The following is a 448811-nucleotide window of genomic DNA, read 5'->3' as shown; positions in this document are numbered from 1 at the left end:
GTGGCGCGGATGGGCGCGCATATCACCTACCTCTCCGAGCCGGCCCTGCACCGCAAGTTCGGCCGCCGCTTCCAGGGCGGGTCCGCGCCGACCTTCTCGTTCAACGCCGATTTCCAGATCGAGAGCTACCTGCGCCACCAGGGCCTGAGCTTCGTCGAGCGGTTCGACGCCAACGCCTACCTCTACCTGACCCGCGCCATGGATTACTTCGATCTCGCGGCCGATCATGGCGGGGTGCTCGCCAACGCATTCCGGAACACCAGGACGCGGTTCTGCGTGATGTCCTTCACCTCCGACTGGCTGTTTCCCACGGCGGATTCCCGCGCCATCGTGCATGCGCTGAACGCGGCCTCGGCCTCGGTCGCCTTCGTCGAGGTCGAGAGCGACAAGGGGCACGACGCCTTCCTCCTCGACGAGCCGGTGATGTTCAACGCCGCCAAGGGCTTCATCGACGCCGCCGCCCGGGCAAGGGGCTTGTGACGCCGGTGAGTCGCGTGGCCCCCGCCCCCTGGAGCACGACCGACACGCTGCCGCGGAGCGACGGCGCCCGCGTCGACCATCTCGTCGTGCTCGGCCTCGTCCCGCCCAGCGCCCGCGTCCTTGATATCGGCTGCGGCGACGGCACGCTCCTGGCGCTGCTGCGCGACCGGCGCGGCGTCGACGGGCGCGGCATCGAACTTTCCCGCGAAGGCGTCAATGCCTGCCTCGCGCGCGGCCTGCCGGTGATCCAGGGCGACGCCGATACCGATCTCGCCAATTATCCCGACGACGCCTTCGACGTGGTGGTCCTGTCCCAGACCATCCAGGCGACGCGCAACCCGCGCATCGTCTTGGAACACCTGCTGCGGATCGGCCGGCAGGTGGTGATCTCGTTCCCGAATTTCGGCCATTGGCGGGTCCGCTCGGAACTGGCCTTCCGGGGCCGGATGCCGGTGACCGAGCTGATGCCGGAGGAATGGTACGAGACCCAGAACATCCACCATTGCACCATCCGCGACTTCGTCGGCCTATGCCGGACCGTGGGGGCCGAGATCGAGAAGGCCACTGCGCTCGACGCGCGCGGCCGGCCGATGCGGATCTCCATGCCGTGGTGGGTCTGGAACCTGTTCGGCGCGCAGGGAGTGTTCCTCCTGCGGCGCGGCGACGGAGCGTCGTCCGACCCGACATAGGGCGATCCGGACGCCCTCCAGCTAAGCGAGGGTTCGGCTGCCGCTGCCCGGCATGCGGCAATCTCCACCGATGGCCTGCATGGACGACATCCGGCATGAGGGGCGGCCGATGGCGCAGGAGGAGACATCCTATTGAGATTTGGGGATCGAGACCGGACTCGAGCGGAAGAGTCGCGTTCGCCGACGATCATGCATTTGCAGCAGGCATCGAGCGGCCGGTCCTTCGCCCTGCAGCTGCTCATCGTCCTGGTCCTGCTCGTCACCGCGCAGACCTATGACGGATCGATTCACGGTCTGGGACACTGGATCGTCCTGTCCGTCTATGCCGGGGCCTCGATCCTCCTGGCGCTGCTCAGCCTGCGAACGGCACCGGGTACCGGCATCCCCGTGGGCCCGAGCCGAGGATGGCTCGGCTGGGGCTCGACCCTCCTCAATGCCAGCGTCGCGATCTACGTCCTCGTCGAGCACATGTTTCTGGGCGCCGCCGACACGGAGGAGGCAGCCGCCGCGGTCAGCCGGATCCCGGCCTTCCTGATCCTGCTGCAGACCGCGCTCACCATGCGCGTCTGGCACACCTGCCTCTTCGCCGGTCTGGTGACGGCGGGGTGGGGCGGCGCCATCCTGTTCGTCTATCTCTCGCCAGAGAGCCATCATCTCGGACCGCACGTCACCCTCGACGAGGAAGTTCCGGGGCTTCTAACCTTCATGGTCGCCAGCCTCGTGGTCCTCGACGGTGTGCGGCGGCTGACTTGGGCGGTGGCGGCGACGTTCCGGCTGGAGCGAGAGCGCCTGATCCTCACCCGGTTCGTCCCGGCCGCCGTCGCCGAGGATCTGGCGCAAGGCGGCGGCCCGGGCGAAGTCCAGGAGCGTCATGCCTGCCTGTTCGCCCTCGACATCCGCGGCTTCTCGGCCCTGACGCGGACACGGCCTCCCCAGCAGGTGGTGGAGGTCCTCATGGAGATGCGCGCCCTGACGCATCGGGCCGTGACGGAACGCGGCGGCATCATCGACAAGTATATCGGCGACGGTGTGCTGGCGCAGTTCCTCGTCGGCCCTCCCCAGGCGCAGGCGCGCGCGGCCTTCACCTGTGCCGAGGCAGTCCAGCTGCGGCTGGCGGCCCTCAACCGGCGCCTCGCGGAGAAAGGCCTTCCCTCGTTGCGCGTCACCATCGCGCTGCATGCCGGCGACGTCCTCGTCGGCGTCTTCGACGACGGTCATCGCGCGGAATTCACCGTGCTCGGCCCGGCGATGAACACCCTCGCGCGCATCGAGGCGCGGGCCAAGGCCGTGGACCTCCCGATCGCCATCTCGGAGGATTTTCGCGATCTCCTTGCCGGCTCCGGGGCGAGCGGTCTCAACTGGATCTCGGCCGGGACGGTGAGCGAGGCCTCCGGGCCCCGGCTCTACGCCGTCGCGCGCTGAATCGTATCCGGCCCGATGCCATCGGCAGACTCGTCACTTAATCCCGCATGGTTCGTGTGCCGTGACACGTCATGAAGGAAAAAGACTTCCTATATCAGTTTCATACAGAGTGAAGCGGGCCAAACATCTGGTCTGCACTGTAAAGGAACTTATTAAACGCCATGATGAACCGTATCGCCGCCGTCGCTACCGCTCTTGTGCTTGGCGCTGCTTCGATCTCTTCTGCAACGGCGTTCGAGCGCCCCTCGCGCTACACCGCTTTCTCGCCCTACGACGTCACCGAGACCGGCTCCCTCAGGGAGGTCAGCCGCCCGCCCGCCTATCTGGGCTGCCCGATGAGCTCGGCCGCCGAAGGCAATGCCAACCAGCAGAATTTTCCGGTCCAGCAATACGGTCAGACCTCTGGCGGAAACCGCTGCTGATCGTTTGAGACGAGAGGGACGAACATGGTTCTGAAGGGCTTTTCCTACGCCATGATCGGTGCCTTTGCGGGCGGCCTGATCTGGACGATCGTCGGCACCGCGAGCGTCTTACTGGCCTCGTAGGTCGGATCTTTCACCAAGACCGGAACGCTGTGCGGCGGGGCGAGAGCCCCGCCGTTTCCATGTCAGGGATCGCGCCGGATCTCCAAGGTGGCGACCTCGTAGGTGATCGCCGCCCCTCCCCTTTCGAACTGTCGGATGACCGTCCGCAATGCGCCGGGCGAGAGGGGACGGACGGTGCCCGGCGTTCCCGCCCCGATGGCGCGAAGCGAGCGGAGGAAGGCCCGGCCGTCCGCGTGCTTCTCGACGACCGGCTCCAGGAACAAGTTACTCGTGCAGCCGGCAAATTGTAGTCGGGCCAGGGCCTTCGCCGTCGGATAGGACGGCGTGGCGGGGCGATGGCCGACGGCCTCATGCGCCTCGTGCCATTCGCGGAATGTGCCGGACGCCAGGGTCGTCACCGCGAGGAACCCGCCGGGCGCCAGCAGACCGGCGAGGCGGCCGAGCGTGCCCTCCAGATCCTCGAACCATTGCGCTGCCAGGCTCGAACAGATCAGGTCGAAGCCCGGCGCCAGGCAGGGCCGCTCGCCGTCCATGACGAGAAACGCCAAATTCGGCCGAGGCTGCATGCGCTCGCGCGCCCGCCGGATCATGGCGGGTGCCAGATCGGAGGCGAGCATCATGCCGGGCTTCACCTGAGCGAGGACGGCCTGCGTGAGGAAGGCGGTGCCGCAGCCGATCTCGAGAATGCGTGGCGATGGGGCGAGGGGCAGGAGGGCGATGCGTTGCGCCAGCCGTCCAGCGACCTCCGCCTGGATGATTCCGGCGGCATCGTAATGATCTGCCCCGTCGAAGGCCCGGGCCACAGCCTGTTTCCAGGGACGCATCGGTGCCGTCAGCGGGGTCATCGGTGAGGCTGCGATAGCGTGGGTGGAGGGCGCGGTCGAGGGGCCGCCCGAGGCTGTCTGCGACGCAGCCTCCTTCGTCATCCACACTCCTCCACAGGGGTGCGATCGCTCCGCATCGTTGACGAACGCTTTACGAAAAGCTGCCCATTGTTCCGATATGTGGCGTAGCGTACTCGCGTTTTCCGTTCTCGGCCTCATTGGCGCAGGTCTCACCGGCTGTGGACGCAGCCCGTTCGAGAGCCGTGAGCCTTGGCGCGACCAGACCGAACAGGCCTGCAACGCCAAGCGGCTGGTGGAGACCACCGAATTCGTGACGCCGGTGAAGGAGATCGCCGGCCCGGGTGTCTGCGGCATGCTGCAGCCATACCGGATTACCCGTCTCGGCAAGGGCTCGGTCGTACTCAAGCAGCGGATGACTCTCGCCTGCCCGGCCCTGGCTGAGGCCGAGGCATGGCTGGCCGACACGATCCAGCCCGCCGCCAACCTGTATTTCGGTCAGCCCGTGGCGGAGATCAACGCGGGCTCCTATGCCTGCCGTGGTCGCAACAACCAGGCCGGGGCCAAGCTCTCGGAGCATTCGTTCGGCAATGCCGTCGACATCATGTCGTTCAAGCTCGCCGACGGCTACGTCATCACCGTGAAGGGCGGCTGGCGCGGCACCGAGGCCGAGCAGGGCTTCCTGCGCGAGGTCTTCATCGGCGCCTGCGCACGCTTCTCCACCGTGCTCGCCCCCGGCTCCAACGTCTTCCATTACGACCATATCCATGTGGATCTCGCCCGGCACGATCCGCGCGGCCTGAAGCGTATCTGCCAACCGCTGCTGAAATTCACGCCGCAACTCGGCGCCGATGGCGTGCCTCGGCCGGTCTCGCGGCCTCGCCCGGTCGAGCGCCAGCCCGCCGCGCCGCAGGCCCCCGTCGATATCGAGGAGGACGATCCCTACGGCGTCTCGCCGATGTCCTCGAACCGGCACCCGGCGCGGACGAGCCCGCAGGTCGCCCGCGCTCCCTCCCCTGCCCTCTCCGCTGCCGTTCCGTCCGCCCGCGCGCCCTCGGCCTATGCCTCCACGCCGGTGACCCGTCCGGCGCCGCGCCCGCAGACGTCCCGTCTCGCGGCGGCACCCACCTATGACGAACCCGCGCCGGGATTCTCGGCCGAACCGCTCTCCCTCGCCGCGCCCGGCCTCTCGGACCCGATCTACTGAGGGCCGGACTGTGTTCCGGCTGCCCCAGGCCGGAGCGAAAGCGACGACGCCACAGCCCTTCCGCTTGACACCGCTCGACGAGACGCCATCGTCCCGGAATGAACGGACTCCAGCGAAAAGACGCCGGCATGCGCCCGAATTCTCTCGTCACCGCCCTGGCCCTCGGCCTCGTCCTCGCAGGCAGTCTGCAACCTGCCTTCGCCCGCTCGGGCCGCGAGGAGATCACCCCAGCCGAGGAGCGTGAGTTCCCGTTCGATGGCGACATCCCCGGCTGCCAGGATTCTTCGGTGCTGGAGAAGGTGTCGAGCCAGTTCGCCGAGAAGGAGGCGAAGTTCTGGAACTCGAGCCTCACCATCGTGGGCTATGACCGGATCGAGCGGACCGCGTGGCGCCCCTGGGGGCTCGACACCTATCCCCGCCGGTTCTGCAGCGCCGTGGCGACCACCTCGGACGGGATCAAGCGCAAGGTCGATTACTCCGTGCGCGAAGGTCTCGGCCTGATCGGCGCAAGCTGGGGGGTCGAGTTCTGCGTCCACGGCCTCGACCGCAACCTCGCCTACGCCTACGCCACGGCCTGCCGCGAAGCCCGTCCGTGAGACGTGCCTCGGCGCTCGCCGTACTCTTCCTGACGGCGTTCGCCGGAACCGCGCAGGCCCAGGGCTACGGACGCGGCGGCACGCCCGGCGAGTTCGATTTCTACGTGCTGGCCCTGTCCTGGTCGCCGACCTATTGCGAAACGGCCGGACGGCGTGACGCCGACGGCCAGTGCCGGCCGGGTCGCGGCCTCGGCTTCGTCGTCCATGGGCTGTGGCCGCAATATACGCGGGGCTACCCGTCCGACTGCTCTTCCGTGGAACGCTCTCCCACCCGCCAAGCCATGGACGTGGCAGGTGAAGTTTTTCCCAGCGAGGGACTGGCTCGCCACGAATGGCGCAAGCACGGCACCTGCTCGGGCCTCGACCCGATGTCGTATTTCAAGGCTACCGCCCAGGCGCGGCAGGCGGTGACGATCCCGGCCGCCTTCGCCAAGCCCGATTCCGATACCCGCATCGCTCCCGTCGACATCGCCCGTCAGTTCGTCGCGGCCAATCGCGGGCTTCGTCCTGATATGATGTCGGTCACCTGCACCCGGGGAGAGTTGCAGGAGGTGCGGGTCTGCTTCACCAAGGACCTGCGCGGCTTCACGCCCTGCCCCGAAGTGGCGCGGCAGAATTGCCGTGCGGGCGAGATCGCCGTCGACGCGAGCCGGTGAGGCCAGGAACCTGCGCCCATGAATTACAGGCACGCCTTCCACGCCGGCAACTTCGCCGACGTGCTCAAGCACCTCGTGCTGACGCGCGTGCTCCATCATCTCCAGGCCAAGCCCACGGGCTTTCGCGCCATCGACACCCATGCGGGCCTCGGTTTCTATGACCTCACCGGTGACGAGGCGGGCCGTACCGGCGAGTGGCATGATGGCTGGGGCCGTCTCGAGACCCCCTTCCTCGAAGAGGTGGAGGCGCTGTTCGGCCCCTATCGCGAGGCGGTCGCCGCCACGCAGGCACGCCATGGGGCGACTATCTATCCCGGCTCTCCGGCGATCATCCGCGAATTCCTGCGGCCCAGCGACCAGGGCGTCTTCGTCGAGTTGCACCCGGCCGATGCCGAGCTCCTGCGCGAACGCTACAACCAGGATCCGCGCACCAAGGTGATGCATCTCGATGGCTGGACCGCCCTCAACGCGCTGATCCCGCCCCCCGAGCGGCGCGGGGTCGTGTTGATCGACCCGCCTTACGAAGAACTCGGCGAGGTCGACCGGCTTGGCGCGGCTCTTGCCAAGGCCGTCGCGAAATGGCCGACGGGCATCTATCTCGGCTGGTATCCGATCAAGGATGTCGGCCTCATCGACCGCATGGTGGCGGAACTGGACCGTTCGCTCTCCCGGCCCGCCCTGCGTATCGACCTGATGATCTCGGAGCCGTATCCGAACCGCCTCAATGGCAACGGCCTCATCGTCATCAATCCGCCCTGGCGTCTCGCCGACGAGGCGGCCCTGTTCCTGCCCGCTCTAGCCGAGCGGCTGGCGCGCGGAGATTACGGGGCCTTCCGCTGCGACGCGTTCGGCGTCGAAGCTTGAGTTCTTCCCTGAAGGTCGTCCCATCGATGGATTCCGCGATTCCCATCGCCAGCGCGGCGATTCCGGGCAGCGTCGAGACGATGCGTCTCGTCCGTTATGACGACGCCTACTCGATCATGGTCGGCAGCGCCGAACTGATGAACGACCGGCACCGCGATTCGGAGCGGGCCCTGGCCACGGTCACCTGCGCGCGGCTCGAGGGAAATCCGGCGCCGAAGATCTTGATCGGCGGGCTCGGCATGGGGTTCACTCTGCGTGCGGCCCTCGACGCTCTCGGCCCCAAGGCGGAAGTCGTCGTGGCCGAACTGATGCCGGCGGTCATCGCCTGGGCGAACGGACCGCTTGCCCATCTCTTCACCGGGAGCCTCGACGATCCGCGCGTGACCCTGGTCGAGGCCGATGTGAACCGCCTCATCCAGTCGGGACAGGCTCAGTTCGATGCCATTCTCCTTGACGTCGACAATGGCCCCAAGGGGCTGACGCGCCGGGAGAACGACCGGCTCTACGATGGCTGGGGTCTCAAACGGGCACATTACGCGCTGCGGGAGGGGGGAATCCTGGCCGTCTGGTCCGGTGGGCCGGACCGCCGGTTCAAGAAGCGGCTCCGGCGCTTCGGCTTCGATGTCGAGGAACACCGCTATCCCGCCCATCCCGGCGGCCGCCGTCACGTGCTCTGGATCGCCGTGAGGACGAACGCATAGGCCGAAGCGGGCCGGCGGAACGGGTAGCCCCGTCGGCGGCCCGCCTCGATCTTATCGATCTCAGTAATTGTAGGACCGGCGCGGATAGGCCTGGTTCGGTGCGTAGCCGGCTCCACGCTGCTGCACCCGCGATCCGTACTCGATCTCGCGCTGCTGCTTGGCGCGGCGATTGGCGAGATAGCGACCGCCGATGCAGCCCGCGACCGCGCCCACCACGCCGCGCTCGGCGAGGTAATGCCCGGCGAGGCCACCGATGATCGCGCCTTTAATGCAGCCTTTGGCTTCGGCCGCTCCCGTGCTTGCCACAGTGAGCAGCGCCAGGGCCGAGAGCGTTGCAACGATGCGCATGATCATCCTCCACGATTTTGCTGGGAGGAAACACCGGCCCGGAGCTTAGCGTTCCGGGCGCGGTTCAGCGGGATGACGAGAAACCGCGTTGCGCGGCGCCCTGGCCTCAAGCGGCGACGCGCCCTTCCAGCGGGAACACCTTGGCGGGGTTCATCAGCCATTTCGGGTCGAACACATTGCGGACCCGCATCTGCTGGTCGAGGTCGACCTGCGCATACTGGAAGCGCATGAGCTCGCGCTTCTCGATGCCGACGCCGTGTTCGCCGGTGAGGCAGCCGCCGACCTCGACGCAGAGCTTGAGGATCTCGTCGCCCGCGGCCTCCGCCTTCTGCAATTCGCCCGGCTTGTTGATGTCGAAGAGGATGAGGGGATGCAGGTTGCCGTCGCCTGCATGGAACACGTTGGCGACGCGAAGCCCCTTGTCGGCGCAGATCGCGCCGATGCGCTCCAGCACCAGCGGCAATTGCCCGGTGGGAATCGTGCCGTCCATGCAGATGTAATCCGAGATGCGGCCCGTGGCGCCGAAGGCGGATTTGCGTCCCTTCCAGATCGCGGCGCTCTCGGCTTCGGATTTCGAGACCCTGATGCTGGTGGGCCGGTAGTCGCGGGCGATCGCCTCGATCCGGGCCAGCATCGCCTCGCATTCCTCGTCCGATCCTTCGACCTCGATGATCAGCATCGCTTCGGCGTCACGCGGATAGCCGGCCTGGGCGAAATCCTCGGTGATGAGGATCGCCTCGCGATCCATATATTCCATGGCTACCGGGATGATGCCGGCGGCGATGATCGCGGCGGTGCAGGCGCCCGCATCCTCCACCGAGGAGAAGCCGATCAGGGCCGGGCGCGCGCCCTCGGCCGCGCGCAGGATCCTCACCGTCGCTTCGGTGACGATGCCGAGCTGCCCTTCCGAGCCGCAGATCAGGCCGAGGAGATCGTAGCCGGCGCTGTCGAGATGGGCGCCGCCGATCTCTGCCACGGTGCCGTCGCTCATCACCAGGGTGACACCCAGGAGGTTGTTGGTGGTCACGCCGTATTTCAGGCAATGCGCGCCGCCCGAATTCATCGCGATGTTGCCGGCAATGGTGCAGGCGAGCTGGCTCGACGGGTCCGGCGCGTAGAAGAACCCTTCATGGCTGACCGCCCCCGAGATGGCGAGGTTGGTGAGGCCCGATTCAACCCTGGCCACCCGGTTCTCGAAATCAACGTCCAGGACGCGGGTCATCTTGGCGACGCCGAGGATGATCGCGTCTTCCTGGGCGATCGCTCCGCCGGCGAGGGAGGTGCCGGCGCCGCGCGCCACCACCCGTACGCCGTTGGCGTGGCAATAGGCCATCACGGCAGAGACCTCGGCCGTGGTCGAGGGCAGGACCACCGCGAGTGGCATCTTGCGGTAGGCCGTCAGCCCATCGGTCTCGAAGGCACGGCGCTCATCCTCGGTCACGATCAGGGCCTCCGCCGCGACGAGGGGGCGCAGGCCGGCGATGATCGTTTCGCGGCGAGCGAGAATATCGGGATCGGGGGTGGGGAAGGCGATCGACATGGGGCGGGCGCTCCTCGATGGATCGGCCTGTCTTCAGCCACCGCTCAGCTTGGAAGGACTAAAAACGAGCCTTGAACCGTTCAGGACAATGGAATTGGAAGATATCTAAACGATAACCGGTTTCGATGCATCAGGATCGGGTGTGTCGACGTTGTCTGAAGGCGAAATGGAGAGGTGTCGGCTTCGTTTCGCCGCACGGACCGCGAGGCGAGTTTGGAACGTTCCCAGTCTCGATCTGTTCTAAAACCAAAAGCTCTGCCATAAGCTCGGCTGGCTCATGCTGCCCAATGGAGGAAAAATCATAATGCGTCACCTCATCCTCGGCGCCGCCCTCGCGCTCATGCTCCCGATCTCCGCCCAGGCTCAGGAAGCCGGCGACGCGGCAGCCGGCGAGAAGGCTTTCGCGCCTTGCAAGGCCTGCCACAATTTCGTGAAGAACGGCGTCGGCCCCGATCTGAAGGGCGTCGTGGGCCGCAAGGCCGGCACTTACGAGGGCTACAGCTACTCGGCCGCTCTCAAGGGCTCGGGCATCACTTGGGACGAGGCGAACCTCAAGGAGTGGCTGAAGGACCCGAAGGCGAAGGTGCCCGGCAACAAGATGGTCTATCCCGGCCTCAAGGACGACAAGAAGCTCGCCGACGTGATCGCCTACCTCAAGACCCAGAACTGAGAGCGTTCCCCGATCCTCAGCCGGATCGGAATCAGCGATCGAGAGGCCGCTTCCCCGCAGGGGAGGCGGCCTTTTTCATGCCCTTGCCCCTCGCCCGGAGACGACGGTTTCCGCCATGGCGTCGGCCACGTTGTCGTGAAGCGCGCCGCGCAGCATCACGAGGGATTCGAGGAGCGCGTGCCGTGCCTCCTCCGACATTCCCGTCAAGGCGCCGGCGAGGCCGGGCACGCAATCCATCCGCCCCTGCAGTTCGCGGCCCTTCGGCGTCAGGAAGATGCTCACTTGGCGCTCGTCGGCCCGGTCGCGGGCGCGGCGGACATGGCCCGATGTCTCCAGCCGCTTGAGAAGAGGCGTGAGCGTTCCGGAATCGAGGAATAGGCGCGTGCCGATCTCCTTCACCGTCAGCCCCTCCTGTTCCCAGAGGACGAGGAGGACGAGGTACTGCGGGTAGGTCAGATCATGGGCGGCCAGCAGGGCACGGTAGGCACGACCGAAAGCGTGAGCCGCAGAATAGACCGCGAAGCAAAGCTGGCCGTCGACCCCCCTTTCGGCGACCGGGACGTCCTGGGATTCAGAGGTCTGCGTGGTGGTCCGGCCCGCCATTCGTGCGGCCTCCTTCATGTCGGTCGGGTACGGTGTCGGGTCCGAGCCGAGTACCCTATCTAATTGATAATGCGGAATGGTCACCAACGTTCGCGGTAATTCCGCATCATGGTTGCGCGCAATCGGGTTTGGTGCCATATGGAATATCAGTTGCGCGCAACCGAGTTTCGCTCACCCGCGGATCAGTGGTGGCGAAGATTTCTTCGTTAAAGGAACGAAGCCTCGCCGAACCCCCGTTCCAGACGCAATCCCTATTTCATACCCAGCAGAAAGTACCCCCGATGAAGGCGCTCTACACCGCTCATGCCCACGCCACCGGCGGCCGTGAAGGTTCGGCCTCCACCGACGACAAGGCCGTCGATGTCACCCTCGTGACGCCGAAGGAACTCGGTGGTGGCGGCGGCAACGGCACCAATCCCGAGCAGCTCTTCGCCACCGGCTATGCCGCATGCTTCCTCGGCGCGATCAAGTTCGTCGCCGCCAAGGACAAGCTGAAGATCCCCGAGGACGCCAAGGTCGAATCCTCGGTGGGCATCGGCCCGCGCGACGACGGCGAAGGCTTCGGTCTCGTCGTCACCCTCAAGGCCACCCTGCCGGGCATCGAGCGGGACAAGGCCGAGGATCTGGTGAAGCGCGCCGATGTGGTGTGCCCCTATTCCCACGCCACTCGCGGCAACATCCAGGTCGATATCAGCGTCGCCTGAACCTGCCCGAGCGAAGCCGGAGGAGTCTTCCTCCGGCTGTCAGGCCGTCGTTACGATGAGGACGGTTCCCTCGATGCCGGTGACCCGGATCCGGGTGCCGGCCGGTGCGTCGGCACCGGAGACGCGCCACACGGTGTCGTTCACCCTGATCCGCCCGACCCCTTCGGTAATGGCGGTATCGAGGCGAAACTCCTGGCCGATCAGCCCGTTCGCACCCCGATTGAGACTGTTGGGCCGTCCGGCCATCCGCTTCTGCGCGAGGATGACGAGCCCCACCGAGAGGCCGGCGAAGAACAGGATCTGAGCTTGCCAGGGCATGGGCACGAGGGCTGTCTCCAGCCCCGTGATCATGGCCGCGATGCCGAGCCAGACCAGGAACACGCCCGAGATCGCGAGCTCCGCTCCCATCAGGATCAGCCCGATCAGGACCCAGGTCCAGACCGGCCCCAGAGCGCTCAGGATGTCGAGGTTCACGAGGAGCTTCCGCTGCTCGGCCCGACCTTGGGCGGGAGGCCGGAGCTCTTGCGCGTCTGCGCCGCTCCCTCGCCGAACACGCTACGGGTGATCTCGGCGATGCCACCCAGGGTGCCCGCGAGGGAGGCCGCCTCGATCGGCACCACCACCACCCGCTGGTTCGGCGCTGTCGCCAGGGCCTTGATCGCGTCCACGTATTTCTCGGCCACCAGGAAGTTCGCCGCCGCCAGATCGCCCTCGGAGATGGCCGCGCTGATGAGGCCGGTCGCGCGCGCCTCCGCCTCGGCGCTGCGCTCGCGCCCCTCCGCGTCGCGGAAGGCAGCTTCGCGCCGGCCCTCGGCTTCGAGGATGGCGGATTGCTTACGCCCTTCGGCGCGCAGGATATCGGCCTGCCGATGGCCCTCGGCTTCGAGTACGGAGGCACGCTTCTCGCGCTCGGCCTTCATCTGGCGCGCCATGGCGCCGGCGAGATCGGCGGGCGGCAGGATGTCCTTGATCTCGATGCGAGTCATCTTCACGCCCCAGGGCGAGGAGGCCGCGTCCATGACATGGAGCAGGCGCTCGTTGATCTCGTCACGGTGCGACAGCAGCTGGTCGAGGTCCATGGAGCCGACGACGGTGCGGATGTTGGTCATCGTCAGCGTCATCATCGCGGTTTCGAGGTTCGAAATTTCGTAGGACGCCTTGGCCGCGTCGAGCACCTGGTAGAACACCACCGCGTCGATCTTCACCCCCGCATTGTCGCGGGTGAAGGCCTCCTGGCTCGGCACCTCGATGACCTGCTCCATCACGTTCACGCGCCGGCCTATCCGCTCCACATACGGTGCGATCAGGCCGAGCCCGGATTCCAGGGTGCGCGAGTACCGGCCGAACCGCTCCACCGTGTAGACGTGGCCCTGCGGGATCACGTTGATGCCGATGGCTAGGGTGACGACCACCAGGATCACGAGCGCCACCGCCACCACGCTCAACCCGATCGAGAGATCCATGCCTGTCCCCACATCCCTTCAAGGAAGGGCATTGAGGCCGAGCGTCTTCCCCTATGCAAGGTGAATCATCCTCGCGTCAGCGCGCCCAAACTCCGAGGCGCTCCGTCCGCGCACGGTCTTCGGCGGCGACGAGATCGGGAGTGGCTTCCGAGGAGGCACGGCCACCGCCGTTGAAGAGCACGACTTCGGACAGGTCGCGGCCTTCCACCGCGCAGAGATAGGCCGCACTTCCGGCGACCGGCTGGCACGTTACCGGGCGGCCGGCGAGGTAGCGGGTGAGTTCCTCCGGCTGCCCGCCACGGACCCATTCCACACCGAACAAGCGAACGAGCTTGCCGCCGACGCGCAGGGTTGCGGTGTCGATCACTTCGGTCTTGCCGGTGACGGCATTGGACGGCTGTGGGGGATTGGCCCGGCTCTCCTCGGCCGAGGGCGGGCTCGGCTCTTCGGCGGGAATCCCGGGGGGCGTCGCCGGCGGAACGGTCTCACGCGGGTTGGTCATGGTGGATGGCTGGTTCTGGGCCTGCTGCGTTTGGGGCGGCTGCGTCGGCGGGGCCGAATCCTGTGCCCTCGTTTCCTGGCGCGGAGCTTCCGCATCCGGTGCGGAGGCCGGCCTGTCTTCCCCACCGCCCTGGGTGAGGAGCAAGATGAGGGCGAGGCTGCCAAACAGTCCCGCGCCTGCGAGCACGCTCGGCCGGGTCAGGATCGTGCCGTCATCCCGCCGAAGGCGACGGACCCGGTCACCGGCGCGGGCGAGCAGCCCGGGCCAGCGGGCTGGTTGCGCTCCTTGGCCTGGGGTCGCCAGAGGAGACGTCGTGCCGTTCTTTGCAGCGAGGCCCGAGAGACGCTCACGAGCGATGGCGACGGTCTCGCGGGCCCTGTCGCCGAAGGAGGCCCCGATGCGCATGCCGCGCTCGCGCAGACTCGGTTGCGGCCCGGCGCCTTGCCCGTCGCTCGGGCGATCGGCCAGGGAGTGGCGGACGTTGTTCAAAGTGCCCGCCAGGGTCGCCGAGACCGCAGCCGCGGCGGACCTTCCCCTGGCGACCGAACGGGCCATCACGGAGCGGGCCAGCTCAGACTGCGTTTCCACGAACCGGGACGTGGCTGCCTTGATCTCGTCCGATGCGGTGGGCTCGGGCGGCACGTCCGCCACGGGTTCGGGTGGCACCGGCACGAACAGTGCCCCATGACGCTCCCGCAATTCGGCGAACAGCTCCGATAAGGTCAGGGGGCCGGTCTCGCCCTGCCGAGGTGTCCCGGAACGGTCGACGATTCGGTAGAAGGGCGGAGCGGATGTCGGCTCGACCACGGCCTCAGCCAAAAGCTGAAGCGTCCGCCGGGCCACCGGGAAAGCGTTCTGGCGCCGGATCTCCGCATCGATCAGGGATCTGACTGCCTCTCGGGCAGCCCGAGCAGCGACAATGGCCGGAGCCTCGGCCTCGTCGGACGGATTCGTTTTCGAAGCCTTGCCGGTGGCGCGCGTCTTGTCGGCGGCGCGTGACGTGTCCGTTGCGCGTGTCTTTGGGGCGGTCGCGATCATTGGTTCGACTGTGGCTCAGGCACCATGCCGTGTCGATACGGCCGCACTCAGCGGTCCAGGTGCGAAGCGGCGCAGGACGCGGCTCGACTCAGACACGATCACCGGGCGTAATCCGGCGAACGAAATCTCGAGGGTCAGTTCCGCCACGCCCTGCGAGCGGGCACCGTTCCTTGGGTTCGCGGCACGGAAATCGAAGGTCGAGCGCACGATACAGCTGCTCGTGTTGACACTGCAGGCAGTGCGCGGGGAGCCGTCCTGCACCACGTAGCGGCGGTCCGGCCAGCGTCGGACGAAGCGGCGCTTCTCCGCCATCACCGCCGTCAGCGACAGGGTGCGACCGTGGAAGCGGACATGATCGGCGTAGAAGCGTGGTGCTGCAGCGACCATGCCATCGCCGGGCTCAGAGATCGCGTCGAGATAATCCTCGTTCAGCCTTTGGGCCTTGCGTGCCCATTCGGGAAAGCGATCCTCGGAGGCCATCGCCAAGCTCGGGGGCGGTGCGCCGGGGGAGACGGTGAGGGGAAGCGCATTCGGCGGAACTTGCGAGAGCCGGCGGGGGGAATGCCTGGTCTCGGCGTGGCGGGTGCCACGACGAGCCCGCCGCGGTGCCTCCGCGCCTCTCTCCGCGACGGATGCGGCGCGCGTCGTGGTCTCGGGCTTCGCCGCCTGGGCCGGACTGCTCTGGGGGGCCTCCTGCACCGCCTGAGGGGAGACAGGTTTCGCCTCACTCTTGGGTTCGGGCTTCACATCGGCCTTGGCCGGGGGGTCGACCCAGGCCGGGCGCCCCTGCGCCTCGGCGCTGACCGTAGAGACCAGGGCCACGAGAAGGGCGGCCGAGCAGGTGGAGAACAATCCGTGGTGCATGGCATCTCACCGCTGTCGCGAACGACGTGGAAGGTGGGCACGACCGCATCAGAGCGCCCGGCCGAAGGAAAACGTCGAAGGGAAACGTCAGGGTCGGGTGTTCGGTTGCCCGCGTCGAACCGGGTCGTTCGCCAAAGGACCTCGCCCCGGCAAGAGACCTAGCATACCGCCGCGCCGACCGGTCGGGTCAGCCCCCGTTCCCCGCGCTATGCCCGTTGTTCCCAACGGTTGGCCGACATTCTCCGCCGAAGTTGCAGGCACGCTCTCTCCCTGGGAGCATCCTGTCCCCGGGGCGTTGCCGCCGATCTCCTGAAGCCGTTCTCCTGGGCATGACCTCTTGCCATCCTCGCGAGAGCGCCCACCTCTTGAGAGCTTGACGGGTCCGGGCCCCTCTGGCGGCCGAGGCGTCGGCCGCGATGTCGGACTCCTTCTCTGCCTTTGCGCTGACGCGGCGCGAACGCACCGGGGGGTTCTGACACACGTGGTTGTATCGATGATCTTTTGCGGCATCTCGGGATGCTCGTTTTCGGAGGTGGCCTCATGAGTGCCGCATCCACTCGCCGGGCCCTCCTCCTCGTCAATCCGAACGCTCGGAACGGCTCGTTTTCCCTCGACGCCGTGCGCGATTCCCTGCGCGCCGCCGGCATCGAGCCCTTCGAGCCGCCGGGCGATCCCGATTGCACGGCAGTGATCAAGCGTCACGCGAAGGAGTGCGATCTCGTCATCCTTGGCGGTGGCGACGGCACCATGAATTCGGCCGCCCCCGCTCTGGTCGAGACCGGATTACCGTTGGGGATCCTGCCGCTCGGCACCGCCAACGACCTCGCCCGCTCCCTCGGCCTGCCCACCGACCCGGTGGAAGCCGCCGAGCTCATCGGCACGGCGAAGCCCCAGGCGGTGGATCTCGGCTGGGTCAACGGCCGCTACTATTTCAACGTCGCGAGTATCGGCTTCTCCGCCGATCTTGCGGGTGACCTCACTGCCGAATCGAAGAAGAAATGGGGCACGCTCGGCTACGCCATCGCGGCCATGCGCGTCCTCAGACGGGTACGTCCCTTCACGGTCTATCTCGAACATGACGGACTGACCGAGACCATCACCACGATCCAGGTCTCGGTGGGCAACGGGCGCCACTATGGCGGCGGGATGACCGTGGAAGAGACCGCCACCGTCGATGACGGCAAGCTCGATTTCTACAGCCTGGAGGTCACTCATTGGTGGCGGCTCATCGCGCTGCTGCCGGCCCTCCGTCGGGGCACCCAGGGCAAAGCCGCCGACGTTCGTGCCTTCAACACCACCGAGATCGTAGTGAAGACGAAGAAGCCTCGTCCGGTGAACACCGACGGGGAACTCTCCACCTATACGCCGGCGCATTTCAAGGTCGTGCCCAAGGCCCTCCGGATCTTCGCGCCGGAACCTTCGGAGCGTCCCGGCATCGTGCCCGCCGCATCCTGATCTTCCACCGCTTTCCGACCTGACGACGTTCGAGGTTCTCTCCCCGTGGATTCGCTTCTTCAACTCGCCGCCGACCCGACCGCCTGGGTGGCGCTCGCCACCCTCATCGTGATGGAGGTGGTGCTCGGTATCGACAACCTGATCTTCATCTCGATTCTCACCAACAAGCTGCCGGCCCATCAGCAGACCAAGGCCCGCCGCATCGGCATCGGCCTCGCTCTGATCCTTCGCCTCGGCCTGCTCGGCACCGTCGCCTACATCGTCCACCTGACGCAGCCGGTCTTTGAGATCTTCGGCAAGGCCTTCTCCTGGCGGGACATGATCCTCATCGGCGGTGGCCTGTTCCTGCTATGGAAGGCGACGAAGGAGATCCATGAGACCGTCGATCCCGACGACGGCCACGAGGACGCGTCCGCCCCGGTGGCGCTGAGCTTCGCCACCGCTGTCGGCCAGATCCTGGTCCTCGACCTCGTCTTCTCCATCGACAGCATCATCACGGCTGTCGGCATGACCGATCATGTGCCGATCATGGTGATCGCCGTCATCACGGCCGTCACCGTCATGCTGCTGGCAGCCGACCCGCTGGCGCGCTTCATCGCCGCCAACCCCACCGTGGTGATGCTGGCTCTCGGCTTCCTCATCATGATCGGCATGACGCTGATCGCGGAAGGTTTCGGCGCCCATGTGCCGAAGGGCTATATCTACACTGCTATGGCCTTCTCGGCCGGCGTCGAGGGGCTCAACCTCCTCGCCCGGCGCCGGAAGCGCGGCAAGACCAGCGCGGGGTAGGGGCAAAGCCCCTCCCCTTCCGTTTCACGGGAAAACGAAGAAAGGCCCGACCGGGATAACGGTCGGGCCTTTCTTCGTTCGATCATCGATCGGTCTTGGCGGATGGGCTGAAACTTCGCTCGCTTGCCTACGCAGCTGGCTGACGGTCAGCGGCCAACGTCGCAGGTCGCTGACGCGTCTTCGTGACCGCCTACAGGATCGGCTCGCGTAGGGCCGAGGTCTCGCGGGCACAGATCGCCGCGTCCGGTGGCAAGCCTTCTTGCGAGAGGTTTTTTCCAATCTCCACCCGTGCCTTTTCGAGATCGGCCCGGAAGCCCGCATCGCCCTGGAGCGCGCTGATGACGACGCTGGCCGTGGTGCGTCCGGCCTCCACGTCGCTGGCCCAATGCACGCCGCAGACGATGCGGTTCTCGCCGTAAGCCTTGCCGCGCAGGAAGAACTGCGTGGCCTTCTCCGGCACCAGGGCCGCGAGGATGGATGCGTAGGCCCAGCCTTGAGTCGCGTGACTCGAGGGGAAGCTGAACGCGTCTCCGAGTTCGCGGGTCCGCGCCACGCAGATCTCCGCGTCGTTGCCGACGAAGGGACGCAGGCGGCGGTAATGTTCCTTGAGTGGGCGGGTGGCCCGGCTGATATCGAGGCGCGTGCGTTCGAGCAGCGTCATCAGGGCCGGCGAGCGGGACTGATCGATCTTGCGCCCGAGTACGCAGGCGAAATCATCGAGGATGGCCGAGGGGCCGTCCGCCACATCCGCCGTGGCGAGTTCCCAGCGCGCGCTACCCTTCAGGGCGCGGGTCGCCGAGAAGATGGTCTTATCTGCCGTTTCGGCAGCCGATTGACCCCGCGGGGGCGGGGGCAGGATCGCGACTGTATCGGGTGCTGTGGCGTCGGACAGATAGGGCGCGCGTGCCGGCATCCCCGGCGTCAACGGTGTCGCTGCGACGGCTGGCGCCGAACGAGGCTTTCCGCTCGTGGCTTTGGTGTCGGCGGGGTTCGGCTTGGGCGCCTGCGCCATGACGGGAGCCGCCATGAAGGCGCAGGACGTGAAGGCAAGCGACGCGAGAGCGGGAAGCAGAGGAGACATGGCAGCGGCTCAGGGTGAAATGCGTCGGGAATGGCAAGCGATAGGAGAGCCATAGGGTTCCTGAACGACACTCGTATGGCACTCGAAACGCATGACATTTCGCCATTCCGTAACGAATGTGCCCCTCGACGGCTGAGGGATCCCCCTAACGGATGCCCGCGCGGATCGCGGCGGCGACCTCCCACGGATATTCCTCGTGCGGGCTGAGGGCCCCCGGAACCGAAGCCTTGGCTACATGGCCGGCGGCGATGAGGGCGTCCATCTCGGCGCCGGACCGGCGTGGGGCGCGTTCGGGACGCAGGACCAGGATCGGCGGAAGCCCTTCGGCTTCGAACAGGGCCAGGAAGTCCTTGCGGGCCTTGAACGGGTCGAGCCCTCCGGTGACGAAGGCCGCCGTGCCGAACCGGCCACCCGACTGGAGCGTCACGGCATGTTTGTCGGCGATGATGCCCGGCGTGACGTGGTCCGGATCGGCATAGACATGCGCGCGCATCATCCGGCCGATCACCGGGGGACTTATATTGATGCGGTAGAGCGCCTCGCCGAGAAGCGGAAGCTCGATGGCCTTGCGGATCCCCGAGAGCCAGCCACGGCGCGCGTCGCCGAGCGCGGTGGGCAGCGGTCCACGCCATGTGGGAGCGACGAGAGCGAGCTGGTCGAACTGGCCTGGATGCCGTTGGGCGGCTGCCACGAGATAAGAGGCCGCATGACCCGCCGCGATGCCGATGGCGTAGGGGCCCGGCACGGCTGCGATCAGCGAATCCATGAAGGCATGGAAAGTCTCCGGCTCCATGGCGATGCGGGAACGCGGATGGTTGCCGAAGCCGGGCCAGTCGGGAATGAGGCAGCGGTAGTCGTGGCCTAGGATCTTGGCCAGGGGCCGCATCTCCGCCCGTGCTGAGATCGACGACAGGGCGGGCAGGAGCAGAGCGGCCGGGCCGCTCCCGACGATGTCGCACGGCGTCGGGACCTTGCGCTCCAGCACGTCGAGCTGAAAGCCACGGGTGGAGTGGGCAGGCTCGATCATCGCTGGCAACGCCTCATCCGGGACGGTCTGTATCGGACCGGAAATCTAACGCGCCGGTCGCTGCCGCATAGGCCGGCTCGGTGTCGCGCCAGGGCCGATGACGAGCGTCCGCCTCCCCTCTTTCCTCGATGGGAAAGAGGAGAGTGCCGATCTGCGTCTAATGCGAGCGCGTCTCAGGTCCGGAGCAGCTCGTTGATGGCGGTCTTGGAGCGGGTGCCGGCATCGACGCGCTTGACGATGACGGCGCAGTAGAGGCCGGGGCCGGGCGTACCGTCGGGCAGGTCCTTGCCGGGCGTCGTGCCCGAGACCACCACCGAATAGGGCGGCACGCGGCCATACATGACCTCGCCCGTGGACCGGTCGATGATCTTCGTCGACGCGCCGATATAGACGCCCATGGAGAGCACGCTGCCCTCACCGACGATCACGCCCTCGGCCACCTCGGCGCGGGCGCCGATGAAGCAATTGTCTTCGATGATGACCGGGTTGGCCTGGAGCGGCTCGAGTACGCCCGCGATGCCGGCGCCGCCGGAGATGTGGCAGTTCTTCCCCACCTGCGCGCAGGAGCCGATCGTCACCCAGGTGTCGACCATCGTGCCCTCACCCACATGGGCGCCGAGATTGATGAAGGAGGGCATCAGCACCGCGCCCGGCGCGATGTAGGAGCCACGGCGCACGAAGCAGCCCGGCACGGCCCGGAAACCGGCCTCACGAAAATGCTTCTTCTTCCAGCCCTCGAACTTCGATGGCACCTTGTCCCACCAATTGGCGCCATCGGGTCCACCATGGATGATCTCCATGTCGTTGAGGCGGAAGGACAGCAGCACCGCCTTCTTGAGCCACTGGTTGACCTGCCATTCCTCGCCGACCTTCTCGGCCACGCGGGCCTTGCCGGTATCGAGAAGATCGAGAGCCTCGTCCACGGCGTCGCGCACGGCGCCCTTGGTCGAGACGTCGATGCCGGCACGCTCCTCCCAAGCGGTCTCGATGGTGGTGGAGAGATCGGCGTGGGACATGTCGGCGTTCCGGTCGGTTAGGGGGAAGGGCCGTGCTTACAAAAGGCGGCCCGGCCTGTCACCTCGGGGCGTCAGGCGAGATGCAGGCTCACTCGCGGCAGCCGTTACGGGTTTCCTCCCGCACGATCTCGCCGACCTTCGCCCGGTCGCGGGCAGAGAGCGGGACGTCGCGGATGTCGGAGAAGCGGCAATTGACGTTGCCGAAGGCCGAGATCGCCCGCTGCGTCTTGAAGCAGTAGCCGGCCTCCGCATAGACCGCGTTGCGCTCGCCCCAGAGCTCGTCGCAGGGGGATGCGGCCAGGGCGGGGGCGGCGGGCAGGAGAGCGAGGCACAGAATCACGAGGGCACGCATGGGCACTTCCTGGGCAGGTGTGAGAACCTGAAGGCTTGTGGCCCGTCCGTGCCGGTTTCGCCAGATCTCGGAGCGCGCCGATCGGCCGTTAGAACGCATCGATCCTGGCGCGGACGCCGTCGAGCCCCTTCACCAACGCATCCAGATCGTCGGCGAGGGTGGCGTGGATCGTCTCGGCCGCGTCGGGAAATTCCTCGAGCACCCGGCGCATCAGCGTGGGCGTGATTCGGACGACCTCCGCCGGTGTCACGGCATGGGCATCGGTGGGGCGCTCGCCGCGCAGGAACAGCGCCATCTGTCCGATCAGAGCGGAACGGCCGACCCGGACGGGCTCGGCCCCGGCCACGCGGGGCGCCAGTTCGATCGTTCCGGACATGACGACGAACCCGCCATCGCTGCGCTCGTCGCGGGCGAACAGGACGTCGCCCGCCGTCAGGCTGCGGCGCTCGGCGGCGAAGGAGAGGAGTCTCAGGGCATCGCGCGCCATGTGGCTGAACAGGGGCGCGGCTGCCAGGATCGCGATGTCGTCGTCGAGCCCCAATGCCGTGCGCTCCCTCAAGACGGAGGTGACCCCTCCGGCGGATCAAGCCTTAGCCGAAGGCGGGCGAGGGGGAAATCCGGCGCTGCACCGGCGCAGGGACGGAGCGTCGATCAAACAGATGTCATGAAACCGGTCGATAGACGCGTCTCTCAAGCAAGACGAAGACGGAAATTCCGGTGTCCAATCACTTCTGCCTGGATCCGAACGATCCCTATGCGCAATCCGAAGTCCTGGTTTTCTTCGAAGGCCAATATCCGGATATCCGCCTGCTGTCGGTCATCGACCGCAACGACGACGAAATCCTGTCGGATCTCGTCTACGAGCAGCAGCGCGACCTCATCCGGGAGATTGCGGCCTTCTACACGTCCGGCGGTGATGCGCCGAACGCGGCTGCCTGATCCTCAGGGCAGCAGCTTGTAGCCGCCGCCTTCCGTCACGAGGATGGCGGTAACGGCCGGGTTCGGCTCGATCTTCTGGCGCAGGCGGTAGATGTGGGTCTCCAGCGTATGCGTGGTGACCTGCGCGTTGTAGCCCCAGACCTCGGCCAGGAGCGTATCGCGTCCCACCACTTCGCGGCCGGCACGGTAAAGGAAGCGCAGGATCGCGGTCTCCTTTTCGGTGAGCTTCAACTTCGAGCCACGCTCGCAGACGAGGAGCTTCGCGCCGGGGCGGAACGTGTAGGGGCCGATCTGGAAGACGGCGTCCTCGCTCGCCTCATGGCTGCGCAGATGCGCGCGGATCCGCGCGAGGAGCACGGCGAACTTGAAGGGCTTGGCGACATAATCGTTGGCGCCCGCCTCCAGGCCCTCCACCATGTCGTCCTCCGAATCCTGCGCGCTCAGCATGATGACCGGTCCGCGGTAGCCGTTGCGGCGCATGGCCCGCACCGCCTCCCGCCCATCCATGTCCGGCAGGCCCACATCCATGATCGCGAGGTCGATCCGGTCCTCGGTCACACGGGCGAGGGCGGATTTCGCGTCTTCCGCGCTGACGATGACGAACTCCTCGTACAAATCGAGTTGCTCGATCAAGGTTTCGCGCAAAGACTCGTCGTCGTCGCAGATGAGCAGGCGATGGGTGGTCGACATCGGCCGGGATACTTTCACACGCAGCTGGGAAGACCGGACGGGCCGGTCCCGAAAACCTGAGAGATGGCCGAATCGTCGGCCGCGAGCGTAAAACAGCAGAGTGATGGATGTTTTATGTCAGAACCTTGAACGACTTCGCGGCGGGGCCAGACTTCGCACATCCTCGACGGCTCGACGCCTCGAAAAGTTTCTCGCCGGCGCGACCATCGAGCGCCGTGACGAGGAACGCGCTGGTCGGAACCGGTCCGTTCGGACGATAAGTCGGGCATGATCCCTCTGACCCTCTCTCTCATCCGCGTCCGCCGGCTGGTGGGTGACCCGACCCGCGGGCAGATTCTCATGGCGGGCTCCATCATTCCCTGTGCGCTCGGCCGCTCCGGCATCGGGCAGGTCAAGCGGGAAGGGGACGGCCTGTCCCCGCGCGGTCGTTTTCGCCTCCGGGCCGGGGCCTATCGGCCGGACCATTTCGGCGCGCGCCCCCGCACCGCCCTGGCTCTGCGCCCGACGCGGCCGAACGACGGCTGGTGCGACGACCCGCGCGACCGGCGCTACAACCGCCCGATCACCCTGCCCGCCCCCGGCGTGAGCGCGGAACGGATGTGGCGGGAGGACGGTCTCTACGACCTCGTCGTCGATCTCGACTACAACCGGCAGCCGATCCGGCCGGGACGCGGCTCGGCGATCTTTCTGCATGTGGCACGGCCGGGATACCTGCCGACGGAGGGCTGCGTGGCGGTGAAGCGAGCCGATCTCGTTCGCCTGCTGCGGCGCGTCGGGCCGCGTACGCGGCTGCAGATCCTCTGACGGCCGCATCCTGCTACCCACGCGTCGGCAGGGCGGCGGGCGAGACGTCCCGCCGGTCTCCTGGACGGGACAGGGTCATGACCAGGATGGCGGCGAGGATGCACAGGGCGCCGGCGGCGAAGAAGGCCGGCAGGTAGCTCGACAAGGCCGTGCGCGACAGGCCGGCGCCGTAGGCGATGGTGGCGGCCCCGAGCTGGTGGCCCGCGAACACCCAGCCGAAGACGAGGTTCGCCTTCTCGCGCCCGAACCGGGATGCGGTGAGCCGTACGGTGGGCGGCACCGTGGCGATCCAGTCGAGCCCATAGAAGGCGGCGAAGACCGACAAGCCGACGAAGGAAAAGTCGGAGAAGGGCAGGAACATCAGCGAGAGGCCGCGCAGGCCGTAATACCAGAACAGGAGCCAGCGGTTGTCGTATCGGTCGGAGAGCCAGCCGGACGCCACCGTGCCGATGAAATCGAACACCCCCATCGCCGCGAGCACGCTCGCCCCCTGGACCGGGCCGATGCCGTAATCGGCGCAGAGGGGGATGAAATGGGTCTGGATCAGCCCGTTGGTGCTGGCTCCGCAGATGAAGAATGTGGCGAAGAGGACCCAGAACACGCCCGTGCGCGACGCCTCCGCCAGGACCCCGAGGGCGGAGCCGTTCACGGCCGGCGGCGCGACGGCGCCGGTAACGGCGGTCTCGCCATAGGGGGCGAGGCCCATCTCCTCCGGCCGGTCGCGCATCAGCGCCGTGACAGCGAGCCCCGCCGCGAGCAGGAGTCCACAGATCACCAGGAGTGCTGCACGCCAGCCGAGATGCTCGGTGAGGGCAGCGAGGAGCGGGAGAACGATGAGTTGGCCGGTGGCCGAACTGGCGGTGAGGAGACCGACGACGAGGCCGCGCGACCGCGAGAACCAGCGGGTCGCGATGGTGGCGCCGAGCACCAGGGCGGTAAGCCCCGTGCCGATGCCGACGACGACACCCCAGAGCATGACCAGCTGCCAGACCTCGCTCATGAAGAGGGAGGTGAGCAACCCCCCGACGATGAGGAGAAGCGCCAGGAGCACGATGCGGCGCGGGCCGTAGCGGTTCATCAGCTGGGCCGCGAAAGGCCCCATCAATCCGAACAGCACGAAGCGCACGGCCAGGGCCGATGAGATCGTCGCCGTGTCCCAGCCGAACTCCTTCTGAAGCGGCAGGATCAGGACGCCGGGCGCACCCACGGCGCCGGCCGTGACCAACATGGTGAGGAAGGTGACGGCGGCGACGACCCAGCCGTAATGAACGTTCCGGCGGGCGAGGGGCCCTGCGACGGCGTTCGATAACGATCCGAAGGGAGCAGTGATGGACATACGGCCTCTTCGGGTTCCGCATGGTGGTTCGGCGTGACGACCCGGCGAACAAGCCCGGCAACACGACGCGGTCGGCCTTGCTTAGGCGCATATGCACTCGTTAGACAAGCATCCCGTCCCCAGACCCCGTGATTCCGTATATCGAGGATTTCTCACGATGGATTTGGCGTCACCGTGCCACTGCATCGCCCTACGCCAGGCATCGCGGCGGCTGACGCAGCATTACGACCAGCATCTCGCGCCCACCGGCCTGCGGACCAGCCAGTACGGAATGTTGCGCAGCCTAGGTCGTGTCGGGCCGATCTCCATCAACACCTTCGCGGAGATCATGGTGATGGACCGGACCACGATGGGACGCGCTCTTCGTCCCCTCACGCGGGACGGGCTCGTCGCCGTCGGTCCCGGACCGGATGGTCGCACGCGCTCCCTCACCCTCACCACTGCGGGGCGGAAGCGAATGGAGGACGCGCTTCCCCTTTGGGAGCAGGCGCAGCAGACGTTCGAGGAACGCTACGGAGCGGTGCCGGCAGGCGACCTGCGCCAGGCGGCGCTCAGCCTGGCGCGGACGGAGCTGTCACCAGCCGCGTGAGAGGGGCGGCGGGCGAGTGATCCGGGGGCGGGACCGCGCATGGTCCAGCCTCCGGTTGTCCCGGTCGCCTTCAGAAATGCCGCGCCAGCACCTCGCGGACGCGCTCGACCATCTCGTCTTCTTTCACCGAGAACTGGGCCGGGCGTGCCGCCTTCCATTCGGCGTTGCTGGCGATGTCGCCCGCCGCCTTGGCACCCTCGATGAGGTCCTTGACCTGGACTTCGCCGGCCTCGCGCTCGTTGGAGCCCTGGATGATGGCGCAAGGGCTGCCGCGCCGGTCGGCGTATTTCATCTGCGCCTTCATGCCGGAGCCACCGAGATAGAGTTCGGCGCGAATGCCGGCCTCGCGCAGGCGCGCTACGAGGCGCTGGTAATCGGCGATGTTGTCGCGGTCGAGAACCAGCACCACCACCGGACCGGGCTTCGCGGTGCCCTCGAGGAGAGGGCTCCCGGTCAGTTGCAGCGCCGAGAACAGGCGCGACACGCCGATGGAGAAGCCCGTCGCCGGCACCGGCTCGGCGCGGAAGCGGCCGACGAGGCCGTCATAGCGGCCGCCGCCCGCCACCGACCCGAAGCGCACGGTCTGGCCCTCCTCGTTGGTGACGGGGAAGGTCAGCTCGGCCTCGTAGACCGGGCCGGTATAGTATTCGAGGCCGCGCACCACCGAAGGGTCGGCCCGGATGCGGTCGTGGCCATAGCCCGCCGCCGCACAGAGCCGCATGATCGCATGCAGTTCAGCGATGCCCTCACGGCCGGTCTCGGACGAGCCGACGACATCGCTCCACGAGCCGAAGAATTGCTCCCAGAACGCCATCCGGTCGCCCTCTGCGTCGGGAGCGGCCTGGAAAGAGACGTAGGCGAGGATGCGCTCGATGGCGTCGGGTGCGAGGCCCGCACCTTTAGCGAAATCACCGCTCTCGTCCTTGCGGCCCTCGCCGAGGAGTTGGCGTACGCCCTCGACGCCGAGGCGGTCGAGCTTGTCGATGGCCCGCAGAACCGTGAGGCGCTGGCCGGCCTTGTCCTCGCCCGAGAGGCCGATGGCCTCCATCACCCCGTCGAGCACCTTCCGGTTGTTGACCTTGATGACGTACTGGCCGGACAGGCCGAGCTTTTCCAGCGTGTCGGCCATCAGCATGCAGATCTCGGCATCCGCCGCGACGGAGCCCGCGCCGACGATGTCGGCATCGCATTGCATGAATTGGCGGAAGCGGCCGGGACCGGGCTTCTCGTTGCGGAAGACGTAGCCGGCGCGGAAGCTGCGGTAGGGCTTGGGGATCGCGTCGAAATGTTCGGCCACGTGCCGGGCCAGAGGCGCGGTGAGGTCGTAGCGAAGGGACAGCCAGGATTCGTCGTCGTCTTGGAACGAGAACACGCCCTCGTTCGGCCGGTCGAGATCGGGCAGGAACTTGCCGAGGGACTCGGTGTATTCGACGAAGGGCGTCTCCAACGCCTCGAACCCGTAGAGCTCGAAGCTCTGGCGGATCGTCTCCAGCATCCGGTGCTGGGCGGCGATCTCATCGGCGCGACGGTCGACGAAGCCGCGCGGCAGGCGCGCCTTCAACGTGTCGGCCTTCGTGGGATCGGCCTTCTTGGATTCGGCCTTGGCCATGGTGTCTTCGCTTTGCGTTCGGGCTGTCGATGTCAAGCGGGCTCTATCGCGGGTGCTCCCGAGCGGCAAGCGTGCCGGGCAAAGGGAGGGACACCGGGTGCCGTCGTTAGAGCTTGAGGCCGAGCAGCGCGCATAAGCTGAGAATGGCGATGGGGATCTGCAGCGGGCGAAGTCGAGCGAAGAAGAGCGGCGCCTCGCCGGTACGGGCGGCGATGGGATCGAGGATCGCCACGGCGGTGAAGCCGGCGATGAGAAGGGCGAGGGCCGCCACTGTCTGGCCGAGGGATGCGGACAGGAGCGCGAGAAAACCGAGGCCGAACAGGCCGAACATGGTGGCGATCTGGATGAAGGTCGGACCACCCTCGGTGCGGAAGCTGACACCACGCCGTACGCCCGACAGAAACAGCAGGATGGCACAGCCCCATAGAATGGTGAGGTAGAGGACCGCATCGCCGAGATCGTCCCGCCGCCACCAAGCGAAAGCCGCACCGAGGGCGAACGGCACCATCGGCCCGTAGCCGAGAACGATGCTGAGCCAGGGCACGCGACGGGGCTCACTCACGTTGAGCGTGCGGTTGTCATCTTGCTTCATGCCGGGAGAGCTCCTCCATTCACCCAGCCGGGCAACCGTCGCGCCGTGGCCCAGTTCCGGAGCGCGACGTGCTTGAGATCGGCGCCGGCAGGCCAAGCGCGGCTGTTTTCACGTGCAACAGGTGGACTTGCCGCTTGCTCGTATCCCGAGACGAGAACGCCCCGGCACGCTGAAGGCGGCCGGGGCGTTCTCGGGATCGAAGGCGGAAATGCCTTGGCAGATTCGTTCGTGGATCAGGAGGCGAGGGGACCGGTCGGGGTGTTGCCCTGCTGGTTCTGGGCCTCGAAGGCCTTCTGGCGGTAGAGACCCACGAAATCGATCGGATCGATATAGAGAGGCGGGAAACCGCCGTTGCGCACGGCCTCGGCGATGATCTGGCGCGCGAACGGGAAGAGAAGGCGCGGGCACTCGATCATCACGGCCGGATGCAGCTGGTCCTGGGGGATGTTGCGCATGCGGAAGATGCCGGCATAGTTCAGCTCGAAGGCGAACAGCACCTCGTTGTTGATCTTTGCATCGCCTTCCAGGGTCAGCTCGACCTCGAAATCGGCCTCGGCCAACTGCTTGGCGTTGACGTTGACCTGGATATTGATCTGCGGGCCGCTTTCCTGCGGCTGGAGCGAGCGCGGCGCGTTGGGGTTCTCGAAGGAGAGATCCTTGGCGTATTGGGCCAACGCGTTGATGGCGGGCGACTGGTCCTCGGCGGGAGCCGCGCCGTTGCCGTTCGGTGCCGGGGTATCGGCCATGGCGATCTCGTCCTCTTTCGCGGGGTCTACTGGGCCACCTCGGCGATCCACTGCGCGGCGTATCGTCTGATCGTCGCAGGGCCGGGGCCGAGAGCACAGCGCGCTAACACGATGGGCCACCCCGGACAAGACGAGGGGCGGGAGGAGGCGATCCGCAGGCACGTCGATCCGGTCGAGGAACCGGAGCCGTCTCCGAAGTCGGCGGTCTGCTCTTGACCCTGAGGCCTCCGGCATGGCTCCTCCCTGCCTGGATACGGCACGCGGGCAGCCCCATATGCAGGATGACCTCGTGGGTCGCGCCCTCCTCTCGCGGGCGGGATCCTTTGAATTCTCCGGCTCGATCCTTGCGCAACGCTCCAATAAAGGGCGTAGCGGCGGGATTCTTGGGAGCCCCCTCGAACAAGCATGTCGTGCGACGGCCACGATCGGATCGGTGATGCAGGATTCTTTCGATTTGACGACCCTGATCTTCCTGGGACTCGCGGTGTTCGTCATTTGGCGGCTCCGGTCTGTGCTGGGACAGAAGACCGGAGCGGAGCGCTCGCCGTTCAAACCGGTGGACCGGAACCACAATCCGTCGCAGCCGACCCGGTCGGAAGGCGATAACGTGGTGCGTCTGCCAGGGGCGGACCGGGTTCAGCCGCAGCCTGATTCGGCACCGGCCGCCGCTGCCGTCGCCCGCGACTGGCGCGGCATCGCCGAGCCGGGCTCGGCTGTCGCCCATGGTCTCGAAGCGATCGTTCAGGCAGAACCGAACTTCGATCCCCGCGCCTTCGTCGAAGGTGCCAAGGGTGCGTATGAGGCCATCGTGATCGCCTTCGCCAAGGGCGACCGCAAGACCCTGCGCAGCCTTCTCTCGCGCGAAGTCTGCGAGGGGTTCGAGCGGGAGATCACAGCCCGCGAGTCGCGCCGTGAGACAGTGGAGACCACTTTCGTCTCTCTCGACAAGGCGGAGATCGTTGCCGTGGATGTCCGCAACAAGGTGGCACAGGTGACCGTACACTTCCTCTCGCATCTCATCACCGCGACCCGCAGCGCCGATGGTCAGGTGATCGACGGCAATGCCGAGGCCGTGGCCGAGGTGCCGGATGTCTGGACCTTCGCCCGCACGCTGGGCAGCCGCGATCCGAACTGGCAGCTCGTGGCCACGGAAGCCGGCGCCTGAGGATCCAGAGTTTGTCGTGACCGGGTTTATCAATCGGGCATCCTTCGCCGCCCTAGCTCTCGTTGCTGGCTGTCTTCCCGGCCCGGTCGCTCTCGCGACCGGGCCGCTTCGCGTCGGAGAGGCGATTCTCGAGCCCGTGGACCCGACCGCCTTGCCGGGCTTTCCCGGCTCCGATCCGGCCGCTTCCCTCGAGGTGTTCCGCCGGACCTGCGCCGCTCCACCGGTGGAGATCGCCGCGACTGTCGCCGGCTCGGCGGAGGATCTTGCCGCCGCCTGCACCCTTGCGGCCTCGGTCAAGCCGGAAGAGGCCAGGGCCTTCTTCACGCGGAATTTCGATGCCTACCGTATCGTAAGAGCGGGCGAGGCGCGTGGTCCTTCGCGCCGGGCGGGCTTTCTCACCGGCTATTTCGAACCGGAACTCACCGGTTCCCTCGCGGCCGGCCCCGGCTTCACCACCCCGGCCCTTGCCCGGCCGGACGATCTCGTGAGTCTCGCCCCCGGTGAGACGAAACCCGGCCTCGATCCGACATTGCGGGCGGCACGGGCGACGCCGGGCGGCTTCGAGCCTTACCCCGACCGTGCATCCATAGAGGATGGAGCAATCGGGGAGCGGGCACGGCCGCTCGTCTACCTGCGCGATCCGGTCGATCTCTTCGTGCTCCAGGTCCAGGGATCGGGTCGCGTACGCCTTCCCGATGGACGGGCGGTGAGGGTGCTCTATGACGGCCGCAACGGTCGTCCCTATACGTCGGTGGCCAAGCTCATCGTCCAGGCGGGGCATCTCCCCCTCGAGGGCCTGACGCTCGCCCGCTGGACCGGCTGGCTTCGCGACAATCCGGCCCTCGCCAAGCCACTGATGCGAGCCAACGCCTCCTACATCTTCTTCCGGCTCGCCGAAGTGGAGGATCCCCGCCTCGGCCCTCCGGGCGCGGCCGGCGTCCCCCTCACCCCGGGCCGGAGCCTGGCGGTCGACTCCACTTTGTGGCGTTACGGAACGCCGTTCTGGCTCGAGGGACGGATCGCCGGGGAGGACGCCCCGGGGCGCCTCGTCGTCGCGGCCGATACCGGTTCGGCCATCGTCGGCCCGGCGCGTGGGGACCTTTATCTCGGCACGGGGGAGGCGGCGGGGATCGCCGCCGGCAATCTGCGCGATGCGGTCGGCTTCGTCGTCCTGCTGCCGAAGCCGCGTGCGGTCCCATGAGGATGCCGCGCAGACCCCGCGGCCTGTCGGGGGAGGACGCCTTCCTCTGGGGCGAAATCGCACGGCTGATCACGCCGCTGCGCGGACGTGCTCCTTCTCCGAAGGCCAAAACACTGCCAACTGGGGATCCCCTTCCTCCGAAGCGGAAACCGGAAGTACCAGCGCTCGTCGCCAAGCCTGTTGCCAAGCCTGTTGCCAAGCCTGTTGCCAAGCCTGTTGCCAAGCCTGTTGCCGAAAGGGCCAGCTTGCCCGGTGGCGTGAAAGCGCCCCCGAAACGCATCGTGAAACCTGTCCCCGCCCCCGCTCTCGTGGCGGCCTCGGCGGCCATCGTCACCCCACCTGCCCTGCCGGGCCTGGAACGCAAGGCTCGCCTCGCCCTACGGCGTGGATCGCTCAAGGTTGAGGCACGGATCGACCTTCACGGATTGTATCAGGCCGAAGCTCATGATGCCCTGATCGGCTTTCTGATGCGCTGCCGTTCGGCGGGTCATGCCCATGTCCTCGTCGTCACCGGCAAGGGGGGCGGGGCAGGCTATGACAATGCTTTCTCGGAGCGAGGGGTCCTGCGCCGCTCGGTGCCGCACTGGCTGCGTGCGCCGGAACTGCGCAGCGTCGTCATCGGCTTCGAGGAGGCGGCGCGCCACCACGGTGGCGCCGGAGCCCTTTACGTCCGGCTGAGGCGACGCTGACGTCGTGAATCGAGGCGTCTCCCGACGAGAAGAGCACGATCCCGCATTCCGATCGCCTATGAGGGGCTTGAGCAGGATGCGGAAACGCGATATGGGAAGGTCCCTCCTTTTACGCCGTGTTGCATCCGAGAGCCATAGGCTCCCCATAGACGATGCGCGGAACCGGTCTTTACCGCTGTTCCGACCACAGGTGCCGACAAGGCATCCGGCGCTCCTCCGACTGTTCAGCCCGATCAACCCTCGTCCATCGTCGGTTCTCATTCTCCCATGACGTCACAGAACGATTCCCTCCTTCCCGTTGATCCGCCGGCAGAGGTCGGATTGGTCGCTGCCGATCTGAGCCCGCATCGCGAGGTCAAACTTCAGGATCTGAAGTCCAAGACCCCGACGGACCTGATCGCTTTCGCGGAGGAGGTCGAGGTCGAGAACGCCTCCACGATGCGCAAACAGGAGCTCATGTTCTCCATCCTGAAGCAGCTCGCTGCCAAGGAAGTCGAGATCATCGGCGCCGGCACGGTGGAAGTGCTTCAGGACGGGTTCGGTTTCCTGCGTTCGTCCGAATCGAACTATCTGCCCGGCCCCGACGACATCTACATCTCGCCCACCCAGATCCGCCGTTTCGGCCTGCGGACCGGCGATACCGTGGAGGGGCCGATCCGTGGCCCGAAGGATGGCGAGCGCTACTTCGCTCTGCTCAAGGTGAACACGATCAACTTCGAGAACCCGGAGAAGATCAAGCACAAGGTCCATTTCGACAACCTGACGCCGCTCTTCCCGACGCAGCGCTTTAAGCTCGAACTCGACGCTCCGCCGAAGAAGGACTTCTCGCCGCGTATCATCGACATCGTCGCGCCCATCGGTAAGGGCCAACGCGCTCTCATCGTGGCGCCGCCGCGTACCGGCAAGACCGTGCTGATGCAGAACATCGCGCAGTCGATCACCATCAACCACCCGGAATGCTACCTCATCGTGCTGCTCATCGACGAGCGTCCCGAGGAAGTCACCGACATGATCCGCTCGGTGAAGGGCGAGGTCATCGCCTCCACCTTCGACGAGCCGGCCACCCGCCACGTTCAGGTCGCCGAGATGGTGATCGAGAAGGCCAAGCGCCTCGTGGAGCATGGCCGTGACGTGGTCATCCTGCTCGATTCGATCACCCGACTCGGCCGCGCCTACAACACTGTGGTGCCGTCCTCCGGCAAGGTGCTCACCGGCGGTGTGGATGCTAACGCGCTCCAGCGCCCCAAGCGCTTCTTCGGTGCGGCGCGTAACATTGAGGAAGGCGGCTCGCTTTCGATCATCGCCACCGCGCTCATCGATACCGGTTCGCGCATGGACGAGGTGATCTTCGAAGAGTTCAAGGGCACCGGCAACTCCGAGATCATTCTCGACCGCAAGGTCTCCGACAAGCGCATCTTCCCCGCGATCGACATCACCCGCTCAGGCACCCGCAAGGAAGAGCTTCTGGTGCCGCCGGATTCGCTCAAGAAGACCTACGTGCTGCGCCGCATCCTCAACCCGATGGGCGTCACGGACGCCATCGAGTTCCTCATGGACAAGCTGCGCCAGACCAAGAGCAACAACGACTTCTTCGACTCGATGAATACCTGAGGGAAGCTAAGTCTCTCTTCCCTTCTGTGCCTGCGGGGTATCGAGGTTTTCCCTCTTGCGCGTTGAAGGTTCTCGTTCGGGTCCCTCCTTCGCGCAAGATCCGCTAGCGCGAGTCTCAAGCGTGCGCTCAATGAGAATGGTTTCCAAAAGAAACCATTCTTTTCGTCGGCTATAGAGCGGACCGACATAGGAACCTACGCGGCGTCGTGGTTGAGCTATGAACGACGGCACTACCATTTTCGCGCCCGCCAGCGGTTTCGGACGTGCGGCCGTCGCCGTCATTCGAATCAGCGGACCTGCCACAGCCGACCTGGTCACGAGCGTCGCGAAGCGACTGCCACCCCCTCGGCGCTTATCTCTTCGGACTCTCCGCGAACCCACGACCGGCGAACCACTCGATTCCGCCCTCGTGGCGTGGATGCCAGGACCTGAGACGTTCACCGGCGAAGATATGGCCGAACTCCACCTCCATGGTGGACTCGCGGTGCGCTCCGCCGTCATGGCCGCGCTCGCTGCTCATCCCGGATGCCAAATCGCCGAACCTGGTGCGTTCAGCCGGCGTGCCGTTGAGAACGGTCGGATGGACCTGACCGCCGCCGAGGGTGCGGCAGATCTCATTGATGCGGAGACAGAAGCGCAACGACGCCAAGCTCTGCGTCAACTCGACGGAGTCCTGGGTCGTAAGGTGGCCGATTGGCGTGATCGTCTCATCGATCTCCTGGCCGGAGCCGAGGCCGCCCTCGATTTCGCCGATGAGGGCGATGTGGATGATTCCGCGCTCGATGCGGCGCTTCATGCCAAGGCTCGCGCCATCCGTGACGACATCGATCACGCTCTCGCCGATAGCCGGCGGGGAGAGCGTCTGCGGGAGGGGTACGTCGTGGTTCTCTCAGGGCCGCCCAATGCCGGCAAGTCCAGGCTGCTCAATGCTCTGAGCCAGCGCGATGCCGCGATCGTTTCTGCCATTCCAGGCACGACCCGCGACCTTATCGAGATTCGTTGCGATCTCGGCGGGCTGCCGATCATCATCGTGGATACGGCCGGCTTGCGGGATACGACCGATCCAGTCGAGGCCGAAGGCATCCGGCGCACCCGCAACCGGATGGACCAAGCCGATCTCGTCCTTGCGCTCCAGCCAAATGACGAACCACACGACCCAGCGAACGTCCTGCCAGATCGCACGATCTGGGTTCAAACGAAGTCGGATTTGGGCGTTGCCATGAATGGGGTACTCGCCGTATCCGCGTTGACCGGTGCGGGTATCGACAACCTGCTACGCTTCATTGAAGCGAGGGCGGAGCAAGCCCTTGGCGGCGGCGATGCTCTCATTACTCGCGAGCGGCACCGCGATGGGTTGACCCGCTGCAGCCATCACCTCTCCAGGATCGTGTCGGGCCCTGCCCTTCCGGAGCTGCTCGCTGAGGATCTGAGGCTTGCCGTTCGCGCCTTGGGCGAGGTCGCCGGCCGGGTCGGCGTCGAGGATATGCTCGATCGCCTCTTCTCCGGGTTCTGTATCGGTAAGTGACGGGTGGCGCCAAGGCTGGTGGTCCCTGGCCGTTCGCTGCGGGAAGCTAGGCCCCGTTCGAGATCTCGAAACGGCGACACAGGGCGTCGAGCTCTTCCGGCGTTTCGTAGCGGATGCGAATTTCCCCGCTGCCTTGAGTCTTCGACTTTAGCGATACCGTGACGCCAAGCGCGCGCGCCATGGCTTGCTCCAGGCTACGGACCTGTCCATCGCGTTCCGGCTTGCGCGGACGTCCCGGGCGGGGGGCATCGCCTTCCGGCACTTCAGCTGAGGCCAGGGCCTCGACCTCACGGACGGACAGCCCTTCAGCCACGATCCGTCGCGCGACGGCTTCGGGCTCCCGCACCGCGAGAAGAGCGCGGGCGTGACCGGCTGTGATTTCCCCAGCGACGACTCGGTCCTGGATCGCGCTGGACAATTGCAGAAGACGCAACGTGTTGGCGAGATGGCTGCGGCTCTTTCCGATGATTTCGGCGAGCTCCGTTTGGCTATAGCGAAACTCGCTCATGAGCCGCTCATAACCAGCCGCCTCTTCGATGGCGTTGAGATCACTGCGCTGGACGTTCTCGAGAATGGCGTATTCGAGGGAGGTCCGATCGTCGATCTCGACGATAACGACGGGGGCCTCGTGCAGCCCGGCACGCTGAGCGGCGCGCCAACGACGCTCGCCGGCGACGATCTCGTAGGTATCCGGAACGCCTGCCAGAGCGCGGACCACGATAGGCTGAATGATGCCGCGGATTTTGATCGAAGCAGCTAGCTCGTCGAGTTCGGCTTCGTGGAAGCGCCGACGCGGGTTTCGCGGATTTGGGCGCAGAAATTCGACGGCGACCTTGCGCTGTGCCTGCGGCTTCCCCGCATCGCCGCTATCGTCGCCGAAATCTCCGATCAGGGCCGCAAGCCCACGCCCGAGTCGAGGCCGCGCCACATCATCCGCCATCGCCACCTGCTTCAACTCCGATACGCTACGCATTCACGAAAAAGAACGAGCGACCTACGCCGCGACTGGAAGCCGCCCCTCGCGTTGGATCACTTCCGAGGCCAGGCGTAGATAGGCCTGCGAGCCGGCGCATTTCAGGTCGTAGAGCAACACCGGCTTGCCATGCGACGGGGCCTCCGAAACGCGAACGTTGCGTGGAATCGTGGTCTCGTAGACCTTGTCGCCAAGGAAGCTACGGACATCGGCCGCAACCTGATTCGAGAGGTTGTTGCGCGGATCCACCATAGTCAGCACCACACCCTGAATGGTGAGACGCGGATTGAGCGCGCTGCGGACCTGATCGACAGTGCGCAGGAGTTGGCTCAACCCTTCCAGGGCGAAGAACTCACATTGCATGGGCACGAGTACGGCATCGGCGGCTGCCAGTGCATTGATCGTCAGCAGGTTCAAGGAAGGAGGACAATCGATCAGGACATAGGTCACGCCCTCGGTGGCACCGGCCTTACCGAGATCGATCATGGCGTTGCGCAGGCGGTGAGCCCTGTCGGACGAGCTCGCCATCTCCAATTCGAGGCCAAGAAGATCCATCGTCGAGGGGGCGAGAAGCAGCCGCGGTACGGCCGTGGGCACTACCGCTTGGGCCAGGGACGCATCGCCGGCAAGCACGTGGTAGGTCGACAGCTTGCGCGAGCGGCGGTCGATGCCGAGCCCGGTGGAAGCGTTTCCCTGCGGATCGAGGTCGATCACCAAGACGCGTTCACCGATAGCAGCGAGCGCGGTACCGAGATTGATGGCTGTCGTCGTCTTGCCGACACCGCCCTTCTGGTTGGCCAAAGCAAGGATGCGCAACGGCCGCTCGGGCGTCGCCCTGGAGGCGGAGGAGGGTTCGATGGTCATGAATCCACGCGGGAGAGGGCGGTGACGCGGACGATCCGCGCGTCCGACTCAGTACGGCTCGTCACCAGATCGTAAACGAATCTCCACCGTTGCGCTGCATTGGTCAATTCCACCTGCGCATCACGGCCCTTCGGAAAAAGCCCGATGGTGCCTGTTGTCAACAGCGGTTCCGCCCATTCGAGCAATTGGGGGAGGGGAGCCAAAGCACGGGCACAGAGGGCGTGAACTCCAACGTGTTCGGCGATAGCGTCCTCGATGCGGACGTTGCGAACCCGCGCCGGAGCTTTCGTCAATCGGGCCGCCTCCGTGAGAAAAGCGCATTTGCGCGCATTGCTCTCGATCAGGTCCACCTGAAAACCCGGCCGCTCACGTCCTGCGATAGCCAAGATGAGGCCAGGAATTCCTGCCCCCGAACCGAGATCGAGCCACTTGCTGGCGTCGGGAGCGAGATCGAGCAGTTGGAGCGCGTCGGCGATGTGACGGGTCCAAACCTCCGTGAGTGTGGCGGGACCGACGAGGTTCTTGACGCTTTGCCACCTCCTTAGCTGCTCGACATAGATGTCCAAAGCTTCGGCTGTTTCACGTGAAACATTTGCCTGGGCGAGAACGCGAGTTCGGTCGTCATGCCTAGCGGCCATGGACAGCCGCCGGATTGGAGCGGTCGGCGCGGCGAGCATGGGCTGCCAGCAACGTCAGCGCAGCAGGAGTCACGCCCTCGATCCGTGCAGCCTGACCAAGCGTTCCGGGCCTCACCGTTTCGAGTTTGGCCTGCATCTCATTGGACAAGCCGGGAATGGCGCCATAGTCGAGCTTCGTTGGAAGCGACAGGGCCTCGTCTCGTCGGAAAGCCGCGATGTCGGCATTCTGGCGATCAAGATAGACGGCATAGGTCGCATCCGTTTGGAGGCGATCCGCGATACGAGGAGACACGCTCCGAAGCTCGGGCCACACCTCGGTCAGACGGTCCCAGCCGATCTCTGGATAGGAAAGCAATTGAAAGGCACTTCGGCGAATACCGTCCTGATTAAGCGCGATCTCATGCCGAGCCGCGGCGGCCGGTGTCAGGCTGAGCCTATCGAGTTGCCCCCGTGCTGCCTCCAGTTCACCTTGTGACCGAGCGAAATGCTCGGCCCTCTCGGAGCCGACACAGCCGAGAGTGGCCCCGCGCGGGGTCAGGCGCTCATCGGCATTGTCAACGCGGAGGGACAGCCGATATTCCGAGCGCGAAGTGAACATGCGATAAGGTTCGCTGACGCCGTGGGTCACGAGATCGTCGATCATCACCCCAAGATACGATTCGGCCCGGTCGAAGCGCGACAGGGTCGATCCCCCGGCGAGCCGGGCGGCATTGATCCCAGCCACCAGCCCCTGCCCCGCGGCCTCCTCGTAGCCGGTCGTGCCGTTGATCTGCCCAGCCAGGAACAGGCCGGGCAGTCGCTTGGCCTGGAGGGTCGTGTCGAGCTCGCGGGGATCGACGTAGTCATACTCGATGGCATAGCCGGGTCGCACGATGGCCGCACGTTCGAGACCCGGGATCAGTGCGATGACATCGCGCTGAACGCTCTCCGGCAGCGCGGTGGAAATACCGTTGGGGTAGACGGTCGGGTCGTCCAGCCCCTCGGGTTCCAGGAAGATCTGGTGACCTTCGCGGTCTCCGAAGCGCACCACCTTGTCTTCGATGGACGGACAGTAACGCGGCCCCCGGCTGCTGATCCCCCCCGAATACATCGGCGAGCGGTGAAGATTCGCACGGATGAGATCGTGCACCGCCTGGGTCGTACGCGTGATGCCGCATTGGATCTGCGGTGTGGTGATCCGTTCCGTGAGGGTCGAGAACGGCACCGGATCGTCATCGGCCGACTGCATGTCGAGGCCCGACCAATCAATGGTGCGGCCATCGAGACGGGCAGGGGTGCCGGTCTTGAGACGTCCGAGCGCAAAACCCAGCCGGTCCAGCGTCTGGGCGAGGCCGATGGATGGCCCCTCCCCGACGCGCCCGGCGGGAATCTGCACTTCTCCCATATGGATGAGGCCTCGAAGAAACGTGCCGGTGGTCAGCACGACAGCGGAGCAGGCAACCGTTCTCCCATCCGACAGAATCACCCCGGCGACCTGTGCGGCTGCAATGTGAATGTCCCCGACTTCACCCTCGATGACATGAAGGTTCGCGATGCTGGCGACGGCTTCTTGGATGGCCCGCGCATAGAGTTTGCGGTCGGCCTGGGTGCGCGGTCCGCGCACTGCCGGCCCCTTGCGTCGGTTGAGCAGGCGGAACTGAATGCCGGCTGCGTCGGCGGCACGGCCCATCAGTCCGTCGAGGGCATCGACCTCGCGAACGAGATGACCCTTGCCGAGACCGCCGATGGCCGGGTTGCAGGACATCGCGCCGATCGTGGCAGCTGAATGCGTGACGAGGGCGGTACGGGCGCCGATGCGGGCTGCAGCAGCAGCGGCTTCCACGCCAGCATGGCCGCCTCCGACCACGACCACGTCGAAGGAAAGACTTGTCTGAGACATAGGGTGATTAGGCGCGACCGGAGCGAGTCGTCAACGAGGAGTGCGAGCGTATCCCATCCTCTGCCGAATCCGGCCGATTCACATTCGAAGTCGAAGCCCGTCCTGCCATGGAGGCATCGCGGGAAGGACGATCGGAGACGGACGACAGATCGCGTCAGCCACGCCGGCGCGCCGCCTCCGTGGCGATGCGCAGGAGCGTCGCGGAAGCATGGGCATGGGCGAGGTCAGGGGGGGAGCGTCGACAGGCGAGCACGGCCTCCTGAAGCAACTGCACGGCGTGGCGGAGGGCAACGGGAGACCAGCGCCCAAGCTGGGCTTCGACAAGCGCCTTACGACGGAAATGCAGCCCACGCCAATTGCCAACCATCATGCTCGGACTCTGTCCTTCACCTGCAATCCGTGTCGACAGCAGAGTAAGAGCGTGGCGCAGCGCAGAGCCGAGCATCATCGACGGATCCATACCTTCGTGGCGGAAGCGGCGGTAATCCCGTTCGACCTCTTCGCTCCGTCCGACGAAGGCGGCATCGATCAGCGTATTGAGGACGCTGCCAGCGACGTCGCTGATCACGGCCTCAACATCGTCGAGGGTGATTTCGGTCTGCCCTCGGGCATAGAGGGCGAGTTTTTCGATCTCCGACAGGCTCGCTCGACGATCACCGCCCAGGCTCATCGCCAGGATGTCGCGCTCCTCGCGGGCGATCCGCTGGCCATTCTCCTGAAGCGTGCGGTCGATAAGCTCCGCCAGGGCCCGCTCGTCATCGGCGTAGCAGGGCAGGGCGAGCGCCCGTGTGGATCTCTCGCAGAGTGTCCGCAATGGTGCGCTCTTTGCGAGGTCTCCCGCCTCTACGACGATGCGAGCGCCGGCGATCTCTGCCTTCAATGCCGCGTCCACGGCCGGGGCGTAATTGCGGCTTCCCGCCCGTACCCAGATGCTACGCTGACCGCCGAACAGGCCGACGGTGCCGGCCTCGTCCACGAGGCGACCTGCATCCGAGGCGAGGGTATCGCCGTCGATCTTGACCAGCGCAAAAGGATCGGAGGGATCGGTGACGAAGCTCTCGGCCAGACGCTTGGCGCGCTCGAAGACCAGGCCGGTATCCGGTCCGTAGACGAGAATCACCGCGATCTGCGACGCGGGTCCGCGTCGCAGCAGCGCCTCGATATCGCCAGCCTTTACGGCGGTCAGGGCTTGGTCACCAGCACGGATGCGACCCGCGTCTTGATCTGGTCGGCCAAGGTCTTTGCCAGCCGGATCTCAGCGTCGCGGGCCGCACGCAGCGAGGCGAAGCGCTGGATCGAGCGGTCATAGGTGGTGGTGGCGACGGCCACACCCTCCGTGATGATCTTCGAACCGTCCAGGGATTCGAGCGAGAAGCGGATGGTGCCAACCAGGGTGCCGGCCTCGGCGCGTCCAGTCTGTGACGACACGATGGGGGTTTTCACGGATTCGCTGCCCTGCATCTTCAGGCGGTAGCGCTTGGGAGAAGGCTGGCCCGAACCATCGAGATCGAAGATGAGTTCGCTGCGCAGATAATGGCCGAGCCGCTCCTGCCCGGCAGCGGTGGAGACGTCGTCGACTTGGATCGAGGCAAGAAGCGCGGCCATGGGCTCGCCCGACGCGGTCGGTCCATAGAGCGGGCGAAAGCAGGCCGAGAGATTGACGGCCATAAGGGAGACCAACGCGACTTTCGCCGCGCGGGACCGTACCGCCTGTCTCAGCCCATGGATCATCATCGCAGCAATGCTCTCCGTCCGGTCTCGCTCTTTACGGCGATCCCGCCTGTCGCGTCACCTGTATAAGCGGCAAGCTTTACGATTCCTCTGCGGCAGGACGATGGTGGTGCCCGAAACGACATCGCCCTGGAGGGGCGTCCTTCGTCCTGCCGTTATGCAAAGTCTCGCCCTGCCCGGGCCTTGGCGAGATCTGATTTGCGAAGCCGCGCCTCGCTCACACCACGAGATTCACGATCCGACCCGGCACGACGATCACTTTGCGGGGGACACGGCCTTCGAGCGCCTTCTGCACGGCCTCGTCGGCCAGAACGAGCGCTTCCACCGCGGCGGTGTCGGCCGTGCGCGGCACGGTGACATCCGCCCGCTTCTTCCCGTTGAGCTGAACGGGGAGGGTGATCTCGTCCTCCACAAGCAGGGCACGATCGATCACCGGCCACGCGGCTTGAGCGACCAGTCCCTGCCGTCCGAGGGCCGACCAGCATTCCTCGGCCAGATGCGGCATCATCGGCGCAACGAGCTGCGTGAGGATGCCCGCGGCTTCCGTCGCCGCATCGCGCGAGACGGTAGCCGTACGGATCGCCTCATCGAGAGCGTTCGACAGCGTGTAGATATGGGCGACGCAACGGTTGAAGCGGAGGCGCTCCACATCCTCTTCCACCGCAGCAAGAGCCTTATGGGCGGCCTTGCGAAGCGCAGCGTCCGACGCTCCGCCCGCTGCCGGCACGCCCACCGCGAGGGAGACCAAGCGCCAGACTCGCTGAACGAAGCGGGCCGCGCCCTGCACTCCATCCTCCGTCCAGATCACGTCACGCTCGGGCGGAGAATCGGACAGCATGAACCAGCGAGCGGTATCGGCCCCGTAGCTCGCGATGATGTCGTCCGGGTCCACCACGTTCTTCTTAGACTTCGACATCTTCTCGATGGAGCCGATAGCGATCGGCGCATCTGTTTTCACGTGAAACGCCTGGCGCCCGCCGCCCTCGGCGGTGATGCGGATATCCGCAGGCTGAACCCATGCGCCCGCTGCGTCCTTGTAGGTCTCGTGGACGACCATGCCCTGCGTGAACAGGCCGGCGAATGGCTCCGAGACCCCGGACCAGCCCGTCGCCTGCATCGCCCGTGTGAAGAAGCGGGCGTAGAGCAGATGTAGGATCGCGTGCTCGATGCCGCCGATATACTGATCCACCGCCAGCCAGTGATCGACCGCCGAACGGTCGGTCGGCGCATCCTTCAGCCAGGGAGCGGTGAAGCGGGCGTAGTACCAGGACGAATCCACGAAGGTGTCCATCGTGTCGGTCTCGCGCCGGGCGGCAGCGCCGCAGCGCGGGCAGGGCACGTTACGCCAGGCATGGTCGCGTTCCAGCGGATTGCCGGGTGTGTCGAACGAGACCTCGTCGGGCAACTTCACCGGCAGGTCGGAGACCGGCACCGGCACCGGACCGCAGGAATCGCAATGGATGATGGGGATTGGGCAGCCCCAATAGCGCTGGCGCGAGACGCCCCAATCCCGCAAGCGGAACTGAACCTTGCGCGCCGCCACCGGCTCGCCGTCCAGGATCTCGCCCTCCAGGCGGTTGGCTACGGCATGGAAGGCCTCGTCCGTCGTCATGTCGTCGAGGAAACGCGAATTGATCATCCGTCCATCGCCGTCATAGGCGGTGTCGGTGACGACGAAGCTCGCCGCGTCCTGCCCCTCCGGACAGACGACAGGCGTATTGCCGAGGCCGTACTTGTTGGAGAAGTCGAGGTCGCGCTGGTCGTGGGCCGGGCAGCCGAACACGGCGCCGGTGCCGTAATCCATCAGGACGAAATTCGCCACGTAGACGGGCAGCAGCCAGGACGGGTCGAGGGGGTGGCGCACCCGCAACCCCGTATCGAAGCCGAGCTTCTCCGCCGTGTCGATCGCGGCCTGAGCCGTACCGGTTCGGCGGCATTCCTCGATGAAGCTCTGGAGTTCAGGCCGCATTGCAGCAACCGATGCCGCGACGGGGTGGTCCGCCGCAATCGCCAGGAACCTCGCGCCGAACAGCGTGTCGGGCCGGGTGGTATAGACCTTGATCTCGCCGTCACGGCCATCGAACGCAAAGCGGACCTCGAGCCCTTCGGAACGTCCGATCCAGTTCTTCTGCATCACCCGGACCTTCTCCGGCCAACGCTCCAGGCCGTCGAGTGCATCGTAGAGATCCTGCGCGAAATCGGTGATCTTGAAGAACCACTGGGTCAGCTCGCGCTGCTCTACCAGCGCGCCCGAGCGCCAGCCGCGCCCGTCGATGACCTGCTCGTTGGCCAGCACGGTATGGTCCACGGGGTCCCAGTTCACCTTGGCCGTGCGGCGGGTGACGAGTCCCTTGTCGAGGAAGTCGAGGAACATACGCTGCTGGTGCTTGTAGTAGTCGGGATCGCAGGTGGCGATCTCTCGGCTCCAGTCGAGGGACAGGCCCATGCTCTGTAGCTGGCCGCGCATGGTGGCGATGTTGGCATAGGTCCAGTCGCGCGGGTTGACCTTGCGCTCCATGGCGGCGTTCTCGGCCGGCAAGCCGAACGCATCCCAACCCATCGGATGGAGCACGGCGAACCCCTTCGCGCGCTTATAGCGGGCCACCACGTCACCCATGGCGTAGTTGCGGACGTGGCCCATATGAATGCGCCCCGACGGGTAGGGGAACATCTCCAGCACGTAGTATTTAGGTCTCGGGTCGTCGTTGCGCGTGGCGTAGATGCCGTGCGCGGCCCAGGCCTCCTGCCAGCGCGGCTCGGCATCCTTGGCGTTGTAGCGCTCTGGAACGGGCATGGGGGAGGAGGTCATGAGAGGAACTCTGAGATACGGGCCAGGATGGCCTGGCAAGGCGCCTCACGCGGCGCCGGAGAGGTTGGATGCCGGACTAACACGGCCTGTTTGCCGGTCAACAGAGCCGTCACCGCCAAAGCCCGGCGCTTGCGGACCACGTTGCGGGTGTTAGGTCAGGCAGGACCTGCCCTTCCTCTCAAGGCCGACGAGACATCATGCCCGACTCTACCCCGCCGAGATACGCTCATCCGCACGCGGCCCACGTCGTCGCTGGCTTGAAGGCCGTGCGCGAGACCATCGTCCAGGCGGCCCAGGATTCCGAGCGGGATCCGGCCGAGATTTCGCTGGTGGCCGTCTCGAAGCTCATCGATGCGGATGGGATCATCCCCGCCCTAGAGGCAGGTCATCGGGTTTTCGGCGAGAATTACGTTCAGGAATCGAAGGCGAAATGGCCGGCTTTGCGTGAGCGCTTTCCCGATGTGGAGCTTCATCTCGTTGGGCCGCTCCAATCGAACAAGGCGCGCGAGGCGGTGGAATTGTTCGACGTGATCCATGCCCTCGACAAGCTGTCACTGGCGGCGGCCCTGGCCAAGGAGATCGACCGTACCGGCCGGACGCCGAAGTTGCTGGTTCAGGTCAATACCGGTGACGAACCGCAGAAGGCCGGCGTCTCGCCGTCGCAGGTGGATGTTCTTCTCAGCGAATGCCGTGAGACCCATGGCCTGGCGATCAACGGTCTTATGTGCATTCCCCCCGCCGAGGACCCGCCGTCGGCGCATTTCGCCCTCCTGGCCCGCATCGCCGAGCGTCACAACCTGCCCATCCTCTCCATGGGAATGAGCGCGGATTTCCCGGCGGCGATCCAGATGGGAGCCACGCATATCCGCGTCGGCACAGCGATCTTCGGCGAAAGGCCGCGCCCTGCCGGAGCGTGATGCGGTTCCAAGTGGGTTAGCCGGCCGGGGAGGGGGCTGGTTGGTGAGGAATGGAACGCCCTTCCCCACCGGCGCCAGCTTTCCCGGGCCTGCGGAGCGGAGCCCGGGATTTGCCGCACCCTAGCCGAATGCGCCCACCTCGTGCTGGATCATGCCCGACAACTCGCGGACACGGGCGAAGGACTGGCGGATCGGGCCGAAGATCGTCTTGTGCTCCGATTCATAGGTGCCGACATCGCGCGGGCCGGCGGGCTCACCGAAATTGAGACCGAGCGTCGGGTCCGGCGTGATCGGAAAGATTTCGTCGAGCATGGCGAGGCAGCCGTCGATGTCGAGGCGCAGGAAGCGCTCGATCAGTTGCTCGCGAGTGATGCCCGATTGCGGGCGGAAGCCCGGAATGTGCACCGCCAGGAACCAGATTCGGTGGATCAGGGCGAGGCGCAGGGCATGAAGCATGGTCAGCCGCACCGACATCTTGCCGAGGTCCGGGGCGGCGGATTGCAGACTCAACCAATCGCTGGTGAGGCGGCCGAACAGACGGCGCAGATCGGGTGCAAGCCTCAGGCGGTCGAGGGCGGTGGCGATGACGAGGAGTTCGTCGCGCCGGTCGTCGCGCTGTGTGCGCCGTGCCCGTTCGAGCCACATGGCCGGGTCGAGCGTATCGATATAGGCGCGCAGCACATCGAGGTCGCCCACCGCCGAGGCATGCTGGGCGAGGCGGAACGCGCGCGAGAACCGAACCGAATCGCGGCGCATGTCACGGAACAGATCCGGTGCGCGGCTCGCCGCCCGGCCGAGGCCGTGCAGCGAATTCGCGAGATAGCCCAGCTGGTGCAGGATCGCGTTGTTCGGAATCGCCCGCATCTGGCGGGGATGGGTGATCATGCTGGGGCCGCCGCTATCGGTCTGGCGGGCCACGGGGCGTGAGCCGGTGCGGTCGAGCAGGCTCGGGCCGAACGTGCCCAGCAGCGCCGCGTAGCCGGGATCATCCACCAGGGCTTCCATGTCCTGCCGGGCCACGGTGAAGAACTCGGCGGCGAAATCGGCCTCACCGTAGATCGGGTCGTCGGTCTCGTCGGCGCCCGGCGCGTCGGACAGAACATAATCGGCAAAGGAATCGTCGTCGGCCGTGTCGAAGGCGAAGACGTGTTCGGCGATCCGCTCCACCGTCGAGCGGGCAAGAGCCTGGGTGCCGAACATGAGGTAGCCGTCCGAGCCCTGAAAGCTCGATTCCAGCCGCACCTTGATGCCGGCCTTGCGGTTCCGGTGCCGTGAATCCTCCGGGGCCAGATAGGCGAGGCGGTCCCGCAGCGAGGTCGGATGGGCACCGCGGCCGATCGATTCGCCGTGGGTATCGAAGATCGCCAGTTCGATGCCGGACAGGCCGTTCTGCGTCATCAGGTCGGTGATGCGCAGGCGCAGGCGCTCGATCCAGAAACTCGCGGCGAGCTGGCCGACATAGCGCCCCGAATCCGAGTAGCCGAACTGCACGGTCAACCGGCCGATGCGCTTGAGATAGGCGCGCCAATGCGGGTTGCGCAGGGCGTCGTCGAGGACGCGGATGCCCTGTTCCAGTGCACTCGCCGTCTCGAAGAGCGGCGTGATCTCGACCTTGTCGCTGATCCCGTAATGCCGGGCCAACCAGAGGGCGGCGAGAAGGGTGTAGCCGGTCTCCGTCTCGGCGATGAGGAAGCGCACGGGATGGGTGCCGTCCACGTGTTTCAGGATCTGCGCGATGGTCATCATCAGGCGCGCGGCCGAGGCCCGCTCGGCGGCGAGCGCGCCGAAATCCACGGCCACCGGCTGCACATCGTTGAGAAGGGCATGGATGGTGGCGAGATGCGAGCGCCGATGCGCCGCGTCCGTCGGCTCGCCGTCGAGATCGATGACCCGGCGCACGGCATTGTGGATCTGACTGGCGTTCAACCGGAAATGCGGCAGGGCGTTCGACAGGCCGTGTGTCGCGATGCCGGAGCGCAGGAGGGCGATGGCGCGCCTGTCCTCGTCGCTCTCCACGCCGCCGATGGCTCCGGCGAGGCCGGCCAGGATCGGTCCGGAATCGGTCTGGGCCCGCTCGCGCTCGATGATGAGCGCCAGCGAGAAGCGGTGCACAGCCTCCAGGGTAGGTTTGGTCCCGAGGCGCGGGGCGACGGCGAGCTGCCGGTTCACGGCCGCCAGCGCGCCTTGCGTCAGCTCACGCACGACGTTTGTGGCGGGTACGACTGGGAGGTGGCGCATGACCCTGTCGAGCTGCATCCGCTTCGATTCCAGGCGATAGCGCAAGGTGTCCCACCAGCCGATATCGGTGCGCCCATCCGTGTCGCAGCCGACCCAGGATGCGATGGCGAAGGGTTTGGGCACCAACTCGGTCCAGCGGTCGGGCCAGCGCGCGCGGGCCGCATCGAGGAGGGCGGCGTTGAAGCTGTCCAAGGCCGTACGACCGTGATTGGCGGCGAGGCAGGCTTGTTCGAATTCATCGTCGAGGCTGATCTTTGCATCCGGCCGGGTCGAGAGGGCCGCGGCTTTCTCGAGCAGGGGCAGGCGTGCTGCCTCGCTGTCCTGCGACGCAGCCTCGGCGATGAGCGCCGCCACGGCCTTCGGCATCCCGAATGTCGGGTGGGCGGTGAACACCACGGCGAAACCGGTACGGCCGACGAGGTCGCGGAAGGTCTCGAAATCCCCCGTCCCTTTCGGAATCGCAGCCACGAGACGGGCAGGCATCGTGTTGTCCGCCGATGTCTGGGTGTCCCGGTCCAGCCCGACATAGCCGCGCAGGCGCTCGGCCCGAGCGATCAGCGATTGTGCGCGCAGGCGGGTGAACAGGCCGTCGAGGTCGTCGTCGTCGATCTCTTCGCGGTCGAAGCGGCGGGTAATCGCGAGCGTCACCGCCAGGACGGGATTGCGGAACGGATCCTCGCTCGAACGCTCGCGAGATTCCTCGATGAGGGCGATGAGATCCTGTTCCAGCTCGCCGGGATCGGGCACCGCATTGGCTGGGCTGCGGTCAAGCATGCGCATCGATCGACCTTGTCTGGACAGAAGAAAGAGGACGGCCCCGGAGTCGAGTCGCCTTAGAACAGGTTGGGCATCGCGCCGAAGACAATGCGTGCATGACGACCCGTCATCCACCGACGGATGGCTTGGCCGAACAGCATCACCACCGTGCAAAGCCAATCCGTCCGCATGGTTTCGGCTCCACGTTCCCTCGGCGCAAGGGGTCGAAACGAGACGCAAGGACCGTTCCGACCACGGTAACCCGAAGTGCTATGCCCGGCCCTTGTGCGAAAGCGCTCCTGTGGTGCGAGACAAGTGGATGCAACCCGGTTCCGGCTGGGGTAACCCTCTGGGCCATGCAGATCCGTCCGATCCCGTCCTGTCCTCCCGGCGACCCGAGCTCCGTGTTTCGGGCTAGGAGGATGCGGAGCGGGAGCCGCCTGGCGCTGGTCTCCTGCGTTGCCCTCTTATGCGGGATGCTGGGAGCCGCTCCCGGACTCGCGCAAGAAGACGCCGCCGCACCGCTGGGCGAGGCCGAGGCACCGGCCCCCAAGCCTAAGCCGAGACCAAAGCCCAAACCGAAACCCGTCGCCAAACCTGCCGAGACGCCCGATGCTCCTCCGGCCACGACCCTGCCGACGCCGGCCGCCAATCTCGCTCCCGTGAAGCTGCCCGAGCTCATCGTGGTCTGCGACAACGGTCAGGGTGCGTTCTACGAAGGGCAGGGCGCGGTCTCGCTCTGGGTGACGCGGAGCGGCACGATCACCGTCGACAACCCGCTTCGCCCCCTGACGCCGGAGGCTACCCGCGTGCTGCAGGTCGTCATCGGCAACAAGGCCGCCACCGCCTTCGGCCCCGACCTCCTGGCCCTGCGCCGGGGCGGCAGCCCCGCAGCCCTGGAGGCCACGATAGGTGGACCGGTCCGCTGGGACGAGCAACTCACGGTCCTGCCCGATTTTCTCAACATCGTTTCCGAAGCGGGCGAGGTCCTGGCGCGCCTCGATTACCGCCGCTGCGGCGATGCCCCGGAGGTCAAGGCGGTGCCGGTCGCCAAGGTGAAGCCCAAACCCGTCGCCAAATCACCGCGCCCGCCCAAGGCCTCCGCCGCCGAGGGAGTGGGGCGAGGGGAGGGCGCGGCCCCTCGCGGTCTTCAATTGCCGCAGGGCGCCATTCCGGCCGGCCAATAGTGATCGCGGGACGAGGGAGAACGACATGAAAGCCGCCGAGGTGATCGCCAAGCTGGGGCTCCAGCCCCACCCGGAGGGCGGCCATTATCGCGAAACGTTTCGCGATCCGACGGAGGTCGATGGCCGTTCGGTGGGCAGCGCGATCTACTACCTGCTCGATCTCGGCGAGACCTCGGAATGGCACCGGGTCGATGCCAGCGAGATCTGGTTCTGGCATGCCGGCGCGCCGATGGTGATCACCACGAGCCCGAACGGTCACGATGCCTCCGCTACCTATCTCGGCCCCGACCTCGCCCATGGCCAGCAGCCGCAGATCGTCGTGCCGGCGGGGCATTGGCAGACCGCCACGAGCCTCGGATCGTGGACATTGGTGAGCTGCACCGTCTCCCCGGCCTTCCGGTTCGACGGGTTCGAGATGGCGCCTCCGGGCTGGCGGCCGGTGCCGCGCAGCTGAGGGAGAAGCGTTTCTCCGTTCGCCTTGCCCGGGGCCTAGCCCTCGATCTCGTCCTTCTTCGCGATTAGCGGCACGAGCGGGGTGATCCGCAGGGCGGTGATGCGGTTCTTCGCCTTGCGCAGGACCTGAAACCGGAAGCCGTGGAAATTGAAGGCGGTACCGGTATCGGGAATCGCCCGCGCCTCGTGGATGACGAGGCCGGCGATGGTCGTCGCCTCCTCATCGGGCAGATTCCAGTCCATGGCGCGGTTGAGATCGCGAATGGCGACGGAGCCATCCGCATTCACCGAGCCGTCGCCCTGGGGGCGCACCCCGGAGACTGTGACGTCATGCTCGTCGGCGATGTCTCCGACGATTTCCTCCAGGATGTCTTCCAGCGTGACGAGACCCATCACCTCGCCGTACTCGTCGACGACGAGGGCGAAGTGGGTCTTCTTGGTGAGGAAGGCCTTGAGCTGGTCGCGCAGGCTGGTCGTGTCGGGCACGAACCAGGTCTCGAGGGCCAGGGTCTCGACCTTCAGACCGGAAGCGTCGCCCCCGGCGGCGTCGAGCGCGCGCAGCAGATCCTTGGCGTGAAGCACGCCGATGATGTTCTCCGAGGTGCCGCGCCAGAGCGGCATGCGCGTATAGGGCGAGGACAGAACCTCGCGGACGATCTCCTCCGAAGGAAGGTCCGCATTGATGGTGCGCATCTTTGTGCGGTGCACCATGACCTCGGACACGGATAATTCGTGCAGGTCGAGCAGGCCGCCGAGCATGTCGCGCTCGGCTTTGGCGACACCGCCCTCGCGGTGGAGCAGGGCGACCTGCCCGCGAATTTCCTCGGTGGGCGAGAGGATCGACTGATGCTGCCCGATACTGACGCCGAAGGGGCGCAGCATCAGCCGCACGACCTTCTCGATGGCGATGGCGGCGGGGCCGAGGAGCGCTACCGCGAAGGCGACGGGCCGCGCCATCACCAGGGCGGCCTGGTCCGGCTTGTTGATGGCGAGGGTCTTCGGCAGCACCTCGGCGAAAACGATGACGAGCACCGACATCACCCCGGTGGCGTAGAGCACCCCGCTCTTGCCGAAGATCGTGGTCAGCACGCTGGTGGTGAAGGCGGAAGCGCCGATGGCGACGATGTTGTAGCCTATCAGCATGGCGCCGATGAACCGCTCGCGCGAGGCGAGGATGCGGTTGACGAGGCGTGCCCGCAGGTCGCCATTGTTCTCCAGGGAGAGCATCCGTGCCCGCGAGGCCGCGGTGAAGGCGGTCTCAGCCCCTGCGAAGAAGGCCGAGAGCAGCAGCGACATCACCACGATGCTCGCGGCGAGCCAGAGATCGGTATGCGTGTCCATCAGGCGGTCGTCGCACCAAGCCATGCCGCACCGACACTGTGCCGGTTCCGGAAAGCCCCCTCATATACCAACCCAGGTGCGAATCGATGCCGCAGGCGTCGGGATCGGAGGGGATGCGGTTCATGGAGCGCATCATCCCCAGTTGAAGCTCCAGGCCTCCAGTACAGGGAGGCGATCCGGTCACGCCCCGCGTAGTTCGTCCGTCAGGAAGGCCTTTACCTCTGCGCGGTCGATGCCCGGTGCGATGAAGCTCTGGCCGATCCCCCGTGCGAGGATGAAGGTCAGCGCGCCGTCCCGGACCTTCTTGTCCTGGGCCATGGCGTCGAGGATGGCGTCGACGCCCCCGCATCCGCCGGGGACGGCCTGAAGCCGGGTAGGCAGGCCTGCCAGGGCCAGATGGTTGGCCACGCGACCGGCATCCTGGCCGGGGCAGAGGCCGAGGCGGGCCGAGAAGCGGAAGGCCAGCGCCAAGCCGATGGCGACGCCCTCGCCGTGGACGAGGCGGGCGGATTCGTAGCCGGTGAGCCGTTCCAAAGCATGGCCGAAGGTGTGGCCGAGGTTGAGCAGGGCGCGCTCGCCGTCCTCGCGCTCGTCGCGCACCACGACGCCGGCTTTTGCCCGGCAGCAGATCGCCACCGCCTCGTCGCGCTCCGGGCCGCCGGAGAAGATGCCGGCCCAGTGGCCCTCGCACCAATCGAAGAAACCGGAATCGGCGATGAGGCCGTATTTCGCCACCTCGGCGTAGCCGGCGCGCATCTCGCGTTCGGACAGGGTGTCGAGCGTGGCGGTATCGGCCAGGACCAGACGCGGTTGGTGGAAGGCGCCGATCAGGTTCTTGCCCAGCGGCGAGTTGATGCCGGTCTTGCCGCCGACCGAGGAATCGACCTGCGAGAGCAGGGTCGTGGGTGCCTGGACGAAGCGGACGCCGCGCCGGAGCGTCGCCGCCGCGAAGCCGGCGAGATCGCCGACCACGCCGCCGCCGAGCGCCACCACGAGGTCGTTGCGCTCGATCCGGTGGGCGAGGAGGCCGTCGCACACCTGTGCGTAGACCGCATAGCTCTTCGATGCCTCGCCCGGCGCCACGGTGACGAGACCGGAGCGCAGGCCCGCCGCCTCCAGGCTCTCGCACAGGCGTTCGCCATAGAGGCCCGCGACCGTCTCGTCGGTCACGATGGCGGCGGCCCGCGCGCCGAGGGCGGCCACGCGTGCACCCGCCTCGGCGAGGAGGCCCCGCCCGATATGGATGTCGTAGTCGCGGCCCTGGTCGAGGGGGACGTGGACCGTCTGTCCGTCACTCACTGCGCGGCGACGCCTTGGTTCGAGGGGCCGTTGAGATAGGCATCGAGGGCCTCCATCACGTCCTCCACCACGCGATCATGCGACACGTCGCGCGAGGGGATCATCACGTCGGCACTGCCATAGACGGGATGCCGGATCTCCATCAACTGCCGCATCGTCTCCTCGGGGTCGTCGGTTTGGAGCAGGGGCCGGTTGCCGCGCTTGCGGACGCGGCGCATCAGCACGTCGAGTTCCGCCTTCAGCCACACCGAGACGCCGCCCTGAGCGATACGGGCGCGTGTCGCCTCGCGCATGAAGGCGCCCCCGCCGGTGGCCAGCACCAGCGGCCCCTCGCGGATGAGCCGGGCGATCACACGCTCCTCGCCCTCGCGGAAGCTCGGCTCGCCGTAGATGGCGAAGATGTCGGGGATCGTGAGCTTGGCCGCCGCCTCGATCTCGTTGTCGGCATCCTTGAACATCAGCCCGAGTCGCGTCGCCAGACGTCGCCCTACCGTGCTCTTACCGGCACCCATGAGACCGACGAGCACGATCGAGCGCGCGCCGAGAGCGCGGCGGAGCCTGACTTCAATGGGATCGGGAGCGATGTCGCCCTCCGATGGCTCGATCTCGGTCATCGTTGAAATCTTGATATACCTGTTCTCGCGATCCTAGCGCGTTTCACCGTCCGGGCGAAGCGAGGCCGTAAACCACGACGCGATTCTTAAAGGCGTCTTCATAGGGCCTGCCTCCAAAGCCGCGAAGCCTCCCGATCCGGTGAGGCCGATCGCCGCTCGTCGACCGGGATTCTCTTGCGGTGCACCCTGTGGCTCCGAAGTGCTTGCCATTGTGGGCCCGGCATGGTGCAACCCCTTGGCTTGGCTGTGCAATGACTTGCCTGCCGATCTCGCGGACCGAAGCCGTCCATTTCCGCAGAGTTCCCTCCGACCGAGGTTCGTCCGAGTGCCGACCCTGTTTCGTTTCCTCGCCACGCTCGCCATCCTCGGCGGATTGGTCTTCGCGGGCATGTTCGCGCTCGCGACCTTCGTTCAGCCCACGCCCCGGGAAATGAGCGTCAGCATTCCCGCCGCGAAGCTACAGCCGCCGAACCGGTGACGGGCTCGCCCGGGGACGAGGCGGGGACCGACGGCCCCGCTCTCATCGTCGCGTATCTCGACATGCTCGCGGCCGAGCGGGGTGCCGCCGCCAATACGCTCGCCGCCTATCGCCGCGACCTCGACCACTACCTCGCGGCTCTGACCGCTTCGGGACGTGACCCGCTCGAGACCGATGCGGGCGAGGTCCGCGCCTATCTGGCGGATCTCGAAACCCAAGGGTTGAAGGCCTCCTCCGCCGCACGCCGGCTGTCCTGCATTCGCGGCTTCCACAAGTTCCTCTACGCGGAGGGGTTCGCCGAGGCCGATCCGAGCGCGCCCGTGGGAGGTCCACGCAGGGGGCGCACCCTGCCCAAGGTGCTGTCGGTGGCCGAGGTGGACGACCTGCTGCGCACCGCCCGCGAGCGAGCCGTGGCGTCGGAGACCGGAGACGCTCCGGGCGAGCGGCGGCGCGCGGTACGGATGCTGTGCCTGCTCGAAACCCTCTACGCCACCGGCCTGCGCGTGTCGGAACTCATCGCCCTGCCACGCTCGGCCGCCACCACGAAACAGCGCTACCTCGTGGTGAAGGGCAAGGGCGGACGTGAGCGGCTGGTCCCGCTCACCGATCTCGCGCGGGGCGCCATGCGCGAGCACCTGGCTCATCTCGGCGGAGAGGGTCCCTTCCTGTTTCCGGCCGACAGCGAGAGCGGCCACCTGACCCGGCAGGCTTTCGCCCGCGACCTCAAGGTGGCGGCGGCGGCGGCGGGGATCCGTGAGGACCGGGTGAGCCCGCACGTGTTGCGCCACGCCTTCGCCAGCCACCTCCTGCAGAACGGGGCCGACTTGCGGATCGTGCAGGAGCTTCTGGGACATGCCGACATCTCGACGACGCAGATCTACACGCATGTCCTCGACGAGCGGCTGAAGAGCATGGTCCGCGATCTCCACCCCCTCATGGACGAACCGGCTGAACCCGACAGCGCTCCCATCTGAACGGGCCACCGCGCCGTTCCGGCCGTGTTTCATCCGGCGATCTGCCTCCCCTTGCTGACCGCGATCGTCGCCCCACCCATGAGCGAGAACACGATACCTGCGTTGCGCAAGGCACCGACCACCTGATTGCGGTTGGCGACCGAGACGGAGGCGATGCAGCCTTCGAGCCGCCGGATCGTCGAGAGCGACACTCCCGAGGCTCCGCTCAGATCCGCCATCGACCAGTCGAGCAGCGCGCGTGCCGCGCGGATGTGCCCGGCTTCGAGGCTCTGTTCTAGGCCGAGCAGAAGGCGGCCGGTGGGCCTGATCCGCAATTGGATCGGACCGATGAAGTGGGTCCAGCTTTCGATCTGCCCCGCATCGTTCAGCAGGGGAGCCACTAACAGGCGGTATCGCACGGTGTCGCCGTTCGCCAGCCTGAGGTCCGGCAGCAGATATGAGGCGTGATTGGACGCGTACATCCCCCCGATACGCGCCGACCATGGCGCGCCCTCGCCCTTTAGGAACGGCCGCGCGGGGTCCTGCAGGAGCTCGCTCTCGGGAAGGCCGACGAGGTCGAGCCATTTCTCCGAGAATTTTGAGAAAGGAAACGTGTGCGTGGTCGAGGTGAAGGCCCGGACGGAATCGAAGATCGCCTGGTCTCTCTGCCGCTGCGCTGCCTCGGCGCGGGCCAGCATGGCAGGATCGCTGATATCGGCGAGGATGCCATGCGCGCTCAAGGGCCGGCTATTGGGCGTGGTCGTTACCTCCACGCGGCTCATGACAGTACAGATTCCGGAATCCGGCCGGACGATGCGGAAGATCGAGGGCGGTACCGTGTCCGATTGCCTGACGAAGTCGGGTTCCATGGTCCGCGGGCAATCGTCCGGATGAATGAGCCGGAACAGAAGCGTGTAGTCGGGCCTGATGAGGCCATCGGGAAGCCCTAGGATCGGATAGAGTCCGGGCGACCAGACATGAGTGTTGCCGACGAAATCCCAGTGCCAATGACCGACGGTGCCAAAATGTTTGATCTGGCTTGGAACGTCATACGAAAGGCTTCTCGGTACCCCACCATACATTGTGAAACCGCGATCTCACGACAATCGTCAGAGCCATGGCCAAGCCAAGGGGAACGACGACCTAAAGCAACGGATATCTATCTTTTGATAAGATCGCAATATTTCTCGCAGCAATACCCTCATCGCAACGTGAGATTGTAGGACGATCATCGGCCCTATTGGTCGGTATGTCTAAACCCCCCTTGGGGAGACTCCTCGATCTCGATCCAGGATCTCCGACGCCGCTTCACGATTACTGGAACAAGGGTGATCATTTGGATGACGGTGGCCATTTAAGATGGCAATGCGAATGCCATGGGCGGACCGTCGATCCATCCGCTCCGCGTCGTCGTCTCGGGTGTTGTCGTCAGGCTTGGCCGACAGCGCCGCGCTTAGACGCTCGCGTCCTCGTCGAGCGTGTCCTCGATATAGACCTGTTCCAGTACGACCTTGATCACCGCCATCAGCGGCAGCGCGAGGGCGATGCCCCAAAGGCCGAACAGCACGCCGAGCACGAGCTGGCCTGCGAAGATGGTGGCCGGCGGGATGTCCAGCGCCTGCTTCTGGATGAAGGGCGTCAGCCCGTAGCTCTCCAGGCATTGCACCACGAGGTAGACACCGAAGGCGCCGAGAGCCGCGTTGGTGCCGGAGGCGAGGCCCGCCAGCACGATGACGACGCCGGCGATCAGCGGGCCGATGGTGGGGATGAAGGCGAGGAGCCCCGCTTGCAGGCCGAGGATGAGGGCGCCGCCGATGCCGAGGAAACTCAAGCCCGCCCAGATGCAGACGAAGATCACCGCCATGGTGATGAGCTGGCCGAACAGCCAATGCCGGAGGGTCTCCCCCATCCCGTCGAGGAGGGCGGTGGCGCGGGGACGGTAACGGGGCGGCACGAACCGCACCGCGCCGTCGCGGTAGCTGGCGGGATCGGCCGCGCAGGCGAGGCCGAGGAACACGATCACCAGGACGTTGCCCAGCGCATTGAACAGGCCGGTGATGACGGTGGCCGCCGGTCCGAGCATGCTGCCGGCATCGGAGAGAAGGGAGCCGGGGCTTTTGATCGCACCCGATGCGAGGCCGCCGAGGCCCCCGGCCTTCTTGTCCTTGTCGGTCTCGGTGTCCTTGGCTTTGTCAGTGTCCTTGGCTTTGTCGGCGTCCTGATCGCCCGGCGTTTCGCTCGGTACCGAGAAGGCCGGCAGATCGATCCCGTATTCCTTCAGGCGGTCACGGACAGACCCCGCCTGTTTCGTGACGGTCTGGCCGAGCTCCCGTCCCTGCTGCACCACCGTCGCGCCGCCGAAGGCGAGAAAGCCGAGGGTGAGCCCGCCGAGGATCAGGCTGACGATGGTGAGCCGCAGCCCGCGACCGAGCCCGATGGCCTGGCCGAGCAGGCGCGTCAGCCCATCGAGGAAGACCCCGAGCAGGATTCCGGCGAAGATCAGGAGCAGCGTCGAGGCGGCGGTCCAGGCGAGGATCAGCAGGGCGATGAACGCCACCACGGCGATTCCCGAGGCCGTCGGCGACCAGCTGGCGGGGTGCGGACCCGGCTCGTCCTTGATCGGCGTACCCTGCTGCATCTGCCCGTCCCCTGGCGCGGTCTACCGAAGCGCGGTGCGAACGGGCGCGCGAAACCCGTTACAGACAAGGGGCGCAAGGCATGAGGCCCACTCTCCTCTGTGGACGGACCGGAGGCGAATCGCTGCCGGTCCACCCTCACGCCCAGCGTGACGCGGCCTCATCGTCGGCGCCCGTGGCCTCGACCCAGCCCCCCATGGTGCCGTCGGCCAGATGCTCACGCTTCCAGAACGGAGCCTTGGTCTTGAGATAGTCCATGAGGAAGCTCGCCGCCTCGAAAGCGGCGACGCGGTGGCTTGCCGCCGTCACCACGAGGACGATGCCGTCGCCCGGCGCGACGAGGCCGTGCCGGTGGATCACCCGCACCGCCTGGAGCGGCCAGCGGTCCTGCGCCGCCTCGACCACCCGGCCGATCTCCGCCTCGGCCATGCCGGGATAATGTTCGAGTTCGAGCCCGGTCAGGCGCCCGCCCTCGTCGCGGCACAGGCCGGTGAAGGTGACGATCGCCCCGGTCCTGCCCTGGAGAGTCCCGCTCAGCGCGGCCATCTCAGCGGCCACGTCGAAGGGCGCACTCTGGATGCTGATCGCGGGTGCGGGCCGATTTCCCGCCGTCATCTCGCCTGCCGACATCCATCGATTCCTTGACGCATCGGCGCGAAAGCCCTCGCGACCGGGTTTGATCCCCCTTAAGGGATGCGCGACATTGCAAAGTCCGCGCGGTGGTTCCACGCTGTTGCGCGTCGTTCCGGCAACACCATTCCGGCGCCCGGCCTTTACCACTCGACCGACATGGGTGCCATGCCCCGTCGGTCCCATACCCGGTCCACGCCACCGGCTTCGAAGGAATTCCCCTCGCGTGACGCCTGAGTTGATCCTGCCCCATGACGGCGTCCTGCCGGTCTTCTCGGCCCGTCCGGTCTGGTGCGGGCGCGGAAGCACGGTCATCGGCGCCGCCACGATCGGTGCCCAGGCCTGGCTCGGCGACGACAGCGTGATCCGTGCCGACGGCGAGGCGGTGACCGTCGGCGAGCGCTTCTGGCTCGGCCATCGCTCGACGCTCCATATCGCCACCGATTCGCATCCCACCCTCGTCGGTGACCGGGTGACGGTGGGCCGCAACGCCGTGGTCCATGCCTGCACGGTCGGGTCCGACGTGGTGATCGAAGACGATGTCATCGTCCTCGACGGGGCCACCGTGGAGGACGGGGTGCTGATCGAGGCCGGGGCCACCGTCTTTCCGCGCTCGCACCTCGCCGCCGGCTTCGCCTATGCCGGCAGCCCGGCGAAACCCCAGCGTCCCGTCACCGCGGCCGAGATCGCCGAGCGGGCCGAGCGCGTGCGCGAGGCCACGGGAGATACCCCGTCGCCCGTCGCCGGCGACGAGGTCGACGTCGATCCCAGCGTCTACGTCGCCAGCACGGCGCGCCTGCGCGGCCGCATCGCCCTCGGCGCGGGATCGAGCGTGCTGTTCTCCTGCGACCTGCATGCGGAGGTCGGCCCCATCCTCATCGGCGCCGACACCAACATCCAGGACAACACCGTCATCCGTGCACGGGCCGAAGGCGTTGTCATCGGCCGCGACACTACGATCGCGCATAACGTGCGGATGGCCGATTGCCGTATCGGCGCGCGCAGCCTCATCGGCATCGGCTGCGTGCTGGCCCCCGGCACCGTGGTGGCCGACAACGTGCTGCTCGCCGGCGGCTCCACCACCGATCCGGGCCAACTCCTCGAGAGCGGCTATCTCTGGGGTGGCCGGCCCGCCCGCATCCTCGGTCCCCTCGACGCGGACAAGCGCGCGATGATGACCCGCATCGTCGCCGGCTATTGCGAGCATGGGCGGGTGTATCGCCAGATGGAGGCGGGGGAGAACTGACCGGATGCTGGAAGTGCGTCTGCCGTCCGGTTCTCGAATGCGACGATCACCCGGTAGGTGCCGGTCCGCACCAGCGTCAGTGGCGGCATCTCTTAAGGCATGATGGCATGCAGGAGGGCAGCGCATGGTCGCTTCGTCCAATGATGCTCATGAGACGTGCTTCATCGCGTTGATCGGCGCGGTGCTTCTGGCCCTCGCCGCACCGGTCGCGGCTTCGGCCGAACCGGCACCCCAGCGCTTTTCCGTCACCTATCGCCTGCTCTTCCTCAACCTTCCGGTTGGTGAGGCGGATCTCTCCGTCGATCAGACCGGTGGGCGCTACGCCTACGATCTGAAGGCGGGCCTGCGCGGACTGGCCGGCGTCTTCTTCGAAGGATCGGGGACGGCATCCGCGTCGGGGGAGCGGTCGCGGAGCGGAGCGCTCACCGGCACGTTCCGGTCCGACAGCCTGTACGGTCGTAAGCCGGTTCAGGTCTCCATGACCCTGTCGAACGGCCGCGCGCACGACGAGAGCGTGGAGCCGCCTCCGACGCCGATGCCCGACAGGATTCCCGTAGCACCGCAGGACAAGGTCGGCGTCGTCGATCCCCTGACCATGCTGGCGATTCCGCTGGGCCGGGCATCCCTCGACCCCACCCTCTGCGAGCGGCGCATCCCGGTCTTCAACGGGGTGACCCGGGCGGATATCGTCCTTTCCCGCGGGGTGCTGGTGACCGTCCAGGAGGGACCCTATCGCGGACCGGCCCTCGATTGCCGGGCGCGCTGGGTGCCGATTTCTGGCCACCGCCCCAATGGCAGCAGCGTGCGACGCATGGCCGAGAACGACGACATCCGCGTACGGCTCGCGCCCGTTCCCGGCGGGGCGATGCTGTTGCCGCTGACGATCTCCCTGCCCACCGGCTGGGGCAATGCGGGGATCGAGGCGACGCAATGGGGCCCGAAACCGGAGCCCTCGGGCCGGACTTCCGTGAGGGTCCATTTGCCCAACGCACGGTAAGGCGTCCGACCTATTCCTCCGCGAACAACCCCGTGGGCAGGCCATCCATGCTGCGCGCGTTCTTCTGGCGGCGATAGGCGTCGAGTTCGGCCTCCGTCTTGGCCTGGGCCCAGCGGTCGAGGGTGGGACGTTCCTCGCGATAGTCGAACAGGGGCACGCCGAAGCCGCAGGAGGTCTGCACGAGATCGATCGTGAGGCGCACCATCTGGCGCGCTCCGGGCGGCTCCTGTCCGTCATACGCGCCTGCCAGCAGACCGGCATAGGCGTCGCTGCCGCGCGCCAAGATCTCCCCGCGCCCATAGAGCCGCAGGATCGTCGGCGCGCCTTCGAAGGCGCAGAACATCACCGTCAGCCGTCCATCCACCCGCAGATGTGCAGCGGTTTCGTTCCCGCTCCCGGTACGGTCGAGATAGATCACGGTGTTCGGGTCGATGACCCGAAACGTGTCGGTTCCGCGCGGTGACAGGTTGATCCGCGTGCCCTCCGCCGCCGATGCGGTGAAGACGATATGCTGCCGGGCGATGAAATCGAGGTGGCGCTCGTCGAGGGCCGGAAACTGCTTGGCCATGGGGCTTTCGGACGACAGGGGCGGGCTTTGAAACCTACAGCATCGTGCCGGATCTCGCATCCACGGCGATGCTGACGAACGCTTCCGAGCAGGAATGGCGGATCAGCGCAGGAACCGCCCGACCAGCAGCCGCGCCAGGTCGCGCGGCGGCTCGGGGGTCAGGACGGCGAGCTTGTTGGAGGTGGACAGGGAGGCGAGCCCGTGAAGGCCGGCCCAGAGGGTCGCCACCGCCTGCCGTCTCTCGCCCGCATCCGGAATCATGGGTTCGAGCACCCCGTCGACGAGGTCGGTCGCCTGGGCCAGCGCGGCGGCGTACCAGTCGGGAAAGGCTGAATCCGGTGCCAGGGAATGTTCGAAGACGAGGCTCCAGACTCGCGGGTCTGAAGCCACGAAGGCGAGGTAGGCATCGGCGAGGGCAAGGGCGTTGTCGCGCGGGGCGGCGTCGGGACGGATCGCGCCGGTGAGCGCCGCGTGCAGGCGCTCCAGGGTGCGGGCGTTGACCCGCATCACCACCGCATCGAGATCGCCGACACCGTTGTAAATCGAGTTCGGTGCGTAGCCGATCACCGAGGCGAGCCGGCGCATGCCGAGGCCGCGCAGGCCCTCCATGCGGACCAGGCCCTCTGCCGCCTTGGTCACCAGGGCCTCGAATTCCTCGCGGTTATGCTCGCCTCTGGGGCCGGTGCCGCGCCGTGCCGATTTGGTTGCCTTCGCCACTCTGTCCCCACGCTCGCGTGCCGCCCGGCACGCCACCAGCGCATAGATTGCACGACGTGCAAAATCAACGTTGCCGCCATCCCTGCCAGGCGTTAATTTGCACGACGTTCAAAAATCGCGGCCGTACCGGATTTGACGGTTCGTTACAGGGTGGGCAGTCATGGTCCGCCCCGAGGAGACCAAGATGTTCCGTAGCTTGATGACGACGCGCCGGTTCGCGCCCCTGTTCTGGTGCCAGTTCTTCTCGGCATTCAACGACAATTTTCTGAAGAACGCCCTGGTCTTCCTGATCCTGTTCAAGGTCGCGGGCGCTGGGGGAGAGGCCGCCCATCCGGGCATCCTGGTGACCCTGGCCGGTGCCGTCTTCATCGGCCCGTTCTTCATCCTGTCGGGTCTCGGGGGTGAGCTTGCCGACCGTTACGACAAGGCGCTCATCGCCAAGCGGCTGAAATTCGCGGAGGTCTTCGCCGCCGCCGCCGCAGCGATCGGCTTCTTCCTCCATTCCGTGCCGGTCCTGTTCGTGGCGCTCGGCCTGTTCGGCACAGTGGCGGCCCTGTTCGGCCCGATCAAATACGGCATCCTGCCCGACCACCTGAAGCGCAACGAGCTCACCGCCGGCAATGCGCTGGTCGAGGCCGCGACCTTCCTCGCCATCCTGCTCGGCACCATCGTGGCCGGCTTCGCCAGCGCGCTCGGCGGCGATGCGCTGGCCTTCAGCGCCCTGATCATGGTGTTCGCGATCCTGTGCTGGCTCTCGGCCCGGCAGATCCCCTCCACCGGCGAGGCGGCGCCGACGCTCAGGATCGATCCCAACGTCGCCCGATCCACCGTGGCCCTGCTGCGTGACCTCTATGCCGACACCCGCCTGTGGCGCGGCTCGCTCATCGTCAGCTGGTTCTGGCTGGTGGGCGCGGTGGTGCTCGCCCTGCTGCCGGTGCTGGTGCGCGAGAGCCTGAACGGCTCGGAGACGGTGGTGACCCTGCTGCTCGCGATCTTCTCGGTTGGCATCGCCATCGGCTCGGCGCTGGCCTCCTGGCTCGCCAGCGGACGCATCGTCCTGCTGCCGACGCCGATCGGCGCTCTGTTCATGGGCCTGTTCGCCCTCGACCTCGCCTGGACCATCTCGCACCTGCCGCCGGTCTCCGGCGAGGTGATGGGGGCCGGCGCCTTCCTCTCCACCGGGACGGGCCTTCGCGTGGCGGCGTCCTTCGCCGGCCTCGCCATCGCGGGCGGCCTCTACATCGTGCCCTCCTTCGCCGCCGTGCAGGCCTGGACCGACAAGGACAAGCGCGCCCGCGTCATCGGCGCGGTGAATGTTCTCACCGCCGCCTTCATGGTCACCGGGGCGCTGGGCCTCGCTGCTCTGCAGGGAGCGGGCTGGTCGATGGCCTCGCTCCTCACCCTCATCGGCGTCGCCAACCTCGCCGCCGGCGTGATCGTCCTGAAGGTGATGCCGACGAGCGCCTTCCGCGACTTCCTCTCGATCCTGTTCCGCGCCTTCTACCGGCTCGAAGTCCGGGGCCTGGAGAATGTCGAGAGGGCCGGCCCCAACGCCATCATCGCCCTCAACCACGTCTCGTTCCTGGATGCACCGCTGGCCCTTTCGCTCCTCGACAAGGAGCCGGTCTTCGCCGTCGACCACGGCATCGCGCAGCGCTGGTGGGTGAAGCCCTTCCTGCGGGTGACCAAGGCGATGCCGCTGGACCCCACCCGGCCGCTGGCCACCCGCACGCTCATCAATGCCGTCAAGAACGGCGAGACCCTGATCATCTTCCCCGAAGGCCGCCTCACCGTCACGGGCAGCCTGATGAAGGTCTATGACGGCGCCGGCCTCATCGCCGAGAAATCCGGAGCCAAGGTGGTTCCGGTGAAGATCGAGGGGCTGGAGAAGACCGCCTTCTCGCGCCTCTCCCGCAATCAGGTCCGCCGCCGCTGGTGGCCGAAGGTCATCGTCACGGTGATGTCGCCGGTGGCGCTTACCGTCGATCCCGCGCTGAAGGGCAAGAACCGGCGGCGCGCGGCAGGAGCGGCGCTGTACGACATCATGTCCGATCTCGTCTTCGACACCGCCTTCATCGACCGTAGCGTGATGAGTGCCCTCATCCAGGCCGGTGCCGACCATGGCTGGCGCCGCACCGCGCTGGAAGACCCGGTCACGGGCACGCTCAGCTATTCCCGCCTCGTGATGGGCGCCAACATCCTGGGCCGCAAGCTGATGCCGCTCGCCGCCGAGGGCAAGGCCATCGGGCTGATGCTGCCCAATGCCAACGGCGCGGCCGTGACCTTCTTCGCCCTGGCCAGCGCCGGGCGCGTACCGGCGATGATCAACTTCTCGGCCGGCCCTGCCAACGTCCTCTCGGCCTGCTCGGCGGCGGAGGTGGACACCATCCTCACCTCTCGCGCCTTCATCGAGAAGGGCCGCCTCAACGGCCTGATCGAGGCCATCCAGGGCAAGGTGAAGCTCGTCTACCTGGAGGACGTGCGCGCCAGCATTACCGCCGGCGACAAGATCCGGGGCTTCCTCAGCCCCCGCAAGCCCCTTGTGGCGCGGAGCGGCGACGATCCGGCGGCGATCCTGTTCACCTCGGGCTCGGAGGGCACGCCCAAGGGCGTGGTGCTCGCCCATCGCTGCATGCTCGCCAACACCGCCCAGGTCGCCGCTCGAATCGATTTCGGGCCGACCGACAAGGTGTTCAACGTGCTGCCGGTGTTCCATGCCTTCGGACTGACGGCGGGCCTGATCCTGCCCCTGGTCTCCGGCGTCCCGGTCTACCTCTACCCGTCGCCGCTGCATTACCGGATCGTTCCGGAACTGATCTACGGCTCGAATGCCACCGTCCTGTTCGGCACCGACACGTTCCTCTCCGGCTACGCCAAGACGGCCCATTCCTACGACCTGCGCTCGCTCCGCTACGTGGTGGCCGGGGCCGAGGCGGTGAAGCAGGCGACCCGGAAGACGTGGAGCGAGAAGTTCGGCCTGCGCATCCTCGAAGGCTACGGCGTCACTGAATGCGGGCCGGTGGTCGCCCTCAACACGCCGATGTTCAACCGCTTCGGTACCGTCGGCCGGCTCCTACCGGGGATCGAGTCTCGCCTCGAACCGGTGCCCGGCATCGAGGAGGGCGGCCGTCTCTCGGTGAAGGGTCCGAACGTGATGCTCGGCTATCTCAGGGCGGAGAAGCCCGGCGTGTTGGAGGCGCCGCCGGAGGGCTGGCACGATACCGGCGACATCGTCGCCATCGACGCGGAAGGGTTCGTCACGATCAAGGGCCGCGCCAAGCGCTTCGCCAAGATCGCCGGCGAGATGGTGTCGCTGGCCGGCATCGAGGCCATCGCCGGCGAGCTCTGGCCGGATACGCCGAGTGCGGTGGCGGCGGTGCCGGATGCGCGTAAGGGCGAGCGGCTGATCCTGTTCACGGAGCGCAAGGACGCCACACGCCCCGCCTACCAGGCCTTCGCCAAGGCCAAGGGCGCCACCGAGATCGCCATCCCGGCCGAAGTGGTGGTGCTGGATAAGCTGCCGATGCTGGGTACCGGCAAGGTGGATCAGGTCGGCGTGGTCAAGCTCGCGCACGAGCGGGCCGGCGGCGAGTCCACCGCTGCGGCGTAGGTCTAGCGAACCCTCTCCCGGAAAGGGGGGAGGGTTCGTGGCCATTGTCTCATCACCGCCTCGGCCAACCCATCCACCTGCGCCTCCGTATGCGCGGCGGAGAACGCCACACGCAGCCGCGCCGTCCCGGCCGGTACCGTGGGCGGGCGGATGGCGACGACGAGGGAGCCCCGCTCTTCCAGAGCGGCCGAAAGGCCGAGCGCGGCGTCCGCTTCGCCGATGACGATGGGGACGATGGGGCTCTGTGCCTCGGGAAGGCCGAGTTGCGTGGTGAAGCGGCGGGCGAGGGCGAGCGGACGCGCTGCGAAATCCGGCTCGGCCTCGACGATGTCGAGAGCGGCCAGGGCGGCGGCCGCCGAAGCCGGCGGCAGGCCGGTGGTGTAGACGAAGCTGCGGGCGCGGCTCGTCATCAGGTCGACCACGGCGCGGGACGCGCAGAGATAGCCGCCATAGGAGCCGAGCGTCTTCGACAGGGTGCCCATTTCGAGGGGAGCGCGGGCATCCGCTGCGATCACGCCGAGGCCGTGGGCGTCGTCCACCAATGTCCAGGCGTCGTGCGCGTCGGCGAGAGTCAGGATGTCGGCGATCGGCCCCCGGTCGCCGTCCATGCTGTAGACGCGCTCCGTGAGGATCAGCGCGTGCTGGTGGCGGGAGCGGTGCTTGGTCAGGAGCGCTTCGAGATCGCCGAGATCGTTATGGGCGAACCGCATCACTTTCGCGCCGGAGAGCCGCGCCCCCGCCCAGAGGCAGGAATGGCCGAGCGCGTCCACGAGGATCAGGTCGCGTGGGCCGGCGAGCCCCGAGACGATGCCGAGATTGGCGAGATAGCCGCTACCGAAGACGAGAGCCGCCTCCGTCCCCTTATGGGCGGCGAGGCGCTCTTCCAGGGCCGCGAGGGGCGGGTGGCTGCCGGTGACGAGACGGGAGGCGCCGGCGCCGGTCCCGTAGAGTGCGGTCGCGGCCTGAGCCGCTGCGATGACCCGCGGATCCTGCGACAGGCCGAGATAATCGTTGCAGGAAAACGAGACGAGGCTGCGCCCATGCCGCGTCGCCGCCGCCTGCGGGCCACGCGTGGTGGGATTGAGATGCCGGCGCAGGGAGGTTTCGTCGAGGCGGGCGAGATGGTCGCGGGCGAACGCTTCGAGGCTGGTGGGGCGGTCGAGGTCGGACATGGGACCGGGAAGGAAGCCCGCGCCATCGCGATGTCAAGCGAGTGGTGCGACCACTCGCGCGGCCGATTCCTTTCGATGAGGCTAGGGCGTGAAGCGTGAGGAACTGTGCCGGGGACGAACTCGGGTCTCTCGAGAGGCATAGGATGGTCCCGGAGAAAAACCGGATCCCTTTGGAAGGCCGGTCACCGACCCTGCCTCCAGCGGCTTTCAGATCGGGTTGCGGCTCGCTCCCTTGACCGTTCGGCCTCGCGCGCCCATCCCCCGTGAATGCCTGCCCCACGATTGCCTGCGCGTCCGAAAAACTCCCTCTGGCGGCCCTATACGCAGATGAGGAATGCGGCGCCTCCGCTCGAAGCCGTGCGCACCTCCGGCTCGCGGATCGTGCTCGCCGACGGACGCGAACTCATCGACGGTATCGCGTCGTGGTGGACCGCCGTCCATGGCTATAACCATCCCCACATCCGCGACGCGGTCGCGGCCCAGCTCGACACCATGCCCCATGTGATGTTCGGCGGGCTGACCCATGCGCCGGCAGAGCGCCTGGCGTCCCGCCTCGCCGCCTTGGCGCCGGGCGACCTCGACCACGTGTTCTTCACGGATTCCGGCTCGGTGGCGGTGGAGGTGGCGCTCAAGATGGCAGCTCAGATGTGGCTCAACCGGGGCATCGCCGGACGCAGCCGCTTCCTCGCCTTCCGTGGCGGCTACCATGGCGACACGATGGGGGCGATGTCGGTCTGCGACCCGGAAGAGGGCATGCACCGGCGCTTCGGCGCCTATCTGCCTGCCCAGGTCTTCTGCGATCTTCCGCGCGACGACGCCACCGCCGACGCCCTCGACCGCACCCTGGCCGAGCATGGCGATACCCTCGCGGCGATCATCGTCGAGCCCCTGGTCCAGGGGGCCGGCGGCATGGTGATGCACGCGCCCGAGACATTGGCACGGGTGGCGCGGGCGGCCGAGCGGCATGGACTGCCTCTCATCGCCGACGAGATCTTCACGGGTTTCGGCCGCACCGGCACCCTGTTCGCCTGCGAGCAGGCCGGAATCGCGCCCGACATCCTCTGCCTGTCGAAGGCGCTTACCGGCGGCACCATGCCGCTTGCCGCGACGATCGCACGGCGTCCGGTCTTCGAGGCTTTCCTGTCCGACGATCCCGCGGCGGCGCTGATGCACGGGCCGACCTTCATGGCTAACCCTCTCGCCTGCGCCGCCGCCAATGCCAGCCTCGACCTGTTCGAGACCGAGCCGCGCCTGGATCAGGCGCGGGCGATCGAACTCCGCCTGCGTAATGGGCTCTCCGGCCTTCGCGGCCTCGCCGGTATCGCCGACATCCGCGTCCTCGGAGCCATCGGAACTGTCCAGTTCGCACGCGCACCCGATCTCGCGGCGCTCAAGGCGCGCTTCGTGGAGCAGGGGGTCTGGGTCCGTCCCTTCGGCGACATCGTCTACCTGACGCCGGCCCTGACCATCGCGCCGGGCGATCTCGACCGGCTCTGCGAAGCCGTGACCCATGTGGTCCGGGCATCGGTCGACGCGGAGGCGCAGAGCTGAAAATCTGTCCGCTTCCACCCTGCAACCTGAACGGATGTTTATCGTTGGATCAGGTTGGGTCAAACGGTGAAGGGTGGGCATCGTGGTGAATGAGACGACGCGCTCGGACGACGACAGGCCGGTGATCCTCCTCGTCGAGGATGAAGCCCTGACGATCATGGACCTCGGGGATGTCCTCGAGGATGGCGGCTATGAGACGGTGCAATGCGCGTCTGCGGAGCGCGCCCTCGGCATCCTGCAGGCCCGGCCCGATATCTGCGGGCTGATCACGGATGTGGAATTGTCGGGCAAGGTCAACGGGTTCGAACTCGCCAACGCGGTGTCGGAGGCCCGGCCGACTTTGCCGATCGTCATCGTGTCTGGCCGCGCCGCGCCTGATCCGGAGCGGATTCCCGCAGGCGCCCGCTTCATCTCCAGGCCTTGCACCGGAGAGGACATCCTTCAGCAGATCAGGAGCCTGATGCCCTGCTGAGGCCTCCGAATAGGTTCGGACCTCCTCAGCATGGAGCCGGTCGGCGAAGAGTCCTTTGCCGACCGTCGATTTGGCGCGAATTTAAGCCGACTGTCATCCCAGCTTCACGAGCCGGACGCCACATGCGCCCAAATAGCCCGCTGATCCCGCCTGTGCCATCTGGCCGTGCGGGAAGAGCGTGGCTGTCTGCAAGTGTGGAGTCGGGCGGCGATGGTTTCGGCTGATCAGCGAGGGACGGTGTCGTCCGGCAAGGCCTCACCCTCGGGCAAGTCCGAAATGGACAAATCCGAAATAGGCAAGCTCGGCGAGGCCGATAGGGATAGCGAGCAGACGATGGGCAAGTCCGACAAGCGTATCCGTCCTCCCGGTTCGAAGAGTGTCGGCTGGGCCCTGGTTCAGGCCGCGCGGCTGCATCGTTCCAGAGTCGGCGACCGCTTGGCCGCCCTCGATCTATTCGCCGGACAGGAACAAGTGGTGCAGGCACTGGCCGTTGCCGGAACCATGACCATGGGAGATCTGGCCGCCACTTTGAGGGTTCGTCCGCCCACCGCCTCCAAGACGATCTCGCGCCTCGCGGCCCTCGGTTTCGTCGAGCGTCGTGCAGAAGCCGGGGATGGTCGCGTCGTGCGCGTGCGCCTTACCGATACGGGCCTCGCCAAGGCGGAGGCCATCGAGCGCATCTGGGACGATGTCGAAGCCGAAATGCTCGACGGTTTCGACGGCAAGGAGCGGCGTCGCCTGCGCAAGCTCTTGCGCAAGGCCGCCCGCAACCTCGCCGACGTGTCCGGCGTCACCGGCCACGAGGTCGACGGAGACTCGGATATCGAACTCGACGACGACGAGCCCGATGCGCTGGTCGTGCCGATCCAGGCCGACCGCCTCGACTGAACCCTTTGGGATTCTGCTCTTCGGTCAGCGAATCGGTGACGCGTCACTGGGGGGGAAACCTGCGCGTGCCGAACTGAGGAGCGCCCTCAGATTTTTCTGGCGATGCCTGAGTTCGCGTGGACACCCAGCTTAGGCTTGGGCGCGCGCCGCAGCTTGCGGCGCTCCAACCGGCGCGCGAGACGTCCGGCAAGCCGGTCTATCATCATGATGATGGCGCTGACGATGATGGCGAAGGCGCAGGCGCTCCCGATCAGGATACCGATGACGCCTGGTGTCGGGATCACCATGAGGCAGACGAGACCGAAAAGGGCCGTCAGCGGAATCCATTTTGCCATTTCGCAGACGGTCCCTCGGTATCGTCGGACCGACGTTGCCACACTTCCATAAAGACACTCTTAAACCAATGGCGAGCGTTGCAGAGAAGCCCGCCGGCCTTCCCTGTCGCGGGAAGGCCGGTTCGGATTCGCCTCAGCGGCGGTGGTGGTGGTGGCGGTAGTGGCGACGCGAATTCATGCGCGTCCGGTAGGCCCTGCGACCCGGATCGATCCCGAGGGCGCCGTTGACGGTCCCGACTGCGCCACCGACCGCGCCACCCACGATGCCACCGATCGGTCCGCCGACCCGGTCACCCTCGGCCGCGCCGCGACGGACACCACCGGGAAGGCCCTGGGCCTCGGCCGCGCCCGACAGCGCAAAGGCGGATAGGACGAGGGTGGCAGCAAGCAATGCCTTCTTCATGACGGCTTTCCTTCTCTTTCGTTCCTAAACCGGCCGCATGTTCGCGGCCGATTCGGCTTCGAGCGTTCGGATCGGCACCGTCCTCGACAAGGACGGCGCGCCGTCACGCATAGACTGATAACGGCCGAGCTTCGAAAAGGTGGCATCGATCCCGCCGGGCGCTCGCGGTTCCATGGTGGACCGGGTCCAGGAAGAGGACATGAGAGGCGCATTGGGATGGCTTCAAGCGATTGCCCGACGACTCTCGCACCGCTGCTGGTTTCTGCCGTCCGGCGCTGCTAGAAGCCGGGAATGCGCGTTCTTGACGTCCCGCGCGGCGCGAGCCGCCTTCGAATTACGAGCCCGGCCTCCGCCTGAAGGCCGCTGCGGCGGCCCGAGCGGGAGCCGGGAGGGCGGTCGCACCGCCTCCGTTCGCCGACATCGGCCCAATGCCGATCGTCTTGAAGATCAGCGCACCGTTTCGCAGAAGATTCCATGACCGCTTCGACAGCCACCGACGCCGGCCTGCCCGCCCGCGACTATTCGCAGACCCTGTTCCTGCCCAAGACCGAGTTCCCCATGCGGGCCGGATTGCCGGTGCGCGAGCCTCACCTGCTGGAGCGTTGGGCCGCCATCGACCTGTATGGCCAGATCCGCGTGAAGGCGGCCGGCCGGCCGAAATTCGTGCTCCATGATGGGCCGCCCTATGCCAACGGCAACATCCATATCGGCACGGCGCTCAACAAGATCCTGAAGGACGTCATCGTCCGCAGCCAAGGCGCCCTTGGCTACGACGCCAATTACGTTCCGGGATGGGACTGCCACGGCCTGCCGATCGAGTGGAAGATCGAAGAACAGTACCGTGCCAAGGGCCGTAACAAAGACGACGTTCCGGTCATCGAGTTCCGCCAGGAGTGCCGGACATTCGCCGCGCATTGGCTCGACGTGCAGCGCGCCGAGTTCAAGCGCCTAGGCGTCACCGGCGATTGGGAGCACCCCTACGCGACCATGGCGTTTCCGGCGGAAGCCGCCATCGCCCGTGAACTCATGACCTTTGCCATGACAGGGCAGCTCTATCGCGGCTCGAAGCCGGTGATGTGGTCGGTGGTGGAAAAGACCGCCCTGGCCGAGGCCGAGGTCGAATACGAGGACCATGTCAGCGACACGATCTTCGCGGCGTTCCGGCTCACCGCAGGGGCGCCCGATGACCTGGCCGCTTCGCGGATCGTGATCTGGACCACGACCCCCTGGACGATGCCGGGCAACCGCGCCGTCGCTTATTCGAAGCGCGTCGCCTACGGGCTCTACCGGGTGACTCAGGCCGCCGAAGAGAATTGGGCCAAGACCGGCGACAGCTATATCCTGGCCGATAGCCTGGCCGCCGGGATCTTTGCCTCGGCCCGCGTGGAGAAGTTCGAGCGTGTCAGGGACGTCACGGCCGCTGAGCTTGGCGGCCTCACCCTCTCGCATCCGCTCGCCGGGCACGTCCCCGGCTACGATTTCGCGGTACCCCTCCTCGACGGCGACCACGTCACCGACGAGGCCGGTACAGGCTTCGTCCATACGGCGCCGGGCCATGGCCGCGAGGATTTCGAGGTCTGGACGGCCAATGGCCGGGCCCTTGCCCAGCGCGGCATCGAGACCCGTATCCCCTACACCGTCGATGCCGACGGGGCGCTCACCGAAGAGGCGCCCGGTTTCACGGGAAAACTCGTTCTGACTCCGAAGGGCGACAAGGGAGACGCCAACAAGGCGGTCATCGCCGCATTGACGGAGGCCGGCTCCCTGGTCGCGCGTGGCACGCTCAAGCACAGCTATCCGCATTCCTGGCGCTCGAAGAAGCCGGTGATCTTCCGCAATACGCCGCAATGGTTCATCGCCCTCGATAGGCCGGTGGAGGCGCTGGGCGAGAAGACACTGCGCGACGTGGCGCTGAAGGCCATCGACGAGACGCAATGGGTGCCCACCCAGGGCAAGAACCGCATCAACGGCATGGTCGCCAACCGCCCGGACTGGGTGGTGTCGCGCCAGCGCGCCTGGGGCGTGCCGATCACCGTCTTCGTCAAGCGCGGCACCAGCGAGGTCCTGCGCGACGAGGCCGTGAATGCCCGCATCGCGGCAGCCTTCAAGGCGGAAGGGGCGGATGCCTGGTTCACCGATGCCGACGGCGCTCGCTTCCTAGCCCCGGATTACGATCCGGCCGAGTACGAGAAGGTGACCGACGTCCTCGACGTGTGGTTCGATTCCGGCTCGACGCATGCTTTCGTGCTCGACGACCCTGAGATGTTTCCCGGCCTGTCGGGTGTCGTGCGTAAGCGCGACGGCGGCCTCGACACGGTGATGTATCTCGAAGGCTCCGATCAGCATCGCGGCTGGTTCCAGTCCTCGCTGCTCGAATCGAGCGGGACCAGGGGACGTGCGCCCTACGACATCGTCCTCACCCACGGGTTCGTCCTCGACCCGAAAGGGCTGAAGATGTCGAAATCCAAGGGTAACGTCGTGGCGCCGCAAAGCGTCATCAAGGATTCCGGTGCCGATATCCTCCGCCTGTGGGTCGCGGCCTCGGACTATGCCGACGACCTGCGCATCGGCCCCGAGATCATCAAGACTTTCGCCGAGACCTACCGCAAGCTTCGCAACTCGCTTCGCTGGATGCTCGGCTCGCTGGCGCATTTCGAGGCCGGGCCGGCCGTGCCCCATGCCGAGCTGCCCGAACTCGAGCGGCTCATCCTGCATCGCCTCTGCGAGCTCGACGGTGAGATCCGCGAGGCCTACGCCAGCTTCGACACCAAGCGCGTGGTGGCCCTGCTCAACGGATTCATGACCGGCGATCTCTCGGCCTTCTATTTCGACGTGAGAAAGGACGCGCTCTATTGCGACCCGATCTCGTCGCAGGTCCGCCGTGCCTCCCTGCAGGTGATCGACGAAACCTTCCGCCGGGTGACGATCTGGCTCGCGCCCGTGCTCGCCTTCACGGCGGAAGAGGCCTGGCTCGATCGCTATCCGTCAGCCGTCGGTTCGGTCCATCTCGAGACCCTGCCCGAAACGCCGACGTCCTGGCGCGACGACGCATTGGCTCAGCGCTGGCAGAAGATCCGCCGCGTCCGCCGGGTCGTCACCGGCGCCCTAGAAATCGAGCGCGCAGCCAAGCGCATCGGTGCAAGCCTCGAGGCGGCGCCGACCGTGTTCATCGCCGATCCCGACCTGCTCACGGCCCTCGACGGAATCGACTTCTCGGAAGTCTGCATCACCTCCGGCATCACCATCGAGGCGGGCGAGGGGCCGGCCGACGCTTTCCGGCTCGACGATGTGCGGGGCGTGGCGTTGGTCCCGGGGCTGGCCCAGGGACGCAAATGCGCCCGGTCGTGGCGGGTCTCGGAGACTGTCGGGTCCGATCCCGCCTATCCGGACGTGACGCCGCGCGATGCCCAAGCGTTGCGCGAGTGGGACGCCGTCCATGGCGGGGCGGGGGCGGCGTGATCCGAATGCGCCGGGCGGCCATCCCTCTTTTCCGGGGGAGGCCGGTCATGAAGCGACCGGAGGAGCGGGCGCCGTCTCCGAGCGACGCGGCGCGTCCCTCACCTGACCCAAGCTCAGGCGAGGGCCGACCTCGTTCGCGACCGGGAAAGGGACGAGTGTGGCCATGACCTCCTTCCGCCTTGGCCTCGTCGTCCTCCTGACCACCCTCGTCCTCGATCAGGCTTCCAAGCTCTGGCTCTATTTCGGCACCGACCTGGTGCTGACGCAGCCCTGGCACCTGACCGCCTTCGTGGATTTCGTCGTCGTGTGGAATCGCGGGATTTCCTACGGCCTGTTCCAGCAGGATGGCGGCCTGGGTCGCTGGATCCTGGTGGCAGTCTCCGTGGCGGCCTCGATCGGGATGATCGCCTGGATGCGCCGTGCCTCGTCGGCGCTCCTGGCCGCCGCCCTCGGCCTCATCGCGGGCGGGGCGATCGGCAACGCCATCGACCGTGCGGCCTACGGCGCGGTGTTCGATTTCGTCCATCTCCATGCAGGAGCATGGTCCTGGTACGTATTCAACATCGCCGATGCGGCCATCGTCGCCGGTGTGGTCGGCCTCCTCATCGACAGCCTGATCCCGGTCCGGCGCCCTCGCGACGGGGCCTCGCCCGGCGAGACCTGAAGATTCGCGTGGCTGTGTTCCGTAAACCACAATACGGATCCTTATCTCCGTGAGGCTGGTGCGCTGCGGTCAAGGCGCCATACGATCGCCTGAAACCGCCGTCAGGCCACGAGGGCAGGATCGGCATCGACCAACGAACGCCGGTGCCTTCCGGGCAGGCACGCATTCGAGCTGGCGCAATCTGCGAGCCAGCGTAATTTGGGGGCAGCATGATCGGGCATCGTGGGTTCATCCTGGGCCTTACCGGACTCCTCGCCGCTAGCGGCGCGCAGGCGCAGCAGGGCGTGTTCATGCGCGACACCCTGAGCAGCATGGGCCTGATCGAGGCCGATAAGCCGGCCATCACTTACCGTGAGCGGGCGCCCCTGGTGATGCCGCCCAAGCTCGACGGCAAGGCGCTGCCGCCGCCGCGCGCCGCCACCGCCACGCCGCAATGGCCCAAGGATCCCGAGATCGTCCAACGCGAGCGCGAACTCGCCGACGCGAGGAAGCCGATCTCCCGCGGGGCACAGGGGCGGATGGACGACAACAACATGACGCTCTCGCTCGACGAGATGCGCGGCGGTCGCCGTGCCGACGCGAGCGTGCGTACCGAGCCGGGTCGTCCCGAAAGCGACGGTGCTTCGTCTTCGATCTGGAGCCCCTTCGACATTTTCGGCAAGCGCGAGGAGAAGGCCGAGCCGATTCTCGTCGAGCCCGATCGCGATACGCTGACCGATCCGCCGAACGGATACCGTAAGGCTCCGAAGGCGGTCGCCCGGAACAACAGCGACCCGATCAACAATCCCTCGCGCGAGCGTGAAGAAGCCGATCCGGGTGCCTACATCCGGGGACGTTAGGCGAGTTCGAATCTCGGACCTGCTTGGTCCGGCTCTTCGAGAGGGCGAGGGTAACGCCCGGCCGGTGTCGGTACGGGATTTGCCCTGACTTCGTTCCTCGGGCTCACGGCATCCGAGGAGTGCGCAACAGGCATTGCGCTCATGACGGGCGGTCACGTGTGGCCGACGTATCAAGGAAAAGACGATGCATCTGCTGCGGAAGGATACGCCCGGGTTCTCGCTCAACCGCCGCTACGGCCATGCGGGCCGGGCCGAGGCTGCGCCCTTCGGCCGGTCCGAGGCAGGTGGTCCCGAAGTCTCCGCCTTCGCCCTCGATAACGGCCTCGACGTCGTGGTGGTGCCCGATCACCGCGCCCCGGTGGTGACCCACATGGTGTGGTACCGCAACGGTTCTGCCGATGATCCGATCGGACAGTCCGGCATCGCGCATTTCCTCGAACACCTCATGTTCAAGGGCACCGAGAAGCATCCGGTCGGTGCGTTCTCGCAGGCCGTCTCCGGCCTCGGCGGGCAGGAGAACGCCTTCACCTCCTACGATTACACCGCCTATTTCCAGCGCGTCGCCCGCGACCATCTCAAGACCATGATGGAGTTCGAGGCCGACCGCATGACCGGTCTCGTCCTCGAAGATTCCGTCGTGGCGCCCGAGCGCGACGTGGTGCTGGAAGAGCGCCGCATGCGGGTCGAGACCGATCCGTCGGCGCAGCTCTCGGAGGCCATGGCTGCCTCGCTGTTCGTGCATCACCCCTACGGCACACCGATCATCGGCTGGATGCACGAGATCGAGGATCTCAACCGCACCCACGCTTTGGATTACTACAACCGCTTCTACACCCCCGAGAACGCGATCCTCGTCGTCGCCGGCGATGTGACGCCCGATGAGGTCCGCCGCCTTGCCGACGATACCTACGGCCTCGTGACGCCGCGCGGATCGCGACCGGTGCGGGTCCGCGCCAAGGAGCCGGAGCCCCGCGCCCTGCGCCGCCTCAGCGTCGCCGATCCGAAGGTGGAGCAGCCGACCCTGCAGCGCCTGTATCTCACCCCGTCCTGCATGACCGCCCGCGACGGCGAGTGCCATGCCCTGGAACTCCTGGCCGAGGTGATGGGCGGCGGCTCGACCTCGTTCCTCTACCGCAAGCTGGTGATGGAACTCGGCGTCGCCGTGAATGCCGGTGCCTGGTACATGGGCTCGGCCATCGATGACACCCGCTTCTCGGTCTACGCCATCCCGGCCGAGGGCGTCAGCCTGGAGCGGCTGGAGGAGGAGGTCGACCGCGTCCTGCGCCGCGTTCCCTCCGAAGCGCTGGGCCCGGAGGCGATCGAGCGGGCCAAGACCCGGCTCGTGGCCGAGACAGTCTATTCTTCCGACAGCCAATCCTCGCTGGCCCGAATCTACGGCTCGGCCCTCGCGATCGGCGAGAGCATCGAGGAGGTCCGTCGCTGGCCCTCGGATATCGAGGGGGTCACGCAGGCCCGGCTCGCCGCTGTCGCCGAGCGCTACCTGATCCCCGCCCGCTCCGTGACCGGATACCTGACGAAGACGCGCGATCCCGACGCCGCCGCTGCGTGAGGCGAGCCCTCGCGCGATCCCGCTGATGCCGGCCCGGGCGCCCAGAAAAAGAATGAGGTTCTCATGAACTCGGTCGAAGCCAATCTGGTCGATACCACCGCCCGCGGCGCGGACGCTCCCACGGTGGCGCTTCCGGTGGCCGCCGCCGCCGGGATCGAAGCCTGGCACGTGGAATCGCCTGTGGTGCCGATGATCGCCCTGGCATTCACTTTCGAGGGCGGTGCCGCACAGGATCCCGAGGGCAAGGGCGGCGTCGCCCAGATGCTGGCCCGCCTCCTCGACGAGGGCGCAGGCGACCTCTCCTCCGATGCCTTCCAGGAGCGGCTGGCCGCGCGGGCCATCGAATTGTCGTTCCATGCCGGCGCCGATGCGGTCGGCGGCTCCCTGAAGATGCTGGTCAAGCACGCCGACGAGGCCATCGATCTCCTGGCCCTCGCGCTGGCCAAGCCGCGCTTCGATGCTGACGCCATCGAGCGGGTCCGTGCCCAGACCCTCGCCGGCCTGCGCTACCAGCAGAACGATCCGGGCGTGATGGCCTCACGCCGTTTCTTCGCCGAGGCCTATGCGGGCCATCCTTATGCCCGGCCGTCCTCCGGCACCCCGGAGAGCATCGCGGCCATCACCCGTGACGACCTCGTGGCGATGCATCGGCAACTCATCGGCCGGGGTGGACTCAAGGTGGCCGCCGTCGGCGCCATCGATTCCAACCGTCTGGCCGATGCCCTCAACCGCGCTTTCGGCGTCCTCGACGAGGCCGGACCGTTGAATGCCGTGCCGCAGACGCAGGTCGGTCAGCTCGGTCGCCGCGTCGCCGTCGATATCGACGTGCCGCAATCGGTCCTGCGCTTCGGCATGGGCGGCGTGCCGTGGAAGGACCCGGACTTCATCCCCGCCTACGTCCTCAACCATATCCTGGGCGGCGGCTCCTTCACCTCGCGCCTTTTCCAGGAAGTGCGCGAAAAGCGGGGGCTGGCCTATTCCGTGGGCACCTCCCTCGTCAGCCACCGCGCCAGCGCCATGACCTGGGGCTACACGGCCACCAAGAACGAGCGCGTCGGTGAAGCCCTGTCGGTGATCGGCGACGAGATCGGACGGCTCATCAGCGACGGCCCGTCCGACGAGGAGTTGCAGAAGGCCAAGGATTATCTCACCGGCTCCTATGCGCTCGGCTTCGACACCTCGACCAAGATCGCGCATCAGCTCGTGCAGATCTCCTTCGAAGGGCTGGGGATGGATTACTTCGCCCGCCGCAACGAGATGGTGACGAACGTAACCCAGGCGGATATCCGCCGCGCCGGCGCCCGCACCTTCGCCGACGGTAGGATGCTCGTTGTGGCGGCGGGGCGGCCCACCGATTTCCTGTAGGATTCGCATGCCTCGCGGCGTGTCGGCCGGGCCCCGGATCGGGTGCCTTTCGCGCCCCACGCATCGGGGAACGTCACCGTCCTGCCAAGTCTACCTGATTCTGCCCGCCGTCGCGTCGGCACGACCGTTGCCAGGACCGATCACGTCCTGCATTCAGGACGGGTGATGGCCTTCGGGGCTTCGGGGAGAGTAGGGATGACGCGTTTCGTTCGAATTCTGCCGGGTCTGGCATTCGGCCTCATGGCCGGTCCCGCCCTGGCGCATACCGGGCAGGGCGATGCGTCGGGGCTCGCCCATGGCTTCCTCCATCCGCTCACCGGCCTCGACCATATGCTCGCCATGGTGGCGGTGGGCCTCGTCGCCGCGCAGGTCGGCGGCCGCGCGATCCTTCTCGTCCCGCTGTCGTTCATCGGCATGATGGTGGTGGGCGGCGCGCTCGGTGCGTCCGGCGTGGTGCTTCCGCATGTGGAGACCGCCATCGCCCTGTCCGTCGCCGTGCTCGGTGCCGCCGTCGCCCTGCGCCTGACGATGCCGGTCGCGGCCGCCATGGCGCTCGTGGGCGTCTTCGCGGTGTTCCACGGCCATGCCCACGGTGCCGAGATGCCGGAGGCGGCCTCGGGCCTTGCCTACGGCGCTGGCTTCGTCGCTGCCACCGCCCTGCTCCACGCCGTGGGTCTCGGTCTCGGCCTCGGCATGGGCCGCCTCGGTGAGCAGAATGGCCGTCCGGCGCTACGTGTCGCCGGCGCAGCCTTCGCGGCCGCCGGTCTCGGCCTCCTGGCCGGCGCTTTCTGAAAGCGTAGCCCTACAGCCTTCGCGCCAGGGCTTCGGCTTTGGCGCGGGCCTCGTCACGGGATTGCCGGTCGAGATCGGCTCCCATCAATCCCTTCTCGACCGCGATCTGGTGGACGTCGGTGATGCCGACCATGCGCAGCCAGGTGGCCATGTAGGTCGATTGATGGTCGTAGATCTCGGCCGGGAAATCCGTGCCGATGGCGACGCCGCGCGCATTGATGACGACGGCCGTGGCATCGAGCATCCCATTCTGGCCGCTCTCGTCGAAGGTGAAGAGAAGGTCTTTCTGCGAGACCAGATCGAACAAGTGCTTGAGCTTGTAGGGGATGGTGTAGTTCCACATCGGCACCGCGAACAGGATCAGGTCCGCCGCCCGAAACCTGTCCGCTAGTGCGCGGATCGCCACCCAGGCCTCCTCCTGCGCGGGGCTCAAGGTTTCGCCCGCCAGGGCCGCGTACTTGCCCGCCAGCGCTTCCCCGTCGAAGTCCGGAAGCGCCGTGTTCCAGACATCGAGCATGTCCACTTTGCCCTCCGGATGAGTCGCACGCCAGGCATCGAGGAAGGCGCGGGCGACCTCGATCGACGCCGAGCGTTCCTTGCGCGGTGACGCTTCGACGTAGAGCAGGTGGGGCATGCGGGAACTCCGAGGGTCGGTGAGCGAGGGATCTATCGCGCATTCCGCCCCGGCCTAGGGGCACGCTCCCTTCGCGGATGGTACGCAGGGGCATCGCATTCCGGCGTCGGATGACCCATGTCAGCTTTCCCTCGTCATTCGAAGGACAGGCTGATGCACCTCACCGGACTTCATCACCTCACCGCCATCACCGCGCGGGCCGCCGACAATGCGGCCTTCTACACGCGGAGCCTCGGGCTGAGGCTCGTGAAGAAGACGGTGAATCAGGACGATGTCTCGGCCTACCACCTGTTCTACGCCGACGGCGTCGCCTCGCCCGGCACCGACATGACCTTCTTCGACTGGCCGGCGCCACCCGAGCGCCGGGGCACCGACAGCATCGTCCGGACGGCGTTCCGCGTCTCGGGGGAGGGCACGATCGCCTGGTGGCGCGAGCATCTCGCGCGAGACGGCGTGATCCACGAGGAGCCCGTCCTGCGCGACGGTCGCCTCACCCTGGATTTCGAGGATCGGGAAGGCCAGCGCCTGATGCTGGTGGATGACGGTGGCGCGGGAGAGGCCCATCCCTGGCCCGCCAGCCCGGTGCCGGTAGAGCGGCAGATCCGCGGTCTGGGGCCGATCCGTCTGAGCCTTGCGCGGATCGAGGCGACCGAGGCGGTTCTGGCCGACGTACTGGGGATGAGCCAATCCCGCACCTATGAATTGCCGGAAGGCGAAGTCCGCGTCTGGCAGATGGGGGACGGTGGCGCCGGTGCCGAGCTTCACCTCATCGCCCAACCCGACCTGCCGCCCGCGCGCCAGGGAGCGGGGGCGGTCCACCACGTCGCCTTCCGCGTCCCCGATGCGGACTACGCAGGTTGGGCCGACAGGCTGAAACAGCGCCGCATGCCTTCCAGCGGCCCGGTGGACCGCTACTATTTCAAAAGCCTGTACTTCCGCGAGCCCAACGGCATCCTGTTCGAGATCGCCACCGACGGTCCGGGCTTCACCGCCGACGAGCCGCTGGAGACCCTGGGCGAGCGCCTGTCCTTGCCGCCCTTCCTCGAAGGACGCCGCGCTGAGATCGAAGCCGGGCTGAAGCCTCTCTGACCGCAAGACGACTACCCCGAGCAGGTTCGGCATGAGACGAGCCCCGGCGCGGACCGGTTTCGGCTAGCAGGTTCAGCAAAAGTGGTCACCGGTTCTGCGTCCTCGAACCGGTGACCGTTCAGAGGCCAGAGCGAGGTGAAGCTTTGGCTGGCCAATGCGAACTACTTACGTCAGACGACGAAACCGGGAACGGGCGTTGATTGCCCGCGCCGCCGTCATTTTTCGCCCGAACCAAGTCACCAGCACTCACTTTGTCAGCGTGATTCTGTTCGAGGGAAGCAACGAATGGATGCCTCTGCGCGTCCACTCCGTCAGATCGACAAGCATCCGCAACGCTCAGCAATGATCCCCACTTCGTCTAGATCAACCCTGTTGGGCTGATCGGACCAATTCTGGCGGCTTGCTGACAGATACATCATGACGGTGAGCATGATCCCCCTTCTTCCAGAACGGCTGAGTCTGGAGTGGGGGAGCCGGGATCCCGGCGGAAAGAGCATTGGCCTGTCGTTTCAGTCTGCTTTATCTGAGTAATTCTTTGGAAAACAGTACTCGCCTGAAAAGGCGATCGAATTAAGAAATATTTAGCCCGTATTGGCGATAACGCACATCGGAGGCGAAACCTCCCGTCGGCAAGAGCAGTGAAAAGGCCTCCGACATTCTCCCATCCCATCGGAACTCAGGCTGAACGATGTTCAAGTTGTCGATCGCGAAGAAATTGGGGTTTTTCTCAGGCCTTGGCATTCTAATGGCGGTCGGATTGGTCGCCAACCAGTGGATGGGAAACCAGCGGATCACGAGCTCTATCGAAGCCGTTGGCCGAGAGCAGACGATCCTCGACGGCATCAAGAACGCGCAGCTCGGCCTGTCCCAGATTCAAGTCGCCTTCCGCGACGCGCGCCTGTCCGAAACGGAAGAGGCCTACAAGGAGGCCGTCGGCCGTATCAGGACGCGCTTCGATTCAGCCCATGAAGGCCTCAAGGCACCGATCCGTATCGCCCTGAAGCCCGACGTCCTCAAGGACATCGATGCTGGGCTGGCGCAGTTCACGGAACTCGCCCTCAAGTCGGCAGCCACCATTACGTACGAACAGGGTCGCAAGAGGACCGACGAGGCGGCCCTGGCGTTGACGGGGGAACAGCGGAACGGTGTTCGCAAGAAGGCCCTCATCGCCATCGAGCAATCGCTGTCCAATGCGCAGCGCTTCACGGACGAGGCGCGGCTGTCGTCGGCCGGTGCCGTGGAAACCGCCACCCTTCTGGGCCTCGTGATCGGTGGTGTAGCGATCCTCCTCCAGGCCGGCTCGGCCCTCTTCTCGATGATCGCGGTCGCCCGGCCGATACGCGGAATGACGGACGCGATGAACCGGCTGGCAGCAGGCGATGTCGAGGTCGCGATCCCGGATCGGACGCGCACGGACGAACTCGGCGCCATGGCGTCGGCGGTTCAGGTGTTCAAGGACGGCATGATCCGCAACCGCGCCCTCGAGACGGAAACCGAGCGCCTGCGCCTCGTCGCGGAAACGGAACGCAAGTCCGGAATGCATAGCCTCGCCGACGAGTTCGAGGCGGCGGTCGGCGGGATCGTGAGCATGGTGTCCGCCGCGGCCACCGAAATGCAGGCTACCGCCTCGCAGTTGACGGCCTCCGCCGAGGAGACGTCGGCACAGTCCAGCGCGGTTCTGTCGGCCGCCGAGGAAGCTTCGGCCAACGTCACCGCCGTGGCCGGTTCGGCCGAACAACTGGGCGCCTCGGTGGCGGAGATCGGTCGTCAGGTCGCACGTTCGGCGGACATGACCGCCGCCGCCGTCCGTGAGGCGGAGCAGACCGCACTGGCGGTGTCGGAACTTCGCGAGGTCGCCGCCAGCATCGGCGATGTCGTGAACCTCATCTCCAACCTCGCCGGCCAGACCAATCTCCTCGCTCTCAACGCGACGATCGAAGCTGCGCGGGCCGGAGAAGCGGGCCGAGGCTTCGCGGTGGTGGCCTCCGAGGTGAAGGAGCTCGCGAACCAGACCGCCAAGGCCACGACGGAAATCTCCGCGAAGATCGGGGCGATCCAATCCTCCACCCGCCAGGCAGCCAGCGCCATCGACGGGATCTCCTCGACCATCCACGGGATCGACGAGACGGCCGCCGCCATCTCCGCATCGGTCGCGCAGCAGGATTCCGCGACTCGGGAGATTGCGGGCTCGGTGGCACAAGCCTCGATCGGCACCGGCGAGGTCAGCGCCAACATCACCGGCGTTGCCCGTGCGGCGCAGGAGACCGGCGCCGGCGCCAGCCAAGTGTTCACCGCCTCGTCGGAACTCGCACGGCAAGCGGAGCGGCTGAGCGCGGAAGTGCAGAAGTTCCTGCATACGGTGCGCGCCGCCTGAACTGAGGGCCGATCGCCCTTCTCCGGTCGAGGACTATCAGCGCCGCCCGCCTCTCGATGAGGCGGGCGGCATGCGTCGCGATGCAGCCCGCCGCCTTGGGCGGACACTCTCCCTCCCCCCCCGGTGAGGGCATGGGAGCCCCGCGAATGCCCCTTCCCACCCGCGTTCCCGCAAGATCCTGAGAAGGAATCGGGACGAGGTCGCATCGCCCGAGGCATCGCCGCCCTCAAGTAAGAGCAATTCCAGACAGTTGGCGGTTTCGCTGCCTGCGCGCCTGCTATGCCTTGACGGGCGTGCCGCAGGTGCGAGAAGACCCGGCTGAAGGCCGAGATTCGCAAGCGAAGTTTGAGACGGACCCGTCGATGAGCAAGTTCAACGAGGAGCGTGTACTGAGTGTCCATCACTGGACCGACACGCTGTTCTCCTTCCGCACCACCCGTGACCCCGCGTTCCGCTTCCGCAACGGCGAGTTCGTGATGATGGGAATCGAAGTCGAGGGCCGTCCGCTGCTGCGCGCCTACAGCGTGGTCTCGGCCAATTACGAGGAAGAGCTCGAGTTCTTCTCGATCAAGGTCGAGAACGGCCCGCTCACCTCCCGGCTGCAGCACCTCAAGGTCGGGGACCCGATCATCGTCGGCAAGAAGCCTACTGGCACGCTGGTTCTCGACAATTTGATGCCGGGCAAGAACCTCTATCTCCTCGGCACCGGCACCGGCCTCGCGCCGTTCATGTCGATCATCAAGGACCCGGAGACCTACGAGCGCTTCGAGAAGGTCGTTCTCGTCCATGGTTGCCGGCAGGTCTCGGAACTCGCCTATGGCGAGACGATCACGCAGGACCTGCCCAACCACGAGTTCCTCGGCGAGGTCATCTCCGCCGGCCTGATCTATTACCCCACGGTCACCCGCGAGCCCTTCCGCAACCGCGGCCGGATCACCGACCTGATGACCTCCGGCAAGCTGTTCGAGGATATCGGCCTGCCGCCGATGTCGGTGGAGAACGACCGGTTCATGCTGTGCGGCTCGCCGGACATGATCCGCGACACCCGCGAGATGCTGACCAGCGGCGGTTACGTGGAAGGCAACCATGGTGAGGCCGGCCACTACGTCATCGAGAAGGCTTTCGTCGAGAAGTGACGTGCGCGCCGTCTTCGTCGCCGGCGCCGGCACCGAGATCGGCAAGACCTACGTCACCGCGTCCCTGACGCGCGCCCTGCGCGCGCAGGGCTGCGCCGTTTCGACCCTGAAGCCTCTGGCGAGCGGTGTCCCGCCCTTCTGCGATCCGGCATTTCGTGAGAGCGACACGGCGATCCTGCTGGACGCACAGGGGATGCCGCTGACGGCCGAGACGGCGGAGGCCTGCTCGCCCTGGCGTTTTGCCGCGCCGCTCAGCCCCGATCTCGCCGCCGCCCGCGAAGGGAGGAGCCTGAGCCTTTTCGAGCTCGTGAGCTGGTGCGAGGCCCGGCTCCAGGGGGGCGCCCCGGAGACGATCATCGTCATCGAAGGCGTCGGCGGCCTGATGAGCCCGGTGACGTCGGAGGCGACGGGCCTCGACTGGCTCAAGGCCCTGGCCCTGCCGACGATCCTCGTCTCCGGCAGCTATCTCGGGGCGATCAGCCACGCGCTGACGGCGGCGGAGACCCTGCGCTGCCACGGCCAGCGGCTGCTCGCCGTCGTCGTCTGCGAAAGCCTCGGCGCTCCTACGTCGCCGGAGACGGTCGCCGACGCCATCGCCCGCCATGTGCCGGTTCCGGTCGTCTGCATCGCCCGCGACGGCGAGTGCCCGGAGGCTCTGGCGCGGCTGGTACAGGCCGGCTCGTTAAGCCTTACCGCCTGACCACAGCGCCAGCGTTCCGGAAATGGTGAGTCTGTCTCGTCCCACCGGGGATTCGCCCAGGGACCGCGCACGATGTCGTCACTTGTGCGATGCGGGGCCATACACCATGGACGGCCCGTCCGTTACCCTTAGGTTCAATACCCTTGGGTTCGATCCGGCGGATGCCAGCGTCTTCGGCTTGTCCGTGCAAGGAGTACTCCATTGGCCCACCAGGAAACGGCTCATGGAGCGCCCATGGACGCGCGCACCGCGCCCCGCGCTAGCCTGCCCCTCCTCCTCGGAGCGCTCGGCATCGTCTATGGCGATATCGGAACGAGCCCCCTCTACGCGTTCAAGGAGGCCGTGCGGGCGGCGAGCGGAGGCGGCCCACCGGCCGCCATCGCGGTCGTCGGCGCGGTATCGCTGATCTTCTGGGCGCTGATCCTCATCGTCTCGCTGAAATACGCGGTGCTGATCCTGCGGGCCGACAACCGGGGGGAGGGCGGCATCGTCGCCATGCTGGCGCTGCTCGGCGCCCGCCATGCAAAGCCGGGCACGCGGCAGGCCGCGCTCCTCGTCGTCGGCCTCATCGGCGCGGCCCTGCTTTACGGAGACGGCGCGATCACCCCGGCAATCTCGGTGCTGAGCGCCGTGGAAGGCCTCAAAGTGGCGGCCCCCGGGCTGGATCATCTCGTCCTGCCGATCACGATCGCGATCCTGGTCGGGCTGTTCCTGGTCCAGAGCAAGGGCGTCGCCTTCATCGGCCGCATCTTCGGCCCGGTGATGGTGGTGTGGTTCATCGTCCTCGCGTTGCTGGGCCTCGGCGGCATTTGGCACGCGCCTCAGATCCTCGGCGCTCTCAACCCCTGGCGCGCGGTGGATTTCCTCGTCCATGCGGGCTGGCATGTCAGCTTCGCCATGCTGGGCGCGGCCTTCCTCGCCGTCACCGGCGGCGAGGCGATGTATGCCGATCTCGGCCATTTCGGCGCCAGACCCATCCGCATCGCCTGGTTCGGTCTCGTCCTGCCGGCCCTCGTCATCCATTACTTCGGCCAGGGCGGGCTTCTGCTGGTGGAGCCCGACGCGATCGAGAACCCGTTCTACCGCCTGAGCCCGGACTGGGCCTATTACCCGCTGATCGCGCTGGCGACGCTGGCCACCGTCATCGCCTCGCAGGCCATCGTCTCGGGCGTGTTCTCGCTCACCCAGCAATCGATCCAGCTCGGATTCCTGCCGCCCATGCGGGTGATCCACACGGCACGCGAGGAGCGCGGGCAGATCTACGTCCCGGTGATCAATTGGCTGATGGCGGCCGCGACCCTCACGGCCGTCCTCACCTTCGGCTCATCCGATAAGCTGGCCGGCGCCTACGGCATCGCCGTGTCGTCGCTCATGGCGATCACCACCCTGCTCGCCGCCCTGGTGGCGTTGAAATGGGGCTACAACCCCGTCGCGGTCTTCGCGGTCAATGGCTTCTTCCTCGCCATCGACCTCGTCTTCCTCGGTGCCAATAGCGTGAAGCTGTTCGAGGGCGGCTGGTTTCCCCTGGTGCTGGCCGGCTTCGTCGCCTTCCTGATGCTGACCTGGCGCAAGGGAAACATCCTGGTGGAGGAGGCCCGCGCGACGTTGCGGCAGCCCGAGGCGGAGTTCATCGAGCAGCTGCGCCGCAAGCCGCCGATCACCCTGCCGGGCAACGCGGCCTTCCTGTCCTCGGCCACGAGCGGGATCCCGCTCCACCTGTCGCGCTTCGTCGAGCGTAGCCATGCCCTACACAAGCGCATCCTGCTCGTCACTGCGCTCTACGAGGAGGCGCCGAGCGTGCCGCGGACCGAGCGCGCCGAGGTGACCGAGATCACCCCGGATATCTTCCGCCTCGTCCTGCATTACGGCTTCATGGAGGACGCCTCGATTCCCGACGGGCTGCGATGCGCCGTCGAATGCGGGACCCTGCCGAAGGAGTTCCTCGACGACCTGACGATCTTCATCGGCCACGAGACCATCATCCCGAAGAGCGACCAGCGCGGCATGGCGACATGGCGTGAGACCATCTTCGCCTTCCTCCTGCGCAACGCCGAGGCCACCGGCGCGCAATTCTGCATCCCCACCCGCCAACTCGTGGAAGTGGGCACCGAGATCGAGATCTGACTATTCGGCGTCGGGGCTACGCGGCATCCGCGCCGCCACGCATTCGCGCATGGCATCCTCGATCTTCGCCGCCTTGGCGTTGCCGTAGGCGGCGACATCATCGATGCATTTCAGGAAGTACCCGGCGGTGAAGCTTTCGCTGATGCTGTTGAACGACTTGCCGAGACGTGAGGCGATCTGCATCCGGTCCATGGCCGTGCCTTTGGTCCATTCCGTCAGCGGGTCGTTCATCGACAAAGCCTGCGCTGGGGCGGAGACCAGGAGTGCCATCGCCACGAGGACGGCACGGGCAACTTTCTCGTCGAACATCTCGCATCCTCCCATCGGTTGTGCCGGCTGAACACCGTGCTTTCGACGCCGGTTTTTCGGGGCAGTTAGCGAAATTTTCTTGTTCAGGCAATAATCTCAAGTCATGCGCTCAAGCTCAAACAGGTTTGTTTATAAGTACTTATTATATAATTTGCTTTGCTCCTCCGATATCCTCCGCCTGCGCTGGCCGCTGCTGAAGCGTTGCCGCCAATCCGGTCCTCCCCACGCCACCCTCACGTGAGTTACCCCCGCCGCCCTTGCATCCTGCCTCACGGCACCGCACAGACCAGATGGCGTTCTTCTCATCTATCCAGCCGGTCGCAGGACCATCTTCCATGACCGATGTCTCACCCGCCCTGGCCTTGCGTCTGCGTCAGCAGGCCCTGCTCTCGGATTTCGGCGTCGAGGCCCTGCGTGCCACCGAGCTGTTGCCCTTGCTGCATCGCGCGGTCGAGCTCTGCGCGGAAGGCATGAAGGCCGAGTTCTGCAAGGCTCTGGAATATTCCAGAGAGCAGGATTGCCTGCTGATCTGCGCCGGTGTCGGCTGGAAGGACGATGTCGTCGGCAAGGCCATCATAGGGGCCGATCTGGCATCCCCGGCGGGTTACGCCTTGAAGACCGGCCAGCCGGTCATCTCCAATCACCTTCAGGTGGAGACCCGGTTTCGCACGCCGCAGATCATGGCCGATCACGGCATCAAGCGGGCCATCAACGTGCTCATCGCCAACCGCGACGGGCATTATGGGGTGCTCGAAGTGGACGACACCCGCGAGGGCAAGTTCGAGGAGGCGGACATCGCCTTCATGCAGGGCTTCGCCAATCTTCTCGGCGGCGCCATCGAGCGTCAGCGCGGCGAGGCGCGGCTGAAGGCGGCCCTGGAACGGCAGGACCTCCTGTCCCGCGAGATGAGCCACCGGGTCAAGAACAGCCTCGCGGTGGTCGCCGGGTTCCTGGCCCTGCAGGCTCGCGGCTCGGACGACGAGAAGGTGAAGGAAGCCCTGGTCGATGCGCGCACCCGCGTCGAGGCCGTGGCCGCGGTTCACGATCAGCTCTGGCGCCAGCCGACCCTCGGCGCCATCGACGTCTCGGGCTTCCTGGAAGCGCTCTGCGGCAAGCTCCAGGAGAGCGCCCGGCGCAACGTCATTCGCTGCGAGGCGGTCCGTCTCGACATTCCGGCCGATCTCGCGATTCCGCTCGGGCTCTTCGTGAACGAGCTCGTCACCAACGCGATCAAATACGCCTATCCCGACGGAGAGGGTGAAATCCGGGTCACCGCCCGTCCGCATGAGGAGGGGGGCCTCGTCATCGGCGTCGCCGACGATGGCGCCGGTCTGCCGGACGGGTTCGACCCGACCCAGGCCCGGAGCGCGAGCCTCGGCATGCGCATCATCAACAATCTCGGCCGCCAACTCGGCGGTCCGCTCACCGTGGCGCCCGATGTGAAGGGCGCGCATTTCTCCCTCAGGATGGTCCTACCATCATAGGGTACGCGAGCGACGGCGAACGACGCCTGTCCACGGAAGCCCCGTCACGATCGATCGTGACGGGCCATCGGAGGCAAGTCGTCTGAAGGCAAGTCGTCTAACGGGATGACGTCCCCGGACCGTTTTCCGAGGACGTCTTTCCCGAGTACGGGCCGCAAGGCCCCCGTCTTCACACCAGTCCGAGCTTCTGGGCGAGGCCGATGCGCTGGAGCTTACCGGTGGCGCCCTTGGGGATCTCCTCGAGGAAGATGATCTTGGCCGGCACCTTGAACGGGGCGAGGCGCTCCGAGGCGAAGCCGCGTAGCTCCTTCTCCGACAGGACGTCATGGCCCTCGCGTAGGACGATGGCGGCGACCACGTCCTCGCCGAGCTTGTCGTGCGGCATCGCGAAGGTGATGCATTGCGACACGGCCGGGTGGTCCATCAGGATCTCGTCCACCTCGCGCGGGGAGATCTTCTCGCCGCCGCGATTGATGATCTCCTTCAGGCGTCCGGTGATCGAGAGATATCCCTCCGGCGAGAGGGTGCCCTGGTCGCCGGTGCGGAACCAGCCCTGCTTGGTGAAGGCGTCGGCATTGGCCTTCTCGTTGTTCTCGTAGCCTGCCATCACGTTGTCGCCGCGAATCACGATCTCGCCGGTCTCGCCGGCGGGCAGCGGCTCGCCATCCTCGTCGACGATGGCGATCTCGGGGCCGGCGGCGATGCCCACGGAGCCGGCATAATGCGGCCGGGGCGGCAGCGGGTTCGAGGCCATCTGGTGGGCGGCCTCGGTCATGCCGTAGGCTTCCAGCAGCGGCGCGCCGAACACGTCCTCGATCTCCTTCATCACCTGCGGCGGCATCGAGGAGGAGGAGGAGCGGATGAAGCGCAGCGGGTTGGCCGCGATGATTTCCTTGTTGCGAGCCGCGCGACCGAGGATCGCCTGGTGCATCGTCGGCACCGCCGTGTACCAGGTCGGGCGGACCTCACTCATCCAGCCGAAGAACTTCAGGGCGTTGAAGCCCGGGGTGCAGCACACCTGACCTCCGGCCGAGAGCGGCGCCAGGATGCCGGCGATCAGGCCGTGGATGTGGAACAGCGGCATGATGTTGAGCCCGCGATCCTCGTCCGTGAAGGCGAGGGTGGTGCGGATGTTGCGGGCCGAGGCGCAGACGTTCGACTGTTTCAGCGGGACGATCTTCGGGCGCGACGTGGTGCCCGACGTGTGGAGCACGAGGCCGATATCGTCGGGATGGGCCAGGCCGGAATTGGCGGCCGGCGTCACGGTTCCAGCGGGGAAGGCGAGAGTGAAGCTGCCCGCGCCCTGTTCCGGCGTCGGGGTGAGACGCACCACCGGCACGCCGAGCTTCTCGGCCACCGCGACGGCCGGGCTCTGCGAGCCTTCCGCCGCCACCAGCAGCTTGGCGTTGAGATCGGTCAGGTAGAACTCGAACTCGTCGGCCTTGTAGGCGGGGTTCAGCGGCGCCGAGGTGGTGCCCGCCGCGATGGCGATGAAGGCGGCGGCCATTTCCGGGCCGTTGTCGAGCACGATGGCGACCCGATCGCCACGGCCGATTCCCTGCGCGTTGAGGGAAGCGACGGTGCTCTCCGTGAGCGCCCGCAGGGCTCCGAAGGTCAGGGGAACGCCGCCGGGGCTCGACAGGGCGGTGGCCTCGTCGGCGCCCGCCTGGATCAGCGCGTGCAGGGTGGTTGCGGTCTCGGCCATGGTAGCTGTGTCCTCATCGTCAGTTGCCTTCGGGGAGGAGAAGGCGGTCCGCCGCATGGGGAGCGGCACATGTTCACGCGGATCGGCGGTCGCGGGCGACCGCCGGGGAAACGGTGGTCAGGCCGTCGCGATGGACAGGCGCCCCTGCGCCCGTTCGAGGCTCTGGGACAGCAGCCGCATCAGGGCATAGACGGTGCCGATATGCGGGGTCGGGGTGTCGGTGAGACGACCGAGTTCGATGATCGAGCCGACAAGGGCTTCGAGTTCGATCGGCCGCCCGGCCTCCACGTCCTGCAGCATCGAGGTCTTGTGCGCGCCGACCTTCTCGGCCCCGGCGATGCGCCGCTCGATCCCGAGCTTGAAGGTGATGCCGAGCTTGTTCGCGATGGTCTCCGCCTCGCGCATCATGTCGGCGGCGAGCGCCCGCGTCTCCGGGAACTGGCAGATATCCACCAGGGTCGCGTGCGAGAGCGCCGAGATCGGGTTGAAGCTGAGATTGCCCCAGAGCTTGAGCCAGATCTCCGCGCGGATGTCGCTGGTGACGGGCGCGCGGAAGCCCGCCTTGATCAGGAGCTGAGCCAGGGCCTGGACCCGCGGGCTCATGGAGCCGTCGAGTTCGCCGAGACCGAAACGGTGGCCCTCGATCACCTGGACCACGCCGGGCTCGGTGAGGACGGCCGCCGGATAGACCACCGACCCGATAACATGCTTCGGGTCGAGATACTCGGCGATGAGCCGGCCCGGATCGGCGGTTTCCAAATGCGTCCCGGCGAGTTCGCCGCCATGGCCACCCGAAAAATACCACCACGGGATGCCGTTCTGCATGGTCACGACGATGGTATCGGGGCCGATGAGGTGGTGCAGATCGGCCGCGATCGGCCCGACCTGATGCGCCTTCACGGTGAGGAGCACCACGTCGTGGACGCCGGCCTCCTCCATGGACTTGGTGGCCTTGAGGTTCTTCACGTGGATCTCGGAGCCGTTCTCCTCGATCAGGCGCATGCCGTTGGAGCGGATGGCATCGAGATTGGCCCCGCGTGCGATGAAGGTGACGTCCTCGCCGATATTCGCGAGGCGAACCCCCAGAAATCCGCCGATGGCGCCTGCGCCGACGATCGCGATGCTCATGCTGGTATCCTCATTGTCCGGATGTCGTGTCGGTCTGGTCTGTGCGGCTCAGGAGAAGCGGTTCGACAGGATTCCGATCCCCTCGATCTCCACCTCGACCGTGGCGCCTTTCAGGATCGGGCCGGAACCGTTGGAGGTGCCGCAGGCGATGACGTCGCCGGGCTCCAGCGTCATGCCCCGCGAGATCATGGCGACGATCTCGTGTGGGCGGAAGATCATGTCCGAGAGGGGATAGGTCTGGCGCTCGCGCCCGTTCACCCGCACCTTCACCGAGAGCGCCTCGGGGTCGAGATCGGTGGCGATGGCCGGGCCGAAGGGACCGAACCCGTCCAGTCCCTTGGAGCGCGTCCATTGGGCGAAGCTCGGATCGGCCTTCAGGATCTCCAGCGCGGTCACGTCGTTCACGCAGGTATAACCGAAGATGTGGTCGGCCGCCTCGTCCGGTGTGAGGTCGCGCGCGCTCCGCCCCGCGACCTTGCCGATGACGATGCCGAGCTCGCCCTCGAACAGGATACGACCGGCGCAATCCGGCACCGCGATCTCGGCGCCGCTCGGGCGATAGGTGTTGGCCGGCTTCAGCAGGAACAGCGGAGCGACCGGAGGGGTCAGCCCCTGTTTCTCGGCCATGGCGGAGAAGTTGTTCCACAGGGCGATGACCTTGCTCGGCCGGCAGGGCAGGTCGAGGACCACCTCGGCGAGAGGCAGGACCTCTCCCGTGGCCCGGGGCGCGTCGAACAGGTCGCCCTCGTGGACAGTGACTTGCTCTCCGTCGAGGCGGCCGAAACCGGCGCGTCCGTCGTGACGATATCCGATCCAGCGGGCCATGGTTCAGATGCTCCGGGCAACGATACGGGCACGCCAGGGCTTCAGCAGCACGATGGCGAGGAGGGATGCGAGGATGTTGGCGCCTGCGGCGACGAGGAAGACGCCGTCCCAGCTGTTGGTGGCCTGCTGGAGGTAGTTGGCGACCGGGACCAGGAGGGCGGCGGTGCCCTTGGCGGTATAGAGCAGGCCGGCATTGGTGGCGGCGAACTTGGTGCCGAACGTGTCGGTGCAGGTGGAGGGGAAGAGGGAGTAGATCTCGCCCCAGGCGAAGAACACGAAGCCGGAGAGCAGGACGAACCACAGCGGGTCGTGGCCCCAGAGGTAGAGCATGTAGATGCCGAAGCCTTCCATGGCGAAGGCGATGAACATGGTGTTCTCGCGGCCGATCTTGTCGGAGACCCATCCGAAGAACGGGCGGGTCAGGCCGTTGAGCACGCGGTCGATGGTGGCCGCGAAGGTGATGGCCACCATGGTGATGCCCATGATGGTGACGGGCACCTTGTCGACGCCGATATCGGAGGCGATGGGCTTGAGGTTGGCGGTGATCATCAGGCCGCCGGCGCCGACGATGACGAACATGAAGTACATGAGCCAGAAGATCGGCTGGCGGGCGACTTCGCCGGGGGTGTAGTTGCGCCGGGTCTGGATGATGTTGGCGTTGGCCACGACCTCCGGCACCTGGCCCTTCTTGGGCGAGGTGAAGAAGAAGGCGAGCGCGCAGACGACGAGGCCCTGGCCGATGCCGAAGTTGAAGAAGGCGGCCTGGAAGCCGTGGTCGGCGATCATCCACTGGATCGGGGCGACGGTCAGCGCCGAGCCGGCGCCGAAGCCGGCGGCGATGATGCCGGCGGCCAGGCCCCGCTTGTCGGGGAACCACTTCAGGGCCGAGCCGACGCAGGTGCCGTAGACGGCGCCGGCGCCGATGCCGGCGACGACCTGGCCGAGATAGAACATGTTGAGCGAGGCGGCGTAGGAGTTGATGACCCAGCCGATGCCGCAGAGCGCGCCGCCGAACAGCACGACCACGCGCGGGCCGTACTTGTCCACGAACCAGCCCTCGATCGGGACCAGCCAGGTCTCGAACAGCACGAACAGGGTGAAGGCCCACTGGATCGCCGCCCGGTCGAAGCCGAACTTCTTCTGGATGTCCGGCACGAAGAACGTCCAGCCGTATTGCAGGTTGGCGATCATCACCATGCAGATCACGCCGATCACCAGCTGACCCCAGCGCCCGAAAGGCGGTGCGGACGCCGTGCCCAGGGTCGGATGGGTGGTCCCGCCCGAACGTGGGATGGCGGCGCGAACGGTCATGACCGTCTTCCTCGGTGTCTCGTCTGTTGTTTGCCGAGTTCTAGCCGGGAATATTTTGAATTCAAGAAACTTTGCTGGCAATGGCGTCGCAAGCCGAAACAAAAAATTTGGATCACGCGTATAAAAAATTCAAACTCTTGCTGCGGAGGCCTTTAACTTCACGTCAGTGCTCAGCTGCGGAGTTCCTCATCCGGATCAGTCGGGAATCGTACAATTCCACGGCCTCGAATCGGAACATTTCAGCAATTGTTATCGTTCGGCTTTCGACTTCGCGGTGCCCGGCGCATGCCGCGTCCCGGCCTCCCCGAGCGATCATGAGGATCATTTCGATGAGCAGCACCACCGACAAGATCAAGGGTCTCGCCAACGAAGCCGTCGGCAACATCAAGCAGGGTGTCGGCTCGGCCACGGGCAACGAGAAGCTGCAGGCCGAAGGCAAAGCACAGGAACTGAAGGGTGAGGCCCAGAAGACCGTGGGCGACGCCAAGGACGGAATCAAGGGCGCGGCTCAGAGCGCCGCCGACGCCGTCAAGAAGATCTGACGATCCGGCCCGATGGCCAGTCCGGTGAGGGGAGTATCTCTCCCCTCACCGTAGATCGACGTCCATGCGACGTCCGGCTGAGACAGAATCAAAGCCCGAACAACGATTCCGAGAGCCTGGACCGGGAGCCCGAATCAGGGCCAACGCCCGGATCGGTGCGACGGCAGGATGGATCGGGCCCACGCCCTTCCATCGGCTCGCGAATGGAGATGTGTCCATGAACAGAGATCATTTCGACGGTCGCGTCCGCAATCTGCAGGGTCGCGGCAAGACGGCCATCGGCGCTGTGACGGGCCGCGCGCGCCAGCAGGTCGAAGGCGCATACGATCAGGCCGCCGGCGCAGCGCAATACGCGTATGGCGAAGCACGCGACACCGTGAACGACCTGCGCCGCGATGGCGAACGCTTCATCGGCGAGGCGAGCTCCCGCGCCCATGCCCTGGCCGACGAAGCCGAGCAGCGTCGCCAAGCGATCGCCGACCGTGGGTATGCGCTCGCCGACGAAGCTCAGCGCCGCGGCCGTCACTACCGGGGTGAAGCTGTGCGGCACGGCCGGGCGGTGGCGGCTCGGGCGGACGAGAACAAGGCCGTCACGCTCGCTCTCGTGGCGGCGGCAGCCTTCGGGCTCGGATGGCTGTTGCGCCCCTCGCGCTGAGTCCGAGCTCCGGACACCCTTCTTGTGAGGGCCTATTCGGCCTAGAAGACCACCCTGGCGGCGCGGGGTCGCGAGGGACACGACGACCATGGCGGTGCGGAACTGGTTCGATCTCACGACTGGCGAGATCGAATCCGCCATGGGCCGCTCCATCGCCATCCTTCCCGTGGCGGCAGTGGAGCAGCATGGCCCGCATCTGCCATTATCCACCGATGTCACCATCGCCGAAGGCTATCTCGCCAAGCTGGCCGAACTCGATGCGAGCGACCTCGACATCCTGGTCCTGCCGGTCCAGAGCGTCGGCAAATCGGACGAGCACGATGCGTTTCCCGGCACGCTGACCCTCACGGCCGAGACGGCCCTGCGGGCCTGGGGCGAGATCGGCCGCAGCCTTCATCGCGCCGGATGCGGCAAGCTCGTCATCGTCACCTCCCATGGTGGCAATAGTGGCCTCATCGACCTCGTGGCGAGCGACCTGCGCGGTCTCGGCATGCTCGCCGTCACCACGGCCTGGAGCCGGTTCGGCTACCCGCCGGGCCTCTTTCCCGAAGACGAAATCAGACATGGCATCCATGCCGGCGCCGTCGAGACGGCGCTGATGCTGGCGCTGAAACCCGATGCGGTGCGTCGGCAGGCCATAGCCGATTTCGAGCCTCGCTCAGTCGCGATGGAGCGCGACTTCACTCACCTGCGCGCCGGCCGCCCAGCCGCCTTCGCCTGGAAGTCGCAGGACCTTCATCCTTCGGGTGCCATCGGCAACGCGACTCTCGGCACGCGCGAAGCCGGCCTCGCGGCCCTCGATCATGGTGCGCGAGCCTTCCTCGATCTCCTGCGCGACGTGGATCGCTTCCGTCTCGATCCGTGAGGCGCCTTCGCGGCGCCTAATCCTCGTCCTCGGTCTCCGGGGTGCGGCCGGGCCAGGTGACGATCTGGTCGAGGAGTTCGTCGGTGGTGAACTCCTCTTCGTTGCCCGAGATCCGGCCGCGCACCGAGATGCCGGCTTCGTGGACGCTGGCCTGACGGCCTGAGACGAGGGGATGCCACGGATAGAGATCCTGGCCGTCGCGCACGAGGCGATAGGCGCAGGTCGGTGGCAGCCACGGGATGGTGCGGACCGCCTCCGGCGTCAGGCGGACGCAATCGAGCACCCGTCTCTGGCGGTTGACGTAATCGCGACAGTTGCAGGCGAGCCCGTCGAGTAGGGTGCAGCCGACATCGGTATGGTAGACCTCGCCGGTATCGTCATCCTCGAGCTTCAGCAGGCAGCACCGGCCGCAGCCGTCGCACAGGCTTTCCCACTCGGACGACGACATTTCGTCGAGGGTCTTCTCCCGCCAGAACGGCTTCGATCGCTCGGGCGCCATTGGGTCCGGGGCAAGGAGGGGGGATGTGCGGTCCCTCATCGGGAGCACCTTCGGGGTTCGAAACGGAGGGCGGAGCGCGCAGGCTCCTTGACGCATGTGGGCCTGATCGGCAAGCCGCGCCACCTCCGCGCCCCATTCCCGGATCAAGGTTGACGAAGGGTTATTCTCGCCGACGTCGCGACGTTTTCGCTTTCCGACGCATTATGGTGCGGGCCGTCCGCGTTCTTCCCCTGCCGAAGGGCGGGTGGTGTGGATTGCCGGGCCTCGCGAAGACGCGCGGAGCTTGGTAGTGCTTGACCTGCGGCATCGGTGAGCGGTGCCGGCCGTGCGTTGAGGGACAGAGATCACGTCGTGCGCCTGCCCAAAGCCACCTCGCTTCTGACGCGCCTGAAACACGCCGCCCTCGGCTTCGATGCCTGGGTGAATGCGAGCCTGTACGACAGCGGCCGCTCCACCGCCGAGACCTACGAGCGTTTCCAGGAACGCATGCAGATCTTCTCGGTGCGCGGCTGGAAGCGTGTCGCCCTCGATCTCACCAGCGAAGCGGTGACGCTCGGGACCGGTGGCGCCGTTCTGATGCTGGCCCTCGCGCAACCCGCCTTCAACCTCACCAGCGAGAACTGGCTGAAGCAGCAGGATCTCGCCGTCACCTTCCTCGACCGCTACGGCGTCGAGGTGGGGCGGCGCGGGATCAAGCACGACGATTCGCTGAAGCTCGACGACTTTCCCGACAGCATGATCAAGGCGCTGGTCTCCACCGAGGACCGGCGCTTCTACGAGCATTGGGGGATCGACCCGATCGGCACGGCGCGCGCCCTCGTGTCGAACTCGCGCGGCGGCGGCAACACGCAGGGCGGCTCCTCCATCACCCAGCAGCTCGCCAAGAACCTGTTCCTCACCAATGAGCGCTCCCTGGAGCGCAAGGTGAACGAGGCGTTCCTGGCGCTCTGGCTGGAGAGCCATCTCAGCAAGAACGACATCCTCAAGCTCTATCTCGACCGCGCCTATATGGGCGGCGGCACCTTCGGCGCGGTGGCGGCGGCCGATTATTATTTCGGCAAGCCCCTGAAGGACGTGAGCCTCGCCGAGGCCGCGATGCTGGCCGGCCTGTTCAAGGCGCCGACGAAATACGCGCCGCACGTCAACCTGCCGGCGGCCCGCGCCCGCGCGGTGGACGTGCTCCACAACATGGTGGAAGCCGGCTTCGTCACCGAAGGCCAGATTCAGACGGCATTGCGCAACCCGGCGACGCCGGTGACCCGCACCCGCGACATCACCGCCGATTACTACCTCGATTGGGCCTTCGGCGAGATCAAGGGAATGGCGGATGCCGGCAAGCTGCGCGGCGACCGCGTGCTGATCGTGAAGACGCCCCTCGACATCGGTATCCAGAAACGTGCCGACCAAGCGGTGGAGAACATCCTGCGTCAGTACGGCGACCAGTACGACGTGGACGAGGCCGCCATGGTCATTCTCGATCCGGACGGGGCGCTGCGCGCCATGGTCGGCGGGGCCGATTACGGCGAGAGCCAGTTCAACCGGGCCACCGATTCCCTGCGCCAGCCGGGCTCGTCGTTCAAACCCTACGTCTATGCGGCGGGTCTCGCCGCCGGCCTCTACCGGCCGGACACCCGAGTCGTGGACCGGCCGATCTGCCTCGGCAATTGGTGCCCGCAGAATTACGGCCGCTCGTTCTCCGGCGCCACCAACCTCACCGTGGCGGTGGCGAAATCCATCAACACGATCCCGATCCAGATCTCGGTCGCACTCGGCAAGGCCATCGGCATCAAGGGCGACTTCCCCGCTGCCAAGGCCGGACGCGCCAAGATCATCGACATGGCCCATCGCATGGGCATCACCACCCCGCTCACCGATTCCGTCTCGCTTCCCATCGGCTCGGCGGAGGTGAACGTCATCGATCAGGCGGCAGCCTATGCGGTGTTCGCCAATGGCGGCCGCAAGGCCAAGCCCTATGCGGCCATGGAGGTGAAGAACTCCTCCGGCGAGGTGATCTACCGCCATGCCGACGAGAAGCCCGAGCAGATCCTTTCCCCCCAGGTGGTGGCCGACATGAACTTCATGTTGAACAAGGTGGTGGAGGAGGGGACCGGCCGTCGCGCGCAGCTCGACGGCATCAAGGTCGCGGGTAAATCCGGGACGACCAACGCCTACAAGGATGCCTGGTTCGTGGCCTATACCGGCAATTACGTGGGCGCCGTCTGGTTCGGAAACGACGATTCCACCTCCACCAACAAGATGACCGGTGGCTCGCTGCCCGCCATGGCCTGGCACGACGTGATGGAAACGGCTCACCAGGGAATCGAGTTGAAGGCGATGCCGGGCCTCAAGGAGAACACGCGGCCGGTGGCGCAGGCCGGGTCGTCCTCACCACCCAACGCCGCCGCCAGTGCGGCCGGCAAGCTCTCGCGGCGCTCGTTCGAGGTCATCGGCAGCATGAACGGACTGTTCCGCACCGTGGAGGCGGGGACGCCCGCCGGCGCCCGCGCCGCCGCTGGGGAGACCACGGGCGCCGTCGCCGATGGCGCCCGCCCGGTCGGCGGCCGCATTGGCATTCCGTAGCGACGGTGTCCAACGGCCCCAGGATGTCAGCCGCCGCATGAGCACCACAGATCACCCTGCCCGATCCGGCGCGATGCCGGGCATCGCGGGCGTCGCCGGCCGGGGAAGCCGCGCCTTTCGGGCCGTCCTGCGCCGGACGTCCCGCGTCGGGCTCGTCTTCTATACGCTCGCCCTCGGCGCGGGCTTGGGGTTGGCGACGGCGGATTATGCCACGCGGGGCGGCTATCCGTTCGGCGGCGTTTCGGTGGGGAGCTGGATCGCTTGGCCGCGCACGGGCTCGCTCGGCGCCGATCCGTATGCCCGCGCGGTGAATGCCCGGCGCGGTGAGATTCCCCTGGCGGTGGGGGAAGGCCTGCTTCTGACCGCCTCCCAGGACGACGAGGGCCGCACCCTCAATGCCACCTGCACCTACCGGATCGCCGGCGCGACGCCTCCTGCGCGGGCCTGGACCATCACTGTCGCCGGGCGCGGCAAGCGTGACCCCGACCGGCCTGTGATGCGCGAAGGCTTCACCTCCACAGAGGTGCTGCGCGACGTGGACGGGCGCTTTTCCATCGTCCTCGCCCCGGACGTCCAGCCCGGCAACTGGCTGCCCATGCCGCGCGCTGCCGGCCCGGTGCGGCTGGCGCTCCGCCTCTACGATACGCCGGTGGCGGCCAGCGCCGGCACGGTGGAGCGATCCGCGGTTCCCACGATCTCCCGCACGGAATGCGCGGAATGAACCCGACCGGCCGTTTCCTTCTCGCGACCCTCGCCGGCCTCGTCCTGGCCGGGCTGGTGCATATCGTCGTCGTGCTGGCGATCCCGAGCCTGTCGGAATCCGACGCGCTGACGAAGGCACGCACCAGCGAGACGCTCGATCACGCGATGCCGGTCTACACTCTGGCCACCGGCATCAACCCGGCTCCAGCCGAGGCGTGGCTGCCCATTCCCGATCCCTCCGTCGCCGTGGGGATCTGCGCCTACAACCTCGCCGAGGGTCCGATGCGTGTCTCGGCACGGACCGGCGCGCTGATGCTGTCCCTGGCCGTTCATGGCCGGCGGGGGGCCTTCTACGCCGTCACCGATCAGGCGGCGGTGCGCGGCGCCCTCGACCTCGTGATCCTCACCCGCGCTCAATACGACGAAGCCTTGGCCAACGAGGACGAGAACGATGTGAGCCGCGACGTGCGGATCGTCGCCACCGAGCGGGAGGGCTTCGTGGTGGTGCGCGTGGTCGCGGCCCTTCCGAGCCAGCGGCAGGCGGCGAACGAGGCGGTCCAGGCCGTTTCCTGCACCATCGACAGCCCGACCGAGGACGCTGCGAAATCCGGGGGCTGAGGGCCGGCCCCCATCCTCTCCGGACGGGCAGCCCTGATTTAGTACTTCGCGACGATGGGTCGGGCGGCCTCGGCCTCCGGGGCCGCCACCAATCCGCAGCGCGCCTCGGCCTCCGCCGGAAGCAGCGGGTCGAGCATCACCCGGCGTCCGTCGAGGCCGGCGAGGCTGCGCTCGACCGAGACGGCTTCGGCCGAGGGGACCTCCACGAGGAGGTGCTGCAGGGCGTAGCGGTAACGTTCCGCGCGAACCCCCGTCTCCAGCCGGACCCAGGCCACGAGGCAGCGGTTCTCGGCGACCCGCATGGCGGCCTGCCGAATGCTCTCGTCGTCCAGGGTCTTCACGAAGGGCAGGCTGCGCAGGCGCAGGGTATCGGCATTCGCCACCCGCGCGGCCGTAGCCACGAAGAGTGGGATCAGGCGCCCGTCCGCCGTGATGTCGTCCGACAGGCGACGATAGCGCGAAACGGGCGAGCGGAAAGGCTCCGCGACCAGAGCCGCGTGATAGCTGGCGTCGTCGTCGTTACGCCAACTCGGCGGCAGCACGCGGGTGCGGGTGAGATTGGCCAGGGCGTCGGTGAAGGCCTCGTTCTCGGCTGCCGGCATCAGGAAGCGCCAGGCCCGGTCACGCAGGGTGCGCTCGTCATCCGTGAGCGGGAAATACGAGGCCGGCTCGTTGCGGTAATGCGCGGCCACGGTGCCGGTGGATGCCACGAGGCTGTTCCACGCGCTCGGGGCCGGACGGCCGAAATCACCCTTCTGGGCGCAGCCTCCCAACAGCAGAAGCGCGGCGGCGGTTGCGGTTCGGACCGGGCGTCGGGTGGAGCTGACGGAATGGGACGCCGGCATCGCGCTTCCTCGGAGTGACGGTGCTGCTCGGCTCGTGGTGACCGGAGGCGGGGTCTCAAGAGGCGTGGGGCGTCAGGAGCGTCGGCGCTGGCGGGGGGCGGGCAATGCCGGGTCGGGCATGCGCTCGTAGCGGACGCCGGTGAACAGCAGGATCTCTCCCGCCATGCCGTCTGCGCTTTCGTCTTCCCTGCGGAAGCGGCGGACGGCGCTCTGGCGGAACGGCACGACGCTCGCGGTCGGGCGCGTCATCGAACGATCCCCCAGGTCGCCCGAAGGCTCTCCGGTATGTAGGTCGGCTTTCTGGGACTTGCGGTCAGGCGTCATCGCTGGCGATCCCATCGATCCTCGATCCGCACCACCCGAACCTGTCGGAAGCGTCCACTCGAATCCCGTCGGGGCCTGGCCCCGTCGAACTCTCAATCCATCGTGATGCAGAGCGGAGATCATCACGGGGTAGTTAACGAAAGGTTTCTGCACTCCTTCAATTCGAAGGGTGGCGCGGGACGGCTGCCCTGGGGAACGCAGTCGCGTGGCAATTTCGCCGCAGCGACGGGGCCTTCCGAATAGGTGTCGGAAACGAGCCCTGGCTTGCTCCTTGCTTCGCTCTTCGCTGCCCATGGCGGGCGTTTCCTCCCTTGTACTCGGCCCCGCTCCACCTGTGAGCGGGGCCATTTTCATGACCCGTCTCGCGGTGCATCGAGCAAAAAGTGTGACCGGCACGACACGCTCACCGTCCGCCTCCGTGTCCGATGAGCCTTGGCCGGAACAAGGACGGCATCCCGCGCGCTTGCTAACCCATGGCAGCGGCAGATATGCCGCCTCAATCCGATCCGAGCGAAGGACAACGCAGAATGCGCGTGGCGACCACACGATCCTCCAGCCTCTCGAAGGGCCTGTCCGTGGCTCTGAAAGCCGCTCCCTTCGCGCTCCTTCTCCTTGCGGCCGGCCCAGCCCAGGCCCAGCGTGAAGACCAGGGCCTGCAGCTCGGCTGCGCCAACGACTACTTCCGCCTCTGTGCCGGCGTCGATCCCAACAGCAACGAGGCCGAGAAGTGCATGGAGCGCAATCGCCCTCGTCTCTCTCCCGAATGCCGCAACGCCATCGGCGACTACGACCGTCGCACCGGCGGCAAGTCCCGCTGAGAGGATAGGTCCCACTGAGAGGATAGGTCCCGCTGAGGCGGGACCACGGAGACAAGTCTCGCCGACAGGGGAAAGTCACCCCTCGGCGACGCGTCCCGGTAAGAAGTCTGTCGACGCGAGCCGGGCCGTCGACTAGGCCTGCTGCGTCCGACGAAGACTGGGGACGGGCGGCTCCCCGAGCCTTCGCCGATGCTCGAACGTGAATGAGGCTCGTGCGCCATGGCTCTGACCGTCGCCGTTCAGATGGACCCGATCCAGGCGATCAGGATCGCCGGTGACACCACCTTCGCCCTGCTCCTCGAAGCGCAGGCGCGAGGCCACGACCTTCTGTTCTACACGCCGGACCGCCTCTCCATGCAGGGGCAGGTGGTGACCGCGCGGGTCGAGCCCCTCCGGGTCCAGGATGTGGAGGGCGCTCACGCGACCCTCGGTGCCGTGGAGCGTGTCGACTTGGCCGATGTCGACGTGGTGCTGATGCGCCAGGATCCGCCCTTCGACATGGCCTACATCACCGCGACCCATATGCTGGAACGGATCCATCCTCGGACCCTGGTGGTGAACAACCCGGCCGAGGTGCGCAACGCGCCCGAGAAGTTGTTCGTCCTCGATTTCCCTCAGCTCATGCCGCCGACCCTGATCACCCGCGACAAGGCGGAGATCGAGGCATTCCGGGCCGAGCACGGCGCCATCGTCATGAAGCCCCTGCACGGACATGGCGGCGCGGCGGTGTTCCGGGTGTTGCCGGAGGACGCCAATTTCGGTTCGATGTTCGACCTCTTCTCGGTGACGTTCCGCGAGCCCTGGGTGGTCCAGCGCTTCCTTCCCAAGATCACCGAGGGCGACAAGCGCATCATCCTGGTGGACGGCGAGCCAATGGGCGCGATCAACCGTGTCCCGGCGCTCAACGACATCCGCTCCAACATGGTGCGCGGCGGGGCGGCGGCGGCCTCCGACCTCACCGAGCGCGAGCGGGAAATCTGCGCCACGATCGGTCCGGAGCTCCGCCGGCGCGGCCTCATCCTCGTCGGCATCGACGTGATCGACGGCAACCTCACCGAGATCAACGTCACCTCTCCCACGGGCATACGCGCCATCAAGCGGCTCGGAGGACCGGATCTGGCGGTCTCGGTCTGGGATGCGATCGAAGCGCGAATCGCGGCAGCCTGAGCACATCTTTCAGCGTCGGGCACGCTCCCCTTTTCCGGCGAGAGGGCTGAAGGCGCCAACTGGGACGCCTTCGCCAATCAGCCTTTCGACGCGTGGACCGCGAGTTCGGGCTTGTGGTTCAGGGTCTGGAAGACCACGCAATAGCGCTCCGTCAGCTTGAGGAGCTGGTCGAGCTTCTCCTGCGGCGCATCGGTGTCGAGGGCGAAGTTCAGGCGGATCGCGCGAAAGCCCACCGGCGCTTCCTTGTCGACACCCAGCGTGCCACGGAAGTCGAGGTCGCCCTCGGCGCTCACCGTGCCGGCGCGCAGATCGATCTCGAGGGCGGTCGCCACCGCTTTGATCGTCACCCCGGCGCAGGCGACAAGCGCCTCGAGCAGCATGTCGCCCGAGCAGAGTTCGAGGCCGGACCCGCCGGTGGCCGGGTGAAGGCCGGCGACCGCAAGCGCCCGCCCAGTCTCGACCTTACAGGCGATGGAGGTGTCGTCGAGGGTGCCCTTGGCCTTCAGGGTGATGACGGCCGATTCCGGCGTATTGCGGTACTGGTCCTTGAGAGGGGCCTGGAGCGAGCGCAGGGTGGTGGCGTCCATCGGGTGTTTCCTCGATCGTCTTGGTGCGATTGTCGTCTTGGTCTTTGCCTCGGCGTCTAACCTGGGATGCGCCCGGACGCCAGGGAAGGGCTCACCACCATTGCGCCGCCTCGGTAGGCGCCGCCGCTTGAGCCGGCTTCAGCGAGCGGTCCAGGGCAGCGAGGATGCGGCGGGTGGCGGCCTCGCTATGCGGCGAGGCCGGATCGCGCGGCCGGGCCAGCGCCAGGGGAATCGCATCGTCGAGCCGGCCGGGCTTGGGGCGCATCACCACCGCCCGGTCGGCCAGCGCCACCGCCTCCCCGACATCGTGGGTGACGATGAGGATCGTCGGCTTCGTCTCCTGCCAGAGGGCGAGGAGATGGCCGTGCAGGTCCTTGCGGGTGAAGGCGTCCAGCGCCGAGAACGGCTCGTCGAGGAGGAGCACGCGCGGGTTCGCCACGAAGGCACGGGCGATCGAGACACGCTGCTGCTGCCCGCCCGAGAGTTCCCGCGGCCAGCGGCCCGCATGTTCGGCGAGACCCACCATGTCCAGAGCATGGGTGACGCGTGCCTTGCGCTCCGCCCGGGGCAGGTGGCCGAGGCCGAAGCCGACATTGTCGGCGACATCGAGCCAGGGCAGCAGGCGCGGTTCCTGGAAAACGAGCCCGACGCCCGGATGCGGCTCCGCGATTCGCTCGCCGTCGAGGACGATGCGGCCCTCGCTCGCCCGGTCGAGCCCCGCGACGAGCCGCAGCAAGGTGGTCTTGCCGCAGCCCGACCCGCCGATGAGCGCGACGATCTCGCCCTGGGGCACGGAGAGATCGATGCGCTCCAGCGCCCGCGTACCGTCGGAATAGGTCTTGGACAGGCTATCGAGGGTGAGCATCGCGGGCGCCAGCCTTCTTCGATCCGGTGAGGGGACCTACAACGTCTCCCGCGCCGTGTCCTGCCAGCGCGTAAGAGGCCGGGTCACGGCGACGAGGACGGCATCGGCCAGCTTGCCGAGGATGGCGAAGGCGATGATCGCGGCCAGGATCTGGTCCGCCTTGCTGAATTGTTGACCGTCGATGAGGAGGTAGCCGAGTCCTTCGGAGGCTCCCATCAGCTCGGCGGCGACCACGAACAGGAAGCCGAGGCCGAGGCCGGTGCGCAGGGCGGTCAGGGTCGCGGGCAGGACGGCGGGAAGCAGGATACGCCGGGCGAGCTGCAGCTTCGACAGCCGGAAGATGCGTCCGACCTCGATGAGCTTGCGGTCGACGGAGGCGATGGCTCCCGCCACCCCGATATAGACCGGGAAGAACACCCCCACGGCGATGAGCGCCACTTTCGGCGTCTCGAGGATGCCGAGCCAGAGGATGAAGAGCGGCACCCAGGCGAGGGACGGCACGGCACGCAGTGCCTGGAGCGTCGGGTCTAGGATATGGCGGACTGTGGGAAGCGCCCCGGTCAAGGCGCCCGCCGCGATGCCGGCCAGGGCGCCGAAGGCGAAGCCGAGGGCGACGCGCACCAGCGTCGCCTGGACGTGCATCCACAGGTCGCCCGAGGCGGCAAGGTCGTGGAGGGTCGCCGCGATCCGGCTCGGCGGAGGCATCAACCGCCCCTGGGCGAGGCCGGTGCGGACGGCGAACTCCCACCCGATAACCAGGGCCAGGGGCAGGATCAGGCCGAGCGCGAGGCGGCCGCCCTGGTGCCAGAAAGTGTCCCCCCGTGGCTTGGGCGACGCCGTCCCGTCAGCCGCGTCGTGCGCGGCCGACACCACTGGGGCGGTCGCAGCAGGCTCGATCACAGCGCGCCCGGTCGCAGCGGACTCGTTCACGGATCAGCGGGCGGCGGGTGCGAATTGCGGATCGATCAGCCCGTCCACCGCCGCCTTCACGTCGGTGCCGGCGGGGATCACTCCGGCCTGCTGCAAGGCGATGCCGGCGGCGGTGATCGACTCCGCTTGAGCCTTGCCGATGGCGGGCCGGGTGAGGTCGGTCCGCTCGATCTGGCGGGCGATCACCGTCTCCGGCAGTTTCGTCACCGTGACGAGGGCGCTCTTCAGGGCGTCCGGATTTTTGATCGCGTAGTCGCGCGCGGTCTCGTAGGCGGCGATGACGGTGCGGACGAGGTCCGGGTTCGCGGCGGCGAAATCCTCGCGCACGTCGAGCACGCCCCAGGTATTGGCGGCGGCATCGCGGTGGAACAGCACGTCGTCGTTCTCGATCTCGGAGGCCGCCATCATCGGGTCGAGGCCGGCCCAGGCATCGACGTCGCCCCGGTCGAGGGCGGTGCGCCCGTCGGCATGCTGAAGCAGGACGAGCTTGGCGTCCTTCTCGGTCAGCCCGGCGCCCTGAAGCGCGCGGATGAGGAAAATATGCGGGTCGGTGCCGCGGGTCACCGCGATGCGCTTGCCCCTGAGGTCGGCGGGCTTGGTGATGCCGCTGTCCTTGCGGGTCACCAGTGCGGTCCATTCCGGACGCGAGAAGACGTAGACCGCCTTGATCGGGTTGCCGTTGATCCGGGCGAGCAGAGCCGCGGCCCCCGCCGAGGACCCGAAATCGATGGCGCCGCCATTAAGGAATTCCAGCGCCTTGTTGGAGCCCAGCGACTGGGTCCATCGCACCTTGATGCCCTTGTCCTTCAGGGCCTCTTCCAGGAAACCCTTGTCCTTGAGGATCAGGCTCACCGGGTTGTAGGTTGCCCAATCGAGGCGGATCTCCTTGACCTCCGCCGCCTCGCCGTGACGCGGCATCAGCAGAAGCGACGCAGAGCCGCAGATGACACTCAGGATGGCGCGACGAGACAGTGTCATCGGTCAATGGTCTCCATGGTCCCGGCAGCGGCGCGGGGTTTCCGAGGTAGCCAGGACCGTTCGTTTCGTCAAACAAATTTTCCGGCACGTAGAACGACATCATGCCGAGTGCCCATCACATCTACGCCTCTGCCTAGCGTTGTCTCTGGTGTCCGACCGGGAACATGATAACGGGTTTGCGCATGTTCGACGCCGCCGACGCCCTCAAGACGGTCCTCACCACTCTCGACCGCGACGTGCGCGAGGCGACGCAGCTGCGCGCGCTTCTCGTGCCGCAGCTCCGCCGCATCATCGAGCTCGGGCATGCCGATGCCGAAGCCCGGCTGATGGAGGAGCGCAACGGCACCGCCTGCGCCCAGCGCATCAGCAACCTCACCGATGCGGTGATCCGCACGATCCACGATGCGGTGGTGTGGCGGCTCTACCCCAATGACAATCCCTCCACCGGCGAGCAGCTCGCGGTGGTGGCCACCGGCGGCTACGGCCGTGGCACGATGGCGCCGGGATCGGACATCGATCTCCTGTTCCTGCTTCCCTACAAGCAGACCGCCTGGTCCGAGAGCGTCGTCGAGGCGATGCTCTACGTGTTGTGGGACCTCAAGCTGAAGGTCGGTCACGCCACGCGCTCGGTGGAGGAGTGCCTGCGCGAGGGGCGGGCCGACATGACGATCCGGACCTCCCTCCTCGAGGCGCGCTACCTCTTCGGCGCGCGGGCGCTGTACGAGGAGCTGGTCACGCGGTTCGACACCGAGCTCGTCATGTGGACGGCACCGGAATTCGTCGAAGCCAAGCTGCGCGAGCGCGATACCCGCGTCTCGAAATCGGGAGCCTCCCGCTACCTCGTCGAGCCCAACGTCAAGGACGGGAAGGGGGGCTTGCGCGACCTCAACACCTTGTTCTGGATCGCGAAATACACCTACCGCGTCCGCGATCAGAGCGAACTCGTCCCCGCCGGCCTGTTCACGCCGGAGGAGTACCGGGTGTTCGAGCGCTGCGAGGAACTGCTCTGGCGCGTTCGCTGCCACATGCATTTCGTCACCGGACGGTCCGAGGAGCGGCTCTCGTTCGGCCTGCAGCCGCGGATCGCCGAACGCTTCGGCTACGAGCCGCGCGGCGGCCTGTCGGGCGTCGAGCGCTTCATGAAGGCCTATTTTTTGATCGCCAAGGAAGTGGGTGATCTCACCGCCATCGTCTGCGCCGCCCTCGAGGCGCGGCATGCCAAGCGCACACCGGTCCTCGACCGCTGGATCGGCCGTTTCCGTGATCGTTTCCGCGCCACCGCCATCGAGGCGGAGGATTTCATCGACGATCATGGTCGGATCAACCTGCGCACCGCCGACGCCTTCTCGCGCGATCCGGTGAACCTGATCCGCCTGTTCTGGCTCGCCGATCGCCACAACCTGCCGATCCACCCGGATGCGACCCGGGTCGCCACCCGTTCGCTTCGGCTCATCGGTCATTCGCTGCGCTCCGATACGGAGGCCAACGCCCTGTTCCTCGACGTGCTGACGTCGAAGAACTCGCCGGAGACGATCCTGCGGCTCATGAACGAGGCCGGCGTGCTCGGCCGGTTCATCCCGGATTTCGGCCGCATCGTCGCGCTGATGCAGTTCAACATGTACCACCACTACACCGTGGACGAGCACCTGCTGCGCTCGATCGGCGTGCTGGCGGCCATCGATTCCGGCACGGTCTCCGAGGACCACCCCATCGCCACGCGGCTCATCGACACGATCAGCCACCGCCGCGCCCTCTACGTCGCGGTGCTGCTGCACGACATCGCCAAGGGGCGACCGGAAGACCATTCCATCGCCGGCGCGGCCATCGCCGAAAAGATAGGCCCGCGCTTCGGCCTCACCCAGGCCGAGACCGAGATCGTGGCCTGGCTGGTCGAGCACCACCTGCTGATGTCGATGACGGCCCAGAGCCGCGATCTCTCCGACCCGAAGACGATCCAGAAATTCGCCTCCGTGGTTCAGACCATGGAGCGGCTGAAACTCCTGATGATCCTCACCGTCGCCGACATCAAGGCGGTGGGGCCGGGCGTGTGGACCGCCTGGAAGGGGACGCTGCTGCGTACCCTCTACGACGAGACCGAGGTGCTCCTGTCGGGCGGTCATTCCGAGATCGCCCGGACCGACCGGGTCCGCCTCATCCAGATGGGCTTGCGCGAACAGCTGGCGGATTGGGATCCGACCTTCTTCGATACCTATGCCGCCCGGCACAACCAGGCCTATTGGCTGAAGGTCGACGCCGTCCGGCAGTTCAAGAATGCGGGGTTCGTGCGCGGCGTCATGGAGGACGGCCGCACCGTCGCCACCGTCTACGAGACCGACCCGACGCGGGGCGTGACCGAGATCACGGTCTATTCGCCCGACCATCCGCGTCTCCTCGCCATCGTCACCGGAGCCTGCGCGGCGCTGGGCGGCAACATCGTCGACGCGCAGATCTTCACCACGACAGACGGCTTCGCCCTCGATTCGATCTTCATCTCCCGCGCCTTCGAGCGCGACGACGACGAGTTGCGCCGCGCCAAGCGCATCACCACGGCGATCGAGCGCGCGCTGAGGGGCGAGATCCGCATCGCCGATCTCGTGGCCGACCGGCATCCGCCGAGCAACCGCTCCAACACGTTCCTGATCCCCCCCGACATGGCGATCGACAACGCCCTGTCGAGCCGGGAGACCGTCGTCGAGGTCACCGGCCTCGACCGGCCGGGCCTGCTCTACGAGTTGACGACCGCCCTCGGGCGCCTCAGCCTCAACATCACCTCCGCCCATGTGGCGACCTTCGGCGAGCGGGCGGTCGACGTTTTCTACGTCACCGATCTCACCGGCACCCGGGTGATCCAGCCCGACCGGCAGGCAGCGATCCGCAACGCGGTCATGGAGGTGTTCGCCAGCGATGTCGCTGCCCTGAGGGCGGAGGGGTTGGAAGCACTGGTGGAGTCGCCGCCTCCGCGGGAAGCCTGAGCCCCCTGCGGGCATGAATCACGCAGGGGGCTGAGGCGGGAGACGGCACCAGGGCGGCGCTCGGCTTGATTTCATCCTCTGCGCGTCTGATATCACCTCCGATCCCGGAACATGATGCCGACCCCCGTCGAGCGGGTCTCGGCGTCGTGGCCCGACCCCATTCCGATCGACCGCGTGCTGTGGGTCGCCGGCGACTATGACCGGCGACCGGTGCGGGACGAGCAACCTGCGATCGACGAAGAGCGATGATGGCGAACGACATGGAGCATGATGGGCAGCGCGCCGACGCGGCGGAAGCCGAGGCGAAGACCGATGCGCGTGCGGACGACAACGCCGAGGCTTTGGCGGGCCTGATCGCCGAGCGCGACGAGTTGAAGGATCGCGTCCTGCGTACTCTGGCCGAGATGGAGAACTTGCGCCGGCGCACCGAGCGCGAGGTGGCCGATGCGCGGACCTACGCCGTGACGAATTTCGCGCGCGACATGCTGAACGCGGCCGACAACATCCGTCGTGCGTTGGAGAGCGTGCCGGCTGAGGCAGCCTCGGCCGCCGAGGGGCCGTTCAAGGCGCTGATCGACGGGATCGAATTGACCGAGCGCGATCTTGCCAAGACCCTGGAGCGCCACGGCGTGAAACTCATCGAGCCGCAGGGCCAGCGCTTCGATCCGAACCGCCACCAGGCGATGTTCGAAGTTCCCAATGCCGAGGTCCCGAACGGCACGGTGGTGCAGGTGATGCAGTCCGGCTACATCATCGGCGACCGAGTCCTGCGACCGGCCCTGGTGGGTGTCGCCAAGGGGGGTCCCAAGGCCGCCGCCAATCCGGCGGACGCGGCCTGACGCATCGGCCGAACATCAAGTGACCGCAGCCTCGTCCCGGACGATACCTCCCGGGCGAGGCTGCGGCCCGGCTATTTCACTTCGACGCTGTCGATGACCTCGCGGAACTTCGACAGCATGGCGCTGCGCTGGTCGGCCCGCACCACGCCGAGCGCGCGGAGGTAACCGTCCGGCGCGAACCGGATGGTTTGCGAGACCACCACCGGCGTGTTCGAAGGGCCATCCACTGCGCGGGCAACGATCTCGTGCCAGTCGACGCCGTTCTGGCGGTAGGTCTGCGAACGCTCGACCGCGAAATCCTTCATCGTCTGGTTCGAGTAGAGCGCGGCACGGGCGAAGGCATCGCGCTGCTCCGGCTGCGGCGGCTGCTGGACGGCCTGGGCCAGGACCAGGATGGGCTGTTCGAGATTGAGCATCTGGTCCTTCGGGCCTTGCGTCATCAGGATCGAATTGCCCGCGAGCACCCGGACGGGACGGAAGCCGGCGGATTCACGGATCCGGAACGGCAGCGCGGCGACCTGTTCGTCCAGGGTGAGTTCCGGCCGGATCTTCACGCTGGTCAGCATGTTCCGCATGGTTTCTGGCGTCTCGGCATCGGGCACGGTCTGGGCGATGATGATGCCCGTGACCGTGGTGTCACCGACGAGCAGCAGCCATTTCTTGATGGCTGGGGTGTTGGCGCCTTCCGGGGCCGGCTGCTCCCCCGTGAAGAGCACGGCATCCACGTCACCCGCGACCTTGATGGCTTCCCGCGTCGCGACGACGAACCCCTGCGTACGGAGGTTCTCGTCGGTGAAGCTCTTCTCCAGGTCGACGAAGGCCGTCGACGGCAGCTCGACGATGGAGAGCGTCGCGCCGCCTTCCATCCGCTCGAATCCGGAGAACCGCTTGGACAACGTCATGTCCGAGGCCGGCGTGAAGCCGAAGCGCGAACTCGGCGGGAAGATCGCATCGGCAGCCCAGGCCACGGAGATGGCGCCTGACGAGAGCCCGGCGATCAGGGCCAGTGCCGCGACCGGACGGACGAGATTACGCAGACGCATCGGATCGGTTCTCCGCGACGGAGCCGCCTGTTGCGGCTCCGGTTCAGGTGTTCGGACGCGAGACGACTCCGGTCAAGGCGAAGGGCTCGCGCGGCCTTCGTGAGGAAGGCTCGCCGACGATGGGTCGGCCCACACCTTGCCGCTGTCAAGCGTTCCGGTCGGCCTGCGGCGGGGCCGTGGCTCCACGCCGCTGTCGGCCCGCCTCCCTGGTCGAGCCACGTTCGGCGGAACGAGGGAGCATATGCGTGCCGGATGTTTGTTCCGGAACCGCGCACCGATGCCCGGCGCAGCTTTCACCGCGCTTTGCCGTCAAGCGTCGTGGTCGATGTCCCGCTCGAGGACGGCCTTGCTCTCCACCGTGGTGTCGGATTTGAGCTGGTAGACGAGGGGGATACCGGTGGCGATCTCGAGACTCGCGATGGTCTTCGTGGTCATCCCGTCGAGCACCATCACCAGCGCGCGCAGCGAATTGCCGTGGGCGGCCACCAGGACGCGCTCGCCGGCCATGACGCGCGGCAGGATGGTCTGAATGTAATAGGGCAGCACGCGCGCCGCGGTGTCCTTCAGGCTTTCCCCACCGGGGGGCGGAATGTCGTAGGACCGGCGCCACTGATGGACCTGGGCATCGCCCCAGCGCTCACGGGCATCGTCCTTGTTGAGGCCCGACAGGTCCCCGTAATCCCGCTCGTTGAGCGCCTCGGACCGAACCGTCTCGATGCCGCCCTGGCCCATCTCCTCCAGGATCAGTGCGCAGGTATGCTGTGCCCGCTGAAGGTTGGAGGTGAAGGCGACGTCGAAAGCGTACCCCTGCTGCTTCAGCCAGCGGCCGGCGGTCCTGGCCTCGGTGATGCCGAGCTCGGTGAGTTGCGGATCGCGCCAGCCGGTGAAAAGCTTCTTGAGGTTCCATTCGCTCTGGCCGTGGCGAGCGAGGACGAGCAGGCGCTCCATCAGACGTCCATCCTATTTCTCGGTGAATGGTGCGACGCAACAGAATCTGCGCCTGCGGGGCTGGTGTACCGGCCGACCTGAACAGTCGATGACCGGGCGCTCGTATCAGAGACCGAGGACGTCGGCCATGCCGTAGAGGCCTGGAGGTTTGGCATGGGCCCACAACGCCGCCCGCACGGCGCCACGGGCGAAGATCGCCCGATCCTCGGCATGATGGCTGATGGTGATGCGCTCGCCGGGGCCGGCGAAGGTCACGCTGTGGTCGCCCACCACCGTGCCGCCGCGCAGGGTGGCGAAGCCGATATCGCCGGGCCGGCGCGCGCCGGTATGGCCGTCCCGGGTGGAAACGCGCGTCTCGGCGAGGCTGACGCCGCGCCCCTCCGCAGCCGCCTCCCCGAGGAGGAGGGCCGTGCCGGAGGGCGCATCCACTTTCATGCGGTGATGCATCTCGACGATTTCGATGTCGAAATCCTCGCCCAAAGCCGCAGCGACCTTCCGAACGAGACCGGCGAGCAGGTTCACGCCGAGGGACATGTTGCCCGAGCGCACGATCCGGGCATGGTGCGCTGCCGCAACGAGCTTGTGGATATCCGCCTCGGCGAGGCCAGTCGTGCCGACGACATGGACGATGCGGGCCTGGGCGGCGAGTTCGGCGAAGAAGGTCGTGGCCGAGGGGGCGGTGAAATCGAGGACGCCGTCGGTGGCCGCGAAGACCGTGAGCGGATCGTCGGTGACGTTGACGCCGAGCGGCGGCAGGCCGGCGAGGGTCCCTGCATCCTGGCCGAGGGCGGGCGAGCCTTCGCGCTCGACGGCGCCGCTCAGGGTGCAGCCCTCGGTCTCCGTCACCGCCCGGATGAGCATCCGCCCCATGCGCCCCTCGGCACCGACCACTGCGAGCCGCATCCTGTCGTCCTTCCACGAGAATTCGCGCCTGCGGTACAGCCTCAACCGGGCGATGCCAAGGCGAGGTTGGCCAGGGCGAGGCTGGCGAAGGCGAGGCTGTCGGTGTGCGGGCCTGTCCGCTCAGCGCTTGCCGGCGGCGAGGATCGGTCCGAGGACGTCGGTGACGCCGTTCACGGTGATCTGGGTGCCGATGCACAGGAGCAAGAAGGCGAAGAGCCGGCCGAGAACCCTTGCGCCGACCGGGCCGATGGCGGTCACTACCCTGTCGGCCGAGCCGTAGGTGAACCTGACCAGGAGCGCGATGGCGAGGGCCGCCAGCGACATGCCGAGATAGAACCCGATCCGGTCGGGCCCCGGAACGGGCCGGTTCGAGCCAAGGGCGATCGCGACGGCGATGGTGCCGGGGCCCGTCGTGAATGGCAGGGTCAGGGGGAAGAACGCCACGTCGGCGACACTGTCGGGAGCATCATGGGTCGCCTCGGCATGTTTCCGTGCCTCACGAGCCTCGGGCGCGCTGAGCAGGGTCCAGGCGGAGGCGGCGACCACGAGACCGCCTGCGATTCGCAGGGCACCCAGCGACACGCCGAAGAAGTTGAGGATCGGCGCCCCCGCCCATAGGGCCGCGAGCATGATCAGCGCAGAGTAGAAGCCGATACGCTTGGCGATCTCCACCCGTTCCGGATGGGAGTTCTGCGCGGTGATCTGCGAAAAGATGAGGGCCGAGCCGACCGGATTGACGATCGAGAAGAGGCTCGAGAACGCGAAGATGAAGCTGTGGAGCGCCGCTTCCGGGGCGATGAGGCTGAACATGGAAACGGCTGCCTTTGGTCTGGAGCCTTGGTCGGATGCCTGAATCGAGTGGCCTCGGTTCAGCCCGGGGAGGGGGTGGGAACCAGTACTCTCGCCGGAGCGAGGCGGGTTGCCCGTTGCACCTTGCGGACCGCCACCGGACGATAGAGCTGCTTCGTGGCGTCGATGACGTGCAGGCCAGCGAAGGGGAGGGAGAGACCGGTCCCGACCTTCTCCCAGGCGCTGGCGGTCCGCAGCCAGAGCCGGCTGTTCACCGGGGGCATGTAGAGCGCCTCGGCCCATCCTTCCGGCGAGAATTGGGTGGTCCGCATCAGCCGCCCGAGCTGCGAGCGGCTATACGGCTGGCCATGGCCGAACGGCGTTGCATCGCGTCGTGCCCAGACGCCGCGCCGATTGGGCACGACGAGGATCATCCGCCCCCCCGGCGTCAGCACGCGCCACACGTCCTGGAGCAATTCGGTCGGGCTTTCCACCGATTCGAGGGCATGGACCAGAATCACCCTGTCCACCGCCGCTTCCGGCAGGGGCATCATCGTGGGGTCGGCGAGGGCCGAGCAGGAGCGTCCGCCGCCGGGCCAGTTCACGACTCCCTGCGTGGCCGGCATGAAGGCAAGCGTCCGCTCGGCGATGACGTGGATCGGCCCGAGATAGGGGGTCGCGTAGCCCAGGCCGAGAACCCTCAGGCCCGAGACCGAGCCGAGGAATCCATGGATCGCCCGCCCGACGATGCGATGGGTCACGCCGCCGAGGGGGCTGGCATAGAAGGCGCGCAGATCGGTCACGTCGAGGCGCATGGGCGGCTTGCTCCGGCGCGGCCGGACGTTTTGAAGTTACAGGGTTCTTTGACGCAGGCTAGGAATCGGATCAATGGGGACGAGGCCGCTCGCCCACAACCCGCAACGTCCGCCGCAACGTCCGGATGCCGGAACTCCTCGCCGCCGCGTCCGGTTCTTGCTTAGGTTCACCGCGCCACCAGAGAGGAACGCCTCGTGACCGTTTCCCGCCCCGAGATCCGCACCTTCCTCTGCCGGAGCGACAATATCGGCGTGCTGATCCGAGATCCCGCGACGGGCGCCTGCGCCGCCATCGACGTGCCGGAGGCGGCTCCCGTCCTGAAGGTGCTCGACGAAACCGGTTGGACGCTCACGGATATCCTGGTGACGCACCGGCATCTCGATCATATCGAGGGAATCCCGGAGGTGAAGCGCCGCACCGGCGCGCGGGTGACCGCGCCGCGCAAGGCCGGGGCCGATGTGCCGGAGGTGGATGTCGCCGTCGCCGAGGGGGATCTCGTCCGGGTCGGCGAACTCGAAGCGCAGGTCTGGGAAACGCCAGGCCATTGCAATGACCACGTCAGCTACTGGTTCTCCGGAGCGCGGATCGTGTTCGCCGGCGATACCCTGTTCACCCTCGGATGCGGGCGGGTTGTGGAAGGCCGGCCGGAATCGCTCTGGCGGTCGCTGGAGCGGTTTCTCCCCCTGCCGGACGACACCGAGGTTTTCAGTGGGCACGATTACGTCCTCTCCAATGCCCGTTTCGCTCTCGCCGCCGATCCCGACAACGTGGCGTTGAAGTCTCGTATGGCGGAGGCTCAGGACGCAAAGGCCGCTGGCAGATTCCTGGTTCCGACGACGATGAGGCATGAGCGCGCAACCAATCCTTTCCTTCGTTCCACGGAGCCTTCCCTCGCTAAAGCAGTGAATCTTTCTGCTAATTCACCGGCGGAACTAGTGTTCACTGCATTAAGGGCCTGGAAGAACAGCTTCTGACCGGCTATGGGCCTCTGGCTGTCTCGATCTCAGCGAGACATGCGGGGGCGACGCCGACTCCGGATACGGCCCGCCCTCCTTATCAGCGCCGGCTGGAGTATCGATGGAGACGGCAGGTACGTCCTTTGTGGTCGGCTATGATCCGGTCGGCAGCGATGATGCTACACCCATGACGGGTCTCCGCCCGCCCGACAGGCCCAAGGCCCGAATTAGCCGGGCCAGCCCCACGCCGCTCTCGGTGGATGCGCGCCTCCTGGCGATCGCGACGGAGCATCTGGCCAGGCTCGGGCACAAACGGGTGACGGTCGTCGCGGTGGCCGCCGAGGCCGGCATGACCCACGCCAATGTCTACCGGTATTTCCCATCCAAGGACGCCCTTCTGGATGCCGTCGCGGGGCGCTGGCTCCGAGATGTGGAGGCGGAACTCGCCCGCATCGCCGATGCGCCCGACCCTGCAGACGACAAGATTGAGCGCCTCCTGATGGCCCTGGCGAGCGCGCAGCGCGAAGTCCTGGCACGGGAGCCCCATCTGTTCGCGGTCCATCTCGATGCGACGGTGGCGGCACGGCCCATCGCCCGGCGTCACCGGGTTCGCCTGCGCAGTCTCGTAGAGCGTGTGGTGGAGGAGGGGATCGCTGCGGGAGCCTTCGTGGCTCGTGATCGCGAGCGGGCCATCGCCTACATCTTCGATGCGAGCTACCGCTTCACCCATCCGCTGGCGATGCAACACGATTCCGATCTGCCCGTCGACCTGATCCAGGCGCGCTTCGGAGCCGTCATCCAGGCGATCCAGAAAGTGCTGCGGATCGGCGCACTTTAGGCGAAGTAACAATATTTTGGACCTGTCACCGAAGCTTTGCCGTCGAACCGGAGAGGGGTTCGTTGGTCTAAAATGCTCCGGCGAAAGACTTTTTTGGAAGGCATCCTCCAGCGTCGCGGTACGTCTGTGGCCCGAACTCTGCTTAGCGCCGACCACGTCGGGTTGAAGCATGGGGACTTTTCCGCCACACCGTCGCGGCGAAATCAACGTGCGATCGCGACCTCGGCAAACAGCCCGTCCGTCGGGACGGAGCATCGCGGATCGGCACTGATACTGGAGGTTCGTTTTCCATGGCACGCAGCAAGATCGCGCTCATCGGCGCCGGGCAGATCGGCGGAACCCTCGCGCATCTGGCGGGCCTGAAGGAACTCGGCGACGTCGTCCTGTTCGACATCGTCGACGGCGTTCCCCAGGGCAAATCCCTCGACATCGCGGAATCCGCTCCGGTCGACGGGTTCGATGCCACCTATACGGGCGCCAGCGATTATTCGGCCATCGCCGGAGCCGACGTGGTGATCGTCACCGCCGGCGTGCCGCGTAAGCCCGGCATGAGCCGCGACGACCTGATCGGCATCAACCTCAAGGTGATGGAAGCCGTCGGCACCGGCATCAAGGAACACGCTCCGGACGCGTTCGTGATCTGCATCACCAACCCGCTCGATGCCATGGTCTGGGCCCTGCAGAAGTTCTCGGGCCTGCCCACCAACAAGGTCGTCGGCATGGCCGGCGTTCTGGATTCGGCGCGGTTCCGCCACTTCCTGGCCGACGAGTTCAAGGTCTCGGTTGAGGATGTCACCGCCTTCGTGCTCGGCGGCCACGGCGACGACATGGTCCCGCTGGTCCGCTACTCCACCGTCGCCGGCGTGCCGCTGCCCGATCTCGTCAAGCTCGGCTGGACCACCCAGGAGAAGCTCGACGCCATGGTCGAGCGCACCCGCAAGGGTGGCGGCGAGATCGTGAACCTGCTCAAGACCGGCTCGGCCTTCTACGCCCCGGCCGCCTCCGCCATCGCCATGGCCGAGAGCTACCTGCGCGACAAGCGCCGGGTGCTGCCCTGCGCCGCCTATCTCAGCGGCGAGTACGGCATCGACGGCATGTATGTCGGCGTCCCGATCGTGATCGGTGCCGGCGGTGTCGAGCGAGTTCTCGAGGTGGAATTCAACGCCGACGAGAAGGCCATGTTCGACAAGTCGGTGGGCGCCGTAAAGACGCTGATCGAAGCCTGCAAGACCGTGAACCCGGCTCTGGCCTGAAATCTCACAAGAAGCGTCGCGCGCCGGCGGGTGTCCCGTCGGCGTGAACGAGGCCGGTGTGTCGTGTCTTCCAATCCCGCGCGCTGCCGCGGGACGAGGCGAGGAAATGTCCTAATGAACATCCATGAATATCAGGCGAAGGCGGTGCTCAAGGAGTTCGGCCTGCCCGTCTCCCGCGGCGTTCCGATCTTCAAGCCAGAAGAGGCCGAGGCTGCCGCCAAGGAGCTGGGGGGTCCGGTCTGGGTGGTGAAGTCGCAAATCCATGCCGGCGGACGTGGCAAGGGCACGTTCAAGGGCGCGCCTGCTGGTGCCAAGGGCGGCGTGCGTGTCACCAAGTCCATCGACGAGGTCAAGCAATTCGCCGGCGAGATGCTGGGCGAGACGCTGGTGACGATCCAGACCGGCGAAGCCGGCAAGCAGGTCAACCGCCTCTACATCGAAGAAGGCGCGCAGATCGCCGCCGAGTTCTACCTCTCGATGCTGGTGGACCGCGAGACCGGGCAGGTCGCTTTCGTCGTCTCGACGGAGGGCGGCATGGATATCGAGACCGTGGCCCACGACACGCCCGAGAAGATCATCACCTTCTCGGTCGATCCGGCTACCGGGATCATGCCCCATCACGGCCGGGCCGTCGCCAAGGCTCTCGGCCTCACCGGCGCACAGGCCAAGGAGGCGGGCGACCTCACCACCAAGCTCTACCAGGCGTTCACCGCCAAGGACATGAGCATGCTGGAGATCAACCCGCTGGTCCTCACCGGCGATGGCCATCTCAAGTGCCTCGACGCCAAGATCTCGTTCGATTCGAACGCGCTCTACCGCCATCCCGACATCCTGGCGCTCCGCGACGAGACCGAGGAGGACGCCAAGGAGATCGAGGCCTCGAAATACGACCTCGCCTATATCGCGCTGGATGGCACCATCGGCTGCATGGTCAACGGTGCGGGCCTCGCCATGGCGACCCTCGACATCATCAAGCTCTACGGTGAGGAGCCGGCGAACTTCCTCGATGTCGGCGGCGGCGCGAGCGAGGAGAAGGTGACGGCGGCCTTCAAGATCATCACCGCCGATCCGCAGGTGAAGGGCATCCTCGTCAACATCTTCGGCGGGATCATGAAATGCGACGTGATCGCGAACGGCGTGATCGCGGCGGTGAAGGCTGTGGGCCTCGAAGTGCCCCTGGTGGTGCGTCTGGAAGGCACCAATGTCGAGAAAGGCAAGGAGATCATCCGGAATTCCGGCCTCAACGTGATCCCCGCCGATGACCTCGACGATGCCGCGCAGAAGATCGTCGCCGCCGTGAAGAAGGGCTGAGAGTACCCATGTCCATCCTGATCGACGCGAACACCAAGGTCATCTGCCAGGGCTTCACTGGCAAGAACGGGACCTTCCATTCCGAACAGGCGATCGCCTACGGCACCAAGATGGTCGGCGGCACCTCGCCCGGCAAAGGCGGCGCGACCCATCTCGGCCTGCCGGTCTTCGACACCGTGGCCGAAGCCCGCGAGGCCACCGGCGCGACCGCATCGGTCGTCTACGTGCCGCCGCCGGGCGCGGCCGACGCCATCTGCGAGGCCATCGCCGCCGAGATTCCGCTCATCGTCTGCATCACCGAGGGGATTCCGGTCCTCGACATGGTGCGGGTGAAGCGCTCCCTCGAAGGCTCGAAGTCGCGCCTCATCGGGCCGAACTGCCCGGGCGTGGTCACGGCCGGCGAATGCAAGATTGGCATCATGCCCGCCAACATCTTCAAGCCGGGCTCGGTGGGCATCGTCTCGCGCTCCGGCACGCTGACCTACGAGGCCGTGTTCCAGACCACGAATGCCGGTCTCGGGCAGACCACGGCAGTCGGCATCGGCGGCGATCCGGTGAAGGGCACCGAGTTCATCTCGATGCTCGAACTGTTCCTGGCCGACGACAAGACCGAATCGATCGTCATGATCGGCGAGATCGGCGGTTCCGCCGAGGAAGAGGCGGCGCAGTTCATTGCCGACGAGGCCAAGCGCGGCCGTCGCAAGCCGATGGTCGGCTTCATCGCCGGGCGCACGGCTCCTCCGGGCCGCCGCATGGGCCATGCCGGTGCCATCATCTCGGGCGGCAAGGGCGGAGCCGAGGACAAGATCGCCGCGATGGAAGCGGCCGGCATCCGGGTATCGCCTTCCCCAGCGCGCCTCGGCAGCACGCTGGTCGACGTCCTAAAGGGGTGAGGTTCTCGGGAATCTGTCACTTGTGTTGCGGTGCAAAATGGCTCCGCAGCATCTATCTAGGAAACGGCGCGGCTTGATCGCCGCGCCGACCCGAACATCCCCATCGAAGCGCCCGTCGGCGCCATGGGGAGCAGGGGGCCGCCGCAGGGGTGGCCACTCCGCCAAGCGGTAGGATGATCGAAGATGGCTCGCCAGGACGCGCTTCTCGAAACCTCGTTCCTCACCGGCGGCAACGCCGCCTATCTCGAGGAATTGCAGGCGGCCTATGCCCGCGATCCGCATTCGGTCGATCCGCAGTGGCAGGATTTCTTCAAATCCCTCGGTGACGAGAGCGGCCTTGCCGAGAAGAATGCCGCCGGCGCCTCATGGCAGAAGCCGAACTGGCCGGTTCATGCCAATGGCGAGATGGTCTCGGCCCTGGACGGCAACTGGGCCACCGTCGAGAAGGCGGTGGGCGAGAAGATCCGCGCAAAGTCTGACACCGCGAAGATCGATGGCGCCAAGGCTGCCAACGGCGCGGCCGTCGTCGCCGCCAGCGGCGTCTCGGTCGAGCAGGCGACCAAGGATTCCGTCCGCGCGATCATGTTGATCCGCGCCTACCGCATGCGCGGCCATCTCCACGCCAAGCTCGATCCCCTCGGCCTCGCCCCGCGCGGCGACCACGAGGAGCTGCACCCCCAGCATTACGGTTTCGAGGAGAAGGATTGGGACCGTCCGATCTTCCTCGATAACGTGCTCGGCCTGCAATATTCGACCATCCGCGAGATCGTCGAGATCCTGGAGCGCACCTACTGCCAGACGCTGGGCGTCGAGTTCATGCACATCTCCAACCCGGAGGAGAAGGCGTGGATTCAGGAGCGCATCGAAGGCAAGGGCAAGGAGATCTCCTTCACGCCCGAGGGCCGGCGCGCCATCCTGAACAAGCTGGTGGAAGCGGAGGGTTTCGAGAAGTTCCTCGACCTCAAATACACCGGCACCAAGCGCTTCGGTCTCGACGGGTCGGAATCGATGATTCCGGCGCTGGAGCAGATCATCAAGCGCGGCGGCGCGTTGGGCGCGAAGGAGATCGTGCTCGGCATGGCCCATCGCGGCCGGCTCAACGTGCTCTCGAACGTCATGTCGAAGCCGTTCCGGGCGATCTTCAACGAGTTCAAGGGCGGCTCGGCCTCTCCCGCCGAAGTCGAGGGCTCGGGCGACGTGAAGTACCATCTCGGTGCCTCGTCGGACCGTACCTTCGACGACAACAACGTCCACCTGTCGCTGACCGCCAACCCGTCCCATCTCGAGATCGTCGATCCAGTTGTGCTGGGTAAGGTGCGCGCCAAGCAGGACCAGCGGGCCAAGCCGAATGTCCAGCGCACCAGCGTCGTGCCGCTTCTCATCCACGGCGACGCGGCCTTCGCGGGCCAGGGCGTGGTCGCGGAATGCCTCGGCCTCTCGGGCCTGAAAGGACACCGCACCGGCGGGTCGATCCACTTCATCATCAACAACCAGATCGGCTTCACCACCGATCCGCGTTTCTCGCGCTCGTCGCCCTATCCGTCCGACGTCGCCAAGATGGTGGAAGCGCCGATTTTCCACTGCAACGGCGACGACCCGGAGGCCGTGACCTTCGCGGCCAAGATCGCCATCGAGTACCGCCAGAAGTTCGGCAAGCCCGTCGTCATCGACATGCTGTGCTACCGCCGCTTCGGCCATAACGAGGGCGACGAGCCGGCTTTCACCCAGCCGAAGATGTACCAGCGCATCCGCAAGCACCCGACGGCGCTGGAGACCTACGCCAAGAAGCTCATCGCCGAGGGTGTGCTGACGCAGGAGCAGTTCGACGCCCGTAAGGCCGAGTTCCGCGCCATGCTCGACGGGGAACTGGAAGTCGCCGGCAACTACAAGGCCAACAAGGCCGATTGGCTCGACGGGCGCTGGTCCGGCTTCAAGGCCGTGCGTGAGGACGTGGACGATCCGCGCCGTGGCAAGACCGGCGTGCCGGCCGATATCCTGCGCGAGATCGCCCAGCGCATCACCACGCCGCCGCCCGGTTTCCACCTCCACCGCACGATCCAGCGCTTCTTCGACAACCGCGCCAAGGCCGTCGAGACGGGCAAGGGGATCGACTGGGCGACGGCCGAGGCCCTGGCCTTCGGTTCGCTCCTCATCGAGGGGCATCGGGTCCGGCTGTCGGGCCAGGACGTGGAGCGCGGGACCTTCTCGCAGCGCCATGCCGTCGTGATCGATCAGGAGAACGAGCAGCGCTACACCTCGCTCAACTCCATCCGCGAGGGGCAGGCGAATCTCGAGGTCATCAACTCGATGCTCTCCGAGGAGGCCGTGCTCGGCTTCGAATACGGCTACTCGCTGGCCGACCCCAATTCCCTGGTTCTGTGGGAGGCGCAGTTCGGCGATTTCGCCAACGGCGCGCAGGTCGTCATCGATCAGTTCATCTCATCGGGCGAGCGCAAGTGGCTGCGCATGTCCGGCCTGACGCTGCTGCTGCCGCACGGCTACGAGGGGCAGGGGCCGGAGCATTCCTCGGCCCGCCTCGAACGCTTCCTGCAGATGTGCGCCGAGGACAACATGCAGGTCGCCAACTGCACGACCCCGTCGAACTACTTCCATATCCTGCGCCGTCAGCTGAACCGCGAGTTCCGCAAGCCGCTGGTGCTGATGACTCCGAAATCGCTCCTGCGGCACAAGCGGGCGGTGTCGAACCTCGACATGCTGGCGGAGGGATCGACCTTCCACCGCGTGCTCTGGGACGATGCGGAGCACGAAGACGACACGATCAAGCTCGTGAAGGACGACAAGATCCGTCGTGTCGTGCTCTGCTCGGGCAAGGTTTATTACGATCTCTACGACGAGCGCGAGAAGCGTGGCGTCAACGATGTCTACCTGATGCGCGTGGAGCAGCTCTATCCGTTCCCGCTCAAGGCGCTGGCCAACGAGATGGCGCGCTTCCGCAATGCGGAGGTGGTTTGGTGCCAGGAGGAGCCCAAGAACATGGGCGCCTGGTCCTTCGTCGATCCGTATCTCGAATGGGTCCTCGGCCAGGCTCAGTCGCAGGTGAAGCGGGCGCGCTATGTCGGCCGCCCCGCCTCGGCCTCCACGGCGGTCGGCCTTCTTTCCAAGCATCAGGCCCAGCTCCAGGCCTTCCTCAACGAGGCGCTGGCGGTCTGACGACCCCGGTATCCCCTTCTCCGACGCGACCAAACCATTCGGGCGGACAGAGCACCATGGCAACCGACATCCTCGTTCCTACGCTGGGCGAATCCGTGAGCGAGGCCACCATCGGCCGCTGGTTCAAGAAGCCGGGCGACGCGGTGGCGGCGGACGAGCCCCTTGTTGAGCTCGAGACCGACAAGGTCACCCTCGAAGTCAACGCGCCCGCCGCCGGTGAACTCGGTGAGATCCTCGTGAAGGACGGCGAGACCGTGGAGCCCGGCGCCCTGCTCGGCTCCATCGTCGAGGCCGGCGCCGGCGGAGGCGCCAAGGCTCCCGCCGCCAAGAAGACCGAGACGAAGGCCGACACCCGCACCGAAGAGGCGACGCCGAAATCCGAGGGCGCGGACAAGGCGCCCGCCGAGGAATCCTCGGCGGCCTACGGCAACCACGGCGAGGCCGCTGCGCCGAAATCCGATCGTCAGGCCGGCGATAACGGCCCCGCCGTCGCCAAGATGGCGCGGGAATCCGGTATCGACCCATCGACGGTGAACGGCACCGGCAAGGACGGTCGCGTCACCAAGGGTGACATGATCGAGGCGACCTCCAAGGCGCCCTCCGCCCCGGCCCCGGCTCAGGAGCCGGCCCGGCAGGCCAAGGCTCCCTCGCCGCCGCGCCCCGCCTCGAAGCCCGACGATGCCGCGCGCGAAGAGCGCGTGAAGATGACGAAGCTGCGCCAGACCATCGCGCGCCGGCTCAAGGACGCCCAGGACACGGCGGCGATGCTGACTACGTTCAACGACGTCGACATGTCGGCCGTGATGGCCATGCGCGCCCAGTACAAGGACATGTTCGAGAAGAAGCACGGCACCAAGCTCGGCTTCATGGGCTTCTTCACCAAGGCGGTGATCGGAGCGCTCAAGGACGTGCCGGCGGTCAATGCCGAGATCGACGGGACCGACCTCGTCTACAAGAACTACTACCATATCGGCATCGCCGTCGGCACCGATAAGGGCCTCGTCGTGCCGGTGGTGCGCAATGCCGACGACCTCTCCATCGCCGGTATCGAGAAGACGATCTCCGGTTTCGGCAAGAAGGCGCGGGACGGCAAGCTCTCTATCGAGGAGATGCAGGGCGGCACCTTCACCATCACCAATGGCGGCATCTATGGCTCGCTGATGTCGACCCCGATCCTCAACGCGCCGCAATCGGGCATCCTCGGCATGCACCGCATTGAGGAGCGTCCGGTGGTCCGCGCCGGCAAGATCGAGGCACGGCCGATGATGTATCTCGCGCTCTCCTACGATCACCGCATCGTCGACGGGAAGGAGGCCGTGACCTTCCTCGTGCGCGTCAAGGAGGCGCTGGAGGATCCGGCACGCCTCGTGCTGGACCTCTGAAACAACCCGGCAGCTGCCGTCCGCCGGCCGCCGCAGGGCGGCCGGACGCTTCCGCGTGCGTGAACTTCGATGGTGGGGCCTGACCTGCCGAACCTTCAAGCGAGTCACCAGCCTATGTCCTACGATCTCGTCGTCATCGGTACCGGCCCCGGCGGCTATGTCTGCGCCATTCGCGCCGCCCAGCTCGGACTCAAGACCGCCGTGGTGGAGAAGCGGGCGACCCATGGCGGCACCTGCCTCAATGTCGGCTGTATCCCGTCGAAAGCCCTGCTTCACGCCTCCGAGGCGTTCGAGGAGGCCTCGAAACACTTCGCCGACATCGGCGTCATCGTCAGCGCGCCCGAACTCGACCTCAAGAAGATGATGTCGTTCAAGCAGGACGGCGTCGATGGCAACACCAAGGGCGTCGAATTCCTGCTGAAGAAGAACGGGATCGACGCCTATCACGGCCTTGGCCGGGTCGCCGGTGCCGGCCGCGTCGAGGTGCTGTCCGAGGATGGCGGCAACCAGATGCTGGAGACGAAGAACATCGTCATCGCCACCGGCTCCGACGTGACGAAGCTGCCCGGCGTGACGATCGACGAGACGATCGTCGTCTCCTCCACCGGCGCCCTCGAGCTTCAGTCCGTGCCGAAGAAGCTCCTCATCATCGGTGCCGGCGTGATCGGCCTCGAACTCGGCTCCGTCTGGCGTCGCCTCGGCTCGGAGGTCACCGTGGTGGAATATCTCGACCGCGTCCTGCCCGGCATGGACGGTGAGGTCGGCAAGCAGTTCCAGCGCATCCTCGGCAAGCAGGGCATCGTCTTCAAGCTGTCGTCGAAGGTCACCGGCGTCGAGGTGAAGGACGGCGCCGCCACCGTCTCGGTGGAGCCGGCCGCCGGCGGCGAAGCCGAGAAGCTCGAGGCCGACGTGGTGCTCGTGGCCATCGGCCGCGTGCCCTACACCGAGAAGCTGGGTCTCGAAACCGTGGGCGTGCAGCTCGACAACAAGGGCCGCATCCAGACCGACAGCCACTACGCCACCAACGTCACCGGCATCTACGCCATCGGCGACGTGATCGCGGGGCCGATGCTCGCTCACAAGGCCGAGGACGAGGGTGTCGCCGTGGCGGAACTCCTCGCCGGGCAATCGGGCCACGTGAATTACGGGGTGATCCCGAACGTGGTCTACACCTATCCGGAGGTCGCCTCGGTGGGGAAGACCGAGGAAGAGCTGAAGAAGGACGGCATCGCCTACAATGCGGGCAAGTTCCCCTTCACAGCGAACGGTCGCGCCAAGGTCAACCACACCACGGACGGGTTCGTGAAGATCCTGGCCGATGCCAAGACCGACCGGGTGCTCGGCGTTCATATCGTCGGTGCGGATGCGGGCAACCTGATCGCGGAAGTGGCCGTCGCCATGGAATTCGGTGCCAGCGCCGAGGACGTGGCCCGGACCTGCCACGCTCACCCGACGCTGACCGAGGCGGTCAAGGAAGCCGCCCTCGCCGTCGGCAAGCGGGCGATCCACATCTGAGACGGGCTACCGCCCCCGTCTTGGCAATGAGCCGGAGGGCGGGTTCGACGTAGGCCGCCGTCCGGGAACGTCGCATCGCTCGGCACCCCGGACGGGGTGCCCGTGTTGGAACAGGTGTCTCACACCTTCCGCAGCGGAGCGCCGGATGCCCTACGAACTCTATTACTGGCCGACGATCCAGGGGCGCGGTGAGTTCGTCCGCCTCGCTCTGGAGGATGCCGGGGCGGAGTATGTCGATATCGCCCGCGGGCGAGAGGCGGAGGGTCAGGGCCTCGGCGCCATGACCGCTTTTCTCGGCGATCCCTCGGTGGCGCGGCCGTCCTATGCGCCGCCGTTCCTCCGAGATGGCGACGTCGTGGTCGGACAGACGGCGGCAATCCTGCTCTATCTCGGTCCCCGGCTCGGCCTCGCGCCATCGGACGAAGCCGACCGCCTCTGGACCCATCAGATCCAGCTGACCGTCGCGGATGTGGTGGCCGAGGCTCACGAGACGCACCATCCCATCGCGGTGAGCCTCACCTACGAGGACCAGAAGCCCGAAGCGCTTCGACGCGCGAAGGATTTTCAGGCGAACCGGATTCCGGAATATCTCGCCTGGTTCGACCATGTGCTCGGCCGTAACGATGGCCACCATCTCGTCGGCGGGTCCACGACCTACGCCGATCTGTCCCTGTTCCAACTCGTGGACGGGTTGCTCTACGCGTTCCCCCACGCGACGGAGCGGACCCTCGCCGAAAACCGCCACGTCGCTGCCCTTCACGACGCGGTGCGGCAACGGCCTGGGATCGCCGCCTATCTGGCGAGCCCGCGCCGCATCCCCTTCAACCAGCAGGGGATCTTCCGACGCTATCCCGAGCTCGATCTGTAGCGCGCGCACCCGCACGCGGATGGGCCTGCTCGAACGCATCCATCAGGCGGGCGGCGTCGACCTTGGTGTAGAGCTGCGTCGTCGAGAGCGAGGCGTGGCCGAGCAATTCCTGGATCGCGCGCAACTCCCCCTGGCGGCCGAGGAGGTGCGTGGCGAAGGAGTGCCGCAAGGCATGGGGCGTGGCGCTGTCCGGCAGGCCGAGGGCACCGCGCAGGGAGGCCACCGCATATTGGATGATCCGCGGGGAGAGCTTGCCGCCTTTCACGCCCACGAAGAGAGGCCCTTCCGGATCGAGCGCATGGGGGCACGCCGCGAGATAGGCCGCCACCGCCTCGGCCACCACGGGAAGGATCGGCACCATCCGCTCCTTGCCGCCTTTGCCCATCACCGTCACCGACTCTACTCCCGGTACGGGCGCATCGCGCCGGGTGAGGCCGAGGGCTTCGGAAATGCGGAGGCCGGAACCGTAGAGGAGAGCGAGAACGGCGGCGTCACGCGCCAGAACCCAGGGCTCGCGGGATTCCCCGGCGCGGATGTCGATATCGGTCAGGGCGCGGGCGGCGGCGATGGGAATCGGGCGAGGCAAGCGCCGCTCGACCTTGGGCGAGCGGATCGCCCCGAGGGCCGACACGCTGCCGTGGCCGTCCCGTTCGAGGTGCCGCGCGAAGGAGCGAAGGCCCGCGAGCGCGCGCATCAGCGATCGACCGCTCACCGTCTCGGCCCGGCGCGCTGCCATGAATCCACGGATATCGCGGGGCTTCAATGCGACGAGCCCGGCGATTCCGACCGTGCCATGCCGGCTCTGCAGGTGGTCGAGGAACTGCCGCAGGTCGCGCGCATAGGCTTCCACCGTGTTCGCGGCCATCCGGCGCTCGCGCAGCAAACTGTCCTGCCACGCCATGGCGACGGACCGGACTGCCTCGTCACCGGGAAAGGCGATGGCGCTGGCAGTGGCAGGTGAAGGCGGAACGTGGAGCATCGCGCGGTGATCCGGGAGCGAAAAGTCCACTCAACGCCACCGAGGTTGACGGAGCGTTGCCGACGGGGCGAGGAGATCGAGGCGGTGGTCGGCTGTTTCACGGAACGGCGCAGCGGCTCAGCGCTTGATCATCGCATCCTACCCCTGTCGTCCCTCCCGATCCGAGCCCGCATGCCCGAGACACGCATCGTCTGCATCCGCCACGGCGAATCCACCTTCAACGCAGCCCATCGCCTCACCGGGCGCGATCCCGGCCATATCGATGCCCGGCTGACGGAGCGGGGCCTCGCCCAGGTCGCGGCGGCCCGGGATCGGCTACGGGACATTCCGTTCGATCTGGTGGTGACGTCTCCGCTCACCCGCGCCATCCAGACCACCGCCGGCATTTTCGGCGATCATCCGGCCAAGCCCGAGATCCTGGTGGAAGTGCTCCATCGCGAATGCCAGGAGAGCAGCTGCGATGTCGGGCGCGCCGCCTCCGTGCTGAAGGCGGAATTCCCGCATCTCGATATCGATCACCTGCCGGAAATCTGGTGGCATGCCGAGGGTGAGCCGATCGCGGAGGGCGTCCATGTGGAGCCGCGCCACCTCTTCGATCGTCGCGTGGCGACGTTCCGCGACTGGCTGACCGAGCGGCGTGAGCGGACCATCGCCGTGGTCGGCCACGGCACGTTCTTCTTTCACCTCGCCGGCATCTGGCTCGACAACTGTGCCACCACCGAACTCGACCTCGCATCGGGGCCGGTGGCCGTCTGAGCCGACGCGGCGGAGATCACCCGCCTCGTCGAACCTGTCGGCCGAGGCTCAGGACGCGCTTGCCCGCGCCGCATCCAATCGTTCCTGCGCCTGAACGAGATCGATGTCCGGCGCCTGCCGTCCGATGGTCAAGGCCTCGTCGAGGATGGTCGCTGCGCTGTCCCATACGCTCTCGGCAAAAGGAGCCGAACCTTCCGCGACCTCGGCCGCTGACCGGGCATCGGTAGCCGACTTCACGGCGGCCACCGCGCTGCGAGCGATGGCGGAGGCGAGGGCGCCCCGTCGCCAGTCCCGCTGCTGCGACGCGGCCTGGGCCACGGTCCCACCGCGCCACGCAGCGGCCTGCGCAGCCAAAAGACCCGCATCGAGATCCTGGGCTTCGTCGCAGCGAGCGGCGAGATCAGCAAAACCTGCCCGGTCGAGGAGAGGCGGCAGAATCCGACGAATGCTTTCCAGGGCGAGGAAGCGGGTACGTTGCTCCTCGATCTCCGCCGTATCAGCGGAGCCGGACAGGCGCAGGACGAAGGCCATCAAGCGAGAGCGCTGGTGATCCGGCATCGCGTCGTTGAGGCCGAGCGCGTAGGCGGCGAGGGGTTTCGAGAAACACGGCGGACAATCCGAAGAGGAGCGGATCGACCGGTAGGGTAGGCCGGCCGCGACGACCGCCGCCTCGTTGATGCAGGTCCCGCCATCTGGGCCGGGGAAGGGGTGCGAGCCGGACAGCAACCGCCAGTGAAGGATGTGCTCGAAACCTGATGCCATGCGGGCCGGCTCCGTCGGTTTCACGGGAAAACCCAGCCGCGAACCGGCGGGTCACCCGAAACCTGCCACAGGACGGCAATCCGTGACGAGGAAAATCTTATCCGCCCACGCCCACGGCGAGCCCGGCCAGCATGGCGATGCCGAGCACGAAGACGAAAGCGCCGGCCAGCAGTTCGAGCCCCCCTACGGCGATTGCCCCCGTGGACCCGCGCCCTCCCGCGAGACGCAGGGCCAGGGCCTTGGCGAAGACCGCCAGGCTCGCCAGCACCCCGGTGGTCAGGGCCGTGCCCAGGGCCATGGCGAGAGTCGCCGCGATACCCGCAGCCAAAATGCCCTGCGACGCGGAGAAGACCAGAATGAGGATCGCGCCGGCGCAGGGGCGTGAGCCGGCCGCCAGCACGACGCCCGCCCGCTCGCGCCAGGAATCGAGGCGGCCGATGGCGGTGGCGTCGGTGAGGTGGACATGGCCGCAGCCGGGCGCGCAGGCGGCAGCGTTACCGCCGTGAACGAGCCCCGCCAGTCGTCCGGCCTTCCGCCACGTCACCGTGAGGCCGAGGAGGGCCACGAGGGCGAAGCTCACCGTCTCGATCACCGTGCCGGCCCGCGTCATCCCGGCGGCGGTGGCGTTGAGGAGGAGGTTGCCGATGGCGACGATGGCGATGGCGACGAGGGCTTGCAGCAAAGCAGCGGCGGCACTGAGCGAGAAGCCGCGTGCCAGCGCCCGCTCCCCGGCCATGATGTAGCCGGCGATCACCGCCTTGCCATGGCCCGGTCCGGCGGCGTGGAACACGCCGTAGCTGAAGCCGATGAGGATCATGGGCCCCCAGCTTCCGCCCTGCTTGATGGCGGCGACGGTGGCTTGCAGGCTGCGCGAGAAGCTCGACTGCATGGCGAGCAGCCAGCCGCCGATCCCGGTGGCCGAGGGCGCCGCCTCGCGAAATCCGACGCCGAATGGGGAGCGCGGCGGCGGTGGAGCCACGCTGGAGCCGAGGAGCCACGACAGCGCCGTGAGGACGAGGGCGACACAGGCGATCGCTGCGAGGGCCAGGGCGATCCGTAAGGCGATCCGGCCGCGCGGATGATCGGCCCATGCGGCGGCCACGCCTACGGACATGCGACGATGATCCGGTTCGCGAACTGGACGCCGTAACTCGATGCGTTGGTCAGCGCTTCGAAGAACGCCTCCGACAGACCCGGCTTGGCATCGGCAGTCTTGGCATCCGCGGTCTTCGCCTGCTCGGATTTGGGCCGGGTGATCGTGGCGGCGCAACCGGCCGGCGAGCCGACGAGGCGCGCGGTGTCCGCATCCTCCGAGAGGCTGAACGCAACGAAATAGGTCGGGTCGAAGACCTCCAACGCCGCGACTCCGCGCCCCTGCGCCACCGGCGATTTCAGCGGCAGAAGGAAGCTGAGCGTCAGCCTGTCGCCGTCCATTCTCATGCGCGGCTCGATCGGATCGGCGAAGGTCTGCTCCTTGCCGCCGATCTTGAGCTTCGTGAAATAGGCGAATTCCGCGAGATTGGCGGTGTTGTCCGTGGCGAGGCCCGCGAGCTCGTCGGGGGAGACCGTGCCGTCGCCGTTCGCATCGAGCCCCTGGATCGCCGAGGCCGAGTAGCTCGCATCGAAGGTCCAGGCGTGACGAATGCCCGTCACCTTGCCGCCCTCGCCGTAATCGATCTCCGCCTTCGACGTCACCCAGACATGCGGATGGGCCGATGCCGGAGCGGCAGCCCCGAGGCTGAGGGCGAGCGCCGCCAAAGAGGACGCGACGAAGGAGCGAGCGGAGAGGAGAGCGGTCGGCGAAGCCATGCTGGACGCTCGCGAGTCAGGGTAAAGAAAGTCTGAACGGGTGCTGCGACGGGGGCCGGGAGTCCGGCCGCCGCCTCGATCTCCTCCGATTTCAGTGGGGCGAAAGCGAGGCGCGACCGTCCGTCAGGCGGCCCGGACGCTGGCGAGAAATCCCGCAATGCTTTCGTCGAGGGCGAGGCTCGCTGCTGCCACGCGGCCGGCGACACTCCTCACCGATTCGGCGGCCTGTGCGCTGGACGCGGCGGCTTCCTCGACCGTGGCGATGCCGCCGGACACGGCGTCGGCGCTGGCTTCGGCATCGGCGACACTGTCGGCGACGCGCGCACCGGCGATCCGCTGAGCCTCGAGAGCGAGGGCAACGGCCGCATCTGCGCCCGCCATCTGATCCATCGTTCCACCGATCGCTTCCACCGCCCGGAGCGTATCCTGAGCCGCGCCACGCATCGCCTCGATCTGTCCCTTGATCGCCTCGGTGGCACCGGCCGTCTGGGCGGCGAGCGCCTTCACCTCGCCGGCGACAACCGCGAAGCCCCGTCCGGCCTCACCCGCCCGAGCGGCCTCGATCGTGGCATTGAGGGCCAGGAGATTCGTCTGCGCGGCGACGGTGGCGATGGTCTCGACCACGGTGCCGATCTCGCGCCCCGCTTCGGTGAGGAGGGCGGCGGCGCGGCGCGTCGCCGTGACCTCGCGGTGTGCCAGTGCGCCCAAACCGTCGCGGATCCGCGATTGCCGGTCGATCGCCTCGCCACCACCCGCGACATCCGCACTGGCTGCCGCGGCCCTGCGCACCTGTTGCCCCGCGCCGGCCGCACCTTCCGAAACGATGGTGGTCTGATCCCGCGTGAGCCGCACGGCGTCCGACACCGCCTCCGCCGCGCCCGCCATGGCAGTGGCGGCGCTCGACAGATCCTGCGCCACCCGCTGAGCTTCCTCCTCGAAGGCCTGAGCGGCTGCCTCCAGGCGCGCGGCGCGCTCGGCTTCGAGAGCGGAATGAGCGAGCGCACGCGCATCGCCTTCGACCTTGTCGACGATGACGGTCCGCAGCACCGCAATGGAGCGGGCCATGGTTCCGATCTCGTCGCGTCGTTCCAGCAACGGGATGGCCCGGGTGAGATCCATGGCCGCAAGGGCATCGATCGCCGATCCGAGGCGGGCCAGCGGCTGGCGGATCTCCTTGAGGACGAGCCAGAGTGCGAAACCGAAGGTGAAGAGGATCACCGCCCCGGAGGCCACGAGGCTGATGATGCGGGTCTGCTCGATCTCCGCCACGGTCTCCGCGCGTTCGCTGCCGAGACGCGTGAGCGTGTCCTTGCCGATGCGTGTGATCGCGGACACCATCCTGGCGCGGCTCGCCACGGTGGCCTCGTCGGTGCCCTGGATGAGCGCGGCCTTCGGTGAGATGGTGAGGCCGAGTTCCGCCGTATCGGTCTGATAGGCCAGGAACTCCTTCAGCATCAGATCGAGCTTGAGGCGATCCGCATCGGGAACCTGCCCGACGATCCGGCTCAGGAACACGTCCTTCTGCTCGCCGACTTCGGCGAGGGCGGTTTTGAGGCCACCGAACTTGGCCTTGGCGTCATCGGTATCGTCCGCCGTGTAGACCGCGCCCGCCGCCACCACCGTCCGTTCGATGGCGAGGGCGAGGCTTTGCGCCGACAGGGCCTGTTCCCAGACCGAGTCCATTTCGGCCGCCCGCGCCTGCTGATGCAGCACCACGCGGTCGTTGAACAGGGACAGGGCGCAGGCACCGAGTGCCAGAAGCCCCATCACCGCCGCGAGTTTGTTGCCGAGAGAAAGGCGCATCGATGTGTTCCATCATCTAAAGCTATCGTGAAGCTGATGACGCCCGAACCTTGCCGGGAGTTTAAATCGAGGCGGCTAACAAATTGAAAGTATTGGATTAAACGCCTGGGGCCGTCCGTGAGGGAGCGTCCCCAGGCATTGATGGATACGGATGACCGAGGAAAGAGCCGATCAGTAGGCTGTCGAATCGGCCGAGGCGACATCGACCCTGTCGCCAGTGCGCGAGAAGGCGATGGTGGTCTCACGTCCGTCGGAGCCAAGCGTGCCCGGCACCGAAAGGTGGACGGTCTGTTCGGGATTCAGGGTCGTCACGAGGCGGATGACCTGGGGCAGATCATGGCCGGAATTGACGCTGGCGAGGGTGGCGACCACGCGGTAGCGGCCATTCTCGACGGTGTAATAGGCCGAACCACGATAGGTGCCGAGGTCGACGCTCTGGGCGCTCGCGGGCGAAAGCTCGGCCGCCTGGGAGGCGGTAGCGGAGGCGAGGGTGAGCGCGGCGGCGAGGAGGGCTTTGGACGAGATGCGCATGATGAGGGAACCTGTGCGGTTACTGTCCGCCGGGAGTGCCCGTTCGGAGAGCCGGTTGCACCGGGAGACCGACATATGCCGATTTTATGCTGCGCTGCGAAGAGATGAATGTTGCAATGCGTCAATGCTTGAATTGCATGACTCGGCAAAAAATATCTCGGTGCATGTCAAAATTACATAGGTCTGAAGTGTGAGCGATTGAAACTGCTACTTCTCAGCCGGGAAATATTCGTCAGGCGGAAGGCGATCCCGTCCGCGCTTGAGGTAGAAGCATCCTATGCTGCAATGCAGCACGAGCGTTCCGTCAGTCGCGTCGGGTAAGGGCGGCGATCTCGGCTTCTTCCGCAGGGCTCAGCTTGGTCTCGTGTTCCGCACGCCGACGGGACAGACGCCAGAGGCCGAAAACCCCGAGGCCGAGGGCCATCAGGGGCGTCAGCCAAAGCAGCAACGTGTGCAGGGCAAGGACCGGGCGCAGCAGGACATACTCGCCATAGCGGCCGACGACGTAATCCTGCACCTGCCTGTCATTGTCGCCCGCCTTGAGCCGCTCGCGCACGATCAACCGCAGGTCGCGCGCCAGGGGCGCATCGGAATCGTCGATGGACTGGTTCTGGCAGACGAGGCAGCGCAGGCCCGAGGAGATATCTCGCGCCCGCGCTTCGAGCTTCGCGTCCGGCAGGACTTCGTCCGGCTGGACGGCCAGGGTGGTGCCCGTCGAGCCGGCGAGAAGCGCCAGGGCGACGAGCAGGCGGGGAAGACGAGCCGCGCTCATTCGGCGGGGGCCATGGTGCCGGGCATGGTCTTGGCCTTCTCCTTGGCCCGTGCGGGCGCTCCCACCCGCATCCTGCGGTCGGTGAGGGACACCGCCCCGCCCAGCGCCATGACGACGGAACCGAGCCAGATCAACAGCACCAGGGGCTTGTAGTAGAGCCGCAGGCCGATGGCCCCGCCGGGGACCATCTCGCCGAGGCTGGCATAGACCTGACTGACCCCGACGGTGAGCAACCCGGATTCCGTCACGTTCATCTTGCGGCTGGGATAGAAGCGCTTGCCCGTCTCAACCGTGCCGATGAAGTCACCGGCCGTGTTGCGGATGGTCAGGAAGGCCGTCGTCTCCTCGTAATTCTCGCCCGTGCGCGGGCCAACCCGGTCGAGGGTCGCCACGTAGGGGCCGGAGGTGAGAGACTCGCCCGGCTTCACCGTGCTCAGGGCCTCCGTGGCCCAACCCTGCGCCGCGATGCCCAGAACCACGATTCCGACGCCCGCATGGGCCAGCGCGGTCCCCCAGGCCGAGCGCGGCAGGCCGATGGCCCGTCGCATGACGGCGCTGACCGTCCGTGCCCGGCTGTTCCCGTAGCCGCGGGCCCGCGACACGATCTCCATGGCCGAGCCGACGACCAGATAGGCACCGAGGCCGATGCCGATGGGCGCCATCATCGGGCCGCCCCAGGTCCAGGCGAGCACGGCGAGGCCGACGGCGAGGGCGACACCCATGGCGGCGAACAGGCGCTGCGAGGCTGCGTGCACGTCGCCGCGCTTCCAGGCCAGGGTCTGGCCGAAGGGGACGATGAGGAGGAGCGGAATCGCCAGGGGGATGAAGGTGTAGTTGAAGAAGGGCGGCCCCACCGAGATCTTCTCGGAGGTCAGGGATTCGAGCAGCAGCGGGTAGAGCGTGCCGACGAAGACGGTGGCGCAGGCGGCGGCGAGGAACAGGTTGTTCATCACCAGGGCGCCCTCGCGCGAGATCGGCGCGAACAGGCCGCCCTGCCGCAGCATCGGCGCGCGCCAGGCGAAGAGGCTGAGCGAGCCGCCGATGAACAGGATCAGGATGGCGAGGATGAAGACGCCGCGCGTCGGGTCGGTGGCGAAGGAATGCACCGAGGTGAGGACGCCCGAGCGGACGATGAAGGTGCCGAGCAGCGACAGCGAGAAGGTGAGGATGGCGAGCAGCACCGTCCAGACCTTGAGCGCATCGCGCTTCTCCATCACCACGGTGGAATGGAGCAGCGCCGTGCCCGCGAGCCAGGGCATCAGCGAGGCGTTCTCCACCGGATCCCAGAACCACCAGCCGCCCCAGCCGAGTTCGTAATAGGCCCAGTACGAGCCCATCGCGATACCCAGGGTCAGGAAGCTCCAGGCGATCAGCGTCCAGGGACGCACGGCGCGGGCCCAGACCGCGTCGATGCGGCCGTCGATCAGCGCCGCGATGGCGAAGGCGAAGGTGATCGAGAAGCCGACATAGCCGACGTAGAGAAGGGGCGGATGGATCGCGAGGCCGAAATCCTGCAGCAGCGGATTGAGGTCGTTGCCCTCGATCGGCGCCGGGCTCACCCGCATGAACGGGTTCGAGGTCGTGATGATGAACAGCACGAAGACGAAGGTGACGAGACCCTGGACCGCCAGGGTGTTGGCACGGAGCACCGGCGGAACCGAGTTCCGGGACACCGCGACCAGGGCGCCGAACAGGGCCAGGATGAGGACCCAGAGCAGCATCGAGCCCTCATGGTTCCCCCACACGCCCGAGAGCTTGTAGAGGAAGGGCTTGGCCGTGTGCGAATTCTCGATCACGTTCTGGACCGAGAAGTCCGACGTGGCATGCGCGTAGGTGAGCGCCCCGAACGAGAACAGGATGCAGGCGAAGGTGCCGAGCGCAGCCGGAGTGGCGACGGCGCGCAGGGCCGCATCCCCCGAGCGGGCGGCCCAGACCGGCATCACCGCCTGGACCAGGGAAAGCGCCAGCGCCAATGCCAGCGCGAAATGTCCGACTTCGATCAGCACGTCGGATTGTCCTTCCTCAGGGTCATACCGGTCATCGTTCGCTGCGTCGTCCGAGCGTCGGCTCGCCGTCGGCGGTCTTCACGCCCTCGGCGGCTTTCCCGGCGGGGGCTCCCTTGGAGCCGCCCTCCTGCCACCGTCCCTGCGCCTTGAGCGCATCGGCGACCTCGCGGGGCATGTAGGATTCGTCGTGCTTGGCCAGCACGGTGTCGGCGCGGAAGATGCCGCCCGGCTCGAGCCGCCCTTCGGCGACGATCCCCTGGCCCTCGCGGAACAGGTCGGGAAGCAATCCGCGATACTGCACCTGGACCGTCGCGTTGGTGTCGGTCACGGCGAAATCGATGTTCTGGTCCGGGCCGCGCTGGAGCGAGCCTTCCTTGACCAGTCCGCCGAGGCGGAAGCGGGTGCCCGGCGCCACGCCCTGCGCGGTCACCTCGGTGGGTGACCGGAAGAACACGATCGACCCGCTCATGGCGGACAGGATCAGGCCGAGGGCCAGCGCGAGCACGGCACCGCAGGCGGCGATCAGGATCAGGCGGCGGCTCTTGCGAGTCACAAGTTTCGTCCCGTTTCTGTTCCGGCGCCTCGTGAACGGGCGCTCGGTCGGCGCGGAAGGGCAGATCCGGCTGTCCTGTCGTCTGGCCAGTGGTCCGGTATAATTTAGGTTTCTGGCGTAACTCGGGTTTCGGCCCCATGACAGTCCGGGTCAAGGCCCGCGGCCGGGGCGGATTGTCAGGGGGCGTCCTTCGTCGCAGCCCGGATCACGGCTTGTCGTTGCCTCCGCGCAGGCCGAGTTCCTGGGCCAGGATGTCGAGCTTTTCCATCGCGCGGGCATCTGGGCTGAGGGCCATGCGACCGCGATCGAGGGCATGGCTCGCCTGCTGGCGTTCACCCAATACGCTGTACGAACGCACGAGACGCAGCCAATCATCCACCGTGCCGCCCTTCGAGGCGAGCCGCCGGTCGAGGCCGGCGACCATGCCGCGGATGGCGGCGTCCCGCTCGGGCGCCGGCATCGCCTTTACGGCAGCCACGGCGGCATCCGTCCCGGCGCGCTCTGCCGCATCGGCGGCGGTCACTGGCGGAGCCGCCGGTGCCGAGGCGAGGCCGAACTCGCGTGCGAGTTCATCGAGCTTGGTCCCGGCCCCAGCTTCGCTGCCGACCGCGTTCCGCGCCCGGTCGAGGGCCGCCTTCATCTTTTCGCGGTCTCCCAGCACGCCGTAGGACCGGACGAGGCGGACCCACTCGTCGGCGGTGCCTCCCTTCTCGGTCAGGCGCCGGTCGAGCCCGTCGACCATGCCCCGGATCGCCGCGTCGCGATTGGCTGCGGGCATCGCCTGCAGGTCCGCCGCAGCGCTGGAATCGGGAGCCTTGGCCGATGGGCCGGGCTTGGCGGTCGCGGCCGGCGCCTCGCCGTTCAGGCGGGTGAGCGTCTCGCGCACCAGGGGCAGCCAGGGCGCATCGGCCGGGGCGCTCTCCATCAGGGTGGTCAGCTGGCGGACCGCGCCGGGGATGTCGCCCTCGAGTTCGGCGGCGCGTGCCAGGTAGAAACGCGGCTTGGCGGCGCCGGCATCGAGGCTCGCCGCGCGTTCGAAGATTTCCTTCGCCCGGGGCGTCACGGTCCCGTTGGCGCCGGCGACGAGGGCCTCGCCCCAATCGGAGAGGCGCTGCGGCGACTCGCCGAGCAGGCGGGTCGCGGCCTCATAGGCATGGGCCGCATCGTCGAACCGTCCGAGGCGGACATAGACCGGGGCGAGTACCGACCAGCCGCGGCCGTCGCTCGGATCGCTGGCGAGCCGCGCCTCGATCTGCCCGATGGCCTTGAGCATGTCCTGCCCGCCGGACTGCACCGCCTGCCGGTCGGAGGCCGTCTGGGACGGCATGTGCGGTGAGCCGTAGAGCCCGTAGGCGATGAGCGCCACGAGCGGGATCGTCGACAGTGCGAAGGCCGAGGCCGCGCGGCGCTGGCGCAGGGCGGGCTCGGCCATCCCATCGGAAACGGCTTCGGGGTTCTCCCGGCTGGCACGAAGGAGGCGGCGGGCCGCCTCGGTGCGGGCCGCGTCGGCCTCGGCGGGCGCGATCAACCCGCGCGTCAGGTCGCGCTCGATCTCGCGGAGCTGGTCCTCATAGAACGCGGTTTCGGTGGACAGCGCTCCGGCCGGAGGCGGGGGAGCGGCCTCCGCCCGCCGTGCCTTGGACCATAGCGACATCGGCCAGAGCAATGCCAGCACGGTGCCCCCCGTCATCACCGCCAAAATGAACCAGATCGCCGTCATCGCACCCCAAACTCGCAGCATCGCATGTAAGCGCCGGACGAGCCTGAACGCAGGGACCGGTTCGGCGACACGGTGTCACGTGAACCTGTGCCGTGTCGGAAGTCGCCGACCCGAGGGGCACGCCCGTCTGAAACACCATTCGGGGCGTTTCGCATAGTCCGGCGCTCATCCGGCGCTGGCATTCGGTGCGTCTCCGGGCACCTCGATCACGGCCCGGACGCCGCCGAGCTGGGCTTCTTCCAGGCGGAAACGGCCACGATAGAGGGCCGCCAGATCGGCCACGATGGAGAGGCCGAGGCCCGAGCCGGGTTTGGTCTCGTCGAGCCTCTGTCCACGGCCCAGCACCGCCGCGCGGTCTTCCGGCTGCAGGCCCGGCCCGTCATCCTCGATGGAGACGAGAAGGTGGGGATAATGGTGCTCGCTCACCGTTTCCGCCCGGATCGAGACGCGGCTGCGCGCCCATTTCGAGGCGTTGTCGACGAGATTGCCGATCATCTCCTCGAAATCCTGCCGCTCGCCGCGAAAGCGCAGACCCGGCGGGACATGGACCTCGTAGGCGATGTCCTTGTCGCGGTAGATCTTGCCGAAGGTGCGCACCAGCCCTGCGAGCGCCGGCTCCACCTCGGTGGAGGTGCCGAGGGTGCCGGCCAAAGCCGCCGCCCGCGCCCGGTCGAGATGGTAGTTCACCTGGTCGCGCATCACAGCCGCCTGCTCGCGGATCTTCGCGGCGAGGTCGTCCGACGCGTCGCTGGCGCCGACCTCGTTGACGATGATCGACAGCGGCGTCTTCAGGGCGTGGGCGAGGTTGCCCACCTGCGTGCGCGCCCGCTCCAGGATCTCGCGGTTGGTCTCGATCAGGAGGTTCACCTCGCCGGCGAGGGGGGCGATGTCACGCGGATACTCGCCGCCGATCCGGTCGGCCTCGCCCCGGCGGATCGCGCCGAGGGCCGTGCGGAGCTTGGCCAGGGGCGCCAGGCCGAAGCGGATCTGCAGCAGCGTCGTCAGCGCCAGGAACAGGCCGAGCAGGCCGAACGTCACCATCAGCGAGAAGCGGAAGCGGCCGACATCGTTCTCGATCTCGTCGGCGGGGCCGGCGACGCGCACGGTGTAGCGTCCCTCCTCGCCGAGATCGACGTCGCGCTCGATGATGCGTAGCGGCCGGTCGTCCTGGGCCTTGCCGTAGCCCTGGCGGATCTGGCCGATCCCGGCATTGTTGTCCGGCGTGCCGGCCGGCTTCAGCGGCACGCCGACGAGGGAGCGCGAGGTGCGCAGGTCGCGCGGGCGCGCATCCGGCCGCCCCACCTGCCAGTACCAGCCCGAGAGGGGCAGGTCGAAACGCGGGTCGCTCAGGTTGAAGGAGCGGCTCTCGGGATCGTTGGGGGAGACGAGATCGGTGGCGAGGTTGTTGGCATAGACGAGGAGCCGGCTGTCGAAGGAGCGCTCGGTGTTCTCGCGGTAGAGCGTGGTGAGGATCCAGGCCGCGATCAGCAGGATCGCCGAACTCGCGATCAGAGCCGAGCCCGCCAGGCGCACGGCGATGGAGCGCCGCCGGAACGGCAGCCAGGAGGGAAAGGCGATCACACTCGTCTCGTCGTCATGATGGGGCGGCGGTCTCGCTCTGGTTGAAAGACGTGTCGTACCGTCTGTACCATCATCCGAATGGAGATGCGGCGATGGCCTTCGACATCGATGATCCCGAGACCGAACTGCTTGTGAGAACCCTGGCGGAGCGCTGGGGCGTTTCGTCCGACGAGGCGATCAGGCGTGCGGTTGCCCGCGAGTTACAAGAGACGTCACCGCAAGAGACGTCACGGATCCAGGGTCGGACCGTCGCCGAACTCGCCGATAGCGGAGAGGGCGTCGTGCGGCCCGGCGGATTGGACCGGCCGCGATGAGGCCGTTGGTGCCGAAGCAGGGTTGCCCGGCCGCTCGAACAGGCGGTTGTCCCACCAGCATGGCTGATGAAGCCCCACCGTAATCCTGCCGAAATCCGGATGGTCCGGGTTGATGAGGATATTGGTGCTCACGCGCGCCACGACGCTCGGGACGAACAGAAGCAGCGACCGGCGAGAGCGGTGCCAAGTTTCGCCGAAGGTCCGCGACGCGTTGCAATCGGGATGATCCCATCCCGGCACCGCAGGTTGGGACAGCACCTCGTAGGAGAGACCGGCCGATAGGAGGATCTCGACGTAGTGCTGGTTGGGTGGAAGCCGTCCGCTGCCGTGGACGAGCTTTTCGAGCATGGATGTGGAGTAGTCGGCCGACGCATAGATCATCGGGCTTGCCGGTGTGTTCCATCGGCCGGGGAAAAGGCGTGACCCCGTCGGATCGAAGATTGCGTACTCGCCGTCGGGATCCCCGATTCGATAGGCCTTCTGTGCCTGCGCGAGCGTCTGACCGCTCACGCAGCGGAGCCATATTTGAGCCGGCCGAGGACGGCCTCCACGCGTGGTCCGCCGAACTCGGATTCCAGCGCGACTTCGAGGGGTGGCCGGTTCTCGAGGAGAGGATGAGGGCGGTGAAGGAAGTCCCGCGCGGCGTCATCCGATTTCCAGACATCACGGGCCATCGCCCAGACCTTCGCCAGGCGCACCACCTTCGCACTCTCATGCGGGGTCAGCCTCGCCTTCGCCTCGGCGCGGCGGCGGTTGAGCGTAGCGCGTGCCACGAAGTTGAAGGCGAATGTCCGATCGTCGGGAGCGACAGCGGAGGCGAGCCGATCGACGGAAGCCACCGGCAACCCCGCCGTGACCTGCGCGATGACATTCGCGTCCGTGCTTTCGCCGGACCTCGGTCCCTCGAATCCCAGAACGTCGGCGACGGCTACTCCGCTGGGCATGTCGTAGCTCGCCATGTCTTGCTCCCATCTCAATTGAGCCGATTATGGGGCTCAGATGAGACGGGGGCAAGATCCGCCGAAGTTCTACCCCCTACACCCGCGGCGCGGGCTGGTTCGGGTCGACGAGGTAGCCGAGGCCGCGCACGGTCTGGATCAGGTCCACCGCGAGCTTCTTGCGGAGGCGGCCGACGAAGACCTCGATCGTGTTGGAATCCCTGTCGAAATCCTGGTCGTAGAGGTGCTCCGTCAACTCGGCGCGGGAAACCACGCGGCCGGTATGGTGCATCAGGTAGGCGAGCAGGCGGTATTCGTGGCTCGTGAGCTTGATCGGGTTGCCGTCGACATAGACGCGGCCCGAGCGGGTATCGAGCACGACGGGCCCGCAGGAGATCTGGCTCGTGGCGTGGCCGGTGGCGCGGCGCAGGAGCGCGCGTACGCGCGCCATCAGCTCCTCCATGTGGAAGGGCTTGGTCACGTAATCGTCGGCCCCGGCATCGAACCCGTCGACCTTGTCCGACCAGCGGTCGCGGGCGGTGAGGATGATGACCGGCGTCTTGATGCCGGCGCGGCGCCATTTCTGCAGCACGGTGACGCCGTCCGCCTTTGGCAGGCCCATGTCGAGGATGATCGCGTCGTAGGGTTCGCTCTCGCCGAGATAGGCGCCCTCTTCGCCGTCGAAGGCCTTGTCGGCGACGTAGCCGGCCTCCTCGAGCGCGCTGACCACTTGCCGGTTGATGTCCCGGTCATCCTCGACGACGAGCAGACGCACTGCGATTCACTCCCAAGATGAGGCGGCGGTGAAGCCCCCGTCGCGGAGAACGATAGGCGCCCCCGCCTTTATTTGCCGATAACCCGTCCGGTGGTGGCATCCACCAACACGTGGACGAACTGTCCGTCCCGGCGCAAGGCCGTCAGGAGATAGGCGAGGCCCTCCCCGTGCCGGCAGAGCCGGGCGCGCTGGATCTCGGCCCGGGAGATCACCGTCCGGGCGGCGCGGATCGCGGCCACCGGCTCGATCACCCGCTTGTCCGCCACCGCCTCGCGCAGGTCCGCCGGGCTGAGACAGCTCTCGCTCGGCGGGACCACGTGCATCGGCGCCGAGACCTCGGCCGTACCGGGCGTCATCGTCTCTTCCGCCAGCGTGCGAATCGGCCCCGTCGCGAAAGCCGCGACGGTCAGGCCGATGAACAGCAGGGCGAGGAGGATGCGCATGGGATGAGTCAATGGTCTTCGGGCACTGAATGCGCCCTGAATGCGGGTTCGGCCGGGCCCCGATCCCGAACGATCGGATCGTGGCGCGGCGAGATGAGAGCGGGCAAGCCGATCGTGCCCCCTCCGGTTCCCGAAACGGGCGGTCACGAGGGGCCTTCACCGTGGAGAACCGGAGGTTGCAGGCTCGCCCGCAAGGCGATGCCGAGGAGGCGGTGACAATCGACGTGCTCAAGGGCGGCCCTGCGCAGGTCGGTCATCGAGAGCTCGAATCCGGTCTCCGCCGCCCGGAGGCGACCGGAGGCGGCGCGCAGGCGCGGGGAGGGCGGGAAGAAGCGGGCGAGACGGTTCATCGGGGTGAGCTCCCATCCATGGGTAAAGGGGAACGGGCAAAGAAGCACGAGGCGCGATGAGCGCCGCGCGGAAGGAAAGCCTGGGCGTCATCGGCCCTCGTGGCGGGTTTCCGAGAGGCGGCGCAGGATTTCGTCGAACTTCTCCCGCGCCCGCTCGTCGCCGCGATCGACACCGCGCGAGATCTCGCCGGCCAGCCGGGACAGGTCTTCGAGCACGCGCGTGCGGCTCTCGATGGCCAGAGCCACGGCCGAGTTCGCCTGCGAGGCCCGTTCCAGAGCCGTCGCCGTGGCGCCGGCTTCGCCGATCCGGGCTTCCTGCGCCCGGCCCACCTCCCGGTAGAGATGCAGGCAGGCGAAGCCGAGAAGGGCGGCGACGATCCAGCCCGCGCCCTCCTCCGAGAACAGCAGGCGGGCGGCTTCGAGCGCGATCCTGTCCATGGGAACCTCCCCTCCGCTGCCCCGAAAGGGCTCACCCATCTGCTCGACGGCTGTTCGCTCTTTCCAAGCAGGTCCGCGACCTAAGGCGCGCCGGGTGCCCTCTCCTTCCAGGCAGGGCGACCGCATATGCCGATTTGCCTGTCAGAAACCCGCTGGCACCACCCCGTCATCCCGGGTCCGCGCAGCGGAGCCCGGGATCCAGAAACACAAATGGTGCCGGACTTTACACTGTCGGCGGCTCTGGATTGCACGCCTCTAGCGCGGCCCTCCGGGTCCGGGCTCGCCTGTGGCGACCCGGAATGACGGCGTGGTATCATGTGCGATCGCCCTGCCTTCCAGGAGAGGGCTCGCCAGCGCAGCCCGCGAGATGTGCGGATGTCGCAGCCCTCGGTCCACGGAACGCAGCTCAGGCCGGGGACACCGCGCCCTGTCCCGCCCGCAGGGCGTCGAGGGCGGGGGGCAGGGTGTTGCCGGTCGTGGCCTCCTCATCGAGGGGCAGGCTGCGGAAGACCTTCTCCGCGAGCCCCTCCGCCCCGCCCGCCGCCGTCACCAGCCAGGCCGGCGCCTGGTCGAGGGCCCGTTGAACCGCGCGTGCGATCACGGCCGAGCCCACCGGCACCGACAAGGTCCGCCCGCGTACGGCGCCGGCCACGGCATTGATCGCGTAATCGCCGACATTGCGTACGAGACGCTCGACCAGGGTGGTCGTGATCAGGACCTGCAACGGGCCGGCGATCCGCGCCAATGCGGCGGTCGCCGCGGTGATCGCCAGGGGCACCAGGAAGGCGGTGACGATCTGGGCAAGGGCGATCGCGGCATCGCCCCAGGGCAGGAAGATGGCGGCTTCCGCCGTCGCCGCCATGCAGGGCGAGGCGGCGCAGGAGGAGAGCAGCACGGCAAGGCCGCCGAGGACGAGGAACGAGGGTTTCATGACGATCTCCGGGATGCGGCGGGGGAGCGGGCTTTTCGGGATCAGGCCCCCGGGCCGAACAGGGCCCGGAGGGACGCCGTGAACCGAGCCCAGGCACTGGCGGGCGCGACGCTCCGCTGCGGCGGCGCGGTCCGAATCGAAGGCGTGCGGGGGAGGGGGCGGCGCTCGGAGCCGACGGCCGGGCCCGTCACGAGTCCCGGCCCTGCTTCGGGTTGCTCCCGCGCCGGGCTCGCGGGCAGTGCGGTCGTCTCGGCCGGGCGCGGGATGACGGCGGGATCGGTGGAGCGGGCGCGCGGCAGGGAGGCCGCGTAGGGCGTACGGAACTGGTCGTATTCGGCCCTCCGGCGCGGGATCAGGGAGGCGGGCCGGTTCCACATCAGGATCGCCTCGGCGGCCCCCGCGCGGTCCCCGGCCTTCAGGCGGCGCACGACGGTCGAGCGCCGGAACGCGCCTTCGCCGATGTTGAAGCAGAGGGAGACAAGGGCATCGAAAGAATGGTCGGGCAGATCGCTTGGCACCACCGCCGCGACGGTCCGCACGAAGCGGCCGACATCGCGGGCGAAGACGGCGTCGCATTCCGCCGCCGTCAGACGCAGGCCCTGGGTCACCGCGGGCGGCCCCGCCGCGCTGGTATGGCCGATTTCGATGGTCCAGATGCCGACGGAATCGCGGTAGGCGTCGAGGCGCCGGCCTTCGCGGGCGACGAGCACGGCACTGCCGATGGCGCTGAGGTCCATGGTTCACTCCGGGTCTGGAACGGGGGAGAGGCGTCGTCCGGCGACGCGCGATCCGGGAGGGCACCGCCTCCCGGGCGGTTCAGGGCACGGAGAGGCCCCAGAACGTCGTGTCGGCGGCGAGGATGCCGCCCTCGGCGCCGGTGAACTGCGCGAACACCTCCACGGTGTCGCCCGCCGCCAGGGCGAGGGTCGCCGTAAGGGCGAGGGTCGAGACGCCGTCGACCAGGCCGGTCACGCCCGCCCGGTGGCGCGGGGACGCCGCGCCGTTGCGGTAGAGCCGGGCCTGGAGCGCGGTGGGCGCGGCGTTGCCGCTTTTGCGGAAGGCGAGGCCCGCGCCGAACGTGTAGGTGCCGGCCTCGGGGGCGACGAACCGGTTCGTCGCGGGCACGAACGCGCCCTGGTCGTTCACCTCGGCGGTGTTGAACGCCACCTTCGCCCAGGCGCCCGCCGGAATCGTCATGTCGGCGGCCATGGCGGCTGCGAACCGGGGCAGGTCGGTGAGGCGGGACCAGCGCGTCCCGTCATAGACCTTGAACGCGGTGGCGGTGCCGTCGAACAGGATCTGCCCGGGTGCGAGCCCTGCGCTCGGCGTGCCGGTGCGGGGGATGAGTTCGAGGGCGCCGTTGCCCCTGAACTTGACCACGGACCGGCGTGACCTCGTGCCGATGTCCGTCGTCTGGAAATCGACGAACGTGCCCTGCGCCGTGGCGGTGAAATCCTCTTCGGCGACACCGTTGAAGGTGACCATGTTGCCGGAGAACCCGCCCGCCGCATGGTAGCCACGGCCGAAGAAACCGAAGAACCGGTCTCCCGCGAGGATGCCCGTCGGGGCGGCCGGGGTGCCGCGGGCGATGCGCGTCGTGATGTTCACCACCGGCGCGCCCGGGCTGTAGCATTCGAGCTGGATCAGGGCGGCACTCGACGAGCCCGAGACGGAGACCGGAGCACCCGGCACCGGGCCGCCCGGCGACGCGGCCGAGCCGAAACCGACGAAGCCGTTATTCGCCTGGGCCCGCCAGGCATGGGCCCAGTTCGTCCCATCCGCCGAGACTTTCACGGACAGGCCATCGTCGGCGATCAGGCCGATCTCGGCGCGCGCCGAGAATCCGGTCTGGAGCAGCAGCGACAGGACGTTGGCCGTGGCCGCCTTGTTCAGGGCGAAGCGCAGGTCGCCGGTGCCGCCCTCCGCCGTGCCGCGCGCTGTCCACAGGGCCTTGTTGAGCTTGGCCGCGAACGGGTTCTCCGCATCCGCCTCGGTGCCGAGGCCGAGCAGGGCGAGGCTCTGCAGGGCCGAGATCGTGCGGGAGAGGGCGATCCAGGCGGCGCCGTCGAAACGGTAGAACGCGTCCTCGTCGGCCAGATAGGCGAGCCACCCGGCCCTCGGCGCGAGGCCGTTCCAGACGCCGTCATGGAAATGGACGATGTGGCCGGAGAGGCCGGTCCAGGCGCCGGTGGGCGCAGCGTCGGCGACGAGGTAGCGGTCGCCCTCGGCGGGCGAGGAGGGCGGGGATGTCAGGTCCTTGTCGAGGCAGGCGAGCTGCACGAGGGTATCGAGGGCTGCCAGGGCCTCGTTATGGGTCACGTGCTTTCCCGCCTGCCCCGCCGCGATCAGCGGCAGGGCGAGGTTGGCCGTCATCTGCGACATGGTGGAGCTCCGGATCGGTGGGCGCTCAGGCGGAGCGCACGGGCAGGATGGCGCGGCGGCCGGGGCCGGGGCCGGTGAGGGCGCCGATCTGGGCGACGCTCACGTCGAGGCGGGTCTGCGTCGCGCCGAAATCGGCGCTCTCGTCGGAGCCGAGGTAGAGGAGCACCGGCTCGGTCGTCCGGGCGGTCCGCAGGGTCGATCCGTCCGGCGCGTGGATCGCGACCTCGTAGGTCTCGCCCGCCTCGTCATGCGGGATCTCCACCGGCTCCCAGCCATCCGCGTCCCGCCGCGCCCGGCGGATCCAGGCGAGCCGGATCCCGTCCGCTTCGCGGCGCGCGGTCAGGTGCACCGGCGCGAGGGGGCGGAGCGGCAGCAGGCCGGCGCTCGCCTGCAGCTCCACGTAGCTCGGATCGCCGGGGTCGCGGCCGGCGGGACCGATCCGGTAGCGGAAGGGCCGGCCGGCCTCGTCGAGCCGTTCCACCAGGGGGACGACCGCCCCGTCGTCGAGGCGCACGACGAGGCAGCCGGCCGGATTCGCGCGCCGGCTGAGATCCTCGCTCCCCATCAGGCCGCGCAGCAGGCGGCTGAGGCGGTAGGTGCCGGGACCGATCAGCTCGGCGCCGGCCGCCGCGATGATCTCGACCCCGCCATCGCTGCCCACCAGGGCGAACAGGTTCCCGCCCGCCAGAACGTCGCTCTCCGCGATGGAGGAGAGGGCGCCGGCATGGCGCAGGCGCAGATCGAGCCGGGTCCCCCGGTCGAAGCGCCAGAGCGGTCCCGGCGGCAGCGGGGTCAGCGTCTCGCCGAGGCAGGCGGGGTAATCGACGATGCGGTGCAGGCCGAGCGGCCCGTCCGTGCCGGCGGAGCGCCAGACGGCCATCTCACCGGGCCAGGGATCGGCCGAGACGGCGAGATATTGGAGGATGGTCGGGCTGCCCCTGTCCACCGGCAGGTCGAGCACGCGGGCGAAGGGGCGCCCGGCCATGGATGGCGGCGGCCTGTGGGATTTCCCGTCGGGGCTGCGATAGGCGTCGCGGCGGAACCCCTGGGCCGGGACCGCACGGGTCTCGATCCGCCGCGCGCCGGCGCTGTCGGCGATCCGCACGATCCGGTGGGGGAGCCGGGCGCCGGGCAGGGCCAGGAGGTCGCCCGGCACCAGGTCGATCCGGCGCGGGCTCACCGCGAAACCCGCGCTGTCGCGCCCGGCAATGGCCGTGTCGAGGAGCGCCTCGGCCAGCGCTTCCGCGCTCTCCCGGCGCGTGACGATGGGGGCGTCGGCGTTGCTTTCGCGCCGTCTCAGGCCGGTGGGACGGATCGCCGAGGCGCTGGCTTTCCGGTAATCGGTGCTCTCCCCGTCGCAGAAGCCGAGGGTGAGCGCGCGCGGCAGCTCGGATTCTTCGGCGCGGACGAAGCTGAGCGGCGCCCGGTCCCGCTCCGTCAGCACCAGATCGGCGGCCGCGAGGGCGATCGGGCGCTCGCGGCGCGGGCCGCGAATGTCGAGCCTGCCGCCCACCGCCGAGACGTCGAGCCCGTAGATCCGGGCCAGGGGCTCCAGGGCGCCGCGCGCAGAGATCAGCCGGTCGATGACGTAGCCGTCGAGCCAGGCATCGGCGGTGATCCGGGCCGGCGCGGTGATGCCGAGATCGGCGAGAATCGCGCGGATCAGGCGGTCGAGCTCCAGCCCCTCGATCCGTCCTGTGATCCAATGACCCAGGGACCAGTTCTCCGCATCCGCCCAGACCGTGTCGAAATCCGGGAAGGCCGGGAAGGGCCGCGCATCCCAGCACCAGACGAAGACGGAGCCGGGCGACACCATCGGGCCGCCATAGACGGGCGAGACCGGGTTGTGAGCCGGCTCGAAACCCGGCAGCGCCGCATCGAAGCGGGTCAGGATGGCGGCGAGGCCACGGGCCTGGATCAGGTCGTCGCGACGATTGGCGGAGAAGGGCGGCGCGGCGTTCTCGGAGGATTTCGCGTCCGGGAAGACGTTGGGGCCGTTGGTGCCCCTGTCCACGGCGGGCACGCCGATCTCGGTGAGCCAGATCGGCTTGGATCGGGGAATCCAGGCGGTGGTGCCGGTCTCGACCCCGCCGTCCCGCTCGCGATGCGGGTTCGACCACCAGGAGACGAGGTCCTTGGCCCGGTAGATCCAGGGCTTGGCCGCCGCGCCATCGGTGATCGGCGTGCGCCGTTGCGCGCGCCGGTCGGCGTCGTCGGCATAGTACCAGTCGAACGCCTCGCCGGCCCCGAGGCGGCGCTGGAGATAGGCCGTGTCGTAGAGGCTGTCGGTCTCGGCGAGGTCGGCATGGTCCTCGCCGTCGCGCCAGTCGCTGATCGGTGGGTAATAGTCGATGCCCACCGCCGCGATGGCGGGATCGGCGAAGAGCGCGTCGAGGGGGAATCGGACCGTTGCCCCGCCATCGCGGACATGGGCGCCGTATTCGGTCCAGTCGGCCGCGTAGACCAGGGCCACGCCGGCCCCGAGGCGGGCGCGCACCTCCTGGGCCAGCGCCGTGAACGCCTCCACGGCCGGATAGCGCCCGGCCTCGCCCCGCACGCGGGTGAGGCTCGGAAACTCGCTGCCGATGATGAAGCCGGAGAGCGAAACGCCGTCGGCCGCCCAGCCGGCGGCGAGGTCGGCGTAATGGAGAAGGAAGCGGCGGTATCCGTCCGGGTTCTGGAAGAAGGCCGCGACCTGCGCGGACGCAGCGGCGGTCCCGTCCGGGCTTCCCGGCTGGCCGGGGGCCGGCGCGCAGGTGATACGGCCCCGCCAGGGATAGGGCGGCTGATGGAGCGCGCCCGCGTCGCGCGGATCGGGCAGGCCGTTGCCGGCGGGCACGTCCATCATCACGAACGGGTAGAGCACGACCTCGAGACCGCGGCGGCGCAACTCGGCGACGAGGCGGCCGAGCCCGGCATCGGAGGGCGTGCCGCCATAGGCCGCACCTCCCATGGGCGCGGTCGAGACCGTCTCCACCTCATCGCGGGCCAGCCCGGCGACGCTCCATGTGTCGCCGAGGGTCGCCTTGTCCGGCCGGTCGACCTTGGGCGTCACCGTACATCGGCCCGCGCGCAGGTCGCTGCCGAACCAGCTCGCCACCACCGAGACGCGGGCGAGGCGCGGGCACAGGGCCTGGAGCGCGTCGAGGGAGGCGGTGACGTCGCTCGCCTCCTGGAACTGGAACCGGTTGGCGGCCCGCGTGGTGCCGAAACCCGCATCCTCGGTGACGAGGCGGGGGTCGAGGCCGAACTCCGTCGAGCCGGGGATGAGGCAGACGGCGCGGACCATCCCGGCGAGCCCCTCGACGGGGCGGATCACCTCGAAGGCCAGCTGCGGCACCCGGTTGCCGAACTCGGCGAGCGCCAGACGCTCGAACACCATATAGGCGAGGCCGCGATAGGCCGGGGCTCGTTCCGCGCCGTCCTTGGCGACGATCAACGGATCGAGCGCCTGGTCGGCCCCGCCCCGGTGCAGCCGGTAATTCAGGGTGGTGAGGTCGATCTCGCGGCCATCGGCCCAGACCCGGCGGACATGGGCGATCTCGCCTTCGCACAGCCCCACCGCGAGGTCGGCGAAATACGCATAGGTGGTGGTCACGGTCTTCTGGCCGGCGCCGCCCTTGCCCCCGGACGAGGCACGCTGGACGCTGGTATTGGCCACCTCCAGCGGGCGCGTCGCCCAGATCAGGGTGCCGCCCACCTTGGCGCGGCCATAGACCCGCTTGATCGGCTCGCCCTCCGTGGAGGACAGCCCGGCCACATCGGTCAGGCGCGGGCCTTCGACGAAGCGCGGCCCGGCCCGCGCTCCGAACAGGGCGCTGTCGATCGCACCACCGGCCACGGCGCCGAGCGTGCCGAGCACGGCCCCGCCGATCGGCCCGCCGAGCGCGGTCCCGAGAGCCGCCCCGGCTGTCTGCAGGATGAGCGTGGCCATGCGGGAGGGCTCCGGGAGGGAGGGCTAAAGGATCAGGGACACTCGGTGCGCATCGCCTCGCCCCGCTCGCGGGGAGAGGGACGTGTCTCCCCCTTGCCGGGGAACACGTCGAGGCGGCAGCCGACGATGAGGGGGCTTCTTCGGACGAGCCTCACTCGGAGCCGCCCCCTCACCCTCGCTCCGCTCGTCACAGGCACGACGAGGTGCCTGCGACCCTCTCCCCGCGTGCGGGGAGAGGGGGAAGCGCGCCTGCCGTCTCGGCTTCCCGATATCAGGCCCCCGGAAACCGGAACACATGCGCCAGGTGACGGCGCCACCATCGCGTGAGGGTGACTTCCGTCACCGCCGCGCCGTCATGGGCGTGGATCATCGTCCCATCCCCGCTCGCGATCGCGCAGTGCTTTGCTGGCAAATGAGAGCGGAAGGCGAAGAGCAGGACGTCGCCTGCTTCCGGTGTGTAGCCGCTCAGAGGATCGCGCACGGCGGCGAGATGGCGGCGGGCGGCCTCCGCCATCGGGTCGCTGCCGGGGAGGGCGGATTCCGCCCATGAGGCCGAATAAGGCGGCGCGGTCTCTGGCTCCGGCCCGAGGAGCCCGCGCCAGATTCCCCGGACCAACCCGAGGCAATCGCAGCCGACGCCCTTGAGCGAGGCCTGATGCCGGTAGGGCGTGCCGATCCAGGCCCGTGCCTCGGCGACGATCCGGTCGGAACATCGCATAACCAATTCCTTTGCCGGCTCAACGGAACAGGCTGCTGCCGTCGAGGGCGGTACTGGAGCCGGGGATGGCGCTGATGACGAAATCGTTGCCGGGCATGTGCGGGAATCCCTGGAAGTTCACCGCATTGGCGAAGACCGCCGCACAGGTGGCGAGGCGCTTGTCGCAGCCGGCCGTCAGAGTGAACCGGTCCCCGGCGGCCATGGCGCGGGGCGGCTCCTGCCAAAGTTCGATCAGGACGCCGCCCTCGGCCTGCCGGTGCGCCCGGACGTCGTTGGCGAGGCCGGCATTCGCGCCCGAATCCCAGCTGAGCCGTCCGCCCGTGAAGGCGCCCTCGGCGAAAATCCCCGCCAGGGCGGCCGGCATCTCGCCTGGTGTCGCCGGCGCGAGAACGGTCCCGGTGGTGCGGTAGCGCGGATCGGCGAGGTCGACGCGGCAGCGTGCATCGCCGAGATCCGCCCCGCAGGTGGCGCGGAAGGTCCGGCCGCGCTCCTCGTCGAGGCGGTCCATCAACCCGCGCAATTCCGCCACGAAGGCGGTGCCCGCCCGGCGGATCTCGCCGATGGTCCCGACATCGAGGAGGAGCCGCGTCCCCGGATCGGTCCAATCCACGAGCCAGGTCTCGATGCCGGCCGCGTCGTAGAGCCCACCCGCCACGTCCGCGTCGGCGATGCCGAGCGAGGTCAGCGCCCCGGCGACCTCGCCGCCGCCCACCGCGAAGCCGAGCTCCGCGCTCGCCTCGGCGGCCTCTAACCCCGAGCGCGCCGCGAAGGTGATGCCGGAGAAGGCGAGGTCGCGGTCATGGTCGGTGAAGCCGAGGGTGAGGCCGTCGCGCCGGGTCAGTGACCAGCAATGGCACAGGGTGGTGGACCCGCCGGCGAGATGCGCGGCGAGGGCGGCGGGGATATCGCGCATGCTTTCAGGCTCCAGTCAGGGCACGATCTCGATGAGCGGCACGTTCGGGATCTCGCCGGCGCTGAAAGCCTGGAGGTCCACGCTGAGATCGTCGGTGTCGAAACGGACGGGCACGTCGAACCAGAACCCCGCCGTCACCGATGCGCCCGCGGCGGGGGCCGTCGCCAGGGTCACGAGGCCCGTGGTGCCGTCACAGGTGAAGGAAGAGGCCGGCCGCTCGACACCGGCCACGGCTACCCGCACGGTCTCCGCCACCGGCTTGGCGACGAGGCGGCGATAGGGCAGCGGCCCGGTGCCGTAGGTCTTGGCGCGGGCAAACACCCGCGTCGTGCCGTCCCCGAGTCCGAGAGGCTGGTCGCCCGGCCCAACCGCCTGGCTCGGAGGCCCCGAGCGATGGTCGATCCTGTCGCGATAGCGGAAGCCGTAGAGGCGCCCGCGCCGCTCTTCGAAGAAGGCCAGGACCGCGTGCAGGGCGTCGAGGGTGCGGATGCCGAGGCCCGCATCGTAGCGCCGCCGCGAATCGGCCCAACGGCTGTTGCGGTGCTCGCGCCCCGCGGCGAGGGTCACGATTTCGGTGAGCCGGCTCGGGCCCCCGCTGCCGCGCAGGGCCACGTCGAGGGGAAAGCGGACCTCGTGGAAATCACCGGCCATGGCGGGCCTCCCCGGATGGTGTTCAGGACGCGCGCCTGCCGCGCGCTACCGCGCGGGCGAGGGCGGCGGCCACCTGCGCCTCCGAGCGGCGGAAGCTCTCCGCATCCGGCGTCGCGATATGGACGGTGACGGAGACCGGCTGCCCCGAAGCGCCGCCGGCGACCCCGAGCCGCCCGTCGCTGCCGCGCGCGAGGGGCAGGATCGCCTCCGGCCCGGCCTCGCCCATCAGGCCCGTCCCGTCGCGCATCGGGAAGTAGGTGGGGGCGGCCACCACGCCGCCGCTGGCGAAGGGGCGCACCCGGCCGCCAGCGATCACGCCGCCCTTGGCGAAGGCCGCGCTCGATGCGCCGGAATTGATGAGGCTCTTCACCAGGGATTCGATGCCGCCCTTCACCGGGTCGAGGACGGCCTTGCCCGCCATGCCGGCGAGCTTGGTGACGAGGGAGTTCAAGGCTCCATCGAGCTGCTTGGCCGGGCCGACCGTGCTGATGAAGGCCTTGCTCAGGCTGTCGCCGAATTTTTGGGCCAGATTGTCCAGGGTGCTCAACTGCTTGGTCCGCGCGGCGATGGCGCGGTCGATCTCGGTCTCGGCCATGGCGGTCTCCGCTCAAGGATCGGGATAGGCATCCATCAACCGCCGCAGGTCGGCGGCGCTGGCCGCGTCGCGGCGGCTAGAGCCTCCGAGCGCGGCCATCAATTCGCGGGGCGTCGCCGCCCAGAAGTCGCGCGGGCTCCAGCGCAGGGCGTTCAGGCCCAGGGCCATGGCCTCGTCCCACGGGAAGGCGGAGGGAGCCTCCGGCCCGATCCCGCCCGTGGGGCTCAAGGGTCCGGCGTCGCGGCTCCGAAGGCGGCGGCCAGCGCCTCGCCGAGGGCCGTGGCGATGGGTTCGATCCCGCCCGAGAGCGGCAGCCGCGCCACCGCCGCGTCGTCGAGGTCGTGGCCGCCGCCGCGCAGGGTCGCGCCGAGAAGCGCGATGAGGTCGCGGCTGGCGAGGCGGCCTTCGGCGAAGCGGCCCGCCAGGCCAGTGAGATCGGTGGCGCCGAGCGCCTCCTCCAGTTCGGCCAGGGCTCCCAGGGTGAGGCACAGGGTGTAGCGCCGGTCCCCGATCGCGACGGAGACCTCTCCGCGCCTGCGGTTCGCCATCACAGGCTCGTAAAGGTGAGGGGACCGGCCGAATCGAGGGCCATGTCGAAGGTCACCTCGCCGGCATGGTCGCCGCGATATTCGAGGCTGGTGATCTGGAACAGGCCCTGGATCGTGCCGAAGGCCGGCACCACGACCTGCAGCGTGTCGATGCTGCCGTCGAAGAACATCTGGCGCAGGCGGGCGTCGGAGGCCTCGTCGCGAAAAACGCCCGAGCCCGAGACGGCCGCGCGCCGTACCCCCGCCCCGGCCAGCAGCTCGCGCCAGCGCCCGACGGATTCGGCCGAGGTCACGTCCACGGTCTCGGCGTTGAAGGCGAGCTGCCGGGCGCGCAGGCCGGCCACCGCCGTGAACCCCGTTCCCTCGCTGATCCGGATGAGGAGGTCCTTGCCTTTCTGGGCACTCATGGGGTCGCTCCTTGAAGCGGGTTAGCAAGAGAGGTCGCCGGTTCTGCGGGGCAGAACTCGCTCAGGAGGTCGGCAGCCGCTCGGTGACGGCCTGGAGGGTGAGGATGGCGCGGGTCTCGCCGCTGCGCTCGTCACGGGCGCAGGCGAGGGATTCGACCCGCAAGACCGACAGCGCATGGCCGGCGGGAGAGAGCAGCGCCTCGTGCAGCAGGGCGGCGGCCCGGCCTGCAGCCTCGATGGCGCCGCGGCTGGAGCCGGGCCTGGCGAACAGGATCAGCCCGAGCCGATGGGTATGGCGCAGCGCGCCGTCGACGGAATCGTCCCGCATCTCGGCGGGGCCGAACAGCGCGTAGACGGGCGCCGCGCCGCGCGGCGGCTCGTCATGGATGCGGACCTCGCCGCCCATGAGCCGGCCGAGCTCCGCGTCGCCGCCGAGGACGGTCAGGATGGCCGCCCGCAGGGCGAGGAGCGGGTTGGCCCGAAGGGACAGGGCGTCGCTCATGTCAGGCCCCCCGTCGCGTCGATCAGCTCCTCGACCTCGCAGACGAGATCGCGCCCGCGCCCGTCGGGATCGCCCGCCGCGCGGATGGCGAAGCGGCGCGAGCCGGAAACGAGCCGCATGGCGGGCGTCACGTCCGCCCGGTAGGCGAGGCGGATGCGGTGGGTCGCCACCGCATCCGAGCGGCCGCCGCGTGTACGCTCGGCATGGCCGGTGGAATCCAGCGTGCCCCACAGGAGCGGGCCGGCCACGAACCGGCGAAGGTGCCCGCCGAACCCGTCCGGGTCGTCGACGAAGCGTTCGAGCACGTAGCGGCGTCGCCGCGCGCCGATGGGCGGGTGCGTCATGACAAGGCTCCGGACGTTACGGTTAAAGGCGCATCCGGCGGTGCGGCGCGACGAGCGCCTCCACCATCGGGGTGAGGGTCACCGGCAGGTCGCCCCGATGCTCGAACCCATGCGCCGCCACGAGCCGGATCGCCTGGGCGAGGGCAGGAGGGATCGGCGGGCCCGATCCGCCATACCCGGCATCGACCTCGATCAGGGCGGCGGCCCGGTACAGGGCGGGAAGGGCGGGCGAGACGATCAGCCCCGGCGCTTCCACCGTATCCGGCGCGAGGCGGACGAGGCCGGGGGCAAAGTCCGTGACGGTCCCCGTCGCATCCACCGAGCCGGCGCTCGCCAGGGCGACGAGGGGGCTCAGGGGAAGGGGCACGAACCCGTCCCGGGGCCAGGCCGTGAGCATCACCCGGTAGCGTCCGGGCGCCAGGATGCGCCGCGTCGCGAGTTCCACCATGGCGCGGGCGGAAGCGATCAGGCCCTCCACCAGACCGTCCTCCGCATCGTCGTCGGGGTCGAGCCGCAGGTGGGCGCGCATGTCGGCCAACGTGACCGGCTCGACGATGGCGGCATCGACGCGTATCGGATTCATCGTCGTCTCCGGGTGGGGCGATGAAGGGGATGGGCGGAATGGATCTCGACATGCGGTCTGCGGGTATCGCGCTGCTGCTCGGCCTCGCCGCCGGGCCGGCCGCTGCCGTCGTCGGCGGTCGCGAGGCGCCGGAGGCGGCCGGCTCGGCCGTGATGGTGCTGTCCTCGAACGGCGGCGTGTGCACCGGCATCGTCGTGGCGCAGGATTCGGTGCTGACGGCGGGCCATTGCGTGGCGGCGGGCTCCCGCCAGGGCGGCGCGGAGCACCGGGTGCATTTTCGCGACGAGGCGGGCCAGCCGGTGCTGGTCGATCTCGCCGCCCGCGCGGTTCATCCCGGCTACGATGCCGGCGCCATCGCCGGGCGTCGGCGCTCCATCGATCTGGCGCTCGTCCGCACCGCCACGCCGCTTCCCGGCCGCTTCCGGCCGACCCCGTTGAGCGCCGCACTGCCGCGCGCCGGCGAGAGCCTCGTCCTCTCCGGTTACGGAGTCTCGAAACCGGGCGAGCCGCGCACCACCGGCACCTTCCGCAGCGCCGTCCTTCCCGTGGTCGAGCCCTATGGGCAGAGCCGCATCCTGGTCTGGATGAAGCCGTCCGGTGGCGCATCCGGCGCCTGCCAGGGCGATTCCGGCGGGCCGATCGCGGATGCGCCCGGAGCGCCGCCGCTGGCCGTCTCCGCCTGGGTCGGGGGCGGGGCTTGCGGTAGCATCTCACAAGGCGTCCTGCTGGGGCCGCAGCGCGACTGGATCGACCGGACCCTCGCGGGCTGGGGCCGCTCCGCAGGCTGGTCCACCCCCTGACGCCGCTCTGCCTCAGCGACGGAACCGGAGCTTGGCCGAGGGATTGCCTTACGCTAGGCTTCATTCCAGGGACGTCCGGGGCTCATGCCGGGCGCGGGAGAGACACGATGTTCACGACCGCGCTGCGAAGGGTCGCCGTCACGGCGCTGGTCGGTCTCGTCCCGGCTCCGGCGCTCGCCGTGATCAACGGCGAAGTCTCTCGTGATCCCAATGGGTTGCGCGCCTCGGTGGTGCGCATCGAGAGCACCCAGGGCGAGATCTGCTCGGGCACCCTCATCGGTCCCGATCTCGTCCTCACCGCCGCGCATTGCGTCATGCACCAGGCCGGCTACAGCGTCGTCGCCGTCGACCGGTCGTTCCGCCAGCGCCGCATCTCCGCCATCGCGGCGTCGATGCATCCCGATTTCGTGCCCGGCACCACGCCGGAGGATCAGCCGGGCATCGATCTCGCCTTGATCAAACTGTCCGAGCCCCTGGGGGCCGATTTCCAGCCCCTCGATCCGCGTGGCGGCGGGGCCATCGGCACCGGCGAATCGGTGGACATCGCCGGCTTCGGCGTCGTGGCCGAGAACCGCCGCAACACCGCCCGTACCTTGCGGCAGGCGCATCTCGTCTCCATCGGCTCACTCCAGGTCGCCAACACGGTCACGGTGGTGACGGACCGGCGCAAGCTCGCCGAGACGGCGGGAGCCGGCGCCTGCCTCGGCGATTCCGGCGGGCCGATCCTGCGCGGCGGTCCGGGCGGCTACCAGATCGTCGGCGTGGTCAGCTGGTCGAGCGGCGCCATGCGCCAGGACAAGCGCGCCCGCACCGCCTGTGGGGGCTTCACGGCGGTGACCCCCACCGGCCAGCATGCCGGCTGGATCACCTCCCGCGCCGCCGAGATGGCGCAGCTCTCCCCGAGCGAAGCCCCCGCGAGCTTCCGTCGCTCCAACCGCTCGGACTGGATGGCGCGGCCGGGTCGGCGGTGAGGGGGGCGATCATCCCGAAGAATGTCATCGTCGCATGATGTCTCACACACGCTGAGAGATCGCCGCGAGGAGAGTCGGGCGGCGAAATGCTAACATGCCGGCCCGCTTCGTAGTTGGGGTCCTACGAAGATCAGAATGCTTTCGCTGGTCCGGTGACCTGAACTTCCACGGCGAATTCTCCGAAATGATCGGGCAATTCCCTTGCTGCGGACGGAGACTGGGCGAACACTTTCATGGCCCAATCGTCGCCGGTCCGATTGAGGCCAAGCCCGACCGATCTGTCCGGACGGCCCGTGACGTAGCGCGAGGTGAATGCGTCCTTTGCCGCCAAGGCGGCTGGCTTCGACGCTACCAACTTCTCCCGCCGGTCCATCATGTCATGCTCCTGCCGCACCAGTGTAGAGTTCGATATCGAGAGCTTCAAGGACGCTGCGGATCGGGTTTGCATAAGTGATGCCGAATCCCGTTCGGCCCCCCGTTTCCGTTCCGGCGAACAGGAGTGCGACCGGGCGCCCCTCCGCCGTGCAGATCAGCGAGCCGCTATCGCCTCCCTTCGAGAAGGGTTTCGTCGTTCCGCTGATGGCAACCTGACGGTTGAAGACTGCATATCTGGGGCGTGGACCGCTGATCATCTGGACACGAACGTTGTCGACGTCGATCGCCTCGACCATTCCTTCTGTATACCGTGTGGTGCGTCCCACCTTTTTCACGGGGCTTTGATCCAGGATCAAATCCTCGATGTCGCCGAGATTCCACCTGTCTGGATCGATATCCGTCTGGCCGACCATGCGCGTTTCGCAATTCGCCGGGTCATCGAGCGATGCGAAGGCGCAATCGACAAAGTTGGAGGCGCTCGGGTCGAAGTCTATGGGGACGAATGCCCGTAATTTTGCGATCCTGTGTTCGGCATTCCCGATATCCCCATGATCCAGCCGTCCCGGCTGAACGATGATGTCGCCGACCTTCGCGCGATTGGTGTGGGCGAGAACATGGTTATTGGAGATCATCCCCACCTTGCCCTGCTGATCGATGCCGAAGCACCCGAGCGTACCGGCCGTGACGCGATGGTGGCCAATGGATTCGCCCATCAGTAGCGGTCGGCAGAGTTTTGCCTTGGCTGTCACCTGACGACGCACGCGCCCGGTGACGATGACTTTTGCTTCGCCCTGGGCAATGCGCTGCGCGGCTTCGACCACAGGATGGTGGAGCAGCTTCTTGTGCTGCACGAACAATCCCAGTCTCAGGTTCGATGTCCGGTCGTATTCGCCGGATCGCCGAAGCACCCCGACCGCGATCTTCTCCTTCGGATCGAACTCCCCATCATGCCTGGCCCGAACGATATCGTCATGGGCGGCTGTCCCTGGTAGCGGGGAGAATGTCGGCGAAGTGCCGATGTCCATGGCTGCGGTGAGGACCTCCGAGTACTTGAAGGCCCGGAGGAACACCTCTGCCTTGGCGTTCGTCACTCCATCCAGATTCATGTTTGATATCCCGAAGAATCAACCTGAGATTGGTTATTCAACCCATCAAGACCGATGGAAAGACCTCCGTTCCGCAATCTTGGGTAGGATGGGTATAAATCCGCCGGTTGTTTCGGGAAATCCACAGCGCAGAGGGGGGAGCGCTCATATCGAAAGCTGCAGCGGTGCGGCCGGAGGCCGTCTCCGGGACCAGATCCCGGAGACGGCGAGACTCACGCGAATTTCAGCAGCTTGATCGCGTCGAAATCCTGCACGCCGCCGCCGACGCGCTTGGTCGTGTAGAACAGCACGTAGGGCTTGGCCGAGTAGGGGTCGCGCAGGACGCGCAGGCCGGCGCGGTCCACCACGAGATAGCCGCGCTTGAAGTCGCCGAAGGCGATGGACAGGCTGTTGGCCGCCACATCCGGCATCGCTTCGGCCTCGGCCACGGGGAAGCCGAGGAGGGTCGCGATCCTGTCGGCGGAGACCGGCGGCTGCCACAGGTAGTTTCCGTCGGCATCCTTCATCTTGCGGATCGTGCTCTGGACCTTTCGGTTCATCACGAAGCTGGCGTTCTGGCGGTAGCCGGCCCGCAGGGCATAGACGAGGTCGAACAGCACGTCGGACGGGTTGGCGCTGGGGAAGGCCCCCGCCGCGCCCGTGGCGACGAAGCCGAGCTTGCCCGGTACCCAGGCGGAATTCTCGACATTGTCCACGCTGAGGAAGCCGCGCGGGCGGCTGACCCCGTTGCCGGTGACGAAGGCGACGCTTTCCTGTTCGGCGAAGACGGTCTCCACCTCGTCGGCGAGCCAGGCGTCGATATCGACGATGGCATCGTCGAGGAGCGTCTGGGTCGCCGCCGGCATGGCGTAGAGCTCCATGGCCGGGAAGCTCAGCTCCGTCAGGGCCGGCGCGTCCGTCTGCGGCCGCGCCGCGGTCTCGGCGACCCAGCCCGAGACCGCATCGGTGGCGGAGACGGCGCGCTTGTAGAGCCCGCCCGAAATGGTGCGCACCGTGGCGAGCGCCCGGATCGGCGAGAGGTTGGCGAGCCGCTTCAGCACGTCCCGTTCGATGGCCTGCGGCACGAGATAGCCGCCATCGGGGCCGGAGCCGGCCGAGAGCGCCTTCTCCTCCAGGCGCTTCAGCCCGCCGCTCTCGCCCGCCCGGACATAGAGGTCGAAGGCGGCCTTGTGCTCCACGGAAGCCGGGTCCGGACGGGTCGGCCCATCACCACCCAGGGGCGGACGGCGGCCGTCCAGGGTCAGGCGGTCGAGGCGGGTCCGCGTCGAGTCGAGGGCCGCGTCGATGCGGGCGAGCTTCTCCTCGGTGAGGACATCGCCCGAGCGGCGCCCCTCGAGTTCGGCGAGCCGGCCGTCATTGGTCTCCTTGAAGGCCTCGAAGGCGCGGGAAAGCTCGCCCATCGCGGCACCCACCTCGGCGTCGGAGGCGGGGCGCGCCGCTTTGTTTTCCAGAAGGGCGTGGTTTTCCAGAAAGCCGTGCGGATCGGCCTTGGTCTCCGGGGCGCTCGGCGAAACGTGAACACTCATGCGAACCTCGTCTGCTGGGTGAAGGGGGAGGGGGCGGCAGCCGTCCGGGGGGACGGCGCACCACGCGGCGCGAGCCGGTGCGCGAAGGCGCGCAACTCGCGGGCGAGGGGCGTCACCGTCCCGTCCGGCGCGGCGGCGCGGGCGCCGGGCAGGAGCGGGAAGGTGACGAGGGAAATCTCCCAGAGGTCGATGGCGAGCAGGCGGCGCAGGCCGCCGCGCTGCGGGCTCGAACGCAGGGTGCGAAAGCCGATGGACAAGCCGTCGAGGCCGCCCTCGCGCATCAGGGCGTCGACCTCGCGCCCACGCTGGACGGCGAGGTTGATCAGCCCCTCCACCCGCAGGCCGCGCGTATCCTCGCGCAGGGAGAGCCACCGCCCGATCGGCTCGGCCGGATCGTGCTGGAACAGCATCCGCACGCCGGCGGCCCCACGCTCGCCGAGGCTCGCCGCGAAGGCGCCGGCGGACACGACGTCGTTGCCGAGATCGGGCACGCCGAACAGGCTTGCATAGCCGGTGAAATGGCCGTCCATGGCGGGCTCCCGAAGGGTGGGGTGACTGGGGTGAGGCGGTGGGATATCCTCATCATGCCGAGGATATCCCGGAGGTGCGCGTGCCGCTCTACATCAAGGACGACGAGACGGCGGGCCTCGTGGTGAAGCTCGCGAAAGCGTCCGGCGTCACCAAATCCGAGGCCGTGCGCCGGGCCGTCACAGCCGAACTGAACCGCCTGACCCCTCCGGTGCCGCTGCGCGAACGCCTCGCCGCCTTGAGGGCCCGTCATCCGCTGCCGAAGCCCACCGGGCAGGCCGCCGACAAGGCCTTCTTCGACGACCTGAGCGGAGAGTGACGCTCTTCGTCGATGCCTCCGCCCTGATCGCGATCATCGCCGGCGAGGCGGAGGCCGACGCGTTCGCGGATATCCTGGAGACCGATCCCGACAGGCTGTGTTCGGCGCTCTCGCTCTGGGAAACCATCGCCGGCCTCGTGCGCAGCTACGCCTTCACGGTCGAGGCGGCCCGCGAACGGGTTCGCCTGACTTGCGAGGAGGCGGAAATCCGCCTCGTTCCGATTGCCGGGCGTGAGTTCGAACTCGCCGTCGAAGCCTATGAGCGCTTCGGCAAGGGCCGGCATCCGGCGTCCCTCAACATGGGCGATTGCCATGCCTATGCCTGCGCGAGAGCCCATCAGGCGGTCCTGCTGTTCAAGGGCGAGGATTTCACCCTCACGGATATCGTTCGGGCCGGACCTTCCGGCTAAGCCACCGGCCCGATCGACGTGACACCCGAACCGTCGCGCCCCGATCGAGACGATGGTCCGGGTTGGCAATATCCGACCGGATACACCAAGATTTCGCTTTCCTGATCGCAGATCAGTGACATTATTCGACTTCGATCGACTGCGAATCGGAAACGGGGGATCATCATGAGCTTGAGCGTTAAGCTATGCATTGCATCCGTTCTGCTGTGCCTGCTTGGTCCGATCCCGACCTCGGCCGCGGATCCCACCGCCGATGCCCAGGCCGCGGCGGCCCGCTGGGACAAGACCTACAATTCCGGCGACATGGACAGCCTCAAGGCCCTCTACGCCACCGATGCGATGGTGATCCCGAAGGGCGCTCCCGTATCCGGCGCCGACAAGATCGGCGCCTTCTTCGCCGGGCTGAAGGCGAAGGGGTTCGAGGAGCACGCGATCAAGGTCAACTCGGCGCAGATGAAGGGGGACGTTCTCCTCGTCACCGGGCGCTGGTCCATGTCCGGCCCCGGCGAGGGGGGCGCGAAGAAGACGTTCGAGGGCAACTGGGTCAACGTCCTGGAGCGCGAGGGCAAGGACTGGCGCACGGTGCTGCACACCTGGAACTGACGAACCTATAGCGCCGTCCCGTAGCCCACGGCCTCGCGTTTCTCCGCTTCGGTGAGGAAGTCCGCCGCCTGGACCCGGCGCCAGAGCGATTCCCGCTCCGGCGCCAGGGCCTCGATCGCGTCGAGATCGGGCTCCAGGCGGGCGGGGCCGAAGGCGGGCTCCAGCCATTGGGCGAGACTCTCGGCGGTGCGGCGTGCCAGGGGGATCACCGTCTGCCGGTAGAAGGCGCGGTTGGCCTCGGCGTAATTGGCGTGGGTGTTGTCGCCCGCGAGGCCCAGCAGCAGGGGCGGCACGCCGAAGGCCAGGGCGATCTCGCGGGCGGCGGCGGCCTTCGCCTCCACGAAATCCATGTCCTTCGGCGAGAGCGAGAGCGGCTTCCAGTCGAGGCCGCCTTCCAGCAGCAGCGGCCGGCCGGCATTGGCGGCGCCCTGGTAATTCGCCTCCAGCTCGCCCTTGAGGCGGGTGAACTGCGCGTCGCTCAACGTCGCGCCGGTGGAGGTGGCGTAGACCAGCGCCCCGGAGGGCCGGGCGGCATTGTCGAGGAGCGCCTTGTTCCAGGCCCCGGCGGCGTTGTGGATGTCGAGCGCCACCGCCGCTGCCTCCATCGGCGACAGGCCGTAATGGTCGTCGGCCGGGTGGAACAGGGTGAGGTGGAGGATCGGCGGCACGCCCTCGCGGGTCTGGTCGTGCCGCAGAACCCGCCCGCCGACGGTATGGTCGTAGGCGATGGGCCAGCCGTCGGGGCCGGGCACCACCCGCATCCGGTCGGGACGCAGAGCGTGGAGTTCGCGCGGGGTGCCGTCGAGGCTCAAAGCTTCGAGATAGGCGTTCCCCCGGCCTTATGGAGCAAATGCACCAAGGTAGCGCCATGATCGCGTTCCGAAGAATGTTTAAGACTCGCCACGTTGGGCGGGACGGTGCATTTTCCCGTCATGTCTCGATTTCGTCTTGGCTTTGCCAGAGCCCTCACTCTTGTTGGGGCGATCATCTTCTGGACCTGGACGTCTGCAAAGGCGGCGGTGACGCTCATCGGAGCAAGCACCGTGGGAGATGACTTTGAGCAGCTTTTAGAGCGCCTTCCACAATGGGCTAACTGGTTATTTTCAACGCCTTGGTGGGTCCCGACTCTGTTTGCCGGCATTTTAACCGGCTTCTTAATATGGCTTAGCTGGCCAAATAATTCGGCTCAAACCATCGCTGCAAAGCGGCCCGTTCGTGAGCCCGAGTCTCTAAATGCACCGGAAACAAAATCTAAATCTATTATAGGACGTGCTTTTGTAGGGGGGCCAGACGGCGCTGGTGATATAAGATTGCAGTTTGCTAATACATTTAGTAATGTAGATCTTTATCTGGAGTTCAGTATATACAACGCCTATACCATTGGCTCCAATGGTTGGCTGCCTCCAGAGAGAATATTCTTGGCAAGTATTGGAAAGGTATCGAAGAATCAGATCCGTGGAACCTCATTCTTACACATAGGAAAGTTCGCAAACGATGCAGTCTTTTTCCTTGGGCAACGGAACGCACTTGAAAATATGCATCAGGCGCACGTTATGCGCGATCGTGGTTTATGGCGATGCAGAATTGTGGCATCCGCAAACGATTCCGCCGAAGAATACGTGTATTTTATAATCATCAAAAACCAGAAGTCAGAGAACCCCACCATTATAGGTCAAAATATTTTCGAACATATTGTCGGATGGGAGGGCGGATCAAAGACTTATGGTGACGTATTTGATTTGTACAAAAGTGATTTTGAAATCGAAGTTCAGATTCAATAGTCATTATAACTCAAACTCAACCAGATGAAATATTTAGGCTCTTTGCGCCAATCGCCTCAAGGCATTGCAGTAGAAATACTGCCGTAAAGCCGCCACGGCTGATCTTATTCGCGATATTCCGCTCCGTCTCCTCAACGCCAAGCGGTGCCAGCTTCTCGACTAGGTCGCGGTAGCTGACGCCTTTTCGCTTCAACTCCGCCTTGAGGAGGTTCTTCGCGCGGGCCTGCCATTCGGTCTCGTTGGCCTTCGTCATCATCGCTCCTAGGGTGAATGTCGCCATATCCGATATATACCCCCTTGATCTGATGACCAAACATCACCATATTCGATGTATAGACATCGGATTTGGCGACAGTGACCCAACACTTCCTCCTCTCGGCAGCCGCCCGCACCCTTTCGCTCAAGGCGATCTACAAGGGCGGCGAGGACAAGGCCTACCAGACCTTCAAGCGCCTTCGCTGGCCTGAGACGGACGGTGAACCCGTGTGCCCCGGCTGCGGCTGCCTCGACCACTACGACATCTCAACTCGTCGTCGCTTCAAGTGCGCGGGCTGCGGCAAGCAGTTCAGTGTCACCAGCGGGACCATCTTCGCTTCGCGCAAGCTGGCCTTCACGGACCTGTGCGCCGCCGTTGCCATCTTCGTGAACGCGGTTAAGGGCCTGTCAGCCCTTCAGCTCGGTCGTGACCTGTCGGTGTCCTACAAGACGGCCTTCGTCCTCGCTCACAAGCTGCGCGAGGCCCTTTCGGCTGAGACGCGCGGCTTCGGCCTCGACGGCGAGGTCGAGATCGACGGCGCGTACTTCGGCGGCTCGGTTCGTCCTGAGAACCGGAAGGAGGATCGGAAGGATCGCCGCCTCAAGGTCAACCTGAGCCCAGAGCGCCGCGTCGTGATCGTCATGCGCCAGCGCAAGGGCCGCACCCTGACGTTCGTCGCCAAGCGCGAAGCTGAAGGCGTCGCCCTGGCTCAGCAGCACGTCGCCAAGGGCTCCAAGGTCTACGCCGACGAAGCTGGTCACTGGGACGACCTGAACGTCGCCTTCCCTGACATGGGCCGCATCAACCACTCCGAGGCCTATTCGGCTGACGGTGCCAACACGAACCAAGCCGAGAGCTTCTTCGCTCGCCTGCGCCGCATGGTGTCGGGCCAGCATCACTTCGTGACCGCCCGCTATCTTCACCAGTACGCCACCGAGGCTGCTTGGAAGGAAGACCACCGTCGCGATCCGAACGGCATCGCCTTCGCTCGCACCATCCGTCTCGCGCTTGTCTCGCCGAAGTCCTGGGCCTTCTGCGGCTACTGGCAGCGCCGCCGTACCGTGAAGGCAGTCTAATGACCGAGTCAGTCACCATCATCCAACTCCGCGCTAAACAGGAGGAGTTGCAGGACGCCATTCTGTATCTGGAGTCGAAGCTGACGGAGGCGCGGGCCGACCTCCTCCACGTGAGCGCAGTCCTGCGGCTGTTCGAGACGAACGGCGAGGTTCAGCAATTCCCCGCCCATGTGAACCTGTCGCGCATGTTCAGCGCGGGCGAACTGTTCGCGCTGGCTATCAAGGCGCTGACGGAGAAGGGCGGCACGATGACGACGCGCGAGCTAGGCGCCTACGTCGTCCAATCGAAGGGCTGGGATACGATTGACCCGATCCTGGGCCGGGGCGTCACCCACAAGCTCGTTTACGTGCTGTCCAAGGCCCACAAGCGGGGCCGGATACAGTCGATGGGCTATGAGCGGGGCGTGCGGGTTTGGGCGCTGCTAACGACCGAATGAGCCACTGTCATAAAAGCGATTGACAGCGGCGGTCGCTTAAAACGCTCTGTGACGGGCAAGAATATAAGCTGAGTATCAGATACCCGATATCATAAGAATGCCGCTGGCGGTGCCTCTGAGGCCAGATTCAGCCCCATCCCACTTGACGCGAGAAGGAAGGTACGTCAGCTTCAGTATTGACGAAGGAAATGTCGCCTAGAAACGACGAAAACCGGGATTGCAGTCCCGGTTCCCGAGTCGAAACCGCAATGGGCTCTGGTAAGCTTGCGGCTGTTAGGACGACACGTGCACCGTAAGTGCGCGCCCGACGGCATGTCAAGTTTTCCAGGGCCTTTTCTGAAAAGGGCTCTTTGAATGAATACCCATGTCCGTCGGCCCTCGCGCCGGCTCTCCCCCGAAGATGCAATCGTCGTTTGGCTCCGTTATTGGAGCGGCGAATTCCAGAACCGGATCGCTGCCGCCTTCGACGTAAATCCTGGCCGCGTCAACGACGTGCTGAAGGGGCGCAAGTACCCTGAAAGCCGCTTGGCGGCGCTCGCTCGTCGCTCGACGATCTAAAGGGGCGCCAAATGGCAAAATCACCCCCGCCCCGCCAGACCTCCCCGAAGGTCTCGACCTTGGCTTCCAAGGTACTCTCGGGAAGCGTCAAGCCGACCCTTGCGCAGTCCAAGACGCTCGCCGCTAGCGCGCTGGGCCAGGATCAGACCAAAGGTCAGAAGTAGAGGTAGGCGGTCGTCTACCAGATTCCTACGCGGCGGCATCTCAGGTGCCGCCGTTTCTGTTTGGGGCGCGAATAAAACCGGCAACCCCAACTCAGGTGAGTGCGGCCTCGCAAACGCGATTGCAAAAGGATGGGCCTCTAAGATTGCACCCTGCAATCTAGCGAGTGCCGTGACGCGCCCTCGCTGCTCCTCCGCCATGGTGAGCCTTTGTCGAACACCGTCAGGCCCATAGTGGGCAACGCTATCCCATTAGTGCGGGAGCAAGTTGGGCAGACGATCAAATTAGCTCATGAGCTGCGGGCAGAGGCAGAACGGAGCCGTGCCTTGCTGAAAGAAACGAAGGAACTCCTTCGCAAAATCCCGCCCTATCGCACGAACTTCGACTAGCCAGCGATCCAAGCCTCTTAATCGACGGGCGGAAAAAGCTCGATGAACCTCAGTCCGTCCCATAGTTCGACCGCGTGACCGTCTACCATCGCCTTTGCGCGTTCGATGGCTTCGTCATCATCCTGAACTGAGATGCGAACCATGCCAATCACGGCTCCGGTCTTTGCAAGCAGAAGCACGCGATAGGCGGAGGGGCGTCGCTCGCTAAGGGCATCCATGCGGGATCCAGGTGTGTCGGGCATCGCATCGCTCTCCTAGTGGAGGCGGGAGCGCACGACTCTCTCAGTCATCGGAGCCAAGGGTAGAGGCCGGTGATGCGTGATCTTACGCTCTAGCTTACGCAAGCGATAGGGCCAGTTGCCCCGAGGAGGCCGCCCGACAGAGCGCACCTCAAGCGATGGCTTACGCCATCATATTTGGTGCATTTGCTCCATAAGGCCGCGTTCCCCGAGACCATGAGGTGGCCATAGAGAGTCTCCAGCAGGCGGGCGCCGCCCTCCCGGGCATTCGGCCGGGCGAGGAGGGCGAGGAGCGGATGCGGCCCCGCCCGGTCCGTCAGTACCAGGGGCAGCGCCGCGGCGGCCTCCGCCACCAGCCGCACCGCCCGGTGGACGATGGCGTTGCGCTGGAACCCCTCCCGCGCCAGCGCCCCGTAATCCCGCGCGGTCCACACCGCCCGGCCTTCGCCATAGAAGGCGATGCCGAGGCCGGAAACCGGCGCCGCCTTGGTCTCGGCCACAGGAAAGGCGGCCCGCGCCAGGCGGGTGAGAAGGTTCGGCATGGGACTGTCCTCGACGGGGAACAACCCTCCCCCCTCTACGGGGGAGGGTGGTCGCGGAGCGACCGGGAGAGGGGCGGCGCAGGTCTATCCTGAGAAGGCGGTGGCCGTTGTGCTGCCCCCCCTCTCCCCGCATGCGGGGAGGCGGCAGCCGAGGGTGAGGGGGCGCGTCCGAAGGAGCCATACCCGGAGAGACCCCCTCACCCTCGCCCTAGCGGGCTCACGTCGCCTCCCGGCAAGGGGAGGACGACGTCCTCTCCCCGCCCGGCGGGGAGAGGGGGGGGCGCTCACATCCGCCGGATCCTCGGCTCGGCCCTCTGCCCCAGCATCAGGTGGGTCAACGCCCAGACGAGGGCGTCGAGGCGGTCGGGCGAGGCGCCGCTGGAGAGGCCGCCCGGCCCGAAATCGCAGAGCTCGTCCTCGAGCGCCGGCAGGCTGCCGACATGGTGGACGCGGCCCTGCGCGTAGAGCACCGAGACCGGCTCGGCCCGCAGATACTTGCCCCGCGTCGCCCGCACCGGGATCACCGGCACCGAGGCGTCGACCTCGGCGATGACCGCGATGGCCATCTCGCCGCCCTGGTTGACCTCGACCACGAGGCTGTCCGCCTCCAGGCGGTGATAGAGCGCCAGGGCCGCGCCGGCCCAGGCCTGCGGGCTCGCCCGGCCCAACGTGGCGTCGGCGACCACATAGGCATGCCCGTCCGGCCCGAGCCCGGCGGCGACGATCCCGCAGGCATCGGCCCCGGCCTTCGAGGAGGCGGGCGGGTCCACCGCCACGACGATCCGCCGAAGCTCCGGCATCCCGTCCCGGCGCGCGGCCTCGATCCCCTCCCGCGTCCAGAGCGCGTCGGGCCGGTCCTCGATCAGCTCGCCATCGAGCTCCTGCCGCCCGAGCCGCGTGCCGGCATAGCGGCCCACCACGGCGTCGAGGAAGGACGGCGCGAGGTTGGCCGCGTTGTCGGCGGTGCGCGAGCGGCTCACCACGGTGAGCGGGTCGGCGAGGATGCGGCGGATCAGCGGGATCGGCCGGGGCGTGGTGGTGACGAGGTTGCGCGGCCGCTCACCGAGGCGCAGGCCGAACTGGATCATGTCGTATGTGGCGTCCGGCCGGCGCCATTTGGCGATCTCGTCGGACCAGGCGGCGCCGAATTGCGGCCCGCGCAGGGAATCCGGCTCCTCGGCGGAGAAGGCCATCGCCACCGCGCCGTTGGCCCATTCGAGCCGCCGCCGCGAGGGCGCCCAATGCGGCCGCGCCCCGGAGAGCGCCAGCAGGCCGGACGGCCCCTCGATCATCACGTCGCGCACGTCGGCATAGGTCTCGCCGATGAGGGCGATGCGGCCCACCGCCCGGGCGCAGAAGGCGGGGTCGCCCGTGGCCAGGGCCCGCACCCATTCGGCCCCCGTGCGGGTCTTGCCCGAGCCGCGCCCGCCGATCACCGCCCAGGTCGTCCAGTCCCCCCGCGACGGGCAGGGTGGCAGCTGGTCGGTCCGGGCGTTATGGAGCCAGTCCGAGGCCAGCGCCCGGATCAGGTGCGGCGGCAGGCTCGCCAGGAAACCCGGCATCCGGCCGCTCGCCGAGGCATGCCGCATAGCGCGCCGCGATTGCCGCGCGCAGGGCGGGCAGGTCGCTGTCATCGGCCGGGGGGCGGGACGTCTCGCGGGTCCCTTCTGCGAAAGGCCCGTCCGCAAGGTTGCGCTGCGCATCGCTCCGCTCCCGGTCTTCGCTAGAGAGGTCGTCGAGCAGCCGTTTCAGGCCGCCGAGGTCGCGCAGCACTTTCGCGGAATCGAGCGCGGGCGGCGTGTCGCCGCTCAGGGCCGCGTCGAACCGCGCGATCTGGCGGCCGATATGGGCGCGCAGGGCCTCGCCCAGATTGTCCATCACCCGCGCCGCCGGAGGGGCCGCCCCGGCCTTCGGCGGGCGCGGCGCCGGGCGGGCCCGCGGCCTGCGCTCGAAGCCGCAAGCCCGGAACAGGGCCGGCGCGCCGGCGACGGTGCCGCCCAGCGCCAGAGCCAGCGTCGCGGGCTCGATCTCCATCATCCCGTAGAGCGTCTCCACGGCGCGCCGCCGCGCGGGCGCCCAGGCTCCGGGGTCGAGCCGACGCGCTACGTCGCTCACCCCCTCGCGCCAGCCATGCTGGCGGTTCCACGTGCTGATCGTCTGAGCGCGGACCCCCGTCCGCTCCGCGATCTCGCGGCTCGTCATGCTCGTCGTCCGCATCAGTTGCTCGACGAGTTTTCGTGTCTCCAAGGGAAGCTCCATCTCGCTGCCCCTCTCGTCACACTTCTTGAGCGTTCCTCATTGATACCCGAGGAGCGTCACGCTGTCAATCATAAATTCCTATTATAGGATTTTTAGGAGACGCCAAGCTTCGCAAACCCCGAGGGGTAACACCGTCTTCCCCACCTACAATCGGACGGTAGTAGGATGAGTAACCGAATCAGTTGAAGTTCAATGCATCTGCATTTTATGAGACGGCAGCATGGCTTCATCGTATCGAAGGCATTACTACTGGAGTTGGTAAAGATAGCGAGGCAGTAAAAGAAGTTGTCTCAGATGAAAATCGAAAGACATTTTCTGAGAATTTCAGAGAGCTTCGGAGGCACCTCGAAAGCGTCGGCGCCAGCCTCGCAATTATGTCTGTTGACAGGGTTATTCTCGGTTTAAAAAAGAAAGAGCTAACTTATGGTGACGTCACTAGACGAATTGAAATCATAAATGGCATGTTATTTGACGAGCTTTCTCTTGTAAAACTATACGTCTTTGAGAAAAACAGAGCAGAGTATTTCGATTCGCCGTCTGAGTTATTTGGTTAGGCTGTTAGTAACAGTTTTCCATCTGCAATACCCGATATCGAAGATGCGGGAAGATGTATAGCTTGTGCTCAAGGAACTGCCGCAGTGTTCCATTTAATGCGTGTAATGGAGGTTGGCCTTAAAGCACTGTCTTATAGACTTGGCATAGCTCATGCTCCTTCGTGGGAAGCGCACTTGAATCTAATGATGAAAAAGATAAGCGCTCCGCATAAGGAAAAAGATGTCGACTGGAAAGGGCTAGAGCCATTTTGCAAGGAAATAATTGGAGACTTGCAGATAGTGAAAGTTGCTTGGCGCAATCCTACAATGCACGTCGTTCGGCGTTACTCGCCCGAAGAGGCAGAGAGTATCTTCGGAGCCGTGAAAGGGTTTATGAACCGGCTTTCTTCAGAGGTGAAGGAGCAGGCTGACGAGCCCGAGACGGAACAGGCGTGCTAAAGGCTTTCTCAAACGCCTCGCCTATTTTATCGCAGCCTAGCTCGCGTGGTCTCATTGAAGCGGCCGAGCTAGGTTACCTAAACTAAAGTCTATACTAGACAGTTTGATTAAATTATACAAATTTTACCTACCAAAATATGGTTTACCAGTTTTATTTACAACTGTATTGATTTTCTTATCCGCAAATACTTGCACAATGGCCATGGCGGCCGGATCTGTGCCTGTCTCGTCGCCAGAACTATCTTCCGCCTCGGCCTCTGCGAGACCCTGCTGCTGAAGACTGGCGTCAGTCAGTCCTGACTCGAAAGCTGTACGAAAATCCCTGAAACATTGAGGATAGACATTGTCCGGAGGCTGACCCAAATCGGCGTGTAAAGCTAATATCGGAACCTCTAGTCCATGCATCTCCATAAATGCATGAAGATAATTTCTGAGGGTAATTGTATCCGCAAAATCAGATTTACCAACGCTCCGCTCAAGTGAAGAAAGTTCCTTTTTCTTTACAGACTTTTCTGTTTCAATTGTTACAATGGGGTATGGCGTGCCACTTATTGCACCCTTCAGTGGTTCCCTGCCTTTAAATATAAAGTCGAAACCTACTAATCTATGCTGTTTTAATAAAGTCAAAAGGTAAGCTAGATCAAGAGATAGGGCTAGCTCATCCGATTGAGCAAACCGGGATATTCGGAAGCCAATATCAATGCTTTTACCAAGAAAATCGTATAATCCCGGCCTCAAATCGGCATTGATTTCATCCGCTTCGCCAAGAGTGTCTCCGACAACATTCTCGACCTCACCCAAGCTAGCCCGGACGGCAGATACGATGGTTGAGTTTGGGGCCGGGAACGAAGCAATCCATGTTGACCCTTTAACGTCGAGTTCTGGCTCAGATGCGTTTACATCACGACCATACTTCTCAAGTGCTGCTGTAAATGAATTCATGCAGAGAGCGAGATGCTCCATGCATACCAGTCTACAACAAAAAATGATTTCATCACCAATGGTTTTCCATACTTGCGGGCGCTTGCCCTCCAGTAAATCAATACACTTTGCGTGCTGCGGAAGCAGCCCATCATAAGCTTTCTCAACCTCGTCGGGGAAATCTCTGTAGAACTTACGTGTAATATGAAGCCAGTCGGCATAAGGAGCACCTTCGTGCCGTCTGTTTGCATGTTTCGCTTTGAATGCGGTCGATCCGACGAGGTCGACTGACAAAAATAATCTAATTCTATATTGTGGGCAATCCTTGGGCAAAACTAGAGGCATAGTGATTTAGCTCGGACCTCGGCTGCTTTTGGGCTTACCAGAAACTGCAGCGCTATCTGCCGCAAATCGCCGTTAAATTGTCGGTAGTGCTCCTTAAAAGGCTCCGCAGGCATAAGGAAGCCCGCCGCGAACCAATTTGCTTCCCACTCGCACCTGCGGAGGTTGGTATCGTTATCATCTACCCAACGTGTAGCAAACATTGTTGAGCCAGGATGTTTTTGAAGCACCATTGGATAGTGTAGAAAAAGATGTCCTAATTCATGGGCTATAGTAAATCTGTCGCGAACTAGCGATGTTACATAGGGCAAATATATTGTAAAGTTATTCGAAGACTCAATGACGATCGACTCTGGGTAGCCCCCTAAAGCAGGCTGAGGGTTGCTAAAGGCTACTGATCCGCCTAGCCGGCTGACTAGGGGTTCTATAGGATCGCTATAATCAAACCCCAGACGTGAGGCGACGCTTTCCGCAAAAGAGTGCACTTGCCCTTTTGGGAACATCGTAGGCTGGGGTGGTAGGCGCTCCATCGTCATTCCCCTCAGGCGGGGGCTCCTTTTTCAAATCTACAAGAACATATAAGGAACCGGAACCGTCCTGGCCATACTGCGGCTTGCTGTCACAGCGCTTGAGTGGATGGGGGTTGGCAAGTGCGTTGCAGCACATTGCACAGGGATTTTAACAGAGGGGGGGCTCATGAGTTGGGCGCCCGCCATTTTGGGCTCGAGAGCTTATGCTTGGCCACCAACTGTTTGATTAAGTAGAGCGCTTGCCGACGCTGCTACGAATTAGGTTGCCGGCACAATCCGCCTCGGTCACGCCAAGTTTGGCCCGAATATTATGCAGGAATGAGCCAACTTATCACACTAGTACACAATCTCGGAGATTGCCTTCTTTGGTCCGTAGGGAAGTGATGAAAGGGGGCCTCTCAAACGCGAGCCAGACCGCCTCGCGACCGCCGCCCCTCGGCGGCGGCGTGCGTCAACCTTCCCCGCTCAAGCCGGGATCGCATCCGCGCTGGGCGGCGTCCGGGGGCGGGGCATGATCGTCGCCGGGCAGGGCGGCGGGTCGTCGTCGTCGTTGTTTCGACGGCGCGGGCGGAGATAGCGGTGCAGGTTCGCGAGGCGCGGCCGGCGGCGCGGCGCGGGCCGGGGCGCGTCGGCGGCGGCATTCTCCGGGGCGGCTGGCCCGTCGAGTTCGGCGAGCGCCGTGAGCAGGGCATCGACGGTGACCGGCTCGGCCCTGGCCCCGGTGAGACAGCGCAGGCCCGGCGCGCTCTCGAGGGCGCAGGCATCCGAGATCCAGGAGGCCAGGATCGTCCGCTTCTCCTCGCGGGAGAGGAGCGGGTGCGCCAGCACCTCGCGCGGATGACGAAACACGTCCCCGGGGGCGACCACGGCCTGCCAGGCCTCGAACGAGGCTGGCTGCGTGGCGGCGGGGTTCATGAGGCCGGAACACCCGGCGCCGGAACGGGACAAGTGCGTTTCCCTCATCGACATGATCGATCCTCCCTATGGCTGTGAGGCAGGACTGAGAACGGGATGCGGCCCTCGCGGGCCTGAAGGCCCCCGAGGGTCTCTCTCATGCTTGGCGTCGGCGATCAGGCGGCCTCGGCGTGGTCCTCGACCTGGGCGGGCGCGTTGTCCTGGCCCACCGCCTGCGCCGCGCCGGCGATGGCGATGCGGCGGGGCTTGTAGGCCTCCGGCACCTCGCGCACGAGGTCCACGGTCAGCAGCCCGTTGTCGAGGCTGGCGCCGGTGACCTTCACGTGGTCGGCGAGGTTGAAGGTCTGCCGGAAGGGCCGAGTCGCGATCCCGCGATGGAGATAGGCGCGCTCTCCGTCCTGGCCCCCCTTCTGGCCCGTCACCTGAAGCACGGTGTCGTGCTGCGTCAGGTCGATCTCATCCGGGGTGAAGCCCGCCACCGCCATGGTGATGCGATAGGCATCGTCGGCCACCTTCTCGATATTGTAGGGCGGCCAGGTGGTCGACGGCTCGATGCGGGTCGCCTGGTCGAGCAGCGAGATCATGCGGTCGAAACCGACGGTCGAGCGATAGAGCGGTGCGAAATCCAAAGTCCTCATGACCACATCCTCCTGAAGAGCAACGTGATGACAAAGCGCGCCGGACACCGTGTCCGGCGCCAGAATGCGAGCCCATCCGGGCCTCGCACGCGCAAAACGCCGATGGTGGGATGGGGTTCCGGGGCGATGTCGATTTTTTTCGCGATGTGAAGGGCCGGGCTTCGGACCTCTCGCGGGCAGCGCGGGGCTGCTGGGTTCTCACATCTGCTCGTGCAGGCAGAGCGCGTCCCTCTCCCCCTTGTGGGGAGAGGCTAGGAGTGGGGGTGGCTCCGCTAGCCTCCGAAGCAGCAGGAGGGTCGCCCGACCACCCCCACCTCCAACTCCTCCCCACAAGGGCAGGGCGATCGCATATGACACCACGCCGTCATTCCGGGTCGCCACAGGCGAGCCCGGACCCGGAGGACCGCGCCAGAGGCGTGCAATCCAGAGCCGCCGACAGTGTAAAGTCCTGCATCACTTGTGTTTCTGGATCCCGGGCTCCGCTGCGCGGACCCGGGATGACGGGGTGGTGCCAGCGGGTTTCTGACAGGCAAATCGGCATATGCGATAGCCCTGCCACAAGGGGGAGGAGGGTCCCGCGCATCTCGCGCGATCTGCGAACGGTGGGGCCGGGCTCTCAGCGGGCGCCGGCAAATTGTTTGATCACCGCGAGCGGGGCGGCGGGGGCCGGCCACAGGACGAGGCGGTAATGGTCCTCGCCGTCCAGGCGGTCGTCGGTGAGGGTGGTAAGGCCGCCGAAACAGGCACGGACGCGGTAGGTGCCGGGTGCCACGGACAGGATGTCGGTCGACCCGCCCGTGCATTCGTGGATTTCGAGCCGGCCCGAGGGCAGGTCGAGGCTCGCCTCCACCACGTGGTCCCAGAGGTCGAAGGCCTCGTCGGGCGGCCCGTCGAGGATGTCGAGCTCCACCGGCACGGACATGTTGCGCTCGGGCTGGATGACCACGAGGAACGGCGCCGTCTTGACCCTCAGCTGGAGGTCCTCTTCGGTGTAATCCAGCGCCGCGTCGGGCATCTCGCCGTGATCCCAGAGATAGAACTGGTGGTAGTCGGCGAAAATCTCGTAGCGCTTCTGCATGGCATCGCTCCCGCTGGCGCGACCGGAATAGGACGTTCGCTCAGGTTTCGCGATGACCCCGTCCGATGGCGGTGCGAAGGCCCGTCGCGTGGCGGTCGGCCCCGCCTCATTCCGCCGGGGCGAGGGGGCGGGAGCGGTCTTTCCCCGTGAGGCCGAAGAAGCCGACCGCCGAGGCGACGATGACGGCGCCGCACGCCGCCGCGATCCCGAGCACGAGCCCGAACCCGCCCCTCTCGTGCAGCAGGGCGATCAGCGGCACCACGAACCCGCTCACGGTGAAACCGAGGAAATAGCGCACGCTGTAGGCCCGCGCGCGGTAGAGCGGCGGCACGTAGCGAGCCACCATCGCGTCGTTGATCACCACCTGCCCGTAGAGCGCCGCCATGGTCAGGACGAGCCCGGCGAGGAGCGGGACGCCGCTGCTCAGGGCGGCGATTCCGAGGCCCAGCGGCTGCAGCACCGACAGGCCGAGGAACAGCGCCGGCAGGCTGTAACGGTCGATCAGTCGCCCCATGAGGAGTTGGGTCAGGGCTCCCACCATGAAGACCAGGGTGGCCACGGAGCCGATCAGCGCGAGGGGCAGCCCCTCGCCGACGCGCTCGTCCACCACCTTCGGCAGGGCGATGGTGGTGATGTTGAAGGTCATCCCGCCGGCCACGATGGCGCAGGCGAAAACCACGAGCAGGGGGATGGGGCGGGACACCGCGAGCACCGCCTTGCCCCCGTCCTTGCCCTGCGCACCCTCGCCGTCGCCGGGGACCATCGCCAGAAAGGCCGCTCCGCAGGCCAGGCAGACCAGGCCCGGCACCACGAAGGCCGCCTGCCAGCCGAAACCCGTCGCCAGCAGCGCCGTGACACCCGAGGCCGTCGCGGCGCCGACATTGCCCCACACGCCGTTCACGCCGAGGTCCCGCCCGAGGCGGCGCGAGTGGGAGACCAGCATGGTCGAGCCGACCGGGTGATAGATCGCCGAGGCCAGCCCGAGCACGCAGAGCCACAGGGCGAAGGCCGTCGGGCTGGCGGCGCTCGCGACCCCGAGGCACGACAGGCCGTAGCCGAAGAAGAACACCGCCAGGAGGTTTCGCCGTCCGAACCGGTCGGCGAGCCAGCCCATCGGCAGCGCACAGAGGCCGAAGGCCACGAAGGCCCCGGTGGCGAGCGCGATGAGCTCCCCATAGGAGAGCCCGGTCTGCGCCGCAATGGCGATCACGGCCGTCGGGTAGATCAGCAGCACGAAGTGATCGAGGGCATGCGCCACGTTGACGAAGCGCAGAGTGCGGCGGGACAGGGTTTCGGCGTCCATCGGCACAGGATCTCCGCAGGCAGGCCCCGCTCTAGCTGACCCGTTGAACGCTGTCGGGCCGAAGGTGTACGCGATCGGGCCAAGGCAAACGATGCCAAGGCAAACCGCGAGACGGGGAAACCATGCGCTCCATCAGGGCCGAGGATTATCAGGACGTGCCGCGCGCCGTCGCGGTGATGCCCAAGACCTTCGTGGCCGGCAGCTGCACGGAGCGGCACTCCCACAAGCGGGCGCAGCTGCTCTACGCCACCGCCGGATTGATGATGGCGACCGCCGAGGACGGGACCTGGGTGGTGCCGGAGGGCCATGCCCTGTGGATCCCACCGCGCCTCCCCCACGCGGTGGTCATGCATGGCGAGGTCGCCATGTGCTCGGCCTATCTGGCCGTCGAGGCCATCGCCGGCTTCTCCGAACGGGCGCGCGTCATCGAAGTCTCGCCCCTCCTCGCCGCCGCCCTGGTCGCCCTGACAGGCGAGCCCGTTCTGTATGACGAGACGGGTCGCGGCGGGCATCTGGCCGCCCTGGTGCTCGACGAGACGAGACGCGCCCCCGAAACCCGGTTGACCCTGCCCTTGCCGCAGGATGCCCGCCTCCGGCGGATCTGCCTCGGGTTGATCGACGATCCCGCCTTGGCGCTCGGTCTCGACGCCTGGGCCGACCGGGCCGGCGTGAGCCGCCGGACCCTGACGCGCGGGTTTCGCCGGGAAACGGGCCTCAGCTTCGGGCAGTGGCGCGCGAGGGCCAGGATCGTGCGGGCCCTGGCCCTCGCGGCCGATGGCCGGGCGGCACGCCACGTCGCCGCCTCGGTCGGCTATCGCAGCATCCAGGCCCTGAGGGGCAGGACCCAAGCGTTGATCGGACAGGAGGGGGACACCCGGCCGGGCTCGGCCACCGTCGCTCCGCCGGATTGAAGAGCGTCGTCCGTCCCGGCAGGATCGGTCATGCCCCGAGCCCGAGGAGCCCGCAGAATGGGTCGACATCCGCGACCTCCCCAGCGCCGTCTCGGACCCGTTCGGGGCCGATCGCGATGCTGATGCGTCTGCTCGCCCTGTCGCTGGCGATATCCTCGCCCGCCTGCGCCTTCGACGAACTCCTGGTCCGGCCGCCAACGAGTCTGGCGGACGAGTGCGTGAACGGCCTCGTCGAGCATCGAACAGGCCAGTGGAAGCGGCGGGACCGGCCGCTCACCTCCGGGGCGTTCGGGAGCGTCGAGGAGATCGTGCGGGACGTCGACCCGCCGGCCCTGCGCACCCTGGCGGAGCGCGGGTGCAGCCGGCACTTTCGGCATCTCTTCCTCTCCTGCACACGGGTCGATTGGTCCGAAAATGCCAGTCCCGCCCTCCGGCCCATGGGCGTTTCGGCCGAAACGGAGGCGGAGATGATGCGGGTCATGCGCGGATGCCTCGCCGACCTGAAGCAGGCGGGCGTGCCGCCGGTGAGGAAGCGATGAGCGCGCAGCCGGACGGCTGGAAGCGCCTGCCGTTCGGTAAGCGGGACGAGGCTATCGGGAGGTCGTGGTCCCCGACGATCCGGGTGGACATTTCCGGTCGGTCGTTCTCCGTCTATCCATCGGGCGCGATGAGGAACGCGACGCGGCGGTTCCGCTGCCGTCCGGCGGGGTCGTCGCGACCATCGGGATTGGCGTTGGGCGCGACCGGCATGGTCTCGCCCTTGCCCGCCGCCGACAGGCGCCCGGCGGCGATGCCGCGCCCCACCAGCCAAGCGCGGACGGAGACCGCCCGGCGCTCCGACAGGGCCTGGTTGTAGGCGTGCGCGCCCATGGCGTCGGTGTGGCCGGTGATGGCCATACGGGCCTTCGGCATGGCCGCGAGAACCTCTGAGAGCCGGACCAGGGCCGGGCGGGCTTCGGCGCGGATCGCGGACTTGTCGAAGTCGAACAGGACATCGCTCGGCAGCTCCACCAGGATGCCCGCGCCCTCCCGCCGGGCGCCGAGGGCGGAGAGGTTGGCCTCCGTCTTCAGACGCGCCTCGGACGTCATGCCCTTCGCCCCGAAGGAGGAAGCGCCGCCCGAACTGGCCGCAGCGCTCGGTTGGGGCTTCTCCTCCCAATGCGAGGCGGGGAGGCCGATCTCGGCGAACCGGGAGGGAGCGTCGCCGATCGCGGCCCCGCCCGCCGTCACGGTGTAGCTCGACGCATGTCCCTCCGGAGCGAGCCCGGGCAGTGCCAGGATCGCCGCCAAAAGTACCGCCCCTCTCACGGGGTCAGAGCCAGCGGAATGGCGATGCCGGGCGCGTTGATGTCGTCGCCGGACCGGCCGGGGTTGAAGACCAGCGTCAGCCGGCTCGCGTCGGAGGGCAGGGCGCCGGGGAAAACGAGATCGCCCTCCATGGTCCGGCCGTTGAGAACGCGCATCCACTTGTTGTCGGCGATCTGGCGAAGGTGGAGGCGCTGTTCCGCCCCGTCGCCCCAGGCGAGATAGGCATTCTGCCGGTCGTTCATGTTGACGAAGGTCGTCTTGTGACTGTCGAAGCTCGCCAGCAGGCGGACCGTCGTGGCGTCCTCACCCAAAGTGACGGATTTCACCTGTACGGTCAGGCCCACCGGCGCGCTGACCTGCCCTCCGACGATCGTCACCGTCCGGTCCGCGGCAAGTGCCGCGACGGGCAGCAGGGTCATCAACGCGAGGGCAGTCAGTCTCGAGACCAAAGCGGCGTTCCTTTCGAACGGAGAGACGCGGGCTTACGGTCAAGCATATAGAGAAGTCGGCCCCCGCCGGAAGATGCGGGTGCCGCCAAAGCGGGGCGGGACCGGAGCCACGCCTCGTCCGCAAGTTTAAGGGAGGAGGTGATCCGTCAGCCTCCCGCCGCTCCCGCTCAAGGGGATTCCCTCACACGATGCCGCTGGCTTCGAACGGCCACGGCTTTCCGAGCCGTTCGGCGACCTTCGCCGGATCGTGGCCGACCTCTGCCACGGCCGCCTCCACCTCCTCGCTCGGGGTCTGGAAGTAACGGGCCCAATAGGCCTTGTCCCGGGGCTCCTTCAGCGACACCGTGGTGGGCGCCTCGGGCGTGGATCCATCCATGCTCATCGGGCGGCTTCCTCAGCTTCGGTGCCGGGTCGGTCGCTCGGATCGTCCGGCGTTTCCTGAACGGTCCCGCTCACTGTATCCTTCGGGCCAGTCGCGGCGCTGTTCTGTTCCGGCTTGCCGGAACCGCCGCCGCGCGACCGGTCGGAGGTGGATTCGGTCAGCGTCTCGGTCGGTTCGGGCGGTTTCGTCGTCTCGGACATGCGTCGCTCCCTGATCTGACGGGGCAACGCCTGAAGCGCGGTACGGGTTCGGGCCGGCCTCAATCGAGGTAGCTCAGGGCCATCCCCGTCCGGGGGTGAGGGAACACTCCCATACGCACCCCATAGATCGCCTCCAGCCCCTCCGGCGTCACGATCTCGGCGGGGGTGCCGCGCGCGATGAGGCGTCCGCCATGGAGCGCGATGAGGTCGTCACAGGTGCGGGCCGCCATGTTCACGTCGTGCAGGACCACGATGACGGTGAGGCCCCGCTCCTGGGACAGGTGACGCACGAGGGAGAGCACCTCGATCTGGTGGGCGATGTCGAGGGCGGCGATGGGCTCGTCGAGAAGCAGGCAGCGGGCATTCTGCGCCACCAGCATGGCGAGCCAGACGCGCTGACGCTCGCCGCCGGAGAGGCTGTCCACCATGCGCTCGGCGAAGGGGGTCACCTTCGTGAGCCGCATCGCCTCGGCGATGGCGTCCCGGTCGGTCGAGCCCAGTCGGCCCAACGCCCCGTGCCAGGGATAGCGGCCCATGGCGACGAGCTCCTTGACCAGCATGCCGGGCGCCTGCGGCGTCGCCTGCGGCAGGTAGGCGACCTCGCGGGCGAAGGCGCGGTCTCCCAGACTCTCGATCGATGCGCCCTTGAACAGGAGACGTCCGGCGCTCGGGGCCTGTTGGCGGGCCAGCAGCTTGATCAGGGTCGACTTGCCCGAGCCGTTATGGCCGATGAGGCCGATGACCCGGCCGGTGGGGATAACGAGGCTCAGTGGGTGCAGCAGCACGCGTCCCGGAACGGAAAACGTGACCCCGTCGAGGCTGTAGTCCGCATCGTCCGGACTCGGCTCGCGTCTCGCTCCCGCATCGGCTCGGCTCAAGGACATCGTTCGCCCGTTCGACGCTGCAACGCCGCCATGATGGTGGGATCGAGGGCCGCGTCAGGCCCGCGCACCGGCCCTCTGCCGGTCGGCGAGGAGCGATTGGGCGATCTCATGCCCCCGCATGACCAGGATGGACAAGAGGGTATCGCTCAGACCGTGGGTCGGCTCGCTGAAACCCTGGACGTAGATGGCGGGCTCGAAGCCGGGCCGGGTGGCGAGGCGGTAGTCGCGTCCGATGGCGCCGTCGGTGAGATGCGGCGTGAGGGCCGGCATCATGGTCTCCAGACGGTCGCGGCGGTACCCCGTGGCGAGAATCACGGTGTCGTAGGATTCCCGCGTCGTGAGGCCGGTGGCGGCGTCCAGGGTTTCGAGAACGATCTCGCCAGCCTGCTCCGAGGCCCCGACCACGGTGGTCCTCGGCCGCAGGGCATGGCGATGCTCGCCGCTGACCTTCTGCTGGTAGAGGAGATCGAAGATCCGCGTCAGCAGGTCGGTGTCGATCACCGAGTAATTGGTGCCGCGGAACTCGTCGATGATGGCCCGGCGATGGGCCTCGGGCTGGCCATAGACGAAGTCGGTGAAGCCCGGGTTGAAGATCTCGTTGACGAAAGGGCTGTCGTCGGCGGGCTTCAGCGCCTGGCCGCGGAAGATCATGGCGATGTCCGCGTCGGGGATACGGCTCTGCAGGTCGAGGAACAGCTCCGCCGCCGTCTGGCCCGCGCCGATGACGGCGATGCGCGGCCGGCGCGTGGAAGCCTCCGGCAGGGGAACACCGTCGATCCGCGACAGGTAGCGCGAGGAGTGGAACACCCGGGCGCTGCTCTGCAACTCCTCGAAGACCGGCAGGATGCGCGGCTCGCCCCCGGTGGCGAGGATGACGGCGCGGGTACGCCGCCTCTGCTCGCGGCCATCGGCCTTGCGCGAATGGACCAGCAGGTGGCGGATGGTATCGCCGCGTCCCTCCGGCTCGATGGCCAGCACCGTATCGCCGTAATCGCAGCGATCGGCGAAATGCCCCGCGACCCAGCGCAGATAGTCGTTGAACTCGATCCGGCTCGGGAAGAACGACTTGCGGTTGATGTAGTCGATTAGCCGGCCGTGGACATGCAGGTAGTTGATGAAGGTGTAGGGACTCGTCGGATCGCGCAGGGTGACGAGATCCTTCAGGAAGGAGATCTGCATCCCGCTATCGGGCAGAAGCATCCCGCCATGCCAGACAAACTCGTCCTGGCGCTCCAGAAAGCGCACGCGCGGTTGGCGGCCCTGCTGCCGTCCCGCCTCGTCGAGGGCGATGGCGAGCGCCAGGTTCGACGGGCCGAAGCCGACGCCGACCGCGTCGTAGGCCGGTGCTTCGTCGTCGTCCCAGCGCCCGCCCTGCGAACCCCGGAAGGTGTCGCGCAGGGAATATGAGGTGTCCGAGGGGTCGTAGGATTCCGTCATCACCGAACCTCCATTCCTGCGCCGAGATGTCCGCGCCGAGCGGACCTCACGATCCGCCGGCAACTGTCAGGCTAAGGGACGTTCGGGCGGGGGAGGGATTTAGGAGCCGCCGCGAAAATAGTTGCGCCGCCGCTTAAATTTCGGCCGTCCGCCACCGTCTTGGGCTTCGACACCGGCCCATTCGCGGAGCACGACGCCATGGCTATCGACGACAGCGAAGCGACGTTCCTCGTCGTGATCAACGGGGAGGAGCAATACTCGGTCTGGCCCGCCCACCGCGCCGTCCCGGCCGGGTGGCGTGCCACCGGCTTCTCCGGGCCACGCGCCTTGTGCCTCGCCCATATCGAGACGGTCTGGACCGACATGCGGCCGCTCAGCCTGCGCCGCTCCCTCGACGGCGACGCCAGAGCCTGAGCGTTCCGCCCCCCGTTCCGATGACACTTCCAGGACATCCGATGATCGACGGTCTTCCGCGCGCGCCGCTGGCGGTCCCGCCCGCATCAGACCTCGTCAGCCACCTGCGCTGGCTCGCGGGGAACCACGGCACCGTACCGGCCCTGCATTTCCTCGACGATCCCCGGTCGGGGGAGATCACCGTCACCTATGCGGAGCTCGCCGGGCGCGCGCGGGCAATCGCCGCCCGGCTGCGGCGATCGGCGAGCCCCGGCGATCGGGTCTGCCTGCTACTCGATACCGGCCTCGACTATGTCGCCGGCTTCTTCGGCTGCCTCTATGCCGGCCTCATCGCCGTCCCGGTCTTCCCGCCGGAGCCGCGCCGGGCGCAACATCAGGCCCGGATCGCCGCCATCATCGCGGATTCCGAGCCCGCGATCGTCCTCGTCCATCGCGGCGACGCGGATTCCGTTCGCGACCTGCTCGCCGAATCGGGCCAGCCAGGGGCGGTCCTTCCGGTGGAGGACATCACCCTGAACGATCTCGCCATGGCCGAGGGCGCCGACTGGCTCACCACCGCGCCGTCGCCGGCGACGGTGGCCTTCCTGCAATACACGTCGGGCTCGACGGCGGTGCCGAAGGGCGTGGTCGTGAGCCACGGCAATCTCATCGCCAACGAACACCTGATCCGGGTCGGGTTCGATCTCCGCCCCGACGACGTCATGGTGAGCTGGCTGCCGCTCTACCATGACATGGGGCTGATCGGCGGCATGCTGCAGCCGATCTACGCGGGTATCCTGGGCGTCCTCATGTCGCCCAAGCATTTCCTCGGACGACCGGCACGCTGGCTGGAGGCCATCCACCGCTTTCGGGGGACGGTGAGCGGCGGACCCGATTTCGCGTTCCGCCTATGCCAGGACAGGGTCGACGACGAGACGGCGGCGCGTCTCGACCTGTCGAGCTGGCAGATCGCCTTCTCCGGGTCGGAGATGGTCCGCGCCTCCACCATGGCCGAGTTCGCGGAACGCTTCGCGCCCGCCGGCTTCGATCCCCGTGCGCTGAGGCCGTCCTACGGTCTGGCGGAGGCGACGCTCTTCCTCACCGCGGGCCAGCGGGGCGAGGGCATGCGCAGTCTTGACCTCGACCCGGCCATTCTCGCGGAAGGCCGCGCCGTGGCGGCAGAGGAGGGCACTCGGCTGGTCGATTGCGGTTTCGCGCAGCCCGACCATCCGATTCATATCGCCGGACCTGACGGGTCCTGCCTGCCGGATGGGGCGATCGGCGAGGTCGTGGCATCCGGCCCAAGCCTCGCCCAGGGCTATTGGCGCAACCAGGACGCCACCGATGCCGCCTTCGTCGAGCGGGACGGCATCCGGAGCCTCAAGACGGGAGACCTCGGCTTCCTGCATGGGGGCCGGATCTTCCTCGTCGGGCGTGAGAAGGATCTCATCATCCTGCGCGGTCAGAACGTCTACCCGCAGGATGTGGAGCGGGTCGTCGAGCGGAATGTCGACATCCTGCGCCAGGGACGCATCGCCGCCTTCGCCATTGAGCGGGATGGGCGTGAAGGCATCGGCGTCGCGGTGGAGGTCTCGCGCACCGTCCAGAAGCTCACCGCGCCCGAGGCGCTGGCCGCTCTGGTGTCCGAGGCGGTCGCCGATGCCTTCCTCGAGACCGCGCGTGTCGTGGTTCTCCTCAATCCAGGCGGCCTGCCGCGCACATCCAGCGGGAAAATCCAGCGGGGCGCCGCGCGGCGCGGGTGGCAGGCAGGCTCCCTCGACGCCTATGCAATGGTGGAGGATGGCCGCCGAGTCGACGGAGAGGAGGCACCGAACCCCCGCCCCGATACAACCATGACCGGGTTGGAGTTGCGCCTCGCCGCGATCTGGTCCGCGCTTCTCGACCGCAGCGACGTGACCCGCGACAGCCACTTCTTCGCCCTCGGCGGCAACTCGATCGCGGCCATACGGATGCTCGCCGAGCTTCGCACCGCGCTCGGCGTCGCAGTTCCCCCACAGGTTCTGTTCGCTCATCCCCGGCTCGGGGCGTTCGCCGGCGCGGTGGAAGCCGAAATCGCGGCGGGCCGGAAAGCCCTCCTGATCAAGCCCGCCTCGCGGGAGGTAGCGCTTCCCTTGTCCCTGGCGCAGGAGCGGCTGTGGTTCGAGGCCGAGTTCGGCGACGACGAAACTCATCATATCGCAGGCGGTATTCATCTGCGCGGCTCCCTCGACCGCGATGCCCTGACGCGCAGCCTCGATGCCCTCACGGCGCGCCACGACGCCTTCCGGACGCGGCTCTCTCGCAGACCCGATGGTCGCGGAGAACAAAGGATAGAAGCCGGCTACAAGATAGATTTAGCCGACTTCGATCTCTCGACGATCCCTCTACAATCCCGCGAAAAGCGCTTCGCCGAACTCTGTCGCGAGGAGGCCGAACGGCCCTTCGCGCGATGCGGCGGCCCCCTGGCGCGCTTCACCCTGGTCCGGCTCGACGAGACGCATCACGTCCTCCTCATCACCCTGCATCACATCGTGGCCGATGGTTGGTCCATGACGGTGATCCTGCGTGAATGGCCCGCCCTGTACGCGGCGGAAGTCGAAGGACGATCGGCCGATCTGGCCGCCCTAGCGATCCAACCGGCCGATATCGCATTCTGGCAGAGGGGTGAGGCCCAGGCCGAAGCGATGGAGGCCGATCTGTCCTGGTGGCGCGACCGCCTCGGCGACGCGGAACCCGACCTGTCCCTTACCGACCGTCGCAGGCCCGCCGGGCAGCCAGATCGCGTCTGCCGGCACGGTTTCGCGATCGCTGACGGCCTGACCCGCCAAGTCACGGCCCTCGCGGCGGAAACCGGCACGTCGCCCTTCGCGATCCTGCTCAGCGCCTTCGCGCTGTTCCTTCACCGCTACGGCGAAGCACGGCACCTGCGCATCGCGATGCCGGTAGCGGGTCGCCATCTGCCGGGCGTTGAGAATCTCGTCGGCGTCTTCGTGAATACGCTGGTGCTGCCGGTGACCATCGATCCGGTCCTGCCGGGTCGCGAGGTCGTGAGCCGAACCTGGGCCTCGCTCACCGATGCCCTGGCACATCAGGACCTGCCCTTCGAGCGTCTGGTGGAAGCCCTTCAGCCGAAGCGTGTTCCAGGTCGCGCACCGCTCGCCCGCGTCATGATCAGTCAGCAGCCGGCGGCTTTGGGCGCTTTCGGTACGGCCGGCGGCCTCACGCTGGAAGCGTTCGGCCAGGATACCGGCACGCCCGCCTACGATCTCGTCTTGGAAGTGGCGGAGAAAGCCGGCAGCCTGTCCGCGACCTTCGCCTATTCCGAGGCCCTGTTCGGTGCCGACACCGTCTCTCGGTTCGAGGACGGCTATCTCGCCTTCCTCGACGGCCTCACCGGTAGCCCGGCCGAGCGTGTTGATGCGTTGCCCTTGGTTCCGTTCGAGGCCCTGTCGGATCTGTCGGCGCCCTACGCGGATGGGATGCCGCTGTCGGAGGGGCTGGTGCCGGAACTCATCGGCGAGGCGGCCCTCGCCGATCCCGACGCGCCAGCGGTGGTCTGCGGGCCGCGCACCACCACGTTCGGCGAGCTCGACCGGGCGGCCAACCGTCTCGCCCACCGGTTGATCCGTGAGGGAATCGGCCCCGAGACCGTGGTCGCCGTCGCCCTGCCGCGCGGGCCCGACCAGATCGCCGCCTTCCTCGCCATCCTCCGGGCTGGGGGCGCCTTCCTGCCCCTCGATCCGGCCCAGCCGACGGCGCGCCTCGCCGCCCTTATCGAGGATGCCGGCGCCCGCCTGCTGCTCGCCCAAGCCGGCACCCTCGACGGGCTGGGCCGAGCCGGTCCGGGCGGCCTCGCGCGGCTCGACCCGTCCAGCCTCGATCTCTCCTCCGAGCCCGAAACCGCGCCGTCCCGCACGGCCCATCCGGACCAGCTCGCCTACGTCATCTACACGTCGGGCTCGACGGGCCGGCCCAAGGGCGTCGCCGTGGCGCACGGGCCCCTGGCCCGGCACGTGCGCGCCACCGGGGCGGTCTACGGCACGGGCCCGGAGACCCGCGAGCTCCATGTCCTGTCGATGAGCTTCGACGGGGCGCAGGAGCGCTGGATGGTGCCGCTGGCCTTCGGCGGCTGCGTCGTGCTCAAGCCGGACGGACTGTGGACCCCGCGCGAGGCGCTGGACGCCATGGAGCGCCACGGCGTCACCCATGCGGGCTTCCCCACCGCCTACATGCACCAGCTCGCGCTGGAGGCCGCCAGCGGCCCGCGCCCGAGCCGGCGCTCGTACAGCTTCGGCGGCGAGGCGCTGTCGCGGGAGAGCTTCGCCCTGATCGGCCGGGTGCTCGACCCGACCCTGCTGATCAACGGCTACGGCCCGACCGAGACGGTGATCTCGCCCCTCGTCTGGCGGGCCCGGGCCGGCGACGCGGTGGAGGGGGCCTACGCGCCGATCGGCCGGGCGGTGGGGGATCGCCGGGCCTACATCCTCGACGCGGCCTTGCAGCCCGTGCCGGTGGGCGTCACCGGGGAACTGCATCTGGGCGGTGACGCTCTGGCGCGGGGCTATCTCGGCCAGGCCGGGCAGACGGCGGACCGGTTCATCCCCGATCCGTTCCCGGACCTGTCGGGCCGGGAAGGCGGCCGGCTCTACCGCACCGGGGATCTGGCGCGCTGGCGGTCGGACGGGACGGTGGAGTATCTCGGCCGGGCGGACGCGCAGGTGAAGCTGCGCGGGTTCCGGATCGAACTCGGCGAGGTCGAGGCGGCGCTGCTGGCGCAGGAGACCGTGGCCGGCGCGGCGGCGGGCCTGCGCCAGGGCCCGGCGGGTCCGATGCTGGTGGCCTACGTCGTCACTGCGGCCGGGGCGGAGTTCGACCCCGCTGCACTCCGGGCGGAGCTCGCCCGACGCTTGCCGGACTACATGGTACCGAGCCGGATCGTGGCGCTGGATCGTCTTCCGCTGACGCCCAACGGCAAGCTCGACCGCGCGGCCCTGCCGGAGCCCGCGCCGCTGGCCGAGGCCGCGAGCGGCCCCTCGCGCCCGCTCACCCCCACCGAGACCGTGGTGGCCGAGATCTGGGCCAAGGCGCTCGGCCTCCCCGCCATCCCGCCCGACCGGAACTTCTTCGAGGCGGGCGGCGATTCCATCCTCAGCCTTCAGATCGTCGCCCGCCTGCGCGAAGCGGGTTTTGCCGCGACGCCGCGCCAGATCTTCGAGCATCAGACGGTGGCGGCGCTCGCCCGCGTCATCGCGCCGGTGGAGGGGCCAGCGGCCACGATCCGCGTGCCGGAAGGCCCTGCCCCCCTCACGCCGATCCAGCATTGGTTCTTCGAGCAACCGATGCCGAAGCGCGACCACTGGAACCAGTCCGTCGAGCTGGATGCCCGCGTGAATCTCGATGCCGACCGTCTCGGAGAGGCGCTGACGGCCCTCGTCGCCCATCACGAGGCGTTGCGTTACGCCTTCGGTCGTGACGCGGAAGGCGCGTGGTCTCAGGAGCCGGTCTCGCCGGCCCGCCTCGCCGATCCGCTTTCGGTGGTTGAAGTGGAGAGCGATGACGAGGCGCGGACCTGCTTCCTCGCCGCCGAGCGCAGCCTCAACCTCGCGGATGGGCGCGTCTTCGCCGCTGTGCTGGCAAACCTTCCCGGCGGACGCCAGCGCCTGCTGCTCACTGCCCATCACCTCGTCGTGGATGCCGTCTCCTGGCGCATCCTCGTCTCGGACCTCGACCTGCTCTACCGAGGCGATGCGGCCCTCGCGCCCGCGACGCCGTTCCGGTCGTGGGCCCATCGCCTGCGCGACCATGCGGCGGAGATCGGGACGGAGACCGAGGCGTGGATCAGCGCGCTCTCAGGCTCGACCGCCCGGCTTCCCGTCGACCATCCCGATGCCCCGCGCGATCAGCGTCACGCACGAGCGACTCATCTGGTCCTCGATTCTTCTGTCGTGGCCGGCCTCGATCGCCTGCGCAAAGCCTATCGGATGCGCCTCGACGAGGTGCTTCTGTCAGGCTTGGCACGGGCCCTCGCCGCCTGGACGAAGCATCCCACGTTCGGCGTGACGCTCGAACGCCATGGGCGGGACGGCGACGCGGCGGATATTCCCCTCGACCGGACCGTCGGCTGGTTCACCACCCTGGTGCCGGTCGGCCTGACGGTTTCGGGCGACATCGCGCGCGATCTGAAGGCGACGAAAGAAACCCTGCGTCGGCTCCCCGGCGACGGCACGGACTTGTCGCTGCTGCGCTATCTCGGGTCACGGACCGAACGTGAGCGCCTGTCTGCGCTGCCATGGCCGGAGGTGACCTTCAATCACCTCGGCACCGTCGCCGATATCGATGCGGGGCCCCTGTTCTCTCTCGACACCGAGGCGATGCGGCTGTCGGCGGATCCCGCCGCTCCGCTGGGCTCCGAACTCGTGGTCGACAGCTACCAGGGCAAGGGAGCGATCACCCTGCGCCTCGGCTATGGCGGGGACCGTTTCGACGGCCCGACCATCGAAAGACTGATCGACCTCCTCAGGCTCGCATTCGAGGCCCTCGCCGCGCATGGCCATGACGAGGCCGCCGGCGGCGCGACCCCATCGGATTTCGCCCTCGCCGCCCTGACCCAGGACAAGCTCGACGGCCTCGGCCTCGATTGGCGGATGATCGAGGACCTCTACCCGCTGACTCCGACACAGGGCGGCATCCTGTTCCACGCGCTCGCCGCTCCGGGGGCCGGTCTCTACGTCAATCAACTCGGCGTCACCCTGGGCGGCCTCGATCCCGAGCGCTTCGCGACGGCGTGGCGGGCGAGCGTGGCGCGCCATCCCGTCCTGCGCACCAGCTTCCACTGGACGGACGAATTCGACGCTCCCTTGCAGGTCGTCCATGCCTCGGCGGACCTGCCGGTGACGCGCCTCGACCGGCCGGACGCGACCGACGCGGACCTCGCCGCGATCGCCGAGGCCGAGCGAGCCCAAGGCTTCGACCTGTCCCGGCCGCCGCTGATGCGTCTCCTCATCGTCGATTTCGGCCGGGGACGGCACCGGCTGATCTGGACCTGCCACCACCTCCTCCTCGACGGATGGAGCAATGCCCGCCTGATCTCCGAGGTGCTCCGCGACTATGCGGGCGAGACGATCGCGCCGCCGTCCCGCCTGTTCCGCGACCATCTCGCCCGGCTCTCGACACGCGACCGCGGCGGCGACGAGCGGTTCTGGCGTGACGCCCTGGCCCCGCTGGACGCGCCGAGCCTCATCGCCCCGGCTCTGTCCGGCGTGGCAGGGGCGAGCGGCCACATCGCCATCGATACGGTCTTGGGCGATGCCCGCGCCGACCGTTTGCAGGCCTTCGCCCGGCGTGAGCAGGTGACCCTGAACACGGTGTTCGAAGCCGCATGGGCGCTCACCCTGGGCCGGTTCACCGGACGCAAGAGCGTGGCGTTCGGAATCACCGGGTCGGGCCGTCCCCTGGACGATGGCGGGATGCACGAGGTGCTCGGCCTGTTCATCAACACGGTGCCGCGCTGCGTCGAACTTGGTGGACGGCGTCCGGTCTCGGACTGGCTGCGCCGGCTCCAGGGCGAGGCCGCGGCCCTGCGGGACCACGATCTCGCCTCCCTCGCTGATATCCAGACCTGGGCCGGGAGGAGCGGACAGCCGCTCTTCGACAGCCTGCTCGTCGTCGAGAATTATCCTCTCGACGCCGTCGTCCGCGAGCGCAGCCTCGGCGGGCTGGAATTCGGTCCGGTGACGACGCTGGAGGCCACCGACGTCCCGTTGACCCTGTCGCTTCTTCTCGACGGCGCGCCGCGCCTCAACTGGAGCGTGGATCAGGCCCGGATTTCCCCGGCCGATATCCATCGCCTCAACGCGCAGCTGCTGCACATCCTCGACACCGTCATGGATGCGGCTGGCGCCCCCGTGGATACGCCCTCCCTCGTCCTGCCGGGGGAGATCGAGCAGGCCCGACGCCGGGCCGCCGACAGCCGCACGGCCCCCGTCGAACCCGCTATCCATCTGCGGATCGCGGAACACGCCATGGTGCGCCCGGACGCGGTGGCCGTCACCTTCGAGGGTGAGCGAGCGACCTATGCGGAGATCGAGACCAGGGCGACGCGTCTTGCCCGGCGTCTCGTCCGCGAAGGCGTGCGCCCCGGCGATCTCGTAGGGCTTTGCGCCGAACGATCGATCTCTCTCATCGTCGGGATCCTGGCGATCCTGAAGAGCGGAGCCGGCTATGTTCCCCTCGATCCGAGCTATCCGGCCGAGCGTATCGAGTTCATGCTCGTCGATTCCGGTGCCCGACACGTGCTCACCACCATGGGCCTTGCCGCGAGCCTGCCCGAGGGCGGCCCTCGGCCGATCCTCCTCGACGAAGCGGCGGCGACCGAGGACGGAGACACCCCCCTGCCGCCGGCGCCTCATCCCGATCAGCCGGCCTATGTGATCTACACCTCGGGCTCCACCGGACAGCCGAAGGGCGTCGTCGTCACCCATGCCAACGCTGCGCGCCTGCTGACCACCACGCAGGCTGATTTCGGCTTTGGCCAGGACGATGTCTGGACCCTGTTCCATGCCTACGGGTTCGACTTCTCGGTCTGGGAAATCTTCGGGGCGCTCTGCCATGGGGGGCGCCTCGTCGTGGTGCCGCGTGAGGCGACGCGAGCGGCGGATGCGTTCCTCGATCTCCTCGTCCGCGAGGGCGTCACGGTGCTGAACCAGACCCCCTCCGCCTTCCGGCCGCTGATGCAGGCGGCCGTCGCCCGCCCGAAAGGATTGGCCCTGCGCCACGTCGTATTCGGCGGAGAGGCCCTCGACGTCGCCGGACTGAAGCCCTGGTTCGACCGGTTCGGCGATGCGGTGCCGCGTCTCGTGAACATGTACGGCATCACCGAGACGACGGTTCACGTGACCTACCGACCTCTCGCCGCCGGCGACGCGCAGAGGGCGGACAGCCCCATCGGCGAGGCGTTGCCCGACCTGACCCTGCACCTCCTCGACGATTCCCTCGATCCCGTTCCCGACGGGGTGACGGGCGAGATCCATGTGGGCGGTGCCGGCTTGGCCCAGGGCTATCTCGGGCGCGCCGCGCTGACGGCCGAACGCTTCGTGCCGGACCCGTTCGGTCCGCCGGGCGGACACCTTTATCGCAGCGGCGATCTCGCCCTTCGCCGGCCGGACGGCACGCTTGCCTATCTCGGGCGGGCCGACGGACAGGTGAAGCTGCGCGGTTTCCGGATCGAGACGGGCGAGATCGCCGCCGCCCTGCGGGCGCAGGACGGTATCGCCGATGCCGCGATCGTGCTTCGCGAGACGGCGGGGGACAAGCAACTGGTCGCCTATGTCACCGGCACGCCAGTGGACGAGGCGAGCCTGCGTGAAGCCCTACTTCGCCGGCTACCGAGCCATATGGTCCCGGCCCATATCGTGTCTGTACCGTCCTTGCCCCTCACTCCGAACGGCAAGCTCGACCTTCACGCATTGCCCGCGCCGCTAACCCTCTCGCGAGCCTCGGCTGAGCCGGAGGGGGCGATGGAGGTCGCCCTCGCGGAGATCTGGCGCGAGGTGCTGGAGGTGGACGCGATTGGCCGCGACGACGATTTCTTCGGCCTCGGCGGCCATTCCCTCACCGCTGCACAGCTCGCCATGCGGGTGAAGCAGCGCCTCGGCGTCACCGTACCGATCCGCGCCCTGTTCGAAGCGCCGACCCTGCGCGGCTATGCCCTCGCGGTGACGTCGAACGAGACGGCGGGCGACGGACGGGACGAGGCGGACGACCTGTCCGACATGGACGCCCTCCTCGCCGATCTGGAGGCCTGAATGACCGCCCGCCCCGCCGACCAAGCCACACCCCAGGCGACCGATCTCAGCCGCCGCTTCGGCCGGCTCTCCGCCGACAAGCGCCGCGTCTTCCTCGACGCCCTGGCCTCCCGGGGCATCGATTTCGCCCGGTTGCCGATCGTCGCGCGGGAGGAGGATGCCGGCCCCGAGAGGGTCGCGCCCCTGTCCTATGCGCAGGAGCGGCTGTGGCTCATCGGTCGGATGGGAGGCGACGCCGCCCTGCTCCATATCGCGGGCGGGCTCGACCTCGTCGGGCCGCTCGACGGCGATGCCCTGGCGCGGGCCTTCGAAGCCCTGGTCGCGCGGCATCCGGCCCTGAGGACGGGGTTCCGTGCCGGCGAGAGCGACGGGGTCGAGGCCGTCACCCTGGCGGTGGTCGCGGCGAGCCTGCGGCAAGTCTCGCTCGAGACGTCGGATCGCGATATCGCAGAGGAGCGCCTCGCCGCCCTGTCCCGCGAGGAGGCCAGGCGACCGTTCGATCTGGCGGCACCGCCCCTGTTCAGAGCCGTGCTGGTTCGCATGGAGCCCGAGCGCCACGTCCTCCTCCTGACGATGCACCACCTCGTCTCGGACGGTCGCTCGGTGGAGATCCTGCTCGCCGAGCTCATGCGCGTCTATGCGGCGGGCGAGGCCGCCGGTCTGCCCGCGCTGCCCATCGCCTATGCCGATTACGCGCGCTGGCAGCGCGATTGGCTGGAGGCGGGCGAGCTCGACCGCCAGCTCTCCTGGTGGCGCGAGCGCCTCGGGGCCACCGAGACCGTGATCCCGCTACCCACCGACCGGCCCCGCCCGGCGGTTCAGAGTTTCCGGGGCGCGGCGGTGGATTTCACCCTCGATGCCGATGTGGCGACCGGGCTCGAAGCCCTGGCGCGGCAGGCCGGCGCAACCAGTGCCATGGTCCTCCTCGCCATCCTGTCCCTGGTCCTCCGGCGCTATACCGGCGAGGCGGACCTGCGCATCGGCATCCCTGTAGCCAACCGAAACCGGCCGGAGACGGAAGGGCTCGTCGGTCTCTTCGTCAACACCCTGGCGATCCGGGTCATCGTCGATCCGGGCGCGAGCGTCCTCGACCATGTGCGGGCCGTGCGCGACGCTATGGTGGATGCTCAAGGCCATCAGGACCTACCCTTCGAGCGACTGGTCGAAGCGCTCCAGACCCGCCGGACCGTGAGCCACACCCCCGTCGTCCAGGTGATGCACAGCCACCGCGTCGAGGGGCCGGGACGGTTCGAGATCGGCGACCTGACGGTCTCGCCCTTCGGACGCGGGACCGGCAACGTCCAGTTCGATCTCGTGCTGGAAACGGTGACGGAAGCCCGCGGGGCGCTGCGCGGATCGTTCGGTTACGCCCGCGACCTGTTCCAGCGGGACACCATGGAGCGGATGCGAGACGGGTTCCTCACCCTTCTGCGCGGTGCGGTAGAGGAGCCCGGCCGCCGTGTTGACGCATTGCCTCTGGTTCCGTTCGATGTGCTGTCGGATCTGTCGGCGCCCTACGCGGACGGGATGCCGCTGTCGGATGCGCTGGTGCCGGAACTCATCGGCGAGGCGGCCCTCGCCGATCCCGACGCGCCAGCGGTGGTCTGCGGGCCGCGCACCACCACGTTCGGCGAGCTCGACCGGGCGGCCAACCGTCTCGCCCACCGGTTGATCCGTGAGGGAATCGGCCCCGAGACCGTGGTCGCCGTCGCCCTGCCGCGCGGGCCCGACCAGATCGCCGCCTTCCTCGCCATCCTCCGGGCTGGGGGCGCCTTCCTGCCCCTCGATCCGGCCCAGCCGACGGCGCGCCTCGCCGCCCTTATCGAGGATGCCGGCGCCCGCCTGCTGCTCGCCCAAGCCGGCACCCTCGACGGGCTGGGCCGAGCCGGTCCGGGCGGCCTCGCGCGGCTCGACCCGTCCAGCCTCGATCTCTCCTCCGAGCCCGAAACCGCGCCGTCCCGCACGGCCCATCCGGACCAGCTCGCCTACGTCATCTACACGTCGGGCTCGACGGGCCGGCCCAAGGGCGTCGCCGTGGCGCACGGGCCCCTGGCCCGGCACGTGCGCGCCACCGGGGCGGTCTACGGCACGGGCCCGGAGACCCGCGAGCTCCATGTCCTGTCGATGAGCTTCGACGGGGCGCAGGAGCGCTGGATGGTGCCGCTGGCCTTCGGCGGCTGCGTCGTGCTCAAGCCGGACGGACTGTGGACCCCGCGCGAGGCGCTGGACGCCATGGAGCGCCACGGCGTCACCCATGCGGGCTTCCCCACCGCCTACATGCACCAGCTCGCGCTGGAGGCCGCCAGCGGCCCGCGCCCGAGCCGGCGCTCGTACAGCTTCGGCGGCGAGGCGCTGTCGCGGGAGAGCTTCGCCCTGATCGGCCGGGTGCTCGACCCGACCCTGCTGATCAACGGCTACGGCCCGACCGAGACGGTGATCTCGCCCCTCGTCTGGCGGGCCCGGGCCGGCGACGCGGTGGAGGGGGCCTACGCGCCGATCGGCCGGGCGGTGGGGGATCGCCGGGCCTACATCCTCGACGCGGCCTTGCAGCCCGTGCCGGTGGGCGTCACCGGGGAACTGCATCTGGGCGGTGACGCTCTGGCGCGGGGCTATCTCGGCCAGGCCGGGCAGACGGCGGACCGGTTCATCCCCGATCCGTTCCCGGACCTGTCGGGCCGGGAAGGCGGCCGGCTCTACCGCACCGGGGATCTGGCGCGCTGGCGGTCGGACGGGACGGTGGAGTATCTCGGCCGGGCCGATGCGCAGGTGAAGCTGCGCGGGTTCCGGATCGAACTCGGCGAGGTCGAGGCGGCGCTGCTGTCGCAGGAGATCGTGGCCGGCGCGGCGGCGGGCCTGCGCCAGGGCCCGGCGGGTCCGATGCTGCTGGCCTACGTCGTCACTGCGGCCGGGGCGGAGCTCGACCCCGCTGCACTCCGGGCGGAGCTCGCCCGACGCTTGCCGGACTACATGGTGCCGACCCGGATCGTGGCGCTGGATCGGTTACCGCTGACGCCCAACGGCAAGCTCGACCGCGCGGCCCTGCCGGAGCCCGAGCCGCTGACGGAGGCGATGAGCGGCCCCTCGCGTCCGCTCACCCCCACCGAGACCGTGGTGGCCGAGATCTGGGCCAAGGCGCTCGGCCTCCCCGCCATCCCGCCCGACCGGAATTTCTTCGAGGCGGGGGCGAACTCGCTCACCGCCCTGCGCGTGCTCACCGCCCTCGGCGCGGCCTTCCCGGAGCGCAGCCCCACCATCGCCGACATCTTCAACAACCAGAGCGTCGAGACTCTGGCCGCCGCGCTCACCGCCGATGCGGTCGGCACCGCGCAGGTGGTGCGCCTGCGGGCGACGGGTGACCGGCCGATGCTCTACTGCTTCCCCGGCCTGATGGTAAACACCCGCGAATACGCGCCCCTGGTCCGCCGCCTCGGGCCGGACCAGCCGGTCACCGGCTTCGTCTGCTACTCCCTCACCGACGCGCGCAAGAGCGTGGTCTCGGTGGAGGACATCGCCGCGCGCTACGCGGAAATCATCGAGAAGGAGAGCGCCGGACGCCCCTGCACCATGCTCGGCTGGTCCTGGGGCGGCGTCCTCGCCTACGAGGCGGCGCGGATGCTGGGCTCGCGCGTCGACCTCGGCTTCGTCGGTATGCTCGACGTCTGCGACATCGATGTGAGCTTCGCCGTCGGCGCCCTGCCGGTGCTGACGCCGGAGCATCGCCGCCACCTTCAGGAGAACGTCGCGTCCTGGCTGGAGCGCTCGCCGATGAGGGCCGATTGGGAGGACCTGTTCCGGCGCATGGACCCGGAACTCCACGAGCAGTTCCTCGCCTATGTGGCGGCCGCCCCCGACCCACTGCCCCTCGACGGGCCGGGCGTCGGCAGCAAGGAATACGAACTCTGGACCTTCGTCGACAACACGCTGCTGTACCGCCGCTACCGGGCGGACAAATTCGATTGCCCGATCCGGGTCTGGCTCGCCGGCCGCTCGGTGGAGCGCGGCCTCAACCATGTGGATTGGGGGCGCTATTCCAACCGGGTGGAACAGGTGACCGTGATCCCCGACGTCACCCACCGGGAGATCGTGGATTCCACGATGTTCCACGACAGTTTCGCGGCCTCGCTATGAGGGGCGCAACCGCTATCGCGTCATTCCGCGGACGCGTCGCCATGCGAGAACACCATCAGCGTCGGGCTCGCCGCCACGGTGAAGCCGAGGCCGGCATAGAGCCGCTCCACATGGCCGCTGGCCACGCATTGCAGCATCACCGTCTCGGCGCCCTCTCGTCTCGCCGTCTCGATCGCCGCCCGCGTGACCAGGGCGCCGAGACCGCGCCCGCGGCGGCTCGCGAGACTGCCGACATTGTAGAGGCCCGCGAGGCCTCCCGAGCGGTAGAGCGAGGCGCAGGCGACCGGGACGCCGTCCTCGCTCACCGTGAGATGATGCGCCTCCACCCCCTCGACCGGCCGGGCCTCCCGCAGCACCGGCAGGAACACCGCCTCGGCGATCGCGTTCACGCCCTCGTCGTCGTAGAGGCCGCGACAGACCGACAGATACGCCTCGCCGGGCGCGGCCTTCGCCTCCGCCGCGAGGGTCAGCCCGCCCGGCATGACCGGCGTCTGCGCCTGCCTGCAGTCGCGGACCATCCAGCGCGTCGGGAAGGCGGTCTGAAGGTCGGGATGGGTTCCGAGCCTCTCGCGGTCCCGGTCCTCGGTGACGAGAAGGGCCGGAAGGCGTTCGCGTTTCGCGGAAGCCGCCCGGACCCAGGACAGATCGGTGGTCTCCACGCCGACATTGAAGCCCGGTTCCGGAATGGCGGCGGACCAGAGGTAGCGTCCGCCATCGGGCGCGGTTTCGACATCCGAGACGTAACAGCCCGACTGCATCAGGCAATGGGCGTCGAGCATCTCGCGAAAGGCGATTCCCGTCATGCATTCTCCAAGAAGAGTCTCATAAAAATAAGGCTTTATGCAGCAAGAGTATCGATCGGTTCAGGCTGCGAACGCCCAAGAATATGGGGGTTTATTTCGATTTGTCCATATCTTAGTAGAGAACGAATTTATCTTGCAAATGGAATGATGAAAATCCGTGCCGGATATAGATGCGACTGGAAAGATTTACCTCGACATGGCAGGTCGACCGGATCTCTACCTGCCCGGTTCGAACGGCGCTCCGTCAGGCTCGCACCATCCCCTGCCTTGAAGCCACACCGACACCGGGACGCGGAGAGCCCGATCGCCCCAAGCTCACCCCTGGGTTGTGGGCATGGCGTGAATCCAATACAGGACCGAGTATCATGCTCATGATCCGGGTCGAGATCCATACTATACATGGTGGTTTGAACCGATGAAGGTGTCGGAATATTCAAGCGCTGCCTTGCGTTGCTCAGCCCTTTACGGTCATCGATCAAATCGAGGCTCGGCCTCATCTCGCCCCGCTCTCGTGGAGAACATCTCGTGATAGCCATGGCTTCCGAAGCCCAGGTCCGCCTCGCCGATGCCGGGCGTTACATCGCGGATCTGTGCGAGCATTTCCTCGAACACGACATCCCCGTGCTTCACGAGCCGGGACGCGGGAGGGTCGATTTCGATGTCGGGACCGGAACCCTCGTCGCCGCCGAAGGCCTGCTCGCCCTCAAGGCGGAGGCCGCCGACGAGACTTCCCTCGCCGTCGTCAAGTTCATGCTCGCCTCGCATCTCCAGGAGCTTCCCGGCGCCACGGACGCAGCCATCGTCTGGACCGGCGACGGCTGCGCCGACGAGACCATTCCGAGCCTGCGCGAGGTGACGGTCCGGCGCATCGTCGATCTCACGCCGCATATGCGCAGGGTCACCTTCATCGGCGCGGACCTGGCCCGCTACGACGCGTTCGACATGCATGTGCATGTCATCATCCCGCCCGCCGGCCATGCGCCGCAATGGCCCGTGCCGGGAATCGACGGCATCCCGGTCTGGCCGCAGGGCGACGGCGCGCCCTCCATGCGGACCTATACGATCCGTCGCATCGACGCGGCTGCGGGCGAGATCGACATCGACTTCGTCATGCATCACGACGCCGGTCCCGGCGCGTCCTTCGCGAAACGCGCCAAGGTCGGGGACGTGGTCGGGCTGCTCGGCCCCGGCGGCCGCAGCGTCGGCGCGGCGGAGTGGTATTGTCTCGCCGCCGACGAGACCGGCCTGCCGGCCATCGGTCGCATCCTCGGGCGGTTGCCGGGCCATGTCGGCGGGGTCGCGGTGATCGAGGTCGATGGGCCTGACGACGAGCAGGCGCTCGACCGGCCCGAGGGGGTGGAGCTGCGCTGGCTCCACCGCAACGGCGCACCGCCCGGCACGACCACGCTCCTGGCGGATGCGGTCCGGGCGATCCCGTTCCCGCAGGATCGCACGGTCTTCGCCTGGGCCGGCTCGGAATTCGATGCGTTCAAGGCCCTGCGGGCGCATTGGCGCAAGACCTGTGGCCTCACCCGTGACCAGCATCTCGCCGTGGCCTATTGGCGGCGCGGCGCCGACGAAGACGCCAAGGACGAGGATTGAAGCGTGATGTCAAAGAGCGTCATCCGAGGCGGCATGATTCCATGATGCTCGACCTGTCTCCCCTGCGGGCAAGCCGCGGGTTCCAGCTGCTCTATGCGGCGCGGGCCGCCTCGTTCCTCGCCTTCGGGGTGCTCGGCGTTGCCGTGAGCCTGCAGATGTACGCGCTCACGTCCTCGTCGCTGCAGGTGGCGTTCCTCAACGCGGCCGTCGCGGGCTCGATGGCGCTGGCGCTCATCGTCGGCGGCTGGCTCGCCGACAGTTACGACCGCCGCGCGGTCATGGTCTGGTCGCGCACGGCGCATCTCCTCACGATCCTGATCCTCATGGCCAACGCCGCCCTCGCGGCCCCGATGGTCTGGCCGATCTACGCGGCGGCCGTAGTCGGCGGCTCGACCTTCGGCTTCGGCATGCCGGCGATCATGGCCGCCACCCCGGCCCTCGTCGGGCGCGAGCACCTGTCGGGGGCCGCTGCGCTCACTGCCGTTGCGGCGCAGGCGGGCGCCATCGCCGGGCCGTTCCTGGCCGGGGCGATCACCGCCGGCGCGGGGCTCGTCGCGTGCTACGGCGTTGTCGCGCTCATCTCCGGCATCACGCCGATCGTGCTCGGGTTCCTGCCTCCGCTGCCGCCGCTGGCCGGCCCGTCCGCTGGAGCGCCCCTTCCCGTGCTCGCCGCCGACGAGGCCGGCTTCATGGGGGGCCTGCGCTACATCGCCCGCTCGCCCCTGGTGCTGAGCCTGCTCCTCGTCGATCTCGTCGCCCTGGTCTTCGCCGTGCCCTACGTGCTGCTGCCCGAACTCGCGACGCATGGGCTCGGCGGAGGGCCCGACAGTATTGGCCTGCTCTATGCCGCCCCTTCGGTCGGCGCGCTCTTCGGCGCCCTGGCCTCGGGACGGGCCGGCGCGAGCCCGTTCGCCGGGCGCTGGCTCGTGGCATGCGTGGCGATCTGGGCCTGCGCCTGCATCGCGCTGGGCTTCAGTGAGGGCATGGCTCCCGCCCTGTTCTGTCTCGCCACCCTCGGCGCCGCCGCGAGCCTCGCCGGCATCCTGCGCGCGGCCCTGATCCAGCGCGCGACGCCGGACGCGATGCTGGGCCGGGTGTCGAGCCTGTGGGTGCTGGAGGAGACGATCGGCCCGGCCCTGGGCGGCATGCAGGCGGGCACCACGGCCCATCTCGCCTCGGCGCGGATCGCCATGGCGGCGGGTGGCGGCCTCTGCCTCGCCGCCACCGCCGCCATCGCGGCGCTGACTCCCGCCCTGCGGGATGCGAGCCTCGCTCCGGAGGCGAAAAGGAAGGCCGACGATCTCGCCCTGGCTGCCGTCGATGCGCGTTAGAAGGGTCGTTGTCGGCTTGGCGGCCTGCTTCCTCGTGCTGGCCGTCTCGCCGGCGTGCGCAGAAAAGATGCCCGCGCAGCCGCGGGTCGCGGCCCTGGACTGGAGCGCCGTGGAACTCCTCCTCGGCCTCGGCATCGTGCCGATCGCGGTGACGCAGCCCGAGAACTACAACCGCACCGTGGTGGAGCCGGCGCTCCCCGAAGGCGTGGTCGATCTCGGCCTCGTGGTGGAGCCCAACCTCGAACTACTGGCGGGCCTGAAACCGGACCTCATCCTCGCCAACCCGATCCAGGTGGCGACGCAAGGGAGCTTCCTGTCGCGCATCGCCCCGACGGAGGCGGTCTCCATCGCCAATGCCGGGGGCGATCCCTACGAGCGGGCGAAGGCGGAGACCATGCGCATCGCCCTGCGTCTCGGCCGCGTCGATGAAGCCAAGGCCCTGGAAGCACGCACCGAGGCGATTCTCGCCGCGGCGGGGGCGAGCGCCTGCCCAGCCGAGAGGCACCCGACCTTCCTCGTCTGGATCGTCGATCACCGCAACATCGTGGTCTACGGCCGCACCAGCCTGTTCCAGACCGTGCTCGACCGCCTCCGCATCGAGAATGCGTGGACCGGCGCCAGCAACGCATCCGGCTTCACGGCGGTGGGGATCGAGCAGCTCGCCACCGGTCCGGCCGATGCCCGCATGGTCCATGTCGGGCCGATCCGGTCGGATGCGGCCAAGGCGCTGGCCGGAAGCCGGCTTTGGCAGACGCTGCCGGCGGTGCGCGAGCACCATGTCGATGTCGTGCCGCCGGTCTGGTTCTACGGTGGGCTGCCGGCCATCGCGCGCTTCGCCGAACTGATGACCGATCTCTCCAAGCGGAATTGCCCCCGTGGCTGATGCGAAACTGGCCGGATCGGGCTTGGGGGAATCGGTCTCGGCTGAACCAAACTTGGCTGAACTAGGCTTGGCCGCCCCCGCGCCGCGCCGCTCGCGGATCGGCGGAACATGGCTCCTCATCGGCGCGGTGGCCCTCGTGGCCGGGCTCCTCACCCTGCGCACGCTCACGGCCGACATGCCGCTCGGCCTCGCGCTGAAAGCCTTGTGGCGTCCCGACTGGACCGACATCGCGCAGGTCATCCTGCATGAGAGCGTGCTGCCGCGGATCGTCACCGCATGGCTCGCCGGCGCCGCCCTCGCTTTGTCGGGTCTGGTGCTGCAGCAGGTGCTGCGCAATCCCCTCGCCTCGCCCTCGACGCTGGGCATCTCGGCCGGGGCGCAGCTCGCCTTGGCCCTGGCCTCGCTGTTCGCGCCCGGCCTCTTCTCGCAGGGCCGGGAGGCCGTGGCGCTCACCGGCTCCGCCCTGGCGGTGCTCGCGGTCTTCGCGTTGGGGCGTGCCAAGGGCTTCGCGCCCCTGGGGCTGCTGCTGGCCGGGCTGGTGGTCGAGCTCTATTGCGGGGCGATCCAGACCCTCCTCGTGATCCTGCACCAGGAGCGGCTGTTCGGCCTGTTCGTCTGGGGTGCGGGCTCGCTCGCCATGAACGATTGGAGCGCGCCGGCCTATCTCGCGCCCCGCCTCGCCGTCGCCGCCCTTCTGGTGGCGCTGATGGCGAGGCCGCTCGCATTGCTCGACCTCGACGAGGCGAACGCGAAGAGCCTCGGGCTCTCCCTCGGCCGGGTCCGGTTCCTCGCCGTGGCCGTCGCGGTGGCGCTCGGCGGCTTCGTGGTGGCGGGGGTGGGCGTCATCGGTTTCGTGGGGTTCGCCGCGCCGATTCTCGTCCGCCTCACCGGCACGCGCACGCTGCGCGCCCGTCTCATCGCCGCGCCCCTGCTCGGGGCGGCCCTGATCTGGCTCACCGATTCCGTGGTCCTGGCGCTCGCCCCCATCGCACAGGTGCCGACGGGGGCGCTGGCCTCCCTCGTCGGCGTGCCGATGCTGCTCTGGCTGCTGCCGCGCCTGCGTGGCGTCGGCGCGCTGCATCGCCCAGCGGGCGGCGCCTCGGCGCGGCTCGCACGACCCTGGCGCCTGATCCTGGTCGGAGCGGTGTCGCTGGCCCTCCTCGTCTTCGTCGCGCTGACCCTCGGCCGCGACACGGCCGGCTGGCACTGGAGCCTCGGGGCCGGCCTCGAAGAACTGCTTCCCTGGCGCCTGCCCCGTATCGCCGCCTCGCTCGCGGCCGGCGCGATGCTGGCCATCGCCGGCACCCTGCTGCAGCGGCTCACCGGCAATCCCCTGGCGAGCCCCGAAGTGCTCGGGATCAGTTCCGGGGCCGCCCTCGGCCTCGTGGCCGTCACGATCGTCCTCGGTACGCCGGACCGGATGGCGCTGCTCGGCGCCGGCAGCCTCGGGGCCCTCGTGACCCTCCTGGCGATCGCGAGCCTCGGCCGCCGTGCCGACACCGTGCCCGAGCAGATGCTGCTGGCCGGCATCGGCCTCACCACCGGGTTCGGCGCGCTCCTCACCATCCTGATGATCAGCGGCGATCCCTCCGTGGTGATGCTGCTCGGGTGGACGGCGGGGTCCACGGCGCGGGTGGCGCCGGCGGATGCCGTCGCTGCCATCGCCATCCTCGTCCTCGGAGTCGCCTGCCTTCCCGCCCTGACCCGCTGGCTCGAGCTGCTTCCCCTCGGCGCTCCGACGGGCCGCTCGCTGGGGCTCGGCCTGCGCCGCAGCCGTCTCGTCATCCTGGCCTTGGCGGCGATCCTCACCACCGCGGCGACCCTGGTGGCGGGGCCGTTGAGCTTCGTCGGCCTCGTCGGGCCGCAGGTGGCGCGCTTGGCGGGCCTGACCCGGGCCGCGCCGCAACTCGCCGGTGCGGCCATCGCAGGGGCGCTGATCATGGTCGCGGCGGATTTCGTCGGACGGATGGCGTTCTTCCCCTACCAGCTCCCCGCCGGATTGGTGGCGACCCTCGTCGGCGGGCCGTTCCTGATGTGGCTGCTGGCCCGCCGTTGATCGTCTTTCGACAAGTTTTTTGCGGCGCTTGAATTGAATTGTTCCAAAGAAGGGTTGTGTTTCTTAGGCAACGCCGCCGCAACTTTTGTCATTAAATCTCAACTTTGACTTGCTGACAAAGACGCCGTGTGGATTCGTCTTGTCGAGACCCGATCTTGTTTTTGAATCGTTCTACGCGATGCATCGACAAGGAAATCTCGTTCTTTACCAATCAGGTCTGCGCCGTATTTCCGACGATCAAGGTCTTCCCTATGTCTGATGGCATGTTGCTCTCTTCTGGCACGTTCTCTCACAAAGCCGTGAGTGGCATGCGCTGCCTCGCCGGCGTCTCGACCGTGGCGCTGCTCGCCATGGTTCCCGCCCTGTGGAGCGGGGAAGCCTTCGCCCAAGCCGCTTCGGGCGGCACGGCGGCGGTGCAGCTCGATACATTGTCGGTGCAGGGCTCCGGCGCGGGTGTCGGCAGCGGCAGCACCAACGACAGCATCGTCGCGGCGAATTCCTACGTCGTGACGCGCAGCTCGTCCGGCACCAAGACCAACGCCAACCTGCGGGAGATTCCGCAATCGATCTCGGTGGTGACGCAGAAGCAGCTCGAGGATCGCGGCGCGCAGAACCTCGCCGATGCGCTCGCCTACACGGCCGGCGTCGTTTCCTCGCCTCAGGGCGAAGATGGCCGCTTCGACCAGCTCATCATCCGCGGCTTCGACCAGACCATCCGCGGCGTCTACCGCGACGGCCTGCGCTTGCCCGTCACCAGCTTCTCCGGCTTCCCGCAGGAGCCCTACGGGATCGAGCGCATCGACGTCCTGCGCGGGCCGACCTCAGGTCTCTACGGCCTGAACGATCCGGGCGGGCTCGTGAACTTCGTCAGCAAGAAGCCCCTCGACGTGCCTTTGCGCGAGATCTACGGCTCTTACGGCACCTACAACCGCAAGCAGTTCGGCTTCGACCTGAGCGGCCCGGCCAATCCCGAAAAGACCATCCTCTACCGGATCACCGGCTTCCTGCGGAACGGTGGCACCCAGGCCGATTACGTGGATCTCGACCGGGTCTACATCGCCCCGGCCGTCACCTTCCGGCCGTCGGCCGATACCAGCCTGACGCTTCTGGGCAATTACCAGAAGGATGTCTCGGGCGATAAGTACCGCTTGATCCCGCAATATTACACAAACGGGTCGAACCCGCTGAAGGCCAACCTGCGCGACCGCTTCCTCGGCGAGCCCGATTTCAGCCGGTTCAAGTCCGAGCGCGCCATGGCCGGCTACGAGTTCTCGCACCGCTTCGACAACGAATGGACCGTGCGCCAAAACCTGCGCTACGCCCATGCCAGCACCAACTACAACAGCATCTACCCGACCGGGCTGAACAATACGGCTTCACCGTCGCTCATCAACCGTTCGGCCCAGACCTGGCTGGAGGATTACGGCGTTTTCACCGTCGATACCCAGATCCAGCACGAGCACGTGTTCGACTGGTTCAGGAACACCGCCCTGCTCGGCATCGATTACAGCAACATCCAGAACAAGAGCGACCAGAGGGGCGGCCCGACCCAGGCCTTCTTCGATCCCAACTTCCTGCTCGGCGCCCCGGCGCCAGTGCTGGTCGGGCCGATCGACGTCCTCAACCCGACCTATGGCTCGGCCGTCGCCCCCCTGCAGAGGACGCTGTTGAGCCAGCTGTCGCAGGAGCAGACCGGCATCTACGCCCAGGATCAGGTGAAGTTCGGCAACGGTTTCCTGTTCAGCGCCAACGCCCGCTACGATTGGGTGAAGACGCGGACGGACGTGCAGAACCCCGCCCTGGATGCCGTGCGTACGACGCTGAACAGTATCGGTGTCGCAAACGCCATCCCGACCAATTTCGGGGTCACCCAGAATGCGGAATCGTATAGCGGCCGCGTCGGGCTGTCGTATCTCTTCGACAACGGCCTGACGCCCTACGTCGCGGCCGCGCGCTCGTTCAACGTGCTGCCGTTCTACATCCAGTCGAGCACGCCGAGCCCGATCGTCCCCATTGCCCCGGCCACCTACTCGATCGGCCCCGCCAAGCCCGAGATCGGGGAGACGGTCGAGGGCGGTATCAAGTTCCAGCCGCCCGGATCGAACAGCACGTTCCTCCTGTCGTATTTCGACACGAAGAAAACCAATGCGCTGACCTTCGATCCGACCGATCCGCTGCAGCAGGCCTATTACCAGACCGGCGAGATCGCGGTGAACGGCGTCGAGGTCGAGGCCACCGTGGAACTGGCCGAAGGGTTCCGCCTACTGAGCTCGCTCACCGCCCTCAACGCGCGGGTGACCAAGGATACGCCCCCGGACGCGCGGTTCGCGAGCACAGTCGGTAATCGTCCCATTCAAGTTCCGAACATCGTGATCTCGAACTGGGCCGACTATACCGTCCAGACTGGCGTGTTCCGTGGTCTCGGCTTCGGCTTCGGCGTTCGTTACATCGGCGACACGTTCGGCGATGCCGCCAACACCATCCGCGTGCCGGATTACTTCCTGATGGATGCGTCGATCCGCTATACCTACGACAACTGGCGCTTCCAGGTGGCCGCCAACAACCTCGCCGACCGGGTCTATGTCGGCACCTGCGCCCAACTCGGATATGTCGGCTGCAATTACGGTGACGGCCGCCGCATCACCGGCTCCGTCACCTACCGCTGGTAGGCGATACGCATCCGATGAGATCGGCCCCGGATCGAACGGTCCGGGGCTTTTCTTTTGGGCTATTGCCGTCACGTCGTTGACGCGGTCTCTCGCCCTCGACTAGCCTGACGATGACGGTTCCCCTTCGGGGGATCAAAAGGGAACGCGGTGAGGATCTTGCGTCCGATGCCGCGGCTGCCCCCGCAACTGTAAGCGGCGAGCCCATCATCAACACGTCACTGGAGGCTCCGGCTTCTGGGAAGACGATGAGAGGGCGTCGACCCGCGAGCCAGGAGACCTGCCGTCAGTCGTGGTCACACGCGAAACGCATCGGGCGGGGTGTCCTGGTGGGGTGTCGGGGCCTGCGCTCGCGTGGGGATCGGCTTCGTTCGCGGTGACGTGCCACTGCGCTGAGCCGCGCCTGCCGTTCGCCCGCGATGCCCGATCGTCCCTGTTCCTTCCGTTACAGAATCGCTCCACAGCTTGCCCTTGGCGAGACCGTTTGGTCCTCCGCGCAGGCATTTTGCCCGGTTCGACGTATTGTAACGTTATAACATACGATCTAGCAGAAGGGGCGCGGCATTCGGCCAGCGATCACTCCGGTTTGCCCAAACGAACATGCCCACACAGGTCACCAACCGCGCCCCCGGGCGGATATCCCCGGCCCGCGCCACCGCTTTCCTCGCGTCACTCCTCGGCTCGACCCTGCTCGCGGGCGAGGTCCGCGCCCAGGATTCCGTCAGCCAGAATGCCGTCACCCTCGACCAGCTCACCGTGGAGGGGAGCGGGGTCGGCCTGACTCGCGCCAACCCGGTCGGGCTCAACCTCTCGACCCCCTCCCGCAGCGCCAGTCGCCTCGGCCTGACGCCGCTGGAGACCCCCGCCAGCATCGATGTCATCAGCGGCGAGACCGCCCGAATCCGGGGCCAGAACACGGTGGTCGAGGCGGTGACGCAGAACGCCACCGGCATCACTACCATCGCGTCGCCCGGCAACGGCAACGGCGCCTTCTCCAGCCGGGGCTTCGCCGGCCCGAACTCGATCCAGCAGCTCTATGACGGCACGCGGCTGTTCGTGGGCGCCGGCACCGTGACCTTCCCGTTCGATACCTGGAACGTGGAGCGGATCGAGGTGCTACGCGGCCCGGCCTCCGTCCTCTATGGCGACGGCGCCATCGGCGGCGTGGTCAACGTGGTCTCGAAGAAGCCGAGCTTCACGCCGATCCATGCCGCCCGTGCCGCTACCGGGTCGGACGGGCTCGCGCGCCTCGCCGTCGATCTCGGCGGTCCCATCGGCGATGCGGTGGCCTACCGCCTCAATATCAGCGGCAACCGCGACGGCGGCTGGACCAGCCCGAACGGGGATTTCCGCAACCTCGCGGTCTCGGGCGCGCTGCTGTTCCAGCTCAACCCCGATCTCGCGGTGACGCTCAGCCACGATCTCGGCTACCAGGAGCCCGCGCGCTACTGGGGCACGCCGCTGGTCAATGGCCGGATCGTCCAGTCCCTGCGCAACAACAACTACAATGTCGACGGCGCGAAGATCTTCTGGGCCGACAACTGGACTCAGCTCAAGACCGAGTGGACGCCCAGCGCCGACATCACCATCCGCAACACCGCCTACCGGCTGCAGAGCCGGCGCCACTGGCTCGATGTCGAGCAGTACCGGTTCAATAGCGGTACTGGACGGATCGACAGGTCCGACTACCTCGAAATCTACCACAACCAGGAGCAGGTCGGGAACCGCTTCGACGCCGCCTTCAAGGGCAACCTGTTCGGCCTCCGCAACGAGTTCGCCATCGGGTTCGACGTCAACCACGTGGATTTCCGCCACACCAACAACTTCTCCAGCGCGGGCGGCGGCCTCGTCACCAGCGTCGATCCGTTCACCTACGATCCGGGCCTGTTCCCGGCCAATGGCTGCGCCAGCCCGGCCTATGCCACCAGCACCAACCAGGCTTCGGTCTTCGCCGAGAACCGGCTGATCCTCAGCGACCAACTCTCCTTCCTTACCGGCGTGCGTTTCGATGCGCCGACCCTGCACCGGCGCAACCTGCAGACCGGCGACACCTTCGCGCGCTCGTTCGAGGCCCTGAGCTACCGGTTCGGCCTCGTCTACAACCCGACGCCGGATTCGGCCCTCTACGTGCAATACGCCACCGCCACCGATCCAGTGGGAAGCCTCATCAGCCTGTCGCAAACGAACGCCAATTTCGATCTCTCCACCGGCGAGCAGATCGAGGTCGGGGCCAAGGGCCTCGCGCTCAACGGCGCCCTCGAATGGACGGTGGCGGGCTACCGCATCGTCAAGGACAACCTGATCTCGGCGGTGCCGGGCCAGCCCAATGTCTCGACCCAGGTCGGCCGGCAATCCTCGCACGGGGTGGAGGGGGCGCTCGCCCTGCGCCTGCCCGACGGCTGGCGCATCGACGCCAACCTCGCCTTGCTCCACGCGCAATACGACGAGTTCCGGGAGGGGGCGGTGTCCTATGCGGGCAACCAGCCCAAAGACGTGCCCGAGCGCGTCGCCAATGTCTGGCTCAATTGGGCCTTCGCCCGCGACTGGGAGGCGCGGATCGGGCTGCAGAATGTCGGCCGGGTCTTCAGCGACTTCTCCAACACCGCGCCGCGGCCCGACTACACCCTGGCCCATCTCGGCCTCGACCATCAGGTCACCCCGGCTTCGCGCCTGAGCCTTCGCGTCTACAACCTGTTCGACACAACCTACGCGATCAGCGGCAACGCCGTGGACGGGATCGGCACCAACTGGATCCTCGGGCGACCGCGCTCGTTCGAGGTGGCCTACAGCGTCGCGTGGTGAGCCTGTTCAAGCAGGGCAAGCGGTGGCTGGTCCTTGGCCATCGCTGGCTCGGCATCGGCACTGGGTTGCTCTTCGCCCTGTGGATCGGCTCCGGGCTGGTGATGCTCTATGTGCCGTTCCCGAGCCTGACGGTGACGGAGCGCCTCGCGCGTCTTCGCCCGATGGCGTGGGAGGCGGTCGCGGTCTCGCCGGACGAGGCGCTGGCCCAGTTGGGCGAGACCCGGATGCCCCGCAGCCTCGATCTGGAAATGCGCGGCGACGAGCCGGTCTACCGGATATCGTCCGGCGATGGCCGCCGCATCACCCTCTCGGCGCGGACCGGCGCGCCGGCGGGTCCGGTCGATGCCGAGGCGGCCCGGCGCCTCACCGGGGCCGGTCCCGGCGCGTCCGTGGAGGAGGTCGCGCGTGACCAATGGACGGTGACGGCGCGCTACGATCCCCTGCGGCCCTTCCACAAGGTCGCGTTGAACGACGCGGCCGGCACGGAGCTCTACGTCTCGCAAGGGACGGGGGAGATCGTCCTCGACACGACGCGGTTCGAGCGCGGCTGGAATTGGGTCGGTGCCGTCACCCACTGGGTCTATCTCACGCCGTTGCGTGCCCGCGCGGAGTTGTGGCGCGACGTGGTGCTGTGGCTCTCCGGCATCGCCGCCTTCACGGCGCTCACCGGCCTCGTCCTGGGGATCTGGCGCCTGCGCCTGAGGCGGCGCTACGCGCGAGGGCGCGTCACGCCCTATCGCGGGATGGCACGCTGGCACCATTTCGCCGGGCTTATCGGCGGGATCGGCCTCACCACCTTCATCCTCAGCGGCTGGCTCTCGATGAACCCGAACCGCTGGTTCACCTCCCTCGCGCCGCCCGCCGCCCTGCGCGAGGCCTATGCCGGGGCGGACAACCCTGTCGGCATCGAGACAGAGAGCCTGCGGGCGATGGCCGCCCATGCGCCCCTCGGCCTGCATCTCGCGCGGATCGGCGGTCATTGGGTCACGATGGGGCTCGACCGCACCGGCAAACGGGCGATCGGAGACGCACCCTCAACCGCTCGGATCGCGGCGGCGGCCGGTCTCGCGATGGCGGGTGCGAGGCTGGAGGGCATCGAGCGCCTGGATTCCCACGACCTCTACTGGTCGCCGCTCACGAGCGGGACGCTCCCCATCCTGCGCCTGCGCTTTGCCGATCCCGCCGCGACTTGGCTGCAAGTCGACCCGCAGAGCGGCGAGATCCTCAACCGGCTCGACCGCTCGGGCCGCGTCAACCGCTGGCTGTTCATGGCGCTCCACCGCCTCGACCTGCCGGTCCTCGTCGGCCACCCGCCGGCGAGGGACGCGGCACAATGGCTGCTCAACCTGCTCGCCGGAGCCCTCGTGATGACAGGGCTCGTCATCGGCTGGCGGCGGATCGGCCCGAAGGCCAGCGCGCATTCCCCTCTCCCCGCGCGCGGGGAGAGGGCCGCGACGACCCCGTCGTCGGCGCGGCAAGGCGGCAGCCGAGGGTGAGGGGGCGCGTCCGAACGGGCCACATCCGGAGAGACCCCCTCACCCTCGCCCTGCCGGGCTCACGTCGCCTCCCGACGAGGGGAGGACGACGTCCTCTCCCCGCCCGCGGGGAGAGGGGGAACCCCGCCTCTTTTGAATAGGGACGTGCCCTCAGACTGTTGGACTCGAAGGCCGGCGCGCATTCCCCTCTCCCCGCCCGCGGGGAGAGGGCCGCGTCTCCCCCTCGTTGGGGAGCGCGGCGAGGCGGCAGCCGACGGTGAGGGGGCGCGTCCGAAGGAGCCGCATCCGGAGATACCCCCTCACCCTCGCCCTGGCGGGCTCACGTCGCCTCCCGACAAGGGGAGGACGACGTCCTCTCCCCGCCTGCGGGGAGAGGGGGAACCCCGCCTCTTTTGAATAGGGACGTGCCCTCAGACTGTTGGACTCGAAGGCCGGCGCGCATTCCCCTCTCCCCGCCCGCGGGGAGAGGGCCGCGTCTCCCCCTCGTTGGGGAGCGCGGCGAGGCGGCAGCCGAGGGTGAGGGGGCGCGTCCGAAGGAGCCGCATCCGAAAACACCCCCTCACCCTCGCCCTGCCGGGCTCACGCCGCCTCCCGGCAAGGGGAGGACGACGTCCTCTCCCCGCCCGCGGGGAGAGGGGTAAACCGCCTCACCAACGGTGGAGAGTGCCCTATGACTGCCGGGCCGGAAGGCGCGTTCCCTATTGCTGCTGGGCCTGCTGCGATTGGCGCATGAAGCTGTCGGGCGTGCCGGTGCCGTCCGAGACGAAGCGGATGTCGCGCGGTTCGCGGCGGGGCGTGTCGACGGAGAGGAACACCATCGGCTCCTCCAGGATCTCCGGCACGGAATGCACCACGCCGCGCTGGAACATCACCAGCTTGCCCGGCCCAACCTCGACGGCGGGTTCGTCGGCGAACTTCATCATGCAGCGGCCGGAAAGAACGTAGAGATACTCGTCGCAGGAGGCGTGGCTGTGTGGCGGCGTCGGCGAATAGACCCGGAACACCCGCGCGCTTGCCGCCGGAACGTCGACGAACCGATGGTCGGCCACCATGGTGGAACAGGCCTCCGGCAGGGTCGCCACGGCGGCGGCGACGTCGAACACCGCATGGGCGGCCGTGCTGGAATGTGTCGGGTCCTTGTCCATCGCGCGTCCTGGGGCTGTCCGTCTGATTGCCGGCGCAGGATACCCGCTTTTCGCGCCCGCCCCAACGACGATGCCGCGATGCGCCCCAGGAAGACCGGCCCGCCCCCTCAGGCGGCCCGCACGGTCGCGAGGAAGCGGGCGACATCGGTGCCGAGGCGGTCCGCCTGACGGGACAGTTCGGCGGCGGCCGAAAGCACCTGGCTCGCCGCCGCGCCGGTCTCCTCGGAGGCCTGGGCGACGCCGCCGATATTCGCGGTCACTTCGCTCGTTCCGCTCGAGGCTTCCGCGACGTTGCGGACGATTTCCTGGGTCGCCGCGCCCTGCTGCTCCACCGCCGCGGCGATGCTGGTCGCCACGACGTCGATTTCGCGGATGCGGGCGGTGATGTCGCCGATGGCGCTGACCGCCTCGCCGGTCGCCCCCTGGATCATGCCGATCTGCCGGCCGATCTCGTCGGTGGCCCGTGCGGTCTGGTTGGCGAGTTCCTTGACCTCCGCGGCGACCACCGCGAAGCCGCGACCGGCCTCGCCGGCCCGCGCCGCCTCGATCGTGGCGTTGAGCGCCAGAAGATTGGTCTGGCCGGCGATCTGCGAGATCAGGACGACCACGTCGCCGATGCGGGAGACCGAGCCGTCGAGCGCCTGGACGAGGTCGGCCGTCCGGTTCGCTTCGCTGACCGCCCGGCGGGCGAGCTCGGCCGAGCCGTCGACCTGCCGGCTGATCTCGCTCACCGAGGTGCCGAGTTCCTCGGCCGCCGCCGCCACGGTGCCGACATTGGCCGCCGCCTCCTCGGCCGCCGCGGCGACGCTGGTGGATTGGGCCGCCGTCTGCGTCGCCGTGGCGCTCATGCTGCGGGCGGTGGCCTGAAGCTCGGTCGCCGAGGACGAGACCGTGGCGACGATGCCGCCCACCGCCGCTTCGAGTTCGTCGGCGAGACTAAGCATGGCCTGCCGCTGCCGGGCCGCCACCGAGGCCGCCAGACGCTCCTGCTCGGCGCGATGCAGCCGGCGCTCGACGACGCTGTCGCGGAAGGCTTCCGCCGCCTTCGACAGTGTCCTGACCTCGCGCGGGCCGCCCTGGGGCACGGCGACATCCTCGTCCCCCCGGCCGATCGCATCGAGCACCGAGGCCATCCGGGTCAGCGGCCGGGCGATGGCGCCGCCCAGCCCGAAGGCGAGGCCCACGGAGAGCAGGAACGTGGCGAGGCCGGCGACCAGCCAGGCCAGCAGCGCGCTCTCCGCCCCCGTCCGGTTCGCAGCGGCGGCGGCGACCAGATCGGCGCTCAGGCGGTCCTCGACCCCCTTCAGGCCGTCGATCCGCTTCGACGCGAGCTGGAACCAGAGCGGCGCGTCGCGGAAGGACAGCGTTTCGCCCAAAGCCGTATCCAGCGCGAGGTTGCGCAGGCGCGCCGTCTCACGGGAGGCCTCGGAGGCCTCCACCGCGTCGAGCAGAGCCGCCTGGTCAGCCTCCGCTCCGGCGCGGAACCGTGCCTCGGCGGAGCTCTGTCCGCCACCCAGGCCGGCGAGCCGGACGAGGGCCGGCTGGTCGAGGCGACCCGCCGAGAAGGCGGCGGCCCCCGCCGCGCGCTCCTGTCCCGCCTGCTCCTTCAGGGTGAGGAAGGCCGAATAGGCCGAGGCCCGCCGCGCGATGGCGGCATTGCCGACGAGACCCGCCATCTCGCGGACGACGGCGAGCCCTTCCGAGACCAGTCCGGTATAGAAGGCTGCGGCTTGCGGCCCGGTCAGTTCCAGCGCGTCGATGCGACGGCGCTGGTCCGCCAGCCGGGCCAGATCCTGTTCGAGCGCCTGCCGGTGGCGTCCGAAGGCCGGATCGTCCAGGGCCGCTTTCACGTCGCGGATGCCGGCATCGGTCCGGCCGCGCTGGGCCGCGAGTTCGGGCGCGAACTGGCTCCCCGTCGAGCCGATGAACAGGCTCGACGCGCCGCGCTCGCGCTGGACCTCGTGCAGGAAGGCGCTGATCCGCGTGGCGAGGCTGGCCAGCGCCTCGACGCGGATCATCTCGTTGCGCTGCGTCGCCCGGTCAGAGACCGCGATCGCCGTCACGGCTCCGAAGGCGAGACAGGGTGCCAGGGCGACCGCAACGATGCGGGCGCGGAGCGTATTGAACCATCTGAAAGACATGCTGGCACCCTGATCTGCCGAGATGGCTCGATCCACTCGGCGAGAACGCATAAATAATGTTAAAGAATGTTATATACTTGAGGAATGAGTGCGGTCGATTGTGTGGAGACCGGTGCGTGCAGGCCTCCAAGTCGCACAACCGATCCACTCCCCCTTGTGCGGGTTGATTTCCTGCAAAAAATGCTTTGCGGATGGCTTCCTGGCCGGATGTCGATCCTCTCGGGAAAAGGCCGACACCGTCGTCAGGTCGTCCCTCCTCTCGGCTTAAGCGCCTCGGCCATCCGTCTCACCGTCGGTATGACGGCACGCTCCGGCACGCAGGCATAGCCGAGAAGCAGCCCCTGCTCGGCGCGCGCCGGATCGGCGAAATGCGGCGAGAGCGCCGTCGTGGCGATGCCGGCACGCGCGCAGGCTTCCACCGCCGTGAGATCGTCGAAGGCCGCCCCGGCCGGGGGCCGGCCCACCAGATGCATGCCGCCGTCGCGGGGCGGCACCTCCAGCAGCCCGCCGAGGAGATCGCGGCCTGCCGCCACGAGGGCGGCCTGTCGCTGCCCGTAGAGACGCCGCGTCCGGCGCAGATGCGCGCCGAAATGGCCCTCGTCGATGAAGCGGGCGAGCGCGCCCTGTCCGAGGATCGAGGCGAAGCCGCCGCTGCCCGTGAGGGCGCGGCGGACGGGCTCCACCAGGGTTTCCGGCAGGACGAGGTAGCTCATCTGCAGAGCCGGCATGAGCACCTTGGAGACGCTGCCGACATAGAGAACGCGTCCGGCCCGGTCGAGGGCGTGGAGCGGTGCCAGCGGTCGCCCGGCATAGCGGTACTCGCCGTCGTAATCGTCCTCCACGATCCAGCCACCCTGCGCCTCCGCCCAGGCGAGGAGGGCGAGGCGGTTCTCCAGGCTCATCGTGGCGCCGAGGGGATGGCCCTGGGCCGGCGTCACCACCGCCAGTCGCGCTCCGGGATCGATGGACCGCGCCCGCGCGATCGAGAATCCCGCCGCGTCGCAGGGCACCGGGACCGTGCGCAGGCCGGCGGCGCGCAGGGCGTGGGCGAGACCGGGAAAGCCCGGATCCTCCAGATAGGCCGCCTCGCCGGGCTCGAGCAGAAGCTCGGCCAGGAGGCGGAGGCTCTGGCGGATGCTGCTCGTGACGATCACCGCCTCCTCGTGACAGGCGACCCCGCGCCCGGCCGACAGGTAGGCCGCCAGGGCCCGGCGCAGGCGCGGCTCGCCCAGGGGATGGAGCAGGCTGGGAGGGCCGGCCCGCCATTCGGCCTGGAGCAGGCGCGCCCAGGTTTCACGTGGAAACGCATCGAGGGCGGGACGGCCGAGGGCGAAGGCGTCGGGGATCGGAGGGGCGTCCCCCCGTGCCGAGGCCATGGCGGCCCCGCGGCGCGAGAGCACCGCCGTCGCGGGCGAGGGGCGGGCGGGGGAATCCGGATTGCGTGGGGCCAGGAGGTCGTCGGGCAGGGTCTCGGCGACGCGGGTGCCGGAGCCCGCACGCGTGGTGAGGTAGCCCTCGGCGACGAGCTGCTCGATGGCGAGGAGGATCGTGCCGCGTGCGCAGCCGAGATCCTCCGCGAGGCTGCGGGAGGAGGGCAGGCGCTCTCCGGGCGGCAGGCGGCCAGACAGGATCGCGTCGCGCACGGCCTCCCGCACGCGCCCGTGCAGGCTCGTCTCCACTCGACGGGGCCCGCCGGCCGGCGGCGGGTCGAGGGCGAGTTGGAGAGGAAGGGGAGGGCGGCGCCGGGTCGTCGTCGAACTGGTCCAGTCGGGATGCGGAAACTGGATCTTCCGCATGATCTGCTTCGCGTCAACAGAGGCGGCGAACACCACGCCGCGCCGAGGATCATCATGTACGAGCCGCCCCATTTCCGGAGCGACGATCTCGAAGCCCAGGCCGCCCTCATCCGCGCCTGTCCGCTCGGCCTGGTGGTGAGCGCGGGAGCCGGCGGGCTGATGGCCAACCCGGTCCCGTTCCTGCTCGACCGCGAGGTGGGGGAGGCGGGCACGCTCCGGGCGCATCTCGCCCGCGCCAACCCGCACTGGCGCGACCTCGACGGGCTCGCCGAATGCCTCGTCGTGTTCCAGGGGCCCGACCGCTACGTCACGCCCTCCTGGTACGCGACGAAGCGCGAGACGGGGAAGGTCGTGCCGACCTGGAACTACGCCACCGTGCAGGCACGGGGCCGCCCGCGCGTCATCGAGGACGAGGCCTGGCTGCGCCGGCAGATCGACGACCTGACGCGGATGCGGGAGGCGGGGCGGGACGCACCCTGGGCGGTGGCGGACGCGCCGCCGGCCTTCACGGCGGCGCAGATCAGGGGGATCGTCGGCATCGAGATTCCGATTGCGCGGCTCACCGGCAAATGGAAGGTCAGCCAGAACCGCTCGGAGGCGGACCGGGCCGGCGTCGCGGCGGGCTTGCGCCGGGATGCGGGCGGCGACGACGCGATGGCGGATCTCGTCGACAGAATGGGACAGCGGGCATGAGCGAGCACGTGAACCGTTACGGCCAGCCGATCGGCCCCGCCCTCCCGGACTGGAGCCCGCCGCCGCCCCCGCCACGCGAGGCGTTGCAGGGCCGGTTCTGCCGGATCGAGCCTCTCGACGCCGAGCGCCATGCGGGCGACCTCTTCGGCGCCCTGGCGTACGACCCGGCGCGCTGGACCTACCTGCCCGGAGAGCCCCCGGCGGACGAGGCGGAGTATCGCGCGCGACTGGTCGAGATCGCCCGGAGCCGTGACCCGATGCATCATGCCATCCTGGACGCCGCCACCGGCCGCGCCCTCGGTCTGGCGGCCTATCTCAGGATCGAGCCGGCCCATGGCTGTATCGAGGTCGGCCATCTCCAGTTCGGCCCTGGCCTCGCCCGGAACCCGGCCGCCACCGAGGCGATGGCCCTGATGATGGCCCGCGCCTTCGACCTCGGATATCGCCGCTACGAGTGGAAATGCGACAGCCTCAACGCGCCCTCCCGCGCGGCGGCCCTGCGCTACGGCTTCACCTTCGAGGGCATCTTCCGCAACGCCATCGTCACCAAGGGCCGCTCCCGCAACACGGCCTGGTTCGCGGTGACCGATGCGGACTGGCCCCGCCTGCGGGAGGCCTTCGCCGCCTGGCTCGCCCCGGAGAATTTCGACGATGCGGGGCGCCAGAGGCGGAGCCTCGCGGCCCTGCGGGGGTGAAGCCCCTGAAGGCTCCCGTCGATCGCCATCGAGAGATCCAAAACCTCGCGGGTGACGCCAGCCGGCTCCCTCCGAAGGCCGGACATCGAACCGCATCCACATCCCGGCCGGTTCCACCCGCTCGAACCGGTCCAAAGCCGACCGGCCCGTCATTAACCCCTCGTTGAAGAAGCGCACCCTACGGTTGAGGAAGATCAGGCTGATTCCCCATCCGAGGAGGCGAGATTGATCAAGACCGATGTCAATCGCTACGGCGCAACCCAGATCACGCTGGCGCAAGCGCTACGGAGCGAGCCGGCGGATCCTGCCAAGACCTCGGCTCCGAGCGGGGACGAACCGCGAACCGCGGGGCCTGCCGTGGTGCTGTCGCTCTCGCCCACGGCGAAAGCCGCAATGGACCGCCTGAAAGGCGACGACGGGGCGAGCCCGGCGATCGCATCGAGACTGAAGTATGCGGATGGTGTGCCGCTCAGGCCGGAAGCTTGGCTTGACACGACGGGCATCGAGAAAGCAGCTGAGGAAAGCAGCGCTCTCTTTCTAAGATTTTCCGAACTATTTTCGCAAAAAGGAGAGGATCACAGTAAGTTTTCGGAAGTTCTTCTTGCAAAAGAGTTGCTTTCTGAAAATGTTCAAATGTATAATAGATATTTAACCATCAAGCCAGTGCCAGCCGTTGTTTTGGAGGGTAAAGAGAAGGAGGCTGCTCTCAAGATAGCCAGTGATCAAGGCCTCTCCATTGGAGGATACGATACGCTCGGGTTCGGTGACGAAAACTATGTGTATACGGTTTACAAGGACGGGACGGTAACAAGGAACGACGGTGATACTCCAACGTCCGAGCAAAGTAAGCAGCAAACCCTCGAATCGCTAAAGAAATGGATCGACCTCGCGCAGACCGACACCACTGACTACGACAAGCGCACTGCCGTTAGAGACAAGGAGCTGGCGGAGCTCACGGCTGTCCTGGGTCTTTTTAAGTCCGCCGGAAACTGAGATCGGTCCGGCAAGCGTCGCTCGCCGGACCGGAAGGTTGGGTGGTTACCCAAAAAGGTCATACAGATTGAGGATCTGCGTCGAGTCCTTGTTTGCGATGTAGTCGACGCTGTCGGCCGAACTGAACCACTCGTTGACGACGACCGCATGGCTCAAGTCTGCATCGTCTGGAGCGGCGAAAATCAAGTCGTTTCCGTTCCGCAGGAAGTCCAGCGTGCCGAGGTCCGTCACGTTGCTGAACAGCAAGAGGTCGAGGGCTCCGGCCGAGTCGTCGATGACAGTGAGTCCGACGCCGTCGTAGGAGAAGCTATCGTCGCCTGAACCGCCGTAAAGGGTGACAGAGCCAGATGACGTGTCCAACAACGCGTCGTTGCCCGCTCCTCCATCCGCCTCGCCGCTTGCCGTATCGGCGAAGATGATCAGATCGGTTCCGTCTTCACCAAGGAAGAAGTTCACGCCGGACGTGTCCGACATCGTGTCGGCACCCGAACCTCCCGCGACCTGATCGTTCCCGGCGCCGCCATGGATCGTATCGCGCTATCCACCGGGAGCACATGCGAGGAACGAAACCTAATAAGGGCCGCCGGACAGTCAATTTGCCGTCCGTGTCCTCGAGACAATCCGGATCACTTCATCTTCGCTGGACGTGACCCGCCGCATTCCAAGGTCAATCCAGTCATCGAGAGGCTATTCATTGTCCAGCCTGCGTGATTAACATCGGTGAAAACCAACATAATATACGAAATGGAATGTCATTCTAGCTGCATCATATGTTGTTGCGCCACAAATCGATTTTGGATCGGATATCTATTAGTTAGGCACATCGTTCCACGGGCTTGAAATCCTTCCTGCGCTTTAGGGAGACGTTCCATGAAAGCACTGGTTTGGCACGGGACCCAGGATATCCGCTGCGATACGGTTCCGGATCCCAAGATCGAAGATGATCGAGATGCGATCATCAAGGTAACCGCTTGCGCGATCTGCGGTTCGGACCTGCACCTCTACGACCATTTCATGCCCGGCATGGAGAAGGGCGACGTCATGGGCCACGAGTTCATGGGCGAGGTCGTCGAGACAGGCAAAGGCGTCAACGGTGCGCTCAGAAAAGGTGAGCGCATCGTCGTGCCCTTCACGATCATCTGCGGCGAGTGCGACCAGTGCAAGCGCGGTTACTTCTCCGTCTGCGAGCGCACGAATCGCAACAAGGACATCGCCGACAAGGTTTTCGGGCACACCACCGCGGGCTTGTTCGGGTACACCCATCTCACCGGTGGTTACCAGGGCGGCCAAGCCGAATACGTCCGCGTGCCGTTCGCCGATAAGACGCACATCAAGGTGCCCGAGAATCTCAGCGACGAGCAGGTGCTGTTTCTCGGTGATATCTTCCCCACCGGCTGGCAAGCGGCGGTGCAGGCCGATATCCAGCCGACCGATACGGTTGCAATCTGGGGTGCCGGCCCCGTCGGTCAGATGGCACTGCGCTCCGCCCTTCTGCTCGGGGCCAGACAGGTAGTCTGTATCGACAGCGTACCCGAGCGCCTCGAGATGGCGCGCGCCGGCGGTGCGATCACCATCGACAATAGCCAGGAAAGCACGGTCGAACGATTGAACGAGCTGACGAGCGGCAAGGGCCCGGAGAAGTGCATCGATGCCGTCGGCATGGAAGCGCATTCCCCCCGCGCCCTCGAACACGCCTACGACCGGCTGAAGCAGGCGGTGATGCTGGAGAGCGACCGCGCTGCAGTGCTGCGCGAGATGATCTACGTCTGTCGGCCCGCCGGAATCCTCTCGATTCCGGGCGTCTATGGCGGGCTCGTCGACAAGATGCCGATGGGAGCCCTGATGAACAAGGGTCTGACCATCCGCACCGGCCAGACCCACGTGAATCGGTGGACGGACGACCTCGTCAAGCGCATCGACGACGGGCAGATCGATCCCTCCTTCGTCATCACTCACCGGGCCAAGCTCGAACAAGGGCCGGAGATGTACAAGACCTTCCGTGACAAGAAGGACAACTGCATCAAGGTGGTGCTCAGACCCTGATTGTGTCCCCGGCCCGTCTCGCCGGGACGGGCTGGCTTGGCCCCACTGCGGCAGGGAGGACGTCCGCATGTCTCACCGCGACCAGAACCGCGCTTCCGGGCGCTCGACTCTGCCGAGCTATCTCGTCTCGGAGCCGCGTCGAAGACCCGATCCCGGGACCAGGGAACTCGCCCGCGGGTTGGGTTGGTTCTCGGTCGGCCTTGGGCTGACCGAAGTGGTGTGTGCCGACGCCCTGGCTCGCTGGCTCGGGATGCCGCGCGCCGCTCCGGTCATCCGAGCCTACGGTGTGCGCGAACTCGTGCAGGGCGCCGGGATCCTGGGCTCGCATGATCCGACCCCTTGGGTGTCGGCCCGCGTCGCAGGAGACGCCCTCGATATCGCTACGGTTCTGCCCGGGCTCGATCCGCAGAATTCGCGCAAGGACAACGTGTTGATCGCCCTTGTGGCACTCGTCGGCGTCACGGCCGTCGATGTGATCTGTGCGCGGAGCCTTTCGGAAGCACCCCTTGCCCCGTCCGACAAGGTCCGACGCGATTACCGCCGCCGGAGCGGCTTCCCACGGCGTCCCGAGGCGATGCGGGGCGCGGCCCGTGACTTCAAGCCGCCACCCGACATTATCGGCCCCGAGGCGATGCGTCCCTGGACGCTCACGAACGCCTGAACCCGTCCTACGGTCTACGGAATGCTGCCGCTCCGGGTCGAACGCAGCCCCGAGGGGCGGAGAACACGCACACGGTTACGCCCACCCACAGGTTCCTCCGTCACCCTGCTGACGGGCAAACAGCTCCCCCCAACCTCCACCCTGAAACGAGTTGATCTCGGCTGCAATGTAAGGAAGAAGAGAGCCTATCTTTTCCGAGTGCAGGCTCCGGGTGTTCTCATGAAATACTTATTAGTATCCAATGAGAGCTTTGGCCTCACCATCATCCGGCGGGTTTGATCGTGGGCGAACATCACAAGCACGCGTCGGTCGGGGTCGCGCAGGCGATCTTCGATGGGATGCCGTCCGCCGACCGGGCGAAGGTCGAGGCGGAGGCCGCGACCAAGGGCGTGAGCGCCCTGGAGATCGTGCGCCAATCCCTCGACATTTTGATCTCCGATGCCAAACCGGCGACCGCTGGCAGCGGAACGGGTCCGGTGCAGTAAGGGCCGTCGCGTCATGGTTCGGCCACGGCCGATGACCGGCCGCCCCGGTCTCGTCGCGGGGGCGCTCCTGCTGCTGGCGGCCCTGTCCGGCCCCGCGCGGGCGCAGCGGGTCGAGGACGGGTCCGACGCCGTCATCGGCAAGGCCGTGGCGGCGACGATTCTCGGCATGGTGGGGGAGCGTTTCGGCGCGCTCGACCCGAAGGTGACGGCGTTGCGCAAGGCGGAGGGCGGCTGGATCTGCGGCTCGGTCAACGTGAAGAACCGGGACGGGCTCTATATCGGCGAGCGCGGATTCGTGGCCGATCCGTCGAGCGCGTTCTTCGGCCGCGTCCCGGAGGGGCCGGAACTCCTCAACCCGCGCGCCGAGGGGTTCCAGGCCCTGGAGCGGACCAGGCAGCTGTACTTTACCCATTGCCTGGATTGACCCTCGCCGCGAGGGACCACGGGGCGTCCCGAATCCGCCGGGACCGGCGACACCAAAGCCGGGCCTCGCCGTTATCCCCCCATGATGATGGACACGCCCCGCCTCGGTTTCTGCTGCAATTTCGTGCTCGACGACGATCCTGCCAGCTTCAAGACGCTGAAGGCCGCCCGCGAGGCGACGCTTCACATGAACCTGTCGCACACCACCATGAGTCATCTCGACAAGCTCGCGCCGTCGGCGCGGCGGGCCAAGCTCGAGAGCCTCGCCCGGCACAACCTCGCGGCGCTGGAGCGGCAGATCGCCTGGGTGGCGGCGCGGCCGCCCCTGGAGCGCCTGCTGCGCATGGCGAGCAACGTCCTGCCCGGCTACACCCACGAGGTCGCGCGGGCGATCTATGCCGAACCCGAGATGGTCGCCCTCGTGGAGGCCGGTCTCGCGCGGGTCGGCGAGCGCGCGCGCGAGGGCGGCGTGCGCCTCAGCTTCCATCCCGGGCCGTTCTGCGTCATCGCCTCGCGCAACCCCAATGCCGAGCGCAACGGCATCTCCGAACTCGAATACCATGCCGAGTTGATGGCGATGATGGGGTATGGCGCCGGCTGGCACCCGCATGGCGCCCATATCAACATTCATGTGGGCGCCCGCGACCCCGGCATCGACGGGTTTCGCGCCAGCCTGCCCAAGCTCTCGCAGACGGCGCGCGACCTGCTGACGGTGGAGAACGACGAGAACGCTTTCGGCCTCGACACGGTGCTGGACCTGGGCGACCGCGTTCCGGTGGTGCTCGACCTGCACCACCACTGGGTCCAGAGCGGCGGCGTCTATATCGAGCCCGATGACGAGCGGATCGCCCGCATCCGCGACTCCTGGCGCGGCGTGCGCCCCATCGCCCATATCAGCCTCTCGCGCGAGGCCCTGCTGGAGGGGCACGACCCGGACACGCTGCCCGATTACGCCGCCCTGGTGGGAGCCGGGCACAATTGGCGCGACATCGCGGCCCATTCGCACCTGATGGGCAACCGGGCGCTCAACGCCCTCGTGGCCCGGCACCTCGCCTGGGCCGATTTCGAGATCGAGGCGAAGGGCAAGAACCTGGCCTCCACCGGCATCGCCGCCGAGATCTTGCAGGTGGAGGGCTTTGCGGGCGCCAGCGCCGCGGCTTGAGGCGAGGCCTCGCCGCGCGGGGATTTGGCTCGTCCCATACCAGACCTCGATGAGCTTGACTCATCGAGGTCTGCCCGCGCGACGGCGCGGCGGCGGTCGTCCGCCGGATCTCACTGATCCTGACCTATAGGTCAGGATCAGTGAGGCTTGGTATCAGCGGCGCGTCGGCTTCTGCATCTTGACGACGGTGCTCTTGGGGCGGCCGATCGGCTTCAGGGGAGCCTTGGCCTCCAGGGCGGCGCGGGCGAGGTCCTGGGGACGCGGCGCGCCGTTCGCGATCCGCATCAGGGCCTCGGCCATCTCCTCGATGGTCTGGGCCGCCTCGCCCTCCAGCGTCTCCTCCGCCCGGATGCCGGGAAGTTCGGGCGCGATCTCCTCGGCGGCTTCGCGCAACTGTTCGATCAGCTCGGCCGGCGAGTAACGGGAGGGAGGTGCATATGCCATTCCGCGACCATGGCAGCAGCCGGCGGCCTCGACAACCGGCCCGCCGGACCGAGGGTCGATCTCGCGGGAAGGACGGGTTTGCCGTGGACGGTCCCGGGCCGGGATCGCAGACTCACGGTTTCCATCGGTCGAATTCTGATGTCGAGGGCCTGATCACAGATTCGCTTCGGGCGGCAAAAGGATGTCGGCGGCGCGGCGGCAAGCGGATCGTCCGACTCCCACCCGAACCCGCCGGAGAAGCCGACATGCGGTGTCGCCCGAAGCGGTTCTCCGGCCGGGTTGCGACGCTTTTACGCTCCACGGACCACCGACGTGCATTTCGGTTGCCTCATCAAGGACTTCATGCCTAACGTCGTTGCTTCGACGGGTCGGGTGACGAAGGATTTGGCTCGTTGGGTGCAGATGACACGACGGCTGAACCGGGCCTGCCGTATTTCTGCCTGACGACGTCGGGCTTGCCACCCGGAGAGGCCTTCGAGCGGTGGCGCACGCTCCTGGCGCCGATGTACGAGGTCAGTCCGACGACGCGCTCCGCCGTCCTGCCTTTCGGCACCAACATCGCGTACCCGATCGACGACCTCGTCGCTCATCGCACCCTGCTCTCGACCCAGCGGCTCCAGCGCGATCGCCGACGTGTCGATGCCGGGTCCGACCAGTACACCGTCCAACTCTACCGGTCCGGCCGATTTCAGGGCACCGTCGCGGGAAAAGCGATCGCGGCCTCGGCCGGCACCGTGACCTTCATCGGCCGCCGTCACCTGCTCGATGGCATGCTCGACCGCGCCGATACGACCGGCATCGTCGTCCCCTGCGCCCGCCTCCATGGGCTGCCGCTGGAAGATCATGAGATGCTCTTCGATGCGGCCCGCAACCGGTTGCTCTCCGCCCGCATTCTGGACCTCTACCGTCGCTTGCCGACCACGCGCCTCGACGACGCCCCGGCTCTCGCCGTCGAGTTCGTCGGCTTCCTGCGCCGCCTGCTCGATCCCTCGCGGGCCAAGGACGTGCTCGAAGGCCGCGACCTCGATGGCGGCCTGATGGCGCTGGCCAGAATGATCGTGCAGGAAAACCTGTCCCGGTCCGACCTGTCGCCCGCCTTCATCGGCGGACAGATGCGGGTCTCGCGGGCCACGCTCTATCGGCTGTTCGAGCCGGAAGGGGGCGTGATGCACTTCGTGCAAGGCGAGCGCCTGAAGGCCATGCGCGACGCGCTGGCCGATCCGATGGAGATGCGCACGCTTGCCCGTCTGGCCGAGGTCTTCGGCTTCAGCAGTGCCTCGCAGCTCAGCCGCAGCTTCCGCAACCGCTTCGGCGCGCCACCCCAGGCCTGGCGGGGCGAGCGCCGGGTGGTCCAGCAGACCAGCGGTCAGGGGACGGTGCAGCACGTCTGGAAGTGGCTGCGCGAAACGCGTTGACCCCTTCACCCGGGTGTGCCGACGAGATCGACGCCGTAAGACGGCGGCCGCATCCCCCTCGCACCGGTCCGGCCTTCGGTTAGGCCCCGGCGGATACCCTGGACGATGCCCGCCGAGGGCGTTTCGTGCCCGGAAGCAGGTTGGCAGAAATCCATTCCTCACGGACCAAAGCCCCGTCCGGGTTGACGTGCGCCCTATTATGTAACATCGTTTGCTACATGAGACGCGATAGCCGCCTGTCCGGCATTCTCCACGTATTGCTCCACATGGCCGAGGAGCCGGGCCCGGTGACCTCCGAGGTGCTGGCCGCCGCCATGCAGACCAATCCGGTCGTCGTGCGCCGCATCATGGCCGGACTGCGCGAGGCGGGCTTCGTCCGGTCCGAGCGCGGGCACGGTGGTGGCTGGACGATCGCGCGCGAACTGCACGAGATCACCCTTCGCGACATCTACGTCGCGCTCGGTTCGCCCGCACTCCTCGCCATCGGCAACCGCACGGAATCGCCGGGCTGCCTCGTCGAGCAGGCCGTGAACGCCGCCCTCGATACGGGCTTCCGCGAGGCCGAAGCGCTGCTGCTGGAGCAGTTCGGCCGCGTCACCCTCGCGGCCCTCAGTGCCGATTTCCACGCCCGTCTCGCCGCACGGGGCGGCACCCTCACCCTGGAGCAGGCCCATGGCATTTGACGTGATCATCGTGGGGGGCAGCTTCGCCGGCTTGTCGGCGGCGACCTACATCGCCCGCGGGCGACGCTCGGTCTGCGTGATCGATACGGGCAACCCGCGGAACCGCTTCGCGGCGGCCTCCCACGGCTTCTTCGGTCAGGACGGAAGCGACCCCCGGGCGATGATCGCGCAGGCGCGCGCACAGCTCGCGGGGTACCCTCAGGTGACGTTCGTGGCGGGAGAGGTGGTGGACGCCCGCGCGGGCCAGGACTTCACCGTCGTCCTCGCGGGCGGAGAGACCCTGCACGCCGCCCGCCTCGTCCTCGCTCACGGTATCTCGGACGTTCTGCCGGACCTGCCCGGCCTTGCCGAGCGCTGGGGCAAGAGCGTCCTCCACTGCCCCTATTGTCATGGCTATGAATTCGCGGAGCGGAAGCTGGGGGTGCTCGCGGTATCGCCGATGTCCGCCCACCAGGCTTTGCTGATCGCCGAATGGGGGCCGACGACGCTCTACCTCAACGGCGGTGATAGGCCCGATGAGGCAACGCATACCCGGCTCGTCCAACGGGGCATCGAGATCGAGCCGGCTCCGCTGGTCGCTCTCACGGGCGACGGCGATACGTTGTCGGGTGTGCGGCTCGTGGACGGCCGAACGGTCGCGGTCGATGCCCTCTATCTCGCACCGCGTTCACGCTTGAACAGCCCGCTCGCGGAACGTCTGGGTTGCGCGCTGGACGAGGGACCGTTCGGTCCGGTCATCCGCACGGATTCCAGCAAACTGACGACGGTGGCGGGTGTCTATGCTGCGGGCGACATCGCCCGCGCCCCCCATAGCGTGAGTTGGGCCGTGGCGGACGGTGTGACGGCGGGCGTTTCCGTGCACCAGTCCCTCGTCTTCGCAAGCCTGGCTGCCTGACCCCGTGCGGATGCTGTCGCATTGGCTCTTCGCCCAACCCCGCCGTAGAGCGGACGGACGGGTTCCGACCCATGCCAGCCATGGAGACCGCCGTTCCAAACTGGAAAAGAACGACACGGTCACTCCATTGCGTGGATAGCCAGAGACCCTCTCGGCGAGGAGCTTTCAGCGCAAAGGGTGGGTCCTGGTTCGCCGCATGTGGGCTTTTCGCTCTCTGGGCATCGATCCGGCCCTTCACGCCAGCCCATCGTCATGGCCCCCGAGAAACCGAGCTGCGGGGAAACCGAGGGGAGCTAAAGGTCCTGAGCGGGACCGGTCGGGGCGGCGCGTGTCGTCCGCTCGCTCGGTCGCTCTGCTGCGTGGTGGCCGCGCCAAGGGCTTGCTGCACGGTGGAGGACACGCGGTCGGTTTGGGAAAACACCGCGACGATCCGGCGGTCTTAAGCGAACCTTTGCCTTGTTCTGGCCTCTGGAGGGTAGGAGACGTCGCGTTCCGAGGGGCGATCACCCGTGACCATACGGCCTCAACCATACCACGACGGCTCCGCGACGGAGGCGTCCCCCCTCGATGGCGCCACCGTTCCGGAACGGCTGAGCCCGAAGGAGCAGGGGGTGCTCAGCCTTGCCCTGCGCAAGGGAAGCGGCAACCCGGTCGACGATCTCCTCGCCGCCTCCGAGGCTCCCTCGCGCCAGATGGCGCTCCCGCTCTGGCTGCTGCTGGTCGGGCGCGACGCGGTTCACAAGCGGTGGGGCATCGTGACGGGGGCGGGGCTCGTCTGGACGGCGTTCGGCCTCGCGCTCGTGATCGACGCCTTCGACGGGGCCCTCCACATTCCCGACCGCTGGTTCGGTCTCCTCCTCGTGTTCGAGGCGGTGGGCTCGTTCGTCCGCGGCCTCGTCGCCACCGGCGCCGCGCGTCGGCTGCGCCTCCTCAAGGCGGTGCTCCTCCTCGTGGTGGCGGTGCTGACGATGCTGGCCTCGCCCGCGAGCACGTTCCTGCTCGCGATGCTGTTCGGGGCCGCCTTTTTGTTCGATGGCCTGTCGCGCTTCGCGCTCTCGAATGTGCTGCGCTTTCCGGGCTGGCGCCTGTCGGCGGCGCACGGGCTGTTGGGAGTCGCCCTCGGCATCGTCACGCTGCAACCCTGGCCCACCTGGTATGCCGGCACGGTCGGGTTCTGCATCGGCGCCTTCCTGATCCTGAGTGGGATCAAGGTGGCGATCCTCGGGCTGCGGTTGCGGCGCCCTCCCGTGGCGCCTGGACAAAACTTGGCTCCCGAGCCGCACTTAGTTCCTGAGCCGCCTTTGGCCGGGACCGGCCCGGAAGCGCTGACCGTCCATGTCTGGACGCCGACCGGAACGGCGTCGATCCCGGTCCGGCAGCGCCTGGTGCATCGCTACGTCATCTCGGTGAACGGGCACGGCCACATCTCCACCGGCCACGCCGCCCTGGAGCTCGGCGAGCCGGGCGAGGAGGGGGCGCTCTATGTGAGCCATTACCCCGCCGTGGAGATCGACCGTTCGCCCGACCATCTCCGCGCGACCCTGCGCGCCGGCCCGGAAAACGACGTGCCGGGCCGCTTCCTGCCGAGCTACCGCGAGGAGGCGGACGATTGGTGCGAGGCCACCGTGACGGTCACCCTCCACGGAATCGACGGCGCGCGCCTGAGGCGCTTCTGGGCCGCCTATCGTCGCGACACGACCTACAACCTCGTCGCGCGGAACTGCTCGACGACGGTGGCCTGTGCCCTCGACGCCGCCGTCGAGGGCGCGTTCAACCGGAACGGCAAGCCGTGGCGCACCCTCGCCCAGGCGGCGATGAGCCCGGAATTCTGGGCGGCCGCGCTCCTGCGCAACGGTGCGGGCGCGATGACATGGACGCCGGGTCTCGTGCTCGATTATTCGCGGGCGCTCAGCGCCCTGATCGATCCCGTCTCGCCGGTCCAGGCGATCGGCTGGAACGGCGTGAAGCGGCGGCTCCTGCGCAACTGGCGCGCCGAGGCGGTGGCGCGGATGCGGAGCCTCGCCCGACGGCGCTCCCCGGCGGCATAGGCCGGCGGAGGGCAGTGGGTCGGTCTGACATCCGATGGGGACGACCCGAACCCGGAAGGTTCGAGCGACCTAGGCGTGATGGGGATATGCAGATCCCCATGGTACCCAGCCACAGCGTCGCCGTTTCAGCGTGCCGGAGCGACAAGAACCGCTTCCGCCGGTCGGTGACGACGGCCGGGTTCCATTCCTGCCGCTCGACGACCTCCACGGCGTCCGCCGCCATGGCACCGGCCGCCGGCCTTTCTCACGCACACGTCCTGGCGAACCGTATCGTATCAGGACGCGGATCAACGATGGCGGGTGGATAGAGCCGGCGCTCCCGCGTTTTTCCGGGATGTCGTTGATGGAGTGGTCGAAGTCTGACGGATGGTACCCGTCCTGAGCGTCCGAGATGAGTGGGGAGCAGACCTTGAACCGTCGCCCCGAAGCGGACGTTCTGCCTCTAACCCTTCAACAACGTTCCAGCGGTTTTGGGTCATGCCAGTATGCGGTCATCGTTCTGATGTTGACTGATAAAACGTTGGCGCAAGCGCACCTGCTGCACGCCCGAAAGCCTCGGAGAGCATGTCGCGCTCCAACAAGCGGCACGGCAATCAGGGGGGAGCAGACTAGGATTCCATTTCACTGAACTATTCATATAAAAACCAGGCAACACAAATTTAAGCTTGATGTGTTAATGAGCGCGGATCGCATCTATATTTGGATATTCAGATGAAAACCGTTCGATCTCGATTGCTCGTTGCAATTTTTGGGCTACTCATCGCCCTTTTCATGACTGCCGCGCTAGGTCTTATTGCTACTAACACGGCCGAGAAAGGTATGGAGACGGTTTTTATTGACCGCGTCGTACCATTGCGTGATTTGAAGGGGATTTCTGATAGATATGCTATCGACATCGTCGACACTTCACATAAGGTTCGGAGCGGCGAACGTTCTTGGTCCGAGGGAATTAAGGTCGTCACGGACGCGCAGGCCATCATCGCAAAAAGATGGTCTTCCTTCGCTGCGACGAAGATGGACGAACGTGAAACAGCTCTGGCCAACAAGGCCAAGACCGCAATGGCAGTCGCTGATACAAGCATTAATAGGCTTCTTAATATTTTTGGCAGCAAGAGCCAGGTCGAATTAGAAAGTTATATAAAAGGGGAATTGTATAAAGCGATCGATCCCGTCTCATTCTTGATCGTACAGTTGAGCGAGATTCAGGAGGCCCAAGCGAAAGAGGTTTACGAGCAAGCCGCTGCAACCTATGCAATTGCACTGGAAGTTAGGCTCGGTGTTCTGGTGTTCGGCATCCTTGCTGCTGCCTTCTCACTGGTAATTACCATGCGGGGCGTTCTCGCACCGCTCTCGGCGATCACCAAGATGATGCGCTGTCTTGCAGGCGGCGATGTAGAGCAGCCTGTTCCGAGTCTCGGCCGCAGTGACGAGATCGGCGATATGGCGGCCTCCGTGCAGGTGTTTAAAGACAATCTCCTGCGCACCCGCCAACTCGAAGCGGAGACGGCCAATGCGCGCTTGGCGGCTGAGGGGCAGCGCAAGGTCGGCATGCGCCAGATGGCTGATGCCTTCGAGACAGCAGTTGGCGGAATCATCGACGCGGTGTCATCCTCCGCGACGGAGTTGCAGGCGACGGCGCAGCAGTTGACTTCGACGGCCGCCCAAACGGCCGCCCAGTCTGCCACCGTCGCCGCAGCGGCGGAGGAAGCGGCCGTCAACGTCAATACCGTCGCCTCGGCGGCCGAGGAGCTGGGGGTGTCGGTTCAGGAGATCGGCCGTCAGGTCTCAGGCTCGTCGGATCTGGCACAACGGGCGGTGGGCGAAGCCGACCGGACCGCTGCGCTCGTCCAGGAACTCAGCACAGCCGTGGCCCGAATAGGCGACGTGGTGCAGCTCATTTCCACCATCGCGGGCCAGACCAACCTTCTGGCGCTTAACGCTACCATTGAGGCGGCCAGGGCCGGCGAGGCCGGACGGGGCTTTGCCGTCGTGGCGTCGGAGGTGAAGGAACTCGCTAACCAGACCGCCCGCGCCACCAGTGAGATCGGTGAGCAAATCAGCCACATCCAGGGCGCCACCAGTCAGGCCGTCGACGCCATCGGCTCGATTACCGCTCGCATTGCCGAAATCAACATGGTCGCCACGACCATCGCGTCCGCAGTGGAGCAGCAGGGCGCCGCCACCCAAGAAATCGTGCGCAACGTGGCAGAGGCTTCCACCGGAACATTTGAGGTGACGAGCAACATCTCCGGTGTGGCGCAGGCCTCTCAGGAAGCCGAGGCGGCGGCCGGCCAAGTGCTCGGCTCGGCCTCGGAGCTGTCACGCCAATCCGAGCACCTCTCGGCCGAAGTGCAGCGCTTCCTAACGACGGTGCGTGCCGCCTAGAGCGCTCTCCGCCGAAGTGGATGCCGGTTCGGCGAAATAGAGCGCGGCAGAACAAAGGCCTGGAGATGTGCCCCGACCCAACGTGGTCGGGCGCAGCTCCAGACCTGCAGGAGATGCCATTCTAGTCCTTTTCTTGGACTGTATTGTCCTGGGTGAAATGGACAATGCACCACGAGAAAGTGTTTCCGTATCGCCATCCCAAAAGCCGACGGTCTGACAGTCACCCAGCGCGGCTTACCCCTCGGTTTCACCAAACTGCCTGGACGCAGCCCTTTCCCGAGCCGGCAACGGGTCGAAAGCAGCCCCCGGTAGCGGGCACCAAACGTCAGATGTTCCCCACTAGATCGATGTAGCCCGGTTCAGGTTGTTGTTCCAAGGCTTTACCTCATCCTGAGGCGCCCGCGTCAGCGGGCCTCGAAGGAGCCCTCCAGACACCAAAGCGCTCCCTGGATGCCTCCTTCGAGGCCGCTACGCGGCACCTCAGGATGAGGTTAAGATCCTGGACAGGCAAATTAAAACAACTTCTCGGCATAGGCATCGAGGCTGAAGATGCGTCTGTGCAAGTCCATGCCGAACAACTGAGATTGCGCATCATCGGCCTATACCCTTGGCTCGGATGACAGGGAGAGCTGTGTGGTCCCGCCGCCCGGCCCTTCGCCTCAGCGCGCCGGGCGGGACGCGGCCAGCGCGCGGGAGATCGCCAGCATCACCGCCAGCGTGTCCTCTTCGTCCTGCTCGGCGCCGTGATCGCTGAGCTTGACGATCACGGTGCCGGTCTGGCGGTTGATGTAGATGTACTGGCCATAGACGCCGATGGCGGAGATGTCGTCGTCGCCCTCTGGCACGTGCCACCATTGCGCAGAGTAGGGCCAGCCGTCGACATCCCTGCGGGCCGGGGTCTCGATCCGCTCGATCCAGCGCGGGGGAACGATGTTCGTGCCGCCGACGCGGCCATGGTCGGCCACCATCAGCCCCAGGCGGGCGAAGTCCCGCGCCACGGCGTTGATGCAGCAGAAGGCCTTCTCCGTTCCCCCCGGCCGGTCGAGATTCCAGGTCGCGTTCGCCTCCGCGCCCATGGGCTTCCAGATCGCGTCCGAGAGAAGGTCGGCCAGGGGCTTCTTCTGAACCTCCGCGAGGATCAGGCCGAGGATCTCGGTGTCGATGCTACGGTATTGGCCCGTGCTGCCGGGCTTCGACGACAGGGTGGCGTGGTCGCGCACGAAATCGCGGATGTCGCGGGTGAGGTACATGCCGGCGGTCCCCACCAGGGGGTTCCACGGGTCGTAATTCTCCGGCACCGCGAGTCCGCTCGTCATGTCGAGGAGGTCGCGGACGGTGATGCGGCCGAAGGCCGGCTCGTGCCGCAGATACGGCAGCAGGGTCGCCACGTGGTCCGTCTCGGCGAGCTTGCCCTCGGCGATCGTCTGTCCGACCAGCAGCGAGACCACCGATTTCGCCACCGACCAGGACGGGAACAGCGTCGCCTGGCCCGAACCGGGGCGGTACCATTCATGGACGAGGACGCCGTCCTGGGTCACCAGCAGGGCGTTGGTATGGGTCGCCTCCAGCATCTGCGCCAGGGGAACATTGTGTCCCTTCCAGGGGGCATGGCCGAGAATCGCGCGCGGCCGGGCGGGCAGGGCGCGGGACGAGGGCCCGGCCGCCACCGGGCGGCTCGCGAACCAGGTGCCGACGGAGGAGGGCTCGACGATGGCGAGGGCGGCCAGGGTGACCGGGTTCGGCACGCCGAGCAGCGGCCCGATGGCCAAGCCGAGTCCGCCGAGCACCAGGGCGCAGATCAGCGTCCCGGCGAGCCAAGGGCGACGGAAGCGGGGCCGGAGGCGGTGCAATCTCGACATGACGCTCGGTACACCTCTTGGCCGGCCCCGGCCGCCGGCGGAGCCCTGTCCTTCAGTGAGGCGCGGTCTGGCCCGAGGCGAGGATCGTCACCCCGACGGCGATCACCGCGATCCCGATCATCATCGGCAGGGTGATCGGCTCCTGGAACAGGAGCGCGCCGCCGACCGCCGCGCCGACCATGCCGACCCCGGCCCAGATCGCGTAGACGATCCCGATCGGCAGCATGTTCATGCTGTTCGACATCAGCCAGAACGCCGTGCCGTAGCCCAGCACCACGACGATGGTCGGCAGCGGCTTGGTCAGGCCGTCGGCGGCCTTGAGGGCGAGGGTCGCCGTCACCTCGGCGCTGATGGCGAAGGCAAGGAGGAGGTAGGGGTTCATCTGCGAGGCGTCCGTGCGGGGGCAGGCTGAAAGCGGAATCCGTGGCCATCCCATGGCGATGTCCGCGTCATGTCCGAGGCCGGCGGCGGAATCGCGCGGTACGGCCACGGATTTCAAAACCACGGGGGCCGTTAATTTCGCGTGTCGGATGGCGCACGAAGGCCCGTCCGATGGCGGTCGAAACCGGGTGCGCGTGGCGGTGACGGTCTGCCGTTTTGGCACAACTGGTCCGGGCGGCCCGCGCCGAATTGGAAAGTCTGCCCGTCGATCGCGTCTTGCTCCGCTCGGGGTCTCACGGCACAGATTGGTCACAGACTGCGCGCGATTCTCCCTGGCCTTCCGGGACGGGAGAATCCGTGAGGAGCGTTCCGGCATGATCATCGTCACCACCGAAACCATTCCGGGTTGTACGGTCCGCGAAGTGCGAGGCCCCTGTTTCGGCGCCGTGGTCCGCAGCCGGGGCGCGGTCGGAAATTTCAGTGCCGGCCTGCGCTCCCTCGTCGGGGGCGAAGTCGGCGAATACAGCCGTTTGATCGAGGAAGCGCGCGGCCAGGCCATCGACCGCATGGCGCAGAACGCGGCTCAGCTCGGCGCGAACGCCGTCCTGACGATGCGGTTCGACTCCTCCGAAACCGACCAGAACATGATGGAGGTCGTCGCCTACGGCACCGCCGCCATCGTCGAGCGCAACGCCTGACCACCGCATCCCGGCAGGTCGGGACGCTCACCCCTATCGCCTTGACAAACCTCGGGTTTCTGGCGGTGAGGCCCCATCACGTTCCTCTTCTCCCACGACGGAATCCGACACGATGCGCACGACCCTGACCGCATGTCTCTTCATCGCCCTCACGGGTGCCGCCCTTGCCCAGCAGGTGAACGAGCCGCCGATCCAGAGCCCGCAGGACGCCGCCTGCCGCGAGCAGGCCAGGGCGCAGGTGTTCAGCGCCGCCAACCCGAGCAATCTCAGCCTCTACGACCTCGGTTCGCAGATCTATCACGCCTGCATGGCCAGCTATCACACCACCGGCCCGAACCCGGACCGCAAGGAGCGCCGTTTCTGACACCGCACGCTTCCCGTGATTCCGGCCGCCTCCCGTTCCCTTCCGATGGATCTCCGCAGCATGACGATGCATGGCCAAGAGCTCCTTGGCGGGCGGGAGACGAGCCGTCGCTCCGGCTTTCTGGTCTTCGCCGTGCTACTGGCGCTCGCAGGTTCGGCGACGGCCGTGTCCGCCGCGCAGCCCTCGGAGAAGCTCTGTACGACCGAGAACTCCACTCCCGAGACGGTGGAATGCATGGGGAAAGCCCTGGAGGGCGCCGACAAGGCGCTGAACGCAGCCTACCGGAAGGCGCTCTCGGTGATCGACGCGGACGATAGCGGCAAGGATGCCAAGGCCAAGACGGAGTGGAAGGCGCAACTCGCCGCGGCGCAGCGTGCCTGGATCGCGTTTCGCGACGCCGATTGCGGGGCTCTGATCGTCAGCGAGTGGAACAGCGGCAGCGGGACCACAACGGCGACCTACGCGTGCCTCTATGACAAGACCGTCCAGCGGACTGGCGACATCCTGAGCCGCTACCCGCTTCACTGAATCCGGGCCGACCTTTCGCTCAGCGATAATCGGTGGGCGTGAGGCCGTGCCGGGCCATCTTGTCGTAGAGGGTCTTGCGCGGCGTGCCGAGGGATTCGGCGGCGATGCGGACGTCGCCGCCGGCCATGATCAGCTCCTCGCGGATCAGGCCCCGCTCGAACCGGTCGACCTGCTCGGCCAGGGTTCCGGTGCTGGCGGCCTCCGGTGAGGGCGCGTCGTGCTGGCCGAGGCCGAGGGCGTGACGCTCGGCGAAATGGCCGAGCTCGCGCACGTTGCCGGGCCAGTCGTGCCGGCGCAGGTGCTCCCGCACGGCCGGCGTGATCGGCGCGGGCTCGCGGCCGAAGCGCAAAGCGGCGCGGGTGAGAAACTCCTGGAACAGCAGCATCACGTCCTCGCGCCGCTCGCGCAGGGGCGGAATCGCGATCGTGATGACGTTGAGGCGGTGGTAGAGGTCGTCGCGGAAGGTGCCCTGCGCCGCCGCCTGGCCGAGATCGACCTTGGTCGCGGCCACCACGCGCATGTCGATGGCCCGGATCTCGTTGCTGCCCAACGGCTCCACCGCCCGCTCCTGCAGGACGCGCAGGAGTTTCACCTGCAGGCCCAATGGCATGCTCTCGATCTCGTCGAGGAACAGCGTGCCGCCCTGAGCGTGCTCGATCCGGCCGACGCGGCGCTTGAGGGCGCCGGTGAAGGCACCGGCCTCATGGCCGAAGAGTTCGCTCTCGACGACGCTGTCGGGTAGCGCGCCGCAATTCATCGCCACGAAGTTCCGGCTCGCGCGCCGGCTCCAGCGGTGCAGGGCGCTCGCCACCACCTCCTTGCCCGAGCCGGTCTCGCCGAAGACGAGAACGTCCACATCGGCATCGGCGACATCCCGCACGAGACGGCGCAGGCGCACCATCTCCGGGGAAATGCCGAGGAAGGCCGGGTCCTCCTCCACCGCCGCGTCCAGCCGGGCGCGCAGGGTGCGGTTCTCGAGGACGAGCCGGCGCCGTTCCAGAGCGCGGCGCGCCGAGGCGACGAGAGATTCGGCCGGATAGGGTTTGGACAGGAAATCGTAGGCCCCGTCGCGCATGGCACTCACCGCCATGCGGATGTCGCCATGCCCGGTGATCAGGATGACCGGCAGTTCCGCATCGATGGCCTTGATCCGCCCGAACAGAGCGATGCCGTCGAGATCGGGCAGGCGCACGTCGGTAACCACAAGGCCGGGCGGATCGGCGAGGATGGCGGCCAGCGCCGGTCCGGCGGCCCCGAAGGTCTCCACCGTGAACCCATCGAGCTCAAGGCTCTGGCGGTTGGCGCGGCAGACATCCGCCTCGTCGTCGATGAAGACGACCCGTTCGGCCGACCCGCCCGCACCCTCTTCAACGCTCACGGTGTCGTCTCCACGGGGGCTTTGGCCAGTTCCATCCGGAACACCGCCCCGCCGGCCGGATCGTCCAGGGCGTTCAGGCTGCCGCCGCAATCCTCGACGATTCCGCGGGCGATGGCGAGCCCGAGCCCGAGCCCATCGGACTTGGTGGTGAAGAAGGCGTCGAAGAGTTGGGCCCGAATGGCCTCAGGCAAGCCCGGCCCGGTATCGCGCACCTCGATCGCCACGCGATTCTCAGGCACGTCCCGCACCAGGATGGAGACCCGTGGATCGGTGCTCCCCGCCGACGCGTCGAGGGCGTTCTGGAGCAGGTTGACCACGACCTGCTCGAGGCGCGGCCCGTCACCGGGGACGCAGAGGCCAGGGGGCGGCGTCTCCGCCAAGAGCGCGATCCCGGCCGCTTTCGCCCGTGCGTCCACCAGTTCCAGGCTGTTGGCGAGGATATCGGCGAGGGGCACGGGCTCGCGCCGGGGTGATGAACGCCGGGCGAAACCCTTGAGCTGCCGCGTCAGGCCGCCGATGCGGTCGGTGAGGCGACCGATGGCGAAGGCATTCTCCGCCGCTTCCTCACCCCGGCCCCGTCGGACCAGGATCGCCGCGTTGTCGGCGTAGGAGCGGATGGCGGCCAGCGGCTGATTGATCTCGTGCGCCATGCTGGCGGCGAACTGGCCCAAGGCCGCGAGCCGCCCGGCCTGAGCGAGTTCTCGGCCGAGGCGTTCGCGCTCGGCTTCCGCCTGCCGTCGCTCCTCCTCCGCCCTCCGTCGCTCTTCGATTTCCAGCCGCAGCATCCTGTTAGCGTCGGTGAGTTCCATCGTCCGCTCACGGACGCTCCTCTCCAACTCTTCCCGGCGCGTCGCGGCTTGAGCGAGGCGCTGGCGTGTCCGTCGCCGGCGGCCCGCCACGGTCGCGATCCCGATACAGGCCAGCCCGGTGCCGAGGGCGGCGATGATCCAGGCCTGCACCCGCTCGCGGTCCACGGCAGAACCCACCGGCGTCAGGGTATGGAGCCGCCAGTCGGTGCCCGGAATGGGGGCGTCGAGGGCCAGGGCGGTTCGCGCCGGCCGCGACCCCTGCCCGACGCGGACGAGATCTTGCATCCCCCCGACGGGGTGGAGCGGAAGCGCCGTGAGCGGGGCGTCGCCGAATTCCAGCGCCGCGCGGATGCGCTTTCGCTCGTCCTCGCCGACCTCGCGGAGAGTCGCGAAGTTCCACGTGGGATCACTCGCCACGAGGACGATGCCCCTTGCATCCGCCACGAACACCCCATCCCCCGATTGCCGCCACGCGGCCTCGACGTCGTGGAATTCGATCTTCACCACCACCACGCCGCCGGATTCGTCGATCCGCCGCGAGAGGTAGAGGCCCGCCCGGCCGCTCACCGTACCCAGGGCGAATTGCGATCCGGCGCCGCCGTTCATCGCCTGCCGAAAGTAGGGCCTGAAAGCATAGTCCCGGCCGAGAAAGCTGCGCTCCGACCCTGCATTGCTCGCAGCTACCGTGATCCCATCGGAGCGGATGACGTAGATCACCGCCGCGCCCGTGGCCGCCGCGATCTGAGCGAGCCGTCTGTTGACCTTGGTGACCAAGGGCTGCCCCGGCTCAGGACCCGCGACTGCTGCGATCTCAGGATCCGCGGCCAGGGCCAGCGGAAGCGAGGCCTGCTTCTGCATTTCGGCCCTCAACGCGCTGACCTGCAGCGCCAGGGCGGCCTGGGCCGTACGGCGAAGGTCCGTCAGCGCCCAGCGCTCGGCCGCCCGCCCAGCGAGCCATGCCCCAACGAGAACCAGGATCAGGCAGGCGACCGGAACGAGGGTGCGATGCCACCGCGCGCGCCATCGCGGTTCGGTTCCGCCGCGGAGAGAAGAATTCTGATTCACGCGCTTCGCATCAGTGCGATTTCACGGACGGAATTTGGCAGCTATGTGCGGAATTTCGCACTGGGGCCGCGAATGGGAACCACGCCGACAAGAGAAATATGTCTGAAATCAACATCTTAACGAAATATTTCAGGAGTTCCCAAGCTGGCATGCGGGTTGCCATTCCTAAACCGAAACGCAGGCCTGCGCTGTTCGCAGGGCTGCAAGCCGAAGGGACAAGTGCCCCGACGCCAAGACCAAGAGACGACGGTGCCCGGACAGAACCGGCGCACCGATCCGACCCAGTTTTATCTATCTCCAGGGAGAAGCCCGCCATGGCCACCATACCGTCTCCGCTGACCGCGCCGCATGCGCCGGCAAAGCCGAAGCCACTCTATCGCACGCTGTATTTCCAGGTGCTGGTCGCCGTGGCGATCGGCATCACCCTCGGCCACTTCTACCCGCAGGTCGGCGCGGACATGAAGCCGCTCGGCGATGCCTTCATCAAGCTCGTCAAGATGATCATCGCGCCGGTGATCTTCCTCACGGTCGTCTCCGGCATCGCCGGCATGACCAACCTGGAGAAGGTCGGCCGCGTCGGCGGCAAGGCGCTCATCTACTTCATCACCTTCTCGACGCTGGCCCTCATCGTCGGCCTGATCGTGGCGAACCTCGTCCAGCCGGGCGCGGGCATGCATATCGATCCGAAGACCCTCGATCCGAAGTCGATCGCGATGTATGCCGACAAGGCGAAGACGCAGTCGATCACCGACTTCCTCATGAACATCATCCCGACCACGGCGGTGGGTGCGTTCTCGGGCGGCGAGATCCTTCAGGTCCTGTTCTTCTCGGTGCTGTTCGGCTTCGGCCTCGCCTTCCTGGGCGATCGCGGCAAGCCGGTGCTCGACATCATCAAGGTGCTGTCGGAAGCCATCTTCGGCGTCGTCAACATCATCATGAAGGTCGCCCCCATCGGTGCCTTCGGCGCCATGGCCTTCACCATCGGCAAGTACGGCATCGCCTCGCTCGCCAACCTCGCCTACCTCGTCGGCGCCTTCTACCTGACCTCGGCGATCTTCGTGCTCGGCGTGCTCGGCCTCGTCGCCCGCTATAACGGCTTCTCGATCATCAAGCTCATCCGCTACATCAAGGAAGAGCTGATGCTGGTGCTCGGCACCTCGTCCTCCGAGTCGGCCCTGCCTTCGCTGCTCGAGAAGATGGAGCGCGCCGGCTGCTCGAAGCCCGTCGTCGGCCTCGTGGTCCCCACCGGCTACTCGTTCAACCTCGACGGCACCAACATCTACATGACCATGGCGGCCCTCTTCATCGCGCAGGCCACGGACACGCCGCTCACCTATGGCGAGCAGGGCCTCCTGCTCCTCGTGGCCATGCTCTCCTCCAAGGGCGCGGCCGGCGTCACCGGTTCGGGCTTCATCACCCTGGCGGCGACCCTCGCGGTGGTGCCCTCGGTGCCCGTCGTCGGCATGGCGCTGATCCTCGGCGTCGACCGGTTCATGTCCGAGTGCCGCGCGCTCACCAACTTCATCGGCAACGCCGTGGCCTGCATCGTGGTCGCCCGCTGGGAAGGTGAAGTGGACGAGGTCAGACTCGCGGCGGCGCTGGGCGGCAACCCGATGCCTCTGGCAGCCGAGATGCCGGTTCTCCAGGCTGCGGAGTAACACCCGTACCGACTTCGAGCCGGGTGGCGATCCAGCCGGCTCGAAGTCGATCCGAAAGGGGCTGCCGGACCGCAATGGCCCGGCAGCCCCTTTCGCGTCGAGCATGGCCTCGGCTCCTCGATGCGATGGGTCACCCGAGGCCATTCCAGACGAGACACGTGCCAGAGATCGCCAGAAGCCCGTCCATCATGAACCGGAACGTCTCCGGGGCGAGGCGAAGCACGAAGGGCTTTGCCACGAACGCCCCCACCATGAGAGCCGCGCCCACGGCAAGGCCTCTGACGAAATCCGCGGCCGGCAATGCGCCGGTTCCCTGAAAGGTCAGGGTCTTGGTGAGGTAGATTGCCAGCGACGCAGCGGCCTCCGTGCCGATGAACGCACCCTTGGTCAGGCCGTAGCCGATGAAGACCGGAACCGAGGCCGGGCCGGTCGAGGCGACGATGCCGGTCAGGAAGCCGATAACTGCTCCTGCAACAGCCAGGTGGGGGAGCCGCACTCTGACGAGGCGGTCGGCCAGCCAGCGGCGTCCGGGGATCATCGCCAGAAGGAACGCGCCGATCGCCAGATCGACGGCACGCGGCGGCAGGACCAGCATCGTGCGGGCGCCGAGCATGGCCGCCGGAATTCCAGTCGCCGCATAAGCGGCGACGGCCCGCCAGTCGACCTCTCGCCACCATGCCAGGATGCGGGAGAGGTTCGCCATCACGGCTGCGACCGCCATGATCGGGATGGCTTCCTTGGGCCCGTAGACATACGCGAGCACCGGCACCAGCATGATCGAGGAGCCGGTACCGATGATGCCGCTGACGACGCCCGCTACGAGGCCGATGGAGAGGATGAGAAGCAGACCCATCGGCCGATTGTGCCCGGTCGAACCGGAAGTCCCTAGGGGCAATGCCTGACGTTGGATAATCTCGGCCTGCGAGCCTGTGCCGACGGAGGCCGGCTCGGATCACTTTCCCGCCAGCGAATGTTCCCCTGCCTCATGCTGACCAGTCGGACCGATCTTGCCGATCTCGGCACCTTCCTCGCCATCGCTCGTCATCTGAGCTTCCGGCGCGCGGGGCTGGAACTCGGTGTCAGTGCCTCCGCGCTCAGCCATGCCCTCAAGGCGATGGAGGCTCGCCTCGGCGTGCGGCTGATCAACCGCACCAGCCGGAGCGTCACCCTGACCGCAACGGGCGAAGAGCTTCTGGCGTCGCTCGATGCACCCTTCGCGGCGATCGGTTCGGCGCTCGATGGACTCAACCGCCACCGGGAGCCAGGGAACGCCGCGGGGCGCATTCGTCTCAATGTGCTCGAACATGCGAGCACGCTGCTACTCGCGCCCGTGCTGCCCGTCTTCAGCGAGCGCCATCCGCAGATCAAGATCGACGTCCGCGTCTCCAACGATCTGCTCGACATCGTGGAGGCCGGGGCCGATGCGGGCATCCGATATGGCGGTACCGTCGCTCAGGATATGATTGCCCAGCGCCTGTCGGCCGACCTGCGCTGGGTGGTGGTCGGCGCACCCTGCTATCTGGATCGGCATGGAACGCCGGAGCATCCACACGACCTGTTGGCGCATCGGTGCCTGCGCATCCGCCTCGGTGACGAACGGCTCTACGGTTGGGAGTTCGAACGGGCCGGTGAGCCGCTCGCGCTCGACGTGCCCGGCGCCGTGGCCATCGACAACACGCACTTCGCGCTGTCCCTCGCGACGGCAGGCGGGGGGCTGGCCTACCTCCCCGAACCATGCGTCAGGTCGCCGGTCAGTCGCGGTGAACTGCGCGTCGTTCTGACGGATTGGGCCCCCGCGGGAGCCGGCTTCCACATTTACTATCCGGGACGTCGCCAGGTGCCGACCGGCCTGCGGCTCCTCATCGATCTGGTTCGCGAGCTTAGGCCGCTCGGTCTGTAGGCGCGATGTCGCCCAGCGATGAGCCATGCTCATTGGTCCGTTGAAGCAATGGCGGGTCATCGGAGTGACACTGTGAGCCTACTTCTCGCTGATCGGTGAGCGGTAAGGCTCGCCATCACGGCCAGCCGGAGGCTTCCGACATGCTCACCACGCACCGTTTCACCGAAAAGGTCGTTTTCGTCACCGGTGCCGCCAGCGGCATCGGACGTGCCGCCGCCCTCGCTTTCGCGGCGGAGGGCGCTCGTGTGGCGATTGCCGACCGGAGTGAGGAGACCCTGGAACACTTGCGGGCCGAGATTGAAGCGGTCGGCGGAGAAGTACTGGCGATCCGTTGCGACGTGTCTCTACCGGAAGAGGTGGAAGCGGCGATTGCCCGAACCGTCGAACGCTTCGGACGCCTAGACTGCGCCTTCAACAATGCCGGAGTCGAGAACAGGGCCACGCCGGTCCACGAGATCGAACTCGACGAATGGGACCGCATCCTCGACATCAACCTGAGGGGGACCTTCCTCTGCATGAAGTACGAGCTGGCGCAGATGGTGCGCCAGGGCGGCGGCGTGGTGGTCAACACCTCTTCCGGTGCCGGCATCCGCGGTGTCGCGGGCGGCGCGGCCTATGCCGCTTCCAAACACGCCATCATCGGTCTGACCCGCTCGGCAGCGCTGGACTATGCCCGGAAGAACATACGGGTGAACGCTATCCTGCCCGGCAACATCGAAACGCCGATGATGGACCGTTTCACGGGAGGCGACGTTCAGAAAGCGATCGACCTCGAACCGGTAGGGCGTCTCGGCAAGCCGGAGGAGATCGCGGAAGCGGTGCTCTGGATGTGCTCGGACCTCGGTGGGTTCGTGACCGGAGCCGCCACGGTGATCGACGGTGGCTGGTCGCTTTGACGGTCGATGCGGTGGAAACGGAGGAGCAGGCGAATGGACATCACACGCAGCGGGTCGCGACCGTCCGGCAGGGGACCGTCCGGCGTGGGACCGTCCGAATGGTTCACCGGGACCGTGCGGATCGATCCTCTTTTCTCCGCGCCCGAGCCGGCGCGGGTCGCCGGAGCGAGCGTGACATTCGAGCCGGGCGCCCGCACCGCCTGGCATGCGCATCCGCTCGGCCAGACGCTCATCGTCACCTTCGGGGCCGGCTGGGTTCAGCGGGAGGGCGGCCCGATCGAGGCTGTCGCGCTGGGCGACGTCGTCTGGTTCGAGCCGGATGAAAAACACTGGCACGGGGCAACGGCAACGATGGCCCTGACGCATATCGCGATCCAAGAGCAGCGCGACGGCCGGGCGGTGACGTGGTTGGAACAGGTCACCGACGAACAATACCGCGAGGTTTGACGCTCGCGCCAGGGTGGCTCCTCGATGGGCGGGTGCGGAGGCTCTCGTCCCGACGGGGCCTCATGTGGAGGGCGTCAGGGTGAAGACGTGGTCCGCTCCGGCAATGGTGGCCGGGCGGTGGGCAACGATGATCCGGGTCATGCGCAGGTCGCGCAAAGCCTCGGCAATGACGGCTTCCGTCGCTTCGTCGAGATGGCTCGTCGCCTCGTCGAGGAACAGGATCTCCGGTTTGCGATAGAGGGCGCGGGCCAGGATGACCCGCTGCTTCTGGCCGCCCGAGAGCGTCGAGCCCATATCGCCCACCAGGGTCTCGAACCCCATCGGGGTGCGCTTGATGTCGGCGAGGATCGCCGCGCGCGCGGCGCATTCCTCGATCCAGCCCGCATCGGGCCGCTCGTCGAAACTGGCGATGTTCTCGGCGATGGAGCCGGCGAAGAGGCCGTCATTCTGCATCACGCCCGCGATCCGGCGGCGATAGCTGGCCGCCCCGAGGGTGCGGATCTCCTGCCCGTCGATGAGGACGCGCCCCTCGCTCGCCGGCAACAGGCCCATCATGATCTTCATCAACGAGGTCTTGCCTGAGCCCGAAGGGCCGGTGATGGCGAAGCTCGTCCCTGCCGTCACGTCGAGGCTGAGATCGCGGAAGATCCAGGGCTCATCCGCGCCGTAGCGCAGGGCGAGCTCCTTCACGGCGACACTCCCCGTCCCCTCCGCCGCCCGGATCACCGCCGGGGCGGCCGGTTCCAGGGTGGAGCCGGAACCCTCCTCGGGCTCGCTCATGACGATGTCCGACAACCGGTCGGTCTGGACATTGAGCATGCGCAACTGGAAGCCCGACTGGATCAGGTTGCCGATCCGCTGCGAGAACTGGTCGCGATAGGCAAGGAAGGCCACCAACATGCCGAGCGTCATCGACTGGTCGATGACCGCCCGCGCGCCGAGCACGAGCAGGAGCAGCCGGTCGAGACCGAACAGCAGCTCATTGGCCCGCCCGAAGATCAGATCGAGGCGCTGGAGCCGCAGCCGCGCATTCAGCGAGGTCACGAAGTGGTTCATCCAGGTGCCGCGCCGGCGCTCGCGCAGGTCGAGGAGCTTCACGCTCGCCATGCCGCGCACTGTCTCGATGAAGTGGCTCTGCTGGCGCGCTTCGGCGACGATCGCTTCCTCGGTGCCCTCGCGGTAGGAAGCGTAGGCGGCGATCCGCAGCGCCGCGGCGAGCGCCGTCGAGGCGACGACCACGAGGGAGAGCCAGCCGCCATAGACCACCAGCATGGCGAGCATGCCGATGGACATGATGCCGTCGAGCACGGCCTGGACGAGATCGGTGGTGAGCCCCTTCTGGATCGTCGCAAGGGAGCCGAAGCGCGAGATCACGTCGCCCACGTGCCGCTTCTCGAAATAGTCCAGCGGCAGGCGTGAGAGGTGGTCGAACAGGCTGCCCGACCATTGGTAGTTCAGCTTGGTACCGGTGAGCATGATCGCCCAGGTCCGCGCCACCGAGAGGACGAGCTGGACGACGAGCAGAAGGGCGAGCCCCACCGCCACCACCAGCAACAGGTCGAGATCGGCGTTGACGATGACCTCGTCGATGACGATCTGCGATGCGATCGGCATCAGGATCGCGACGAGCTCGATGCCGAGGGACAGGGCCAGGATCTGGGCGAGGGCCGGGCGGATGCCGCCCATCGTGCGGAAGAGGTCGCCCAGCGCCAGCCCGCGCCGGCGCTTCTCGCGCACGAAGCTGGTGGTCGGGCTCGCCTCCAGGGCGACGCCCGTGAACTCGCGCGACGCCTCCGCGAAGGTGAGCTTGCGCCGCCCCCGGGCGGGATCGTGGATGACGATCCCCCTGCCGTTCACGGCGGTGAGGACGACGAAGTGGTTGAGCCCCCAATGCAGGATGCACGGCGTCTTGAGCTTGGGCAGATCCTTCAGCTCGGCCCGCAAGGCCCGCGTGGCGAGGCCCATCGAGCCCGCCAGATCGATGAGGTTGCGCAGGGTCATGCCCTTGAGCGACAGGGCGTGGCGGCGGCGCAGGGCGCCGAGATCGACATGGCGGCCGTGATAGCCGAGCACCATGCCGAGGCAGGCCATGCCGCATTCGGCGGCCTCCGCCTGAAGCAGGACGGGCACGCGCCGGCCGAAGCCGAACTGAAGGGTGCTGAGCAGGCTCACGCTTTCATCCGCCGCGGGTCACGAGATCGACGCTGCGCTTCACCCGGTAGAGCGGGTCGAGGAGCCAGCGATAGAGAGGGCGCTTCTCAAGAGCGATATCGGCCTCGACCCGCATCCCGGCCTCCAGCCGCCGGCTCTCGCCATAGGCAATCACGCTGTTCTCGTCCGGCCGCACGATGATGCGGTAGATGCCGTCGCCGTTCTTCGCTTTGGCGCCGGCGGCTTCCGGCAGGTCGGCGGCCTCCAGGGGCGCGCGGGTCACCTCCGTGACGGTGCCGCGATAGAGGCCGAAGCGCTGGAAGGGAAAGGCCGCGTAGCGCAGCATCACGGCCTCCCCCGTATCGATGAAGCCGATGGCGGAGGATTCCACGAACAGGTTCGCCTGGAGCCGGCCCTCGCTCGGCAGCAGGGTGAGCAGCGTGGCGCCCGCTGCCACGCCTTGGCCGGCCTGGACCCGGATGGAGGTGAGGATGCCCTTCTCCGGCGCCCGCACCTCGATGGCCCGGCGTGCCTCGCTCTCGGCCTGCTGCTGCTCCAATTGGGCGGCGGTGCGGTCCATTTCGGCGAGGTCGCGGGCGAGCTTGTCGTCGAAGGTGGCGAGCGTCGCCTGCAGCTCGCCGACCTTGCCCATGAGCTGCAGGCGCGAATTGCGGAACTGGGCGAGCTGGGAACTCGCCTGCAGATAGAGGTAATTCTGGTTCTGGAGGTCGGCCGAGCGGGCAAAGCCGTCGCTCACTGCCTTGGCCAGGACATCGACCCGCTCCTTCAGCGGCGGTACGAGCTTTGCCTGCAGCTGAACCTGTTCCTCCAATTGCCGCGACTGGGATTGAAGGTTGTCGATCTGCTCGGCGAGCGAGCGCTTCTCGGTGACCGCCATGGCCGACCGCAACCGAGATTGCGCCTCGATCGTCTCCTTCTGCCGGGCCAGCTGATCGATGATGCGCTGTTGGGTCGGGCCGTTGGCTGAGACGGCGTCGAGATCGAGGGTGTAGAGTAGCTGGCCCTGGACGACCCTGTCGCCCTCCTTCACCCCCGAGACGCTGACGCGTCCGGCCACGGGGCTTGCCACGGTGATGAGGCCGACATCCGGCGTGAGCATGCCGAAGGCGTGGATGCGCCGCGTATAAGTGCCGAAGACGACGTAGAGGAGCGCGGCGATCGTGATCAGGATCGTGATCGCAGTCATCAGCCGGATCGAGAGCGGCTGAACGATCTGGGCCTCGCCCAGCCAGGAATCCCGCCGCGCCTGGGCGACCTCTGCGCGGAAAAGCGGCGACGTCATCTGGTCCGGTGGTTTTCCTGGTCGAGAGACGGCGTGCTTCGGCTCTGTGGCTTCATATGCACGAACGACGCGGCGGGCCTACTGGCCCGCCGCGCTTATTCACCGATCGGAAGGATGCGGAGAGTTCGTGGCGTGGTTCAATGGCCGCCGAGAAGACCGCCGACCGCGCCAAGAAGGCCACCGACGAGACCGCTGACCAATCCGCCTACCTGACCGACCACGCCGGAGACGGCGCCGAGTTCGCTGGAGAGGTCCAGTTCCAGGCCGAGGGAGAGGCCGCCGCCGACGGCGTCGAGTTCCTTGGCGTCGAGTTCGCGGATGGTGTCGAGGTTCTGGGTCATGTCATAGCTCCGGTATGAGGCCGCGCGTTCGTTTCGCGCCGGGCCGAGAGAAATCAGGACGCTGGTTCGAAGGCAGCGTTACTTGCCGCCGAGCAGTCCGCCGACAACGCCGCCTACGGCACCGAGAAGGCCGCCTACGAGACCGCTTACCAGCCCACCGACCTGATCGACCGAGCCGGATACGGCACCGAGTTCGCTGGAGAGATCGAGGTCAAGTCCCAGGGAGAGGCCGCCGCCGACAGCATCGAGCTCGGATGCTTCGAGGGGGCGAATAGTGTCATTGGCAGTCGACATATTTTCTCTCCAAGATGTGTTCGGCAGATCGATTGTTTTCTCGTCGTTCTATGTTTGAAAGCGCTCAGGATTGCTTTCTGTCATCCAGACTACACCTCTTGCCCGATCCATCAAGTCACTATCTCGACCCTTCGATCTTAGGGAGGAATGGATAGGCCTATATTGGCGATTGATGATCTATATCTATATGCCTTCGGCGGCGGTGCATAATATCCTGTATCATATCGCCTGCGACAGGCGTTTTTGGCGATTGTTGATCGAAATCGGAGTCAAGGCTGGAATTTTGTGTTGCAGTCCATAAGTGTTGGAAACAAAAGAGCTTTTTTCAGAGAATTGACATTTTGTCGCATGTGAATCGAAGAGACGGGCTCGGCTTGACTGTGGGGAAAATGCTTCTCCCAATGTTGGGGGCGATAGACGCAATGATCTCACGATCCTTCAAAATCAGGTGTATCGGATGAAGAATTCAATCGAGGCCTGAGCAAACGCTCCACATGTTCCAAAATGCGTGCATGCCGCCATGAGTCGTTTCGATGGACGAAGCAAAAGGACAAGATGCGTCCAATTAGTGGAGTTCTAAACAGGCGGATCTGTTTGCATCGGTTCGTTGCGTGTCATATCTCTGCATCCGAGGCTGCGACGTGTTGGACAGTGACAGATCGATTTTCTTCGAAATGACACACCACATTGCCGAAGTCTCCTTTGCCTGTTGCCGGAATATCCTATGGCAGCGCTGGGGAGTTCTGAAGCTTCGGTAAGGCACAATCCATTGAGCGGGCTGCAGCACGAGGGTTTCACATGCACCATGAAATCGTGAATGCGGGTTGAGCGGAGTGAGTTCGGTTGCACGCTCGAACTCGATGGCGAGATCGAGGCAGTGCTTCAGACCAGTACGGGGCTCGGCTGGGCCGGTATCGGGTTCTGCGACCTGATGCTCGGTAGCCATGGGACGGCGTCCATCGTCCAGCAGGGCATTCATTTCGCCCTCTCGTTGGCCCCGCAAAGCCAGCACTTCCTGTGGTCCGGGCAGAGCTATCATTTCTCCGAGGACAACATCGTGGTCCTCGAGCCGGGGGCGACCGTGATCGAGAACTGGACCGGTGCGTTTCGCACCATGGTCCTCAAGCTGGCTCCAGAGGCCGTCGAGCGCATTACCGATCTGTCCCTGGCCAAGACGCGCATCCGGACGCAGTTCTTCCCGTCGCGCTCTCAAGTCGCCGCGGGCCATCTCCTACAGGCAGTCTCGGCCGACCTCGAGACCGGCTGCTCCAACGGTCCCCTGCTGGTAGAAAGCGTATCGGCGACGCTGCTGCAGCTGTTCTCAAGCACCGAAGCGCCTCCACACCGCAATGGCCCGACCCTGACTTCGACGCAGGCCGGCATCCTTCGAGAGCTGATTCTCACCCACCTCACCGAACCGCTGAGCCTGCAGTACCTCGCGGATGCGGTCGGTATCAGCGTCGGTCATCTGGTCCGCGCGTTCCGTACGTCATTCGGGGTGACGCCCTACCAGTTCATCCTGCGCGAGCGGGTGAACCGTGCGCAGGACCTTATCGCCACCGGAACGATGAGTCTGAGCGAGATTGTCCCCCTGGCGGGGTTCAGCGATGCGAGCCAGATGTCGAAGACGTTCCGCCGCCTCACGGGACAACCGCCACGCGCTTTCGTGCGCCGTGCGCGCGACAGCCGGTCCGCCGATGCGGTTGCCGATTAGGTCGGGCGTAGAACCCGCCTCTCCCGGTTGCGTGCCACTGTTCCGGGATGTGGCATCCGTGATGCCGAATCGCATGGGCTATCCGGCCTGACGCTGCGCATCCCCGCCCATCGGCGTGGATCCCGAAACACGAATCCTCGCTGTGCTCGCGGGAAAGCTGAGCTTACCGGGCCTTCAGCACCATCCGGCAGGCTGCGGGAAGGGCCGCCATGGTCATCGGCGGTCTGGGTTTCGCCGGCTTCGTGGATTTCGGCGGGTTCAGCACGGCGTCGCTGAACCAGTATGCGAGCTCCTCTCCGCAGCCGTCGCCGGATGGCGGCGGCGCTTGGTCGCCGCATTGGTCGTCCCCAGCCGGGCAGGAGAGGCGGATATGGTAGTGGTAATTGTGCCCGTACATCGGGCGTACCTTGTTGAGCCAGGAGCGGTCGCCCCCCGCCTCCCGGCACAAAGCCTTCTTGATCGCCGGGTTGACGAAGAGGCGCGCGACTTCGGGCTGTTGGGCCGTGAGGCGGATCAGCTTGAGGTGCTCCTGCGTCCAGACCTGCGGGTCGATGTCGAGGCGGTCCGCGCGGACCACGTTGGTGGCAGAGGTCTCCTCACGCTCCGCACGGGTCATGCGGTGGTCGGGCATGGGCGTGAGCCAGACATCGGCGTCGAGGCCGAGCTGATGCGAGGCGTGGCCCGTGAGCATCGGGCCGCCACGAGGCTGGGACATGTCGCCCACGAGAAGCCCGTTCCATCCGACGCGAGGAGCCTGGGCGGCTAGGCGCTCAATGAAATCCACGAGATGCGGTGTGCCCCACATCCGATTCCGGGAGAGGCGCATGACTTGCCAGGTCGGTCCGTCATTGGGCAGGGCCTCGCCGCCGGAAAAGCATCCCTTCGCATAAGAGCCATAGGGCCGAGCGGGGCCGGGTGCCGGTGTCGTCGCCCGCCCGAACAGGGCTTTGGCCGGCGTCGACGGCGCATCGGGATCGGCCAGGGGTGGAAGGGGCTTGGGGTTTACGCTGCCCCTATCCTGGGCCTGGGCGGCCCCTCCGCAGACAAGGAAGGCGAGGGCCGCGAGGCGGAATGGACGAGAGGTCAGGTGCATGGCGCCAACCTAGTCTATCGGCCGTCGGGCCGTCGAGAGCTCTCGACTATTCCGCCGGTGCGACCGCGATCTTGATCGAATCCGATTTCGCACCGCTGACGACGACGAGAATAGGAGTGGTGCCAAACTGGAACCGGACGCTCTTCGAGACACCCGGACATCCGGGCCGCATCGTGCTCGCCACGGGCTTGCGCGTCGTCGCGCCGTCCTGGCTCACGTCGATCCAGGCATTGTCCGACAACGTCACCTGATACAGGCCGGGCGTGACGACGGGTGGGATACGCAAGCTGCCGCCGAACGTGCCGGGCTTCGGTTCCCGCGAAGGCGTCAAGGGAAGATCGGCTCCCGCGACCGGCTTGAGCGCCAGAACGGCGCCCGGCATTTCCGCGGAGAGGGTCGCGCCGGAATCAAGCCGGGGGAGGGAGGGCGCCTCGAACCAGGCCTGCTCCCGCAGGATCGGCCAGTCGAACGTGGTACAGGCGGCAGGATCGGCATCCTGCTGCGCCCATGCCCGGTCGGCCGCGAGGCCCGCACCGGATGCGAGCACCAATCCGGCGATGATGGGGAGCATTCTGCGCATGGCCACTGTCCTGTGAACGGTCGAGGCCCCCTCGATCGTGGAAACGGTTGCGCCGCCGGAAAGGTTTCCCGCAGAGATGTTCTTCGGGAAGGCGCCTATCCGAAGGGTCAGGCCAAGCGCCACGCCCCCTTGCTGGGCGGGGCCGACGCGGGGGTCACCCCTCGTCCGGTTGTTCTACGTCCTCGGACACGGTTCGGCGCACGCCCCAGCCGCGCAACGTCTCGTTGAGCTCGTCGAGGACGAAATGGCGGGCGCTGTCGCGGTCGTAGCCCTCTTCGAGATAGGATTCGTATTCGGTGAAGACGTGGCGGGCGAAGGCGACGAGGGCGAGCCATGCCGCGGTCTCGGGGCTCGCATTCCGCAGGCCAGGACTGGCCAGCGCCCGGGCAAGGACGGAATCCGTCTCGAAGGCGGGAAGGCGCGGAGCAAGGATCCGAAGCGCTTCACCGACGGCTTCCGCGCGGGTCATCGAGCCGACTCCCGGGACGTTCCTACTTGTCGTGATGCCCGGCGGCGATCCGATCCGTCAGGGCCATCAGGATACCGGAGACGACGAAGACCATGTGGAGACCGACGAGCCAGTACAGCTCTCGGTCCGGCGTCGCCTTGATGTCCATGAAGGCTTTCAGCAGTGATATCGCCGAGATAGCGACGATCGAAGACATCAGCTTCAGCTTTAGTCCGGTGAAGTCGATCGTCCCCATCCATTCGGGCCAGTCCTTATGGTCCGTATGATCGATCTTCGAGACGAAGTTCTCGTATCCCGAAAACATCACGATGATGAGCAAGGATGCGGTGAAGGACAGATCGACCAGAGTCAGCACGCCGAGAATGATCTGCGACTCAGTGGCGCTCCACATGTGCAAGACGAAGTGGGCGAGTTCCTGCAGCAGCTTGACCAGCAGCACGACGATGCCGATGCCCAGTGCGGCATAGAAGGGCGCCAGCAGCCAGCGACACGCGAAAAGTACGCGTTCGAAAACCTGTTCGACCATCTGTCCCAAAACCCCCGTCCGACCGGGCGGGGGTTTGCCATGTACCGCCAAGCTCGACAAGGTTCGGGCTTGGATAAGCCGGGCGCCTCAGGCGGCGATCCCGGTTCCGACCGGACAGGTCACTCCGGTGCCGCCTACACCGCAATAGCCAGCCGGGTTCTTGGCAAGGTATTGCTGATGGTAGCCCTCGGCGAAGTAGAACGTATCGAGCGGGACGATCTCCGTCGTGATCTCGCCGAACCCGCGTGCCTTCAACGCCTCTCCGTAGACCTCCCGAACGCGTCGGGCGGTCTCGGCCTGCGCCTCGTTCGCCGTGTAGATTCCCGAACGGTACTGCGTGCCGACATCGTTGCCCTGGCGCATGCCCTGGGTTGGGTCATGGCTCTCGAAGAACGTCTTGAGCACTGCCTCCAGAGGGCGCACGGCCGGATCGTAGACGACGAGGACAACCTCGTTATGGCCGGTCATGCCCGAGCAGACCTCCTCGTAAGTCGGGTTGGGCGTGAAGCCGCCAGCGTACCCCACCGCCGTCACGACGATTCCGTCCGGCAATTGCCAGAACTTGCGCTCGGTGCCCCAGAAGCAGCCGAGTCCCAGGACGATCTGCTCGGTTCCCTCCGGATAAGGGCCTTTCAGCGGATTGCCGTTGACGAAATGGGTCTCGGTGGTGGGAATCGGAGTCGACCGGCCGGGCAACGCATCGGTGGCGCTCGGCATCTCGGGACGCTTGCGGAAGAACTGGAGCATCAAGGGCCTCCATGAGAGGGCGGGATGTCCCCTATATGGGGTACCGGCCCCGTTCCTGAATGCCCCGTGTCGAAACGGCCATGCCGCCGGACGTCGATGTCAGGGCCGGCTGAGGAAGCCGATCGGCTCGCGGGGCGGCTGCCCGAGCCAGAGCAGGAAAGCCCCCAGGCCGAGGCCGAGGAGGCAGGCGGGGGCCAGGGTCAGCGGCAGGACGAGGGCTTGCCAAAGCCATGGCGCCACGCTCTCCACCGCGCCCTGAAGCGCGCTTCCGCGCTCCTTGAACAGTGTCATCAGCAGGTCGCTCAGGCTGGTGACGCGCACGCCGTTATTGGCGATCGAACGCGCGCCATCATAGACGAGGCCGACAAAGCCCGCCGCGAGGACGACGTATCCGAGGAGGCGGCTGAGAAAGCGGAGCATCGCGGCTTGCACACAAGCCGGCTCCCATGCCGGCCTTGCGGGATTACGGGCCGCCGTCGCGAGGCGCAAGGTGTCCGAGGCGCACGCCGTCCCGGCAATGAGTGCGCGAGGACTGCCATTGCGCGCCGAGACGCCTCCGTGGCACAGCCCGGCCCAGACATTTCCAGCGGACCAGCCCTTTGCCGACCGAACCCGAAACTCCCACCGAACTGGTGATCTTCGATTGCGACGGCGTACTGGTCGATAGCGAGCCCCTGAGTCTCGGGACGCTGACCGCCGGGCTCAATCGGATCGGCGTCACGATCGATGTGGATACGGTGAGGGAGCGCTTCGCCGGCACATCCATGACGTCGATCATGGGGCATATCGAGCGCGATTACGGGATCGCCGCGCCCGACGGCTTCGTCGAGGCGGTGAAGGCCGAGACCCTACGCGCCTTCGACCATGACCTGCGTGCCATGGAGGGGATCGCGCTGGCAGTGCGGTCACTGGAGCTTCCGAGCTGCGTCGCGTCCAGCAGCGATCCGGCGCGGCTCGCCCATTCGCTCGGCCTCACCGGCCTGTTGCCCCTGTTCGAGGGCCGTATCTTCTCGGCGACCATGGTCTCCCGCGGCAAGCCGGCCCCCGACCTCTTCCTCTTCGCCGCCGCCGAGATGGGCTTCGCTCCTGGCCGATGCTTCGTGGTGGAGGATAGCGTGCCTGGCGTCACGGCGGCGCGCGCCGCCGGGATGCGCGTCCTGGGCTTCACCGGCGGAGGGCATTGGCTGCACGATTCCACGGGAGCGGACCTGATCGCGGCCGGTGCTGAACGGGTCTATGGGCATCATCGCGACCTTGCCGACCTGATCGGGCGCGTGGCTGCCGCGTCCGCTTGACCGCGGCGCACTCCAAAAAACCACCCTCCGAAGAAATCGCCTGCGCTTCGTGGGTCCAGGCGTCATTCCTGCCACAAGACTGCATGCATTCGGAAGATGCATCCATTGACGAAGCGACGTGTTGCTCTCATTTTAGAGGTGCGGTTCCAGACCGGATGGCTTGGTCCGCCGCGGTGATTTGAAGTGTGTAGATTGCGCCGCGTCATCAAACGCTAAAGCACTGCGGAGCGCTCGCGCCTCGTGGTCCTTCATCGAAAGGATGACTTGCCGTGATTGATCGACCCTCGTTCCAAAGTCTCTTTTGTGCCTGCTCCCGCTGTCGAAGCTGACCTACCCGTCAGATCCGATTGCTTTCAGCAGATGGCCGTTAGGCCGCGCCAGGAGACTTCGACACCATGCCCCACTTTCACCAGGACGACGCCCACAGGGCGTTGAACCGATTGCACACGCCTGATGCACGGGCGGATCATCTCGAGGCCCGTGCCCGTAACCGCCTTCATACCGCCCCGCCGCCACGGGTGATCGAAATCGGCGACGTGACGGCCGGAATCGCCGTGCCCGAACGGGGCGGCGTCCGGTTCTTCTCGTCCGGCCGTGATTTCGACCCCCTCGACGGGCTCGTCTTCGCCAGCGTCGAGAAGGCCGCCAAGGCGGCTCGGGACCGTTTCGCGGCTCGTCGCGCGCCGCGCAGGCAGGCCGCCTCGCCCCGCCTCGATCCTGTCCGGGCCGACGCGGCCTTCGACATCCATCGGACCGCGTACGGGCGCTGAGCCTTCGCTCCCCTCGAAGGCGGCCGTTCCGGCGCGGACGCCCGTCCCGGAACGGCCCTCTCACCCCTCGCCGGTTTTGCTAGGCGGCGTTGTGGCCTTGAGGCGCCTCCGGCGTTCGGCTCGGGCGAGTTCGGCCGCATTGGCAAATCCCGTCGCCATGGCGATATTCGCCGAGCTCAGCGCGCTCTCGCGGCGGAGCTGATGGGCCCGGTCGAGACGCAGGGCGAGATAATGCTGGTGAAGACTGATGCCGATCCGGTTTCTGAAGAGTAGCTCGAGCTGACGGATCGACACGCGGGCGAGATCGGCCAGTCCCTGCCGCGAGAGCGGCGTTTCCAGATTCGCTTCCATCGCGGCGAGGACCCGGAGCAGCCGCGGGTCGCGCACCCCGATCCGCAGGCGGAGGTCCATCCTCTGCGGACTCAGGCCCTCGCGAATCTGGTTGTGCAAAAACCAGTCGCTGACGCCGTTGGCGAGGCCCGGACCGTGGTCGCGCTCGATCAGGTTGAGCATCAGGTCGAGGGCGGCGATGCCGCCCGAGCAGGTGATCCGATCGTCCTGGATCTCGAAGAGGGAGCGCACGACCTCGATATCCGGGTAGCGTTCCTCGAAGGCGGGAACATGCTCCCAGTGGAGCGTGCAACGGCGCCCCGTCAGCAGACCCGCACGGGCGAGCAGGTAAGGCCCTCCGGAAATGCCGCCGAGCGTGATCCCCCGCCGGGCGAGATGGCGAAGCCAAGCGGTCAGGGCTGGGTCGTCGAAGGCGGCGGGATTTCCCCCCGCACAGACGAAGACACGGTCAGCGTCGAGCTTGGTGTCGCCGACATCGACATCCGGCAGGATCGCGATTCCGTTGGAAGCCTGGACGGCGCCTCCGCCCGGTGCCGCATGCCACCAGCGGTAGACTTCGCTTTCCAGAAGGGTGTTGGCCGCCCGCATGGGCTCGACCGCGGCCGCGTAGGACATGAGCGGAAAGTCCGGCAGCAAGATGAAGCCGACGGTCAGCGGCGCCGGCTTTTCCGATGCTGTGGCGTCAAGGGCGAGATCGGGCAAGATTCGGGGACTTTGGCGCTAGAGGACGGCCGTTCATTTCTGCGCAAATTGTCCGAATGACGTCGCAAAATGCAAGGGGCGTTAGCCGGCGATACGCTACTCAAGGTGACACACGCCGCAACCAGCCCCGGAGCATGTCCCGCCATGCGCTATTCCCTCCTCAGCGTCCTGGGTCAGGCCCTGCGCGGCCAGCGTGATTGGAAGCCCCAATGGCGCGATGCCGCGCCCAAGGCCGAGTATGATGTCGTCATCGTCGGTGGCGGCGGCCACGGTCTCGCGACCGCCTATTATCTCGCCAAGGAGCACGGCATCACCAACGTCGCCGTGCTGGAGAAGAGCCATGTCGGCTCCGGCAATGTCGGGCGCAACACCACCATCGTCCGCTCGAATTATGGGCTCGCCGGCAACATCCCGTTCTACGAACGGTCGATGAAGCTCTGGGAGGGGCTTGAGCAGGACATCAATTACAACGCCATGGTGAGCCAGCGTGGCGTGCTGAATCTCTACCATTCGGACGCGCAGCGTGATGCCTATGCCCGGCGCGGCAACGCCATGCAGATGGCGGGTATCGATGCCGAACTCCTCGACCGCGAGGGGGTTCGGGGAATGGTGCCGTTCATCGATTTCGACAATGCGCGCTTTCCCGTGAAGGGCGGTCTCCTGCAGCGCCGGGGCGGCACGGTGCGCCACGACGCCGTGGCCTGGGGCTATGCCCGCGCGGCCAGTGACCGGGGCGTCGACATCGTCCAGAACTGCGCCGTCACCGGCATCCGCCGTGAGAACGGCCAGGTGGTCGGGGTCGAGACGAGCCGTGGCTTCATCCGGGCGAAGAAGGTCGCGCTCTCGGTGGCGGGCTCGACATCGCTGCTGGCCTCCATGGCCGATCTGCGCCTGCCGATCGAGAGCCACGTGCTCCAGGCCTTCGTCAGCGAGGGCGTGAAGCCTCTCATCGACACGGTGATGACCTTCGGGGCCGGCCATTTCTACGTCAGCCAGTCGGACAAGGGCGGCCTCGTCTTCGGGGGCGACATCGACGGCTACAATTCCTACGCCCAGCGCGGCAACCTCGCGACGATCGAGGACGTGATGGAGGGCGGCATGGCCCTGTGGCCGGGCCTCGGGCGCCTGCGCCTGCTGCGGCACTGGGGCGGGATCATGGACATGTCCATGGATGGCAGCCCGATCATTGACCGCACTCCGATCGACGGTCTCTATCTCAACGCGGGCTGGTGCTACGGCGGCTTCAAGGCGACCCCGGCGGCGGGGTTCTGCTTTGCCCATCTCATCGCCCGCGACACGTCCCATGAGGACGCCGCCGCCTACCGGCTCGACCGTTTCGCCACCGGCCATCTCATCGACGAGAAGGGCATGGGCGCCCAGCCGAACCTGCATTGAGCGCGGATCTGGATTGAGGGAACGACGATCATGCGTATCCGATGCCCCCATTGCGGGCCCCGCGACAACGGCGAGTTCAGCTATCTCGGCGACGCCGCGCCGATCCGGCCCGACGGCATGGAGGTGCCGCCCGCCGCCATGCACGACTACGTCTACCTGCGTGACAACCCGGCCGGCCCCCATCGCGAGCTCTGGTATCACGGCGCCGGCTGCCGCTCCTGGCTCGTGGTCGACCGGGATACGCGCACCCACGAAATCACCGGGGTGTCCTCCGCCCGCGACGTCGCGCTGAGCCGCCGGACAGGAGAGGTCGCATGACCACGCTCACCCTTCGGGATACCGCCTCCCCCAGCGGCGCCTCCCCGGCAACGGCCGTTGGGCAGGGCTTTCGTACCGGGACCGGCGGCATGATCGACCGGCGCCGCCCCCTGGACTTCACCTTCGACGGCCAGCGCTACAGCGGCTTCCAGGGTGATACCCTGGCCTCGGCGCTGTTGGCCAACGGCGTGCGGCTCGTGGGCCGGTCGTTCAAGTACCACCGCCCGCGCGGCATCCTCACCGCCGGTTCGGAGGAGCCGAACGCCCTCGTCGAACTGCGCTCGGGCGCACGGCGTGAACCGAACACCCGCGCCACCGTGGCCGAACTCTACGAGGGGCTTGAGGCGTCGAGCCAGAATCGCTGGCCGTCGCTGAAATACGACGCCCTCTCCGTCAACGCCCTGGCGGCGCCGGTCTTCGCGGCGGGGTTCTACTACAAGACCTTCATGTGGCCGGCCGCTCTCTGGGAGAAGCTCTACGAGCCGATGATCCGCCGCGCCGCCGGCCTCGGCCGGGCCGCCCATGCGCCGGATCCCGATACTTACGACAAGGCCTTCGCGTTCTGCGACGTGCTGGTCATCGGGGCCGGACCGGCTGGGCTCGCCGCAGCCCTGGCCGCCGGACGGTCGGGCGCGCGTGTCATCCTCGTCGACGAGGATCACCGGACGGGCGGGCGCCTGCTTGCCGACCGGCGCGAGATCGCCGGCCGATCCGGTGCGGACTGGGCCACGGACACCCTCGCCGAACTGGCGAGCATGCCGGAGGTGCGCATTCTGAGCCGGACCACCCTGTTCGGGGTCTACGATCACGGAGCCTACGGGGCGGTCGAGCGCGTCGGCGATCATCTGGCCGTGCCCCCCGTCCATGCGCCGCGCCAGCGCCTGTGGCGGATCACGGCAAAGCAAGCCATTCTCGCTGCCGGAGCCATCGAGCGCCCTCACGTCTTCGGCGGCAACGACCGGCCCGGCGTGATGCTGGCCGGCGCGGTGCGGACCTACCTCAACCGATACGGCGTGCTCCCGGGCCGGGCCGTCGCAATCTTCACCTCGGGCGATGACGGCTGGCGCACCGTGGCCGATGTCGCCGCGGCGGGCGGACAGGTGGTGGCCGTGATCGATTCCCGCGCATCGGTGCCGGCCGAGCTGCGCCGGGCGGCCGAGGCCGTCGGCGCGCAGGTGATCTGTGATGGCTACGTCACCGGTACGAAGGGGCATCTCGGACTAGAGGCGATCGAGGTGGTGGACACCTATGGCAGCCGCCAGACCATCGCCTGCGACTGCCTCGCCATGGCCAATGGCTGGAATCCGATCGTGCATCTCGATTCGCATCTGTCGCGGCGACCGGTCTGGGACGAGGCGATCCACGCCTTCGTGCCGGGTGCGCTTCCCTCGGGCATGGTGGCCGTCGGGGCGGCGGGCGGGGCCTTCACCCTCGCCTCCTGCCTGGAGACCGGCGGCCGGGCCGGTGCGGAGGCCGCCTCAGCCTGCGGATTCGCCAGCGCCGCGCCCGAGACCCCGAAGACCGATCCCGAGAGCATCGCCCATACGCCGCTGTGGCGCGTGCCGGTATCGAGGGGCAAGGCCTTCGTCGATTTCCAGAACGACGTGGCCGCCTCCGATGTGGAGCTCGCCCATCGCGAGGGCTTTCGCGCGGTGGAGCTCCTGAAGCGCTACACCACCCTCGGCATGGCCACCGACCAGGGCAAGACCTCGAACCTCGCCGGGCTCGGCATCATGGCGGAGCTCACCGGCCAGCCGGTCGCGAGCGTCGGCACCACGATGTTCCGGCCGCCCTTCACCCCCGTCGCCATCGGCGCTTTCGCCGGGCATCACCGGGGCAAGGATTTCCGCGCGACCCGGCACGTCCCATCGCATACTTGGTGCGAGGAGCAGGGCGCGGTCTTCGTCGAGACCGGCCTGTGGCTCCGCCCGGCCTACTTCCCGAAATCCGGCGAGAGCGACTGGCTGGAAACGGTCAATCGCGAGGTGAATACCGTGCGCGCCCATGTCGGCATCTGCGATGTGACGACGTTGGGCAAGATCGACATCCAGGGCCGGGACGCCCTCGCTCTCATCGAGCGGGTCTGCGCCAATCCGTTCGGCACGTTGCCCGTGGGCAAGGCGCGCTACGCCGTACTCCTGCGCGAAGACGGCTTCGTCCTGGACGACGGCACCATCGCACGGTTGGGCGAGAGCCATTTCGTGATGACGGCCTCTACGGCCAACGCCGCCAAGGTCATGCAGCACTTGGAATTCTGCCACCAATGGCTGTGGCCTGAACTCGACGTGCAGATGGTTTCGGTGAGCGAGCAGTGGGCGCAATACGCCGTGGCCGGCCCACGTGCCCGCGACACGTTGCAGGGTATCGTCGATCCCGGTTTCGACCTGTCGAACGATGCCTTCCCCTTCCTGGCCTGCGCCGACATCACGGTCGGAGGGGGCATCCCCGCGCGGCTGTTCCGCATCTCGTTCTCGGGTGAACTCGCCTACGAACTCGCGGTGCCGGCGGCCTATGGCGACGCCGCCTGGCGTGCGGTCATGGCGGCCGGCTCGGCCCACGGCATCACCGCCTACGGCTCGGAGGCGCTCTCGGTGATGCGCATCGAGAAGGGCCACGCCGCTGGCGCCGAGATCAACGGCCAGACGACGGCGCGCGACATCGGCCTTGGCGGCATGCTCGCCAAGAAGAAAGACTATATCGGCCGCCTCATGAAGGACCGCCCGGCCCTCGTCGATCCCGAACGGCCGATCCTCGTGGGGTTCCGCCCGGTCGATCGCAGCCAGCGCCTGCGTGCGGGTGCGCGGTTCCTTGCCGTCGGCGCCGCCCCGAGCCTCGCGGCCGATGAAGGCGTCATGACCTCCGTCGCCTATTCGCCGAGCCTCGGGCACTGGATCGGGCTCGGGTTGATCCGGCGCGGCGCCGAGCGCCATGGGACGCGCGTGCGCGCCTACGATCCGGTGCGCGACGGGGATGTCGAAGTCGAGATCTGCTCACCGGTCTTCGTCGACCCGAAAGAGGAGAAGCTGCGTGTCTGATGTTATCGAGACGACATGGCGGCCGAGGAGCGCCTGGGCGGGAATCGCGCCGGTCGGTCGGCACGGCCGCCCGGGCGGCGAGCCCGGTCTCACCCTGACCCTGCGCGACGAATTCGGGCTTGCCACCCTGATCGCGGTAAAGGGCCGGACCGACGCCCTGCGGCAGGTTCTGGACGAGCGCTTCGGCTGGTCGCTGCCCGAAACGGGGACTGCCAGCCTCACGGGAGAGCGGGGATTGGTCTGGTCCGGACCGGATCAATGGCTCGCTCTCTTCGAGACGCGCCAGGAGATGGCGGGCCTCGGCGAGGCGTTGCAGGGTATTGCCGCGGTCACCGACCAGAGCGACGCCCGCGCGATCGTCCGCGTGTCCGGGCCGGACGCCCGGGCGTTCCTCGCCAAAGGCCTCGCCATCGACGTTCATCCCCGTGCCTTCCAGCCGGGGCAGGTCGCCGTCACCGCCCTTGCGCATTTGGGCGCGCAGGTTTGGCAGCGGGACGCAGCCCCCACCTACGACCTCGCCGTGACGCGCAGCTTCGCCGGCAGCGTCTGGTCGTGGCTGAGCCATGCCGCGGCTGAGTTCGGCTACGACGTTCGCAGCGCGGCGCCGTGAGCGGAGCCGACTGTTCCCCGGCCGGATGCTTCAGCTGCGCGGGTAGATGATGACCGACAGGTAGGTCATCGGGGTCTTGATCAGTTTGGCCGGCCCATGCGAGGCCGCCGAATCGAATAGGAGCGAGTCCCCTGGCTGCAGCGTGTAATCGTGTTTGTCATGGCGATAGATGACTTCACCGGTCAGCATATAGATGAACTCGGTGCCGCCATGCCGAAACTCCGTATAGGACTCGGCATCGTTCTCCAGGGTGATGAGATAGGGCTCGACGACGATCTCGCCGCGCAGGCCCGCTCCGAGCAGTTCGTAGAGATGTCCGGCCTTCGTGCCGCGCCGTTCGATGACGACGCCTTGTCCGCGCTTGACGAAGGAGCAGTCGCGGCTCTCCTCGAAGGCCGAGAACAACACGGTGATGGGCACGTTCAACGCCTTTGCAACAGCGTTGATCGACGACAGCGACGGGGAAATCTGCCCGTTCTCCATTTTGGAGATCATGCCGGGTGAGATCCCGGCCGCCGTGCCGAGATCGGCTACAGAGAGGTCGCGCTCGCGCCGGAACAGGCGGATCTGGTGGCCGAGTGCCCGCTCGAGTGTGCGCTTGTCGTCGACCGGTGCGTTAGAGGCGGTGTTCAGCATCCGGTTTCTGATCTCGCCCTCATCGCAGCACGCATCGAGCACGACGCGGGGCTCAAGAGCCATCATGTCGGCACAGGATTCACGTCTAACACCGGAATACCGCATCGAACAGATTGCGCGATTGCCGGTGAGGCGATCCGACTCATGATTGTCGATGGCAGAATCTGTGCGGTTGGTTCCTTTGCCCGACACATCAGCCGATCAGGCGCGCCGAACCGCGAAACCCGTCCGTGTAGAAAAGATGGTGTGCGAGCGGACGCGTTGCTTCGGAGAAGACGTCCAGCCTGCCTCGAGTGAAGGCGGGCACCCGTTTCCGGACTATCGCCCGCACAGGCCGTGGGTCAGGATGCCGAAGTGGTCGAGCATGACGTGGAACCATAGGATGTCACCGCACGCAGGCGCGCGATCCGGTAAGCATCGGGGATCGAGAGTGCCCAGACGAACACGCCTGCTGCGTGACGACCGATCACATCCACATCCGGCGACGCGAATTTCGTGGTCAGCCACGCCCCCACCAGAGTGAAGAACGCGAAGCCCAATCCGCGTTGTGCCTGCCCGAGGAGCACATGGCCCATGCCCGGCAGCAGGATGGCGGCCGCGAGGACCAGATAGGGGTTAGGCTGCGGCGCGCGCAGGGGCTTCTTCGGATCCATGGACTGCATCTTCTCCGGTAAGGCTCCGGACGAGGCCGGTTGCTTGGGCGAGCAGAGGCCGCAACTGCTCCGGACCGATCTGCGTCATGGGGAAACGGTTCTCGCGCAGGAGCAGGTAGGCACCGCGTTCGCCCTGGCAGAGCTGGCTGACGATCCGGATCCCCCGAGGCGTGAGCAGCACTTCCTTCACGCGTGGCTCGGCGAGAATGGTCGCGATTGTGCCGGAGGCACGGGCAAGGACGGGCCCGGCACCGAGCGATCCCCGCACCAGCGTCTCGCCCGGCCAGCCTTCCGGCACATCGTAGCGCGCCGGGAGATTGTCCGCCGGGGCATAGAATTCGGCACCCACCACGCGCCTGAGGATGTCGATCGTGCCGCGAACGCCTGTCGCATGATGCACCGAGACGCTGAGCCAGAGCTGCGGCAGGCGCCGGAAGGCAAGGGCTTCCGGGATGACCCGGATCTCGACCGGCATGCCCAGGAACCGGCCCGCGAGAGTTCCGAAGCCCGTCGGGTCGCGGCCATGGACCGGCTTCGCCAGAAGGTCTTCGCAGGGTCGGAGCATTCCGGCCCGTTCCGCCGAGGCCGTCCGGCCGCGCCGGTAGAGCGCGTAGCCGGCGGCACCCAGCATCGGGAGGATGAGGAGGTCGATCATTCCGGCCTCAATAGCCGCGCGGCTTTGGCCAGTGCATCGTGAACTGGTCGCCGCGCCTGACATACTTGTAGCGGTGCAGCACGAACCAGGCGGAGGCGATGATGTAGAAGGTCATCATCGCAACGAGCTGCGTCCCGTAGCCGAGGAACACCGCGACGTAGGTGACGCTGCACAGAAGCAGAAGCAGAAGGCACGGCAGCGGATGGAGCGGATGGACGTAGCCTCTCTGAATGGTGCCGAGAGGCCACTTCCGACGGAACAGGACGATGGAGAGCGCCATCAGCGTGTAGCCGAGCAGCCCGGACAGGATCGAGAAGGTGATGGTCTGGTCGAGCGGCGTCGAGACCGCGAACATGATCGCCACCGGCACGAAGAAGACGATCGACCGGTAGGGTGTGTGGTAGGCGGGGTGCACCGCACCGAACCAGGCCGGCATGTAACGGTCGCGCCCCATGGCGAACCAGGCCCGCGAGGCGTCGTTGATGCAGCCATTGGCCGAGGCGACGGTGGCGAACAGGGTGCCGAAGAACAGAAACACTTCGAGCCAGCGATTCCCCGTGAGACGCCCGGCATCGTAGAGCGGCGTCACGGCTTGGCCGAGATATTCCCAGGGCATCAGCCCAGAGCAGACGTACCAGGTGGCCGTTGCGGCGATCAGGAGGGTCATCATCCCCGTCATGGTGCCCAGCGGCAGGGCACGGGCGGGCGAGCGCACCTCCTCCGCGGCCTGCGTCGTTCCCTCGATGCCGAGGTAGAACCACAGGCCGAAATGCATGGCGGCGAGGATGCCGAGATTCCCGTAGGGCAGGCCGACCAAGAGGGCATCGTGCTGCAGCACTGCGCCCGGCGCCCAGGGTTGGGTCGCCACGAAGAGCACCACGATGGCGAGGAAGGCAGCGGCCGTGATCAGCAGGTTCATCGTCAACGATGCGAGCACGCCGCGATAGTTCAGGAAAGCGAGGGCCACGATGGTGAGCACCATGAACGCGCGCTTGTCGACGGTGCCCGCGACGCCGAGATTGGCCATGAACGCTTCGATCAGATCCCCGGTCACGATGGCGTTCGAGACCTCGAGCATCGTGTAGGCCATCACGAGGTAGAGGCCGACATTGAAGGCCGCGAGCGGCCCGATGATGTGCTTGGCCTGCGCGTACTGGCCGCCCGCGGCGGCCACCGTGGAGGTAATCTCGGAATCGATCATGGCCACGCAGGTGTAGAGGATCCCGGCGAGCCAGCAGGCGGTCAGCGCCGCGACCGGCCCCCCCTTCCCGACGGCGAAGTTCCAACCCATGAACTCGCCCACCAGCACGATCCCGACGCCGAGCGCCCAAACATGGCCGGGCCCGAGCACGCGCAAGAGCGCGATCTTCCTGGCGGGTACAGCGGCCGATACTGACGACACGTCCGGCAGCGACACTTTCGGGGTCTGGAATCCAGGCGGAGTGGCGATCTGAACATCTTGCATCACGACCTCGCTGCCTGTTCGCCGACATCGGCATCCACGATCTCGCCCTCCTCGGACGAGAGGAGGTAGTCCTCTCCGAAGGCTCGGTTGGTGCGCACCAGATCGACGGCCATCCAGAGCGCAAGGGCTCCGGCGATCGCCCAGGCACTCCAGTTCATGATCACGACCATGACGGATATCCTCGTAGGAAATGAACGGGCTGACTGCGACCGCGGCCAATGAGGCTCAGCGAGGCTCTACTGTCTTACTCGGGTCATCGTCGCCGAAGCGCTCGGCGATGACTTCGCGGTACTCGTGGTCGGAGTAGCGGAACATGAAGACGAAGTAGGCCACGATGATCAGCGCCGTGAATGCCAGGGCCGTCCAGTTGAAGTTATAGTCGAATCGGGTCCCGATGATCGTCGCGGCCTTCTCTGGCGCGATGCCCAGCTTCTCCCACTGAGCCGCCATGACCGCGTTCTGTCCCAGTGATTCCCAGGATGGATTCGGATATTCCGTCGTGGTCGTGCCGCCGCCGGCCAGTTTGAGCCAAAGCGGCAGGTAGAGTGTGATGAACACAAGGATGAGCATCAGGATCGCATCGAAAATCTGCCCGATGATCGGCTGACTCGGCGGCTCGTAGGGAACCTTTTTCATTCGGTTGCTCCTTTGTGCTGCCGCGCTTTGCGGATTTGGTCGAGATAATAGATGTCGGTGCCGTAGATTGCGGACTTGTCTTCACTGTAGTGACGGATCATCGCGAAGGTGGATGCTGTGTTGAGGAAGAGCACGATGGCGCCAAGGATCGCCATCGGGATGAGCAGGTTGGTGCTCTCGAAAGCTTTCCACATGCTCCAGAACGTGAAGGCATAGATCAGCCAGACCGCGACCACGGCGAACGCGGCGGCTGCGCTGTCGCGTCTGAACATGGATGAAATGCGGGGATCCTGATTCACGGCATGTCCTCCTTCGTAAATTTTCTTTTTGAGAACCCAGGGTTCCTTTCTGGAAAGATCCTGCCGAGAATAGGCCCTTGTCAATGCCTAAATTGGTGGCGCAGTGCACGCATATTGAACTTTCTTGCCTGTCCCTTGAGAGAGTCAAGTGTTTCTCAGCCCTCGCTTGATGGTGGAGAGGGGTGGGCGGTGACCTCGTCACTCGCTCGTGAGCCATCACTTTCTCTTATGATGAAGGGACACATTCTCCCTTCGTCAGGACTTGACGGCCTCACGCTTTTCGCGAAACCCGATTTCTTGAAGGGAATTTTCGTCGTTCCGGCGAGCAGGTGTTCTCGTCGCTACAGGTCGCGTCGGACCTATTTGACGAGGATAAGCGTATCGTAACGAGGCCTTGTTCTCAGCGATACAGTTCTTCAGAGCGGTAAACTTGCAGGGCGCTGTGCTGGCCAGGCGAATCTCGCTGCGAGCATTTGTCCTTTTCGCAACGTGCCTCACAGAAAGGCGCCTCTGTTCGGGCGGCAGATGATCGGTCACCCCAATATTTCCCCGGAAGAATTTTTTGTGACCGATAGTTGACGGGTCGGTTGGAATGTGAGAGCAACGATCAACATGCTCGGTGGAAGCGGGAAAGTGCGATGTGCGGTATAGTCGGGTTGTACTTGAAGAACTCAAAGCTTGAGCCGCAGCTTGGCTCGCTTCTGTCCAAGATGCTCGCGACCATGACGGATCGCGGTCCCGATAGTGCTGGCTTCGCCGTTTACGGATCGGACAGTGACGGCGTGAAGCTCACCCTTCGTGGTGCGGATCAGGCAGCGCTGCGGAAGGCGATCTCCGGTCTGGAAGAGGCTCTCACATTCACCTTCGACAAGATTGAACGCGACACTCATACCGTCATTTCCGTGCCCGCTGAGCGCGAGGGGCGGATCCGCGCGTGGCTCAAGAAGGAGGCGCCCGGCATCGACGTGGTCAGCGCCGGCCGGCGCATGGAGATCTACAAGGAGGTCGGGCTACCGGCCTCCGTGGCCGAGCGGTTCGATCTCGCCGGCATGACCGGCACCCACGGGATCGGTCATACGCGCATGGCCACGGAGAGCGCGGTCACCACCAATGGCGCGCACCCGTTCTCTACCGGCATCGACGAATGCCTGGTCCATAACGGTTCGCTGTCTAACCACAACGACATGCGCCGCCGCCTCGAGCGCGAGGGGCTCACCTTCGCCACCAAGAACGACACCGAGGTCGCGGCCGGCTACCTCAGCTGGCGCATGCGCGAGGGGGCGTCCCTCCAGCAGGCCCTGGAATCGAGCCTGTCGGATCTCGACGGTTTCTTCACTTTCGTGGTCGGGACCGAGACGGGCTTCGCCGTCGTGCGCGATCCGATCGCCTGCAAGCCTGCGGTGATGGCCGAGACCGACGATTACGTGGCGTTCGGCTCCGAATACCGGGCCCTCGTGGGTCTGCCCGGCATCGCCTCCGCCCGCGTCTTCGAGCCCGAACCCGCCAAGGTCTACGCCTGGGAGCGTCACTGATGTCGTCCTACGATCTCAACCAGGCGCCCCTGCGCGACCTCAACCGGGCGCTGCACGCCCTGCGCCCCGACACCAACGAGACCCATTGGACCATCACCGGTCCGGATGGTCGCCACGCCATCGCGGTGGGCCTCGATGCGCCCATCTCCGTCGAGATCGAGGGGAATGTCGGCTATTACTGTGCCGGCATGAATAAGCTCGCCAGCGTCGTGATCAACGGCAATGCGGGCGTGGGTGTCGCCGAAAACATGATGTCGGGCTTCGTCCATGTGCGAGGAGACGCCAGCCAATCGGCCGGCGCCACGGCTCATGGTGGCCTGCTGGTGATCGACGGCAATGCAGGCGCGCGCTGCGGCATCTCGATGAAGGGCGTCGATATCGTCGTGAAGGGCTCGATCGGCCACATGTCGGCCTTCATGGCCCAGGCCGGAACCCTGACCGTTCTGGGCGATGCCGGCGAGGCGCTGGGCGATTCCCTCTACGAAGCGCGGCTCTACGTGCGCGGCTCGGTCAAGAGTCTGGGTGCCGATTGCATCGAGAAGGAGATGCGCGACGAGCACCGCGAACAGCTTTACGCCAAGCTCAAGGCCGCCGGACTGGCGGGCGAGGTGAGCCCGTCGGAATTCCGGCGCTACGGCTCCGCGCGCCGCCTCTATCATTTCAACGTCGACAACGCCGGAGCCTACTGATGGCCGAGACTCCCAAGGACCCGACCCTCAAGGATCCTACCCTTAAGGATGCGCGCCCCTTGCCGCGCACCAAGCCCCGCTTCTCGGCGACCTACACGCCCGACGTGATGTCCGAGATCCGCCGCGCCGCCGCAACCGGCATCTATGACATCCGGGGGGCCGGGGCGAAGCGCAAGCTGCCGCATTTCGACGACCTCCTGTTCCTCGGTGCCTCCATCAGTCGCTACCCGCTGGAGGGGTACCGAGAACGCTGTGGCACCGAGGTGGTGCTGGGCGCTCGTTTCGCCTCGAAGCCGATCCACCTCAAGACACCGATCACCATCGCTGGAATGAGCTTCGGCTCGCTCTCCGCCCAGGCCAAGGAAGCCCTTGGGCGCGGAGCCACGCTCGCTGGCACCTCGACCACCACCGGCGACGGCGGCATGACGCAGGAGGAGCGCGGGCATTCTCAGACGTTGGTCTATCAGTACCTGCCCTCGCGCTACGGCATGAACCCGGACGACCTACGGAAGGCGGACGCGATCGAGATCGTCATCGGCCAGGGCGCCAAGCCCGGCGGCGGCGGCATGCTGCTCGGCCAGAAGATCACCGAGCGTGTCGCGGGCATGCGCTGCCTGCCCCCGGGCGTCGACCAGCGCTCGGCCTGCCGCCACCCCGACTGGACCGGGCCGGACGATCTCGAGATCAAGATCGAGGAACTGCGCGAGATCACCGATGGTGAGAAGCCGATCTACGTGAAGGTCGGCGCCTCGCGGCCCTATTACGACACTGCGCTCGCAGCCAAGTCCGGCGCCGACGTGGTTGTCCTCGACGGCATGCAGGGCGGGACAGCCGCGACGCAGGACGTGTTCATCGAGCATGTGGGCATTCCGATCCTGGCGGCGATCCGCCCCGCGGTGCAGGCGCTGCAGGATCTCGGTCTGCACCGGAAGGTGCAGCTCGTCGTCTCGGGCGGTGTGCGTTCGGGAGCCGATGTGGCCAAGGCTCTGGCTCTGGGCGCGGATGCCGTCGCCATCGGCACGGCGGCGCTCATCGCCCTCGGCGACAACGATCCACGCTGGGAGGCCGATTACCAGGCCCTCGGCACCACCGCCGGCGCTTATGACGACTGGCACGAGGGCAAGGATCCCGCCGGCATCACGACGCAGGATCCCGAACTGGCCAAGCGCCTCGATCCGGTTCTGGCTGGCCGGCGTCTCGCCAATTACCTCGCGGTGATGACGCTGGAAGCGCAGACCATCGCGCGTGCCTGCGGCAAGAGCCACCTGCACAACCTCGAACCCGAGGACCTCGTGGCGCTCACCATCGAAGCTGCCGCCATGGCGCAGGTTCCGATGGCCGGCACCAGCTGGATTCCCGGAAAGACCGGCTTCTGACCACGCAAGGCCGCCCCTTAAGGGCGGCCTTTTCTCCACCGCATGGCCGCGATCGGCCGCACGACGCAACGCAGGGTGACGCCATGACCCCGGATCTCGAAGCCGTCGCAAAAGAGCGTGGCATCAAGTATTTCCTCGTATCCTACACGGACCTGTTCGGAACCCAGCGCGCCAAGCTCGTCCCGGCCGCCGCCATCGCCAGCACCTGTCGGAACGGCGCGGGGTTCGCAGGCTTCGCCACATGGCTCGACATGAGCCCGGCCGATGCCGACCTCCTGGCCGTCCCCGATGCGGCGGGCCTGATTCAGTTACCCTGGAAGCCGGAGGTCGGCTGGTTGCCCGCCGACCTCGTCATGGGTGGCAAGCCCGTGGAGCAGGGGCCGCGCAACATCCTGAAGCGTCTCATCAAGGACGCGGCGCGGGACGGCCTTCAGATGAAGACCGGCGTAGAGTGCGAGTTCTTCCTGATCACGCCCGACGGTTCCGAACCCGCCGACATGGCAGACCGGCAGATGAAGCCCTGCTACGACCAGTCGGCCCTCATGCGCCGCTACGACGTGATCACCGAGATCTGCGATGCGATGCTGACCCTCGGGTGGAAGCCGTACCAGAACGACCATGAGGACGCGAACGGCCAGTTCGAGATGAACTGGGACTACGACGACGCCCTCGTCACGGCCGACCGGCACGCCTTTTTCAAGTACATGACCCGCTCGATCGCCGAGAAGCACGGACTTCGGGCGACCTTCATGCCCAAGCCCTTCATGGACCTGACCGGCTCCGGCTGCCACGCCCACGTCTCACTGTGGAACGGGGAGCGCAACGTCTTCTCCGATCCGTCGGACGAGATCGGGATGTCGCGGGAGGGCTACCACTTCATCGGCGGCCTGATTCACTCGGCCGATGCGCTCGCTGCCATCACCAACCCTTGCGTCAATTCCTACAAGCGCATCAACGCCCCGCGCACCACATCCGGCGCGACCTGGGCCCCCAATACGGTGACCTATACGGGTAACAACCGCACCCACATGATCCGCATCCCCGATGGCGGGCGCTTCGAGTTCCGTCTCGCCGACGGCGCCGCGAACCCTTACCTGCTCCAGGCAGGTCTCCTCGCTGCCGGCCTCGATGGCCTGCGCAACCGGCGCGATCCGGGCAAGCGGCTCGACATCAACATGTACACGGACGGTCACATGGTCGAGGGCGTCAAGCGCCTGCCGCTCAACATGCTCGACGCCATGCGGGCGCTCGAACAGTCGGACGTCCTCGCTCAATCCCTCGGCAGCTTCGTGCCCAGCTATCTCAAGCTCAAGACCGAGGAATGGAACGCCTATTCGCGCCATCTGACGCAGTGGGAGCGCGACACCACGCTCGACTGCTGACGGAAGGCTCCCGGCCGGTTTCCGGGAGCCCATGAGTGCGAGGTGTCGTTTCGCTCCTCGACCCAACCGTCGTCCGAGAGCGGCCGTCCTGCGCCGCTTTCGACCTGGATCGCTCTTGATGATAAGCATGGTGAGGGACATATCGCAGCCGGTTGCCCGTCTTGGAATTTCGGCGCATGAACCGGCGGATCTCGGCTTTTCGGTCCGAATAAGACGAATGCGGGCAGGAAAGCTCTGTGGACCACGACGACAACAGTGCGGGCATCGAGGCCCACCGTCGTGCGGCCCTCGCACGCTATGGCATCCTCGATACCGAGGCCGAGGCTGATTTCGACGATATCGTGAAAGCGGCGTCGGCGGCCTGCAATGTGCCAATCTCGCTGATTTCCCTGCTCGATGGCGAACGGCAATGGTTCAAGGCCGAGACCGGGTTCGGCCAGAGGGAGACTCCGATCTCCTCCTCGATCTGCCGCTATGCCGTCCGTGAACAGGACGCGGTGTTCGAGATTTCCGACACGACCCGCGACGAGCGGACCGCCACGAATCCCCTGGTCACCGGCGAATCACACGTACGCTTCTATGCCGGCGTACCGCTGCAGACGGCGGATGGCGTGACCCTCGGAACGCTGTGCGTCCTCGACACCAAGCCGAACAGCCTCACCCCGGCGCAGATGCTCATCCTGCGCACTCTGGCCAAGCAGGTGATGGCCCTCCTCGATCTACGGCGGGCCCTCCAGGACCGGCGCGAGAGCGACCGGCTCAACAAGGCGATCCTGGAGAGCGCTGTCGATTACGGCATCATCTCGATGGACCTGTCCGGCCAGGTCACGAGCTGGAACACCGGGGCGGAGCGCGTCCTCGGCTGGACCGAGGCGGAGATGTGCGGCGAGTACGCCCATGTCTTCTTCACAGCGGAGGACATCGAGAACGGCTTGCCCGAGCAGGAGATGGGCGCGGCGCTGATGCATGGCCGGGCCAGCGACGAGCGCTGGCACAAGCGGAAGGATGGGTCCCTGTTCTGGGGCCTCGGCGAGATGATGCCGCTGAGGAACGAAGACGGGAATCCCGAGGGCTTCATCAAGATCCTGCGGGATCGCACGGAACAGCGTCTCGCGAGCCAGAAGCAGCACAACGACGCCGAGTTCATGCGCAGCGTCCTGGCCTCTTCGGCCGATTGCATCAAGGTGCTGGACCTCGACACGAGGCTCACCTTCATGAGCGAAGGCGGGATGCGCGTGATGGAAGTCAGCGACTTCAACGCGATCAAGAACTGTCCCTGGCCCGATTTCTGGCAAGATCAAGGTCACATCCAGGCTCGGGAGGCTGTCGCTGCCGCCAAGGCCGGGCGCACGGGCCATTTCCAGGGCCTCGCCAACACCATGGCGGGAAATCTCCGGTGGTGGGATGTGCAGGTTACGCCAATCCTCGACGCCGAAGGGCAGCCGGAGCGTTTGCTGTCGGTCTCGCGCGACATCACCGTCCAGAAGAATGCCGAGCAGCTGATCAGCGCCAGCGAGGCACGCTGGCGCGGCCTGTTCACCAGCATGCAGGAAGGCTTCTTTCTTGCCGAGCTCATCCGCGACGCGGCGGGACGGCCGCTGGATTACCGATTCTTGGAGATCAACCTGGCTTTCGCTCGGCAATCGGGCCTTCCCGACGACAGTGTCGGCCGGACCATCCGCGAACTCGTGCCCGATATCGAGCAATGGGTGATCGACCGCTATGCGACCGTCGTCGATACGGGCGAGCCAACCCTGTTCGAGATCACGGTCGCCGCTCTCGACCGCAGCTTCGAGGTTCGAGCTGGCCATGAGAGCGACCAGCGCTTCAGTTGTCTCTTTCTCGATGTCACCGAACGCGCACAGAACGAGACCCGCCGCCTCGCCATCGCGGAACTCGGTGACCGCCTTCGCCATCTGAGCGATCCTGTCACGATCTCCTTCACCGCGGCCGAGATCGTTGGCCGTACCCTCGGACTGTCCCATGCCGGCTACGGCGCGGTGGACCAGGATCGCGAGACCATCCTCATCGGCCGGGGCTGGTCCGCCCAGAATATTCCCCGTATCGACGGACTTCATCACTTCCGGGAATACGGCTCGTACATCGATGAGCTGAAAACCGGCGGGACAGTCCTGATTGAGGATGTCACCTCAGATCCGCGAACGGTGGCGGATGCAGCCTCGCTCATCCCCATCAGCATCCGATCGCTCTTGAACTTGCCCGTCATGGAGCACGGACGTTTCATGGCCTTGCTGTACGCGGCCAAGGACGTGCCCCATGCCTGGACGACCGAGGAAATCGGTTTCGTCCGCAACGTCGCCGACCGGACCCGCGCTGCGATCGCGCGGATCGAGGCGGAAGCGCAGCAGCGCGTGCTCAACCTCGAACTCAGCCATCGCATGAAGAACATGCTGGCGATGGTGCAATCCATCGCCACGCAGACCATGCGCAACGCCACCGACATCGCCACCGCGAAGGACGTGCTGGCGGGTCGTCTGATCGCTCTCGGCAAATCCCACGACCTGCTCCTCGGCGGCTCGCTCGGCGATACGCCCCTCAAGACGCTGATCGAGAGCACGCTGGAGCCTCACAAGGACAAGCCGGACCGGTTCACCGTTCGTGGACCCGCGCTGAATGTCGGCGCCAAGGCCGCGATGTCGCTCGCTCTCATCCTCCACGAACTCGCGACGAACGCAGCCAAATACGGCGCGCTCTCCGCCGCGAAGGGTAGCATCACCATCCTCTGGGAGATCCGCCCGCATGAGAGCGACGGCAGCGACCGGGTGCTGCTGCGCTGGGTCGAAGCCGGCGGGCCTCCAGTGCAGCCGCCGACGCGGACGGGGTTCGGCACGCGGCTGATATCGCGCGGCTTGGCCGGCAATTTCGGCGGTGAGGTTTCCCTCGATTACCGCATGTCCGGCGTGGTCTGCACGCTCGAAGCTTCATTGAAGGGTTTGCAAGCCGTCGATACCCCGCCCGATTTCCACTAGGCGGCCGGCATCGCGCACCGACGCGCGCTAGGAGGTTGGAACCGGGGGTCAGTCTGCCTGGATTTGATTGCGCCCCGCCCATTCGAGTGGGGCGTGCAACTGCAACCGAGCGATCCGGCTTCGGTCTTCCGCTGCGACATCTCGCAGGTCAGGAGATGCTGCAACAGCGTCTCCAGGTCGTCCTTCTGGTAGGGCTTCTGCATCACCGGGACGGTACGATAGGCGGGCTCGACACCGGCCGCCCCGTAGCCTGTGGCGAAGAGGAATGGGATGCAGCGCTCGAACAGCTTGTCGGCTACGGGATAACTGCGCGCGTCACCGAGATTCACGTCCAGGACAGCGAGATCGAATGTCTCCGCTTGCAGGTTCCTCAATGCCTGTTCGAGGCGCATGGCGATCACGACCTCGCAGCCGAGATCGAGCAGCATGTCCTCGGCGAGCATCGCCACCAGGCTTTCGTCTTCCACCAGCAGGACGCGGCGCCCCTCGAGCATGCTCATGAGCCGGGTCGCCCCGTCACGATCTCCTGCCCATGCCAGCCCAAGGCCGTCAGCGGGATATCGAGGCGACAGACAACTCCGGTTGGTGCGAAATCGATCGCGGCGTTGCCGTCGAACTCCAAGGGCAATTGTCGCTCGACAAGACGGGAACCGAAACCCCTGCGCGTCGGGGGAGCCACTTCCGGGCCACCCGTCTCCGTCCAGGTGAGGGAAAGGCGCTCGCGCGCCCCATCGGGTTTCAGCGTCCAAACGACGGTGACCCTGCCCTCGGGCACGGAAAGAGCACCGAACTTGGCGGCGTTCGTCATCAGTTCGTGCAACGCCATGGCCAGTGTCACGGCTACCTTGGGATGAAGACGGGTATCCGGGCCGGTGATCTGGAACCGGTTCGCGTCGGCCTCCGCCACCGCGTGGGGCGCGATCGCCCGCTCGACGACGCCGATGAGGCTGGCGCTCTCCCAGTTGGATTCGGTCAGGACGTTGTGAGCGTTCGACAAGGCCGTGACACGAGCGTCGAATACGGCGCGGGCCGGCTGGTCGGAAATGGCGCGGAAGGTCTGCGCCGCGATGGACTGGACGGTGGCCAGCGTGTTCTTCACCCGATGGTTCAGCTCGTTGGTCAGCAGCCTCTGCCGCTCGGCTGCCGCCTTCTCCTCGGTGATGTCGCGGACCTCGATGATCGTGCCGATAATTTTGGCGGCGTCGTCACGGATCGGGCTCGCGGTGAACCCGACAGGGTAGAAATGCCCGTCCTTGTGGACGAACACTTCTTCGCCGCGTTCCTGGTTGTTCTCCGGGAAGGCACGGTCGATGGCGCATTCCTCCAGCGGGAACGGGCGGCCGTCGGGATAGGTGTGGTGGACGATGTCGTGAAGCGGGCAATCGCGCGCGAGCACTTCCCCGACGGTGAAGCCGGTGAGCAGTTCGGCGGCGCGGTTCATGTAGACGCAATGCTGCCTGTCATCCATCAGGAAGATGGCCACCGACGCATTGTTCAGCACTGCGTTCAGACGGCGCTCGGTCTCGTGCAGCTGCAAGCCGCGGCGCAACGTCGGCAGGGATGTCGATGCTTCGGCGGAGGACAGGAAGGGCGGCCGGGTCGGCACGGAGCGGGCTCTCTGCGAAGATGGGCAACACCCGATGGTGCGCCGCAAGATCTTAACGGGTTCGCCATGGTCCGGCGAGGGGTATCCGGCTATCCTCGAAATCCTTGAAATCCTCGAAAACCTCAAGGGACGACAGGCGAAAGTGCGAGGAGCGAGGCTTTGTTCCGCCCAACCGCATTCGGTTGCACAGTCGATGTGCGCATGGGCAGGTGAGCCCCCGTTTGAGCCTCTGCCGAAGCCGGAACTTGCCGGAATGTCACTTTGCCAGGGCGACGTCGTGCCGATGCGAGACCGCAGGCTCGGAGCATGATGGATTTCGTCAATTTCCTCTATGGCGCGCCGATCTGGCAGATGGCCTGCATCATCAGCTCCATCTCCGTGGGTGGCACGGTGTCGGCCGTCCTGATGGTCGACAGGGTTTGGAAGAAGGATCGTCGGCGGTCCCACAACGATATCGCCGGCTTCTTCATCGCCGTCGTCGGTGTCATCCACGCGATCTTGATCTCTTCCCTGGCGATCACCGTCATGACGCGGAAGGACCGTGCCGAAACCCTCGTTTTCGAGGAGGCCGATAAAGTCGCGAGACTGGCGCGGGAGGTGACGACCCTTCCCGAACCGAACCGTGCTGCCATGCCTGCTCATCTGGCGACTGACGTTCAGGTGGTGATCGAGGAGGAGTGGCCCCAGTCGAGACGGGCGGAGCGGCCCGTCGCGGGAACTCGGGTGCTCCACCGCCTATGGCTCGATGCTGCAGCGCTGCCGCTGAAGGATCTGGCGGACGTTCTCACGGTGAAGGACTTTCGCAAGCACATCGACGATCTCTACGATCTCCATCGCGGACGAAGCGATCTGGCCATCAATGGCGTCGACCGGATCGTCTGGGCCGTCGTGCTTCTCGGCTCGATCTCAATGATCGCTTTCGCCGTCCTGTTCGGTGTCGAAAATTTCGCGGCTCATCTGTTGATGAGCTGCCTCCTCTCCTTCTCCATCGCTCTGGCCATGACGATGATCGTCGCCATCGACTGGCCGTATTATGGCTACGATTCCATCTCGGAGGACCTTTTCCTCGAACTGAGATCGGGATTGAGAGAGGGGTCGGCCCCCCTGACGCTCACGATGCGGATCGGAGTGGACGGACGCCATGCCGCAAGCTCGGTGGGGGATTAAGCCCTTGATCGGGAGGGCACGCGCCCGAGTTCGGGCTGATGCCAAATCGTCCCGCTTCCAATACCACCGCCGGTGCCCCGGTCATCCCGGGCCTGGGTACCGGCGGCCCATCCACGTTGGTCTGCCTGCATTTCCTCGGCGGAAGCGCGCGGGAATGGGAGCCGGTCGCAGCCTGTCTCGATGGCGCCGTTCGTCTGGTCGCGCTCGACCTGCCGGGGTTCGGTGATGCGGCTGCCGTCCCGGGCTACACGGTGGATGCGATGGCGGATTATGTGGCTGCCCGCATTACGGCCGCCGATCCCGGGGAACGATGGTATCTCGCCGGCCATAGCATGGGTGCCAAGGTGGCACTGGCTATCGCCCGGCGCGCCGAGGACGGGGCGCCGGATCTGGCGGGGCTCGCCGGGCTGGTCCTGCTCGGCGGTTCGCCACCGAGTCCAGAGCCGATGTCCGACGACAAGCGGCAGGAGATGTTGGGCTGGATTTCCGCGGATGCGGAGACCCGCCGGCGCAAGGCAGGCGAGTTCATCGACCAGAACACCGGTGCGCGCCTCGACGAACCGCGTCGAACCCGGGCGATCGAGGATGTGCTGCGTGCCGCTCCCGCCGCCTGGACGGCATGGCTTCGCGATGGCTCCCGCGAGGATTGGCGCCGCCGGATCGGCATCCTGCGCATACCGGCCGTGGTCGTCGGCGGAACCGAGGATGCCGATCTCGGCGCTACAGCGCAGGAGGCCCTGACGCTTCCTCACCTGGCATCCGGCCGCCTCGTTGCCCTCGACGGTGCAGGACATCTCCTGCCCCTGGAGCGACCGGAGGCGGTGGCCGAGCTCATTACAGATCTCGTCGCGGAGGGGGCGGCGCGACGGTCTATCTCACCGGAGGTGCCGCAGCCCTACCGCGCGCTGATCGATTCCAAACGGGTGAACAGCCGTCTGAGGGCGGCGCTCATCGCCCGCGCCGAGCCCGATGCTTCGGAGTGCCGGTCCACATGGTTCGACCTCATGGAACTCGCCCTCCTTCGCGCCGTCCTCGACCGGGTGCTCCCGCAGGGCGATGCCGGCCGGATCGACATTGCTGCACGGATCGAGGCCCGGCTCGCTGCTGGAACCGGGGATGGTTGGCGCTTCGCCAAGCTGCCGGAGGACGGCGAGGCTTACCGTGTCGCGCTGAGCACGCTCGATGCCGCCGCGAGATCCGTCCACGAGACGGGCTTCCTGTCCCTCGGCGGGGCCGATCAGGACGCCCTCCTGCACGCGGCCTCAGCCGGCGAGCGGCTCTCGCCCGAAGGGCCGAGGCAGGGGTTCGACGCCGAAAGAATGAGCCTGTGGTTCGAGGATCTGCGCAGTGACGCGGTACGGATCTATCTGGCCCATCCCGCCAGCCTCGCGCGGATCGGCTTCGGCGGGATCGGCGCGGGTGGCGACGACACCGATCGTATGCCCGGCTTCGTGCGGGTGGGGATCGGTGACCCTGAACCATGGGAATCCGCCGCCCTGGGTAAGACCGGCGGGGAGATCGGTCTGTGAAGCTCGATGCGATGCGTCGCTACGCAACCGATGACATCGTCGATGTGGTCGTCATCGGCACGGGGGCGGGCGGCGCGCCCGTGCTCGCCCGTCTCGCAGCGGCAGGGCTCACGGTCGTCGCCCTGGAGGCGGGACCGAACTTCGATCCCACCCAGTTCGCGTTCGACGAAACGCTCGCGGATGAGATTTACTGGACCGAGGAACGCCTCAGCGGCGGTTCGACACCGGAGGCCTTCGGCGCCAACAACAGCGGGACCGGGGTTGGTGGCTCGACCCTGCATTGGGGGGCTTTCACGCCGCGCGCCGACGAGCGCGACCTGCGTCTTCACTCCGAGACCGGGATGGGCGTGGATTGGCCGCTCGATTACGACGACTTGCTGCCATTTTATGAGCGCGTCGAGGCGTTTATCGGCGTGTCCGGCTCCTCCCAGTACCCCTGGGATCCCGGCCGGCGCTATCCTCTCTCACCGGTCCCGCGCAACGCGCCGGCGCAGGTGATGGGCCTAGCCTGCGACCGGCTCGGCATTCGAACCGCCGACTCGCCTGCAGCCGTCGTCTCGCGCGACTTCTCCCAGGAGGGCGGCGGCCTGCGCCGGGGCTGCATCAGCTGCGGCTACTGCCACCAGGGCTGTCGCACCGGCGCCAAGACCAGCATGGATGTGACCTACCTGCCGCATGCGGTCTCCAATGGCGCGGAAATCCGCCCCGATTGCCGCGTGCACGAGCTCGAGCGTGACCGCGAGGGCCGGATCACGTCGGTGATCTACCGGCATGGCGGCATCGATCATCGGCAGCGTTGCGCGGCAGTCTACCTCTGCGCCGGCGCCGTGGAGACGCCCCGGCTCCTCCTGCATCTCGGGCTCGCCAACGGCAGCGGTCAGGTCGGCCGCAACTATATGGGCCATGTGGCGACACAGGTCTGGGGGACGTTCGAGGCCGAGATGCGGATGAACCGGGGCTATCCCTCGTCGCTCATCAGCGAGGACATGGTCCGGCCCAATGATGCGGATTTCGCGGGCGGCTACCTGATGCAGAGTCTCGGCGTCCTGCCGGTCACCTGGGGCAACTCGGTGGCGCGGGGGCGCGGCCTTTGGGGGCGGGCGCTGACCGAACATCTCAATCGTTACAACCACATGGCGGGCATCGGGATCAACGGTGAGACCCTGCCCTGCGACGCCAACGTGCTGGTCCTCGCCGACGAGGTGGACGCGTTCGGGATACGCAAGGCGCAGATCGATTTCGGCTTTTCCTCCAACGAGGACCGGCTGAACGCCCATGCGACGCGGACCATGAAGGCGATCTGGGAAGCCGCCGGCGCCACCGACATCTGGGTGCTGGAGCGCGTCGCGCACACGATCGGCACCTGCCGGATGGGCATGGATGGCGACAGCGCCGTGGTCGATCCCCATGGCCGGAGCTTCGAGATTCCGAACCTCTGGATCAGCGACGGATCGACCTTCCCGAGTTCGCTGGCCGCCAACCCGGCCTTGACCATCATGGCGCTGGCCCTGCGCTCGGCCGAGGCGTTCCTCGGGCATCCCTCCTGAGGATTCATCAGGAACGCCACCGCCATTCCCCGGTTGGATTCACCGCAACGCGACGAGGTTTCAAGCGCCATGACCACGAAAATTTCCACGACGAATGCCCGCGCGGATGCGCATGGCGAAATCCGCCTCGCCAAGGGTGAGCGGGTCGCCATGCGGATGTGGCGTCACGAGCCGCCGACGGACGACAAGCCGAGCGCCAGCCGGCCCTACGAGACGGTGGGATACGTCATTTCCGGCCGCGCCGAACTCACGGTCGGCGGCGAGACGGTGACCCTGGAGCCCGGCGATTCCTGGCTCGTCCCGGCCGAGGCCGAGCACACCTACACGATCCTCGAAGAGTTCACGGCGGTCGAGGCCACCGCTCCGCCGGCCGCGTAAACGGCAATACCCGCCGAACCCAAGGCGGCGACGTGAGACCAGACATGAGAGGGGCCGGATCGATCGCGATCCGGCCCTTTTCGATATTCCGTTCCCGAAGAGAGACCCGCCCTACGCGCCGCCCCATTGCATGGTCAGGCCGCCATCCACCACGAGGGTATGGCCGGTGACGTAATCGGCGTCGTCCGAGGCGAGGTAGAGGATCGCCTTGGCGATGTCGTCGGGCTGGCCGGCGCGGTGCCACGGGATGCGCTCCAGGGAGGCTTCGAGCTTCTCGGGGTTCTCGAACCGGTCGCTGGTCATCGGCGTCTCGATCAGGCCGGGGGCGACGTTGTTGACGTTGATCTTGTCCTCGGCGAGTTCGCGCGACAGGCTGCGGCAGAGCGAGCCGACGCCGGCCTTCGACATGCCGTAGGGCGCGCTTTCCGGCGTCGGCAGGTGCTGGGCCACCGACGAGACGATGACGATCTTCCCCCGCCCGCCATGGGCCCGCCGGACCTTGATGAAGGCACGGGCACAGAAGACCGGCCCCATCAGGTTGACCCGCAGGATCTGTTCGAGCTTGCCGTCGTCCATCTCGGCCACCGGCATGCCGCTCATGGCCTGGCCGGCATTGTTGACGAGAATATCGAGAACGCCGAACTCGGCCGCCACCTTGGCGAAGGTCGCCTCGACGGAGGCCGGGTCACCGACATCGTCCTGGATCACCAGGCATCTGCGCCCGGCGGCCTCGACCCGGCGCGCGGTCTCCCGCGCGCCGTCCGCATCGGTGTTGTAGGTGATCGCCACGTCCGCGCCTTCGCGCGCGAACAACTCGGCCGCAGCCTGTCCGATACCGGAATCCGCCCCGGTGATCAGAGCGCGTTTGCCCTGCAACTTCATGTCTGTCCCATCCGTGCGAGAAGGGGTGCGCGGCCATTGCGTGGCCGGCGATCACCCGTGATCTTCAGGACAATGGGCCGAGGAAAACGCGGTTCCCGGGATGCGGCATCGGCGGGGAGGGACGTCCCTCCCCGGGCTCAGGTGATGACGCTGGGCTCGCTGCGCCCCGTGATGCCGGCGATGTCGGCGATGTCGCGCGCCGCCTGGACGACCGGGGCGAGGACGACATCCGGCGTCAGGTCGAGCCGGTCCGGGTCGCTCTCGTAGCGCTCGATATAGACCCTCAGCGTCGCCCCCGCCGTGCCGGTGCCGGAGAGGCGGTAGACCACACGCGCATCCTCGGCGAAGCTGATGCGGATGCCCTGCTGCGCCGTCACGGAGCCGTCGACCGGGTCGACATAGCGAAAATCGTCCGCCGTGGAGACGGTGAGATCGCCGATCCGGCGGCCGGGCAGGCTCGCGACCTGCGCGCGCAACCCCTCCATGAGGCGGTTGGCGCTCTCGGACTCGATCTCCTCGTAATCGTGGCGGGTGTAGTAATCGCGGCCGAACGAGGCCCAATGCTCGCGCACGATGGCATCGGCGCGCTTGCCCGTCGCCGCCAGGATGTTCAGCCACAGCAGCACGGCCCAGAGCCCGTCCTTCTCGCGGACGTGGTTCGAGCCGGTGCCGGCGCTCTCCTCGCCGCAGAGGGTGATGAGGCCGGCATCGAGCAGGGTGCCGAAGAACTTCCACCCCGTCGGCGTCTCGTAGGCGGGAATGCCGAGCGACGCGGCGACCCGGTCGGCGGCACGGCTCGTGGGCATCGAACGGGCGATGCCAGCGAGGCCGGAGGCGTAGCCCGGCGCGCGATGGGCATGGGCGGAAAGGATCGCCAGGCTGTCGCTCGGGGTGACGAAGAGGCCGGGCGCCACGATCATGTTGCGGTCGCCGTCCCCGTCCGAGGCCGCGCCGAAATCCGGCGCGTCCGCGCTCAGCATCAGCTCGTAGAGCTCGTGGGCATGGACCGGGTTGGGGTCTGGGTGGTGGCCGCCGAAATCCTCCTCCGGCGTGCCGTTCACCACCGTGCCGGAAGGGGCGCCCAGCGCCCCTTCCAGGATTGCGGTAGCGTAGGGGCCGGTCACCGCGCTCATGGCATCGAACCGCATGCGGAAGCCGGAGGCGAACAGGCGGCGGATCGCGTCGAAATCGATGAGTTCCTGCATCAGGGCCGCGTAATCGGCCACCGGGTCGATGATGGACACGACCATGCCGTCGATCCGAGCCTCGCCCACAATGTCGAGGTCGAGATCCGGCACGTCGGCGATGCGATACTGGGTGATCGCCTTCGTGCGCTCGTAAATGGCGGCGGTGACGGATTCCGGGGCCGGACCGCCATTGGCGGCGTTGAACTTGATCCCGAAATCTCCGTCCGGGCCTCCGGGATTGTGGCTCGCCGACAGGACGATGCCGCCGATCGCGCCGTGCTTGCGGATGACGCAGGAGGCCGCCGGTGTGGAGAGGAGACCACCTTGGCCGACGAGAACCCGGGCGAAGCCGTTGGCGGCGGCAAGTTTCAGGGTCGTCTGCACCACCTCGCGGTTGAAGAAGCGGCCATCGCCGCCCACCACCAGGGTCGCGCCCTCGCGGTCGGGGATGATGTCGAAGATGGATTGGACGAAATTCTCGACGTAGCGGGGCTGCTGGAAGACGGGGACCTTCTTGCGAAGGCCCGACGTCCCGGGCTTCTGGTCAGAGAATGGCGAAGTCGGCACGTGCCTCGAAGTCATCCGCGAAAGCCCCTCATTGTCGGCGGGGACAACACAACGGCTCGTCCGTTCCGGTCAACCACCCTGAATGGGTCGAGACGGAAACTTTCTTCGGAATCGTCTCGTCGCGCCTCCTTTGCCACGAAGGTGGGCGACGTCCCGTCGCGTCATCGCGTGGTGTTCGTCGCGACACCTTCGGAGAACGGGACCGTCAGGACGGTTTCGCCCGCTTCGTCGATGATTTCGAACGAGCGATCCAGAGCGTCGCTCAGGGTGGAGCCGCTGACGAGGGCGTTGGCGACGATCTGCTTGACGCCGATCATGACCTCGTCGCGCAGGTCGTCCAGGCCGCCGAACTCGTCTCCGTCCGGATCGAGATGGAGCCCGTCGCGATCGCGCAGGTTCAGAAAGTATCGCGGCATGCCGGTCTCCTACCGTAACGGCCAAGCCTAGACTGGGTGTGCCATGCGGCTGCCGCAAGGGAGATCGGGCAGGAAACCGCAGTCAAGAAACCGCAGGCAAGAAACTGTACGCAAGCAACCACGGGCAGGAAACCGGACGCAGTCCCGCCTTTGGGGGCGGCGAGCCTGCTCAGAACATGGTCTGTCCATCCACCCGAAGGTAGCCGGCCTTGAATTCGGCAAGAGACCTCAGCCTGGGCCAGTCCAGGACCTTCAGGTTCTTGCCCTTGAGTTCGATCAGCCCCCGCCGTCTCAGTTCCTGCAGCGAACGGTTGACGTGGACGGTCGTCATCCCCGTCGTGTCCGCCAGTTCGTGCTGCGTCATGGGGAGATCGCAGCTATCCTCCGTGGCCAGGCCGACAGCCCGCAGCCGGACGAGGAACTCGCAGAAGAGATGCGCGATCCGCTCCAGAGCCGACCGGCAGCCGATATTCACCAGCCATTCGCGCAACGTCGCCTCGTCGATCAGGGCGGAGATGCGCATCGCCCGGGCGATCGCCGGATGGTTCTCGGTGATCTCTCTCAGGGTCGTGGCGGAAACGCGTGCGACCTTGCAGGGGGATAGGGTCGCGATCGTATGGTCGAGCCGGTTCAGCAGGGCGATGTCGAGATCGCAGGTATCGCCCGGAACGAGATAGGCCGTGATCTGTCGGGCGCCGTTGGCGCGTTGCTTGAACCGGCAACCGATCCCTTCGGTGATGAAGATGATATCGCTCGGCGGCTCGCCTTCGCGGACGAGGTTGGTGCGGGCGGGAACGTCGCGGGCGACGGACGCGAGCCGATGAAGCGCGTCCCTATCGGCGTCGCTCAGTTCCACGAAGCCTTCCAGCTTCTGGATCAGAGGATTGAACACGCTATCCGCCGTATTCGAGAATCTATTCCGCGACAATGGTCGATATCTCTATGCGATCAACATCGGCTTTCGCCAAAAGTAGCATTCTTCGAAACGCGTTTTCAATGATCTATGACAATTGAAGGACGCGAACCGCGATTATCTTAAGATAATCGTCCTCGTACTAAAGTCGTAGTCATGCCCCGGTTCGACGCAAGGTTCGAGCCGGACGGGCGCCGCCCCCACCTCCTGCTGTGACTGATCGATTCCCGAAACCGTGGATCGTCAAGGCGAAAGGGGCTTGCTCGACCGCCAGATCCATGGGGATGATCATTTGCCGCATGCTCTTGTCTTCTTTGACTATACGTCCTCGCAAAAGTGCCAAAAGCTCCTGGTGGGCCACATGACCGTAAAGACGGCTCCGATAGCAGCTGTAGGGAAGGTGAGGCATCGATCGCGAAAGTTCTAGTTCAGGCCACGGGGCGAGCGCCTCGATCATATCGAAGACGAGATGTCGATTCTAGGACGGTGATACGCAAAAGGAAGGCGGTGAATAAGGTCGGCCAGACGCTTGGTACGGATCATGACCATCGCCGGAGGGGAGATCGACGCTCATCGAGGCCTGAACACGTTGGGGGCGGTCCAGGGATCAACCCTCTGCGGCATCCTCGGCGATGAGGCGGCGGTACTCCGCCTCCGGTATGCCGTAGCTTTCGCCCGCGATGAGCTTGAGCTTGTCGCGATTGACGATCTCGATGTGAGACCTCCGGGCCCGGACCGTGCCGGCGCCTTCGAGGATATGGATCGTCGTCGTCACCCCGGGGCGATGGACGCCGAGCATGACGGACAGGAATTCGTGCGTGATGGGAAACTCATCGCCCGATACACGGTCGTGGCACATCAGCAGCCAGCGAGCCAGCCGTTCTTCCAAAGTATAGGAACCGTGCGACAATGCTGTCTGAGCGGTGAGAAGCTGGAAGATGTGAGCATAGCGCATCATCAACTTGCGGAAGGCAGGTCTTTCCTCGACCAAGCTGCGGAACGAGGCCTTGTCCACCTGCAGCGCTTCGCCGTCGATCTGCATGAAGGTTTCGTGGGGCGTGGATTCCACGTCGAACAGCAGCGGTAGGCCGCTGGCTCCCTCCGAGCCGATGATCCCCACCTCGATGCGCCTGCCTTCGCGGGTGCCGACCACCACCGAGGCGACGCCGCTCTCGATGAAACGCATATGGGTCAAGGGCTGGCCGGGTTGGATGAGGACGTCCTTCCGCTTCAGCGTGACCGGCTCGAGAACGGTTTCGATGGCCGCATAATCGTCGGGGTGCATCCGGGAGAGAAGGCTGTTGCGAACGTGTTTTTGAGAAGGAATGACCATGCAATTGCCCCGAAGAGTCGGCGTCCGGTTTACGCGCCGCTCATCAACCCCAAACGCCAAACGTACCATAGCAACTGCGTCACGGGTCCAACAAATGATAGGCGGTGATTTGTGGATTATGAGCGTTTTTGGCGTTCTTTGTGCGTAATTCGACATTCGGCATGATCGAGTCCCTGTCTCGGGATCTCTGACGCGCCCGATCGAGACGATCGGCATCCTTGGCCGCTCGCCTCGATTTCCTTTTCCGGCCGGGCGGGACGAAGGGATTGCGGGTCCGAATACGCTTTCGGGCGATGCCGCCCGGAGGGACCACGTCGCTGCCGGGCGAGATTCCGTCATCGCGGCGCGGGAATTGCAGGCGTGGTTTCACGGGGCGGGGAAGGGCCGGTTTCCAGGCGCGTCACGGATGATGGGAGATTCGTTTCGGCCGTCGGGCATGCGGATTGTCACGTCGACCGGCGTGCCGTGGCCCTCGGATTCATGGCCTTGGATTCACGCCCTCGGATTCATGGCCTCGGATTCTTGTATGGCCTGCATGAGGAATGTCGAATTGTCATGGCACTGCGATAAGCTTAACCGTTTGAAGCCTCTGGGGTTAAGTCGCCGCAGATACATGTCTATGGCCGAAAGATCATAGATCCGACTTTTGAAACGGAGATGTCAGTGCCTAATTTTCTCAAAGCACTCGTCATGACGGTGATTGCTTTTGTTTCGATTTACTATCTGACCGGTAATTCGACGATGGCAGTGGCGCTATCTCTCATCCCTCTCCTGCTCGGCCTGGTGGGAGTGATGCATGGGTTTGCCTATAGTTTTGCTGCACTCTGCCTGGTCTGTGCGGTAGCCTGGTCGGTTGCTCCCCAGGAGACCAAGACGATGGTACGGGCCGAGGTGGAGAAGACCGGCGTCAAGATCACCGCAAAGTAGCACCGATCGGGCCGGGCGGGGGGATGCGGGACGAGGGGCCTCGGTGCCCCCTCCGATGCCGTCGCCGGCGCGTCGGTTGTCCTCGCTTTGGCGCGTTCGACACTGTTCTGGTAGGGTCACCGCAGGGCTCGCGTGCGAGATCGGTGCGGGATGGGTTCGATGCCGGGGGAAGAGGGCAGGGGCGGGGCGGCCACACGTCTTTTGATCGTCGACGACCATCCGCTGTTCCGCGATGCGTTGGCGAGCGCCGTCAAGCTCGCCTTTCCCGAAGCGGCGATCGCGGAGGCCGAGGGGATCGTCAGCGCCATGGCGGCCCTGACGGCCGACAGCCGAATCGATCTCGTGCTGCTGGACCTGTCGATGCAGGGCGTCGTCGGATTCGACGGCCTGATCTCGATCCGCTCCCGTTTCCCGCGCGTTCCGATCCTCGTCGTGTCCGGCCTGGAAGATCCGCGCATCATGCGCGAGGCGCTGCGGCACGGCGCGGCCGGGTTCGTGCCGAAGGCGGTCGACAAGGCGACGCTGACCCGTGCCATCGCGGACGTTCTGGGTGGAGGCCTGTCGATTCCGGCGGCGCTTTCCGGGCCCGCGGCGGATCTGGCCCCTCCGGCGACGCAGCTCGCGGAGCGGATCGCCCGCCTGACGCCGCAGCAATTACGGGTTCTCCTGATGATCCGGCAGGGAAAGCTCAACAAGCAGATCGCGCACGAGCTTCAGGTCGGGGATTCCACCGTCAAGGCGCATGTCTCCGAGATCCTGCGCAAGCTCGACGTCATCAGCCGCACCCAGATCGTGATCGAGACGGCCCTGCTCGATTTCGACCAGATCCGTGCCCCGCAGGCGGGGTGAGCGCGGGTCGCCGCTCCTCGGCCGAACCGCGCCGTCCCGGGGCCGATCCTCACGGGAATGTGCCCGGGGGCGGGCGAAGGGCAGGGGGCCGGACGTTGCATCCATGGCGGGCATGGCCGATGATGGAGTGTGGTGCGACGACCGACGCACGGGGCGCGTCGCCACACCGATCGCGGCCACGCTCCGGTCCGTCGCGATCCCATCCCCCTCCATCCGTTGAAGCGAGTGCGATCATGAAGAACTCGACGTTGCGGCTCGTCCTGCTTGCCGGGATGCTCACCGGATTGCCCATGACGGACGCCTCCGCCGCCGTGGGTGGCCGTATCGGCGCCTGCAAGCAGGAGCTGAAGGCCAAGGGCCTGAAGGGCGACGAGCGCAAGACGTTCATGAAGTCCTGCAAGGACGATGCGCGCAAGGCGTGCAAGGAGGAGGCGAAATCCGCCGGCTCGGACAAGGCCGACCGGCATGCCTTCATCAAGTCCTGCCTGAAGGGCGACGACGCCTCCGGAGCGACCACCGCCCCCACGGCCCCCGCAGCGAATGCACCCGCCCCGACGGCGCCCGGCTCGACCGTGCCCCCCGGCACCGGCACCGGCTCCGGCATGATACCGGAGGCGACGCCCCCGGCTCCTAAGCCCTGAAGCGCCAGACGCTGCTGCGCTTGATCTCCGCATCCTCGAGGGAGCGGCTCACCGGCACCTCGTAGGTCGCGAGGATGTCGAGCCGGTCCCTCGGCAGGTAGGAACGGCCGGGATCGCCGATGAGGATGGTGGCGCCCTGCTCGTGCAGGGCCGCCAGCCAGTCGGTGACCCGGCCGGCGATGTCGCTCTCGTAGAAGATGTCCGCCACGAGGATCGTCGTGACGCCGAGATCGGCCGGCCGCGAACCGATGAGGTCGTCGAGGACGGGCGTGATCCGTTCGCCGACGCCGTTGGCCTCGGCATTGAGGCCGATGGCCGCGATGGCGAAGGCGTCGAGGTCGCTCGCCGTCGCATGGGTGGCGCCGGCGAGCGCCGCCGCGATCGCCACCAACCCGGAGCCGGAGGCGAAATCGAGGATCCGCTGCCCGGCCACGAGGTCCGGGCGGTCGAGGATATGCCGGGCCAGGGCTTGCCCGCCCGCCCAGGCGAAGGCCCAGAACGGCGGCGGCAGGCCGATGGAATCGAGTTCGTCCTCCGTCTTCTGCCACAGCTCCGTGGCTTCGTCGGCGACATGCAGCACGATCTCCGGCGCGTGGGGGACGGGCAGAAGCCGCGTATTGGCGCGGATGAAGCGAAGTGGATCGACCGAGGGCGTCATGAGCGGATGAGATCCGCGTAGAGGCCCGAGACCGCCTGCATCACCGCATCCTCGGTGAAGCCGCCCTCGACCACGCGCCGCCGCGCGGCCTCGCCCATCCGCGCCACGAGGAGCGGATCGGCGGCGAGCCGGACCATGGCGGCAGCGAGGCTCCGCGCATCGTCCGGCGGGACCAGCATTCCCTCGATTCCCTCGCGAACCAGCGTCCGGCAGCCGGGAACGTCGGTGGTGAGGAGGGCGCGCCCGCAGGACGCCGCCTCCAGAAGCGTACGCGGCAGGCCTTCGCCGCCCCGGGAGGGCAGGCACCCGACATGGTGCTCCGCCCAGACGGCGCTCACATCGCGGGTCGGGCCATGCCAGGTGATGCCGTCCCGGCTCCAGGAACGCAGGGTCTCTTGCGGGATCGCCCTTCGGTTCGAGGCGTCGGGGGCACCGTAGAGGGAGAGCTCCACCGCCGCGCCCTCAGCGCGTGCGAGGCGCGTCGCCTCCACGGCAGTGTCGATACCCTTCGACCACAGCATCCGCGCCACGACGGCGATGCGCAGGGGCGGGGAGGGCGGTTGCGGCGTCTCTGCGAGTAAGGCCGGGTCGATGCCGGCCCCGCCGACGATGGTGACGGCCGTGTCGGCCGGATCGAGGCCGAGGGCGATGGCGTCGTCCGGGTTTTCGAACAGGAACCGGGTCTGTTTCGAGGCGAGCGGTCCACGGATCAGCTGGCGCAGGGCGATGCGGGCCATGCGTCCCGCGACGTCGGCGCGCGCGCCCATCAGGCCGAGCCCGGTCAGGGCATAGACCCGGCCTGAGATACCCGCCATCGCCGCCGCCGTCCCGCCGACGAGGATCGAGCGCAGCGCGATGCAATGGACGATATCCGCCTTCAGCGCCTTCAGGATCGCCGCGAGCTGGCCCGCCGCATAACCCGCCGCCATGGGGTTGAGACTGGAGCGCTCGGCCTCCAACTCGACCACGCGCCCCCCCGTCGCCTCGATCACCGCCCGGTGGTCGCGCACGCGGGTCACCACCGCCACGGACAGGCCCATCGCCACGGCGGCCCGCGCCATGGGCAGGAAGTGCGAGGCGAAGAACCAGTCCTCGGTGACGACGAAGACGAGCCGCTTCATCGGCGCGGAGGAGGGCGAGGGGGACGTGGCCATGAGAGAGGCTGTAGCACGCCGCCGCTCCGGAGCGAGGCGAATGGCAGGAGTGTTATGGCAAGTGGGAGACAGGATGAGCGAGGACGTGCCTGTCAGGCATCCCCCCGGCGAGACATCGCGCCGCCGGTCCGGCTCGGAACGCCGCCCGTGCCCGGCCGGTTGACGGTTCCTGACGATCGACGGGAGGCGGGTGATGGCGATGGATCGCGAAGAGGACGGCGTTGTCGCCGATCCGCGGGATGCGGCCATCGAGGCAGGCCTGACCTATGTCGATGCCGACCGTCCGGGGCTCACGCGCCGCAGGAGCGGAACCGGGTTCTCCTATCGCGATGCCAAGGGCAAGCCCGTCCGCGACCCTAAGATCCTGAAGCGGGTCCGGTCCCTGGCGGTCCCGCCCGCCTATACCGATGTCTGGATCTGCCCGCGTGCCGACGGCCATATCCAGGCCACGGGACGGGACGCCAAAGGGCGGAAGCAGTACCGCTATCACCCTGATTTCCGGCAGGCGCGCGACTCGACCAAGTTCGAGCACATCATGGCCTTCGCCGACGTCCTGCCCGCCATCCGGGCGCGGGTGGACGAGGATATGAGCCGTCGCGGGTTGTCCCGCGAGAAGGTGCTCGCCACCATCGTCCACCTCCTGGAGGCGACCCTCATCCGTGTCGGCAACGACGATTATGCCCGCACCAACAAGAGCTACGGCCTCACCACCCTGCGCGATCCCCATGTGACCGTCGCTGGCGCGGAGCTGACGTTCCGCTTCAAGGGCAAGAGCGGCAAGATGTGGAACCTGTCGGTGAAGGACCGGCGCGTGGCCCGCATCGTCAAATCCTGCCAGGACCTGCCGGGCCAGGAACTGTTCCAGTATCTCGACGACCAGGGCGAGACGCGCGACGTCACCTCGGCCGACGTGAACGCCTATCTCCGCGAGATCACCGGGCAGGAGATCACCGCCAAGGATTTCCGGACCTGGGCCGGCACGGTGCTGGCCGCCCTGGCCCTTCAGGAATTCGAGGCGTTCGACAGCGAGGCCAAGGCCAAGAAGAACCTGCGCGCGGCCATCGAGAGCGTATCGGCGCGGCTCGGCAACACGCCGACGATCTGCCGCAAATGCTACATCCACCCCGAAATCCTCGACGGCTACCTGGAGGGCGCGTTGCTGATCCAGGTGGCGGATGCGGTGGAAGACGAGTTGCGGGACGATATCGCACGGTTGAAGCCCGAAGAGGCGGCGGTTCTCGGATTGCTGCGGGCGCGTCTCGAAAAGGCGAAGGGCACCGTCTCGGTCAAGACGAAGGTGCCGGCCAAGGTAAAGGCCAAGAGTTCGACGCAAGCCAAGAGTTCGACGAAGGCCAAGGCCATGGGGGCTGCGACGGGCGAAGTGACGTCGCGCAAGCGACGTTCCGGCTCGGTGAAGCCCGAGGCCCGAGCGACGGCATAGGCGGGGACCGGACATCGCATGACCGAAATCTACCGGACGGTACCCGCCCTGAACGTCCGCGATGAGTGGAAGCGGACTCTGACGGTACGTCCCGAAGCAGACGTTTCGCCTCGACCGTGATTGCCGCTGCGCATGCGCCATAAGCGACATGTCTATATTGAAAACGGCGGCTGCCCCATACAAAATCTCGGACAGCCCATATAATCTTACCTAAAGGCTCCCGGTTTTGTTTGGTAAAATCTCATTTATTCAACCGAAGGTCGCGTAAATTACAATGAGATAGCGTCGATGTGCTGTGACCCCCGTGCAACAAATAGTCAAAAGGGCGTCTCAGTTTATAATACTTCTAGATTTTTTGGCATCCAGATAGAAATGCCTATAAACGTCACTTCTCGCGCAGGGCAAATCAAGCTTGACGCCATATGTTTCTGAATTGTAACGGACGAAAAACCATAACAGGCTAGCTTTTGTTCGTGTCCAAATCTTTCAAAAACAATAAAAAAATCTTTCCGCTGGTTACTTCGGTTACCATCGGTTTTGTGGCGCAATCCGGATCATTGAACGGTTTCGGGCCAAGTTCCGCTTTAGCACAGCTTGCGGCAGACTCCTCTCAGGAAGTGCAGCTCGACGAATTATCAGTGGTCGGCAATGGCGGGCCGGCAAGCAAAGTGGATGGTTACCTCGCCAGAAACAGTGTCAGCGCAACGCGCACTGACACGCCCCTGCGCGAGGTGCCACAAACAGTCGTTGTCGTGCCAGACCAGATCCTCAAGGACGTCGCCGCCACCCGCGTCGATGCGGCGCTCGATCTTGCCGGAGTCGGCCGAGCGAATAACTTCGCAGGTCTCGGGCTGACGGAATTTACGATCCGCGGCTTCTCTACGGGGGAGTACTATCGAAACGGCTTCCCCATGAACCGTGGCTATCCAAACTCGCCTGATGTCGCCTCGATCGAGCGGATTGAGGTCCTGAAAGGCCCCTCGGCGTTCCTCTATGGTCGTGGCGATCCGGGCGGCACCTTCAACATCGTTACCAAACAGCCTCAGGCCGAACGCTCTCTCGCCATCGGAACACAGTTCGGAAGCTTCAATCAGAAACGCACCACCTTCGATGCTACCGGTGCGCTCGATCAGGAGGGGCGCGTGCTCGCCCGCGTCACAGGTGCAGTCGAGGACAACGGCAGCTTCCGAGACTTCGTGCATAGCGACCGTTACTATCTCGCGCCCGTAATCGCGTGGAAGCCGTCGGCCGACACCACGATTACGCTCGAGGGCGAGGTGGTGAGCACCGCGGCGACCTTCGACCGGGGTATCGTGCCTATCAACGGCAACTTGCGTGCGGTGCCGCGCAGCCGCTTCATCGGCGAGCCCGGCATCCCGCCCGTCCGCAACGACAACGCGCTCGGGCAGCTCCGCATCGAGCACCGGCTCGATTCGAACTGGGTGGTGAGCGCGGGCGCGCAGGCGCTCGGCGGCCAGCTTTACGGCAACGGCGTCGGTGCTGTGAACGTGCTGGGCGACGGCCGCACCCTGCGGCGCACCTTCGAACACCGCGATTTGAGCTGGTCGGATCTTAACCTGCAGCTCAATCTTGCGGGCAAGTTCGAGACCGGACCTTTCCGTCACACCCTGCTGATGGGCTTCGAGTACGACAGCTACCGCTACCGGGAGATCTTCGATCGCTCGAATGTGAACGTCAATCCGTTCACCCTCGACCTTCTCGCGCCTCGCTACGGGCAATCTCCGCTGCCGCCGCTCGGCTCGATTACCAACTTCCTCCAAAACACTCAAAGCTACGGAGGCTATATCCAGGACCAGATCGATATAACTCCGCGGCTTCACGCCCTCCTCGGCGTGCGCGTGGAGGATCTTGGTCTCGTCTCGACCGATTATCGGACTGGCCGCACCACCAGCCTGCAGGGGACGGTCGCGACCCCGCGTTTCGGCCTCGTCTACGATCTCACCGACGCAATCGCATTGTACGGCAATTATGGTCGCTCTTTCCGCCCAAACACCGGCACTGACCGCAGCGGGAACCCCTTTGCCTTCGAGCAGGGTGAGGGATACGAGGCCGGCGCGAAGCTCAGCCTGCTCGACGGAAGCCTGAGCGCTACGGCCGCCGTGTTCGACATCCGCAGGACCAATGTCCTCACCGTCGATCCAGGCGATTCGAACTTCAGTGTTGCGGCAGGCGAGGTACGCAGCCGTGGTTTCGATCTGACCGTCGCGGGCTATTTGACCCCCGGCTGGCGGGTATTCGGCACCTACACTCATGCCGATGCCGCTGTCACGCGCGACAACACATTGGCCGTCGGGACACGCATCGCGAACATCCCGGCCGATAGCGTCGCTCTACAAAGCGTGTACGAGTTTCAGAACGCCGATCTGCGCGGCCTCGGCCTTGGCGGCGGCATGACCTATGTCAGCCAGCGGGTGGCTGGGACCGCTCTTTCCACCTTCCGCCTGCCGGAATACACGATCTTCAACTTGATCTCGTACTACTGGATCACGCCTCAGGTGCGGGTCTACCTCAACGTCGACAACCTGTTCGACGCACACTATTTTGATCGCGCTTGGCAAAACCGGTACGCCACTCCAGGCACACCCCGCACTATCATGGGCGGTGTCGCGGCCCGATTTTGACGTGAATCACCGGTGAGTAAAGATCCTCGCCGGAGGCTCGCAGTTAACTCAGGCCATGTGCGCTTCGCTGTTCCAGAAACTCGCGGCAGGACAGTCGCAAACCTAGCCAACCCGGCCGTACCATCAGTTCCACCAATCTGCCTGGAAGCGGACCTTCGGCTGCGTGGAAGCTCGGCAACGATTGGGGCACCTCGGGATCGCCGCGTTTCGAGATGATGGGGGTTCCACTGCGGTTAAATAAACGACGCTGAAAGCGGGCTGCTCCCAGCGGTGGTCACCCAACGTCGAATTTTTACCGCTGGCATCGACGCGAAAGCGCCCGTTCGGCGAATCCGGTCCTGCCTGCGTCTGGCGGGATTTTCTTCGGGGGCGCGGGTACGGCCGACGCGGCGAGCCGTCCCGTCACGCTTCCTCAGTGTCGCGCCATCGCTTCGATGATGGTCGAGCGGCCGTGCAGGCCGGTCTCGCTTTTGCCTTTCTCGGACTTGCCCTTGTCGCCCTTGCCTTGGCGCGGCATCTCGCTTTCGACGACGGGGGCCAGACCCAGTTGCCGTGCGAGGCAGACGAGGTCCTTCAGCCGGCCCGTCTGGGTCTTGCGACGAAGGTTGAGGCGATGCGTCTCCACGGTGCGGACGCTGAGGCTGAGGCGTCGCGCCACCTCCTTGTTGCTGAAACCGGCACTGAGAAACCGCAGGATTTCCGCCTCGCGGGGGGTGAGCCCTTCCCCGGCATCCGCCGCATCGGACGTTTCGACATTGGAGGTCGGGGCGTCCGCCTTGCCCGCCTGGGCCAGGCGGACGATGGTGGCGCTGATCTCCCGCGGGGTCGCCGATTGGGCGACCACCGCATCGATACCGGCCACGAGCAGATGGCGCAGGGTGTCGGCGGGCAGGCTCTGGAAGGCCGCCAGCACGCGCAGCCTCGGATGATTCTTCAGCGCGGTGATCCGGGCGAGGTCGGCCTCGCTCGCGTTTTCCCGCAGGAAGACCAGGGCGACGACGCTCTCGATTCCCGGACCGTCGAGCGGCAGATCGGCCTCGCTCACCGTATGCAGGCTGGGCTCATGCTCCAGGAAGGCCCTCAGGACAGGCCCGAGCCCCACGGGTTCGTCGACGATCAAAACTCCAACGGCCTGGTTCATGCCGCTCCCCCCTCTGTCCCATCGCGATACATCGCGCCCGGGCTGGTCAAGAGCGGTTCAAATCCCATTCCATCGGTTTATTCGGCGCGATTCCGCGTCGCGCGATGAATACAAGGGCGCATATCGCGAAAACAGCCGCGAAAATCGCCTTATCTCGGTTAACGCGGGCGAATGCATGCTGGCCGACCAACCACGCCTGTCCCTATCAGGAACAGCCCGGTCCGAAATGGGATCGGCTCATTCCATGCCTCACTGCCCCCGACCCATAGGTCGGAGGCAGTGAGATCCGGGATCAGCCTGCCCGGGCGAGGACGAGGTCGGAGGCGGCGGAAATCACCCGGTTGCGGCCCGTGGTCTTGGCCTCGTAGAGGGCGATGTCGGCGCGCTTGATCATGGCCTCGATCGTGTCGCCCTCGCTCCATTGGCTGACCCCGAAGCTGCAGGTCAGCCGGATCGGCGTGCGCGCCCCACGGATACGCATGCCTTCGACGAGGCGGCGCAGGCGTGACGCGAGAGCCTCGGCATCGGCCACCGGCCGGTGCGGAAGCACGATGCCGAACTCCTCGCCTCCGAGCCGCCCGACAATGCCTTCCTCCGCGATAGTCTTGCTGACGTTCTGGATCGCCGCATCGCCGACATCGTGGCCGTACTCGTCGTTGATGCGCTTGAAATGGTCGATATCCACCAGGATCGCCGACATGTCGCCGTGGTTGCCGACGCGGTCGGCAGCGTCCCGCACCCGCTGGAGGAAGGCGCGCCGATTGAGGAGACCGGTGAGCGGATCGGTCTCGGCAAGGCGAATCAGCTCGCTTTGCATGGTCGTCAGCCGTTCCGCGGCCCGCATGCGGGCATGCAGTTCCTCGGCGCCGGGCGGTTTCTCGATGAAATCGTCCGCTCCGCTGTCGAGGGCCTCGGCCAGATTGCGGGAGTTACGGGCCGAAGACATGGTGATCACGTAGAGAGGACGATTGGTCTCGGCGATCAGGCGCGCCGACCAGCATAGTTCGAGCCCGCTCAAAGGGCGGACTTCCAGGCTCGTGATCAGGACTCGCACAGTCGTCGTGTAAGTCACGAAGTCGAGTGCTGCCTGAGAATCGGTAAAGACATCGACCGTATGGCCTTGCGGCTCCAGAAGTCCGGCGACGACCTTCAGGACAACACGGCTCGTGTCGACGATGACAATGTGCATGGCGTTGGTCACTCGCCCGATTTCTAGCGCTGTGTTTCAGCATGGCAGCCACAGATTAACATGTTGCCAAGACGGCATGCCCACATGAGTCCATCCGAGGCCCCGGCAGGCGGATGCCCTGCATCGCCCCCTGCGGGAGGGCGTCGCAAGGCGGATCACCGACGCTCCGTCATCCCCGGTTGAATGCCGCGCCTCCGACTGGTAGCTAACGCGTCGGGCCGGCGTAGCACAGCGGTAGTGCAGCGGTTTTGTAAACCGAAGGTCGGGAGTTCAATCCTCTCCGCCGGCACCACGCTTTCGTGTGTAAGCGCAATAGGTTACGCTGTCTGAGGGACTTAGGCTGGCCGGGTCTCACACGGCGGTCTCACACATGGCACTTCAAATGGCGCGTCCCTGGAAGGATCCCAGCACGGGAGTCTATCACCTGCGGCAAAGGCCTCCACAGGATCTTGTCTCCCGTATCAAAGGGACACGAGTCATTCTTCACATCGATGAAAAGCCTGTGGCCGTCACTGCTGGCGCAGTGGTCCAAGTGTCCCTCCGAACCAAGGATGTTGCGGAGGCGAAGCGACGCCACAGCGAGGCTGATGCTGAACTCAAGCGCTATTGGGAAACCGTCCGGATCGGGCCACAGCCGCTGACGCATAGAGAAGTGACGGCGCTGACAGGTGAAATGTACGCCGCAGTGATGCAATGTCTCAGTGACGACCGAAGCCGATACCTCCTTAGGGTGGTCGAGGAAGCCGATCGGGTTGGGAGCGATCTCAAAACGGATCACATTAATTTCGAGACCCTGCGCGACGCCTTCCTAAGCACTCTCGAGGAGGCCGGAACACCGGCAGAGTGGGCCAAGTTCGACGATCTCCGTGCCATCCCGATGGTGACGCTCGAAGCCGCGTTCGGAGCTCAAGCGGACGCACTTCTGCAGCAAAAATCGCTTGTGACGGATGTAGCCAGTCGAGTTCTTCTGATGCGGGAGCTTTGTCGAGCAACGCGCCAAGCGGCAGACAGCGGCTTTCGAAACGCAAGCGGGGATTACAGTCTGGATAAGACACTTGCTCGCTTCCCTGCCTGGGATAACGGCGCTCGTCGTCGGGTGAAGAGGCGGTCTGTTACAATCAGCGAAATTTTTTCGGCATGGGAGGCAGGGCCAAAACAGGAAGTTCAGCCTGCGACAGTCAAACGCTATCGCTGCATATTTGGATTCCTTTCTTCATATTTCGGAGACCGTGACGTCAATTCTTTATCAGATGATGACGTTTATGAATGGGCAACTCATCGCCGCGACAAGCAAGGCGTCACCGCGCGATCAATTAACCGGAACGATTTATCCGCATTAAAAGCCGTGTTCGGATGGGCCACAACCCGTGACGCAAGGCGCTTGCTGCAACAAAACCCAGCTAGCAACGTGCGCTTGCCTGAACAAAAGTTGATTAGGACGCGGCCGAAACATTACTTTGAGAGTGAGGCAGTGCAGATTCTAACTGCGGCTGCCAACATCATTATCGATGAAAAATTGCCCTTCCAAACAGCTGCAAGGCGCTGGTGTCCTTGGCTCGCCGCCTACACTGGTGCTCGGATAAGTGAGATTGCTAATCTAAGAGGTAGCGACATTTGGTGCGAGGAAGGCTTTAACGTTATTTATTTTCGCAAAACAAAGGAAGCAGCGCCTCGGATGGTTCCTCTTCACGAGCATCTCGTTGAAACGGGGTTTCTCAAATTTGTAGAACAGAGAGGGCAAGGGGCACTTTTCTTTGACGAGACTCGCAAGCGTAGAGGGGAAAAAACGACACGGGCAGAGATGGTTGGGAAATCTGTCGCTCTTTGGGCTCACGACGTCTGCGATATTCCACAAGGCGTTTCGCCGAATCACGCATGGCGACATACATGGAAAACAAGAGCGATCCATCCGCTTTTCGATCCCTCTTTGAGAGACGCAATAACTGGTCATGCTCCTGCTACACAGGGACGACAGTACGAAGCACCTTCCATCGGGAAAACAGGTCCGGCAATGGAAAACTTCCCTCGTTACAAAATTTTATAAGAAATTAACATGAATAGTATCGGTGATATCATGCAGCAAACTCACCTAAAATCGTTGAGGGCAATGCGATGCGATTGGCTGATTGAATCCGATCTTATGGAATAAATGCCCCAAGGAGCTACGGCACGGTCAAGTGCCGTGACGCCGGCTAACGATTCACGGTGGACGTGAAGCTTGCGAGCCTGGGCTATGGCCCAGACCGCCTGTGTACTCCTCCACGCCCGAAGCTGGATCTCCAGCACCCAAGCCGCCCAGGCCGGACGAGCATCCGAAAGCCGCCGAAACCGAAGCGCAGCCTGATAAGCTAGTGTCCAATCAGGACGATGATCTGTAGCGGCGGGCGAGGAGGTCAACCGTGTCTTTTCCTCAGCGATCGCCTTCAGCCGTTAGCCGGGGGGGTCGTCACGCTCGTGATCGTGGCGACCCACCCAGCGCCAATTCTTACTCCCCAGACGCCGGGGAGCATGCCACCCGGAAACGGGGTTGGGAAATGCCCGACAGGGAGATTGGGAAGGAGAAAGCCAAGGGCGATCAGGAGTGAGAGTTTGGCCTGTCACATGTCAAAACAATCTGGCTAGGTTCTTCCGCGCCTCGGGTTTGTCCCGCCCTCAAGCCCACCACTGAACGAACGAGCTGCGGCACGTCGCAGCGCAGTTGATCGTTCTCGATGGTGGCATAGGGTAGTGTCTCAGTTTGATTTTGCGGTGAGCGCGGCGAGGAAGCAGCCCGTTGGGTGCCGGCTCAGTTTGCGAATTCCAGACACGGCGGCATCTCAGGTGCCACCGTGTCTATTTTTAGGCCCAAGGCTTCACGTCGCTGCGTCATTCTGGCATCTCCCCGGTCATGCCGAAGAAGCCCGCCCTTACCGCCTACCTTGTGGCGATCAACCAGCCGGACGGTACTGACAACGTGTACGCGATCCTCGCGAAGACGGCGCAGGATGCGCTTGAAATCGCGGTAGCGCAGGAGCCGGGCGGGCCAATGCCCCACATCGTCGGCACGCTCGGTGCTATGAGCGTAAGTCGCATGAGGCTCAAGCCGGGCGAGGCGCGGATTATCTGAGAGCAGACCTCAGGTGACGCTGTTTCTGATTTGACCAAAAAGAATATTGGTGATCACAACTAATGTGATCGAAGGTAATCAGGAAAGGCTTCATAAAGCCGACCCCGAAAGCGAAGAGCTTACGCGCCGATGGTTAGGTCGCTGCGGCTTTATCTCCGTATCAATCTGGTAAGCTTATGTTCCGCCTCTTCAATTTGGAAGTAGATGATATCCCCGAGTCAACTCAGGACGTCATCCACTACGTAGTTCAACTCCGTTGCGACATTCGTGCAGAAGTAGCGCAGAGCCGCGCGCTTCTAAGGGAGTCGAGGGAAATCCTTCGCGAAATCTCGTCTCTCAATCTGAGCTACGAATACCCTCCGACCGCGCCGCCCGACACGGCTGCCTCCTAATCGGCGGGCGGGAAATGCTCAATGAACCGTGAGCCGTCCCATAGCTCAATGTCGTGGCCGTCCACCATCGCCTTGGCGCGTTCGACAGCTTCGCTGTCATCCTGAACGGCGAAGGGAACCATGCCGATGACACCCCCGGTCTTCGCAAGCAAGAATACGCGATAGGCGGGCGGCGGTTGTTCGGTCAGTGCGGAATGGATGTGTGCCGGGCATCGCATCGCTGTTCGTTGGAAGCGGGAGCGCACGACTCTCTCAGTCATCGGTGCCAAGGGTAGAGGCCGACGATGACCAACCTTAGCCGATCTGTTTGATTGTGCACAATGGGTGCCGCACAGCCCTTTGTGCACTGAACCGTAAGACCGGAAATTTGCCAACGGGCACGCGAGGTTCAACCGTTCGGGATCAAATTTCAGACTGAGACACTACCTGGCATAGGCACGAAGCGGATCGACAGCGCCGGCCTCGCGGAAGAAGCCGAAGGCATCGTTGTGCTCGTCGGCTTCATGAGCGCCGAAAAGGGTAGACATCGGCACTTCGAGGAATTGAGCGATCTGCTGCAGCCGGCTGCTGCTGACGCGGTTCGCCCCTTTTTCGTACTTCTGGATCTGCTGAAACGTGACGCCGACGTGCTGGCCTAGCTCAGTCTGCGACAATCCCTTCTCCTTTCGCAGCGTTGCGATGCGTAGGCCGACGGTACGATCAACGTCTGTCGCGGATTTTACAGTCACAGTGGCCACCCGCTATATTAAGTAATGATTAAGTATGATGACATTCCAAATGAGAGCCAATGCGTATTTATCTTTGCAACATAGGGAATCGGCACTCGGCTGATACGCTGTAAATCCCCAGTGTTGCAAGATCGCACTATCGCTGCTGACGCATTCGAGGCTCTGTGTCGTTCAAATTCATCGCACGGGCCAACGACTTCCATGTTCAAGAAGCTTCTCCTCGCCACTGCGGCCACCGCTCTCCTGGCTGGCGCTGCTTCGGCCGCCGACCTTCCCCGTCGCGCCGCTCCCCCGATCTTCGTGCCGGTGCCGGTGTTCACCTGGACGGGTGCCTACTTCGGTATCAACGCCGGTTACGGCTTCGACGCCGGCAGCAACAGCGACCGCTACGCCCTGCCGGGTGGTTCGGTGCTAAACTCCTTCACCCGCACCCCGGTGGTCGTCTCCACCAACGGCGGCAACGATCTCGAAGGCTTCGTCGGCGGTGGTCAGGTCGGCTACAACTACCAGTTCACCCCGGGTTCGGGCGTGGTCGTCGGTGTTGAGGCGGACGCCCAGTACACCGACTTCGGCAACAAGAGCCGCACCGTGACCGGCACCATCAGCCCTGTCGCCGGCGCTCTCAACAGCCCCGTCGGTGTCCGCGTCCCGGGCAACGAGATGAACTTCTTCGGCACCGTCCGCGGTCGCCTCGGCTACGCGTTCGATCGCGTCTTGTTCTACGGCACCGGCGGCTTTGCCTATGGCGACGGTGGCACGGGTGGCGACGACTTCCGCACCGGCTACACCGCTGGTGGTGGTTTCGAGTACGCGATGCCTACCGACTCGTTCTTCAACTTCTTCAGGTCGTCCGCAGTGACGCTGAAGGTCGAAGGCCTGTACGTGAACCTCGAGAACGAAGGTCGGGCCGGCAATCGCTCGGTGTTCAACCCGGCCACCAACGTTCTTACGCTCAGCCGTTCGGTCACCGCTCGTGAGAGCGAGTTCGCCGTCGTCCGCGCTGGCCTGAACTACAAGTTCGGATCTTACTAAGGCACTTCGCCTTATATCCTCTGACTGAGCATCCCCAGCCCGATCCAGCCGGCCGCTCGGCCAACAGACGCCCTAGGAGCTTCTCCTGGGGCGTTTTTCGTATGGGCATCAATCCTGGTCATGCCGATGAGTGGATGTGGCTGGCCAGTAGGGCCGATGCGCGCATCGCGATGGCTTGGGTTGGCTCGCACACACTCTCGCCGAACTTTAGGAGGATCGTGGCTGTGGTGCAGGGCGTATGCCGCTGCACGCCGGAGTGAGCAAGCCTATGATCAAAATCCTGACGGCGATCCTGTCGGTCATCGTGGTCCTGGCGCTGGGCGCCTGCCTCACGGTTGTGACGCTTCCGTTCCGAGCCGTGCGTGGCCTGGTGCGCAGCCGAGCCGTGCCTGCATAGAGAAGCGAGTCTTTCTCCCGCACCTTAACGGTTTGTTGCCAACGTCCGGTTAGGAAGTCTCAATCTTTTGAGGATCTTTCCATGCGCGTGCTGCTGATTGAGGACGACGCTTCGATCGCCGCGAGCATCGAACTGATGCTCAAGTCGGAGAGCTTCAACACCTACACGACGGATCTCGGCGAGGAAGGTATCGACCTCGGCAAGCTCTACGACTACGACATCATCCTGCTCGACCTCACCCTTCCCGACATGTCGGGCTACGAGGTGCTCCGCAATCTGCGCGTGGCGAAGGTCAAGACACCGATCCTGATCCTCTCTGGCATGGCCAGCATCGAGGACAAGGTGAAGGGCCTTGGCTTCGGAGCCGACGATTACCTCACAAAGCCGTTCCATAAGGACGAACTCGTCGCCCGCATCCACGCGATCGTCCGCCGCTCGAAGGGCCATGCCCAATCGGTCATCACCACCGGTGACCTGACGGTGAACCTCGACGAGAAGATGGTGGCCATTGCCGGCAACCGGGTGAACCTCACCGGCAAGGAGTACCAGATCCTTGAACTCCTCGCTTTGCGCAAGGGCACGACCCTTACGAAGGAGATGTTCCTCAACCACCTCTATGGCGGCATGGATGAGCCCGAGTTGAAGATCATCGACGTCTTCATCTGCAAGCTGCGCAAGAAGCTCGCGAACGCTTCGTCCGGCAAGAACTACATCGAGACCGTCTGGGGACGCGGCTACGTGCTCCACGATGGCGTAGCCGAGATGCAGGCTTTGGCCGGTTAAGGTCTCTCATCCGCGTTTTGTGAACAGGCTTCAAAACCGTTGCGCGTCAAACGGCTGCGTCTGGCCGCCGATGGGGCCGAGCAGGTCCGGGAACTGTGCCGCCTCCGGTTGGGCCTGCGCGGCCAGTGTTTCGCCCATGGTTGCAGATCCACCGCCCATGATCGCCTGTAGGAAACTCGCAGCACTGAACGAGTGAGTTGCCCGAGCTTCCGTTGGCATCGGCCTCGGTGTCACCGGCCCGGTCGAAGCTGGCGCACTCGATACACCGAATGTTTGCTGTGAAAGTCTACGGGGCCGTTCGGCAGTTCGTCATCATCGACGGAAACGTCCGCGCCATCGAGGAAAGGATCTGCAGGAGCGCTTTGCCGGCCACGAGGAGAAGACCCGCTCGCTGGGCGGAAGGAGCGGAGTGGTGGCTCGCAAACATGCTTGATCCACGATCGAACTCCTCATGGAGGCGCTTGCCCGCCTCGGGGCTGCGTTACCGACGCGCGGGTGGCGGCGCGCTTCGCACGATGAGGCCCAACCGCGCCTTCGCCAAAAACGGGCATGGAGTAATTTAACAGGCGATCCTGCCACCTGAGGCTTTAACTAGTCGGTAGCAGCATTGCTCCTCGACGCAACCTACGATCGGCGGGGCGGCATTGACGCCGAGAGGATCAGGGCGCCGATGCGGGACAATGCCGACGGATCGAACGGGTGCCGGAGTTGAGGCCGATCCGCTCACCTACCCTGGATATGGGGCAATTCGCATCTAGCTCTAAGCCCGCGGCCGAGAGCCTTAACCTATGCATGCAAGACAGAATCGAGTTGCTGCCTGGCGCAACGCATTGGCTGCACCATGAGAAGGGTAGGACGCTAACAATGCGCCTATGACCTTTCTCAGCCAGTAGACGCCCTTCGTGTGCCCCTCAGCGAGGCCTGCTGACCGAAAACAACCTGAACTGCTATCGCGTGTTGCGAGGAGATCTTTAGCCACTTGCTAGTACATGCGTCCGTGCTGCTGTGCGACAGTAGCTTGACCGATGCTTGCTGCGGAACTCTCCTCCAGCCCTTCCCGTTTGCATAGCCCACAGAGAGAAACAACTTCTGACGGGCGCAATATGGTAGGAACCGACGAGCTTCGTTTCGGACCACTCGGCCGTAGCTGCGCGCATCTGTGTGTCGACATGCAGCGTATGTTCGCTGAGCAAACCGATTGGTGCACGCCCTGGATGCCTCGCGTTCTGCCGAAGGTGGTGCAGATCGTCGAGGCTCATCCCAAAGAGACCCTGTTCACTCGTTTCGTGCCAGCTCAAATGCCGGGCAATGGGGAAGGAACGTGGAAGCGCTACTACGAGCGCTGGACTTCTATGACGATTGCGCACCTCGGAGTAGACAGGGTCAACCTTGTCCCAGAGCTTAGCCGTTTCGTGCCGCCTGCCGAGATGATCGACAAGCACGTCTACTCGCCATGGTTGGGCACAGACCTGCACGAACGTTTGCGCGGGCGGGGCATCGACACGCTCGTGGTTACAGGTGGTGAGACGGACGTGTGCGTGCTTAGTGCCGTGTTAGGCGCTGTCGATCGCGGCTACCGCATTGTCGTCGTCACAGACGGGCTCTGCAGCTCTTCGGACGAGGCGCATGATGCGATGCTCACCCTCTACCATGGCCGATATGGCCAGCAGGTCGAGACCGTCACGACTGATACCCTGCTTCGGGGGTGGGTGTAAGGAAGCGGGCTCGTGATAGCTCGGAAACCATGCGATGCGTTCTCTGGTCTTGCTTATCGGCCATAGCAAGACTTGGCCGCAATAGGCCTGATACTTCCTCTGCCCTCACATCCTAGATGTGCATATCAGGTGAGACATCCATGCTGCACGTTGTACTGCTCGGCGACTCTGTTTTTGATAACTCTGCTTACGTGGGCGGAGCGCCAGATGTGGTAGAGCAACTGCGAACAGTTCTGCCTGAGGGCTCACAGTCCACATTGCTGGCCGTCGATGGTCACGTGATCACGGACGTGCCGCGCCAGCTGAGCCGGCTTCCAGACAGCGCGACCCACCTCGTGGTAAGTGTGGGTGGTAACGACGCGCTGAGAGCGTCCGGTGTGATCGAGCATCCCACCCGATCAGTAGCTGAGGCTCTCTACCTGTTGGCTGAGGTAAGAGAACGCTTTCAGACCGCGTACAGCGCCATGCTGGACACGGTCCTGGCGGCGGCACGCCCCACGGCACTCTGCACGATCTACGACCCACGCTATCCAGACCCTCAACGACGACGGCTGATCACGACAGCCCTCACGCTGCTGAATGACGTAATCACGCGCGAGGCCTTCACGCGTGGGCTGTCGCTGGTCGACCTGCGCGTTCTGTGCAACGAGGACGCTGACTTTGCCAACCCCATCGAGCCGTCGGTCAAAGGCGGGCAGAAGATTGCCAAGGCTATCGCGGCCTTTCTTCATGCGCGTCCTGAGATGCAAGGTGCCAGGGCCTTCGCCAGATAGCGGCGGATGCACAAAGCCCTATCGCGAGCTTCGCCCGACCCCATGGACCCGTGATGCCGCACCATCCGATCCAAATCCTACTACCCCTCTCCGATAATCAAGGCCACGGCTTTCCCGGCTCCGATTACACGTGGGTGCTGATTGGAACTTACCAAGCAGTTCGGCGGGCTGACGGCGTTTACGCGTAGTCCGGCTGAGGGTCTTTGGGCTCATGTGCGGCCGGGCGAATCCACGCCAAAGGCAGGTAATCTCAACCACCTAACCGGATGGAGACTACCTATGTGCATGCGCGACTGATCAATTTGAATTTGGCTAAAGATGACATGAGGCGTCACCTAACTTGGGTGTCCTCCTCACTGCGGCGGCAGCGGCGATGGGATAGAGATGAAGTAAATCGCGTATGCCACCAGCGCTGCGAACAAGATACCTGCCGCAATCAGGCCGAAGCGGTTACTTTTGACCGGTGACGGTTTTTTATCGATGGGAGCCATTGAACCTCCTGTTTCGCTAAAAGAACCCCGTTTTTGAAGTTTGGTTCAGTATCTCTTGAACATACTAGGTGATTCACGGATGCTCGTGTTCGGAACGGGCGGCCTCGAACTGGGCTGTGTGGACGGATTAAAATCCTTGGGCTGTCGCTCTGATGGGCGACACGGCAGACAGCGTCGAGGATTACCGTAACCGCCTGGAGGGCCGCTTTCGTGCACTCGCCCGGACGCAGGCGCTGCTCACCCGAACAGCCAATGCCGGCGTGGATCTGGCCACCCTGGTCCGAGAAGAGATCAGGGGCCAGGCGGAGCACGACGACCAGTACCGTCTCTCCGGACCGGAACTCCTATTGGCTCCAAAGGCCGCAGAAGTCCTCACGCTGGCCGTCCATGAACTGGCGACCAATGCCCTGAAGTATGGGGCTCTGGCTGAGCCGCATGGCCGGGTCATTATCGCCTGGACGGGATTATTGTGAGACACTCTCTCGTTAGCTCGCCTAGCGAACGTATGCTTCCGGCGACCATTGGAAGTTGCGTCTTCGACTAGGTTGGGTCGGGACCCGTCCGTCCGCTCCAAGACCGGGCTGGGTGGATTTGCGACTGTCAGCTTCCACGAGGCGGAGGTCACGTAGAGGGCGTACCGGAGCTGTCGGATCTCGGCAGCCCGAATCTTCGGCACGTTGGTGCGAAGCTATCGCAGGGGTTGGCAGAACTCAGCTGCGAGCCCATCAAACGCGGCGTGCAGGAAGGAGTCCAGCGGCTGATCTCCGCCCACCTGGATCCAGTCCTCAATGGCCAGGCGCATGGCGCCGAGCGAGGCCATCGCGAGGAGGCGTAAGGGCGTGCTGCGATCGGGACTCGGCCACCGCTCGACAAGCGTCGCATACAGGGCCTGCTCATGCAGGCCGTAGGTTGCCTGCTTACGCACCCTGAGGGTTTCGCTGGACCGCAGGACGCGGTCGATGCTGATGAACTCCTGGGTCCGGAAGCCTGCGGATAGCGTCAGCATCGCATCGCGGACCGCATCCACCGGCACCTTGTCGGAAGGCTGGGCCAGGATCGCCTTGTGCAGGGATGCGCTGAACCCCCGCATCTGCCAATCCAGCAGGATCTCCTCCTTCGACTTAAAGTAGTAGAAGAAAGTCCGACGCGAGATGCCGGCCGCCTCGGCGATGGCATCCAGCGTCGTCGCCTCGTAGCCGTTCCGGCTGAACAGCTTAAGGCCTGTCTCCGCGATCCTCTCCAGCGTCTCCTGACGCTTACGCGCGCGCAGGCCACTCGGCTTTGATGACACGATTTCCATTCCGGCGTTTTCGCATGCGATTTCGCACATACAAAACTGCACTCAGTGCGAATATATCTTTGCACCGAGTGCGATTTAGCGTGTGGGGCGGGAAAGACCTGGATGTCTGGCTGGACGTTGAAAGACCTTCCTTCCCAGTCGGGACGGGTTGCCATCGTGACGGGGACAGGTGGCCTCGGCTTCGAGAATGCGCTCGCACTCACGCGGGGCGGGAGCGAGGTTATCATCGCTGGGCGCAACTCGGACAAGGGCGGACAAGCCATCAAGTTGATACGGCAGAAGTCGCCTGACGCCAGGGTTCGCTTCGAAATCCTCGACCTGGCAAGCCTCGCTTCGATTGCTGCCTTCGCTCAGCGCATGGCGGGCGATCTCAACGGCGTCGACTTACTGATCAACAATGCCGCAGTGATGAATCCGCCGGTGCGCAAGGTCTCTGGTGACGGCTTCGAGTTGCAGTTCGCCACGAACTACCTCGGACACTTCGCGCTCACCGCCCATCTGTTGCCGTTGCTGCGCCGGGGGCGCACACCCCGCGTGGTCACGTTGTCCAGCGTGGCGGCCCGTAGCGGTCGCATCGACTTCGACGACCTGCAGACGGAGCGCGCCTATCGCCCGATGGCGGCCTACGCTCAGTCCAAGCTCGCCTGCCTGATGTTCGCGCTCGAACTTCAGCGCCGCAGCGAAGCGAACGGCTGGGGGGTCACCAGCCTTGCGGCGCATCCCGGGATCTCGCGGACAGACCTGTTGCCGAACGGCTCAGGTCGCTGGAGCTTCGCCGGCATCATGCGGACCTACATGTGGTTCCTGTTCCAGCCGGCATCGCAGGGGGCATTGCCGACCCTGTATGCCGCGTCCTCGCCATTTGCTTTGAGCGGGGGGTACTACGGTCCGACGCGACTGGGTGAGACCCGCGGCGCGCCGGGGCCCGCCGCCATTCCGGTCCACGCTCGGGACGAGGCCGTTGCGGCTCGGTTATGGGCCGAGTCCGAACGTCTGTCCGGCGCGGTGTTCCAATAGATCCCGGTCGTCGGACGGACCTTCCCGATCATACGTAGCGAAGCGAAGGAGCCGACGGATACCTGGGCGTCACACTGCCCGGCCAAACGGTGACCCTCCGTCGGGCCCAGTAAGTCGCCTCGACCGGCCTAATTCCCAAGATCCCATGCCCGTGGCCTTCCTCGGCCATTCCAGAGCAGCTCCCACTTGGATGGAAACGATGTCGAACGGCTCGCTCACGTTCTGGATCGTCATCGCTGCCGCCAGTGCCGCGTTCGGTGCCCTGTACGGCATCCTGTTCCACGAGGGGCCGGCCGTACTCGGCGTTACGTATGGGACGTGCATCGGCGTCCTCGCCATCGCCTACGAGCGCGGTGCCCTGTTCCCGCGTTACACGACCTGCCTCCGGCGCCTGCCCTCTCTGGCCTACTTCGCCGCGGCGGAGATGAGCTTGCTCCTCGTGATCATCATAGGAATGGGCGTGATGGGCATCGTGGTCCGAGCCCTAGGCCTGACGGACAAGAGCTTGGCGGAGGTCGTGATACCTCGGCCCCAGGCTGTCATCTACGCGATGGCTGTGTCGGCGCTCCTGATCGGCGTGTTGCGCATGCGCGACCTCATCGGCCGCAGCACATTCACCAACCTGATCCTCGGTCGCTATCATCGCCCGCGCAGCGAGGAGCGCATCTTCCTGTTCCTCGATCTTGTCGGCTCGACCGCCTATGCGGAGAAGCACGGGGACTTCGCGGCACAGGAACTGCTGAAGGACGTGTTCGAGACGATTGCCGAACCGGTTCGCCGACATCGCGGTCAGATCGACGACTACATTGGCGATCAGGTGATCATCTCCTGGCCACTGATGCGCGGCATCGAGCGGGCCAGGTGCATCGAATGCATCTTCGCGATCCAACGAATGCTCCGCGATGACCGCGACCGATGGACTAGGAGATTCGGACTCGTCCCGGAACTCCGCGCGGCGCTCCATGGCGGCAGTGTCGTCACGGCCGAGATAGGGATCGACCGGCACAAGATCGCCTACTTCGGCGACGTCATGAACGCAACCGCCCGACTGGAAGGTCTGTGCCGGGAGACAAGCCGGTCCGTGCTCGTCTCGGAAGCCGTGCTCTGCAGGATTCCCGTGCTTCCAGACGGCATCGAGGCGGAGGCCTTGGGGCAGCATGTTCTGAGGGGGCGTAGCGGGGAGATGGTCGTCCACGCGCTTACCGAACGGCGGAAATTCTCGGTCGTTGGCGAGGTCGTCGGTCAACCCCATCATGGGCGCGGGGTTGCGGCGTCCCATCGCTTGTCTTGAACGGGTGTACCGTAAGCGCCGCTGGATGACGGCTAGAGCGCTCTCCGCCGAAGTGGATGCCGGTTCGGCGAAAAAGAGCGCGGCAAAACAGAGGCTTAGAGATGTGTCCCGACCCAACGTGGTCGGACGCAGCTCTAGATGTCCATCCCGACCCCGAATGCTTCCGACGAAGGCCACAAGGCTCCCGCCCGATCAACCTGCCGTCAAACACCGTGAGACGTTCATGCCCATCACCGCCGATGTCCCGCAACGCACGGACGCCTTCCCGGCACCGACGAATCGTAGCCTCAGCCGCCGCCGCTTCGGCACGATGGCCCTGGCGTCGGGTGCCGCAGCCTGGCTCTCGTCCCTGTCGGCCCAGGCGCTGCCGGCATCCGAGGAAGCCCGGGTCATCGACTTCGAATGGGTCGATCCGACACGCGACCGCGCGGTGCCGGCGCGGCTCTACTGGCCAGCCTCCGCGACCCGGAAGGGACCGGTCCCGCTCATCGTCTTCTCCCATGGGCTCGGCGGTTCGCGAAAAGGCTACAGCTACCTCGGCGAGGGGTGGTCGGCGCGCGGGATCGCGAGCCTGCACATCCAGCACGTCGGCAGCGACCAGACGCTTTGGGAGGGCAACCCGATACTGCTCCTCGACCGTCTCGATGGGGCAGCGGACGAGCAGGAAGCCATAGAGCGGACGCGGGACGTGAGCTTCGGCCTCGACCGCCTGCTCCATCGTGACAATCCCTTCCAAACCGCCATCGACAGGAAACGCGTTGTCGCGGCCGGTCACTCATACGGGGCGAACACGACCCTGATCCTGACCGGCGCTCAGGTGATCCGCAACGGGAAGCCCATCGGGGGCCGGGACCCACGCTTCACGGCGAGTATCGTGATCTCAGCCCCGCCCTTCTACGGCGAAGCCGACCTCGCGGCAGTTCTCGCTTCTGCGGATGTCCCCTCCCTCCACGTGACCACGACCGTGGACACGATCCGCATCCCCGGCCGTTACTCCCCGGTGCAGGACCGCATCGACGTCTTCAACGCCATCCCTACGGCACGAAAGGCCCTCGTCGTGTTCCAGGGCGGTTCGCATAGCGTCTTCACCGATCGATCCCTTAGGAACGGCGGGCCGCTGAACCCTCTGGTGAAGCGTGCGACGATGGAAGCCGGCATAGCCTTCCTCGACCTCGTTCATCGCTCCGATCCCGCTCCAATGGAGGAATGGAACGTGACCTGGAAGCCGATCCTGGCCGCTGCACCGGTGCCTTTTCCGGTCCCGACGAGACAAGCGGACCGTAGACGTCGCGCCTGAGGTTCGGACCACATTATTGCTCAATGAAGCGGCCGGCGCGACCTAATCCCACGGCTGGCGGACGCTACGGCATTGATGGGTTCGAACTCATATGCGTTGCCGTCTACGTACTTGCATGCACCCACTTCGAGACGTCCGCTCAGCCCCTCGCGACCGTGATGATCTGCCGCCATGCCGGGACGCGGCGAGGCCGCTATCCCGTCCTGCTCTCGCCACTACTGCCCCGGCTTAATAGCCCGAATGATCCGTTGTGGAAAAAGGCAATACAGCTGATCTGGCGATCCGCCTACGTCGCGCGGAACGACGGCATACCAGGACCGTTCGTTCCATTGCAGCGTGCTACGGGCGAACCCGCCTGCTGATGCTGCTGGCCACTTTGATCGGACACCTGCCATGGCTCAGAGCCGCGACTTCGCACGTCCCGCTGCTCTCATGGCGTTGGGAGCCGCAACTCTCGGTCTTACCGCCGTTGTGGTGAGTGCGAGAGCACGACAGGCGGAGCGGGACAACCCGCCGACCGGCCGGATCATCGACGTTGATGGCCTTCAAGTTCACTATGCCGAGGTGGGCGACGGCGAACCTCTGGTGCTCCTGCACGGCAACGGCAGCATGCTCCAAGATTTTATGTCGAGCGGCTTCGTCCAGGCAGCAGCCAAGCGCTATCGCGTCATCGCCTTTGATCGACCGGGCTATGGTTATACCGAGCGACCCCGCAGCACCATCTGGACACCCTCCGCCCAGGCAGATCTACTTCGCACGGCGCTGCAGCAAATTGGGGTCTCGCACTCCCTCGTGCTGGGCCACTCCTGGGGTGCCTCTGTCGCCATCGCCCTCGCGCTCGACCACCCGGACATGGTCCGGGGCCTTATCCTAGAGAGCGGGTACTACTACGGTTCAGTCCGTGCGGACGTCGTACTGATGTCCGGTCCCGCCTTGCCGCTCATCGGCGACATCCTGCGCTACACCGTTTCGCCTCCCGTCGCTCGTCTTCTCTGGCCGTCAATGATCCGGAAGCTGTTCAGCCCTGCACCGGTGGCCGCTACGTTCGAAGGCGTCCCCTCCGAGATGGCAATCCGTCCCTCGCAGTTGCGGGCCAGCGCGGCCGAGTCTGCATTGATGATCCCAGACGCGCTGGCGGTCCAAAACCGCTACGCCGAACTCTCAATGCCGGTGGCCATTGTCGCCGGAGCTGGGGACAAGATGGTGGATCTTGCCACTCAAGCCGTGCGCCTGCATCGCGTGCTACAGAATAGCAGCCTGCATGTCGTGCAGGATTGCGGTCATATGGTGCATCATACCGCTCCCGGTGAAGTGATGTCAGCTGTGGAGACAGTTGCCCAGGCGGTCGAAGCGGCGCCGCGCCTCAAAACCGATGGGTAGCGGTTAGAGCGCGTTCCAGCAGGGAATAGGCGGTGGCTATCGATGCCGGGGCGATATTCCAATGGGGTCGACTTGGTAGGTTAAGATTGTGAAGACGCAGTCGAATCCTTCCCACTGGTTAGACCGATGGCCTGCTATCTCCGCAGGGCCGTACGACCCGTTTAATGAGCTGCACCATGCTGCTGGAGTGGCGCCCTTTGGCTCACGAGATCCTCGTCTTGCTTCCGCCAATTTGGGCCAAAGTCCCTGGAAAAATTCGCGAACGCTGGCGGCAAAAGTATGCCTCGGCCTTATGCGGGAAACTCACCTAAATGCGCCGAAGGCAACGGTTAGACGGGTGCCTTCTCAGCCTTCGCGCATTCCGGTCTCTCTTGCCTTTCCTTTTAGGGAAGGTTGCAACCGGCCGCTCGTCCTCGCCACGCTCCTTGAGTGAGAATGCGCAGCAAGGCATTCCAGGAGACCGGACCGTGCAGCGCCTGACCGACATGCTCCGGCGGTTGGTCGAGAAAGCAATGGCGGCGGATGTTCGGTTCGCTCCTTTCATTGGGATCGGTTGCCCCGGAGAGATCCGCTCGGACGGCACCATCGCCTGCGGTACGCAGAACCTTCCCGGTGACTGGGAGGTGGACGGTTTCCACCTCCCGGAACGTGTTCGCTCTGCCCTGCCGGTCATTGCTGGCACCGAAACCGTCATCGTTTTGCACAACGATGCGGTGGTCCAGGGCCTGAGCGAATTGCCTTACATGCGTGATGTTCAGCGCCGGGGCATCCTGACCATCGGCACAGGTCTGGGCAACGCCCGCTTCACCTGGGCTCAAGACGAGTAGGGTTCGACCCCCAACATACACTCTGCAGCCTTCCGAGCACTGAGAACGGCGTTTTCCTCAGGCCGATCGACCGCCTATGGCGCATTATAGCGATCACCGGCCTGGGCGCGCGAAGCGTAGCGGACGCGAAGCACCCTGTGAAGAAAGAACAGCTAGCGAGCACGTTTGAATGAGATGCTTATTTCCAGGATATAATCATTATAGTGAGCGCCTCGGGCGAATATATGGGGTGGCGGCATGCTCGAACACTGTGGCACGACAAGAAACGCCTCGGCGGACCACCTCAATGACGAGCGCCAAATCCTTCCGTAGCATCGCCATCCTCCGGACCGTTTTCCTCCCGCTCCAACCTGCAGTAATCGACCAGTAAACGCTGAAAGGGAGCGAGGTCGGTCGCCTCAAGGTAAGTGTTCTCACGTTTGATGGCTGCACGACATTTGGCGATCTCTTGGTCCGCCTCCCGGTCGACATCCGCCGTCTGCGCAGAGCTCAATGTCTGCAGCGATCCCAATCCCATTCGATCAGCAATTGCTACGCGGATCTCGTCACGCTTGGCCACCAGCTTGTTCACGATGCTCTACCTCCGCGCCATGACAGGCTTCTTCCCAGGTAACTGCAAGATGCCAAATATGGCTCCCAGCGGATCAACATCTTTATGCGGGCAGGCATTTCCTTAGGCGGCTCAAGTGAATTCGCGTCCTTTGATATTGAAACTGGCGATGCACTCGAGATGCATGATTGAAGTTCCGCCTTTCCTCGAATCCAGGCGTTGCAGTATGCGGCCTTGAAGGCTGAAATCGGGTCAGTATCCTTTGTCGACAAGAGCCCACGCGTCGGTCCGCTTAAGGGCTACGCTTGCGGCCGCCAGTGCGACCCCGTCGAATCACTTCCGGCCAATGCTCTGTATTGCAAGGTCGGTCTGAGTAGGGTCGGGACTTGCTGGTCTTCTCTACTGCCGGAGCGGGTAGTTTGCGGGCATGCAGCTTTCAGAAAGGAAAGTGCCGGAATCTGCGGCCTTCAGACCTGTTCGACCGAGCGTTCAGTCCCTACCGCTCCTAGCGAAAGCCCCGAGCGAGACGCGCGCCACCTCTCGCAGAGCCTCGCGATTGGCCCCCGACGACGCGATGACGCCCATGCCAGAGGCCACCGTCGACAGGAATCGCGCCAGTGCCGCAGGATCCGCGTCCTCCGGCAGATCGCCGTCGGCCTTTGCCTGAATGAAACGCCCGAGGAGTTCCGTCTCCGACTCGGCCCGGCGCGAGGCCAGCTCGAACGGGATGTTCTCCGAGCCGGCGCCGCAGGCGAGTCCGCCCTGGACGAGAAGGCAGCCGGGCGGATTGGCCGGGTCGGTATGGCTCTCGGCAATGCTGCTCAGGAAGCGCTCGGCCACGTCGCGCGCCGTGGCGCCGGCGAGCACGTAGCGCATGTGCTCCGACCGCCGCAGCGCGTAGCGATCGAGGGCGGCCTTGAGGAGGCCCTCTTTGCTGCCGAAGGCTGCGTAGAGGCTCGGCGCCTTGATGCCCATCGCCTTCGTCAGCATGGCGAGGCTGGCGCCGTCGTAGCCGTGACGCCAGAACACCTCCATCGCCTCGTCGAGGGCTTTGTCCCTATCGAAGGACCTGGGTCGCCCCATCACCATTGTCAGCTGACTCCAACTTTTATAACGAGTGGTAGATAAGTCTCTTGACGCCCGCCGTCCATGCCGACATGTGTAGCGAACTCTACAGATGTCGGAGTCGGCCGTGAACCCTTCGCCTCACGCTTCCCCTACCCGTTCCGGTTTTCGGCGCAGCCTTGCGGCCGGTGTTGCCTTCGCTCTGCTGGCGGGCGCCTTCGTTCAAACCCTCCCCAGCCTGACGGCGCACGGAACGGAGGCGGTCGCCGCACCGGCGCCGGCCGAGCCCGCGACGCCGGTGCCCGTCGCCACCGTCGCGCCTCGCCCGGTCGTGCTGTGGGACGAGTTCTCCGGCCGACTCGAAGCGGTTGACCGGGTCGACGTCCGGGCACGTGTTGGCGGAGCGATCCAGGCGACGCACTTCACCGAGGGCGAACTCGTCAGGCCCGGCGACCTGCTGGTGACCATCGACCCCGCACCCTACGCCACCGAAGTCCATCGCCTGGAGGCACAGGCCGCCGGCGCCGAGGCGCGTCTCGCCCTGACCGCAAGCGACTTCGAGCGTGGACAGCGGCTTTCCGACCAGCGCATCGTCACGGCCCGCGATCTCGATGTCCGCGCCAACGCGTTCAAGGAAGCCAAGGCGAGCCTCGACGCTGCCAAGGCGACGCTGGAGGCCGCCCGGCTCAACCTCAGCTACACGGGGGTGAGGGCCGCAGTCGGCGGACGCGTTGGACGCCGTGAGATCACGCCGGGGAACCTCGTCGCCACTGGCGCGGGCGCTGCTGTGCTGACCACCCTCGTCTCCGTCGATCCCGTCTATGCCAGCTTCGACGCGGACGAGACCGTCGTCCTCAAGGCCCTGGCCTCACTGGCTGACCCCTCGGGCAAGCGCGGCAGCCTCGACCGCATCCCGGTCGAGATGCTCACCGCCGACGGGGCGCGGGCGCGTGGGCACCTCCAGTTCATCGACAACAAGGTCGATGCGCGAAGCGGCACCATCCGGGTCCGCGCAAGCTTCGGCAACAGCGACGGACATCTCATCCCGGGTCAGTTCGCTCGCATGCGCCTCGGCCAGGCCGCACCCGAAACACTGCTGCTCGTGGACGAGCGGGCGGTCGGCACGGATCAGGACAAGAAGTTCGTGCTCGTTGTGGGGGCCGACGACCGCGCAGAGTTCCGTGCCGTCACCCTCGGCCGGTCCGTTGACGGACTGCGCGTCGTGAACTCCGGCCTGTCAGGCGGCGAGCGCATCGTCGTCAACGGCCTTCAGCGGCTCCGGCCCGGCATGCTCCTCCGGCCCGAGCCGGTCGCCATGGGCGCGCGGCCGCAGGACTCCGCAACGGCTCCGCGCCGAGTCGCGCAGAACTGACGGGCGGCGCAGGCCGCTCTTCCCGATCGGGCTTCTACCCGGCGGCCGCCATGCGACCGCTCTCTCTCCCCGTGCGCCCAGGAGGGCGGCATGAACCTCTCGAAATTCTTCATCGACCGGCCGATCTTCGCAGGCGTGCTCTCGGTGCTCATGTTCATCCTGGGCCTGATCTCGCTCTTCGCGATGCCGATCTCCGAGTATCCGGACGTGGTGCCACCCTCGGTCGTCGTGCGCGCGACCTTCCCAGGCGCTAACCCCAAGGTCATCGTCGAGACGGTGGCGACGCCGATCGAGGAGCAGATCAACGGCGTCGAGGGCATGCTTTACATGTCGAGCCAGGCCACGACCGACGGCATCATGACGCTCACCGTCACGTTCCGTCTCGGCACTGACCCCGACAAGGCCCAGCAGCTCGTACAGAACCGCGTCTCGCAGGCCGAGCCGCGCCTGCCGGCCATCGTGCGCCAGCTCGGCATCGTCACGGTGAAGTCCTCGCCGGACCTGACCATGGTGGTGCACCTCGTCTCGCCCAACGGGCGCTACGACATGACCTACCTGCGCAACTACGCGGTGCTGAACATCAAGGATCGGCTCGCCCGCCTCGACGGCGTCGGGCAGGTGCAGCTTTTCGGCTCTGGCGACTATTCGATGCGCATCTGGCTCGACCCGCAGAAGGTTGCCGAGCACGGGCTGTCGGCCGGCGACGTCGTGCGCGAGATCCAGGCGCAGAACGTGGAGGCGGCGGCCGGTGTCATTGGCGCCTCGCCGGCAATCCCGGGACTCGACCTCCAGCTTTCCCTCAACGCCGACGGGCGGCTTACCACTGAGGAGCAGTTCGGCGACATCGTCGTAAAGACCGGGGAGAGCGGTGAGATCACCCGCCTGCGCGACGTCGCCCGGATCGAACTCGGAGCTTCCGACTACGCCCTGCGCTCGCTTCTCGACAACAAGTCCGCCGTCGCCCTGCCGATCTCCCAGTCGCCCGGCTCGAACGCGATTCAGATCTCCGACGAGGTCCGCCGGACCATGGCGGAGATCAAGCAGAACATGCCCGAGGGCGTCGACTACGAGATCGTCTATGATCCGACGCAGTTCGTGCGCGCCTCCATCGAGGCCGTGATCCACACTCTGCTGGAAGCCATCGCCCTCGTCGTCCTCGTGGTGATCCTGTTCCTGCAGACCTGGCGCGCTTCGATCATCCCGCTTCTCGCCGTGCCGGTCTCCATCGTCGGCACCTTCGCGGTGATGCACGTCTTCGGCTTCTCCATCAATGCGCTCAGCCTGTTCGGCCTCGTGCTCGCCATCGGCATCGTGGTCGACGACGCCATCGTGGTCGTCGAGAACGTCGAGCGGAACATCGACAGTGGCCTGTCGCCACGAGACGCCAGCTACCAGGCCATGCGCGAGGTCTCCGGACCCATCATCGCCATCGCCCTCGTGCTCGTGGCGGTATTCGTACCGCTCGCCTTCATCAGCGGCCTGACGGGCCAGTTCTACAAGCAGTTCGCCCTTACCATCGCTATCTCGACCGTCATCTCGGCCGTCAATTCGCTGACCCTGTCGCCGGCACTCTCGGCGCTGCTGCTGAAAGACCACCACGCCCCCAAGGACCGCCTGACCCGCATCCTCGACGGGATGCTCGGCTGGTTTTTCCGGCGCTTCAACCGCGTCTTCGGCCGAGCCTCGGACGGGTACGGGCGAGGCGTTGGTTTCGTCGTCTCCCGCAAGGCGACAATGATGGTGCTCTACCTCGTCCTCGTCGGTCTGACCGTGGTGCTGTTCCGCCAGATCCCCGGCGGCTTCGTGCCGGGCCAGGACAAGCAGTACCTCGTCGGCTTCGCGCAGCTGCCGGACGGCGCGACCCTCGACCGGACCGAGGACGTGATCCGCCGTATGAGCGAGATTGCCCTGAAGGAGACCGGCGTCGAAAGCGCTGTCGCCTTCCCAGGCCTCTCCATCAACGGCTTCACCAACAGTTCGAACTCAGGGATTGTGTTCTCCACCCTGAAGCCATTCGAGGAGCGCCGCTCGCCGGCCCTGAACGGCGGTGCCATCGCCCAGTCGCTCAACAAGAAGTTCGCGGCAATCCCCGAGGCCTTCATCGCGATGTTTCCGCCGCCGCCTGTGAACGGCCTCGGCACCATCGGCGGGTTCAAGATGCAGATCGAGGACCGGGCCGGCCTCGGCTACGAGGCGCTCAACGACGCGACCAAGGCCTTCCTGGCCAAGGCCGCCCAGGCCCCGGAGCTCGCGGGCCTCTTCTCGAGCTTCCAGATGAATGTGCCGCAGCTCTTCGCCGACATCGACCGGACGAAGGCTCGACAGCTGCGCATCCCTGTAACGGACGTGTTCGACACGCTGCAGATCTATCTTGGCTCGCTCTACGTCAACGACTTCAACCGGTTCGGCCGCACCTACTCGGTCCGGGTTCAGGCCGACGCGCCCTTCCGCGCCCGCTCGGACGACATCGGGGCGCTGAAGGTGCGGGCGGGCTCCGGCGAGATGGTGCCGCTCGCCGCACTGCTTCGCGTCCGGCAGACGGCCGGGCCGGAACGCGCGATGCGCTACAACGGCTTCCTCTCGGCCGACATCAACGCCGGTGCGGCACCGGGCTACTCCTCGGGCCAGGCCCAGGCGGCCGCCGCCCGCATCGCGGCCGAGACCCTGCCGCGCGGCTTCGCCTTCGAGTGGACGGACCTGACCTACCAGGAGTTCATCGCCGGCAATTCCGGGATGTGGGTATTCCCGCTGGCGCTGCTCCTCGTCTTCCTCGTGCTTGCCGCCCAGTACGAGAGCCTGGCCCTGCCGCTCGCCATTCTGCTGATCGTGCCGATGGGCCTGCTCGCGGCGATGTTTGGGGTCTGGCTTTCAGCGGGCGACAACAACGTCTTCACCCAGATCGGCCTCATCGTCCTCGTCGGCCTCTCGGCCAAGAACGCGATCCTGATCGTGGAATTCGCCCGTGAACTTGAATTCGCCGGCCGCACGCCGCTTCAAGCCGCCATCGAGGCGAGCCGCCTTCGGCTGCGGCCGATTCTGATGACTTCGATGGCCTTCATCATGGGCGTGCTGCCCCTGGTGACAGCCACCGGTGCCGGCTCGGAAATGCGCAGCGCCATGGGCGTTGCGGTGTTCTCCGGTATGATTGGCGTCACCGCCTTCGGCCTCTTCCTGACGCCGGTCTTCTACGTCCTCCTGCGTCGCCTCAGTGGCAACCGGCCGCTCAAGCAGCATGGCGGCAGCGCCCCGGTTGTTCATCAGGAGCGGATCACAGAGGCCGCATAATGGTTCCGTACCGACGGGCTGGTCTGCCTGAGCCGGCATGGATCTGCTGCACCTCGAAAACGTCACCCAACGACTGCTTTCGGAAGAGGTTGGATCCGAAATTTACTGCGACATTGGGTCGGGTCCCGGTGGTCCGCTCTATGACCAAGAAGGGTGGATTTCTGCCGGTCCGCTTTTGGAATGCGGTTCGCCCAATCAGACATACGCCCAAATGGCTGAGCCCACGTGGTCTTACTCTTCGGTGCCCTGCTTCTCGCATGGCATGGCTTCTACCGCTTCGTCACGGCGATCAGCGCTGTCGAGGGGACAGGCACATCTCACCGCGGATGGATCGAGACGTCGATGCCAAAGCGACCTCGTAATAAGGGCTGTAATGCGCTCCCTGATCGCGTCAAATCCCGCGTCACGTCGCTCGGAAGCAGCGGGCGATGAGGCCCCGCAGAGCAAGTCGCAGGCTCGCCGTGCGCGCGATCGGGTCCACTGCCTGCGTAAATAGTCGCAAGATCAGGGTTCGACGCTGCAAAGGGTTTGGTGCGAGGGCAACCGCATAGTTGCCCGCCTGCACCGCAAGAAAATTGGCTGGAACCCAGCCGGTTGGCTCGATCAGGACATCGAGGCCGTCACCCACTGCGAAGGCGTGGCCCGGTGCGGTGAGACGCAGCCGGGCGGTCTCCATGCCGAGGGTCGCCAGAACCGCGTCGTAAGCGACCCCGCCCGACCTCACCCGCACGGGCTCTTCGATCCGGAACTCCTCCGCCCCGCGGGGACGCTCGAAGCAGACCAGGAAGGCGACGAAGCAGAACAGCATGGCGACGCCGGCCCAGATCAGGTTGAAATAGTCGAGGGATGAGATCTCGGTGGCCCCGGACGGGGAGACGAACGACCAGACGATCGCGCCGGCGGAGAGCAGGGTGATCGCTCCGAATCCTGCCGCCATGCGCCAACGCACCATGGACACCGAGCGATCGCCGCCCTTGTCGGTAACCTTGAACGGACGACCGAACGGCCGGATCGCGGCGGATGCCAGGGTGAGCGTGATGGCCAGGGCCGTCATGATGTGCGTGACCTCCATGAACAATGGGAGGGTGCGCCGTCCGGACACCCAGCTACTGTAGGTCCAGAGGGCGAAGAGCGTCGGCAGGCCGTAGCGAAGGAACGAGAGGTAGTCGGCGTGGAAGGCCGGCATATCGAAGAGCCAGTAGATCGACGGGGCCACCAGCATGAGCACGATGAACGGCTTGCATAGCCAGTTCAGCACTCCGTGGAAGTAGTGCAGCCGCTGCAGCAGGGTGTAATCGCCGCTGCGGAAGGGGCCGACCTTGAGCAGAGCAACCTGAATCGTGCCGAGGCACCAGCGAGTGCGCTGGGTGATGTATTCCGGTAGTCCCTCCGCCGACAACCCGGCACTAAGGCGCTCGTTGAGCCAATGGGTGCGATAACCGTGGCGCATCAGCGAGTAGGTGAGATTGATGTCCTCGCAGATCGCATCGTGCGGGAATCCCCCCATCTCCTCGACGCGGTCGCGCCGCACCAGGAACGAGGTGCCGACGCAGAAGGCGCAGCCCCAGGCATCCTTGGCCGGCTGGAACACGTCGAAGAAGATCCGCTGATCGTCGACCCAGGCCTCGGACGCCATCAGGTTGTGCTGGATGGGATCGGCGTTGAAGAAGAATTGCGGAGTCTGGACGACGGCCGCTCGCTCGTCGTGGAAGAGGCCGACGGCGCGGCGCAGGATGTTGGGCGCTACCGCGAAATCCGCGTCGAGCACCAGGATGATCGGCGCGTTGGACCGGCTCGCGGTATGACGCAGGGCATTGTTCAGGTTGCCGGCCTTGGCACCGTGGTTGTCGGGCCGCGTGACGTAGTTCGCCCCGACCTCCTCGCAATAGGTCCGCAGCCAGTCGCGCCGGGTGTCGTCACAGACCCACACCGTGGCGTTCGGGTAATCCACCGCCAACGCCGGGATGATCGACTTCTCGACCACGTCCAGGGGCTCGTTGTAGGTGCAGATGAAGATGTCGACGGCGGGCCAAGCACCGCTCACCGAGAGCCGCGCCTCCTCGCGGTCGGCCTCGGCGGACCGGTCCTCGAAGCGGAATAGGATGACGATGGACATCAGCGTGTAGAGGATCGCCACCATCTCGAAGGCGAAGAACAGGTAGGGCCAGAGCATGTCGAGCCCCGGCTCGAAGCTTGGAAGGGTGTCGTGCCAGCGCCAGGCGGCGTAGCAGACGATGAACACGGCCGTGGTTAGGCCGAACAGAATGCGGGCGGCGGCGCTCGTGCGGTCGAGCAGGCCCGCCATGACGAGGAGCCCGATGAGAATACCGAGATCGATGGTGAGGACGGACAGGACGTCCTGAGGCGCTTCGAACATGGGCGGGGTTACTCCACGTTCCGTCCGGTGAAGGGATTCCAGCCCACGGCCGCGAGGACGCCCCAGGCGGTGGCGCCGAGATGCGGCCGGCGGAAGTAGAAGAAATCGGGCTCGGCACTGGCCGGACCGATGGCGATGCCGGTGGTGAGGCGGGCGATATCGGTGGCGAACAGGAAGCCGGATGGCGAGAGCTGCCCAGCGATGGTGGCGAGGAGGCGGTCGGCCTCGGCGCTTCGGCCGAGAAAACGGACGGTCAACGCGGCCTGGGCCGTGCCCTCGACCCAGAGGCCATCGAGGTCCTCGTCAAAATCGAAACCGCCCCGGATTGCGAGATGGCGTTCGGCGAAGTCGAACGCCCTGCGCCAGATGTCGGGTGCATCGATCACCCCGATCAGGGGCCAGAGCTGCGTATCCAGGGCGATCTTGGCGATGGGCTGGAGCTTGCCGTCTGGCGTCGTGCCGAGACGAAACACCCCCGGATCGCGCGCGTAGACGGCGTCGAGGAAGCCCCGCGCCGTCGCCGCGATCCGAGCTTCCTCCGCTCCGCCGTCTAGACGATGAAGCCAGGCCGCGACCGCGTGGATGTCGAGGTTGTGCTCAGTGGATTTCCACATCAGGCGTGTCTGATGCGGATCGAAACCATCGACGCCGCCGGTATACCCTTCGGGAGACCGCGGATCGCCGGTCTGTCCGGCGATCCACCCCAGCATCCGTCGAGCGCCGGCGCGGTAACCGCCGCCGGGTGCCACTGCGTCTAGGTTGAGAAGGGCGAGGGCGGCCCAGGCGACGTTCCCGGTAGCAGTGCCATCCTGATAGGCGTCCTCGGCCCATAGATTCTGTCTCGCGTCCCACCACCCGGGCAGAGCCAACGAGCCGTCACCTACTGGACCGGCACGATAAGCATTGCGAATGCGGCCATCGGAGAAGCTGCGGTCCCGTGCCAGCGCGGCGAGGAGTGCGTCGCCGATCCTGCGGGCCCGCCCGACCTCGCCGCAGGCAATCAAAGCGATCGCCGCAACGGCATTGTCGTAGGTGAAGGCCGAACTCTTCAGGGGAGCGGGCAGCTCAATCTCATGCGGGCCCGGACGATAGCTCGACACAAAAATCGGTCCGGTTCCCGTCGTGTCGACGGCCTTAGATAGAGAGTGACACAGCGTTCCCGCCAACGACAAAGAGGCACGTTCGACTCTGCTCGGCGAGGACTCCGCCTCCATGGCCCGAAGCGAGACCAGGAGCAGCGCTGCCACGGTCAGAGCCAGCACAGATCCGCCGCGCGGATGCGGCCGGGTCAATGGGTGTTCTCGGCGCTGTGCTGGCGCGGCGCGGATTGTGCCGTCTTACCGTTCGCGGGGGCGGTCGAACCTTTCGAGAACAGGTCTTTGACCCCATTCGCCACTGCATCTGCCGCCTGCGTGACGCCGTTCGCCACTGAGGCCCATGCCTGCTTCGCCGCCGGCGAGTTCACACCACGGCTCACGAGATCGGAGGCTTGCACCGCCGTCCCGTTGACGGTCGTGGCCAGAGAAGCCCAGGCCGCCTTGATCTCCGGCCCCGTGACCCCAGACGCAACCGCCTTCCAGGCCACAGAAGCCGATGGAACCCAACCGTTCTCCCGGGTAATCGTGACCCACTGGCCCACCGAACACGGCGTGGTGCGGCGCGCGGCCTCGGTGGGGGAAGCGGTCTTGTCCGAGTTAGGCAGCGTGTCGCGGTCCAGGCTTACGAGCACATACATCTCGCGCCGCTCGGTTTGAGGGAACGGCACCGCGTATTGCTGATCGGTCTTGTCGCTAGTCTTCGGCAGAATCTCACTGACCCACCCGCGCTCGGGAATGCTGCTGCCCGCCGCCGAAATTCGCACCGGCGTTCCAACTGCCAGTTCTTGTGCTTGGCGATAGGAGAAGATCCCGACAGCGAAGGATTGCTCGCAATCGACCAAAGTCGCCACCGAGTCGCCTGGGTTGACGTGACGCCCTTCCGCAACACCGAGTCCGAGGACGACACCACCGTTCATGGCCCGCATCTCCGCATCGGCAAGGCTGTCGAGGCGCTTGCGTTCCGCGACGAGCAACGCCTCTTGCGCCTTCAGACTTGTGGAGAGTTGCGCCTCCTCGATAGCAAGCCGCTGGGCATCAAATGCAAGATCCCGCCGCTTCTGAGTCAGCACCGCCAGGCTATTGGACTGGTTGCCCACGAAGACGCTCTTCTTGACCGCACTGAGCTCCGCCAACTTCTGGTTCAGCTTGGCCGTTTCTGCTTCCTTGTCGAAGCGAGCGGCTTCGAGCTTGTGCTGGGTCGGACGCAGGAGATCGAGGCTGGCGGTGTTGCGATCAACCATGGCCTGCTGGCGGTCGACCACCGCCTTGGTGGATTGACCCTCGGCATCTGCTGACCCCACGCGGGCGCGAGCTTCAGCCACTTCTCCGTCGAGCTTAGCGACAGTTTGTTCCACCTGACGCCTAATCTCGGCATCAAGGGCCGCTACGTAGGTCTGGTCGGACTCCCTCTTTTGCCGCGCCGCCAGGAGAGAGCCGCGCAACTCGTCAACTTTGCCATCAAGAGTAATCAGCGTCGTGCGGTCGATGCGAACGTTCTGAATGCGCGCCACCGGTGCTCCGGGGCCGAGGTGCTGCCCGATGGTGGCAGAGACCTTAGTCATCTCCCCGGCAATGGGCGCCGTCAGTAAGCTAATTGGCGCGTTGATGACGGCACGATCCGACTGATCAGCGAGGAGGGGCGGTAGGGTCGCCGTAGTCATCAGTAGGGCGAGGACGGTTGCGACCGAATATGCTGAGGCTCGCACCATCCGTGTATGACTTGGTTTCTGGCCAACGAGGGACGCGGAGGCCGGCACGGGTCGCTGCATAGGACTCTCCTTAAGTAGAAAGCATGAGTGACAGGCACGCCAAGTATCCAAGCAAATCTATACTTGGCTCCAAGCGACTAATGGCACAGCGATCCAGGCGTCCAACATGGGCGCAGACGCAATCGCGGAGTATTAGATGTGGTTTAGGCCCGAATGCTGCCTGGCGTTGGCTCATTCGATGAATTTAAGATGGCTAATAGTAAATTAACCAAATGGCAACCTGCGGCTAACTGGCATGCTCAACAGAAGTTTAGCCGTTTTATTTAGAGGGCTATCACGCACGACTGTACGGCTGGATCAACGCCTCTGATAAGGCGGATGATCGCTAGTTCTACTGACTAATCTCGTTAACCCAAGGCAAGGGCGCACTTTGTTGCAAATACGCCCAATTGGTTGCATTATAAATCTATGAGGCGACCTGTCTCCGCGCCGCCTTTGTGCGCTGCGCCAGGATTTCGGCATCAGCGAATTATTTAACGGCATCGCAACAAAAACCGTTCCTTAACTAATTCGTTCACTTTTCTGAAAATTTATGGCGCGAATTGCCTACGTAGTCCGACTTGCCGGTGGTGGCGCAATATGTGCTACGTGTACACTCTATAGGCTGAAGATATGCTCTGAGCGCCCCGGCCTTTCCAGTTAACGTGCTGAGAACAAGGGCAATCCAACTCGGCAGTCAATTTTGCGGTCGCTGGTAGGGGCGGCATTTCGCCTATGCATCCGATCAATACGCGATGCGGCCAGAATGCGGGGTGGCAAGCTGTGCCTCACAGTGACACTAGGTTGCGGAGTGAACTTCACTAGACGACGCTAGGACGCCCAACGCTCCAGGATCGAGAGCGCGTCGCCGGTCGCGGCGAAGGTAGCAGTGTTATCGAAGATGCACCAGCTTTCGCATCCCCGCGTCGCGTCTGCGGCGAGGCGGTCAGCCATCGCGTCGAGGGCGTGCTGCTCGTAAGCGGAGTAGTAGATTTTCGGCGAGCCGTGAAGTCGATAGTAGCGTAGGCCTTGCCAGCCACCGGGCTCGTCTGCGCCCGGCATCGGTGCCGGATCTGCTGCCACACGGGCAATACGAAGTTTCGTCAACAGCGCATCAACACTTGGCGCCAGCCAGCTGGCATGCCGAGGCTCGCAAACGATGCTGCCGCTATGGGCGTGCCGAAATGCTCGCAGGAACGGGTCGCTCGTCCGATCGTCGAAGCGAAGGCTCGGCGGTAGCTGAAGCAGGAGCGGGCCGAGCTTCGGGCCGAGTCCAGCGATCTCATCCAGAAATCGCTGTAGCGGGGCGTCGGCATTCCCAAGCCGCAGCTCGTGCGTGATCATGCGCGGGACTTTCACGGCGAAGCGAAAATGCTCAGGCGTGGCCTCGGCCCATCGCTTGTAGGTGGCGAGACGATGAGGGCGATAGAACGACGTATTGATCTCCACGGCGGTGAGGCGCTGGGCATAGCGCTGTAGGTGGCTTCCAACGGCCGGAAACGCACCAGCGTAGGCTTTCGGCACATTCCACCCAGCAGTTCCAATGAAGGCCACGCTTTCGGGCTCACAATGCGTTCGAACAGCTTCATTAACACGGTCGGCGTGCCGAGGTTTCTCTGCCGTCATGGTAGGGCGTGCGGTTCCTGGGTCAGTTCGAGTGCGCCGGCGACAGCACCGAGCCAACTCCCGATCGAGAAGGCACCCAACGCTCTGCGATCGTCTTCGAGTTCGTCCTAGCCAGTGTCGGTGACAAGCCGCTCGAGGTCGGAGAGGAGCAGACCGAGGAGGTCGACGTCGATCTAGCTGTCGTCCGCTCGCGCGCTCTGGATGCAGCTCGATTGACGCCCCAGGTCGCTGGCACTGAATCTCGCCGAAGCCTTTACCGACGCTCGGCAGCTGTCCGTCGCTACGCCCTCGCTCAAGCGGCCGGGATCTGTGAGAGCTGCAATCAGCCTGCACCCTTCGTCACTCTGCGGGGAGAGCCCTACCTTGAGCCCCATCATACTCGGCGGTTCAGCGACTGCGGTCCAGACGATCGACGGTTCGTAGGAGTTGTCTGTCCAGGCTGCCACCGCGAGATCCACCACGGCCTGCACGGGCCCGTAAAGAACGAGCGCTTGGTGGAAGCGATCCGGCAGAAGGAGAGGGACTCTGACACGTAAGGTCTGCAACGAACTCTTCTCTTAGTGAGGTGTCCCCCGAAGCTTAACAATCGTCTCGAGGTCGTCCTGGCTAATGCTGCGCAAGGCGTGGAGGAACCTGGCAAGTGCCTCCTCTAGAGTGTGCCCCTGGGTTTGTGCCGCTTCTTCCATCTTGGCGAGCTCGGTCTCGGAGAACCGCCGCCCGGTGAGATGCTCGAGCTCCTGAAAGGCAATAAGGTGACCGACTTGGTCCCGGATAAAGTTGTCGCTCGTCATAGGTTTCCTCGTCGTCATCGATCGGTCCTACACCTCTGCCACTGTAGACGTCGTGTTGATTTGATCGACGTTCTTACAATGGTTTCTGTGTGTTAGCGGGCCCAAAAATGCGCCATCCCTTCGGCTCGCAGGGCTCCAGCTCATATTGACTATCGATTGCGAGCTATTTTTACGGCCGGTTGCCACATCGAGAAACGTGGCTCGCACGGGGCCAGCGAGCGATCCTATGGAACTCAGCCCTGTACCTTGGCTGCCGAGGAGAAAAGCACGATGGATTGGCGCGCGATGATCGTACCGGAGCACTCGCTTCTTGAAATACCTCTGCGTGGCTCTGTGATGTACCTGATGCTATTTATCATCATGCGCTTCGTTATGAAAAGGCAAGCTGGCGCTGTAGGTCTTGCCGACCTCCTTGTGATCGTATTGATTGCAGATGTGTCGCAGAATGCATTTTCTAATGAATACAAGTCTCTGACAGAAGGCATCCTGCTGGTTCTGACAATCGTGTTTTGGAACTATGCTATCGATTGGTTGAGCTTTCGATTGCCAATTTTCGAAAATTTCATCGTACCCAAGCGCCTGCGACTGGTGGCAGATGGCGAAATCTGTTGGAAGAACATGCGCCAAGCCATGATCACTCATGCGGAACTGATGAGCCAGCTCAGACATCAGGGGATTGATGACCCAGCATGCATCAAGGAAGCCTCGATCGAAGCCGATGGCCGTATCAGCATCATCCCGGCGGATGAAACCAAGGCCAAGCCACCGGACGATAAAGCCAGAGGCGCGATCTAGACCGAGCGCCACAAGCCAGGGTTGGCGGCAGACCAGTAGCCACCGAGCATATCCGCTCTCCACGTTCCTGCACGAATTATTGCAGCGGAGTTTAGGTTCGCTGCATTCAGGCGGAGTTGGATGGCTGCCCCGTCGCCCCAGCGGGCCAGGGAAGGCACTCGGTCCGAAACCGCTACTGACACAGGCCGAGTTGACGACGGCCCTAGACGGTCAATTTTGGCGGCCTTTCGAGCATCGCATCACACCACGTATCGGCGTGCGACGCACGAGCGAATTGCAGAACCGCCAGCCCATCCGCATACTGAGGCTGTCTCCTAAGGACGATCGCGTTGTGCAACTCGATCGGACGGGCCCTTTCGGTAATTGGCGGGGCCTTTCCATGTCAGCAACGCCGGTGGGGCACGGCATGTGACAGGATGGGGCATGCTTGAGATCCAGAGCGGGTTGGCGTGTGAGCAAGTGCCGAACCGCACGGCGTGCCGGGCAAGGCGGGCCTAGATCAAGGTCACTGAACAAGTCACGGCCAACCGCCATTCGACGGAGACCGCGCAAACCCAAGTGGATTGTGCCATGAACACTCGTATTGCTTCTGCTGTTGCTGCTGTCGTCCTGAGCGTCAGCGCCGTTGCTTCGCCCGCCCTTGCCAAGACCTATCTCGCACGTGGCGAAGTTCCGGCCTATGAGGTGACCTCTTCCGCCCCGAGCCGTGTCACAGCCGATGACGATCTGACTACCGGATCGATCGGGTACAGCCGCGGCCGCACTTCCGCTCAGGAAGGCAATGCGGAGCAGAACAGCTTCCCGGTCTGGCAGTATGGCCGCACCTCGGGTGGTAACCGCTAAGCTTGCTGAGAACGGTTGTCGTTGGCGGCGGGGCGAGAGCCTCGCCGTTTTTGTGTGTGAGATCCGACGGGCCCGCTGGGTATCAACCTGTGTGAATGAAGGTGGCGACCCTAAGGTGGACACACTTTCTTCTGACCTGACGGGAGAAGTCGCCATGCTCGAACGATCCGGGGAATTCTGGGAAGCGATCCCCGGCCTCGTAGAGGCGAGAGTGACATCCGTGTTTGGTCGGGCACCCAAAGCGCGAGAGCCTGTGATCGAATATCTGCGAGACCTTGAAGTCGTTGCCCGCCAGGAATGTTCTCGCCGCCAAGCCGTGCAGGTGATCGCATCCGGTCGTCGCCTGCTTGGCGATGAGACCGATATCGGTAACGGCTTGGGCCACTCGTTCGAGAAGGCGTTGATGGGGTAGGCGTAGCCGTCAATCGCTCTGTCGGTGGGACGCTCATGACAACCACCCCGCGAGGCCGGTCCATGCCTCGGTGATGTTGGCCTCGCGAGGGTCGGCCTTGTTGGGGCCAGTTCGCGGATAAATGCGATTTCGTGCGTTAGGGCCTCGGGGCCGCCGGCCTGGATTAATTCGTTACCCTTCCTGCGGATCGCGCGACAGAACGCCGTGGCGGTTAGCCTGCCTGGGACACGCCCCCGAGATCGTGCGCCGAAGCGCTTTGGGCCGCATCTTGGCCTTCGGGCGACAGGCCGAAATCAACGGCGCCAACTCCATCGCCTGTCCGTCCGACAGCACCACGTCTCCTCACCTGAAACGGGAAAACGTCAGACTTTGCAATACGTTCGGGCGAGGCCAGGTCCGAGGACGGACCATGTTTCAGGGGGGCAAGCCATGGCAGAGCGCCAGCCCGGACGTTTTGCGGAACGTTCCTTCAGACACATGTGTAAGTGGAACGGGACGACGAAGGCTGGGGCGGGTAGAAACCTTTATGGAAGCGATCAAGCATCGTCTTAGAGACCTGTACGAGGGCGATAGCGACAGGGCACACCGATTTCGCTACGGCCTGCTTGTCTTCGATATCGCGACGATCCTTTTCATTGTGGTGTCGTCGTTCATGCCAAGGGCGCCGGTTGTGGAGGGACTCGATGTCCTCGTCGGCCTTGCAGTGCTCACGGACTTCGTCGCCCGATTCTCCATCGAACGGCACCGCTGGCGGGAATTGCTGCGTCCGACCACCTGGGCCGACATCGCCGCACTGGTCTCCTTCCTCGCCCCCATTGTCGGCGAAGGGGCCGGGTTTCTGCGTATCCTGCGAACCTTACGGCTGCTGAGGACCTATCAACTCCTCGACCGCTTGCGCTCCGATAGCGGGTTTTTCCGCCGCAACGAGGAGGTGATCCTCGCCGCCGCCAACCTTTCGGTGTTCGTCTTCGTGATGACGGGGCTGGTATACGCCACTCAGCACCGCACCAATCCGGCTATCGCCAACTACGTCGATGCCTTGTACTTCACCGTCACCTCACTCACCACCACCGGCTATGGCGACGTGACCTTGCCTGGCACGTCTGGTCGCTTACTGTCCGTCGTGGTGATGATATGCGGAGTGACGCTGTTTCTGCGCCTCGCTCAAGTTCTGTTTCGTCCCAACAAGGTAAGGCATCCTTGTCCGGCCTGCGCTTTACAAAGGCACGAGCCGGATGCGGTTCACTGCAAGGCCTGCGGGACCGTGCTCAGCATTCCCGATGAGGGAGAGTACTGACCGGAAGGCGGCATCGTCGCGTAGATGCGGCACCGGTCCACCGGGCTCACATGTCAGACAAGCGCCCTGGACGCGAGGTGGAGCCCGAGCCCCAACAGCCCGAAATAAAAGCAGCGTCGGAAGACGGGCTCACTCACACGGCCGCGCACCCAACCACCCAGCTTCATGCCGAGGAGGGCAGGGACCAGGGCGAGCGCCGAGACACTGGCGATGCCGAGGTTCAGGATCCCGCTACCCGCCAGGGCGACGGCAAGCGCCACGGTGGACACCGTGAAGGATAGCCCAAGGGCCTGGATGAGATCCTCCCGATTGAAGCCCAGTGCGGCGAGAAACGGTGCGGCGGGTATCGAGGAGACACCCGTGGCGGCCGTCACCAATCCCGTCGTCGCCCCAGCCAGAGGTGCCAGCCAGCGCTCGGTCCTTGGTGGGACTCTCAGGCGGGGGGCCGCGAGCCCGAGGATCGCAGAAGCGATCAGGGCGAGGCCCAAAGCAACGATGGCCCCGCCTCCGAAATTTCCATGTAGGAGCGCAGCTGCCGCCAGGGTCCCAACGACACTCGCCGTGAGCATCGGCCAGAGACGCCGCGCCAGCGTCCCGAAGCGCGGACCGGCCGCAAGCTGCCAGATGTTCGTCACGAAGGCCGGCACGACCAGGAGTGCGGCGGCCTGAGCCGGTGCCATGACCAAGCTGAGCAACCCCATGGCCACAGGCGGTAGGCCAAGCCCGACGACACCTTTGACGAACCCGGCAAGGAAGAAAGCGAAGGCTGCGACAGCGAGAGGGAACGGTTCGAGGGCGAGGGGCATGATGACCGGGAGATTCAAAGGCATGAGGCCCAGCCTGCCTCGCCCCTGACCCTGGCGCCGTCACGGCACAATATGGAAAACAGGAGCGTTGTGCACGCGACTTCACGCAGGGCGATGGGCTAGGGCAAGATGACGGAAGACACCCTTACGGAAGCGAGCTTGCACGCGTTCCTTGGTGCCTTTTACGCCAGAGTTCAACGCGATCCCCTCATTGGGCCGGTTTTTGCCCGTGTCATCGCCAATGACGATTGGCCCCGCCACTTGGCTGTCATTCAGGATTTCTGGTCCTCGGTGCTTCTGAAATCCGGCCGTTACAAGGGTAATCCCTTCGGCAAGCATCAGGGGCTCGGTGATCTGACGCCAGCCCATTTCGCCCGCTGGCTCGCGCTGTTCGAACAAGCGGCGAACGAGGAGTTCCCACCTGACATCGCGACGATCCTCATCGAGCGTGCTCACCGCATCGGCGACAGCTTGCAGGCGGGCCTTTTTTTCCGGCCGGGGATCCCGCGTGCCGAGACCTGAATTCGCGGACCGCTGCAAAAGCGAGAGCTACCCTCAGCGTATTGCAACGAAGTGGTCGCTGACTGCGTAAAGGCCCGACTGGCTCTCCGACCGAAGGAATGAGAATGCGCGGCTCAGCACGGATGCATCATACAGGACCGCGTCGCGCCGCCGCCGCTGTGTCGGCCATTCTGCTTGGGATTTTGACGACGCCTGCTTTCGCCATCACGCCGGTGACGCCGGTGGGAGTGGAGAGCTGCGACGCGTTCCTCGATGCATATGCCCGGTGTGCTGCCAGCCCTGGAGTTCCGGAGGCGGCCCGCCCAGGCATTCGACAGGGCATCAACACGATGCGGGAGAGCTTCCGCGACACGGTCATGCGTAACGAGACGGCTCGGCCGACCGTGGCCTATCAATGTGCCCAGGCTCACGAGGCCGTACGCAAAAGCCTGATCGATGCCTTCAAATGCGATTTTCCGGCAGCGCCCTCAGCTTCGCAGGCTCTGTTGCAAACCCCACCGTCACCACCGAGAAGCACCGGTGCGCCCACCCGCACTGCGCCGCCGCCGACCCCCGAGGCTCAGGCGCTCGCCAAGGCTAATGCCTATACGGAGGCTCAGAACCATCTCGTCCGGTCCCACCCTCTCGAGCAGCAACTCGCCGATTATCGCCGCGACAATGAGCGGGTGCTCAAGCTCGGCACGAAGCTCGGAGCCAATGCGTGGTACCATTTCGGCATCGTGGATTTCGATGGAGTCATCGGTGAGTTGGAGAAGGCCATCGCCTTGCCTGGAGCGGTGCCCGAGATCGATGCCGAGGCCGCCCGATTGCTCGCGGCGCTGCGCGAGCTCAACCCCACGCTGAAGGCACTCACCCGCTATCAGACCACACGAGAATTCAAGGAGGACGGCTACAAATTCGCACGGGAGCAGCACGCGATCCTCGTCCCCCGTGTCGAGGCCGCTGCCAAAGCGATGGAAACTTACGGCTCCGCGCTGTTCGAGCGTGAGATTGCCCGGGATGAGCGGCGCCTGACGACGCTTCCGGAAGACGCGCCGGCGCGCCGTCTTCTCTCGACGAGCCTTACCTTGCGACGCGCCGTGCGGCGCTTCGAGTCACTGGGACCGAAGGCAGATGTCGCCCCCTTTCTGGCGGCACTGGCCGAGGTATCGAACGCCAACCGGCAGCTTGGCACGACCTTCGACGGCATGAGTCCGAAAGCCGACTCATCCTGCACGGGCTACACGGATACGGTCGCGAGCCTGATCGGGCATGGCCGGGATGTGGCGCGTGACATTCGCGCGAAAGGCGACCCGAGCCAGCCGGCGCAACGCTTCAACGAGACCTACAATCGGTCGGTGCGGGATTTCGAATCGTGCCAGAAGAACGACGATCGCGTCCGTCCGGGCTGATGCAGCGCGGACAAGAATGACTGTAACGCCCGGACGTCTCACGTCTCGACCGTCACGTCAGAAAGCTTCTTCCGCGACTTCAAGGTCGGGCCTCGTCTACCCGCGACGATGGCCGGCCCGGGACGAGGCCTGACGCAACGTGTTCGCCTACATGGAGGGCTACGCTCGACCAGCCTCATCACCTCCAATCGGTGATGCGTGATGTCGGTGAACAGGTGAAAGCAACGCCGCGTGAGATCGTTGACAATCTTTCGTGTTCTTGATCATAAAACGGCATCACAACATAAATAAAATTCAACTTTCATCAGAATCCATCGTAGTAATCGAAGAAGACGCGATCTGGATCGTGCTTATCTCTCAGGGCACAAAGCCGCTCCCATTTTTCAGGGGTGAAGGCTTGGGGGATATTGCTTGGCTGTTCGACCGTGTTCGTCTCGCCGATGTAATAGCCGGTATTGAAAGGGCGCAAGGTCGTCGTGATACGGCGATGCCATTCGGTGTTGGCGTCATCGTCTTCGGCCTTCCACCACATGGTCCACGGGCCACCGTAAACCTTGGAGGACACGGAATAGGCCATGTCCTTCTGCGCGGCCGGGACATTGGGGCCGCAGAAGATGGTCAACAAGAAGACGGATGTCGCGGAAGGCGCGCTCGGCAGCAGGTGCAGGATGGCCTGCACCAACTCTCCCGGGGAGTGATCGGAATAGGTCGCCTCGACGCGAGAGCGGGCACCTTCTGGCCAGAAGGATCCTGACGCATCGAACAGCTGCTCGAAGGTAACGGGCGTCGCGAACGACGACGAAAGCGGAGGGATCGGAGCGTGTTCCAGCGCCTGCAGCGCGGCCTCCGCGGCGTGCGGCGTCTGCTCGAACGCCGTCGCCGTGACCATGCAAAGCCAGCCGTTCCGAGCGGCGGCCTGTCCTCTCAACTCCGGTGGCGCCTGTACGACGAACAGGCTCAGTTCGACCGCGGGAGACAGGCTCGGGGCTGTCGTGCCGAGCCAAGTTCCGATCGCCGGTGCGTCCTCGAGCCGATAGTAATAGGTGCTGCCATGCATGGCTTCGGGCAGCCGATGAAGCTTGAGAAAGTATTTCGTGACGATCCCGAAGAATCCAGAGCCTGCACCTCGGGCAGCCCAGAAGAAATCCGTGTTCTCGGTGGCGCTCGCCTTGATCAAGTCGCCCTGTGCCGTGACGAGTTCGATCGCCTCGACGCTCTCGGCTCCGCTCCCCCAGACGGTGGGGTTCCAGGCCATGCCACCACCGAGCAGATAGCCGCTCGCTTTCACCTGAGGACAATGGCCGGTGGGGAAGGCCAGCCCAAGGGGATTGAGTGCTTTCTGAATGTCGCGATTGCTGATGATCGGCTGGATGACCGCCTTCAGATTATCGGCATCGATGGAGATGATCTTCGTGAAATTCGAGAGATCGATCAGGATGCCGCCGTGACGCAACGAGGGCTGGCACCAGTTATGGCCGCCGCCGCGGACGACGACCTTCAGGCCGCTCACGCGGGCGAACCGCACGGCCGCGACGACATCGTCCTCGTCCACGGCTCTCACGACGGCCTGGGGGGCACGGTCCGGGATCAACCTGTTCCAGAGATTCCCATGGATCGCCTCGAGGAACTGCGCATCGCCCGCAGCGAAGACCTCACCTTTGCAGGCGTCCCTCAGACCAACGATATTCATGGCGTCACGCAGTATGAAGGAGGAGCCCGCCCGGATGGGAGCGATCCGGGCGGAGGATCTTGCTTTGATCGGCGTTCGAGAGTCGGATTCAGTAGGGGACTCTGTCCGCCTTCTGGGCATACTTCTTCCAGACTTCGACGGCTTCCGTGCGCATGATCTGCGTTGTCGGAATGGAGCGCTCGGAGACATCCTTCTTGAGCTCGGCATAGATCATGCTGTCGTCGAAGCCGCCGTATTCCAGTGCGTCTTCCACCTGGGCGGCGTAGTAAACCCGCTTGATGCCGGCCCAGTACGCGGCCGCCATACACATCGGGCAGGGCTCGGCGCTGGTATAGAGCGTCGCATCGCGAAGCTTGAACGTCCCTTGCGACTTGCAGGCCTTGCGAATGGCCTCGATCTCTCCGTGCCATGTCGGATCGTTTTCCGCGACGACGCGATTGGCGCCCTCGGCGATGATCTCGCCATCCTGAACGATGACGCAGCCGAAGACGCCACCGGCACTCTCGACCAGGGAGGTCTTCTCGGACAACGCGATCGCCCGAGCCATGAAATCAGTGTGGTCGTGAGCCATTTCCAGTCTTCCTCGGTTGAGTGGTCAGCTTATGCTGTGACGAACAATGACGAATGATTAAAACAGGTGGGAGAAGAAGAACATTTCGAGCCCGTAGAGTGCGGCCAGAATCGTCACGCCCAGCAACTCCTTGCGCCAGCGCTTGTGCGCATCCGGTTTCAGCCACCAGCCCAGGCCGAAAATCGCCACCGCCATCAGCGGCCATGACACGAGCGAGACGCTGATGGCATTGCCGATGAAGGTGGAAACGGTCAGCGGCAATCCGTTCAGCAAGGGGCTGAGAAAGCGGATTTCCAGCATGACGACGGGAAACAGAACGAGCAGGACGAGGCAGGTCTGCTTCCAGGCGGGCGGCGGCGCGAGACGCTGCTCATTGGCGAACCACCCGGCGAACGGGTTGCTCATCCTGTGGCTCCGCCAGGTCGATACCTGGGGCGTCGCTTCGGCCAGGATCGCCTGTCTTTCCGGCGATTGCAGCCAGGCATCGAGGAAGGCCGGGCTTTCGAAGCGAACCAGCGTGGTCCAGTACGGGACTTCCGGCGACAGGGGCGCCTGGACGAGGGTACCCATATATCCTGGAAAGCGGGCCTGTCCCTGCTGAATACGTTCGGCCCAACGCCGAAACGCCTCTTCCTGCCCCGGCTTCACAACCGTCGTGATGACCTCCGTGACGGTCGTCGTGGAGTGATAATCCGGCGCCGCCTCATCGGCGTGTGGTCCCTTGCCGTCGCTTTCCAAGGCCGTGAGGTTTGCCAGGAGCGTAGCGCGCGCCTCGTCCTCGACCCATCGGGTCAGCGCTTCGGGCGAGCGGAACCGTTGGATGATCTGCCATTCGACCGAACCGGCGAAAGCCGGGATGATCTCGAGGCTGACGAAGTCATGGGATGCCGAGACGGCCCGGGTAAACTCGGCCTGCCACGTTGCGAAGCGAGCCTCCATGCCGGGCCGCACAGTGAGTTTCGTCGCGACGGCCTTCGTCGTCCCGGTTTTGATTGCGCGCGACGCATTCTGCCGTAAGTCTAGACCGTCACTTGCATTTGGTTTTTCGATAACATCTTGGTTGTACGCCACCGAACTCATCCTGCGAATCCCATATCGCCCAAATACATGACTGGTTCGGTAGCCATGTAGGTCATTGACCTACAGAAATTCACTTCCATGCTCAATTCTTGAGCAGCGAATGGAATTTAAATACAGAGATGAACGAAAATCATGAGCTTATTGTAAACATTTTAATGTGTGGGGAAAGTTCAAGTCAAACGAAGCTGATTGCTTCGATTGAAGGTTACTGAATTGTTTTTGCGGCGTGGGGCGGCATGGGGAGGGTACCTGAACGAGGGTGGTGCGGCGTGAAGTTGTGAAGCGTCGGCGCTGGTGCGCCTTCGTCCAAATGCTCCAGGTCGCTCACGCCGGGGGGCGACACAGTCTCCGATGGCAGACTCGGGGCGTCGAGCGTCGGGCGGACCAAGGCTGTCCGGTTGCCCGGGCCGGCGGGCCAGGGCTCTATCCGGCGGCGTGTACGGGCCTGTGAGACCGTATGGCTTATGGCTCACGGGCCTTGGCCGCGCGCGCGAAGCGGATTCGCCTGAGGGTCATTCAGAAGCGTACGTGGCGTCTTGGACGGATCATGGTCGCATGACGTTGATCTCGTGTAGGTCGGTGACCTACAGGGGGGCGCAACAATGAGGAATCATACCCTGGTTGGCCGCTTCGCTCGGGGTAGACATGTCCTTGTTTCGGTTGCTGATCGTCGATGACCACCCGATCGTGCTGGCCGGTCTGAAGCTGTTGCTCCAGGGCAATGACCGCTTTGACGTGAGCGGAGAGGCCAGCTCGGCCCGGACGGCCCGTATCGAGGCCGAACGAGTGCAGCCCGACATCATCGTTACCGATCTCATCATGGGGGACGGTGACGGCATCGCCTTGATCGAGGATCTGCGCGCCATCCTGCCGGCGGCCAGGATCATCGTCTATTCCAGCCGCGACGAAACGGTCTGGGGGCCTCTTGTGATCTATGCCGGCGCGCACGGCTACGTGGCGAAATCCGAACCGCTCGAAACCGTCGCCGTGGCCCTCGACCGCGTGGTGGCGGGTGCGATCCATCTGAGCGAGCCGGTGCAACAGCTGCTGATCGGTGATTTCGCGCGTCGATGCGACCGTCGGACGGATATCGGTGCCCTATCCGGCCGCGAACTTCAGGTTCTCCGGCTGATCGGCAGCGGTGCGACGCTGCAATCTCTGGCGAAGGAACTCGGGTTGAGCGTGAAGACCGTCGGTACCTATCGGGAGCGCCTGAAGGTCAAGCTCGGGCTGGACAGCGTGAGAATGCTCGAACGCTATGCGGCGGATCACCTCGCGGGGCGTCTCGATCCGTCATGAAAGGCAGGCCATCATGAAGAGCTGGCTGGCACGCTGGGACGTGTCCCCCGCCGAGCAGGCCGGCATGAGCTTCGGAGACATGCTGACCCTCGTCAATATTCGACGGGTCGAGATCGCCTGCATGCTGGGGCTGTTCACCAAGTCGATCGAGTTCGCCACCGGACTTAGGACCGTTCAGATCGCCGTTGAGATCGTGCTGGCGCTCAGCTTCCTGCTCGCCTCGCTGACGCTGCGGCGCGGCGGTGGAACGTGGCTCCCGCGCGTCTTCGTCGTGATCTTCCTGGTTCTGACATTGCTCGATACTCAATGGGCGATCGCCGCGATGGGCGCCAAGGGGCGGCTGACGAGCGGATACCCCATGATGCTTCTGTCGCTGACCTTGCTGTTCGTGCTGCCGCCCCTCACCTTCGGGCTGACCTTGATCCCGCTGCTGCTCACCTATTGTTGGATCGTGCTCGGCACGGCGACGTTTCCCGCCGAGCAGGTCATCGCCATCGTCAATGCCGCGATCGTCTCGGTCATCGCCGTCGTCGCCGCAGCGCTGATCCATGCCGGACGTCGCAGCGATTACGAGCAGAAGCGCACCATCCGCCTGCAGAATGACCGGCTGACGGAGAGGAACGGCGAACTCGACACCCTGATGGCGATCACCGCCCATGACCTGCGCAGTCCCCTCTACGGGCTGCGCAACCTGTTCGATCTCGCTGTCCGGCGCGCAACGCGGGAGCCGGAATTGCCGCTCGTCGTCTTGCAGCAGGCGAGAGCGAGCATCGACGCGATGCTCGCTCTCGCGACCCGGCTGCTCGATGCGCACGCCGCCGAGCACCGGCCGCTCACGCGCCTCACCGACGAGGATGTGCGAGGGCATGTGCTGGCCGCCGCAGGCCGGACCAAGCCGCTCGCCCAATCCGCCGACGTCCGGATCGACGTGGATCTGCCGGATCGCCCGTTGGTCGCCACGCTCGACGCAGGAGCCCTGGCACAGATTCTCGACAATCTTCTCGGCAACGGCGTCCGCTACAGTCCGACGGGGGGCATCCTGACAATCAGCGCCGCACAGGATGGCGGCGACGTGTCGATCCGGGTTCAGGATCGTGGACCGGGTATCGATCCTGCCCGACACGATCTCCTGTTCAAGAAGTTCCATCAGTCTGTTGGGACGCGATCCGATGGACCGCCGAGCACGGGCATGGGGTTGTTCATCGTCGCGACGCTGTCCGAGCGCATGGGCGCGACGGTGCGTTGTGAACCCGGGACGAATGAAGGCGCGGTCTTCGTGGTGACGCTGTCCGCTGGCAAAGAATGAGCATCGGCGTTCCCACAGCGCCTGTCTCCGACTCCTGCGCCAAGTGGCTGTCGCGCATAGCCGGAAACGACCGACTTACGGGGAGATCCGGAAGGCGGGCTCCAGCAGGCCGCGTATTCCGGCGGCCACCAAGAGGGTGCGCCCGTGCTCGGGATCGGCGTCGCGTTCCTCCGGGCTCATGCCCTCATAGGCGCTGGTGATCAGCAGGCGATCGAGATCGGGCCCGGCGAATGTGGGGCATGAGGGGCGGGTCACCGGCAGGGGAACCGTCCGCACGCGCTCGCCCTCCGGGCTGTAGGCATCGATGCAGGATGCCCCCCAGCGGGCGCACCAGATGCGGCCCTCGGCATCGACCGCAGCGCCATCGAGGCCGCCATCCCCGCCGCGATGATCGTAGAGCGTCGAGGGCTCGCCCGTCGGCAGGCCGGTGTTGGGGTCGAGGCTGACGCGCTTCAGCAGACCCGCATCGGTGTCGGCGAAGTAGCCGGTCGCGCCATCGGGCGAGAAGCAGATGGCGTTCGGGATGGTGAGCGACCCGTAGAGGCGCGTCACCCGGGTACCGGCGACATGGTAGATCGCGCCACGCCCCGTCTCGGCATCGCGGCCCATGGTGCTGATCCACAGTGCGCCGCAGGGATGCACCCGGCCGTCGTTGGAACGGGTCCCTGCATCCTCCGCCTCCAGCGGACAGAGCAGCATGAGCTTTCCGTCACTCAGCCCGCGCAGGTAAAGCCCGTCCTCGGCGGCGAGGAGATGACGGGTCTCGTCCACCGCGGCGACGCCGCTCGCCATGAAAGGCAGGTCGTGCAGGCGCGGGGTGCCGTCCGCGAGCGGCCTCTCGAACAGCTGCCGCTCCAGAATGTCGACCCACCATGCCGTGCCGGTTCGCGGATCGTAGCAGGGGCCCTCGCCGAGATGGCAGCGGTGCGCGTCGAGGATCGTCATCGTGTCCATGCTCGTCCTTCATCGGGGCAGCGGCTCGCGGCGGCCGGCATGCCTGTCATGCCGAAATATCCCCCGAGAGTATCCCCCGGGTCGAAGCATCCCCAAGTCGGGGCTTTCCGAAGTCGGGGCTTTCCGAAGTCGGAGCCTCCAATGTGGAATCTTCGGGTTTCGTGTGGGAACGATGAGTCCCCTCGGCATCCAGGATCGGGGCCACGAAAGATGCAGCGGGGCACAGCTCGATCTGCGCATACGCCTGCGAGACCGGCATCGATTGTTCAACAGGTCTTCGCAGGCTATTCTGATGATCGTCGATATCCGATGCGATCACTGTACAAGATGCGTGGTGCAACACTCGGGTCGATACAAACGAAAGTACTTCGAGGATACGCAAGCGGCCTGCATGCCGAGAGCCAGGAGGCGCGCGGAAGCGATGCCCGCGCGACGGAAACCGAGGCCTCCCGTCGCGTTAGATCGGCAGGCGCATCACATACCGCGCGATGGGTTGCTGAGAGGATTCGATGGAATACAGGCAGCTTGGCCGCTCCGGCCTTACCGTACCGGTGCTCAGCTTCGGCACGGGCACGTTCGGCGGGACAAACGAATTCTTTCAGCGCTGGGGCCAGACCGATGTCGCTGAGGCGACCCGCATGGTGGACCTTTGCCTGGATTCCGGTGTCAATTTCTTCGACACGGCCGACATCTACTCGGGAGGTGCCTCGGAGGAGATCCTGGGCCAGGCTCTGAAGGGCAAGCGCGAACGCGCGTTGATCTCCACCAAGGCGACTTTCCGCTTCAATGACGACCTGAACCAAGTCGGCTCCTCGCGCCATCATCTGGTTCGTGCCTGCGAGGCCAGCCTGAAGCGGCTCGGTACCGAGCATATCGACGTCTACTTCATGCACGGATTCGACGCACTCACCCCCGTGGAGGAGACGCTTCGGGCGCTCGACGATCTCACCCGCTCGGGCAAGATCGGCTATATCGGCGCCTCGAACTTTTCCGGCTGGCATCTGATGAAGGCGCTCGCCACATCCGAGCGCTATGGGCTCGCTCGCTACGTGGCCTATCAGGGCTACTATTCCCTGATCGGGCGTCATTACGAGTGGGAGCTGATGCCGCTCGGCATCGACCAGGGCGTGGGCCTGATGGTTTGGAGTCCGCTCGGCTGGGGCCGTCTGACCGGCAAAATTCGCCGTGGGCAGCCGAACCAGAGCGGCCGCATCGCCGCGGGCGGCGCCGAGGGCGGGCCGCCGGTGTCGGACGAGTACCTCTTTGGCGTGGTCGATGCGCTGGATGATGTGGCGGCGGAGACCGGCAGGACGGTGGCGCAGGTCGCCCTGAATTGGCTGCTGACCCGGCCCACCGTGTGCAACATCGTCGTTGGCGCCCGCACCGAGGAGCAGCTCAAGCAGAACCTTGCCGTTCTCGACTGGACGCTGACGCCCGAGCAGGTGGCCCGCCTCGATGCGGCGAGCCAAGAGACGCCGATCTATCCCTATTGGCACCAGAAGGGGTTCGACGAGCGCAACCCCAAGCCGACGACTTGGTAAAACGGCTCTTCGTCTATCGTCTTGAGCAGTGCACTCGTTACGCGTGCACCTGCTCTCGCTTGGCAGCGCGGCCTGCATGGTGTCGCATTCCGCCCGTCTCGACTGGAAAACGGCCTTATGCGTCGTTGCCGACCAACTCGGAGATCATGCGGGCTCATCGGTCAGGCTGACTGAGGGCCCGCGGACGGCCACTACGCGGCCGCGCGGGCAGGCTTCAAACCATCGAACAATGGAGGCTACATCTCGAGCAAGGCAGGAAGCCGTTGCGGTGGCTTACCAAAGTGCACGTGGCAGCCGCCGCTTCCAACGCTCGCCCGGCCGTAGAGCCGCCGCCTGCTGAGCGCGCCGTGCGGTCCGCGCTTGAGCCAAAGCAGGCCCACTGACGCCACCGGATAGCTGTGTCGAGTCAGGGCTCGCGACAACCGGTGTATCGTCGGGCTCGTCGTCCGCATCGGCAAACGAAAGTGCCGAGTCGACCTGCGCCACGACCTTCTGCTTACGCTTGGTCGGTGGCTTCACGCGTTGCACGCGTGGCAGTCGCTCCTCTTCCGGCGCTTTGCCGACCTCGGGAGCGTCCGGCTCATCGGGCATGGCAAACATCGGCACGAGACTCGGCAGGACACGCCGAGCAGGCGGCTCGGCGGGCGCCACTGACGGTGCAGGCTCGGGATGAGCGAGGCGCAGGGGCTGCATATCGGCCGGCTTTTCGGCCACAGCTGCCTGCAGGTCCCCCCACAGGTCGTCGCCGACGCGGGAACGTGCTGGGGCGTCGGGGAGCGAGGCGCGGGATGTACGGGTGTGCTTGATTTCGACCGTGAAAGGTCGCGCGCTACGGCGCTTCATGTATGAGATAATCCTGAGATCGACACGCTCAAGGACGCAAGACGCGTCGGCAGCGAATGCTTAGCATATGAGGAACAGATGATGCTTGTCCAGTGAGATACAAGCACAAGCCGTTTTATCTTAGATGAATGCATGTTGGCGCAACCGCCGGATCGATGCATCCGCAGTGCGATGATGGATGAAGATGCCTCCAGCCTGCTCCCAAAGGGGCCGGTATTTCTCCCGGTCATCCACGAGGGCATCGCCAGGACGGCAATGTTCTCGTTTCAGCGCGGCACTCGTCGTGATCACCTCGACACCGGGGAAATACCGGGCCGCCCAGAGGCGTTTCTGTGGCTCAGCCCAGTTTCCCCGCGGAAGACCCGTGAGGATGATGGGCTCAAGGTGGCGAACGGCCTCATACAGTTCCATGGCATCCGGCATCAACGGTAGCTCACCGAAGAAGTTGTTGAGCGAGGCAAGCTCGCCCCAGAAACGCTTCAGGCCAAAACGCCGCTCGAATTCCGCCGGTGAAATCCCGAAGGCTTGCTTCGCGCCGGCATCGAAATCGGCCAGCACGCCATCGCAATCCAGGAACACCGTTGGCATGGACAGTATGGCCTCAGAAATCGTGTGTCGTTGATTTGGAGGAAGAACAGGGACGTACGATCTTCGTCTGCGACCGGTCAGAGGCTTTTCGAGACGACACCGAAAGCCAGCAGGACATACGCACCGACGAAGAACCAGGTCCGGTACTTGACCACAGTGGGACCAATGGTCGGAAGGCGCAAATAGAGGCTGGCGACGGCGAGGCCGATCAGCACCAGCGAGAGAAGGAAGGTCAGACGGCGTGGAGGCGAGAGGTTCAGCATAACCCGATCCTGGCGCCGTGTGGTTGAGGAGTCGTGAAGGGGTCGGCATCCGTGCCGGACGGCGTATTGGCGCGGTATCCTATGAAGAGCCCGTTCTTCGGCGAATGTTTCGACAACCGATCCCTCGGCGCGCCCGTCACCGCCTCCGGTCCGAGACGGACTCCTGCCAAACTATGTCGCGACCGGCGAGAGCAACGATAACGGCGCTCGCTGGCCGAATGTCAGCCTGTGCCGGCCGCCTGGAGTTGCACCCGACCACGTTGGGTCGGGTGCAACTCCAGGCCTTTGTTTTGCCGCGCTCTTTTTCGCCGAACCGGCATCCACTTCGGCGGTGAGCGCTCTAGGACTGGTTCTGCGCGGCAGGCCTGTCGCCTTCGGCGAGGAGGAAAGGGAGAAGCACGGCAGTGAATGCCTCGGGGTGGGAGTAGTTGATCCCGTGGGCCGCACCGGGAATGACGGCAAGGCGTCCGCGCGGCAGGCTTTCGGCGAGGATCGTGACGAACGCGTAGGGGACGATGTAGTCACGGGCGCCCCAGACCACGAGCGTGGGCTGCATGACGCAGAGCGCCTTCTCTCCGATGCGGTTGCCGACCATGCTGTGCAAGGTCAGGATATATCGGTTGATCCCGCCCCGCGCATAATCGCTCAGCGCCACCCAGGCCAGCGACCAGCGCTCGAACGGCGCGATGGCCAAGAACCCCGCAACCTGCCGGAAGAGGCTCCTCGCCTCCGGGTCTGGCGTGGGCCCCTGCAGAACCAGGCAGTCGACGAGGTGGGGGTGAACGATCGCCAGTTCGACCAGTATCTCGCAGCCGAGCGAGTTGCCGATAAAAGCCGCGCGCTTCAGGCCGAGGGCCTGCATCCAGGCGGCCAGCGCATCGGCGAGTTCGCGAACGGTGAGCACGTGCCGGGGCTTGTCGCTCAAGCCGAAGCCGGGCAGGTCGGGGGCGTAGACCTTCAGGTGAGGGCCAAGATGCCTCGCGAGCGGGACCATGTATCGGCCGGACATTCCCAGCCCATGGACCAGGATCACGGGTAGTCGATCATCCGGCACGGAATCGACGGAGACCCTGGCATGGATGATCCGGCCGTCGACGCGGGTCCGCCTCGCCGCGAGCCGTCCCGGACCTGCCTTGTAAGCCACACTGGCACGCCTCCACGGTTGGATAGCGGCCATGGCCAAGCGGGCCAGGATCCCGCCAGCCGTTGCACCGATCCACCGCAGGGACACGCCCATATTCCCGTTTCCGCCGCATCCGCCCTCGAACTCGACGCCGAAGAGAACCGGCCCCGCGAAACGCCACCGCTCGCGAGATCGTTTCAGAGGGCCGGGCTTTGGGTCATGCACCGGGACTTGAGGCCAGTCGAGTGCGGGCACGCAGCCTTGTGGACGCGCCGCTATGTCTGCGGTCGAACCGCGTCAAACGCCGTACCCGGACTGGTCGCGCAGGCTTCAACTCGCGAGCCGCTGAGTCTGACGTTTCGCGGCATCGAAAGCCTGAAGATCGAGAGCGAGGGCGATGACCTTGCCGCTTGTCAGGCGCGTCGGGTCGATGAAGCTTCCGATGCCATGCTGCAAGTAAATCTCTTCCACCTCTGGGGTTCGCATGGCACCGCCCATGGTCCAGTTGGGAAAGGAACGGCCCTGAACGTTCCGTGCATCCAGAATGGTAGCGCTTGTATGGCGCGGATCGCGGGCGATGCGGGTATAGGTGCTGCTCACCTGCGCCTGATCGCCCTCAAGAACCTGAATGAACCATGTTTTATCAAATATGAGAAAACCGGTAATTCCATCGCGACTGTTGTTGCGTTGTGACGCCGAGACGATGTCGCGCAAATTCATAAGCATGGAGCGATCGTTGCCGGCAACAACGTTTCGGCTATAGTAAACAAGCTGATGTATCATCGCAGATTTTTGTCCATCACGTTTAGCATGGCACGATCAAACGAGCTCCCCTCGTGCCGTGCGGACAGACAACGTAGAAAAGAGCGGCTGGTTTGGCCCATGAGGCGGAGAAAATTCTTTGGGTTAATACATACCTTTTACATCAAAAAGGCTAGGCATCCGGGCGGATGCTGAGAGGCGTTGACGTTGTTGCCAAGCCGATCGTCCGTCTTTCACAGAGCGGCAGCATGGCCATCCGTTGAATGGGTGTTGTAAGGGAGCCCCCATCATCCTGTCGGTCGCAACGGGCTCTTCCCCGCGAGGGAGCAGAGCGTTGTCAGGATCGCACGAACATCGAGGACATGGTCTGCATGGTAGATAAGACGAGACCTGCGCAGTCACGCTTGGGGCTGGCCGCGACGGTGGCCTTCGCAATCCTGCTCGCAGGCGTCGGCACCCTGGGCTGGCGCTGGTACAGCTACGTCACGGCCGGACAAACGCCCTATGACGAGGTTGGCATCGAAGTGAACCGCCGCCTGCCAGAGTCGCTACGGTCGTGGGGCTGCGAGCGCATCAAAGAACGCTTCCCGCGCTCGGTGCCACCCTATGGCTGCCAGCCCGGACAGATCTGATGGGTATCGAATCTCGTCTGTTATCGACTGTCTGCGAGTTGAACAGCCTGTTCGAGTAGAGGACAGACGAAGGCCAAGATGTGGGGATCCGCGAGCGCGCTGGAATACCATTCGTCATCCTTGACGAGTCGGCGGAAGCGCGTGCCTCCGGCGCGGGAGCGTTCCACCGCCCGCCTGCAAAGCAGGTCGTGACTTGGCCACCTGAACCGAGTGGCTCAGCGCTGCTCGCTTGCCTTCCTACTAACGGGCGGACAAGTCGCGGACCGCAAGGCAGGAGCCTTGCTCCTCGATCGTTCGCCCCGGTGCCGGATCCTGCTCGGCGATAAAGGCTACGACAGCGATGCCATTCGCCGGCAGATCGAAGTGACAGGAGCCGCCCCCAACATCCCGCCAAAGTCCAACCGGCGCTAGAAGCCCTGATTCTCGCCGGTCCTCTACCAGGGCCGCAATGCCACCGAGCGCATGTTCGGCCGCATCAAGGACTTCCGTCGCAGCGCTACACGATATGACGGGTCTGCAGCCCACTAACTCAAAGCTGTCTGCATCGCTGCAACCATCAGCTATTGGTTATGAGTTCAAATCCTAATTCGTCGAAAAATTGGCGCACCCGACACGATTCGAACGTGTGACCTTTGCCTTCGGAGGATTGTCTTCATGGGTTTTCCCGTAATCGCCCCATCATTCCCGTCGTCGCTAAGCGACTGCTCTGCATTGCGAATTTCCCTGTTCGAGTTATCTGGCAACGATCAGAAATGGCGTGAGTTTTCCGCCGAGTGCTTCCGCAGTGCTTCCGCGGAAGCAGTGAGGATCGCATGGCAAGGATCACAAAAAGGTTGGTTGAAGCCGCCGAGCCGATTGGGAGAGACTACTTTATCTGGTGCGACGAGCTACCTGGTTTCGGGCTTCGCGTGTTCGCCTCCGGCCGGCGTAGTTACCTAATCCAGTATCGTGCTGGCGGAAGAACCCGGCGCATAACACTTGGCCTTCATGGACCGGTGACAGCAGATGAAGCTCGCCGAGAGGCAAAATCCCTGCTCGGACGCGTAGCCAGGGGCGAGGATCCGGCGGAGGACCGCGCAACACGTCGTGCTGCGATCACGCTGGCTGAGCTTTGCGATTCATATCTTGAGGCGGCTGATAAGGGCCTGATCATCGGCAAAGGGGGGCAACCCAAAAAGGCGTCCACCCTGTACGTCGACCGCGGACGGATCGAACGGCACATCAAACCGCTGTTGGGTAGGCGGCTCGTCGTCGACCTGACGCAGCCGGACGTGCAACGGTTCGTGCGCGACGTGCAGGCCGGCAAGACCGCGGGGATCGTAAAGACCGGCCTCAGGGGCAAGGCCGTGGTCGAGGGCGGCGCCGGGACCGCCGCGCGCACAGCCGGCCTACTCGGAGGCATCCTGAGCTTCGCAATCTCCGAGCGCATCATCACGATCAACCCGGCGGCCGGGGTACGGAAGCCAGCCGACAAAAAGCGCACGCGCCGTCTCACCGTCGAAGAGTACGGCGCGCTGGGGAGGGCCATCACGCAGATGGAGGCGGGAGCGGAGGAGCGCTGGCAAGCCGCTGCCGGTGTCCGCCTGCTTGCCCTTACCGGCTGCCGGCTCGGTGAGATCGTGAAGCTTCGCTGGTCTGAGGTGGATCGGTCAGGCCCCTCCCTTCGGCTTGAGGACACGAAGGAAGGCGCATCAGTTCGGCCGATTGGTAGCGCAGTGCTCGCCTTGTTGGACGGCTTGCCTCGGCCGGCAAGCTCTCCCTACGTCCTGCCAGCGGCTAGAGGCGTCGGTGCTTTCGCCAGCCTAGACGACGCCCTCGAACGGATCGTGGCCCGCGCCGGACTGGAGGGCGTCACAGCACATACGCTGCGGCACTCGTTCGCTTCCACCGCCGGGGATCTCGGCTACAGCGACTCTACCATCGGCGCCATGCTGGGTCATGCCGGAAGCACCGTCACCAGCCGGTACGTGCATCACCTCGATGCGGTACTGATCGCGGCAGCTGATCGTGTTTCCGCGCATATTGCCCGGGCCTTATCTACCATTGCGTTATAAATCGCCTGCACTTTATTACAATCATACCGGTGGCATTGAAGTAAAGTCGTGAAAGCGCTGACGCTTGCCTTAAGTGAGCAATATTTCAAATAATTCATATCTCTTACATAGCTCAGCTAGATTAGCCTTACTTGCTCCTCAAGTCGCAGAAGATCAATCCGAGTCCGTCTTTCTAAAAATCCTGTAAGTCCTACTTTTGCGCCCGTCGTAAACAACGGATTAGCGTGGATCTCATCAAACCATTCTTGGGGAAGAAGGCAGGTAATCTGCCTTTGTAGTGCGTTTTTGATCCGAAACGTCCTACGCTCCGCGTTTATCTCAGTTACTGCACCCGCAACATAAATCGGCTTTTCCTCTGAACGATCGAAAGCTCTGTGGATTCTGCCACCTACTTCATTCGTCACGTGAATAGTAGATGTTTTGTTCCCAAAATTTGCGCTGAATTCAATATCTGTTATATTGCCTTCCTCATGAGGCAGCACGTATCGGAGTTGCTCAATTATCGACCTGTCATTTGCATCATAATCACGTAGCACCTCACCTTTGCGTGCCTCTTCGATAACCGGGTTTAGCTGGTCGAAAAAATTTACGCGCTGCTGCGAAATTTGCTCTTGAAGTCCTTCCATCAAAGCGTCATCGCCATCTGCGTGCTGTCTAACCCACTCAGAATTCAATATTGGAGCATCAATCGTTATTATTAAGCTACCAAACTTAGGCTCAGCGATAGTAAAATCAAAAGTGGAAGTCTTTGTTCCAAGCAAAAGTATCGGACTTAGAATACGGCGGGATGTGTCATAAGTATTGATGACAAGATTTTTGAATGTACTAAATGGCATTCCCTCGGATGACATGTTTTTCCCACGGTAAGCTACCGTGAAAAATCCTTCCGCCTGCTCCATTGTGTCTGGAGCTTTGCCGAGATGAGCAAACAAAGCGAAGCCTCGATCAGGTAAAAAATCTTCGGGAAGTTCGGCTGCGGTGCACTCCCAATAACGCAATGGTACGAGGTACCTGTCTGCCTCAATAATCCAGTATGAGTCTGACGCCATAGCTCCGCGCACTGACAACTTGCCATGCTGAAGCATTTCAATCATTTTAGCGTTTGTTTTGACGACGAGAAACAGATCAGAATTTAAAAATTCATCAACTTTAAGGAATAAGCTATCAGTAAAACCGAGACGTGCAGTAAATATAGTTGGGCCTTCATATTTGTAAAGAACATGCGCAGGCTCTATCGCGAAATTCTGGGGCGAAACTTCATAAGGCGCATCAATTGACCACATTGTCTCTACTTCTTAACAACTGGTTGCAATGCGATGACGAAATTTCCGGTGATATTACGATTAAAAGCTTTCCAAAAAGTGCAGTGTTCAGGATGATTTTCATTGGGGGTTGGGAGAAAAACGCCATCCTCCGGTTTTACATGACCTTCGGCAATAAACCACTTCTTCATATATCGATGTACTGCCCGAGCATTTTCCACTTCTGCTGCTGACGCCCACACGGAGAGACCCCAATGCTCACAGTCATTAGGGTCATTCTTTGGCAAATCAGCTTCGACGTGGGATAAAAAGTCATTGTCGCTTATCGGCTCGACTTTTATTCCCCGATATATCTTCTTATCGATTTCGGTAGCCTCCTGAGGAGGGCATCGATCTGGTCTGTCAGGATGAAAGACGTGACCCACTGTTTATGCTCCAAAGAGGGGCTTCAGTGGCCGTATGGATTTTGCAAGCACAATTGTCCAGACTGATCCGCTCCTCGAGCCATATTAGACGAGGCGGGCGAAACAGCCACAACCAAATTTATTGTAGTGTTGCGCCGCAGGGACGGTTCGGGTCCTGGGACAGGCAATGTCTCCAGCAATGCCCGTCAGTTTCCTATTTTCGGATCCTCGCGATGCCGAATGAGACCCTGGCTGGTGAGCCAATCCGTGAGAGCATGTCGAATTGCCTCCGGACGAGAGGGCCTAGGCTCGGGCTGAGCTGCGATCCATGCATCAAGTGGCATCAACAGATCGGGTGGAGCACGCAGGTTGATTGAGGTGCTGTTAACCACCGGTCTCCCCCTTCCACGTTTTTTGTTGGTGCCAACTATTGACGACATAATTTGATGGTGCCATAAATTAGAGCGGGTCGCAACGGTGTGTCACCACCGGAACGACCCTCACCACCAACCGCATCTGGAGGATGCTGTTCATGGCTACGCACGCCTATACCACACTCAGCTTATTACCCGCCACGGACTCTGAGCGCCTGGCCTTATTATCCACTCAGCAAGCCCGCCGATCCTTATTAGGTACAGACCGGGGCGTCACACCGGGGCCAGTGACGCTCGCGATCCGCGGCGTTCGGTCGAACGAGCTCTCTTCATGGGAGATGCGGCAGGGTCAGTTGGACGATGAGGCCAAGGCCCTCCGCGACCTCCGGCGCCGTGTCGCCAACGCCGTCGAGGCCGCCATTGCGTTCCTCGACGCCACCGGTGGTGATCCCGATGCAGAGCCGTCCCTTGGCTCTACCGAACCGTATGATTGGCAGGAGCGAGGACAGGAGGCCTGGAGCGCCGGCAGCGCTGATGATCGTGAGAACGCCGAATGCATCGATTGCGACGGTGAGTACGTCTCAGCCCATCGCGCATTTATCTCGAGGGTCGCATGAGCGGCCCCGCTTCCCGCCGGGGCTTCCTCTCCGGCCTCGCTTCGCTCCCGCTTATTGGCGGCAGCGTGACGCTCATCGGTAAGCCAACCGCCGCCGCCGTATCGGTCACCGGTGGTACGGTGGCGACCTACCTCGCGTGGCTCCACTTCGAGCAACGTTATCTGATGTGGGGCATCAACGGGGATGGGTTCATTCCGATGATGAATCCCGGCGCGGTGTTCCATGGCCGTGACGGGCAACACCCGCGCGACAGTGCTCGAGAGGCTATCCAGCGAGCGCCCATCATGCTGGCCGCGGCAGGGTGCCCACTGACGCACCCGGAGGCCGAAGAGCAGTGCGGTGTCCAGTACGGGCCTCTGCGTTGGCGGGAGGGCGTGCGATGCGCCTGATCTTCTCCTATCTCGCCCTAGCACAGACCCGGCTGGCCCTGGCGGATCTCGCGAGATCGCAGATGCTTGACCGGCTCGCTACTCAGGCCCTTCAGCGCGGGGAGGAGCGGATGCGTCTTGCACATTCACTTGCCGCGCGCTGCGGCATGTCACGGCGCTGACTTCAAGCCACTCGGATGCCGACGGAGAGTCATTGAGGCCAACTCCCGTCGGCAGTCCACGTCGGGTGGCCTGGTCAGTTGGTGGCGACGGTCACGCTGCAGCGACGAGCTTCAGCCGGGGAGCTCGATGTATCGCGTCTGATTGACAAGATACGCATGACATGGTTGAACTCAGTAATCTTGTCAGACCGACTGGATACAGGAAAGCCATGCCGGACCTTAGCCGCAGCCAATTCTGCCTGATCACCTCGCTCTCGACAGATGCTCTGGCATCGCTGTCACGGCGAAACCAGTTGCCATTCTCCATCGATCAGAAGGCCTCCGGTCGGGGATACACACTGTTCGAGGCGTTTCTGACCATCGTCGCTCAGGAGTTCAGCGAAGGGCATGGCGTGAACATCACCCGGGCAGCTGAGATTGCGGGTGCGCTGCCCGATGCTCTCTCGCTGGAGTGGGAGCGGATTGTTGAGACCGGCAGTGCCATGGCAGCTGGAACAAACGAGAAGGTCGAAGAGGTGATGTGCGGCCGCTACTATGTGGCGGGTATTCAACCGCCGCGGGCGCTGGTGGGTACGGACGCTGAGGTCGATCAAAATTTGGCGGCATCGGATGAGCAGCCGATCCGTTTAATCCGGTCCAGCGCCAGCCGCTGCATGGCGGTCCTGATAGCTCGAGCCAACCGAAAGAGCATCGAAATCCCAGATAGGTTCTGGTCGCCCCCGTTCGATTACCGTCCGCGTCCGAATAGCTCGGGGATAGCCAAGGCGAACATGCAGGCTCTCATCGAAGCAGGCGAGCACCTGAAGGAAAACAACTAGCCTCCTCCCCGAGCTTTAAACGCTCACCAAGTCTGAAGCTTTACTTCTAGGAATTGCCCTCCATGACCGATACGCATCAGTCCCTCTTGAGGGGACCGGCGGAGCTTTGCCCGCAAGCACCCTTGGGTAAGCCTCGGCTCCGCCGGTGGGAAGCAAGCCGGCACCTCCTTGATCGTCACGGAATTGAGATGGCAGTGGCCACGCTGGCGAAGCTCGCCTGCCTCGGCGGTGGCCCTCCCTTCCAGAAGGCAGGCCGTGTGCCGCTATACCCGGTGGAGCTCCTCGACGAATGGGCTCTTGCGCGGCTCGGCCGTGTGATCCGCTCCACCTCGGAGGATGGTCATGACTGAAGCGCCCAAGCGGCACACCGTCAACATCCCGAACAGCCAAGCAAACCGTCCGAAACAATCAGAGATCGTCCGGCCCATTCTCGCGCTGATCGACCGTGACGGGACGGTGACTGGTCTCTTCCGCCGGCCTGATGAGCTGCGCGCGTTCTTACAGGGATGCCAAGCATGATCACCGCGATCGATGAGCTTTGGTTCCGGGCGCATCCTGAGCGGCAGTATCGGCTGTGCCGCCTCATGTCTTCTAAAATCCAATGTCGGGATGCTTTGCCTCCACCTTTTCATACAATTTGGACGATCACCCGACGCGATCCCAAGCAGTTCCAAGAGATGGTAGTTCGGCGGTCTAAAGAATTACCATGCGACGATGACGATTTGATACTGGAAGCAGTGTTCGCAGAGCTTGCCTTGCTTGATGGCAGAGGCCGCACATGAACGACCTTCGCCCGATCGCCACCATCCGAAAAAACAACAGCGAGGAGATCCGGATCAGCCTCGCGATCCGGGACGGCTACAGCCTAATCGACATGCGAGTGTTCTCCGCCCCCCGTGGCACCTGTGGTGAGCCCATGCCGACCAAGGCCGGCATTTGCGTGAATCAGGCAAAGCTCTCGGAGTTGATCCAGGCTCTGCAGGCGGCAGAGCTGGAGGTGTCACGATGATGCCGGCCGTTCATGACGTCGTGCCGCCGAGCACAATTGAGGCGGAGCAGGCTTTGCTCGGCGCGATCCTTACCAACCCGGAGGCTCTTGACCGCGCTCGAGATCACGTCCGGGCCGAAGACTTCTTCGAGGACGTGCATCGGCACATCTTCGGTGTGATGTGCGAGCGCCGCGATGCCGGCGACGCCATCGACTGGAAGCTGATGAAGGCCGTCCTCGGTGACGCCGATCTCGGTGGACTGACCGCCGGGGCCTATCTTGCCCGACTGGCATCTGAGGCCATCACGGTTGTCGGGGCACCCGGCTATGTCCGGATGATCGCCGACGCCGCTCGGATGCGGACAGTGCTGGAGACAGCGCAGGCCGCGGTGGCACGGATGACGGATGGCTCGGTTCACAGCCCGGCCGACTATGCCACGCACATGATCGAGCAGCTCGATGAGGTAGCCAGCGCTGGCCTCGCCGAGCACGCCCGCCGCGTAACGCTGGGGAGCAGCGTCGCCAGCGTTCTCGCTCGGGTCGAGCAAACCCGGCAGGGGCTCGCCCCTCGCGGCGCCCCCTATGGACTGCCAAAGCTCGATACCGCCACCCTCGGCATGCGACCGGCACAGTTCATCGTGCTCGCAGGCCGGCCCGGCATGGGCAAATCGACAGTCGCTTTGCACATCGCTCTCGCTGCCGCCCGACGCGCCGGCGCCGTTGGCTTTTTCTCACTCGAGATGGGGGCCGACGAGTTGTCGGAGCGGGTGCTCGCAGCCGTGGCCTACGATCCGCGCTCGCAGGAGCCAATCACCTATCGCGCCATCGCCGAGGCTCGCAGCCTTTCCCCGGAAGCCATGTGGCGCCTGCAGGAAGCCGAGAAGGCATGCGCCGACATCCCGCTCTGGATCGAGCCGCAGTCCGGCCTGACGCTGGCGCAGATCGCGGCCCGGGCCCGTCAGATGCGTCTGCGCGCCGAACGTAGGGGCATCCCGCTCGCGGCCGTCATCATCGACCACATCGGCCTGATCCGCCCCTCCAAGCGCTACCAAGGCAACCGAGTCCAGGAGATGACCGAGATCACCACCGGTCTGAAGGGGCTGGCGAAAGAGCTCGGCATTCCCGTCATCGGCCTCTCGCAGCTGAACCGCGAGGTGGAGAAGCGTCAGGACAAGCGCCCGCAGCTCTCGGACCTGCGCGAATCCGGGTCTATCGAGCAGGATGCCGACGTGGTGCTCGGCTTGTACCGGGAAGCCTATTATCTCGAGCACAAGGCCGACCGGACGGACGACGAAACTATTCGCCTGTTCAACTGCCAGACCGAACTCGAGATCGAGATCCTGAAGCAGCGGTCCGGGCCGACAGTCCGGCTCACCTGCTTCTGCGATATCGGGTGCAACGTGCTGGCGGAGGTGGCCCGATGAGCCAGCTTCCGACCATGCCGGTGGGCGTCGACCGGTATCTCGCCGATACTGCGCACCTGACGCTCGAGCAGCAGGCTGTCCATTTCAGGCTGCAGATCTACGCCTGGCGCTCGCCGGGATGCTGTCTGGCAGATGATGACGCGATGCTCGCCCGCATGCTCGGCATCACACCGAAGCGGTGGGCCTCGCTGAAGCCGGCCGTCATGGCGCTCTGGACCCTGAGAGACTGCACTTGGATCAACGATCAGGTCGCGCGCGAGCACGAATTCGTTACGGGTAAAATCGAGAAGAAGCGCGCCGCCGGGAAGCTTGGCGGAAGACCTAAGTCGTTGAAATATAACGATCCAGAGAAAGCATCAGGTTCTGAAAACGAAAAGCAAAACGAAAGCGAACCTAAAGCAGCTACAGCTACAGCTACAATAACCCCTAAAGTCCCCAAGGGGACGGAGCCGGACGGCTTTGCCGATTTCTGGGCTGCCTACCCGAAACGGGATGGCGACAACCCCCGAAAGACGGCTCTGCGAGCCTACGCCACCGCGCTCCGCAAGGGCGCCGACCCGCCGCAGATCCTCCGAGCCGTTCGAGCGCATGCCGCGGACCTCACTGCCAAGGGCAAGCTCGGCACGGAGTTCGTGCCGCAGGCCTCGACTTGGCTAAACCAGGAACGGTTCGAGCGCTTCGCTGCGATGCCTGATCCGGCCGGCCGAGAAGCGTCCGGGCCCGACACGTTCCTCGCTGGCATCTCGGAGGACGACTGGCGCGGCCACGTCCGGCGCTGGCGCAACAACGGCGGCCAGTGGCTGCTGGGGCAGCGCACACCGCCGCCCGATCACCCCGACACCAAGGTCCCGAAGCACATCCTGGCTGAGGCCGGCCTCAGTGCCGGGCAGCTTCAGGGCGAGCCGGTTCTGATGACGGGGACAGGCCGATGAGCAGCTCTGAAAACTCAGGCCTCACGACATCGGCTGAAATTTCAGCTTATGTTTTTCAATGGGTTAGCGACCGCATTTCCGCTCCCCCGTTTTGGGGACTGGCAATTTGCGCTCCCCGGATTGGGGGAGCTCACCAATTGGTTCACCCGACCTGGGGTTTCTACCGGATCGGGTGCAAACCTCTCAGTCAGCCGGGTTCTCGCCGGATCGGGCGGAAACCATCCATCGGCCCCTTTCCCGAACCAGCGCAAGAATGCGTCGGTCGCTACACACCCCACGGTGGGGCGAAACCTTTTCGCCGTTCTCTACGGCAAAATGCGCCGGATCGGGTGCAATCCAAGCCCCTTGGGGACTGTGCAATTTTGCGTCGTCTCTTCCGGGTGGCTGTATCCCAGTGCTTCACTCGCCGTTGTACACGGCGAGTGAATGCAGCCTCAATCATCCCAAGCTATTATTCGTGTTACAATACGTTTTCTCAGCTGGATTGCTATGATGGTTTTAGCTCGATCAGTTTCCGTCCGATGTTGTATAGCCTCTTGTCGTCCTCATGGGCGCACCGCGAAAGGTTTGCGAGCTTATGGTTGTCTCGCTGGCCCATTTTAAACGCTTCGATAACGTGCCCTATTTCTCTTGCATCGCCCCTGCTGAAAGCCTCCTTCAACTCGGCCCGACCTTTTACATCTTCTCCTTGGTTTAAGCTCCAGTCCAAATCCTCTTTAGCTGATTTCCAGTTCGCTGACATTTTATCCTCCCTTGTCCCGTTTGGGACAAGCACGAGGATACGCCGCTTTTTATTTCCGTCGAGCCATCACGAATTCGATGAAGGCCCGCGATTAGTTCCGTCTTGAAATCGAGTGTCGAGAATTTACCGAGTACCGCTGGAGTGCGTACCCATGCTGACCCAGACTCCCAATTTCAATCAGAGCCGCCGGGCCTCCGCTTTAGTCACGAACAGCCGGTGCTTGATCCCGTTCGATCGGCGAGAGGGCATGACCACTGCGGAGGCGGCTCTTCAGGCGAACCGTACCGAGCGCACGATCCGGATATGGTGCCGACACCACGACATCGGCCGGCGGATTGCGGGTGGCCCTTGGCTGGTGTCCCGGGTCGCGCTCGCCATGTTCCTGAATGGCGATGCTTCGGCCCTTCGAGCCTATCTCGCTGGCGACCGGCAGAGCTCCAGCGTCCTAGCGTACTTCGCTGCCCAAGGCCTGGAGGAGCTCACTTTCGGCTGATCTATGCACGTCGCGGAAATCGTGACGTATCGCTGTGTGTGAGTTGGGAAGACAAAGAGCCAGCAACCGACCGCTTGCGAGGCACCATGTCGAACCGCTCCTCTTATGACGCCTGCATCGCTGCCCGTCTCCCAAAGGAGATGCCGCAGCTCATCTCTACGGCAGCGTCCAATGCCTTCATCTCGCCTTCGGCCTACATTCGGCAGGCCATCGCCGAGAAGCTGAAGCGCGATGGCTATCCCCTCACGTCGACCAGGCCCGTGGCCGCCCAGATGGCCGCCTGATCCGCATCGCAGAGGAGATACTCATCATGGTCAAAGCCAAGCCCCACCAGACCGCCGCCCAGTCCAGCAAGACGACGCCCGAGAACGACCTCGCCGGCCTCATGCGCACCCGTGAGAACTTGCAGGCACGGCAGGCTGCCCTTGCTACGGACACCGAGAAGGCGATGGCCGAGCGTCGCGCGCTTCTCATCGCCGGCACCGACGCGGCCGGCATCGCCGACGCCGAGCGCCGGTGCCGCGAGGCCGAGGGCGCTGCCTTCGGAATCACTGACGCGCTGAAGGAGGTGGACCGTCTGATCGCCGACACGGAAGCCCGGATCGAGCAGGATCGCCAGGCCAACCAGCGTGAGGACGTCGCGGCCCGCCTGGAACGTGACAGCCAGGCCATAGATGCTGCCGCCGCCAAGGTCCGGAAGGCCGTCGACGATCTCGCTAAGGCCAATGCCGCCCTGGCGTCCGCCATCAGCCCGATCGCCGCCCCGCTGTTCGCCAAGCGCGACATGCACGGCATGCGAGACGGCGATTCTCCCGAGACGATCGCGAGCTTCATCGTCGGGCACATGCTCGCCAGCACCATCTCGACATTGGAGGTCTCAGAAGCAGGACAGCAGATGCAGTTCGGCTGGAAGAGTGCAAAGCCCATCGAGCTTACGGAAGGGGACGCCCCAGCAGTCCCGCTCCTTGTCGCCCCCATGCGCGAGTTGGCCGAACGCATCCGCACCGGCGAGGCATCCGCGGACCTGCGCGCCTTCGCCGAACCCGAGCCCAACTTCGACGCCCATCCGGGTCTCGTGCAGATCTACGTCCTGCAGCGGTTCAGCTACCTCACCAAGCGCGAGCATGTCCCCGAGCTCGTTTCCGTGTCCCGTACCCACCTGCCCGAACCCGTGGCCCGCCTCGCCATCGCGCAGGGCGTCGGATCCGAGACTGAGCCGTTCAACTGGCGCCGGCTGAGCGAGGCCAGCCAATCGGGCCCGCAGCAGAACATCCCGCTTTCGGCCTACCCGCCCATCGGCTTTGTCCTGGAGGACTGGAAGAAGGCCGAGGCCGAGAAGGCCCGCAACGCCTGGCTGGCCGAGCGCCGTCAGGCAGCGTGATCACCAATCGCCGAGGGGCTGTCTCCTCCTCTCGGTGAGGTGCCCGCGGGGGTGAGGCGGATACATTCCGTCCCGTGGGCACCACCCTTTCCTTTCAGATCGCAGGATGACCTCATGCCCGGCTACAGCCAGGATCAACTCGACCGAGCCCGTGAGCCCTTCCGAGTAGAGCAGGACCGCAACGATGCCGTTGCCGTCCTGGGGCACCTGCTGACCGAACAGCGGGATGGGCACAGCGACGAGCGCTCGACGACCATACGAGCCATCACCTCGGCGGTGCAGGACTTCGACACCCGCGCAGCCCTCGGGGCACCGGCATCAAGCTTCGACGGCCTCAGTGGAATGCCGGCGACGGCCAGTGTGGTTCGACCCTCACCCCCCAGCCCGACGCTCGCCCCGGCAGCAGCACCCCCATCGAGCGCTTCAGTGACCTTGCAGAACGGCAGCGTCGCAGCCTCTCGAGCCAGCATGGAGCGCGAGCTCAAGCGCGCTGGCCTCGCCGCATCAGGCGCAAGCGCCGGAAAGATCGATGTGCTCGCGGTCAGCCCGCCATCGAGCATGACCCGCGAGCTGAAGCGGGCCGGCCTGATCCCGCGGTGAGGGACGTGCCCCCTCCCGACCGGTCGACCGACCGCCGGGGACCCTGGCATCCCGACACCTATACGGGTGGTCGGGGCCCCCAATGTTTCTAGCGCCAACCCTCAAAACCCGCTTAACACCGCGACTTAACCGGATCTGCCGTGACGATTATTACTAAGGCTTCACTTGCTGATGAGATGAGGGTTAGTCGCGCCCGCGTCTCCCAATACGTGAAAGCCGGCCTGCCTGTACGTTCTGACGGCAAATTAAACCGTGATGAAGCCCTTAACTGGCTTAAGCGGAATGCGGTCGGACTTTACTCCGGTGACGACAAGGGGGTTAACCGAGCTGTGCGGCTCGCGAAGCCGCCAAAGGCCCAGCCAATGCCTTTGCCGGAGCCCGAGAACTACCCGACACCGGATCTCGTGCGGGACGTGATCGTAGCAATGATCCACCGCACCGAGGCTGTCGTCGCCTTCGCCGTCATCGCCGCCGGGGGCAGCGCAGAAACCGCCTTCGCCGCCGCCGGTATCGCTCGTGCCGAGATGATGGAGGCCGGCACCAACGTGGCGTTGACCTACGCCGTGCCGGATGGGGATGACGGCCCCCTTGGGACCGTTGCGGCGACCGCCTACCCCCCGAACTGGCCCGCTCTCGCGGACCTTGCCGGCGAACCCGTTGCGCTGGACCAGTGGCAAGCGGCTGAAAGTGGCCTGCCGTACTGGCTGGATCCCGACCCGCCCGAGCGGCCCCACCCCTGGGACCAAACATCGTAGCACTCGCCACCCACCCTCACCACCAAAGGAATCCACCATGTTGAAGCTGAGCCAGCCCAAGACCGAAGCGACCTGGATCGACCTCATGGACGGCGTTCGCCTCCAGATCCGCCCCCCGTCGATCGCCCAGATCCTTCTCAGCCGCGAGGCTGCCGGCAAGGCGTACCTCGAAGAGCGCGAAGCGGGCCTACTGGACGAGGCCAGCGACCTCCGCGCCACAACCGCGATGGTAATCCGGTACGCCCGCGCCGTCATCGCCGATTGGTCCGGCATCGGCGACACGAACGGCGAGCCTGCGCCGGTCACCCCGGAGAACATTGACGCCCTGATGGCCCGCTGGGACGCCTACGAGCGGTTCGACCAACTCGTGTTTACCCCGGCCCTCAACGCGAACGCCGGCCGGGCGGTCGACGTCGCAGCCTGACACCAACCGCATAAAGGAGGCGGACCATGGCCAACAACATCGCGATCCGCCTCGGCGTAGAGGGTGGAGCGGACGTAAGGCGGGCATTCGAGGATGCGGGCGGCGCCGGCCGACAGGCGTTCGACGGGGTTACGGCCTCGATGGACAAGGCCGGGGTGGCAAGCGACCGCCTCGCTCAGAAGACCCGCGAAGCGCAAGCGACGGCTCGTGCGGCGCAGGCTGCCGCGAGCGCATCGGCCGCGACCGGTCCCGCCTCCGGCTTCGGCCAACCGGCGAACGCGCCCGGCTTCAGCCCGGCGTCCCTGCGAGTGGCCGAGCGGGTGCGGGCGGAGGTGGACGCCGAGTATGCGCGCCAGATCAAGCTGGCCCGCACCGAAACGGGCATCAACACCGGGTATGCGGCCGGTCGGTATGACGACGCCGAGCGCGACCGCCTCCGTGCCCTGGCGGCGGCGAAATACGCGCCGACGACCGATCCGGTCGCGGTCACGACATCTCGAAGCATCAGCGCAGGATGGCGGGACCTCGAGGCTGCCGGCGCGGCGACGCTGAAGGAGATCGAGGTCGGTCGCATGGCCGCCATGCGGAACGCCGAGGCCAGCCGGCGGCTCGGAGCGCTCGGCCTGTCGCCGCAGACGGCGGCGAACCAGAACAGGCGCCTCCGTTCCGATGAGACGACGAACCTGATGTACCAGGGCGGGGACATCGTGGCTCAGCTCGGCAGCGGGTCGGGTCTCGGCATGATCGCCCTGCAACAGGGCCCGCAGATCGCGCAAATCTTCGCGGGTCCGGGCGGCGCCAGCATCAAGGGTGCGGCGGCGCAGGCGAGCGAAGCGGTGTCGGGCTTCGTCTCTCGCATCGGCCTTGTCGGCGGCGCGATCGGCGTCACCACGGCGGCGGTCATCACGGGAGCGGCCGCATTTGCCAGCTACCGCTCTCAGCAGCGGGAGGTGGAGATCGCCACCTCCGGCATTGGGCGGGCGTCCGGCGCCACGGTCGGCGCAATCAACGCCATCGCCGATGCGCAGGCCGGGGCTGCGGGCCTCTCGCGCAGCGCCGCCCGCGATCTCCAGGCGCAGTTCGCCGGCACCGGCCAGATCGGCACGGAGATGTATGCCGGACTGCTCGCCAGCGTGCGTGATTACGCGAACGCGACCCGTCAGGATCTACCGGAGGCGGGCGCTGCGCTCGCCGTGGCATTTGCCGACCCGACGCGCGGCGCCGAGAAGCTGAACGCGCAGCTCGGGTTCCTCGATGACACCGCGCTCCAGGCCATCGGCCGGCTTCAGGCGCAGGGCGACCGCCTCGGCGCGCAGAAGATGCTCCTTGACGCCTATTCCGGCAGCGTGGCGGGCGCCTCGCAGAAGCTCGGGTTCTTCGCCAGGCAGTGGCAGGACTTTAAGACCACCACCAGCAACGAAATCGACGGAATCGGTCGGTTCATCGACCGGGGCCTCGGAGGCGGTGACGCCGAAACCCGCCTCAAGACGCTCCAGGCGCAGTTGAAGCGCAACGAGGGCTCGAAGGGCGCGCTCGGCGGGCTGCTCGACCCGCTGTTCAACTACGACGCCGGCGTCATCAAGGAGCAGATCGCGAAGGTCCAGGCCGAGATCGACAAGGCCACCAAGGAGGGCGGCCAGACGCAGGCCAACCAGCGCTCGTTCGCGGTCGGCAACCTCGTCCGGTCCCTCAACCCGGAGCGGGAGGAGCTGAAGAAGCTCACCAGCGAGGGCGTGCTCCTCCGCAAGGCCATCACCGATCCGATCGCCTGGGGCCTGAAGACCGACCAGATCGACGCCGCCCGGCGCGCTTTTGGCGACGTGAGCACGGTGGTGAAGAACCTTGTCGAGGACATGGACAAGTTCGGCAGCCGAGCCGTTGCCGCGCTCAACCGGACGGCCGACTTCAACCTGAAGACGGTCGGCTACGCCCCCGGGGCGCAGGCCGTGGCGGCGACGAACGACAAATACGACCAGCTTCTCCGCGACGCCAAGGAAGCCGATCGCGCCGGCATCGAGACGGCCCGTCAGAAGGAGCTGGAGACCCTTCGCCAGTCCTCGCTCCTCCAGCCCGGCAACTACTCCACCAGCGTTCGCGACATACCGGAGCAGTACCGGGACCGCGTCTCGTCGGCGGCGAACAGTGCTGGTATCGACGCCAGCCTCCTCGCATCCGTGTTCCGTCAGGAGTCGCGGTTCCGTCCGGAGGTGATTGATGGTCGCAAGCTCAGCCCGGCCGGCGCGGCCGGTCCCTTCCAGTTCATGCCGGGGACGGCGACGCAGTACGGCGTGGATCCGCTCGACTTCACCAGCGCGGCCAACGGCGCGGCGCGGCTCCTCCGCGACCGCCTGAAGGCTCGAAACGGTGACGTCGCTCTCGCGCTGGCGGACTACAACTGGGGTCAGGGGCACGTTGACAGCGTGGGCCGTGACCCCTCCCGGTTCCCGAAGGAGACCCGCAACTACATCGCCGACGTGACCCGGCAGACGCCCGGCCTCACCGAGCGGGTCCAGGATCTCGATGCGAACGCCCGTGCGGTCCAGCTGGCCACCGACAACCTGAAGGCCAACACCGAGCTCTACGGGGTCAACGGCCAGAAGCTCGAGGCCACCACCCGCGCCAACGAAATGCTCTCGCAGCAGATGGCACGGGGCATCCCGGTCACGGATTCGCTTCGGGCCAGCATCCTGCAGTTCGCCAACGACACCGCGAGCGCGGCGCAGAAGCAGCGCCTCGTCCAATTCGCCAGCGACAGCACGTTCGAGCGCGAGCAGCTGGGCCGGTCCGCGAGCGAGCAATCGGCGTTCGCAGCCGGGCGGCGGGTCGTCGGCGACACGTCCAGCGATGCGGCCCGGGCGGTCATCGAAACCACCCGCATGAACGACACATTGCGGGAGACGAAGACCATCGCGACCGATGCGTTCGGCGGTCTGCTCACCGACCTGCGCCAGGGTCGCGACCTCATGAGTTCGCTGGGCAACGCGACCGGCCGTTGGGCCGATCGGCTGTTGACTGCGGCGGCGGACAAGTCGATCTCGGCCATGTTCGCCGGCAGCGGGAGCGGCGGCACCGGTGGCGGCATTGCGTCCGTTCTCGCCAGCGCCAAGTCTTTCCTCGGCTTCGACCAGGGGGGCTACACCGGGCCGGGCGGACGCCTGGAGGCCGCCGGCATCGTCCACAAGGGCGAGCTGGTCTGGAGCCAGGACGATATCCGCAGGGTTGGCGGCGTCGCTAGCGCCGAGGCGCTCCGGAAAGGCTTCCGAGGCTACGATCTCGGCGGCTTCGTCGGCGACATGCCAGGGCGTCCCGTGTTCCCGAGCGGCGGCACGGGCAAGCCCGCCCTCTTCATCGGAGTTGCCGCATGACCGCCAACGCCATGTTCGTGGTGGAGGACGGCATCGTCGTGTTCTCGGACGGTGCCGCCTATGACGAGACGGGCACAGTCCGCCAGATCCACGACAAGCAGCTCATCCGCGCCGATATCGACACCGTCATCACTTGCTCAAGCAGTGGTTCGGGTCTGTCCCTGCTCAATCTGGCAATGAGTTCGGATGCGCCGGGGGGCTTCGATGATGTAGCGGACCAGATGCCCGGTTGGTCGCAGGAAGTGCATGCCATGATGATGGCGGCGTTTCCCGAGCGCGGCGAGACCGAGAATTGGGCCATGTACCTCTACGGCGGGTGGTCTGAGCGTGCGCAGGCTTGGAAGGCGTTCCTCATCATCACCCTGTCAGGCTCGATGCTTGGGATGCGCTGTGAGGCATACACGCCCGTACCGCTTGCCTCCTACGTCAAGCCGGAAGCATCGCCCGAGGCGCTCGCGAAAGTCGGGTTGCCGGCCGATCTGAATACCCTGCCGGCGCCGGTCGATCCCCACGATCTCGGACTCCGACTGATGATGGCCCTGCGCCACACGGAGCAAACCGCGATCCATGGGCCGGGATCGCGTTCCGGCTACATCGTCGGCGGCTTCCTTCAGCACACTCATCTCAGGCGGGGCCGCGCCGAGACGCGGATCGCCTATCGCTGGCCGGACGAGATCGGCCGTCCCATCGATCCCTCGGGCGACCCGCCCTTCACGATCGAGTATGGCACCGCGCCGGCCTCGGCGATGGAAATGGAGGCTGCAGAATGAACATCGTCCAGCGCGCGAAGGCCAACGTCGTGATTGCCACCCTCCGGATGAGCTGCGGCGACGCGGAGGTGTTCGAGGTTCTGCAATCGATCGCCAGAACCGATGCGGACTTTGTGGCGAAGCAGACCGCGCCGGCGGTGATAGGGGTGCCTGCGAGCCGCGAAGCCGAGGACATCGTGGAGCTCGCCCTGGAGGGCTACATCCGGGACCGTGTGGAGATTTTCCGCCGGGACGGGGCCGACGAGAACGCGACAAACGCCTATAGCTTGGCGTTCCTCGTGGCCTTCGACGACGCCAGCAAAAAGGCGGTGGCGCAAGCGATCGGCGCGACGGTCAAGACGCCCTCCGGCCTGCCGGCGACCCGCCTAGGAACGTCGTTCACACAACTCACCATCCCGTGACGCTGCGGTCCTCCGATAATTGGAGGATGGACGTAGACCGCGGACGAAACGGTCAGATTGACTCGCAGATTTTGCGGTCATCCTCATAAAACCAGTAGTTGTAATTCAGGCGCGAGCGCAATCAGCATTGTTATCTCATCGCGCAATCACCGCCACTGCCCCACCTTGGAACGAATGGGTGCACCTTCATGAGGCAAGAATGCTAAAGTGGATGGAGCAGAAACTACCATCGATGCTTCTTTAAACAGCAGATTTGCAGTGTTCGGAAGGCGGCTCGCGCGAGGGATACCGGCCCTTCATAGTTAGCCGCCTGCGTTAAGTTGCGACAGGGCAACACCCGCTTGGAACCGCTCTGGCATTCACGATTCCGAGTTGCCCCCAGGAACCCACTCGGACAAAGTCATTTTGCGCCGGAAGCGATGAAGGTGCGAGCGAACAGGTTCAAGCGAGCGGTCAGCGCTCGCCAAGTCAAAATCAAAGATGACACCGTAGGGGGCCGAAGAGCTCTCCCCAGTAGTTGTCTATCCCTCGGGTCTCGAAGCTTTTGGAGATATCAATGAAGCTCTTGAAGAGCTCACTCCTCGGTACCGCCGCAGGTTTTGCGTCGGTCGTTGGAGCGCATGCCGCCGATCTTCCCGTGAAGAAGGCCGTGCCGATCGAATACGTCCGCGTCTGCAGCGCCTACGGCGCCGGCTTCTTCTACATCCCCGGAACGGATACCTGCATCCGTCTCTCGGGCCGCGCCCGCCTCGACATCGGCTACCAGCCGACGGACAGCCGCTCCGGCGCTGGTAACGGCGACACCACCGGCTATATCGGTCTTGCCCGCATCAACGTCGATGCCCGCACCCAGACGGCCTACGGCACCCTGCGCGCCTTCACCCGCATCCAGTTTGCCTCGCGCACCGGCGGCACCGGCGGCCTCCGCTCCGGCACCCAGGAGCGTATCGGCTCCGCATTCGGCGCCACTGGCCAGGATCAAGTTGGCCGCGACCAGCAGTTCGTGAACACCGATAAGGCGTTCATTCAGTTCGCCGGCCTCACGGCTGGTCGCGCCTCCTCGTTCTTCGACTTCTACGCTCACGACTTTGAATTCGCCGGCGCGACCCTGAACTCCGACGTTCAGTCCACCAACCTGCTCGCCTACTCGGCCAAGTTCGGTGAAGGCTTCTCAGCCACGATCTCTCTCGAAGACCCGACCTTCCGTCGCAACACGGTCTACTCGCAGACCTTTGGAACGAACAACGCCGCGGGCTTTGCGGTTGCCGGCGCACCGTCGCCGATCCTCGTTGGTGTGGGGACGGGCGGCTACGTTTTCCAGAACTATGATGTGTCGCAGCGTAATCGGATGCCCGACTTCGTCGGCGTGCTGCGCTACGATGCTGCCTGGGGTTCGGCTCAGATCTCAGCTGCCGTCAAGGAAATCAACGTCCAAAATCCCGTTGGATCTACCTTCGCTGTGGCTTCGGTTCCCGGTCTTGGTGGGACTGCTGTGACCGGACATCCCTCGAGCGAGTACGGCTGGGCTGTCCAGGGTGGCGTGAAGATCAACACCCCGTTCATCGCTCCGGGCGATACGCTGTACCTGCAGGGAGCCTACGGTGAGGGTTCGACCCTCTACACGGGCTACTCGTCCTACAACGGCAGCTACACCTCGATTGCCAGCACCATCAACGGCGCTGCCTTCGATCCCTTCATGTCCGACGCCACGCTGAACCCTCTCACCGGTAAGATCGAAACCTCCACCAGCTTCACGGTGGTTGGCTCGTTCCTGCACTACTGGTCGCCTGAGTGGCGTTCGGCCGTGTTCGGCAGCTACGGCGAGCTTTCCTTCGCCCGTGGCGCTCGCGCCGCCAATGCCGCTGCATTCCAGACGAACGGTGCCACCACCCAGTTCACTGGCACTCCCGGCACAGTCTCGTTCGACGTGAGCCCGGTTCTCCGTGACACCTACCAGATCGTTGCCGGCGCGAGCCTGATCTGGTCGCCGGTGAAGGACCTCGATATCGGTGTCGAGGGCTTCTACACCAAGGTCGGCGTCCAGAACGGCCGTGTGGTTGATCGCACCCAGTCGAGCGGCACCGTCAACGCTGCGAACATCGCCTCCGGCGCCGTTCGCACCGTGACCGCCGACGACACCTACCAGGTGCGTATGCGCGTCCAGCGCGACTTTTAATCTTACTATCTAAACTGAGAACCGGCGCTCAATCGACTGTGCGTCGGCTCTTCGAGAATACCGAGAAAGCACTTGTTGGCCCGGCTAATCAGCCGGGCCTTTTTGTTTCAATAGCTACTAGAATCTGACCTCGCTTCAACCAGACTGCTGGTGCTGGCGCTATGTCTCTCCTGAAGCGGGAAGGACGATTCTTAGCGCCGCGCAATAGGCTGAGCTGGAACCCCTAGTCGAGACCTGCCGGCCCAAAGCCAAGCCACTATGCACCACCTGCTACGAAGGGATCGGCCTCAGCTTGGCCGACGTCGTTCGCTTCGTAGCAGCCCTCGACTGAATCAAGCCGTGACACGTAGTAAGCATTGCGGACATTTATTCTATCTTTGCATTTGCTCTCACTCCAAGCCGCTTCCGCAACTGACCGTCCTCAAAAAGCATGGCCTGGCGGTTAGGCTGCGGCTCACCAGTCGGAGCAAAAAGAACCCTTGGGCCCTCCTCTCCGAATGAAATTAGGCCAACATTGTCTAGTCCCAGCTTATCCTTCATGTTCTTGAGATGCTCTGTGGGCGTCCAGCCAGACAAGCACCAGTAATATTTAGCAAAGAAGCTTGCTTCGACCGCAGCTTTCAAAACTGCCTTGGTTGCCAAGTGAAGATTTACATCCCCATAAAACCGCAACCCTTCAAAAGCGGCTAACCGAAACTGGTTGCCTTCATGGAATCCAACAACAAAGTTAGGATGCGCGTATGGATAGCGTCCTGGCCAGGTCTTCAACGGCTGGACCCCCGTTATCCGTTTGCCTCCCAATAGATCCTTGAGCGTCTCCTGGTCAGACAAACCATCAAACAAACTTTGTGCGAACATACGAGCCGAGTGATGGCCCGCGCTCATTGAGGAAATTTTGCTACCCTCATCATGCCGAAGCTGCTCATAAATTTGCTGAAGATCTCTCCACGTCATCGACTCTGTGCCGCAAATTATTTCAAGCGCTTTATCCGGATTTGCTTTTGCAATACGCGCTACAACCTCTAGATTCGACATTGGCCAGTTTAGAGCATGATCTGGTGCTTTGTTTTCAGTTATAAACGACTCTAATTTGGCATATGTTCGCTGCGCCGCTCTCAGTTGGTTGGTAGTGTATCCAGTCAGTTGAGCCGCTACTTCGATCCAGGGCCTGCCATGCACGTCTAGAGAGCTTGGTCCGGTCAAATCACCTAGAGCCTTTACGATTTGTGGCCATGGCACCTCCCGTGACCGCGCATCCGTTAGTACCTGCACGGGGTGGTTTGAAGCCATTATCGTCTCCGCTGTATCGCCAGCTTGAGGTCTACCAGACTGCGAAACAAATTTGTCTGAGCGATACGAAACACTTTCCGCGACGGCCTACGCATGCCATCGGACGAATCATGCCAAAGAAGCCCGCCCACTTCGCGTTCCAAATCGCGATCCGTCAGACAGATCAAACCGACCTTGTCTATGCAATCTTGGCAAGGACGGTGGAGGAGGCACTCGAAGTAGCTGCAGCACAAGCGCCCGAAGGGGCCGCGCCGCGCCACGTCGGCTCGTTGAGCGCTCATACGGTCAAGCGCATCCGGCTCAAGAGTGGAGAGGCGCGAATTATCTAACGCCGGCATCTGAATCACTGCCGTTCAAGCCGAAGAGCCAAGATAGTCGACCTTCATTCCGGGCGCAGCTTGGTCTCAAACGCACTCTCGGTAAGGCGGCGGAATGTCACTGTCCGGTGAAGCTCTCGGATTTCGGCGGAGCGCCATCCAGGCTTCAAATGCAGGTGATTCGCGCGCTTTGCTTCCGCAGCGCTTCCGCAAGGCTTCGAACGCCGCGAAACAAATCAGCTAAGTCATTGAGATAAATGGCGCACCCGACACGATTCGAACGTGTGACCTTTGCCTTCGGAGGGCAACGCTCTATCCAGCTGAGCTACGGGTGCTGACCGTGGATGACACCTAACCCAAGCCGTGGCCCCGCGCAACGGTGTCGGCGGTCAAAGCGGCGTTTCGCCATGCGAGACTTGGATCGCCATCCGGAGCAGCGTTGGGCGCGTACGTCCATGCATCTCATCGGCCACCGATACGCCGGCATGGTCCGATCCTCGACGAACCTCTCCCGTAACGGAGCCGGGCTTCAGTTGGCGCCGCGCACGAAGGCGTAGCGACCGACCGTGGCGGCTTCTCCGCGATAGCGCACGCCTTCGCCATGGGCTGGGGGTGTCTCAGCGCGGTCGAGGGCTTTGGTCGTGAGATCCACCCGGTGATCGGGATAGCGTGGGGTCAGGGCGAGCAAGGAATGCCTCAGGCGAGCCAGTTCGACCCGCAATGCGGCGTTCTCGCGTTCGATCTGCCCGAGATGGGCGACGCCTGCCGGCGGTAGACCGCCGAGGCGGCGACGCCAGCGGTAGAACGTGCCGACGGAGATGTGAGCCGTCTCGCAGATGGCCGAAATGGGAGTGCCATTCTCGGCTTCCCTGAGGAGAAAGGCGACCTCCTGATCGGTGTGTCGGCATCGACGCATGTGTAGACCTTCGCGATCGAAGATGGGGTTTGGCTTCGAGCAAGATGCACCAGCAAGAAGCGCACCGTGGAATGGCAGGTCAGGTCGGCGAATAGCTGACGGCGCAAATGCGAATTTTGACGTTTTGCATCGGATCCAGCCCATGTTGCAGGCGGTCCGATGACCTTTTGCGCATCCCAGGGGGACCATGCAGCCTATTTGACCTTCCGTTCAGTCTTGAGGAATTGGAAACTTCGGCTCGTATCGGGGGAGGTTCGAAGCCCATGGTCGATGTCACGAGGCGTCATTTCATCGGGACCGCGGCGGCGCTCGCCGCCCCCGCGATCATCCGTCCGGCTTGGGCAGCCGACACGGTCAAGCTCGGATGCCTGTTCTCCTCCTCGGGCACGATGGCCAATATCGAAGGCCGCCTGAACCATGTGGTGCGCATGGCGGCCGATGGAATCAACGCCAAGGGCGGCGTCAACGGACGCCGGATCGAGGTGGTGACCTCGGACCCGGCTTCGGATTGGCCGCTCTACGCCCAGATCGGCCGGCAGATGCTGCAGCAGGAGAAGGTCGCCGCCCTGTTCGGCTGCTGGACGTCGGTCTCGCGCAAGTCGGTCCTGCCGGTGGTGGAGCAGAATGACGGGCTGTTGTTCTATCCTCTTCATTTCGAAGGCGACGAGAATTCGAAGAACGTCGTCTACGTGAATTCACCGCCGGCGAGCTCGGTGCTGCCTGCGGTGGATTACCTGATGGGTGCCGAGGGCGTCGGGGCCAAACGCTTCTTCATGATCGGCTCCGATTACGTCTGGCCGCGCACGATCAACAAGCAACTCAAGGCCTATTGGGCATCGAAGGGCGTGGCGGCGACGGACTGGCGCGAGGAATACGTGCCCCTGGGTTTCTCCAACTTCCAGACCCTGGTGAACCAGATCCGCAGCTTCGCCGCCGAGCCCGGCGGGCAACCGATCGTCGTGCTCACGGTGGTGGGCTCGTCGATCCCGGATTTCCTGCGCGAATTCGCCAACCAGGGCATCCGGGCTACCGACGTGCCGATCCTCGGCCTCGATATGGTGGAGGCCGATCTCGAAGGGCTGGATACGGCGCCTCTCGTCGGCCACCTGAATTGCTGGGCCTATCTCCAGGCGGCGAAGGCGGAGGCCAATACCCGGTTCCTTGCGGATTGGGCTGCTTACGTGAAGGCCAAATCGGTGCCCTTCAGCGCCGACACCGTCATCGATCCGATGGTCTCGGCCTATGACAGCGTTCAGCTCTGGGCCCTGGCGGCGGCGAAGGCCGGGAGTTTCGACGTGCCCGAAGTGCGCAAGGCCTTCGCCGGCCTGAGCTTCGCCGATCCCTCCGGCTACACACTGACGATGACGGGAGAGAACAACTACGTCGCCCGCGGCGTCTTCATCGGCTCGGTCAACGAGAAGCAGGGCTTCGACATCCTCTGGCAATCGCCCGACGCCCCCAAACCCGTGCCGTTCAGCCCGTATGGTTGAGAGCCTCAAATCCTGGCTCTGCGGCGCGATCCTGCTCGTCGCCGGTCTGATGCAGCCGGCCTTCGGAGCGTCGCCTAGCTTCGAGCGCGCGGGCTTCGCCGTCGGTCTGTGCGGTGACGGGGCCGCGCAGAGCCGGGTGCTCGATGCGCTGATCCGGTCGAGCGGTGAGGTAACGGCCGAGGATCTCGCTTTCGCCGGCATCCTGCTGGGCGGCTTGCTTGAGAGACGCCTCGTCTGCCTCGGCGATACGGCTGTTCTGCTCGAGAAGGCCGGGGCACCGGACGGGCGCGAGGTTGTGAGCGGCGGCGTTCGTTCCACGAATGGCGGACGCTCGCCGGTGCTCGGCCTCCGGCAGCGCGGCCTCGTGGAGACCGCCCTCGGCATCTCGACCCTCATCGCGGGCGAGACGGTGGAGCTTCGACGGAAGGGGTTGGCAGCCGTCGAGCGGCGCATGGCGGGCGTCCCCGATGCCGTGCTGGTGCGGGCGCAGGACAACGAGAGCGAGGCCGGATTAAAGACGGCAATCGGCGTGGCGGCACAGGGAGCGGCCTTGTCCTCGCCCGATCCGGCGCGTCGCCTGGCGGCGATCCGGGCGGTGGCCGAGGCTCCCTCGGGTGCTGCCTTCTCACGGCTCTCCGCCCTGAAGAGTGATCCGGCCTATCGCGCCGACCCCGCCTTCCGTGCGGCTTTGGAGGCCGCGATCGCCAAGGTCGAACGCGCTGTGTGGATCGGCAACGGCCTCGCGCTCCTCTACAACGGCTTGAGCTTCGCCAGCATCCTGTTCATGGCCGCCGCGGGGCTGGCGATCATTTTCGGACTGATGGGCGTGATCAACCTCGCACAGGGCGAGTTCATCATGGTCGGCGCCTATGCGGCCTATGCCGTGCAGGAGGCGTTCCGCCGTTTCGCTCCGGGCTTCCTCGACCTCTACCTCCTCGCGGCGATCCCCGTCGCCTTCCTCGCCGCCGCCATGGTGGGGATCGTCATCGAAGCGCTGATCCTGCGCCACCTCTATCGTCGACCGTTGATGAGCCTGCTCGCCACCTGGGCAGTGAGCCTGTTCCTCATCAATTTCGTGCGCGTGGTCTTCGGATCGCAGAACCTGCAATTCGCCATGCCGTCCTACGTGAGCGGCGGCGTGCCCCTCTATGCCGATTTCATCGTGACCTGGAACCGGCTCTTCGCCATCGCCTTCGCGGCGATCACCCTGGTGCTGACGCTCCTGATCCTGAAGCGCTCGCCGCTCGGCCTCGACATCCGTGCGGTGACGCAGAATCGCGACATGGCGGCCTGTCTCGGCATCCGCACCCGCCGGGTCGACCGCCTCGCCTTCGGCTTCGGCTCGGGACTGGCGGGGCTCGCCGGTGTGGCCCTCTGCCCGATCTACAGCGTCAATCCGGGCATGGGCGCGACCTTCATCGTCGACAGTTTCATGGTGGTGGTGCTCGGCGGCGTCGGTACCGTCATCGGCACCCTCGTGGCGGCCCTCGGCATCGGCGGGGCCAACGTCCTGATCGAGCCGTTCTACGGCGCGGTCGCCGCCAAGGTCATCGTGCTCGTGGGCATCATTCTCTTCCTCCAGCGCCGGCCCGAAGGGCTGTTCGCCGTCAGGCGTCGGCGATGAGCGAGGCCGTGGAACCCTCGCGGATGACACGATCTCGACCCATGCCGGCGTTCCGCTGGCTTCCTCCGGCTTTGAGGGGAGATCCCTTGCTGGCGGCGGTGATCGGTCTCGTCCTCGCCAGCGCGCTCGCAATCCTCCTGCTGCAACCCGCCCCCTACCTCGTCAACATGGTCGGCCAACTCGCGGCCTTCGCGATCCTCGCCGTTTCCCTCGATCTGGTCTGGGGCTATCTCGGCATTCTCAGCCTGGGGCATGGCCTATTTTTCGCCATCGGCGGCTATGTCTGCGCGATGCACCTGCTCTCCCACGCCTATGCCGTCACCGGCGTGGCGCCGGACCTGATGCAGTTCATGGGTTGGAAGACCCTGCCGCTCTATTGGTCCGGTCTCGCGAGCGCGCCGTATGCCTTGGTCGTGGCCCTGGTCCTGTCGGCCGCCATCGCTTTCCTGTTCGGCTATGCCTCGTTCCGCTCGCGGGTGAACGGCGTCTACTTCTCCATCATCAGTCAGGCCCTGGTCTATGTCGCCATGCTGCTGATGTTCCGGAACGATACCGGTCTCGGCGGGAATAACGGCATGACCGGATTCCTGCTCCTGTTCGGCTATCCCATCGGCGCGCCCGGCATGGTCACGGGTCTGGCCGTGGCGACGCTGCTGGCCCTAGCCCTGATCCTCGTGGGCACGCGTGCCCTTGTGGTCGGCCGTATCGGCCGGCGGATGCTGGCCTGCCGCGACGACGAGGCCCGCCTGCGCACCCTCGGCTACAGTACGACGCGCCTGAAGCTCGGGATCTGGTGCCTCTCCGCGACGATCGCCGCCATCGCCGGGATCCTCTACGTGCCTCAGGTCGGCATCATCAACCCGCGCGTGCTGAGCCCCGATCTGTCCATCGAGATCGCAGTCTGGGTCGCCATCGGCGGGATGGGAAGGCTCGGCGGCGCGGTGATCGGCGCCGTGGCGGTCAACGCCCTCAAGTTCTGGCTGAGCGCCGCGATGCCGGAGGCGTGGCCCTTCATCCTGTCGGGGCTCGTCCTCGTCGTGGTGCTGGGGCTGCCGAACGGCCTCCTCGACCTCGCGGCCCTGCGCCTGAAGCCGACCTGGTTGCAGCGCGGCGGGAGGCTCGGATGAGCGCCCTGACCATCGAGAACCTGAGCGTCGTGTTCGGGCGGTTCCGCGCCCTGGACGAGCTGTCGATGGCCATCGATCCCGGTGAGGTCCGGGCGGTGATCGGTCCGAACGGCGCCGGCAAGACCACCCTTCTCGACGCCATCACGGGCATCGCCAAACCGACCTCGGGCCGCATCATGCTCGGCGACGACCTCGACCTGACCCGCCGCTCGGAGGCCGAGATCGCCCGTGCGGGCGTGCGTCGCAAGTTCCAGAAGCCCAGCGTCTTTCCTGCCCTGACCGTGCGCGAAAACCTTGAGATCGGCTGTGGCCTCGACTGCCCGATCTCCGAGCGATCCGACCGCATCGCGGTATCCCTCGCCGAGACCGGGTTGGAGACGCGTGCGGACACCCTCGCCGGTTCCCTGGCGCACGGGGAGAAGCAATGGTTGGAGATCGGCATGGTCCTAGCTTCGCAGCCGAAGCTGGTCCTCCTCGACGAGCCGGTGGCAGGATTGTCCGATGCCGAGACTGCACGCACCGCCGATCTCATTCGATCCCTGCGCCGGCCCGACCGGGCCATCCTGGTGATCGAGCACGACATGGAATTCGTCGAGGCGATCGCCGACCGGGTGACCGTGCTGCACGAGGGCCGCACCCTGTTCGAGGGCGGAATGGCCGGCGCGCGCGCCGATTCACGGGTCATCGAGGTGTTCCTCGGCCGATGAGCGACGTGTCCCCCTCCCTGTCGCCGGTTCCGCTCGGCTTGTCCGTCACCGGCCTCGACCAGCATTACGGCAGCGCGCAAGTCCTGCGGAACGTCGACCTGTCCATCGAGCCGGGTTCCTGCCTGGCGTTGCTGGGCCGCAACGGCGCCGGCAAGACGACGCTGTTGCGCTGTCTTGCCGGCCTGATTCCGGTGAGCCGTGGCTGCATCATCCTCGGCGAGACCGACATCACCGACATGTCTCCCGACCGGCGGGCGCGGGCGGGCCTCGCCATCGTGCCGCAAGGGCGCGAGATCTTCGCCGACCTCACCGTGGCCGAGAACCTGCGTGTCGCCGCCCGGGCACATGGGCTGGACCGCACCGACGCCGTGGATGAAGCGGTCGCCTTGTTCCCGGCCCTGCGCGACCTGTGGAACCGGCCCGGCGGCAATCTTTCGGGCGGTCAGCAGCAGCAACTCGCCATTGCCCGCGCGCTGAGCACCCGCCCCCGTCTCATCCTCCTCGACGAGCCCACGGAAGGCATCCAACCCTCCATCGTCTCGGCGATCGAGACCGTGATCGAAGAGCTCAAAGGCCGGATCACCGTGCTCCTCGTGGAGCAATATCTCGAATTCGCGGTTCGCCTCGCCGATTCCTTCGTCGTGCTCTCGCGCGGCAACGTGGTCGAACGGGGCACGCGCGAGACCTTGAACCACGCCACCCTGTCCCGGCACATCGCTGTCTGACCAGCCGCCATCGGACCTTCGGAAGGATCCCTCATGTCGACGCATCACGAGATTCCCGCGACCCCCGACACGATGGTGCTCGGATATTTCGACGCCGCTCTGCCGCCGGTCCTGGAGGTCGAATCCGGCGACACCGTCACGCTCCATTCGTTTCCGGCCGGCGGCAAGGAATCGCTCCATCCCGATCCGGCCCGGGTGCCGGCCGATTACCTCGCCGCCCTCGATACCCTCGCCTCCGGCCCCGGGCCGCATTTCGTCACCGGTCCGGTCCATGTCCGCGGGGCGGAACCCGGCGACGTGCTCCAAGTCGACATCCTCGATCTGAAGTTCCGCATGGATTGGGGCTTCGTGGCGATCCTTCCGCTGCTCGGCACCCTGCCGGACGAGTTCACCGACTACGAGACGATCCATCCCGACATCGACGTCGCCCGCGGCGTCGCGATCCTGCCCTGGGGCGCCGAGTTGCCCCTCGATCCGTTCTTCGGAATCATGGGCACGGCGCCTCCCGCAGCCTGGGGAAGGGTCGGTTCTCCGGTTCCCCGCGCCTTCGGTGGGAACATGGACAACAAGGAACTCAAGGTCGGCACGTCGCTGTATCTGCCAGTCTTCAACCCGGGCGCGGGCTTCTATGCCGGCGACGGCCACGGCGTGCAGGGTGACGGCGAGGTCTGCATCACCGCTCTCGAGACCGGCCTATCGGGGACCTTTCGGCTGACCGTGCGCAAGGATCTCGGCTATGCGTGGCCGTTTGCCGAGACCCCGACCGATCTCATGACGATCGGCCTGCATGAAAGCCTCGACGAGGCCATGCGCCAGGCGGTACGCGAGATGGTCCGCCATGTCTGCGCACGCAGCAGCCTGACCCGCAATCAGGCCTACATGCTGTGCTCGCTCGCCGGGAACCTCCGGATCACGCAAACGGTCGACGGCAACAAGGGGGTGCACATGCTGCTGCCGAAGAGCGCCCTGGCAGGACCTGCCTGAGCCGGGACGCCCCCGGAGCTCATCGGACCGATCGGCCGGTCACTCGATACGAAATGCTCCGGACATGGGGTGGGTCGCGTCGCACTACCCGGGCGCTCGGACGGACTCAGGACGATGCCTGCCCGCAGGATGTGTTTGAAAAGACGGAACCCATCCCGTCCTTCGCAGGACCGCAGACCAAGCCCTACCCTTCGACCACATCCGCCTTGTGGGGGCGAAGTTCCGGAGCGCCCTGGTCGATCTCGGCCTCGACCGGGGCCGTGCGGCTCTCCACACGGGTGCTGTCGACGAAGATGCGGGCTTCGCCCTCCTTCAGCCCGAGGCTGCGCAGGGCGTAGAGCGTCATGCCGAAGGCCAGTTCGCGCTCGGCCATGAGGACGAGGCCGACGCCCTGTTCCTCGAAATAGTGCCGCTCGCCATCGTTATGGGTGCGCACCAGCGTGTCGATGCCGGGATTGGCCTCGCGGGCGAGTTCGACGAGGCGGCGCGCCGTATGCGGCTCGGGCGATGCGATCACGATGAGCTTCGCCTGGCCGATATCGGCGGCTTCAAGGATACCCGGCGCCGTGGCGTCTCCGAACACCGCTTCGACACCGTCCTTGCGCAGGTCGAGGACGCGGCGGCGGTCGCGGTCGATCACCAGATAGGGAAGGTCCCAGGTGGCGAAGGCCTTGGCGATGGTGCTTCCGACACGGCCATAGCCGATGACGATGGCATGCCCGCGATGAGGCTTCGCCTCCTCCGTCACCGCCATCGCCGCAGCGCCGCGACGCTCGAACCGGGCCGCGAGTTCCGGCCGCTCGGCGAAGAAGCGCGTCGCCCGCTCCGCCAGGACGAAGAAGAGCGGGTTGAGCGTGATCGACAGGATCGCGCCGCCGAGGATGAGGTCGCGCCCTTCCGTCGGCAGGAGCTTCAGCGACAATCCGAGGCTGACGAGGATGAAGGAGAACTCGCCGATCTGCGCGAGACTGGCCGCGATGGTGAGCGCGGTGCCGATGGGATGCTTGAAGGCCAGCACGATGGCCACGGCGGCGAGCGATTTGCCGAGGAGGATGATGCCGAGGACGGCGAGCACCGAAAGCGGCTCTCGGAGGAGGATGCCCGGATCGAACAACATGCCCACGGAGACGAAGAACAGCACCGCGAACGCATCCTGCAGGGGCAGGGAATCGGCCGCCGCCTGATGGCTGAGGTCGGATTCGGCCAGCACCATGCCGGCGAAGAAGGCACCGAGCGCGAATGAGACCCCGAAGAGCTCCGCCGATCCGAAGGCGATGCCCAGCGCCAAAGCGAGGACCGCGAGGGTGAAGAGTTCGCGCGAGCCGGTGCGGGCCGCCTGATCAAGGAGCCAGGGCACGACGCGGCGTCCGCCCACCAGCATCACCAGGGCGAATACCGCGACCTTGGCCAGCGTCAGGGCCAGGGTGAGCCAGATGTTGCCGTCGGCGACATGGTGGGCCGCGCCGTCGCCGGTTCCCCCGAGGGATGGTGCGAGGGCGGGGAGCAGGACCAGGGCGAGGACCATCGCCAGATCCTCGACGATGAGCCACCCCACCGCGATGCGGCCCTTGTCGCTGTCGAGGAGCCGACGCTCCTCCAGGGCACGCAGCAGCACCACAGTGCTCGCCACCGAGAGGGCCAGGCCGAAGACGAGGCCCGCGCCGATGCCCCAGCCCCAGAGATGCGCCAGTAGCCCACCCATGGCGGTAGCGGCCACGATCTGCACGATCGCGCCCGGCAGGGCGATGGTGCGCACCGCCATCAGGTCTTTGATCGAGAAATGCAGGCCGACCCCGAACATCAGCAGGATCACGCCGATTTCGGCCAGCTGGCTGGCGAGCTGGCTGTTGCCGACGAAGCCGGGTGTGTACGGCCCAACCAGAACCCCGGCCAGGAGATAGCCGACCAGGGGAGGAAGCCGCAGCCGTTGGGCCAGCATCCCACAGGCGAAGGCCAGGACGAGACCGAGGGCGATGATGGCAATCAGCTCTGTCGCGTGCGGCACGGGGCTGTCGTGTCCTCGTTTGGAAGATTTCGCGAAAACGGTGAGGGCAACGGCTGCCAAGGGCAAGCGCCGAATGGCGCTAGATAACCGCAGACGGGTTGACAGTCCGTGCCTGAGAGCACGCACCGTGCCGGACAGCGCGTCTGCGGCTCACTCTCACCGACTTCGTCCGCTGAAAGACGGTCGGCGACCGTGCATGAAACTCTCTGGGCGGCGGAAGGTTGTCGCAGGGAATTGAATTCACTTTCCGATCTACAGGACGAACCGCCGATGGCCGAACCACATCATGACCCGGCGGGAGCGGGGGGCGCTGGGCAATCCGGCTCCACCCTGTGGACGCTGGGACTCGTGACCGCGCTTGTCGGTCTCGTCGTCCTGCCGCGGAAGGGCACGCGGCCATCCTCGTCCGGGTCATCGTCGGACAGGTCTCCCTCCGCCCCGCGCACGGGCGAGCCCTCCCCCTCCCATGAGGGAAGGGACGCCAAACACGTCGCCAGGACGGAGACCGAACGCGGGCGGCAGGCGTCGACACCGTCCGAAATCCCCGCCAAGGGCTGGAAGGATATCGGTCTTCGGGTTTTCCACGATATCGGCGAGAACAACCTCGTCTCGGTGGCCGCCGGCGTGACCTTCTACGTTCTGCTGGCGATCTTCCCCGCCATTGCCGCCCTGGTCGCCTGCTACGGTCTGGTGGCGGAGGTATCGACGATCAACGATCACCTGCAGAACCTCCAGGGCGTGATCCCGTCCGGTGCCCTCGACATCATCGGCGAACAGGTGAAGCGCATCGCTGAGAAGGGTGACACCACCCTGGGTCTCACTTTCTTCACCGGTCTCGCCCTGTCGATCTGGAGCGCCAATGGCGGGATGAAAGCGGTCTTCCAGGCCCTCAACATTGTCTACGAGGAGCGCGAGACCCGGAACTTCTTCTGGCTCAACCTGCGCTCGCTCACCTTCACGGCGGGTGCGCTGCTCTTCATCGTGCTGGCCCTGGTGGGCATCGTCGTGGTGCCGGCGGTGATCAACGTCGTCGGTCTCAGCGCGGAGGCCTGGTACATCTCGCTCCTGCGCTGGCCGGTGCTGCTGCTCGCGGTGCTGGCCGGACTCGCTGTGCTCTATCGCTATGGTCCGAGCCGCGACGCGCCGCGCTGGCGCTGGGTGACCTGGGGCAGCGCCATCGCGGGCGTGCTCTGGCTCGCGGGGTCGCTGGGCTTTTCTTGGTACGTCTCGAATTTCGGCAAGTACAACGAGACCTACGGCTCCCTCGGCGCGGTCGTGGGCTTCATGACCTGGATCTGGATCTCGACGACCATCGTCCTCGTCGGCGCCGAGATCAATGCGGAGATGGAGCACCAGACCGAGGCCGATACCACTATCGGACACGAGGAGCCCTTGGGAACTCGCGACGCCCGCATGGCGGATACGGTGGGCGCCGCGAGTTGAGTTCCGCTCAGCCCTTGTAGCTGATCCGGTAGATGATGCCGTGCTGGTCGTCGCCGAGGAAAAGGCTTCCATCCTTGGCGACCGCCAGACCGAAGGGGCGGGCGAAACGGGACCAGCCGCTCGGGCCGCCCTCGGTGAGGAAGCCCGACACGAAGGGGGTGATCGTCGTCGGGCGGCCCTTTTCGAAATGCACCCGTAGGACTTCGTAGCCGCTCGGCGGTTTGCGGTTCCAGGAACCGTGCATGGTGACGAAGGCATCGCCTTTGTACTCGGCCGGGAATTGCGCGCCGTCGTAGAAGGCGAATTGCATCGAGGAGGCGTGCGCCGTCCAAGTGAGAAGCGGCCGCTCGCTGTCCTTGTCCCACTGCTCCAGCGAGCTTTTCGGGACCTCACGGTAGAGGTTCTTGATCCCGGCACCGAAGATGTAGGGCCAGCCGTACTTCTTGCCCGGCTCGATCCGGTTCAGCTCCTCCGGCGTTGCGTCGTTTCCGAGCCAGTCGACGCCGTCGTCCCAGCCATAGAGGGCCTTCGTCCCGGGCTCCCAGGCGAAACCGATGGTGTTGCGCAGGCCCGAAGCGACGATCTCCCGGCCCGACCCATCCGGTTTCATCCGCACCATGGTGGCGTTCTCGGGGTTGCGCTCCTCGCATTCGTTGCAGGTGGAACCGAGGCTGGCATAGAGCCAACCGTCCGGCCCGAAGCCGATGGTGCGGTTCGGATGCTGGCCGGCATCGGGAAGGTCGGCGACGAGCCTCGTCTCGGGGCCGAGACGGCCATCGGCCTTCATCGGCGCGGAGAAGATCTCTTTCACCGTTACGTAGAACAGGGTGCCGTCATGGATGGCGAGCCCGTGCACATCCGGCTTCTTCAGGACGACCTGGCGCTTGGCCGCGTCGGTCGCATCGATCCGGGTGACCGTGCCGGCGTCGCGGTCGCTGACATACAGCGCCCCGTCCGGCGCCACGACGATGACGCGCGGCGCGCCGAGATCGCGGGCGAAGGCCTCGATCTTGAACCCTGCGGGGAGTTTCAGAGCGGCGATCCGCTCCGGTGTCGCCTCCAGCGGCGCGGCCTTCACCACATGGGCCTCGATCGTCGCCGTGCCGGGGTTCTGCAGCGCCTGGGCAAAGGCCGGGAGCGGGGCGGCGGAGAGGACGAGGGTCAGGGCGAGGCAGGTCGAGCGGCGGACCGGGATCATGCGGTGGGAATCCGAAACTGTGGAGGACGAGGCTAAAACGCGGTCTTGGAATCCGCCGTTCCGGCACGCGACACTTCCACCCGTTCTGTCGAACGACCGCTCCGCTGCCACTTCAGTAAGTCATGGTCTTGAGCTAACGTGGCGGAATGGATTCTCGGACGGCCATCGACATTCTTCGCGCCCATGAGGGGGAGTTGCAGCGGCGCGGAGTCCGGCATGCGGCCCTGTTCGGTTCGGTCGCCCGGGGGGATACTCATCCCGGTAGCGATGTCGACATCCTCATCGACCTCGACGAGGGCATAAGCCTCGACGTCTACGGCTATGTCGGCCTCTGCAACTTCATCCACGATCTGTTTCCGGTGGCGGTCGATGTGGCGAACCGTAGAACCCTGAAGGAGCGTGTCCGGGCACGGGTGGAACGGGATGCCATCCCTGCCTTCTGAACGCGAGCGTGAGGCTTGCGAGGACATCATCGCGAATGCCGAGGCCGCTCTCGACTTCACGGCCGGGATGACCTTCGCGGCTTTCGAAGCCGACCAGCGAACGAACTATGCCGTCGTCCGCTGCCTCGAGATCATCTCCGAAGCGAGCAGGCGGCTCAGCGCGGAAACCAAGGCGCGGCATCCCCAAATACCCTGGCGCGATGTCGCCGATGCCGGCAACTTCTATCGGCACGCCTATCACCGGCTGGCGCTGGACATCGTCTGGAAGACCGTCCACGACCAGTTGACCGAGATCATCGAGGCCTGCCGCGCCGAACTGTGCAGGCCGCCAGCCCCGTGAGAGCGGGCGACCTGAAGCATCCTTCGCGAGACATTGCCGCCAGATGACGACCAGTGCTTCCGCCCCCGTCGGCCCCGGCGATCAGATCATTCTGGTGGACGGATCGTCGTTCATTTTCCGGGCCTACTTCCAGTCGATCAACCAAGACCAGAAGTACAACACTCGGCCCTCGGATGGGCTGCCCACGGGGGCGGTCCGGCTGTTCTGCACCAAGATTGCCCAGTTCGTTCAGGACGGGGCAGCGGGGATCAAGCCGACGCATCTGGCCATCGTGTTCGATAAGTCCGAGGGCTCGTTCCGCAAGGAGCTCTTCCCCGACTACAAGGGCCACCGCCCCGACGCGCCGGACGACCTCAAGCGCCAGATGCCGCTGATGCGCGAGGCCGTGCGCGCCTTCGGCCTCCAACCCATCGAGCTGGAGCGCTACGAGGCCGACGACCTCATCGCCACCTATTCGCGCCAGGCCGAGGCGCGCGGGGCCGGCGTCATCATCGTCTCCTCAGACAAGGACCTGATGCAGCTGGTGGGGCCGCTGGTGCGGTTCTACGATTTCGAATCCGGCGTGAAGGGCAAGCCCGGGCATAGGCCCGAGCGCAACCTCGACCTCGACGCCATCATCGCCAAATGGGAAGGCCTGCAGCCGAACCAGATCGGCGACGCCCTGGCGCTCATCGGCGACACGTCCGACAACGTACCCGGCGTGCCCGGCATCGGCCTCAAGACGGCCGCCGCCCTGATCAAGGAATACGGCAGCCTCGACGCGCTGTTGGAACGAGCGGGCGAGATCAAGCAGCCCAAGCGCCGCGAGACCCTTCTTGCCAGTATCGACCAGGCGAAGCTCTCTCGGAGGCTGGTGGCGCTGGAAGAGAACGTGCCACTCCCCATCGCCCTCGACGACCTGCGCCTGCCAGCGCCCGACCCCGAGAGGCTCGTCGGCTTCCTCAAGGCGATGGAGTTCAACACCCTGACCCGCCGCATCGCCTCGATGCTGCATGTGGACCCCGAGAAGGTGAAGCCCGATCCGGCCCTGCTGCCGGGGTCGGACGGCGCCGACGCGCCCCCGTTCGAGGCGACGGCACAAGGCGGCGAGGTCGATCCCTTTGCCGACCTGAACCTGCCGGAAGGCGAAGCGAAGCCGCGCGGCCCCTCAGAACCGACGCCCTCCGGCCTCGTTGCCCTGCGCGCGGCCGAGGCGACGAACCCCATCGACACGACGGGTTACGAGACCATCACCAGCCTCGGCCAATTGGAGGCCTGGATCGCCGAGGCACGCGAGGCCGGAGTGGTGGCGGTGGATACCGAGACCGACTCCCTCGACGCGAACAACGCCAACCTCGTCGGCGTCTCCCTGGCGGTGGCGCCGGGGCGGGCGGCCTACATCCCCCTCGCCCATCTGGAACCGGTGGCTGCATCCGAGGCGAGCGACCTGTTCGGCGATGCCAAGGCGGCCACGGGGCAGTTCAGCCCGGTCGGCGGCCAGATCCCGATCGATGCCGCCCTGACGGCGCTGAAGCCGCTCCTCGAAGATCCGGGCGTCCTGAAGGTCGGCCAGAACATCAAGTACGACTGGCTGGTGTTCCGGCGTCAGAGTGTCACCATCGAGATCGCGCCGTTCGATGACACGATGCTGATCTCCTACGTGCTCGATGCCGGCAAGGGCGGGCACGGTATGGACGAACTCGCCCGTCGCCATCTCGGCCATCAGCCGATCACCTTCTCGGACGTGGCCGGCACCGGCAAGGCGAAGGTCACCTTCGACAGGGTGCCCCTGGACAAGGCCACCGCCTACGCCGCCGAGGATGCGGACGTGACCCTGCGCCTGTGGCGGATGATGAAGCCGCGGCTCGTCGCCGAGCGCCGGGTGACGGTCTACGAGACCCTGGAACGCCCCCTCATCCCGGTCATCGCCCGGATGGAAGCGGCGGGAATCCGCGTCGACCGCAACATGCTGAGCCGGCTCTCCGGGGATTTCTCGCAGATCCTCGTGCGGCTGGAGGAGGAGATCCAGGAGGATGCCGGCGAGCGCTTCCAGGTCTCGTCGCCGAAGCAGATCGGCGACATCCTGTTCGGCAAGATGGGACTGCCCGGCGCGAAGAAGACGCCGTCCGGCCAGTGGGCGACGCCCGCCACCCTGCTGGAGGAACTGGCTCAGGCCGGGCACGAACTGCCCAAAAAGATCTTGGAATGGCGCCAGCTCGCCAAGCTGAAATCCACCTACACGGATTCGCTGCAGCAGCATGCCGACCGCGAGACGGACCGGGTCCACACCTCGTTCTCCCTGGCGGCCACCACCACCGGCCGGCTCTCCTCCTCGGAGCCGAACCTGCAGAACATCCCGATCCGCACCGAGGAGGGCCGGCGCATCCGCCGTGCCTTCGTGGCGCCGGAGGGCAGGAAGCTGATCTCGGCCGATTACAGCCAGATCGAACTGCGCATCCTCGCCCACATTGCCGATATCCCGCAGCTGCGCCAGGCCTTCGAGGACGGCGTCGACATCCACGCGGCCACCGCCAGCGCCATGTTCGGCGTGCCCTTGAAGGACATGACCTCGGACCTGCGCCGGCGCGCCAAGACGATCAATTTCGGCATCATCTACGGCATCTCGGCTTTTGGGTTGGCCGACCGCCTCGGCATCGGCCGCGAGGAGGCCTCGGCCTTCATCAAGCAGTATTTCGAGCGCTTCCCCGGGATCCGCGCCTATATCGACGACACCAAGAAGCTCTGCCGGGATCTCGGCTACGTCACCACCCTGTTCGGCCGCGTCTGCCACTATCCGCAGATCCGCTCGAACAACCCGAACGAGCGGGCGAGCGTGGAGCGCCAGGCGATCAACGCCCCGATCCAGGGCTCCGCCGCCGACATCATCCGCCGGGCCATGGTCCGGATGGAGCAGGCGCTGCGGGCGGAAAAACTCAACGTGACCATGCTGCTGCAGGTGCACGACGAATTGGTGTTCGAAGCACCCGAGGACGAGGTGGAGAAGGCGCTCCCCGTGATCCGCCGGGTGATGGTCGAAGCGCCGGCGCCCGCGCTGACCTTACGCGTGCCGTTGGTGGTGGAGGCGCAGGCGGCGGGGAACTGGGAGGAGGCGCATTGAACGTTGTGCTGCTCTCTCACCTTATTCCAAGGCGGAGCACTCCAGTTCGTGCGGTGGATTCTGGGACTCTCCTTCTAGGCCGCTTCGCGGTGCCTCAGGACGAGGTGATCGGGTAGGAGGGCGAACGATAGCCATGTCACAAATAGGTGAAGCATGCCGCACCGCACCACAGCCATGCCCTCCAAGCAGGAACCGCCACGTTAACGAAACGTTCACGCCGGACGAAACGGTCTTTCAACCAAACGCCGTAAAGGCGTGTGAGGACAACCTCCGCCATGATCAACACCAAGCTTCTCGCCGCCCTCGGCTTCACCGTCGCGGCGATCACGACCCCGGCGCTCGCGCAGGAGCCCCTCGGTATCCGCGTCGCGCCCCAGTTCGACGCCAACGCCCCCGAGGCCCGCGACACTTCCTCGTTCCGCGCCGCCGCCCTGCGCTCGGATGCTGTCAGCATCGAGTCGAGCCGCATCGCCCTCGAGCGCTCGCGCAACCCGAACGTCCGCAACTACGCCAAGAACGTGCTGGTCGAGCGTGAGGCCACCACCAAGGCGCTTCTGCCCGAGGGCACCTCGCTGACCGCCGGCGGCACCGTCGTCTCCGACAGCCAGCCCTTCGAGACCCGCTTCGACAATCCGGTCGGCGTCGTCCTCGCCCCGGTGACGATCTCGGCCACCATCGCGTCACGGATCGTCGGCGGCGTGCTCGGCGGCGTCGGCCTCGTCGACAACACCCCCGGTGAGCCCGGCCGTCGCGTCGCCATCGGCCCGGACGGTCAGGCCCGGATCGACCGCCTGAAGAACGCCCGCACTGGCCGTGAATTCGACCGTACCTTCGTGCAGCAGCAGGCCCGTTCGGATGCCCGCACCCTCGGCCTCTACGAGTCCTACTCGCGCAACGGCGACAACGCCCAGGGCCGCGAATTCGCGAACCAGGCGCTGCCCTACATCGCCAACCAGCACGGCCACTCGGCCGTCCTCGCCGACCGTATCGGCGGCTGAGCCATCGCCCCGTGAAACAGGAAAGGGCCGCCCGGTGGGGCGGCCCTTTTCGTTTGCGCCCAATCCACCCTCTCCCCTCTGCGGGAGAGGGTGCCTGCGGAGCAGGCGGGAGAGGGGGCGACCTCTCCGGAGATGGCGCTCCCCTCTCCCGACCCGCTTCGCGGGCCACCCTCCCCCGCATAGGGGGGAGGGAAAGCGTTCTGTCACACCGTCCGCTGGCCGACCTCGTCCTCGGGACGCGTACCCCGGCGTCGGCGGGCGCCGCGCTCCAGGAGCGACCGGCCGATGGCACGGAACGGCGCGGTGAGGCGGCGGGCATCGTCGGCGCGTTCCATGAAACGCTCGCCGTTGCGGATCTCCTTGTCGAGGCGGGCCATGGTGCGGGCGAGGGCCGGGTCGTCATCGTCGAGCCACACCTCGACGGTGCGGGCGAAGGCGATGACCACGCCCTGCAGCTTCAGCCGGCCCAGAGGCCCCTCGGTGTTGATGCCGGCCGCAGCCAGCATGAAGCGGTGCGAGTTCAGCGCCACGCCGTTCAGCGCGACGAGGGAGAGCGGATCGCCGCGCAGGGCGTAGGAGATCCGGCGCAGGGCGTCCTTGTAGGGGGTCATCGCATCGAGGCGGCGCATCAGCACGTCGAACAGACGCTCGCGGGTGGGCTCCTCGGCGAGGTCGGAGGAATCGCCTTCCAGCACCTTGTGGTCGATGATCCGCGAAAGGCCACCGAGCACTGCGCCCTTGGAGGGGAACAGGTCGCGGAATTCGGCGAGGGACAGGCCGGCCTCGCGGGCGATGTCGCCGATTTCGATGTCGTTCCAGGGCTGGACGGCGGCGAGCCGCATCAGCGCCTCGACGGCAGCCTCACGCGGGGAGTGCTGCGGGGCGGCGACGGCGATGTCGGTCCCAGCGGTCTCGTTGCCGCCGGTCTCATTACCGCCCTCGGGCTTCGCACCTGTGGTGTTTGCCATGGTCGTTCGATCCTCGTGTCTGTTCCCTATCATGTAGGTTGTGCAGGCGGATCGGTTAGGGGGTGGCTCAGCCCGAGAGCTCGCCTGCCCGCAGCTTCGCGGCGGCGACCGCCTCGCGCATCAGGTCCGGCACGCCGCCCTCGCGCATCAGCACGGAGAGGGCTGCCGCGGTGGTGCCGCCAGGTGACGTCACGTCGCGCCTCAGCTGTCCCGCATCGTGAGGGCTGGTGGACAGGAGCGCCCCGGCCCCTGACACCGTGGCGCGGGCAAGCCGCGCAGCCATGTCGGCCGGCAGCCCAGCCGCCACACCCGCCTCGGCCATCGCCTCCGCCAGGAGGAAAACATAGGCCGGGCCGGAACCGGATAAAGCCGTCAGCGTGTCGATCAGCGCCTCGTCGTCGAGCCATTCCACGCCCCCGACAGCCTTGAGCAAGGCATCGGCATGGTTGCGCTGATCCGGGGAGACGTTGGCATTCGCCACCGCGCCGGTGACCCCGCGGCCGATGCTCGCCGGAAGGTTCGGCATCGCCCGGACAATAGCGCGCGCGGAGGGTAGGCGGCCCTGCAGGTCGCCGATGGTCTTGCCCGCCAGGATAGAGACGACGAGCGTATGGGGTGCGATCATCCCATCGAGGAGGCCGGCCGCGCCCTCCAACCCCTGCGGCTTGATGGCGAGGATCAGCGCATCGTTGGCCGGGACGTCACTCGGGTTCAGGGCGATGCCATGGCTCTCGCAGAGCCGTACCATCTCGGGCGAGGCCTGCGGATCGACGACGCAGGTCCTGGCGGCATCGAGCCCGCCGGCGAGCCAGCCGGCCAGCATCGCGCCGCCCATCTTGCCCGCCCCCACCAGGGTGAGGGAGGCCGGCAGGGTGGAGGAAGACGGAATGCTCACGCCTCGCCTTCGGTCTCGAACAGGACCGCATCCAGGGATTCGCGGGCGGACTTGCCCGCCCAAAGCACGAACTGGAACGCCTGATAGTAGCGCTCGCAGGCATCCACGGCGGATTTCAGCATCATCGCGCACTGGCTCTGGGTCGGCGCGGCACCGTCGGTGAGCAGCAGAGAATGCCGGAACATCACCACGCTGTCGGTGGACCACAGGTCGAAATGACCGACCCAGAGCTGCTCGTTGACGAGGGAGATGAGGGTGAGGATCTCGGTGCGGCGGTGAGCCGGCACCTTCAGGTCGAAGGCGCTGGCCACATGGAGGGCCTCCACATCCTCGATCCAGGTGAAGGCGACGTGATAGTCGGACCAGCGGCCGGCCACGGCCACCGACATCTCGTCGGTTTCGGCCCGGTCGAAGATCCAATCGCGAAGGGAAGCGAGCCGCTCGACGATGTCGAGGGGGTGCTCGTTCCGGTCGAGGCCTTCGATGTGAAGTTGGGTCATAGCGGTCCAGCTAGGCGTCCCGAAAGGGGCGCCGATAATGGTGAACGACAATCAATCCCCTTCCGGATTTCCCATCCCCAAGCTGAATCCGCGCACAGGCAAGACACAGCGTGATCGAGGGGAAGCTTAAGGGTCGAAGGTCGGGTCCGGGGGCGAAGCGAATCAGTGCCTCACTCACTATAGACCGTGGCGGACTCGCGTTTCAAAGCGCTCCCGATGACCGGTGAACAGGAAAGCGGATTTCCACCGTTCCTTCCTGTGCACAAGCTTAGACCGGACTCGGGGCCCGCGAATCAGACCGATGTCGCTGGCGAAGGCGGCGGCTCCTGCGTGCCGAGCCGGCCCTCCAGCACGGCGACGCGGGCTGCGAGAGCATCGTTCTGGGTGCGGAGAGCCGAGACCAGATCGCGCAGCACGTCCACCTCTTCGCGGGTGGCGATGTCCATGTCGCGGATCAGCCGCTCGATCTGCGCCTTGAACACGGTCTCCGCCTCACGCTTCACGCCCTGCGCCGCACCGGCGGCATCGGTCATGAGTCGGGCGAAATCGTCGAACAAGCGGTTGGAGCCGCGGCCCGCGCCGTCCTTAGAGCCTTGCATCGTCGTCTCCCGAGATCGAGGCCCGCGTCGGACATCGCGCCGGCACCTGAGGTAAGCAGATAAGAATCGAAGGCGTGCGAGGCAATCCGAAGGCAAGGCGCACGGCCGAGGAATTCGCGGTCCGGCCCGCCAAAACCACGTTCGATCCGCCACGATGGGACCGCAAACCGGTCGCCATGGTCACCGCCGATTCGACGGACCGGCAAGGATGCGCATGGTCACCCGACGCGATTATACCTTCTATACCTTCGGCACAGCCGCCTGGGCAGCGGGACATCTTCTCGCCGGGGGGAGACCGGCGCTCGCCGCGGCTTCGTTTCCGGAGAATCTTGCCGACAGGTTCGCGCAGATCGAGGCGACGAGCGGCGGACGGCTCGGGATCGGTCTTCTCGATACCGGCAGTGGCACCCAGGCGGCGCATCGCGGGACGGAGCGCTTCCCGATGTGCAGTACGTTCAAGGTTCTCGCGGCCGGTGCTGTGCTGGCGCGGATCGACCAGGGCGAGGACAGTCTCGACCGGCGGCTGCGTTACGCGGCGAGCGTGGTCGTGCCCTACTCGCCCATGAGCGGACCGAGGGCGGATGGCGAGGGCATGACCCTCGCCGAACTCTGCGAGGCCGCCGTTACGCTCAGCGACAACACTGCCGCCAACCTGCTCCTCGGGACGATGGGTGGCCCGGCCGGACTCACCGCCCAGATCCGCGCGTTCGGCGACGCGACGACACGCCTCGACCGTACCGAGCCGGATCTGAACGAGGCCGTGCCCGGCGACCCGCGTGACACCACCACGCCGCTGGCCATGGCCGAGACGCTCCGGCGCCTCGTCCTCGCGGACGCGCTCTCGCCCGCCTCGCGCGCCCTCCTCACCGCCTGGCTCGTGGGTTGCCGCACCGGCGATGCGCGGCTACGCGCCGGCCTGCCGAAGGAGTGGCGCATCGGCGACAAGACCGGATCCGGCGAGAACGACACGGCCAACGACATTGCCGTGATCTGGCCGCCGCGCCGGGCTCCCCTCGTCCTGACGGTCTACCTGACCGGGGCGAAGACATCGCCGGAGGCGCGCAGCGCCACCATCGCCTCGGTGGCCAGGGCCGTCGCCGCCGCCGCTGCGGAACGAGATGGCGGTTGACGCGCACCGATCCGTGTAAGCGTCCCTTAAGTGGTTGTCTGCCAAGGCTTAACCGACAAGCGGTGGCACCGAGACGAGGGCTCCGGCGCCGCTTTACCAGCGTGTCGGAGGGGTGAATGATGATCGAGGGCCTCAAGCACCGCATCCGCGCCGCGGGACGCCGGCCCCGATCGCTCAATGAGGCAACGCTTGCCGCACTTGCTTTTGGGATCGCCGCCTTGAGCACGTCCGCCAACCCCGCCTCCGCCGACGAGCGACCGCATTACGACGGCTTCCGTCAGGGCACGTATCTCTCCTACCTCAACGCGGGGGAGGATGGCGCCGAGATCACGCGCTCGCCGCGCCTCGGCCTGTCCTTCGGGGATGAGGTGCGCCCGGTCCTGATGGATACCGGCTCCACCGGCATCGTCGTCTCGGCGAGCCGGATCCCCGGCTTCGAGACGATGCCGTCGCGGCCCGGACGGCTCACCTACAGCAGTTCCGGGCGGATCATGATCGGACGCTGGGTGACGCTGCCTGTCACGCTCGTCGGCGGCAACGGGGCCAGCGTGACTACCTCACCGCTCCCCGTCCTGGCGGTCACCGAGATCGCGTGCACGAACAACGCCCGCGCCTGCACGCCGGAGACGATGCCGGGCCACGTGGCCATGTTGGGCATCGGCTTCGGACGGGAGGGCGATGCGCAGAGCCAGAGCACGCCCGACACCAACCCGCTCCTCAACCTCGCCCCTGACGGCAGGAGCCCCGCACGGCGCGGCTACGTGGTGACGCGGGACGGCATCCATGCGGGTCTCACCGGAGCCAATACGCGCGGCGACATCCGCTTCGTGAAGCTCGATCCCCACCCCGACATTCCCGGCGAATGGCAGGGCGTCCCCGTCTGCGTCACGGTGAACGGCCAGGCACCCGGCGCCTGCGGCCGGGCGCTCGTCGATACGGGCGTGTCGGTGATGTACCTGACCTTGCCGACAGGGGCTGTGGACGGTGCCGTCACTTCCGATGACGACGGCCGGAGCCAGTTCCTGCCCGGTACCCGCCTCGGCTTCACCTTCCCCGGACGGGGCTCCGAACCGGCGGCGGCCTACGACATCGTCATCGGCGACGCGTCCCCGCTCTCGCCGGGCAAAGTGACCCTCAACACCCGACGCCCGGAGCCCTTCGTCAATACCGGCCTGCGCTTCCTCAATGGCTTCGACGTGCTTTATGACGCAGATGGCGGCTATTTCGGGTTTCGCAGGCGGTAGAGCATAGTCGACGCAAGCGTCTTTGCGATGACATTTGCCGAATGTGTCCCGGATACCGGACCGAAACAGACGTTTACAATTCTGATCTCGCTATCCCCTTCGAATCCCTCCGCCGAGGCGTCATAAATGGCCACCGGATGGACGAGACATGACGCAGACGAATTCCGCCACGCCCCATATCCTCGTGGTCGAGGACGACCGCGAGATCAGCGCCCTGGTGGCGCGCTACCTCCGCGCCAACGAATGCCGGGTGAGCCTCGCAGGGGACGGGCGCGAGATGGACAAGGCGCTGGCGGATGCGCGCGTCGACCTCATCGTGCTCGACCTGATGCTGCCGGGCGAGGACGGGTTGAGCCTGTGCCGGCGCCTGCGCGCGGGGTCCTCGATCCCGATCCTGATGCTCACCGCCAAGGCCGAGGAGATCGACCGGATCGTCGGGCTCGAGATCGGCGCGGACGATTACCTCGCCAAACCGTTCAACCCGCGCGAGCTTCTCGCCCGCATCCGCGCGATCCTGCGGCGGGGCGCGAGCGCCGAGGCTGCCGGCGACGATGGCGTCCGCCGGCTGCGCTTCCTCGACTGGACCCTCGACGTGTCCCTGCGTCAGCTCCTCAGCCCGGACGACGCCCGCATCACCATCACGGGGGCGGAATTCGACCTGCTGCACGTGCTCTGCCTGAGACCCGGCCGGGTGCTCTCGCGTGACCAGCTCCTCGACCTGACCCAGGGACGGGCGGCCGGCCCATACGAGCGGAGCATCGACGTTCTCATCAGCCGCATCCGCCAGAAGATCGAGGCCGACCCTCGCAACCCGGAGATCATCCGTACCATCCGCTCGGGCGGCTACCTGTTCACCCCGGCGGTGACGCGATCATGAGCGCAACTACGAAGGGCCGGTGGGGGCGCCTTCTCGGCTTTCCGCCCCGCAGTATCGCCGGCCAGATCGCGATGCTCAGCGTGGCCGCCATCGTCGTCAGCCATGCGGTGGCGACCCTGGCCTTCCTGATGCTGCGCGAACCCTGGAACCCGGACAACCATCCGGGCGTCGCCGCGACACGGCTGGCCACCATCGTTCGCCTGCTCGATGCCGCTCCGCCGGGGGATCGGCCGCGCCTGCTGCAGGATGCGGCACGCAGCCTGCCCGGCCTGCAGCTCGAAGCGGCCCCGGCCCCGCCGGAAACTGCCGCCCCCGGCACTCGGGACGGGCAGGCCGACCATCCCATAGTCCAGCGCATGCGCGACGGGTTCGGACGGCCCCTCACGATCACCGATCTCTCGTCTCCGGGGAAAGTGCCGGAGACGGCCAGTGGCATCCGGATCGGCATCACGACGCCGTCCGGTGCGAGCCTGCGCGCGACCCTGCCGGATGACGTCCGGTCTCCGTTCGGCCCCGGCCCGATCATCTTCACCTTCGTCCTTCTCGGCATCACCCTGTCGCTCATGTCGATCTGGGCGACGCGGGCCTTGACCGCTCCGCTGGCGAAACTCGCCGAGGCCGCCGATGCCTTCGGCACGGGCATGAACCTCGTGGCGCTGCCCCGGAACGGGCCGAAGGAGGTGATGGCCGTGTCCCGCGCCCTCGACACGATGCGCGGCCGCGTCCGCCGCCTGATCGACGATCGAACTCAGATGCTGGCGGCAATCAGCCACGATCTGCGCACCCCGATCACCCGTTTGCGGCTGCGGGCCGAATTCATCGAGGACGATCACGCACGCACCATGACCCTGCGCGACCTCGATCAGATGAACGGGCTGGTGGACGCCGCCCTGTCCTTCGTCCGGGACGGGCAGGCCGGGGGCACCCAGACTCTCGTCGACCTCGCTTCCCTGGTCCAGACCGTGTGCGACGGCTTCGCCGATGTTGGTGCGGACGTGCGTGTGGAACAGACGCGGCACGTCCTCGTGCGCGGCCGGGCGGACGAGCTCCAGCGGGCCATCGTCAACCTCGTCGATAATGCGGTGAAGTATGGCGGCGCGGCGCGGCTGACGATGCACCCGTCGGATCAGGGCGTGGCTCTCGAAGTGTCCGATGACGGTCCCGGCATTCCGGAGGCCGAGCGCGACGCCATGGTGCAGCCTTTCGTACGCGGAGACCGGGCCCGGAATCTCAACGAAGCCAGCGGCTTCGGCCTCGGTCTGTCGATCGTTCTCGCCATCGTGGAGGGGCATGGTGGCCGGCTGACCCTGTCGAACAAGCCCCCCCACGGCCTCGTGGCCCGTATCGACCTGCCCCTCGCCGTCGCTCAGGGAGGGCAGCTGCGCGCGTCTCCATCAACGAACCCTGGGACCGTCGCCCCGGTCATTTCCTGATTTTGGCATTCGACTGTTTCGGAACGTGGGTTCGAAACATCGCGAAACTCTTGTGCCGGGCGCGGGAAAGGTCCGCTTAACCCTGGGTGTCGCTCTCTCGACACCCGTCGCGAGCTCCCCGCGACGGCATTCGACCGAGGCGACCGCGCCATGACATCTGTCAGTTCCACTCAGACCTCCGCCACGTTCCAGGCCCAGCGTCCGCCGCCGTCCAGAGGCAATCCGGTCGCGCAGGCCATCGCCAGCGAGGTCTCCACCGGCGGCATCAGCGCCACCGACGGCACCGCTCTCACCGACGCCCTCGATTCCATCGATTCGAGCCTCAAGAGCGAGAGCTCCAACGCGACCGGCAGAACGAGCACACGCCTCGACCCGTCGCAGATCGAGGACACGATCGGCAGCCTCATCGAGGATCAGGTCTCCAGCGGCGACCTCACCACCGATCAGGCCGAGACCCTGAAGACGCTGTTCGAAGCCAACGCGTCGGGCAGGGGAGGAGTTGGGGACGCAGGTGGCGCGGGCGCTCGACCGGCCGGCCCGCCGCCATCCGAGGTTGAGGCACAAAGCGCGTCATCCTCGACAGACATGTCGGCCGGCGTCAGCGAGCTTCTCGACAGCTTCATGACGACGCTCCAGGAATCGCAGACGAGTGCGTCCGGTTACGCCGCCTCCGGTGCCAAGGCGTCCGGCGCGAGCGCCAGCGCCCTGTTGTTCGACTTCAACACGTAAGGGCGGTCCCGCCCGGTGCCCAGCATCCACGCCCAGGCACCGGGGGGGCTACACGCCGGGGGCCGCCCTTAGAACTCCATGTCGAGTTCTTCGATCTCGTTGGGTTCGGCGGCCGCCGCCTCGCTCCATTCCACCATCAGGGGCCAGGCGAGGATGGTGTCGCGATAGGCCGCGACGTTGCGGGGCAGCGAGACGTCGTAGGTCTGGAACCGCGTACAGACCGGCGCGAACATGGCGTCGGCGAGGCTCGGACGCGTGCCGAACAGGAACGGACCGCCGTAGCGCGCCAGGCAATCCTCGACGATGGTGATGACGCGCTCGATATCGCCCCTGGCTCCGTTGAAGATCTTGAAATTGGTGTGGCGGGCCTTGAGGTTCATCGGCAGGGCCGAGCGCAGGTTGATGAACCCTCCATGCATCTCGCCCGAGATCGAACGGCAGCGCGCCCGCGCCACCGGATCCTTCGGCAGGAAGCCTGCATCGGGGTAGGTCTCGTTGAGATACTGGGAGAGGGCCAGGGTATCCCAGACCTCGATCTCGCCATGGACGAGGCGGGGCACGAGGAAGGACGGGGACAGGTGTAGAAGCTCGGCCCGTGAGGATTCGTCGTCACCGGACAGGACCTCGACCTCGAAATCGAGCCCGGCCATGCGGCAGACCAGCCATCCCCGGAGCGACCAGGATGAGTAGTTTCGGCTCGAAATCGTGAGCGTGGCGACTGGCATGTCCATCCCCTGTCTTCTCATCCCCGACCGTCCATAAGGTTTTCGGCCCGAGCTGTGCAGGGGGCATCCAAGTCTCGTGCCGCATCGAACCGGCCTTCTCCGAAGGAGAAAAACCTTTCCTGTCTCGTCGATGGGACAGTGATGCATTCTCACAACATTTATTACAGATCGTACCTGCAGCCGATTGCGTTGCGCGCAACCGTGGCTCAGCCTAGCGGGCTGTGACGACCGTCGGAGGCGATCCCGGCGGTTGAGCACAACGAAGCGAATGACCCGCTATCCGATCGTTCGCGCAGGAGTTCGAGCGTCATGCTCTACGATGCCTTCGAAGTGCAGTCCGACCTTGCCCAGCGCACGCGCTCCTGGGGGAAGCTCGTCCACGACGCCGTATCGCCCTGGGTCGGGTCGCGAAACGCGGCGCCGATGAACTGGTGGTCGGCCGGCGCCCGGATGATGATGCGCGCGGGCCTGACCTTCGCCCGCCCCGCCTTCGGCATCGACAGCGTCCGGGTCGGCAACCGCGAAGTGTCGGTGAGCGAGGAGGCGACGTTCTCGACCCCGTTCGGGACGCTTCTGCGCTTCAGGAAGGACATCGATTCCGAGCAGCCCAAGGTGCTCGTCGTCGCGCCGCTCTCGGGCCATTTCGCCACGTTGCTGCGCGGCACGGTGCGCACCCTGCTGGCCGACCACGACGTCTACATCACCGATTGGCATAATGCCCGCGACGTGCCGCTCGCCGACGGTCCGTTCGGGTTCGACGATTACGTGGATCACCTGGTGCAGTTCCTCGGCGTGATGGGCGAGGGCTCGCATGTCGTGGCGGTCTGTCAGCCGGCGGTCCAGGCGCTCGCCGCCGCCGCCGTCATGGCCCAGTCGAAAGACATCGCGCATCCGCGCAGCATGACGCTCATGGCCGGGCCGGTGGATTGCCGCATCTGCCCGACCTCGGTGAACAAGCTCGCCACCTCGAAGCCGATCGCGTGGTTCGAAAAGAACCTCATCGCCACGGTGCCCCAGCGTCATGCGGGGGCCGGCCGTCGGGTCTATCCCGGCTTCATGCAGGTCTCGGCCTTCGTCTCGATGAATGCCAAGCGCCACCAGCAGAGCCATGCAGACCTGTTCTGGCATTTCGCCAACGGCGAGGCCGACAAGGCCAACCAGATCGAGACGTTCTACGACGAGTATTTTGCCGTCCTCGACCTCGCGGCCGAGTTCTACATCGAAACCGTCCAGACCGTGTTCCAGGATTACACCCTCGCCAAGAACGAACTGACCTATCGCGGAAATCCCATCGACATGCGGTCCATCCGCAAGACCGCGCTGATGACCGTGGAGGGCGAGCGCGACGATATCTGCGCCGTCGGGCAGACCATGGCGGCTCACGACCTGTGCGGCAGCCTCCCCCCGCACATGAAGAGCCACCACCTGCAGGCGGGCGTCGGCCATTACGGCGTCTTCACCGGCCGCAAGTGGGAGGGGCAGACCTACCCGCTCGTGCGCAACTTCATCCAATCGCACGCATGAGGATGCAGGTCCGGCTCAGGATTTAACCGAGAGCGGTTGGAACTCGTGTCCGCTTGGTGTATGAGCCTGCCCCAAGTGAGTTTTCAGCGTCGATTCGAGACCGTCACACACAGGTCCCTCCCTGGAGCGATCCAGGGTATGGGGCTATTGGCGGTTTGCCCTCGTCGGACAGGCGGGGGCGTTCGGAGAGGGCGCCGTCCGACAAACATACGTCTCTAAAGGATCAAGTCCGTTGCAGGTACTCGTTCGCGATAACAACGTCGACCAGGCACTCCGCGTTCTCAAGAAGAAGATGCAGCGCGAGGGCATCTTCCGCGAGATGAAGCAGCGCAAGGCCTACGAGAAGCCCTCCGTGCGCAAGGCTCGCGAGAAGGCCGAGGCCGTGCGCCGCGCCCGCAAGCAGGCCCGCAAGACCGCGATCCGTGAGGGCCTGATCGCCGCTCCGAAGCCGAAGCCCCGTTTCGGCGCCGGTGCGCCGCGTCGTCCGGGCGGTTCGCCTTTCGCTCCGAGCGCCGCTCCCTCGGCCAACGTCGCCTCGTAAGACCGACCGGCGGCCGATCCCGTATCGGCCCCGAACGCGGTTACTGGCGCTACCGTCCCATCTCTCAGAATGCCCGGGCGCCGATGCGTCCGGGCATTCTGTCGTTTCAGGCGATCCCCACGGCGGCGGAGGCGTGCTCGGCTTCCACCAGGACATCGAGGGCGCGCCAGGGCTTCTGCATGTAAATGGCCTGTTCGGGCAGGCGACCGGTGCTGCGCTCGTCGTAGCCCGAGGTCAGGACCATCCGAACATCGGGCCAGCGCTGCTCCACGGTCCGCGCCAGGGCGATGCCGTCCATGGCCCCGCCGAGGCGCACATCGGCGAACAGCAGGGCGACGTTCATCCCCTTGCGCTCGAGAACGCCGATGGCCGCCTCGGCGCTGTCACAGGCGATCACGTCGAGATCGGTTTCCTCGAGAATGGCTGCAGCGAGGTCGCGAACCGCTGCATCGTCCTCAACCACGAGGGCAACGGGGCCGTCGATCTGGGCTGGCGATACGGTGTCGGCGGTCGAGTGGATGGTATGATTCATGAGGTCTCCTTCTTGGAATGGGGGCGGGCGCGATCGCGGCCCCGCAGGGCGTCATGCGCCCGGTCGATGATTCGATTGTTCGAAGGCTGCGCCGCCTGGCCGGGATCGGCAAGGGTGCCGGCCGCCGCCACGGCCATGCGCCTCCCACACCATAAAAAGCGGAACCGCCTCAAAGCGGGCTTGGTGGCAGCCTAAGATCCGAGAATGCACGAAATCGAGCGTCTCTGCACATCGTCTACGCAGACGCACAAGGTTCGGGCATACCGCAACGCATTAACGATCTGTTCACCGCAAAAGATCGAATGTTACAGTTCAACGACCGTCAAGCTGGATCATGGAACGGTTTCTGTTTCCCGATCCGGGGAGGGGTGCCGAAACAGGGGGGTGTTGCTCAGTCATGTGCCGCTTTCTCGCCTATAGCGGTGATCCGGTCTTCCTGACCGATCTCGTCTGCGCGCCGACGCACTCGCTGGTGCATCAGTCGCTGCACGCCACCGAGGCGAAGACGGAGACCAACGGCGACGGTTTCGGCATCGGCTGGTACGGCGAACGGACCGATCCGGGCCAGTATCGCGACGTCTGCCCGGCCTGGTCGGACGAGAACCTCGTCAACCTCTGCCAGCAAGTCCGCGCGCGGATGTTCTTCGCCCATGTCCGCGCCTCGACCGGCACGGCCACCACGCGGGCGAACTGCCATCCCTTCGCCCATGGCCGGCACCTGTTCATGCATAACGGCCAGATCGGCGGTTATCACCGCATCAAGCGGCGGATCGAGGCCCTGATCCCGGACGCGCTCTACGAAGCGCGGCGCGGCACCACCGATTCCGAGGCGATCTTCCTCCTGGCCCTGGCCAACGGCCTCGCCGAAGACCCGATCGGCGCCATGGCCGAAACCCTTTCCACGGTCCGCGACCTGATGCAGGCGGCCGGAATCACCGAGGCCCTGCGCTTCACCTCCGTCGTCACCGACGGCGAGACCCTGACGGCCTATCGCTGGGCCTGCGACGGTCGCCCGCCGAGTCTCTATTACCGCCAGACCGAAACCGGCCTCGTAGTGGTCTCCGAGCCCATCGACGATTGCAAGGAGGGCTGGATCGTGATCCCGCGCGGCGGCACGCTGCAGGCGACGCGCGGCGGCACGGTGACGGTGAAGGGCGCCGACGAGACGCGGGTCCGCATCGCCGCCTGAGACCGCTCCCGAGGGTTGCGGCACGGAGGGTTGCGGCGCTGGCGCGAAGGGCGGACAACCCATGCTCCTTCGAGAGCGTGAGCCGCCGATGACCGACACGGACGTGACCCTTCACATCGCCGGGGCCTGGACGCCCGGCTCCGACGCGCGGACGATCCCCGTCCTCAACCCCGCTACCGGCGACGCCATTGGCACCGTGGCGGTGGCGACGCGCAACGATCTCGACCGTGCCCTGGAAGCCGCCCGTCGCGGATTCACCGAATGGCGCAGGGTCGCGGCCTTCGATCGCGCCAAGGTGATGCGGCGGGCCGCCGATCTGCTCCGTTCGCGCGTCGACGACATCGCCCGGACGATGACGCTGGAACAGGGCAAGCCGCTGGCCGAAGCGCGGGTGGAGACGCTTGCCGCCGCCGACGTCATCGACTGGTTCGCCGAGGAAGGGAAACGCGCCTACGGCCGCATCATCCCCGCCCGCGTGTCGGGCGTGACCCAGATGGTTCTGCGCGAGCCGGTGGGTCCCGTGGCCGCCTTCACGCCCTGGAACTTCCCGATCAACCAGGCCGTCCGCAAGCTCTCGGCGGCGCTCTGCGCCGGCTGCTCGGTGATCCTGAAGGGGCCGGAAGATACGCCAGCGAGCTGCGCCGAACTCGTCCGCGCCTTCCTCGATGCCGGGGTGCCGGGTGACGTGCTGTCCCTGGTCTTCGGCGATCCGGCCGAAATCTCGTCCTACCTGATCCCGCATCCGGTCATCGCCAAGATCTCGTTCACCGGCTCCACTCCGGTGGGCAAGGAGCTCGCGGCTTTGGCCGGGCGCCACATGAAGCGCATCACCATGGAACTCGGGGGCCACGCCCCCGCCCTGGTCTTCGCCGACGCGGATGTCGAGAAGGCCGTCTCGGTGCTCGGCGCCAACAAATTCCGCAATGCCGGGCAGGTCTGCGTCGCGCCGACCCGCTTCCTCATCCACGATTCCGTCTACGACCGCTTCGTCGAGGGGTTCGTGGCGCATGCACAGGGCATCAGGGTCGGCGACGGGCTCGATCCCGAGACCCAGATGGGACCGTTGATCCATGCCCGCCGGCGCGAGGCGATGGAATCCCTGGTGGCCGATGCCGTAGCGCAGGGCGCGGAGCTCCGCACCGGCGGCAAGCGCATCGGCAACCGCGGCCATTTCTTCGAACCGACCGTAATCACCGAGACCCCGCTCACTGCGCGGATCATGAACGAGGAGCCGTTCGGCCCCGTGGCCCTGGTCCAGCGCTTCTCCGACGACGAGGCGGCCTTCGCCGAGGCCAACCGGCTGCCCTATGGTCTCGCCGCCTACGCCTACACCCGCTCGGCCACCCGCGCGACGGAGATCGCCGCTCGGGTCGAGAGCGGCATGCTCGGCATCAACCATCACGGCCTCGCCTTCCCCGAAACCCCCTTCGGCGGCATCAAGGATTCCGGCTACGGCAGCGAGGGCGGCTCGGAGGCGATCGAGGCCTATCTGACGACGAAGTTCGTGAGCCAGGCGAGCGCCTGAGCGCCCGCATTCGGTGGGCTCGACAAGCAAAACGCTCCATGGGGCAGACCCCATGGAGCGCTGATGCACGCCTTTGCTCCGGCCCCGCTCACGGGAGCGGCCTTAGCGGGTCGCGGGGTCGACGATCTCGGCGACGATGCGCCGGGTCGCGGGAGCACGCGAGGTCAGGGACGGCGTGGTGGTCAGCTCGGAGGCCGGACGCACGGCGGCCGTGACGCGGGCCTGCTCCCGATAGAGCGTGGGGGTGACGGTGATGCGCTCGTCGGCGGTCGCGGTACCGACCAGGGTGGCGGAGGCGAGAGCCGCGAGGACAAGGCTACGAACGGTCATAATATTGATCCCTCTGATGTTTCGGGGCCGATGCCCCGTTTCGTGAGACCGATATATTTTGCGGCGCAACATTCATCAAACAGATAGCATCGATATCCGATATCGACCGTATCAATGCGATGCTTCCAATTGGACCGCGCGGCCGTTTACGTCTCCAGCCGTTTCGATCCGCAAACGTCGCTGGAAAGCATGAGACAGGATGGGATGTCTCACCCTGTCTCGTCATCGGCTGGGCTTGTCACTTCACCAAGGGTTTCAGACCTAAGTCCCGAAGCCGAGGCGCCTCGGATCGGCAGCCGGTGGACGCCGCCCTCCGCCAATGAGGTGGAGCTTCGACGTCGTTCTCAGCCCTGTCGTCAGTAGCGGGGGGCATCGACGCGTGCACCCCAGATATTGAGCGTGCGGATCGACGGCTTAGACGGAGCGTCCACGGTCTCTGCGCTCGCCTTGGCCGATGCGTAGGACCGCTTCGGCACGATGGAAGCGGTGTTCGGCGAGTTGGTGGCGGATGCGATCAAGGTCGCTTGGGTACCGGGGACGGTGAAGCGATGCCCCCAGGCGTCGAACGACCTCGCCGGCTCGGCCTTGGCAGGAACGATGGCGGCGACGACGAGTGTGAGGATGGCGCCGGTGATGAAGGTGGAGCGAGTGGTCATGATACGACGTCCTGTTCGGTGAGCGTTCGTCGGGGGAGGTTTCCGATGCCCCGACGCTTCGGCCCGTTGCAATAACGTTGATATAAACGTAGCGCCGCGGCCTGCGGTGCGCGTCCGCACATAGGTTGATATCAATCATATTTCGAGGAGGTCTCGTTTGGCAGGGGCTGTACAAAACCCGCAGGGCCATTATCTCGTTGGTATCAACACTCCAGGGAATTTCGTATGGCCGGACATCCGGTCCTCACTCCAAAGATCGCGGCCGGGGTCGAACAAGCCTGCTTCAGCTTCGCGGCTCAGAAGGCGGCACGCGCCATTGGCCGGCGCTATGACGCGGCGCTCCGCCCGACTGGTCTCTCGAACTGGCAGTTTACGCTGCTGATGATGCTCGTCCGAGACGAGGCTCCGACCATCGGCGTGCTGGCACAGGCCCTAGCGATGGATCGCACGACCATCACCGCGAACGTGAAGCCCCTGGAACGACGCGGGCTGCTAAGAATCGAGGCCGATGCGGACGACAGGCGCGTGAGACGCATCCTGCTTACCGACGAAGGTCGCACAGTCCTGGCACAGGCGTACCCGCTCTGGGAGAAGGCGCAAGCCGCTTGCGCCGAACATCTCGGCGCGATCGATCAGACCATTTACCGTGCCGCCGTGGCCGCGCTGACGATGTGACCCGGCCCGGCAGGGCACTCGGGGCCTATCGCGCCCGGAGATCTTGCCACTTTGCTCGAAACATTCGCGAGGTGCGAGAAGCCGGTGCTCCTCAGTAACGCACCGTCGCCCGCACGCCGAACACCGCGGCATTCTTGATCCGGGCGCCATCGGGATCGCGCGGATTGGGCACGCCGCCGCCCGGGCGAAAGATATACTGGATGTCCGGCTGAACCGTGACGCCGGGTCCGAGGACGGCCTGATAGGTCGCCTCGATCACGGCCTCGCTGCTCCGACGGGGTCCACTCGCGCCGCCGAAGCGGATCACATCGGTGTCGAACCCACGGGCAATGTCCGAGATGCGGGCCAGGGCGAAGGCGACGCCGATCGTGTCGTCGGACCGTCCCTTGAAGAGGCCCTTATAGGCAATGCCCATATCGGCGTAGAAATCCACGATGTTGCGGTCGGAGGGCGAACCGGACAGGCGCAGGAACACACTGGCACCGTCATTGGGGTCATCGGGCTCGCGGTAGATGGTCTGGTCGATGATGCCGTAGAGGCCGCTATCGCCGCGAAAGCGCCGGGCGATGCCGGTGGTGGACGGATCGGCCAGTGAGCGCCCGGCCTCGTCGAAACGCTGGCTGTCGAACCGGCCAAAATGATGCCAGCCCCCCAGCGTCACCGTGCCGGGATCGCCCTCATCACCCTGCGCGATGTTGTACGCATAGGCAGCTTCCGCGATGACGAGGGCGGGATCGCTGGTGCGGAAATTCGTGCCGGTGCGGTTGCGGCGCTGAGGATCGAGATCGCTGGGGTAAGGCCCTGCCGGATCGCCGTCGAAGACGCCGACCTGCAGCGAGAAATTCTGGTTCGGGACGTATTTCGCCCGGATCGCCGGCACCGCCAGCGGGTAGATCGGACCGCCGCTCGGCAGCACCTCCGCCATGATGTTGGGCCAGCCGAAGGTGGAATTGATGAACAGCGTGCCGGTCTGAGTCACTGCGAATTCGGGATCGGCCGCGATCTGACCGACCTTCAATCCGAACTGTCCGTCGAACAGCTTCTGTTCCAGCCAGATTTCGTACAGCCGCGAAGAGGGCAGTGCCTCGATGGCGCTCACGGTGATGAAATTGTTGACGTAGTAGCGCGACAGGCCGGTGCCGTGGATGAGGTAGAGATTGGTGTGGAAGGTCGCCCCTTGCCAACCTGCCAGCTTCTCGAGGTCGGCATCGAACTGGATATCCAGGCGCCCTTCGACGATCGCACCGCGCCGTACACCGCCCGTCGCGTTGCCGAAGCTCTCACCGATATAGGTGAGGCTGTACTCGATGCCTTTGGTCTTCAGAAAGGAACGCAGGCCATAGGGGGCGCCATACGGGCCGAGCTGGTCCTGTATCGAGGTGTTGAGGTTGGCCGAAGGCTTGGCCGAGGTCACCGACTGCGCCACCGACGTCTGCGGATCGCCGCCGGCACCGCGCGGTGAGCCGATATCGAGCCCCTCCAGCGCCAGACGCGCCTGCCGTGCCGCAATCTCGGCAGCGGTCTGGGCGTGGGCGCCAGACACGGCAAGGCCGGACATCAGGGCTGCGACGGTCGCAAGAGGAAACGAGCGGAGCATCATTCCTCGGAAAAGCGTGTCCCAGGGCGACCGACCCCCGCTCGCGCTCTATCATGCAGAGCGTGACAGAGCTGTAACCGATACGAGGGAGCGATGTGGCCGCAGGAATTCCCTATCCCGGTGTGTCGCGCTTCCCACATCCGCTTCAGAGCAGTGCTCTGTGAGGAGCGCCTTACTTGCCGGTCCAGTTCGGCGGGCGCTTGGCCAGGAACGCCTCCATGCCCTCGCGGAAATCGGCGCTTGTGTAGCACATGAGGATGAGATCGTCGTCGGGCCGTTCCGATGCCTCCTCCTCGGCGGCGAGGCGGCGCAGACCTTCCTTCGTGGCGCGCAGGGTCAGCGGTGCATGGCCGGCAAGCTGCGTCGCGAGTTCCGTCGCCCTGGCGGCGAGAGCGGCGGCATCTTCCACGACTTCGCCGACGAGACCGGCCGAAAGCGCCTCCTCCGCGCCGAACAACCGAGCGGTGAAGATCATGTCCTTCACCCGTGCGGGACCGATGAGGCCGGACAGGCGCTGAAGGTTCGACATGGACAGGCAATTGCCGAGCGTCCGCGCAATGGGAAAGCCGAACCGGGCATCGCGTGTGGCGATGCGTAGGTCGCAGGAAGCCGCGATGGCGGCACCGCCGCCGGTACAAGCGCCAGCGACAGCGGCGATGACCGGCACGCGCAGACGCTCGAGCGTGCCGAGGACCTTGTCCATGAAGCGCTCGTATCCAAGGGCGTCCTCCGGGCTGGAGAAGTCCCGGAACTGGGCGATATCGGTGCCGGCGGCGAAGGCCTTCTCACCGGCGCCGGTAATGACGAGAACCTTGATCCGTTCGTCTGACTCGATCCGCCCGCACAGGTCGATGAGGCCCTGATACATCGCGAAGGTCAGGGCGTTTCGTGCCTGTGGCCGGTTGAGGACGATGCGGGCGATGCCGGCATCGTCGGTTTCGAACAGGATCTCGTCGGTGGCGCTCATGCGGGGTTCCCATGCCGGACCGGCCGTTCATCGGCCTCTTCGACACAGGTCTTGCCCATCCGTGCCGCTTTGGGCAACCGCAGGGAGACCGGACAGGCGGCCTTCGATGCCCTCGGCTCCGATCAGAACAGCGCCGGGACGAACATATCCTGCGGAACTGGCTGGCGGGCGTAATCCTCGTGGCGCATGCGCTCGGGCAGATGCACCGGCGGGTGCTCCACGTCACCATAGGGGATCTGCGTGAGGAGATGGCTGATGCAGTTGAGGCGGGCCTTCTTCTTGTCCACGGCCTCGACCACCCACCACGGCGCCTCGGGAATGTGCGTGCGGGCGAGCATCACTTCCTTCGCCTTGGTATAATCCTCCCAACGGCGACGGGATTCGACGTCCATCGGTGAGAGCTTCCACTGTTTCAGGGGATCGTGGATGCGCATGTTGAAGCGCAGTTCCTGCTCCTGATCGGTGATTGAGAACCAGTATTTCAGCACGATGATGCCGGACCGCACCAGCATGCGCTCGAATTCCGGCGCGGACTGGAAGAACTCTTCGTACTGGTCCGGGGTGCAGAACCCCATCACGCGCTCGACGCCGGCGCGATTGTACCAGGAGCGGTCGAACAGCACGATCTCGCCGCCCGCCGGCAGATGCGCGACGTAGCGCTGGAAATACCATTGCGTGCGCTCGCGCTCGCTGGGAGCCGGAAGCGCGGCAACGCGACAGACGCGCGGATTGAGACGCTGGGTGATGCGCTTGATGGCCCCGCCCTTACCAGCCGAATCCCGCCCTTCGAAGATCACGACCACGCGGAGCTTCTGGGCCTGGACCCAATCCTGCAGACGAACCAGCTCGTGTTGGAGCCGAAACAGCTCACGGAAATAGACTCGCCGGTCCATGCTGGGCGGACGCGGGCTTGCATCGATTTCGCTAACCAGTCGCTCAAGGCGCTCGTCTTCTAGTTCCATCTCCAATTCTTCATCGAAGTCGTCGGCCATCTCTCGACGAATAGCCTCGATATCGAAAGGACGAGTCCCGGCGCGCGTGCCGTCCATAACATTGCCTTCCTGATGAATGGGAATGATCCAGGCCCTTGGATCACAACTGCATGACAGTAAGGAGACCTCCTCGGCGACGGCAACGAGCTCCCTAGAGCCTGTATTGGCCTGCCTTCTCATGCGGGATTGTCGAGGGCATTTTTGGCCGGGAGGACGGCGACGCAAGCGAGCCGTCTGGTTGCGACATCCAGGGCGTTCGGCACGTTGGCGGTGCGGGCCGCCCCAATGGCGAAGCCCACCGAAGATTCATTCAACGTCTCGGCGCTGTTCCAGCACGACATCCTTCGACAAGCTCAAGATGAGGGCAGCTCTGATCCGGCGGCTTCTCGATGGCGGGGTGGCGCGTGCCCTGGATCAAGCACCAATCCTGGCAGCGCTCGACCATGAGGCACCGTCGAATTTGGCAGAGTGCAGGCTGGACCATCTCTTTTTGCCGTCATCAAGGGCAGCCAGCGCAACGCGATCCTGCACGTTCGCTGAAGCCAGGACATGCCCTTCGGCATCGATCAACGCCACGCGTTTGTGCCCGGCCAGCTTCTGGGTGCCATCCTAGCCGCGCAGCCCTGCACGCCAATGCAGGTGACGCTTTTCTCCGGGCTACGACGAAACTTCGCGGCTACACACAACCTCTCTGTTTCAAACATTCGTCCGGTTTCGGATTTCATCCGTTCTGCGCCGCCACTCCAGACGGTGAACTATCCCCGCGTGCCCCAGCGTACGCCCATCCGGCTCGGGGCCGCCGCATCGGGGCCGATCGGGGGACCGCTCGGCCGGGCGACCGGCGGGGAGGACGGCTCTGCGGCCTCCTCCTCTGAAGCGGTGAAGGCCTCCTTCGAGAACTGGCCCGCCTTGCGGAAGGTCCAGAGGTAGCCGGGCACGATGGCGGCCATCGCGGTGGGCAGGATGCCGAGCCCGTCCAGCGTGCGGCCTTCCGCCTTGGCGGCTTCCGAGACCACGTTGTCGGTCTGGAGCAGCGTGACCTGGTCGCGGGTGAGCTTGAGGCTGTCCGGCAGCAGGCCGAGGCTCAGCGTGTCCACGGTCTCGATCACGCGGGCCTGCAGCATGGCGATGGGCTTGGGCAGGTCGACGACGAGGCGGCGGCGGCGGGTGGTCTTCAGCATGTAGCGGACGAGGCCGTCGAGGGTCTCGACCTCCGGGCCGCCGAGTTCGTAGACGCGGCCGGCCTCGGCCTGCCCGTCCACCGCGCGGGCCACGGCCTCGGCCACATCGCCGACGAAGACCGGCTGGAAGCGCGTCTCGGCTCCGGCGAGGGGGAGGACCGGGAGCACGCGGGCGAGCGACGCGAAACGGTTGAAGAAGCTGTCTCCGGGGCCGAAGACCAGGGAGGGACGCAGGACCACAGCCCGGGGCTGGGCCGCCAGCACCTTCGCCTCGCCCAGCGCCTTCGAGCGCGCGTAGAGAGAGTCGGAATGCGGGTCCGCCCCGATGGCCGAGACGTGGACCAGGGGCGCGCCGATTGCGGCGGCGGCACGGGCGATCTCGCCCGCCCCTTCGGCCTGAAGCGTGAGGAATCCCTGCCTGCCGGTCTCCTGGAGGATGCCGACGAGGTTCACCACCGCGTCGGCTCCCTCCACCGCCCTGGCGATGGAATCCGGGTAGCGCAGGTTCGCCTGCACGGCGACGATCTGCCCGACCTTACCGAGAGGCTGCAGGAACAGGGCGAGGTCCGGCCGCCGGACCGCGACCCGGATACGGTAGCCGCGCTTGGCCAGCGCCCGCACCACATGGCGTCCGAGGAAGCCCGAACCGCCGAAGACGGTGACCAGCTGCGATGACGGACGCGGCAATGACGGTCCGGCGAAAGGAGAGGTCGAAGCGTCGAAGCCGGTCATCGCCTGGTTCCCACCTGTCATCCGAGATGCCCTGCCACGCCCTGTCCGGGCCGGGGCCGAGTCTCTGTCCGTCACCACTGAACGCGGGATTACCATCGCTCGCGCATCGATAGCTAGGGCCGTTGACGGCAGCGCGGGAGGCCCAGGCGGCGATGGAACATTCGGCGAGGGAAAACCCCCGATACCCCGTCGTTCACGGAGGGGCCGGCGGTCGGCACCCTGTGGCGAAGGTCGGCTCCGCGACGCGTCCGATGCACCCCGGGTGATCGTCTCACCGAGGGGGGGCGACGGGGAGGAAATAGAATGTTCTCGCTGAACGGCTGCGTATCGAAAGATTGTCCTTGTCTGCGGCAAGAAAATGTATTTCCATTCCTTTGACTATAGGGCCGGTTTGTAAGAGATTTCATTTATCAAAGATGAAGCACAAGCAGTGAATGATAATGTGCTTGCTGCAATAATGTATTCAACTGAGGCTTTCGCTCCAGATGAATGCCTGGTTTCTCACATTCGCGGATAGAACTATGACCCGCCCGAGCCATCGCCCTCCGGAGCCGATCCGTTTTGCCTATTGGGTGCCGAACGTGTCCGGTGGCCTTGTCATCAGCAAGATCGAACAACGCACGAGCTGGGAAGCGGATTACAATCGCCGCCTCGCACAGATCGCCGAGGAGGCGGGGTTCGACTACGCCCTGACGCAGATTCGCTTCACCGCCGGTTACGGCGCCGAGTACCAGCATGAATCGGTGGCGTTCAGCCACGCCTTGCTGGCCGTGACCACGAAGCTCAAGGTCATCGCCGCGCTCCTGCCCGGCCCCTGGAACCCTACCATCGCCGCCAAGCAGATCGCGACGATCAGCCAACTCACCAACGGGCGCATCGCCATCAACGTCGTGTCGGGCTGGTTCTCCGGTGAGTTCCGCGCCATCGGCGAGCCCTGGCTCGACCATGACGAGCGTTATCGCCGCTCGGAGGAGTTCATCCGCTCCTTGCGCGGAATCTGGACGCAGGACGACTTCACCTTCCGCGGCGATTTCTACCGCTACACCAACTACACCCTGAAGCCGAAGCCGGCCGACCCGCAGCCCGAGATCTTCCAGGGTGGCTCGTCCCGCGCGGCGCGCGACATGGCGGCCCGCGTCTCCGATTGGTATTTCACCAACGGCAACACGCCGGAGGGGATCCGCGCACAGGTAGACGACATCCAGGCCAAGGCCTCGGCCAACGGCCATTCGGTGAAGGTCGGCGTCAACGCCTTCGTCATCGCCCGCGACACCGAGGAAGAGGCCCGCGCCGTCCTCCAGGAGATCATCGACAACGCCGATCCCGATGCGGTGAAGGCCTTCGGTCACGAGGTGAAGAACGCCGGCAAGGCCTCCCCGGAAGGGGAGGGCAACTGGGCGAAATCGAGCTTCGAGGACCTCGTCCAGTACAATGACGGCTTCAAGACCAACTTGATCGGCACGCCCGACCAGATTGCCGAGCGTATCGTGGCCCTGAAGGATGCCGGCGTCGACCTCGCGCTCCTCGCCTTCCTGCACTTCCAGGAGGAGGTCGCCTATTTCGGCGCGCACATCATCCCGAAGGTGAGGGCGCTCGAAGCCGCGCGCGAGCGCCGGGCCGAGGCCGCCTGAGCGGCCTTTCCAGCGCCAGCCGACGACGAGGCGGCAGCCGACGGTGAGGGGGCTCGTCCGGAGGAGCCTCTTTCGGAATCGCCCCCTCACCCTCGCTTCGGCCTCGCCTCCGCTTGCCTCGCCCCCGACGAGGGGGGCTCGGCCCTCTCCCCGCTGGCGGGGAGAGGGGGATCCGGCTGAGGTCTTCAAACGCCCGTTCAAACCAGCCCATCGTCTGCCCGGTACCCTGGAGCCATCCATGAACATCGCCGTCAGCGCACAGTCGCTCGAAACCGCCCGGGGCGCGCCGCCGGTTCCCCGTCCGGCATCCCCCGCCCACGTAATCCGCGACGATGCCGAGGCGATCCGCGTCGCCCATTCCCTCGCCAGGGAGTTCCGCGAGGGCGCGTCCGAACGCGACCAGACCAACCGGCGGCCCTATGCCGAGCTCGACGCGTTCTCCCAGAGCGGGCTCTGGTCGATCAACGTTCCCAAGGCCTTCGGCGGGCCGGAGGTGTCCTACAAGACCTTGGCGCAGGTCGTCGCCATCATCTCGGCCGCCGACCCCTCGATTGGCCAGATCTCGCAGAACCACCTCGGCATCGTGGCGGCGATCCGTACGGTATCCGACCCGGAGCAGCAGGCGCTGCTGTTCGGCGAGGTCCTGAAGGGCACCCGCTTCGGCAACGCCTTCTCGGAGATCGGCACCCCGCGCGCCGCCGATTTCAAGACCCATTTCGTCGATGACGGCGACCACGTCATCGTGCGCGGCAAGAAGTTCTATTCGACGGGGGCGCTGCTCGCCCATCTCGTCCCCATCGTCGCCCTCGATGGCGAGGGGCGCGCCTGGTACGCCATCGCCGACAGGGGCGCCCCCGGCCTCACCGTTATCGACGACTGGTCGGCCTTCGGCCAGCGGACCACGGCGAGCGGCACCGTCCTCATCGACGACGTCCGTGTGCCCAAGAGCCATCTCGTCCCGGCCTGGAAGGGCTACGAGCAGCCGCGCTCCGACGGGGCGATCTTCCAGATCATCCAGGCGGCAGTGGATGCCGGCATCGCCCGCGAGGCCATCGACGACACCATCGCCTTCGTCCGCACCAAGACCCGCCCCTGGGTCGATAGCGGCCAGGACCGCGCCTCCGACGATCCCTATACGATCCAGGCGATCGGCGAGCTGACGATCCGGCTCCATGCGGCCGAAGCCATCCTCGACAAAGCCGGCCTCGCCCTCGACGAAGCAGTGGCCAACCCGAGCGCGGAGACGGTGGCTGCGGCCCAGCTCGCCGTCGCCGAATCGAAGGTGCTCACCACCGAGATCGCCGTGCAGGCGAGCAGCAAGCTATTCGAGCTCGCCGGCACCCGCTCGACCCTGGCCGAGAGCAACCTCGACCGGCACTGGCGCAACGCCCGCACCCACACCCTCCACGACCCGGTGCGCTGGAAATACGCGATCATCGGCAACCACGCCCTCAACGGCGTGAACCCGCCGTTCCACGCCTGGAGCTGACGGAAGGAGCCGGACGAAGGGTGCTCGTGCCTGAACCCAGCACTTCGTCGTGAAATGGTGACCCGTCCGCTTTCCAACGACGAACGAGGGAAGCGGACGTTCTCCCCGAAATGGCCGAGCTCTGTTTTGCGCAGGAAGCGAATGGCAGCAGCCACCCTACGGCCTCGCGCCCGAGGGAGCGCCCGCCGAGGTACAAAGGGCCAGCCACAGGGGTACTCTCATGGCTCATCAAGAAATGCCTCGAGAGCGCCGAATGGTCAGACCTCAGCGCCTCCACGCACAGGCGGCATACGGTGTACCGCGCGATGCAGAAACCGCCGGTTCGGAGTCTCTGACAAACATAGATCGGGGGTGATTCTCGCCGGCCGGGATAAGCGCCGCGACAAGCCGCACGCCGCCAACACATTCCTGAAGGCCATGCGTGGCATCGTCCCGACCCTCAACGCCAAGCTGCTGACGGGCGCGAATGACGACGTGCGCTTCCTTGGCTGGACGGAGGACGAACTAGCCCGGTTTGAAGCGAAGTGGCCGGTCGGCACCCGCCAGCGCCTCGCCTTCGACCCGTTGCTCTATACGGGCTTCAGGCGCGGCGATGCGGTGAAGATTGGTCGTCAGCACGTCCGGAACGGGGTGCTGTCGAGGACGGGAAACGTCGTCCCGCGGGCAATCCCCCCGATGCTGGCCGAGTCGATCGCAGCGACGCCGACCGGAGATCTCACCTGCATCATCAGCGAGCACGGCCGAGCCTTCACGAAAGAATCGTACGGGAACTGATTCAACAAGATCTGTCGTGATGCCGGCGGGCGGGGTCAACGCGCGGTCTACGGAACGCCGGCGCGCCCCGTGCTGCCAAAGCTGGAGTACAGTGGCCCAGCGCAATGCTCTCTATGAGTGGACGCCCGGAAGCCGGGAAAGCGCGGTCTACACACGCACCGCCGACAAAGTCCGGCTGGCCCGCTCGGCGCTCATTTATCCCTCACCTGCTACCCTGGTGCGGGAGCGATAGGGATAATCCAGCGAAACTACGAGCTTAAAAAAATAGATGGTGCCCAGGGACGGAGTCGAACCGCCGACACTGCGATTTTCAGTCGCATGCTCTACCAACTGAGCTACCTGGGCCCCCGCCGAAGCGCTTGGCGCCGTCGACTGGAGCGGGGGTATAGTGAGGTGGCGGGGCCCTGTCCAGCCTCCTTTGCGCGCTTCGTGCGATGGAATCGGCTCAGGACGAACGCGGCGGGTCCTCGTCCTCGGTTTCGTCCTCCTCGGTGGGGATCGCGTAGCGGTCGGTGAGCCAGCGGCCGAGGTCGATATCGGCGCAGCGGGCCGAGCAGAAGGGCTGGAATTCCGGCTGTGCGGGCTTGCGGCAGATCGGGCACGGCTCCGGCTTCGGCTTGATGGGAACGGCCCGGCTCATGCCATCGCCCCCCAGCCTTGCCGCACGGGAAAGCCCTCGCCTTCGAGAAGGCTGATCGTCTCGTAGAGCGGCAGGCCGATGACGGCGCTGTGCGAGCCGACGAGCTTGACCACGAAGGTGCCGGCGAGACCCTGGATGGCGTAGCCGCCCGCCTTGCCCCGCCACTCGTCCGAGGCGATGTAGCGCTCGATGTCGCGGCCGGAGAGACGCTTGAACCGCACCCGCGTCTCCACCACACGCTCGCGGCGGCTTCCCTTGGGCGAGAGCACGCAGACCGCCGTGTAGACACGATGCTGGCGCCCGGAGAGCAGGCGCAGGCAATCGGTGGCCTCGTCGGCCAGTTCCGCCTTCGGCAGGACGCGCCGTCCCACGGCCACCACCGTATCGGCCGCGACGATGTAGCTGTCGCGCATGTCGTCGCGGCGGCGGGCGGCGTCCCCCGCTACGTCGAGCTTGGCCCTGGCGAGGCGTCGTGCGAGCTCGCGCGGCGCTTCCGATTTGTGGGGGGTCTCGTCGACATCGGCGGGAAGCAGGGCGTCGGGCTCGATGCCCGCTTGCTGCAGCAGCGCCAGCCGGCGCGGTGAGGCGGAGGCGAGAACGAGGCGAGGGCCCCGGCGCGGCGTCTCGCCGGAGGCGTCATTCATCGTGGCGTGCGTGCCGCCCTGCGCGGAAGAGATATCCATTGGTGCTTTTTGACAATCCGCAGGCTGGGGGAGGAGGCGGGCCGACCCGGTCGCGAGAGGCCCGCTCGGAGTGCCGGATCGACATGCCGGACCGGCCGGTACGCTATCGGAAAGCCCGCTCCTTGGAAACGCAAACCGTCGCGCCGCGCCCTGGCCAGGCCGTGGACAAAGCGGGCCGCTCTGATATGGTCCGCTCCGCTGGGCGAGGGGAGGCTGTCGAGGCCCTCCCGCAACCGGCATGCGGGCGTAGTTCAGTGGTAGAACGTCAGCTTCCCAAGCTGAATGTCGTCGGTTCGATCCCGATCGCCCGCTCCAACTAACTCGTTGAAGCGTCAGATTTTCTGGGCCTCTTCCGCTGATCTCGCGTTCCCCATGTTCGCCGTCGCGTTCCCCAAGGCCTGTTCAGGCCCCGTTCTTCACGGCCCGATGCGCGACCCGAAGATTCGCTACCACGCGTGATTTTCTGACTGCGCCTCGCGAGTAGCGCTGCGTCGTCGATGTCCGTGCGTGCGCCGCAGCCGACCCGATGTGGTCGAGATCTGCGCCAGCATCCTCAGCTTCCGTGATCGCTCCTGCCCTGGCGTCCACGTTCCAGACATGGTCCGGCACTCCTGCGGCCTTCGCGACGATTCGCCATTCGCGCCCTTAGCGGACTCGGCGAAGGGCCGGCCGGCTGTCTCGTCTAAGATCAACGGACCGACGCGGCGATCAGCCGGCACCTTGTCCGGTAAGGTCACTACGAGGGGGCAGAGCTTCAGATCGTGAGCGGCGAAGACGCCCGCCTTCGCCGTCGCCTTCCTCACCACGAGGTCGGTCGCGATATTAGACCAAGTCAGGCCGTTCACCCACCGGCGCCCGCTCAGGACGATATGCGGTGGATCTCAGGCTGCGGCGTCGACGGCCTGGTCGGTGTTCGCGTCGAGGGCCGGGGTGAACACGAGCCGGTCCACCGTTCGTAAGCTTCCCGACGGGCCATCAGGGCGTCGATGTTCTCCGGGGTGCCCGGGGCGGGGTCGCCGCACGCGTCGCCGATGCCGGACCAGTCGCCGATGACGGCGCGGGCGTACCGGGGCAGGCTGAGGGACGAGCGCTTTATGCGCCCTGTCCCATGACGAGCGACACCGGCTGTCCGCGACAGGTCTCGACAGCAGTGAACCCGCGGGAGCGCAGTTCAACCTCCATGTCGTGACAATCCCACAGATGCCCGCCACTCCGGGCCAGCCGCAGGGCCGCCAGTGCGGCTCCGATGGGCTCCGCCGGCGGGGCATAGAGCCCCACGACCAGATATCCCTTCGGTCGGAGAGCAGCCGTCAGTCGATCGAGCGCTGTCCGGGCCGCGTCCTGCGAAAGGAAGGGCGCCGGGAGCCATGTCAGCGAGTAGCGCGCTACTTCATCGAAACGGGTCACATCCTGCAGGCGAAGTTCGATGCGGCTGCCAAAAGGGCTCGCCGCCACGTTCTGGCGGGCCAAATCGAGGGCGGGCTTCCAGATGTCCAAACCAACGACATGCAGCGAAGGCCATTGCGCAGCCGCCTCCAGGGCGATGCCGGCGACACCGGTGCCGACGTCCAGGAAATGCCCGCCAAGCGCGGCCGCGAGCGCTGGACGCTCCGCCGCCAAGGCTGCCAAGCGCCCTACGACGCCGCGCGAGGCTTGGCCTTGCGCCTGCAGCATCGCGGGATCGCTGACCTGCCGGAGCGGAGGCCTGTCCGGATGCTCGAACAGATCCCGTGCTTCCTCCAGCGCGTGGGTGGCGGATGTCAGTAGAGCGGACATCCGCTCCTGATCGAGCTCATCCAGGCCTCCCGGCACCAAGGCGGCGACCGCATCGAGCAGACGGCGCTCTACCTCCGGATGAACCTGTGCCGCTCCTTGCCGCACGCGTAAGACCGCACCGATCACGGCGAGCCCCCTTGCCTCATCTCCCATTTGCCGCAGCTTGCGTTCGACAGCATGGACGTTCATCGGGGACCACCAGTGCGACGATCACGATATCTGGTCGTGACCTGTGAATGAGAAGGATCTCGCATGATTGCGACCGATCCGATGTGCCTGGATCAAGATCGATTCATGCGCGCGGAGATGGCCGGCCGGTGATCATTCGAAATTTCGCAGACGACAAGCGCGCTTGAGCCGGGAGTACTGACAAAAATTCTGATGATGCCGATATGATGCTATGCATCTGCTTGACGATACATGAAATCATCTGTTCTAGGCTCACGGCATCACGCAGGATGGCGCCAAGACCTGGGACAATCGTGTCGATGACCGAGCATCCAGGAACCGCCATCCTGCCGATATCCTCACCGCGGACGCCGTCCTTCGGCGCGGCGCATGGCTGCGCTATGATGACAGGCCGTGAGCCTGGTGGATCATCTGCGCTGCCCGTTCTCCGATGATGGCGCAGGGCGCTTGAGTATTCCCCGTGGTCACACGCGGCATGACCGAGGCATCCGCGATACGCAGGGATTCGATCCCGTAAACCTTCAGCGACGCATCGACGACCGACATCGCGTCACGGCCCATCTTGGCCGTGCAGCTCTGGTGCCAGTAGGTGACCGCGGCATCACGGACGAACTCTTCGCGCGCGTCCCCCTGGAGGTCGCCGGGCATGGCCTCGTTGCGGACAAAGGGCCGGAACGCGTGAGCATTTCCCAATTGGCGGCAGAGATCGACGCATCTGAGGGCCGTTGCCATATCCGCGGGCTCGGACATCATGTTGGCCTCAATCGCCATCGGCACCGAGGGGTCGGCGCTCGTCAGACGCAGCCGGCCGCGGCTCGCCGGATGCGCGAGACCGGCGAACATCGTCCAGCCATGCGCCGGCACTCCGCGCGCCGCGGTCCGCTCGCTCGGGACGGGGAATTCGACCTGGCAGAACAACACGTCCGGCGCATCGAGTTCCGGACGACTCTTCCAGTACAGGGTGGCCTCGCTACCGCTGTTACGCGGGGCGATCGGCTCCTCGTAATTCCAGATGCATCCGAAGGACACGTGGTCTTGAAGGTTTTGCCCGACGCCCGGCAGATGCTGCAGCACCGGTATTCCCATACGGGTCAGTTCCGCCTGATCTCCGATGCCCGAATGCATCAGGACCTTGGGCGTCTGGATCGCGCCCAGTGACAGCACGACCTCGGACCGGGCGTGGATCGTGAGGACCTGCCCGGCGCGAACCACCTCGACACCAACGGCGCGCCGATTCTCGATCAGCACTCGCCGAACGGTCGTGTCGGTCAAGACCGTCAGGTTGAGGCGGTCGAGCCAGGGGCGGATATAGGCCCGGTAAAGCGACTGGCGCCGGCCGTCGCGGACCAGCATGTCCGAGATAGAGGCGCCGCCCGGCCCCTCCATCATCAGGCCGTTCGGGTGCTCGAAGGTCGGGATACCGATCTCGCGGGCGGCATCGAGCATCGCGTATGCAATGGGACTGGGATCAGAGGCGGGCTGGACCCAGACCGGACCCGATTGGCCGCGATAGGCGGGATCGGGCGTCCCCTGCCAATTCTCGATCCGACGGTAGATCTCGAGGACGTTGTCGTAACCCCAACCAGGATCGCCTGCCTCTTCGGCGAAGAAATCCCAGTCGCTGCGATGCCCGCGCGCCCACACCATGACGTTGATGCTGGAGCCACCCCCGAGACCTTTGCCCATCGACATCGACAGGGCACGACCGTTCAGATGCGGGTTCGGTTGCGCCTGGAAACCCCAATCCCGCTCGCTGCCCAGATTGGCGGGCCATTGAGCGGGGTCGAGCACGGCCTCCGCGTCATCGCTGCCGCCGGCTTCGATCAACAGCACCTGCGCTTCGGAGTTCTCCGCGAGCCGCCGTGCGACGACGGAGCCCGACGCGCCAGCGCCGCACACGATGAAATCGTAGTGCGGCTTCAACTCGGCGATGAGGCGCCCTTGGTTCTCCCGCGCACGACGAGACAAATCCCGGTCTTCATCAAAGGTTTGGCTCACCATTTCATGCCTCCTTCTTCCATAAACTGTGGTCACTGGGGACAAAGACAGTCTCCCCCGGTCTTTGGTGGCTTCCGCTGCGAAATGCTGGAGTTGCCGAGATCCGGCTTCGGGAGACGGTGCACCCGTCTGCGGCTCGTGGCTAAACCGCTACAGGGAAGCGTCGCTATATCAAATATATCAGATTTAGCAAATATGCCAATTTTGCGCGGGGACAGCTTCCCTGCTAGGGCTCGTTTTTTGCTGCCGACGGCGCCGTTCGCGTCGGCGGGATCAGCAGGTGGACACAGTGAAGGCGATGGAGAAGGACATCCTCACCACGGCCCAGACGGCCAAGCTGCTCGGCGTTTCAGTCCGCACAGCTCAGCTGCTCATCGAGGGGGGCTCGGTTCCGTCTTGGAAGACGCCGGGTGGGCATCGCCGTGTGTATCGGACGGATATCGAAGCGCTCATCGAGGGTGGTGGATGTGGCACGCCCTCGGCCTCCGCCACTGTGATCGTCATCACACCGGGAGACCGAATTCGTTTCTACGAGGAAGTGTTCGCCGCCGTCCCCGAATGCGAGGCTGAGATCTTCGAAGATCTGCATGCTGCGCTGTTCGCGCTCGGCTCGGCCCGTCCCCATGCCATCGCGGTCGATCTTGCGGACGGGGATGTCGAACGGTCCTGCCTCCTGCACAGCCTCGTGGCCAACCCATCCTTAGGTCACAGCCGCATTTTGGCCGTGGGTGCCTCCGTGCCGCCGGAAAGGTCCGATGGGCTCGGTCGTGTGATCGCGATCGATACCCCCGAACAGGCGGTGGCGGCCATCCGCCGATCGCTGGCCGATACGGGGCAGACGGCACTGCCGTCCGGGGCCTTGCCCTTCCCGGTCGCCCTCAACGAGGGCCAGAGGCTTGTGGCGTTGGAACGATCCGGGCTCCTGGGCACGGCGCCCGAGGAGACCTTCGATCGCCTGACATGGCTTGCCAGCCAGACTCTGAAAGCACCGATCTCGCTGCTGACCCTGCTCACGCCGACGCAGCAATGGTTCAAGTCACGCCTTGGGCTCGATCTTCCGGAGACGCCGCGGAGTTGGGCGTTCTGCAACTATACGATTCTGCAAAAAGGGGTCTTCTCGGTGGAGGATCTCGCACAGGACCCTCGGTTCAACAATAATCCGGCCGTTGCGGGCGATCCTGGGTTCCGCTTCTACGCAGGCGTTCCCGTCCTCGACAACGAAGGCTTCCCCGTCGGCTCGCTCTGCGTGATCGACTACAAGCAGCGCGTGCTCGATGAGCGTGAGGCGCAGGCTCTGTCGGCGCTTGCCGCTTTGGCCTCCTCCGAGGTCCGCCTGCGGGCGACCGAACGGCAATTGCGCGAGGCCCTCCGAAGGGAGGGACGGCATGACTCGGCCCGAGGCCGCGATCCTGCTGCGCAGCATGCGGTGAAACCTCACGCTCGATCTCGGGCTTGAGGGCGCAAGGCGGGGCATAGGTTAGGTTGCCCGCCTTTCTTCAAATCTCCCCTTTGGTGCAGCGTCCCGCGTCTTCGTCGAGCGACCCGTTAGGCCGTCTGCGGCTCAATCCGGCCGGGTGATCGAAGCAATTCCGCCGTTGCTGAGCATGACGATTCCGCGGCGCGATCTTATTCCTGCGTGTCTGGCGCAGCGGCCCATTTCAGAAGCGCGTCCAGCATCGGGCACAACGATTGCCCCCACTCCGTGAAGCTATACTCGACTTTCGGCGGAACCTGATGGTGGACGAGGCGTGTCACGATTCCGTCTGCTTCCAACCCTCGTAACTGCTGAACCAGCATCTTTTGTGAAATCGCCGGGATCGCGCGCTCGAGATCGGAGAACCGGAGACGCTGACCCCCGAAGAGTTGGAACAAAATGATGAGCTTCCACCGGCCCTCCAGCATTCGGATGATGGATCCGACAGCGAGTGCCGCTGATTCTGGCGTATAAGGCTCATGCTTACTTTCAGGTTAGGGCCTTACCTTTTCGTCTGTTCTTGTCATGATCCACCATTAGTGTGAACAAGTACTCCTCGTACGTAGCGCACCCGATACGTCGTGAAGGAGCCTCGTCGATGACGAATACACCGCAAGCCATCGTGGCTTATTGTACAATGACCCGCATAACCCGTCAGGCTGCGCACCTCATGCCCGACTCGGCCTTCTGCGAGGGAGGACGGGCGTATCCCGAGCTCGCTTTAGCGGCGATGGGGCGTGCGAAGCCTCGGGCTGAGGGGATATTCGCCCCCATGTCGGACTCGACGACAGCCACGCCACCGATCTCTGACCACGTTCTTTCGGGAACGGAGGGGCCCAGCCGACCGGGAGCGAGCCGCTAATGGCTTCGTGGATCGATCTCGCTGGTCAGCGGGCGCTGGTGACCGGCGGTACCAAAGGCATTGGCGAGGCTGTCGTCTCCGCCCTGGTGGAAGCCGGGGCGCGCGTGATGACGAGCGCTCGCGCAAGACCGGCCAACCTGCCGGACGGTGTGGAATTCGTCGCGGCGGACCTGCTGTCATCCGCCGGATGCTCCGACTTGGCCCGGGCAGCGATTGCGGCGTTCGGGGGGGTCGACATCATCGTCAACGTACTCGGCGGCTCGAGCGCCCCGGGCGGCGGCTTTTCGGCGCTCGACGACGAGACCTGGGACAGGGAGATACAACAGAACCTGATGGCGGCGGTCCGCTTCGACCGAGCCCTTGTCCCTGCCATGGTCGAGCGTGGGCACGGAATCGTCGTGCATGTCACGTCGATCCAGCGCCAGCTCCCCCTGCCGGAATCCACCACCGCCTACGCCGCTGCGAAAGGCGCGCTCTCCACCTACAGCAAGGCCTTGTCCAGGGAGGTCACGCCCAAGGGCGTCAGGGTCGTTCGCGTCTCTCCGGGATGGGTCGAGACCGAAGCATCGATCCAGCTGGCGGAACGCCTCGCGGCCGAAGCGGGGACGGATTATGAAGGGGGCAAGCAGATCATCATGAACAGCATTGGCGGCATCCCACTCGGACGCCCCGCAAAGCCCCAGGAAGTCGCGAGTCTGATCCTGTTCCTCGTATCACCCCATGCGTCCTCGATCAGCGGGACCGAGTACGTCATCGATGGAGGCACGATACCGACCGTGTGAGGAAGGCGCGACGCCCCGGCCGAAGGAGACGCGCAAGTCTTGCCGAAGGACCGGTCTTGCCAGATCTCCCGGCTCCAAGAGTGCTTACGAAACTCCCGGCCACGGTCGGCCCTCGCTCGGAGCACGACGGCGCAAAGGCAGTTCTGTGAGAGATACTGAGACGCCGTTGTGCATTGGGCCGTCATGCGAGCCTAACCTCGCGCGACGACTTGGCTGCGCCGCTCTGTGACCTTCATCACGGACGATCCGGTCCATGAAGAGCCATAGGGCGAGGCGTCGCGCCGACACGAGGCTGCAGGACGGATCGGACGATGACGGTGAAACAGAGCAGTGCCTTCGGCGGGAGTACCCGTTCCGGTGCGAAGAAGACCCTGGGGGCGACGCTGCGCGCGGAGCGCCGTCCTCGCAGATCCGGTCCGAGGTTCGAACGTCGACGTATCGCTTGTCTGCGAAGTCTGGTCCCGAACGTGCGCCCGGCCTCGCGACTTCAGGGGACGCGGCCGTGAGCACGCCACACAGGCTCACCCGCATCCTGGCGGCCAATCCTTTCTTCGCCGAACTGGGCCAGGAAGCCATCCAAAGCATCGCCGGCCTGTGCAGGACGGTGAGCGTCGCGCGAAACGAGATACTTTTCCAGAAGGGCGATCCGGGCGATGCTCTCTACGCGATCCGTCGCGGGCAGATCCGCATCGCCGCTTGCAGCGAGGAGGGGCGGTCCGTGACGCTGAATCTCCTCGGGGCCGGCGATGTCTTCGGCGAGATTGCCCTTCTGGACGGCCATGCCCGCACCGCAGAGGCCGTCGCACTCGAGGCGACGGATCTCTTCGTCATCGAGCGGCGGGACTTCCTCGGCCTTCTCACGCATGACGCAACGCTGGCGGTACGGATCATCGAATTCCTGTGCCAAAGACTGCGCTGGATGAGCGAGCGGATGGAGGAAGCCACGCTGCTTCCCCTCGACGCTCGATTGGCACGCCGACTGATCATGTTGTCCGAGGATTACGGTGCCGAGATTCAGGTGACGCAGCAAGAGCTTGCTGCTTATGTTGGCGCGGCGCGGGAAAGCGTGAACCGCGTTCTTCAGGATTGGCGCCGGTCCGGCATCATCGATCTTGGACGTTCACGCGTGAATGTGAAGTTCGCACAGCGTCTGGCGGCCCTCGGCGGTCCGTCCCGGATCTGAAGCGGCAGAAGGGATCCAACCCATGAAAAACCCGGCACGAGTCGCGGCGGCACTCGCGGCCAGCATCGTCCCCGGTATCGCCCTTGCCCAAACGCGCTGCACGGAAACGACACGCTTCGATCCGCCCCTGCGGGTCCTGCATTGCACGGATGGTCTTTCACTGGAAACCGAGCGGTCGGCCACGCTGCGGCCGATCGATCGGAACGGCGACGGGCAACTGGAAGGCGCCGAGATCGGCGGCCGCGCCGTTCTGGTGACCCTGCCGCCCCGTTCGCGTCCCCGGAAGGGCGGCTTCCAGATCCTCACGCCCCACGCGATTGCCTCCGTGCGCGGCACGGTCTACGCCGTCGATGTGACCGACGCCAAAACGGCGGTGTTCGTGGCTCGCGGCCATGTCGTCGTCGCACGTCGTAACGCGCCGGGCGTTTCCGTCACGCTGGCCCCGGGTGAGGGCGTCGATGTCGACGGGGACCAGGGGCCCCTGGACGTGCGGCGGTGGCCGCAGGAACGCGTCAGAGGTTTGCTGGAACGCTTCGGGCAGTGAAAGCAGCGGGCCTGATGCAGGGGCGTGAGCCGATCTCGAACCGCGGTCGCGTGACTCGGCGCTTCGTCCTCCTTGCGTTGGTGACCGCTTTTGGCTGGAGCGGCTGGCTCGCCCATCTGCACATCGCCGGACGGGCAACGCCTCTCGACCACCTCGAGGCGGCCATGACGGACCTGCGCATGCGGCTGGCCGGTCGGCGCGCGCCCCCCGAAGAGATCGCGATCGTCGCCATCGACGACGACATCGTCCGCCGGGACGGAGGCTTCCCCGTCTCGCGCGCGACGATGGCGCGGCTGATCGAGACGATCGCCGCCGCCCGCCCGCGCGCGCTCGCCGTGGATGTTCTGTTCCTGGAAGACGGGCGCCAGCCGGAGGCGGATCGTGCCCTCGCCGCTGCCCTTGCCAAGGTGCCCGCCGTGTTGGCGGCGGCGGCCGTTTTCAACGAGGTGACGAACGAGGACGGTATCCCGGTCGCCACCGCCGTGCACCGGCCGATACCGGGGATCGGCGCGACCGCGCTGTCGGGGATCGTCAATGTGTCCGAAGACGCTGCGGGCGTGCCGCGGCACCTTCCCCTGGTTGCGATGACGGATGAGGGCGTGGCCACGGCTTTCGTCCTGCGCGCGGCGGCCCTGGCAGCGCGGACGGATCCGGTCCTGGGCGAGGGACAGGTCCGGATCGGCTCTAACGTCATCCCGCTCGATCTCGGCTATCATCTTCCTCTTCGTCCCTATGGGCCGCGGCGCACGATCCGGACCCTCAGCGCCGCCGCGCTCCTGGATGGTACGGCAGCGGTGGCATCTCTGAGCGACCGCATCGTCGTGATCGGCGCGACGGCACTCGGAGGCAGCGACACCTTTGCCACGGCGTTCGATCCGGTGATGCCCGGCGTCGAACTGCTGGCGACCGGCATCGCCCACCTGACCACGGGGGACGTCCTGGCGCGCGATGCCCGCGTGCGGCGGCTCGACGCCCTGGCGGCCGTGACTCTCGCGGGCGCCGCCGTGCTTCTGATCGCGCTGGCGCCGCCTGGCCCGGCGACCACTCTCGTGCTGATCTTGCTGGCTGCGTGGTTTGCCGTGGGCACCGTCGCCTTCAGCCATGGCATCTGGTTGAGCGCCGCCCTGCCGGTCGCAGCGGCCGGACTGCCGATGCTTCTGTGTGCGGTGGCGCGGCAGATACTGGATCGCCACCGAGGCGTGCGGCTGGCGCAATCGGAGCAGGCCCTGCGTCAGCTTCAACCCGCGGCCCTCGCGGATCGCCTCGCCTGGGACCCGACTTATCTGGCTGAGCCCCTGGCGCGCGAGATCCCGGTGCTCTTCATCGATCTCACCGGATTCACCCGCCAGAGCGAGCGCCTTGGCCCGGTGCGCACACGCACGATCCTCAAGACGTTCCACGATCTCGTGGACGAGACGGCTTCTTCACACGGAGGTCTCGTCGTCAACTTCATGGGCGACGGCGCGATGGTCGTGTTCGGCGCATTGGACCCCGATCCGGCGCGAGCGGAAAACGCCGTGCGGGCAACCGAAGACCTCATCCGCCGCACCCGGGATTGGATCGCACGCGACCTTGAGCTGGCAGGCGCAGGACGCGCGCTCGATGTGCGCATCGGCGCGCATTACGGGCCGGTCATTCTCTCGCGCCTCGGAAGCGACACCAATCAGCACATCACGGCGACAGGCGATACGGTCAACGTCGCGAGCCGCCTGCTCGCAGTGGCCTCCGAGAGAACGTCGCGCCTCGCCGCGAGCGCCGATCTGCTGAAAGCCGCCGGCATCGATACACCGGATGACATTTTCGACGAGCAACAGATTGCGGCCATCCGTGGACGCGCTCAGCCGATAGAGGTTTGGCTGCGGCACGATCCACCTCCGCCGTGATATTCTTCGAGTCGAGGCGAACACTCAGGTATTCGTGACCCAGATCACAGAGATCAATCATCATCGAGGGCAGAGTGCTTCCACCCCAACAGGGAGAAGCACGATGAAGACAAATTCGACGAAGATGATGATTGCAGCCGGTCTCGCGCTCGCGACTTTGGCTGCCGGTAGTCTCAGTGCGGATGCCCGCGGGTTCAGACACGGCGGCTTTCACGGCGGCTTCGGCCATCATGGAGGCTTCGGTCACCGCGGGTTCGGGCACGGGCGGTTCGGGTACGGGCGGTTCGGGCATGATCGACGTTTCTACCACCGCGGGTTCCGCCAGCGCTTCGGCGGGCTCCCCTGGGTCGCTCCCGCAAGCGGCTACTTTCTCATCTCCGATTTCGGCGATTGCCGCACCGTCTACACGCCCTTGTTCGACGGTTACGAGCGCGTCTGCGGCTGATCGGGCGCCAAGCTCTTCAGGTTTGGAACCGTAGAACGGCCGCCGCCGTACGCACGGCGGCGGCCCGGACACTCTCTTCGCCGCATCACGCCTTGCGGGGACGACGGGGCGCGTATCGGCACGCTGGCCTCGGCCGTTGCGGAGATCTCGCGAGCCTCGTGAAAGACAACGCCATCGCGTTGAAAACAAATTGGGTCATGGTCCGGCACCGTTTCGGCGGGGACATCTCTACTTAGACAGGGGAACCGCAATGGCACAGACATGGGATCGAAAGACATTCAGCGGCTTCATTGCGCGCGCGATACTGACGCTCACCTTCACAGCTGCGGCCGGCATGAAGTTTGCCGCACTGCCCTTCGAGGTCGCGGGCTTCGAGCGCTTCGGCTACCCGCTCCGGTTCATGTACGTGATCGGGGCGCTGCAACTGCTCGGCGCGGTATTGCTCTGGGTTCGCGGCTTCACCGCAGTCGGAGCGACACTGCTCGCGATCCTGATGGCCGGCGCCGTCGGCAGCCACTGGTTTGCGGGTGATCCTGCCGCGACGATGCTTCCTCCGCTCGTGCTGCTGATTGCGCTTGCCGGGCTCGCCTATGCCCGTCATGCGGAGTTTGCCGCCATGCCCTTGATGAACGCGTCGCGACCCGAACGCCGCCACTGGTCCTGATCTTGACTTGATCTGGTCTTTTCCGAGCGCGCTTCGCATCATCCGTTCTTGATGCACTTGCGCGAGAAGCAGGATCGCAAGCCTTCCCGTTGGCCGAGCCTTCCCGTTGGCATTGAGCAAAGGCGAAAAGGATAGCGAAGTCGTATGGCAAGAGACGAAGAGGATCGAGTTCTCATCGCCGGTGGCGGCATCGCGGGCCTCGCCATGCGGCGGGCGCTGCGGCGGCGCGGGCTGCCTTCGCTCACCCTGGAGCGGCGTGGAGAGCCGGCGGATGCGGGCCTCGCCATCAACCTGCCGGGCAATGCGGTCCAGGCTCTCGGCCAACTCGGCCTGGGCGACGCCCTGCGCAGGGTCGGCGCACCCATTCAGCGGCGCGAATACCGTACCGAGAGCGGGCGCCTCCTCTTCGCCGTCGACGAGACGGCGTTCTGGGGCGAGGCGGCACGGCCTCATTGTCTCCGTCGCGCCGACCTGCTGCGCCTTCTGACGCTCGACCTCGAGCCAGGCGACATCCGAAGCGGATGCGAGGTCGCCGCCGTCAGGCAGGGGCCGCACGGTGTCACCGCCGAATGCCTGGACGGAAGTGTCGAAACCGGAGGGCTGGTCGTCGGCGCGGACGGGGTGCATTCGCGGGTCCGACGCAGCGTGTTCGGCGATCGTGCGCCCGACGCGGCGATGCTGGCCCCGGCGAGCTGGCGCTTCATGGCACCGAATCCAGGCCTTGACGCCTGGACACTCTGGGCGGGATCGGGCGGATTGTTCCTGCTCATCCCCGTCGGCCGGGGCGAGGTCTATGGCTGGGTCTCCGTCGTCAAGGCTGCCGGACAGGGGCGGGACTTGGCCGCCTCGCGCGCTGCCTTCGCGTCGTTCCCGCGTCTCGTCCGCGACACCCTCGATGTGGTTCTGGCCGAGCCGGGCGGGCTCTATCACTCCCCCCTCGAAGAGGTTCGGGTTTCGAGCTGGAACCGGGACCGGGTGGTGCTGGTCGGAGATGCCGCGCACGCGACCGCGCCGGTCTGGGCCCAGGGCGCCGCCCTTGCCCTGGAAGACGCGCTCGTGCTGAGCGCTCTGCTGGCGGAGAGAACGGACTGGGGCACGGTGGGTGCACACTACGAAGCGTTGCGCCGGCCTCGCGTGGCCCATGTCCAGGCCATGACCGATCGCCTGTCCCGCACCGCGCGGATGCCGGGCTGGGCCAGAAACCTCCTGCTTCCCGTGATCGGCCCGCGCAGCTACCGTGCCACGTACTCCCCGCTTCGCACCCCAGTGTCAGCCTGAGGCTGGCTCCGGCGATCCCATCCTTCCCCTGATGAGGGGTCGTACCCCCGACCGCGGGAACCAGGAGAACGTTCCCAGACGCTGGTCCTCGGGACAGACGAATATGCCGGCTCGCTAACGACCGTGATCGGTGCGAACCAGGCAATGCCGATCCTATGCGGGGATGAGCCACGCTAGACGGCGCATGGCTCGGCTCGCACGAGAAGGACCGTTCATGGAAAAACGATGGCCCGAAGGCTGGAGTGAGTGTCCGGATGGATCGGTTGCGGAAGGAAACCTGTAGCCGCAGTTTCCGACCGACCCGACGATGGTGTTTCGCAATCCGACTGCTTTGCGGACTTCGCCGAACCATCGGGTCGAGAAGCGGTCGCAGTTGAACGAAGCCCGCTTGCTCGAAAATTTTCGGTGAGCATGGATTAAAGAGCGCCCTGCCGCGTAGCTTCACCCTGCGAGATCGGATTGCAAAACAAGTTGATTGTTAACGCATGGCCACTTTTAGAGGTTTCGGTTCAGGGCATAGCCTCTTGACAACGATCAATAGGGGCGATCCTATGATTTTAGGTCTATCTTTTCTGTGTGAGCGAAAGCGTTAGCTGCCCAGGCCGCGCGGAGGTCGTCCTCGAGGATACGCTTCGTCGGAACACATCTGATCTGAACATCGCTGTGACGACCGCCCGAAGAACGAAGGCGGCGCGCGTAGGGGAGAAACGATGAGTGACGCATCCGACGGCGTGCGGCGGACAAGGTCCATCGTGCGTGCGCCGCAGAGCTTCGTGGCCGGCATCGCGCTGGTTCTGCTCGGGATGTTTGGCATCTGGGCCGCAAGCGATCTGCCACGGGGCACCCTCGGGTCCATGGGGCCGGGCATGCTGCCGCACTGGGTCGCGATCGGTGTCGCCATCTGCGGCGGCGTGCTGGCCTTGACGGGGCTCGTCCGTGAAGGCGCTGGCCTCCAGACCTTCGGCTTGCGCGGCCCAGTCACCGTCGTGCTGGCGATCCTCGCCTTCGCGGTCACGATCCGTCCCTTCTCCCTCGGCCCCGTCGCCGGTCCCGGCCTCGGCCTGATCATCGCGGGACCGCTCGCGGTGATCATCGGGGGCTACGCCACACCCGAAGCGCGATTTCGCGAACTTCTGATCCTGGCCCTGCTTCTCACCGCCGGTTGCATGATGCTGTTCGGGGACCTGCTCAACCTGCCCATCCCCATCTTTCCCACCGTCCTCATCGAGGCGGCGAGCGGCACGATCCCATCGCGCGTGATGCTGAGGCTCGGGGCCGGCGCCCTCGCCCTGGCGGGACTCGGCCTGCTCGCCATGCAGCGCCGCTCCACCCACCGAGGTCGGATCGACGTCGCGCCGCACACGATGTCGACCTGATCGGGAGCGCGGCACGTGACGGATCTCCTCGCCAATCTCGGCCTCGGCTTTGCCGTCGCGCTGAGCCTGCAGAACGTGACGCTGTGCTTCTTGGGCTGTCTCGTCGGCACCCTGATCGGCGTGCTGCCCGGCGTCGGCCCGATCGCCACCATCGCGATGCTCCTGCCGATCACCTTTGGGCTCGATCCCGTCGGCGCCCTGATCATGCTCGCGGGGATCTATTACGGGGCGCAATACGGCGGCTCCACCACCGCGATCCTGGTCAACATCCCCGGTGAGGCGACGTCGGTCGTCACCACCCTCGACGGGCACCAGATGGCCCGTCAGGGGCGGGCCGGAGTAGCCCTCGGCATCGCCGCCATCGGCTCGTTCTTTGCCGGCACCGTCGCCACGCTGCTGATCGCGGCGCTCGGCGCACCGCTGACGCGCCTCGCGCTGATCTTCGGGCCTGCGGAGTACTTCGCCCTGATGGTGATGGGGCTCGCCTTCGCCGTCGTCCTCGCGCACGGCTCCGTGCTCAAGGCCGTGGCCATGATCCTGGTCGGAATCCTGCTCGCCGCCGCGGGCACCGACCTCGAGACCGGCCAGGAGCGCATGACCTTCGGCCTCGTCTTCCTCACTGACGGCGTCGATTTCTCGGTCCTGGCGATGGGCCTGTTCGGGGTCGCCGAGATCCTGCGCAACCTCGACCAGACCGAGACCCGTGAGATCGCCCGGGCGCGGATCGGCCGCCTGCTGCCCAGTCTCGCGGACCTTCGGCAGGCCGCACCCTCGGCTCTGCGTGGGACGGCGATCGGGTCGATCCTGGGCATCCTGCCTGGCAATGGCGCCGTCCTCGGCCCCTTCGCCTCCTACACGATCGAGAAGCGGCTCGCTCGCGATCCGAGCCGTTTCGGGCGCGGCGCCATCGAAGGGGTCGCTGGTCCGGAGAGCGCCAACAATGCCGGAGCTCAGACGGCCTTCATCCCGCTCCTTACCCTCGGCATTCCGCCGAACGCCGTGATGGCGCTGATGGTCGGCGCGATGACGATCCACGGCATCGTTCCGGGCCCCGGCGTGATGACCAAGAACCCCAACCTGTTCTGGGGCATGATCGCGTCGATGTGGATCGGCAACCTCATGCTCCTCGTTATCAACCTGCCTCTCGTCGGCATCTGGGTGCGCCTGTTGAAGGTGCCCTACCGGTTGATGTTCCCCGCGATCCTGATGTTCTGCTCGATCGGCATCTACTCGATCAACTCGCTGCCCACCGATGTGATGCTGATCGCGGCCTTCGGAGTGTTCGGATACGGGCTGATCAAGTTCGGCTTCGAGCCCGCGCCGCTGCTACTCGGCTTCGTCCTGGGCAAGCTGATGGAGGAATACCTGCGCCGAGCCCTCACCCTGTCGCGCGGCGACGCCCTGGTGTTCCTCGAGCGCCCGGTCAGCGCGGTGCTGTTCCTCGTCGCCTTCACCATCCTGGCGGCGGCGCTGCTGCCGTCGCTGCGGCGAAGCCGCGACGAGGTGTTCACAGAGGCCTGACGGCGCGGACGCCCCGGCGTCCTTCGACGGCGGACACGATAACCAGAAACGAAAAGGATGAGGAACATGAGAAGGGCTCTCGCCATCGGCCTCCTGTCGGCGCTCGCCGCCGTCAGCGCTGCAGCCGATACCTATCCCCAGCGTCCGATCACCATGGTGGTGCCTTTCGCGGCCGGTGGACCGACCGACGTGGTGGCGCGGATCGTCGCCGAACCCATGTCCCGCGCGCTCGGCCAGCAGGTCGTCATCGAGAACGTCACCGGGGCCGGCGGCACCACGGGCATCACCCGTGCATCACAGGCCTCGCCCGACGGCTACACCATCATGATGGGCCACATGGGCACGCACGGCGCGGCACCGGCCCTGTTCAAGGGCCTGAAATACGATCCGGCCAAGAGCTTCGATCCCATCGGCCTCGCCGCCGGCACGCCGATCGTCATCGTCGCCAAGAAGGGCTTCCCGGCGCAGGACCTCAAAGCCTTCATCGAGGCGATCAAGGCGGGCGGCCCCTCGATAAACCAGGCCCATGCGGGCGTCGGCTCGGTTTCGCATTCAACGGGCGTGCTCTTCAACTCGCTCACCGGCGCCAAACCCACGCTCGTCGTCTATCGCGGCACGGGGCCTGCGCTGAACGACCTGATGGCGAACCAGGTCGACTTCATGACGGATCAGATCGTCAACGTCGCCCCGCAGATCGCCGGCGGCACGATCAAGGCCTATGCCATCGCGACGCCCGAGCGCTCCCCGAGCCTGCCCGACGTGCCGACGACGAAGGAGGCCGGCCTGCCCGGCTACGAGGTCAGCGCCTGGAACGCCGTGTTCGCGCCGAAAGGCCTGCCGGCGGATGTCCGGGCCAAGCTCGTGGCGGCTCTCGCGACGGCACTCAAGGACCCGGGCACGACGAAGCGCATCCTCGATCTCGGCGGCACGGTGCCGAAGGATGCCGAGGCCGGCCCGGACGCTCTGCAGGCGCTTGTCGAACGCGAGGTGGCGCGGTGGACCCCCGTGCTCCGCTCCGCCGTCGAAGCCAATCCCTGAACCCGCGATCAGAGCCGGTATCCCCTTGGGGGGATTGCCGGCTCTGGCGACAATCCGAGGTGCCCGCCCGCGCACGTGCAGGCGGGACAATGGGCACCTGCCGAGTGCTCGATCGCTTCGCTGAGCCGGAGCAGCAGAGGCGTTTTCGACGTGGAATCCTACCTCACCTCCTCCTTCCTGTTGTCGCTCCTGCAGATCGTCTGGATCGACATCATCCTGTCGGGCGACAATGCGGTGGTCATTGCCATGGCCTGCCGCGGCCTGCCCGAGCGGCAGCGTCGGATCGGCGTGTTCGCGGGCGCTTTCGCGGCGGCTCTGCTGCGGATCGTCTTCGCCGTCATCATCTCGCAGTTGCTGGCGGTGCCCCTGCTGAAGGTGGCCGGTGGCCTCATCCTGCTGCATATCGCGGTCAAGCTCGTGCGCGGCGAGGAGGAAGATGAGAGCGCCATCAAGGAGCATTCCAGCCTGCCCAAGGCGATCTGGACCATCGTGGTGGCCGACGCCGTGATGAGCTTCGACAACGTCGTCGCGGTGGCAGGCGCCGCCAAGGGACACGACGAACTCTTCATTATCGGCCTGGCCCTCTCGGTACCGCTGCTTGTGGTCGGCGCCAGCCTGATCACCCGGCTGATCGACCGGTTCCCGATCCTGATTTGGTTCGGCGGCGGGCTGTTGGGTTGGGTGGCCGGCGAGATGATCGCGACGGATCGGCTCGTTCAAGAGCACATGGTCGCGCTCATGCCCCCAACCCTGCAGGGCTTGGTCCCGCACGCGACAGGTGTGCTCGGCGCTACCCTCGTCATTGCCATCGGCCTCCGTCTCAAGCGCAGATCCGACAGGGCCGTCGCGCAGCAACAGGCAGCGGCCGTGGGCAGGGCAGAGGCGGACATGCTCGGGACTTGAAAGAAGCACGAGAAAGAAAGAGCTTCGCGTCACCTCTCCGGTGCATCGCACGACTGTCTCCGGCGTCAGCAGGACAGATCCCCGATATGAGAAAAGCCTCGTCTTCAAGGGGCAGGGCTGATGCGTTTGGCCGTAAGGCAAAGGCTACGGTAACTCAGGTGGTCAACGTCACCAGCTTGGGCGGGGTGTTGTTGTTTTCAATCACCAACCGCCGGTTCGCTCAATGGTAAGGTCGGGTGGTTTGCCGTCAGTCCGCTATCGTTCGATCAGATGCGCATGCGGTCGATCAAGACCCTGAGACCTCCGGAGACATGCCGTCGGCTTGGATAGTAGAGGAACAGGTCTCCCTTCACGGGGCACCATTCCTCCAGGCATAGGACCAGTGTCCCGGCGTCGAGGTGCGGCCTGGCGCGATCCTCCCAGACGTAGGCGAGGCCGCCTCCCTTGGCGGCCACCTCGATCATCAGTTGCTGGTCGTCGAGGGTGATAGGACCATCGACCTCGACCTCGATGGCCTCGCCGTCGCGCTCGAACCGCCAGTTGAACATCTTGCCACTGGGGAAGCGGTATCGGATGCCGGTATGCCGTGCGAGTTCCCGTGGATGCTCTGGACGAGAGTTTTTGCTCAGGTAATCCGGCGAAGCCACCACGACGAGACGCTGCACCGGGCCAATCCGGATGGCAACCATGTCGCGGGATAGCACTTCGCCGAACCGGATGCCGGCGTCAAAACCTTCCTCGACGATGTCGACCAAGCGGTCTGTGGACACGACGTCGAGGTGCAGACCCGGATTTCCCTCGGTCAGCGGAACCAGGACGTCGCGCAGCAGGAAGGGGGCAATCGAGGTGGGCAGGTTGATCCTGACCATGCCGAACGGCGTCTCCCGGAAGGTGTTCAGGCTCTCCTGAGCCCTCGCGATCTGGTCGAAGGCGGGTGCGAGTTCGGCGAGAAAGCGTTCGCCTGCGTCGGTCAAAGCAACGGATCGGGTCGTGCGCTGTAGCAACCGAACGCCTATGCGTTCCTCGAGGCTGCGGATTGCATGGCTGACAGCGGAGGAAGCGACGCCGCGCTCGGTTGCGGCTTTCCGGAAGCTGCGATGCTTCGCGACTGCCAGGAAGGTCGACATCTCACCGAGCTCGCTCGCGCGCATTGTTCACTTTCATTCATCACCGCGCGCAGAAACTAGCAGGTTATCGCAGCAGTCGCGCGTCCTTAGGTTCGAGACACCAGCCCATCCGCGATCCGCGGGAATGGCGCCCACGACAGGAAACGACCCATGACGCGCATCGTACGCTTCCATGAAATCGGGGGCCCCGAAGTCCTCAAGGTCGAGGACGTGGCGGTACCGGCGCCGAAGGCCGGCGAGGTCCAGATCCGGGTCAAGGCGATGGGTTTGAACCGCGCGGAGGTGATGTTCCGGACCGGCCAGTACGTCACCGAGCCGACCTTCCCGGCCATCCTCGGGTACGAGGCCGCCGGCACCGTTGAAGCTCTCGGACCGGACGTCGATGACCTCGCGCTGGGCGATGCCGTCAGCGTAATTCCCTGCTTCATGCTGGGGCAGTACGGCCTGCACGGCGAACTCGTGAACGCACCGGCCACCGGTGTAGTGAAGCACCCGGAGACGCTGTCCTGGGAGGAGGCGGCCGCCGCCTGGATGATGTTCACGACCGCCTATGGCGCGCTGATCGACATCGCGGACGTGAAGGCCGGCGAGACGGTGCTGATCCGCGCTGCGTCCAGCAGCGTCGGGCTCGCCGCCATTCAGATCACAAAGGCGCTTGGCGCCATCCCCGTTGCGTTGACCCGGCGCAGCAACAAGCGCGACGAACTCCTGGCCCATGGTGCCGCCCATGTCATCGCCACGGAGGAGCAGGACCTCGTCGCCGAGGTGAGGCGGATCACGGACGGCAAGGGCGCTCGCGTCGCCTTCGACCCGGCCGGCGGACCGGAGGTCGGCAAGATCCTTGAGGCGTTGAGCTCCCTCGGGATCTTCTTTCAGTACGGCGCGCTCGACACCACGCCCATCACGATCCCGGTCCTGTCGCTGCTCGGCAAGAACCTCACCGTGCGCGGCTACCAACTCTTCGAGATCACCCAGGACCCGGAGCGTCTTCGGAAGGCCAAAGTGTATATCGTCGAGGGCCTCGCGTCAGGGGTACTCAAGCCAGTCATCGCGAAAACCTTCAAACTCGATGGCATCGCCGAGGCGCATCGGTTCATGGAAAGCAACGAGCAGATCGGAAAGATCGTCGTTACGGTCTAGAGCGCTCTCCGCCGAAGTGGATGCCGGTTCGGCGAAAAAGAGCGCGGCAAACAGAGGCTTAGAGATGTGTCCCGACCCAACGTGGTCGGGCGCAGCTCTAGCCGCGGCGCGAGGGCTCGGTAGGGCCGCCTATGGGGGACGCGTCCGCTTGCGGACGTCCAGGATGATTGCGACGACTGGGCTAACCATCCAGCAGCCCAATTCGGCCCGGGCTCGTTCTGCCAGCTTATTCATCTGCCGATTACTCAAGGAGGCCAGCCTCGTGATCGAGCTATGACGGAGGCGCTACAACAGCATCCGTCCCCGCTCGTCGGTCGGCTGCCACCCGCCAGCGCCAGAGGTCGTCATCTGGTCAGCAGAGCCAAGCAGCTCAGCGCCGTTCGCTCGCTCCGCCATCGTCACACGGCCGCTGATGCGCTAACTTTGTACTTGGGCCGCCAGATGGGGCAGGCCGTGGCGCAATGGTGCCGATTACGGGGGATACTCCCATGTTCAAGTTGGGCGGCGCATCCTAGCACCGTCGAAAATGGCCAGTACTTCACTACCGAGCGGACCGACTTCTAAGTCGCGCTGTCTTGGTGGCAGCGCATTACGATGTCTGGGAAGGCTGGCGTCGCCTACGTCCCGCCGGCCTACGCAAACGGGGCCTGCGCCGACGATCGCATCGTGTGCGAAATGGTTCCTCGCCGCTTCGTTTCCTATACAGGCCAACGACTGCAACGTTCAGGCATCATTGAACAATGGCGAGGGATATTCGGCCGCGGGGATGCCGATATGATGGCGTGCAGCAACGCAGATTGCCGCGATTTGCCAAAGGAATAGCGCAAAGCAGATAATCTTTGCGCTTTCGTCAAAATGTTCAAATTCAGCCAGCAGGCAAAATTTGATAAGTCCAAAGCAAATCGGCAATACCGTTTTGCTTGGGACTGAGTCCTCTTCAGCCATTCACCAACGGTAGCGCAGCGTCGCCAGGACGGTTTGACGATTGCCGTAGAAGCAGCCGGTCGCGGCGATGCAGGTCGATACGTAGGTCTTATCGAACAGGTTCGTCGCATTGACGGCGAGATCCACGCCTTTCAGCGCTGGATAGCGGTAGCCGAAATCATACCGAATGGCCGCATCGACCAGGGTGACGACCGGGATATGATAGAAGTTGGCGTTGTCCCCCACCGAGGCGCCGATGTAGCGCACGCCTGCCCCGAGACCGAGCCCGGCCCAATCGCCCGTTCGGAAGGTGTAGTCGAGCCAAGCCGATGCCTGGTGCTGGGGCACGAAGGGGAGTTCGTTCCCGATGATGCTTGCCCCGGCCGCGTTCGCATTCGCCTTGGTGATCTCGCTGTTCATGGCGGCGTAGGAGGCGATCAGGTCGAGACTCTCGGTCAGGCTTGCCTTGACCTCCAGTTCCACGCCGCGGACACGGGCCTCGCCGGTCTGTGCATTGAACCGGAAATCCGTCGGGTCCGGTGTCAGAACGTTCTTCTGCGTCAGATCGAATACCGTTCCCGTCATCAGGAGGTTCGTACCGGGCGGCTGAAACTTGATGCCGCCTTCGATCTGCTCACCCTCCGTCGGTGCGAAGGGCTGACCGGCGCGGTCCGTCCCGGCCGTGGGCTGGAACGAAGTGGCGTAGCTGATGTAAGGGGCCAATCCGCCGTCCAGCAGATAGCTCAGCCCGACGCGGCCCGTGAAAGCAGCGTCATCCTGTTTCACTCGCGTGAGTGCGCCGGTCGCGGCATTCGTCGTGCGGGTCACCGCGTCGGCCCAGTCCTGACGCCCGCTGACGGTCAGGCGGAAGCCGCCGAAGCGGATCTCGTCCTGCGCGTAGAGTCCGGTCTGGTTTCGTCCCTGGGTGATCCGCGTACCGAGCGGGGGACGTGTGACCGTGCCTGCATAGACCGGGGCGAACACGTCGACGGATGGCACGATCCGTAGCTGGGACTCATCGTACCGGGCGTCCTCGCGCAGGTAGTCCGCGCCGAGGAGAAGCGTATGCGCGAAGGGGCCGGTGGAGAAGCGGGCTTCGGCCTGGTTGTCGATGTTGAACAGGTCCGACCGCTCCGGGAAGGCCCAGGCGTAGCGGGAGAGCGTGCTGTTATCGGCGCCGAGGCCGATTGCCTGCACACGCTGGGTATTGGCGTCGACATGCGAGTAACGCAGGTTCTGCCGGACGGTCCAGACGTCGTTGAAGCGATGTTCGAACGCGTATCCGATGAAGCCTTGCTGCAGTTTGAACCGGTCGTAATTCGGCTCTCCGATGAAGCGTTTCGTAGGGATGCGGCCCTTCGGGTTCGCGTAGAGTGTGCCCAGGGCGGGCAGGCCCTGAGGCGCTCCCCCGCCGGGCGAATCGATGTTGAGATATTGTGACAGGATCGTCAGGGACGTATCGGCATCCGGCCGCAGGGTGAGGCTCGGCGCGATGAAGACGCGGTCTTCCTCGAGATAGTCGAGTTGCGTTCCCGTGGTGCGGGCCAGACCGGTCAGCCGATAGAGGATCTTGCCCTCAGGATCGATGGGCCCGGACAGGTCGAAGGCGGCTTGCGCACGCCCGAAACTGCCGGTCTGGAGTTGGATTTCGCGCAGAGGTGTCGCCGTCGGGCGTTTGCTCACGAGGTTGAGCAGGCCCCCTGGGGAATTCTGACCATACAGTCCCGACGATGGCCCCTTCAGCAACTCGACACGCTCGAGACCATAGGATTCGACACGCGGTTGCGAGTAGCCCCGGGCTCCGAAGGGCAACCGCAATCCATCGAGGTAGCGGCCCGGCACGAAGCCGCGGACGTAGAGCCAATCATAGCGCACATCCGTGCCGTACTGGTTCATCACGCCGGGCGTGTAGAGCAGGGCCTGACTGACGCTCTGGGCCTGACGGTCCTCGATCTCCTTCCGCCCAACCACGTTGATGGCCTGAGGGGTCTCCAGGATCGGCGTTCCGGTTTTGGTCGCGGTTGCGCTGCGGCGGGCGACATAGCCGTGGACGGGACCGATGGCGTTCTCGCCCGACACCTCCAGCATGTCGAGGGCAACGGCCCCGGCCTGATCCGGGGCGACGATACCGGCCTGTGCCACCACGCGCAGGAGGGTGGCGGATCGCTCGGCGGTGAACTGGGGCGTCAGTCCCGTGCCGGCCAGGAGCCGGCGCAACCCTTCGGCACGGTCGTAGCGTCCAACGACCGCGACCGAGCGCAGATATTGGGTGGCGCTGCTGTCATAGATCAACTGAACGCCACTGGCCGCGCCATAGGCCGCGAGCGCTTCGTCGAGGGGCATGGCGGGAAGGGCGAAGTCGATCGCCGCGTCCTGGGCCGGCATGAGTGCCGATGACTGAACGAGATGTAATCGACCCATCGTTGCAGCCGGGCCGGCATGCTCGATCGCCGCCGAAGTCGGAGCCGGCATGGCGGCGACCAATGTCGCGAGACCGCTCAATCCAATGGCCATCCGGTACTGGTCCCGTCCCCGGTCTTGTCTGCTACGCCGCACCGTCATCAGCCCCATCGTCTCAAGGCGGCTTGCCACCGCTGTGCGACGGGTCGTGATCGCCCGCCTGATTCCTGAGACGCTGCGGAGCCCGTCACCCCGCAAGAAAAGTCCGTGACGGGTCAGCGCAGGATGACGAGCCGGTCGCCGAGCCTGAATTCGGAGAGAGCGAGGGCGGTGCGGATGTTCGTGAGTGCCTCCTCCGGACGCGACAGGTGGAAGATGCCCGTCACCCGCCGGATTGAAGCCGCCGAACTGCCCAACACGATCCGACCGGGGCGATAGCGGTTGAGATCATTGACGACCTGAGACAACGGCGTGTCGCGGAAGACGAGAAGGCCGCGTCGCCACGCCGCTGTCGTCGCCGTGTCGATGGAATGAATGTCCCGCGCCCCACGCTTCGTGCCGACCCCCTGGCCGGCGGCCAGCACCGTCGGCGGCGCGCCCGGTTCCGCCACCACTTCGACAGAGCCCGAGAGGCAGGAGAGTTCGGCGTCCGTCCCGCCGGTCCAGCCGGTGAGCCCCTCGGCCGGACGGCAGCGAACGACGAACTCCGTCGCCATTCCGGGACGCGTGGCCACATGCGCCGGACCGACCGTCAGGGAGATCGGACGCGCATTGGCGGGGACCGTGACGGCGACGGCCCCCGCATGCAGGACGAAAGTGCCGGGTTCAGCCGTCCCGGAATCGAGGGCGGTTTCGGCATCAAGCTCGATCCGGACCCCTCCTGGCAGATCGATCGTCCGCACCTCTCCGGTGCCGGTTCGGAAATCCGCGCTCAGTTCGGGCCAGTTCGCCAGGAGGGCAGCCCCACTCGCGGCGATGGAGGCCGAGGCGATGCCCAGCCCCGCACCCCGGAGTATCCGGCGACGGGCGATGTCACGTGGTGCCTCGCGGACAAGGGCAGGGGCGACCTGCTTCGGGAGCGCGATACCGGCTTGGCGCCACAGCTTTGAGGCCGCGATGAAAGCGGCATCGTGCTCGGGCCGCGTGCGCCAGGCGGTAAGGGCCTCCGCATCGGCATGCGTTGCCGTCCCGGACGTCAACCGCACGATCCAGGCACGAGCCTCCCGTTCGACGGCCGCCGCGTCGCCGGATCCGAGTTCCCGGTCGTGATCCCCGGCCATCATAGCCTTCGTGCCTTCTCCTCGTGGACACGCCGCAAGAGCATTCCCAGACTGTGGCGTGCAAGGGCTACTCTCCCGGAGCGACGGCTTAGACAGCCTATCCGACCGGATGCTCGGAGCCTTCGCCGGTTATTGGCATGACTCTGCAACACAGGCCCTCGGTTGCGGGCCGTTACGATGGAAGACGCCTCCGCCCGTGCCGCCCCGCAATCAGCGTCCATGGTGACCGATCCGTAGGCGCTCGGCGCAATGGTCCAGTGCCATCCGAACCTCCGATTCGACCGTGCGGAGCGAAACACCGAGATGCGTGGCTATGGCCGCATGGCTCATGCCCTCGATCCGGCTGAGACGGAACGCGGTCGCCCGGCGAGGCGGCAACTCGGACAGCGCCTGTGTCAGACGGCGGAGATCGGCACGTGCCTTGGCATCCCGGTCCGGTCCCGGTGCGTCATCCGGCACCGAAAGATGGGCGGCAATGTCCTCCGCGCTGAGCAGGCGTGCCCGACGTGCCTCGGCTCGCCGATGATCGATCGCCAAGTTCGCCGCGACCTTGAATAGGAATGCGCGTTCGTTCTGCAGCGGGGGATCGTCCAGGGCGACATGGGCCACCCGAAGAAACGTCTCGTGCGCGAGATCGGAGGCTTCGTGAACACCCACCTTCCGACCGAGAAACCGCAAAAGTGCCTCGCGATGGGTGCGATAAAGTATGCCTAGTCGGGACTCCTGTTCGGACTGCGTTCGGGAAACGCGGAGCATTTCGAGTGCCGAGTTAAAGCATCCTGGAACAGATGCGCGTAAAGGATCGGATTGCAAAATTCCGATACACACACAAGAGGCAATTCACGCAGAGCAGTGATGTGATCAATATTAGAATTGATACAATGAAATAATCGATCCGAAGCCATACAGGGAGCGTACGCAGCTACGACATCGATGCGCTCCTCGATCGTCTCACCGAGGAGGCTCATTGTACGGAGCGCAAATGGATTTGTGGCGATTACTCCGTGTGTCCCCGAGTGATGTCATACAGTGACGCATCGCCTTACCTCCTGCGCCCACTTCTCGGAGGCAGATCCCCGTCCAGCCCAACTCCATTGCCCGTTCGTCGTGCGTCGAAACAGGCTGCGGTGAGGCGTCCTTTCAACCGGATGCCTCACACTGCTTCGATGCCGCATTGCCCCTGCCGACATTGCAGGAACGATCGAAATCACTGGTCGAAACCAACGCGATCATGTCCGCGCTACAGCGGCCGAATCTCTTCGCGGCACGCTCAAACTTCCCGACACTCGAACATCAGCGCAGCCGACTCGAATTCAGTGAGGTGCGCCGTGCAAGACCGAAGGCGTCGATGAAAGCGTCGAGATAAGACCCATCCCATGTCACATCCGGCCTTGGCGCGTCGTCACCCACACTGACCAATTACGTGGGGAGAATGCGATGATCAAAGCTATTCGGCTGCTGGCTGGCCTTCTTGGCGCAGGATTGATCGGCAACGGCCTCTCCATGCTCGCCGCACCCGAGGTTTGGTATTTCGCCGTGCCGGGCGTGACTTCGACAGGCCCGTTCAATCAGCACTTCCTGCGAGATATCGGCCTGATCTTCGTGCTGATCGGGTCGGGATTTGTGTACGGTGTCGTGAGACCCGGCTCGCGTGTCCTGCTCTGGACCATGGGTGCGACTTGGCTCTCGGGCCATGCGCTGTTCCATGTCTGGGAGGTGGCCGTCGGCATTTGCGGACCGGAGGTTCTGCCTCGCGACTTCCCCGCGGTGACACTTCCTGCGCTTATTGCGGTCGCCCTCAGCATCTGGTCGTTCCGCCATGCCGACCATTGACGATCCGACCCTCGTCTTCGAGCAGGAGCGGGTGCGGCTCGTCCGGCTCGCCTACCGCATGCTCGGGTCCATCGGCGAGGCCGAGGATGTCGTACAGGACGCCTGGCTCCGCTGGCGGCGCGTCGACCATGCCGAGGTCGGCTCGGCCGGTGCCTTCCTGTCACGCACGGTCACGCGGCTCTGCCTGGACGTCATGAAATCCGCGCGGGTACGGCGCGAGACCTATTTCGGGACTTGGTTGCCCGAGCCCGTCGCCATGGCCCCGGACGAAGACCCGGGCGACGACCTGACACTCACGCTGATGTTGGCCCTGGAGCGGCTCTCGCCGCTGGAGCGGGCCGCGTTTCTCCTGCACGATGTCTTCGCGGTTCCGCTCGCGGACGTCGCGGTCACGCTCCGGCGTGAGCCGCCGGCGGTTCGTCAACTCGCCGCGAGGGCCAGGAAGCACGTACAGTCCGCCCGCCCGCGCTTTCCGGTCGAGAGGGAGGAGGGTACGCGGATCGCGAAAGCTTTCTTCGAGGCATCGGCGACAGGCGACGTCGCGGCCCTGCGCAGCATGCTCGCCGATGCCGTCGTCGTGCACTCGGACGGCGGCGGGAAGGTGCACGCATTCCCGCGGCCCATCGTCGGCATCGACAAGGTCACGCGCATGTTCGAGGGCGCCGCGCGAAAATCGTGGATCCAGCATGCCCAAAAGCTGCAGGACCTCTGGATCGATGGCCTGCCGGGCTATGTCAGCCTGGAGCCGGGCGGAATGCTCCAGACCGTCGCCCTGGATATTCAGGCCGGACTGATCGTCGGCATCTACTTCACCCGCAATCCGGACAAGCTCCAGCGGATGGCCATGCGGTTCGGAGGAATGCCGGGTGCGCCGGTGTCTCACTGAGACTCAACGGCGGGCAATTGCCAGTTCCTTGCGGCAGACGATCGAGAACGCGCAGAGCGGATCGAGGTCCCTGGCATGGCGGATGTCCGAGAAGGCGGCGAGATCCTTGTTGGGAGCGAAATAGGTCTCGCCGATGCGCTGCATGACACGCTCGGCCTCTTCGAGTGTCTCTGGCTCTCCGAAGAGCCGGATCTTGTTCACGATGGCATAGAGGTTGACCAGCTTGGCCGGGTCGTCGAGGTCATGCTCGAAGGCGTCGCCGAACAGGGTCGAGGCCTCGCGGATGAACTCGCCGTAGAGTGCCTCCCGTCGCGCGCGGTCCTGCACCAGGAGCGTCGCGCGCTCCTGGCTGTGCTGCGTCAACCATGTGGTCGCGAAGGAGGCCATCGCGCCGATGGCCGACCCCGCAAGCGCGGACAGCGCCGAGATATAGGCCGCATCCACCGGCGGGGAGCCTCAGGCCACGCGCTTCGGCTGCGCCGCCAGCCAGTCGCCGTAGCGCCGCTGCGAAAGCCACGCGTCCCCGGTGGGCGTCAGCCAAGGCCCTCCAAGGACCACCCCGAAATACGGTGCGGTGTCGTCCGTGATGACGTCGCGTGTCTCGCCGATGCCGTCGAAGTGATGCTTCACCAATTCGGCCATCGGCAGCCGGTCAGGGCCGGCGATCTCGATCATGCCGTTCCGGGGTGGCGCCAGGGCAAACTCGGCGACCTTCGCGGCCACATCGGCCGATGCGATCGGCTGGATCGACGCGGAGGTGACGCGCGCAACGTCGTCGTCAATGGCGGCCTCCGCAATCGCCGCGACGAATTCGAAGAACTGCGTGGCACGGACAAGCGTCCACGGCACGCCCGCCGAGGCGATCAGTTCTTCCTGGGCGAGCTTGGCGCGGAAGTAGCCGCTGTCGAGCAAGAGTTCGGTCCCGACGACCGAGAGCGCGACATGGTGGGAGACGCCGGCATTCTTCTCGGCCTCCGCGAGGTTCCGTCCGGCACGAACGAAGAAGTCCATCGCCGCGTCGTCGGCGAAGGACGGTGAGTTGGCGACATCGACCACCACGCCGGCGCCCCGCAACGCATCCGCGAGGCCTTCGCCCGTGACGGCGTTGACACCCGTATTCGGCGAGGCCGCAAGGACCTGATGGCCGGCGGTTTTGAGAATGGTGACGACCTGCGAGCCGATCAGCCCCGTGCCGCCGATGACGACGATCTTCATGTGACGCTCCATCTTGTCTCCAGTCCCATCGGGACCGGTCGCCGTCATGACGAGGAATGCCCCTCGCGGTGTGACATCGGCGCGGACGATCGATGCGTCCGACTCGGGACCGGCGAGGGCTCGCCATGTGGGATGCTCGCGACGGGCGCGGCCTCGGAGAAAAGCCGTCCCGGTTCGGGCGTGCCGGGACGGCGTGATCCCATGGAAACCGCTCCTCGGGACGGATCCCGAGGAGCGGCGATTGCCGATGAATCATGCGTGCGCGAACCCCGGTTCGAACGGACGACCGGGTCGGCACTGACCCCATGCCTTCAGTAGTCCCAGAACACGGGAACCCACCGAAAGGCGTTGCCATCGACCGCGACTCGACCGACGGAAGGGAACGGCAGGTGCGTGGCGATCAATTGCTCGCCCGTCGCCGCCAGTTCCCGCAGAAGCCGGACACGAACGCGAGCCGCCTCCTCGGGATCGTGTTCGAAGCCATTGTGCCAGTCTGGGTGCTCGAACCCGACCGTGAACACGGCGTCGCCGGCGAATGTCAGCCGGTCGCCGCCGGATGCCAGGCGGACCACGCTGTGCCCGGGAGTGTGGCCACCGGTGCGATGGACGACCACCCCCGCCGCGACCTCGTGCTCTTCATCGAACAGCCGCAACTGGCTGCGGTACACCTGCGCGAACCGCTTGGCGGCCGCCCGAAGCGCGTCCGGGAACCCCTGTGGCATGTCGACATGAGTAAAGTCGGGCGCTTCCCAGAATTTGACCTCGGCGGCCGCCACATGGATCCGCAGGTCCGGGCGCAGCCGCTCCTTCACTCCCTCGACGAGGAGCCCGCCGACATGGTCCATGTGCATATGGGTCAGCACCACGTCGGTCACGGACGCCAGATCAATACCGGCGGCCTCCAATCGCCTGACCAGTTGCCCGGCCCGCGGCAGGTTGAGGTTCGGGTCCAGCCCCAATCCGGCGTCGATGAGAATGGTCTGGCCGCCACTGCGGACAACCACCACGTTCAGCGACCAGTCGAACGCGTCCGGCGGCAGGAACATGTCGTTCAGCCAAGTCGCCCTCTCGGCAGCCTCGACGTTGTGTCCCAACATCTTGGTCGGGAGCGGCAGCACTCCGTCGCTGACGACCAGCACGTCGATCTCACCGATCCGCACCGCGTAGCGCGAGGGCACCAACTCCTCAGCCCCCACAGGTGGAGCGCCAGCATATCCCGGATCGGTTCGTCCGGTATTGGTTGTCACTGCAGTCGTCATCGTCATCCCTTTCGTGGGACGCGCTTGCATCTGGCTCGTTAGGATCACGAAACGCGCGTCATGCCACAGGGACGAGACTGGGTCGGCAGATGTGACATGATCGATGAGGCCTCGAACTCATCGCTTCTGGATGAGCGCTTCTCCTCGATACTTCTCCTCTGAACGGACGGTCCCTCTTCCAACCAATAAGAAGCTTCGAAGCTGGTACCGAGCGTCGGGTTTCCACGTATGGGCGCGTCTCATTCCCCGCAGAGGAGTCGGCGGCTCGTCCGCACGCGAGGGCGACGAGAGGCTTCCGTGAGAAACTCGCTGCCCGGATCTTCTATCGCTGCGTGGATTCCACGAAAAACCGCTTCGAGATTTCGGTGCGCACATGTTCGCGGAACAGGCGTACGCGTGCCGGCAACTCCCGTCCCGCCAGGCTCACCGTCCTCGATGTCCCGCCGGTGGTGGCCTACGGTCCGCGAACCCGGACGAGCAGGCCCGCTTCGACGTCACGGGCGGCGATGAGGCTCGGGAGGTGCCCGGTGCCCGGTGCCCGCGCTGGCCAGGGTCAGTCGAAGCGTCGTCGCGACGTCGCTCGCCCGGATGGCGGGACGGATGCCGACCTGTTCCGTGCATTCCTTGCCGTCGTTGAGAAGGATGCCCATCACGCCGGGCCGCTCGCGCGCAACGACAACGTCGTGTTCCGCCAAAGCCGCCAAAGGCGGCGCCCTCGGCTTCGCGGCAGCGGCGCTCCGCACCGGCGATGCCGGCCGCGTCGGTGCCGCCGATGAGAAGCACACGGCACTCGACATTGATTTGTCGGTGTCCGCGGCGAGGGCAGCCTGCGGCTCTCTCGTCGAAGCGGCGCCGAACCTTCCGAACCGCCGGCCGTTGCTGATCGACTTCAGCCGCACGGACGGACACATGACCCTCACGAAACTCGCTCTCACGACTACGCTGGCTGTCCTGTTGACCGCGCCGGCTTTCGCCGAGCAGCTGGCTCCCACCGGCGGGGCTGGGAACACTGGCGTCATGACGCCATCCATGGAGCCGGGTCCGGTGCCGCGGGCAAGCGGTGCGAGGGGCCGTCCTGCCGATGCTATTCCGGGCAATCCGAGCCCGGCTTCCGTTCCTGGCAGCACGCCGGACGTGAATATCGGCGGCACGCTGACCAGCAGCCCGCCCGGCACCGGTGGGACTTCGGGCGGACCATCTCTTAGCGGGCAGTAGATTGAAGCTTGACCATGTGACGGTGCGACACCAGACCCAGGCATACGAGCCGGAACACGCCCGCTCGCAGCGCATTCTAAGCTCACTTCTCCCAATTCAACGCGTCCAGATGGGCCTGACAAATGTACAATCACATTGAACGTGATCGTCTTGCTACGCCTGCAACCTTGGAACCAGTGGTGCGCGGCTCTAACTCCTTGACCGACATTGGGCGTAGAGAGCCAACCACTAATAGCGGGACGATCCAGCCTACGTCGGCACCTCCGGCTCCATATGTCAGAGCTGTATCTCCGTCGGTTTTTGAGAGTTTCGGCTCGTTCTCCTGAGAAGGCTTTCCCGCAACCAGATCCGTGGCGTCGGCCATACCACCGCGTAGCCCATCCGTTTGCCTTCCATGCGCGGACGAGCGTGTGAATGCAGTATGGAGGACTAGCGATAACCGGCGATACGTCATTCGGCCTCCCTAGCAGGAGGCAGCTTGACCGCCATCCCGCGAGCAAGGCCGCCCATGCGGATTTGCTCGACGATGATAAAAAGAAGCGTATCCTCTTTCTCGTCCCGCACGGGGCAAAGGGAGGAAATAATGTCTGCAAACTGGAAATCAGTTAAAGACGACCTGGACTGGAGCCTGAACCAAGGACAGGATGTAAAAGGTCGCGCTGAGTTGAGGGAGGCCTTCAGCAAGGGCGATGCAAAAGAAATAGGGCACGTGATCGAAGCGTTTAAAATGGGCCAGCGCGACAGCCATAAGCTTGCAAATCTAGCGCGGTGTGCCCAGGAGGACGACAAGAGGCTGTACAATATAGGCCGGAAACTGATCGAGCTGAAGCCTTCATAAAAGGCCATCTGATAAAACGGATCATAACACGAAGAACAGCTTAGGGTCATTGAAGCCGCCTTCACACGCCGTCTGGAGAGGTAATGGCTTTGCCCATCCTCGCAATTTCTAGCTTCCCGCCTCGCCTTGTTCCCCAATCGCGGATGGCCGGCGCCGACCTGTTCGCGCGGAGCGAAGGCGGGTACACCCGTCAGCTTTATGGCCCAGCTCGCGATATCGGTCCCTTCGGGGGCGCGCGAGACGGCCTCGACCTCGTGAATCCGAGGCGGGGGCGGGGCCATCGACAGGGGTCACGATATGCGGTCCAGCCGAAGATTGTCCGAACGCTGGTTGACGCTCGGGCTTTGGCTCATCGCCTTTCTCTTCGGCTGGTTCCTGATCGGCCTCGGCGCCCTCGTCGTCGGTGACCTGCCCCAGGTCGAGCACCGCTATACCCTCGAACAGTTCCTCGACGGACCGGCCGATGGCGCGGCGGCCGAGTCCCTCAAGCGGATCCGTCGCGAGCAGGACGACATCCGGCGCCGGACGGAGCAGGAGCAGCTCGCCCTCGATGCCGCGCGTTCGGCCTCGGAGGCTGCGCGCGAGACCTTCGCCAATTGGCTGAAGACCCGCGACGCCACGCAGCGCGTCGACCAGGATCCGGACCTCATCGCGCGCACGCAGGCGCTCGATGCGCTGAAGGGGGCGGAACGGACCATCGAGGAGCGGCTGGAAGGGCTGGCGAAGGCGCGGCTCGCCCTTTCCGAGCAGGAAGAACCGCTGACGCAAGCGGAGAGCGACCTGCGCGCGGCGGCTCAGGTCAAGCTCGACGCCGTCGAGCGGGAGCAGGAGCTGCGCGTCTTCGGATATCGCCTCGCCTTGACCCTGCCGCTGCTGGGGCTGGCCGGGTGGCTGTTGCTGAAGCGGCGGCGGGGCCGCAACTGGCCCTTCGTCTGGGGCTTCGCCTTTGCGGCGACCTTCGCGTTCTTCGTCGAGCTCGTTCCGTATCTGCCGAGCTATGGCGGCTACGTGCAATACGGCGTCGGCGTCCTCGTGACCCTCGTCGCCGGCCGTGCGGCGATCGGTGCCCTGCAATCCTATAACGAGCGGCAGAAGCTGGCGGAAACGCGACCGACCGAGGAGCGCCGGGGCGAAATCGCCACGGATCAGGCGTTGGAGCGGCTCGCCAAGAAGTCCTGCCCGGGCTGCGAACGACCGATCGCCCTCGACGACCCGAACCTGAACTTCTGCCCTCATTGCGGCCTTGGCGCCTTCGAACGCTGCCCGACCTGCGATCACCGCAAGAGCACCTTCGAGCGCTTCTGCCGGGCCTGCGGAACGCCGTCCGCTCATGAGGTACGTCCTGTCGCCACCTGACGGCGACACCCCAAGGGGCGTTAGATAAGCGGCGGACCGTCGGACCGCGGCCGACGGCCGGGCCGGATGGGGGACGTGGCGCGTGCGGGCGGGGAACGGCCCGGTTCCGCTTGGGAACACTGAACGATTGCAACCCGCTAAGCGCCGCGCTTAAACAGTTTTTAATGCTGATCTGTCTGTCTGATGTCTCCCCGACGGTCAGGAACGCGGTCCCGGCGTGACGCCGAGAACGATCAGCGTGAGATGAGATGAAGAAGCTCAGCCTGAGCCTGATGTCGATGAAATCGCTCTATGCCGTGGTGGCCGGAGCATCAGCGCTCGTGGGCATCCTCGTCGTTTCGGGCAGTCTCGCGGTCTCCAACCTGAGCCGTGATGAGGCGCGCAAGCCGCTGGAGGCCGCCCAAGCCTCCCAGCGCTTCGCCGCCGCCCTCGATCGCGGGGTCTACGACGTCGTCCAAGATCTCAAGACGCTCGCCGTCACCCTGAAGCAGACGTCCCAGCGCCTCGATGCGGATGAGCTTCAGCCGGTGCTGAGCGCATGGCTCAGGTTGCGTCCCGATTATGCCGAGCTCAACCTGGTGGGCCCGAATGGCCGCGTGAAGGTCGCCGGCAACGATCTCGGTTTCGGCCGGGACGTATCCGGCCGGTCCTGGTTCCTGCGCGCCAGGGCCTCCCAGGCCATCGTCGCCGTGCCGTCTCCGGGGGCGAACGGGCGGACGGTGTTCGACATCGCGCTGCCGGTACCGGGCCCTGCGGCCGGCGGAGAGGGCATTCTCGTCGCCCGCCTGAACGAGGCGTGGATCGGCGAGATTCAGGACAGGGTGCTGGCCGCCTCTGCCACGGCGAGCGGCCCAGTGACGAACGGCGTCATGGGCCTGTCCATTCTCGCTCCCGATGCGCGGCCGAGTTCGGGCCTCATGGCCCAACAGGCTTCTGGTGCCCGGGAGGTCGTGGAACAGGCGACGCCGAGCGCAGGATTTCGTGATCTCGCCCCGTCGGGCTGGCTCGCTGTCGCACGCGTGACGAATGCCGGAGCGCCGCGGAGCATCGAGGCCTCCCTTCCCGATAACGGGAGCGTGGTGCTGTGGCTGGCCGTCTGTCTTCTGACGGCCTGCGGCGGCTGGATCGTCGGCGATCGCATCGTGCGGCGGCTCAAGCTGATCGGCGAGAGCGAGCAGGGCGTCTCGTCGCCCTCGCGCATCGCGGAATTGTCGGAACACGAAGAGCGCCTCGTGGCACGGGAGCGCAGCGGTGTCCGCGCACTCCAGGAGACGCGCTCGGCCCTCTCGCGCATCCGGGAGCGCTTCCGCACCTTCGAATCCATGTCGGGCTGGACCTATTGGGAGATCGACACCGAGGCCGGCAGTGTCACCTGGAGCGACCCCGCCACGCACGCGAACCATGCGGTTCCGGATCGCGCCGTCGCCCTCACCGACCTCAAGAGCGGAATCGCCCCGGACGATCGCGACCTGATGGATTTCACGATGCGGTCGGCGCTGGACCAGCCCGGCCCGCATGACGTCGTCCTGCGCACCACCGGAAGCCTGGCGGAGAATGGCCAGCGGCGCCTCTTCGTCCGTTTCATCCGCGCCGAGGACGAGACGCAGTCGGCCAAGCCCACGATCCTGCATGCGCTGAGCCGCGAATTCGTTGGCGAGACCGTCAAAGACCCGAATTTCGTCGGTGGCGCGGAGGCGGAGGGCAGCGCGTCTCCGGTCGAGCGGCGTCGCCGGGAGACCGATGGTCCCGTGGAATCCCGGACCGGTACCGTCCTGCGCAAGGTGGTGGATGGGGTGATCCACGACTTCAACAACGTGCTCACCGTGGTCATCGCCAATCTGGCGACCCTTCAACGGCGTCATGATCTTCCCTCGAACCAGGCACGCCTGATCGATGCCGCCCTGGCGGGCGCCCAACGCGGATCGAGCCTGACCCGGCGCCTCGTCAACTTCGTGCGCCGCGACGATTCCGGCCTGCAGGAAACCGACGTGGCCGTGACGCTGACCGCCTTCGTCCCGTTCCTGGGCGCCAACGTGCTGCACCAGACCTCGGTGGAGACCCGGATCCGTCCGGGCCTCGCCAAGGTCCTGTGCAGCGAGAAGGTTCTGGAGGCCGTCCTTCTCAACCTCGCCTTCCATGTCCGCGACATCGGCTCGGAAGGGTTCGCCATCGGTGCCGACGAGAAGGTGCTCTCCGACGACGAGGGGATCGCACTCGCCTCCGGCCGTTACGTGCGGATCGTCCTGGCCAGCGGCACGCCAGGTCGCCATGCCACGACCATACCCTCCAGCGACAGCGAGGCGACCAAGGCGGTGGCTGCTCTCCTCACCCAGGTCGGAGGTGGTTTCAGACTTCTGGCGGATGGCAGCAGTGCCACCGGCTTTCTCGCGGAAGTCTGGCTCCGCGCCGGGGATGCGCCCTCCGAAACCGAGGCGCAGGAAGCCGGCGCGCAGATGCCCGCCCTCCGGGTGCTCCTCGTCGACAGCGACAGCCTCGTGCGCCAGAGCTTCGCCGATGCGCTCACCGATCTCGGTCACGACGTCGTCCAGGCGGGCTCGGCCGAGCATGCCCTGGCCCTCGTCGACGAAGCGGCGACCTTCGATGTCATGATCGCCGATTGGGCCATGCCCGTAGTGAGCGGTCTCCAATTGGCCGTGACCATGACCAATCGCCATCCCCAGATCCGCGTCATTCTCGCGAGCCCGGGGGGGCAGTTGCCAGCGAGCGCCCGCGCGTTCCTGCATATCGAGAAGCCATTCCGCTATCCGGCCCTGGCGGCGGTCATGCGCGAGGCCGCCCGCAGGAACGCGGCGGTCGCGGCCTGAGAAGGCGCGGGACGCCTCGTCCCGCGAGCTCGGACCGACAATCGCGGCTTCGTGGCTGGACTGGCGTGGGACGCACGTCCCGCCGGCCGACGATCCTCGGACCGCGATCGATGATCGCGGCATCCGCCTCGGATGTCGCCGCGCCCCCGTCGCGGGATGAGCCGGCCTGTCACGGACGTATTGACTTGAGCGTTCTCGTCCCGTTGCGACACAAGATCGCGCGTCTCCGAGTGAGTTTCCAGCAAGCTTACGAAGAATGGTGGCTTCCCGGCCGTCGTTAGCTCTCAGTTAACGTTGACGGAACATAAAAGAAAACGCGTCGATGATAACGGTACCCGTTGAGGGATGCATCCGGGCGCGCCGGGACAACAGGGTCGTGCCCCCATGAAGTGCTTTGCAACTCTCGCTACTGTCCTCGTCCCCGCTTTGCTCGTCGGGATGTCGGCTCAGGCGGCGGATTGGTACACGGGCGCCGAGCCCGTGGCGCGGGACGACGCCTGGACGACGGCCGTGGATGCCTCGGCGGCCGTCACCTCGAACAGTTCGGCCTTCGGTTCGGTGACGGGGACCTTTGCCACGGAAGGCACTCTGCTTCAAAGCGGCCCGCGTATTCGCGTCGAGGCGGTCGCCGGAACCTACAGCTATCCCGGCCAGGGCGTCGCCCAGCGGGTCAACGGCTACCAGCAGGAAGGCGCGCTCAGCGCCGGCTACGAGTGGATCTGGCGCGACGCGGCCTTGGCCGGCTTCGTCGGCTTCAACGTGAGAAGCAACCAGCTCTCGATTCTCGACCCGGACAACCCCGTGATCGGAACCGGAGTCGGGGCCAAGCTCGCCGCGAATTTCTACGCTCGGCCCACCGAGAACACCATGGTCTCGGCCTATGGCTCCTACTCGACGCAGTTCAGCGCCTATTACACGCGCTTCCGCGCCGGCTACATGGTCGCCGACGGAATCTATATCGGGCCCGAGGCCATGGTCCTGGGCGACAATTTCTTCAGCCAGTACCGCATCGGCGCTCATGTCACCGGCTTCTCCATCGGCCCGATCAAGATGGCCGTTGGCGTCGGCTACGTGAAGGACCGGATCCAGGGCAGCGGCTACTATTCCAGTGTGGAGGCCCGGGCCGCGTTCTGAGGCCGTGCCTGCCGTGCTTCGTTTCGACGCGTCACACCATTCCGCGCTTTTTCGGCGTCGCAACCGCCCAATTGCATCCTAAACGACATATTAAGACCGAGATTTCTCGATTTTCAGCGTAGCAAGACAATCGCAACCGGTTGGCCGCAAAATGGCCGAGTCCGATGCCTGACGCTGCCGTGGATGTCGGATGCTGGAAGTTAAGCATTCTTCCTCACGACAGCTTCATGCACCCGCGCGATAATTGCTTGTGCCGACCGATTGCCCGCCCCCAAAGGGATACTCGTTTTGAGATCTGCATTGCGCTGGATCGTGTGGATGGTGTCCGCGGTCGCCGTTCTCGCTCTGCTGAGTCAGCCGATCAGCACGCAGGATCAGCTCGCGATGAGCCTGTGCGCCATGGTGGCGATGAGCATCCTATGGATTTTCTTCGACAATCCGCCGGCGCGGTTCGTCTTCCTGGCTCTCGGGAGCCTCGTGGTCCTGCGCTACATGTTCTGGCGCGTCACGAACACGTTGCCGTCCCCGTCCGATCCGGTGAGCTTCGGGTTCGGCCTCGTCCTGCTGCTGGGCGAACTCTACTGCGTCTTCATCCTCTTCATCAGCCTCATCATCAACGCCGATCCGCTGCGCCGCGCCACGCCGCCCCTGGGCCCGCCCGAGGACCTGCCCACCGTCGACATCTTCGTTCCGAGCTACAACGAGGATGCGGGGATTCTCTCCACGACCCTGTCCGCCGCCAAGCTCATCGACTACCCGGCCCACAAGCTCCATGTCTGGCTGCTCGATGACGGCGGCACCGACCAGAAATGCGCCGATCCCGACCCCGCGAAAGCGCAGGAGGCGATACAGCGGCGCAGCGAGCTTCAATCCCTGTGCAAGGCGCTCGGCGTCACCTATCTGACCCGGCCGCGCAACCAGCACGCCAAGGCCGGCAACCTCAATAACGGTCTCAAGCATTCGCAGGGCGAGATCATCGTCGTCCTTGATGCCGACCACGTGCCGTTCCGCTCCTTCCTGCGGGAGACGATCGGCCATTTCGCCGCCGACCCGCGCCTGTTCCTGGTTCAGACCCCGCACGCCTTCCTCAATCCGGACCCGATCGAGCGGAACCTGCGCACATTCGACCGCATGCCCTCCGAGAACGAGATGTTCTACTCGGTGACGCAGCGCGGCCTCGACAAGTGGAACGGGTCGTTCTTCTGCGGGTCGGCCGCTCTCCTGCGCCGGCGCGCGCTGGACGAGGCCGGCGGTTTCTCCGGCGTCACGATCACCGAGGATTGCGAGACCGCCTTCGAGCTGCATTCGCGCGGCTGGAACAGCATCTACGTGGACACGCCGCTCATCGCCGGCCTGCAGCCCGATACACTGGTGGCCTTCATCGGCCAGCGCTCGCGCTGGTGCCAGGGCATGTTCCAGATCCTGATGCTCAAGAACCCGCTGTTCAAGCGCGGGCTCCACCCGATCCAGAAGCTCGCCTATCTGTCGAGCATGACGTTCTGGTTCTTTCCGGTGCCGCGCATGATCTTCATGTTCGCGCCCATGCTGCACATCTTCTTCGACCTGAAGATCTTCGTCGCCAGCGTCGATGAGTCGATCGCCTATACGGCGACCTATATCGTCATCAACCTGATGATGCAGAACTACGTCTACGGTAAGTTTCGCTGGCCCTTCGTCTCGGAGCTCTACGAATACGTCCAGGGCCTGTATCTCTTCCGGGCCATCATTTCGGTGATCGTTTCGCCGCGCAAGCCGACCTTCAACGTCACCGCCAAGGGGGCCGCCCTCGATCAGGACCACCTCTCGCCCATGGCGTGGCCCTATTTCGCGGTCTACTTCATCCTGCTCATCGGCTGCGGCACGGCCCTCTACCGCTACCTGTTCGAGCCCGGCGTCACCAACCTGATGCTGGTCGTGGGCCTCTGGAACTTCTTCAACCTCCTCACCGCCGGCGTGGCCCTCGGCGTGGCGGCGGAGCGCAGGACCACCGAAGCGAGCCCCTCGCTGGCGATCAACCGGCATGGCCGCCTCGTCTTCGGGGGGCGCGCTCTCGATGTCGCCATCGAACGCGCCTCTGCTTTGGGCTGCACGATCCGTTTCGGCGCCGAGGCGCTGCCGCCGGGAGCTGGGAGTACGC

At 66.0% G+C, this 448811-nt stretch carries 423 protein-coding genes, 4 tRNA genes, 5 pseudogenes and 1 riboswitch (2 of these 433 cut by a window edge); of the genes and pseudogenes, 225 read left to right on the top strand and 207 right to left on the bottom strand.

Going from position 1 to position 448811, the window contains the following annotated elements:
* From metX to ACYQOP_RS06380, 4 genes are all read left to right on the top strand, one after another.
* Nucleotides 1–480, top strand: partial view of a homoserine O-acetyltransferase MetX gene (gene metX / locus ACYQOP_RS06395; protein WP_461221740.1) — the 3' portion only. 729 nt of this gene lie to the left of the window's left edge; only the last 480 of its 1209 coding nucleotides appear in the window; its start codon lies beyond the left edge, outside the window; the stop codon is at nt 478–480.
* A 5-nt stretch (nt 481–485) separates the two neighbouring features.
* Nucleotides 486–1169: a methionine biosynthesis protein MetW gene (gene metW, locus ACYQOP_RS06390; RefSeq protein WP_056423365.1), complete on the top strand. Its 684-nt coding sequence runs from the start codon at nt 486–488 to the stop codon at nt 1167–1169.
* A gap of 189 nt (nt 1170–1358) precedes the next feature.
* Nucleotides 1359–2591, top strand: coding sequence for an adenylate/guanylate cyclase domain-containing protein (locus tag ACYQOP_RS06385; RefSeq protein ID WP_311275657.1), 1233 nt, complete (start codon nt 1359–1361; stop codon nt 2589–2591).
* Nucleotides 2592–2752: 161 nt separating this feature from the next.
* The gene (locus ACYQOP_RS06380; protein WP_018045910.1) at nt 2753–3013 is read left to right on the top strand and encodes a hypothetical protein; all 261 of its coding nucleotides are present in this window, start codon (nt 2753–2755) and stop codon (nt 3011–3013) included.
* A gap of 185 nt (nt 3014–3198) precedes the next feature.
* On the opposite strand, the gene ACYQOP_RS06375 is transcribed toward ACYQOP_RS06380, so the two are convergent.
* Nucleotides 3199–4062 carry a methyltransferase domain-containing protein gene (locus ACYQOP_RS06375; protein ID WP_461221739.1) on the bottom strand — a complete coding sequence of 288 codons (864 nt, stop codon included), beginning with the start codon at nt 4060–4062 and terminating at the stop codon, nt 3199–3201.
* Nucleotides 4063–4138: 76 nt separating this feature from the next.
* On the opposite strand from ACYQOP_RS06375, the gene ACYQOP_RS06370 reads away from it, so the two are divergent.
* The 5 genes from ACYQOP_RS06370 (at nt 4139) to ACYQOP_RS06350 (ending at nt 8002) form a co-directional block, all read left to right on the top strand.
* Entirely contained in the window at nt 4139–5185 is a 1047-nt protein-coding gene (locus ACYQOP_RS06370) for an extensin-like domain-containing protein (protein ID WP_207411161.1), read from the top strand.
* 128 nt (nt 5186–5313) lie between these two features.
* Nucleotides 5314–5781, top strand: a complete 468-nt coding sequence (locus ACYQOP_RS06365) for a hypothetical protein (RefSeq protein WP_207411162.1) — start codon at nt 5314–5316, stop codon at nt 5779–5781.
* Nucleotides 5778–6437 carry a ribonuclease T2 family protein gene (locus ACYQOP_RS06360; RefSeq protein ID WP_461221738.1) on the top strand — a complete coding sequence of 220 codons (660 nt, stop codon included), beginning with the start codon at nt 5778–5780 and terminating at the stop codon, nt 6435–6437. The genes ACYQOP_RS06365 and ACYQOP_RS06360 overlap by 4 nt, the downstream gene beginning before the upstream one ends.
* Nucleotides 6438–6455: 18 nt before the next feature.
* Nucleotides 6456–7301, top strand: a complete 846-nt coding sequence (locus ACYQOP_RS06355) for a 23S rRNA (adenine(2030)-N(6))-methyltransferase RlmJ (RefSeq protein WP_461221737.1) — start codon at nt 6456–6458, stop codon at nt 7299–7301.
* 80 nt (nt 7302–7381) lie between these two features.
* A complete protein-coding gene (locus ACYQOP_RS06350) occupies nt 7382–8002 on the top strand; it encodes a spermidine synthase (protein WP_461225217.1) in 621 nt (206 codons plus the stop codon).
* Between the two features lie 60 nt (nt 8003–8062).
* On the opposite strand, the gene ACYQOP_RS06345 is transcribed toward ACYQOP_RS06350, so the two are convergent.
* On the bottom strand, nt 8063–8350 hold the full coding sequence (locus ACYQOP_RS06345; protein WP_026176297.1) for a hypothetical protein: 288 nt from the start codon (nt 8348–8350) through the stop codon (nt 8063–8065).
* A gap of 106 nt (nt 8351–8456) precedes the next feature.
* Nucleotides 8457–9890, bottom strand: a complete 1434-nt coding sequence (locus ACYQOP_RS06340) for an FAD-linked oxidase C-terminal domain-containing protein (RefSeq protein WP_461221736.1) — start codon at nt 9888–9890, stop codon at nt 8457–8459.
* 304 nt (nt 9891–10194) lie between these two features.
* Here ACYQOP_RS06340 and ACYQOP_RS06335 point away from each other — a divergent pair, with 304 nt between their 5' ends.
* The gene (locus ACYQOP_RS06335; RefSeq protein ID WP_056249457.1) at nt 10195–10560 is read left to right on the top strand and encodes a c-type cytochrome; all 366 of its coding nucleotides are present in this window, start codon (nt 10195–10197) and stop codon (nt 10558–10560) included.
* 75 nt (nt 10561–10635) lie between these two features.
* Here the strand turns inward: ACYQOP_RS06335 and ACYQOP_RS06330 are convergent, their stop codons facing one another.
* Nucleotides 10636–11163 (bottom strand): MarR family winged helix-turn-helix transcriptional regulator, encoded by a 528-nt coding sequence (locus tag ACYQOP_RS06330; protein ID WP_056423026.1) that lies wholly within the window; start codon nt 11161–11163, stop codon nt 10636–10638.
* Between the two features lie 281 nt (nt 11164–11444).
* Here ACYQOP_RS06330 and ACYQOP_RS06325 point away from each other — a divergent pair, with 281 nt between their 5' ends.
* Nucleotides 11445–11867: an organic hydroperoxide resistance protein gene (locus ACYQOP_RS06325; protein WP_461221735.1), complete on the top strand. Its 423-nt coding sequence runs from the start codon at nt 11445–11447 to the stop codon at nt 11865–11867.
* Nucleotides 11868–11906: 39 nt separating this feature from the next.
* Here ACYQOP_RS06325 and ACYQOP_RS06320 read toward each other — a convergent pair whose 3' ends face one another.
* The 4 genes from ACYQOP_RS06320 to ACYQOP_RS06305 form a co-directional block, all read right to left on the bottom strand.
* Nucleotides 11907–12341, bottom strand: a complete 435-nt coding sequence (locus ACYQOP_RS06320; RefSeq protein ID WP_419953218.1) for an NfeD family protein — start codon at nt 12339–12341, stop codon at nt 11907–11909.
* Nucleotides 12338–13330 (bottom strand): SPFH domain-containing protein, encoded by a 993-nt coding sequence (locus tag ACYQOP_RS06315; RefSeq protein WP_056423036.1) that lies wholly within the window; start codon nt 13328–13330, stop codon nt 12338–12340. The genes ACYQOP_RS06320 and ACYQOP_RS06315 overlap by 4 nt, the downstream gene beginning before the upstream one ends.
* 76 nt (nt 13331–13406) lie before the next feature.
* Nucleotides 13407–14870 (bottom strand): thermonuclease family protein, encoded by a 1464-nt coding sequence (locus tag ACYQOP_RS06310; RefSeq protein ID WP_461221733.1) that lies wholly within the window; start codon nt 14868–14870, stop codon nt 13407–13409.
* Nucleotides 14871–14885: 15 nt separating this feature from the next.
* Nucleotides 14886–15734: a hypothetical protein gene (locus ACYQOP_RS06305; protein ID WP_461221732.1), complete on the bottom strand. Its 849-nt coding sequence runs from the start codon at nt 15732–15734 to the stop codon at nt 14886–14888.
* 540 nt (nt 15735–16274) lie between these two features.
* Between ACYQOP_RS06305 and ACYQOP_RS06300 the strand changes: the two genes are divergently transcribed.
* Together ACYQOP_RS06300 and ACYQOP_RS06295 are read left to right on the top strand one after the other, a co-directional pair.
* On the top strand, nt 16275–17189 hold the full coding sequence (locus ACYQOP_RS06300) for a lipid kinase (RefSeq protein ID WP_207414246.1): 915 nt from the start codon (nt 16275–16277) through the stop codon (nt 17187–17189).
* 45 nt (nt 17190–17234) lie between these two features.
* The gene (locus ACYQOP_RS06295; RefSeq protein WP_461221731.1) at nt 17235–17978 is read left to right on the top strand and encodes a TerC family protein; all 744 of its coding nucleotides are present in this window, start codon (nt 17235–17237) and stop codon (nt 17976–17978) included.
* Between the two features lie 190 nt (nt 17979–18168).
* Here ACYQOP_RS06295 and ACYQOP_RS06290 read toward each other — a convergent pair whose 3' ends face one another.
* The 5 genes from ACYQOP_RS06290 to ACYQOP_RS06270 form a co-directional block, all read right to left on the bottom strand.
* Nucleotides 18169–19059: an acid phosphatase gene (locus ACYQOP_RS06290; RefSeq protein WP_461221729.1), complete on the bottom strand. Its 891-nt coding sequence runs from the start codon at nt 19057–19059 to the stop codon at nt 18169–18171.
* A gap of 145 nt (nt 19060–19204) precedes the next feature.
* On the bottom strand, nt 19205–20086 hold the full coding sequence (locus tag ACYQOP_RS06285) for an alpha/beta fold hydrolase (protein ID WP_461221727.1): 882 nt from the start codon (nt 20084–20086) through the stop codon (nt 19205–19207).
* A 173-nt stretch (nt 20087–20259) separates the two neighbouring features.
* Nucleotides 20260–21102: a 2,3,4,5-tetrahydropyridine-2,6-dicarboxylate N-succinyltransferase gene (dapD, locus tag ACYQOP_RS06280; protein WP_056423053.1), complete on the bottom strand. Its 843-nt coding sequence runs from the start codon at nt 21100–21102 to the stop codon at nt 20260–20262.
* Nucleotides 21103–21190: 88 nt separating this feature from the next.
* On the bottom strand, nt 21191–21454 hold the full coding sequence (locus tag ACYQOP_RS06275) for a YARHG domain-containing protein (RefSeq protein WP_056423056.1): 264 nt from the start codon (nt 21452–21454) through the stop codon (nt 21191–21193).
* Between the two features lie 88 nt (nt 21455–21542).
* Nucleotides 21543–21995, bottom strand: coding sequence for a cyclic nucleotide-binding domain-containing protein (locus ACYQOP_RS06270; protein ID WP_207413087.1), 453 nt, complete (start codon nt 21993–21995; stop codon nt 21543–21545).
* A 176-nt stretch (nt 21996–22171) separates the two neighbouring features.
* Between ACYQOP_RS06270 and ACYQOP_RS06265 the strand changes: the two genes are divergently transcribed.
* Nucleotides 22172–22393 carry a hypothetical protein gene (locus tag ACYQOP_RS06265; protein ID WP_056423062.1) on the top strand — a complete coding sequence of 74 codons (222 nt, stop codon included), beginning with the start codon at nt 22172–22174 and terminating at the stop codon, nt 22391–22393.
* Nucleotides 22394–22396: 3 nt separating this feature from the next.
* Here the strand turns inward: ACYQOP_RS06265 and ACYQOP_RS06260 are convergent, their stop codons facing one another.
* The gene (locus ACYQOP_RS06260) at nt 22397–23083 is read right to left on the bottom strand and encodes a response regulator transcription factor (RefSeq protein WP_461221724.1); all 687 of its coding nucleotides are present in this window, start codon (nt 23081–23083) and stop codon (nt 22397–22399) included.
* A 267-nt stretch (nt 23084–23350) separates the two neighbouring features.
* On the opposite strand from ACYQOP_RS06260, the gene ACYQOP_RS06255 reads away from it, so the two are divergent.
* Nucleotides 23351–23887 (top strand): L,D-transpeptidase family protein, encoded by a 537-nt coding sequence (locus ACYQOP_RS06255; protein ID WP_207413077.1) that lies wholly within the window; start codon nt 23351–23353, stop codon nt 23885–23887.
* A 13-nt stretch (nt 23888–23900) separates the two neighbouring features.
* Here the strand turns inward: ACYQOP_RS06255 and ACYQOP_RS06250 are convergent, their stop codons facing one another.
* Complete coding sequence (locus ACYQOP_RS06250) at nt 23901–25223, bottom strand: MFS transporter (RefSeq protein ID WP_461221722.1); 1323 nt, start codon at nt 25221–25223, stop codon at nt 23901–23903.
* 157 nt (nt 25224–25380) lie between these two features.
* Between ACYQOP_RS06250 and ACYQOP_RS06245 the strand changes: the two genes are divergently transcribed.
* Nucleotides 25381–25812: a MarR family winged helix-turn-helix transcriptional regulator gene (locus ACYQOP_RS06245; protein ID WP_461221721.1), complete on the top strand. Its 432-nt coding sequence runs from the start codon at nt 25381–25383 to the stop codon at nt 25810–25812.
* Between the two features lie 70 nt (nt 25813–25882).
* On the opposite strand, the gene hisS is transcribed toward ACYQOP_RS06245, so the two are convergent.
* The 3 genes from hisS to secB form a co-directional block, all read right to left on the bottom strand.
* Nucleotides 25883–27421 (bottom strand): histidine--tRNA ligase, encoded by a 1539-nt coding sequence (hisS, locus tag ACYQOP_RS06240; RefSeq protein ID WP_461221720.1) that lies wholly within the window; start codon nt 27419–27421, stop codon nt 25883–25885.
* Nucleotides 27422–27527: 106 nt separating this feature from the next.
* Entirely contained in the window at nt 27528–28013 is a 486-nt protein-coding gene (locus ACYQOP_RS06235; protein WP_461221719.1) for a DUF3429 domain-containing protein, read from the bottom strand.
* A 233-nt stretch (nt 28014–28246) separates the two neighbouring features.
* Nucleotides 28247–28759 carry a protein-export chaperone SecB gene (gene secB, locus ACYQOP_RS06230; RefSeq protein ID WP_056423082.1) on the bottom strand — a complete coding sequence of 171 codons (513 nt, stop codon included), beginning with the start codon at nt 28757–28759 and terminating at the stop codon, nt 28247–28249.
* Between the two features lie 436 nt (nt 28760–29195).
* Between secB and ACYQOP_RS06225 the strand changes: the two genes are divergently transcribed.
* The 5 genes from ACYQOP_RS06225 to mnmE all read left to right on the top strand — a co-directional run bounded on the left by ACYQOP_RS06225 (nt 29196) and on the right by mnmE (nt 34950).
* Nucleotides 29196–29924 carry a Tim44/TimA family putative adaptor protein gene (locus tag ACYQOP_RS06225; RefSeq protein ID WP_207413072.1) on the top strand — a complete coding sequence of 243 codons (729 nt, stop codon included), beginning with the start codon at nt 29196–29198 and terminating at the stop codon, nt 29922–29924.
* Nucleotides 29925–29940: 16 nt separating this feature from the next.
* The gene (gene mltA / locus ACYQOP_RS06220) at nt 29941–31125 is read left to right on the top strand and encodes a murein transglycosylase A (RefSeq protein ID WP_461221717.1); all 1185 of its coding nucleotides are present in this window, start codon (nt 29941–29943) and stop codon (nt 31123–31125) included.
* Nucleotides 31122–31814 (top strand): Smr/MutS family protein, encoded by a 693-nt coding sequence (locus ACYQOP_RS06215; protein WP_461221716.1) that lies wholly within the window; start codon nt 31122–31124, stop codon nt 31812–31814. The genes mltA and ACYQOP_RS06215 overlap by 4 nt, the downstream gene beginning before the upstream one ends.
* 267 nt (nt 31815–32081) lie before the next feature.
* A complete protein-coding gene (gene rho / locus ACYQOP_RS06210; protein ID WP_056423088.1) occupies nt 32082–33425 on the top strand; it encodes a transcription termination factor Rho in 1344 nt (447 codons plus the stop codon).
* Nucleotides 33426–33642: 217 nt separating this feature from the next.
* Nucleotides 33643–34950 carry a tRNA uridine-5-carboxymethylaminomethyl(34) synthesis GTPase MnmE gene (gene mnmE, locus ACYQOP_RS06205; protein WP_461221714.1) on the top strand — a complete coding sequence of 436 codons (1308 nt, stop codon included), beginning with the start codon at nt 33643–33645 and terminating at the stop codon, nt 34948–34950.
* Between the two features lie 46 nt (nt 34951–34996).
* Here mnmE and ACYQOP_RS06200 read toward each other — a convergent pair whose 3' ends face one another.
* The 7 genes from ACYQOP_RS06200 to leuS all read right to left on the bottom strand — a co-directional run bounded on the left by ACYQOP_RS06200 (nt 34997) and on the right by leuS (nt 43844).
* Nucleotides 34997–35890 carry a ParB/RepB/Spo0J family partition protein gene (locus ACYQOP_RS06200; RefSeq protein WP_461225214.1) on the bottom strand — a complete coding sequence of 298 codons (894 nt, stop codon included), beginning with the start codon at nt 35888–35890 and terminating at the stop codon, nt 34997–34999.
* 54 nt (nt 35891–35944) lie between these two features.
* Nucleotides 35945–36787, bottom strand: a complete 843-nt coding sequence (locus tag ACYQOP_RS06195) for a ParA family protein (protein ID WP_056423099.1) — start codon at nt 36785–36787, stop codon at nt 35945–35947.
* Entirely contained in the window at nt 36784–37425 is a 642-nt protein-coding gene (gene rsmG, locus ACYQOP_RS06190; RefSeq protein WP_461225212.1) for a 16S rRNA (guanine(527)-N(7))-methyltransferase RsmG, read from the bottom strand. The genes ACYQOP_RS06195 and rsmG overlap by 4 nt, the downstream gene beginning before the upstream one ends.
* Nucleotides 37415–39304 (bottom strand): tRNA uridine-5-carboxymethylaminomethyl(34) synthesis enzyme MnmG, encoded by a 1890-nt coding sequence (gene mnmG / locus ACYQOP_RS06185; protein WP_461221712.1) that lies wholly within the window; start codon nt 39302–39304, stop codon nt 37415–37417. Before mnmG ends, rsmG begins: the two co-directional genes overlap by 11 nt.
* A gap of 154 nt (nt 39305–39458) precedes the next feature.
* The gene (gene holA, locus ACYQOP_RS06180) at nt 39459–40490 is read right to left on the bottom strand and encodes a DNA polymerase III subunit delta (RefSeq protein WP_461225210.1); all 1032 of its coding nucleotides are present in this window, start codon (nt 40488–40490) and stop codon (nt 39459–39461) included.
* Nucleotides 40487–41038, bottom strand: a complete 552-nt coding sequence (gene lptE, locus ACYQOP_RS06175) for an LPS assembly lipoprotein LptE (protein WP_461221711.1) — start codon at nt 41036–41038, stop codon at nt 40487–40489. The genes holA and lptE overlap by 4 nt, the downstream gene beginning before the upstream one ends.
* A 214-nt stretch (nt 41039–41252) precedes the next feature.
* Complete coding sequence (leuS, locus tag ACYQOP_RS06170; RefSeq protein ID WP_461221709.1) at nt 41253–43844, bottom strand: leucine--tRNA ligase; 2592 nt, start codon at nt 43842–43844, stop codon at nt 41253–41255.
* Nucleotides 43845–44041: 197 nt separating this feature from the next.
* On the opposite strand from leuS, the gene ACYQOP_RS06165 reads away from it, so the two are divergent.
* Nucleotides 44042–44761 carry a YggS family pyridoxal phosphate-dependent enzyme gene (locus tag ACYQOP_RS06165; protein ID WP_461221708.1) on the top strand — a complete coding sequence of 240 codons (720 nt, stop codon included), beginning with the start codon at nt 44042–44044 and terminating at the stop codon, nt 44759–44761.
* Nucleotides 44762–44881: 120 nt separating this feature from the next.
* Here ACYQOP_RS06165 and ACYQOP_RS06160 read toward each other — a convergent pair whose 3' ends face one another.
* Nucleotides 44882–47779, bottom strand: a complete 2898-nt coding sequence (locus ACYQOP_RS06160) for a phosphoenolpyruvate carboxylase (RefSeq protein WP_056454548.1) — start codon at nt 47777–47779, stop codon at nt 44882–44884.
* Nucleotides 47780–48177: 398 nt separating this feature from the next.
* On the opposite strand from ACYQOP_RS06160, the gene ACYQOP_RS06155 reads away from it, so the two are divergent.
* Nucleotides 48178–48942: a hypothetical protein gene (locus tag ACYQOP_RS06155; RefSeq protein ID WP_461221706.1), complete on the top strand. Its 765-nt coding sequence runs from the start codon at nt 48178–48180 to the stop codon at nt 48940–48942.
* A 25-nt stretch (nt 48943–48967) separates the two neighbouring features.
* Nucleotides 48968–49396, top strand: a complete 429-nt coding sequence (locus ACYQOP_RS06150) for a cupin domain-containing protein (RefSeq protein WP_207413064.1) — start codon at nt 48968–48970, stop codon at nt 49394–49396.
* 35 nt (nt 49397–49431) lie between these two features.
* Here ACYQOP_RS06150 and ACYQOP_RS06145 read toward each other — a convergent pair whose 3' ends face one another.
* The 3 genes from ACYQOP_RS06145 to ACYQOP_RS06135 all read right to left on the bottom strand — a co-directional run bounded on the left by ACYQOP_RS06145 (nt 49432) and on the right by ACYQOP_RS06135 (nt 52649).
* Nucleotides 49432–50736 carry an HlyC/CorC family transporter gene (locus ACYQOP_RS06145; RefSeq protein WP_461225209.1) on the bottom strand — a complete coding sequence of 435 codons (1305 nt, stop codon included), beginning with the start codon at nt 50734–50736 and terminating at the stop codon, nt 49432–49434.
* A 180-nt stretch (nt 50737–50916) separates the two neighbouring features.
* On the bottom strand, nt 50917–52035 hold the full coding sequence (gene aroB / locus ACYQOP_RS06140) for a 3-dehydroquinate synthase (protein WP_461221705.1): 1119 nt from the start codon (nt 52033–52035) through the stop codon (nt 50917–50919).
* Nucleotides 52032–52649: a shikimate kinase gene (locus ACYQOP_RS06135; RefSeq protein ID WP_056423131.1), complete on the bottom strand. Its 618-nt coding sequence runs from the start codon at nt 52647–52649 to the stop codon at nt 52032–52034. The genes aroB and ACYQOP_RS06135 overlap by 4 nt, the downstream gene beginning before the upstream one ends.
* 325 nt (nt 52650–52974) lie before the next feature.
* On the opposite strand from ACYQOP_RS06135, the gene ACYQOP_RS06130 reads away from it, so the two are divergent.
* Together ACYQOP_RS06130 and ACYQOP_RS06125 are read left to right on the top strand one after the other, a co-directional pair.
* Nucleotides 52975–53127, top strand: coding sequence for a hypothetical protein (locus ACYQOP_RS06130; RefSeq protein ID WP_056423134.1), 153 nt, complete (start codon nt 52975–52977; stop codon nt 53125–53127).
* A complete protein-coding gene (locus tag ACYQOP_RS06125) occupies nt 53124–54101 on the top strand; it encodes a site-specific tyrosine recombinase XerD (protein ID WP_461221703.1) in 978 nt (325 codons plus the stop codon). The genes ACYQOP_RS06130 and ACYQOP_RS06125 overlap by 4 nt, the downstream gene beginning before the upstream one ends.
* A 29-nt stretch (nt 54102–54130) precedes the next feature.
* Here the strand turns inward: ACYQOP_RS06125 and ACYQOP_RS06120 are convergent, their stop codons facing one another.
* From ACYQOP_RS06120 to ACYQOP_RS06110, 3 genes are all read right to left on the bottom strand, one after another.
* A complete protein-coding gene (locus ACYQOP_RS06120) occupies nt 54131–54949 on the bottom strand; it encodes a helix-turn-helix domain-containing protein (protein ID WP_461221702.1) in 819 nt (272 codons plus the stop codon).
* A gap of 584 nt (nt 54950–55533) precedes the next feature.
* Nucleotides 55534–56718 (bottom strand): AI-2E family transporter, encoded by a 1185-nt coding sequence (locus tag ACYQOP_RS06115; RefSeq protein WP_461221700.1) that lies wholly within the window; start codon nt 56716–56718, stop codon nt 55534–55536.
* A gap of 136 nt (nt 56719–56854) precedes the next feature.
* Nucleotides 56855–57346 carry a molybdenum cofactor biosynthesis protein MoaE gene (locus ACYQOP_RS06110; protein WP_461221699.1) on the bottom strand — a complete coding sequence of 164 codons (492 nt, stop codon included), beginning with the start codon at nt 57344–57346 and terminating at the stop codon, nt 56855–56857.
* Nucleotides 57347–57572: 226 nt separating this feature from the next.
* On the opposite strand from ACYQOP_RS06110, the gene ACYQOP_RS06105 reads away from it, so the two are divergent.
* Both ACYQOP_RS06105 and ACYQOP_RS06100 read left to right on the top strand, forming a co-directional pair.
* Nucleotides 57573–58592 (top strand): gamma carbonic anhydrase family protein, encoded by a 1020-nt coding sequence (locus tag ACYQOP_RS06105; RefSeq protein ID WP_461221698.1) that lies wholly within the window; start codon nt 57573–57575, stop codon nt 58590–58592.
* A gap of 124 nt (nt 58593–58716) precedes the next feature.
* A complete protein-coding gene (locus ACYQOP_RS06100) occupies nt 58717–59589 on the top strand; it encodes a DUF3108 domain-containing protein (RefSeq protein ID WP_461221696.1) in 873 nt (290 codons plus the stop codon).
* Between the two features lie 10 nt (nt 59590–59599).
* Here the strand turns inward: ACYQOP_RS06100 and ACYQOP_RS06095 are convergent, their stop codons facing one another.
* Nucleotides 59600–60157 carry a pyridoxamine 5'-phosphate oxidase family protein gene (locus ACYQOP_RS06095; RefSeq protein ID WP_207413056.1) on the bottom strand — a complete coding sequence of 186 codons (558 nt, stop codon included), beginning with the start codon at nt 60155–60157 and terminating at the stop codon, nt 59600–59602.
* A gap of 102 nt (nt 60158–60259) precedes the next feature.
* The gene (locus tag ACYQOP_RS06090) at nt 60260–60874 is read right to left on the bottom strand and encodes a TetR/AcrR family transcriptional regulator (RefSeq protein ID WP_461221695.1); all 615 of its coding nucleotides are present in this window, start codon (nt 60872–60874) and stop codon (nt 60260–60262) included.
* A gap of 184 nt (nt 60875–61058) precedes the next feature.
* Here ACYQOP_RS06090 and ACYQOP_RS06085 point away from each other — a divergent pair, with 184 nt between their 5' ends.
* A complete protein-coding gene (locus tag ACYQOP_RS06085; protein WP_461221694.1) occupies nt 61059–64484 on the top strand; it encodes an acyl-[ACP]--phospholipid O-acyltransferase in 3426 nt (1141 codons plus the stop codon).
* A 2-nt stretch (nt 64485–64486) separates the two neighbouring features.
* Here the strand turns inward: ACYQOP_RS06085 and ACYQOP_RS06080 are convergent, their stop codons facing one another.
* Entirely contained in the window at nt 64487–65656 is a 1170-nt protein-coding gene (locus ACYQOP_RS06080; protein ID WP_461221693.1) for an aminotransferase class I/II-fold pyridoxal phosphate-dependent enzyme, read from the bottom strand.
* Nucleotides 65657–65983: 327 nt separating this feature from the next.
* Here ACYQOP_RS06080 and ACYQOP_RS06075 point away from each other — a divergent pair, with 327 nt between their 5' ends.
* The 3 genes from ACYQOP_RS06075 (at nt 65984) to ACYQOP_RS06065 (ending at nt 68567) form a co-directional block, all read left to right on the top strand.
* Complete coding sequence (locus ACYQOP_RS06075; RefSeq protein ID WP_461221692.1) at nt 65984–67207, top strand: adenosylmethionine--8-amino-7-oxononanoate transaminase; 1224 nt, start codon at nt 65984–65986, stop codon at nt 67205–67207.
* Between the two features lie 82 nt (nt 67208–67289).
* Entirely contained in the window at nt 67290–67679 is a 390-nt protein-coding gene (locus tag ACYQOP_RS06070; protein WP_056423399.1) for a response regulator, read from the top strand.
* 333 nt (nt 67680–68012) lie between these two features.
* The gene (locus ACYQOP_RS06065; protein ID WP_156467655.1) at nt 68013–68567 is read left to right on the top strand and encodes a MarR family winged helix-turn-helix transcriptional regulator; all 555 of its coding nucleotides are present in this window, start codon (nt 68013–68015) and stop codon (nt 68565–68567) included.
* Between the two features lie 86 nt (nt 68568–68653).
* On the opposite strand, the gene ACYQOP_RS06060 is transcribed toward ACYQOP_RS06065, so the two are convergent.
* Together ACYQOP_RS06060 and ACYQOP_RS06055 are read right to left on the bottom strand one after the other, a co-directional pair.
* Entirely contained in the window at nt 68654–68902 is a 249-nt protein-coding gene (locus ACYQOP_RS06060) for a hypothetical protein (RefSeq protein WP_207413051.1), read from the bottom strand.
* Between the two features lie 133 nt (nt 68903–69035).
* A complete protein-coding gene (locus tag ACYQOP_RS06055) occupies nt 69036–69305 on the bottom strand; it encodes a hypothetical protein (RefSeq protein WP_056423171.1) in 270 nt (89 codons plus the stop codon).
* Between the two features lie 474 nt (nt 69306–69779).
* Between ACYQOP_RS06055 and ileS the strand changes: the two genes are divergently transcribed.
* The 6 genes from ileS (at nt 69780) to ACYQOP_RS06025 (ending at nt 77994) form a co-directional block, all read left to right on the top strand.
* On the top strand, nt 69780–72764 hold the full coding sequence (gene ileS / locus ACYQOP_RS06050) for an isoleucine--tRNA ligase (RefSeq protein WP_461221691.1): 2985 nt from the start codon (nt 69780–69782) through the stop codon (nt 72762–72764).
* 163 nt (nt 72765–72927) lie between these two features.
* On the top strand, nt 72928–73428 hold the full coding sequence (gene lspA / locus ACYQOP_RS06045; protein ID WP_461221690.1) for a signal peptidase II: 501 nt from the start codon (nt 72928–72930) through the stop codon (nt 73426–73428).
* A 209-nt stretch (nt 73429–73637) separates the two neighbouring features.
* Complete coding sequence (locus ACYQOP_RS06040; protein ID WP_207413047.1) at nt 73638–74267, top strand: hypothetical protein; 630 nt, start codon at nt 73638–73640, stop codon at nt 74265–74267.
* Between the two features lie 184 nt (nt 74268–74451).
* Nucleotides 74452–75837 (top strand): M16 family metallopeptidase, encoded by a 1386-nt coding sequence (locus tag ACYQOP_RS06035; protein ID WP_056423183.1) that lies wholly within the window; start codon nt 74452–74454, stop codon nt 75835–75837.
* A gap of 63 nt (nt 75838–75900) precedes the next feature.
* Nucleotides 75901–77202: a M16 family metallopeptidase gene (locus ACYQOP_RS06030; RefSeq protein WP_461221688.1), complete on the top strand. Its 1302-nt coding sequence runs from the start codon at nt 75901–75903 to the stop codon at nt 77200–77202.
* Between the two features lie 195 nt (nt 77203–77397).
* Complete coding sequence (locus ACYQOP_RS06025) at nt 77398–77994, top strand: HupE/UreJ family protein (RefSeq protein WP_461221687.1); 597 nt, start codon at nt 77398–77400, stop codon at nt 77992–77994.
* A 10-nt stretch (nt 77995–78004) separates the two neighbouring features.
* Here the strand turns inward: ACYQOP_RS06025 and ACYQOP_RS06020 are convergent, their stop codons facing one another.
* Nucleotides 78005–78628 carry an FMN-dependent NADH-azoreductase gene (locus ACYQOP_RS06020; protein ID WP_461221686.1) on the bottom strand — a complete coding sequence of 208 codons (624 nt, stop codon included), beginning with the start codon at nt 78626–78628 and terminating at the stop codon, nt 78005–78007.
* Between the two features lie 153 nt (nt 78629–78781).
* Here ACYQOP_RS06020 and ACYQOP_RS06015 point away from each other — a divergent pair, with 153 nt between their 5' ends.
* The 5 genes from ACYQOP_RS06015 to ACYQOP_RS05995 all read left to right on the top strand — a co-directional run bounded on the left by ACYQOP_RS06015 (nt 78782) and on the right by ACYQOP_RS05995 (nt 86051).
* Nucleotides 78782–79717: a ring-cleaving dioxygenase gene (locus ACYQOP_RS06015; RefSeq protein ID WP_461225206.1), complete on the top strand. Its 936-nt coding sequence runs from the start codon at nt 78782–78784 to the stop codon at nt 79715–79717.
* Between the two features lie 745 nt (nt 79718–80462).
* The gene (locus ACYQOP_RS06010) at nt 80463–82091 is read left to right on the top strand and encodes a methyl-accepting chemotaxis protein (protein WP_461221685.1); all 1629 of its coding nucleotides are present in this window, start codon (nt 80463–80465) and stop codon (nt 82089–82091) included.
* Between the two features lie 362 nt (nt 82092–82453).
* Nucleotides 82454–83227 carry a ferredoxin--NADP reductase gene (locus ACYQOP_RS06005; RefSeq protein WP_056454539.1) on the top strand — a complete coding sequence of 258 codons (774 nt, stop codon included), beginning with the start codon at nt 82454–82456 and terminating at the stop codon, nt 83225–83227.
* Nucleotide 83228: 1 nt separating this feature from the next.
* Nucleotides 83229–83927 (top strand): dethiobiotin synthase, encoded by a 699-nt coding sequence (bioD, locus tag ACYQOP_RS06000; protein ID WP_461221684.1) that lies wholly within the window; start codon nt 83229–83231, stop codon nt 83925–83927.
* Between the two features lie 234 nt (nt 83928–84161).
* Nucleotides 84162–86051 carry a potassium transporter Kup gene (locus tag ACYQOP_RS05995; RefSeq protein ID WP_461221683.1) on the top strand — a complete coding sequence of 630 codons (1890 nt, stop codon included), beginning with the start codon at nt 84162–84164 and terminating at the stop codon, nt 86049–86051.
* Here the strand turns inward: ACYQOP_RS05995 and ACYQOP_RS05990 are convergent, their stop codons facing one another.
* Nucleotides 86052–86360, bottom strand: coding sequence for a hypothetical protein (locus tag ACYQOP_RS05990; RefSeq protein WP_461221682.1), 309 nt, complete (start codon nt 86358–86360; stop codon nt 86052–86054).
* 335 nt (nt 86361–86695) lie between these two features.
* On the opposite strand from ACYQOP_RS05990, the gene ACYQOP_RS05985 reads away from it, so the two are divergent.
* Complete coding sequence (locus ACYQOP_RS05985) at nt 86696–87844, top strand: sensor histidine kinase (RefSeq protein ID WP_056430889.1); 1149 nt, start codon at nt 86696–86698, stop codon at nt 87842–87844.
* 169 nt (nt 87845–88013) lie between these two features.
* Here ACYQOP_RS05985 and ACYQOP_RS05980 read toward each other — a convergent pair whose 3' ends face one another.
* From ACYQOP_RS05980 to oxlT, 4 genes are all read right to left on the bottom strand, one after another.
* The gene (locus tag ACYQOP_RS05980; protein WP_461221681.1) at nt 88014–89549 is read right to left on the bottom strand and encodes an acyl--CoA ligase; all 1536 of its coding nucleotides are present in this window, start codon (nt 89547–89549) and stop codon (nt 88014–88016) included.
* A gap of 117 nt (nt 89550–89666) precedes the next feature.
* On the bottom strand, nt 89667–90677 hold the full coding sequence (locus ACYQOP_RS05975) for a ketopantoate reductase family protein (RefSeq protein ID WP_056430895.1): 1011 nt from the start codon (nt 90675–90677) through the stop codon (nt 89667–89669).
* A 48-nt stretch (nt 90678–90725) separates the two neighbouring features.
* Nucleotides 90726–91502 carry a fumarylacetoacetate hydrolase family protein gene (locus ACYQOP_RS05970; RefSeq protein WP_461221680.1) on the bottom strand — a complete coding sequence of 259 codons (777 nt, stop codon included), beginning with the start codon at nt 91500–91502 and terminating at the stop codon, nt 90726–90728.
* Nucleotides 91503–91505: 3 nt separating this feature from the next.
* Nucleotides 91506–92813, bottom strand: a complete 1308-nt coding sequence (oxlT, locus tag ACYQOP_RS05965; protein ID WP_461221679.1) for an oxalate/formate MFS antiporter — start codon at nt 92811–92813, stop codon at nt 91506–91508.
* Nucleotides 92814–93142: 329 nt separating this feature from the next.
* Between oxlT and ACYQOP_RS05960 the strand changes: the two genes are divergently transcribed.
* From ACYQOP_RS05960 to ACYQOP_RS05950, 3 genes are all read left to right on the top strand, one after another.
* A complete protein-coding gene (locus tag ACYQOP_RS05960) occupies nt 93143–93355 on the top strand; it encodes a CsbD family protein (protein WP_056251411.1) in 213 nt (70 codons plus the stop codon).
* A 217-nt stretch (nt 93356–93572) separates the two neighbouring features.
* Nucleotides 93573–94010, top strand: a complete 438-nt coding sequence (locus ACYQOP_RS05955; RefSeq protein ID WP_461221678.1) for a CsbD family protein — start codon at nt 93573–93575, stop codon at nt 94008–94010.
* Between the two features lie 88 nt (nt 94011–94098).
* On the top strand, nt 94099–94875 hold the full coding sequence (locus tag ACYQOP_RS05950) for a creatininase family protein (protein ID WP_461221677.1): 777 nt from the start codon (nt 94099–94101) through the stop codon (nt 94873–94875).
* A 16-nt stretch (nt 94876–94891) separates the two neighbouring features.
* Here the strand turns inward: ACYQOP_RS05950 and ACYQOP_RS05945 are convergent, their stop codons facing one another.
* On the bottom strand, nt 94892–95413 hold the full coding sequence (locus tag ACYQOP_RS05945) for a YcgN family cysteine cluster protein (RefSeq protein WP_461221675.1): 522 nt from the start codon (nt 95411–95413) through the stop codon (nt 94892–94894).
* Between the two features lie 312 nt (nt 95414–95725).
* On the opposite strand from ACYQOP_RS05945, the gene ACYQOP_RS05940 reads away from it, so the two are divergent.
* The 3 genes from ACYQOP_RS05940 to ACYQOP_RS05930 are packed head-to-tail and all read left to right on the top strand — an operon-like array spanning nt 95726 to nt 99274.
* Entirely contained in the window at nt 95726–97954 is a 2229-nt protein-coding gene (locus tag ACYQOP_RS05940; RefSeq protein WP_461221674.1) for a transglycosylase domain-containing protein, read from the top strand.
* Nucleotides 97955–97991: 37 nt separating this feature from the next.
* Nucleotides 97992–98675 carry a DUF1214 domain-containing protein gene (locus ACYQOP_RS05935; RefSeq protein ID WP_461221673.1) on the top strand — a complete coding sequence of 228 codons (684 nt, stop codon included), beginning with the start codon at nt 97992–97994 and terminating at the stop codon, nt 98673–98675.
* Nucleotides 98672–99274, top strand: coding sequence for a DUF1254 domain-containing protein (locus tag ACYQOP_RS05930; protein WP_056427089.1), 603 nt, complete (start codon nt 98672–98674; stop codon nt 99272–99274). Before ACYQOP_RS05935 ends, ACYQOP_RS05930 begins: the two co-directional genes overlap by 4 nt.
* A 38-nt stretch (nt 99275–99312) precedes the next feature.
* Here the strand turns inward: ACYQOP_RS05930 and ACYQOP_RS05925 are convergent, their stop codons facing one another.
* The gene (locus ACYQOP_RS05925) at nt 99313–100119 is read right to left on the bottom strand and encodes a hypothetical protein (protein WP_461221672.1); all 807 of its coding nucleotides are present in this window, start codon (nt 100117–100119) and stop codon (nt 99313–99315) included.
* 72 nt (nt 100120–100191) lie between these two features.
* Complete coding sequence (locus ACYQOP_RS05920; RefSeq protein ID WP_311276602.1) at nt 100192–100368, bottom strand: hypothetical protein; 177 nt, start codon at nt 100366–100368, stop codon at nt 100192–100194.
* Between the two features lie 602 nt (nt 100369–100970).
* Here ACYQOP_RS05920 and ACYQOP_RS05915 point away from each other — a divergent pair.
* Nucleotides 100971–101261, top strand: coding sequence for a hypothetical protein (locus ACYQOP_RS05915; protein ID WP_056426933.1), 291 nt, complete (start codon nt 100971–100973; stop codon nt 101259–101261).
* A gap of 219 nt (nt 101262–101480) precedes the next feature.
* Nucleotides 101481–102428, top strand: coding sequence for a glutathione synthase (gshB, locus tag ACYQOP_RS05910; RefSeq protein ID WP_461221669.1), 948 nt, complete (start codon nt 101481–101483; stop codon nt 102426–102428).
* A 77-nt stretch (nt 102429–102505) separates the two neighbouring features.
* Here the strand turns inward: gshB and ACYQOP_RS05905 are convergent, their stop codons facing one another.
* The 4 genes from ACYQOP_RS05905 to ACYQOP_RS05890 all read right to left on the bottom strand — a co-directional run bounded on the left by ACYQOP_RS05905 (nt 102506) and on the right by ACYQOP_RS05890 (nt 105788).
* Nucleotides 102506–103015 carry an OsmC family protein gene (locus ACYQOP_RS05905; protein WP_056426926.1) on the bottom strand — a complete coding sequence of 170 codons (510 nt, stop codon included), beginning with the start codon at nt 103013–103015 and terminating at the stop codon, nt 102506–102508.
* 91 nt (nt 103016–103106) lie between these two features.
* On the bottom strand, nt 103107–103880 hold the full coding sequence (locus ACYQOP_RS05900; RefSeq protein WP_461221668.1) for an ABC transporter ATP-binding protein: 774 nt from the start codon (nt 103878–103880) through the stop codon (nt 103107–103109).
* Nucleotides 103881–103916: 36 nt separating this feature from the next.
* Nucleotides 103917–104657 (bottom strand): ABC transporter permease, encoded by a 741-nt coding sequence (locus ACYQOP_RS05895; protein WP_461225204.1) that lies wholly within the window; start codon nt 104655–104657, stop codon nt 103917–103919.
* 156 nt (nt 104658–104813) lie between these two features.
* Complete coding sequence (locus ACYQOP_RS05890) at nt 104814–105788, bottom strand: aliphatic sulfonate ABC transporter substrate-binding protein (protein WP_461221667.1); 975 nt, start codon at nt 105786–105788, stop codon at nt 104814–104816.
* Nucleotides 105789–105970: 182 nt separating this feature from the next.
* On the opposite strand from ACYQOP_RS05890, the gene ACYQOP_RS05885 reads away from it, so the two are divergent.
* The 3 genes from ACYQOP_RS05885 to grpE all read left to right on the top strand — a co-directional run bounded on the left by ACYQOP_RS05885 (nt 105971) and on the right by grpE (nt 109599).
* Nucleotides 105971–108760, top strand: coding sequence for a [protein-PII] uridylyltransferase (locus tag ACYQOP_RS05885; protein ID WP_056426917.1), 2790 nt, complete (start codon nt 105971–105973; stop codon nt 108758–108760).
* 111 nt (nt 108761–108871) lie between these two features.
* Nucleotides 108872–109009: a hypothetical protein gene (locus tag ACYQOP_RS05880; RefSeq protein WP_156467748.1), complete on the top strand. Its 138-nt coding sequence runs from the start codon at nt 108872–108874 to the stop codon at nt 109007–109009.
* Complete coding sequence (gene grpE, locus ACYQOP_RS05875) at nt 109006–109599, top strand: nucleotide exchange factor GrpE (protein ID WP_461221665.1); 594 nt, start codon at nt 109006–109008, stop codon at nt 109597–109599. The genes ACYQOP_RS05880 and grpE overlap by 4 nt, the downstream gene beginning before the upstream one ends.
* Nucleotides 109600–109670: 71 nt before the next feature.
* On the opposite strand, the gene ACYQOP_RS05870 is transcribed toward grpE, so the two are convergent.
* The 5 genes from ACYQOP_RS05870 to ACYQOP_RS05850 form a co-directional block, all read right to left on the bottom strand.
* Complete coding sequence (locus tag ACYQOP_RS05870; RefSeq protein ID WP_461221664.1) at nt 109671–110642, bottom strand: hypothetical protein; 972 nt, start codon at nt 110640–110642, stop codon at nt 109671–109673.
* A 309-nt stretch (nt 110643–110951) separates the two neighbouring features.
* Nucleotides 110952–111590, bottom strand: a complete 639-nt coding sequence (locus tag ACYQOP_RS05865; protein ID WP_056143159.1) for a 2,3-bisphosphoglycerate-dependent phosphoglycerate mutase — start codon at nt 111588–111590, stop codon at nt 110952–110954.
* Between the two features lie 105 nt (nt 111591–111695).
* Nucleotides 111696–112493 (bottom strand): 4-hydroxy-tetrahydrodipicolinate reductase, encoded by a 798-nt coding sequence (gene dapB / locus ACYQOP_RS05860; RefSeq protein ID WP_461221663.1) that lies wholly within the window; start codon nt 112491–112493, stop codon nt 111696–111698.
* Between the two features lie 120 nt (nt 112494–112613).
* A complete protein-coding gene (locus ACYQOP_RS05855) occupies nt 112614–113303 on the bottom strand; it encodes a MarC family protein (RefSeq protein ID WP_056426902.1) in 690 nt (229 codons plus the stop codon).
* A gap of 59 nt (nt 113304–113362) precedes the next feature.
* On the bottom strand, nt 113363–114097 hold the full coding sequence (locus ACYQOP_RS05850; RefSeq protein ID WP_056426899.1) for a class I SAM-dependent methyltransferase: 735 nt from the start codon (nt 114095–114097) through the stop codon (nt 113363–113365).
* 195 nt (nt 114098–114292) lie between these two features.
* Between ACYQOP_RS05850 and gloB the strand changes: the two genes are divergently transcribed.
* The 9 genes from gloB to ACYQOP_RS05805 all read left to right on the top strand — a co-directional run bounded on the left by gloB (nt 114293) and on the right by ACYQOP_RS05805 (nt 126285).
* Entirely contained in the window at nt 114293–115072 is a 780-nt protein-coding gene (gloB, locus tag ACYQOP_RS05845) for a hydroxyacylglutathione hydrolase (RefSeq protein WP_461221662.1), read from the top strand.
* A 238-nt stretch (nt 115073–115310) separates the two neighbouring features.
* Nucleotides 115311–115892 (top strand): TetR family transcriptional regulator, encoded by a 582-nt coding sequence (locus ACYQOP_RS05840; protein ID WP_056427081.1) that lies wholly within the window; start codon nt 115311–115313, stop codon nt 115890–115892.
* Between the two features lie 290 nt (nt 115893–116182).
* Entirely contained in the window at nt 116183–117145 is a 963-nt protein-coding gene (gene mdh, locus ACYQOP_RS05835) for a malate dehydrogenase (RefSeq protein ID WP_018045796.1), read from the top strand.
* 114 nt (nt 117146–117259) lie between these two features.
* Nucleotides 117260–118456: an ADP-forming succinate--CoA ligase subunit beta gene (gene sucC / locus ACYQOP_RS05830; RefSeq protein WP_461221660.1), complete on the top strand. Its 1197-nt coding sequence runs from the start codon at nt 117260–117262 to the stop codon at nt 118454–118456.
* Nucleotides 118457–118464: 8 nt separating this feature from the next.
* Entirely contained in the window at nt 118465–119349 is an 885-nt protein-coding gene (gene sucD, locus ACYQOP_RS05825; RefSeq protein WP_056426894.1) for a succinate--CoA ligase subunit alpha, read from the top strand.
* Between the two features lie 183 nt (nt 119350–119532).
* Nucleotides 119533–122520: a 2-oxoglutarate dehydrogenase E1 component gene (locus tag ACYQOP_RS05820; protein WP_056426891.1), complete on the top strand. Its 2988-nt coding sequence runs from the start codon at nt 119533–119535 to the stop codon at nt 122518–122520.
* 56 nt (nt 122521–122576) lie between these two features.
* Nucleotides 122577–123902 carry a 2-oxoglutarate dehydrogenase complex dihydrolipoyllysine-residue succinyltransferase gene (gene odhB / locus ACYQOP_RS05815; RefSeq protein ID WP_056426888.1) on the top strand — a complete coding sequence of 442 codons (1326 nt, stop codon included), beginning with the start codon at nt 122577–122579 and terminating at the stop codon, nt 123900–123902.
* Nucleotides 123903–124016: 114 nt separating this feature from the next.
* A complete protein-coding gene (gene lpdA / locus ACYQOP_RS05810; protein ID WP_461221659.1) occupies nt 124017–125417 on the top strand; it encodes a dihydrolipoyl dehydrogenase in 1401 nt (466 codons plus the stop codon).
* Nucleotides 125418–125562: 145 nt separating this feature from the next.
* Entirely contained in the window at nt 125563–126285 is a 723-nt protein-coding gene (locus ACYQOP_RS05805; RefSeq protein WP_461221658.1) for a glutathione S-transferase, read from the top strand.
* On the opposite strand, the gene ACYQOP_RS05800 is transcribed toward ACYQOP_RS05805, so the two are convergent.
* Nucleotides 126239–127264, bottom strand: a complete 1026-nt coding sequence (locus ACYQOP_RS05800) for a tyrosine recombinase XerC (RefSeq protein WP_461221657.1) — start codon at nt 127262–127264, stop codon at nt 126239–126241. The genes ACYQOP_RS05805 and ACYQOP_RS05800 overlap by 47 nt on opposite strands.
* Before the next feature lie 171 nt (nt 127265–127435).
* Between ACYQOP_RS05800 and ACYQOP_RS05795 the strand changes: the two genes are divergently transcribed.
* Nucleotides 127436–128020, top strand: a complete 585-nt coding sequence (locus ACYQOP_RS05795) for a histidine phosphatase family protein (RefSeq protein ID WP_461221656.1) — start codon at nt 127436–127438, stop codon at nt 128018–128020.
* 48 nt (nt 128021–128068) lie between these two features.
* Here the strand turns inward: ACYQOP_RS05795 and ACYQOP_RS05790 are convergent, their stop codons facing one another.
* The 10 genes from ACYQOP_RS05790 to ACYQOP_RS05745 form a co-directional block, all read right to left on the bottom strand.
* Nucleotides 128069–128782 carry a hypothetical protein gene (locus ACYQOP_RS05790; protein ID WP_461221655.1) on the bottom strand — a complete coding sequence of 238 codons (714 nt, stop codon included), beginning with the start codon at nt 128780–128782 and terminating at the stop codon, nt 128069–128071.
* A 97-nt stretch (nt 128783–128879) separates the two neighbouring features.
* Nucleotides 128880–129896, bottom strand: coding sequence for a nickel/cobalt transporter (locus tag ACYQOP_RS05785; protein ID WP_461221654.1), 1017 nt, complete (start codon nt 129894–129896; stop codon nt 128880–128882).
* Nucleotides 129887–130591: a DUF1007 family protein gene (locus tag ACYQOP_RS05780; RefSeq protein ID WP_056426867.1), complete on the bottom strand. Its 705-nt coding sequence runs from the start codon at nt 130589–130591 to the stop codon at nt 129887–129889. Before ACYQOP_RS05780 ends, ACYQOP_RS05785 begins: the two co-directional genes overlap by 10 nt.
* Before the next feature lie 123 nt (nt 130592–130714).
* Complete coding sequence (locus tag ACYQOP_RS05775) at nt 130715–132394, bottom strand: methyl-accepting chemotaxis protein (protein ID WP_461221652.1); 1680 nt, start codon at nt 132392–132394, stop codon at nt 130715–130717.
* Nucleotides 132395–132565: 171 nt separating this feature from the next.
* Nucleotides 132566–132925: a hypothetical protein gene (locus ACYQOP_RS05770; protein WP_207410806.1), complete on the bottom strand. Its 360-nt coding sequence runs from the start codon at nt 132923–132925 to the stop codon at nt 132566–132568.
* A gap of 304 nt (nt 132926–133229) precedes the next feature.
* Entirely contained in the window at nt 133230–133697 is a 468-nt protein-coding gene (locus ACYQOP_RS05765; protein ID WP_461221651.1) for a cytochrome c-type biogenesis protein, read from the bottom strand.
* On the bottom strand, nt 133694–135703 hold the full coding sequence (locus ACYQOP_RS05760; protein ID WP_207410807.1) for a heme lyase CcmF/NrfE family subunit: 2010 nt from the start codon (nt 135701–135703) through the stop codon (nt 133694–133696). The genes ACYQOP_RS05765 and ACYQOP_RS05760 overlap by 4 nt, the downstream gene beginning before the upstream one ends.
* Nucleotides 135704–135734: 31 nt before the next feature.
* A complete protein-coding gene (ccmE, locus tag ACYQOP_RS05755) occupies nt 135735–136256 on the bottom strand; it encodes a cytochrome c maturation protein CcmE (protein ID WP_311276587.1) in 522 nt (173 codons plus the stop codon).
* 205 nt (nt 136257–136461) lie between these two features.
* Nucleotides 136462–137976 carry a c-type cytochrome biogenesis protein CcmI gene (gene ccmI, locus ACYQOP_RS05750; protein ID WP_461221650.1) on the bottom strand — a complete coding sequence of 505 codons (1515 nt, stop codon included), beginning with the start codon at nt 137974–137976 and terminating at the stop codon, nt 136462–136464.
* Nucleotides 137977–138141: 165 nt separating this feature from the next.
* Entirely contained in the window at nt 138142–139557 is a 1416-nt protein-coding gene (locus ACYQOP_RS05745; protein WP_207410809.1) for a sensor histidine kinase, read from the bottom strand.
* A 92-nt stretch (nt 139558–139649) separates the two neighbouring features.
* Between ACYQOP_RS05745 and ACYQOP_RS05740 the strand changes: the two genes are divergently transcribed.
* The gene (locus ACYQOP_RS05740) at nt 139650–139871 is read left to right on the top strand and encodes a type II toxin-antitoxin system VapB family antitoxin (RefSeq protein WP_207410810.1); all 222 of its coding nucleotides are present in this window, start codon (nt 139650–139652) and stop codon (nt 139869–139871) included.
* A 36-nt stretch (nt 139872–139907) separates the two neighbouring features.
* Here the strand turns inward: ACYQOP_RS05740 and ACYQOP_RS05735 are convergent.
* The 20 genes and pseudogenes from ACYQOP_RS05735 to ACYQOP_RS05640 form a co-directional block, all read right to left on the bottom strand.
* A pseudogene (locus tag ACYQOP_RS05735) lies at nt 139908–140381 on the bottom strand (RES family NAD+ phosphorylase); the annotation flags it as partial.
* Nucleotides 140378–140830, bottom strand: a complete 453-nt coding sequence (locus tag ACYQOP_RS05730) for an antitoxin Xre/MbcA/ParS toxin-binding domain-containing protein (RefSeq protein ID WP_207410812.1) — start codon at nt 140828–140830, stop codon at nt 140378–140380. The gene ACYQOP_RS05730 and the pseudogene ACYQOP_RS05735, both read right to left, overlap by 4 nt.
* Before the next feature lie 76 nt (nt 140831–140906).
* Entirely contained in the window at nt 140907–141584 is a 678-nt protein-coding gene (locus ACYQOP_RS05725) for a response regulator transcription factor (protein ID WP_056143225.1), read from the bottom strand.
* A 68-nt stretch (nt 141585–141652) separates the two neighbouring features.
* The gene (locus ACYQOP_RS05720; protein ID WP_056426845.1) at nt 141653–142027 is read right to left on the bottom strand and encodes a PepSY domain-containing protein; all 375 of its coding nucleotides are present in this window, start codon (nt 142025–142027) and stop codon (nt 141653–141655) included.
* 143 nt (nt 142028–142170) lie between these two features.
* Nucleotides 142171–142377, bottom strand: a complete 207-nt coding sequence (locus ACYQOP_RS05715) for a hypothetical protein (protein WP_461221648.1) — start codon at nt 142375–142377, stop codon at nt 142171–142173.
* 87 nt (nt 142378–142464) lie between these two features.
* Entirely contained in the window at nt 142465–142815 is a 351-nt protein-coding gene (locus ACYQOP_RS05710; RefSeq protein ID WP_056426839.1) for a hypothetical protein, read from the bottom strand.
* 406 nt (nt 142816–143221) lie between these two features.
* Nucleotides 143222–143746: a hypothetical protein gene (locus ACYQOP_RS05705; RefSeq protein ID WP_461221647.1), complete on the bottom strand. Its 525-nt coding sequence runs from the start codon at nt 143744–143746 to the stop codon at nt 143222–143224.
* Between the two features lie 41 nt (nt 143747–143787).
* Nucleotides 143788–144483 carry a lysozyme gene (locus tag ACYQOP_RS05700; RefSeq protein WP_461221646.1) on the bottom strand — a complete coding sequence of 232 codons (696 nt, stop codon included), beginning with the start codon at nt 144481–144483 and terminating at the stop codon, nt 143788–143790.
* 79 nt (nt 144484–144562) lie between these two features.
* Nucleotides 144563–146128 (bottom strand): DUF2793 domain-containing protein, encoded by a 1566-nt coding sequence (locus ACYQOP_RS05695; protein ID WP_461221645.1) that lies wholly within the window; start codon nt 146126–146128, stop codon nt 144563–144565.
* A 25-nt stretch (nt 146129–146153) separates the two neighbouring features.
* Nucleotides 146154–150062 (bottom strand): baseplate multidomain protein megatron, encoded by a 3909-nt coding sequence (locus ACYQOP_RS05690; protein WP_461221644.1) that lies wholly within the window; start codon nt 150060–150062, stop codon nt 146154–146156.
* Nucleotides 150063–150333: 271 nt separating this feature from the next.
* Nucleotides 150334–150780, bottom strand: a complete 447-nt coding sequence (locus ACYQOP_RS05685) for an NlpC/P60 family protein (RefSeq protein ID WP_461221643.1) — start codon at nt 150778–150780, stop codon at nt 150334–150336.
* A 19-nt stretch (nt 150781–150799) separates the two neighbouring features.
* The gene (locus ACYQOP_RS05680; protein ID WP_461221642.1) at nt 150800–151693 is read right to left on the bottom strand and encodes a DUF2163 domain-containing protein; all 894 of its coding nucleotides are present in this window, start codon (nt 151691–151693) and stop codon (nt 150800–150802) included.
* Nucleotides 151694–151708: 15 nt separating this feature from the next.
* Complete coding sequence (locus tag ACYQOP_RS05675; RefSeq protein WP_461221641.1) at nt 151709–152344, bottom strand: phage distal tail protein, Rcc01695 family; 636 nt, start codon at nt 152342–152344, stop codon at nt 151709–151711.
* A gap of 22 nt (nt 152345–152366) precedes the next feature.
* Nucleotides 152367–152939, bottom strand: a complete 573-nt coding sequence (locus tag ACYQOP_RS05670; protein ID WP_461221639.1) for a phage tail tape measure protein — start codon at nt 152937–152939, stop codon at nt 152367–152369.
* A 12-nt stretch (nt 152940–152951) separates the two neighbouring features.
* A complete protein-coding gene (locus tag ACYQOP_RS05665) occupies nt 152952–153167 on the bottom strand; it encodes a phage tail assembly chaperone (protein ID WP_461221638.1) in 216 nt (71 codons plus the stop codon).
* A complete protein-coding gene (locus tag ACYQOP_RS05660) occupies nt 153164–153487 on the bottom strand; it encodes a gene transfer agent family protein (RefSeq protein ID WP_461221637.1) in 324 nt (107 codons plus the stop codon). Before ACYQOP_RS05660 ends, ACYQOP_RS05665 begins: the two co-directional genes overlap by 4 nt.
* The gene (locus ACYQOP_RS05655) at nt 153487–153894 is read right to left on the bottom strand and encodes a phage major tail protein, TP901-1 family (RefSeq protein WP_018045758.1); all 408 of its coding nucleotides are present in this window, start codon (nt 153892–153894) and stop codon (nt 153487–153489) included. The genes ACYQOP_RS05660 and ACYQOP_RS05655 overlap by 1 nt, the downstream gene beginning before the upstream one ends.
* Nucleotides 153895–153955: 61 nt before the next feature.
* Nucleotides 153956–154396, bottom strand: coding sequence for a tail completion protein gp17 (gp17, locus tag ACYQOP_RS05650; protein ID WP_461221636.1), 441 nt, complete (start codon nt 154394–154396; stop codon nt 153956–153958).
* Nucleotides 154393–154740 carry a phage head closure protein gene (locus tag ACYQOP_RS05645; RefSeq protein WP_461221635.1) on the bottom strand — a complete coding sequence of 116 codons (348 nt, stop codon included), beginning with the start codon at nt 154738–154740 and terminating at the stop codon, nt 154393–154395. The genes gp17 and ACYQOP_RS05645 overlap by 4 nt, the downstream gene beginning before the upstream one ends.
* Nucleotides 154741–154762: 22 nt before the next feature.
* Complete coding sequence (locus ACYQOP_RS05640; protein WP_461221634.1) at nt 154763–155323, bottom strand: head-tail connector protein; 561 nt, start codon at nt 155321–155323, stop codon at nt 154763–154765.
* Between the two features lie 29 nt (nt 155324–155352).
* Here ACYQOP_RS05640 and ACYQOP_RS05635 point away from each other — a divergent pair, with 29 nt between their 5' ends.
* Both ACYQOP_RS05635 and ACYQOP_RS05630 read left to right on the top strand, forming a co-directional pair.
* A complete protein-coding gene (locus tag ACYQOP_RS05635) occupies nt 155353–156123 on the top strand; it encodes a S1 family peptidase (protein ID WP_461221632.1) in 771 nt (256 codons plus the stop codon).
* Between the two features lie 107 nt (nt 156124–156230).
* Nucleotides 156231–157094 (top strand): S1 family peptidase, encoded by an 864-nt coding sequence (locus ACYQOP_RS05630; RefSeq protein WP_056426786.1) that lies wholly within the window; start codon nt 156231–156233, stop codon nt 157092–157094.
* Nucleotides 157095–157224: 130 nt separating this feature from the next.
* On the opposite strand, the gene ACYQOP_RS05625 is transcribed toward ACYQOP_RS05630, so the two are convergent.
* The 4 genes from ACYQOP_RS05625 to ACYQOP_RS05610 form a co-directional block, all read right to left on the bottom strand.
* Nucleotides 157225–157467: a hypothetical protein gene (locus tag ACYQOP_RS05625; RefSeq protein WP_461221630.1), complete on the bottom strand. Its 243-nt coding sequence runs from the start codon at nt 157465–157467 to the stop codon at nt 157225–157227.
* Between the two features lie 4 nt (nt 157468–157471).
* Nucleotides 157472–158575: a hypothetical protein gene (locus tag ACYQOP_RS05620; RefSeq protein WP_461221629.1), complete on the bottom strand. Its 1104-nt coding sequence runs from the start codon at nt 158573–158575 to the stop codon at nt 157472–157474.
* 212 nt (nt 158576–158787) lie between these two features.
* Entirely contained in the window at nt 158788–160101 is a 1314-nt protein-coding gene (locus ACYQOP_RS05615; protein WP_461221627.1) for a phage major capsid protein, read from the bottom strand.
* Nucleotides 160098–160631 carry an HK97 family phage prohead protease gene (locus ACYQOP_RS05610; protein WP_461221626.1) on the bottom strand — a complete coding sequence of 178 codons (534 nt, stop codon included), beginning with the start codon at nt 160629–160631 and terminating at the stop codon, nt 160098–160100. The genes ACYQOP_RS05615 and ACYQOP_RS05610 overlap by 4 nt, the downstream gene beginning before the upstream one ends.
* A gap of 38 nt (nt 160632–160669) precedes the next feature.
* Between ACYQOP_RS05610 and ACYQOP_RS05605 the strand changes: the two genes are divergently transcribed.
* From ACYQOP_RS05605 to ACYQOP_RS05595, 3 genes are all read left to right on the top strand, one after another.
* Nucleotides 160670–160948 carry a type II toxin-antitoxin system VapB family antitoxin gene (locus ACYQOP_RS05605; RefSeq protein ID WP_461221624.1) on the top strand — a complete coding sequence of 93 codons (279 nt, stop codon included), beginning with the start codon at nt 160670–160672 and terminating at the stop codon, nt 160946–160948.
* The gene (locus ACYQOP_RS05600) at nt 160945–161358 is read left to right on the top strand and encodes a type II toxin-antitoxin system VapC family toxin (protein WP_311276564.1); all 414 of its coding nucleotides are present in this window, start codon (nt 160945–160947) and stop codon (nt 161356–161358) included. The genes ACYQOP_RS05605 and ACYQOP_RS05600 overlap by 4 nt, the downstream gene beginning before the upstream one ends.
* Before the next feature lie 165 nt (nt 161359–161523).
* On the top strand, nt 161524–161961 hold the full coding sequence (locus tag ACYQOP_RS05595) for a YybH family protein (RefSeq protein ID WP_461221622.1): 438 nt from the start codon (nt 161524–161526) through the stop codon (nt 161959–161961).
* Between the two features lie 5 nt (nt 161962–161966).
* Here the strand turns inward: ACYQOP_RS05595 and ACYQOP_RS05590 are convergent.
* A pseudogene (locus ACYQOP_RS05590) lies at nt 161967–162794 on the bottom strand (phage portal protein); the annotation flags it as partial.
* Between the two features lie 84 nt (nt 162795–162878).
* Between ACYQOP_RS05590 and ACYQOP_RS05585 the strand changes: the two are divergent.
* Entirely contained in the window at nt 162879–163742 is an 864-nt protein-coding gene (locus ACYQOP_RS05585; RefSeq protein WP_461221620.1) for a hypothetical protein, read from the top strand.
* 16 nt (nt 163743–163758) lie between these two features.
* Here ACYQOP_RS05585 and ACYQOP_RS05580 read toward each other — a convergent pair whose 3' ends face one another.
* Nucleotides 163759–163998 (bottom strand): DUF6471 domain-containing protein, encoded by a 240-nt coding sequence (locus ACYQOP_RS05580; protein ID WP_461221618.1) that lies wholly within the window; start codon nt 163996–163998, stop codon nt 163759–163761.
* A gap of 98 nt (nt 163999–164096) precedes the next feature.
* Here ACYQOP_RS05580 and ACYQOP_RS05575 point away from each other — a divergent pair, with 98 nt between their 5' ends.
* The 4 genes from ACYQOP_RS05575 (at nt 164097) to ACYQOP_RS05560 (ending at nt 166233) form a co-directional block, all read left to right on the top strand.
* Nucleotides 164097–165074: an IS1595 family transposase gene (locus tag ACYQOP_RS05575; protein WP_461221616.1), complete on the top strand. Its 978-nt coding sequence runs from the start codon at nt 164097–164099 to the stop codon at nt 165072–165074.
* Entirely contained in the window at nt 165074–165511 is a 438-nt protein-coding gene (locus ACYQOP_RS05570) for a hypothetical protein (RefSeq protein WP_461221614.1), read from the top strand. The genes ACYQOP_RS05575 and ACYQOP_RS05570 overlap by 1 nt, the downstream gene beginning before the upstream one ends.
* 354 nt (nt 165512–165865) lie before the next feature.
* Entirely contained in the window at nt 165866–166069 is a 204-nt protein-coding gene (locus ACYQOP_RS05565; RefSeq protein ID WP_461221612.1) for a hypothetical protein, read from the top strand.
* Between the two features lie 11 nt (nt 166070–166080).
* Nucleotides 166081–166233: a hypothetical protein gene (locus ACYQOP_RS05560; protein ID WP_461221610.1), complete on the top strand. Its 153-nt coding sequence runs from the start codon at nt 166081–166083 to the stop codon at nt 166231–166233.
* A 404-nt stretch (nt 166234–166637) separates the two neighbouring features.
* Here the strand turns inward: ACYQOP_RS05560 and ACYQOP_RS05555 are convergent, their stop codons facing one another.
* From ACYQOP_RS05555 to ACYQOP_RS05540, 4 genes and pseudogenes are all read right to left on the bottom strand, one after another.
* The gene (locus ACYQOP_RS05555) at nt 166638–166862 is read right to left on the bottom strand and encodes a hypothetical protein (RefSeq protein WP_461221608.1); all 225 of its coding nucleotides are present in this window, start codon (nt 166860–166862) and stop codon (nt 166638–166640) included.
* 191 nt (nt 166863–167053) lie between these two features.
* Nucleotides 167054–167401, bottom strand: a pseudogene (locus ACYQOP_RS05550) (phage portal protein); the annotation flags it as partial.
* Nucleotides 167402–167685: 284 nt separating this feature from the next.
* Nucleotides 167686–168963: a DNA-packaging protein gene (locus tag ACYQOP_RS05545; protein ID WP_461221606.1), complete on the bottom strand. Its 1278-nt coding sequence runs from the start codon at nt 168961–168963 to the stop codon at nt 167686–167688.
* Nucleotides 168896–169648 carry a hypothetical protein gene (locus ACYQOP_RS05540; RefSeq protein WP_461221604.1) on the bottom strand — a complete coding sequence of 251 codons (753 nt, stop codon included), beginning with the start codon at nt 169646–169648 and terminating at the stop codon, nt 168896–168898. The genes ACYQOP_RS05545 and ACYQOP_RS05540 overlap by 68 nt, the downstream gene beginning before the upstream one ends.
* Before the next feature lie 194 nt (nt 169649–169842).
* Here ACYQOP_RS05540 and ACYQOP_RS05535 point away from each other — a divergent pair, with 194 nt between their 5' ends.
* A complete protein-coding gene (locus ACYQOP_RS05535) occupies nt 169843–170214 on the top strand; it encodes a hypothetical protein (RefSeq protein WP_461221603.1) in 372 nt (123 codons plus the stop codon).
* Between the two features lie 561 nt (nt 170215–170775).
* Here ACYQOP_RS05535 and ACYQOP_RS05530 read toward each other — a convergent pair.
* The 6 genes from ACYQOP_RS05530 to ACYQOP_RS05505 all read right to left on the bottom strand — a co-directional run bounded on the left by ACYQOP_RS05530 (nt 170776) and on the right by ACYQOP_RS05505 (nt 176379).
* Entirely contained in the window at nt 170776–171867 is a 1092-nt protein-coding gene (locus tag ACYQOP_RS05530) for a hypothetical protein (protein WP_461221601.1), read from the bottom strand.
* A gap of 41 nt (nt 171868–171908) precedes the next feature.
* Nucleotides 171909–172418: an ImmA/IrrE family metallo-endopeptidase gene (locus ACYQOP_RS05525; RefSeq protein WP_461225202.1), complete on the bottom strand. Its 510-nt coding sequence runs from the start codon at nt 172416–172418 to the stop codon at nt 171909–171911.
* A 492-nt stretch (nt 172419–172910) separates the two neighbouring features.
* The gene (locus ACYQOP_RS05520) at nt 172911–173414 is read right to left on the bottom strand and encodes a hypothetical protein (protein WP_461221599.1); all 504 of its coding nucleotides are present in this window, start codon (nt 173412–173414) and stop codon (nt 172911–172913) included.
* Nucleotides 173415–173515: 101 nt separating this feature from the next.
* Nucleotides 173516–173998 (bottom strand): Hsp20 family protein, encoded by a 483-nt coding sequence (locus tag ACYQOP_RS05515; protein ID WP_461221597.1) that lies wholly within the window; start codon nt 173996–173998, stop codon nt 173516–173518.
* Between the two features lie 616 nt (nt 173999–174614).
* Nucleotides 174615–175076: a hypothetical protein gene (locus tag ACYQOP_RS05510; protein WP_461221595.1), complete on the bottom strand. Its 462-nt coding sequence runs from the start codon at nt 175074–175076 to the stop codon at nt 174615–174617.
* A 106-nt stretch (nt 175077–175182) separates the two neighbouring features.
* Nucleotides 175183–176379, bottom strand: a complete 1197-nt coding sequence (locus ACYQOP_RS05505) for an MFS transporter (protein WP_461221593.1) — start codon at nt 176377–176379, stop codon at nt 175183–175185.
* Nucleotides 176380–176501: 122 nt separating this feature from the next.
* Here ACYQOP_RS05505 and ACYQOP_RS05500 point away from each other — a divergent pair, with 122 nt between their 5' ends.
* A complete protein-coding gene (locus ACYQOP_RS05500) occupies nt 176502–177290 on the top strand; it encodes a helix-turn-helix domain-containing protein (protein ID WP_461221591.1) in 789 nt (262 codons plus the stop codon).
* A 116-nt stretch (nt 177291–177406) separates the two neighbouring features.
* Nucleotides 177407–177829 carry a hypothetical protein gene (locus tag ACYQOP_RS05495; RefSeq protein ID WP_207410847.1) on the top strand — a complete coding sequence of 141 codons (423 nt, stop codon included), beginning with the start codon at nt 177407–177409 and terminating at the stop codon, nt 177827–177829.
* 112 nt (nt 177830–177941) lie between these two features.
* Here the strand turns inward: ACYQOP_RS05495 and ACYQOP_RS05490 are convergent, their stop codons facing one another.
* The 6 genes from ACYQOP_RS05490 to ACYQOP_RS05465 all read right to left on the bottom strand — a co-directional run bounded on the left by ACYQOP_RS05490 (nt 177942) and on the right by ACYQOP_RS05465 (nt 181950).
* On the bottom strand, nt 177942–178598 hold the full coding sequence (locus ACYQOP_RS05490) for an OmpA family protein (protein WP_461221590.1): 657 nt from the start codon (nt 178596–178598) through the stop codon (nt 177942–177944).
* Nucleotides 178595–179017, bottom strand: a complete 423-nt coding sequence (locus ACYQOP_RS05485) for a hypothetical protein (protein WP_461221588.1) — start codon at nt 179015–179017, stop codon at nt 178595–178597. Before ACYQOP_RS05485 ends, ACYQOP_RS05490 begins: the two co-directional genes overlap by 4 nt.
* 211 nt (nt 179018–179228) lie before the next feature.
* Nucleotides 179229–179429: a DUF3606 domain-containing protein gene (locus tag ACYQOP_RS05480; protein WP_461221586.1), complete on the bottom strand. Its 201-nt coding sequence runs from the start codon at nt 179427–179429 to the stop codon at nt 179229–179231.
* Nucleotides 179426–179629, bottom strand: a complete 204-nt coding sequence (locus ACYQOP_RS05475) for a hypothetical protein (protein ID WP_461221584.1) — start codon at nt 179627–179629, stop codon at nt 179426–179428. Before ACYQOP_RS05475 ends, ACYQOP_RS05480 begins: the two co-directional genes overlap by 4 nt.
* A 59-nt stretch (nt 179630–179688) precedes the next feature.
* The gene (locus tag ACYQOP_RS05470) at nt 179689–180513 is read right to left on the bottom strand and encodes an ATP-binding cassette domain-containing protein (RefSeq protein ID WP_461221583.1); all 825 of its coding nucleotides are present in this window, start codon (nt 180511–180513) and stop codon (nt 179689–179691) included.
* Between the two features lie 54 nt (nt 180514–180567).
* A complete protein-coding gene (locus ACYQOP_RS05465; RefSeq protein WP_461221581.1) occupies nt 180568–181950 on the bottom strand; it encodes a lysine N(6)-hydroxylase/L-ornithine N(5)-oxygenase family protein in 1383 nt (460 codons plus the stop codon).
* A 198-nt stretch (nt 181951–182148) separates the two neighbouring features.
* Between ACYQOP_RS05465 and ACYQOP_RS05460 the strand changes: the two genes are divergently transcribed.
* Genes ACYQOP_RS05460 through ACYQOP_RS05450 form a run of 3 tightly spaced genes read left to right on the top strand, consistent with a single transcriptional unit; the run spans nt 182149 to nt 196274 of the window.
* A complete protein-coding gene (locus tag ACYQOP_RS05460) occupies nt 182149–182364 on the top strand; it encodes an MbtH family protein (protein ID WP_461221579.1) in 216 nt (71 codons plus the stop codon).
* Nucleotides 182365–182405: 41 nt separating this feature from the next.
* The gene (locus ACYQOP_RS05455) at nt 182406–192146 is read left to right on the top strand and encodes an amino acid adenylation domain-containing protein (protein WP_461221578.1); all 9741 of its coding nucleotides are present in this window, start codon (nt 182406–182408) and stop codon (nt 192144–192146) included.
* A complete protein-coding gene (locus tag ACYQOP_RS05450) occupies nt 192147–196274 on the top strand; it encodes an amino acid adenylation domain-containing protein (protein ID WP_461221576.1) in 4128 nt (1375 codons plus the stop codon).
* A 20-nt stretch (nt 196275–196294) separates the two neighbouring features.
* On the opposite strand, the gene ACYQOP_RS05445 is transcribed toward ACYQOP_RS05450, so the two are convergent.
* Nucleotides 196295–197077 carry a GNAT family N-acetyltransferase gene (locus ACYQOP_RS05445; protein ID WP_461221574.1) on the bottom strand — a complete coding sequence of 261 codons (783 nt, stop codon included), beginning with the start codon at nt 197075–197077 and terminating at the stop codon, nt 196295–196297.
* A 534-nt stretch (nt 197078–197611) separates the two neighbouring features.
* On the opposite strand from ACYQOP_RS05445, the gene ACYQOP_RS05440 reads away from it, so the two are divergent.
* The 7 genes from ACYQOP_RS05440 (at nt 197612) to ACYQOP_RS05410 (ending at nt 209913) form a co-directional block, all read left to right on the top strand.
* Nucleotides 197612–198679 carry a DUF2218 domain-containing protein gene (locus tag ACYQOP_RS05440; protein ID WP_461221572.1) on the top strand — a complete coding sequence of 356 codons (1068 nt, stop codon included), beginning with the start codon at nt 197612–197614 and terminating at the stop codon, nt 198677–198679.
* 41 nt (nt 198680–198720) lie between these two features.
* Nucleotides 198721–200010, top strand: a complete 1290-nt coding sequence (locus ACYQOP_RS05435; protein WP_461221570.1) for an MFS transporter — start codon at nt 198721–198723, stop codon at nt 200008–200010.
* A gap of 67 nt (nt 200011–200077) precedes the next feature.
* Complete coding sequence (locus ACYQOP_RS05430; protein WP_461221568.1) at nt 200078–200893, top strand: ABC transporter substrate-binding protein; 816 nt, start codon at nt 200078–200080, stop codon at nt 200891–200893.
* Nucleotides 200886–202949, top strand: coding sequence for a Fe(3+)-hydroxamate ABC transporter permease FhuB (gene fhuB, locus ACYQOP_RS05425; protein ID WP_461221566.1), 2064 nt, complete (start codon nt 200886–200888; stop codon nt 202947–202949). Before ACYQOP_RS05430 ends, fhuB begins: the two co-directional genes overlap by 8 nt.
* A 263-nt stretch (nt 202950–203212) precedes the next feature.
* Complete coding sequence (locus tag ACYQOP_RS05420) at nt 203213–205618, top strand: TonB-dependent siderophore receptor (protein ID WP_461221564.1); 2406 nt, start codon at nt 203213–203215, stop codon at nt 205616–205618.
* A gap of 97 nt (nt 205619–205715) precedes the next feature.
* Nucleotides 205716–205917: riboswitch (cobalamin riboswitch) on the top strand.
* Nucleotides 205918–206215: 298 nt separating this feature from the next.
* Nucleotides 206216–208417 (top strand): TonB-dependent receptor, encoded by a 2202-nt coding sequence (locus ACYQOP_RS05415; RefSeq protein WP_461221562.1) that lies wholly within the window; start codon nt 206216–206218, stop codon nt 208415–208417.
* Nucleotides 208411–209913: a PepSY domain-containing protein gene (locus ACYQOP_RS05410; protein WP_461221560.1), complete on the top strand. Its 1503-nt coding sequence runs from the start codon at nt 208411–208413 to the stop codon at nt 209911–209913. The genes ACYQOP_RS05415 and ACYQOP_RS05410 overlap by 7 nt, the downstream gene beginning before the upstream one ends.
* Before the next feature lie 698 nt (nt 209914–210611).
* On the opposite strand, the gene ACYQOP_RS05405 is transcribed toward ACYQOP_RS05410, so the two are convergent.
* The 3 genes from ACYQOP_RS05405 to pdxR form a co-directional block, all read right to left on the bottom strand.
* Nucleotides 210612–211058 (bottom strand): cupin domain-containing protein, encoded by a 447-nt coding sequence (locus ACYQOP_RS05405; RefSeq protein ID WP_056428555.1) that lies wholly within the window; start codon nt 211056–211058, stop codon nt 210612–210614.
* Between the two features lie 107 nt (nt 211059–211165).
* Nucleotides 211166–213199, bottom strand: coding sequence for a methyl-accepting chemotaxis protein (locus ACYQOP_RS05400; protein WP_461221559.1), 2034 nt, complete (start codon nt 213197–213199; stop codon nt 211166–211168).
* A 242-nt stretch (nt 213200–213441) separates the two neighbouring features.
* A complete protein-coding gene (gene pdxR / locus ACYQOP_RS05395) occupies nt 213442–214995 on the bottom strand; it encodes a MocR-like pyridoxine biosynthesis transcription factor PdxR (RefSeq protein WP_461221557.1) in 1554 nt (517 codons plus the stop codon).
* A gap of 54 nt (nt 214996–215049) precedes the next feature.
* On the opposite strand from pdxR, the gene ACYQOP_RS05390 reads away from it, so the two are divergent.
* The 3 genes from ACYQOP_RS05390 to ACYQOP_RS05380 all read left to right on the top strand — a co-directional run bounded on the left by ACYQOP_RS05390 (nt 215050) and on the right by ACYQOP_RS05380 (nt 217376).
* Complete coding sequence (locus ACYQOP_RS05390) at nt 215050–215688, top strand: FMN-binding negative transcriptional regulator (RefSeq protein ID WP_461221556.1); 639 nt, start codon at nt 215050–215052, stop codon at nt 215686–215688.
* Nucleotides 215685–216383, top strand: coding sequence for a GNAT family N-acetyltransferase (locus ACYQOP_RS05385; RefSeq protein WP_461221555.1), 699 nt, complete (start codon nt 215685–215687; stop codon nt 216381–216383). Before ACYQOP_RS05390 ends, ACYQOP_RS05385 begins: the two co-directional genes overlap by 4 nt.
* Before the next feature lie 225 nt (nt 216384–216608).
* On the top strand, nt 216609–217376 hold the full coding sequence (locus tag ACYQOP_RS05380) for a hypothetical protein (RefSeq protein WP_461221553.1): 768 nt from the start codon (nt 216609–216611) through the stop codon (nt 217374–217376).
* A gap of 45 nt (nt 217377–217421) precedes the next feature.
* Here ACYQOP_RS05380 and ACYQOP_RS05375 read toward each other — a convergent pair whose 3' ends face one another.
* Together ACYQOP_RS05375 and ACYQOP_RS05370 are read right to left on the bottom strand one after the other, a co-directional pair.
* Complete coding sequence (locus ACYQOP_RS05375) at nt 217422–217850, bottom strand: hypothetical protein (RefSeq protein ID WP_461221551.1); 429 nt, start codon at nt 217848–217850, stop codon at nt 217422–217424.
* Nucleotides 217851–217907: pseudogene (locus tag ACYQOP_RS05370) on the bottom strand (hypothetical protein); the annotation flags it as partial.
* Between the two features lie 339 nt (nt 217908–218246).
* Between ACYQOP_RS05370 and ACYQOP_RS05365 the strand changes: the two are divergent.
* The 5 genes from ACYQOP_RS05365 (at nt 218247) to ACYQOP_RS05345 (ending at nt 222150) form a co-directional block, all read left to right on the top strand.
* On the top strand, nt 218247–219419 hold the full coding sequence (locus ACYQOP_RS05365) for a zinc-dependent alcohol dehydrogenase (RefSeq protein ID WP_461221549.1): 1173 nt from the start codon (nt 218247–218249) through the stop codon (nt 219417–219419).
* A 67-nt stretch (nt 219420–219486) separates the two neighbouring features.
* Complete coding sequence (locus ACYQOP_RS05360) at nt 219487–220080, top strand: cyclase dehydrase (protein ID WP_311276760.1); 594 nt, start codon at nt 219487–219489, stop codon at nt 220078–220080.
* Nucleotides 220081–220361: 281 nt separating this feature from the next.
* Nucleotides 220362–220565: a hypothetical protein gene (locus ACYQOP_RS05355; RefSeq protein ID WP_461221547.1), complete on the top strand. Its 204-nt coding sequence runs from the start codon at nt 220362–220364 to the stop codon at nt 220563–220565.
* 31 nt (nt 220566–220596) lie between these two features.
* On the top strand, nt 220597–220989 hold the full coding sequence (locus ACYQOP_RS05350; protein ID WP_056428534.1) for a hypothetical protein: 393 nt from the start codon (nt 220597–220599) through the stop codon (nt 220987–220989).
* Between the two features lie 81 nt (nt 220990–221070).
* Complete coding sequence (locus ACYQOP_RS05345; protein WP_200919108.1) at nt 221071–222150, top strand: apurinic/apyrimidinic endonuclease family protein; 1080 nt, start codon at nt 221071–221073, stop codon at nt 222148–222150.
* 153 nt (nt 222151–222303) lie between these two features.
* Here ACYQOP_RS05345 and ACYQOP_RS05340 read toward each other — a convergent pair whose 3' ends face one another.
* Nucleotides 222304–222594, bottom strand: coding sequence for a hypothetical protein (locus tag ACYQOP_RS05340; protein ID WP_056428532.1), 291 nt, complete (start codon nt 222592–222594; stop codon nt 222304–222306).
* Nucleotides 222595–222986: 392 nt separating this feature from the next.
* Here ACYQOP_RS05340 and ACYQOP_RS05335 point away from each other — a divergent pair, with 392 nt between their 5' ends.
* The 5 genes from ACYQOP_RS05335 to ACYQOP_RS05315 all read left to right on the top strand — a co-directional run bounded on the left by ACYQOP_RS05335 (nt 222987) and on the right by ACYQOP_RS05315 (nt 230020).
* Nucleotides 222987–224009, top strand: a complete 1023-nt coding sequence (locus ACYQOP_RS05335; protein ID WP_461221545.1) for a helix-turn-helix domain-containing protein — start codon at nt 222987–222989, stop codon at nt 224007–224009.
* 218 nt (nt 224010–224227) lie between these two features.
* The gene (locus ACYQOP_RS05330) at nt 224228–224692 is read left to right on the top strand and encodes an RrF2 family transcriptional regulator (protein ID WP_056428528.1); all 465 of its coding nucleotides are present in this window, start codon (nt 224228–224230) and stop codon (nt 224690–224692) included.
* Nucleotides 224682–225587: an NAD(P)/FAD-dependent oxidoreductase gene (locus tag ACYQOP_RS05325; protein ID WP_461221543.1), complete on the top strand. Its 906-nt coding sequence runs from the start codon at nt 224682–224684 to the stop codon at nt 225585–225587. Before ACYQOP_RS05330 ends, ACYQOP_RS05325 begins: the two co-directional genes overlap by 11 nt.
* Before the next feature lie 509 nt (nt 225588–226096).
* On the top strand, nt 226097–227635 hold the full coding sequence (locus tag ACYQOP_RS05320) for an HdeD family acid-resistance protein (protein WP_461221541.1): 1539 nt from the start codon (nt 226097–226099) through the stop codon (nt 227633–227635).
* A gap of 711 nt (nt 227636–228346) precedes the next feature.
* The gene (locus ACYQOP_RS05315; RefSeq protein ID WP_461225200.1) at nt 228347–230020 is read left to right on the top strand and encodes a methyl-accepting chemotaxis protein; all 1674 of its coding nucleotides are present in this window, start codon (nt 228347–228349) and stop codon (nt 230018–230020) included.
* A 659-nt stretch (nt 230021–230679) separates the two neighbouring features.
* Here ACYQOP_RS05315 and ACYQOP_RS05310 read toward each other — a convergent pair.
* Together ACYQOP_RS05310 and ACYQOP_RS05305 are read right to left on the bottom strand one after the other, a co-directional pair.
* Entirely contained in the window at nt 230680–231879 is a 1200-nt protein-coding gene (locus tag ACYQOP_RS05310; protein WP_461221539.1) for a serine hydrolase domain-containing protein, read from the bottom strand.
* 52 nt (nt 231880–231931) lie between these two features.
* The gene (locus ACYQOP_RS05305; RefSeq protein WP_461221538.1) at nt 231932–232369 is read right to left on the bottom strand and encodes a DMT family transporter; all 438 of its coding nucleotides are present in this window, start codon (nt 232367–232369) and stop codon (nt 231932–231934) included.
* Between the two features lie 265 nt (nt 232370–232634).
* On the opposite strand from ACYQOP_RS05305, the gene ACYQOP_RS05300 reads away from it, so the two are divergent.
* The 3 genes from ACYQOP_RS05300 to ACYQOP_RS05290 all read left to right on the top strand — a co-directional run bounded on the left by ACYQOP_RS05300 (nt 232635) and on the right by ACYQOP_RS05290 (nt 233850).
* A complete protein-coding gene (locus ACYQOP_RS05300; RefSeq protein ID WP_056428511.1) occupies nt 232635–232958 on the top strand; it encodes a YbjQ family protein in 324 nt (107 codons plus the stop codon).
* Nucleotides 232959–233070: 112 nt separating this feature from the next.
* On the top strand, nt 233071–233322 hold the full coding sequence (locus ACYQOP_RS05295) for a hypothetical protein (protein WP_056428507.1): 252 nt from the start codon (nt 233071–233073) through the stop codon (nt 233320–233322).
* Nucleotides 233323–233367: 45 nt separating this feature from the next.
* Nucleotides 233368–233850: a lysozyme inhibitor LprI family protein gene (locus ACYQOP_RS05290; RefSeq protein ID WP_461221536.1), complete on the top strand. Its 483-nt coding sequence runs from the start codon at nt 233368–233370 to the stop codon at nt 233848–233850.
* Between the two features lie 19 nt (nt 233851–233869).
* Here the strand turns inward: ACYQOP_RS05290 and ACYQOP_RS05285 are convergent, their stop codons facing one another.
* Together ACYQOP_RS05285 and ACYQOP_RS05280 are read right to left on the bottom strand one after the other, a co-directional pair.
* On the bottom strand, nt 233870–235228 hold the full coding sequence (locus ACYQOP_RS05285; protein WP_461221534.1) for a sigma-54-dependent transcriptional regulator: 1359 nt from the start codon (nt 235226–235228) through the stop codon (nt 233870–233872).
* The gene (locus ACYQOP_RS05280) at nt 235225–237102 is read right to left on the bottom strand and encodes a sensor histidine kinase (RefSeq protein ID WP_461221532.1); all 1878 of its coding nucleotides are present in this window, start codon (nt 237100–237102) and stop codon (nt 235225–235227) included. Before ACYQOP_RS05280 ends, ACYQOP_RS05285 begins: the two co-directional genes overlap by 4 nt.
* A gap of 314 nt (nt 237103–237416) precedes the next feature.
* On the opposite strand from ACYQOP_RS05280, the gene ACYQOP_RS05275 reads away from it, so the two are divergent.
* Entirely contained in the window at nt 237417–238760 is a 1344-nt protein-coding gene (locus ACYQOP_RS05275; RefSeq protein ID WP_056428498.1) for a dicarboxylate/amino acid:cation symporter, read from the top strand.
* Between the two features lie 130 nt (nt 238761–238890).
* Here ACYQOP_RS05275 and ACYQOP_RS05270 read toward each other — a convergent pair whose 3' ends face one another.
* A complete protein-coding gene (locus ACYQOP_RS05270) occupies nt 238891–239613 on the bottom strand; it encodes a sulfite exporter TauE/SafE family protein (protein WP_461221530.1) in 723 nt (240 codons plus the stop codon).
* Nucleotides 239614–239745: 132 nt separating this feature from the next.
* On the opposite strand from ACYQOP_RS05270, the gene ACYQOP_RS05265 reads away from it, so the two are divergent.
* The 3 genes from ACYQOP_RS05265 to ACYQOP_RS05255 all read left to right on the top strand — a co-directional run bounded on the left by ACYQOP_RS05265 (nt 239746) and on the right by ACYQOP_RS05255 (nt 242003).
* Nucleotides 239746–240660: a LysR family transcriptional regulator gene (locus ACYQOP_RS05265; protein ID WP_461225199.1), complete on the top strand. Its 915-nt coding sequence runs from the start codon at nt 239746–239748 to the stop codon at nt 240658–240660.
* Nucleotides 240661–240800: 140 nt separating this feature from the next.
* Nucleotides 240801–241556, top strand: coding sequence for a glucose 1-dehydrogenase (locus tag ACYQOP_RS05260; RefSeq protein WP_461221528.1), 756 nt, complete (start codon nt 240801–240803; stop codon nt 241554–241556).
* Nucleotides 241557–241589: 33 nt separating this feature from the next.
* Nucleotides 241590–242003, top strand: coding sequence for a (R)-mandelonitrile lyase (locus tag ACYQOP_RS05255; protein ID WP_461221527.1), 414 nt, complete (start codon nt 241590–241592; stop codon nt 242001–242003).
* Between the two features lie 60 nt (nt 242004–242063).
* Here ACYQOP_RS05255 and ACYQOP_RS05250 read toward each other — a convergent pair whose 3' ends face one another.
* The 4 genes from ACYQOP_RS05250 to ACYQOP_RS05235 all read right to left on the bottom strand — a co-directional run bounded on the left by ACYQOP_RS05250 (nt 242064) and on the right by ACYQOP_RS05235 (nt 246092).
* The gene (locus tag ACYQOP_RS05250; RefSeq protein ID WP_461221525.1) at nt 242064–244175 is read right to left on the bottom strand and encodes a peptidase domain-containing ABC transporter; all 2112 of its coding nucleotides are present in this window, start codon (nt 244173–244175) and stop codon (nt 242064–242066) included.
* Nucleotides 244176–244179: 4 nt separating this feature from the next.
* A complete protein-coding gene (locus ACYQOP_RS05245) occupies nt 244180–245457 on the bottom strand; it encodes an HlyD family secretion protein (RefSeq protein WP_461221523.1) in 1278 nt (425 codons plus the stop codon).
* A gap of 137 nt (nt 245458–245594) precedes the next feature.
* A complete protein-coding gene (locus tag ACYQOP_RS05240) occupies nt 245595–245798 on the bottom strand; it encodes a hypothetical protein (protein WP_056428480.1) in 204 nt (67 codons plus the stop codon).
* A 78-nt stretch (nt 245799–245876) separates the two neighbouring features.
* The gene (locus ACYQOP_RS05235) at nt 245877–246092 is read right to left on the bottom strand and encodes a hypothetical protein (RefSeq protein ID WP_461221521.1); all 216 of its coding nucleotides are present in this window, start codon (nt 246090–246092) and stop codon (nt 245877–245879) included.
* Between the two features lie 817 nt (nt 246093–246909).
* On the opposite strand from ACYQOP_RS05235, the gene ACYQOP_RS05230 reads away from it, so the two are divergent.
* Nucleotides 246910–247806: a helix-turn-helix domain-containing protein gene (locus ACYQOP_RS05230; RefSeq protein ID WP_461221519.1), complete on the top strand. Its 897-nt coding sequence runs from the start codon at nt 246910–246912 to the stop codon at nt 247804–247806.
* Nucleotides 247807–247969: 163 nt separating this feature from the next.
* On the opposite strand, the gene mepA is transcribed toward ACYQOP_RS05230, so the two are convergent.
* The 6 genes from mepA to ACYQOP_RS05200 all read right to left on the bottom strand — a co-directional run bounded on the left by mepA (nt 247970) and on the right by ACYQOP_RS05200 (nt 251641).
* Nucleotides 247970–248899, bottom strand: coding sequence for a penicillin-insensitive murein endopeptidase (gene mepA, locus ACYQOP_RS05225; RefSeq protein WP_461221517.1), 930 nt, complete (start codon nt 248897–248899; stop codon nt 247970–247972).
* A 46-nt stretch (nt 248900–248945) separates the two neighbouring features.
* Nucleotides 248946–249479: a hypothetical protein gene (locus ACYQOP_RS05220; RefSeq protein ID WP_056428471.1), complete on the bottom strand. Its 534-nt coding sequence runs from the start codon at nt 249477–249479 to the stop codon at nt 248946–248948.
* A 154-nt stretch (nt 249480–249633) separates the two neighbouring features.
* On the bottom strand, nt 249634–249948 hold the full coding sequence (locus ACYQOP_RS05215; protein ID WP_461221515.1) for a DUF2293 domain-containing protein: 315 nt from the start codon (nt 249946–249948) through the stop codon (nt 249634–249636).
* A 22-nt stretch (nt 249949–249970) separates the two neighbouring features.
* Nucleotides 249971–250474, bottom strand: a complete 504-nt coding sequence (locus ACYQOP_RS05210; RefSeq protein WP_207410888.1) for a TIGR00645 family protein — start codon at nt 250472–250474, stop codon at nt 249971–249973.
* A gap of 87 nt (nt 250475–250561) precedes the next feature.
* Entirely contained in the window at nt 250562–251221 is a 660-nt protein-coding gene (gene msrA / locus ACYQOP_RS05205) for a peptide-methionine (S)-S-oxide reductase MsrA (RefSeq protein ID WP_419953407.1), read from the bottom strand.
* Between the two features lie 99 nt (nt 251222–251320).
* Nucleotides 251321–251641, bottom strand: coding sequence for a hypothetical protein (locus ACYQOP_RS05200; RefSeq protein WP_056428459.1), 321 nt, complete (start codon nt 251639–251641; stop codon nt 251321–251323).
* 179 nt (nt 251642–251820) lie between these two features.
* On the opposite strand from ACYQOP_RS05200, the gene ACYQOP_RS05195 reads away from it, so the two are divergent.
* Both ACYQOP_RS05195 and ACYQOP_RS05190 read left to right on the top strand, forming a co-directional pair.
* Complete coding sequence (locus tag ACYQOP_RS05195) at nt 251821–252516, top strand: HAD family hydrolase (protein WP_461221513.1); 696 nt, start codon at nt 251821–251823, stop codon at nt 252514–252516.
* 395 nt (nt 252517–252911) lie between these two features.
* Nucleotides 252912–253286 carry a hypothetical protein gene (locus ACYQOP_RS05190; protein ID WP_461221511.1) on the top strand — a complete coding sequence of 125 codons (375 nt, stop codon included), beginning with the start codon at nt 252912–252914 and terminating at the stop codon, nt 253284–253286.
* Nucleotides 253287–253346: 60 nt separating this feature from the next.
* Here ACYQOP_RS05190 and ACYQOP_RS05185 read toward each other — a convergent pair whose 3' ends face one another.
* Nucleotides 253347–254252: a GlxA family transcriptional regulator gene (locus ACYQOP_RS05185; RefSeq protein WP_419953636.1), complete on the bottom strand. Its 906-nt coding sequence runs from the start codon at nt 254250–254252 to the stop codon at nt 253347–253349.
* A gap of 231 nt (nt 254253–254483) precedes the next feature.
* Between ACYQOP_RS05185 and ACYQOP_RS05180 the strand changes: the two genes are divergently transcribed.
* From ACYQOP_RS05180 to ACYQOP_RS05165, 4 genes are read left to right on the top strand one after another with little or no spacing between them, the layout of a single operon-like run.
* On the top strand, nt 254484–255734 hold the full coding sequence (locus ACYQOP_RS05180; RefSeq protein WP_461221509.1) for a sarcosine oxidase subunit beta family protein: 1251 nt from the start codon (nt 254484–254486) through the stop codon (nt 255732–255734).
* Nucleotides 255735–255764: 30 nt separating this feature from the next.
* Complete coding sequence (locus ACYQOP_RS05175; RefSeq protein ID WP_018045590.1) at nt 255765–256052, top strand: sarcosine oxidase subunit delta; 288 nt, start codon at nt 255765–255767, stop codon at nt 256050–256052.
* A complete protein-coding gene (locus ACYQOP_RS05170; protein ID WP_461221506.1) occupies nt 256049–259087 on the top strand; it encodes a sarcosine oxidase subunit alpha family protein in 3039 nt (1012 codons plus the stop codon). Before ACYQOP_RS05175 ends, ACYQOP_RS05170 begins: the two co-directional genes overlap by 4 nt.
* Nucleotides 259080–259697 carry a sarcosine oxidase subunit gamma gene (locus ACYQOP_RS05165; protein WP_461221504.1) on the top strand — a complete coding sequence of 206 codons (618 nt, stop codon included), beginning with the start codon at nt 259080–259082 and terminating at the stop codon, nt 259695–259697. Before ACYQOP_RS05170 ends, ACYQOP_RS05165 begins: the two co-directional genes overlap by 8 nt.
* A gap of 30 nt (nt 259698–259727) precedes the next feature.
* On the opposite strand, the gene ACYQOP_RS05160 is transcribed toward ACYQOP_RS05165, so the two are convergent.
* From ACYQOP_RS05160 to ACYQOP_RS05130, 7 genes are all read right to left on the bottom strand, one after another.
* Nucleotides 259728–260333: a helix-turn-helix domain-containing protein gene (locus ACYQOP_RS05160; RefSeq protein WP_056454447.1), complete on the bottom strand. Its 606-nt coding sequence runs from the start codon at nt 260331–260333 to the stop codon at nt 259728–259730.
* 341 nt (nt 260334–260674) lie between these two features.
* Nucleotides 260675–260986 carry a hypothetical protein gene (locus tag ACYQOP_RS05155; RefSeq protein ID WP_461221502.1) on the bottom strand — a complete coding sequence of 104 codons (312 nt, stop codon included), beginning with the start codon at nt 260984–260986 and terminating at the stop codon, nt 260675–260677.
* Nucleotides 260949–261641, bottom strand: a complete 693-nt coding sequence (locus tag ACYQOP_RS05150; RefSeq protein WP_461221500.1) for a hypothetical protein — start codon at nt 261639–261641, stop codon at nt 260949–260951. The genes ACYQOP_RS05155 and ACYQOP_RS05150 overlap by 38 nt, the downstream gene beginning before the upstream one ends.
* Before the next feature lie 7 nt (nt 261642–261648).
* On the bottom strand, nt 261649–263106 hold the full coding sequence (locus ACYQOP_RS05145; protein ID WP_461221498.1) for an APC family permease: 1458 nt from the start codon (nt 263104–263106) through the stop codon (nt 261649–261651).
* Entirely contained in the window at nt 263106–263276 is a 171-nt protein-coding gene (locus ACYQOP_RS05140) for a hypothetical protein (RefSeq protein WP_461221497.1), read from the bottom strand. The genes ACYQOP_RS05145 and ACYQOP_RS05140 overlap by 1 nt, the downstream gene beginning before the upstream one ends.
* A gap of 55 nt (nt 263277–263331) precedes the next feature.
* Entirely contained in the window at nt 263332–263742 is a 411-nt protein-coding gene (locus tag ACYQOP_RS05135; protein WP_311276537.1) for a hypothetical protein, read from the bottom strand.
* The gene (locus ACYQOP_RS05130) at nt 263739–264041 is read right to left on the bottom strand and encodes a hypothetical protein (RefSeq protein ID WP_244478164.1); all 303 of its coding nucleotides are present in this window, start codon (nt 264039–264041) and stop codon (nt 263739–263741) included. Before ACYQOP_RS05130 ends, ACYQOP_RS05135 begins: the two co-directional genes overlap by 4 nt.
* A 638-nt stretch (nt 264042–264679) precedes the next feature.
* Between ACYQOP_RS05130 and ACYQOP_RS05125 the strand changes: the two genes are divergently transcribed.
* The 5 genes from ACYQOP_RS05125 to ACYQOP_RS05105 all read left to right on the top strand — a co-directional run bounded on the left by ACYQOP_RS05125 (nt 264680) and on the right by ACYQOP_RS05105 (nt 272010).
* The gene (locus ACYQOP_RS05125) at nt 264680–265573 is read left to right on the top strand and encodes a class II glutamine amidotransferase (RefSeq protein ID WP_056454435.1); all 894 of its coding nucleotides are present in this window, start codon (nt 264680–264682) and stop codon (nt 265571–265573) included.
* Nucleotides 265573–266262, top strand: coding sequence for a GltB/FmdC/FwdC-like GXGXG domain-containing protein (locus ACYQOP_RS05120; RefSeq protein WP_056428416.1), 690 nt, complete (start codon nt 265573–265575; stop codon nt 266260–266262). The genes ACYQOP_RS05125 and ACYQOP_RS05120 overlap by 1 nt, the downstream gene beginning before the upstream one ends.
* The gene (locus tag ACYQOP_RS05115; protein ID WP_082470585.1) at nt 266262–267638 is read left to right on the top strand and encodes an FMN-binding glutamate synthase family protein; all 1377 of its coding nucleotides are present in this window, start codon (nt 266262–266264) and stop codon (nt 267636–267638) included. Before ACYQOP_RS05120 ends, ACYQOP_RS05115 begins: the two co-directional genes overlap by 1 nt.
* Before the next feature lie 83 nt (nt 267639–267721).
* Entirely contained in the window at nt 267722–269020 is a 1299-nt protein-coding gene (gene glnT / locus ACYQOP_RS05110; protein ID WP_056428409.1) for a type III glutamate--ammonia ligase, read from the top strand.
* A 236-nt stretch (nt 269021–269256) separates the two neighbouring features.
* Entirely contained in the window at nt 269257–272010 is a 2754-nt protein-coding gene (locus ACYQOP_RS05105) for a PAS domain-containing protein (protein ID WP_461221495.1), read from the top strand.
* On the opposite strand, the gene ACYQOP_RS05100 is transcribed toward ACYQOP_RS05105, so the two are convergent.
* Nucleotides 272007–272510: a response regulator gene (locus tag ACYQOP_RS05100; protein ID WP_461221494.1), complete on the bottom strand. Its 504-nt coding sequence runs from the start codon at nt 272508–272510 to the stop codon at nt 272007–272009. The two genes, ACYQOP_RS05105 and ACYQOP_RS05100, sit on opposite strands and share 4 nt — an antisense overlap.
* Nucleotides 272507–273616: a sensor histidine kinase gene (locus ACYQOP_RS05095; protein WP_461221493.1), complete on the bottom strand. Its 1110-nt coding sequence runs from the start codon at nt 273614–273616 to the stop codon at nt 272507–272509. The genes ACYQOP_RS05100 and ACYQOP_RS05095 overlap by 4 nt, the downstream gene beginning before the upstream one ends.
* A gap of 306 nt (nt 273617–273922) precedes the next feature.
* Here ACYQOP_RS05095 and ACYQOP_RS05090 point away from each other — a divergent pair, with 306 nt between their 5' ends.
* From ACYQOP_RS05090 to ACYQOP_RS05075, 4 genes are all read left to right on the top strand, one after another.
* On the top strand, nt 273923–274783 hold the full coding sequence (locus tag ACYQOP_RS05090; protein WP_461221491.1) for a bestrophin-like domain: 861 nt from the start codon (nt 273923–273925) through the stop codon (nt 274781–274783).
* Nucleotides 274784–274821: 38 nt separating this feature from the next.
* Entirely contained in the window at nt 274822–276312 is a 1491-nt protein-coding gene (locus ACYQOP_RS05085) for an alpha/beta hydrolase (RefSeq protein ID WP_461221489.1), read from the top strand.
* Nucleotides 276309–277859, top strand: coding sequence for a GMC family oxidoreductase (locus ACYQOP_RS05080; RefSeq protein ID WP_461221487.1), 1551 nt, complete (start codon nt 276309–276311; stop codon nt 277857–277859). Before ACYQOP_RS05085 ends, ACYQOP_RS05080 begins: the two co-directional genes overlap by 4 nt.
* Before the next feature lie 69 nt (nt 277860–277928).
* A complete protein-coding gene (locus ACYQOP_RS05075) occupies nt 277929–278237 on the top strand; it encodes a cupin domain-containing protein (protein ID WP_056428392.1) in 309 nt (102 codons plus the stop codon).
* Nucleotides 278238–278348: 111 nt separating this feature from the next.
* Here ACYQOP_RS05075 and ACYQOP_RS05070 read toward each other — a convergent pair whose 3' ends face one another.
* The 5 genes from ACYQOP_RS05070 to ACYQOP_RS05050 all read right to left on the bottom strand — a co-directional run bounded on the left by ACYQOP_RS05070 (nt 278349) and on the right by ACYQOP_RS05050 (nt 283691).
* Nucleotides 278349–279119 (bottom strand): SDR family NAD(P)-dependent oxidoreductase, encoded by a 771-nt coding sequence (locus tag ACYQOP_RS05070; RefSeq protein WP_419953417.1) that lies wholly within the window; start codon nt 279117–279119, stop codon nt 278349–278351.
* A gap of 137 nt (nt 279120–279256) precedes the next feature.
* The gene (locus ACYQOP_RS05065; RefSeq protein WP_461221485.1) at nt 279257–280888 is read right to left on the bottom strand and encodes an alpha-D-glucose phosphate-specific phosphoglucomutase; all 1632 of its coding nucleotides are present in this window, start codon (nt 280886–280888) and stop codon (nt 279257–279259) included.
* Between the two features lie 146 nt (nt 280889–281034).
* On the bottom strand, nt 281035–281289 hold the full coding sequence (locus ACYQOP_RS05060; RefSeq protein WP_461221483.1) for a DUF6894 family protein: 255 nt from the start codon (nt 281287–281289) through the stop codon (nt 281035–281037).
* A 169-nt stretch (nt 281290–281458) separates the two neighbouring features.
* Nucleotides 281459–282181, bottom strand: coding sequence for a Crp/Fnr family transcriptional regulator (locus ACYQOP_RS05055; protein ID WP_244478163.1), 723 nt, complete (start codon nt 282179–282181; stop codon nt 281459–281461).
* Nucleotides 282182–282809: 628 nt separating this feature from the next.
* Nucleotides 282810–283691 carry a Crp/Fnr family transcriptional regulator gene (locus ACYQOP_RS05050; protein WP_461221481.1) on the bottom strand — a complete coding sequence of 294 codons (882 nt, stop codon included), beginning with the start codon at nt 283689–283691 and terminating at the stop codon, nt 282810–282812.
* 507 nt (nt 283692–284198) lie between these two features.
* On the opposite strand from ACYQOP_RS05050, the gene ACYQOP_RS05045 reads away from it, so the two are divergent.
* From ACYQOP_RS05045 to ACYQOP_RS05035, 3 genes are all read left to right on the top strand, one after another.
* Nucleotides 284199–284462 (top strand): hypothetical protein, encoded by a 264-nt coding sequence (locus ACYQOP_RS05045; protein ID WP_207410909.1) that lies wholly within the window; start codon nt 284199–284201, stop codon nt 284460–284462.
* Between the two features lie 159 nt (nt 284463–284621).
* The gene (locus tag ACYQOP_RS05040; protein WP_207410910.1) at nt 284622–285311 is read left to right on the top strand and encodes a response regulator; all 690 of its coding nucleotides are present in this window, start codon (nt 284622–284624) and stop codon (nt 285309–285311) included.
* Between the two features lie 233 nt (nt 285312–285544).
* Complete coding sequence (locus ACYQOP_RS05035) at nt 285545–285952, top strand: PsiF family protein (RefSeq protein WP_461221479.1); 408 nt, start codon at nt 285545–285547, stop codon at nt 285950–285952.
* Here ACYQOP_RS05035 and ACYQOP_RS05030 read toward each other — a convergent pair.
* Nucleotides 285942–286610 carry a class I SAM-dependent methyltransferase gene (locus ACYQOP_RS05030; RefSeq protein WP_461221477.1) on the bottom strand — a complete coding sequence of 223 codons (669 nt, stop codon included), beginning with the start codon at nt 286608–286610 and terminating at the stop codon, nt 285942–285944. The genes ACYQOP_RS05035 and ACYQOP_RS05030 overlap by 11 nt on opposite strands.
* Nucleotides 286607–287764, bottom strand: coding sequence for a glycosyltransferase family 4 protein (locus ACYQOP_RS05025; protein ID WP_461221475.1), 1158 nt, complete (start codon nt 287762–287764; stop codon nt 286607–286609). The genes ACYQOP_RS05030 and ACYQOP_RS05025 overlap by 4 nt, the downstream gene beginning before the upstream one ends.
* A 193-nt stretch (nt 287765–287957) precedes the next feature.
* Here ACYQOP_RS05025 and ACYQOP_RS05020 point away from each other — a divergent pair, with 193 nt between their 5' ends.
* Both ACYQOP_RS05020 and ACYQOP_RS05015 read left to right on the top strand, forming a co-directional pair.
* Nucleotides 287958–289205 carry a DNA topoisomerase IB gene (locus ACYQOP_RS05020; RefSeq protein ID WP_461221473.1) on the top strand — a complete coding sequence of 416 codons (1248 nt, stop codon included), beginning with the start codon at nt 287958–287960 and terminating at the stop codon, nt 289203–289205.
* Nucleotides 289206–289762: 557 nt separating this feature from the next.
* Complete coding sequence (locus tag ACYQOP_RS05015; protein ID WP_461225196.1) at nt 289763–291847, top strand: TonB-dependent siderophore receptor; 2085 nt, start codon at nt 289763–289765, stop codon at nt 291845–291847.
* Nucleotides 291848–292259: 412 nt separating this feature from the next.
* Here ACYQOP_RS05015 and ACYQOP_RS05010 read toward each other — a convergent pair whose 3' ends face one another.
* Both ACYQOP_RS05010 and ACYQOP_RS05005 read right to left on the bottom strand, forming a co-directional pair.
* Nucleotides 292260–292988 carry a helix-turn-helix transcriptional regulator gene (locus ACYQOP_RS05010; protein ID WP_207410916.1) on the bottom strand — a complete coding sequence of 243 codons (729 nt, stop codon included), beginning with the start codon at nt 292986–292988 and terminating at the stop codon, nt 292260–292262.
* Between the two features lie 292 nt (nt 292989–293280).
* On the bottom strand, nt 293281–294177 hold the full coding sequence (locus ACYQOP_RS05005) for a GGDEF domain-containing response regulator (RefSeq protein WP_207410917.1): 897 nt from the start codon (nt 294175–294177) through the stop codon (nt 293281–293283).
* A 217-nt stretch (nt 294178–294394) separates the two neighbouring features.
* Here ACYQOP_RS05005 and ACYQOP_RS05000 point away from each other — a divergent pair.
* The 3 genes from ACYQOP_RS05000 (at nt 294395) to ACYQOP_RS04990 (ending at nt 297283) form a co-directional block, all read left to right on the top strand.
* Nucleotides 294395–294469: transfer RNA gene (locus tag ACYQOP_RS05000), tRNA-Thr, on the top strand.
* 78 nt (nt 294470–294547) lie between these two features.
* Nucleotides 294548–296221 carry a DUF6538 domain-containing protein gene (locus tag ACYQOP_RS04995; RefSeq protein WP_461221471.1) on the top strand — a complete coding sequence of 558 codons (1674 nt, stop codon included), beginning with the start codon at nt 294548–294550 and terminating at the stop codon, nt 296219–296221.
* An 843-nt stretch (nt 296222–297064) separates the two neighbouring features.
* Nucleotides 297065–297283 (top strand): hypothetical protein, encoded by a 219-nt coding sequence (locus ACYQOP_RS04990; RefSeq protein WP_461221469.1) that lies wholly within the window; start codon nt 297065–297067, stop codon nt 297281–297283.
* Nucleotides 297284–297671: 388 nt separating this feature from the next.
* Here the strand turns inward: ACYQOP_RS04990 and ACYQOP_RS04985 are convergent, their stop codons facing one another.
* A complete protein-coding gene (locus ACYQOP_RS04985) occupies nt 297672–297920 on the bottom strand; it encodes a hypothetical protein (protein ID WP_461221467.1) in 249 nt (82 codons plus the stop codon).
* 177 nt (nt 297921–298097) lie between these two features.
* On the bottom strand, nt 298098–298412 hold the full coding sequence (locus tag ACYQOP_RS04980) for a helix-turn-helix domain-containing protein (RefSeq protein ID WP_461221465.1): 315 nt from the start codon (nt 298410–298412) through the stop codon (nt 298098–298100).
* A 192-nt stretch (nt 298413–298604) separates the two neighbouring features.
* Between ACYQOP_RS04980 and ACYQOP_RS04975 the strand changes: the two genes are divergently transcribed.
* The 5 genes from ACYQOP_RS04975 (at nt 298605) to ACYQOP_RS04955 (ending at nt 303103) form a co-directional block, all read left to right on the top strand.
* Nucleotides 298605–299435, top strand: coding sequence for an outer membrane protein (locus tag ACYQOP_RS04975; RefSeq protein ID WP_461221463.1), 831 nt, complete (start codon nt 298605–298607; stop codon nt 299433–299435).
* Between the two features lie 268 nt (nt 299436–299703).
* A complete protein-coding gene (locus tag ACYQOP_RS04970) occupies nt 299704–299832 on the top strand; it encodes a hypothetical protein (RefSeq protein WP_280136556.1) in 129 nt (42 codons plus the stop codon).
* A gap of 81 nt (nt 299833–299913) precedes the next feature.
* A complete protein-coding gene (ctrA, locus tag ACYQOP_RS04965; RefSeq protein ID WP_056428356.1) occupies nt 299914–300615 on the top strand; it encodes a response regulator transcription factor CtrA in 702 nt (233 codons plus the stop codon).
* A gap of 1103 nt (nt 300616–301718) precedes the next feature.
* Nucleotides 301719–302330 carry a cysteine hydrolase family protein gene (locus ACYQOP_RS04960; protein ID WP_056428355.1) on the top strand — a complete coding sequence of 204 codons (612 nt, stop codon included), beginning with the start codon at nt 301719–301721 and terminating at the stop codon, nt 302328–302330.
* Nucleotides 302331–302470: 140 nt separating this feature from the next.
* Nucleotides 302471–303103, top strand: coding sequence for an SGNH/GDSL hydrolase family protein (locus ACYQOP_RS04955; RefSeq protein ID WP_461221461.1), 633 nt, complete (start codon nt 302471–302473; stop codon nt 303101–303103).
* Between the two features lie 353 nt (nt 303104–303456).
* Here ACYQOP_RS04955 and ACYQOP_RS04950 read toward each other — a convergent pair whose 3' ends face one another.
* A complete protein-coding gene (locus tag ACYQOP_RS04950) occupies nt 303457–303594 on the bottom strand; it encodes a hypothetical protein (RefSeq protein ID WP_156467779.1) in 138 nt (45 codons plus the stop codon).
* Between the two features lie 152 nt (nt 303595–303746).
* Between ACYQOP_RS04950 and ACYQOP_RS04945 the strand changes: the two genes are divergently transcribed.
* Nucleotides 303747–304067: an HWE histidine kinase domain-containing protein gene (locus tag ACYQOP_RS04945; RefSeq protein ID WP_419953427.1), complete on the top strand. Its 321-nt coding sequence runs from the start codon at nt 303747–303749 to the stop codon at nt 304065–304067.
* Nucleotides 304068–304282: 215 nt separating this feature from the next.
* Here the strand turns inward: ACYQOP_RS04945 and ACYQOP_RS04940 are convergent, their stop codons facing one another.
* Nucleotides 304283–304924, bottom strand: a complete 642-nt coding sequence (locus ACYQOP_RS04940) for a TetR/AcrR family transcriptional regulator (protein WP_419953428.1) — start codon at nt 304922–304924, stop codon at nt 304283–304285.
* Between the two features lie 72 nt (nt 304925–304996).
* Between ACYQOP_RS04940 and ACYQOP_RS04935 the strand changes: the two genes are divergently transcribed.
* From ACYQOP_RS04935 to ACYQOP_RS04915, 5 genes are all read left to right on the top strand, one after another.
* Nucleotides 304997–305911 carry an SDR family oxidoreductase gene (locus ACYQOP_RS04935; protein ID WP_461221459.1) on the top strand — a complete coding sequence of 305 codons (915 nt, stop codon included), beginning with the start codon at nt 304997–304999 and terminating at the stop codon, nt 305909–305911.
* A 199-nt stretch (nt 305912–306110) separates the two neighbouring features.
* The gene (locus tag ACYQOP_RS04930; protein ID WP_419953430.1) at nt 306111–307202 is read left to right on the top strand and encodes an adenylate/guanylate cyclase domain-containing protein; all 1092 of its coding nucleotides are present in this window, start codon (nt 306111–306113) and stop codon (nt 307200–307202) included.
* Nucleotides 307203–307425: 223 nt separating this feature from the next.
* On the top strand, nt 307426–308499 hold the full coding sequence (locus tag ACYQOP_RS04925; protein WP_461221457.1) for an alpha/beta hydrolase family protein: 1074 nt from the start codon (nt 307426–307428) through the stop codon (nt 308497–308499).
* A 393-nt stretch (nt 308500–308892) separates the two neighbouring features.
* A complete protein-coding gene (locus ACYQOP_RS04920) occupies nt 308893–309879 on the top strand; it encodes an alpha/beta fold hydrolase (protein WP_461221455.1) in 987 nt (328 codons plus the stop codon).
* A gap of 467 nt (nt 309880–310346) precedes the next feature.
* Nucleotides 310347–310706 (top strand): hypothetical protein, encoded by a 360-nt coding sequence (locus ACYQOP_RS04915; protein WP_461221453.1) that lies wholly within the window; start codon nt 310347–310349, stop codon nt 310704–310706.
* Between the two features lie 283 nt (nt 310707–310989).
* Here ACYQOP_RS04915 and ACYQOP_RS04910 read toward each other — a convergent pair whose 3' ends face one another.
* Nucleotides 310990–311277 (bottom strand): hypothetical protein, encoded by a 288-nt coding sequence (locus tag ACYQOP_RS04910; RefSeq protein WP_207410928.1) that lies wholly within the window; start codon nt 311275–311277, stop codon nt 310990–310992.
* 468 nt (nt 311278–311745) lie between these two features.
* Entirely contained in the window at nt 311746–312345 is a 600-nt protein-coding gene (locus tag ACYQOP_RS04905) for a TetR/AcrR family transcriptional regulator (RefSeq protein ID WP_207410929.1), read from the bottom strand.
* 88 nt (nt 312346–312433) lie between these two features.
* Here ACYQOP_RS04905 and ACYQOP_RS04900 point away from each other — a divergent pair, with 88 nt between their 5' ends.
* Complete coding sequence (locus ACYQOP_RS04900; RefSeq protein ID WP_461221451.1) at nt 312434–313693, top strand: efflux RND transporter periplasmic adaptor subunit; 1260 nt, start codon at nt 312434–312436, stop codon at nt 313691–313693.
* A gap of 90 nt (nt 313694–313783) precedes the next feature.
* Nucleotides 313784–316978 (top strand): efflux RND transporter permease subunit, encoded by a 3195-nt coding sequence (locus tag ACYQOP_RS04895; RefSeq protein ID WP_461221449.1) that lies wholly within the window; start codon nt 313784–313786, stop codon nt 316976–316978.
* Between the two features lie 403 nt (nt 316979–317381).
* Here ACYQOP_RS04895 and ACYQOP_RS04890 read toward each other — a convergent pair whose 3' ends face one another.
* The 5 genes from ACYQOP_RS04890 to ACYQOP_RS04870 form a co-directional block, all read right to left on the bottom strand.
* Nucleotides 317382–319355: a glycosyltransferase family 2 protein gene (locus ACYQOP_RS04890; RefSeq protein WP_461221447.1), complete on the bottom strand. Its 1974-nt coding sequence runs from the start codon at nt 319353–319355 to the stop codon at nt 317382–317384.
* Between the two features lie 8 nt (nt 319356–319363).
* Nucleotides 319364–320569 (bottom strand): hypothetical protein, encoded by a 1206-nt coding sequence (locus ACYQOP_RS04885; protein ID WP_461225194.1) that lies wholly within the window; start codon nt 320567–320569, stop codon nt 319364–319366.
* A gap of 74 nt (nt 320570–320643) precedes the next feature.
* Entirely contained in the window at nt 320644–321963 is a 1320-nt protein-coding gene (locus ACYQOP_RS04880; protein WP_461221445.1) for an HlyD family efflux transporter periplasmic adaptor subunit, read from the bottom strand.
* Nucleotides 321964–323031: 1068 nt separating this feature from the next.
* Nucleotides 323032–323826 (bottom strand): DUF72 domain-containing protein, encoded by a 795-nt coding sequence (locus ACYQOP_RS04875; RefSeq protein WP_461221443.1) that lies wholly within the window; start codon nt 323824–323826, stop codon nt 323032–323034.
* Nucleotides 323827–324383: 557 nt separating this feature from the next.
* Nucleotides 324384–324617 (bottom strand): hypothetical protein, encoded by a 234-nt coding sequence (locus ACYQOP_RS04870; RefSeq protein ID WP_461221441.1) that lies wholly within the window; start codon nt 324615–324617, stop codon nt 324384–324386.
* Nucleotides 324618–324887: 270 nt separating this feature from the next.
* On the opposite strand from ACYQOP_RS04870, the gene ACYQOP_RS04865 reads away from it, so the two are divergent.
* The 4 genes from ACYQOP_RS04865 (at nt 324888) to ACYQOP_RS04850 (ending at nt 327964) form a co-directional block, all read left to right on the top strand.
* Entirely contained in the window at nt 324888–325412 is a 525-nt protein-coding gene (locus ACYQOP_RS04865) for a DUF421 domain-containing protein (RefSeq protein WP_461221439.1), read from the top strand.
* A gap of 570 nt (nt 325413–325982) precedes the next feature.
* On the top strand, nt 325983–326255 hold the full coding sequence (locus ACYQOP_RS04860; RefSeq protein ID WP_461221437.1) for a hypothetical protein: 273 nt from the start codon (nt 325983–325985) through the stop codon (nt 326253–326255).
* Between the two features lie 154 nt (nt 326256–326409).
* Complete coding sequence (locus ACYQOP_RS04855; RefSeq protein ID WP_461221435.1) at nt 326410–326667, top strand: hypothetical protein; 258 nt, start codon at nt 326410–326412, stop codon at nt 326665–326667.
* Nucleotides 326668–327193: 526 nt separating this feature from the next.
* On the top strand, nt 327194–327964 hold the full coding sequence (locus ACYQOP_RS04850) for a potassium channel family protein (protein WP_056428304.1): 771 nt from the start codon (nt 327194–327196) through the stop codon (nt 327962–327964).
* A gap of 53 nt (nt 327965–328017) precedes the next feature.
* Here ACYQOP_RS04850 and ACYQOP_RS04845 read toward each other — a convergent pair whose 3' ends face one another.
* Complete coding sequence (locus ACYQOP_RS04845; protein WP_461221433.1) at nt 328018–328794, bottom strand: sulfite exporter TauE/SafE family protein; 777 nt, start codon at nt 328792–328794, stop codon at nt 328018–328020.
* 105 nt (nt 328795–328899) lie between these two features.
* Between ACYQOP_RS04845 and ACYQOP_RS04840 the strand changes: the two genes are divergently transcribed.
* Complete coding sequence (locus ACYQOP_RS04840; protein WP_461221431.1) at nt 328900–329292, top strand: group III truncated hemoglobin; 393 nt, start codon at nt 328900–328902, stop codon at nt 329290–329292.
* Between the two features lie 329 nt (nt 329293–329621).
* Nucleotides 329622–330683, top strand: coding sequence for a DUF3829 domain-containing protein (locus tag ACYQOP_RS04835; protein WP_461221429.1), 1062 nt, complete (start codon nt 329622–329624; stop codon nt 330681–330683).
* Between the two features lie 304 nt (nt 330684–330987).
* Here the strand turns inward: ACYQOP_RS04835 and ACYQOP_RS04830 are convergent, their stop codons facing one another.
* The 3 genes from ACYQOP_RS04830 to ACYQOP_RS04820 form a co-directional block, all read right to left on the bottom strand.
* The gene (locus ACYQOP_RS04830; RefSeq protein ID WP_461225192.1) at nt 330988–332373 is read right to left on the bottom strand and encodes an FAD-binding oxidoreductase; all 1386 of its coding nucleotides are present in this window, start codon (nt 332371–332373) and stop codon (nt 330988–330990) included.
* Between the two features lie 88 nt (nt 332374–332461).
* Complete coding sequence (locus tag ACYQOP_RS04825) at nt 332462–332944, bottom strand: nucleoside deaminase (protein WP_018043743.1); 483 nt, start codon at nt 332942–332944, stop codon at nt 332462–332464.
* 57 nt (nt 332945–333001) lie between these two features.
* Entirely contained in the window at nt 333002–334024 is a 1023-nt protein-coding gene (locus ACYQOP_RS04820) for an antibiotic biosynthesis monooxygenase (RefSeq protein ID WP_461221427.1), read from the bottom strand.
* 645 nt (nt 334025–334669) lie between these two features.
* On the opposite strand from ACYQOP_RS04820, the gene ACYQOP_RS04815 reads away from it, so the two are divergent.
* Together ACYQOP_RS04815 and ACYQOP_RS04810 are read left to right on the top strand one after the other, a co-directional pair.
* Complete coding sequence (locus ACYQOP_RS04815) at nt 334670–335323, top strand: response regulator (protein ID WP_461221425.1); 654 nt, start codon at nt 334670–334672, stop codon at nt 335321–335323.
* A gap of 13 nt (nt 335324–335336) precedes the next feature.
* Nucleotides 335337–336629 carry a sensor histidine kinase gene (locus ACYQOP_RS04810; RefSeq protein ID WP_461221423.1) on the top strand — a complete coding sequence of 431 codons (1293 nt, stop codon included), beginning with the start codon at nt 335337–335339 and terminating at the stop codon, nt 336627–336629.
* Between the two features lie 75 nt (nt 336630–336704).
* Here the strand turns inward: ACYQOP_RS04810 and ACYQOP_RS04805 are convergent, their stop codons facing one another.
* Nucleotides 336705–337574, bottom strand: a complete 870-nt coding sequence (locus tag ACYQOP_RS04805) for an SMP-30/gluconolactonase/LRE family protein (RefSeq protein ID WP_461221421.1) — start codon at nt 337572–337574, stop codon at nt 336705–336707.
* 518 nt (nt 337575–338092) lie between these two features.
* On the opposite strand from ACYQOP_RS04805, the gene ACYQOP_RS04800 reads away from it, so the two are divergent.
* Entirely contained in the window at nt 338093–339124 is a 1032-nt protein-coding gene (locus tag ACYQOP_RS04800; protein ID WP_461221419.1) for an aldo/keto reductase, read from the top strand.
* A 273-nt stretch (nt 339125–339397) separates the two neighbouring features.
* Here ACYQOP_RS04800 and ACYQOP_RS04795 read toward each other — a convergent pair whose 3' ends face one another.
* The 5 genes from ACYQOP_RS04795 to ACYQOP_RS04775 all read right to left on the bottom strand — a co-directional run bounded on the left by ACYQOP_RS04795 (nt 339398) and on the right by ACYQOP_RS04775 (nt 342724).
* Nucleotides 339398–339967 carry a hypothetical protein gene (locus ACYQOP_RS04795; protein WP_461221418.1) on the bottom strand — a complete coding sequence of 190 codons (570 nt, stop codon included), beginning with the start codon at nt 339965–339967 and terminating at the stop codon, nt 339398–339400.
* Nucleotides 339968–340087: 120 nt separating this feature from the next.
* Nucleotides 340088–340555, bottom strand: a complete 468-nt coding sequence (locus ACYQOP_RS04790; RefSeq protein ID WP_461221416.1) for a hypothetical protein — start codon at nt 340553–340555, stop codon at nt 340088–340090.
* A 77-nt stretch (nt 340556–340632) separates the two neighbouring features.
* A complete protein-coding gene (locus ACYQOP_RS04785; RefSeq protein ID WP_207410946.1) occupies nt 340633–340818 on the bottom strand; it encodes a hypothetical protein in 186 nt (61 codons plus the stop codon).
* Nucleotides 340819–341158: 340 nt separating this feature from the next.
* Entirely contained in the window at nt 341159–341962 is an 804-nt protein-coding gene (locus ACYQOP_RS04780) for an alpha/beta fold hydrolase (protein WP_461221414.1), read from the bottom strand.
* Between the two features lie 309 nt (nt 341963–342271).
* Nucleotides 342272–342724, bottom strand: a complete 453-nt coding sequence (locus tag ACYQOP_RS04775; RefSeq protein ID WP_056428264.1) for a BLUF domain-containing protein — start codon at nt 342722–342724, stop codon at nt 342272–342274.
* A 350-nt stretch (nt 342725–343074) separates the two neighbouring features.
* On the opposite strand from ACYQOP_RS04775, the gene ACYQOP_RS04770 reads away from it, so the two are divergent.
* From ACYQOP_RS04770 to ACYQOP_RS04760, 3 genes and pseudogenes are all read left to right on the top strand, one after another.
* Entirely contained in the window at nt 343075–343335 is a 261-nt protein-coding gene (locus tag ACYQOP_RS04770) for a hypothetical protein (RefSeq protein WP_311275955.1), read from the top strand.
* A 228-nt stretch (nt 343336–343563) separates the two neighbouring features.
* Nucleotides 343564–343863: pseudogene (locus ACYQOP_RS04765) on the top strand (transposase); the annotation flags it as partial.
* Between the two features lie 284 nt (nt 343864–344147).
* Nucleotides 344148–345389: a tyrosine-type recombinase/integrase gene (locus tag ACYQOP_RS04760; protein ID WP_461221412.1), complete on the top strand. Its 1242-nt coding sequence runs from the start codon at nt 344148–344150 to the stop codon at nt 345387–345389.
* Nucleotides 345390–345505: 116 nt separating this feature from the next.
* Here the strand turns inward: ACYQOP_RS04760 and ACYQOP_RS04755 are convergent, their stop codons facing one another.
* Both ACYQOP_RS04755 and ACYQOP_RS04750 read right to left on the bottom strand, forming a co-directional pair.
* Nucleotides 345506–346672 (bottom strand): hypothetical protein, encoded by a 1167-nt coding sequence (locus tag ACYQOP_RS04755; RefSeq protein ID WP_461221410.1) that lies wholly within the window; start codon nt 346670–346672, stop codon nt 345506–345508.
* A 5-nt stretch (nt 346673–346677) separates the two neighbouring features.
* Nucleotides 346678–347076: a hypothetical protein gene (locus tag ACYQOP_RS04750; protein WP_461221408.1), complete on the bottom strand. Its 399-nt coding sequence runs from the start codon at nt 347074–347076 to the stop codon at nt 346678–346680.
* A 511-nt stretch (nt 347077–347587) separates the two neighbouring features.
* On the opposite strand from ACYQOP_RS04750, the gene ACYQOP_RS04745 reads away from it, so the two are divergent.
* The 10 genes from ACYQOP_RS04745 to ACYQOP_RS04700 all read left to right on the top strand — a co-directional run bounded on the left by ACYQOP_RS04745 (nt 347588) and on the right by ACYQOP_RS04700 (nt 352758).
* Nucleotides 347588–348046 (top strand): hypothetical protein, encoded by a 459-nt coding sequence (locus tag ACYQOP_RS04745; RefSeq protein WP_461221406.1) that lies wholly within the window; start codon nt 347588–347590, stop codon nt 348044–348046.
* The gene (locus ACYQOP_RS04740; protein ID WP_461221404.1) at nt 348043–348435 is read left to right on the top strand and encodes a hypothetical protein; all 393 of its coding nucleotides are present in this window, start codon (nt 348043–348045) and stop codon (nt 348433–348435) included. The genes ACYQOP_RS04745 and ACYQOP_RS04740 overlap by 4 nt, the downstream gene beginning before the upstream one ends.
* The gene (locus tag ACYQOP_RS04735; protein ID WP_461221402.1) at nt 348426–348596 is read left to right on the top strand and encodes a hypothetical protein; all 171 of its coding nucleotides are present in this window, start codon (nt 348426–348428) and stop codon (nt 348594–348596) included. The genes ACYQOP_RS04740 and ACYQOP_RS04735 overlap by 10 nt, the downstream gene beginning before the upstream one ends.
* A 209-nt stretch (nt 348597–348805) precedes the next feature.
* Nucleotides 348806–349414: a hypothetical protein gene (locus ACYQOP_RS04730; protein ID WP_461221400.1), complete on the top strand. Its 609-nt coding sequence runs from the start codon at nt 348806–348808 to the stop codon at nt 349412–349414.
* A 188-nt stretch (nt 349415–349602) separates the two neighbouring features.
* A complete protein-coding gene (locus tag ACYQOP_RS04725; RefSeq protein WP_461221398.1) occupies nt 349603–349764 on the top strand; it encodes a hypothetical protein in 162 nt (53 codons plus the stop codon).
* Nucleotides 349757–349933, top strand: a complete 177-nt coding sequence (locus ACYQOP_RS04720) for a hypothetical protein (protein ID WP_461221396.1) — start codon at nt 349757–349759, stop codon at nt 349931–349933. Before ACYQOP_RS04725 ends, ACYQOP_RS04720 begins: the two co-directional genes overlap by 8 nt.
* Nucleotides 349930–350196, top strand: a complete 267-nt coding sequence (locus ACYQOP_RS04715) for a hypothetical protein (RefSeq protein WP_461221394.1) — start codon at nt 349930–349932, stop codon at nt 350194–350196. Before ACYQOP_RS04720 ends, ACYQOP_RS04715 begins: the two co-directional genes overlap by 4 nt.
* A complete protein-coding gene (locus tag ACYQOP_RS04710; protein ID WP_461221392.1) occupies nt 350193–350423 on the top strand; it encodes a hypothetical protein in 231 nt (76 codons plus the stop codon). Before ACYQOP_RS04715 ends, ACYQOP_RS04710 begins: the two co-directional genes overlap by 4 nt.
* Nucleotides 350420–351826 (top strand): replicative DNA helicase, encoded by a 1407-nt coding sequence (locus ACYQOP_RS04705; RefSeq protein WP_461221390.1) that lies wholly within the window; start codon nt 350420–350422, stop codon nt 351824–351826. Before ACYQOP_RS04710 ends, ACYQOP_RS04705 begins: the two co-directional genes overlap by 4 nt.
* On the top strand, nt 351823–352758 hold the full coding sequence (locus tag ACYQOP_RS04700) for a DUF1376 domain-containing protein (RefSeq protein WP_461221388.1): 936 nt from the start codon (nt 351823–351825) through the stop codon (nt 352756–352758). The genes ACYQOP_RS04705 and ACYQOP_RS04700 overlap by 4 nt, the downstream gene beginning before the upstream one ends.
* A gap of 487 nt (nt 352759–353245) precedes the next feature.
* Here ACYQOP_RS04700 and ACYQOP_RS04695 read toward each other — a convergent pair whose 3' ends face one another.
* The gene (locus ACYQOP_RS04695; protein WP_461221386.1) at nt 353246–353500 is read right to left on the bottom strand and encodes a hypothetical protein; all 255 of its coding nucleotides are present in this window, start codon (nt 353498–353500) and stop codon (nt 353246–353248) included.
* Between the two features lie 247 nt (nt 353501–353747).
* Between ACYQOP_RS04695 and ACYQOP_RS04690 the strand changes: the two genes are divergently transcribed.
* From ACYQOP_RS04690 to ACYQOP_RS04645, 10 genes are all read left to right on the top strand, one after another.
* On the top strand, nt 353748–353993 hold the full coding sequence (locus ACYQOP_RS04690; protein WP_461221384.1) for a hypothetical protein: 246 nt from the start codon (nt 353748–353750) through the stop codon (nt 353991–353993).
* 86 nt (nt 353994–354079) lie between these two features.
* Nucleotides 354080–354277: a hypothetical protein gene (locus ACYQOP_RS04685; RefSeq protein ID WP_461221382.1), complete on the top strand. Its 198-nt coding sequence runs from the start codon at nt 354080–354082 to the stop codon at nt 354275–354277.
* Nucleotides 354278–354303: 26 nt separating this feature from the next.
* A complete protein-coding gene (locus ACYQOP_RS04680) occupies nt 354304–355374 on the top strand; it encodes a hypothetical protein (protein ID WP_461221380.1) in 1071 nt (356 codons plus the stop codon).
* A 114-nt stretch (nt 355375–355488) separates the two neighbouring features.
* Nucleotides 355489–355974 (top strand): hypothetical protein, encoded by a 486-nt coding sequence (locus ACYQOP_RS04675; RefSeq protein ID WP_461221378.1) that lies wholly within the window; start codon nt 355489–355491, stop codon nt 355972–355974.
* A 362-nt stretch (nt 355975–356336) separates the two neighbouring features.
* Complete coding sequence (locus ACYQOP_RS04670; protein ID WP_461221376.1) at nt 356337–356729, top strand: hypothetical protein; 393 nt, start codon at nt 356337–356339, stop codon at nt 356727–356729.
* Nucleotides 356730–356766: 37 nt separating this feature from the next.
* Nucleotides 356767–357153 carry a hypothetical protein gene (locus ACYQOP_RS04665; RefSeq protein ID WP_461221375.1) on the top strand — a complete coding sequence of 129 codons (387 nt, stop codon included), beginning with the start codon at nt 356767–356769 and terminating at the stop codon, nt 357151–357153.
* A 26-nt stretch (nt 357154–357179) separates the two neighbouring features.
* Nucleotides 357180–360518: a phage tail length tape measure family protein gene (locus tag ACYQOP_RS04660; protein ID WP_461221374.1), complete on the top strand. Its 3339-nt coding sequence runs from the start codon at nt 357180–357182 to the stop codon at nt 360516–360518.
* The gene (locus ACYQOP_RS04655) at nt 360515–361288 is read left to right on the top strand and encodes a hypothetical protein (protein WP_461221372.1); all 774 of its coding nucleotides are present in this window, start codon (nt 360515–360517) and stop codon (nt 361286–361288) included. The genes ACYQOP_RS04660 and ACYQOP_RS04655 overlap by 4 nt, the downstream gene beginning before the upstream one ends.
* The gene (locus ACYQOP_RS04650; protein WP_461221371.1) at nt 361285–361689 is read left to right on the top strand and encodes a hypothetical protein; all 405 of its coding nucleotides are present in this window, start codon (nt 361285–361287) and stop codon (nt 361687–361689) included. The genes ACYQOP_RS04655 and ACYQOP_RS04650 overlap by 4 nt, the downstream gene beginning before the upstream one ends.
* A gap of 556 nt (nt 361690–362245) precedes the next feature.
* Entirely contained in the window at nt 362246–363865 is a 1620-nt protein-coding gene (locus ACYQOP_RS04645) for a porin (protein ID WP_461221369.1), read from the top strand.
* 366 nt (nt 363866–364231) lie between these two features.
* On the opposite strand, the gene ACYQOP_RS04640 is transcribed toward ACYQOP_RS04645, so the two are convergent.
* Complete coding sequence (locus ACYQOP_RS04640; RefSeq protein WP_461221368.1) at nt 364232–365155, bottom strand: hypothetical protein; 924 nt, start codon at nt 365153–365155, stop codon at nt 364232–364234.
* A 110-nt stretch (nt 365156–365265) separates the two neighbouring features.
* Between ACYQOP_RS04640 and ACYQOP_RS04635 the strand changes: the two genes are divergently transcribed.
* Nucleotides 365266–365484 carry a hypothetical protein gene (locus ACYQOP_RS04635; RefSeq protein ID WP_461221367.1) on the top strand — a complete coding sequence of 73 codons (219 nt, stop codon included), beginning with the start codon at nt 365266–365268 and terminating at the stop codon, nt 365482–365484.
* A gap of 246 nt (nt 365485–365730) precedes the next feature.
* On the opposite strand, the gene ACYQOP_RS04630 is transcribed toward ACYQOP_RS04635, so the two are convergent.
* A tRNA-Arg gene (locus ACYQOP_RS04630) sits at nt 365731–365807 on the bottom strand.
* 194 nt (nt 365808–366001) lie between these two features.
* Nucleotides 366002–366388 (bottom strand): transposase, encoded by a 387-nt coding sequence (locus ACYQOP_RS04625; protein WP_461221365.1) that lies wholly within the window; start codon nt 366386–366388, stop codon nt 366002–366004.
* Nucleotides 366389–366651: 263 nt separating this feature from the next.
* Here ACYQOP_RS04625 and ACYQOP_RS04620 point away from each other — a divergent pair, with 263 nt between their 5' ends.
* Genes ACYQOP_RS04620 through ACYQOP_RS04595 form a run of 6 tightly spaced genes read left to right on the top strand, consistent with a single transcriptional unit; the run spans nt 366652 to nt 373045 of the window.
* Complete coding sequence (locus ACYQOP_RS04620; protein ID WP_461221363.1) at nt 366652–367878, top strand: transporter substrate-binding protein; 1227 nt, start codon at nt 366652–366654, stop codon at nt 367876–367878.
* Nucleotides 367871–369502 (top strand): urea ABC transporter permease subunit UrtB, encoded by a 1632-nt coding sequence (gene urtB, locus ACYQOP_RS04615; protein WP_461221362.1) that lies wholly within the window; start codon nt 367871–367873, stop codon nt 369500–369502. The genes ACYQOP_RS04620 and urtB overlap by 8 nt, the downstream gene beginning before the upstream one ends.
* 41 nt (nt 369503–369543) lie before the next feature.
* On the top strand, nt 369544–370629 hold the full coding sequence (gene urtC, locus ACYQOP_RS04610; protein WP_461221361.1) for an urea ABC transporter permease subunit UrtC: 1086 nt from the start codon (nt 369544–369546) through the stop codon (nt 370627–370629).
* Nucleotides 370626–371336 (top strand): ATP-binding cassette domain-containing protein, encoded by a 711-nt coding sequence (locus tag ACYQOP_RS04605; RefSeq protein WP_461221360.1) that lies wholly within the window; start codon nt 370626–370628, stop codon nt 371334–371336. Before urtC ends, ACYQOP_RS04605 begins: the two co-directional genes overlap by 4 nt.
* Nucleotides 371333–372061 (top strand): urea ABC transporter ATP-binding subunit UrtE, encoded by a 729-nt coding sequence (gene urtE / locus ACYQOP_RS04600; RefSeq protein WP_461221359.1) that lies wholly within the window; start codon nt 371333–371335, stop codon nt 372059–372061. The genes ACYQOP_RS04605 and urtE overlap by 4 nt, the downstream gene beginning before the upstream one ends.
* Nucleotides 372062–372094: 33 nt before the next feature.
* Entirely contained in the window at nt 372095–373045 is a 951-nt protein-coding gene (locus ACYQOP_RS04595; protein WP_207410955.1) for an acetamidase/formamidase family protein, read from the top strand.
* A gap of 184 nt (nt 373046–373229) precedes the next feature.
* Here ACYQOP_RS04595 and ACYQOP_RS04590 read toward each other — a convergent pair whose 3' ends face one another.
* Nucleotides 373230–375050, bottom strand: a complete 1821-nt coding sequence (locus tag ACYQOP_RS04590) for a monovalent cation:proton antiporter-2 (CPA2) family protein (RefSeq protein ID WP_056428206.1) — start codon at nt 375048–375050, stop codon at nt 373230–373232.
* Between the two features lie 270 nt (nt 375051–375320).
* On the opposite strand from ACYQOP_RS04590, the gene ACYQOP_RS04585 reads away from it, so the two are divergent.
* Nucleotides 375321–376493, top strand: coding sequence for a YihY/virulence factor BrkB family protein (locus ACYQOP_RS04585; protein ID WP_461221357.1), 1173 nt, complete (start codon nt 375321–375323; stop codon nt 376491–376493).
* A 7-nt stretch (nt 376494–376500) separates the two neighbouring features.
* Here ACYQOP_RS04585 and ACYQOP_RS04580 read toward each other — a convergent pair whose 3' ends face one another.
* Nucleotides 376501–377691, bottom strand: a complete 1191-nt coding sequence (locus ACYQOP_RS04580; protein ID WP_461221355.1) for a PQQ-dependent sugar dehydrogenase — start codon at nt 377689–377691, stop codon at nt 376501–376503.
* A 146-nt stretch (nt 377692–377837) separates the two neighbouring features.
* On the opposite strand from ACYQOP_RS04580, the gene ACYQOP_RS04575 reads away from it, so the two are divergent.
* The 4 genes from ACYQOP_RS04575 (at nt 377838) to ACYQOP_RS04560 (ending at nt 382569) form a co-directional block, all read left to right on the top strand.
* Nucleotides 377838–378134, top strand: coding sequence for a nucleotidyltransferase family protein (locus tag ACYQOP_RS04575; RefSeq protein WP_461221354.1), 297 nt, complete (start codon nt 377838–377840; stop codon nt 378132–378134).
* Complete coding sequence (locus ACYQOP_RS04570) at nt 378115–378474, top strand: HepT-like ribonuclease domain-containing protein (protein WP_461221352.1); 360 nt, start codon at nt 378115–378117, stop codon at nt 378472–378474. The genes ACYQOP_RS04575 and ACYQOP_RS04570 overlap by 20 nt, the downstream gene beginning before the upstream one ends.
* A 43-nt stretch (nt 378475–378517) precedes the next feature.
* A complete protein-coding gene (gene polA / locus ACYQOP_RS04565) occupies nt 378518–381571 on the top strand; it encodes a DNA polymerase I (protein WP_461221351.1) in 3054 nt (1017 codons plus the stop codon).
* Nucleotides 381572–381846: 275 nt separating this feature from the next.
* Entirely contained in the window at nt 381847–382569 is a 723-nt protein-coding gene (locus tag ACYQOP_RS04560) for a DUF4142 domain-containing protein (RefSeq protein ID WP_207410961.1), read from the top strand.
* Between the two features lie 203 nt (nt 382570–382772).
* Here the strand turns inward: ACYQOP_RS04560 and ACYQOP_RS04555 are convergent, their stop codons facing one another.
* From ACYQOP_RS04555 to ACYQOP_RS04540, 4 genes are all read right to left on the bottom strand, one after another.
* Nucleotides 382773–383537, bottom strand: a complete 765-nt coding sequence (locus ACYQOP_RS04555) for a TetR/AcrR family transcriptional regulator (RefSeq protein ID WP_461221350.1) — start codon at nt 383535–383537, stop codon at nt 382773–382775.
* A gap of 67 nt (nt 383538–383604) precedes the next feature.
* Nucleotides 383605–384432 carry a pyrroline-5-carboxylate reductase gene (gene proC / locus ACYQOP_RS04550; RefSeq protein WP_461221349.1) on the bottom strand — a complete coding sequence of 276 codons (828 nt, stop codon included), beginning with the start codon at nt 384430–384432 and terminating at the stop codon, nt 383605–383607.
* On the bottom strand, nt 384429–384932 hold the full coding sequence (locus tag ACYQOP_RS04545) for a type III secretion system chaperone family protein (protein WP_018045511.1): 504 nt from the start codon (nt 384930–384932) through the stop codon (nt 384429–384431). The genes proC and ACYQOP_RS04545 overlap by 4 nt, the downstream gene beginning before the upstream one ends.
* Before the next feature lie 293 nt (nt 384933–385225).
* Complete coding sequence (locus tag ACYQOP_RS04540; protein ID WP_461221348.1) at nt 385226–385531, bottom strand: accessory factor UbiK family protein; 306 nt, start codon at nt 385529–385531, stop codon at nt 385226–385228.
* 214 nt (nt 385532–385745) lie between these two features.
* Between ACYQOP_RS04540 and bla the strand changes: the two genes are divergently transcribed.
* The 5 genes from bla (at nt 385746) to ACYQOP_RS04515 (ending at nt 390943) form a co-directional block, all read left to right on the top strand.
* Nucleotides 385746–386660 (top strand): class A beta-lactamase, encoded by a 915-nt coding sequence (gene bla, locus ACYQOP_RS04535; RefSeq protein WP_461221347.1) that lies wholly within the window; start codon nt 385746–385748, stop codon nt 386658–386660.
* A gap of 116 nt (nt 386661–386776) precedes the next feature.
* Nucleotides 386777–387904 carry a hypothetical protein gene (locus ACYQOP_RS04530; protein ID WP_461221346.1) on the top strand — a complete coding sequence of 376 codons (1128 nt, stop codon included), beginning with the start codon at nt 386777–386779 and terminating at the stop codon, nt 387902–387904.
* Nucleotides 387905–388052: 148 nt separating this feature from the next.
* Nucleotides 388053–388781 (top strand): response regulator, encoded by a 729-nt coding sequence (locus ACYQOP_RS04525; RefSeq protein ID WP_461221345.1) that lies wholly within the window; start codon nt 388053–388055, stop codon nt 388779–388781.
* The gene (locus ACYQOP_RS04520) at nt 388778–390214 is read left to right on the top strand and encodes an ATP-binding protein (protein WP_461221343.1); all 1437 of its coding nucleotides are present in this window, start codon (nt 388778–388780) and stop codon (nt 390212–390214) included. The genes ACYQOP_RS04525 and ACYQOP_RS04520 overlap by 4 nt, the downstream gene beginning before the upstream one ends.
* A 150-nt stretch (nt 390215–390364) precedes the next feature.
* Nucleotides 390365–390943, top strand: coding sequence for a hypothetical protein (locus tag ACYQOP_RS04515; protein WP_461221342.1), 579 nt, complete (start codon nt 390365–390367; stop codon nt 390941–390943).
* Nucleotides 390944–391011: 68 nt separating this feature from the next.
* Here ACYQOP_RS04515 and ACYQOP_RS04510 read toward each other — a convergent pair whose 3' ends face one another.
* Nucleotides 391012–391668 carry a glutathione S-transferase family protein gene (locus ACYQOP_RS04510; RefSeq protein ID WP_056428649.1) on the bottom strand — a complete coding sequence of 219 codons (657 nt, stop codon included), beginning with the start codon at nt 391666–391668 and terminating at the stop codon, nt 391012–391014.
* Between the two features lie 309 nt (nt 391669–391977).
* Here ACYQOP_RS04510 and ACYQOP_RS04505 point away from each other — a divergent pair, with 309 nt between their 5' ends.
* Complete coding sequence (locus ACYQOP_RS04505; protein WP_461221341.1) at nt 391978–393192, top strand: polyhydroxyalkanoate depolymerase; 1215 nt, start codon at nt 391978–391980, stop codon at nt 393190–393192.
* 232 nt (nt 393193–393424) lie between these two features.
* Nucleotides 393425–393733 carry a 30S ribosomal protein S21 gene (rpsU, locus tag ACYQOP_RS04500; RefSeq protein WP_056428151.1) on the top strand — a complete coding sequence of 103 codons (309 nt, stop codon included), beginning with the start codon at nt 393425–393427 and terminating at the stop codon, nt 393731–393733.
* Nucleotides 393734–393839: 106 nt separating this feature from the next.
* Here rpsU and ACYQOP_RS04495 read toward each other — a convergent pair whose 3' ends face one another.
* Nucleotides 393840–394265 (bottom strand): response regulator, encoded by a 426-nt coding sequence (locus ACYQOP_RS04495; RefSeq protein ID WP_207410967.1) that lies wholly within the window; start codon nt 394263–394265, stop codon nt 393840–393842.
* Nucleotides 394262–394402, bottom strand: coding sequence for a hypothetical protein (locus tag ACYQOP_RS04490; protein ID WP_207410968.1), 141 nt, complete (start codon nt 394400–394402; stop codon nt 394262–394264). The genes ACYQOP_RS04495 and ACYQOP_RS04490 overlap by 4 nt, the downstream gene beginning before the upstream one ends.
* 260 nt (nt 394403–394662) lie before the next feature.
* Between ACYQOP_RS04490 and ACYQOP_RS04485 the strand changes: the two genes are divergently transcribed.
* Both ACYQOP_RS04485 and ACYQOP_RS04480 read left to right on the top strand, forming a co-directional pair.
* Nucleotides 394663–395454 carry a class II glutamine amidotransferase gene (locus ACYQOP_RS04485; RefSeq protein WP_461221338.1) on the top strand — a complete coding sequence of 264 codons (792 nt, stop codon included), beginning with the start codon at nt 394663–394665 and terminating at the stop codon, nt 395452–395454.
* Between the two features lie 88 nt (nt 395455–395542).
* The gene (locus ACYQOP_RS04480; protein WP_461221337.1) at nt 395543–396979 is read left to right on the top strand and encodes an NAD-dependent succinate-semialdehyde dehydrogenase; all 1437 of its coding nucleotides are present in this window, start codon (nt 395543–395545) and stop codon (nt 396977–396979) included.
* 102 nt (nt 396980–397081) lie between these two features.
* On the opposite strand, the gene ACYQOP_RS04475 is transcribed toward ACYQOP_RS04480, so the two are convergent.
* Both ACYQOP_RS04475 and ACYQOP_RS04470 read right to left on the bottom strand, forming a co-directional pair.
* Entirely contained in the window at nt 397082–397309 is a 228-nt protein-coding gene (locus tag ACYQOP_RS04475; RefSeq protein ID WP_082470407.1) for a hypothetical protein, read from the bottom strand.
* Between the two features lie 356 nt (nt 397310–397665).
* The gene (locus tag ACYQOP_RS04470) at nt 397666–397965 is read right to left on the bottom strand and encodes a hypothetical protein (RefSeq protein WP_461221336.1); all 300 of its coding nucleotides are present in this window, start codon (nt 397963–397965) and stop codon (nt 397666–397668) included.
* 225 nt (nt 397966–398190) lie between these two features.
* Here ACYQOP_RS04470 and ACYQOP_RS04465 point away from each other — a divergent pair, with 225 nt between their 5' ends.
* On the top strand, nt 398191–398640 hold the full coding sequence (locus ACYQOP_RS04465; protein ID WP_056428138.1) for a MarR family winged helix-turn-helix transcriptional regulator: 450 nt from the start codon (nt 398191–398193) through the stop codon (nt 398638–398640).
* A gap of 91 nt (nt 398641–398731) precedes the next feature.
* On the opposite strand, the gene ACYQOP_RS04460 is transcribed toward ACYQOP_RS04465, so the two are convergent.
* From ACYQOP_RS04460 to ACYQOP_RS04440, 5 genes are all read right to left on the bottom strand, one after another.
* Nucleotides 398732–400240 carry a carbohydrate porin gene (locus tag ACYQOP_RS04460; protein ID WP_461221335.1) on the bottom strand — a complete coding sequence of 503 codons (1509 nt, stop codon included), beginning with the start codon at nt 400238–400240 and terminating at the stop codon, nt 398732–398734.
* Between the two features lie 169 nt (nt 400241–400409).
* Entirely contained in the window at nt 400410–401204 is a 795-nt protein-coding gene (locus ACYQOP_RS04455; RefSeq protein WP_207410975.1) for an enoyl-CoA hydratase/isomerase family protein, read from the bottom strand.
* Nucleotides 401205–401326: 122 nt separating this feature from the next.
* Nucleotides 401327–402253 (bottom strand): polyphosphate kinase 2, encoded by a 927-nt coding sequence (ppk2, locus tag ACYQOP_RS04450; RefSeq protein ID WP_056428132.1) that lies wholly within the window; start codon nt 402251–402253, stop codon nt 401327–401329.
* Between the two features lie 119 nt (nt 402254–402372).
* Nucleotides 402373–402510 carry a hypothetical protein gene (locus ACYQOP_RS04445; protein WP_420604614.1) on the bottom strand — a complete coding sequence of 46 codons (138 nt, stop codon included), beginning with the start codon at nt 402508–402510 and terminating at the stop codon, nt 402373–402375.
* A gap of 441 nt (nt 402511–402951) precedes the next feature.
* Complete coding sequence (locus tag ACYQOP_RS04440; protein WP_056428129.1) at nt 402952–404109, bottom strand: complex I NDUFA9 subunit family protein; 1158 nt, start codon at nt 404107–404109, stop codon at nt 402952–402954.
* A gap of 521 nt (nt 404110–404630) precedes the next feature.
* Between ACYQOP_RS04440 and sfnG the strand changes: the two genes are divergently transcribed.
* From sfnG to ACYQOP_RS04425, 3 genes are all read left to right on the top strand, one after another.
* Nucleotides 404631–405740 carry a dimethylsulfone monooxygenase SfnG gene (gene sfnG, locus ACYQOP_RS04435; protein WP_056428126.1) on the top strand — a complete coding sequence of 370 codons (1110 nt, stop codon included), beginning with the start codon at nt 404631–404633 and terminating at the stop codon, nt 405738–405740.
* Nucleotides 405741–405978: 238 nt separating this feature from the next.
* Nucleotides 405979–407229: an SfnB family sulfur acquisition oxidoreductase gene (locus tag ACYQOP_RS04430; protein ID WP_461221334.1), complete on the top strand. Its 1251-nt coding sequence runs from the start codon at nt 405979–405981 to the stop codon at nt 407227–407229.
* Nucleotides 407230–407580: 351 nt separating this feature from the next.
* Nucleotides 407581–408003 carry a hypothetical protein gene (locus tag ACYQOP_RS04425; protein WP_461221332.1) on the top strand — a complete coding sequence of 141 codons (423 nt, stop codon included), beginning with the start codon at nt 407581–407583 and terminating at the stop codon, nt 408001–408003.
* A 269-nt stretch (nt 408004–408272) separates the two neighbouring features.
* Here the strand turns inward: ACYQOP_RS04425 and ACYQOP_RS04420 are convergent.
* From ACYQOP_RS04420 to ACYQOP_RS04410, 3 genes are all read right to left on the bottom strand, one after another.
* A tRNA-Phe gene (locus ACYQOP_RS04420) sits at nt 408273–408348 on the bottom strand.
* A gap of 100 nt (nt 408349–408448) precedes the next feature.
* Complete coding sequence (locus ACYQOP_RS04415) at nt 408449–408643, bottom strand: DNA gyrase inhibitor YacG (RefSeq protein ID WP_311275930.1); 195 nt, start codon at nt 408641–408643, stop codon at nt 408449–408451.
* Nucleotides 408640–409326, bottom strand: a complete 687-nt coding sequence (locus tag ACYQOP_RS04410; protein ID WP_162239900.1) for a Maf-like protein — start codon at nt 409324–409326, stop codon at nt 408640–408642. Before ACYQOP_RS04410 ends, ACYQOP_RS04415 begins: the two co-directional genes overlap by 4 nt.
* A 240-nt stretch (nt 409327–409566) precedes the next feature.
* Between ACYQOP_RS04410 and ACYQOP_RS04405 the strand changes: the two genes are divergently transcribed.
* Nucleotides 409567–409641, top strand: a tRNA-Gly gene (locus tag ACYQOP_RS04405).
* A gap of 777 nt (nt 409642–410418) precedes the next feature.
* Here the strand turns inward: ACYQOP_RS04405 and ACYQOP_RS04400 are convergent.
* Entirely contained in the window at nt 410419–411291 is an 873-nt protein-coding gene (locus ACYQOP_RS04400; protein WP_461221331.1) for an SAM-dependent methyltransferase, read from the bottom strand.
* Between the two features lie 378 nt (nt 411292–411669).
* On the bottom strand, nt 411670–413292 hold the full coding sequence (locus ACYQOP_RS04395; protein ID WP_461221330.1) for a GMC family oxidoreductase: 1623 nt from the start codon (nt 413290–413292) through the stop codon (nt 411670–411672).
* A gap of 277 nt (nt 413293–413569) precedes the next feature.
* Here ACYQOP_RS04395 and ACYQOP_RS04390 point away from each other — a divergent pair, with 277 nt between their 5' ends.
* On the top strand, nt 413570–414745 hold the full coding sequence (locus tag ACYQOP_RS04390; RefSeq protein WP_461221328.1) for a GAF domain-containing protein: 1176 nt from the start codon (nt 413570–413572) through the stop codon (nt 414743–414745).
* Nucleotides 414746–414915: 170 nt separating this feature from the next.
* Here the strand turns inward: ACYQOP_RS04390 and ACYQOP_RS04385 are convergent, their stop codons facing one another.
* Entirely contained in the window at nt 414916–415191 is a 276-nt protein-coding gene (locus ACYQOP_RS04385; protein ID WP_461221326.1) for a winged helix-turn-helix transcriptional regulator, read from the bottom strand.
* A 433-nt stretch (nt 415192–415624) separates the two neighbouring features.
* On the opposite strand from ACYQOP_RS04385, the gene ACYQOP_RS04380 reads away from it, so the two are divergent.
* From ACYQOP_RS04380 to ACYQOP_RS04330, 11 genes are all read left to right on the top strand, one after another.
* Entirely contained in the window at nt 415625–416407 is a 783-nt protein-coding gene (locus ACYQOP_RS04380) for an SDR family oxidoreductase (protein ID WP_461221325.1), read from the top strand.
* A 502-nt stretch (nt 416408–416909) separates the two neighbouring features.
* A complete protein-coding gene (locus ACYQOP_RS04375; RefSeq protein WP_461221324.1) occupies nt 416910–417590 on the top strand; it encodes a Crp/Fnr family transcriptional regulator in 681 nt (226 codons plus the stop codon).
* A gap of 22 nt (nt 417591–417612) precedes the next feature.
* Nucleotides 417613–418134 (top strand): FecR domain-containing protein, encoded by a 522-nt coding sequence (locus ACYQOP_RS04370; protein ID WP_056428099.1) that lies wholly within the window; start codon nt 417613–417615, stop codon nt 418132–418134.
* Nucleotides 418131–420017 carry a CHASE2 domain-containing protein gene (locus ACYQOP_RS04365; RefSeq protein WP_461221322.1) on the top strand — a complete coding sequence of 629 codons (1887 nt, stop codon included), beginning with the start codon at nt 418131–418133 and terminating at the stop codon, nt 420015–420017. Before ACYQOP_RS04370 ends, ACYQOP_RS04365 begins: the two co-directional genes overlap by 4 nt.
* Nucleotides 420018–420120: 103 nt before the next feature.
* Nucleotides 420121–420462 (top strand): hypothetical protein, encoded by a 342-nt coding sequence (locus ACYQOP_RS04360; protein WP_461221321.1) that lies wholly within the window; start codon nt 420121–420123, stop codon nt 420460–420462.
* A 250-nt stretch (nt 420463–420712) separates the two neighbouring features.
* The gene (locus tag ACYQOP_RS04355) at nt 420713–421126 is read left to right on the top strand and encodes a DoxX family protein (protein WP_461221320.1); all 414 of its coding nucleotides are present in this window, start codon (nt 420713–420715) and stop codon (nt 421124–421126) included.
* 144 nt (nt 421127–421270) lie between these two features.
* Nucleotides 421271–422404: an FAD-dependent monooxygenase gene (locus ACYQOP_RS04350; protein WP_461221318.1), complete on the top strand. Its 1134-nt coding sequence runs from the start codon at nt 421271–421273 to the stop codon at nt 422402–422404.
* 710 nt (nt 422405–423114) lie between these two features.
* Entirely contained in the window at nt 423115–423780 is a 666-nt protein-coding gene (locus tag ACYQOP_RS04345; RefSeq protein WP_461221317.1) for a tripartite tricarboxylate transporter TctB family protein, read from the top strand.
* 15 nt (nt 423781–423795) lie between these two features.
* Nucleotides 423796–425301 carry a tripartite tricarboxylate transporter permease gene (locus ACYQOP_RS04340; protein WP_461221316.1) on the top strand — a complete coding sequence of 502 codons (1506 nt, stop codon included), beginning with the start codon at nt 423796–423798 and terminating at the stop codon, nt 425299–425301.
* 66 nt (nt 425302–425367) lie between these two features.
* Nucleotides 425368–426339 (top strand): tripartite tricarboxylate transporter substrate-binding protein, encoded by a 972-nt coding sequence (locus tag ACYQOP_RS04335; RefSeq protein ID WP_461221315.1) that lies wholly within the window; start codon nt 425368–425370, stop codon nt 426337–426339.
* A gap of 150 nt (nt 426340–426489) precedes the next feature.
* Nucleotides 426490–427242: a TerC family protein gene (locus ACYQOP_RS04330; protein ID WP_461221314.1), complete on the top strand. Its 753-nt coding sequence runs from the start codon at nt 426490–426492 to the stop codon at nt 427240–427242.
* 266 nt (nt 427243–427508) lie between these two features.
* Here the strand turns inward: ACYQOP_RS04330 and ACYQOP_RS04325 are convergent, their stop codons facing one another.
* Nucleotides 427509–428393, bottom strand: coding sequence for a LysR family transcriptional regulator (locus ACYQOP_RS04325; RefSeq protein WP_461221313.1), 885 nt, complete (start codon nt 428391–428393; stop codon nt 427509–427511).
* Nucleotides 428394–428519: 126 nt separating this feature from the next.
* Between ACYQOP_RS04325 and ACYQOP_RS04320 the strand changes: the two genes are divergently transcribed.
* A complete protein-coding gene (locus ACYQOP_RS04320) occupies nt 428520–429509 on the top strand; it encodes a zinc-dependent alcohol dehydrogenase family protein (RefSeq protein WP_461221312.1) in 990 nt (329 codons plus the stop codon).
* Nucleotides 429510–430232: 723 nt separating this feature from the next.
* On the opposite strand, the gene ACYQOP_RS04315 is transcribed toward ACYQOP_RS04320, so the two are convergent.
* The 4 genes from ACYQOP_RS04315 to ACYQOP_RS04300 all read right to left on the bottom strand — a co-directional run bounded on the left by ACYQOP_RS04315 (nt 430233) and on the right by ACYQOP_RS04300 (nt 434869).
* Nucleotides 430233–430454: a hypothetical protein gene (locus tag ACYQOP_RS04315; protein WP_461221311.1), complete on the bottom strand. Its 222-nt coding sequence runs from the start codon at nt 430452–430454 to the stop codon at nt 430233–430235.
* Entirely contained in the window at nt 430455–433025 is a 2571-nt protein-coding gene (locus tag ACYQOP_RS04310; protein ID WP_461221310.1) for a TonB-dependent siderophore receptor, read from the bottom strand.
* 83 nt (nt 433026–433108) lie between these two features.
* On the bottom strand, nt 433109–434113 hold the full coding sequence (locus ACYQOP_RS04305; RefSeq protein WP_461221309.1) for a FecR family protein: 1005 nt from the start codon (nt 434111–434113) through the stop codon (nt 433109–433111).
* A 210-nt stretch (nt 434114–434323) separates the two neighbouring features.
* Entirely contained in the window at nt 434324–434869 is a 546-nt protein-coding gene (locus tag ACYQOP_RS04300) for an RNA polymerase sigma factor (RefSeq protein ID WP_461221308.1), read from the bottom strand.
* A gap of 681 nt (nt 434870–435550) precedes the next feature.
* Between ACYQOP_RS04300 and ACYQOP_RS04295 the strand changes: the two genes are divergently transcribed.
* Both ACYQOP_RS04295 and ACYQOP_RS04290 read left to right on the top strand, forming a co-directional pair.
* Nucleotides 435551–435946, top strand: coding sequence for a hypothetical protein (locus ACYQOP_RS04295; RefSeq protein WP_461221307.1), 396 nt, complete (start codon nt 435551–435553; stop codon nt 435944–435946).
* The gene (locus ACYQOP_RS04290) at nt 435933–436832 is read left to right on the top strand and encodes a sigma-70 family RNA polymerase sigma factor (RefSeq protein WP_311275913.1); all 900 of its coding nucleotides are present in this window, start codon (nt 435933–435935) and stop codon (nt 436830–436832) included. The genes ACYQOP_RS04295 and ACYQOP_RS04290 overlap by 14 nt, the downstream gene beginning before the upstream one ends.
* 3 nt (nt 436833–436835) lie before the next feature.
* On the opposite strand, the gene ACYQOP_RS04285 is transcribed toward ACYQOP_RS04290, so the two are convergent.
* The 4 genes from ACYQOP_RS04285 to ACYQOP_RS04270 all read right to left on the bottom strand — a co-directional run bounded on the left by ACYQOP_RS04285 (nt 436836) and on the right by ACYQOP_RS04270 (nt 439956).
* Entirely contained in the window at nt 436836–437276 is a 441-nt protein-coding gene (locus ACYQOP_RS04285; protein ID WP_420604613.1) for a hypothetical protein, read from the bottom strand.
* 12 nt (nt 437277–437288) lie between these two features.
* Nucleotides 437289–438047: an SDR family oxidoreductase gene (locus tag ACYQOP_RS04280; RefSeq protein WP_461221306.1), complete on the bottom strand. Its 759-nt coding sequence runs from the start codon at nt 438045–438047 to the stop codon at nt 437289–437291.
* A 311-nt stretch (nt 438048–438358) separates the two neighbouring features.
* Nucleotides 438359–439306 carry an MBL fold metallo-hydrolase gene (locus ACYQOP_RS04275; protein WP_461221305.1) on the bottom strand — a complete coding sequence of 316 codons (948 nt, stop codon included), beginning with the start codon at nt 439304–439306 and terminating at the stop codon, nt 438359–438361.
* A gap of 494 nt (nt 439307–439800) precedes the next feature.
* Nucleotides 439801–439956: a hypothetical protein gene (locus ACYQOP_RS04270; protein WP_461221304.1), complete on the bottom strand. Its 156-nt coding sequence runs from the start codon at nt 439954–439956 to the stop codon at nt 439801–439803.
* On the opposite strand from ACYQOP_RS04270, the gene ACYQOP_RS04265 reads away from it, so the two are divergent.
* From ACYQOP_RS04265 to bcsA, 6 genes are all read left to right on the top strand, one after another.
* Nucleotides 439949–440521, top strand: coding sequence for a hypothetical protein (locus tag ACYQOP_RS04265; protein WP_461221303.1), 573 nt, complete (start codon nt 439949–439951; stop codon nt 440519–440521). The genes ACYQOP_RS04270 and ACYQOP_RS04265 overlap by 8 nt on opposite strands.
* Before the next feature lie 583 nt (nt 440522–441104).
* Nucleotides 441105–441359 carry a hypothetical protein gene (locus ACYQOP_RS04260; protein WP_461221302.1) on the top strand — a complete coding sequence of 85 codons (255 nt, stop codon included), beginning with the start codon at nt 441105–441107 and terminating at the stop codon, nt 441357–441359.
* 297 nt (nt 441360–441656) lie between these two features.
* Complete coding sequence (locus ACYQOP_RS04255) at nt 441657–442715, top strand: zinc ribbon domain-containing protein (RefSeq protein WP_056428028.1); 1059 nt, start codon at nt 441657–441659, stop codon at nt 442713–442715.
* Nucleotides 442716–442963: 248 nt separating this feature from the next.
* Nucleotides 442964–445540 (top strand): cache domain-containing protein, encoded by a 2577-nt coding sequence (locus ACYQOP_RS04250; RefSeq protein WP_461221299.1) that lies wholly within the window; start codon nt 442964–442966, stop codon nt 445538–445540.
* 384 nt (nt 445541–445924) lie between these two features.
* Nucleotides 445925–446674: a cellulose biosynthesis protein BcsS gene (gene bcsS, locus ACYQOP_RS04245; RefSeq protein ID WP_056428626.1), complete on the top strand. Its 750-nt coding sequence runs from the start codon at nt 445925–445927 to the stop codon at nt 446672–446674.
* Between the two features lie 288 nt (nt 446675–446962).
* On the top strand, nt 446963–448811 hold the 5' portion of the coding sequence (gene bcsA / locus ACYQOP_RS04240; protein ID WP_461221297.1) for a UDP-forming cellulose synthase catalytic subunit. 602 nt of this gene lie beyond the right edge of the window; 1849 of the gene's 2451 nt are visible here — the first part of the coding sequence; it begins with the start codon at nt 446963–446965; the stop codon falls past the right edge of the window.

This window comes from Methylobacterium sp. CM6247 (genome assembly GCF_054817925.1).
The sequence above is the reverse complement of the archived record's forward strand: the minus strand, read 5'-3'. Positions and strand labels throughout refer to the sequence as shown.

Coding starts and splice junctions, on each gene's coding strand:
- ACYQOP_RS06385 (WP_311275657.1), top strand. CDS start 1,359: ATGCATTTGCAGCAGGCATCGAGCGGCCGGTCCTTCGCCCTGCAGCTG.
- ACYQOP_RS06380 (WP_018045910.1), top strand. CDS start 2,753: ATGATGAACCGTATCGCCGCCGTCGCTACCGCTCTTGTGCTTGGCGCT.
- ACYQOP_RS06375 (WP_461221739.1), bottom strand. CDS start 4,062: ATGACGAAGGAGGCTGCGTCGCAGACAGCCTCGGGCGGCCCCTCGACC.
- ACYQOP_RS06370 (WP_207411161.1), top strand. CDS start 4,139: ATGTGGCGTAGCGTACTCGCGTTTTCCGTTCTCGGCCTCATTGGCGCA.
- ACYQOP_RS06365 (WP_207411162.1), top strand. CDS start 5,314: ATGCGCCCGAATTCTCTCGTCACCGCCCTGGCCCTCGGCCTCGTCCTC.
- ACYQOP_RS06355 (WP_461221737.1), top strand. CDS start 6,456: ATGAATTACAGGCACGCCTTCCACGCCGGCAACTTCGCCGACGTGCTC.
- ACYQOP_RS06350 (WP_461225217.1), top strand. CDS start 7,382: ATGCGTCTCGTCCGTTATGACGACGCCTACTCGATCATGGTCGGCAGC.
- ACYQOP_RS06345 (WP_026176297.1), bottom strand. CDS start 8,350: ATGCGCATCGTTGCAACGCTCTCGGCCCTGGCGCTGCTCACTGTGGCA.
- ACYQOP_RS06340 (WP_461221736.1), bottom strand. CDS start 9,890: ATGTCGATCGCCTTCCCCACCCCCGATCCCGATATTCTCGCTCGCCGC.
- ACYQOP_RS06335 (WP_056249457.1), top strand. CDS start 10,195: ATGCGTCACCTCATCCTCGGCGCCGCCCTCGCGCTCATGCTCCCGATC.
- ACYQOP_RS06330 (WP_056423026.1), bottom strand. CDS start 11,163: ATGGCGGGCCGGACCACCACGCAGACCTCTGAATCCCAGGACGTCCCG.
- ACYQOP_RS06325 (WP_461221735.1), top strand. CDS start 11,445: ATGAAGGCGCTCTACACCGCTCATGCCCACGCCACCGGCGGCCGTGAA.
- ACYQOP_RS06315 (WP_056423036.1), bottom strand. CDS start 13,330: ATGGATCTCTCGATCGGGTTGAGCGTGGTGGCGGTGGCGCTCGTGATC.
- ACYQOP_RS06310 (WP_461221733.1), bottom strand. CDS start 14,870: ATGATCGCGACCGCCCCAAAGACACGCGCAACGGACACGTCACGCGCC.
- ACYQOP_RS06305 (WP_461221732.1), bottom strand. CDS start 15,734: ATGCACCACGGATTGTTCTCCACCTGCTCGGCCGCCCTTCTCGTGGCC.
- ACYQOP_RS06300 (WP_207414246.1), top strand. CDS start 16,275: ATGAGTGCCGCATCCACTCGCCGGGCCCTCCTCCTCGTCAATCCGAAC.
- ACYQOP_RS06290 (WP_461221729.1), bottom strand. CDS start 19,059: ATGTCTCCTCTGCTTCCCGCTCTCGCGTCGCTTGCCTTCACGTCCTGC.
- ACYQOP_RS06285 (WP_461221727.1), bottom strand. CDS start 20,086: ATGATCGAGCCTGCCCACTCCACCCGTGGCTTTCAGCTCGACGTGCTG.
- dapD (WP_056423053.1), bottom strand. CDS start 21,102: ATGTCCCACGCCGATCTCTCCACCACCATCGAGACCGCTTGGGAGGAG.
- ACYQOP_RS06275 (WP_056423056.1), bottom strand. CDS start 21,454: ATGCGTGCCCTCGTGATTCTGTGCCTCGCTCTCCTGCCCGCCGCCCCC.
- ACYQOP_RS06260 (WP_461221724.1), bottom strand. CDS start 23,083: ATGTCGACCACCCATCGCCTGCTCATCTGCGACGACGACGAGTCTTTG.
- ACYQOP_RS06255 (WP_207413077.1), top strand. CDS start 23,351: ATGATCCCTCTGACCCTCTCTCTCATCCGCGTCCGCCGGCTGGTGGGT.
- ACYQOP_RS06250 (WP_461221722.1), bottom strand. CDS start 25,223: ATGTCCATCACTGCTCCCTTCGGATCGTTATCGAACGCCGTCGCAGGG.
- ACYQOP_RS06245 (WP_461221721.1), top strand. CDS start 25,381: ATGGATTTGGCGTCACCGTGCCACTGCATCGCCCTACGCCAGGCATCG.
- hisS (WP_461221720.1), bottom strand. CDS start 27,421: ATGGCCAAGGCCGAATCCAAGAAGGCCGATCCCACGAAGGCCGACACG.
- ACYQOP_RS06235 (WP_461221719.1), bottom strand. CDS start 28,013: ATGAAGCAAGATGACAACCGCACGCTCAACGTGAGTGAGCCCCGTCGC.
- secB (WP_056423082.1), bottom strand. CDS start 28,759: ATGGCCGATACCCCGGCACCGAACGGCAACGGCGCGGCTCCCGCCGAG.
- ACYQOP_RS06225 (WP_207413072.1), top strand. CDS start 29,196: ATGCAGGATTCTTTCGATTTGACGACCCTGATCTTCCTGGGACTCGCG.
- ACYQOP_RS06215 (WP_461221716.1), top strand. CDS start 31,122: ATGAGGATGCCGCGCAGACCCCGCGGCCTGTCGGGGGAGGACGCCTTC.
- rho (WP_056423088.1), top strand. CDS start 32,082: ATGACGTCACAGAACGATTCCCTCCTTCCCGTTGATCCGCCGGCAGAG.
- mnmE (WP_461221714.1), top strand. CDS start 33,643: ATGAACGACGGCACTACCATTTTCGCGCCCGCCAGCGGTTTCGGACGT.
- ACYQOP_RS06200 (WP_461225214.1), bottom strand. CDS start 35,890: ATGGCGGATGATGTGGCGCGGCCTCGACTCGGGCGTGGGCTTGCGGCC.
- ACYQOP_RS06195 (WP_056423099.1), bottom strand. CDS start 36,787: ATGACCATCGAACCCTCCTCCGCCTCCAGGGCGACGCCCGAGCGGCCG.
- rsmG (WP_461225212.1), bottom strand. CDS start 37,425: ATGGCCGCTAGGCATGACGACCGAACTCGCGTTCTCGCCCAGGCAAAT.
- mnmG (WP_461221712.1), bottom strand. CDS start 39,304: ATGTCTCAGACAAGTCTTTCCTTCGACGTGGTCGTGGTCGGAGGCGGC.
- lptE (WP_461221711.1), bottom strand. CDS start 41,038: ATGATGATCCATGGGCTGAGACAGGCGGTACGGTCCCGCGCGGCGAAA.
- leuS (WP_461221709.1), bottom strand. CDS start 43,844: ATGACCTCCTCCCCCATGCCCGTTCCAGAGCGCTACAACGCCAAGGAT.
- ACYQOP_RS06165 (WP_461221708.1), top strand. CDS start 44,042: ATGCCCGACTCTACCCCGCCGAGATACGCTCATCCGCACGCGGCCCAC.
- ACYQOP_RS06160 (WP_056454548.1), bottom strand. CDS start 47,779: ATGCGCATGCTTGACCGCAGCCCAGCCAATGCGGTGCCCGATCCCGGC.
- ACYQOP_RS06155 (WP_461221706.1), top strand. CDS start 48,178: ATGCGGAGCGGGAGCCGCCTGGCGCTGGTCTCCTGCGTTGCCCTCTTA.
- ACYQOP_RS06150 (WP_207413064.1), top strand. CDS start 48,968: ATGAAAGCCGCCGAGGTGATCGCCAAGCTGGGGCTCCAGCCCCACCCG.
- ACYQOP_RS06145 (WP_461225209.1), bottom strand. CDS start 50,736: ATGGACACGCATACCGATCTCTGGCTCGCCGCGAGCATCGTGGTGATG.
- ACYQOP_RS06135 (WP_056423131.1), bottom strand. CDS start 52,649: ATGACCGAGATCGAGCCATCGGAGGGCGACATCGCTCCCGATCCCATT.
- ACYQOP_RS06120 (WP_461221702.1), bottom strand. CDS start 54,949: ATGGAACCCGACTTCGTCAGGCAATCGGACACGGTACCGCCCTCGATC.
- ACYQOP_RS06115 (WP_461221700.1), bottom strand. CDS start 56,718: ATGCAGCAGGGTACGCCGATCAAGGACGAGCCGGGTCCGCACCCCGCC.
- ACYQOP_RS06110 (WP_461221699.1), bottom strand. CDS start 57,346: ATGTCGGCAGGCGAGATGACGGCGGGAAATCGGCCCGCACCCGCGATC.
- ACYQOP_RS06100 (WP_461221696.1), top strand. CDS start 58,717: ATGGTCGCTTCGTCCAATGATGCTCATGAGACGTGCTTCATCGCGTTG.
- ACYQOP_RS06095 (WP_207413056.1), bottom strand. CDS start 60,157: ATGGCCAAGCAGTTTCCGGCCCTCGACGAGCGCCACCTCGATTTCATC.
- ACYQOP_RS06085 (WP_461221694.1), top strand. CDS start 61,059: ATGTTCCGTAGCTTGATGACGACGCGCCGGTTCGCGCCCCTGTTCTGG.
- ACYQOP_RS06080 (WP_461221693.1), bottom strand. CDS start 65,656: ATGTCCGACCTCGACCGCCCCACCAGCCTCGAAGCGTTCGCCCGCGAC.
- ACYQOP_RS06075 (WP_461221692.1), top strand. CDS start 65,984: ATGAGGAATGCGGCGCCTCCGCTCGAAGCCGTGCGCACCTCCGGCTCG.
- ACYQOP_RS06065 (WP_156467655.1), top strand. CDS start 68,013: ATGGGCAAGTCCGACAAGCGTATCCGTCCTCCCGGTTCGAAGAGTGTC.
- ACYQOP_RS06060 (WP_207413051.1), bottom strand. CDS start 68,902: ATGGCAAAATGGATTCCGCTGACGGCCCTTTTCGGTCTCGTCTGCCTC.
- ACYQOP_RS06055 (WP_056423171.1), bottom strand. CDS start 69,305: ATGAAGAAGGCATTGCTTGCTGCCACCCTCGTCCTATCCGCCTTTGCG.
- ileS (WP_461221691.1), top strand. CDS start 69,780: ATGACCGCTTCGACAGCCACCGACGCCGGCCTGCCCGCCCGCGACTAT.
- lspA (WP_461221690.1), top strand. CDS start 72,928: ATGACCTCCTTCCGCCTTGGCCTCGTCGTCCTCCTGACCACCCTCGTC.
- ACYQOP_RS06040 (WP_207413047.1), top strand. CDS start 73,638: ATGATCGGGCATCGTGGGTTCATCCTGGGCCTTACCGGACTCCTCGCC.
- ACYQOP_RS06035 (WP_056423183.1), top strand. CDS start 74,452: ATGCATCTGCTGCGGAAGGATACGCCCGGGTTCTCGCTCAACCGCCGC.
- ACYQOP_RS06030 (WP_461221688.1), top strand. CDS start 75,901: ATGAACTCGGTCGAAGCCAATCTGGTCGATACCACCGCCCGCGGCGCG.
- ACYQOP_RS06025 (WP_461221687.1), top strand. CDS start 77,398: ATGACGCGTTTCGTTCGAATTCTGCCGGGTCTGGCATTCGGCCTCATG.
- ACYQOP_RS06020 (WP_461221686.1), bottom strand. CDS start 78,628: ATGCCCCACCTGCTCTACGTCGAAGCGTCACCGCGCAAGGAACGCTCG.
- ACYQOP_RS06015 (WP_461225206.1), top strand. CDS start 78,782: ATGCACCTCACCGGACTTCATCACCTCACCGCCATCACCGCGCGGGCC.
- ACYQOP_RS06010 (WP_461221685.1), top strand. CDS start 80,463: ATGGCGGTCGGATTGGTCGCCAACCAGTGGATGGGAAACCAGCGGATC.
- ACYQOP_RS06005 (WP_056454539.1), top strand. CDS start 82,454: ATGAGCAAGTTCAACGAGGAGCGTGTACTGAGTGTCCATCACTGGACC.
- ACYQOP_RS05995 (WP_461221683.1), top strand. CDS start 84,162: ATGGACGCGCGCACCGCGCCCCGCGCTAGCCTGCCCCTCCTCCTCGGA.
- ACYQOP_RS05990 (WP_461221682.1), bottom strand. CDS start 86,360: ATGTTCGACGAGAAAGTTGCCCGTGCCGTCCTCGTGGCGATGGCACTC.
- ACYQOP_RS05985 (WP_056430889.1), top strand. CDS start 86,696: ATGACCGATGTCTCACCCGCCCTGGCCTTGCGTCTGCGTCAGCAGGCC.
- ACYQOP_RS05980 (WP_461221681.1), bottom strand. CDS start 89,549: ATGGCCGAGACCGCAACCACCCTGCACGCGCTGATCCAGGCGGGCGCC.
- ACYQOP_RS05975 (WP_056430895.1), bottom strand. CDS start 90,677: ATGAGCATCGCGATCGTCGGCGCAGGCGCCATCGGCGGATTTCTGGGG.
- ACYQOP_RS05970 (WP_461221680.1), bottom strand. CDS start 91,502: ATGGCCCGCTGGATCGGATATCGTCACGACGGACGCGCCGGTTTCGGC.
- oxlT (WP_461221679.1), bottom strand. CDS start 92,813: ATGACCGTTCGCGCCGCCATCCCACGTTCGGGCGGGACCACCCATCCG.
- ACYQOP_RS05960 (WP_056251411.1), top strand. CDS start 93,143: ATGAGCAGCACCACCGACAAGATCAAGGGTCTCGCCAACGAAGCCGTC.
- ACYQOP_RS05955 (WP_461221678.1), top strand. CDS start 93,573: ATGAACAGAGATCATTTCGACGGTCGCGTCCGCAATCTGCAGGGTCGC.
- ACYQOP_RS05950 (WP_461221677.1), top strand. CDS start 94,099: ATGGCGGTGCGGAACTGGTTCGATCTCACGACTGGCGAGATCGAATCC.
- ACYQOP_RS05945 (WP_461221675.1), bottom strand. CDS start 95,413: ATGAGGGACCGCACATCCCCCCTCCTTGCCCCGGACCCAATGGCGCCC.
- ACYQOP_RS05935 (WP_461221673.1), top strand. CDS start 97,992: ATGAGCACCACAGATCACCCTGCCCGATCCGGCGCGATGCCGGGCATC.
- ACYQOP_RS05930 (WP_056427089.1), top strand. CDS start 98,672: ATGAACCCGACCGGCCGTTTCCTTCTCGCGACCCTCGCCGGCCTCGTC.
- ACYQOP_RS05925 (WP_461221672.1), bottom strand. CDS start 100,119: ATGCCGGCGTCCCATTCCGTCAGCTCCACCCGACGCCCGGTCCGAACC.
- ACYQOP_RS05920 (WP_311276602.1), bottom strand. CDS start 100,368: ATGACGCGCCCGACCGCGAGCGTCGTGCCGTTCCGCCAGAGCGCCGTC.
- ACYQOP_RS05915 (WP_056426933.1), top strand. CDS start 100,971: ATGCGCGTGGCGACCACACGATCCTCCAGCCTCTCGAAGGGCCTGTCC.
- gshB (WP_461221669.1), top strand. CDS start 101,481: ATGGCTCTGACCGTCGCCGTTCAGATGGACCCGATCCAGGCGATCAGG.
- ACYQOP_RS05905 (WP_056426926.1), bottom strand. CDS start 103,015: ATGGACGCCACCACCCTGCGCTCGCTCCAGGCCCCTCTCAAGGACCAG.
- ACYQOP_RS05900 (WP_461221668.1), bottom strand. CDS start 103,880: ATGCTCACCCTCGATAGCCTGTCCAAGACCTATTCCGACGGTACGCGG.
- ACYQOP_RS05890 (WP_461221667.1), bottom strand. CDS start 105,788: ATGACACTGTCTCGTCGCGCCATCCTGAGTGTCATCTGCGGCTCTGCG.
- ACYQOP_RS05885 (WP_056426917.1), top strand. CDS start 105,971: ATGTTCGACGCCGCCGACGCCCTCAAGACGGTCCTCACCACTCTCGAC.
- ACYQOP_RS05880 (WP_156467748.1), top strand. CDS start 108,872: ATGATGCCGACCCCCGTCGAGCGGGTCTCGGCGTCGTGGCCCGACCCC.
- grpE (WP_461221665.1), top strand. CDS start 109,006: ATGATGGCGAACGACATGGAGCATGATGGGCAGCGCGCCGACGCGGCG.
- ACYQOP_RS05870 (WP_461221664.1), bottom strand. CDS start 110,642: ATGCGTCTGCGTAATCTCGTCCGTCCGGTCGCGGCACTGGCCCTGATC.
- ACYQOP_RS05865 (WP_056143159.1), bottom strand. CDS start 111,590: ATGGAGCGCCTGCTCGTCCTCGCTCGCCACGGCCAGAGCGAATGGAAC.
- dapB (WP_461221663.1), bottom strand. CDS start 112,493: ATGCGGCTCGCAGTGGTCGGTGCCGAGGGGCGCATGGGGCGGATGCTC.
- ACYQOP_RS05855 (WP_056426902.1), bottom strand. CDS start 113,303: ATGTTCAGCCTCATCGCCCCGGAAGCGGCGCTCCACAGCTTCATCTTC.
- ACYQOP_RS05850 (WP_056426899.1), bottom strand. CDS start 114,097: ATGCGCCTCGACGTGACCGATCTGCGCGCCTTCTATGCCAGCCCCCTC.
- mdh (WP_018045796.1), top strand. CDS start 116,183: ATGGCACGCAGCAAGATCGCGCTCATCGGCGCCGGGCAGATCGGCGGA.
- sucC (WP_461221660.1), top strand. CDS start 117,260: ATGAACATCCATGAATATCAGGCGAAGGCGGTGCTCAAGGAGTTCGGC.
- sucD (WP_056426894.1), top strand. CDS start 118,465: ATGTCCATCCTGATCGACGCGAACACCAAGGTCATCTGCCAGGGCTTC.
- ACYQOP_RS05820 (WP_056426891.1), top strand. CDS start 119,533: ATGGCTCGCCAGGACGCGCTTCTCGAAACCTCGTTCCTCACCGGCGGC.
- odhB (WP_056426888.1), top strand. CDS start 122,577: ATGGCAACCGACATCCTCGTTCCTACGCTGGGCGAATCCGTGAGCGAG.
- lpdA (WP_461221659.1), top strand. CDS start 124,017: ATGTCCTACGATCTCGTCGTCATCGGTACCGGCCCCGGCGGCTATGTC.
- ACYQOP_RS05805 (WP_461221658.1), top strand. CDS start 125,563: ATGCCCTACGAACTCTATTACTGGCCGACGATCCAGGGGCGCGGTGAG.
- ACYQOP_RS05800 (WP_461221657.1), bottom strand. CDS start 127,264: ATGCTCCACGTTCCGCCTTCACCTGCCACTGCCAGCGCCATCGCCTTT.
- ACYQOP_RS05795 (WP_461221656.1), top strand. CDS start 127,436: ATGCCCGAGACACGCATCGTCTGCATCCGCCACGGCGAATCCACCTTC.
- ACYQOP_RS05790 (WP_461221655.1), bottom strand. CDS start 128,782: ATGGCATCAGGTTTCGAGCACATCCTTCACTGGCGGTTGCTGTCCGGC.
- ACYQOP_RS05785 (WP_461221654.1), bottom strand. CDS start 129,896: ATGTCCGTAGGCGTGGCCGCCGCATGGGCCGATCATCCGCGCGGCCGG.
- ACYQOP_RS05780 (WP_056426867.1), bottom strand. CDS start 130,591: ATGGCTTCGCCGACCGCTCTCCTCTCCGCTCGCTCCTTCGTCGCGTCC.
- ACYQOP_RS05775 (WP_461221652.1), bottom strand. CDS start 132,394: ATGCGCCTTTCTCTCGGCAACAAACTCGCGGCGGTGATGGGGCTTCTG.
- ACYQOP_RS05770 (WP_207410806.1), bottom strand. CDS start 132,925: ATGCGCATCTCGTCCAAAGCCCTCCTCGCCGCCGCGCTCACCCTCGCC.
- ACYQOP_RS05765 (WP_461221651.1), bottom strand. CDS start 133,697: ATGAGCGCGGCTCGTCTTCCCCGCCTGCTCGTCGCCCTGGCGCTTCTC.
- ccmI (WP_461221650.1), bottom strand. CDS start 137,976: ATGACGGCGATCTGGTTCATTTTGGCGGTGATGACGGGGGGCACCGTG.
- ACYQOP_RS05740 (WP_207410810.1), top strand. CDS start 139,650: ATGGCCTTCGACATCGATGATCCCGAGACCGAACTGCTTGTGAGAACC.
- ACYQOP_RS05730 (WP_207410812.1), bottom strand. CDS start 140,830: ATGGCGAGCTACGACATGCCCAGCGGAGTAGCCGTCGCCGACGTTCTG.
- ACYQOP_RS05720 (WP_056426845.1), bottom strand. CDS start 142,027: ATGCGCATCCTCCTCGCCCTGCTGTTCATCGGCCTGACCGTCGCGGCT.
- ACYQOP_RS05715 (WP_461221648.1), bottom strand. CDS start 142,377: ATGAACCGTCTCGCCCGCTTCTTCCCGCCCTCCCCGCGCCTGCGCGCC.
- ACYQOP_RS05710 (WP_056426839.1), bottom strand. CDS start 142,815: ATGGACAGGATCGCGCTCGAAGCCGCCCGCCTGCTGTTCTCGGAGGAG.
- ACYQOP_RS05705 (WP_461221647.1), bottom strand. CDS start 143,746: ATGAAACCCTCGTTCCTCGTCCTCGGCGGCCTTGCCGTGCTGCTCTCC.
- ACYQOP_RS05700 (WP_461221646.1), bottom strand. CDS start 144,483: ATGGACCTCAGCGCCATCGGCAGTGCCGTGCTCGTCGCCCGCGAAGGC.
- ACYQOP_RS05695 (WP_461221645.1), bottom strand. CDS start 146,128: ATGTCGCAGATGACGGCCAACCTCGCCCTGCCGCTGATCGCGGCGGGG.
- ACYQOP_RS05690 (WP_461221644.1), bottom strand. CDS start 150,062: ATGGCCACGCTCATCCTGCAGACAGCCGGGGCGGCTCTCGGGACCGCG.
- ACYQOP_RS05685 (WP_461221643.1), bottom strand. CDS start 150,780: ATGCGATGTTCCGACCGGATCGTCGCCGAGGCACGGGCCTGGATCGGC.
- ACYQOP_RS05680 (WP_461221642.1), bottom strand. CDS start 151,693: ATGCGCGATATCCCCGCCGCCCTCGCCGCGCATCTCGCCGGCGGGTCC.
- ACYQOP_RS05675 (WP_461221641.1), bottom strand. CDS start 152,344: ATGGCCGGTGATTTCCACGAGGTCCGCTTTCCCCTCGACGTGGCCCTG.
- ACYQOP_RS05670 (WP_461221639.1), bottom strand. CDS start 152,939: ATGGCCGAGACCGAGATCGACCGCGCCATCGCCGCGCGGACCAAGCAG.
- ACYQOP_RS05660 (WP_461221637.1), bottom strand. CDS start 153,487: ATGGCGAACCGCAGGCGCGGAGAGGTCTCCGTCGCGATCGGGGACCGG.
- ACYQOP_RS05655 (WP_018045758.1), bottom strand. CDS start 153,894: ATGAGTGCCCAGAAAGGCAAGGACCTCCTCATCCGGATCAGCGAGGGA.
- gp17 (WP_461221636.1), bottom strand. CDS start 154,396: ATGAGCGACGCCCTGTCCCTTCGGGCCAACCCGCTCCTCGCCCTGCGG.
- ACYQOP_RS05645 (WP_461221635.1), bottom strand. CDS start 154,740: ATGACGCACCCGCCCATCGGCGCGCGGCGACGCCGCTACGTGCTCGAA.
- ACYQOP_RS05640 (WP_461221634.1), bottom strand. CDS start 155,323: ATGAATCCGATACGCGTCGATGCCGCCATCGTCGAGCCGGTCACGTTG.
- ACYQOP_RS05635 (WP_461221632.1), top strand. CDS start 155,353: ATGGGCGGAATGGATCTCGACATGCGGTCTGCGGGTATCGCGCTGCTG.
- ACYQOP_RS05630 (WP_056426786.1), top strand. CDS start 156,231: ATGTTCACGACCGCGCTGCGAAGGGTCGCCGTCACGGCGCTGGTCGGT.
- ACYQOP_RS05625 (WP_461221630.1), bottom strand. CDS start 157,467: ATGGACCGGCGGGAGAAGTTGGTAGCGTCGAAGCCAGCCGCCTTGGCG.
- ACYQOP_RS05620 (WP_461221629.1), bottom strand. CDS start 158,575: ATGAATCTGGATGGAGTGACGAACGCCAAGGCAGAGGTGTTCCTCCGG.
- ACYQOP_RS05615 (WP_461221627.1), bottom strand. CDS start 160,101: ATGAGTGTTCACGTTTCGCCGAGCGCCCCGGAGACCAAGGCCGATCCG.
- ACYQOP_RS05610 (WP_461221626.1), bottom strand. CDS start 160,631: ATGGACGGCCATTTCACCGGCTATGCAAGCCTGTTCGGCGTGCCCGAT.
- ACYQOP_RS05595 (WP_461221622.1), top strand. CDS start 161,524: ATGAGCTTGAGCGTTAAGCTATGCATTGCATCCGTTCTGCTGTGCCTG.
- ACYQOP_RS05580 (WP_461221618.1), bottom strand. CDS start 163,998: ATGATGACGAAGGCCAACGAGACCGAATGGCAGGCCCGCGCGAAGAAC.
- ACYQOP_RS05570 (WP_461221614.1), top strand. CDS start 165,074: ATGACCGAGTCAGTCACCATCATCCAACTCCGCGCTAAACAGGAGGAG.
- ACYQOP_RS05565 (WP_461221612.1), top strand. CDS start 165,866: ATGAATACCCATGTCCGTCGGCCCTCGCGCCGGCTCTCCCCCGAAGAT.
- ACYQOP_RS05560 (WP_461221610.1), top strand. CDS start 166,081: ATGGCAAAATCACCCCCGCCCCGCCAGACCTCCCCGAAGGTCTCGACC.
- ACYQOP_RS05555 (WP_461221608.1), bottom strand. CDS start 166,862: ATGCCCGACACACCTGGATCCCGCATGGATGCCCTTAGCGAGCGACGC.
- ACYQOP_RS05545 (WP_461221606.1), bottom strand. CDS start 168,963: ATGCCGGGTTTCCTGGCGAGCCTGCCGCCGCACCTGATCCGGGCGCTG.
- ACYQOP_RS05525 (WP_461225202.1), bottom strand. CDS start 172,418: ATGTTCCCAAAAGGGCAAGTGCACTCTTTTGCGGAAAGCGTCGCCTCA.
- ACYQOP_RS05520 (WP_461221599.1), bottom strand. CDS start 173,414: ATGTCGATGAGGGAAACGCACTTGTCCCGTTCCGGCGCCGGGTGTTCC.
- ACYQOP_RS05515 (WP_461221597.1), bottom strand. CDS start 173,998: ATGAGGACTTTGGATTTCGCACCGCTCTATCGCTCGACCGTCGGTTTC.
- ACYQOP_RS05510 (WP_461221595.1), bottom strand. CDS start 175,076: ATGCAGAAGCGCTACGAGATTTTCGCCGACTACCACCAGTTCTATCTC.
- ACYQOP_RS05505 (WP_461221593.1), bottom strand. CDS start 176,379: ATGGACGCCGAAACCCTGTCCCGCCGCACTCTGCGCTTCGTCAACGTG.
- ACYQOP_RS05500 (WP_461221591.1), top strand. CDS start 176,502: ATGCGCTCCATCAGGGCCGAGGATTATCAGGACGTGCCGCGCGCCGTC.
- ACYQOP_RS05495 (WP_207410847.1), top strand. CDS start 177,407: ATGCTGATGCGTCTGCTCGCCCTGTCGCTGGCGATATCCTCGCCCGCC.
- ACYQOP_RS05485 (WP_461221588.1), bottom strand. CDS start 179,017: ATGACCCTGCTGCCCGTCGCGGCACTTGCCGCGGACCGGACGGTGACG.
- ACYQOP_RS05480 (WP_461221586.1), bottom strand. CDS start 179,429: ATGAGCATGGATGGATCCACGCCCGAGGCGCCCACCACGGTGTCGCTG.
- ACYQOP_RS05475 (WP_461221584.1), bottom strand. CDS start 179,629: ATGTCCGAGACGACGAAACCGCCCGAACCGACCGAGACGCTGACCGAA.
- ACYQOP_RS05470 (WP_461221583.1), bottom strand. CDS start 180,513: ATGTCCTTGAGCCGAGCCGATGCGGGAGCGAGACGCGAGCCGAGTCCG.
- ACYQOP_RS05465 (WP_461221581.1), bottom strand. CDS start 181,950: ATGACGGAATCCTACGACCCCTCGGACACCTCATATTCCCTGCGCGAC.
- ACYQOP_RS05460 (WP_461221579.1), top strand. CDS start 182,149: ATGGCTATCGACGACAGCGAAGCGACGTTCCTCGTCGTGATCAACGGG.
- ACYQOP_RS05455 (WP_461221578.1), top strand. CDS start 182,406: ATGATCGACGGTCTTCCGCGCGCGCCGCTGGCGGTCCCGCCCGCATCA.
- ACYQOP_RS05450 (WP_461221576.1), top strand. CDS start 192,147: ATGACCGCCCGCCCCGCCGACCAAGCCACACCCCAGGCGACCGATCTC.
- ACYQOP_RS05445 (WP_461221574.1), bottom strand. CDS start 197,077: ATGACGGGAATCGCCTTTCGCGAGATGCTCGACGCCCATTGCCTGATG.
- ACYQOP_RS05440 (WP_461221572.1), top strand. CDS start 197,612: ATGGCTTCCGAAGCCCAGGTCCGCCTCGCCGATGCCGGGCGTTACATC.
- ACYQOP_RS05435 (WP_461221570.1), top strand. CDS start 198,721: ATGATGCTCGACCTGTCTCCCCTGCGGGCAAGCCGCGGGTTCCAGCTG.
- ACYQOP_RS05430 (WP_461221568.1), top strand. CDS start 200,078: ATGCCCGCGCAGCCGCGGGTCGCGGCCCTGGACTGGAGCGCCGTGGAA.
- ACYQOP_RS05420 (WP_461221564.1), top strand. CDS start 203,213: ATGTTGCTCTCTTCTGGCACGTTCTCTCACAAAGCCGTGAGTGGCATG.
- ACYQOP_RS05415 (WP_461221562.1), top strand. CDS start 206,216: ATGCCCACACAGGTCACCAACCGCGCCCCCGGGCGGATATCCCCGGCC.
- ACYQOP_RS05405 (WP_056428555.1), bottom strand. CDS start 211,058: ATGGACAAGGACCCGACACATTCCAGCACGGCCGCCCATGCGGTGTTC.
- ACYQOP_RS05400 (WP_461221559.1), bottom strand. CDS start 213,199: ATGTCTTTCAGATGGTTCAATACGCTCCGCGCCCGCATCGTTGCGGTC.
- pdxR (WP_461221557.1), bottom strand. CDS start 214,995: ATGCGGAAGATCCAGTTTCCGCATCCCGACTGGACCAGTTCGACGACG.
- ACYQOP_RS05390 (WP_461221556.1), top strand. CDS start 215,050: ATGTACGAGCCGCCCCATTTCCGGAGCGACGATCTCGAAGCCCAGGCC.
- ACYQOP_RS05385 (WP_461221555.1), top strand. CDS start 215,685: ATGAGCGAGCACGTGAACCGTTACGGCCAGCCGATCGGCCCCGCCCTC.
- ACYQOP_RS05375 (WP_461221551.1), bottom strand. CDS start 217,850: ATGTCGGACACGTCCGGCGTGAACTTCTTCCTTGGTGAAGACGGAACC.
- ACYQOP_RS05365 (WP_461221549.1), top strand. CDS start 218,247: ATGAAAGCACTGGTTTGGCACGGGACCCAGGATATCCGCTGCGATACG.
- ACYQOP_RS05360 (WP_311276760.1), top strand. CDS start 219,487: ATGTCTCACCGCGACCAGAACCGCGCTTCCGGGCGCTCGACTCTGCCG.
- ACYQOP_RS05350 (WP_056428534.1), top strand. CDS start 220,597: ATGACCGGCCGCCCCGGTCTCGTCGCGGGGGCGCTCCTGCTGCTGGCG.
- ACYQOP_RS05345 (WP_200919108.1), top strand. CDS start 221,071: ATGATGATGGACACGCCCCGCCTCGGTTTCTGCTGCAATTTCGTGCTC.
- ACYQOP_RS05340 (WP_056428532.1), bottom strand. CDS start 222,594: ATGGCATATGCACCTCCCTCCCGTTACTCGCCGGCCGAGCTGATCGAA.
- ACYQOP_RS05330 (WP_056428528.1), top strand. CDS start 224,228: ATGAGACGCGATAGCCGCCTGTCCGGCATTCTCCACGTATTGCTCCAC.
- ACYQOP_RS05325 (WP_461221543.1), top strand. CDS start 224,682: ATGGCATTTGACGTGATCATCGTGGGGGGCAGCTTCGCCGGCTTGTCG.
- ACYQOP_RS05315 (WP_461225200.1), top strand. CDS start 228,347: ATGAAAACCGTTCGATCTCGATTGCTCGTTGCAATTTTTGGGCTACTC.
- ACYQOP_RS05310 (WP_461221539.1), bottom strand. CDS start 231,879: ATGTCGAGATTGCACCGCCTCCGGCCCCGCTTCCGTCGCCCTTGGCTC.
- ACYQOP_RS05300 (WP_056428511.1), top strand. CDS start 232,635: ATGATCATCGTCACCACCGAAACCATTCCGGGTTGTACGGTCCGCGAA.
- ACYQOP_RS05295 (WP_056428507.1), top strand. CDS start 233,071: ATGCGCACGACCCTGACCGCATGTCTCTTCATCGCCCTCACGGGTGCC.
- ACYQOP_RS05290 (WP_461221536.1), top strand. CDS start 233,368: ATGGATCTCCGCAGCATGACGATGCATGGCCAAGAGCTCCTTGGCGGG.
- ACYQOP_RS05275 (WP_056428498.1), top strand. CDS start 237,417: ATGGCCACCATACCGTCTCCGCTGACCGCGCCGCATGCGCCGGCAAAG.
- ACYQOP_RS05270 (WP_461221530.1), bottom strand. CDS start 239,613: ATGGGTCTGCTTCTCATCCTCTCCATCGGCCTCGTAGCGGGCGTCGTC.
- ACYQOP_RS05265 (WP_461225199.1), top strand. CDS start 239,746: ATGCTGACCAGTCGGACCGATCTTGCCGATCTCGGCACCTTCCTCGCC.
- ACYQOP_RS05260 (WP_461221528.1), top strand. CDS start 240,801: ATGCTCACCACGCACCGTTTCACCGAAAAGGTCGTTTTCGTCACCGGT.
- ACYQOP_RS05255 (WP_461221527.1), top strand. CDS start 241,590: ATGGACATCACACGCAGCGGGTCGCGACCGTCCGGCAGGGGACCGTCC.
- ACYQOP_RS05245 (WP_461221523.1), bottom strand. CDS start 245,457: ATGACGTCGCCGCTTTTCCGCGCAGAGGTCGCCCAGGCGCGGCGGGAT.
- ACYQOP_RS05240 (WP_056428480.1), bottom strand. CDS start 245,798: ATGACCCAGAACCTCGACACCATCCGCGAACTCGACGCCAAGGAACTC.
- ACYQOP_RS05235 (WP_461221521.1), bottom strand. CDS start 246,092: ATGTCGACTGCCAATGACACTATTCGCCCCCTCGAAGCATCCGAGCTC.
- ACYQOP_RS05230 (WP_461221519.1), top strand. CDS start 246,910: ATGCGGGTTGAGCGGAGTGAGTTCGGTTGCACGCTCGAACTCGATGGC.
- mepA (WP_461221517.1), bottom strand. CDS start 248,899: ATGCACCTGACCTCTCGTCCATTCCGCCTCGCGGCCCTCGCCTTCCTT.
- ACYQOP_RS05220 (WP_056428471.1), bottom strand. CDS start 249,479: ATGCGCAGAATGCTCCCCATCATCGCCGGATTGGTGCTCGCATCCGGT.
- ACYQOP_RS05215 (WP_461221515.1), bottom strand. CDS start 249,948: ATGACCCGCGCGGAAGCCGTCGGTGAAGCGCTTCGGATCCTTGCTCCG.
- ACYQOP_RS05210 (WP_207410888.1), bottom strand. CDS start 250,474: ATGGTCGAACAGGTTTTCGAACGCGTACTTTTCGCGTGTCGCTGGCTG.
- msrA (WP_419953407.1), bottom strand. CDS start 251,221: ATGCTCCAGTTCTTCCGCAAGCGTCCCGAGATGCCGAGCGCCACCGAT.
- ACYQOP_RS05200 (WP_056428459.1), bottom strand. CDS start 251,641: ATGCTCCGCTTTCTCAGCCGCCTCCTCGGATACGTCGTCCTCGCGGCG.
- ACYQOP_RS05190 (WP_461221511.1), top strand. CDS start 252,912: ATGCCCCACTTTCACCAGGACGACGCCCACAGGGCGTTGAACCGATTG.
- ACYQOP_RS05185 (WP_419953636.1), bottom strand. CDS start 254,252: ATGTCCTACGCGGCCGCGGTCGAGCCCATGCGGGCGGCCAACACCCTT.
- ACYQOP_RS05180 (WP_461221509.1), top strand. CDS start 254,484: ATGCGCTATTCCCTCCTCAGCGTCCTGGGTCAGGCCCTGCGCGGCCAG.
- ACYQOP_RS05175 (WP_018045590.1), top strand. CDS start 255,765: ATGCGTATCCGATGCCCCCATTGCGGGCCCCGCGACAACGGCGAGTTC.
- ACYQOP_RS05170 (WP_461221506.1), top strand. CDS start 256,049: ATGACCACGCTCACCCTTCGGGATACCGCCTCCCCCAGCGGCGCCTCC.
- ACYQOP_RS05160 (WP_056454447.1), bottom strand. CDS start 260,333: ATGCTGAACACCGCCTCTAACGCACCGGTCGACGACAAGCGCACACTC.
- ACYQOP_RS05155 (WP_461221502.1), bottom strand. CDS start 260,986: ATGGATCCGAAGAAGCCCCTGCGCGCGCCGCAGCCTAACCCCTATCTG.
- ACYQOP_RS05150 (WP_461221500.1), bottom strand. CDS start 261,641: ATGATCGACCTCCTCATCCTCCCGATGCTGGGTGCCGCCGGCTACGCG.
- ACYQOP_RS05145 (WP_461221498.1), bottom strand. CDS start 263,106: ATGCAAGATGTTCAGATCGCCACTCCGCCTGGATTCCAGACCCCGAAA.
- ACYQOP_RS05140 (WP_461221497.1), bottom strand. CDS start 263,276: ATGGTCGTGATCATGAACTGGAGTGCCTGGGCGATCGCCGGAGCCCTT.
- ACYQOP_RS05135 (WP_311276537.1), bottom strand. CDS start 263,742: ATGAAAAAGGTTCCCTACGAGCCGCCGAGTCAGCCGATCATCGGGCAG.
- ACYQOP_RS05125 (WP_056454435.1), top strand. CDS start 264,680: ATGTGCGGTATAGTCGGGTTGTACTTGAAGAACTCAAAGCTTGAGCCG.
- ACYQOP_RS05120 (WP_056428416.1), top strand. CDS start 265,573: ATGTCGTCCTACGATCTCAACCAGGCGCCCCTGCGCGACCTCAACCGG.
- ACYQOP_RS05115 (WP_082470585.1), top strand. CDS start 266,262: ATGGCCGAGACTCCCAAGGACCCGACCCTCAAGGATCCTACCCTTAAG.
- glnT (WP_056428409.1), top strand. CDS start 267,722: ATGACCCCGGATCTCGAAGCCGTCGCAAAAGAGCGTGGCATCAAGTAT.
- ACYQOP_RS05100 (WP_461221494.1), bottom strand. CDS start 272,510: ATGAGCATGCTCGAGGGGCGCCGCGTCCTGCTGGTGGAAGACGAAAGC.
- ACYQOP_RS05090 (WP_461221491.1), top strand. CDS start 273,923: ATGATGGATTTCGTCAATTTCCTCTATGGCGCGCCGATCTGGCAGATG.
- ACYQOP_RS05085 (WP_461221489.1), top strand. CDS start 274,822: ATGCCAAATCGTCCCGCTTCCAATACCACCGCCGGTGCCCCGGTCATC.
- ACYQOP_RS05075 (WP_056428392.1), top strand. CDS start 277,929: ATGACCACGAAAATTTCCACGACGAATGCCCGCGCGGATGCGCATGGC.
- ACYQOP_RS05070 (WP_419953417.1), bottom strand. CDS start 279,119: ATGAAGTTGCAGGGCAAACGCGCTCTGATCACCGGGGCGGATTCCGGT.
- ACYQOP_RS05065 (WP_461221485.1), bottom strand. CDS start 280,888: ATGACTTCGAGGCACGTGCCGACTTCGCCATTCTCTGACCAGAAGCCC.
- ACYQOP_RS05060 (WP_461221483.1), bottom strand. CDS start 281,289: ATGCCGCGATACTTTCTGAACCTGCGCGATCGCGACGGGCTCCATCTC.
- ACYQOP_RS05050 (WP_461221481.1), bottom strand. CDS start 283,691: ATGTCGAATTACGCACAAAGAACGCCAAAAACGCTCATAATCCACAAA.
- ACYQOP_RS05040 (WP_207410910.1), top strand. CDS start 284,622: ATGCCGGGGGAAGAGGGCAGGGGCGGGGCGGCCACACGTCTTTTGATC.
- ACYQOP_RS05035 (WP_461221479.1), top strand. CDS start 285,545: ATGAAGAACTCGACGTTGCGGCTCGTCCTGCTTGCCGGGATGCTCACC.
- ACYQOP_RS05030 (WP_461221477.1), bottom strand. CDS start 286,610: ATGACGCCCTCGGTCGATCCACTTCGCTTCATCCGCGCCAATACGCGG.
- ACYQOP_RS05025 (WP_461221475.1), bottom strand. CDS start 287,764: ATGGCCACGTCCCCCTCGCCCTCCTCCGCGCCGATGAAGCGGCTCGTC.
- ACYQOP_RS05020 (WP_461221473.1), top strand. CDS start 287,958: ATGGCGATGGATCGCGAAGAGGACGGCGTTGTCGCCGATCCGCGGGAT.
- ACYQOP_RS05010 (WP_207410916.1), bottom strand. CDS start 292,988: ATGAACCAGGCCGTTGGAGTTTTGATCGTCGACGAACCCGTGGGGCTC.
- ACYQOP_RS05005 (WP_207410917.1), bottom strand. CDS start 294,177: ATGCACATTGTCATCGTCGACACGAGCCGTGTTGTCCTGAAGGTCGTC.
- ACYQOP_RS04995 (WP_461221471.1), top strand. CDS start 294,548: ATGGCACTTCAAATGGCGCGTCCCTGGAAGGATCCCAGCACGGGAGTC.
- ACYQOP_RS04990 (WP_461221469.1), top strand. CDS start 297,065: ATGCCGAAGAAGCCCGCCCTTACCGCCTACCTTGTGGCGATCAACCAG.
- ACYQOP_RS04975 (WP_461221463.1), top strand. CDS start 298,605: ATGTTCAAGAAGCTTCTCCTCGCCACTGCGGCCACCGCTCTCCTGGCT.
- ACYQOP_RS04970 (WP_280136556.1), top strand. CDS start 299,704: ATGATCAAAATCCTGACGGCGATCCTGTCGGTCATCGTGGTCCTGGCG.
- ctrA (WP_056428356.1), top strand. CDS start 299,914: ATGCGCGTGCTGCTGATTGAGGACGACGCTTCGATCGCCGCGAGCATC.
- ACYQOP_RS04960 (WP_056428355.1), top strand. CDS start 301,719: ATGGTAGGAACCGACGAGCTTCGTTTCGGACCACTCGGCCGTAGCTGC.
- ACYQOP_RS04955 (WP_461221461.1), top strand. CDS start 302,471: ATGCTGCACGTTGTACTGCTCGGCGACTCTGTTTTTGATAACTCTGCT.
- ACYQOP_RS04950 (WP_156467779.1), bottom strand. CDS start 303,594: ATGGCTCCCATCGATAAAAAACCGTCACCGGTCAAAAGTAACCGCTTC.
- ACYQOP_RS04945 (WP_419953427.1), top strand. CDS start 303,747: ATGGGCGACACGGCAGACAGCGTCGAGGATTACCGTAACCGCCTGGAG.
- ACYQOP_RS04940 (WP_419953428.1), bottom strand. CDS start 304,924: ATGTGCGAAATCGCATGCGAAAACGCCGGAATGGAAATCGTGTCATCA.
- ACYQOP_RS04935 (WP_461221459.1), top strand. CDS start 304,997: ATGTCTGGCTGGACGTTGAAAGACCTTCCTTCCCAGTCGGGACGGGTT.
- ACYQOP_RS04930 (WP_419953430.1), top strand. CDS start 306,111: ATGTCGAACGGCTCGCTCACGTTCTGGATCGTCATCGCTGCCGCCAGT.
- ACYQOP_RS04925 (WP_461221457.1), top strand. CDS start 307,426: ATGCCCATCACCGCCGATGTCCCGCAACGCACGGACGCCTTCCCGGCA.
- ACYQOP_RS04920 (WP_461221455.1), top strand. CDS start 308,893: ATGGCTCAGAGCCGCGACTTCGCACGTCCCGCTGCTCTCATGGCGTTG.
- ACYQOP_RS04905 (WP_207410929.1), bottom strand. CDS start 312,345: ATGGTGATGGGGCGACCCAGGTCCTTCGATAGGGACAAAGCCCTCGAC.
- ACYQOP_RS04900 (WP_461221451.1), top strand. CDS start 312,434: ATGTCGGAGTCGGCCGTGAACCCTTCGCCTCACGCTTCCCCTACCCGT.
- ACYQOP_RS04895 (WP_461221449.1), top strand. CDS start 313,784: ATGAACCTCTCGAAATTCTTCATCGACCGGCCGATCTTCGCAGGCGTG.
- ACYQOP_RS04890 (WP_461221447.1), bottom strand. CDS start 319,355: ATGTTCGAAGCGCCTCAGGACGTCCTGTCCGTCCTCACCATCGATCTC.
- ACYQOP_RS04885 (WP_461225194.1), bottom strand. CDS start 320,569: ATGGAGGCGGAGTCCTCGCCGAGCAGAGTCGAACGTGCCTCTTTGTCG.
- ACYQOP_RS04875 (WP_461221443.1), bottom strand. CDS start 323,826: ATGACGGCAGAGAAACCTCGGCACGCCGACCGTGTTAATGAAGCTGTT.
- ACYQOP_RS04870 (WP_461221441.1), bottom strand. CDS start 324,617: ATGACGAGCGACAACTTTATCCGGGACCAAGTCGGTCACCTTATTGCC.
- ACYQOP_RS04865 (WP_461221439.1), top strand. CDS start 324,888: ATGGATTGGCGCGCGATGATCGTACCGGAGCACTCGCTTCTTGAAATA.
- ACYQOP_RS04860 (WP_461221437.1), top strand. CDS start 325,983: ATGAACACTCGTATTGCTTCTGCTGTTGCTGCTGTCGTCCTGAGCGTC.
- ACYQOP_RS04855 (WP_461221435.1), top strand. CDS start 326,410: ATGCTCGAACGATCCGGGGAATTCTGGGAAGCGATCCCCGGCCTCGTA.
- ACYQOP_RS04850 (WP_056428304.1), top strand. CDS start 327,194: ATGGAAGCGATCAAGCATCGTCTTAGAGACCTGTACGAGGGCGATAGC.
- ACYQOP_RS04845 (WP_461221433.1), bottom strand. CDS start 328,794: ATGCCTTTGAATCTCCCGGTCATCATGCCCCTCGCCCTCGAACCGTTC.
- ACYQOP_RS04840 (WP_461221431.1), top strand. CDS start 328,900: ATGACGGAAGACACCCTTACGGAAGCGAGCTTGCACGCGTTCCTTGGT.
- ACYQOP_RS04835 (WP_461221429.1), top strand. CDS start 329,622: ATGCGGGAGAGCTTCCGCGACACGGTCATGCGTAACGAGACGGCTCGG.
- ACYQOP_RS04830 (WP_461225192.1), bottom strand. CDS start 332,373: ATGAATATCGTTGGTCTGAGGGACGCCTGCAAAGGTGAGGTCTTCGCT.
- ACYQOP_RS04825 (WP_018043743.1), bottom strand. CDS start 332,944: ATGGCTCACGACCACACTGATTTCATGGCTCGGGCGATCGCGTTGTCC.
- ACYQOP_RS04820 (WP_461221427.1), bottom strand. CDS start 334,024: ATGAGTTCGGTGGCGTACAACCAAGATGTTATCGAAAAACCAAATGCA.
- ACYQOP_RS04815 (WP_461221425.1), top strand. CDS start 334,670: ATGTCCTTGTTTCGGTTGCTGATCGTCGATGACCACCCGATCGTGCTG.
- ACYQOP_RS04810 (WP_461221423.1), top strand. CDS start 335,337: ATGAAGAGCTGGCTGGCACGCTGGGACGTGTCCCCCGCCGAGCAGGCC.
- ACYQOP_RS04805 (WP_461221421.1), bottom strand. CDS start 337,574: ATGACGATCCTCGACGCGCACCGCTGCCATCTCGGCGAGGGCCCCTGC.
- ACYQOP_RS04800 (WP_461221419.1), top strand. CDS start 338,093: ATGGAATACAGGCAGCTTGGCCGCTCCGGCCTTACCGTACCGGTGCTC.
- ACYQOP_RS04795 (WP_461221418.1), bottom strand. CDS start 339,967: ATGAAGCGCCGTAGCGCGCGACCTTTCACGGTCGAAATCAAGCACACC.
- ACYQOP_RS04790 (WP_461221416.1), bottom strand. CDS start 340,555: ATGCCAACGGTGTTCCTGGATTGCGATGGCGTGCTGGCCGATTTCGAT.
- ACYQOP_RS04785 (WP_207410946.1), bottom strand. CDS start 340,818: ATGCTGAACCTCTCGCCTCCACGCCGTCTGACCTTCCTTCTCTCGCTG.
- ACYQOP_RS04775 (WP_056428264.1), bottom strand. CDS start 342,724: ATGATACATCAGCTTGTTTACTATAGCCGAAACGTTGTTGCCGGCAAC.
- ACYQOP_RS04770 (WP_311275955.1), top strand. CDS start 343,075: ATGGTAGATAAGACGAGACCTGCGCAGTCACGCTTGGGGCTGGCCGCG.
- ACYQOP_RS04760 (WP_461221412.1), top strand. CDS start 344,148: ATGGCAAGGATCACAAAAAGGTTGGTTGAAGCCGCCGAGCCGATTGGG.
- ACYQOP_RS04755 (WP_461221410.1), bottom strand. CDS start 346,672: ATGTGGTCAATTGATGCGCCTTATGAAGTTTCGCCCCAGAATTTCGCG.
- ACYQOP_RS04745 (WP_461221406.1), top strand. CDS start 347,588: ATGGCTACGCACGCCTATACCACACTCAGCTTATTACCCGCCACGGAC.
- ACYQOP_RS04740 (WP_461221404.1), top strand. CDS start 348,043: ATGAGCGGCCCCGCTTCCCGCCGGGGCTTCCTCTCCGGCCTCGCTTCG.
- ACYQOP_RS04735 (WP_461221402.1), top strand. CDS start 348,426: ATGCGCCTGATCTTCTCCTATCTCGCCCTAGCACAGACCCGGCTGGCC.
- ACYQOP_RS04730 (WP_461221400.1), top strand. CDS start 348,806: ATGCCGGACCTTAGCCGCAGCCAATTCTGCCTGATCACCTCGCTCTCG.
- ACYQOP_RS04725 (WP_461221398.1), top strand. CDS start 349,603: ATGGCAGTGGCCACGCTGGCGAAGCTCGCCTGCCTCGGCGGTGGCCCT.
- ACYQOP_RS04720 (WP_461221396.1), top strand. CDS start 349,757: ATGACTGAAGCGCCCAAGCGGCACACCGTCAACATCCCGAACAGCCAA.
- ACYQOP_RS04715 (WP_461221394.1), top strand. CDS start 349,930: ATGATCACCGCGATCGATGAGCTTTGGTTCCGGGCGCATCCTGAGCGG.
- ACYQOP_RS04710 (WP_461221392.1), top strand. CDS start 350,193: ATGAACGACCTTCGCCCGATCGCCACCATCCGAAAAAACAACAGCGAG.
- ACYQOP_RS04705 (WP_461221390.1), top strand. CDS start 350,420: ATGATGCCGGCCGTTCATGACGTCGTGCCGCCGAGCACAATTGAGGCG.
- ACYQOP_RS04700 (WP_461221388.1), top strand. CDS start 351,823: ATGAGCCAGCTTCCGACCATGCCGGTGGGCGTCGACCGGTATCTCGCC.
- ACYQOP_RS04695 (WP_461221386.1), bottom strand. CDS start 353,500: ATGTCAGCGAACTGGAAATCAGCTAAAGAGGATTTGGACTGGAGCTTA.
- ACYQOP_RS04690 (WP_461221384.1), top strand. CDS start 353,748: ATGACCACTGCGGAGGCGGCTCTTCAGGCGAACCGTACCGAGCGCACG.
- ACYQOP_RS04685 (WP_461221382.1), top strand. CDS start 354,080: ATGTCGAACCGCTCCTCTTATGACGCCTGCATCGCTGCCCGTCTCCCA.
- ACYQOP_RS04680 (WP_461221380.1), top strand. CDS start 354,304: ATGGTCAAAGCCAAGCCCCACCAGACCGCCGCCCAGTCCAGCAAGACG.
- ACYQOP_RS04675 (WP_461221378.1), top strand. CDS start 355,489: ATGCCCGGCTACAGCCAGGATCAACTCGACCGAGCCCGTGAGCCCTTC.
- ACYQOP_RS04670 (WP_461221376.1), top strand. CDS start 356,337: ATGCCTTTGCCGGAGCCCGAGAACTACCCGACACCGGATCTCGTGCGG.
- ACYQOP_RS04665 (WP_461221375.1), top strand. CDS start 356,767: ATGTTGAAGCTGAGCCAGCCCAAGACCGAAGCGACCTGGATCGACCTC.
- ACYQOP_RS04660 (WP_461221374.1), top strand. CDS start 357,180: ATGGCCAACAACATCGCGATCCGCCTCGGCGTAGAGGGTGGAGCGGAC.
- ACYQOP_RS04655 (WP_461221372.1), top strand. CDS start 360,515: ATGACCGCCAACGCCATGTTCGTGGTGGAGGACGGCATCGTCGTGTTC.
- ACYQOP_RS04650 (WP_461221371.1), top strand. CDS start 361,285: ATGAACATCGTCCAGCGCGCGAAGGCCAACGTCGTGATTGCCACCCTC.
- ACYQOP_RS04645 (WP_461221369.1), top strand. CDS start 362,246: ATGAAGCTCTTGAAGAGCTCACTCCTCGGTACCGCCGCAGGTTTTGCG.
- ACYQOP_RS04640 (WP_461221368.1), bottom strand. CDS start 365,155: ATGGCTTCAAACCACCCCGTGCAGGTACTAACGGATGCGCGGTCACGG.
- ACYQOP_RS04635 (WP_461221367.1), top strand. CDS start 365,266: ATGCCAAAGAAGCCCGCCCACTTCGCGTTCCAAATCGCGATCCGTCAG.
- ACYQOP_RS04625 (WP_461221365.1), bottom strand. CDS start 366,388: ATGCGTCGATGCCGACACACCGATCAGGAGGTCGCCTTTCTCCTCAGG.
- ACYQOP_RS04620 (WP_461221363.1), top strand. CDS start 366,652: ATGGTCGATGTCACGAGGCGTCATTTCATCGGGACCGCGGCGGCGCTC.
- urtB (WP_461221362.1), top strand. CDS start 367,871: ATGGTTGAGAGCCTCAAATCCTGGCTCTGCGGCGCGATCCTGCTCGTC.
- urtC (WP_461221361.1), top strand. CDS start 369,544: ATGCCGGCGTTCCGCTGGCTTCCTCCGGCTTTGAGGGGAGATCCCTTG.
- ACYQOP_RS04605 (WP_461221360.1), top strand. CDS start 370,626: ATGAGCGCCCTGACCATCGAGAACCTGAGCGTCGTGTTCGGGCGGTTC.
- urtE (WP_461221359.1), top strand. CDS start 371,333: ATGAGCGACGTGTCCCCCTCCCTGTCGCCGGTTCCGCTCGGCTTGTCC.
- ACYQOP_RS04595 (WP_207410955.1), top strand. CDS start 372,095: ATGTCGACGCATCACGAGATTCCCGCGACCCCCGACACGATGGTGCTC.
- ACYQOP_RS04585 (WP_461221357.1), top strand. CDS start 375,321: ATGGCCGAACCACATCATGACCCGGCGGGAGCGGGGGGCGCTGGGCAA.
- ACYQOP_RS04580 (WP_461221355.1), bottom strand. CDS start 377,691: ATGATCCCGGTCCGCCGCTCGACCTGCCTCGCCCTGACCCTCGTCCTC.
- ACYQOP_RS04575 (WP_461221354.1), top strand. CDS start 377,838: ATGGATTCTCGGACGGCCATCGACATTCTTCGCGCCCATGAGGGGGAG.
- ACYQOP_RS04570 (WP_461221352.1), top strand. CDS start 378,115: ATGCCATCCCTGCCTTCTGAACGCGAGCGTGAGGCTTGCGAGGACATC.
- polA (WP_461221351.1), top strand. CDS start 378,518: ATGACGACCAGTGCTTCCGCCCCCGTCGGCCCCGGCGATCAGATCATT.
- ACYQOP_RS04560 (WP_207410961.1), top strand. CDS start 381,847: ATGATCAACACCAAGCTTCTCGCCGCCCTCGGCTTCACCGTCGCGGCG.
- ACYQOP_RS04555 (WP_461221350.1), bottom strand. CDS start 383,537: ATGGCAAACACCACAGGTGCGAAGCCCGAGGGCGGTAATGAGACCGGC.
- ACYQOP_RS04545 (WP_018045511.1), bottom strand. CDS start 384,932: ATGACCCAACTTCACATCGAAGGCCTCGACCGGAACGAGCACCCCCTC.
- ACYQOP_RS04540 (WP_461221348.1), bottom strand. CDS start 385,531: ATGCAAGGCTCTAAGGACGGCGCGGGCCGCGGCTCCAACCGCTTGTTC.
- bla (WP_461221347.1), top strand. CDS start 385,746: ATGGTCACCCGACGCGATTATACCTTCTATACCTTCGGCACAGCCGCC.
- ACYQOP_RS04530 (WP_461221346.1), top strand. CDS start 386,777: ATGATGATCGAGGGCCTCAAGCACCGCATCCGCGCCGCGGGACGCCGG.
- ACYQOP_RS04525 (WP_461221345.1), top strand. CDS start 388,053: ATGACGCAGACGAATTCCGCCACGCCCCATATCCTCGTGGTCGAGGAC.
- ACYQOP_RS04520 (WP_461221343.1), top strand. CDS start 388,778: ATGAGCGCAACTACGAAGGGCCGGTGGGGGCGCCTTCTCGGCTTTCCG.
- ACYQOP_RS04515 (WP_461221342.1), top strand. CDS start 390,365: ATGACATCTGTCAGTTCCACTCAGACCTCCGCCACGTTCCAGGCCCAG.
- ACYQOP_RS04510 (WP_056428649.1), bottom strand. CDS start 391,668: ATGCCAGTCGCCACGCTCACGATTTCGAGCCGAAACTACTCATCCTGG.
- ACYQOP_RS04505 (WP_461221341.1), top strand. CDS start 391,978: ATGCTCTACGATGCCTTCGAAGTGCAGTCCGACCTTGCCCAGCGCACG.
- ACYQOP_RS04495 (WP_207410967.1), bottom strand. CDS start 394,265: ATGAATCATACCATCCACTCGACCGCCGACACCGTATCGCCAGCCCAG.
- ACYQOP_RS04490 (WP_207410968.1), bottom strand. CDS start 394,402: ATGGCCGTGGCGGCGGCCGGCACCCTTGCCGATCCCGGCCAGGCGGCG.
- ACYQOP_RS04485 (WP_461221338.1), top strand. CDS start 394,663: ATGTGCCGCTTTCTCGCCTATAGCGGTGATCCGGTCTTCCTGACCGAT.
- ACYQOP_RS04480 (WP_461221337.1), top strand. CDS start 395,543: ATGACCGACACGGACGTGACCCTTCACATCGCCGGGGCCTGGACGCCC.
- ACYQOP_RS04475 (WP_082470407.1), bottom strand. CDS start 397,309: ATGACCGTTCGTAGCCTTGTCCTCGCGGCTCTCGCCTCCGCCACCCTG.
- ACYQOP_RS04470 (WP_461221336.1), bottom strand. CDS start 397,965: ATGACCACTCGCTCCACCTTCATCACCGGCGCCATCCTCACACTCGTC.
- ACYQOP_RS04465 (WP_056428138.1), top strand. CDS start 398,191: ATGGCCGGACATCCGGTCCTCACTCCAAAGATCGCGGCCGGGGTCGAA.
- ACYQOP_RS04460 (WP_461221335.1), bottom strand. CDS start 400,240: ATGATGCTCCGCTCGTTTCCTCTTGCGACCGTCGCAGCCCTGATGTCC.
- ACYQOP_RS04455 (WP_207410975.1), bottom strand. CDS start 401,204: ATGAGCGCCACCGACGAGATCCTGTTCGAAACCGACGATGCCGGCATC.
- ppk2 (WP_056428132.1), bottom strand. CDS start 402,253: ATGGACGGCACGCGCGCCGGGACTCGTCCTTTCGATATCGAGGCTATT.
- ACYQOP_RS04440 (WP_056428129.1), bottom strand. CDS start 404,109: ATGACCGGCTTCGACGCTTCGACCTCTCCTTTCGCCGGACCGTCATTG.
- sfnG (WP_056428126.1), top strand. CDS start 404,631: ATGACCCGCCCGAGCCATCGCCCTCCGGAGCCGATCCGTTTTGCCTAT.
- ACYQOP_RS04430 (WP_461221334.1), top strand. CDS start 405,979: ATGAACATCGCCGTCAGCGCACAGTCGCTCGAAACCGCCCGGGGCGCG.
- ACYQOP_RS04415 (WP_311275930.1), bottom strand. CDS start 408,643: ATGAGCCGGGCCGTTCCCATCAAGCCGAAGCCGGAGCCGTGCCCGATC.
- ACYQOP_RS04410 (WP_162239900.1), bottom strand. CDS start 409,326: ATGGATATCTCTTCCGCGCAGGGCGGCACGCACGCCACGATGAATGAC.
- ACYQOP_RS04400 (WP_461221331.1), bottom strand. CDS start 411,291: ATGAACGTCCATGCTGTCGAACGCAAGCTGCGGCAAATGGGAGATGAG.
- ACYQOP_RS04395 (WP_461221330.1), bottom strand. CDS start 413,292: ATGGTGAGCCAAACCTTTGATGAAGACCGGGATTTGTCTCGTCGTGCG.
- ACYQOP_RS04385 (WP_461221326.1), bottom strand. CDS start 415,191: ATGCTGGAGGGCCGGTGGAAGCTCATCATTTTGTTCCAACTCTTCGGG.
- ACYQOP_RS04380 (WP_461221325.1), top strand. CDS start 415,625: ATGGCTTCGTGGATCGATCTCGCTGGTCAGCGGGCGCTGGTGACCGGC.
- ACYQOP_RS04370 (WP_056428099.1), top strand. CDS start 417,613: ATGAAAAACCCGGCACGAGTCGCGGCGGCACTCGCGGCCAGCATCGTC.
- ACYQOP_RS04360 (WP_461221321.1), top strand. CDS start 420,121: ATGAAGACAAATTCGACGAAGATGATGATTGCAGCCGGTCTCGCGCTC.
- ACYQOP_RS04355 (WP_461221320.1), top strand. CDS start 420,713: ATGGCACAGACATGGGATCGAAAGACATTCAGCGGCTTCATTGCGCGC.
- ACYQOP_RS04350 (WP_461221318.1), top strand. CDS start 421,271: ATGGCAAGAGACGAAGAGGATCGAGTTCTCATCGCCGGTGGCGGCATC.
- ACYQOP_RS04345 (WP_461221317.1), top strand. CDS start 423,115: ATGAGTGACGCATCCGACGGCGTGCGGCGGACAAGGTCCATCGTGCGT.
- ACYQOP_RS04335 (WP_461221315.1), top strand. CDS start 425,368: ATGAGAAGGGCTCTCGCCATCGGCCTCCTGTCGGCGCTCGCCGCCGTC.
- ACYQOP_RS04325 (WP_461221313.1), bottom strand. CDS start 428,393: ATGCGCGCGAGCGAGCTCGGTGAGATGTCGACCTTCCTGGCAGTCGCG.
- ACYQOP_RS04320 (WP_461221312.1), top strand. CDS start 428,520: ATGACGCGCATCGTACGCTTCCATGAAATCGGGGGCCCCGAAGTCCTC.
- ACYQOP_RS04315 (WP_461221311.1), bottom strand. CDS start 430,454: ATGGCTGAAGAGGACTCAGTCCCAAGCAAAACGGTATTGCCGATTTGC.
- ACYQOP_RS04305 (WP_461221309.1), bottom strand. CDS start 434,113: ATGGCCGGGGATCACGACCGGGAACTCGGATCCGGCGACGCGGCGGCC.
- ACYQOP_RS04300 (WP_461221308.1), bottom strand. CDS start 434,869: ATGCTCCGCGTTTCCCGAACGCAGTCCGAACAGGAGTCCCGACTAGGC.
- ACYQOP_RS04295 (WP_461221307.1), top strand. CDS start 435,551: ATGATCAAAGCTATTCGGCTGCTGGCTGGCCTTCTTGGCGCAGGATTG.
- ACYQOP_RS04290 (WP_311275913.1), top strand. CDS start 435,933: ATGCCGACCATTGACGATCCGACCCTCGTCTTCGAGCAGGAGCGGGTG.
- ACYQOP_RS04280 (WP_461221306.1), bottom strand. CDS start 438,047: ATGAAGATCGTCGTCATCGGCGGCACGGGGCTGATCGGCTCGCAGGTC.
- ACYQOP_RS04275 (WP_461221305.1), bottom strand. CDS start 439,306: ATGACGACTGCAGTGACAACCAATACCGGACGAACCGATCCGGGATAT.
- ACYQOP_RS04265 (WP_461221303.1), top strand. CDS start 439,949: ATGCCCATCACGCCGGGCCGCTCGCGCGCAACGACAACGTCGTGTTCC.
- ACYQOP_RS04270 (WP_461221304.1), bottom strand. CDS start 439,956: ATGGGCATCCTTCTCAACGACGGCAAGGAATGCACGGAACAGGTCGGC.
- ACYQOP_RS04260 (WP_461221302.1), top strand. CDS start 441,105: ATGTCTGCAAACTGGAAATCAGTTAAAGACGACCTGGACTGGAGCCTG.
- ACYQOP_RS04255 (WP_056428028.1), top strand. CDS start 441,657: ATGCGGTCCAGCCGAAGATTGTCCGAACGCTGGTTGACGCTCGGGCTT.
- ACYQOP_RS04250 (WP_461221299.1), top strand. CDS start 442,964: ATGAAGAAGCTCAGCCTGAGCCTGATGTCGATGAAATCGCTCTATGCC.
- bcsS (WP_056428626.1), top strand. CDS start 445,925: ATGAAGTGCTTTGCAACTCTCGCTACTGTCCTCGTCCCCGCTTTGCTC.